Genomic DNA, 443,486 nt, shown 5'->3' with positions numbered 1-443,486 from the left:
GCGGATCGCTGCGCCGGTGATCTGATGTGATCCGGCGCCCGGCCTTCGCGACTCATGGCACCGCCGTGCCGTGTCGGCTTACCCGTCAGGAGGTTGGGGCGGGAGGGGGTGGCGGCGGAAGCGGGGGAACGGCGGCGGGGGCGGAACGTGTGGTCGGGGTGGAGCCGCAGGTGGGGGCGGCGGGGGCTCCGACGGCGGACGGCCGGATCGCTGGCGCGGGACCCGCGGTGTGACCGGTGGCGGCGGACCTGGTGGCGGGGGCGCAGGCGGCTCGACCGCCGGCAGCAGCGGCCCACCCGCGCGCAGGCGTGCGATGGTCAGCTCGTTGCGACGGCGTGCGGGCGGGGCGTCGTCCCGTTCGTAGACGAGCCGGACGCCCGCGAGGCCGAGGTTGTGGATGGTGAGCAGCCGGTAGCCGAACGCGTGGGCGATCTCCTCCATGCGGCGCTGCTTCGCGGCCGTGGTCTGGCCGGGCAACAGCTCGACGCGGCCACGGCCGTCGAAGCGCGAGCGTATTTCGTCGTCGTTCACCTGACTCCATCTTCGAGGAACCGGTCGAACCCGTTCTCCAGCATCGCGGCGGGCTCGCCAAGGAGTTCAGGGTAGACGAGCGCGTGCCCGGATCCGCAGCTCCAGGGCGGCGCCACCGCCTCGATCGGGGTGCAGCGGCCGGCCCCGTTGACCAGGAGGCTCTCGGGGGCGGCGGCGATGGTCACGTGGCCGGAACCTCGTACCCGTACATGCCGCAGTAGCTGCCGCCGGTCTCGTCGCGATCCGTCGTGAAGCCCGCCAGCTCGGAGGCGTGAACACCTCCACGGTCGGTTCCTCGTGCGCGTCCGCGGTCAGGCCGGGGCGTTCCAGGCGGTCGTGAGCCCGTCCAGCCACGCGGGCGGCAGTGCTGCGGCGTCCCACTCGTCGCGCAGCTCCTGCGGCGCGGCGACGAGCCGCTCCAGTACGGCGATGCTCGTGGTGGAGTGGAGGAGCGAGAATCGGCCGTGCAGCGTGATGGCGCTGCCCGGTCCGTACGCGGCGAACATGCGCTCCAGCCGGGCCCGGTGGGCCGCGGCGAACTCCGTCAGCCGCCCGGCGTACCCGGCCCGCTGCCGGGGGCTCATCGTGCCGAGGACGGCGGCGAGCACCTCGTCGGTCACCTCCGGATCCAGCTCCGAGACCGCGGTGAACGACAGGTAGAGAGGTGTGACGGCCACCCGCGCCCGCTCCACCTCCACGCGCCCGGCCCGACGACGCTCCCCCGCCGGGCCCCCGTCCGCCCCCACGACCTGTACGAGGGTCCGCTCGGCGACGGCTCCGAGCTCTTCGAGGAGGTACCCCGCGCCGTCGAGCCAGCCCGACTCGTACGCCTCGCCCTTGTCCCCCGGCGCGCTCCAGCCGCCGCTGAGCTCCTCGTGCGCGAGCGCCAGTGCGCCCGCCTCCAGGAGTCCGATCAGTTGCCGCGCGTCACCGGAAGGGACCCCCGTCCGCGCGAGGAGCTGCAGCAGCGTCATCCTCGCGTTGTCGACACTGACCTCGTCCGGCCAGTGCCGTCCCTCGTCGGCCGCGCTCATCAGGTCCTCCTCATCGCTCGGGTAGTACACAGTGTGTACAACGAATGGCTCCCGTCGATGATCCAACGTCCCACATTCAGGCTGTGCCGGTCGGGGGAAGACGAACGGTCCGATGGCGAGGTCGCCCCGGGCCGGGCGGCTCTTGCGGCCGTCAGGGCGGCGGTGTGGTCGTAGCGGCACATGTCGCAGGCCCAGGCGGATAGTTCAGGTGGACGGCCTCGTCGCGCCTGTTGCCCGGTGCTCGGGCGGAGTCGACGGACCGGTCGGCGGGGCGCGGTGGCCGGGCCGGGGTCTCCGTCGGGCGCGTCCCGGTGGTGGTCCGCGTCAATGCGCGGAACGGCGAAGCCGCCCGGTCCGCCGGCACCGAAGCCTCGACTGAACTCTCGCCCCTCGAAACTCGATGTCGGTGGCGCCGGATACCTTCCGTCCGACGAGCACAACACTGGAGGGGACATGCCGCCTGAAGGAACAGCTCTCGCCGCACTCACGGCGGTCATGTCGCCACATGACGGCGCCGACGAGCAGGTCGACTGGGATGCGATGCGACGGGCTTGGGGAGTCGGCTTCCCGTCCGACTACATCGCCTTCATGGCCGCCTACGGAGCCGGAGGCATCGACGACGTGTTCAGCGTCCTCACACCCGAAGCGGCCACGCAGCCGACCTACGGGCAGGAACTCGGGAGCATGTCGGGCGAGACCGCCATCATGCGACGCATATGGGCGGACGAAGGAGGCCCGGACGGGGTTGACGCCGGCCCTGACTCCGTCCTCGCCTGGGGCGCCAGTTGCGGAGCCGACATCCTCGGCTGGCTCACCGCCGACGACGACCCCGACAAGTGGCCGGTGATCGTCTGGGAACGGCACGGCCGGCCCCATTGGAAGATCTACGACTGTGGAATGGCGGAGTTCCTCCGGCGTCTGTTCACCAAGGGCTTCGCCGAGTGCCCGCTCAGCGACGCCTCCCTCTGGGGAGAACCCTCTCCGCACTTCCTTCACTGGCGCGAGGAACAACGCCGCCTCGAGTCCGGCATCGACCCCTACACAGGCGAACCCGATCCCTCCTTCGGCATGGAGTTCAACTGACTGCGCCCGACACCTCACCGACGACCGCGGCACCTCACCGGCAAGCGCCCCGCTGGCGTCTGTCCGGGAGGCGCGCGGCAGGGCCCGTCAGCCGCAGTGGGGGCCTGCGGCTGACGGGCGTCTTCCCCGGCGGCCTGGCTACGCGGCGCCCGTCATGCGGGCGAACACCACGACGTTGCTGTCGTAGTAGTGCTTCTTGGGGTCGAAGTCGCCGCCGCAGGTGACCAGGCGAAGGCCGGCGTGGTCGAGGTTCTTGTAGACCTCCAGCGTGGGGAACTCGGCCTTCGGATATTCGGCGACCCGGTCCACCGTGAAGGTGACCGTCTTGCCGTCCCGTCGGGTCACCTTGATGGTGTCGCCGCCCTTCATCGTCTTCAGCTTCTCGAACACTGCGGATGCTCCGTTCCACGTGACATGGCCGGCGATCACGGCCGGCCCTTGGGAGCCGGGGGTCGGCCCCGGCTCGTACCAGCCCGCGAGCGCGGGGTCCTTCGGGGTCTGCATGGTGCCGTCCGCGTTCTGCCGCAGCGTCTCCAAGGTGCTGGACAGGCCGAGGGAGGGGATCGTGATCTTCTGCGGCTCCGACCGGGCGAGGGCGGGCTCGGCCCGGCCCGCACCCGCGTCCGCGCCCGTACCGCTCTGCGATCCGTCTGCGGGTGGCGCGGAATCACCGCCGGCGGGCTCCTTCCCGGTGGGTGCCCCGCCCGCGGCTGCCGGTGCCCCGCCCTGGAGTGCTTGCCCGTCCGAGGCGGGGGGCTTCGCCGCGTTCTGGCCGGCGCACCCCGCGAGGAGCAGCCCGGCGAGGGCGGCGGCCGCCAGGGGGCCTGCGGTCCGGCGGCGGGGCCGCGTGGTGGACGCGGCGGGTGCGGAGAGCGCGGGAGCCTGCTTCACGCGCCGCCTCCGGTGTTCCCCCTGCGGACGGGGACGGCAACGGCCCGCTTCCGCGTGACGGCCACCGCGGCCGCCACCACCGCGAGTACGGCGATCGCCGCACCGTCGCGCACCGTCACCGGCGCCGAGGCGTGTTGCGGAGAGCCGCCGCCGGTCTCGATGCCGCCGACCGGAATGGACCCCACGGCCGCCCCCTTGACCTCTCCGCAGTTGGTCGGAGCCGTGGCCTCCTGGGGCAGCTTCGGGTCGAGCTCGCTCTTGCCGGCGCCTTCGAAGTCGTACTTCTTGTTCTTGTTGCGGTCGATGCCGTGCTGCACGACATGCAGGTCCTTGATGTGGTCGACCACATCCTGGCCGACGGCGATCGTCCGCTTGTAGGAGATCTTTCCCTGCTTGTCGGCGACGGGCATGCGGTCCACGGCGAGACCGCTGGTGGCCTTGGTGTCCCCGGCCGTGGTGAGTGAGATGTTGATGTCGCCGTAGTCGTGCGTGGCCTCGGTGTTGCTGAGGACCCCGTCGCCGTCGGTGTCGTCGGTGGCGTCGGGGCATTTGAAGTCGTGCCCCTTCGTCGAACCGTGCAGATGCTGGGCCGACGGCTGTCCGGGCACCATCCCCTTGGACTCGATTTGCACGGTGAGTTGGTTGCCCTTGAGGCTGAGCATGACCGTACCGCTGGAGCCTGATGCGTTCAGCTGCGCCAGGTCGATCTGGTACGCCTTTCCGCCCTCCGCGAGAGCTGGTCCGGAAAGGCCGAGGGTCAGGCACACTGCGGCGGGTACGGCGGCGAGAACCACGAGGCGACCGGCGCGCTTGACTATCACTTTCGCTCCTGTTCCGTGGATCCCCAGAACGGGAATCACAGATCGTACGGGGTTGAAACGGTTTCCTTGAGGGGTGTCTCGCTCCTGGTCTCGGTCTCGCTCTCCTCCTTCGGTTCCGAACACCTGTGGACGGGTTCCCATGTGAAGATTCCTCAGGCGACTCCCGCATCGGCCGACAGTCGCCCGCCGGTCATCCAGATACGCGACATCGCATCGGCCAGGGCCGGGTAGCGGGCGGCCTCACAGAGCATTTCCGAGAGCACGAGAATGCCGTGTGCGGTGCATTTCGGATCGCGGTTCCGATGCAGCCGGACGACCGCGTCGCCCAAGGCGCGGCGCCCCAGGGAGATTCCCGATCGGCGCACGTCGGCGGCCGTCTCCAGGTCGAATCGGCCTCCGCCGAAGGGCAGGGCCTCCGTGCGGCGGATCCCGGGCGGAGCGACCCAGTCCCGCACGTGGCGGACGTACGCTTCCGGCGGGGCCTGCCAGTTCTCGAAGGTGTTGCGGAATCCGACGATACGAAGGTCGGAATTCTGCAGGCGGAGCTGGATGTAGAGCTCGATGAACAGGCCCCGCAGGTGAATGCGCAGGGGGAGGTGAGGCGTTCCCCCCTCCCCGTGCCCGGCCCTGCTGAACCAGCCCGGAGCATCTTCCACCCTCGACCGGATGGTCGACGTCAGGAGCCGGTAGTCGTCCACCGATGCGTACGCCGGGGAAAAGCAGACTGGTTTCAGCATGGCCGCCCCGGATCAGGTGAAGGAGCCGGAACCCGGACTCCTCGGAAGTAATCTGACCGCCGTCGATTCGATCCTGCTGTACTCGCGCACGCAATCCACCGCCTTCGACATCGTTCCGATCGCCGACGGGGTGGCATCAACCCCATCGCCGGGTTCGGTTCCGTGAGGACCTTTGTAGTCGTCCTGGCGGCGGCGGGGCGAATAGTTGGCCTCTGATGCTAAGAAATGGGCGCGTGATCCCGTTGACCGGGCCGTTGTCGGCGAGCCCCAACGGGCCCTGTATCGCTGTGGGTTGACGACTCCCGCTCGGCGTTCAGGCCCTGGGGCCGCTCGGCATTGCCCTCGGCGGTGCGACGAAGCACGTTTGGTATCGCGCCGCCGGGTCAGACGCGTGGTACCGGAAGCTCCACCCGCGGGCAGGGCTTCCGGAGCGGCCCCAGCCGCATGGCGACCGTCCCCCCGGCGTCGTGCGGCCGGGCCGCCCGCACGACGGGCTGCCGCCCGGAGAACCCCCGGCGTCGACGCTCGTACCGCCGCCCCCGGGCAACGGATCCGACGGCAGCAGCCCGGCGGTCGGCCGGTTCGGAGTCCGGCATCCTCCGGGCGTGACGGCCGGCCGGTTCTGGACCGAGTACCTGCGCATCGACGACGTGTCGCGGCCAGAGTCTGACGTGCCCGCCCGACGCCTCGTTCGAGGCCTGGCAGATCACCGGACCGCGCGGATGGCGCTTCGTCTCGCTGCCCGGCGGGGACCTTGCCGTCTGGTCCCCGCCGGAGGTTCACGCCCTGCCCGTGGAGAGGGTTTCTCAGCCTCAGCAGACCGAGCGGTAGGGCAGGTCGGGCACGTTCTGCTCCCACTGCGCGCGGGTGAGGTCCCAGCCGACCCGCTCGCACAGCGCCCGCGCCACGGCCTTCGGGTCGAGGTCGAAGACGCGGTGCGGGTGGTGCGAGGAGGAGACGTGCAGCCGCCCCCGGGAGTCGAAGGCGAGGGCACGCAGCAGGCCGGCCGACCCGCGCAGCGGATCGCCGAGCCGGCGCCGGGCGGCTACGTCCCACAGCTGGATCCGGCTGTCGCCGACGATCGCGGCCAGGGTCTTGCCGTCGTGGGAGAAGCGCAGCCCCGCCACCCGCCCGCCGAAGTCGTCGCCCCGGGTGGCCGCCGTACTCGACAGGCCTCCCAGGCGGCGGCGTCCGTCGCCGTCCCAGAGCGTGACCGTCCCCTGGAGGAGGCTCACCGCCAGCACCGAGCCGTCGTCGCTGAACTCCAGGTCCTGGATGACACCGGGGCCGAGGACGCCTCGCTCGACGGCGCGGGTGGCGAGGTCCACGCGCTCCCCCGCGGAGGTGACCAGGAGGGAGCCGTCGGGGCTGATCGCGAGGTTGGCCGCGCCGGCGTCCGCGATCTCGTACTCCTGGCGGCCGGAGCCGAGGTCCCACACCTGCACGGCGCGGGTGACGGGGCCGGGGCCGTCCTTCTTGGTGACCGCGACCGCCAGACGGGTGCCGTCCGGGGTGAAAGCGAACCCGCTGATGCGGAGGACGGATCCGGGCATCGTGAGCTCGGTCCGCAACCGGTTCTCGCGGGCGTCCCACACCGTCACGCGCGGCTTGCCGTCCTCGTGCCAGGAGGCGGTGGCCAGGAATCCCCCGTCGCGGGAGTAGGCGGACGAGCCGTCGTCGTCCTCGTCGTACGCGTCTTCGGTGACCGGCATGACGGGGTGGTGCGGAAGGTTGCGCACCTGACCGTCGGCCGTGGTCCACAGCCGGAAGCGGTCTTCGGCGTCGTTCTCGGTGGCCCCCGTGGTCGCGAGCGTCGCCGCGTCCGGGGCGAAGACCGCCTCGGGGACCTTCGCCTTGGTGGCCGCGTCCTGGAGTCCGTACGTCAGGTCCAGTGAACGGACCTGCCGGTCCCTGGCCACGTACCGCAGGAGCCGGCTGTCCGTGTCGAAGGCGACGGACAGGTTCATGGCCCGGCCGTCCGTGTCGAGCCGGGGATAGCCGAGCAGGACGGACGAGGTCGAGGTCGCGTTGGCTGCCCATACCTTCAGCTGGGTGTCGGTGATCTCGACGGCCAGCGCGCCGTCGGGGCTGAGGGCCGCCACCCGGGTCGCGGCGACATCGCGTACCGCCGTGCGGGAAGGGACGTCCCACAGGGTGGAGGTGTGGCCGGTTCCGGTGTGGATCAGGCGTTTGCCGTCCGCGCTGAAGGCCACTCCTTGGTTGTTCTCGCAGGTGACCACGGGATGGGTGGGGTCCCGCCGCAGTTCCGCTGTCCGCCCGGTGGCCGGGGAGTACAGCTGTAAGGATCTGCCCGACGGGCAGACCGCGTAGGTCGCGCCGTCCTGGGAGAGGGCGACCGGGCCGCTCCCCGGCGTGCGCAGTGCCGGCCGGCCGGTGCGGCCGTCGACGAGGACCACCTCGTCGGAGGTTCTGATCGCGACCAGGGCGGCCTCCCTTGAGACCGCGAGGACCCTGGGCGTCGCCTGGTCCGGCAGGAGCAGTGGGCCGGCCTTGCCGGTCTTGAGGTCGAGCAGCTGGACGCCCTGACTCATGGTCTGCGCAGCGACGGTCCCCGAGGGGTCCACGGCGGCCGGCAGATCCGGGGTGCCCTCGGGCAGTTCGGCCCGGCCCGTGCGCTCGCCGCTGAGCACGTCCCAGATCTCCACGCTCTTCTGGGCGTTGAGTACGGCAAGGGTCCGGCCGTCGAGCAGGAAGTCGGCGTGGTCGTCGTAGTAGCCGGTCGAGACCCGGGCGAGGTTGGTGGCGACGGCGCGCTCGTCCTGGCCCAGGGATCCGTAGAGGGCGGCCCGCGCGTCGTCGACCGGTGCGATCCGCCAGGCCGCGACGCTCAGCAGGGCGGCCATTTCGGGGTCCGAGGTACGCAGGCTCTCGGCGATGGAGGCCATCGTACGGGCGGACGCCTGGCGGGCCCGTTCGTCGCTGACGCTCTTCTGCTGCCAGGCGACCAGGCCCGCCACGAGCGCGAGGGACAGCAGGGCCGCCGCGCCCGTGCGCAGTCGCCGGGTGCGTCTTTGACGCGCTGCGGCCGCCTGGCGGCACGCCGCCAGGAACGCGCCCTCGAGCCGGCTCGCGCGGAGCCATTCCGGCGCCCCCGCCGCGCAGACGCGTGCCGCCTCCGGGGCGTTGCCGGCCGGGAGGTCCTCGGCCCGCCTGCCCTGTCCGTCCCAATGCCCGGCGGCCGCGGTGAGCCAGCGCAGCAGGAGGAGGGCCTGGCGGTCGTGGTCCACCCAGTCGCGCAGCCGCGGCCAGGCGCGCAGCAGGCCGAGGGAGGCGAGGCGGGCGGCGTCGTCCTCCAGGACGAGGAGCCGGGCGACGGCGAGGGAGTCGAACGCGTCGCGCAGCGCGCCGCGTTCCTCGTACGGGCGGCCGTCGAGCCATTCCGCCGTGGCTGCGGTGCGGAGGGTGTCCTGGGAGCCGTCGGCGGCGGTGCCGGGGACGATCAGGCGGAGCGTGATCTCCCGTACCGCTTGCCGGACCGGTTCCGGCAGGCGCTGGTACGTGGTCTCCGCGGCGGCACCGAGGGCGGGCTCGGAGGCGTCGGCGGTGGCGTCGCGCAGCCGCCCGGCGTTGTCCCGGCCGGCGGCGAGGAGGGCCGCGTCGGCGGCGTCGGCCGGTCCGCCCAGCATCCTCAGCAGCAGCCCGGTGGCGGTGGGGCGGTCCGCCGGGGATTTGGCCAGTGCCTCGCCCACCAGCTCGCGCAGAGCGGGCGGCAAGGGGGTGAGGTCCGGGTGGTGTTCGGTGACCCGTACGACGATTTCGCCGATGTTCTCGCCGCGGAAGGGATCGCGTCCGGTGGCCGCGAACAGCATCACCGCTCCCCAGGCGAAGACGTCGGCGGCGCCGTCGGCGCGGCGCCCGGTGAGTACCTCGGGGGCCATGTAGCCGGGTGTGCCCATCAGGTGTCCGGTCGCGGTGATCGACATGTCCTCGGTGCGGGCGATGCCGAAGTCGATGACCCGGGGGCCGTCGGGGCCGAGGAGGACGTTGTCCGGTTTGAGGTCGCGGTGGACGACGCCCGCGCGGTGGATGGCGGCCAGGGCGGTGGCGGCCCCGGTGGCCAGCCGCATCAGTGCGTCGCCGGTGAGCGGGCCGGAGTCGCGGACGGCCTTGCGTAAGTCGCGACCGGGGACGAACTCGCTGACGATGTAGGGTCGTTCGCCGTCGGTTCCGCTCTCCAGGACCCGTGCGGTGCAGAAGGACTCCACGCGTTGCGCGGCGAGCACCTCCTTGGCGAACCGGCCCGCGATGTCGGGGCGGGCGACGAGTTCCGGGCGCAGCACCTTGACGGCGACGCGTTGGCCGGCCTCGTCGTAGCCCTCGTACACGGTGCCCTGGCCGCCCGCGCCGAGCCGGGCGGCGAGCCAGTACCCCGCTATCCGTTCCGGGTCCTCGTTGGTGAGCAACTCGGCCATTCTTCCCCCTGGTTCAGCGTCCCCCGGTGCGCGCGCGGAGGGTATCAAGGGGTGCGGGCACGGGGTAGGGGGCCGTGATCCGGGATTCGGCCGGGGCCGCTCAGCGCATGCGGGGAAGGCGGAGGCTGAGCAGGACGGTCAGGGCGATCAGCCCGAGCTGTAGGAGCAAGACGGTACCGACCGCGTCGCGCAGGCCAGCCGTCGGGGCCAGGGCGAGGAAGAGGCTGCCCAGTGTGGCGACGCCGAGCGCCAGGGCGGACTGCTGGGCGGTGATCATGACGCCGCCGCCCACCCCGGCCCGGTCGGCCGGCACGTCCGACAGCATCAGACGCATCAGCACGGGCAGTTGGAGGCCCTGGCCCAGGCCCGCCAGGAACACGCCCGGAGCGAGCGCGCCCGGGCCGAGGTCCGGCCATCCGTAGTACAGGGTGACCAGCAGGAGGGCGATGCCGCCCGCTTGGACGACGCCGCCGACGGTGACGACGCGGCGGCCGAAGCGGGTGACCAGGCGCGGCCCGGCCAGGGAGGCCGCGAAGAAGGCCAGGGCCATCGGCACGAGCGTCAGGCCCGCCGTCACCGGGCCCATGCCCAGGCCTTGTTGGAGGGCGACGGCGAGGACGAACATGAAGCCGCTGAAGCCGGTCGAGAACGGCACCAGCAGGAGCAGGCCGCGCCGCAGCGACTCCAGTCTCAGCAGGCTCGGCGGCACCAGCGGAGTGCGGCCCCGGCGGTCGGCCCGGCGCTCGACGAGGTAGAACGCCGCGGCGGCCACGGGGAACACGCCGAGCGAGAGCCAGGTCCACAGCGGCCAGCCGGCGGCCCTGCCCTCGGTGAGCGGCAGCAGCAGCGAGACCAGCGACAGGGCGAGCAGCAGGGTGCCCGGTACGTCCACGGCCACGGGCCGGCCCGCGCGGGTGTCGGGGACCGTGCGCACGGCCAGCAGCAGCCCGAGGAGCGCGACGGGAACGTTGACCAGGAAGACCGCGCGCCAGCCGGTTCCGGCGAGGTCCGCGGCGACCAGGACGCCGCCGAGGATCTGCCCGGCGACCATGGACAGGCCCGCGGTGGCCCCGTACAGACTCATGGCCCGGGCCCGGCGCGGGCCTTCGGTGGTGGCCTGGATGGTGGCGAGCACCTGCGGCAGCATGAGGGCGGCGGCCGCGCCCTGGGCGATCCGGGCGGCGACGAGGCTCCAGGCGTTCGGGGCGAGGCCGCAGGCGAGGGAGGTGACTCCGAAGGCGGCCATGCCGGCGAGGAAGAGCCGGCGGCGGCCGAGGCTGTCTCCGACCCGCCCGCCGAGGACCAGCAGGACGGCGTAGGCGACGCCGTACCCGCCGACGACCAGCTCCAGCAGGGCGGGTCCGGCGGAGAGGTCGTGCTCGATCGACGGCAGCGCGACGTTGACGATGAAGAAGTCGATCAGGGGTAGAGCGGCCCCCAGCAGGACGGTGAACAGGCCCGCGCCGCTCAGGTGAGGGGCGGAGGGCCCGGCCGCGGGGGTGGGCGGCGCGGCGGGGGGTCGTACGTGGGTATCGGTCACCTCTAGACGGTCGCCCCGCTGCGGGACGGGTACCAGAGTGTCCTTATCCGGGTACCAGCACTACCTGGCAACAGGATCAGCGGTGCGGCAAGCTGGAGGTATGACCACCGTGGCCCTTGGAAGCGACGTCCGCCGGCACGAGCTGGCGGAGTTCCTGCGCAGCCGCCGCGAGCGGATCACCCCCGAGCAGGTCGGACTGGTGCGCGGGCCGCGTCGGCGCACCCCGGGGCTGCGGCGCGAGGAGGTCGCGCACCTGTCGTCCGTGGGCGTGACCTGGTACACGTGGCTGGAGCAGGCGCGCGACATCCAGGTGTCGGGGCAGGTGCTGGACGCGGTCGCGCGGGCACTGCTCCTCGACGTGAGCGAACGGGCGCACCTGTTCGCGCTGGCCGGCGGGCAGGACCCGGCACCGCCCACGGTGTGCCCCAGCGTGACGCCCGCCGTGCGGGCCGTGCTCGACCAGCTGGGGCCCATTCCGGCGTGCGTCCAGAACAGCCGGTACGACATCCTCGCGTACAACGCGACGTACGGGCGGCTGTTCGGGGACATGGACGGGATGCGGCCGGAGGACCGCAACTGCATGTGGCTCGCCTTCACCGATGCGCAGTTCCGGGCGGCCGTGGTCGACCTGCCGGCCACCCACCGGCTGATGGCGGCGAAGTTCCGGGCGGCGATGGCCGAGCATCTGACGGAGCCCGCCTGGAATGCGCTCCTGGCGCGTCTGGAGGGTGCGTCGGCGGAGTTCCGGGAGGTGTGGGCGCGCCACGAGGTGGTCGGGCAGAGCTCGAAGTCGAAGTACATCCGCAACGCGCACGTGGGCCTGCTGCACGTGGAGCACACCAGCCTGTGGCTCGGACCGGGAACGGGGCCGCGGCTCGTTTCGTACGTACCGCTGGACGGGGAGACGCGCGGCCGCCTGGAGCAGCTGGAGGAACTCGGCGTCAAGGAAATGTTGACACAATGATCATGTCAAGGTTTCCTTGACGCATGCCGATCTTGAACTCGACGGCGTCCCACGAAGACGCCTCCTCCGCCGCCCACTCCCTGACCCTCCTCCTCACGTCCACCGCGCTCCTGCCCGCGCTGACCGCGATGTTCGCCGACCGGTTCAGCACGATCGGCTGGGTCGCGATGGTCACGGTGGAGCTCGCGCTCATCGCCACCACGAGCGCGCTGGCCGCCCGCGCCGCCGCCCGTACGGCTGCCGCCCGGGCCCGGCGCGACGCGGCGGTGCTCGACCTGCTCGAGCCCCTCGCCGGGGAACGGCGATGAGCGGGGAGCCGCTGCTGGGCCCGCAGGAGACCATCCGCATCCGGGAGGGGGTCGCGGCCGCCGTCCTCGGCGCCCGCGAGGACCTGGCCGCATCGCTGGAGCACGACGCCGACGGGTACCTGCGGCTGGTGGACGCCTCGCGCGTCGGCGCCGAGGAGGCGAGCCGGCTGCTGCGCGAGGCGGTCCAGGGCGCCAGGGCTGCCGGGCACAGCTGGGACACCGTCGGCCGGATCCTGGGCGTGAGCCGGCAGGCCGCGCAGCAGCGCTTCGCGGTCAAGGTCACTGATGCCGTGGGCTCCGAACGGGAGGCGGGGAAACCGGGCGTGGCCGAGCGCCGCGTCCTCAGTCCGTTGTCCGCGTTCAACGAGATGGCCGCTCTGGCGGAGGCCGGGCGGGAGGGCTGGCACCTGGTCGGTTACGGTGCGCTGTTCCACGAGGTGGAAGCCTCCGACCACCCGTGGGAGCACTGCCGGGTGACCCTCGCCTCCGGCGGCCGCCACCGCCGGATGGAGGACGAGGGCTGGATCCCCGTCGGTGCGGGCTGGTTCCCCTGGCGGTACTACAAACGGCCGCTCGACCTGGCTCAGGAGCGCTGACGGGAACATCTCGCCGATCGCGTCACCGTGCCCGGAGGAGGCCGGTGCCGACCCGGCCTTGGGAAACCCCCCACGAACTCCGCCTCGTCCCACACCCGCCATCGCGGGTCGGGATGGCCCAGGATCCGCATCTCACCGGCCCAGCGCAAGCATGGTGTCGGGCCGCCTCGACATCAGGACTGCACCGCGGCGGGTACGGAGGCACGAGATCCCCGAACGTGCCCCCGAAGTGCTCTACGGTCTTCCGGGCCGCCATCACCCAGGAGTGACGGACCGTCCAAGGCTCCGACCGCCCGGGCCGGCCGGCACCGTGCGGGCCCTCCGCCGTACGGGCCTGGTCGAATCACCAGGCCGGCCACGGCAGACTGCGGGCATGGCTACCTTGAACGGGTCCCCCGTCGGCCTCGCCGACATGCAGGCCCTCGCACTCACCAACTACGGGCACTTCACCACCATGGTCGTGAAGGACGGCGCGGTACGGGGGCTCGCGCTCCACCTCGACCGGCTGGTCGGCGACTGTCGGACGGTGTTCGGCGCGGAGCTGGATCCCGAGTGGGTGCGGGAGTGCGTACGCCGGGAGGTGGGCGGGGGCGCCGGACGGCTCACCGTCCGCGTCACGGTGTTCGGTCCGGAGCTGGACCTGGCGGCCCCGGACCGGGAGGTCCGGCCCTGCGTACTCGTGACCACGCGGCCCGCAGGTGGCGCGGCGGGCCCGCTGCGGGTGCAGCGGCTCCCCTACCACCGTGACGCGCCGACGGTGAAGCACGTGGCGCTCTTCGGGCAGTTGCGGCTGCGGCGGGCGGCTCGGCTCGCCGGGTTCGACGACGTGTTGTTCGCCGGTGCGGACGGGCTGGTGTCCGAAGGCTGCACCTGGAACATCGGCTTCGTGGACGCGGCCGGGACCGTGGTGTGGCCGGAGGCCGACGTCCTGCAGGGAGTCACCATGAGGCTGCTCCGGTCGGCGCACGGCGGGCATGTCACCGCTCCGGTGACGGACGGCCTGCTGCGGTCGATGCGGTCCGCCTTCGCCACGAACACGGCCATCGGTGTGCGGTCGGTGGCGTCGGTCGACGACGTCGTCTTCCGCACCGACGACCCGGTGGTCACCTCTCTGCGGGAGGCGTACGCGGGCGTGCCGCTGGAGCGGCTGTAGGGCCGTCCGGCAACCGTCCCGGAGGCGCCGGGAGAGTTCCGTCCGGCTATTCGAGGGGGCTGCCGGGAGGATCTCCGTCGTCCGGGGCGCCTTCGCGCTCCCACTCGTCCTCGTCGCCGTCTGGGGCGGCGACGAGGACGAGCCGGCGGACGGCCCGGCGGGCTAACCCGGCCAGGTCATCGCTGACGGATCAGCCGACTCAGCCGTCGACGTGGATGTGCCGGAGCGGATAGAACTGCCCCGTCAGGGTCTGGTACTTGCTGAAGTGCTGGACCTTCACGTCACCCGGGGTGGGCTCGTAGCTGAACCAGCCCGAGTGGTTGCCGGTGATCACCCAGTTGGCCTCGGTGTTCCACAGGGGCTTCACGTCGAGGTCGCCAACGCCCTTGAAACAGCGGGTGTACCCCACGAACTTGGTGAAGGACATCTGGTCCTTGTCACTGCTGCACTTGACCTCGGTGAGCGCTGCCTGCTGGCTGGCGTTGGCCGGGGCGGCGACGGTCAGGGAGGCGGCGGCCAGGGCCGCGGCCACGGCGGCCTTTGCCGCGAATGATACGCGCATGTGAAATCCCTTTCAGGAGAGGAGAATGGGAAGACTTCACAATGCTTCGTGCGCCACTGATGGTGAGGGTCCGTGACCGTAACGTGCCAGCCTTCCGCAATGGGTGGCATTTACGTGACACCCACCAGCGGTCCATTCACGTCGGCATCACGCCCATGGAGCCGGTACGGAGGCTCAGCCCGCCTGCTGGGCCGACGCGGCGATGAGGCTCTTGGGGCGCATGTCGGTCCAGTTCCGCTCGATGAAGTCCAGGCAGGACTGGGAAGGACTGCCTCGCGTCCTGGCCGTGGGCGATGGTCCACCCGCGCGGGACGTCGATGAAGACGGGCCAGATGGAGTGCTGGCCCTCACCGTTCACCAGGACGTAGTAGCTGGCGTCGTTGTCCTCAAAGGGGTTCGTCACGGTTCGTCCGGACCGTAGAATTCCCGCACCCAATTGGTGTGATAAAGCGTTCGAGATATCGCTCGCCGAAACCGGTGCTGCTCGCGCTGGCCGCGACGTGCCGTCGCCGAGGGTGAAGGGGACCAGCAGCAGGTAGGCCTCCCGCATCGGCGGCTCCCCCACCCTTCAGTACGGGCCTCCGCGGAAGTACCGGCTGCCGTGGTGGCGCGGGCGGTCGCCACGTTCATGGGCGGCATCGGAACGGTCGGCGGGAGCCGAGAGTTGGGCGAGGGCCCTGAGGGTCGCCAAGCCGGCCAACACCTCGGGACGCCGCTCCGCGGACTTCATCCAGGCCGGCAGGCGGGCGAACATCGCCCTCGTCGGTGAGGCGTGACGCTCGCGCAGCTGGGCGCCCACGTAGGCGGCGAGGGCGTCAATGTGCTCCTCGTCGTACGCCCACAGAACGCGTCCCGCGCAGCGCGTCTGAAGCCAGAGCGGCCGCCGGAAGAAGGGGTCCTCGGTACCTCCGGGCACCGCACCGACCAGACCTCCGCCCCGTTCCTCGGCCGTCCAGTCGGCGACCGCGCCGCAGCCCGCGCAGGCGAGGCGGCGGGGCCGGAAGAGCAGGTCGCTGAAGTACTCCGGCGCCGGGAGACCGGGCAGGGGCACGACGAGTGCGCGTCCCCCGCACTTCGGGCAGACCACGAGCATCCGGCCGGTGAACCGGACGAGCCACGTGCCGTGGTCGTGGTGGCGGATCGGTGTGGGGTGCGGCGCGTGCTCGGAGCTCATGAGATCCACTCTGCCAGGAGCGCTGCGACCGGTCGAACTCATGAAATCGGGACAGCTCATGAGCGCGGATGCTCGCGCCACGACGTCGCGTGCCGGCAGCGCCGTGATCGAACGCGAAGCGTCGCCGCGGCCTGTGGTGGTGGCTGACGCAGAAGGTGTCGAGATCCATGGTGATGATCCGCGGCTGGAAGTCGGCCTAGGGTTCGGTCGCCCGCGTGACGGCCGGCAACTCGCTCTGCGGGGTCCAGCCGGCGTGATCGAACGCCCATCTCCCGTCCGTGACGTAGACATGGCCCGGATCCCTCGCTTCGCGCGGCCAGAGACCGATGGGTCGGAAGCCGGCCTCCGGATGGGCATCCATGAACGCGTACGCGAGGTTGTGGCAGGCTCCGGCGGCGAAGAACCCCGCCGCGATACTGGCAGTCATGACGAGCACCCCTGCCACACCCGTCACGCCCGCCCCCTTCTCGCGGATCAAGATCCGGACCGGGGCACTGGTGTTCTGCGGTCACGACGTCGCACTCATCCGGCGCGACCGCGCCGATTCCACCCACTACACCCCGCCCGGCGGCAACGTCGAAGACGGAGAAGACCTGCGCGAGGCCCTCCGCCGCGAACTCGCCGAAGAACTCGACCTGGACATCGACCGAGCCGAGGGCGGGGAACTCCTGTGGGTCGTCGACCAGCGCGTCACCCGTCCCGGGCCCACCCCGCCACCGCGCAAGCTCCACCTGATCCACCGATTCCACATCACCCCCGAGCTCCGCGACGCTCTCGCCGAGCAGGAACTGGACGAACTGCCCGACGGCAGTCACGAAGTCGGCGTGATCGAGTGGGTCGACTACCGCAAGACGGCCGAGCTGCCGATCTTCCCGCCCATCGGCCCCGCCCTCGCCGCCCTCACCGACCCCCGCGCAACGATCACCGACGCCGCCCTGGACGCCGTCACCGACGAGACTTACACCTGGGTGTGAGCCCGCCGAACCCGACACCCTCTGCGCGTGACGCAACGCCCGGCCGGTCGTTGAACCGGACGGTCAAGCGAAGTGCACAGCGAGGCCCCGGGACCCGCGTCCCGGGGCCTCGTACCTCCGGCACTCCGGCACTCGGCTCGCGCACTCCGGCCTCCGCTCGCGCAGTCCGGCCGGGACCACCCTCGAGCCGGATGGCCTCCGCCGCCCACCGGCCGCTCGCGCCCGGCCGATCCGTCCAGACCGCGGCCTTGCCCGACGCGCTGATACGGTGACGGTGTCCGGTTGATCTCGGACCTGACCCGCAGACAGGGACGCGCTCCGCAAGGGCGGTCCGCCGGTTCGCCCGGCCCGCAACCTTCCGCGTGGCGGCCGCCTGTGCCGCGCCCCGAGCCGAACCTGGCAGGCCCAGCGGCCGGCCGGGAACCGCCACGGCGCCCCCGCTCCGGTCTGCACGGCCCCGCCAGGCCAGGCCCCCGGCGCGGCGGCCGACCACCACCACGACCACCATTGCCGAAGGAACAGCGCATGACCGACCAGACGCCCCCCACCACCCCGGACGCCGCCGCAGACCCGCTGCGCAACGTCTACCTGCGGCTGGCCGCCGCCGAGTCCATACCGCCCGAGGCAGCCCACCAGTTCGGCTACCTGCGGCCCGTCGCCACCGACCTGCTGGAGGGCATCGCGTACGACACCCCGGACAGCGTCCGCCTGCTGGACGACCAGGACGTCGCCCGCGTGGACCGCGACGTGCTGTACACGGCCGCGCGCGCCAACCTGCTCGCCGAACCGGTGGGTTACGACACGATCGAGCGGCCCGGCGGCGCCGTCCTCCACATCATCGGCGGCGACTCCGTCTACGCCGCCAGCAAGGCGCTCGTCTTCGAGGAGGCGGTCCGCGCCGCGGGTGGCCCCGAACTTCCCGCCGAGGGAGTCCTGCTGACGGTCCCGAACCGCCACAACCTCGTCTTCTATCCGCTCGCCGACCGCCACGTGGGCGAGGCCGTCAACGACCTCGCCCAGTTCGGCCTCGGCGCCTACGAGGACGGCCCCGGACGTCTCTCGCCGCGGGTGTTCTGGTGGCGGGCGGGCACCCTGACCACGATCACCGTCTTCGACGACGAGACCAAGACGATGAGCATCGCCCCGCCGCCCGAGCTCATGGACATGATGCGCCGCCTCGCCGGCTCCTGAGCCTACGGTTGTCCGGCCAGTGATCACTGATGTGCTGCGGGACCGGATCGAGCCGCTGGTGCCGGCCGATCCGGCCCGTGGGCGCAGTGCGGCGGCACCCTTGCCCGGGACGCCCGGTGGGGGTGCCTCCGCTTCCAGGACCGCCAGCGGCGACATGGCGGACACATGACCAGAATGGAAAATGTTTTCCGCTGACGCCTATCGAAAGGCCGTTCGCTGGGCATGCTGCGTGTAATCTCCCGCCCCTGCTCGACGCCCGCCACGGCGTCGCCCGGGCGGGCCTTCCGTTCTGAGTCCTCGGGAGGTAACACGCCATGCAGTCAGCCCCCACCCCGCCGTCGGCTCCCAGCCGACGCGCTCTCCTCACCGGCCTCGGTCTGGCCGCCGCCGCCCCGCTCGCCCTCGGCGTCACCTCCCGTGCCGTACCCCTCAACCCTCCCGAGCAGTCAGCGCAGGTCGGCCGGACGGTCCTGCTCCGCGGGGCCTCCCTGGTGCTCACCATGGACCCGGCCGTCGGCAGTGGCCCCCTGGGTGCCATCGAGAACGCCGACGTCCTGATGCAGAACGGCACCATCGCCGCCGTAGGCACGGCTCTCCAGGCGCCGCGCGGTGCCTGGGTGGTGGACGCCTCGGGCAAGCTGGCCATGCCGGGGTTCGTCGACACCCACACCCACCTCTGGCAGGCGGTGATCCGCGGCGGGTGTACCGACCGCGACCTGTTCGGCTGGTTCCAGGGGTGTACCGACCCCCAGCGCGGTCGGCTCACGTCTGCGGCCCTCCACAGCTTCGTGCGACTCGCCGCCCTCGACGCCGTCCAGTCGGGCGTGACCACCCTGGTGGACTGGGTGGACATCTTCTCGTACGACCTCGTCGAGAGCTACGTACGGGCCCTGGCCGGCACCGGGGTGCGGTTCACCTACGCGATGTTCCCGCCCAAGCCCGACGCGGTGCTGGTCACTAAGGTGAAGAAGGAGCTCGTCGACCCGGTGGCGCTCGGTTCCTTCCAGGTCGCCACGCATGCGGCCCGCGCCGTCCAGGACCTCAACCGCGCGCACTGGGAAGCGGCGCAGGACATGGGAGTCATGCTCAACTCCCATGTCCTGGAACGCCCCGAGCAGCGCCCCGACGACCCCATCGGAGTCCTCGCCGACATCGGCGCCCTCGGCCCGCGGCTCCTGATCAACCACGCGATCCACCTGACCGACGCCGAGATCGCCGCCGTCGCCGAACACGACGTACGGGCGGCCCACTGCCCGCTGAGCAACATGCGGTTGGCCTCCGGCATCATGCGACTGTCCGAGTTCAGACGGCGGGGGGTCAAGGTCGGGCTCGGCCTGGACGGCGGAACCAACGACAGCTCGGACTTCCACGCGCTGATGAAGACGGCCATCGGCCTGCAACGCGCCCGCGCCACGGACGCCGGGGTCTTCCCGCAGGTGCACGACGTCCTGCGGATGGCCACCCTGGGCGGCGCCGAGGCCCTCGGCATCGCCGACCGGGTGGGCTCGCTGACCCCCGGCAAGCGGGCCGACCTCGTCGTCATCGACCCGGCCGCCCTGAACTTCGCACCGCGCTTCGACTGGGTCGGCCAGATCGTCTTCAACGGGCGCCCCGAGAACATCGACGCCGTGTTCGTCGAAGGCCGGGCACTGAAGCTCGGCGGCCGACTGGTCGAGGTCGACACGGACCGCGTCGTACGGGAGGCGGAGGCGGCCGCCACCCGCCTCCGCGCGACCGCATAGGCCGCTCCCGCGGGTTCCGGGTCAGGTACTGGTCAGAGCGCCGGGCGGGCCCGGTCGCCGGCCCTGTCCCGGAGTGCGGTTTCCAGTCGGTCGCGGGCCCGGATCTGGGCGGCGATGCGTTCGTTGAGGACCGCCAGCCGTTCCCGTGCGACCCGTAGGCCCTTGTCGGAGGGTGGTGCGGCGGCCACATCGCCGTCCAGGCACGGCAGGAACACGCGTACGTCGTCCAGGGTGAGCCCGACCGCCAGCAAGGAACGGATGTTGCGGACCCGCACCGCCGCCGTGTCGTCGTAGACGCGGTAACCGTTGAAGGCCCGTTCGGAGGAGATCAGCCCGGCCTGCTCGTAGTGCCGCAGCGCACGGGCGGTCGTGCCCGTCGTCCTGGCCAGCTCACCGATCCGCACCCGCCCCACCTCCGGGACCACTTCTATCACGCGACAACTGCCCCGCCGTCGACCGGGAGTACCACTCCGGTGACGAAGGACGCCGCTGGTGAGGCCAGCTGGGTGATCGCCCAGGCGACCTCCTCGGGGCGGCCGATCCGGGCCAGCGGGGTGTGCGCCAGCTGCCACTCCCGTACCGCGGCCATCCGCTCCGGTGTCAGGCCCTGGTGCTCGCCGATGGGGGTGTCGACGGCGCCGGGTGCGACCGCCACCACCCGGACGCCGCGGGGTGCCAGCTCGACCGCCCAGCTGCGGGTGAGGAGTTCCAGGGCGGTCTTGGTCGCGGCGTAGACCGAGCTGCCGGGCCAGGCCCGCTGCCCCACCGACGTACTGACGTTGACGATCACCCCGCCCCACGTCTCCAGGGCCGGCAGGGCGGCCTGGGCCAGCAGGACGGGGGCGACGAGGTTCGTGGCGAGCTGAGCCTCGATCATGTCCGGCGTCAGGGTGCCGAGGGCGCCGCCGCGCACGATGCCCGCGTTGTTGACGAGCACGTCCAGTCGGCCGTGTGTCTCCAGCACCTGCTGGATGATCCGGTCGGGCCCGCCCTCGGCGGTGATGTCGGCGGCCAGCGGCCTCACCCGGTCGTACCCGGCGGCAGTCTCCTCGAGCGGTTCGGTCCGCCGCCCGATCGCGACCACATGGGCGCCCTCGGCGGCGAAGGCGCGGGCGGTGGCCCGACCGATTCCTGTGCCGGCTCCCGTGACGAGGACGACCCTGCCGCTCTGCGATGCGATGCTGTTCATGCCGCTCAGCGTGCAACCCTGCCGCCAACGGCAAGGTCAACAGCCGGACATCGCAACGGCCTGACCTGCCCGCCCGGGCGCCATAAGGTGCCTCGTAGTGATGATCACCGAGGACGGGGAGTGGGCGTGGGTGGAGCGGGGGGCGAGCGCCGGCGGCGGAGCGGGATCGTCGGGTACTGGCGGGCGGTCGAGTTGTTCAGTCCGCAGAAGGTACCGGCCTTATCCGTCCGGGAGCGCGTGTACGCGGCGGAGCCGGACGGCCCCATGCCCTGGGAGGCCGGACACCCGGTGCGTTCTGTCCCGCCGGAGGCGGGGTACGGATGGCAGCACGTCGTCTACGGCGGGGTCTTCGCCCTCGGCGCCGTACGCGACACCCTGCTCCACGTCTTCGGTGAGAGCGGCGAGGACCACGACGGCCGGATGGACGGCGAGAGCGCGCTGTTCGCCCTGACCGTCACCGACGAGGGCCGGCTGCTGCTGGACTCCCCCGTCTTCTCCTCGTGCGCCTGGGCCACGGGCCGCGCGGTGGCGCCCGGCCCCGGCAGCCGTGGCTGGCTCGACGGGTTCGAGGCGGAGGCCGGCGCGTGGGGCAGCCGGGCCGCCTCGCTCGGCGGGCCCGCCGCTGCCACGCCGTCGTCCCCCGTGGAGCGTCAGGGCGACGGGAAGGAGGAATCCCCCGTCGGCCAGGGCCTGGTCACGGCCGCGCGTCTCCTGGAGTTCATGGAGGAGCTGGCCGAGGCCTGGGGCGTCTCCGTGGCACTGAACCCCGCCGGGGTGCGCGTCCGCAGCATCCCCGTACGGCTCGATCACGCGGGCGACGCCGACCAGCAGGACTTCCTCAACAGCTTCATCGCCGCCGATCTCGACCGGGTGGCCGGCGCGCTCGCCCGGAGCGATCCCGGCCCGGGGCTCGCCTCCTACCTCACTCCCGGCGCGGCGTTCGACAAGACCCGTCGTGTCGACCTGCGCCTGGACCCCGCGGCCGCGCTCGCCGGCGTGGCCCCCACCCGTACCCCCGCGGGCCGCTGGCCGGCGGAAGACTCGCACCCGCTCGCGCTGAGCCAGCAGTTCGCCGTCAACGCCGTCCACACCGAGCTCGCCCCCACGGCCGGGATCTTCGCCGTCAACGGCCCGCCCGGCACCGGCAAGACGACCATGCTGCGCGACTGCTTCGCCGCGACCGTCGTCGAGCGGGCCCGTCGTCTGGCCGCCCTGCGCCTGCCGTCCGAGGCCTTCGCCAAGCAGGCCCCGTACGTGTGGAAGAGCGGCGACTACACCCGTACGGTCACCCCGCTGCGGCCCGAGTTCACGGGCTTCGAGATGGTCGTCGCCTCCGCCAACAACGGCGCGGTGGAGAACATCTCCACCGAGATCCCCGCCCGCGAGGCGCTCGGCGAGCAGTGGCGGGAGGAGGCCGACTACTTCGCCGAGCAGGCCACCCGTCTCCTCAAGGGTGAACCGGCGTGGGGCGCCGTGGCGGCGCGCCTGGGGAGCAAGAGGAACCGTCTGGAGTTCGTCAACCGCTTCTGGCACGGCAAGTTCCGCCAGAGCGACGCGGGCGCCCCTCCCCCGCCGCCCGTGCCGCCGCAGGCCGACGGCGGGCGCCGCCGGACGCGCAACGCGTGGCTCGACAGCGGCAGCGGGCTCTCCCACCTGCTGCGGCAGTGGCGCGACACCCCGCAGACGGGTGTGTGGCGCGAGGCGAAGCTGCGGTTCGAGGCGGCCTTGGCCGAGGTCGGGCGGCTGCGCGACGAGCGGGCCGGCGCCGCCGCGGCGTACACGGATCAGACAGCGGCGTACGAGGCCTTGCTGCGGGCTCAGTTGGCCGTGGTGCAGCACACGGCGCAGCTGGCTCGCGTACGGGAGGCGCTCCCGCCGGCCGAGGCGGCGCTGGCGCGGGCGCAGCAGGACCTGGCGGAGGCCGAGCGTGTGCATCAGGCGCATCTGGCCCGGCGGCCCGGCTTCACGGTGAGCCTGTTCACGCTGGGTCGGGCCGCGCGCGGCTGGCACGCGGACGAGGCCGATGCCGCCGGCCTGGTCGCCGCCGCGCGTGGGGTACGGGATACGGCGCAGGCGCACGTGGACGGCGTACGGGCAACCGTGGGCGCGGTGTCGGCAGGCCTGCGCGCCCAGGAGGAGGCGCAGGACACGGCGCGTGCCCGGGCCGAGCGCACGGAGAGGACACTGGCGGCGGCGCGGGGCCGCTGGGAAGGGTTCGTGCCCGAGGACTCGTGGCTCACCGACGACTCGGCGCGCGAGCTGGCGGCGCCCTGGTCAGATCCGGAGATCACGAAGGCCCGTACGGAGGTGTTCCTCGCGGCCCTCGGCCTCCACGAGGCCTTCCTGCGGTGCACGGCCCGCACGATGTACGCCAACCTCATGGCCGGTATGGACGCCGTCGCGGGGGCCGTGCCCGAGACCGTGCCCGAGGCGCACCTGCGGGCGGCATGGCAGAGCCTCTTCGTGGTGGTCCCGGTCGTGTCGACGACGTTCGCCTCACTGGACCGGGTCTTCGGGCGGCTGGGGCCGGAGGCGCTCGGCTGGCTGTTCGTCGACGAAGCCGGGCAGGCGACTCCGCAGATGGCGGTCGGCGGCATGTGGCGGACGCGGCGCACGGTCGTGGTCGGCGATCCGCTGCAGCTGGAGCCGGTCGTGGTGCTCCCGTGGACGGCCCAGCGTGCCCTGCGCGACGATTTCGGCGCCGCGGAGGAGTGGGCGCCGGGGCGCACGTCGGTGCAGCAGCTCGCCGACCGGTCCAACCGCTACGGAACCCTGCTGCCCGCCGAGCTCCCGGACGGCGGCCACGAGGTGTGGGTGGGCTCGCCGCTGCGGGTGCACCGGCGGTGCGACGACCCGATGTTCTCCATCAGCAACGCGGTCGCCTACGACGGCCTGATGGTCCAGGGGACGGCGGAACGTGAGCCGTACGTCTACCGGCCGGCGAGCAGCTGGGTGAACGTGACCGGGGCGGAGGCGGACGGGCACTGGATCCCGGAGGAGGGGCGGGCCCTGAAGCGCGTGCTGGAGCGGCTGCGCGACGAGGGCGGCGTGGACCTGGGCCGGGACGTGTTCGTGATCAGCCCGTTCCGGCAGGTCGTGGCCGGTGCGAAACGGGTGTGCCGGGACCTGATGCCGGCCGAGCGGGTCGGTACGGTGCACACGACCCAGGGCAAGGAGGCGGACGTGGTCATCCTGGTCCTGGGCACGGACCCGGGCCGCGCGGGCGCCCGTGCCTGGGCGGCGTCCCGGCCGAACCTCCTCAACGTCGCGGTCAGCCGCGCCAAGCGGCGCCTCTTCGTGATCGGGAACCTCGACGCGTGGCGCGACCAGCGCTTCTTCAGCACCCTGGCGGAGGCCCTCCCGGCACACACCTGGCATCCGTCCCCGGGCCGGCGGCCATAGGGGACGGCGTGCCCGCAGGGGCGATCTCCGCGAGCGTCACAGTGCAGGAGCGAGGACGGTCAGGCGCAGGACCGCGGCAAGGGCCGGCAGCGCCGGCAGGGTGAACCACCACCTGTGCAGCCACTCGGCCTTCACGAACACCCAGGTGAGGAGCGCCGTGATGAAGGCCAGGGCCAGGGCCAGGCCGGCCGCGATACCGGAGTGGGCGGCGGTCTCACTGTCCCAGGGGCCGGCCGGCTCCGCCGCATAGGCGAGCAGGAGGAGGTAGGCGGTCGCCAGGTTGCCCGGAACCAGAAGGACGGCGCACAGGACAGCGCCGATCCGATGAGGGGCGTGGGCGTGTTCGAGGCGTCGCATGGCGCCATGCTGTCGAACGGCTTTCGATCGAGCAACGCGGTATTCAGCGTGCCGCATACCGCGAGCGCAACGGGCCCCGGCCGGTGGGCCGGTGCTGTCAGTGGCAGCTGGCAGGATCGCTCGTAGTCGAGGCTGCTTCGTGGAGGTTGCTGCGTGAACGGGTGGATGAGCGACCCTGCGTACCAGGCGGTGGAGCAGGCGTTCACCGACGGCGATCCGCTCGATCAGGCGGGAGGTCGGCTCGACGTGCGCGCGGTGGTGGCGCTCACTCCGGAGGCCAGGGACCGTTTCATGATCGAGCAGGTGCCCTGGGGGCGCTTCCCGGAGGGCGTACGGGTCCAGGAGGCCATGGAGCGGCTGCGCTCGGACGACGCCGGGGCTGTCAGTGCCGCCCTCGACCTGCTGGGAGGCCTGTGCGCCAACGACATGCGCGCGGCGGCGGTGCCGGCCGTGCCCTTCCTCGTGCGGATCGGAGCCGACCCGCACGCTCACCACCGCATCGGCGCCCTGGCCGTGGCGGCCGCGCTCGCGCGTTGGTGGCACCACGGCGTGTGCACGCGTGCCGACCTGCTGCGTTTGCGCTACAGCGGGGACGAATGGGGCTTCGAGGTCACCGGATACCCGGGAAACTGGTCGGTGCAGGCCGCCCGCGACGCGATCGTCACGGACGCGGACCTCCTCCTGCCTCTGCTCGACGATGCGGACCCAGGCGTGCGCATCGCCACCGCCTACGCCCTGGCTGCCGCGTCCGGCCGCGCCCGGGACATCCGTACCGCGTTCCGCACCCGGCTGCTTGCCGAGCGGGATCCGGCCGTACGCGCCGGCCTGGTGCTGGCGGCCGCGCAGCTGGCCCTGGCGCACCGGGACACGGACGCGCCGGGGTGGATCCGGGCGCACTGGTCGGATCCCGGGCGGCCTCCCGAGGTGCGGGTGAGCGCCGCACTGGGCTGGATGTGCCTCACGGACCTGCCGGTCCCCGACGACCTGCGCGCCCTGCTGGACGATCTCGCCACCGAGGAGACAGCCCGCCTCATGGCGCCGCTGCCGTGGATGCGTGCCGTGGAGGACACCGCGGGCAACGGCCTGCAACGCTGCCTCCGCACCATGCTGGACCCCGGCGCGCCGGACACCGAAGAGGACCCGTGGTCCTGAAGTCGCCCGTCCGCAGCGTTCCTTGAAATCAGATCGGGCCGGAAGGGGCGGCCCCGGCGGCGCCGGTAGCCACAGAACCGCAGATCCGGACACCTCGCGCGATCGGCCGTGCCGACGGCCACGGCACCGCGCAAGCTGATCTTGGCCCCGAAGATCAAGGAGCGGTACCCCCGTGGACGGCGGGCAGCCCGGGAACGCACCCGCCGACGTCCGGTCAAATGCCTGGTCAGCGGCCTCTGTCCGGTTCTCACCCGGTGGCGAGTTCGGCCCGATGCTGATGCGCCGCAGGATTGCGGTTCATGCAGAAGGGGACGGCTGAGATCGTCGCCGTCCACACCGGAGAACACCGGGTTTTCCAGCCGGAAGTACTCGACTACCAGAACCAGAAGCAGCCCCTCTAGGGGTCGGGAGGGAAACCCATGTCCTTCAAGAACATCTTCGACAACGGCGGAGACGAAGCCGGTTCAGCCGACAAGTCCGCTCAGGCGCCGGGCGAGGACGCTCCGGGAGCCGGTGACGTCTCGGAGGCCGTGCGAAAGCTGGAGAGCGAACGCGACCCGTGGCTCGTGCGCCAGACCGCGCACGGGGCGTTCGACGTCATGGGTTTCCTGGGCCCGCTCTTCCAGAACGCCCAGGGCGTCGCCGCCGCACAGCGGCAGGTCTCCGAAGACCCCGGTTCGGCGTCCGGCATGGCCTCGGCGACCACGAAGGCGTTCGGACCGCCGAAGGTGAGCATCAGCGCCGAAGACATGCCGAAGCTCGAAGACCTGTCGAAGCTCATCGCCACCAGGAGGAACCACACCCTCATCACGACGGGTCTGGGGACGTCCGAAGGCCTGGCGGCCGACCCCTCGCTGAACACGGCGTACGTCGCCGACCGGGACGGCCGGAGGCTGTCCGCGGTGAAACTCGACACCGGCGCCCAGCGCGTGGCCGCGAGCGGCCTGGGCGACATCGGCGAAGTGCAGGTGGACGGCCAGGGCATGGCCTACTCCACCGACTACGGCGGTGGGCGTCTGCTGGCGGTGGACCTGGCCGGCGGCTCCTCCCGCAAGGTCGCCGACGTGGTGGGCGCGTACGGCGTCGCGCTCGACGCGGCGGGCAAGGCCTACGTCGCCAGCTGGCACGACGGGCTGCTGGTCGCCGTCGACCTGCCGGGCGGACAGAAGCGCACGATCGTCACCGGCCTGGGCCAGGGCATCGGCGGGGTGGCTCTGGACGGGCGGGGCAAGGCGTACATCGGCCGCAAGGACGGCGGCGGCCAGCTGTACGAGGTCGACCTGGCCGCCCGTACGCACCGCGTCGTGACGACCCTTCCCGGGGCGAGCACCATCCGCGTGGCCCTTGACGGCGCCGGCCGGGCGTACACCATCGACCACCTGAACGGGCGCCTGTACGAGATCACTCTCGCGGACGGCGCCCAGCGCGTGGTGGCCACCGGCCTGGGGGCGTGCGAGGGCCTCGCGCTCGACACCGTCAACGGCTGGATCTACGTCAGCAACCGTGAGGGCCAGCTGTGGCAGATCAACCAGCGCGCCACCCAGGCCCTCGGCGGCGTGGGCAAGGTCGTGCCGTAGCGCTGGACGCAGTGAGAGTCCGGCTCGTGGAGGCATTTGCTCGTTCGCGGCGTGCCGAAACCGGTTAGGGACCGTCGGCACCTCGTGCCAGAATCCGGCGCATGTCAGTTCGATATCCACACCCCCTGCGTCCCGGTGACCTCGTCGGCATCACGTCACCTTCGAGCGGAGTCACGAAGGAGCTGCGCGAGCGCCTCAACGTGGCGATCCGCGATGTCGAGGCCCGGGGATACGGCGTAGAAGTCGGCACCTGCATGGACGGCACCGGTCACGTCAGTGCCCCCGCGGCCGGCCGGGCCGCCGAACTGACGGCGATGCTGACGGATCCCCGCATCAGGGCCGTGGTGCCGCCCTGGGGCGGGGAGACCGCGATCGACCTGCTGCCGCTGCTCGACTGGGACCGGCTGCGTGACGCCGAGCCGACCTGGCTCGTCGGATTCTCCGACATGTCGACCATCATCACGCCGCTCACCCTCCTCACAGGAACGGCGACCGTCCACGGCAACAACCTCATGGACACGCCCTACCGGGTGCCCGAGGGGCTGTTGTCGTGGCTCGACATCGCCGCGGCCCCGCAGGGGCACCGGTTCACGCAGACCCCGCCCAACCGCCACCGCACCGCCGGCTGGGACGACTACCGGGCCCAACCCGAGGTACGCGAACTCAGGCTCGACGCGCCGGGCAGGTGGACCAGGCTCGATGGCGACGGAGACGTCGAGGTCGAAGGGCGCCTGATCGGGGGCTGCATCGAGACGCTCTGCAACCTCACGGGAACGCCCTACCTCGACACTTCCGCCTTCGCCCGAGCCGAGTCCCCGGAAGGGCTCCTCGTCTATGTCGAAGCGGCCGGCGACGACGCCTTCACCATTTGCAGGAACCTGCACGGGATGCGGCTGGCCGGCTTCTTCGACGCGGCGAACGCGATCCTCGTCGGCAGGACCTCGGCACCTGACACCGAGTCACTCACACAGCACCAAGCCGTTCTCGACGCACTCGGCCCCTTGAACGTCCCCGTCATCGCCGACGTCGAGTGCGGGCACGTTCCGCCGTACCTCCCGCTCGTCAACGGAGCACACGGCCGACTCGTCCACACCTCAACCCGCAGCGAACTGACGCAGACCCTGAGCTGACGCGCCATGCCGGGTCGCTGACCTGCACCTTCACAACCGGCGCCACGCGCGGCACCACCAATGGCGCGCATGGTGCCATAAATGGCTCGTCGTGGCGCCATTCATGTGCCATGATGGCGTCGTGGACGGCGCTCCCCTCGGCCTGACAAGGCGACGGGAGCGCGTTTCGTGGAGTGAGCCAGCGGAGGGGTCGGATCATGGAGTCAGCGCAGAGCCAGGAGCAAGCGGCCCCCGGCCCCTTCACCGCCTTCGCCCGCTTCGTGCTCTGCGGCGGCGGGGTGGGTATCGCCTCCAGCTTCGCCGTGGCGGGCCTCGGCTCCTGGATGCCGTGGGCCCTGGCCAACGCGCTGGTCACCGTGGGCTCCACGCTCCTCTCCACCGAGCTGCACGCCCGCTTCACCTTCGGCGCGGGCGGCCGCGCGACCTGGCGCCAGCATGCACAGTCGGCCGGGTCCGCGGCGGCCGCCTACGCGGTCACCTGCATGGCGATGCTCGTGCTGCAGCAGCTGACGGCGGCGCCCGGTGCGGCGCTCGAGCAGATCGTGTACCTGTCCGCCTCCGCACTCACCGGTGTCGCGCGGTTCGCGGTGCTGCGCCTGGTCGTCTTCGCCCGGAACCGCTCGCAGGCCGCGGCCACCGTTGACAGCCCCCGCCCCGTGCACGCGACCGTGGCCCGCACCTCGGCCCCGGCCGGCCCCGCGGCGCTCTGCCGGGCCGCCTGACCGTTCCGCGCGCGGCTGAGCGCACGGGCCCGCCGCCCGGGTCACCCGCCGAGCACGTCCTTGAGCACCTGCGCCGTCGCACGGGGGAACGCGGTGCTGCCGTTGTGCCCGCCCGGGAACTGGACCGCTTCCGTGTTCAGTTGCGCGGCGAGCGCCAGTGCGCAGCGGCAGGTGTGCACCGTCCGTCGGGTGGTCCGCCCGTCGCCGGCACGATGCGCGTTCCGGCTTGCGCCGCGGGGGCGGCACCAGCCGCTCCGGGTGGAGAGCGTCCGTGGTGACGGCCGTGAATTCCGTTCCGATGAAGTACGCGAAGTCGGCCTTTCGACGGGGTGTCAGCGGCTGGGGGGTGAGGCCTTCCCCGGTCGTGTCGTGCGCCGGATCGATGCCCAGGCCTGTCCGAGCCGGCCGACCCCGGCAGCCCGTGGGATCTGGCGGTCAGCGGTCCCGAGGAGGACCACCCCGAGCGGGCCCTGTGCCGGGCATCGTTCGCAGCCGACGCGGCGTGGGTGCGGAGACTGCTGGCCGACGAAGGACTGCCGGTGGGCAGTCCGCTGTCCGACCACGAGCGCGCGAGCCTGCTCGGGGCCGCTGGACAGTGACGAGAGCGCCGGGCCGGGGCGAGTTGTACCGCCGAGCGGTCCCGGAGGCAGGACCCGAGTAATCCGCTTCGGCGCACGCCGGGGTGCGCAGTAGCATCCCCGGATGCCGAACATCGAGACCTTGACGCCCGCAGCCGGCCAGGCCGATGCCGCCGGGCTGCGGGCGTACGACGCCGATCTGCTCGTGCGGTGCGCCGTCGACCGTGAGCAGCCCTGGTGGCGCCGCACGGCCTGCCTGGACGCGCTGGCCGGCCGGGTGCCCGAAGCGCGCGCGGGCGAACTGCTCGCGTGCGTCCGGGACACGGAGGACTCGGGGACGGTCCGCAGGGCTTTGCTGGGCCTGCTCTCGGACCGGGCCGAGCTCCTTCCCTGGCTCCGGCACGAGGACCGGCGGCGTGAGGAGGCGTACGGCATGCCGGAGGCGGTCCTCCAGGCTCGCGGGGCCCTCGGGGACCGGACGGCGGCGGCCGAGTTGGCGACCCTCGCGTTCAGCCACTGGCGGACCAAGCGGGCGATCGGGGAGGCCGGACTGGACGCGCTCGTGGAACGGCACGGGGTGGAGGCGGTCCTCTCGGCACTCGAAGGCGGGCGGCCGGAGGACCGGGCCGTCGCCGTGCGGATGCGGCACCGTGCCGGTGAGGACGTCACCGACGCGCTCGCCGACCCCGACCCGCAGGTGGCCCGCCTCGCGGAGTCCCTGCTGAGTTGCCCGGACCGGGTCCGCGCCTACCTCGCCGAGGCTCCGACGGCCGACGCCGCGCTGTGGGCCGCGTACGCGCTGCACCGGATGACGGGTGACGCGGCGCAGACCCGGGCCGTGTACGAGGCGCTGGGGCGCCCCCGGGTGGAGGTCGAGGGGCTGGACGAGGAGGTCCGGCGGGCGATCGTGCACGAGTACGGGCACGACTGCGCGAAGCAGAGCGACCCGCGCTGGCGGATCGAGGCCCTGTGCACCGAGCCGCCGCAACCGCCGGACGAGGAGCGGCAACTGGCCCTGGCCACGGCCGCGCTGGCAGCGGCGGGGCTGGCTCCCCGTCCCCCGCTCTCCTGCGGCGAGGCCCACCGCCAGGGCGGCGGTACGTACCACGTGATCGGGTACGGGGAGGGCGCCGGGAACGAGGTCTTCATCAGCACGCTGGGGCGGTTCGCCGGCGACCACGAGGACGACCCCGCCGTCCGCGCCGCCCTCGAGACGGCCGGGTTCCGCTGGATCGGCGGGTCCACCGGGTCGATCCGCGTCACCGGCCTCGGCGTCTACTACTTCGGGTCGCGCGAGCCGCTCGACGTCCACACGCTGCTGTTCTACTGGCAGGACTGAGGGCCGCCCCTGATCGGTCCGTCGGACCGTCGGACCGTCGGACCGTCGGACCGTCTTTAATCCGGTGTTCGACATGCGGTGTACGTCCTACAGTGACGCCCGATGACACTCTTACACGCTCATGACTACGGGGGCGATGGCCCCCAACTGGTTCTGCTGCACGGTTACGGACGGTCGCTCGCCGACTGGGACGCCTCGGCCGCCCTCCTCACGGCCGGGCACCGTGTCCTCGCCGTCGACCTTCCCGGGCACGGCCGCTCCCCCTCCATCTCCCCCTGGACCATCCCCGCCGTGGTGCGGCACATCGCGGACACGCTCGACGCGCGCGGCGTGCCGGAGGCCGTCGTGGTGGGCCATTCCCTGGGCGGAGTGGTCGCGGTCGAGTACGCCCGGGCGAATCCGGGCCGCGCCCGGGTCCGTGCCGCCGTGAATCTCGACGGCTTCTGGTGGGGGCGCGAGTACCCCGGCGCCGACCGGGTGGGTGAGGGGCTGCTGGCGTCGGCCGGGATCATCGCGCCACCCGAGTACATCGCGGAGAAGATCAGCAACTCCGCCCGGTTCGGGATCCCCGCCGACCGTGCGGAGGCGACCGCCCGTGCGGCCGCACGCCCGCTGCCCGACGGCACGTGGCAGACGCTGCCGGAACGGGCGCAGGCGCTGGAGCTCTTCGACGAACTCCACAGGATCTTCGCGCGCGGTGTCACCCCATGGCTGGACGGGTTCGACCACCCGCTGCTGGTCGTACAGGCCGGCCGCCGGCTGCCCCCTGCGCCCGGCATGGAGTGGTTCGGCGCATTCAGCGACCGGTTCGCCCAAGGGGTCTCCGAGGAGCTGGCCGCGCTCTCCAGCACCCGGCCGAGGATCAGCGTCGACCGGATCGACGCCACCCATCTCATGAACCTGGAGACCCCGGAAGCGGTGGCAGCGCTGGTCGCCGGGTTCGTCCGGGCCCTGCCGGGCTAGCGAATCCGCCCGGCCGTCGGCGTGGCCCTGGCGATGAGCAGGGCCACGTCGTCGTGGTCTCCCGGGTGCCGCATGGTGTGCAGGAGCAGGTCGCAGGTCTCGTCCAGCGAGCGGCTGGGGTCATCGAGGACCTCGAGGAGAACCGCGAGGCGCGTGTCGATCGGATCATCGCGGGTCTCGACTAGGCCGTCGGTGTAGAGAACGAGCTGGTCGCCCACCTCAATGGCGAGACTGGTGGTGTGGAAGGCGACATCACAGCCGCCCAGCGGCGCGCCGGTGGGCAGGTCGAGGAGCTCGCGCCTGCCGTCCCGCCGAAGGAGGACCGGCGGCAGGTGTCCGGCCAGGGAGAGGTGGCATTGCGCCGTGTGGGGGTCGTAGACGGCATAGACACAGGTCGCGATCGTCTCGAGGTCCTCGGTGACGTGATCGAGATGGTGCAGAACCTGGGCGGGGTCCAGATCCAGATCGGCCAGCGTCCGGGTGGCGGTGCGCAGCTGGCCCATGGTGGCTGCGGCTCCTACGCCGCTGCCCATGACGTCGCCGACGACGAGTGCGGTCTTGTCGCCGCTCAGGGGGATCACGTCGAACCAGTCGCCGCCGATCTCCATGGTGGCCTGGGCGGGGCGGTAGCGGGTGGCGACCTCCAGGCCCGGCCGCCGCGGTGGCGTGTGGGGCAGCAGGCTGCGCTGGAGGGTCAGGGCGGTGTGGCGCTGTTCCTCGACCGCCCGGTGGCGCTCGGTGACGTCCACGCTGGAGGTGGCCACGCCCAGCACGGTCCCGTTGGGGGCTTCCAGCCGGTAGAACGAGATCGACCAGGCGTGATCGTGATCCGGGTCGGCCGGGGTACGGCCGACGGTGTACTGGTCCACGATGGGAACGCCCGTGGCCAGAACCTCACGCATCGCGGCTTCGAAGGACGGGTCCACGGCCGGCAGCACCTCGTGAACGTGCCGGCCGATGTGCTCGGCCGCCGACACCCCGTTCAGGCGCTCCTCGGCCGGATTGACCGAGACGTAACGGAGGTCCGTGTCGAGTACGCCCAGTCCGACCGGCGACTGGGCCACCAGTCTGGCGGACAGTGCCAGGTCCCGTTCGACCTGCCGTACCGTCGCCTGGTCCGCGGCCAGGCCCAGGGCGTAGTACTCCTGCTGGGAGTCGAGCAGCCGCATGTTGCGGAATTCCACCATGCGTGTGCTGCCGTCCTTGTGCCGGACGGGGAACGCTCCCACCCAGCTGCCCCCGCCTTCCATGACCTGGGCGAACATGCCCATCACGAGCGGCAGCTGCTCTTCGTGGACCAGCAGGTGGCCCGCGAACTCGCCGAGGGCCTCCTCGGCGGTGTAACCGAACAGGTCCTCGGCCTGCGGGCTCCACAGATCGATCCTGCCGTCGGCGTCCAGGAGAACGGCGGCCACCTTGAGCACGTCGAGCAGGCCGCCCGGCCCGGACGCAGCGGCCCGCGCCCCGTCGGGGTCGCCCCCCAAGGGCTCGATTGCACCCATCTCCGGGCTCTCCTTCCGGCCGCCGAAGGCTGCGGCCCTGACTGCGGCCCTACGCCGGGCAGTGATCACCTGCCGGCTTCTGTGCTCCCAGCCATCTCATCGTCCCCCGCGCCGATGCGCACGTGCACGCCACGCGGGCGGGGGACCGACCGTTCCGCTTACCTCGTCGGCCGTAGCGGCCGGGCGGCTCCTGTGGCTGGCCCGGCGCGACGGGCAGCGGGTGGTCACCGCTCGGTGATGAGGGTGGGGAGCCTGCGCATGTCGTGGAAGACGGTGGTGCCGGGGCCTTCGAGCCGTTCGGCCGGGGTGAGGCCGCCGGCGCAACCGAAGGCGCGCATGCCGGCCGCGCGGGCGGCCCGGACGCCGGGCCGGCTGCCCTCGACCACCACGCAGGCTGCGGGATCGACTCCCAGCTGCCGGGCGGCGTGCAGGAACAGGTCCGGGGCGGGCTTGCCGCGGGAGACTTCGGTGGCGCTGTAGATGCGGCCGGCGAAGCGTTCGTACAGGCCGGTGCGGCCAAGGGTGTGGCGCATCTTTTGTCGTGGGATCCGCTGGAGGCCACACAGGTCGGCAAGGTGATCGCGTCGAGTGCCTCGGGGAGTCCCTCGACGGGGGCGAGACCGGTGTCCACGGCTTCGCGGTGGAGCTGCTCGAACCGCTCCGACCAGATCGCGGCCGTCTCCTCGCCGAGCCGGCCGGCGACCTGCTCGCGAATGGAGGCGTGCGAGCGCCCGATGAACCGGTCGACGACCTCGTCCATCGTGAGAGGCCAGCCGAGCTCCGCGCCCAGGGTGACCTGGACGCGGGCGGCGATGCGTTCGCTGTCGACCAGTACACCGTCGCAGTCGAATATGACGAGTTGGATCGGCTTGATCATCTCGGCAGAATAGGCGCTGCCGGGGTCCGCGCCGGCAGGGCCTCGGTGCCGGTCCCCCATACGCCATCGCTCCCCCTCAGGGTGAGGGGAATGCGCGAATCAGGGGCGGCGTCGTGTCATCGGCGGCACGATGGGCGTATGGACCGTGGGGATGTGGTGCCGGGCTCGTCCCGGCCGATGGTGGTGCGGGTTCCCGTGGAGCCGGTGGAGGCCGCGGTGGAAGCCGACGCGGCCGACGCCGTGGCGCGTACCGCCAAAGTCGTGGTGCGCGGCCCCTTGTTCGGGGTGGCGGCGCAGTACGCGGGGGAATCATGGTGGCGGGTGGTGCTCGCGGTGACGGACGGTTGCCCGCAGCAGGCGCGCGACGGGCTGAACTCCCGGTTGTGGTTCCGTGCGAAGGACGATGCGCGCGACAGGGCGGAGCGGCGCGCCCTGCTGGCGGCGGTCGCCCGGCTGGAGAGTGAACGCGTCGACGAACTCGACGTGGCGGGGACCCGGTACCGGGTCGTGCGTGCCGAGGAGTACGTGGGGGCGGGGCCGGGCGGCATCGAGCAGCCGCGGCCCACCGATCCCGAGCCCCTCTCCCCCGACTGGGACCGTGCCGCCAAGGGGCCGGCGGGCGATGAGGACCTGGTCCTGGATCCGGACGCGCCGGTCACCCCCACCCAGGCTCTTGAGCAACTGGCCCTTCGGGGCCTGTGCTACACCGGGGAACGGTTTCCCGAGGACGTACGCGCCGACGCGCTGCGGGCGCTGGACACCCACCCGGACGTCCTGCTGTTGCCCGCGACCTTCACGGTCGTGGAGCAGACCGCGAGCGGCTGGACCCCGGTCACCGGTCCGCACGCGAGTGCGCACGAAGCCCGCAAGTCACTGGACTTCGCCCTGACGTGGATGTGGCCGCGGATGCGCGGTCACATCCCCCCGGACGCCGGCCCTCACACCGACGCCCGTACCTGGGCAGCTGACGGCGAATCGGGGGGGTCGTCGGCGGGCCCGCGGCCCCCGGAGCTGGCCGCGTACGCCGAGGCCGCCGACGCCCTCCGGGCCGGGCGCGTCAATCAGCTGGACTTCCAGGGCGCCGTGTACCAGATCGTCCGCACCCGCCGGCTGCTGCGCTGGGGCCCCGACGGGCCCGAGGGCCCGCGCCCGTCCGACGTCAACAGCCAGGACCCCTCGCGCATCCACCTTCCGCTCGACGAGGACGGCCAGGTCGTGCCCGAAGACTGACCCGCGGCCGCACTAGCCCGCGGTGGTCTCCTTCACCGCCCACGCCAGGTACTCCTCCGAGGCTTCGACGACCGGCACCACGATCCACTGCGGCACGTCGTGCGGGTGCTGTTCGAGCACCCGCGTCTTCAGGGCCGCGACCTTCTCCGTGGTGGTCTGGAAGGAGAGCCGGTACTCCCGCTCGTGCTGCACGGCGCCCTTCGCCCAGTAGAAGGTGGTCATCCGAGCCTCGATGTGCACTCCGGCCGTCAGCCGGGCCTCCACCGCGGCCCGACCTATCTCGTACGCCTTCCCCTCGTCGTTCACCGTCGTCTGCGCGATCACGATGCTCGCCACGCTGCTCCTCCTCGATGGGGTTCACCCGACCCTACCCACGGCCGGGTCAGAGCACGGTCACCCGGGCGAGGGCCCAGGAGGTGTGGTCGAACGCCGTATTGGCGTTGGCGTCCTCGACGACCAGGTACAGCAGCTTCACCCCGCGTACGTCGATGTCCACGCGCGCGGGACCGCCCGCGCCGCTCAGTTTGCCGCTGCTGAACAGCACCTTCCCGTCGCCCCTCACCGAGGTCTTCGTCGCGCCGGTGGCGGCCTGGTCCTTCGAGAAGTCGTCGATGCCGACGAGCGCGGTGAAGCGGTCCGCGGCTCCGCCGAGGTGGTAGACGATCTCGGAGGGCGCATGGACGCCGAGGCCCTTCGCGTACGTCACTCCGCCGAACGAGATCGGCGTGCCGTCCCCGGCCGCGTTGCGCCCGTTGGACCGGTCGCGTTCCACCGGCCCCCAGCCGTTGGTGGCCGACACCCATGCGAGATCGCTCAGATAGGCGTCGGCGGACGGCGCCGGCGGGACCGTGGAGACCCGTTCCGCGGCGGAGTAGCGCAGGGGCCCGGTCGGTGACTCGGCGGTGCCGTCGACGGTCAGCGGCCACTGCGTGCCGACGGCGGCCGTCGCCCGGGGTGACCTTCCAGGTCGTGGTGAGCACGGCTCCGGCGGCCAGCAGGTCCTGGCCCGTCGCGGCGGTTGCCCGGACCTGCCAGCCCGCCGGGGCGCGCAGCGCGAGGAGTGCGCGGGTCCAGGGCTTGCCCGACCCGTTGCCCAGGGTCGCGGTGACGGTGAAGGCCTCACCGGGCACGGCCGGCTCCTGGATCTGCGCGCGGACTCCGTAGGGCTTGCGGACGTACGTGTCCACCCACGAGGAGCGCATGAGGGCGACCAGGCCGGACGCCACGGACGGGTTGGCGTCGGCGACGTTGCGCTGTTCACCGAGGTCGGAGGCGAGGTCGTACAGCTCGAGCTGCCACTGTGCGTCGGGCAGCGCGTGGTCCCTGACGGGCGCGAACCGTACGGCCTTCCAGTTGTCCTTGCGGACGGCCTCGGCGAGCCAGGTGGCGCGGCCGCCGTCCTCGGTGTTGGCGCGGCTGGTGACGCCGCCCGGAGACCGTGCTCGCTTCCCCCGCCCCGCCGGGCACGCCGTGGTGGCGCGGCGTCGCAGGGGCGTCGTGGCGCGCGCCGTTCGGACCCGGCTCCGCGGCCGAGGACGGGCATCCGGTGGTGCACGTGGCCTGGTACGACGCGGTGGCGTACGCCGCGTGGGCGGGCAAGCGGCTGCCGACGGAAGCCGAATGGGAGTACGCGGCCCGTGGCGGCCTGGATCAGGCGCGCTACCCCTGGGGCGATGAGCTCACTCCCGGCGGCCAGTGGCGGTGCAACATCTGGCAGGGCGAGTTCCCCCTGGTGACGACCAAGGAGGCCGGCTGGGTGGGCTCGGTGCCCGTCGACGCGCACGAGCCGAACGGCTACGGCCTCTACAACACCGTCGGCAATGTGTGGGAGTGGTCGGCCGACGCCTTCGCGCCGGGCGGCGGCACCCGCGCGATGCGCGGCGGTTCGTACCTCTGCCACGACTCGTACTGCAACCGGTACCGGGTGGCCGCGCGCACCGGCAACACCCCGGAGAGCAGCAGTGGGAACATCGGTTTCCGCTGCGCGGCCGACGCATAGCGCGGCGCGCGGAAGCCGGTGCCGTTCAGAGCCAGGGGAACCGGTCGGCCGGGTAGCGGTAGGCGCGGAAGACGGAGTTCTGGGCGCCGGCCGAGGACTCCAGGCCCGCGCCCTCACCGAAGGACCGGAACTGCGGCACCACGAACTCCCACACCACGTCACCCTCGGGCGTCACCTCGAAGAGCCGTCCGAAGGAGCCTTCGGCGATGAAGGTGTTGCCGTTCGGCAGGCGCTGGGCGCTGGACATGTACGGGCTGAAGAAGTTCTGCGGCGGGTTGTCCTCGTACGCCCACACCTCCTTGCCGGTGTGCGGGTCGAGCTCCAGCACCCTCGAGTACGGGACCGAAGTGGTGTCGCGGTAGGTGCCGTTGTCGAAGACCAGGATGGTGCCGCCCGCCAGCTCGTGCGGATGGTGCTGCTGGGCCAGGGCGTCGGGGCCGATGCGCCACCGGACGGACCCGTCGGCGCGGTCGACGGCCACGGTGGTGGACGCGCTGCGGAAGCCCACCACGATCGAGCCGTCGGCGCTCTCGTTGACAGTGTTGGCCATCGGCCAGTGGTTGCGGGCGAAGTGCGGGTTCAGCGGCACTTCCTCGGGGTCGAGGTGCTCGATGGCCGCCCAGCGCCACACGATCTCCCCGTCCCAGGTCAGTTCGTACACCACGTCCCCGTAGATCACCCCGCCGGGTGCCTCGGATCCGGGGATGCCGCCCCGGATCCGGGCCGCGTCGGCCGGGCCCAGCGGCTCGACGGCCCCGATGATCAGGTTGCCGTTGCGCAGGATCGAGGCATCGTGGTGGTGGAAAGGGTGCCTGACCTCGCGGATCACCGTGGAGTCGGGGGCCAGTTCCTGGAAGATGCCGCCGTGGTAGACGTCCCAGATGGGGAAGAGGGTGGGGCTGCTGGTGTCCTTGGCCGCGTAGAAGAGGTTCCCGTTCGGGAGGAGCTGCGCCTGGCGGCCGGGCGGGTGCGGGGAGTTCCAGGTGTGGAGGGACCGGCCTTCGATGTCGACGAGGTGGATCTCGCCGGCGCTGGTGATCGGGGTGTAGAGGGTGTGGCCGCCGTAGCTGCGCTCGGCGTCGTGGGCGATCAGGCCGACGCCGCGGCGGCGCAGGGTGTTCTGGTCGACGGTCATGAGGATCTCCTCGAGTGGGGTGTGGTTCAGCGGACGGTGACGGCGGCGGGGTCGACCGCGGTCAGGGGGGCGGGGTTCAGGTACCGCAGCAGTGCGGTGCGGTCGGCGGCGCCCGGCAGGTTCTGGGCGGCCTTGGCCCAGGCGGCCTCCTCCTCCAACTGCGCCAGCAGCTCGGGGGTGAGGGTCGCGCCGTAGGTGTAGCGGGGCTGGTAGCCGGCAACGTATCCGGCTTGGAGCGCGCCCTTGGACTGGGCCACCACGGCCTGCCGTGCGCCGGCCGGGTCGTCGCCGATTCCGCGCTGGGCGCGCAGCAGGGTGCGCAGCACGGCGGCCGTGGTCTCCTCGCTCGCCTTGGGGCCCGCGATCAGCAGGGTCCGTGCGGTGTAGCCGGTGAACGGGAGCTCGGCGTACCGCTCGCCGAGCGTGGTGCGCGCGGCGTCGTAGAAGCTGGGGAAGGTGACGCCGGCGTCGATGTCGCCCCGGGCCAGCGCCGGAGTGACCTGGTTCGGGGCGAGGTTCACCACGGTCACGTCCGCGGCCGTCAGCTGTACGGAGCCGAGCATCCGCGAGAGCGCGTATTCGACGTTCGTACCCTGCGGGACTCCGATCCTGCGGCCCTTCAGCGCGGCGAAGCCGGTGATCTGCCGGTCGGTCCGGGTGAGCAGGCGCCAGTCGGAGAAGCGGGACAGGTCGGCGACGATCCGCAGGTCCCGCCCTCCGAGCGCGGCCGTGACCGCGGGCAGGTCCCCCACGACGCCGAGCTGCGCCTGGCCGCCCAGCACGGCGTTCAGGGCGTCGCGCCCGGTCGGCTGGGTGGTCACGGTGGCGTCGATGCCCTCGGCGGACCAGAGCCCGTGCTCCTGTGCCACATAGACGGGCGCCCCGCCGAGGTGGTCGCTGGCGGCGAGGGAGACGGCCGGGCGGCCGGCGGCCGCGGGGCCGGAGCCGCCGGCGCAGGCCGAGGTGAGGGCGCAGAGCAGCGCCGCCATCAGTACGGCGGCCACCGCGCGGGGTCTGAGCATGGGGAAGTCCTTCCGGGGACGGAGCTGGGGCGGGCGGGAGAGGGAATCGAGGGGGCTCAGTCGGAGCCGAGGTGGCGGGCGATCAGTGAGCGCAGGTCCGGGTCGGGGGGTCCCCCGGGCACCGGATGGTCGGCCAGTACCCGCCCGGGGGACCCGCCGAGGACGACGACCCGCTGGGCCAGGGCCAGTGCCTCGTCGATGTCGTGGGTGACGAACAGCACGGTGGTGCCCCTGCGCTGCCACAGCTCCCGCAGCAGGCGCTGCATGCGGGTCCGGGTCAGGGCGTCCAGGGCCCCGAACGGCTCGTCCAGCAGGAGGACTTCGGGCTCGGCGGCCAGGGCGCGGGCCAGCGCGACGCGTTGCTGCATGCCGCCCGAGAGCTGCGCCGGGTACTTGTCGGTGCCGTCCGCCAGGCCGACCTCGGCGAGCGCCTCCAGGGCGCGCCGGCGGCGTTCCGCGCGCGGCAGACCGAGCCGCTTGAGCGCGAACTCGACGTTGCCGCGGGCGGTGCGCCAGGGGAAGAGCGCGTAGTGCTGGAAGACAACGCCACGGTCGGGCCCCGGTCCGCGCACGGGTCGGGAACCCGCCGTCACCGTGCCCGTGGCGGGCGGTACGAACCCGGCCACGGCTCCCAGCACCGTCGACTTGCCGCATCCGCTCGGCCCGAGCAGGGCGGTGAACGAGCCCGCGGGCAGTTCGAGGTCCGTGCGCTCCAGCACGGGGGCGGCGCCGTACCCCACGGACAGCCCCTCCAGACGTACGGCCCGGCTCATGACGTGCTCCAGTGCACGAACCGGCGGCTGATCGCGGCCAAGACGAGGTCGACGGCCACGCCGAGCAGCCCGAGCACGAGCAGCCCGGCGAACATCCGGTCCACCCGCAGGAACTGGCCGTCCACCTGGAGCCGGTACGCCAGGCCGCTGTCCGCGCCGCCCAGTTCCGCGGCCACCAGGGCGAGCAGCGCGACCGAAGCCCCGTAGCGCAGCGCCGCGAGCAGGGCGGGCGCGGCGGCGGGCAGCAGCACCTCGATGAACCGCCGGTGCAGCGGTGCCCCCAGCGACCGGGCCGCCCGCAGGTGGGAGACCGGGACCCGGGACACCCCGTCGTGGACGTAGAGCCATACGGCGAGCAGTACGGCGTACGCGATCAGCAGGCGCTTGGCGCTCTCCCCGACGCCGAACCAGGCGGTGGCGAGCGGTACCAGGGCGATGGCCGGGATCGAACGCAGGAAGGAGATGACCGGGGTGACGGCGGAGGAGAGCTTCGGCAGGTAGCCGGTGGCGAAGCCCAGGGCGCTGCCGACGAGGGCGCCCAGCGCGAAGCCCTGCCCGGCACGGGCCAGGCTGGCGCCGAGATCGGCGGCCAGGATTCCGCTGCGGGCGCTGTCCGCGAGCGCGGCCAGGGTCTGGGCGGGTGTGGGGAGGAGTCCCGGAGCCACCGCGCCGGACCAGGCGAGCAGGTACCAGAGCGCGAGCACGGCGCCTGCCGCGCCCAGGGCCGGGCCCAGTCGGCCGAGGGTCCGGCCGGGCGGTGAGTGGGTGGCTTGCACGGGGCGGCTCCTCCGCCGTCGATAAGTGAGGTCAATAATTGACCACGCTTATGACGGGAGTGTTGCGGCAGTGCGAAACCTCGCCGGGGCGCCGGACCCGTGATCGGTGATGCGGTACGTTCACCTGCGTGTCTCGACCCGAACCCACGCCCGAGGCGATCGAGGTCGGACGGGTGATCCGGAGCTGCCGCAAACAGCGCGGCGTCTCCATGGCCGTCCTCGCCGCCCGCTCAGGCCTCTCCCAGCCCTTCCTCAGCCAGCTCGAACGCGGCCTCGCCACGCCCAGCCTCAGCTCGATCTACCGGATCGCCGAGGCACTCGACGTCACGCCGGGCACCTTCCTCCGACCGCCCGGCCGTCCGGGCACGGTCAGCCACGAGAGCGACCCGCAGGTGATCCGGGTGACCGAGACCGCGGGGCAGGTCGCGCAGGTGCTCATCCCCGGCGGCCGCAGCACGCTGATGGCGGCGTACGAGCACCACTTCGAGCGCGGCCAGGGCGAGCGCGGCTGGTTCGAGCACCCCGGCGAGGACTTCCTCTACGTCCTGGAGGGCGAGCTGGTCCTGGAACTCGAGGGCGAGGCACCGCTGACGCTGCGGGCCGGCCAGAGCGCCCACCACCGGGGCGAAGTCCCGCACCGATGTCGCCTGACGGGCCCGACCGCCGCCCGCACCCTCCTCGTCATCGCGAACGCCTAGGTGTATTGCCCCGGGCGGTCTTCGCGGGCGTACCCCCCTCCCCTGCCAAGGATCTGATCCGCCATGAGTGATTCCGCCGCCACACTGAGCGTCGGCGAGGCGCAGCCCCGCCTCGACGAGCTGACCGTCGTCGATGTCCGCACTCCCGCCGAGTTCGCGTCCGGCCACCTGCCGGACGCCGTCAACATCCCGCTCGACCGCATCGGGCGGGCGCTGCCGGAGCTCCGGGAGGCCGCCGGGCGCAAGCCCCTCCTCCTGGTGTGCTCCTCGGGCGCCCGCTCGGGCAACGCCACCGCCACCCTGGCCTCCCACGGCATCCCCGCGTCGAGCCTGAGCGGCGGCACCACGGCGTGGGCCGCCGAGGGCCACGGGCTGCAGTACCCGGCCGGCCGGCCGCGGGCCGTCTGGGCCATGGAGCGCCAGGTCCGCTTCACCGCGGGCGGCATCGTGCTGCTGGGCCTGGCCCTGGGCCTGTTCGTCCATCCGGCGTTCCAGCTGCTGGCCGCCGGGATCGCGGCCGGTCTGGTGTTCTCCGCTCTCACCAACACCTGCGGCATGGCGGTCGTACTCGGCAGACTGCCGTTCAACCAGCGGGGGAAGTAGCCCAGGAACTCCTGGAAGCCCCTGGGCACCGCGTCGGCGATCCGCCGGGAGGCCGTCAGTTCTTCTTGCCGGCCTCCACCGCCTTGGTCGCGATGTCCTCCAGAACGGCCGTCGGGTCCCCGCCCGGTTCCACGGCGCGTCCGATGTTGCGCTTGATCGTGTCGCTGACCGTCACCCACGACGGGTCGTTCACCGGGTAGAGCCGGGCGGTCCGCAGCGCGCTCAGGAAGTCCTCGTCGGTCTGGCTGAGGCCGCCGCCGGCCGGGGTGCGTGCGGCCGAGGCGGTGGACGGCAGCAGGTGGTAACGGCCGGCGAAGTCCGACAGGTTCTTGTCCTGGTAGACGAACTCCAGGAACTTGCCGATCTCGGCGCGCCTGTCGTTCTCCTTGAAGGCCACCATCCAGTCGGCCACACCCACGGTCGGCGGACTCTCCCCCGAGCCGAGCGAGTCCGACACCGGCATGGCGACGGTGCCGACGTCGATGCCCTTCTCGGCCGCCTGGTGGGCGAGCGAGGGGTAACCGTTGAGCATGCCGACCTCGCCGCGCAGGAAGGCGGCGAAGGCGTCGGCGCGGTTCAGCCGGGACGGCGGGGTGGGCCCGACGAGGCCGGGGGTCACCAGGTTGTCCTTAACCCACTGCCAGGTCCTGACGTTCTGCTCGGAGTCCAGGCTGTACTTGCCGCTGCTGTCGGCGTAGCCGCCGCCGTTGCTGAGCTCCCAGATCAACGCCTCGGCGTGCGCCTCCTCCGGGCCCAGGGGCATGGCGTACGGGTACTTCACGTCCTTGTCCTTGAGCGCCTTGGCGGCGGCTTTGAGTTCGGACCAGGTCTTGGGGGCCTTCTTGACGCCGGCCTTGGCGAAGAGCGCCTCGTTGTAGAACAGGAGACGGCTGCTCGCCACGAAGGGCAGTCCGTAGAGACGGCTGTTGACGGTCCCCGCCTCGGCGAGCGGCTGCAGGAAGTTCGCCTCGGCGCCGACCGAGAGGAGCTCTTCCGCGGAATAGAGCTTCCCCTGGGCCGCGTAGTCCGAATAGGAGCCCATGAGCGCCATGTCGGGCGCCTTGCCCGCCTTCACCATCCGGGAGACCTCGCGGTCGATGTCGGCCCACGGCACCAGCTGCACCTCGACCTTGACACCGGGGTTGGCGGCGGTGAAGTTGCCGGTCACCTTGTCCCAGTAGGCCTTGGAACTGGTGGCCGGGGTGTCGCCGTACTCGGCGGCCACCAGGCGGAGCGTTCCGCCGTCACCCGCGCCGTCGTCCGAACTGCCGCATCCGGACAGTGGTATCAGCAGGCCGAGCACGACCGCGGTGGCGGCCGCGCCGAAGATCTTTCGTCGCACGGGTGTGTTCCCCTGATGTCGCTCGGATGTCGCTGCTCATGGCACACCCGGCCGAGGGTGGGTGCCCTGCGGCCCGGTGGCCGGAATCATCTCCTGATGTGGGAGTGATTGATTCCACTCTCGGAGCAGGTGTGGCCGATGATCCAGTCGAGGGCTTTCCAACTTGTGGCTTCCGACATGCGGCGGGACCGTCCTACGCGCGTAGAGGCGCCGAAGGCCGGGTTGCCGCCGTCGCCGCCGAGGGCGAGGACGGCGGCCGGCACGGTCAGGCGCGCGGGCGGCGGCGCAGCAGCGGGTCGGACAGCGCGGGCGGCGCGCATCCGGCGTCCCGGGTGGACAGGTTGGTGCCCGCCGACACGATCTTGTCGATGCGGCCGGGGCCCGGACGGCCGGGTGTGAAGGGTGTGCTGTTGCGTGTGTCCTGACGGAATGGGCTCCCCTGCGGCTGGCGGGCGTACGTCGCCGACCCCAGCCGCCGCCCCTGACAGCCGGAGCCCTCACCCGCACCCCGCTCCGGCTGACCCACCGGGGATGGTGAGCCGACCCCCGCTCCCACTACTCCACGCGTGAAGGGCAAGGCGCCTGCACCCGTACCTGCCCCTCCGGACGTACCGCCGAGGAAGGCAGAGCAGCGACACTGGACGTTCCCAGTCCATGTCGCAGAGGGGACGCCGCATGCGGGCGCAGCAGACCGGTGACGAGCAGCGGAAAGGACCGCAGCGCCCGGGAGCCGCGCAGGCTGCGCGACTGTCCCGGTCCGGCGGCGCAACGACCGCGGAGTCGATGCCGCAACTCCAGCGTCTCGCCGGGAACGCGGTGGTGTCCCGCATCATCGAGGCACAGCGGCACGCGCGCACCGCGGAGCCGCCGTCGGGTCCCGCTCCCGTGGTCCAGCGCATGGAGCAGGAGGAACTGCACCAGCACCCGCCGGGCCCAGCACTGCGGGTACGGGGTCCCCGCAACTCCCGCGCGAGGGACCGCACACCGAACGCGCTGACGGCGGACGAATGGCAGAGTCTGCCGCAGGCCACCCGGGACGCCGGCAACAAGCAGCGCGTAGCCATCGACGCGGACCCGCAGACACTCCAGGAGACCGACCAGCTGCTCCACTACAACCTGGGCAACATCCGCAGGCTCGCGCCGGACGTTTCCCCGACGGCCGGACGCAATGATGTACTGGAGGGCATCGGCCGCGCCGACCCGCGCACCCTCGGCCACTGGAACCGCCAGGACGCACGCGACACACAACTCGGCCGTGACGCCCGAGCCACGCGCGACGCGTACACGGAGACTCCCGAGGACCGGCAGCAGCGCCACCGGACGGTGGAGGACACCCTGGCCGGCGCCGGCTCCCAGGACGCGATGGGCGACCTGCGCGCACTGCTGGAGCAGTTCGACGGCGTGGCCATCGGCGGCACCCACTCCGGGGCACGCATCTGGCAGTTCCTGTGCACGCACATGGAACAGATCCAGGCCGCCGGCGTGAGCACCCTCTACCTGGAGAGCATCCGCGACGACGGATACCAGTCACACGTCGACGCGTACCTCGCCGACGGGACGATGAGCCCCGAACTGCAGGCGTTCGTCGCGCGCTACGACAGCAACATGAACCTGGGCGCAACCGGACTGGGAGCGGTGCTGGAGGCCGCCCGGACCCACCACATCCGGGTCAAGGGCCTCGACGGCCGCCCGGCCCGCCGCCCCCCGATGTCGGCGACCGCCCTCTACCAGCGCGTCGCCGCCATGAACACCTACGCCACCCAGGCCGTCGTCGACGACCGGCGCCGCCCCTCGGCGACGGGCGGCTACCTCATGGAACTGGGCAGCGCCCACACCGGCATGTACGCGGGCCCGTCGCAGAACGCGTCGGTGCACGGGGCGGAGTTCCAGGCGGGCGAGGGCTTCCCCGGCGTGGACGACCTGCTGGGCATACCGGCGGTCGGCTACCAGGACGACGACCGTTTCCGCCGCCTGCCCAACTCCTGACGGCAGGCCCGGGCCGCGACAACAGCCGTCCCGGTACCGGTACCAGTACACCGATACCAACCGAGCCTCGCCCGGGCCGGGTTCACGCACTCGCAGCCATCCGCCCGAGGATCCGCCCCGGCGCTCGGGCGGTCGGCCGGCCTGCGGGGGCACCGCCGAACCCGCGCCAGGCCGCCGGGCTGCTGCTCCAGAGTGCGAGCCCGGTCACCGAGGTCGAGGGCGCGGACAACGCGGCCGCGGCGGGGCGCGGGGGTGGGCGCAGACGACGTGGCCGCCGGGGTAGTCGAAGCCGGGGCGGGAGCGGGGGTCTTGGCGGCGGCCGCGGTGATAGCGGCGACGGCCTGGTCCACGCCGACCCCAGCATGGTGGACGTCGGTCAGGATCCGGGCGACCTCGACACCGGCGGCATCGAGGCGGCCCATCGCGGCCGCGATGTCCGGCCACGTCGCAGACCCCAGGATCGCCTCACGCACCAGGCCCTCGGCATCGTGGTGCGCAGGAGGTCGGCCCATCGCTCGGTGCCCTGCACCGGGCTTGCTCAACGGATACCCCGGCGTGCCCTCTTGTCTCCGGTCCCTCCGGCCCGAGCCGCATTCACGGCGGATTCAGAGGCCGGCCTTGGCGAGGATGCGATCCATCTGGGCTCTTGGCAGGAGAGGGTTGGCCGCAGCATCATCGGCGACGCTTGGTTCGGGGTCCGTCAGCAGCAACTCCAGCAGGTCCGTCGGGATGTTGGGGTGTCGGGCCGTGCTGGCGCGCAGGAACGACTCGGCGCTGGCCGCGAGCCGCCGCAGCTCCGCAGGAGGGAGCTCGGGGTCCTTCAGCGCGAGGACGCGTACTCTCGGGTCCTGCTCCTCCACGAAGCCGCGCAGCGCGTGTCGCGGGAAGTTGGGGTGGTCCACCAGCATGGGGCGGACGCGGGAGAGGTCGCCGTGGGCGCGGAGCAGCCGCAGCAGGACCTGTGGCGGCGTGTCGGGCCGGTGGGCGGCCGCGCGGCGGACGGACACGTCCGGGTCGTCGTCCAGCTGCCGCCACGCCTGATCCGGCAGATCCCCGCTGGCCGCCACTTCTCGCCGGAACACCACATGCGGGCACTGCAGGTAGGTCAGCCGCTCGGCCAGCGGCGCGTTCCGCAGCCAACTCGGACTGTAGGGCGACCAGCGGAGTGCGAGGCCCGCGTCGTCGCTGCCGGCCTCGTCTTCGGCCTCCACCAGCGCGAGCAGCCGGTCGCGGGTCTCGGGGGCGGTGTGGCGGCTGTAGGCCACCGCGACGCGCACGTGCGGGTCCTCGCTGCCCTGCAGGTGGGTCACCATGTCGGCGGTCAGATGAGGGTTGCCGGCCACGGCGTGCAACACCGCCTCGTCCCCGGTCGCCAGCAGCCGCGCGAACTGGTCGAACGTCAGCGGGAGACGACGTGCGATGTTGGCCTGGACGGCCGGATCGGCGAGGCAGCGCTCGTGGTACTCGTCAGGGACGCCCGGGTGCTCGCTTCTGGTGGCTGCAGCACGCACCCCGGGGTCCGGGTCGGTGAGCAGCGCCAGTTGCACGGTGACCGGCCGGTCCCGCCAGGTGGCTGCGACCATCGCGCGCACCTTGGGATCGGAGGCGGTCACGAGTTCCGTCGGCACCCGGTTGTAGGCCTCGACCAGGTCCTCGATGCTCATCGGCACCCCGCGCTCCACCATGGTCCGGACGAAGCCCGCGTAGGCGTCGCGGATCGCCGGGTCGGGGTGCTCGGCGATCCTGCGGCGCATCGCCGGGGAGACCCGATGCCCGTGCAGGCTCACTGCCGTATAGCTGTCGCCGTGCGTCAGCAGGGCTTCGGTCACCACATCCGGCAGTTGTCCCTTGCGCGTATCCAGTCCGTGTCGGCCAGCGGCGTGCGCGGCCAAGCGCACCATGACTTCTGCTGGGGCGGCGGGGTTTCTCCCCAGCCCGGACAGGTGCGGCTGCTTGAGGTGGACCATGTGCCCACGCTATCCGGGCTGCCCGCTCAATCGGACAGCCCCTGTCCCCCTCTACGATGCCGCCGCAACGCCCGGGGGAAACCGGGCCTGCCCGCGGCCGGCCCGCGGCAGCGGTACGCCGACCACATCCCTGCCGCGCCGCCTGCCGGATGGCACACGCCGCATTCCCTCGCCGGCCCGGGAAGACAACGGCCCCGCCCGATACATGTGCACTGGGCGGGGCCGTCCGCGCCGCTCCGCAGTGGTTGTGACTGGCGTACTTGCTGCCGGGCGAAGAATCGGAGCATGAACAGCCGGGTGGCCGTTCCCTTTCTGTACTGGGCTCTCACACCGCCGCGTGCTTCGCCGGCCTCCCCCGCGCGGGGGAGGCGGATCACCTTCGAGTGCGAAGACATGAGAGGGGTGGCGGCGTGATCGTGAGCGTATGACGAGCACTCCTGATCCGAGGCAGGTGCCGGGCGCATGAATGCGACGGCAGTTCTGAACGCCCTCCGGCCGTGGGAGCCGGCGCGCCGCCCGGCCGTGATACCCATCAAATGGGCCTGGCCTGCGTACGCGTCCGCAACCCTGCAACTGATCTACGCGGGGCAGAAGGGCTACTACGCGGTCCAGGGACGTCTGGGCATTCCCGGCGGGCCGTCGGTACCCGCATCGCAGTACGCAGAAGTCTCCGATGTTGCGCTCGCGCAGTGGACGCTTGCCTCACTGGGTCTGCTCTCCGCCGTCATTGCGCTTGCCGCCGTACGCCCTTGGGGCGGCCTCGTTCCGCGCCCGCTGCTGCTCCTCGGGCTGTGGGGAACGGTCGTGCCGGCCGTCGCCGGCCAGATCCATGTGGCTGGCGAAGTCCTTTTCGCTTCCGGTCCTGCCGGGTGGTCAGGAGGGGCCGCCGTGCAGGGGTTTGCGGGTCTGGGTCTGTGGCTGGCCATGGCCTGGTTCTTCACCCGTCGGCGGGGGCATGGCGCTCCGGCTGCGGCGCGAACGGCGTGAGGCGAGGGATGAAAAAGGTGGCACGGGACGGTCGGCCGGGCATGGCCCGCACCATCGGGCCGGTGCGACGATGGGCTGCCTACGCGACGTGTGTCTGGTCCGTCGCCGGCTACGGAACGCTCAAACTCCATTGGGCACTGGGTGGCAGGGCACTCACCTCCAGTGCTCCGCTGCCGAGGTCGGCCCGTGAGGAGTTGTTCACGCAGTCCTCTGCCACGATCGCGGGGCACTGGATGTCGCTCGTCCTGGTCGTTCTGGGCGGCGTAGCGGCTCTGGCCACGGTCCGGCGGTGGGGGCATGTACTGCCACGCCGGCTCCTGACCGTGCCGATGTGGATCGTTGGGTGCCTCATGGTGTTGCGGGCGTGTGGCGCGCTGGGTTTCGGCTTCATCGGTGACGTCATGGTGTTGACGGGCAGCGTTCACGTGGGTCCGTCCGACGTGGAGATCGCGCGCCATCTGTCCCGTGTGGACCTGCTGCTCTGGTCCCCCTATTTTCTGGTCTGGGGTCTGCTGTGGGGTGCGACCGCATGGGCCACCCCGATGCGCCCGGCCCCGCCTCCCGCCGGAAAGCCCGGCTGGGCGTCCGGCAGGCCGAACGGTGGAGTATGAAGGGACCGGAGACGACTGCCCCAGCGGCCCCGTCGAGGAGGACGGCTGCAGCGATGCCCCGCCCGACGCTCCCTGTTCGCCTGCGCCTCGCTGCTCGCCTTCACGCACACCCCCGTCTGCCGTGAGATCGAGCGCACTCTGGCCGGCGTATTCACCCTGACCCGCTCCTGGGACCCCGCCGGGCGACCGGGCGCGCAGATCCTCACCTCTCCGGGTTCACCGCTCCCTCTCCAGAAGCGCGAGTACGCCTACGGCCCCGAAGGCCGGCTGACAGCCGTCACCGACCAGCGGGCGGGCCGCCGCTCGTTCACGCTGGACACCGCAGGGCGGGTCACCGCCGTCGACGCAGCCGGGTGGAGCGAGCACTACGCCTACGAGGAGGCGGGCCATCAGACCCACGCCTCCTGGCCGGACGCCCTGCCCGCCGCCGAGGCGCGAGGCGAGCGCAGCTACACCGGTACCCGCATCACCCCCGCCGGATCCGTCCGCTACGGGTACGACGCGCAGGACCGCGCCGTCCTGCGCCAGAAGACCCGCCTCGTCCGCAAACCGGACACCTGGCGCTACACCTGGGACGCCGAGGACCGCCTGACCGCGGTGACCACCTGCGACGGCGCCCGCTGGGCCGGCGCATCGCCAAGCAGCGCTTGTCACCCGGCGGGACGAGCATCGCCGAAGAGACCCTGTTCGCATGGGACTATTCCTCTTCGGCTACAGCTTCACCCCCCAGCTGGCCTCCGCCGAACGCGCCGGCACGAGCGCCGTTCCCCGCCTGCTGCGCCGCTCACTCGGCCCGCTCGTCCTGGGAGTTCTCCACGCAGTACTCCTGCACACCGGCGACATCCTCACGACGTACGCGGTGCTCGGCCTGGTCCTGATCGCCGCACGCAACTGCCCACCTGGCGCGGCACGGGGCGCCAGCCCGGCCGGGGCGCTGGACATCGACCACATGGTTCGCCTGGCGGAGGCGTGGGACAGCGGGGCCTTGGTGTGGACGGCGGCCCGGCGGGAGGCGTGCGCGAACGACCTCGGTCGACGACGTCGCCGCCCTGGTCGAAGAGTGGCTGGCTGGCCCGAACTCCGAGGCGAACGGCTACTTCAGCTACCAGGCCATCGAGCACGACCGGCCCGCCGTCCCGCACTGGCACACCGTCGGCTGCGGACTCGAGGCCGCCCCGACCCCGACCTGTACCTCCACCCCACCCCATGGCCCTGCTGAACCGGGCCATCGGCTACGCGACCGCGGACCGCCCCCGCGACGCCGCCTGCGGCGCCGTCCGCTCCTTCTACTGCTGGGCCGAGACCCCCGCAGCCGCCGGCGGGCCCGCCCTCGTCCCGGCCGGCACCGCGAAGTCGCTCCAGTTCCAGCGCGGCGGGAACTTCGCCGCAGGCCTGCCCGGCCGCGACCTCCTCACCCCCGACCAATGCCGCTGGCTCGCCCAAGCCGCCGACCGCTACCCCAGCACCCGCCGCGAAGGCCCCCACCGCGCCCGCGCCCTCGTTTACCTCTGCCTCAACCCCTACCTCTGGGCCCGGCACCACGAAGACGACATCCTGCGGCCCGGCCAGATCACCGCCATGCGCCTGACCGACCGCCACCGCGAGCAGCACCGCACCACCTGCGACGTCCCCCAGAAGCACGCCGCCTCCGACGCCACCCGCCTCCAGCCCGTCCACCACGACGCCGTACGCGCCATCAACGAATACCTCCCCCACCGCGCCACCACCCGCAACGACACCGGACACCTCTTCACCACCATCAACGGCCGCCCCCTCGAACCCCAATCCCTCATCCGCATCCTGCGCACCGTCGCCGCCACCCACCCCGACCTCGAAGAGACCGCCCCCAAACTGTCCGCCGACGCCGTAACCCACACACCCGCCGCGCAACCCTCGGTCTGACCGAGGGGAACGCGACGGTGGTCGCGGGAGCCGAGCCACGCGTCGGCCGCGCCCTCACGCTGCGCGGCCCGGCGTCCGCCCGCGCGAGCCGCCACCGCCACTTGGCCGCGCTGACCGACTGCTGACCAACGCGGTGGTGACCTGGACGACGCAGTACTACGGCCTGGCCATCACCCAGACGTGCGCCGAGGGCCGCGCGCGCTCGACAATGAGCTCCTGGCACACATCCCCCCCGGCCCCACAGCCAGAACGTGAACTTCTTCGGGAGGCCCAAGGCTGAGGTGTGGGATAATCGATCATGTCTGTGACCAACCCGTGGCTGGCTGGCCCGTCCCCGAAGAAGCGCCTCGACCGGGAGCGTCTGGAAGAACGAATACTCAACCTGCTCTCGTCGCAGAACATGTGCGTGATCGCGACGGCAGGCCCGGAGGGGCCGCTCGCAACGCCGGTGCGGTACTTCCACCTCGACTTCGCGGTGATGTTCAGTACGGCTCCAGCATCACCGAAGATGAGGAACCTCGCCGCCGACCCCCGGGTATCGGTGGGCATCTTCGCTCCGCTGGTCGGGCAGGCCAGCAGCCGAGGGGCTCAGGTCTTCGGGCAGGCGCGCGTACTGTCGGAGGACGACCCTGATTTCGAGCACTACTGGCCGGCTTTCCGCTGGCAGTCCGACCATGTCGAGCGGTCGCGTTCTCTCGACGAACCTCCGTCCGGACCTCTCGTCGTGGTCGAGGCCGAGCGGATCGTCTATACCGAGCACTGGTTGCGGCGCGAGGGTTTCGCGCCGCGTCAGTTCTGGACCAGGTCGGGCCGGTAGTCCGGCATTCTCTGGCCAGCCGGAGGGGCAGTCAGCAGCCTTGGCGGGTTCCTCAGCACAGGCCCGGGGACCCCGGGCCTGCGGGGCCGTTTCCACCGGTCGGCGTTGCGACGGTTCCGCCGTCGTGCCCGGTTCGCTCAGCTACCCAGCGGTTACTCGTCCGCTGGGGTCCGAGCTTGGAGCCCGAGGCCTACCCGGAGCACTACGGGCCCAGTGCCAAGTCCTTCGAGCAGCGCCTTGACGAGTACGTCGGACAGCGCTCCCTCGGCGCCCTCGCCCGCCCCGCAGACCCGGCACCCCTTCCTGCTCTCGGCGCTGACAAGGAGGCGGGGGCCTAGGCATGGATGGAGGCCTCGAAGGGATCGGCCTCCAGGCCCCGCAGGAGGCTGACGGCCAGCATCACCGCGATGGTTGGGGTAGCGCCGAGGTAAGCCCAAAAGCCGCCAGTTCTTGATCTTGGCGGGTGTGGTGGTCGGTCAGCTCAACGCAGGCTGGCAGCCGGGGGTGCGTTGACGCGGTTCTCGTCAGGGCAGCCGCGGCGAAGGAGTACCGGCGCGAGTCTTCGCCCGCGGCACCGGACCCGCCCACCCGCGGAGCGTGTGCTGTCGGCCCGGGGGCTGGGTTTACCGGAGGATGATCCTCCAGGGGCTGCCGTAAGGGGGCCCCCGTAGGTGGGGGCACTGGACATGCCGGTGACTTTATTGCCCTGCGGCGGGGGGCCATACCAGAATCCGATGCCGTCTTGGCCGCCATTCCCGCCCCCGGTCTGGAGTTCGTTGGTGCTGATGGTGGTGGTGTGGGGTGTGGTGGGGCGGCGATCGCGGTGGAGGACGCGGCGATGCCCGCTGCGGTCAAGGCGGTGGTGGCGGTGGGGAGGACGAGGCGCTGAGTGCGGGTGTGGGTGCGGGCCATCCGGGAGTGCTCCTTGTGATGGGGGATGGCGGGGCCGGCTGATGCCTGGGACCCATTGCTCCGACGGGAAAGGTCGGGTCAGTCGTGTAGTGCCTTTCCAGGGAGGTGGGCGGGCCGTCTGCCCTGCGTTGGCCCGTGTCTCCATTGAGCCCGAGCAGGCGAAGACCGTCACGCCGCTGAATATCGGGACTTGACAGTCCCCGCCGGAAGCCCCGAAAGATCAGAACGTCCACCTTCCGTAAAGCTTTAGCAGCATGTAGTGATGACTGCAGCTCACGGGCGGTGTGCCACTCGCTTCTCCGCGATCGTGTGCCGGATGTTCGGTGTCACCACCGCCGCCCGCCACTGCTGACACCGCCCGCTCCAACAACACCTACTTCCGCCGGGTCGAACGGCGCGCCCTCCTTCAGCAGCTGGTCCAGGTACCGCTTCAGCAGGTTGACGGCGTCCATCACGGGTCTCCGCTCCTTCGGCGTTGTCGCTCGATGAGCCGCTTTCGGGGGATCCCAGTGCGTGGATGAGCCTGGCGGGGCAGCCTGGACACCGTGGACGGGCCGGTGGGCCGGCCCGGTCGCGCGTTGCGGGAGGGGTCCCGGCCCCGTCGGCCCTACCGGCGTTGGGGGCCGTTGACGCGTTGAGCCAGGTAAAGCCCCGCTTGAACCCGAAGCACCTCGGCGACGGGGCGCCCCGGGGGGGCTGCCTACCCCGCAAGGTGGCCGCCCCCTCCCCTGCACGGAGCGAGCTGCCGGGTGCTCGACGCTGAGGCGCCAGGCCTCGCGCAGGACGCGGCGGGCCTCGTCTCGGGCCTTGCGGCCGGTGGCCGCGGCGGGCCTGGGTACGGGGAGACCGGCGAGGCGCGACCCGCCTACTGAAGGCGGTCCATCACCTTGGCGGCCCGCTCGGCGTCCGGCGCGGGCGGCACAAAGTGCAGCCCGGGGGCGGCAACACCGCGGCACAGCTGGTCCGTCCGCACGGGCAGCGGTGACCACCCCGGCGTACGCGCGAGGCTCACGTTCACCTTCGCCACGGTGGCGCTGTAGGCCCGGCCCGCGCCGCGCGCCTGCAGCGCGATGCCAGCGGGCCGGTGATCGGGCTGCACGTCCTCGGCGATGATGACGCCGTGGTTGCCGCGAACCCTCCATCCCGCCGGAGGGCCCTCGCGCTTCTCCACCACGTCGAAGTCTTCGTAGGCGGAGTACTAGGGGCAGCTGGCGATCTGGCCGCCGCCGACCGCTTGCGCCGTACAGCCTTGGGGGGCTTCAGCGAACGCGGCGCTGAGGTTGCCGTTGACGGTGGCGGTGTTGTTGTTGCCGGTCCCGGCAAAGGCGTCGCTGAGGTCGCCGTCCACGGTGGCCGTGTTCCGGTCACCTTGCGCGGCCTGAGCCAAGCTGCCGTCGCCGTCCACGGTCGCGGTGTTGCGGCTGCCGAACGTCGCGGTGGCGCTGCTGCCGTCGCCGTCCACGGTGGCGGTGTTGTCGTTGCCGATGCCTGCGGCGGCTTCGCTGTTGTCGCCGTCCACCGTGGCCGTGTTGTTGTCGCCGCGGCCCGCGAACCCCACGTTGTTGTCACCGGTGACCGTGACGGTGTTCCTGCTGCCGGCGAGTGTGAAGCCGGAGCTGTTCTCGCCGTGGACCTTGACCTTGTTCCGGTCACCGCCGACCGCGGAGGCGAAGCTCCCCGCCCCCCTGGCGATGGCCACCGGTCCGGTTGCGGTGCACTCAGCGGTGCCCATCTGCGCGACCACAGCGCCGTTGGCCGCAATGCAGATGTCGGGGGCCGCCCAAGCAGCCTGACATCCCAGTGCTGCAGAGCCCGCGGTGGCCACCGCGATCAGCACGGCGCGCACCGCGGTGCGCTTCAGCCCTCTTCGCCTTACTCGCATGTCCACGCCCACCTTCGGCATTCGATCTGATTTTCACCAGTACGCACCTTTCGCGGAATTTCCTGCCACGGCGGAGGAGGGCGAAGCGACACGTGGACCGGGCCGGACAGAACCTCCGGATAGAGCAGCCTCATCCACCGCGATCGGCTTCTGCCTCGCGTGGCGTGCGGGTGACTTCGCCTGTACTGCTTTCGGTGGGTCCCGGTACGCGGGCGGGCCTGTCTGTGCAGCCTTGAGGTCGCGGGTCCGGCCGGTGGGCCGGGCCGGGTCGCGGGTTGCGGGAGGGGTTGGTGGTCGTGGACAGGCTGCTGAAGGCGTTGCGGGCCACGCACGCGGGGTCGGTGGGGGTACTGCTGGCCGACGGAGGTGAGCCGGGCCCGGTCTACTTCGACGTGGGCAGCGGGTCGCACGTACCGTCGTCGACGGAGTGGCACGTCTACGACGGCCGATTCGGCCGGCCCCCGGGCCGCACTCCTGCGGGGCAGTCGCTCGTGCGGGTGGCGGGGGATGGCCGAGTACCCGCCCCGACTGGACCACCCTCCCCAACGACAAGCCCCTGTACGAGGCGGACGTCGACCTCGCCGTGCCGATCGCGGACTGCGACGCGCACCTGTCGGTGATCCGGTACGCGGCCGTCCAACTGCCCGCGGACCTCACCGCGCCCCTCAGCGAACTCGTGCGCCAGCTCGACGGTCTGGCCTCCGAGGAGCCGCTGGTCGCGTTGAAGGCCCTGGCCGACCTGCGGTACGTCATCACCCAGGTCGGCGAGGACGCCGCCTACGAGCTCGCCGCCGCGGATGTACCGATCGGGGAGGTGGCGACCGCGCTCGGCACCAGCGAGGCCGCAGCCCGCAGCTACCTCGGGAGCTACCTCCACCCCTGACCCGCACACCCCAGCGGATGAGTTCGCAGGCGGTGGCCGGGTTCGGGTCCTCTCGGCGTTGCTGTACCTGGCCGCCGGAGGCGCACGAGGAGTGGCAGGCCGCGGAGGACTGCCCTGGCGCCACCGTCTCCTACGAGACCGCGCCGTAGCGGCTCGAGTTTCAGGCCAGCCGGGAGCCGATGCGTAAGCGCATCTCCCCAGCGGCATGGCGAACCTTCTCGGGCTGCGCGTCATCGTCGAGTACCCCGAGGAGAACCATCAGAGCCCTTGCCTCGTCCCCGCTGATCAGCTTCAGGCGCGGCTCGGTGACCCCGTCGAGGAGCACGTCCAGCATCTCGTCCATGCCCGGATCAACGTCGGACCGCCCCGTCGCGTCACCCTGGCTGATCGGGCGCTGCGGGTCCGGTTCGGGTGGGGGCGGCATCCGGGCCGGCAGAGCAGACCAAAGCCCCTGGTGCCCGACGGGCACGGCAGGGGCTGATCAGCTGCATGAACGTTTCATCGTGTGAACCGCTACCGGCACGGGGAGCTACGGAGTCTCCGTCGTCAGGATGAAGGGGGCGGTGTCCGCGGTCTCCGTCTCGGCGCCCGGGGTCTCCGTCGTCGGCGTCTCCGTGGTCGGGGTTTCCGTCTTCGGGGTCTCCGTCGTCGGCGTCTCCGTCTTCGGGGTTTCCGTGGTCGGGGTCTCCGTCTTCGGGGTTTCCGTGGTGGGGGCGGGCTTTTCGGGCTTGTGCTCGCAGTACACCGTGCCCTTGTAGAACTTGCAGCCCGGCATGTTCTTGACGTCCTTGATCTTGCCGTGCTTCTTGCCGTGCTTCTTGCCCTTGTTGCCCCGGTTGTCCTTCTTGCCCTTGCTCCCATGACCGCTCTTCGCATGGTCGGCGACCAGCGTGACCGCCTCGCTGACCTGCGGCTTGGCCGGCGCAGCGAATGCACTGGTGGGCAGCAGCACGCCTCCCCCGACAATCGCGGCCGAGACGGCGAACATCGAGAAACGCTGCTTCCGAGAAGTGCGAGCCATGAGAATTACTCCAGTAAAAGGGGGGTGGGGGAGGTTTCGAAGGACGACCGCTGTGGTGAAATGTCTGATTTGTCCTTCTGCTAAAAGACTGACCTCCGGACTTCACGACACTGTCCGCCGACTGTCACAGGCACGTGACAGGCCCCCCGTACGGGCGGCGCGGGTGCGGCACCACGCGAGGGCGAGGGCCCGCCGCGCAGCGCCAGGGAGGGCAGGTGCCAGGCGAACGAGGCCATGCCCACGTTGCGGCTCCGCCCCAGCCTCAGGGCCGCCGCGGCGAAGGAGTACAGGCACGAGTCTTCGCCCGTGGCGCCGGACACGCCCACCCTCGGAGCGTGTGCTGCCGGCTCCCGGGTTTACCGGAGGATGACCCTCCAGGGGCTGCCGTAGGCGTGGCCCCCCGTGGGGGCACTGGACATGCCGGTGACTTTATTGCCCTGGGGCGGGGGCCCGTAGGGGCTCCCCACAAAGCGCCCCTCACGTCCATTGCCGCCCGGGGATCCGCTGACGGTGGTGGCGTGGGGTGCGGTGGGGGCGGCGATCGCGGTGGAGGACATGGCGATGCCCGCTGCGGTCAGGGCGGTCGTGGCGGTGAAAATTACCGGACGTCGGCTACGGCTGCGGATCATGGCGCTTCTCCTTGGGGACTGAGCGGCTCGATCGGAAGGGGCCCCTTTTCTGCCTGGGCGGTGTCTCCATTGAGCCCCGCGCAGCCGACCCGCGTCATGCCGCTGGATGTCGCGGCTTGATACGGCCACTGAGGCCAGAAGGACGGGCGTCGGGTGTTGGGCGGGCGCACCACCAACAAGCCGTCGCGGTACTCGACGACGCGCTCGGGCTCCCCGCCGGGCGCGGCCACGGCCCGGTGGCGCAGCTCGGATGCGCCCGGCCAGTCAGGGGCTCACATCGCCAGTGGGGGTGGGAGCCGATCAGGCAGGAAGGCCGCGTGTCAGCTCGCTTCGGAGCTCGGCCGCCCCCGCGCCGACTGCAGGGCCAGGCGGTTGTAGATGGGATCTGCCGCTGCTTGAGCCGGATCAGATCCCCTGGGAAACGTTTTTCGGCCATGGCGGCTTGATTGAATCAATGTTCGATTTTCGGAGCTCGCGTGGCGTGTGGCTGTATTAATTCGAACAGACGTACGATGTCGTCATGTTCTTCAACTTCCCTCCCCGTCTCCGGGCCCTGCAGGCACAGCTCCACCGCGTCCGCGCCGAGCACACCGCCCTGTGCGCCACCCTGCCCTGGTCGACGGAACCCCTCCCCGGCTGGACCACCCAGGAGAGCCGTTACTCCTCCCGCGGCGACGTACCGCCGAGCCCCGGCTACACCCCCGAGCAGCAGGTACTGCTGGACCGGCTGGCGCGTCGGCTACGGCGGCTGACCGGCGTCGTGATGACGGACGCGTTCTGGCAGAGCGTCGAGCGCGAGAAGGTCGTGGCCGCCCGGATGGCGCTCGAGCGGGCTCACGAGCCGACTGCGGGGTAGCCGCCGTGGCCGGGCGTGATCCGCGCGCGCTCTTCCCGCCGGATCTGGCCCGGCTGGAGGTAGTGGAGCAGCAGCTCCACGCGCTCCTCGTCGAAGTCCGCACGCTGATCGCCGAGGCCCGCCGCGACCAGCGCCTCGCCGAGACCGAGCACCGGCCCGTGCCAGAGGTCGAGTGGCGGATCCAGTACGGCATCGGCGCGGTACGCCGGCCCGTGATGGTGCACACGGGTGACTGCTCCACGGCCATGGCGCGCTCCCGCCCCGCCACCCGCGAACAGGCTGTCCAGGCCCTCGCCCAGGGGGTGGAGGCCTGCCCGATCTGCCGGGCCGACTCCGCGCTGGGGATGCTGGAAGCCTGAACCGACCGACCGTCCGTGATCCGGCTGCCCGACCAAAAATGGAACACAGGCGAGGCGGGTAGGTTCCCTGGTGCGGGGTGCGGCCTGGCCATCCAGGCCGCGACGGGGCCGCACCCCGCGCAGCCCTCTCCACTTCCGCACCCACCTGGTGGTACACCGCACCGTCTTCCGCTGGTGCCGCAGGGTCTCGCCGCTCGTGACATGTCGATCTTGCGTGACCTGGGCGTTCTTGGCTGCCTCACGGCCTTGTCATCCGTGATCAGTCTCAAATCCGTGGTATTTCCTCGCGAGGGCAAGGGCGAGGCCGAGATCAGGCGGCTTGTCCGAGTCGGCCGAGTACATCACGCTGAGCCCCGGGCACGAGGGCCACCGGCGAGCCCAGATCGCGCACCGATGAGTTTCCCGCGCCGCGCTCGTCTATACGCCGGACACCCACGAACGGAAAGCTGAGCCATGCGGAAACTGATCTACGGCATGAACCTGACCCTGGACGGCTACATCGCCGCGCCCGGCGACGACATCGGCTGGAGCGGACCGCCGAGCGACGAGCTGTTCCAGTGGTGGCTCGAGCACGAGCAGGCGAGTGGCCGGTCGCTGTATGGGCGCAAGCTGTGGGAGACGATGAGCTCCTACTGGCCGACCGGCGACCAGCAGCCCGACGCCACCCCGGCGGAGATCGAGTTCGCGCGGAACTGGCGGGACACGCCGAAGGTGGTGTTCTCCTCGACGATCGACAAGGTCGACGGGAACACCCGCCTGGTCACCGGCGACGCGATCGCCGAGATCTCCCGGCTCAAGGCCGAGGATGGCGGCCCGATGAACATCGGCGGCGCAACGCTCGCCGGGGCGGCCATGCGCGCCGGGCTGATCGACGAGTACGCGATCGCCGCCCATCCGGTCCTGGTGGGCAGCGGCACGCCGTTCTTCACCGCGCTGGACAGCTGGGTGAACCTGAACCTGGTGGAGACGCGGACGTTTCCCGGCGGCGTGGTCCTGACCAGGTACGAGACGAGGCGCTGAGCAGCAGCACCCACACGCTGGTCTCACGGTGATGTCGTATACGACATCGGTACGACACGGCCCGTGAGATTGCGACATCAGCCGCGAGACCCTACAGGTGCGACCTTGGGTTCAGGTGCCCAGGCGGAAGGCCGACGGCGACCCATCTGGAGCGGCGCCATCTCGTTCGGCCTGGTCACGGTCGTGTGCAAGGTGTCGTCTGCAAGGTCTGCAAGGTGTGGCCCGCGACCGAGTCGCACGACGTCGCTTTCCGGCAGGCGACACCGCGAGGCTGTCCCGGTCGGGCGGGGCGGCGGCGCAGTCCACCAGGAGGTGAAGCCTGGTGGCCAGACGGGTGGTCTCAGCGCCAGTCGTCGATCACGTAGGCGTCGGGGTGGCTGTAACCGGGCTCGTTGGGCCGGTGCATCGTGACGCCCTGCAACCCAGTGCGGAAACCACGGTCGATCATGCGGCGATAGGCATCCGGGCGGCCCAGGTTCATCCCGGCGTCCAGCTGGCTCAGCCCGCGCTCGGCCGCCAGTTGCTCACATGCGTCGAGCAGTCGCTCGAAGCGGTCGGCGGCCTCCGGGCCAGGGCGTACGGTGCCGAATTTGACGAAGCACACGTCCTCGCCGGCCTCCGATCCAGCTCCGCAGTGGCAGACGGCCAGGCCATCGAGCTCGGAGCCGCCGCCCTGAAGCAGGATGGTGTCACCGAGTCCCTGCGTGTGCACGGCGACGATCTCGCGTTCCAGGTCCAGGCCCTCGTACACGGCCCCGGTCAGTGCGCGACAGGCACTGAGGCAGGCGGGCTGCTCGGCGGCAGGCAGCTCGCTGTACATCACCCGGCCGGGGACCGCGGAGCTGCCCGCGACTTGCTTCTTCATGATGGCCGTGAGGAATCGGGGCCAGAAGCCGTACTTGCGGTAGAGCTCAAGATGCTTGGGACTGTGCGAGAAGGTGAACAGGCCCAGGTGGCGGTTCCCCCAGGTGTCGAAGCAGTCCATGACCGGATCCATGAGGCGCTTGCCGACGCCCTGGTCCCACAGGTCCGGACGTACGGTCAACGGTCCGAAGTACCCGACGCTGCCCCAGTTGGCGGCGAAGTTCGATCCGGCCAGTTCACCCTCGATCGTCGCTGCGAAGGCCGCTTGCGGGTCGGCCGCCCAGCGTGTGCGGACGTAATCGGCGGTCGCGAAGAACGTCTTCGGCTCGGGAACCCCGAGGAACGTCCCGAAGGCGACCCGGAAGATCTCATCGGCCTGATCCAGGTCCGCCTCGGCCAACGGGCGGACTGACACCAGGCCCGCAACGGTCTTCCGCTCCGCTGCCGGTGAGGTCATCGCTCTCTCCTTCTCGGACCCCTCGTTTCATCACATCACGAGCAGCACAGCATGGCGATGCGAAAGATCTGCCGACGGCGGAGGCCGGTGACCAAGCCCGATTGCCTTGCCTCCCCGCCCCTGAGCGCAGGACGCCGACACCGATCACCCGGGTCGGTTCAGTGCCCGGGTGACTTCGCTGTTCCCCCAAGGACTCGGAGAGCCTGCGTTCCGGCTGCCGAACCCGGAGGGTCAGCCGGGTATTGCGCCTGGAGATCGTCATCGACGACGGTCCCGTACGCATCAGCGGACGGCATCCGGCCGCATCCCTGCCCGACGCGAACCCCGGGCCCCGCTCGGACGCATCGCCCGTCTCTAGGCGGCGATCAGCAGCAGGCCTGGGTCGTCGCGCCCGCGTACCCCGCCCCTGCCCCTAGAAGGGCGCGGCGGCCCGCAGCAGACCGTGCGGAAGGTAAGGGGATTCGACGCGGATCGCCCAGCCGCGGCGGCGGGCATGGCAGGCCAGAGCGAGGATGTCGAGGCTCAAGGACGCATCTGGATCGTCGGCGCGGTCGGCGACCTGGTAGTAGTGGCGGTGGGCTTCGAGCGCGTCGGCCAAGGCCAGATTGAAGCTCTCCTCGTCGCCCTCCACGAGCTGCGACAGCAGCACGGCCGGCGGCATGGCGAAGCCCCAGTCCTTGGCCTTCTCCGCCTGTTGCAGCGCCCGCTGCGCGGCCGGCTCCGGATCGGTGCCCTTCAGATAGGCGTGGAGGGCTTCGCGATACGCGCTGAAGGCGGAGTCGTCCGGGCCGGCGAAGGCAGGACCGGTGAGGACCAGCGGGACGAGGTCCTCGCGTACCCCGGTGATCAAGGCGAAGGCAGTGGCGTTCTGCCAGTTGTGGGCACCGGCTGCAGGACCCGGCGTACACACCCTGGGGCCCGCGACGGTGGTGGCTGATGAGGGGACACCTGCTTCGACGGCGGCCGCCGTCGCGGCACTGTGCCGGACCGGCATCAACCCCGTCCACCCCGAGCCCCACCGTCCTCGCCGGCCGGACTCTGTCCGTCCCTGTCGGAGCAGACCACCTGCTCGACGCACCCACCGTGCCGTACGCGGCACCCGACCGTACGGTGGCACCATGAGCGACCCGGAGAAGAACAAGGCCACGGCTCAGGCCTTCTACGATCTGATGTTCAACCAGTGCCGCCCCGCCGAGGCCATCGACCAGTACGCCGGCGACACCTACATCCAGCACAATCCACACGTCGGCGACGGCAAGCAGCCGTTCATCGACTACTTCGAGCGCATGGCCGCCGAGTACCCGGGCAAGCGGGTGGAGGTCAAACGCGCCTTCGCCGACGGCGACCACGTGATCCTGCACTGCCACCAAACCTGGCCCGACGAGGAGTACGCCGGTATCGACATCTTCCGTTTCGACGCAAGCGGCAAGATCGTCGAACACTGGGACGTCCTCCAGGTGATCCCACCCACTTCCAAGAACGACAACACCATGTTTTAACGCTCGCCCGGCACGCCGCACTGCAGATGCTCACGCGACCACCAACGGCCGCCCCCACAGGTAGGCGCCTGAAGCCCCAGTCGGGGCGCCCCTGACCGCGGCTGCGCCCGGACACCCCTGGGAGATGCACCCCGTCCTCCTCATGCGCTCCCTCGCACCGGATGTCGCAGCCGGCCCGGCCTGGCCCGGCCTCGCGCCGAACCGTCCCGTGATCAGCCTCGGTGACCGTCCCCCTGGGGCGCAGGCCTTCAGGTCCTCCGATCCGGCTGCCCACCCTGCCGGACGCTCGACCTGGGGCGGCTGCAGTCGTGGGCCCAGCTCGTCGCCACCGCGCTCAGCAGGGTGCGCACGGACACCGGGCGGGAGAACGTCGTGTTCCTCAGCATCGCTGCAGCCCGCGCCGATTCGACTTCGAGCTGGTCGGCGCGTGTGCCGCCGTCCTTGAAGTAGATCTCCTGGAGGCCTTCGGCGACGATCGCGCGCAGTTCCGGGTCTACGACGCCTTGTTGCTGGGCGTCGAACAGTCGGTTGGCGCCCGCGCACCACAGGCGGCCAGCGTGCGCGTACGGCGATGTCGATGCGGTCGGTGATGGACTTGGGTGGGGTTTGCGTGCGCCGGTGCGGTAGCGCTGGCTGACGCCGAGCTCCTGCGCACCCGGCGCTGATGGCTACGGGTGCGACGAGCGGGCGGCCAGGAAGGCCGGTGGTCAGGTGTGCAGGCGGCTGTTGGTGCCGTCGTGGCTGTCGGCGTGCTCGTCGTCGAACCAACAGTCGCCGGCAGCAAGGTAGCGGAAGGAGTGTGCGCTGTGGGGGGGGCGACGACTGCGGCGCGGGTGCCGTCGCCGTGGGGCTCCAGGGGGCGGACGGCGGGGTTCCAGTGGTTGAGGTCCCCGACGACACTGACGGGCCCGTACGGAGTGTCCTCGGGAAGGATGAAAGTGACCTGGGTACGTCCCTTGAGCTGCTTGCGTTCGAGCACGGCAATGACTCCAGCCGCGAAGAAGGGGAACCAGCCCGTGCATCCTCGCGCCGACGTACGTGCAGCGCGGCGGTACAGCGCCGTGGGCCGGGCGGAGGTCGCCCAGGTGACCGCGAGCCACCCGCCGCTGGGCTGACCTCCGCTGTCGGCGCTGCGCCGCGCGACTGCCGGGACCGCATGCTTCCGCCTCGGGTCTGAGGGCCGACCCCAGCAGAGCACCTGCGGCAGGTCAGCTGCCCGGGCGCGCGGTGATGGGGAACAGCTGCTCAGCGCCCGTGAGTTCCAGCAGGCGGACCACCTGCGTGGAGGGGGCGTGGAGGCGGACCTGGCGGCTGTGTTCGAGGGCGGTCAGGCGGCCCTGGAGGAGGGCGTTGAGTCCGGAGGAATCGCAGAAGGTGACCTCTGTCAGATCGACGACGATCTCGTTGGGGCAGTCACGCTGGGTAATAGCCTTGTGCAGGGCATCGCGCAGCATCGATGCCCGGTCGATGTCGATCTCGCCGCCGACTCGAACGACGACGCTCTGCTCTCCGGTCTCCACCCGCACGAGCGGGGCGCGGCCTGCCTGGTCGTCTGCCATGCGGTCCAGGCTATGGGACGGCGGACGTGCTCAACAGGCCCACCAGCCCGGTGGTCGGGTGGTCGGGTGGTCGGGTGGGCGCACCACGCCTGTTGATGCGCCTCCGGTCCACCCGGCCCTGCCGCAGCACTACGAGCTCGTGGCCTCCGCCAGGACGCGTGCGAGATCGCGGGGGCAGGTGGCCATCGGCCAGTGACCCGAGTCGAGGTCCACGTACTCGAGGCTGGTGGCGCGGGCGAGTTCGGGGCTCTCGCCGGCGGCGATCCATGCCTCGGCCTGGGCGGGAGTGAACTCGGGGCAGACGACCACGACGGGGACGCCGAAGCGGCGCTCGTCGGTCAGGCGAACGACTCCCCGGGCGACCCCCTCGGGCACAGGAACAGCGGCGGACGCAAGACGGTGTCGTGTCTCCCGGTCGAGGTCGGCGGAATCGGCTCCCTCGAAGGGGCCCCAGCCCGGGAAGGGCATGACGCCGTCCTCGATCGCGAAGAGATCGGCGTAAGCCCGCCCGTCAGCGGCGGGGAAGCCGCCGATCAGGGCGACCTTGGCCACCTTCTCGGGTCGCGCGTCGGCGGCCAGCCAGGCCAGGCTCGATGCGACGGAGTGCCCCACCACCAGGAGCTTCCCGGGCGCCGCGTCAACCGCGGCGAGCACTGCCGCCAGCTGGTCGTCGAGCGTCGCGGAGGCGGTTCCGTCCCCTTGGCCTGGGAGGGTGAGCGCCACGGGACGGTGGCCGAGCGCGGTGAGTTCGGGCACGACGTCGTCCCACGCGGATCCGTCGAGCCACAGGCCTGCGATGAGCAGGATGTCCACGGTTGTTCTCCCGGAGAGGAGTCGGATGACTGCCGGGAGGCTATCGGGAGGCTCTGACAACGGGCTCGGGCCACCCCAACCCGGCGCACCTACCCGGTCACAGCACTGGTCGTTGGCGTACGCTTCGCGCCTTTGCGCGGTCCACGAACTGGCGCCAGCTGGCGGGGAGCGTCATTCCAGTTGCGCCGTATTCCCGCCGACGGCCCTGTGGGGCAAGACCGCGCACGACACGGTCGGCGACCGGCTGACCGGCCGATCTCTCAGGCTCCCGGTCCGCTCGGCCTCTCGGTGGCGGCGGAGGCGGAGTCCTCGGTGTAGTAGCGCCGTAGGAGTTCCCGCTCGGCGTCCCGGTGCGGGAACATGAAGAAGATCAGCAGCGCACCCAGGGCGATCGCGGCCAGGCCGACGGTGTACGCCCAGTCGTCGCCGTGGAGGAACGACTGGCGTGCTGCCGCGACGATCTGGTCGGCGTACTGGGGGTGCTGCTGGGCGACCTGCCCGGCGGAGGCGAACGACTTCGTCAGCTCGCTCTGGATCTGGTCGGACACGTCCTTGCTCTCGGGGGAAGCGGCGATCGCCGCGCTGAAGGCCGAGGCGTAGCCGGCGGTGAGGAGCACGCCCATGATGGACTGCATGATGGCCCCGCCGAGGTCCCGTTGCAGGTCGGCGGTGCCTGAGGCCATGCCGGCCCGTCGCACGGGCACCGATCCGGTCAGCGAGTGGGATGCGGGCGTCCCGGCGAGGCCGGCGCCGATACCGATGAGCACGTAGGCGAAGCCGATCTGCCAGTAGCCGCTGTCCTCGCCCCAGAAAAGCAGCATCCAGGCGAAGGCGAGGAAGAGGAACGCGTAACCGATCAGCAGGGTCGTGCGGGCGCCGCGTGTCTCGACCAGCTTCGCGGACCGTGGTGCCACGAGCACAATCATCACGACGAGGGGGAGGATGGCGGCGCCGGCTTCGACGGGGTTGTACTCGAGCACGTTCTGCAGGTACTGCTGGCTGATGAACGCCGACCCCATCATGGAGCCGTACACGATGATTCCCGCGCATGCGGCGACCCAGAACGTGCGCCGGCCGGCGATGTGGAGGTCGTACAACGGGTTGGGAGCCCGGCGCTGACGCCAGAAGAACGCCGCTCCGGCAGCCAGGGCGATCACGACGAGGCCGACGGCCAGCGCCCCCTGGTCGGGGACGGCGGCGAAATTGATCGCCAGCACCAGTCCCGCGACCAGGAGGACGGACAGGATGCCGCCGAGGTTGTCCACCGGTTCGGCCGACTCGTTGGCGTGCGCGGGGACGAACAGCAGGGCCATGACCAGCGCGACCACGGCGAGGGGCAGGGTGACCAGGAACACCGACCCCCAGTAGAAGCGTTCGAGCAGCGCGCCCGCGGTCACCGGCCCGAGCATGGAGATGCCGCCGCCCAGGGCCGACCACAGCGCGATCGACTTCGTCCGCCCCGGCCCCGCCCACAGAGCGGTGATCAGCGCCAGGGTGGTCGGATAGGCCATGCCGGCCGAGAGCCCGCCGAGAATCCGGGCCACCACGAGGACGGTGTCGTTCGGCGCGTACGCGGCGAGCAGGCAGGCGGGGACGGACAGAGCGATGCCGAGGAGCAGCAGCAGCTTGCGCCCGTGGCGGTCGCCGACCGCACCCAGATAGAGCACCGATGCGGCCAGGCCGAGGGAGTACCCCACGGCGATGAGGTTCAGCGCGGTCTGGGAGGAGTCGAAGGCCTTCCCGATCGCGGGCAGCGCCACGTTGGCCACCGACAGGTTCAGGTTGGCCACCGCGGCAACGATGATCAGGGACGCCAGAACGAGCGGCGCCCGCGCCGGGGCCTCACGCGGAACGTCGATGCGAGGCGCGCCGATTTTCGACATGGAACCTCCGTGTCGAAGTTGGGCTTGTGCGAGAGTCTTGCCTGATCCACCGTGCCGCACATCGCCCCATTGGGATGACACGCCCACCGTCGCTGACGCCGTCCGCCCACCCCGCCGGTGCCCGCCGCGGTTTTCACCGCATGTGGAGGACGCCGGTTCGTATCCGCGGCTCCATCCCATCTCATCCCATGTCTTGCTTGGTAGCTGAGCCCCACTCCACCCCTTCTGGCCAGCTCCTGCGCGGCGTCACGGCAGCCCTGGCGCAGCCGTGACGCACTCGTGGGCACCGGTGGGCGCTGCTCGCGGCCCCGGGATGCGTCACCGTCCGCCCCCGCACCCACCCGGGCCCGCTGGAGCCTCGCCCGTCGCGGTCTCGGAAGACCGCGAGCACCCCGTCGACCGCCGACCCGCACGACCGGACACGGGGGCGGCGCCGCCCCTCTCCCCCATGCCCGTGTCTGCGGCCGCGCCTTCGGCCGGCGCCGCTCCCGAGGCCGGCCGTGCTCCCGCACCGGCCCGGCCCGTCCCGCGCCCGCGCCCGCGCCCGCGGCCGCGGCCCGCAACGCGTCCTGCGAGACCAAGCCCGCACGGCGTGCTCCCGACCGCAGGGCCGAAGGCCCGGTACGGCCGCGCCGGACACCCCCGCCCCGCCGCCGAGCCCAAGCCCAGGAAGGTGAAGCGGCCGAACCGTACGCCCCGCACCGCACCGTCCGGTACGCGCCCCAGGGCGGGGGCCGCGGACATGACGAGGCTGTGCCGCGCCGCGCACGGCGTCACCAGCCCCGCCGTGGCCGCGCTCTGCCACCAGACCTACGGCCGATCGTGACTGAGTGCAGTAGTTGGCCCCTGAGCGCTCTAGTTGGGTCTGACCGCTCTTCCGTGATGGCTACGCCTGGAGAAGGGGGCCCGGGTTGAGGTTGGATGATCGGATGGAACGTATCGAGGTTGAGCTGTTCACAGATCCGGGGAACGACGCGGTCGTCCGCCTGCCCCCGCGAAATTTTCCGGGTGTACTGATCCAGGGAGACTCCCTGTCGATCATCCGCGCGGATGTCGCCGAAATCGTAGAAGCCTGCGACCAGGGCGACGTAGGTGAAGCCCGCGAGGCAGCAGCCATCCTCCTCTCCAACCTTGACGAGCTGCTGGCCCGCTACACGGAAGCCCTCAAGGCGCACGACATACCCATCCCCTTCTACCAGGCTCCCTGATCGTCCAGTTGCAGCGCACGTCGCACCTGGCAACGTGCGCTGAAGGGCGGGGATTGCGGGACCGTTTCGCCAGGGGATCACGCCGTCATGAAGGTGGAGACTCCCGAAGACGTCCTCTTCCCCGGCCTGGACCTTGTGGTGAAGCGTGCTGTGGTCGCGGATGGCGGCATGATGATCGACGCGGCTGGCTGCGGGTCGCCAGGAGCATGTCCTCAATGTCGGCATCCCGCCGCACGCGTTCACAGCCGGTACTGGCGCCACATAGCTGGGCTGCCCGTCGGCGTCCACCGGCTGATCGTCCGTCTCCGCGTCCGACGGTTCTTCTGCAATCAGAACTGGTGCCGGCGTCGGACGTTTGTGGAACAGGTGGAGGGCCTTACCGAGCCACGACGCCGTAGTTCGACAGCGGCGCGGTCAGCGATGCGGGCGGTCGCTGTGGAACTCGGCGGCCGCCCGGGCCAACGCCTCTGCGCAAGGTTGGGGCTCTACGGCCGGCGGACAACCATCCTGGGACAGTTGACCGCTCCGCCTGTGCCGGCACGGGCTCCACAGATCCTCGGAATTGATGAGTTCGCGTTCGGCAAGGGCCATACCTACGGCACCGTCCTCGTCGACGTCGAGTCCTCCAGGCCGGTGGACGTACTGCCCGATCGCGAGACTGGCACCGTCGCGGCGTGGATTCAGGAGCACCCCGGCGCCGAGATCATCTGCCGAGACCGTTTGATGGCATTCACCAAGGCCATCAGGCAGGCCGCCCCGAACGCGCTGGAGGTGGCGGATCGCTGGCACCTCCTCCAGAACCTCTCAACGGCCATCGAGAAGACCTGCCGCAGGCACCGCGATTGCCTACGACGGCCGACCGCATCAGAGTCCACCACGGCGTTGGTCACACCGGAGACCGCACTCTGGACCGGATCCGACGACGCCACGCGGAGGTCAACGAGCTTGCCGCCACCGGTCTGTCGCTCAACGCCATCGGCCGCCGTCTACGGTTGGACCGCAAGACGGTCCGGCGCTACCGGAACAAGGACCTTGAAGGGCTTCTCGCCTCGGCGCAAGACCACGGGCACGGTCTCCTCGACCCATTCATCGAGCACGTCCAGCACCGCTTCCAGGCAGGCTGCACCAGTTCAATGCAGCTCTATCGCGAGGTGCTCGTCCTCGGCTACACCGGCGGATATCACGTCGTGAACCGCTACGTGGCGGCCATCAGGAAGGGCATCGCGAAACCCGCCCGGGCACTGACACCCAGCCCTCGCGACATCACCTCATGGATCATGCGGCCCGAGGAAACACTCAGCCCCTCGGACATTACACAGCTGGAAACCGTCCGGAACGCCTGCCCGGAGATCGCCTCCGCTTGCGACCTCGCGCGGGAGTTCACAGACATGCTCCGACATCGCCGCGGCCACCAACTCCGGGACTGGATTCAGAAGGCCGAGCTGGACGGCCCAGACGCCATCGGCATCTTCGCCGACTCCATCCGCCAGGACCTCCAAGCCGTCACCGCAGGCTTCACCCTGCCCTACAGCTCTGGCATGGTCGAGGGACACGTCGACCGAATCAAAACGATCAAACGGCAAATGTACGGTCGAGCCTCATTCGCTTTGCTCAGAGCCCGCATCCTCCTTCGGCCGTAGCCGTCACGGAAGAGCGGTCAGAACCCTCTAGTGACCTGAGTCAGAGATTCGGTGGCAGTAGGCGGCGACTTTGTCGAGGATTTCGTCGGCGGTCTTCGTCCAGACGAAGGGCTTGGGCTGGTCGTTCCAGGCGGCCAGCCAGGCCCGGATGTCACGCTCGAGGGCCTGGACCGAGCGGTGGACGCCGCGCTTGAGCTTCTTCTGGGTGAGCTCGGCGAACCATCGCTCCACCAGGTTCAGCCACGATGCACTCGTGGGCGTGAAGTGCAGGTGGAACCGCGGGTGCGCCAGCAGCCACCGCTTGATGTCCGGCGTCTTGTGGGTCGCGTAGTTGTCGAGGATCAGATGGACCTGAAGATCCGCCGGGACCTCTTTGTCCAGCTTGGTCAGGAACTTCTTGAACTCGGCAGCCGGTGGCGGCGGTGCAGTGATCCGATGACTTTGCCGGTGGCGACCTCCAGGGCTGCGAAGAGGGTAATGGTGCCGGCGCGGACGTAGTCGTGGCTGCGTCGTTCGGGAACGCCGGGCATCATCGGCAGGACCGGCTGGGACCGGTCCAGGGCCTGGATCTGCGACTTCTCGTCCACGCAGAGGACCAGAGCCTTCTCCGGCGGGTCCAGGTAGAGGCCGACCACGTCACGGACCTTGTCGATGAACAGCGGATCCGTCGACAGCTTGAACGTCTGCGACCGGTGCGGCGCCAGCGCGAACGCCCGCCAGATCCGTGACACCGTCGACTGCGACATACCCGTGGCCGCGGCCATCGACCTCGTCGACCAGTGCGTCGCGTTCCTCGGCGTCTCTTCCAGCGTTTTGACGATCACCCGCTCGACATCCGCGTCGGTGATCTTCCGCGGGACACCCGGCCGCGGCTCGTCGCCCAGCCCGTCCAGACCGTGCTCCAGGAAACGCCGCCGCCAGGTGCGGACCGTGTCCGGTGCGACCCGCAGCCGCCGCGACACCTCCATGACCGAGTGCCCGTCCGCGCACTCCAGCACGATCCGCGACCGCTGAGCCAGAGCCTGAGCCGTTGTCCGACGTCGCACCCAGCCCTCCAGGACAGCCCGCTGGGCATCGGTCACCGACAACGGCGGAATCTTCGGACCCGGACGACTCATAACGAACTAACGACAAATCTCTGACTCAGGTCACTAGGTGTATTGCCCTGTGAGGTTGGGGACGCGGCTGGCGGGTGGTTTGCCTGCGAGCGCGGTGTGTCCGCGGTGGTGATTGTAGGTGTGTAGCCACTGCGGGAACGCGTCGCGTCGTTCCTGCTCGCACTGGTAGGGACGGGCGTAGGCCCATTCCTCCAGGAGGGTGCGGTTGAGGCGTTCGACCTTGCCGTTGGTCTGGGGCCGGTAGGGCCGGGTTCGCTTGTGGGTGATCCCGGCCGCTGCCAGGGCGTCGCGCCAGGTGTGGGATTTGTAGCAGGCCCCGTTGTCGGTCAGGACCCGTTCCACGGTGATCCCGCACGAGGTGAAGAACGCCTGTGCCCGCTGCCAGAAGGCGGTCGCGGTCTCCTTCTTCTCGTCGGTCAGGATCTCGCTGTAGGCGAGGCGGGAGTGGTCGTCGACGGCGGTGTGGATGTAGCTGTAGCCCAGGCGGGGGCGTTTCTTGCGGCCGGCCTGGCGGCCCAGGGTCTTGTGGCCGCCGCCGTCGGGGATGTTGCCGAGCTTCTTGATGTCCACGTGCACCAGTTCGCCGGGCTTCTCGCGTTCGTAGCGGCGTATGACACGGCCGGTGGCCCGGTCCAGATGGCTCAGGCGGGCCAGCCCGAAGCGGGTCAGGACGCGGTGCACGGTCGAGGGCACCAAATCCAGCAGGTGGGCGATGCGGGCCGGTCCCCAGCGGCGCAGGACACGGACCTTGATGATCCGGCGTTCGGTGCGGTTCGGGATCCGGCGCGGGCTGTGATGCGGGCGCGAGGACCTGTCACGCATGCCCGCCTCGCCGTGATCGCGGTAGCGGTCGGCCCACCGCTGGGCCGTGGTCGGCGAGACCCGGAAACGCTCGGCGGCCCGCCGCAGCGGCCAGCCGTCCACGACCACGCAGTGGGCCAGGCGCAGCCGTCCGGTCTCGGTCAGAGGTGCATTACGGTGGGGCACGAGGGCCTTTCTGGTCGGTGTAGACGTCGCAATCCACACCGAACCCGGAAGGCCCTCACCCGTTCAAGACGCCTCAGCCGAGACCTGCATCACCCGTCCACAACCTCCCGGGGCAATACACCTAGGCCGTCTCTTTCGGATCTTGCCGAGTGGGTTCGCCAACGGAGAGGGCTCCCGCGCTTGATGCGGGTGTGGTCGGCCGCCCGGCTTTCGGGGTGAGGGTGAAGGAGCCGAAGGTGCCCTTCGCCGCGAAGAACAGCCCGCCGTCGCCGGCGGCGGCCAGCGCGTCCAGGCGCCGACCAGGCAGGGAACACCCCTCCAGGGTCCGGCCGTCGGGCCCCAACCGCCGGATGCCGCCGTTGGCATCCCCCACCAGAACGCCGTCGGCGTACGGCAGAGGGTCGACCACAATCCGCTGATCCGCCTCGACCGACCACGTTGACGTCCCGTCGGCGGGATCCACCGCGAGGAACCCCCTGCCTGACCGCAGCATCCAGACCGACCCGTGGACGTATCCGACCGCCCCGAACGGATCGTAGGATCCAAGCCGGGCGGGCTCGTCCGCGCCGATCCCGAAGGTCACCAGCGACGAGGCCTCGCAGACCGCCACCACCCGCTCCGCACCCACCGGGACGAACGCCTTCACGTCGGGTCCCGCGAGCAGGTCCGGCAGCCGCCACCGAGCCAGGTCGCTCCCGTCGGCCGGATCGAGGAGAACCGCCTCGCAGCCGCTGCCGGTCAGCACCCCACCGGCCCACGCGAGGGTCCGTACGGACGTCACCGACGACGGTGTCGTCCACCGGACGCCCCCGTCGGCGAGGTCCAGGCCACTCATGGGGGTGATGCCGTAGGCGTTGATCTCACGGTGTGCTGGCTGCGGGCTCAACTGCCGATCATTCACCAGCGTCTGGCCCACCGCCACGACAGCGAGTCCGAAGCACTGCAATGGCACCTGGACCGGTCCGCTGAACTGGACGGAATCCTCAGCCGGGTCGCCGTCGAGGACTTCACCATCGATACCACCACGGGCTCCGTCTCTGACCTCGCCGCATCCGTGATCAGGGCGGCCGACTGGCAGTGACCACCGGGCTGCTGGGCCGTCCCACCAGGGGATCGCCCTGTCATGAGGGCGGACGCGCACGGCTCGAAGCGCTGACCGTGCGGTCGCGGACCGGAATGAGGGTGCCGTCCACGATCCACAACCGGTCCACGTCGGCCACGGGTCGCGGAGCCGACTCCAGCGCGAGCAATGGCCCAAGCCGCTGGATGACCCTGCAGATCGTCGCCGAAGACACACCGAAAAGTGGGGCCAGCTGCCGCATCGTGAGGTTCGTCCGGTAGTACACGGCCACCAGCAGGACCCGGTCCACCAGCGGCAGGCACCACGGCCGGCCACCGCCCGGCCCGTTCCCGCCCCGCTCCCGCTCCCGCTCCCGCACCACCTTCACCAGCTTCGCGAACCGGTCCATCCGCAAGCCCGTGAACGTCTCCACCCACACCGGCTCAGCCCGCAACACCCCACCCATACAGGCAAAATGCCCAGAAGGCAGGGTTCTGCAACACCCTTTAGGGCGTGTAGCGAAAGTGCCTGGTGATGATGGCGGAGACCCAGTTTGTGATCCAGAATGATCGGGTGGTCACACTTGAGACTCCCCGTTTGATCCTGCGTCGTTGGCGCGAGGAAGACGTTGCGCCCATGGCTGCCGTCAATGCCGACCCCGAGGTCATGCGGTGGATCCGTGACGGCAGCGTCCGTGACGAAGAGCAGACTCGCGGCGGGATCCAGGCATGGGAGAGCGAGTGGGAGTCACGGGGCTTCGGCCTGTTCGCCGTGGAGGTCCGGTCCACTGGCGAGCTGGCCGGGTTCACCGGCCTTTCGGTGCCCGACTTCCTACCGGAAGTACTGCCGGCGGTGGAGGTCGGCTGGCGGCTGGGACGTTCCCACTGGGGGCAGGGCTTGGCCACCGAGGCCGCTGCGGCCGCTGTACGGTTCGGGTTCGAAGAGCGAGGGCTGGAGCGGATCGTCAGCATCACTCAAGTGGGCAACGACGCCTCCGAACGGATCATGACCAAACTGGGGATGCATCCGGTCCGTGAGACCGTCAATCCCACTGGGGGTCGGCGAGTTCGGGTGTTCGAGTTGTCGTCGGACCAGTACGTCACAACCACTCGTTGATGGCGGCAACGAGGACGGTGGCCTCGTAGCGGACCGCGAGTTGGTCGTACCTGTGGCCACGGCTCGATGTCTCTTGAGGCGATTGATGCCGCACTCGACCGCGTGCCGGGCGTTGTAGTCCCTCTGGGTCGAACTTCGGTGGTCGGCCACCGCTGGACCCGCGCTTCCTGCGGGTTGCGGACCTGGTCGGCTTTGTTCGGAATGGTGCAGCGGATTCCTCGGCGACGCAGGTAGGCGGCGCGGTTCTTCCGGCAGGCGTACGCCTTGTCAGCCCGTACGCGGTCGGGGCGGACGCGCGGCCGACCGGGCCCTATGCGGGGCACACAGATCTTCTCCAGCACCGGTTCGGACTGCGGCGAGTCCCCCCGCTGCCCCGCACACCACGATCGACATGGGCTTTTGACCCTGCTCGACAGCCAAGTGGTTGGGATACTGCGATCAGTGAAGTCCCGGGTACCCGGGTGACGAGGTCGAGATGGAGACCAGGTGGCGATACCGATGCGTCCGGAGCCCTTGGAGTGCGTGGGTCGAGCCGGCTGCTGAGGCCGGCGACGTAGCCGCGATGAAACGGCTCGGACAGTACCTCTACCAAACCGGGAGCAAAGGCAACGCTCCAGCCGAGAAGTGGCTGCTCGCCGCCGCGGAGGCCGGTGATGCCGAAGCGATGTACTCCCTGACCCGGGTCCACCATGACCGGGCAGTGAACGCGGCTCCGCACGGCCAGGACCACGACCTCACGGCGGCGTCCTGGCACAGGCGGGCCGCCCAGGCAGGATGGATCCCAGCGATCCAGAGCATGCCTGCGTACGCGGCGGACCAAAACGAGCGCGAGTGCTAGCTCCGGAAAGCCGTGGAGACCGGCGATCCCTGGGCGCCGTCGAACCTCGCTGGCGTTCTCGACGAGATGGGGCGGGCCTCCGAAGCGGAACACTGGTACCGCAGAGCCGCGGATGAACTCGGCCCTATCGGCCTTTCTGCCCGTGACTCCCTGGGCGACTTCCTCCTGAGGCAGGGCCGCCTGGAAGAAGCCGCAGAGTGCTGGAAACAACTCGCAGAAGCAGGCGAACCAGCAGGCGCCTGGCACCGGTCCTACGTTCTCGAGAAACTCGGTCGGCCAGAGGAAGCCGCAACGTGGCGTCTGCAGGGGGACGCCCTGCACGCTGCCAAACGTGCCCAGGAACTCGACTATCCAGAGCGGTAGGACGAGGCCCCTCCCCGACGCCCGGCACCCTTCGACAAGGGCCTACGGTCGCACGGGAACGGCTGACGGAGTCGATTTCCGGAGGTCGCGGCATCGGGGTACGAGACGGCGGGCAGTGCCGGCCACGGACCGAGCGGGTCGTCGTGCAGGGCACCCAGCGCGACGGCAGCTCCCGCGGTGGCGAGCACCGAGCCGGTGAAACTGCTCGGCACGACGGACCGCCCGGCGTCGTCGCACACCACGGACCGCGCCTCCACCTCCGTCCGCAACTCGTCCATGCACGCGGGCAGTCGGCCCGTCCCCGGTTCGACGACGACCAGCACCTCGGGATCGAACATGTCCAGCAGCACCGCCGCAGCCCTCCCCGTGAGCCTGGCCCGCTGCCGGAACAGCTCTGCCGCCACGGGATCGCCCGCGACGGCAAGGTCCAGCAGTTCGGCGAACCTCGTCACGGGCAGGCCCCGTGGTGCACGGCGCCCGCGGTGACGAACGCCGCGTCGACGACGTTGCCGACGAACAGCACGACGGCGCTGCCGGGGGTGGCCGCCTCACCGAGGAGCTGCTCGGCGCGCGCCAGGGCCCTCGAACGGCTGTCGAGGTGCACGGGCACACCGGTCGCCGTGGCGAGCTCGTCCCGTACGGGGGCGCCCCGCCAGCCCAGTTGGGGGTGGTGCACCATGGTTCCGGCCTCGGGGTCGACCCATTGCCCGGTGGCCACGCCGAGGGCGAGGGCCGTCCATCCCGCCCCGAGCACGGCCAGCAGCCGCGGCAGTACGGCGGCCACCCGGGCGAGCACCCGGCCCGGTTGGTGTCGATCTCGACGGGGATGTGGGCTCCCAGCACCGCCCCGGTACCGGATGCCCTCCGCAGCGGGTGCGCGCCGGTCGGCGGGATGTCGGAACGGCGCAGCGGAGTACGGCGGTCGGCTGAGCTCTTCGATCGGTCCACGGGGACCTTCCAGGTCCTGTGCGGTGGCACGCAACACCGGGCGCCGGAACCGGCACGCGACGGGCGGCCGATTCCGGGCAAGGGCGTGCGCAGGAAGCTCCACGGTGGGAGCGCTGGTCACGAGAACGCGGGGACACTGCGGGAGTTCAGGCTCCGGCCCCGCTGCCGGGCAGGACGATGACGAGGGATCCGCGCGGTCGCCGTACGGTCAGGACCCGCACCGTGGACGGACTTCCCCCGTCCGCCCGCAACCACACGGGCGGGAATCCATGGCGAACGCCGGGTGTACGAGCCGACTCGCCGGGCGATGGCCGGGGGTCGTGCTCAGGGGTCGTGCTCAGGCGGCCGTTCCACCGGGATCGAGGACGGCCTCGACGTCGACCACGACATCGACCAAGGGGCTGACGACCACTCCGCCGCGGTCGACCACGTCGTTCCAACTCACGCCGAAATCATGCCGATTGAGGCGCGTCGTGGCGGTGAAACCAGCGCGTCGCCTCGGCCCGAGGTTGCGCCCCTCCTCCCACCAAGGGGTGTCCCACTGCCCCAGATGCGTGACGTCGAAGGTCACCGGACGCGTCACTCCGCGTACCGTGAGATCTCCGCTGACCTCGAATTCGGTGCCGCTCACCTGATGGACGTGTGATCCGACGAAGGTCCACGTCGGGTGATGCTCGACGTCGAAGAAGTCGGCACTGCGGAGGTGGGCGTCGCGCTCGGGCTGCCCGGTGTACACCTGGGTCGCGTCGACCGTCGCCTCGACGCGCGCCTCCTCCGGCTCGTCGGGATCGAACTCCAGCGAGCCGTGCACGTTCTTGAGCTGCCCGCGCACGTGGGTGACCATCATGTGCCTGGCGCGGAACTCCGCCGCGGTGTGACCGGGCTCGAAGAACCACTTCGTCATGGCCATGGGCGCTCCTGGCCCACGTGTTCGTGGTGCGTCACCCGTGTTCGTGGAGGCCGTCGACGACGAGCGCGACGCCGATGCCGAGCAGCCAGACGTCCTTGGCCAGCACGATCCCCTGCTCGGTGGGGCGCAGGCTCCCTTCCTGCCGCATTCCCGGCGTACGCAGGTAGAGCCCGAGGGTACCGACGGCGAAGGCGGTCACCCCGGCCCCGGCGAGAGCGGCCGGGACGACCGGCACGAGCAGCGCGGCGGCGATGGCGATCTCCCCGGCGCCGAGCAGCCGGACGAACTTCTGGGCATCCTGCTCGCCCAGGAACGGGTAGGTGTGAGCGGCGAACTGATGCAGTCCCTCAACGGTGGCTTCGTCCGCGCCCAGCTTCGAAACGCCGGAGTTCAGGAAGAACGTACCGGCCGTCAGCCTGAGCGGAAGCTGTCTCGCCAGGGAACTCCAAGCCGAACAGGATGCCATCCGGAACCTCCCAAGATTGACCCCACCTACAACCCTGCCACCCCTTCGAACCATGTCAAACGGGCGTCGGTCGCCCCGGCTGCGCGCACACCTCTGACCAGGTCAGGAGCCTGTTTCGGGTCAGGTCGAGCGTGCGACGCGCTCGAAGCGCTCGATGCGGGCGAGCCAGTAGGTGAGGAGGGCGCTCAAGAGTTCCGGCTGCTCGTGGGGCAGGGCGTGTCCCGCGTCGTCCACGACGGCGAGCGAGGCGTGCGGGTAGTGGTCGACGAGGTCGACGGCGGCGGCGTACCCGACCGCCGAGTCCAGCCGCCCCGCCACGACCGCTGTCGGCCCCGCGTAGGCCGGCGCGTGATCGGGGGTGAGCGGCCACCGTTCGCCGATCCGTTCGAGCGCCTCCTGGTCGACGAGCTCGGCGGACGGGGCGACGTACCGCTCGTACCGTTCGAGCATCTCCGGGGTCTGGATCACGAAGTAGCTCCGGAAGACGTCGTCACCGATCTCGCCCGGTCCGGTGACGACGCGGTGCTCCGGGACGTCCCGGAGCCCCGGCAGCAGCGGACAGACGAGCGCCAGGCCGGCGACCCGCGCCTGGCCCCTCGCGGCCATCGCCTGCGCGTAGTACGCGCCCGCCGAGTGGCCGACGAGGAGGTAGGCGGTCCCGCCCGTGACCTCGTCGGCGAAGTGGAGCAGTGTGTCGAGGACGTCGTCGGCGCTGCGCAGCGTCCCGGGCGCGGTGGTCCGGCCCATGCCGGGGAGGTCGGGATAGATCCGCCGCAGGCCCGCGACGCCGTCGAGAGCCGGCTCGAAGCAGGCCTCGCTCTCGCGGTGGTCCACGCCGGCGCCGTGGAGTACCAGCACGGGTCGACCGCTGCCGTGCTCCACGTAGTGGACCATCACCTGGCCCACTCGGATCTCCATCCCCGCATGCTAGACCGTCTCTTTCGGATCTTGTCTGACCCGCGCCGCTCCCCCAGCTACCGCTGGGAGGTACCCCCAGGCACCGCACCTCGCCGCGTTGTCGGGGCACCCAAGTACGTCCAGTACTCGGGCGCCCCTCCGCCTTGCGATGCACGGCACCAGACGACGCGGGCTTAACCGACAAGATCCAAAAGAGACAACCTAGCCGCGCAAGGGCCGCGCGAGGCCCCGTGTCGCTGCGGGAGAAGAAGGTTTCGGGGAGGATGTCGAGAACCCGAGACCGGCTCCGTCCCCGCAGTGAACGCGACCACAATGGGTCGCACGGCACCGAGGAGAAACACGATGGCCAAGTACTTGCTGCTCAAGCACTACCGCGGCGCCCCGGCAGCGGTCAACGACGTCCCCATGGACCAGTGGACGCCGGAGGAGATCTCGGCTCACGTGCAGTACATGCAGGACTTCGCGGCCCGGCTCGAGGGGACCGGCGAGTTCGTCGACGGTCAGGCGCTCGCCCCCGAGGGAACGTTCGTCCGGTACGACGGCGAGGGGCGCCCGCCGGTCACCGACGGCCCGTTCGCCGAGACCAAGGACCTCATCGCCGGCTGGATGGTGATCGACGTCGACGGCTACGAGCGTGCTCTCGAGCTGGCCGGGGAACTGTCGGCCGCCCCCGGCGCGGGCGGAAAGCCGATCCACGAGTGGCTGGAGGTGCGCCCGTTCCTGGCCGCGCCACCCACCATCACCGAGTGACCTCCCAGGTGACCACGTGAACGACGGGGACGAGGTGGACGAGGTGGACGAGGCCCTGCTCCGGAGCCTCACGCCGAGCGTGCTCGGGATCCTCGTCCGCCGCGGAGCCGACTTCGCGGCGGCCGAGGACGCCGTACAGGACGCTCTGGTGGAGGCCGTCCGTGTCTGGCCGGGCGGCCTGCCCCGGGACCCGAAGGGCTGGCTGATCACCGTGGCCTGGCGCCGGTTCCTCGACGCGACCCGCTCGGACGCCGCCCGGCGCCGGCGTGAGGACGTCGTCGACGAGGAGCCGGCGCCCGGGCCGGTGCCCGGGACGGACGACACGCTCCAGCTCTACTTCCTGTGCGCCCACCCGTCGCTGACGCCGTCGTCCGCGGTCGCGCTCACGCTGCGCGCCGTCGGCGGACTGACCACCCGTCAGATCGCCCAGGCCTACCTGGTGCCCGAGGCGACCATGGCGCAGCGCATCAGCCGGGCCAAGCGCACCGTCTCGGGCGTGCGGTTCGATCAGCCCGGCGACGTAGCGACCGTACTGCGCGTCCTCTACCTGGTCTTCAACGAGGGCTACTCGGGCGACGTCGACCTCGCCGCCGAGGCCATCCGGCTCACCCGGCAGCTCGCGGCCGCGATCGACCACCCCGAGGTGGCGGGGCTGCTCGCCCTCATGGTGCTCCACCACGCCCGGCGCGCCGCCCGGACCGCGCCCGACGGCAGCCTGGTGCCGCTCGCCGAGCAGGACCGCGGCCGGTGGGACACCAGGCTGATCGCCGAGGGCGTGGGCATCCTCCAGACGGCCCTCTCCCGCGACCGGCTGGGCGAGTTCCAGGCCCAGGCCGCCATCGCGGCCCTGCACGCCGACGCGCCGACCGCCGAGGAGACCGACTGGGTGCAGATCGTCGAGTGGTACGACGAGCTCGCGCGCCTGACCGACAGCCCGGTCGTCCGGCTCAACCGGGCGGTGGCCGTGGGCGAGGCCGACGGGCCGCGCGCCGGCCTGGCAGCGCTCGCGGCACTGGACGACTCGCTGCCCCGCCACACCGCGGTGGCGGCGTACCTCCACGAGCGCGACGGCGACCTGGAGACGGCCGCGCGCCTGTACGCCGAGGCGGCCCGGAAGGCTCCCAACACCGCCGAGCGCGACCACCTGACGCGGCAGGCAGCCCGGCTCAACTCCCGCCGGAGTCACTGACCAGCGCCGATCATGCGCGGTAACGCTCGTCTCACACCGCCAGGACCGGCACGGTGAGACCGAAGGGAACCTACTCCTCGACGTCCGGCACGCAGACCGGGTTGGGTTCGCAGCTCTGCGGGCACGTGTCCGGCTCGCAGCTCTGCGGACAGCCGTCGGGCTCGCACGAGGGGGTGGGGTCGCCGCCCTGCGGGCAGTCTCCCGGCCCGCGATCTGCGCGAGCTCCTCCTCCAGGGCGTTGCCGACCGGCCACTCCCGTGCCATGACGCAGGTGTACGCCGTACCGTCGGGGCTCACGCAGAGCCGTCCCCGCCAGCAGCGGCCGCACAATCCCGAGAGCTGCGCGTTCTGCGCCATGGCGTCCTGCGCCCGGCCCAATTCCCGGATGTCGCCCACGCGCACGGAGTCGACGCCCACGCCGTGCGGGAAGTCCTTCGTGCGGCCGATGTCTTCCTGGCCCTGGTCGATGGCGATCACCGCGGCGCGGACGGTCACTCCGCGCTCGACGAGCCTGCGCAGGTTCCGGACGGTGCGCTCGTGAGGTCGCGGTCCCTGACGTCGGGACCTGCCGCCGGCCCACACCGGTGCCACGGTCCCACCGCTCTGACGCCCCGGTCCGCGCACTCGTACCGGCCGGACGGGTGTTTCGCTGCAGCGCACCGTGCCGAGCGTCTCCCGCAGCTTGAACCCGGCATCCCCCGTGAACCATCGGCTTCTACGGCTCGATCAGGCCCACCCGGATCGCGTAGCGGGTCAGTTCCAGGCGGTCGCGCATCCCGAGCTTCTGGAGCAGGTTCGCGCGGTGGCGTTCCACCGTCTTCGCGCTGATCACCAGGATGTCGGCGATCTCCTTGGACGAGTGGCTTTCGGCGACGAGCTTGAGGATCTCCTCCTCGCGCTCGGTGATCGCCCGGGCGGGCAGTGGATCCCCGTGGCGGGCCCGGTCGAGGTAGTTGCGGATCAGGGTGGTTTCGGCGCCCGGGTAGATGAACGGCTCGTCCCGGATCGCCGCGCGGCAGGCCTCGACGAGATCGCGGTCGGCGACGGACTTGGGGACGTACCCGGCGGCTCCGGCCTTGAGGGCCTCGAAGAAGTACTGCTCGTTGTCGTACATGGTCAGGATGAGGATCCGCAGCTCCGGCCGCAGCCGGGAGAGTTCCCGGGCGGCCTGGAGGCCGGTCATGCGCGGCATCGCCACGTCCAGAACGGCCAGGTCGACGTCCTGGGTACGGGCCAGGGCGACGGCCTCGGCTCCGTCCCCGGCCTCGGCGACCACCGTCAGGTCCGGCTCGGCGTCGAGGATGAGCTTGACCCCGCGCCGTACAAGGGCGTGGTCGTCGGCGAGCAGGACGCGGATCGGCCGCGACGGGTCCGGTGCGGTCATCGGCGGCTCTCCTCGGTCCTGCGGGCGGGTACGTCCAGACGTACGTCGGTTCCCTCGTGCGGGCCGCCTCCGATGGCGAGGTCGGCGCCGATCAGCAGCGCTCGTTCGCGCATGCCCTGGATCCCGGCGCCCTCGGCGGCGAGGCGGCGGATGCCCGTGCCGTCGTCCCGTACGAGCAGGCGCACCGTCCCCGCGGGACCGTTGGAGAGTCGGACCTCGACCTCGCTCGCGTCCGCGTGGCGGGCGGCGTTGGTCAGGGCTTCCTGGGCGACCCGGTAGAGGACGAGTTCGGTGGCCTCGTCCAGCTCGGGCAGGCCCGGCTCGATGAAGTGCCGCACGGTGAGCGTCCCGGTGGTGAACTCCGCCGTCAGCGCCCGCAGGGCACTGTGCAGTCCCAGTTCTTCCAGGACGCCGGGCCGCAGGCGGCGGGCGATGCGGCGGATCTCGTCCAGGCTGGTGCGGGTGGTCTCCTGGACCTGGTGCAGTTCCTCGCGCAGGGCGTCGGGGGCGCGGTCGGCGGCGTACTTCAGCTGGAGCAGGACGGCGGTGAGGGTCTGGCCGACCTCGTCGTGGAGTTCCTGCGCGATGCGGCGGCGTTCGGCCTCCTGCGCCGAGAGGGCCCGGGCGCTGCTGGTGGCGCGCTCGGCTTCCAGCCTGACGAGCATCGCGTTGAACGTGGTGGTCAGTTCGGCCACCTCGCCGGGCCCCTCCACGCGGGTCCGGCTGCCGGGGCGCAGCAGGTCGACCGCGGTCATCGCGCGGGTCAGCCGGCCGAGCGGGGCCAGGCCGATGCGGAGCAGGGCGGCGTTGGCGACCAGCATGGCCGCCAGCCCCGCGAGCAGGACGACGGCTTCGCCGAAGAGGACGGGGGTGGAGACGGTGACCGGGCCGAGCAGCAGCAGTACGGCCGCGACGAGGACGGCGGCGTTGAGCAGAAAGATCCGCCAGTACAGCGACGACATGATCGTTTCTTCCTCGTTCCCTCGTTGCCCCGTTGCCCCGTCGCCCCGTCCGGCTGGTCCGGTTCGTCGGCGCGTTCACCTCCACTATCCCCGCCGCTTCTCCCCCGCAGGTGCTGTGACCTGCGGAGGAACGGGTGTCCCTGCTCACCCTTTCGCCTTGCCGGAGCCTTGTCCATCCGTGCCGGCACCCATATGCCGCCCCTGCCGTGAGGTGGCACGATGAGCCCGCGCCGGAGCGGGGAACCGCCTCGCATCCACCCGGCGCCGCACCGCAGTCGAGCACAGAGCAAGGGGGGACAGAGCTGTGCCTGCTCCACGGATGAGCACCACGCCACTGCCCGGCATCGGGGTCCAGTACGACCTCACCACCCGCGAGCACCGGCACCTGTCGGTCATCGCGCACCGGGACGGCACCCGGACCGTGAACGTCTACCGCGCTGACGACCCCGACGCCTGTGCGCAGTCCCTGCACCTGACGGGTGCGGAGACGGCCTCGCTCATCGACGCGCTCATGCCCGCGCACCACAGCCCCAACGTTCTCCACACCACAGATCTGGGTCTGGTGGCCGAGCGGATCGAGCTGTCCGGGCACTCGTACTGGAACGGGCGGGTCCTGGGTGAGACCCGGATGCGCACCGAGACCGGCGCGTCGATCGTGGCCGTACTGCGCCGCGCGGAGGCCCGCCCCTCCCCCGCCCCCGATTTCCGCCTGGCCGGTGGGGACACCCTCATCGTGATCGGCACCCGTGAGGGTGTCGAAGCCGCCGCGTCGATACTCGGACGGGAGTGACGCCCGTGCACTCGGCTGTCTTCCTGATCGAATTCGGCGCGATCATCCTCGGCCTGGGCCTGCTCGGCCGCGTCGCCGGCCGCTTCCACTTCTCCCCCATACCGCTGTACCTGCTGGCCGGACTCGCCTTCGACAAGGGCGGGCTCCTGCCGATGGGCACGAGCGAGGAGTTCGTCGCGATCGGCGCCGAGATCGGCGTCATCCTCCTGCTGCTGATGCTCGGCCTGGAGTACACGGCCAGCGACCTGGTCTCCAACCTCAGGACCCAATACCCGGCCGGGCTGGTCGACTTCGCCCTCAACGCCGTGCCCGGCGCGGTCGCGGCCCTGCTGATGGGCTGGGGACCGGTGGGTGCCGCCGTGCTGGCGGGCGTCACCTGGATCTCGTCCTCCGGCGTCATCGCCAAGGTCATGGGCGACCTGGGCCGGGTCGGCAACCGCGAGACCCCCGTCATCCTCAGCATCCTGGTCCTCGAGGACCTGGCCATGGCCGTCTACCTGCCGATCATCACCGCCCTGCTCGCCGGAGTCAGCCTCGCCGCGGGGAGCCTGACCCTGGCCATCGCGCTCGGTGTCGCGGGCGCGGTCCTGTTCGTGGCCGTCCGGTACGGGCGGCTGATCTCCCGGTTCGTCTCCAGCGACGACCCCGAGAAGCTCCTCCTCGTCGTCCTCGGTCTCACCCTGCTCGTCGCCGGGATCGCCCAGCAGCTCCAGGTCTCCGCCGCCGTCGGGGCCTTCCTCGTCGGCATCGCCCTCTCCGGTGAGGTGGCCGAGGGCACGCACACCCTGCTCAGTCCGCTCCGGGACCTGTTCGCCGCCGTGTTCTTCGTCTTCTTCGGCCTCCACACCGACCCGGCCAGCATCCCGCCGGTCCTGCTCCCCGCACTCGCGCTCGCCGTGGTCACCGCACTCACGAAGATCGCCACCGGCTACTGGGCCGCCAAGAGGGCCGGGATCGGCGTCAAGGGGCGCTGGCGTGCCGGCGGCACGCTGGTCGCGCGGGGCGAGTTCTCCATCGTCATCGCCGGCCTGGCCGTCACCGCGGGGATCGAACCGGCGCTGGGACCCCTGGCCACCGCCTACGTCCTGCTGCTCGTCGTGATCGGGCCGCTCACCGCCCGCTACACGGAACCCGTGGCCGCCCGGATCACCCGGCGCCGCACGCCCGGCGCGCCCGTACTGACCGCCGTACCCTCCCCCGCGAAGTCCCCGGAGGCGGTCCAGGACCAGGATCCGGCCGGTCGTACGTGAGCACTGCGGGCGGGGGCCGGGTCGTGACGGGACGCGGCCCCCGGCCTCCGCTTCAGCCGCTCGCGCGGTGCCAGGGGATCTCGGCCCACACCTGCTTGCCGCCGCTGAGCGGCACCGAGCCCCAGGCCGTCGTCGTCGCGTCGACGATGAGCAGCCCGCGACCGCCGGTCGACTCCCAGCTCACCCATGCCGGTTTGACGGGGCTGCGCGGCGACGCGTCGTTCACCGCGATCCGCAGCCGGTCCGCCGACAGCGTCAGGTCCATCCCCACCTCGCCCTGCGTGTGCGCGATGGCATTGGTGACCAGCTCGGACACGACCAGCAGAGCCGAGTCGAGTTCCTCGACCCCCCAGGACCGCAGGGTGCGCGCGGTGAAACGGCGGGCGTGCAGGACCGCGTTGGGCAGCCGCCACACCGTCCAGTGGCTCCGCATCGGCCGGCCCCGTGTGCCGTCGTAGCGCAGCAGCAGCAACGCCACGTCGTCGTCGCGGCGGCCCACACCGAAGACCAGCTCGTCGGCGACCCCTCCGGGATCGACCGGGTCGGCCGCGGCCAGCACATCGCGCACCCGCCGCATGCCCTCTTCCAGGGGAAGTCTGGCGGACTCGACCAGGCCGTCCGTGAGCAGGACGAGCACGGTTCCGGGGAGCAGCCCCGTCTCGGTCATGGGGAATTCGGCTTCCTCGAGCACGCCCAGAGGAGGTCCGCCCTCGACCGCCATCTCCTCGGTGAGGCCGTCGGGATGGCGCAGTACCGGCGGCAGATGGCCGGCCCGTACGACCCTGGCGATGCCCTCCTCCATGTCCAGGTCCACGTACGTACAGGTGGCGAACAGATCGGTCTCCATGCCGACGAGCAGCCGGTTGGCCCGGGCGACCACCACATCGGGCGGGTGGCCCTCCACCGCGTAGGCCCTGACCGCCGTGCGCATCTGGCCCATGATGGTGGCGGCTCCCGCGCTGTGCCCCTGTACGTCCCCGATGACGAAGGCCACATGTCCGTCACCGAGCGGGATGACGTCGTACCAGTCGCCGCCGACCTCGAGTCCCGCCGTCGCGGGCAGGTAGCGGGCGACGGCGACCCCGCCCGGCAGTTCGGGGAGCTTACGGGGCAGCAGACTGCGCTGGAGCATGGTGGCGAGTTCGTGGCCCGCGTCCAGGGCGTGGGCGCGCACCAGAGCCTGTCCCACCAGCCCGGCGGTCGCGGTCAGCAGCGAGCGCTCCTCCGGTCCGAACCGGTGCTCCCCGTCCCACCCCACCAGACACAACCCGACGATCCTGCCTTCGGCCGGCAGGGGCAGCACGGCGAGACCGCCGGGCCCGACGCCCAGGAGACCGGGTTCGAGATCCGCGCCCGGCGGCCACAGGCTCATGTGCCCGCCGCGCAGCGCGCCCTCCAGGGTGGGGAGGTCGCTGAGGGACACGTCGGGCCACTCGGACCGCCATTCCGAGCGCCAGACCTCGGGCCAGGCATCGGGCTCGGGAGGGTCGAGGGCGGTGACGATGAGCCGCTCGGGTTCCAGTTCGCCGACCGCGACCCGGGAGGCGCCGAGCGGCTCGCGCAGGGCGGCGGCCGCCAGCCGGCTGACCTCTCGGATGGTCGCCGCTCCCGCCAGGGTGGCCGACAGCCGCTGCACGAGGGAGACCTCGTCGGCGCTGGGGCGCAGGTAGGTGGCGTCGGCCACCACGCCGAGAACGCGCTGTGGTGTGCCGTCGGCGTCCACCTCGACGCGGCAGCGCAGCCCCAGCCACCGCAGCTCGCCGTTCGGGCGGCGGATGCGGAACGCCAGCTGCTGTCCGACGGACCCCAGCCGGTCCGGCTCCACGACCGCCATCAGTGCGGGCATGTCGTCGGGGACGGCGCAGGCCAGCAGGGTCTCCACCTGCCCGTCGAACTGCTCGGGAGGCAGGCCGAGCAGTTCCAGCACGTGGGCGTGGGCCTCCATGCGGCCGGTGCTCAGTTCCAGGATGAACGCGCCGCCTTGGTGGGGCACCAGGGACTGGCCCAGATGTGCCTGCGGGGCTTTGCGTCCGGCGAAGCGGGCGGCGACCGATTCGAGTCCCGCCGCCACCTGATCGGCGTAGAGCTCCAGGAGGCTGCGGTCATCGGCGCTGAAGCCGTCGCCGACCTCGCCGGCGACGATCAGGCACCCGAGCTCCTGGTCGCCGTGTCCCAGCGGCAGCGCGCCGAGCGAGATCCTGGCCGGCGAGTCGGGCTCGCCGTCCCGGACCCGGGTGGGGAAATGGTGGGGATCATCCTCGATGAAGGTGGCGAGTTCCTTGGGAGTCAGCCACAGGGGGCGGCCGTCGCGGAAGGCGTTGGCGGCGGGCGAATGGCTGGCCACGGCGAGGATCGCGGGCAGTCCGTAGAGGACGTCGCGGTTGCCGGTCAGCTCGGCCAGATGGAGTTCCCTGGCCTGGTCGGCGACCACATAGACAGCGGCCAGCTCTGCCCCGCAGAACGCAAAGCGACGTCTGGTCACTGCCTGTAGCGCCTCCTCCCGAGGAGCCCGCCGACCACCCCCTCCCATGCTGTCGCGCCCGGGACGGTTCGAGCGAGTCGGGAGCGCAGGCCGAGGCTTGGCGCCGCCTACGCTGCGTGGAGGTGCCGTGACGGAGGTGCGACGGGCCCTCCGAGTACCGCCCTCGCCGGCCGCACCGCCCGGCCGGTCAGCGACGCCGCCACTCCTCGGCCAGCAGGCGGTAGGAACGGACGCGGTCCGCGTGGTCGTGGGTGATGGTGGTGATCAGCAGTTCGTCGGCCCCGGTGGCCTCCTGGAGCCGCTCCAGGTGATCGGCTACGGTCCGCGGCGAGCCGACGAACTGGGTGTCCACCCGGTCGGCGACGAGTTCCCGGTCCGCCTCCGTCCAGGGCAGGGCGCGCGCCTCGGCGGGCGCGGGGAAGGGGATGGCGCCCTCGGCGGTACGGATGCTGCGCACCCAGGGTGCGTATCCGGTGGCCAGTTCGCGGGCGGTCGCGTCGTCCTCGGCGACGACGACGTCGGCGGACACCGTCAGGTACGGCCGGTCCAGCTCGGCGGAGGGCTTGAAGGCCGCCCGGTAGCCCTCGGCCGCCTCCAGCACCGATGCGGGGCTGACGTGGTAGTTGGCGGCGAACCGCAGCCCGTTGCGGCCGGCGGTCTCCGCGCTGACCCCGCCGCTGCTGCCCAGGATCCACACCTGTACGTCGGCCCCCTCGCCGGGCACGGCATGTGCCTCCACCCCTTCCGGGGAGCGGTAGTCGCCCCGCAGCAGGGCGAGGACGTCGTCGATCTGCTCGGCGTAGTCCTGCGGCTGGGCGCCGGGCAGGTTCAGCAGCCGCTGCTGGAGCACGACCCGCGGATGACCCAGCAGGTGCGCGAAGGAGAACCGGGCCGGGATGCGGAGCCCGTTCGGGGTGTACCCCTCGAACGGAGGGTCCTGCGAGGCTCCCGGCTGCGGTCGGCCGGCCGAGCGGCCCAGGCCCAGGTCGAGACGGCCGGGGTGGAGCGCGTCGATCAGGCCGAACTCCTCGACCGTGGACAGGGCGGTGCGGTGCCCGAGCTGGACGGCGCCGGAGCCGAGGCGGATGGTCGAGGTCGCGGAGGCGGTCAGCGCGAGCACGACCGCCGGGGAGGTCCCGGCGACTCCCGGGTTGAGGTGGTGTTCGGCGAACCAGTAGCGGGTGTAGCCGAAGGCCTCCGTCTGCCGGGCGAGGTCGATGCTGTGCTGCAGGGCCTCGGCGGCGGTGGAGCCGGACGGGACCGGGACGAGGTCGAGGACCCCGAGGGGTGTGCCGGGCATGGCCGGGCTCCTTACAGGTCGGGGAAGGAAGGGTCGGGGATCTCGCGGCGCAGCACGGGGGCGATCTGCGACTGGAAGAGTTCGAGCGAGGCCCGGTGCTCCGCGGGCGTGAGCCCGCCCGGCTCCGCCTGGAGGTGCAGGGCCGTGTGGCCGAAGGCCTCGTGGTAGCGGTGGACCTTCTCGATCACCTGCTGGGGGCTGCCGATCAGCGCCGAGCTCCGCTCGACGAAGTCCTCCAGCGTCGGGAAGACGGGATCCAGCCCCTGCTGCGCGTGGAAGGCGAGGTACCGGGCGAACGCCGGCCGGTACGCCGCCACCGCCCGCTGCGAGGTGGGGGCCGCGTGGTAGCCGGCCGAACCCGCGCCGACGACGGCGTGCGCCGGATCGTGCCCGTAGTGCTCCCAGCGCTCCCGGTAGTGGCGGATCAGCTCGGCGTACGGACCGATCGGGTGGGTGACGTTCGCCGAGAAGAGCGGGTCTCCGTAGCGCGCCGCGAGATCGACGGACTCCCGGCTGGTCGCACTGCCGTGCCAGACCCGCAGGGCCGGCTGGTAGGGCCGCGGCAGCACCTCGGCGCCGGCCAGCGCGGGGCGGAAGCGCGGCTCGGCGCTCACCTTGTCCTCGCGCCAGATCCGCCGGAACAGCTCGTAGCCCTCGGCGTTGCGCTCCCACTGGTCCTCCGGAGTCACGTGGAACAGCTCGCGCTGGGCCGTGCCGTTGCCCTTGCCGATCATCAGTTCCAGGCGGCCGTCGCAGAGGTGGTCGAGCGTCGCGTAGTCCACGTAGGCACGCACCGGGTCCAGCAGGCTCAGGGTGGTCACGGCGGTGAACAGCCGGATGCGGCGGGTCAGCGCGGCGATGTGGCTGAGGACCACGGGCGGCGAGGACGACAGGAACGGCCGCTCGTGGCGCTCGCCGACCCCGAAGCCGTCGAAGCCGAGCTCCTCCGCGAGCAGCGCGGCGTCGACCACCTCGCGGAACCGCTCACGGGTGGGCGTGGGGGCGCCCGTCACCGGGTCCGTGGAGTCCGTGATCAGGGTGATGGCCAGGAACTTCATGAGCGTGCTGCCTGCCGGACGGAGACGGCCTCCGGCACCGCGAGCCCGAGGTGGTCGCGCAGGGTGGTGCCCGCGTACCCGGTGCGGAAGACCCCCCGCTCCTGGAGCAGCGGGACGACGGTGTCTGCGAATACGTCCAGGCCGCCGGGAGTGATGTGGGGGACCAGGATGAAGCCGTCGGCCGCGTCCGCCTGCACCAGCGTGTTGATCTGCTCGGCGACGGTGGCGGCGGAGCCGACGAAGGTCTGGTCGGCGGTGGTGGAGATGACGAGCTCGCGGATCGACAGGTTCTTGGCCTCGGCGAGCGCGCGCCACTGCCGGGCGGTGGCGAGCGGGTCACGGAACTCGCGGACGCTCGCGCGCCCGAGGGCGATGGTGTTCTCCCCGACCTCCGGGTCGATCTCGGGCAGCGGGCCGTCCGGGTCGTAGCCCGACAGGTCCCGGTTCCAGACGTGCTCCAGGAACTTGATCGCGGTCTGCCCGCTGACCTGGAGGCGGCGCACCTCGTGGGCCGCCTCGCGGGCCTCGGCGTCGGTGTCGCCGAGGACGAACGTGGCCGCGGGCAGGATCTTCAACTCGTCGTGGCTTCGCCCGTACGCCGCCAGCCTGCCCTTGACGTCGGCGTAGAACTCCCGGCCCGCGTCGAGGGTCCCGTACCGGCCGAAGATCGCGTCGGCGCTGGAGGCGGCGAACTCTCGGCCCTCGTCGGAGTCACCCGCCTGGAAGATCACCGGCCGGCCCTGCGGGCTGCGCGGCACGTTGAAGTGGCCCTCGATGTCGAAATGCTGCCCCCGGTGGGCGAAGGCCCCGGCCCGCGCGTCCCGCAGGAAGGCGCCCGACCCGGCGTCGGCGAGGATCTCGGAGCCGTCCCACGAGTCGAACAGCTCGGTCGCGGTGACCAGGAACTCCTTGGCCCGGCTGTAGCGCTCCTCGCGCGGCAGGAACCCGCCGCGCCGGAAGTTCTCGCCGGTGAAGGCGTCCCAGGAGGTGACCACGTTCCAGGCGGCCCGGCCCCCGGACAGGTGGTCGAGCGAGGCGAACTGGCGGGCCACCTCGTAGGGCTCGTTGAAGGTGGAGTTGATCGTGCCGGTCAGGCCCAGGCGCTCGGTGACCGCTGCCAGGGCGGCGAGCACCGTGAAGGTGTCGGGGCGGCCGACCACATCTAAGTCGTATATCTTCCCGCCCTGTTCGCGCAGTCTCAGCCCCTCGGCGAGGAAGAGGAAGTCGAACTTGGCGCGTTCGGCGGTCCGGGCGAAGTGGACGAAGGAGTCGAAGTCGATGTGGCTTCCGGCCGCCGGGTCGCTCCACACGGTGGTGTTGTTGACGCCGGGGAAGTGGGCTGCGAGATGGATCTGCTTGAGCGGCTTGCTGCTCATGACGGGGCCTTCCGGGTCCGGGATCAGGCGGCGGGGTGGGCGGCGTAGCGGCCGGCCGGGCGCTCCAGGCCCAGCAGCCCGCGCAGGGTGTCCGCCTCGTACGCGCGGCGGAAGACCCCGCGCCGCTGGAGCTCCGGCACCAGCCCCCGGGTGATCGCGGGCAGGTCGTGGGCGAACGTGCCCGGCCGCAGACGGAAGCCCGACAGGCCGGCCGTCCGCCAGTCCTGGAGCAGGTCCGCCAACTGTGCCGAGGTCCCGGTGAAGACCGCCGGGTCGCTGCCGTACGGGGCGCCCGCGAGTGCGTCGAGGCGTTCCTTGCGCGCGTCGGCCGCCGCGGCGTCCTCGTCCAGGAAGACGGTGAGGTCCGCGAAGAGGTGCAGCGGCTGCGCCGCGAGCCCCGCGGATTCCCGGGCCCGCCGGATCTCCGTGACCGCCGCGAGGGCCCCGTCGGCGTCGCGCACGGCGACGTACCCGATGTCCGTGGACCGGGCGATGAGGCCGTACGCGGCGCTGCCCTCGCCCTGCGCGCCGGCCGTGCTCGCCGCGGTGGCCGCGGTGATGAGGGGTTGCCCCTGCGGCGGGCGGGGGGTGATCGACGGCCCCCTGACGCTGAAGTGACGGCCCTCGAAGTCGATGTAGTGCAGCTTGTCGCGGTCGACGAACCGGCCGGTTGCCACGTCCCGGATCTCGGCGTCGTCGTCCCAGCTGTCCCACAGCCGTCGGATCACTTCGATGTGGTCGGCGGCCTCCTCATAGGACTCCCCTTCGGGTAGCGGGAGCGCCCGGCGTCCGAAGTGCCGGGCTTCGTGGGCCGGTTGCGACACCTGGACCTGCAGGCCCGCGCGCCCGCGGCTGACGTGGTCCAGGGTGGCGATCGCCTTGGATATGTGGAAGGGCTCGGTGTGGGTGGCGGTCACCGTCGGGACCAGTCCGATGTGCCGGGTCAGCGGTGCCACGCGGGCGGCGGTGAGTACCGCGTCCAGCCGCCCCCGGACCTGGTCCGTGCGTCCGTCGGGCCCGTCCGCCGAGGACGACTGGAGGGCGAGGGAGTCCTCGAAGGTGACGAAGTCGAGCAGCCCGGCTTCGGCCTCGGCCACGGCATCGGCCCAGTAGCGGGCCGTGAAGAGTTCACCGGGCCGGGCGCCCGGCTCGCGCCAGGCGGCAGGGTGCCGGCCCGCGCCGTCGAGCGCTACGGCGAGGTGCAGCGGTTCGGAGGGGGCTGATGTGAATTCCGGTGTGAATGCGGATGCGGGCGGGGATGAGGACACGTCGAATTACGCCTTCCTGATCGGCCGGGCGAAAAGGAGGCCGATGCGCGTCGCGAATATGCGGGCGTACGAGGGGCGGAGAAGAGGCCTGTCACCAATTTCTCCACGAAACGCTATGCCTTATAGCGGTGCCATACAATGACCTGAATATTAAGAGAAGTTGGCAGCGGTGTTGCCGGGTGCGCGGACCGCCATGAAGGACGGGCGGCGGCGCAGGGTGAAGCCGATCGACTCGTACAGTCGGATCGCCGTCGTGCTGCTCGCGGCGGTGTGGAGGAACGGGACGTCGCCGCGCTCCCGGATGCCGGCGGCGACGGCGCGGACCAGCCGCGTCGCCAGCCCCGCGCCCCGGTGGTCGGGGTGGGTGCACACCGCGCTGATCTCGGTCCAGCCGGGAGGCCGCAGCCGCCCTCCGGCCATCGCGATCAGCCGGCCCCGGTGCCGGATGCCGAGGTACGTGCCCAGCTCGACGGTGCCCGGCAGGAACGGACCGGGCTTCGTGAGCTCGATCAGACCGAGGATCTCGGGTACGTCACGGGGGCCGAGCCGGACCGCCTCGGGGGCCGGTTCGGCGCGCAGCGAGGTGTCGACCAGCTGGACGCCGGGGACCGATCCGACGGTCTCCCAGCCGTCGGGCGGGGTCAGTACGCCGGCGAGCGCGGCGATCCCGCCGCCGCCGACCAGCCTGCGCAGGTCGGCCCAGGAGTCCGGGTCGGCCGGGTCCGCGAGGGCGGCGAACGGGTTCGCGGAAAGCCTGCCGAGCGCGAGCAGGATGCCGCCCGCGAGGCCGAGGACCGCGCTGTACGCGGCCACCTGGAGGGTGATGAGCAGCCCCTCCAGGATGGCCGGCCGGACGAACCAGTACGCGAACCGGTCCCACTGGTAGAAGGGATTGGTCAGCAGCCCGTGGGCTGCCTGGGAGGCCAGCACCAGCACGGCGGCGGTGGCGATACACCGCCCGGGCCGGCGGAGCGGGAGGACCCGCTCGGCCGGCGCCGGCGGTCCCGGGGGCGCGGTGAGCACGAGGGATTCGGTCAAGGGACACTCCAGCCGGGGAAGCGTGCGGCAATTTCATCCGCCGTACACACAACGCCTTCCGAGGAAATGATCCGGCTACTGCTGGTCGGGAACGTACCTGTAGCCGACGCGGCGCACGGTGGAGATGCGGCCCCGGTGGGCGGGGCCGAGCTTGCGGCGCAGCCGGGCCACGTGGACGTCGACCGTACGGCCGTCGCCGAAGTGCCCGTAGCCCCAGATGCCCGAGATGAGGGCATCACGCGTGTGCACCGTGTACGGATGGGTGACGAGGTGGTCCAGGAGGTCGAACTCCAGGTAGGTGAGGTCCAGTTCGCGCCCGTCGACCTCGGCCAGCCGGCGTGCGCGGTCGACCCGGATGGCATCGCCGTGCCGGCCGGGGTGAGAGGCCCGATCCGGGTCAGGAGCCGGAGGCGTCCCGGGCTCGAGCGGCTGGATCTCCGGGCGTATGCCGTGCGCTGTCATCACCGCCACCGGGTCGACGTTCGCCGGCAGGAAGACGAGGTACGCGACGCGGCCGCCATCGGTCCCGTTGACGAGGACGGGCGGACGGTCGCCGACCAGCTGGAGGTGCGGGGCCGGGGAACGGCGGACGGCGGGTGCGGGAATTGCGGTGGTCATGATGAGCCCCTTCGGCTGCTCGGAGTCGGGTACGGATGCCGGGTGTTCGGCCACGACGGGGCACGGGTCTCCGCGACGGATTCCGGATTCGACCGGGAGAACCGGCGCGTCGCACGCGGGACGGACCCGTACGGCTCAAGGACCGGCGGGTCACGAAGGAAGCGCGAAGCACAGCGAGAAGCGGCAGCCGGAACAGCGGCGCGCGTCGAGGAAATGCCCTGGCGAAGAAGCCCTATACGGGTCGGCAGACCGCGCTGGCGACGCGACGGAAGTCAACGTGCCTGCGGCGTACGAGCAACGGCTGCGACGGGGACATGGCCACATCGTCAGGTGCACGGCGGGCATGCGTCAATACTTCCCTACTGATTTCATAGGAAAGATGGACCAGCAGGCCGCTGACCTGCATCGTCTTTCATCTCGAGATCGATCCGTCCACCATTCGGTCACGATCTTGCCGGGAAGGCCGCTTCCGGGCAAGTATCCCTATCAATCCGATGGGAAAGGTGGGGATTCGGTCGCCACCACCGGCTGACGCCACCCAACAACGTTCCGGAGTAGCCGACATGACCACCGCCATCCCCCATGGCACCGCTGTCCACCGAGCCCCCACGCCACGCAGCGACGCCCGGGCCTGCCGGTGACGCCCGTGCCGACGACACCGAGCCCCGCCGGCCGCCGGCCCGTCGACGAGCAGCGTCGCGCCCTCCTGCGTACCGCCCGCGACGTGGCGGACGACCTCGCCGCGGACGCCATCGTCCGCGACCAGGCGGGCAAGCAGCCGACCGACGAGACGGCCCGGCTGCGCGAGGCCGGCCTGCCGGCGTCCCTCACTCCGCCCGGGCCGGGCCGCGGGGCGGACTGGCGTACCGGATGCGCCGTCATACGGGAGATCGCCGCGGCGGACAGCTCTGTCGGCGACGTCCTCGCCCGCCACTACGTACACGCGTGGAGCGCACGCTTCTACGCGAGTCACGAGCACGCGACCGCCCTCGAAGAGGAGTCGGTGCGCGAGCGGTGGCTGTGGACCGGCGCGGTCCGCACGCCTTGGCCCGACGACGACACCGATGGACCGGACCTCACGCTGAGACGGCACGCCACCGGCTACGTGCTGAGCGGGCACCGGACCGTGGACACGGCGGTGGCCACAGCCGACCAGATCGTGCTCGACGCCGTCTGCGCCGCGAACGGTGACGTCCTGGTCGTACGGATCCCGCCCGGCGCACGGGGCGTGACCGTCGAACCCGCCCACGATCGCCTCGGGCAGCGCGTCGCCGGCGCGGGCGAAGTCGTCCTCGACCGGGTCGCCATCACGCCCGAGCAGGTGCTGGGCCGCCGGCCGCACGACGAGGAGTCGACCGCGCCCTTCACCGCGCTCGCGGAGCCGGCGCTCCGGCTCGCCCTGTGCCACGTCGGCCTCGGCATCGCCGAGGGCGCCCTCACCGAGGCGCGCGACCTCAGCAGGGGCGGCCGCGCACACCGGCTGCCCGGTGAGGACGCGGACCTCTTCCTGACGTACGGGGAACTCGCCTCTGCCGCCCAGACGGCCACCGCCGTGGTCGACCGGGCTACGGACGTGATGGCGCAGGCCCTCGACACGGGTCCGCACCTCGATGCGGAGGCGGCCACGGCCGTCGCCGCGCTGGTCGCCACGGCCGAGACCGTGACGTCGAAGGCGGCCCTGCGCATCACCGCCCGGGTGCTGGAACTCGCCGACGCGCCCGGCCTGGACCGGTTCTGGCGCAACGCCCGGGTTCTGACGGCCCACCGCCCGGTCGCGCACCGCCTGCGCTCCATCGGCGAGCACTACCTCAACGGCTCCCACCGCGCGGTGGCGGCCTTCCGCTGACGCGAGGCACGGCTCAGGTCGCGGGCCCGCGTCCTGAGCCCCCGGCTGGCGGGCGGGTACGCGCGCCCGGCAGCCGGCCGCCACCCGCGGCGGACACCGACCCCAGCCATGCCAGATAATGTCCGTATGCGGATCTCAGCCAGGGCGGACTATGCGGTACGTGCCGCGCTGCAGCTTGCCGCGTCACAGGACGACGGGCCGGTGAAGGCGGAGGCCATCGCCGACGCTCAGGACATCCCGCACAAGTTCCTCGAGGGCATCCTGAACGACATGCGCCGGGGCGGTCTCGTGCTCAGCCAGCGAGGCGGCAACGGCGGCTACCGGCTGGCCAAGCCCGCCCGGTCCATCAGCATCGCGGACGTGATCCGTGTCGTGGACGGTCCGCTCGTCTCGGTGCGCGGGGTCCGCCCACCGGACCTGTCCTACACCGGCCCCGCCCAGGCGCTGCTCCCCCTGTGGATCGCACTGCGGGCCAATGTGCGCGAGATCCTCGACGGCGTGACGCTCGCCGACGTCGCGTCGTCCGACCTGCCCGCCGACGTATCGGCACTGGCCGACGCCCCCGGGGCCTGGACCAATCCCTAACTCCTCGCCAGTCACCCCTAGCCCCACCTGTACTTTCTCACATATCGAGATCCTGGCGTCCACCATGCGGTCAGCCCCTTGGGGCGGGTCTCCGCCTCTGCCAATATGCCTACCAACCAGGTGGGAAAACTAGGAATCCAGGGAGGTGGCCGTGCGAACACTGCACCACGCAGGCCAGATGCTGCCCCTGACCTCCCGCCGGCACATCGACCTGGTCCGTACGTCCAGCGCCATCTGTCAGCCCGGCTGACACCGTTCGCCGGGCCCGGCTCCACCCGCAGGTCACCACCGGGCGCCGTCCCACTCGGCTCTCCGTCGGCCGGGCGGCCCCTCGGCCGAACGCACCGACCGCATGCCTTCGAGCGCGGGCGCCCGATGTTCGTTCCCCTGCCTGCGCCGCGACACCGCGAGCGACAGCCGGGAGTGACCTCCGTGCGCGCCGATGGCTTCGCGTCGCCCCGTCTCCGTCCCCGTACCTCACCGAACACCATCCCGTGAAAGGACACCTCCGTGTCTGCCGCAAGACCGCTCACCGCCCTGCGCGCCATCGCCGTCACTGCGACCCTTCCCCTCCTGCTCACCGCCTGCGGCTACGGCTCCGAGGCCAAGAAGGACGAGGGCGACAAGGCCAACGTCGCGGCCACCGACGGCAAGAAGCTGTCGGCGTCCGAGGTGCGGATCGGCTACTTCCCGAACCTGACGCACGCGACCGCGCTGGTCGGCCTGCAGGAGGGCCTGATCGAGAAGGAACTGAGCGGCACCAAGATCAAGCCGCAGTCCTTCAACGCCGGTCCGTCCGAGATCGAAGCCCTCAACGGCGGCTCTCTCGACATCGGTTTCATCGGCCCCTCCCCGTCCATCAACGGCTACGTCAAGTCCAAGGGCTCCAATCTGCGGATCATCTCCGGCTCCGCCTCGGGCGGCGTGAAGCTGGTCGTGAACCCGGACAAGATCAAAACCCTGGACGACCTCAAGGGCAAGAAGATCGCCACCCCGCAGAAGGGGAACACGCAGGACGTCGCGTTCCTCAACTGGATCTCCGAGAAGGGCTGGAAGGTCGACCCGGAGTCCGGCAAGGGCGACGTCTCCGTCGTCCGCACGGACAACAAGGTCACCCCGGATGCCTTCAAGCAGGGCTCGATCGACGGCGCCTGGGTGCCGGAGCCCACGGCCTCCAAGCTCGTCTCCGACGGCGGCAGCGTCCTCCTCGACGAGACCGCCCTGTGGCCCGACAAGAAGTTCGTGATCACGAACGTCATCGTGTCGCAGAAGTTCCTCAAGGAGCACCCCGACGTGGTCGAGGCCGTACTGCGCGGCACGGTGAAGACCAACGAGTGGATCCACGCCAACCAGGACAAGGCGAAGGCCTCCGCCAACGCCAGGCTCGAGGCGGAGGGCGGCAAGCCGCTCGACGCGAAGGTCATCGACCCCGCGTGGCCGAGCTTCACGGTCACGGACGACCCGCTGGCCTCGACGCTGAAGACCCAGTCGGACTGGGCGGTCAAGGCCAAGCTCATCGAGCAGCCCGACCTGGCCGGCATCTACGACCTGACGCTCCTGAACAAGGTCCTCAAGGCCGCCGGCAAGCCCGAGGTCCCGACGCCGGTCTCGGCGCCAAGTAATCTCGCAGGCCTTCCGGTTCACCGGAGCCTGAACCTGATGGCCGACCCCGACGAGCTGACCGCGGGGTCCATCGGGACCCCCGGCGGCCGTCCGGCCCCGATGTTCCAGGAGCACACCCTCTTCCCGTGACGAGCAGCGCGCACGGTCAGAGGACCTTGGAGAGGAAGGCGCGGGTGCGGGCGTGCCGCGGGTCGTCCAGGACGGCCGCGGGCGTTCCCTGTTCGACGACGGCTCCGGCGTCCATGAACACGACGGTGTCGGCGACCTCGCGGGCGAAGCCGATCTCGTGCGTCACGACGATCATGGTGGTTCCGGCGCGGGCGAGGTCCTTGATGACGTCGAGGACCTCTCCGACCAGCTCCGGGTCGAGCGCCGAGGTCGGCTCGTCGAAGAGCAGCACCTTGGGTTCGAGGGCGAGCGCGCGGGCGATGGCAACGCGCTGCTGCTGCCCGCCGGACAGCTGCAGCGGATAGGCGTCGGCCTTGTCGGAGAGGCCTACGCGGTCCAGCAGTCGGCGGGCCGTTGCCTCCGCCTCCTGCCGCGGGCGGCGCAGCGCGGAGACCGGGGCCTCGACGAGGTCTTCCAGCACGGTCAGGTGCGGGAAGAGATTGAAGTTCTGGAAGACGAACCCGATACGGGTGCGCTGCCGCAGAACCTCCCTCTCCTTCAACTCGAACAGTTTGCCGCGGGAGCTGCGGTAGCCGATGAGATCGCCGTCGACGCTGATCCAGCCGCGGTTGACCTTCTCCAAGTGGTTGATGGTGCGCAGCAGTGTGGACTTCCCCGAGCCGGAGGGGCCGAGGATCACGGCGACTTCGCCGGCGTGGACCTTCAGGTCGACGCCGCGCAGCACCTCCAACGGCCCGAAGCTCTTGTGGACGCCGCGCACGTCGACCATGACGTCGCTCACGGGCTCCCCCCTCACGTGTGCTCGGCCGGGTTGATCTGCGACGTGTCGATCGCGGAGGCGGTGGTGCCCCACTTCTTCAGGATCCGCGCGTAAGTGCCGTTCTTGATCAGCTCGTTGACGGCGGCCTGGAGGGCGGGAGCGAGCGGGGAGCCCTTCTTGAAGGCGAATCCGACGTCGAGCCGGTGGTACTCGCCGAGGAAGGCGGTCTGCGCGGCGGGCTGTGCGGCCTGGTGGCGCAGGCCGTTGATCGTCGACATGACGACGTCGATCCGGCCCTGCTGCAGGGCGGTGGTGACTGCCCCGGTCTCGGAGAAGACCTTCACCTCGTACGGCTTCTTGCCGGCCGCGGCGCAGACGCCCTTCTGCGCGGTGAGGGTCTTCTCGAACGTGGTGCCCGCGCCGGTGCCGATGGTCAGTCCGCACAGCTGGGTGAGGTCGGAGACCTGCGTGGTCAGGGTGGTGTTGCCCGTCTTGACGGCGAACCCCTGCCCGTCGTTGATGTAGGTGACGAAGTCGATGGTCTTCAGGCGTTCGGTGGTGACGCCGAAGTTGCCCGTGCCGAGGTCGTACTTGCCGCTGCCGAGAGCCGGCAGGATCGTCTCGAAGGAGGCGTCCTGGCGCTCCAGCTTCACGCCGAGGACCTTGGCCACCGCGTCGGCGATGTCGATGTCCTGGCCGGCGGGCGGTTTGTCCTGCCCGTTCGGGTAGTACGCCGCGGGTGGGGATCCGACGGAGCTGCCGACCCGCAGGGTGCCCGCCTTGCGGACGTCGGCGGGCAGCAGGGCGGCGATCGAGTCCACGGTCTGTACGCCGGCGACGGGGTCGTCGGCCGATGCGGAGGACACCTGGGCACCCGCCACGGCCGGGCTCCGCCCCCGGAGCCGCAGGCCGTCAGCGCCAGGAGTGGCAGGAGGGCGAGGGTGGCGGTGGTGCTCAGGCGGGTGCGGATCCGGTTCCCGGGGAGGTTCACAGCGGGAAGGCCTTTCCGTTGCGGGGCGTGGTGCCGAGGCGGGGTGTGCGTGCTGCTGAGCTCACCCGCGCGCCGCCGTGAGGGCGTGGTGGGGGTCGTGTGCCGTGTGGGCGGCTTCGCGGTCGCGCTTCGCGACCTCCTCCCGGACGAGCGGGATCACGTGCCGGCCGAAGTCGACGGCGTCGCCCAGCAGGTCGTAGCCGCGGGCCGAGAGGACGTCGACGCCGAGGTCGTAGTAGTCCAGCAGTGCCTGCGCGACCGTCTCCGGGGTGCCGACCAGCGCGTTGGAGTTGCCCGCGCCGCCGGTGGCGGCAGCCGTAGGGGTCCACAGCGCCCTGTCGTAGCGCTCCCCCGCCTCGGCGATGGCGATCAGCCGCTGTGATCCGGTGTTCTGGGGCGCCGCGGCCTCCAGGACGCCGTTGCGGGGATGCCGCACGGGGCCCGCCTGCCGCCGCTGCTTGATGGCGCCCACCGTGCAGTGGGCCTTCTCCCAGGCCAGTTCCTCGGTCGGGGCGATGATCGGGCGGAAGGCGACCTGGATGCGCGGCACGTCGGTGCCCGCTGCCTTCGCGGCGGCCTTGACGGCCTCGATCTGCTCGGCGGTCTTCGCGAGCGGCTCGCCCCACAGGCAGTAGATGTCGGCCTCCGCGCCGCCGGCGGCGTACGCGGCGGGTGAGGAACCGCCGAACGAGACATCGGGACGCGGCTGCTGGACGGGGAAGACATCGCTGACGAAGTCGTGGAAGCGGTAGTGCTCGCCCTCGTGGTCGAATGGCTCGCGGGTGGTCCAGATCTTCTTGACGATCCCGATGTACTCACGGGTGCGGGCGTAGCGCTCGTCCTTGGTGAGGGTGTCGCCCTCGCGGCCCTGCTCGCGGTCGTTGCCGCCGGTGATGAAGTGGACGGTCAGGCGGCCGTCGCTGATCTGGTCCAGGGTGGCGAAGGTCTTGGCGGCGTAGGTGGGGTACGAGACGTTGGGCCGGTGGGCGAGCAGGATCTGGAGGTGGTCCAGTCTGCTCGCGATGTACGCGGCCGCCGGCGCGGGGTCCGGGGATCCGGAGCCGTAGGCGAACAGCACACGGTCCCAGCCGTGGTCCTCGTGCGCCCGGGCGAGCCGGAGCGTGTACTCCTTGTCGAAGGCGGCGCCGGATCGCGCGGTGGTTTCGGAGCCGTCGTTGGTCGCGGCGATGCCGAGGAATTCCACGGGCATGGGGTGGCCTTTCGGAACGGGCGATGGATCGTGCACGCGGGCATGACGGAACAGCCCGTGCTGCAGCGAGAAGTGATGGAACGTCAAATCCGCACAGGCGGCGTGGTGCTGGCGTGACGACGCGGGGCGTCGGGGGAACCGGGGCGGCGGCAGCGCACGCCCGGGCTCGCGGCAGCGCGCCCTCGTACGGGTCGCTGCCCGCGCCCGGTGGTGGCGCGACGGGGGATCTCGGCCCGCGAGGGGGTCACCGAGGGAGGGAAGGGCCGATCAGACAGCCCGCTGCCGCGTCAGGCGCAACACGCCGCGGACCACACCCGACCGAAGTCGATGTAGTCGCGCGAGAACAGGCGCTGATGGGCATTCATACGACTACTTGAGCAGTACGTGCTGCTCTTCGTCAAGCAACGGCCCGGATGGCGGACGGCCCCGGCCGACCGGGCCTCGCGTGGTTGACACAGCCGGGCCGTGGGCGCATACGATCGGCGTCGGAGCGGCTCCGCCCACACGGAAGCCCCTCCGCCCGCGTTGAGGGACGCGGGGAGCGTGACGACACGGAGTACCCGAACCCGGCAGCACCGCATCCGCACGGAGCATGCGCCGTGCTTGCGCGCGCCGTGCCGCCGGGTGGCCGTCCACACCCGCGTCCCCTTCCCTGGAGAGCCTTCCCATGGCCACCCCGCCCGACATCTCCGACGCCTCCGCCGTTTCCGACGTCTCCGACCCCATCGCCGCTCGCGCCAGGGCGGCCGACCCGCTGGCGAAACACTCGTGGGCGCACGGCACTTCCACCGCCGAGCTGCCGCCGATCGTGCCGCGCCGGCGCATCGGCCTCCGGCTGTCCGCTGCCGCCGCACTGCTGGTCTTCGTGATGGTGCTGGCCTCGGTCGTCCGCAACGAGGCCTTCCAATGGGACGTGGTAGGGGGGTACTTCACCACCGCCGCCGTGCTCGACGGGCTGCTGCTCACCCTGTGGCTGACCGGCGCGGTGATGGTGCTCGGCTTCCTGTTCGGTACCGTACTGGCGGTGATGCGGCTCTCCGCCAATCCGGTTCTGCAGACGCTGAGTTGGGGCTATGTGTGGATCTTCCGGTCCACGCCGCTGCTGGTGCAGCTGCTGTTCTGGTTCAACATCGGCGCCCTGTACCCGACGCTCGGCCTCGGCATCCCCTACGGCCCCCAGCTCTTCACCGTCAAGACGGTGAACCTGCTCGGCCCGACCCTCACCGCCGTCATCGGTCTGACCCTGCACGAGTCCGCGTACGCCGCCGAGGTGGTGCGCGGCGGCATCCTCTCCGTGGATCCCGGCCAGACCGAGGCCGCGCAGGCGCTGGGCCTGAGCAGGCGCCGCACCCTGCGCCGGATCGTCGTTCCCCAGGCGATGCGGTCGATCGTGCCGACCGCCGGGAACATGCTGATCGGCACGCTCAAAGGCACCAGCATCGTCAGCGTGCTGGCCGTACACGACCTGCTCTACTCGGTACAGCTGGTCTACAACCAGAACTACCAGGTCATCCCGCTGCTGATGGTCGCCACCCTCTGGTACATCGCCGTCACGACCGTGCTGAGCGGGTGCCAGTACTACGTAGAGCGGTACTACGCGCGCGGCACGTCCCGCGGCCTGCCGCCCACACCGCCACAGCGGCTGCGCCTCCGGCTCACCACCCTGCGCGCCCGGCTGCACACGCTGACCGCCCCCGGCGGACGATAGCGCGGCGGGCCCGGATGAGCGCGCCCGCCGGGCCCACCGGGCCAACTCGTCGCGGCGGCGGGTCAGTCGGGCGAGCCGGTCCGCGCGGGTCCGCAGGTCCTCGATGGCGCCGGGCCAGCGCCCGTGGTCCCTTCGCCGCCGGTGCCAGACCAGTGCAGGGTTGAGGGTGGATCGGCATGCCCGCCGGGCATTGGGGGGAACCGCTCAGCCGAAGAGCGGCCGGCGGGCTGTTTCCCGTTGTGCGCAGGCCACAAGATCCGTGGGGAACGGGCGCGTTGGCGCCGTCGACCTCCTCGAAGAGCCCGCGGCTCACCCGACCCCGTCCGCACCCCACCGAAGAGAGATGAAATGAGCCTGAACCGAAGGGACTTACTGCGGGCCTCTACCGCCCTCGGCGCCACCGGCGCGGTGGCGGGAGTCGCCGGACTCGGCGTCGGCCCAGCCGCCTCCACCTCCGCCTCCGCTGCCGAGCGCAGCGCTGCCGGTGGGGGTACACCCCTGAGGGTGCACATCGTCATGTTCGACGGGGTGGAGGAGCTGGACTTCGCCGCTCCGTACGAGGTCTTCTCGGCCGCCCGCTTCTTCACGGACCGGCCGGTCGAGGTCCGGTACGTCACGGCCTCCCGCCCCGGCTTCGTCCAGGCCGCGTACGGAACCCGGGTCGGCGTCGAGCACGGCTGGACCCCGGAGCAGGCCGACATCATCGTGGTCCCGGGCGGCGGCTACGCCCGCCCCGACGCCCCCGGCGTCCGCCCCCGTGGCGCAGGCACTGCATTGCGCGGGGAGCGAGTTGGGGGTGGCCTTCCAGATCCTCGACGACGTCCTCGGCCTGTGGGGTGAAAGCGCGGTCACCGGGAAACCCGTCGGGGCGGACCTGATGCGCGGCAAGAAGACGTTGCCCCTGCTGCTTGCGGTCGGCTCCGCCACCGCCTCCGGCCGGCGGCTCGCGACCCTGATGGACTCCGGTCCTCTGGCTCCGGGCGATGTACCAGAAGCGATGCGGCTGCTGGAGGAGACGGACAGCAGGCGACGCTCCGAGGAGGCGGCTGTCCGCCACGTGACGTCGGCGCTGGAGGCCCTCGGCGAGGTGCCCATCCCTGCCGACGTGCGGGAACAGTGGCGGTGTTTCACACCGACCTGTCGCGCCGCAGCAGCTGACGGCCACCCACGACGACGACCGTCACGCAGGAGGAAGCACTCGCCCGGCATCGCCGCGATGCTCACCGACCAGACCCGCGCCTGCAAGGCAGCACGCGACGCCATCGTCGCCGGCGGCCAGGTGGTGGTCTGGGACGACGAGGTACCCCATTGGATGGTCGCCGGCATCGCTGCGGCGAGGCTGAGGCGGTCGTTGAAGATCGGCCTGACGACCCTCGGCCTCGACGAGACCGCCGAGATCCTGGCTCAGCACCGCGACGAGCGGTTGCGCACCGGCATCATCGACGCAGCAGACCGGTCGTGGCACTTCACGCTGTACCTCAACCACCGGAACCGAACTCTTGGCATGCAGCGGCGTCAAACGCGAGCCGTCTTCGAAGGTGGGCGCTCAGAAGCTCCAGCTGTAGAGGCCGCCGCCCGTGTTCACCGCAGACACCGCGAGCCGGGCAACTCCCTGCAGGACCGCCAGTAGATCATCGTCGGTCATGTCGTCCCCGTCTTCGGACCAGAGCCGCCTGGTCCAGCGGCCTGCGAGCTCTTCGAGTTCGGCGGAGCTCGCGCTGGCCAGCGCTCGGGTCAGCCGCTCCGGCAGAGCGAACACCGCAACGCCGTCGTTCAAGGGGGCGGTGACCCACTCCGGCCACGCCCACCCAAGGCGCTGCTCAGGCGGCGCGGTCTCGGCCGAAGGCTCCTCGAAGTACATGTCCCACTCGACGATGGCGCTGTCCGGCTCAATAGAACGGCAGCTCACAGACTCAAAGGCCTCACCCGGTCCCCGCAGGCGCGTCGCGGCGGCGGTCTCGTCGTCGGGGGCGAGGAAGAACACTATGTCGTGGGCCATCCGAGCATGATGGCAGGCCGCCGCGCACACGCCGGTGCTGCGCCGCGCGCGATCGAGCTCCCTGGAGCGCGACATCCGGGGATCAGGCGAGGCGGCGCCGCAACCGCCCCTCCAGTTTCATGAGCAGGCACGCTGCCGCCTTTTAACCGCGCAGCCGTGAACCAAACCCCCGGCCGGCCGACGAAGACATCACATTCAAGTGGCAAATATGAGACAGGGCAAAGACGTTATCCGCTCGTTATAAAACCGGGGGTGCGGTGGAAATATCAGCATCTTTCCTGATGATACGGGCGCGTCGCTCGCATCTGACGACCTTGCGAAGGCGTCTGCAAATATCATGGTCCGCACCATTTTCGTAACCCCTTAGGCCCATGCAATTTGCTCCAGCCCTGGGTAACTTCGGCCCGCATGACTGCTCATGCAGAACTGGCCCGTTACAGGAAGACCCCACCCCCCACTCCGACCCCGACCCCGACCACCTCGACGACATACATAGACCGCCCCCGCCCAGGTGACGGCCCCCTGCTGTGGCGCCTCGCCCGCGACTCCAGGACGCTCGACCTCAACTCGGCCTACAGCTACCTGCTCTGGTGCCGCGACTTCGCCGGCACGTCCGCGGTGGCCCGCGACCGGGCCGGGCGTGCCGTCGGATTCGTCAGCGGATACCTGCGGCCCGACAGCCCCGGAACGCTGCTCGTCTGGCAGGTCGCCGTCGATGAATCCGTCCGCGGCCTGGGAATCGCCGGGGCCCTGCTCGACGGCCTCTCCGCCCGTGTCGCGGCGGAACACGGACTGAGCTTCCTGGAGACCACCATCTCTCCCGGAAACCACGCGTCGGAGCGACTGTTCGCCTCCTACGCCGCACGCCACGGTGCCACGCTCACGCGCGAAGTCCTGTTCGCCGCAGAAGAGTTCCCGGACGGCGGACACGCCCCGGAGGTCCTGCACCGCATCGGGCCACTGCACTTCTGATCCCGCTTCCCCTTCTGATCCGTGCCACCACCCCCCGACGCCGCTCACGCCGCCCCACACCGCCCCGTACCGAACACCCCCACATTCATTGGAGAGTTGCCTTGACCATGACCGAGCCGGTCCTGTCCGTCTTCGAGACCGTCGAGTCCGAGGTGCGCAGCTACTGCCGCGCCTGGCCCGTCGTCTTCGAGCGCGCCACGGGAAGCCGGCTGTACGACGAACACGGCCGCGGCTACCTGGACTTCTTCGCGGGCGCCGGGTCCCTGAACTACGGCCACAACAACCCCGTCCTCAAGCGGGCCCTGCTCGACTACCTGGAGCGGGACGGCATCACGCACGCGCTCGACATGTCGACGACCGCCAAGAGGGCCTTCCTCGAGACCTTCCGGTCCCACGTCCTCGAACCCCGCGCACTGCCCTACAAGGTGATGTTCCCGGGCCCCACCGGGACCAACGCGGTCGAAGCAGCACTCAAGTTGGCCCGGAAGGTCAAGGGCCGCGAGTCGGTCGTGTCCTTCACCAACGCCTTCCACGGCATGTCGCTCGGCTCCCTCGCCGTCACGGGCAACGCCTTCAAACGGGCCGGCGCCGGCGTCCCCCTGGTCCACGGCACGCCGATGCCCTTCGACAACTACCTCGGCGGCAGGACCCCCGACTTCCTCTGGTTCGAGCGCCTGCTGGAGGACCAGGGCTCCGGCCTGAACCATCCGGCGGCCGTCATCGTCGAGACGATCCAGGGCGAGGGCGGGATCAACGTGGCCCGCGCGGAATGGCTCCGCGCCCTCGCGGACCTGTGCCGGCGCCGCGACATGCTGCTGATCGTCGACGACATCCAGATGGGCTGCGGCCGGACCGGCGAGTTCTTCTCCTTCGAGGAGGCGGGCATCACGCCCGACATCGTCACGCTGTCCAAGTCCATCAGCGGCTACGGACTCCCCATGTCCCTGTGCCTGTTCAAGCCCGAACTGGACCTGTGGGAGCCGGGCGAGCACAACGGCACCTTCCGCGGGAACAACCCGGCCTTCGTCACCGCGACCGCCGCCCTGGAGACGTACTGGGGCGACAACACCCTGCGCGAACGGACCCTCGTCCAGGGCGCGCGCGTCGAGAGCGCGCTGCGCGAACTGTGCGCCGAACACGGCCGGCTGGGGGCGACGTACCGGGGCCGCGGCCTGGCCTGGGGCATTGAGTTCACCCAGAAGGAGCGCGCCGCGGAGGTGTGCCGGAGGGCCTTCGAGCACGGCCTCCTCGTCGAAACCTCGGGCCCCGAGGGCGAGGTCGTGAAGCTGCTCCCCCCGCTCACCGTCACCGGCGACGAACTCGAAGAGGGCCTCGCCATCCTGGCCCGCTCCATCCGCGAAGCGGCCTGACCAGCACCGCCGCACACACCACGAAGGGCACCACCATGATCGTCCGCTCGTTCCGGGACATCGAGGGAACCGACCGTCACGTCAGGGCCGCGTCCGGCACCTGGGAGAGCAAGCGCATCGTCCTGGCAAAGGAACGCGTCGGCTTCTCCCTGCACGAGACCGTCCTGTACGCCGGCACCGAGACGTCCATGTGGTACGCGAACCACGTGGAGGCCGTGGTCTGCACGGCGGGAGAGGCCGAGCTCACGGACGAGGAGACCGGCCGGACGTACACGGTCACGCCGGGAACCATGTACCTCCTCGACGGCCACGAGCGGCACACCCTGCGCGTAAAGCACGAGTTCCGCTGCCTGTGCGTCTTCAACCCGCCCGTGACCGGCCGGGAGGACCACGACGAGAACGGCGTGTACCCGCTGCTCACCGAGCCCGACCACGACCACGACCACAGCTGACGTACGGAAAACGCACAGAGAGGAGAGGCAGGCACCACCATGACCTACGCATCCACCCGCACTGTGAACGACCTGTATCCGACCCGGGGCTCCGAGGAGGTGCTCATCGGCCGCGCGGACCCCGTCGTCTGGTCCGATCCCGGCACCGCGGGCCCGATGTGGGCCCACGAGCTGGAGAGCTTCGAGCGCGACGGTTTCCTGTCCGTCGACGAACTCATCACGCCCGACGAGGTGGCCGTCTACCGGGACGAGATGGACCGGCTGCTGCGTGACCCCTCGACGCTGGCCGACGAGCGGTCCATCGTGGAGCCGAAGTCCCGCGAAGTACGCTCCGTCTTCGAGGTCCATCGGATCAGCGAGGTGTTCGCGGCCCTCGCCGCCGATCCGCGCGTCGTGGGGCGCGCGCGGCAGATCCTGGGCTCCGAGGTGTACGTGCACCAGTCCCGGATCAACATCAAGCCCGGGTTCGGCGCCAGCGGCTTCTACTGGCACTCCGACTTCGAGACCTGGCACGCGGAGGACGGCCTGCCGCACATGCGCACCGTGTCGGTGTCCATCGCACTGACGCCGAACCACGCCACCAACGGCGGCCTGATGATCATGCCCGGCTCCCACCGGAGCTTCCTGGGCTGTGCCGGTGCGACGCCGAAGGACAACTACAAGAAGTCCCTCCAGATGCAGGATGCCGGCACCCCGTCGGACGAGGCGCTGACGAAGTTCGCCTCGGCCTGCGGCATCAGGCTCTTCACGGGCAACGCGGGCTCGGCCACCTGGTTCGACTGCAACGCGATGCACGGCTCGGGCGACAACATCACGCCCTATCCGCGCAGCAACGTGTTCCTCGTCTTCAACAGCGTCGAGAACCGCCCCTCGAAGCCCTTCGCCGCCCCGGTGCGCCGCCCCGCGTACATCGCCTCGCAGGACTTCACCCCGGTGGGCTGACACGCCCCGCCCGACCGACCCCCGACCCGGCCCGGCACCTGCCCTGCCCGGCCGGGTCGGGTCGGGTCGGGTTCTTCACCCAGCTCCAAGTCCTGGCCGACGCCGGCGGATCGGTCGCGTGGGACATGAACGTCGATGCGGGGTGCGGGTGGCGAGCACTTCCAGCACGAGTTCCACGATGAGATCGGGCTGTCCCACGAACGGGGAGTGGCCCGACTGCCACTCGCGCACGTCGGTGCAGCGCGAGGCCATCCTCCGCTGGAGGCCCGGGTCGATGGCCCGGGCCTGGACGGCGGCTGTGTCAGCGGACAATGAGCCCCGGTCGAGTTCAGGAACGACAACCTCGGTTCCCGCGGTCCGCAATCGTTCCGCCAGCACGACGAAGTGCTCGGGACGGTGATACAAGCCGTGAACGAGCACCACAGCGGCCAACTCACCCGCCTCCTCAGATCGGCACCAGGCGAGTGAGCCCAGCTCCGAAGCATGGCCGGCCATCACCTTGATCCATTTTCGATAAACGGCCTAGGAGCCTTCACGCATCGAGCGAAGCCGGTCGGCCACGTCGTAGACCGTCAGGCGCAGTGCGCGGATGTCCGTGATCAGGTCGCGCCAGGGTTCGAAGGTCGTGTCCACGTCCTTGCCGGAGGCCCTGATGCAGGCCACCGCCACGCCGTAGCCGAAGTACTCGTTCCTGGCCGGCAGCGGGCGCAGCAGTACGATCTGCTCCAGGAGCGCCGCTGACCGCCAGTACGCGTCGGGCTCGTCGGTCGCCAGCGCCGGGGTGCTCACGCGGTGCCGCGCGACCGCGGCCACGAGACCCGAGTAGTCCTGGACTCCCAGCTCTTTGCCGAGGAGCTCCTCCTGACGGTCCAGGAGCCAGCGGATGTCGATGCTCAGCTCCAAGATCAGGCCGCCCGGTGCACGCTCGCGGACGTCGGCAGCCCGCCGAACTCACGGTCGAAGGCCTCCGCGATGCCCGGCTGGCCGACGGCGTCACGGAACGCGGCGGTCGCCCGGCCCAGGGCCAACTGGTTCTCCTGCTCGATGGCCAGCTCCGCCAGGTAGGCGCGCACGCTCTTGCCGTGGGCGGCGGCCATCGCGGCGAACCGGTCCCGGGTGGCTGAGTCGATCTTCACAGTCGTATCTGCCATGCCCCGAGTATGCACCGATGCATACCATCGCGAATACGTTTGGGGAGTTCTCCGGTCTGGGCCTCCCCCGAGGGGCGTGGGGCTGCTCCGCCCCGATCAGACCGACGGCCTTCTCGGGGAAGGCTCCGTCGTCATCCGCCGCCGCCCCGCCAGATGTTGTCGAAGGCCGCGTCTTCGATGGCTCGCCGTTGCCGTACGGCCGCCAGCTCCACCAGGGCGTCGTTGACGGCGGCCAGCACCGTCGCGACGGTGTCGTCCGCCATGTCCGCCACGTCCGCCACGTCCGCCACGTCCGGAGAGTCTCCGGGCCGCTCGCCCCGCACCCGTACGGCCCCCGCGAGGAAAGCGAGGACGGGTTCGTCCGATGCCAAGCGGTCCGCAGCCCGACGACGGTCAGGTGAATCAACCAGCACCAGCTCACCGGCCCGGAAGGAGAGCCCGCGGCGACCCTGCCGGACGAGCTGCCCCTCCGCCTCGAGCTCGGCCCGGTAGGCCGCGGACAGACCGCGGCCTCTGCGCCACAGCCAGTCGGCGACCGACTCGTAGGGTGCCTCCCGAACGAGCGACGCGGCGGCCTCCTCCAGCAGGCGATCAGCCAGCGCGGTCCGGTCGCCCGGCACGATGTGATCCCCGTCCAGGCTGATGGCCTGGACTGCGATCAAGTCGATCACCTCGGCCCCGGCGAGCGCAAGCGACAGGTCGCCCTGTTCGACGGGGCTGCTCGACCCCATGTCCATGGCAATGATCAGCAAGTCCCGCGGTGTGGTCATCAAGGGCTCCTCTCAACCGTGCAGGCAGGTCGCTGGCCAATTATTGATCGACTTGCCCTCCGATTGGGTCGTGTGGCTGAACATGCGAGTCGGCAGCCCTCACCGGGCGCACTGCGAAGACCTCGCTCGGAAGGATCTGCGGCACGTCCGGGTCTTCGTCCTTGCGGCAGGCGGCGCGGCATGACGGCTCCGGCGCCCGGGTGGCCGCCGGCTGGCAAGCCGCCCCGCCTCAGCGGAACTCGTGTACGACCTGGATCTCGCCGACGATGTGAGCGTTGAAGTCGTCCAGCTCCTCAGCCGGAACCCACAGCTCGAGGATGGTCCGTCCCCCGGCCTGCTGGACGGGGTACCGGCTCAAGAACTCCGACTCGACCTCGAACCGGGTCACGTAGCCGACACCGCTGTGCTTCACGTTCCAGTCCCTCGCGATCTTGATCGCGTAGTCCTCGTTGAGAACCGGGTAGAAGATCGGCTGCTCGGGGAGCCGGGGCGGCCAGGCACGCCAGTTCAGCTCGCGGACCAGGCCCAGCTCCTCGGGGCCGGTGGGGCGCCACAGGGTCGTCGTCACTCGCCGGCTGGTCATGTGCATCGCTCTCTGAATGCGGAAGGCCGCTGACACGGCTGGTCTGAGACCGCACGATACCGGCGCCGGGAACGCGACGGCTCCGCGATTTCCGCACCGGGTCAGCACCGTGACCATCCGCACCCCCGCCCCTGGCGCCTCCCCCACGCCTCGCGCCCCATGGCCCTAGGTCAAGTTCCGGGGTGGCCGGTCAACGCCGTGCCACAGCCGCTGCAGTAGCGGGCGTCCGCCTCGATCGCGTGCCGGTGACACCGGGCGCACACCAGGTGCAGCGCGCACGGCGGGGGCGCGGCAGCAGGCTCGGTCCGTCCGATGCGCATTCCGCGGCGTCTGCGGTGCACGGTCAGGACGAGCAGCCCTTCGGGGCCGGCCAGCAGCGCCCGGGATGTGCCGCGCGGCAGCAGGCCCAGGAATCCGGGGGCCAGCTGAGACTCGGTGCCGTCGAGGGTGAGGGTGCCGGCGCCCGCGACGACGACCAGCATCACGTCGACCTCTTCCTCGGTGTGCGCCGCCCCGCCGGTCCCGGGCAGGTGGCGCACCAGGTTCGCGTCCAGCTGCCGGTCGATGCCCTTCAGCCGCCACAGCGCGCCGCTCTGCCCCTGGGTCGCCGCCTCGACGAGACTCGCGACCGTCACCAACTCCGCCCCCCGCACAACCTCCATTGCCGTACCCTCCGCGCCCGAGCCGAACTCCACCACACCAGCATGATCGCCCACTCGCCACCGGGCTGGGGCCGTAAGCCCCGCGACCGGGCGTGCCGAGGGGCCGACGCGCTGTCCGCAACTGCCGGGTCTCGGCGCCCTGCTGCCGGGAGTCGATCGTCACCGTCCGCGTCCCGCCGCCGGCTTGGGTGGGTGTGGCGGTGGAACGGGAGCGGCCGGGCGGGGCGAGAGGGCCACTGGCGGGCCGTCCCGCGCCGGCGACACCTGCCACACCCGAACGGGTGACAGCCTGAGCCTCCTCAGACCGCGGACCCGCAGACCGGTCGCCGCCGTCTGCCCTTCCCTCCGTCCGTCGTGCCCCTCACCGCGGGCCGGTTCTGAGGGCCGGGGGCCAGCCGTACGGCTCCGGTGCGGCATCATCTGGATCATGACGCACCCCTCGCTGCCGACCACCGCGTCGGCCGTCGCCGCGATACGGGCGATCGCGGCCGAATACCGGCTGTCCATGGCAGTCACCGACGACATCGGGGCCGACCAGACGTCGCGGAGGACTTCCGCGCCGCTGTTCGCCGTTGTAGATCCCGATGGATCGCTGCCCCACGAAGCGTTCGTGGAACTGGGCGGCAGCCCCGCGGTCAGCGTGCGGATCTTCCCCGACGACGATGCGACGATCACCGTGGACGGGGTGGAGTTCCACGACGTCCCCCGGGACTCCGTCCCGCCGTTCCTGATGTCCGTCTACGGCGGACTGGCCTTCGTGAAGGGGCGGTTCTTCCCGCCCGGCTACCGGCTCCACGTCCCCCTTCCCGGCGACGAGACCTACAAGGAGCGCATCCTGGGCGCCGCCCTCACGCCCTGGCTCTCCGGACGCGTCCGCCAGGGAAGGTCGTGAGGGAACCCGTGACTGACGCTCACCCTGGGCTGCTCTGGGTCCCGTCGGCCATCGGCTGCGCGCACGCTCCGCGCCGCGGGAGCTGCAGGTGCAGGTGCAGGTGCAGGCGGTAGCCGCCGTCCGGGGTGGGCCCGTGGGAGAGGGCGCCGCCCAGGTGTTCGGCCCGTTCCCGCAGGCCGAGCAGTCCGTGCCGCGCGCGGGGCAGCCCCAGAGCGGGGTGCCGGGCCGTGGTGTTGGTGACCGTCGCGTAGAGGGCGGGCCCGGGCCGGCGGAACTCGACCACGACGGTCGAACCAGGTCCGTGCTCGCGTACGTTGGTCAGGGCTTCCTGGACGGTCCGGTGGGCGGCGCGCTCCACGGCGGGGCTCGCGTCACGGGGGACCTCGCCCGTCAGTGTCACGTCCAGGCCGCTGTCCGCGATCAGGTCGTCGAGCAGGGCCAGGGCGGGCTGCGGCGCGAGTCCTGCCCGCACGAGCGTCCACCGGATGCCGTGGCCATGCTGTTTCTGCTGCTGGACGAGGCGCTGGAGACCTATCGGGCGTCTGCCGTCCAGGCCCTGCTGGACGTGGAGGCCCTCGAGGACGAGATGTTCCGTCAACGACAGCCCGAGCAGGTCTATCGCCTGACGCGTCTGCGACGTACCGCGGCCCTCCTGCACCACACGCTCCTTCCCTATCACCGGAGGAGACGGTCACGCGCCGGATGATGAGCGACAGCTTCCCGGAGGAGCGCCAGCGGCTGGTGCGTGAGTACCAGCGCACTGCGAGGCTGGTACTCACGGACATCGAGTCGCTCCAGGAAGCGGCCCGACGTGCCTTCGGCAGCTACTCCTCCTTGGTGTCCGCCGACCAGAACGGCGTGATCAATCGCCTGGCGATCGTGTCGACGATCTTTCTGCCGCTGACCTTCCTGACGGGGTTCTTCGGCATGAATTTCGCCTACCTGACGGACGAGCTGGAGAGCGGGGCCGTGTTCTGGCTCCTCGCAGTGGGGCTGCAGGTGTCCTTCCTGGCCATCGCGCTCTACGCGCTGCACCGCACCGGTCTGTGGCGGAGGCTCCAGGACGACGACGGTCACCTCAACGGCGAGTAGGGCCGACGGCCGCTCGACCGGATCCACCGGACCGTCATGCGTCGTGCCCGCGCGGCACGGCAGAGCCGTACGGGCCGTCCACGGTCGCCGGCATCGCATGCGCCGGGGCCGCGCTGTAGTCCTTCCGGGCGGGGCCGCGGTGCGCCGGGAGAGGGGGCTGCCGCTTCCGTGCGTCGCCGGCTTGGGGCGCGCTGGTGCGGGCGGGTGACGACAGCGGGGCCATGAGCGAGGAAGGGCTGCGCTCGACGGCCTACCTCCTGCTGCTGGTCGGGCACGACACCACGACGAACGTGGTCGGGAACGGGATGATCACCCTGCTGGGCCGTCCGGAGCAGGCCGCGCGGCTCGCCGCGCGGGACCCCGGCCCGGGACGGCCTGCCGCGCCTGAGCCCGGTCCGGGACTCGTCGCCACCTCGGTCGAGGAGCTCACACTCAACCGGCCCCACGTCCGCAACGCCATCGGCCAGGCCCTGGCCGACGCCGTGGACGCCGCACTCCGGATGCTGGAGGACGGCCCTCAACGGGAGGTTGGCGTCCTGACCCTTCCCCCACCGAAGGAGTACCCCGGGTGGCCGACCGCGGACTGGCCGGCGTGCCCCGCGCCCACCGGTCCAAGCCGCTCATCGCCGCCGTCGAAGGCGCCGTGGTCGCGGCGAACCCCGACCGGACGGCCCGACCCGGCCCTCCCCTGGCCGGAAAACCGGGCGCATCCAGGCGGGCGGGCAGCCGGTTCGCCAAACACACCCGCTGCCGAAAACCCCTGAGCGTCGGGTCCGACACGACCTAAGGTCGGCAGCATGAAGATCAACATGCTCACGCTGCCGCCGTCCGAGACCGGGATCGACTCCTGGCTGACGGTCCTGGCCTCCGCCGCGGCCGCCGACCTGCCGCAGCTGCCCACTCCCTCCCGGACGGAGATCGCCGGCCGGCTGCGCGTGCCTTCGGCGCGCGGCCGGGCCGTGTTCTGGGCGGCGGAAGAGGGTTCGGGCGTGGCCGCTCTGGTCCTGTTCTCGGAGGAGGCCAACCGTCACACCGCCTTCGTGGACGTGCTGGCGGTCCCCCCGCAATCGCGGCGCCAGGGCGTGGGCACCGCTTTGTGGGAGCGCGTCCGCGAGCAACTGCTCGCGGACGGCCGGACCTCCGTCGAAGCGATGGTGGACCTCGGCGGTCCTGGGCAGGCCTTCGCCGAGTCGCTCGGGTTCGTGAACGTACTGCCGATGGCCTGGTACGAACAGGAGCTCCCCGAGCGGCCCGCGCCGGTACCGGCCACGCCCGGCTACGAGATCCTCACCTGGCACGGTCTGGTACCCGATGCCTGGGCTCCGGCCGCGGCGGCAGCCCACGGGGCGATGGAGGATGCGCCGAGCGGGGACATGGACATACAGCTCGAACCCTGGACCGCGCCGCGGCTGCACTCCGTGCAGCAGCTGGTCCTGGACCGGGGCGGGGAGCTGACCACGGTCGCGGCGGTGACTCCCGAGGGCGAGGTGGGGGCCTACACGGAACTGGTCCTCCCGGACCCTTCCGGCACGCGCGCGCTCCAGTACGACACGGTGGTCACTCCCCGCCACCGTGGCAACGGCCTCGGCCGCGCCGTGAAGCTGCACATGGCGGCGCAGGCCGCCGGCCGGTACCCGGCGCTGCGCCGCATCGCCACCACGGTGGCGGACGAGAACGCCCCCATGCGCACGGTGAACGAGGCCCTCGGCTACCGGCGCGAGCGCGGTACGGCGTACTTCCAGCTCAAGCTGTAGCCGACCGACCGACCAGCTGGCCGGCCGGCCAGGTCGGGGACCCGGGCGGCCGTCGGCCGCGTCGCGGAGTCCGTTCGGAAATCTGCGGCTCAATCCACGTCCGGTGTTCCCACTGCCGGGGCAGCAACGGCTGCACAAGTTGCCGCTGAGCGTCGGACAGTTCATGGCGGCGCATCACGACTCCGTGTTCCACAACGCAAGAGCACTGTGACGGCAGCATGCAGCACCTAGGGACGGTGGAAGCGCACTTCGGGGAAGCGTGCCGTCGGGCCGTTCAGCAGCGGGGTGCTGCGTCCGCGCAGATGGGCGTCGACGAACGCCGTCACGTAGGTCCTGGTCACGGTGTCGGCACGGTCACCGTCCAGTCGCTGGAGCGGCATGCCGACCTGCTTGGCGAGGGGCGCCAGGTCGGTGAAGGACAGGTGATCCGTGTCGTCGACGCTCAGCCAGCGCTTCCATCCGGTCAGTTCGGTCCAGGTCTCGTCCCAGCTCGTCTCGGTGCTGCCGGGTACGCGGCTGGGCTTGCCCAGCATCAGGAACGGCCGGTCCAGGGGGATGTCGTTCGGGAAGTGGAAGCTGCCGTCCATGTTGACCGCCGCCCTGACGCGCGGGTCGCGCAGCATGGCCGGGATCGTGCTGAAACCGCCGGCCGAGTGCCCGACGACGGCGACGCGGTCGGGGTCGATGGGTGCGCCGTGCTTCCAGGCCGGCCGCGCGCCGGTGAGCTTGTCGAGCACGAAGGAGATGTCCTCGGCGCGGACGGCGCCGACCCTGGGGTAGTTCCTGTCCACGCACGCCAGGCAGGAGGTGGTCCGCCCGTCGGGGAACGAGATGCCGTCGGCCTCGTAGTTGTGTCCGATGCCGACGACGGCGTAGCCGCGGGACGCGAGCTCCTCGGCGAGGCCGGTGAGGGTGGCGCGCGGCATGCCGAAGCCCGGTGACAGGACGACGAGGGGCAGCCCGCCGCGGACCTTCGACGGCTTGGCGTCCACCGTCGAGTGGGTCCTCACCTCGGCGAACAGGTCGGCCGGCAGGTTCAGTCCGGTGGCCGCACCGTACTGCCGGGACTCCTCGGCCGTCATGTAGGGCGCGGGCGTGTCCGAGGGCCTGACGGCCGGGTACCAGAGGGAGACCATCATCTCCCGCTTCTCCGAGGAGACCCAAGGGTCGGCCCGGCTCTCGTCCTTCAGGTGGATGGTGGCCCGGCCGACCGGATGCTGCCCGGACGGCGCGGGCAGCACGAGTGCGGTCGTGGGCGGTTGTACGGGGCGGGTGTCGGCTTGGGCGGTCGTGGTGGCAAGGGTGGCCGCCAGGGCCGTGGTAACGGCGGCACCGACCAGGAACAAGCGTCGTCGCATCGGGTTGTCTCCATCGATGTCTTTCGTGGCATCCGACCCGGTGCGGGCCGATGCCTCGAACGCTATGCCGGGCTCGAGCCGCTGCCATCGGCCCGGGGAGGTACACCGGCGGCGGCGTACATCCCCGGGTTGACATCCCCGGGTTGACATCCCCGGGACGATGCCCGGCTCACTGGGACCGGCGCCGGCCGGAGCCGGGCCATGCCCGGTGCGGCTCCCCGCGCAGGGCCGCATCGCACGGAGAGCCGGAACCTCGCGCAGGGCAGCCTCACCGCTGCCCCGCGGTCTCCCGCTCCTGGTGGGCGGTGTGGACGCGGTGCCACAACTGCGCCCGCGCGGGAGCGTCGACGTCGGTCAGGTCCAGTCGGAACACGTCGGCCAGTACCTCGTACCAGTCGTCGGCCGAGTCGATGGTCCGCTCTTCCGTGCCCTCGGCGTCGATCCGGCGCAGCACACAACCGCGCAGCACGTACACGCCCTTGGCGTCGCGGAGTTGGGCGGTGAGGACCCGGACGAAGCCGGAGTCGGGGGAGGTGGACAGCCGGGCGTGCTCCGCAGCGAAGGAGGACAGCTCCACGGGGTCCGGTGCGAAGTCCATCGCCGTGAACGTGCCGCGGGGGTCGTGGGTGAACCGCCAGCCGCCGGGCACCGCCACCGACGGAGCCATCGCGTAGGTGAACGGCCCCTGGGTGTAGCTGCCTTCGCGCAGCGGCAGCGGCTCGTGCATTCCGCCCGCGAGCCCCGTGTCGACCAGCCACCGTTCGCCGTCGAGCCGCACGGTGAGCGCGAGATGGTCGCCGGCCGCGCTCGCGGGAGCCTCGGGGGTACCCTGTACCCCCGCCCGGTGGAGGGTGACGTCGTAGCCGAGGGCCGTCAGCAGCGCGCCGAAGGCCCCGTTGAGGTGGAAGCAGTAGCCGCCGCGCCCGCGCACGATCCGGGACACGGATTCCGCGGCGCCGATGCCCGTGGGCCGCCCCAGATGGATGTCGAGGTTCTCGTAGGCGACCCGCTCCACCTGGGCGCGGTGCAGCGCCCGCAGCGCCTCGACGGTCGGGGCCGCCGGCCTGGCCACCCCCAGCACGGTCAGATAGCGGTCGACGTCGATCATGCTCGTCCTCACAGTCCGACCCGGATGAGCAGCATAGTCGCCGGCAGCCCGCGTCACACTCGCCGATCAGGCTGGGGGTTGGGCCGTCACAGCGTGGTCTGACCTGTGTGCACGGAGGTGTCGGCGTCTCGAAGTTCAGCGAGCAGCTCGCTCTGTCCTGCCAGCAGTTCGGTGAGGATGCGCCGTGCGGCCCGCAGGAGTTCGGCCACGTCGCCGCCGGCGAGGGCGTAGCTGACGGTGGAGCCGTCACGGATGGAGACCACGATGCCCGATCGGCGCAGTACCGCGAGCTGTTGGGAGAGGTTGGACGGTTCGATCTCGATCTCGTTCAGCAATTCGCGTACGGGTACGGGGCCGTTCTGGAGCAGTTCCAGTACGCGGATGCGGACGGGGTGTCCGAGCATGCGGAAGAACTCCGCCTTGGCCTGGTACAGCGGCACCTGCATGCGACAACACTCCCACCCGGGTTCGACTTTTCGTGAGCTGGCAGCCAGGCCTGCCGGATCCTCGATGCCTGGCTCCAGCCATCCTCCCGCCTCCTGGCTCCGGTCCACCCTTGGCTGATCACATTCAGATGTGCCGAGTTGAAGAGTCTTTCAACTCGTGGGCATGCGGAGCCGGGAAGCAGGAGGGCGGTTACAACTCCAGTTCCGCTTCGATGCGCTTGAGCTGGTGCCTGGCCATGGCCAGGTTCGCCCGGCCCTTGTCCAGGACGATGTAGAGGAACAGGCCGTTGCCCCCGCGACCCTTGAGCAGCCGGATGAGGTGGTACTGGCTGCCGAGGGTGATCAGTACGTCCTCGATCTCCTCGCTGATACCCAGCATCTCCATGGTGCGGATCTTGGCCCGGATCACATCGGTGTTCCCGGCTGCGGCCACCGTGAGATCGAGGTCCTTGCCTCCGCCCAGCATCCCGAGGGCCATGCCGCTCGTGTAGTCGACCAGCGCGGCCCCTACGCTCCCCTCGATCGAGGTCATCGCCTCCTTCAGAGACGTCTCCACACTCACCATCAGTACTCGCTCCCTCGGCTCTCGACAACCCCGGCCGGCTTCACACCTCCGGCCGAGGGGATGACGGCGAGGCTACCCACTGACCGCCGAGAGGGCGGGGAACATCAAATATTCGGCGGAAAACGGTCCCCCACGCCCTAAGTGCCTGTCTGAGAGGGCGGTACGTGGCCTGATGTCCGGTTCGGGCGTCGCCTGATCGTGTGACTGCGGGGAATCCCGGCCGATCGACGGGCTTGGTCGTGTTGCAGTGGTGTGGTGAGCGACCGCAAGCCCTACAAGAGCGATTTATCTGACGAACGCTGGGCACTGATCGAGCCGGTACCCACTGCGTGGAAGGCGAAGCATCCCTCCGTCAGTGGTCACCAGGGCAGCTACGAGATGCGGGAGATCGTCAACGCGCTCCTTTACCAGTCCCGGACCGGCTGCCAATCGGACTACCTGCCCCACGACCTGCCGCCGCCTGGCGCGGTGAAGTACTACTTCTACAAATGGCGCGACGACGGTACCGACGAGGTCATCCACGACCTACTGCGCTGGCAGGTGCGTGAGAGCCGGGGACGATTAGCCGACCCGAGCTTGGTGGTGCTCGACACCCAGAGCCTGCATGCCGCCGCCGGAGTACCCGCGACCACGACCGGACGGGACGCCGCCAAGAAGGTGCCGGGCCGCAAGCGGGGGCTGGCTGTTGACGTGCTGGGCCTGGTGATCGCCGTGGTGGTGCTGGCCGCTTCCGTGCACGACAACGCCTTTGGCACCGCGTTGCTGGACAAGGTCGCCGCCAGGACCTCCACGGTGACGAAGGCGCTGGTGGACCAGGGCTTCAAGAAGACCGTGGTCGACCACGACGCCGGCCTGGGCATCGCGGTGGAGATCGTCGAGCGCAACCCGGTCGACCGCGGGTTCGTCCCGCAGCCGATCCGCTGGAGGGTGGAGCAGACCAACGGGATCCTGACGCTGCACCGCTGGCCCGCGACTACGAGCACCGCCCGGCCTCGGCCGAGTCACGGGTGTACTGGGCGATAAGCGATGTGATGGCTCGTCGGCTGACCGGCGCCTCCACCCCGTCCTGGCACGGCGCATGAGCGGCGACCCGCAGCAGACCCTCGGTGCCCTGCTGGCGCGTCTGGAGGTCCGCGAGGGGCAGATTGCTGTGGAAGCGGAGGCTGCGCACGAGCAGATCGCGCAGCTGACCGCGCTGCTGGACGGACTCGCCCAGGCCGCCGAGCACATCACGATCACCCGCAAGACGCTCCTGGAGCTGCCCGACGAAACGGCTCCGGCACCGGCCACACCGACTCCGGCCCTGCCGGACGGCCCCGCGTACCAGCAGATCATGGCTGTGTTCGCCGAAGCCGACACCCCACTACGGGCGAGGAACGTGTGCGAGGTAATGGACCTGGATCTCATGCCGAACAACATCAACAACGTCCGCATCAAACTGAAGCGCCTGACCGGGCGCGGAATCCTGGCCGAGACCGAGCCAGGACTGTTCACCAGGCCGCGGCCGTAACTGCCCGGACGTCCTGCCCTTCGAGGGCCAGCGGGGCTGAGGCCGGTGGGTGCGCTTACCGGCTCGTGTGCGCCGTTACGGGCAGCTGGAATGAACCGTAATCATAGAAATCTTCATGAAGGCCGCACTAGGCTGGCTGCCGCCAGAAGATGACGTATCGTCACATGGCCGTCTGCAACGGTCTGCTGCGCCCGGTGCGCCTCGGGCCGACGACGCCTCGACGACCGACTCGACGAGAGGGGCCGGACATGACGCGTTCCCGGAGGCCGGCACGGTACAACTTCTTACCGGGAGTCCTGGACCTGGTGATCCTGTTCGCCCTGAGCGGCTGCGCAACCAGCTCCGGCGGCTCCGCGCACGCCGAACCCACGAAACCGACGCTGGACGTCTGCGCATTGGCGACCGAGGAGGAGGTCGGGGCGGTCCTCAGCCAACCGGCCAAGGGAAGCCGGGACGACACCGCCCTGCCCGGCCTCACGCAGTGCACCTACGTGAACGCCGCCAAGGGCCGCACCGTCTTCATCACCCTGCTGCCCTACGAGGTCAGCCGACTCACCAAGTCGGGCACACCGGTGGCCGGAGTGGGCGACGTGGCCCTGTACGAGGAAGCCTCGATCGGTGGCCATCTGTACGTGCGCAAGGGCTCGGTCAACTTCGCCGTCAACTACGCCGTCGACCCCCTTGCCCCGGGAATCCCCGACGAGCACTCCAGTCAGATCCGCGACCACCTCGAAACGCTGGCCCGCGCGATCGTGTCAAGGCTGTGAGCGGCCGCGCCTGCGTCAGCCCACCTCGATGACGGAGAACCGCCCTCCCCGCGGATCGGCGAGCCGGGCCGCCCGACCGTACGGGTCTCCTCCGGGCCGTCGAGGACCTGCCCGCCCAGCCCGACGGCCTGGCGTGCGGTCAGGTCGGCGTCGGTGACGGCGAAGTGCACCTGCCAGTGTGGCCGCCCCGGCGCCGTGCCGCAGCGGATGCCCGCCATCGGTTCGCCGTCGACCAGCAGGTCGACGGTGCCGCCGCACTCGTGGACGCGCTGTGACACCTCGTCGGCGCTGTCCACGGCGAAGTAGGCGGTCCACCCGGCGGCGGGGTGCTGCCGATACCGGCGACCTTGGCGCCGCCCAGGGTGGCGCGCACGTAGGCGCCCAGCCGCGTCGGCCTGAGGTGTACTCGTCGATCGGCCGGGAGTCCCCACAGTCACACGATCAAGCGACGCAGAAACGGACATCAAGTCATATATCGCCCTCTGAGATCTCCGATCGTGCGGGCCTAGTTCGCAGCAGGCTCAACTGTGGCCATGGTCTCTGCTGTGATGGCCCAACGCTCGTGGTCTCTCCATGCGCCGTTGATGAACTGGAAGGCGACTGAGTATCCTTCGCGCTGGAACCCGAGGCGTTTGACCAGGTTCAGGGAGGGAATGTTGTCGGGCTGAATGTTCGCCTCCAGCCGGTGCAGCTCCAGCTTGTCGAAGGCATGCTGGAGAACGAGCCTGAGCCCCTCTGTCATGTAGCCGTGACCGGCTGTGGAGGTGTAGGCGGTATAACCCAGACACCCGCTCTGGAGGGTGCCGCGGACAATGTTGTTGATGTTGACTCCGCCCACGATCTCGCCTGTGCTGCGCAGGCAGACCACAAAACCCTCGTGTGTGGGCTGCTCAAGCCGGGCAAGGTAGCTGTCGAAGGCTTCCTTCGTTTGTTCGCGGGCTCCGAGCCAGCGCTGCAGCATCTTGACGCTGTCTCGCGCCAACGCCGCCCGCTCCTCATAGTCCTCGCGGCATACGTGACGCATGGCCACTCTGGGCCCCTGCAGGAGATAGCTGGATGTTGCCATCCATTGATCCTATGCAGGTGACTTCTTCGACCACTTGGGCTGAGGGCCCGTGCGAGTGAGCCTGCGGGTCACCAGCGTGCTGAGAGCCCAGGTCAGGTGGGCTTCGGAGTGTTGCGGGAGGCGTTCGTAGTCGCGGACGTTGCGGCGTGATTTCATGATCCAGCCGAGGGCGCGTTCGACCTCCCAGCGGCGGGTCAGGACGACGAAGCCCTTCGCTCCACGGGGCCTGCCAGGCCCTCGTACGGCACCGCGGCGAACAGAACACCGCCGACGCTCGACCCCCACCGTCCATCCACGCCCGCAAACAGGACAGACAACCTCGTCCCCACGCTGCATCGCAGCCACCCGTCGCCGGGCATGCTCCAGCACCCTCCACCGCCGGGACCTGCACCTACCCGAGCAAAACGCCGCTGCCGGCGACTTCGCCGCCGACAGCGGAACACCACACTCCCGGCAGTACCGCCGGACCACTCCACCGGACGCCACAAGCCCCGTGCTCCAGCCGTGCAGACCACCTGGCCAGAGATCTCAAGCACTCACTGAGAGGGCGTTTAGCCCATTCTCGTGGCTTTTCATGGCGTTTTCTGGCGAGTGACTGGGGAGCTGTATGAAGCACGAGGCTCGTGCGTGACGGATGGGGCAGCAGGGCGGTTGTTGCGCCCCCTCTGCTCCTGTTTCGTCGCAAGGTGAGCCGGTTCGCACCCAATGCCCTGGCTCAATGGCCGCGCGCTCTACCGAGGAACCCCGGCCGCCGCTACCTGAAGAGCGTGAGCGAACGCCGCCGATATCCCAGTGACCTGTCCGACGCCCGGCGGCCCCTGGTCGAGCCGCTCCTGACGAGCTGGCGGGACGACCAGGCCCGCCACGGACTGAACATCGGGACCCCACCGCAGCACAACCTTCGCGACCTGCTCGACGCCGTGCCTTGCGTGGCCCGCACCGGCATTCCTTGGCGCTACCTGCCGCACGACTACCCGCGCTGGAACACGGTCTACCACTACTTCGGCCGCTGGGAGAAGGCTGGCATCTTCGAGCAGCTCAACCCCTGCTGCGGCGCCGGGTCCGCGAAGACGAACGTTATCGACGCGCAGAGCGTCAAGACCTCCACCAACGTCCCCGCCCGCGACCACAGGGCCCCGACGTCGGCAAAAGGATCGTCGGCCGCAAGCGGAGCATCGTCATCGACGCCACCGGCCTGCTGCTGACCGTGTTGGTCACGGCCGCCAGCGTTCAGGATTCCACCGCCGGCCAGACCCTCCTCGACCGCGTCGGAGCCAATCACCCGACCATCCGCGAGGGCTGGGCCGACCGGGGCTACCGCGAATACCTCGTCGACCACGCCGCCCGCCTCGGCATCGACCTCGAAGTCGTCCGCCGCACCCCAGGCACCCGCGGCTTCACCGTCCTGCCACGCAGGTGGGTCGTCGAACGCACTCTGGGCTGGCTCATGCACCACCGGCGCCTGCCCCGCGACTACGAAGCCCTCCCGACACGCTCCACCGCCATGATCTACATAGCAATGATCGCCCTGATGACCCGCCGCCTCACCCGCGAATCAACCCGAACCTGGCGAGGTACCTGAACCACAACCAGCTACTCGTCTCGGAGCTGTCCGGCCGATTACGCGCCCGTCGTACTCGCCTCCTGGCAGATGCTCGTTGGGACCACTTTCCCGGTGGTTGTAGTGGGAATCACTACGCGATACTCGTCCCATGGAGTGGTACGAGCAGGCCCAAGCAGCGGAACAGGTCCGAGATTGGGATACAGCTATAGCGTTGGTCAGTGCCCGTGCCGAGTGCTACTCCGCCGATTCTCACGCGCACGACAGTCATCTGTGGCACATGTGTTTGCTCGTCAGCGCGGAGCGGTTCACCCAACTCACGGAACTCGCGCTCACGGATGTCCACGCACGTCGGAGACTCAACAGTTCGCTTCACGAGCGGGGGATGGATGCGGCGCTGCGCGATCGCGCTGAGGGCGGCGACAGTGGAGCCCTGTATCACCTTGTGAAGTTGCTGTGCGAGGAGGGCCGGCTCCGGGAGGCCTGTGCAGCGGTTCAGGAACTCGGTCCGGAGGATGAGTACGCGCACCAGCTCGTAGCCAACTTTCGAATAGCCTCGGGCGGTGCGCGGTAGCTCTCTGCACCTGCCACTCCCGCCCGTCTACGTCCGTGAATCTATGCCGCCTCCGAGTGGAGTAGTGGGAGAAAACACCCTCTGAGAGGTCGTTTTCGTCTGTATTGCTTGCATATGAGCCGATTCTTGGAGTGCGGGATGGCGGCGCGGAAGAGGTAGCAGGTGTGGTTGGGGCCTGTGGGCCGGGTGGGGTGACGGGTGGGGTGGGATGTGGCTTGTGCCTGTCTCATCCCATGACGCCCGGCCTGCGCGGCTGTGTGCTTCCGCCGGCATCGTCGTGCGCCTGGGCGCACTCGGTCGGCAGCAGTACGCCGGAAGCATGCCGACGCGACGCCCGTATCCGAGCGATCTGTCCGATGCCCGTTGGAAGTTGATCGAGCCGGTCCTTGCCGCCTGGCGCTTTGAGCGCCGCGGCAGGGCCCTGGACTTCGGCCGGCCGCCCGAGCACGACCTGCGCGACATTATGGACGCGATCTTGTATGTGGACCGCACCGGCGTTCAGTGGCGCTACCTCCCGCACGACTTCCCGCACTGGAACACGATCTACGGCTACTTCTCGAAGTGGCAGCAGGAAGGCGTGTTCGCCCAGCTCAACGGCCTGCTCAGGCAACTGTTGCGGCAAAAGGAGGGCCGGGACGCCGAACCCTCCGCCTGTGTGATCGACGCGCAGAGCGTCAAGACCTCCACCAGCGTCCACGCCTCCAGCCAGGGCATCGACGCCGGAAAGAAGATCGTGGGGCGGAAGCGGAGCATCGTCACCGACAAGCTCGGGCTCCTGCTGGCAGTGCTGTCACCGCGGCGAGCGTGCAGGACTCCGTGGCCGGCGCCCAGCTCCTCGACCAGGTCGCTGCCGAACACCCCGGCATCTGCAAGGCGTGGGTCGACGGGGGCTACCGCCAGCACCTCGTCGAGTACGCCGCCACCCTGGGCATCGACATGGAAATCACCGCCCGCACCCCCGGGACCAGAGGCTTCATCCCGATACGAAGCGGTGGGCGGTCGAGCGGACCTACGGATGACTCATGCTCCACCGCCGCTTGGCCCGCGACTACGACACCCTCCCCGCCCGCTCCGAAGCCATGATCCACGTCGCCATGACCGACCTCATGGCCCGCCGCCTCACGGGCGAGAACACCATCTCCTGGCGCGACCCGACGCTCCGGACCAAAAATCTTGTTCCGGGATGAAGCGCCGGGAGGAAAGACCTCCGATTGGATCTTGTCCAGTTACGTGTACACGAGAAAGAATCGTGGCATGTCCAGCGACCGTCTCATGCGCATCCACAGCGCCGAGTTCCAGGCCATGGCCGAGAGGGTCCTGCGGGTCACCGAACTCACCTCCCGCCTGAACGTCCTGCCCTTCGAGGACGAAGGGGGCAAGGCCGAACTGTGGGAACAGATCCTCGGCAGGCCGCTGCCGCCGAGAGTCACGATCTATCCGCCTTTCTACACGGACCACGGTCTCCACCTCGACCTCGCCGAGCGCGTGTTCATCAACCAGAACTGCACGTTCCTGGACTACGCCGGTATCCGCCTCGGCGAGCGCGTGATGGTCGGCCCGAAGGTCACGTTCATCACCAGCGGCCACCCGGTCGATCCCGAGGAGCGGCGGCTGTACCTCACCGGCGCGCCCATCGACGTTGCAGAGGACGTGTGGATCGGTGCCGGTGCCACGATCCTGCCCGGCGTCACCATTGGCCGTGATGCCGTGATCGCCGCTGGCGCGGTCGTGGCCGATGACGTTCCACCGGCAAGCCTGGTGACCGGCACCAAAGCCACCGTGCACCGACGGTGGTGACGACCTCTCCGAAGCCCCACCAACCGCAGATCCTGGGATGAAACACCGGGAGAAAACGACCTCTGAGATGCGCCATGCGACGCCGGCCTGCGGGCTGCGTGTGAGGTGGACGGAACCGTGCGAATGGCTCCAACGGCAAGGGCACGGACGGACGGACTGCGTCGCGCCTCGTTCAGTCCTTCTCACCGCCGAAATCGGGCAGGGTGACCGAGCCGTCGGCGGCAAGGGCAAATCCCGGGTTGTACGCGACTTCCCAGGAATGGCCGTCCGGGTCCACGAAAGCACTGGAATAGAACCCGATCGCGTTGACGGCCGCGGGCTTGGTTACGCGGCCGCCTGCCCGTCGTACCGCGGCGAGCAGCTCGTCCACCTCGACCTCGGAGCGGACGTTGTGGGCGAGGGCGATCCCGCCGAACCCGCCGACCGGTCCGGGCTCCACGCCGCAGTCGCGGGCCAGCTTGTCGCGATCCCACAGCACCAGCCCGAGTCCGCCGGCCTGGAAGAAGACCGTCGCCTCGACTTCCTGTCCCCGCCAGCCCAAGGCCTCGTAGAAGCCCTTGGCGCGTGTGAGATCGGTAACCCCCAGAGTGACCAGGGTGATGCGCTGTTCCATGCGATCACGCTAGAACGCCTGGCGACACGGCGGCCGCCGACGCACCGCCGACGCACCGCCGACCCGAACGTATCGCCCACGGTCCTGGCCGGCCGTGAGATGAAGCCGCCGCTCCGTGGGCATCCGGTCCCACCGGCGCGGCGGCGTGCTGTCAGGGCCGTCCGGTGGATGCGGGCTTGGCCCGTCGGCGTCGGTCAGTAGCCGATGGTGAAGCGGCGTTGGACGAAGCGCGGCAGCTCTGCCTCGTCGACGAGGGCGATCGCGGCGTCTTCCATGGAGATGCGGCTGCGCCCCTCCGCGTCGAGGACCGGCTGGTCGCCGCCGATGCGGAACCGTCCCGTGCGCTCGCCGGGTGCGATGTCCTCTGCGGGGCTGAAGTAGGTCCACAGCCGGTTGGAGGTGCGCAGGACGTTGAGAGCGTCCCGGTGGCTGCGTACCGCGGCGGCGTACTCCCTCGGCAGGCCGATCGCGTCGAGGGTCGCGTGCAGCAGTTCGCCGGAGTCGGCCCGGACGACTCCGGGCTCGATCTCCAGACTGCCGGCGCCGCCGATGACGATGAGCCGGGTCCGCGGGTGGCTCTCCAGTGCTTTCAGGAGTGCTCGCGCGGCAGTGGCGTACACGGTGGGATCGGCGATCGAGAGGGCCACGGTGCCGGCGATGTCCTTGGCCGCGTTTCCGGGCTGGAATCCGCTGATCAGTACGTCGAGGCCGGGTATGACGGCGGCGACGGCGTCGAGGACGTCGACGCTCTTCCAGACGACGTTGTCCCGGTCCTCGTCGATCCGCGTGGCGTCACGGCTGAAGGCCGTGACGTGGTGCCCCCGTTCGAGGGCTTCGGTGACGACGCGACTGCCGATGCCGCCTGTGGCCCCGATGACTCCGATGTGCATGACTCTCCCCTTGGTCGCTGCCCACGCCGCCTTGTTCATTCACGGCACGCAGAGACTATACGGCGTGAAGTATTGAAACGGGGCGCAGGATTGTGACGCTGTAGAGTGACCAGCCATGGGAAGCGTGGGGAACACCAAGGGGCGCCGCGAGCGGCTGCGGGCCGAGACGACCGCCGAGATCAAGGAGGTCGCGCTGGAACTGATGGCCTCGGGCGGGCCCGACGCGATCACGCTGCGGGCCATCGCCCGCGAGATGGGGATGACGGCCAACGCCATCTACGGCTACTTCGCCACTCGCGACGACCTGGTCACCACGCTGATCAGAAACGTCTACAGCTCACTGGCCGACACGGTGGACGCCGCCTGGAGCACTTCCCCCGCCCAAGACCCGGCCGCCCGGATCCGGGCATGGGCCCGCGCCTTCCGGGACTGGGCTCTGGCCAACCCCGAGGGTTTCCGCCTCATCTACGGCGACCCCGTGCCCGGCTACCAGCCGCCCGAGGGCGGCGCCGCCCCGGAAGCCGCGCACCGTGTCTGTACCGGCATCACCGCGCTCGCGGCCACGGCCTGGCCGTACGCCGAACCCCGTTACGCGGACAGCGACTTCGAGTGGTCCGACTTCGACCCCGGTCTGCTCGACAAGGTCCGACCGGCCTTCCCCGACCTGCCCCCGGCCGCAGTGGCGCTCGCCCTGCGCATCTGGAGCCATCTGCACGGCCTGGTGTCCCTGGAGATCTACGGCCACCTGCAGACCCAGGCCCTCAGCCCGGACAAGCTCTTCCGCGAAGAACTCGCCCAGCTCATCCGGTCCTTGGGCATCACGCCGCAGAGGTGACGGCCCTGCGCCAGCGGCCGACCAGCGGGCCCGCTCCCCCGCGCATGCGGGGATGCGGGGATGCGGGGATGCGGGATTCGGGATTCGGGGATGCCCCGTCAGTGCGGGGGAGATGGTCTCAGCGGCGGTGACCGGCGCGGAAACCAGATTGCCTCGCCGTGCCGCAGGAGCCAGGCTCGGCCCATGACCACGGATCTCATCGTACGTCCGGCCCGACCCGCCGATGCCCGGACCTTGGCCGAACTGCGTTGGGCCTTCAAGCGGGGGGGTGTCTCTATGTCCTTCGTCAAGGATGTGGCGCCGGGTTTGAGGCTGTTTGGGGCGGTCATGCGGCGAGAGTGACGCTGGGGGTCCGGGATTCGTAGAAGGTTCCGTCGCGGAGCATGGCGAAGAGGACGCTGATGCGTTGGCGGGCGAGGCGGAGGAGAGCCTGGGTGTGGGTTTTGCCGCGGGCTCTTTGCCTATCGTAGTAGGCGCGGGAGGCCTGGTCGGCGTTCATGCAGGCGAAGGCGGAGAGGAACATGGCGCGTTTGAGCTGCCGGTTTCCTCCTCTGGGTGCGTGTTCGCCGTGGATCGAGGTCCCTGACGACTTCGTCGTGGGGGCGAGGCCGGCGTAGGAGGCGAGGTGGGCGGCGGTGGGGAAGCCGGTCCCGTCGCCGACGGTGACCAGCAGGACGGCGGCGGTCCTGACTCCGACTCCCGGCATCGAGGTCAGGACCTGGTGAAGAGGGTGAGCCACCAGCAGGGTGCTGATCTGGGCTTCCAGGGCCCGGCGTTGGTCGTGGACCGCGGCGAGCGAGCGGGCCAGCGACGGGATGACCACGTCGAGGGTGCCGGTTCCCGGGACCACGACGGTCTGTTCGTCGAGGGCGTCGAAGACGTCGTCGATCAGCCGGGCCGCCATGCGGGGGGCCTTGGGACGGATCACCTCAACGAGTCTGCGGCGGCCGGCTTTCCGCAGAGCGTTCGGGGATCCGTATCGCTCGAGGAGCCAGGTGACGGCGGGGTGGTCCAGCCGCGGGCCCAGGACCCGCTCGAGGCTGGGGTGGAACTGGGTCAGCAGACCGCGTATCCGGTTCGAAGTGCGGGTGGCCTCGGCCGCGAGGTCCTGGTCGAAGCCGGTCAGCACCGTGAGCTCGGCGGTGATCTCGTCGGTCAGCTCCAGCGAACGCAAAGTGTGAGGCATCGTCCGGGCCGCGTCCGCGATCACCGCCGCGTCCTTCGCATCGGTCTTCGCCTCGCCTGGATAGAGGTCGGCGATCCGTCGCATCGCGAGTCCGGGCAGGTAGGCGACCTGGCAGCCGGCGTCGCGGGCGACGGTCAGAGGCAGGGCGCCTATGGATGCGGGCTGGTCCACGATCACCAGGACGGTGCCGAACTTGGCTTTGAGCTTGTCGAAGACGGCCCGCAGCTTCGGTTCGCTGTTGGGCATCGCCTTGTCGAAGACCTTCTTCCCGGCCGGGGTGAGCCCGTGGCCGTGGTGGGCGGTCTTGCCGACGTCCATCCCGAGGAAGACGCCCACGCCTTCGGTGTCTAACATCGCACCCTTCCCAGGTGTTGACCGTGCCGGCCTCGGCAATGGCACCGTGCTCGCGCATCCACGTTATGTAGACCTGCCGCCCACGTCTGTGCCCGGCATTGCGCCGGACCGGGCGGTGGCCGGGTCTCTCATCAGCGTCTCCGACGGCACCCCTCGGACCCGGCGACACCACCCCCCAGGTCATGCCTTCGACAGAGGGGACACAGTCATACCGGGCCCGGAGGCCAGCGGCCCCATTGCAGGACCGCGAAAAACATAACGGGGGGAGGACCACGAAGGGCAACTACCAGCCCCTACGCGGCACCTGGAAGAGGCCGAGCGCTGGATCCACGACCGGCTCGACGGTGGCCACTGGTTGGCCTGGGTCGTGGAAACCGAAGGCGAAATCTGCGGTCACGTCTTCCTGTGCCTGGTGGAGCGGATGCCGGAGCCCTACGGGGACAACAACCCGGTCGGCTATGTCACGAACTTCTACGTCCTGCCGTCGCAACGGAACAAAGGAGCCGGCTCGGCACTCCTTGAGGCGCTGAAGCGGCATGCACGCAGCGCCGGCCTCGAGGGCCTGATCGTCTGGCCGTCAGAGCGCAGCACCCCGCTCTATCAGCGCTGCGGATTCCAGCCTCCAGAGGAACTGCTGGAACTTCCACTCGACACCTGATGAGATCCACTTCCGATACACGCCCCAGGGTCTGTCCGGTGAATCAGGTGCGGAGCCGCCGGACCGGCGGCCCGGGGCGTGCGCGATTCGGTGTCCGCATCCTCTGGGGTCATTCGCCGGTGGTCGCATTGGTCGGATCATCGACCACCTGACTCAACCCGATGACGTGACCGGGGACCACACGCCGAACCACTGTTCGGCTCCGTACTCCTGGAACCGCTCCACCTCGGTGAACCCCAGCTTCGCCGCGAGGCGCATCGCGCGGTCGTTGGCGTTCTGGGTGCAGAGCACCACCACAGGCTCGCCGGGAAGCGTGCCGGCGAACCACTCGAGCACTGCTGCGCACGCCTCGGCGGCGTACCCGCGTCCCCACGCCTGCGGCAGGAACATGTAACCGAGCTCGGTTTCCCCGGCATCCGGACGGACGTGCCCCGGACGCTCTGGATCGCGCCGATCGAGAGTGATCATGCCGATCATCGCTCCATCGAGATCGATCACGAAGAAGCCAGGGCGCCGCCCGGGCACCTCAGGTACCGCGCGTTCGAGCTCATCACGCGGTCGAGGGCCACCGATGTAGGTGCCCACCTCTGGCGATGCGAACAACTCGATGAACGCCGCACGGTCTCGGGCCTCGGACTCGCGGAGCACGAGCCGTTCGGTCCTCATCGCGGCAGGCGGCCAGGCGACGTGTTCGAGTCCAGTCATGGCGGGCAACCTATCCCACGCCCGTGAGAGTGCTCCGCAGGCAAGCACTGAAGGTTGCGGAACACGCCGCTCCCCCGGGCGCCCGCCTAGAGCGTGCCCGGGCGATCTTGTAGGGCCGCGGAGATCAGGTCGTGGATGAGGAACTCCCCGGGAGCGCGGTTCTCCTTGAGGCGGGGCAGGTCTTCGGGGCCGAACCAGTCGTATGTGGTGTGCTTGGACCATTCCAGGGCGGGGTGGTCCAGGTCGCCCTCGACCTCTACGAGGTAGTCGGCCTCGTGACGTACCCCGTGACCGTCGTCGCCGGTCCACGTGGTGACGCCGAGCAGGCGGCGTACCTGGCTCAGACGCCAGCCCGTCTCCTCTCCCACTTCCCGTGCGAGCGTGTCCAACAGGGCCTCGCCGGGCTCGACGTGTCCGCCCACGATGTCCCAGCAGTCCGGGAAGAGTTGCCGGTCCGGGCTGCGCTTCTGGGCGAAGGCCCGGCCGTGCCGGTCGAGAATCACCGCGCCCACGGCCCACAGCTCGCCCTCTGCCGGGACGGGTGTCTCGACACCGCTGCTGACGACGACACCCAGGTGCTGGTCTGTTGCCATGGGCCCCAATCTAGCGGCGTGTCTGATCACCGTCCCGGTGCGTTGGCTATCCGGCCCGGTCAGTTCAGAGTGAGCTGGAAGTACGCCGTTTCCCGGAAGTCGGCGGTCGGCGGGTCTACTTCCACGGTGACCGGGATCCCCTTACTGCCCGGCTTGATGCGGACCGGAACGGTGCGCTTCTCGTCCGCGCCCAGGGGTGGCATGAGGGCGGCGGCGGACTCCCGCCGGTTCAGCCAGGTCAGGCCGTACCCGGAGGCGTAGTCGTCGAGCGACTTGCCCGCGCGGACGACCAGTGGTGCGGAGCCGGATTCCGACACGCTGGAGTCGGACGACTCCCCGCCGGGGCGGAGCTCTTCGTCAGTGTCGTTCTCGTAAGTCACGGTGAGGCTGTAGCTGCCGTCGGACTCTTCGCGCGGTCGGCTGACGGTCACCTTCAGGCCGTCCTCGTACCGGGCGGTCGCGCCGGGGCCGAGGGGGTCTGCCACGTATCCGGAAGGGCCGCTCTGTTCCAGCTGGCCGTAGCCGTCGAAGCCCTTCTCGAACTCGGCCAGTGCCCAAGCCCCCACGCCAAACAGGACTATGAGGACGACGACGGCGACCGCGCAGCCGTTGAACCACCGCGGCTTGTCCGCGGTGGGGGTGTCGGTGGGGGTCGGGTTCGTGTCCATACGGGCATGGTAGGGAGCGGCAGCCGCGCGGATCATGAGCAGGCGTACTCATGGGCGTCTGAGTAGCCTCGTACGCCAGTTCACGATGTCGCATGCGTGAACAGGCTTCTCCGGGAGGACGGCGGCGCCGACGTAGGCCCCGCCGTGTTCTGTCTGGCGAGCGGCTTGCTGCTGCGCGAGGCGGTCGATTCGGGCTCGCCCGCGTTGGTCCGGGCGCTCCTGGATGGCAGGATCCGGGGGCGCGCTGCCACGTCCGAGCTACTGAGCATGCAGGACCTCGCCCGCCCCAGCCCGCCTACCCGGACGGGCCGAGAGACACGCAAGCAGGGCAGTCGGCATGCACGGCAAGGGCACCGGGGCTAGCCTGGACATGAGTTGATCAGTGTGAGTCGATCCCATCATCTCTTCACAGCTGTTGCTCGCCCCGTTATTGAGATCGCCCCGTTGTCGCCGGAGCCCGGCCCCTAGGCGGGAGATTCGGATGAAGAGACGCGGTCAACCAGGACTGGCAGCTCGTGAAAACGCAGGACTGGGGATCCGGGCCCGCCGTAGATTGAGCCCGCCCTCACTCTGGACCACGCCGGAGCACTCCGGACCACGCTGGACGCGAGCCTTCGCCGCCGGGTCCGGGGGTTAGGGTCGTAGCTGACCATTGCCACTGAGGAGGGGGCTCCCGCGGATGTACGGAGTAGTGACGGCAGTCAGCAGCAACAGCGAGTACTCGTTCACCAAGCCGAACCGGGACAGCATCACGCTGCTCCCCGGCCTCGGCGTCGAGGGTGACGTGCACGCCGGCGTGACGGTCAAGCACCGGTCGCGCGTCGCTCAGGACCCCACGCAGCCGAACCTGCGCCAGGTCCACCTCATCCATGAAGAGCTTTTCGCCGAGGTCGGTGCGGAGGGATTCGAGGTGGTGCCGGGTGACCTCGGCGAGAACATCACCACCCGCGGGATCGATCTGCTCGGCCTGCCGGTCGGCACGCTGCTGCACATCGGCGACGATGCAGTGCTGGAGGTGACCGGCCTGCGCAATCCGTGCCTGCAGATAGACAACTTCCAGGACGGGCTGCTGAAGCAGGTCGTCGGCCGCGACGAGGCCGGGAACATCGTGCGCAAGGCCGGAATCATGACCATCGTGAAGAAGGGCAGCGCGGTGCGTCCGGGCGACACGATCAAAGCGGAGCTTCCCAGCGGGCCGCACCGGCCCCTGGAGCGGGTCTGACGGCTCGGCCCCAACATCAGTCGCGGGTCGGCCCGTTAGGGGCTGCCCAGCGAACCCAGGCGCGCGGGCGATCGCACTGGGGGCCGGGCCACCCTCCGCCGGCTCTATGACAAGTTGGCGACCGGCCCGGAGTAGAGCCACCACGAGGCCGCCTACTGCGAGCGCGGGTCACGCAGCGGGCGGCTTGCGGGCTTCGACCGCCACGACACGGAAATGGGAGTCGCTGGCTGAAGGGCCCGCCGGTCAGGCGACCTTCTGGCGCTCGGGCGCCTTCCGCATCTTCACCCCGCCGACGATGAGCGCCAGCCCCACGACGACGACGCCGAGGTAGGCGGTGGACGGAAGGTCGACGATCTTGTGCATCCAGCCCCACTCCGTGCCGAAGAAGGTCTGCGAAGCGAAGCTGACAAGCCCCTGGGCTCCTACGACGTAGCCGATGCTTTCGACGGTGTATCCGATGGTTGTTCGCACGGATCAACCCTCTCGCGGCGGTGCCGCAAGAGCGTCCTCCTCAGGGCCGAAAACACAATAGGCCAAAGGATGCAGTCGCTTGCGGAGAGCACCGGCACAGCACCCCGCCGCGGAAGGAGTGATCGAGGCTGTCGATGAGAGCTCTCCCAGGCTCCCGTCCACGGACTCCCGTCTCAACCAGTCCAGTCCGCCCAGGTCACCGGCTTCCGGCCGAGCAACTTCGCTGAGAGGGGTCGCCCTTCGCCGGGTTGGTCCTTTTCGGTGGCAACGGCGCCGGCCGAGAGGAGCGTTGCGGTGGCGAGGCTGCCCCAGAGGGCGGCCGGGCCGTGTGGGGCGAGAGCGGTGATGACCGCCGGGGAGACCGCGAGGCCGAAGCCCGTGGAGAGCTCGAAGCGGGCGAGGGTGCGTCCCAGGACGTGGGCCGGGGCGAGGACGGTGACGAGCGCGGTGGCGCTGCCCGCATAGATGATCTCGCCGACGGTGCAGACCACGGACACCGCGGCTACGGCCGGGGCACCCCAGCCGTGTCCCAGTGAGGTGGCCGCGAGGAAACCGACGTAGGACGCCGCGAGTACCACGCCGGCGAGGGCCAGCACGGTCCGCCGGGAGAAGCGGGACATCAGGACGGTGACCGGAACCTGCAGGGTGACCACCAGCACCGTGTTGGCCACGAAGATGGCAGCCGACCACACCGGGGATGCGTCCAGCTGTGTCATCAGGACCAGCGGGAGCGCGATTTCGGGGACGTTGAGACAGAAGGCGTAGAACACGTTGGCGGCCAGCAGCGCGCGCATCCGGGGGGCCGGTACGGGCCCGGACTCCCCGTCCTTGGCGGGGGTCGCGGCGGGATGGGCGCGCAGGTGGACCGACCACGCCAGGGCGGCAGCGGTGAGATAGGCGAGCCCAGTGACGGCCGCCAGCGCCTGCAGCGCGCTGGTGCCGCCCGCCAGGCATGCGGTGGCGAGGAGCGCGCCCGCGCCCATGCCGGCGTTGCGCAGGGCGCGGCCTCCCGCGAGAGCGGTGTCGCGTTCCCGGCCGTGGGCGACCGTGGCCACGAGAGCCGCGTGGGCGGCGGGCCATGCCTGGTTGCCGATGCTGAGGAAGAGCGCCGCCGCCCCGAACAGCCAGACGTGCCCCGCCGGGGTCGCCAGCAGCAGTGCTACGCCCACCACCCGCACCAGCATGGACGCCGCGACGACCGCGCTGCGTGCGCCGCGGTCCAGCCATCGGCCCACCGCGGGCATGCAGCCCAGACCCACGACGACGCCGACCGTCATGGCGATGCCGGTGGCTGGCGCGGACAGCCGCAGGACGGTGACCCCGTAGAGCAGCAGGAAGGGCCGCAGCAGGCCGGTGCCGAGTGCGTCCACGGTCAGGGCGACGGCGTAGCGGGGGCCTCCGGAGGCGCGGACGAGGGCGCGGGGCCGGATCTTGGTGGTGGTTGCCATGGCGTCAACGGTGAGTTCGGCCGCCGGGTCGGCCCCGCCGGTTGACGGACATCGTCAACCGGCGCCGTCGCAGGCCGGGCGGTCAGTGATGATGAGGGGTGACCTTGAGGATCGACATCAGCGGCCTGCCGTCCGAGCGGCTGCGGTTCGCCGCCTCCCCGCTGGCCGAGCTGACCGCGATGCTGCACGTGCTGGCCGAACCCGGGCACCATCCGCAGTTCGCCGACTGGGCCGGGGAGGTCTGGGCCGGGCTGCGGCCGGAGCTGGCCGAGCGGTTGCGGGAGGCCGAGTTCCTCTGGCGTTCCTCCCAGGCCGACTTCCTGATCCCCGCCCGGCCTCGGCCGACCCTCGCGGAGGAGTTGGACGAGGTGGACCGGATCGACGACGAGACGTACGTGACCGCCGCGCTCGTCACCACGTGCGGCGGCAACCGCGTCCGCTTCGCCGCACCGTCGCCGCTCACCGACGCGACTGCGCGCGAGCGGGCCCTGGACCTGGCGCAAGCCCGCGGAGCGCGGCAAGAGGCCTTCGCGGAACGGCTGCTCGCGGACCCGTCCGCCGTACGGGCTCGGATGCGCCACACCCTCGAACAGTGCGCGGAGGCCTTCTTCGACGCCGCCTGGGCCGGCGTCGCCGTGCAGCTCGCCACCGACCTGCGCCTGAAGAACGACCTGCTGAAGCGCCAGGGCATCGGGGCGGCGCTCGCATCGGTCTCCGGTGCGGTCACCCTGGCACCGGACGGCGACTGCATCATCGTGGACAAACTGCAGGACAAGACGACCGCAGCCCACGGCGCCGGGGTCACCTTCATCCCCAGTGTGTTCGGCCGCCCGCACCTGGTGGCGGTCCACGCGCCGGGGTGGCAGCCCGTGGTGCAGTACCCCGTGGCCGAGGCGGGTCCGTCAGAGCCGGTGCCGCTGGAGACGGTCACACTCCGGCTGGAGGCGCTCGCACATCCGGTGCGGCTGCGGCTGCTGCGCACCCTGGCCCGTGGCCCGCACACCACTCGTGAGCTGGCCCACACCTGGGAGCTTTCACCCCCGGAGGTCTCCCGCCACCTCGCCGCCCTGCGCCGCGCGGGCCTGCTGACTGCCCGGCGGGACGGTCGCTATGTCCGCTACACCCTTAATCTTCCCGATCTGACGGCGCTGGGCACCGACCTGCTGGCGGCCGTACTGCGCTGAGTGGCTTCGGCCGGCTGGATACGCGGGCGACCGCCGCCGTGTCGGCTGGGGTGTCGTCGGCCGGAGCCGTGCGTCAGCTGCTGCACTGGGTCAGTTCGCCGCCCTGCCGGACGCTGTACTGGCCGGGCGCCACGTTCATGACCTGGAAGCCGCCGTTCTCGGCGATCTCGACGGTCCCACCGAAGCCGGCCGACCCCTGGTAGTAGGCCGGGCCCGGAGTGAAACCACCTCCGGAGAGGTGCACCTTCCCGTTCTCGAGCACGCCGGAAACCGAACAGGTCGCGGCCGGTACGGCAGCCGGCGCGGACAGGGGGACGGCAGCGAGGGCGGTGGGGGCGGCGACGAGCGAGGCGACCGCGAGGGGGGTGAGGACGAGGAGGCGTGTGCGCCGTTTCATGAGTCTTCCTTAGAGTTCCTTGGCCTTTCGTCCTTACCAGGACGAATCGGAAAGCCGCCGGCTGCGGGGCGCTTGGCCTGGGCCCCTGGTGCACCCGGGCCAAAAGCCGGAGCCACGGCCGCATTTCCATCGTCACCCCGGCCCTCACCGGGTGCGACCGGGCACCGGGTACCTCGTCCGCTGCCCGGACCCGGCCGCTCCGTAACGACGGCCAAGGTCCGAGCTTCGGATATCGTCCCTGCGTGAAGCTCATACCCCCACTCACCCAGCGGAGGGCCGCCGCCCCGGCTGCCGCACCCGGTGCCCGGCTCGGCTGGCTGGACGCGCTCCGCGGCATCGCCGCTCTGATCGTGGCACTGCACCACTTCGACGTGCTGAGGATGCTGCCCTTCGGGGGCATGGTCTGGCGCAACTTCGACATGGGCCTGTTCGGCGTCATGCTCTTCTTCATCGTCAGCGGCTACATCATCCCGGCCTCGCTGGAGCGACGGGGAGACGTACGCGGCTTCTGGATCGGCCGGATCTTCCGGATCTACCCGGCCCTGATCGCCGCCTTCGTCCTCTCGATCATGATGCTCCCGGCCGGGGACGGCTCGGTCGCGCTGCTGCGCACCGGCGACGACCTGGCCTCGCTGGTCGCGAACGGCCTGATGCTCCAGGACCTGCTCGGCGTCATCAACGGCATGAACGTCACCTGGACGCTCTGCTACGAGATGGTCTTCTACTTCTTCGTCACCGCCCTGTTCACTCGTGGTCTGCACCGGCACAGCGGGCCGATCGCGGTGGCTCTGGCCGGCGTCGCCCTGGCGATCGGTACGGCCGTCGGCACCCAGCTCGTGAGCGCGGAGATCGGCTCGCCCCGGCAGCTCCTGCTGATCGTGACGCCGATCGTGCTCGTGGGCCTCGCCTGCGTGCTCAGCGGCAGACGCCTGATGACCGGGACGGGCGCCCTGCTGCTCGCCGGGGTCGGCCTGGCCCTGGTCACGCTGAACGGCCGGGCCCCCGCCTTCGAGACCTGGATGATCTTCGCGACCATGTTCGCCGGCACCGTCGTGTACCGGGCGCAGCACGGTCAGCTCGCCCGGGTCCCGGCCCTGCTCTCCTGCGGTTTCGTCGTCGTCGCGGGTGTCCTGGTCGGCTGGCTCTACAACCACGGCGAGGCCCTGGAGCGGACCTGGTCCGCGGGCTGGAAGGCCTGGTCGGTCGCCTACCTCGCCGCGTGGGTGCTCTTCGGCATCGGCTTCCTCCTCCGGGGGCGCCGCTTCCCGAAGCCGCTCACCTGGCTCGGCGCGATCAGCTTCTCGGTGTACCTGCTGCACATCCCGCTGCTGCACACCGTCGCACCGCTGGTGGGCATTCCGCCGCAGCCGTCCTCGACGCTCGGCCGGTTCGCCTGGACGGCGATCTTCCTGGGCGTCGTACTGGCCGTCAGCTACCTGATGTACCGCCTGGTCGAGATGCCGATGCAGCGCCTCGGCCGGCGCGTACAGAAGGCGGCGGAGCGCCGCTGGCCGCGGAGCGTCCCCACGGCGCCCGTCTCGCCTGCGGCCCCTGCCGAGGCCGCCGCGGTCATGTCCGGTACGTCCCGGAACTGATCAGGGCGGACCGGCCCCGGGGACCCGGACCTGTCCTCGGGGGCGGCCCCGGCCGCATAATGCGGCGGTGAACAGCAACCACCTGATCCTCGACTGCGGGCTGCCGTTCGAGGAGCGGGTCAGGGATCTCGTGCGGCTGTGGATCCGCGACGGCCGTGGGCGCGACCACCTCCTGACCGGCAAGGCCTTCTTCGCGGTGTACTCCTGGCACCTCGAGCACCGGACCGACCACGACATCACGTGGGCGGAGTTCGTCGCCGCCTCCTACGACTCCATCGGGGGCGGCGGCGGCTGGGAGGCCATGCTGCGGGAGCGGGCCCTGTGCGACGGATGCGGGGACCGGTACCGGCTGGAGAACATCGGAGTGTGCACCGGGTGCATGCGGTACACCTGCTATGCCTGCGGCGCCCACCCGTCCTGCACCGGCGAGACCGTCTGACGGCGTCGCCGGAGTCCGCGGGAACTCCCCGGGGGGCGGCGTACCGTGGGTCGTTGACGGGGTGGGTGAGGTCCGGCTGTATAGGGTCTTGCCAGCAGTCCGTAAGCGCAGACGTGACCGATCATCAGGGGTGCTGCCGTGGGACCCGTAGGGACTTCGTCTGCGCCCGGCGGGCTCGGCTGGAACCGTGGGACGGCGACGCTGGTGCTGCTCTCGTTCGCCATGCTGATCGTTTCGCTCGACCAGTACATCGTGGTCGTGGCACTTCCCGACATCGCCGCCGACCTCGGCTATTCGGCGCAGACGCTCCAGTCGGTCATCAGCGCCTACGTGGTGACCTCGGCCGGCTTCCTCCTGTTCGGCGGGCGTGCCGCGGACCTGCTCGGACGACGTCGCATCCTGGCCACCGGCCTCGCGCTCTATGCCGGGGCGGCGTTCGCGGGAGGACTCGCGACCGGACCGGGTGCACTCCTCGCCGCTCGCGCGGTCCAAGGTCTCGGCGGAGCCCTGGTCTTCCCGACCACCCTGGCCGTCATCAACACCACCTTCGTCGAAGGCCGTGCCCGCAACCGCGCCTTGGGGATCTGGGGAGGGGCGGGCGCGGCCGGACTCGTCATCGGTGTGCTGCTCGGCGGTCTTCTGACGCAGGTGTTCGGCTGGGAGGCCGTCTTCTTCGTCAACGTCGTCCTGGCCGGCCCCGCGCTGCTGCTGGCGTTCGTGGTGATCCCCCGGGACGGCGAGCGCGAGAAGGGCCGCACGTTCGACCTGCCCGGTGCGATCAGCAGCTCCCTCGGTGTCACACTCATCGTCTTCGCCCTCGTGCAGGGACCCGGATCGGGCTGGCTTTCGCCGGGCATCCTGGTGAGCTCAATGGCCGGCCTCCTGTTGATCGGAGCCTTCGTCGTCATCGAGCGGCGCAGCTCCGACCCGCTCATGCCGACCCGGCTCCTCTCCAACCCCAACCTGATCACCGGCGTCGTCATCGCCTTCATGTTCATGGCGACCTTCGGCTCGGTGCTGTACTTCCTGTCCCTCTACTTCCAGGAGGTTCTGGGCTACGACGCCTTGCAGACCGGCGCCGGCTTCGTCATCCCCACCGCAGTGGTGGTGGCCGGTTCGACCGTTGCGGGCCAGCTCGTCACGCGGTTCGGTCTCAGGCGCACGCTGGCCGCCGCCCTCGCCGTGGGTGCGCTCGGTGCGGTCGCACTCGGCCTCGCGATCTCGCCGAACGGCACGTACGTCGAACTCGTTCCCGGCCTCGTGGCACTCGGCGTGGGCGACGGGGTGGTCTTCACCACCATGTTCATCGCCGCCGCCACCGGAATCCCCGACCGGGACCAGGGCATCGCCTCGGGCATCGCCTCCACCGGCTCGGGCGCGGGTGCGGCCGTCGGCCTCGCCGTCCTCGTCCTGGTGTCGACCGCCGGCCTCGACGGCCTCTCCGGCGAACAGCTCCGGATCGCCGGCGCCCACGGGATCAGCACCGCGCTGTTCGTCGTGGCGGGTGGAATCGCTGCGACCTTCCTCGTCGCCATGAGCCGGTGCCCGACCCCGTCCGAACCGGTACCCGGCCCTGTGCCGTACCAGACCCGTCGCTGCTGACAGCGCTTCCCGGGGACGCCGCGACTCGTGCGGCGTACGCTCGTCCGCAGGAGAATTCGTGGTCGACGGCACCGCGCAGGGTCATGACCGGGTATGCGGGCTAACCAGGGAGAGCAGCCGGATCCGGCCGAGCGCGTTCACCCCACGCTACGGGGAGAGCCTCGCCGAGCTGGGGGTCGGCGGCGCCAATCCGAATGCGATGTTCACCGCCGTGATGGCGGTCAACCAGCTCCGCGAGCTCGGGCTGCGGCCGCAGTCCGACGACGTCGACGCGCTCTGGGCCCGTCCCATGCTCCGAAACCCCGCGTAGCCCCCACCACCGGCCCGGTTCAGCGTGGCCGCAGCCCGTCGAAGACGACGTCGAAGATGCGCTCCCGGGGCGCCGGATCCGCTCCGAGCTGTTCCAGCGCCCGGCCGGTGCCGGCCAGGAGGGCGATGAACTCCGGCAGGCCCAGTTCCGGGCGGACCGCTCCGGCCCGTTGCGCGCCGGCCAGCAGATCGGCCAGCCGGGCCTGGATCTCCATGGTCGGCTCCTGCAGAGACGCGTGTACGTCCACCCCGGCCGCAGCGAGAGCCTGGGTGAACTCGTTCTTGCCCTCGGACTGTTCCACCACCAGGCGGAAGCAGGCGAAGAAGGCCTCGGCGGGCCCGGCCTCGGCGGCCAGCCGCGCGGTCCGGGCCGCCATCTCCTCCAGCCTGCGGACCATCACCGCCTCCAGCAGTGCCTCCTTGGTCGGGAAATGCCGGAAGAGTGTGCCGACTCCGACCCCGGCGGTCCGCGCGATCTCCTCGGTCGGCACGCCGACACCGCGGGTGGTGAACACCTCCGTGGCGACATCCAGCAGCCTGGCCCGATTGCGTGCCGCGTCCGCCCTCAGTGGGCGCTCCTGACCGCCAGCCATCCCTCTCCGCCTTTCGCAGGCGACGGCGGAACCACCCTGGACAACCGGAGTCTCCAGTCCGTATCGTGAAAACGGAGTCGCTAGTCCGATTCTATCCACGGTCTCACTGGAGGTTCGTCATGCCCGAAACGCTGTCGCCGCGCGAGGTCTTCCACAAGCTGATCGAGGGCATCGGCGCGGGGCGGTACACGGAGCTGGCCGAGCTCTACGCCGAGGACGCCGTGGTGGAGACCGTCTTCGAGCCGGTCGGGCCGCGCCGGGTCGAGGGGCGGGCGGCGCTCAGGGAGCGCTTCGCCCAGGTCTCCGCGAGTTCGCCCGTGGAACTGACCCCGGCGAACGTGATCGTCCGGGAAACCGAGGACGCGGAGGTGGTCGTCGCCGAGTTCGACTACCAGGTGCACCACCGCGTGACGGGACGGAATTTCGAGGTCGCCAACATCCTGGTGCTGCGGGTCCGCGACGGCCTGATCGTCAGCAGCAGGGACTACCACGACCACCTCGCCCTCATCGTGGCCGGCGGCAACCTCCTTCAGCTGGTGGAGGCGCTGGAAGGCAAATAGCACCAGGGCCGCTGCCGGTCGGTGCCCGCGGCGGCAACGGGTGGGCATACTGCTGTCATGGGCCGGTGGAGGACAGCTTTCACAGGCGCCCGTACGTTCGCAGGTACCCCTGCGCGCGCCCGTGCGCGGCTGGGCGAGGCCCTCTTCCTGCGGGTTGCCGGGCCCTCGGGTCCGGACACCCGCAGCCGCGTCCACCTCACGCCCGGTCCGCGCTGGTTCGGGCCGGACCACCCTGTGCGGCGGGTCCACGCCGACGCCGCCCTGTTCGTCGGCGGGATCGGCGCCCTGCTGCTGCAGTCCCTGCACCCTCTGGCGATGGCCGCCGTGGCCCGGCACTCCGCGTACCGGGAAGACCCCTGGGGCAGGCTGCAGAGCATCAGCACCTTCCTCGCCTTCACCACCTTCGGCACGGCGGACGACGCGCAACGGGCGGTCGACCGTGTCATCGCGGTGCACCGGACGGTCAGCGGGCAGGCTCCCGGAGGCGAGCGGTACGCGGCCACGGACCCCGCCCTCCTCGAATGGGTGCACGACGCCGAGCTGAGCTGTTTCCTCCGCTCCCACCAGCGCTACGGCTCCCGCCCGCTGAGCGGCCCGGACCAGGACGCGTACGTGGCGGGCATGGCGCGGGTCGGGGCGGCGCTGGGTGTCACCGACCCGCCACGCACCAGCGCGGAACTCGCCGCCCGCATCGAGGACTACCGGCCGCAGCTGCGCGGCACCCCCGAAGCCAGGGAGGCGGCCCGCTTCATCCTCCGCCACCCGCCACTGCCGTGGGCGCTGCGCCTGCCGTACGGGGCCCTGGCCGCGGGCGCGGTCGCACTGCTGCCGGCCTGGGCCCGGGCAGAGCTGGGGCTGCCCCGGCGATTCCCGCTGGAGCGGTGGTGGGTGCGGCCCGTGGCCCGCGCGGCGGTCCGCCTGGTTCGGTGGTCGCTGCCTCCGGCGCCCGTGCCGGCCTGGGCTGCCGATCCCGTGCCCGATAACGCGTCGGCCCCGTGACGCGCGGCTGCGTCCGGGTTTCGCCGGCCGCGGGCCGGGCAGGCGCCATCAGGCGGCTCGGGCCGGGAGCGAGGAGACTTGACGCGAGCGGGCCCCAGTACCGCGAGCAGATCGGCACTACCGCGAGCGGATCGGCCCGGCCCGGGCATCGAGGAGGTGCGACATGAGCCGACCGGAGCAGCCGCGCCACCGTGCGCCCACACCGCCGTCGGACGCCGTCGGCGAGAGCGGGGACCGCGAGGCCCGGCAGACAGCGGACGAAGCCGTGACGGGCCGCACGCAAGACGCCGGTGGGCGTCACGCCGCAGGCCATTCCGCCAAGCGGCAGCGCCCGGGAATCGGCCGCGAGGAACAGATCCGGCAGCACCCGCAGGGAGACGATCGCCCGTGAGCAGCCGGCCTATCACCGTGGACGACAGCTGCCTGAGCGCCTTGCAGGAGCTGAAGAGCAAACGTGAGATCAACACGGTCTTCTACCGGCTGAACGAGCCCTTGGACACCGTGGTCGTCGAGAGCCAGGCGAACCTCACGCACGAGGAGATGCTGGAGTCGCTTCCGGCCGACGAACCCCGGTTGGTCGTGTACGACCTGCACTTCGCCGCGTCGGACGGGGCCCGCAGGAGCGACCTCGTGATGATCCTCTGGATGCCCGACGCGGCGCCGTCGGCGCACAAGCTCGCCTACTCCTCCGCCCACCGCGTCCTTCAGGAGGTCCTGGACGGTATCCAGGTCACCGTCCGGGCCACGACCGTGTCCGACCTGGCCTACAACGAGCTCGCATCCCAGGCCGTCTGACAGGGACCGGCGGCGGGGACCGGGGCCTGTGGCCGGGACCTGCGGCCGGGACCGGGACCTGCGATCGCTCCTGATCGCGGTCCCCCGATCCCGTAGGGGCAGATCATGTCCGTTCTGTTGACCGACAGCACCCTGTCCCTGCTGACCCACGGCTACGCGTGGGCCCCGGACCTGCGCCGGTCCCACCACGGTGCGCCCGTGGTCTCCACCCACCTGTTCGGCCGTCGCGCGGCGCTGCTGCACGGGCCCGGGGCCGTCGCCCTGTTTTATGACGAGAGCCATGTCCAGCGGCACGGCGCCCTCCCCTCGCACGTGCTCGACGCCCTCTTCGGCAAGGGAGCGGTCCACAGCCTGGACGGGCCGCCACACCGGGTGCGCAAGGAGCTCTTCGTCTCCCTGCTCATGTCTCCGGGCTCCATCGCCACTCTCACCGAGAGCATCGAGGACGGCTGGCGCGAAGCCGTGACGACCTGGGAAGGCCGCAGGGTGGTCCTCTTCGACGAGGTGGCCACACTCCTCACCCGGGCGGTCTGCGCCTGGGTGGGTCTGCCGGTTCCGGAGGACGCGGCCCGGGAGGTCGCCGAGGACTGCGTCGCCATGATCGACGGATTCGCCACGGCAGGACCCCGTCGCGTACGTGCCCGACACGCCCGGCACCGCCAGGAACGGGCCCTCGCGGCCGCCGTCGCCGACCTCCGCAGACTCGGACCGCACCCCGACGGCGTCTTCTCCCCGTCCCGGCACGCGTCACTGGCCGGGAGCCCACTGGAGGCGGTCGCGCTCCACCGCGAGCAGGACGGCACCCTGCTCGATCCGCACACGGCAGCCGTCGAGCTGTTGAACATCATCCGTCCCACCGTCGCCATCACATGGTTCGCCGTCTTCGCCTCCCACGCCCTCCACCGCTATCCCGGTGTGCGCGACCAGCTGCGCGGGGGTGGCCGCGTCCATGCCCGAGCGTTCGCCCACGAGGTTCGCCGCTTCTACCCGTTCGTGCCCTTCATCGGAGCTGTCGCCGCTCACGACCTCGCCCTCGCCGGTCACGAGATCCCCGCCGGGACCCACCTCCTCCTCGACGTGTACGGGCACCATCACGACCCGGAGCTGTGGGACCGGCCGTACCACTTCGACCCCGGACGCTTCCTCGGCCACGAACCCGACCGTGACGCGCTGATCCCGCAGGGCGGGGGCGACGCGCGCACAGGCCACCGCTGCCCCGGCGAGGACATCACCGTTTCCCTGCTGGCCGCGCTCGCGCCGGTCCTGGCCGATCTGGACTTCGCCGTACCCCAGCAGGACCTGTCCATCCCGCTGAGCCGGATCCCGACCCGGCCCCGCAGCGGATTCGTGATCGAAGTCGCACACCAGCCGAGGAGCCACGGCGCCCGGCGGTTCCAGCCCCAGGCGTGAGCCGGGCCATCTGCCCGCGCCCTGTCGGAGGCCTAGTCGGCGCCGGGGCGGGTAGCAGCCCGGCAGGAGCACCTTCCAGCAGTCGGAGGAACCATGACGCGACGCGTCCACGAGGTGATGACCAAGAATCCGGTGACCGTCGAAAAGCAGACGTCACTGGCGGAAGCGGCGCGCGTGATGCGGGACGCCGACATCGGAGACGTGCTCGTCGTCGACGGGGGCCGGCTGTGCGGCATCCTGACCGATCGCGATCTGGTCGTCCGTGCCATGGCCGAGAACAGGGATCCCGCCGAGACGACCGTGCAGGCCGTCTGCAGCAGTGCGCCGGTCACCGTCCGGCCCGACGACAAGGTGGACCATGCCGTCGACCTCATGCGCCGGAAGGCGCTGCGGCGCCTGCCCGTGCAGACCGAGGACGGTGACATCGTCGGCGTCGTCACGCTGGGCGACCTCGCGGTCGAACAGGACCCGGGGTCGGCTCTCGCGGCGATCTCGGCCGCGGAGCCCGACAGCTGACCGGCCTCCGACAGCTGACCGAGCTGACCGGCCGCTGGGCGATCGCGGACGCGCTCATCGGCGCCCGCGTCCGCGGCCGCGCCGCAGCAGCACGAGAACGGCCAGAACCGCTCCCGCGGCGAGCAGAGGCGTGCGATTGACGCGCGCCGCCCTCGCGGCCCGGCCGGCCTTGTCGAGAACCGGGTCCGGGGTCTTCTCCGCCGTCAACTGGCCCGCGCGCAGCACGGCCCGGGCGACCAGCCCGGATGCCCGAGCGGCCCAGGCCCTGCCCGCCGGCGCCTCAACGGCCTGCCCGAATCCGTCCTGGGTGAGCTCGACCTGCTCGCGCAGCTCCTCGGGGGTGGGCGTGCCGATACTCGTTCCGGGTTCGTTGGTCATCGGTGCGCTCTCTCCTTGATCTCGGCCAGGTCGGCCTCGACGCTGGCGATGGCCGCTTCGGGTACGGGCGCGGGGGCGTCGGCTTCGGCGATCCGCTCCTCGGTGCTCATCCGGAGCCTCCCCACTGCGTACGCCCTCCTGGCGCGGTTACCCCGTAATCGACCGGGCACCGGGCCGACAGCCGGGATTCTCGAGCCGTGCGGGCTCCGCCGTTGGCAGGCCGTCCGTTCGGGTGCAGTCGAGGCCGTGGCGGGATGGCGGCGTGCCGCCGGGTAGGCGTCGTGTATGAACTCATACGCCCCCGGTACTCCGACGGCAGTTGGGCAGACCTCGGCACTCGATGCGGCATCGGCAGGTTGGCTGAGGTCCCTCAGCCTGCTCGAACGGACGACGGTCGCCGATCCGGCGATCAGGCTGCTCCAGCGGGGAATCCGGTCGCTTCCTCTGGGCGGGATGCGGGATCTGTTGCGTGGCAGGCCACTGGGCCACCCGGTGCATCCCGTCCTGGTGCAGGTACCGATCGGCTGCTGGCTGTCCGCCGCCGTGCTGGACGTGGTGCCGGGGACGCAGCGTGCGGCAACGACCCTCACGGGCGTCGGGCTGGCCGGGGTCGCGCCGGCCGCGCTGGCCGGCTGGGCGGACTGGGCTGATCTGCCGCCCGAGCAGGCCCGGGTCGGGCTGGCCCACGCGGTCTGCAACGTGGCCGCGGTGGCCTGCTACTCCGTCTCCCTGACGGCGCGGCTCCGCGGCCGCACGGCGAAGGGCAGGCTGTGGTCGCTGGGCGGCCTGGCTGCCGTCGCCGTCACGGGTGCGCTGGGCGGGCACGTGGCCTACCGGCAGGCCGTCGGCGCTCAGCCCGGAGGCTAGCTAGAGGTCGTCCCGTGAGGGCGTGCCGGGAAGCCGGACCGTGACGTGGAGGCCGCCGGCGGGGCGGGGGACGAGGTCGAGGGTCCCGTCGTGGGCGCGGACGATGCTGTGCACGATGGCCAGGCCGAGGCCGACGCCGGCGTGCTCGTCGGTGCGTACGCGTTCCGTTCCGCGCTGGAAGGGTTCGGTGAGGGTCGGTACCAGCTCCGGTGGGAGCCGCCGGCCCGTGTTCTCGACCCGCAGCACGCTCGTGTCGCCGTCCGCCTCGGTGTGGACGGTCACGGTGCCGCCGGCGGGGAGGTTGTGGACGATGGCGTTCTGGACGAGGTTCGACGCCATCCGCAGCAGGAGCTCCGCAGAGCCGTTGGTCCGGGCCGCCCCGCCGGTGACGTCGAGCGTGATCCGGCGCTGTTCGGCGAGGGGAAGCAGCGTTTCGGCGGCTTCCTCGGCGATGAGGGAGAGGTCGACGCTCTCGGGGCGGAGGTTTCCGCGGTCGCCGCGGCTGAGCAGCAGGAGGGCCTCGGTGAGGTCGATCGCCCGCGTATTGACGGCGTGCAGGCGTTCGATGAGTTCGTCCCGGTCCCGCGTGGGGTCCTTGCGGGCGAGGTCGAGGAGCGTCCGCGAGATCGCCAGCGGGGTGCGCAGTTCGTGGGAGGCGTTCGCGGCGAACCGCTGCTGCTCGGCGACGTGGGACTCGAGTTGTTCGAGCATCGAGTCGAACGCGTCGGAGAGTTCGCGGAATTCGTCCTGGCGGCCCGTCATGCGGATGCGATGCGACAGCGACCCGTTTCCGGCCCTCCGTGCGGCGTCTGTGATCTGCGTGAGGGGTGCGAGCATCCGGCCGGCGAGGAGCCATCCCCCGACGAGGCCGAACACCAGCAGGAATGCCATCGCCACGGCCGCGGCGGGGGCGAAGGTGTGCACGAGGAGGTAGCGGTTGGGTGAGATCCCGAGCAGGCCCTGGGAGTTGTCGGGGACGTAGCGCAGCAGGAACACCCACACCACGGCGAGCAGGAGCGTGCCGGCGACGGCGAGGAATCCGGCGTAGCTGAGGGTGAGTTTGAGCCGGGCACTGAGCCCTGGGCGTCTACGCATGCGGACTGCCGGTGTCGATGCGGTAGCCGACGCCGGACACCGTGGCGATGGCCCATGGTTCGCCGAGTCGTTTGCGCAGGGCGGATACGGTGATGCGCACGGCGTTGGTGAGGGGGTCGGCGTTCTCGTCCCAGGCCCGCTCCAGCAGCTCTTCGGCGCTGACGACCCCGCCCTCGGCGGCGACGAGGACTTCCAGCACGGCGAACTGCTTGCGGGTGAGCGCGACGTAGCGTCCGTCGCGGAAGACCTCCCGGCGGAAGGGGTCGACCCGCAGGCCCGCGATCTCGCGGACCGGGGGCCGGGCGTACGCGCGTCTGCGGTCCAGCGCCCTCAGCCTCAGGACGAGCTCCCGCAGATCGAACGGTTTGGTGAGGTAGTCGTCGGCGCCGAGCTCGAACCCGGAAGCCTTGTCGTCGATCCGGTCGGCGGCGGTGAGCATGAGGATCGGGATGCCGTTGCCGGAGGCGACGATGCGCCGGGCGACCTCGTCGCCGGAGGGGCCGGGGATGTCGCGGTCGAGGACCGCGAGGTCGTAGGAGTTGACGCTGAGGAGTTCCAGGGCGGAGTCGCCGTCGCCGGCGATGTCGGCGGCGATCGCCTCCAGCCGCAGACCGTCCCGGACGGCCTCGGCCAGATAGGGTTCGTCCTCCACGATCAGTACGCGCATGTCCGAAGCCTAAGCAGCACGGGATATCGCCGACGTATCCACGGTCGTATCCACCCCGGACACTCCACTCAGCCTGCCGATACCAGCGCGGGGCGCGGCCGGTCCGACGGCGCTTGCGCCGAAGTGCGCCACCAGCGGCGCGATGCCAGCGCGGCCAGCACGGCCCCGGCGGCGTTGACCAGTACGTCGTCCACGGAGGACACCCGGTCCAGCCGCAGGACGTACTGTGCGATTTCGACCAGGACCGAGCAGCCCGCCCCGAGCGCCAGGATCCGCGGCACGGACGCCAGTGCCGCGAATCGCATCGGGGCGAAGAACCCCAGCGACGCGAAGACCAGCAGGTTGCCGACGATCCCCAGCGGCCCCATCGTGACCAGGTCCCGCAGCGGTACCAGGCTCACCCGGCCGGGGACGATGCCGGCTCCGGCGCCCGGCATCATGGTCATCCACAGGAACGGCACCGTCCCGTGGACCATGCCCACCTCGGCCAGCGACAGCCGCCATGCCGATGTCGCGCCGGAGGCACGCCGCCGGCGTGCGAGGGCCCACACCACCAGCACGGCCAACGGCAGCGCGACCAACGTCATGAGCACCACACCGTTGAAGGTGTCGAAGCAGCCGTGCCACCGCCCGGCCGTGCACGCCGGAGCCGACATCATGAGCGGCCCCCGCAGGACGTGCGCGGTGCCCGCGAGGCCGAGCACCGCCAGGCCGAGGAGCACGGTCCTGCGCGTGCGGCGGGGCGGCGGCGACAGGGATACGTTGTGGTTCATGCCCTCATTGGAGACGGAGGGCCGTCGCGGTGGCGTATGCGGTTTCCGATACGCCCGCGATACACGGGGCCCGGACTCGGCGCGTCGAGTCCGGGCCCCGTGCTCCTCGCAGGTCAGGCGAACGGGCCGCCGAAGGGGCCGCCGACGCCGTAGTACATGCCCAGCTGCTCACGGTAGCCCGCGTCGCCGAGGTGCTTTTCTTGGTGGAATTCCGGGGAGTCCTTGATCTGCTCCTTGGTGCGGTCCACGTGGATCACCCGCTGGTCCGGGTCGACCATGATCACGGTGCTGGCCGGCAGGAGCACTTCCTTGCCGAAGATCCACACACCGGTGTCCACGACCAGGTAGGCGTCACCGACCTCGTCGGAGTGCTTGTCGACCTTGCCGATGCTGCCGTCGACCGCCTCGACCTTGTAGCCGGTGAGGTCGGTACCGGCCAGGTGGCCCGACGTCGACTTGTAACTCCACACATCAGTCACGCGAAACAACTCCTCCGGTGAACGAAAGGACGGCGAGGGAGGTTTCGCCGCCCTTTCTCTTTCCGTTTGTCGTGCGGGCGGATTTCTCGTTTCCACTCGAACTCCGCCTCCGAAAACGCGTATGCCCCGGCTTTCCCGTTCTGCACGTACCGATTTGCCTTCAACTGCGCCCCGGGGCACATCGGATGGTCTCGTGAGAGGGCCGTCAGCCCTCACGGCCCGGCAGGAGCTCCTTGGCCTTGGCCACGGCGAAGCCCCAGCCCTGGGCCACGGTCGGCTTGCCGGGCACGGCGACTTCCTCCGGGTTGGTGAGCACGTCGAGCAGGACCGGTCCCGGTGTCTCGAACGCCCGGCGTACGCCCTCGTGGAGATCGGCCGGGTCGGTGACCCGGATCCCCGTCAGGCCGAGGGCCGTGGCGACCGCGGCGAAGTCGGGGTTGTCGAGCTCCGTGCCGAACTCGGGCAGACCCGCCTGCTCCTGTTCCAGTTTGACCATGCCCAGGCGGCGGTTGTCGAAGACGACGAGCTTCACCGGCAGCCGGTACGTTTTGATGGTCATGAGGTCGCCGAGCAGCATGCTCAGCCCGCCGTCCCCGCACAGTGCGACGATCTGCCGGTCGGGCGCCCACAACTGGGCACCGAGGGCCTGGGGCATGGCGTTGGCCATCGAGCCGAGGTTGTACGAGCCGATCAGGCGGCGGTCGCCGCGCATCGTGACGAAGCGGGAGAGCCAGACGGTGGCCATACCCGTGTCGGAGGTGAACACGGCGTCCTCGGCGGCGTACGCGTCCACGGCCGCGGCCAGCGCCTCGGGGCGGATGGCGTGCTCGCGGTTGTCCAGGGCGGCCCGCAGCTTCCCGGTCCAGCGGTGATCGTGGGCGGGGTCGGCCAGCCTCTGCTGCCCCTCCTGCCAGTCGGCGAAGCGTTTCCGCGCGTCGTCGAGGTGGGCGCGGTCCGGGGCCGCGTTCAGCAGCGGCAGCAGGGCCCGCAGCGTGGCGCCGACGTCGCCGGCCAGGCCCACGTCCACGGGGGTGCGGCGTCCCAGGTGCTCCTCGCGGGCATCTACCTGAACCACCTTGACGTCCTTCGGGTACCACTCCCGGTAGGGGAAGTCGGTCCCCAGCATGAGGAGCACGTCACCGCTGTCGAGCGCGTGGGCCGCGGCGGGGTTGCCGATCAGACCGGTCTGGCCCACCTGGAAGGCGTTGTCGTCCTCGAAGCCCTCCTTCGCCTTCAGCGTGAGGACCATGGGCGCCGCCAGCAGCTCGGCGGTCCGCAGGACCTCGGTACGGGACTCGCGGGCGCCCTGACCGACGAGCAGGGTCACACGGGAGGCCGCGTTCAGCAGCTCCGCCGCCCGGGCGAGGGCCGGGTCGTCCGGCCGGGTGACGGCGCGGTCGAGGGCGAACCGCGTGGGGCGATCGTCGCCCACTTCGCAATCCCCCAGATCGCCGGGGACGGTGAGGACGGCCACACCGCCCCGGGTCACGGCGGCGCGTACGGCGGATTCCAGCAGGCGCGGCATCTGGTCCGGGGAGGTGACGGTGGCCCGGTGGACGGCGACGTCGCGGAAGAGCAGGTCGTTGTCGACCTCCTGGAAGTAGTCGCTGCCGATCTCGGCCAGGGGGACCTGGCCGCAGATCGCGAGGACGGGGGTTCGGCTCTTGGCGGCGTCGTAGAGGCCGTTGAGCAGGTGCACGGAGCCGGGTCCCACCGTACCCATGCACACCCCGAGGGTCCCGGAGAGCTGGGACTGCGCCGAGGCGGCGAAGGCCGCGGCCTCCTCGTGCCGGCAGCCGACCCAGTTCAGGCCGACGGAGGTGCGGATGGCGTCGGTCAGCGGGTTCAAGGCGTCGCCGACCACGCCGAAGACGTGCTGGACGCCCAGTTCCTCGAGTGCGTCGACGATGACGTGGGCGACGGTGCGTGCCACAGGAGTGCCCTTCGTTTGCCGGTTCGGCGGATGAAGCGGTCGGGTTCGGCCGCGTACCAGTCGGCTGCCCAGCTTTCGGGCGGGGATGCGAGCGGTTGTCCGGGCGGGACGATGACGGCCGTGGCCGTCGGGTCGCCGTTCACCGGGGCTCTCGCGAGGTGACGGTCGCCTCCGGCTGGGCCGTACGACGGCCCTCGGTTCCGGCGGGGGCTTCCGGTCCCCGTGCCGGTCCGGGTGCCGGGTCCAGCAGGACGCGCGGCAGGGCGTCCGGGTGCTTCTCGGCGAGCCAGGCGACCAGTTGCTCCCGTACGGCGCAGCGCACCGTCCACAGGTCGTCGGGGTCCTTGGCGGTGACGATGACCCGTAGCACGACGGTGGAGGGCGTCGTCTCGGTGACGGCGAGGTCCCAGGCGCGGCCGTCCCACTCCTTGCAGCCGTGCAGGATCTCTTCGGCCTTGTCGCGCATGAGGGCCACGGGCACGCGGTGGTCGCAGTGGAGGAAGACGGTGCCGGTCATCTGGACGCCGCCGCGTGACCAGTTCTCGAAGGGGCGGGTGGTGAAGTACGAGACGGGCATGGTGATCCGGCGTTCGTCCCAGGTGCGTACCGCGAGGAAGGTGAGGGTGATGTCCTCGACCACCCCCCACTCGCCCGCGACCACGACGGTGTCGCCGATGCGCACCATGTCACCGAAGGCGATCTGGAAGCCCGCGAAGAGGTTTCCGAGGGTGGACTGCGCGGCGACGCCGGCCACGATTCCGATGATCCCGGCGGAAGCGAGCACGGACGTGCCGAGCGCGCGGAAGCTCGGGAAGGTGACGAGCATCGCGGCGACCGCGACGACCGCCACGAGGACCGTGACCACCCGCATGATCAGGGTCACCTGGGTGCGGACCCGGCGCAGCCGGGCCGGGTCGCGGGTGGCCGTGGCGTAGCGGGCGTACCCCGACTCGACGACGGCGGAGGCCACGGCCACCATCAGCCAGGCCCCCGCGCCGATCAGGGTCAGCGAGAGGACCCGGCCGACGGCGGCCGCGTGGTCCTGCAGCGGTGGCCAGGCGATCTGCCGGTAGGCACCCTTGAGCAGCGCGGCGAGGAGCACGATCTGCAGGGCGCGGCGGCACCGCCGCAGCAGGTTCCACAGGGGCGTTTCGGGGTGGCGGACGTCGGCTCGGCGCAGCAGCAGGTCGAAGGCCCATCCGGCCACGAAGGTGAGCAGGATCGAGCCGCCCAGGACGGTCAGCACACGAAGAGCGCTGTTCATATCTCCTCAACGGATGTAGGTGACATGGACGTTCACGCCCCTGCCCCGCGGGAGAGAGCTGACACAGGAGGACGGAGACCGGCGTGTGCGGCGCGGCCGGAAAGAGCGCCGGCCGAGGGGCGACGGCGTCCGGTTGCCGTGCGGGCCGGCCGGCGGCATGGCCTGCACCGGGTGCGGACGAGCCCCGGCCGCGTGATGGCGGGGGGATGCCACCACGCGGCTCGGGTCCGCTCGGGAGTCCGCGCCGCTCACCGTCTCGGACTCCCGTGACCGCGCTTATGGCCGGTCTCCATCGGCTCAAACGGTCGGAGCGCACTTTTTCTCGGAGCGAGTCGGCGGCTTTGCACGTACGGGAGTGGAACCGTGGGTGACCGGGCAGGCGCGCCGTCGACGGAGGTTCCCGCACCCCGGGGCCACGGGGGCGCAGGGGCCACGGTTTCGATCGAAGGAGTTGTTTCGCATGACGGAGAACGTGTGGGCCTACCGCGTCGGTGTCGACTACCTGGCGGCCGACCTCACCGGCTACGGGGTCGAGGCGGTCGACGGCGGCATCGGCAAGGTCGACAAGCACTCCGACGAGGTCACCGACGCCTATCTGGTCGTCGACACCGGCGTGTGGATCCTCGGCAAGGAGGTCCTGCTGCCGGCCGGGCTGGTGACCCGCATCGACCACGCGGCGGAGAAGGTCTACGTGGACCGTACGAAGGAACAGATCAAGGCCGCTCCGGAATTCCGTCGGGACGAGCACCTCGGAAACGCGGACCATCGCGAGGCGCTGGGCACGCACTACCTCTCCGGCATGCCGTTCGGCGTCCCGCCCGCCTGACCGGACGCCCTGCTCGGTCCCGCGGCCCACGTTTGCGGGCCGCAATCGGGGTCAGACGCGGAGAACAAGGCATTTCCCGCACCCACAGGGAGTGATCAGCTGTGTCGAGGGACGAGAAGAGCCGGGCCAAGGCCGAGCAGGCCAAGGGCAAGCTCAAGGAGGCGGCCGGCCGCCTGGTGGGCAATGAGCGGCTGACCGCCGAAGGCCGCGCCGAGCGGGCGAAGGGCGATGCCCGCCAGGCCAAGGAGAAGATCAAGGACATTTTCAAGCGGTGACCTGGCCGCACCGCGGATGTGCCTCGGTCCCGAACCCGTCGGGGGTTCGGGACCGAGGCACGTCCGTACGCCGACGTCGCCGGGACGGGTCCGGGGCTACTCGGCCGGCTCGGCCGCCACGATGCCCAGCAGTCCGGGGAACCGCTGCTCGATGTCGGCCCGGCGCAGGCTGGCCATCCGGCTGTTGCCCCGGTCGACCTGCCGGATCAGCCCGGCCTCGCGGAGCGCGCGGAAGTGGTGCGTGACGGTCGCCTTGGACACCGGCAGCCCGAAGGAGCTGCACGTCCGTGCCGCGCCGTCGGGTTCGGCCGCCAGCTCACGCACCACTCGGCGGCGCAGTGGATCCGCCAGCGCGGAGAGCACGGGGCCGAGCTCCATCTCCTCGATGCTCGGGTGGCCTTCGCCGTCGGGCATTCGGGACACCTCCCTTCAGGTATGGATTGCATCGTACCTATGAGTTCGATAACGTCCGGCAGGTACGAGATTCATTGTACCTATCGGGGGGAGAACCCTGCATGTCCCAGCCGTTCGCACTCGTCGGCACCGCACGCCCCAAGCCCGAACGCGCCGAGGAGTTGAAGCGACTCCTGCTCTCGTTCGTCGAGCCGACCCGGCAGGAGTCCGGCTGTCTCGAGTACCACTTCCACGAGGATCGCAACGAGCCCGGCGTCTTCGTCTTCTACGAGGCCTGGCGCTCCCAGGCCGATCTCGACGCCCACCTCGCCCTCCCCCACATGCAGGCCTTCTGGGAGCAGCGCATGGACTACCTGGAGTCCGACCTCGACATACGCTTTCTCACGATGCACAGCCCCTACCAGTGGTGACGTCGGCCGCCCGCAAGTAGCGCGGGACGAGGGCCTGCTGAAGGCCGGTCAGGTCGGCGTCGCCGCTACCGGCCCGGCCGCCTCCTGTGCGGTATACCTCCCCTGGGACTCACCCGAGCCCCGCGAAGGGAGTGGTTGCCGTGGAGCGCACGACGTGCTGCGTGGTGGGAGGCGGGCCGGCCGGAATGGTGCTGGCGCTGCTGCTGGCCCGGGCCGGTGTGGAGGTGACGGTGCTGGAGAAACACGGCGACTTCCTGCGCGACTTCCGCGGTGACACCGTGCACCCCTCGACCCTTGCGCTGCTCGACGACATCGGCCTCGCCGAACGGTTCGCCCAGCTGCCGCAGCGTCGCGTGACCACGGTGCAGCTGCCGCTCGGGCCGGACCGGTCCCTGGTCACGATCGGGAACATCGGGGCGCTGCACGGAAAGTACAACTACATCGCGATGGTGCCCCAGTGGGACCTGCTCGACCTCCTCGCCGACGAAGCGGCCCGGGAACCCTCGTTCCGCCTGCGCATGGACACCGAGGCGACGTCGTTCCTCATCGAGCGCGGACGCGTCACGGGCGTGCGCTACCGCACCGCGGACGGCAGCACCGGCGAACTCAGGGCCACCCTGACCGTGGCCTGCGACGGCCGCGGCTCGCTGGCCAGGGACCTGACCGAGCTCGGCCTGGAGGACTTCCCGTGCCCGATGGACGCCTGGTGGTTCCGCCTGCCGCGCCACGAGGACGACCCCAGCGGACTCGTGGGCGGACTGGGCGACCGGTTCTTCACCGCGCTCATCGACCGCGGCGACTACTGGCAGTGCGCCGCGCTCATCCCCAAGGGAACCGACGTCGAGCGCCGCGCCGAGGGCTTGGAGCGCTTCATGTCCCGCTTCACGGCCGCCGTCCCGTGGCTGGCCGACCGGAGCCACGCCGTCACCTCCTGGGACGAGGTGAAACTGCTCGACGTACGGCTCGACCGGCTGCGCCGCTGGCACCGCCCCGGGCTGCTGTGCATCGGCGACGCCGCCCACGCGATGTCACCCGTCGGCGGCATCGGCATCAACCTCGCCGTACAGGACGCGGTGGCCGCGGCCCGCTACCTCGTGCGGCCGCTGCGCGAGGGCACCGTGGGACTGCGCGACGTGCGCCGCGTCCAACACCGCCGCTGGCCCACCACCGTGGCGACCCAGGGCCTCCAGCGCCTGGCCCACACCCAGGTCATCGGTCCGCTGCTGGCCGGCCGCACCGCGTTCGGCGATCCCCGGCGGGCCAAGCGGATGACGGAGCTCGTCACCGAGTCGCGGTGGCTGAACCGGATCCCGGCGTACTTCATCGCGTACGGAGCCATGCGCGAGCGCCCCCCGAAGGAATCGCTGCGCTGATCGACCACCCCGACGGGGCGGACGGATCATGCCGTTGGGCTCCCGGGCGGGCAGAGGGTCCGGCGGATGGCGTTGCGGAGCCAGTGGTGGGCTCGGTCGGCCGCATGGCGGGGGTGCCAGGCCATGCCGACGGTCACGGGCGGCATCGTCAGGGGGATGTCCAGGAGGTGCAGTCCGAGGGCGATGGCGTCGTCGGTGAGGGGCGAGGGGGCGGCTCCGGGGAGTGCGGCGGGTACGAGGCAGACGATGTCGCTGCGCGCGGCGAGGGTCATGGCGGCCAGGTGGCTGGGGAGGACGATGCTGACCCGCCGATGAAGGTTCTGCTCGGCCAGGGCGGTGTCGAGGGGGCCGGTGAAGCGGCCGCGGCGGCTGACCGCGACGTGCTGGGCGGCGGCGAGCCGGGCCGGGGTCACGGGTCCTTCGGTCAGCGGATGGCCGGGCCGGACGGCCGCCACCATGCGGAGGCTGACCAGTTCCTCGACCCTGGTTTCGGGATCCACATGGTCGATGGACCCGACCTCCAGGTCGATGCGACCGTCGCGCAGGGCGGGACCGGCCTCCAACTCCTCGGCCCGGAGCCGGAACGAGACCCCCGGCGCCTCCTGCTCGGCCAGGCGCAGCAGTCCGGGGGCCAGTGCCGCGCCGACCAGGTCGGCGGTCTGCAGGGTGAAGGTGCTGCGCAGGGTGGCGGGGTCGACGCCGGTGTCGGGGCTGAGCAGGGCCCCGAGGCGCTGCACCACGGCCGCGGCTTCCTCACGCAGGGCCAGGGCGCGCGGGGTGGGGACCATGGTCTGCCCGGCCCGGACCAGCAGCGGATCCTGCAGGGTGCGGCGCAGGCGGGCGAGCGTGCGGCTCATGGCGGCGGGCGACGTGTGCAGGCGGGCGGCGGCCCGGGTGACGCTGTGCTCGGTCAGCAGGGCGTCCAACGCAATGGCGAGATTGGCATCGAGGGCCGAATCCGGGCTGCTCACCAGCACCATTCCATTTCAGTCAATGATTCCGTGCCGAAGTTCCCATTGTGGCATCCCTGAGATCCTCCGCAGGATGAGGGCGTACCGACCGGCACGACCTATGGGGTTTTCATGATCGTCATCACTGCTCCCACCGGGAACATCGGCCGTCCCCTGCTCTCCCGGCTCCTGGAGTCCGGCGCCGCCGCGGGCGAGGACCTGCGCGTGATCGTGCGCGACCCCGCCCGCCTTCCGGACGCGGCGCGCGGACGCGTCGAGGTGATCACCGGCTCGCACGGAGACGCCGAGGTCGTCGACCGGGCCTTCGAGGGTGCGGACGCCGTCTTCTGGCTCGTCCCCCCGGACGCCTCCCTGACTCCGCAGGACGCCTTCAGCGGCTTCACCCGCCCCGCCGTGAAGGCGCTCGCCGCCCACGGCGTCGGCCATGTCGTCGGCGTCTCCGCGCTCGGCCGCGGCACCCCGCTCGCCGAACGGGCCGGCCTCGTCACCGCCTCCCTCGCCATGGACGACCTCATCGCCGACAGCGGCGTCGCCTACCGGGCCCTGGCCAACCCGTCCTTCTTCGAGAACCTCCTGGAGGAGGCCGACTCGATCCGCGACAAGGGCGTCTTCACCGACGTCGTCGACGCCGACCGCAAGGCTCCCCTCGTCGCCTGCGCCGACATCGCGGCCGTCGCCGCCGGCCTGCTGCTGGACCGCTCGTGGACCGGCACCGACAGCGTCCCGGTCCTCGGCCCGCAGGACGTCTCCCCCAACGACCTGGCCCGCATCATGACCGAACAGCTCGGCCGCCCCGTCCGCTACGAACGCCGGCCGCTCGACGAGCTGCACACCACCCTCGTCGGCTACGGCCTCAACGAGGCGTTCGTCCAGGGCCTCGTCGACATGAAGCGGGCCAAGGACCAGGGCCTGGACGCCGGCGTCGCCCGCACCCCGGACACCGCCTCCCCCACCGGCTTCGAGCAGTGGTGCGCCCAGACCCTCAAGCCCGCCGTCCTCTCCTGAAGCCCACACCCGTCGCCGGAGCACGGAGTCGCCCGGCGCACCAAGACCCCCTGCCACGTTGGAGGCACCCTGATGTCCGCTGAAAAGACCGAACCACCGGTCACGGCGTTCATGCTCGTCAAGACCACACCCGAGTGGCTCGCCCTGACCGTCCGGCAACGCGTCGACGCCTTCACCACCCAGGTCCTGCCCGCGATCGAGGCCGGGACCACCGGCGTGCGGTCACGCTTCTACGACACCGAGTTCTACTCCGCGCGCGTCACCGACGTCTGGATGTGGGAAGCCGAAGACCACCACGCCTACCAGCTCCTCATCGACGCACTGCGCGAAACCCCGTTCTGGGACCGCTACTTCGAGGTCATCGACCTCCTCGTCGGCACCGAGAACGGCTACGCCCGCACCTACGGCCTCGAACCCGTCGCCACCATCACCACCTGACACACCGCGCGTGAATCCCGAGCAGTGTCATCCCCGGGGTTGCGGGCTGTCGGCGTACCAGTCGACGCGTGTCTGCGGGGTGACCGGCAGGGCTTCGAGCTCGTCGTTGTCCAGGATCTGCTCAGCGGGCTCGCTCGAGCAGCCGACGTAGGTGGACCGCAGGTCGTAGTCAGTGGTGACCACCCAGCTACGGTCCTGCGGCCACCAGAATTCCGGGCCGGCCGAACCCACCCTGTCCGCGACTTCCTCCCGTACGGATTCCAGACCGGCCAGGGAGGCATGGCGGATGAGTGGTTCTTCCTCACCCCAGCAGAGCGCCGCCAGGTCGTAGGCGAAGCAGATGCCCTGGTCGCCGGTCACGCCGGCGAGACGACGTGCCAGTGCGCCTCGGCTCCGGCCGTCAAGGGCCCCTTCTTCGGTCGTCCACACCAGTTCGCCCCCGGCGCCGTGCCGGTCAGGGAGCGAAAGGTGCGACAACTCAGAGTGGAAATCGATCCTTGCTGCCTCGGCCCACGTCTGCCACTTGCGGGTACGGCCCGACCCGTCCGTGGCCTCGAAACGGTGAAAGATGCGCAGGTACGCCTCGAATCCGCTCGGCACCAGCTCGGACACGACGTGCCCGGGGCCGGTACCGGGCCGGCCGAGCCGTTCCTGAAGCCAGGTCAACTCCGAGCCGTCGTACGTCCACTCCCGCGTCTGCGCCATGATGTCCATTCTCCCGGACTGCCCGGGCCCGCCTCCCGGGCCAAGGCGGAGCGCAGTTCAGCCGGCCGGTCAAGGTGCGCAGCCACGGACGCAGCCACCGCAGGCATCGCCCGCGGTGGCTCAGCCGGAGCTCATCGCCCGGGCAACCGGACCACCGGATCACCCGGACTGCTCCTCCGCCCCCTGCCCACTACCGGAATCCCCGCCCTGCTGCCTCCCCGGATCGCTACCGGGATCCTGACCGGGCGGCTGCCCCGTTCCCTGGCCCGGCACCTTCCCCTGGCCGTTGCCGGAGCCGGTGCCGGATTCCTGGCCCGGCGCCTTTCCCGGGTCCTGACCCGAGTGCTTGCCCGGCTCGCTCCCGGGCGCCTTGCCCGGGTCATTGCCACCGCCGTTGCCCGGGGCCTTACCCGGACCCTGCCCCGGCACCTTCCCGGACTCCCGGTTCGGGTCCTGGCCCGGCACACTCCCGGAATCCTGACCGGGGACCTTGTCCGACTCCTGGCCCGGCGCTTTCCCCGGGCCGTTGCCGGGGCCCTTCCCGGACTCCTGACCCGGCACCTTCCCGGACTCCTGACCCGAGTGCTTGCCCGGCTCGTTCCCGGGCGATGCCTTTCCGGGGTCCTCGCCGGCATCCTTCTCCGGCGCCTTGCCCGGTTCCTGGCCCGACTCCTTTTCCGGCACCTTCCCGGGGGTCTTGTCCGGGTCGTGGCCCGGCACCTTCCCCGAGTCCTGGCCCCGCTCCTTGCCCGAGTCCTGGCCGGGCACCTTGCCGGGGTCCTGACCCGGGTGCTTGTCCGGCTTCTCCCCCGAGCCCTTGCCCGGGCCCTTGTCCGACTCCTTACCCGGCACCTTGTCCGGCGCCTTGCCGCTGTCCTTGCCGGGCTCCTGACCCCGCTCCTTGCCCGGTGCCTGGCCGGACTCGTCACCCGGCAGCTTTTCCGTCTCCTTGCTCGGCTCCTTGCCGGACTCCTGCCCCGGCACCTTTCCCGAGTCCTCGCCCGAGCCCTTGTCCGAGCCCTTGTCCGAGCCCTTGTCCGACTCCTTACCCGGCACCTTGTCCGGCGCCTTACCGCTGTCCTTGCCGGGCTCCTGACCCCGCTCCTTGCCCGGTGCCTGGCCGGACTCATCACCCGGCAGTTTTCCCGCGTCCTTGCTCGAACCCTTGTCCGGGTCCGGGACCGACTCCTTGCCCGTGCCCTGGCCTGGAGCCTTGCCCGACTCCTGGCCGGACTCCTCGTCCGGGGCCTGGCCCGGCACCTTGACTGGTTCCTTCCCCGGGTCCTCGCCAGGCTCCTGGCCGGACTCCTTGCCCGGCACCTTCCCGGGGGCCGTGTCAGGGTCCTGGCCTTGCTCCTTGACGACACCCTTGCCGGGCGCCTGGCCCGGTACCTTGTCCGGGTCCTGGCCCGGTACCTTGTCCGGCACCTTCGCCGGGGCCTGTCCGGACTCCTGAGGCGGCGCCTTGCCGGGCTCCTGGCCCGGGACCTTCCCCGCGTCCTGACCCGGGACCGCGCCCGGCTTCTGGCCCGGTTCCTGGAGCGGTGCCTTGCCAGGGGCCTGGCCCGGGACGTTGCCCGGGTTCTGACCCGGGACGTTGCCCGGGGCCTGGCCCGGGACGTTGCCCGGGGCCTCGCCCGGGACGTTGCCCGGGGCGTTCCCCGGGGTGCTGCCCGGGGCCGTGTCCGTGCCCTTGTCAGGGGGCGTCTGCACCGATCCCGGGTGGGCCGCCGGCAGGACCGGGTAGGCCGAGCCGGGCGTCTGGCCCTGCGGGGGCGGGACCGGACGGTCGTGCCTGCCCTCCGCCGCTCCGCTCGGGCGCTCGTACCATCCCTTGCGGCCCTGGTCGAAGACCGTGACGGTCTTCACCGGCTTCGCGGTCGGCCTGACCGCAACGAGGCCGGAGGACCGGAACGAGGACCACTTCTCACCGCTGTACGTCTGCCTGCCCCTGACCGCGACCGGCGGGCCCAAGGGGTTGCCGCAGGCGCAGCGCACCCTGGGCACGCCGCGGCCGTCGACCAGAACGGGCGTGCCGGCCTGCAGGACCGCCTGGTAGCTGGTGGGCGCGTTGTTCCGGTACCCGTGGTTGGTGACCCGGGTGTCCCAGCCCAGCCGGACGGGGGTCAGCGACCGCAGGTACGAGGGAATCCGGGGCTGGCGGATACCCAGCGAGACGGCAAACGCCCTGCCCTTGTCCGGGTGCTGCGTGAGGAAGCGGATCTGCTTCTCCACGTCACAGCTCACGACGTTCCGCGTGCCTCCGTACAGCCCCGGATACCCACCATCGACCTCGAGCGTGCGCGCAGCGCCCGTGGCGCTCGTGGCGTCAGCGCCGACCTTCGCCTTCCCGCCGGCGGCCATCGGCGTGACCTGGGCGACGCTCTCGGCCTGAGTGGCCGTCGAAGGAGTGAACGGATCCGGCCCGACCTCAGGAGCGGCCTGGAGGAAGACCTCACCGCCCACCGCGGTGTTCCCGCCCAGCACGATGAAGCTGAGGACGACCGCCGACACCACGGCCACCGCCGTACTCATGCTCAGCACGGCCCAGCGCGATCGCCACCGACGACCCCGCCCGCCGCCGCCCGCCGGCGAAAGCGAGGACCCGGCGGAAGACACGGGCAGAGGGCCCGACGGCGGCCCCGACGGCGAAGCCCCCGCCGGAGGCGGAGGCACTGATGGCGGCGGAGGCGGCGGAGGCGGTGCGTGCTCGCCCCGGCCCGACAAAGGGCCGGGCGGAGGACCAGTGGGACGCTCGGAAGAAGGAGGCAGGGAACTCACGCGTCTCGCCCCCCGACATAAGGCAGCGGGTAAACAATGGTGACTCGCATGCGCTCACTCCTTCCGAACCGTCAACGCCTCCACATCCCGGAGGTGAAACCTGGAATACCGACAAGGACCACGCACTGCGCGTACGTCCATCTCCTGAGTAAGCCCCCTCCCCCCGGCCACGTCATGCCGCGACCTTTCGGGGCTTGACAAAGGGCGCGAAGCACACCCCCCGGGCAGGCGTGTGCGTGTGATCGCCGAGCCGGACCAGTGCGGCGGCCGCCCCGAGGCGGTCGAGCACTCGGGCATCGCCTGGACGCACATCCGGCCGTCGGCAGTGATGGCTGACGTCATCGAGGCCGGGGTCCCGGCACTTGAGACTCGACGCTTAGCCGGGGAAGCCCGCGGGGACCTTCCCGCACTGCGAGAAGACGCTGACGGCGAGCGTGCCCGTGGGCTCGTACCATCTGACGTCGACCGTGTCACCGGTGTCCGGGTTCTCGAAACGGAATCCCATGCTGGTGATGTTCTCGCCGATGAGCTTCCAGCCCTGCTGTGACAGCCGGCTGCGGACGCGTTCCTGACCGGTGCGGGCGATGGCCTCCGGAACACCGGTGGTGCTCGTGTCGAGATCGAAGCTGTAAACGTCCCGGCGGGACTGGTCGATGTGGGCGAAGCCCCGCAGTCCGCGGTAGTAGCAGGCACCCGTTTCCACTCGATACGGCCCCTCGGCAGCCGTCCTGGTCAGAGCCAGGTCGTCGTGTACGCGTTCGACCTCCGCGCGGAGTCGAGTGCCGACCACGTTCGGGTCGACCTCCGGGTACGGCGCGCCGTTCCACAGGCGGTAGCCGGCCCAGGACACGGCCGCAAGGAGTGTGACGCCGCCGAGTATCAGCGCCGTACGGACGAGGCGGCGCGCGCTCGAGCGGGGTGGGACCTTGCTGGTTGCGGACTGAACGGAGCTCATGGTCTGAGCGTAGGCGCGGGGCATCGGGTGGACCTCGGGGCGGCTACTCAGATCCACGTGAGTAGCCGCCCTGACGATCGGTCGGCTCAGCGGAAGAGCATGGACGCGTCCCCGGCCGGGGTGGCGACCGATCCCGGACACAGGAAGCTGCCCGAGGTCTTGGCGGCGGTGAAGGCCCGGTTGATGTACTTCCGGCTCACCCCGTCGCGGTCCCACACGATGTTCGTCGCCTTGTAGCGGCAGGAGATGAAGCTCTGCCTGCCGGTGATGTCGATCAGATCGGTCCGCGCTGTTCCGGCTGCGTCGTCGAAGGTGAAGGCGGGGTTGTTGTTGAGGCTGGCGGCGATGCCGCCGCCGCAGCCCAGGTTGCCTCCCGGCGTGTTGATCGTGGTGCGGTCGACGGTGAGCGCGGCCGGGGCAGCGGCGCTGGTGCTCGCGTTGGTCCAGCTGCAACTGTTGCCGGCGACCACGATCACGCCGTCGACCTTCTGGTCGGCGGCCGCGGCTCCGGTGCCGTGCGCGAGGGCGGTTCCGGTACTGGTGAAGGCCGCCGCGACGACCAGGGTCGCGATCCCGGCGATGCGGGCGATGCGGGTGCTGTGCCTGATGGGGGTGGTGTGCCTCATGATTCGCTCCTCCATGCCACGTGCTGGTGGGGGTGGGCGAGGCGCTGGGCCTCTCAGAGGGTGCGGAGTGCGTGCCCGGAGAGTCCCACAGCCACCGTGAACTGTCAGGAGCATGTCATCAGCATGAGGAGATTTGGCTGAAACTACCCGTCGGTACGAGATCGTGATCCCGGTCCGGTACGGCCCGCCCCCGTCCGGGCCGGGTGCGTCAACGGGCCGCGGAGGTCTTGCGCAGCACGCCTATCTTGTCGATGCGGTGCTCGGGGTTGCCCTGGGCGTCGCTCCAGAAGTTGCCCTCGGCGTGGTCCTCCGGCGTGGCGCAGGTCGAGATCGTGATCATGGCCTGGGTGGGGGCCACCCCGGGCGCCCCTGGCACGGCCGCGCGCTGTTCGCCGAGCGAGCGCTCCGACCGGAAGGACGTCTTGCGGGTCGCGACGATCTCGTAGGTGTACTCCACCTTCCCGACGGTCACGAGGACCGTGTCGCCCTTGTCCACGGAGGGCAGCTCGCGCAGCGGACCGCCTGCCGACAGCCGGTGCGCGGTGATCAGGTAATTGCCCACCTGACCGGGTCCGACTCCGCCCAGCTTCCCGTAGGGGCTGGCCGCGTGACCGAGATCCTGGATGCGGGTGCCCGGCACGTCGTCGGTGGTGCCCTCGTACGGCGTCACGCGCAGTCCCGAGATGCCCACAGAAGGTATGGACAGGACCGAGGCCTGGGTTCGGGCGCCGGCGTACGAGGCGGCCGCGGACGCCGGCGCGGAGGCAGCGGGGGCAGTGGGGGACGGTTCAGCGGCGGGCGCGTACGTCGCGGAGGCGGCGGGCGGGGCAGCAGCCGGGGCCGAGGCGGGTATGGCTGCGGTCGTCTGCGGGCGAGCCGCGGCACCGGCGGCAGCCGAGGGAGCGCACGCCGCCAGCAGGGCGGCCACGGCTCCGGCGAGTACGGCGGGCACGGCACGGGACGGGAACGGCAAGGACATGGGCGTTTTCCGTGTCGGTCGGTCGTCCGGGCCGTGCGGCAGGTGTGTGACCCGGTTCAGCGGCCAGAGTGACATACAGAGCAAGAGGTCCATAAGGGTCCAGGTCTGTGACCTCCCTCCCCCGGCCCGACCCGGCGCCGGCAGAGCGCGCGTCAGCTCGTGCGTTGCCCCGGTCCCTCGATACGGCGGCTCGCCGCGTTCCGGACCCGACGGGTGCGTCCGTGCTCGGCGAGCAGGGTGAGGGCGTCGGGCGAGGTGACGACCTGCGCGGCCGATGCCGTGCGCTGGAACCAGTCGGACGCGCCGGTGAGCTCCTCGGCCGTCCACGGCTCGTCGAGGGCGACCGTCCGCAGGAGGGTCCACTCGCGCAAGCGGCGGACCAGGAAGGGCCGGTCCCCGATGACCGCGGCCATCATCCGGGCCCAGGCGGGGAATCCGGACCCGGTCAGCAAGTGGGCCGCCCGGCGCTCCAGGTGGCGGTTCACCGCGGACTCCGCCATCGACACGCAGTCGTCGCGGAGTATCCCGGCCACCAGGTCGGCCTCGTCTGCCTCCAGCACGCTCTCCGGGACGCCGTCCAGGACCTGCAGGTAGCGGGCGTAACGCCGGTGCTCGGGGGGTTCTTCGTCGATCTCGGGTGCAGTCATGCGGCCATTCCATCGTTTCGCGCGATCAGCCGGTACCCCCGGAGCCGACATCCGCGTCCCCCACCGCGGTCCTGTGCGGGTGTCCGGGCCTGGCCTCCGGGCTCCCGGCGCCGAATATTCCGTACCGTGCCGTCGGTCGAGGTAGGAGACTCGCTTCATGGTGGACATGCGCATGTTCCGGGATGAGGTCAGCGGCTGGGCGGGGGGCGGCTCCGGCGGGCCGGCGAGTGATCTGGCCGTACGACTGGGGGTGCGGACCGCGGTGCTTCTGGAAGGGCCGAGTGACCTCGCGGCCGTGGAGACCCTGGCCGGGCGGCGTGGACGCGACCTCGCCGCCGAGGGGGTGCGTCGTGCAGATGGGCGGGGCGATGAGCGTAGCCCGGTACGCCGGCCTCCTCGGCCCGCCGGGCCTCGGCCTGCGCCTGGCAGGACTGTGCGACGCGGGCGAGCAGGGCTTCTTCGACCGAGGCCTGACCAGGGCGAGGGCGCCGCGCCGGGGCATCTTCGTGTGCGTGGCGGACCTGGAGGACGAGCTCATCCGCGCGCTGGGCACGCCGAGGGTCGAGGAGGTCGTCGAGACCGAGGGCGATCTCCGCGCCTGGCAGACCTTCGTGCGCCAGCCCGCACAGCACGGCCGGTCGCGGCAGCAGCAGTTGCGGCGCTTCCTCGGGACGAAGAAGGGCCGCAAGATCCGCTACGGGCGGCTCCTCGTCGAGGCCCTGGACCTCGACGAGGTGCCGGCTCCCCTCGATGGGCTCCTCGCGAGCCTGTGACCGGACACCGGACGTACCGCGCTACCTCACTCCTGCCGCAGGCTCGTGACCAGCTCGCGCGGCAGGCCATGGGTGTCGTGGAGGTAATGGAAGTCCTCTCCGCTCAGCGGGCCTTGGAACCGGGGCCGGGCGAGCACGTTCCGGCCGCGCTCGAGGAGCCGGCGGAACCGGCGTTCCTCCTCCAGCAGTATCCGCAGCACGTCTCCCGGGCTCATGTCCAGCCGGAAGTGGTCCAGGGTGTGCCGGACCACTTCGTCCGGCAGATCGCCCACGCTGCGCGAGGGGTCCTCCCGCCACAGCACGGTGAGCACCCGTCGCAGCAGGCGTCGTAGTACGTAGCCCTGTCCGGTGTTGGCCGGGCGCACGCCGTCGCCGAGTACGACGATGGCCGAGCGCAGGTGGTCGCAGACCAGCCGCAGCGTGGACTGGTCCAGGGGCCAGAGGTTCGGCACGAGGCGGCGCCAGGGGTCGAAGACGTCGCAGTCGAACACGGACGACTTGCCCTGGAGCAGTGAGGCCAGCCGCTCCAGGCCGAGTCCGGTGTCGACGTTGCGCTGGGGAAGGGGCACGAGGGAGCCGTCGTCGAGCCGGCGGTGGCTCATCGTGACGTGGTTCCACACCTCCACCCAGCGGTCGTCCCGGGCGGGCGTCGACTCGGGTGGGCAGTCACCGCTCCACAGGAAGATCTCGGAGTCGGGACCGCACGGTCCGACGGGTCCGTTGGACCACCAGTTGTCCTCCACGGTGAGCTCGACCGGGACTCCGCGGTCCTGCCACAGCCGAAGGGAGGCGGTGTCCGGCCCGGTCTGGCCGTCGCCGGCGAAGACGGTGGCGTGGAGCAGTCCGGGATCGACGCCCAGGCCCTCGGTGAGCAGCCCGTATCCCCAGTCGAGGCTGAGCGGGCCTTCGTAGTCGCCCAGCGACCAGGTGCCGAGCATCTCGAAGACCGTCAGGTGGGTGGCGTCGCCGACCTCCTCAAGGTCCGTGGTGCGCAGACAGCGCTGCACGTTGACCAGCCGCTTGCCCAGCGGATGGGGGCGGCCCTCCAGGTACGGGGTGAGCGGGTGCATGCCGGAGGTGGTGAAGAGCACGGGGTCGCCGGGTGGCGGGAGCAGCGTCGAGCCGACGATGCGGCGGTGGTCGCGCTCTTCGAAGTACTCGACGAACGTCTTGACGAGGTGTTCCGTATGCATGGGGTGCGTCCTTCGCGTCACAGCGGGGAGGGCACCGGAGAACGGACCGTTCGAACGTCCGGCCGGGGCGGGGAGGCCACGGCACTACCGACGGACCGTTGTCCGGTCGCCGGGGAGATGGGGAAGGTCAGGCGGCGGCAACCGGCGAGCTGGTCGCTCGCGCGGTCGCGGTGATGGTGAGGCCGGTGACGTTCATGCGGCCGACCATAACGCGCCCTGACCAGCGGCGCACCCGAATTTGCCGCCGGAACGGCGACACGGAGGGGGACGGGACGGTCGGGCCCGAGTGGCCCGCGCGGACCCTACGCCGGGTCCTTCGGGCCGGTGGCCGGCCGGTGGCCCTCGTCTTCGCGACGGTCGACGAGGATGATCGCCACGTCGTCCGCCAGGCGGCTGTGCGTGTGGCGGAGCAAGGCCTGGTGCAGGCCCTCCAGGAACGCCGGCCGCGTGTGGTCGCGCATGGTCATCATGGCCTCGGGGAGGTCGAAGAAGGTGTTGTCCCGGTCGCGGGCCTCGATGACCCCGTCGGTGCACAACAGCAGCCGGTCCCCCGGTGCGAACGCATAGCGGTCCGTCCGCCCGGGAGGTCCGCTGATGAATTCCTCGAGGCCGAGCGGCGGCAGGGGGAGGGTGGGCGTCAAGGGCCGGACCGTGCCGTTGCTCAGGAGCAGCGGCGGCGGGTGGCCCCGGTTGATCACCTCGACGTGCGGGCTGTCCGGGATCTGGGCCACGATGGCGGTGACGAACCCCTCCAGGAGGGCGTCCTCGCCCTCGGACGCGTTCTCGCTCCCGCGGGCGACGGCGGCGTCCCGCCGCAGGGCCGCTCCGCAGTGGTTGACGACCTCCACCAGGTCGTCCTCGTAGTGCACGGACTCCCGGAACGCGCCCAGCACGACCGCGGCGGCCCGCACGGCGGGCAGTCCCTTGCCCCGGACGTCCCCGACGATCATCCGGACCCCGTACCGGGTCTGGACCACGTCGTACAGGTCGCCGCCGATCAGCGCGCCCGTCTCGGCCGCCAGGTACATGCTCGCCGCCCGTACGGGGCCCAGCCGGTCCGGTACCGGCCGCAGCAGGGCTTCCTGGGCCGCCACGGCGATCCGGCGGACCTGGTTGAGCTCGGTCTCCCGACGCGTGCGCGCGGCGCCGCTCGTCGTGGCGCTCGCCACCGTGACCAGGAACAGGGCGAGGAAGTTCGTGTAGACCTGCTGGCCGCCCCAGGCATGGTTGTGGGTGGCGGTGGTCACGCTGACGCCGACGGCCACCGCCGCCGCCGCGAAGGTGCCCTTGGGGCCCATGGTCACCGCCGCCAGAGCGGGTGTCGCGACCAGCAGGGGGCCGGTGTAGACGACGTGCAGGGGCGTGAGCTCGATGAGGAGCACCAGCAGGGCGATCGCGAAGGGCACGCACTCCGCGAGCGTGAAAAGGACCTGGTGGTGGCCGCCGACTCCCGGTCCGGGGGGCGAGCGCACGGGCGCTCTCATGAGTACAGCCTGCCTTGCCCGGACGTATGGCCGCCACTCCGGTCCACCGGCCCCCGTTGGCCGGACGGGGACGGAGGCGGCATCGACGGGCTCTCCCGCGCCGCCCCGCCGCCCCCCGCCCCGCGTCCCGCCGTCCGCCGCGTCCGGAGCGATGTCCTCGTGGATCCGGGCGCGCCGGGCGGGCGCGTGGGTCTTGAGGTCGGCGCGGGCCGCGTCGCCGCTCTCGGTGATCCACCAGCCGGCCGCCGCAGGTACGTGGACATGGCCTCGCGCGCTCCACAGACCACGAGTCGAACGCGCGGGACCGAGGAGCCGTGGAGCCGTCGGACGCCGCAAGCGATTTCCGGTGACTCGACCCCCGCACCGGCCGGTTCCAGCCAACCTGCCCTCCCCCGCGATCCGGTAGCCCGGCGGCACCCGGACACGATCAGCGGCCACGCCAAGGGGGCCGCCGCCGCGAGGTCGGCCAGATCCCGCTGCTCCGGCCGCCGGCCTGCGCTGTACTCACTCCCCCAGTTGCAGCGACCCCGCGACAGCCCCTCCGCCCACCGCGGACCCGGGCTTCTTCGCCGTGCGCGGGTGCAGCCGAACTGGCCTCCACAGCAACCCGGTTGAAGGAGAAGCAGCATGTCCGACCAGCAGGCCGAGAAAGCGAAGTCCGCCGCCCCGCCCGCTCCACCCGCCCCTCCGGAGTTCACGTACACCTGGGGCCAGCACAACGAGACCATGGAGGCGCTGTCGCTCGGCCAGATGACCCGGCGCGTCCCGTCCGCCCTCCAGCAGACCGCGCGGCTGGCCCTCGCCGTCAACCGCGCCGCCTTCCACGTACTGGTCGCCGCCCAGATCCTCGGCGGGATCTGCACGGCCGCGGCGCTCGCCGCGATCTCCCAGGCCATGGTGCCGCTCCTCGCCGGAGAGGGCGTCCAGGAACGCGTGTCGGCCGCCGCCTGGCCCCTGGTCGTCGCCGCCGCGATGACCGCCCTCGGCGCCCTGGCCTCCATCGCCTCCGGCAGCGCCGCCCGCCGCCTCAACCCCGGCATGGCCACCCTCGCCGACCTGGCGATGGTCGACGCCCACATGGACGTGGAACTCGCCGCCTACGACGCCCCCGACTTCACCGAACGCTCGGAGGCCGCCGAGACCGGCTCGGCCCGCTCCGCCATGCTCCTCCAGGACGCCCTCGGCTTCACCAGCGGGATGATCGACATGATCGCGGTCGCTTCCGTCCTCGCCGTGGTCCACCCCGTGCTCCTGCCGCTGCTCCTGCTGTCGGTGGTCCCCCGCGGCCTCGGCTCCGTGTACGCCGCCCGGCTCGACTACCGCCTGCACAACCAGACGATCGCCTCCCGCAACATCAAGCACATGATGCGCTGGCACCTGACCACCCCGAAGCTCGCCGACGAGCTGCGCGGCAACAGCATGCGGCCCTACGCCCACCACTGGTACGCGGCCGTCTGCGAGCGCATCGACTCCAAGATGGTCAGCTCCGCGCCGCGTTACCTCGTCGTCTACCTGATCGCCGCCACCGCTTCCGGGGTCTTCGTCGTGGCGACGTACGGGGCGCTCGCCGGGCTCGTCCTCGGCGGGTACATGGCCCTCGCGGCCGCCGGCACGGCCATCGTCGCGATGCGCACCTCCACCGCCGCCCTGTCGCAGCTCGTCGTCTACGGAGCGGCCATGTTCCAGCACGCGCTCTACCTCGGCGACTACACCACCTTCGTCAAGGAGGCCGCCGAGAAGTCCGGCCCGCGCGGCCCGCAGGTGATGGAGGGCGCCCCGGAGAAGATCCGGCTGGAGGAGGCCTCGTACACCTACCCCGGCAAGGACGCCCCCGCCCTCGGTCCGGTCTCGCTGACCCTGGCCCGGGGTGAGGTGGTAGCCGTCATCGGGGAGAACGGCGCCGGCAAGTCCACTCTGATCCGGCTGCTGACCTCGCTGACGGCCCCGACGTCCGGCACCGTCTCGTGGGACGGCGTTCCCACCTCCGACGCGGACCAGCGCTCGGCCTGGGCGCACGTCGGCCTCGTCACCCAGTCGTACGGGTACTGGCCGTTCTCCGCGCGGGAGAACATCACCCTCGGCCAGCCGGACCCCCGCGGCGAGGAGGCCGTGTGGGAGGCACTGGACGCCGTCGGCATGCGGACGACCGTGGAGGAGTTCCCCGACGGCCTGGACACGCTGCTGGCCCGCTCGGTCTGGGGCGGCCACGAGCCCTCCGGCGGCCAGTGGCAGCGGCTGGCGTGCGGCCGCGCCTTCCACCGCAGGCCGGGCCTGCTGGTCATGGACGAACCGACGAGCGCCATGGATCCCCGCGGGGAGCACATGGTCTTCTCCGGACTGCGGGACATGAAGGAGGACCGGATCACGGTGATCGTCACTCACCGGATGGAGAACTGCCGCCTCGCCGACCGCATCGTCGTCCTCGACGGCGGCCGGATCGTGGAACAAGGCCCGTTCGACCAGCTCGTGGCCCTGGACGGCGGCCGGTTCCGGGAACTGTACGAGCTCTCCCAGGACCGCTGACGACCTGAGGCGCTGCGGAGCCCGCCGGCGGCGGTGTGCTCCGCGGCGCCGTGCTGACCGGTCACTCCTGCCTCCCGGCGCTCGCGAGACCGTACGCCGGCAGGGCGATGTCCCCGGCCTTGGCGAACTGCGCGGCGAACAGGTTCCGCATCGGCCAGCGGGTCATCGACCGCATGGAGAGGTCGCGCAGCCGGATCCCGAGCCGGCCCGACGGCGCGTACCCGGCGGCCCCGCCGGGCGGCAGCCGCTGCGCCTGGCTCACGTACGGGCGCATCACCGTGTCGTAGCGGCGGAGGGCGACACCGTGGTCGCCCCCGGCGGCGGCGAGTTCACCGGCCAGGACGTAGGCGCCGACCAGGGCGAGGCTGGTCCCGAGGCCGGTCAGCGGGGTCGCGCAGTATCCGGCGTCGCCGAGCAGCGCCACGCGGCCGCGCGACCAGCTGTCGAGGCGGACCTGGCCCATGGAGTCGAGGAAGAAGTCAGGGGCGGTGCGCATCGCCCGCAGCAGGCGCGGGGTCTCCCAGCCGACGTGGGCGAAGCGCCGGGCGACGAGCTCCTGTTGGGCGGCGACGTCCCGGCGGTCGTAGGAGAGCGGTGGCGAGCGGAAGCTGAAGCCGGCCTTGATCTCGCCGGGGAGGCGGCCGGGCCGGGCGGAGACCACCAGGCCGCCGGGCGCGTTGTGCATCACGAACCAGCCGTCGAGGTCCAGGCCGTCGAGGGCGGTGAACCAGGTCGTGTAGAGGCCGATCGGGCGGACGAAGTCCCGCTCCGGTCCGAAGGCCAGCCCGCGCACCGCGGAGTGCGGCCCGTCCGCGCCGACGACGAGCGCGAACCGGCGGGGTGCGGCCTTCTCGAAGGTGACGGTGACCCCGTCGGAGTGCTGGTCGATGCCTGTGACGGTGTCGTCGAAGAGGTACTCCGTGTCCGGCAGGGTCGCCTCGTACAGCAGCAGGGCGAGATCGCCGCGGAGGATCTCGATCTCGGAGACGATCCCCTCGCCGCCGAAGCTGTCGGCGGGCAGTCGGGCGGTGGTCCGGCCGACGGTGTCGACGAGGGCGAGGCCGCGCTGGTCCACGCTCTCCGCCCTGGCCCGGGCCATCAGGCCCATCCGTTCGATCACGGTGCGGCCGGCGCCGCGCAGGTCCACGGTCTGCCCGCCCGGCCGGGGTGCGGGCGCACGCTCCACGATCGTGACCGTGAAGCCTCCCTTGCGTAGCCAGTACGCCAGCGCGGGCCCTGCGATGCCTGCGCCGCAGATGAGTATCTCGTTGTTCGGCATGGCGTGAATGTACGCCGTACGCAGAATAGTGCGCAAGCATGAAATACGCTGCGGGCATGAGCTGTTGACCTGCACCGCACTAGTGCGGGGAGGTGCGAATGATGCCGGTCCACGGGGATCGCACGGCATCGGAGGCTAGGATGGCGCCCATCCAGGTGCACTAGTGCGGAGGAGAACCGGTGGGCGGACGGGCGGTACCGCGCTACAGCCAGATCGTGTCCGAACTTCGGCGGCGGATCGAGACGGGCGAATTGGCACCGGGCGATCGCGTGCCGTCGACCCGCGAGATCACCCGGCACTGGGGCGTCGCCATGGCGACCGCTACCAAGGTGCTCTCCGAACTGCGCCGCGAGGACATGGTCCGCGCCGTCCCGGGCGTCGGGACGGTCGTGGCCGCCCCGAGCCGCCCGGTGCGGCCCGCCCGGCCCGCTGCCGCCGCACCCCCCGACGGGCCCTCCGACGCGCCCTCGGTCCAGACGGCGCTCACGCTCGGACGGATCGTCGGCGCAGCCGTCACCATCGCCGACACGGAGGGGCTGGCCGCGGTCTCGATGCGCCGGGTGGCCGCCGAGCTCGAAGTGGCGACCATGTCGCTGTACCGGCACGTGGCCGACAAGGACGACCTGCTGACACGGATGATGGACGGCGTCATGGCGGAGCACCCGCTGCCCGCCGACCCTCCGGAGGGCTGGCGGGACGCGGTCGAACTGGCGGCCCGGCAGGTCTGGAACGTGTTCCGCCGCCACCCGTGGCTCGCACCGGCCCTGTCGGTGACCCGCCCCCAGATGGTCGTCTCGGCGCTGCCGTACAGCGAGTGGATCCTCGCCACCCTGCACGCGCACGGCCTCGACCTGCAGTCCGCCTTCACCGCGCACCTCATGCTGTTCAACTACGCCCGCGGGATCGCCGTCAACCTGGAGACGGAGCGTGAGGCCGAGGCGCACAGCGGCCTCGACAGCGAGGAGTGGATGGACACCCAGGAGCCCGCGCTCCTGGCAATTCTGCGCACCGGACGGTTCCCCGCGCTCTCCCGCCTGGCCGCGGCCGGCTACGACTTCGACCTCGACGCCCTCTTCGAATTCGGCCTCCAGCGCCTCCTCGACGGCCTCTCCCCGCTCCTCGACGAAGGCTCCGCCCGCTGAACGGAGAACCCGCAAGGCCCCCGTCCGCCGACGAGGCGCCGCCCGGCGCGCCGCTCGCCGAGACCCGGCCCCGCGTACCCTCGACCCCGTGCCAGCCTCCCGCCTCCACCGCGTCGCCGTCCTCGTCCTCGAAGGCGCGAAGCCGCTCGACGTCGGCATCCCCGCACAGGTCTTCACGACCCGGGCGAGCATGCCGTACGAGGTGCGGGTGTGCGGCGCGGCGCCCGGTCTCGTGGCCGGCGGCGACGGCCTGTCGTACCACGTGACCCACGGGCTGGAGGCCCTCGCGTGGGCCGACATCGTGTTCGTCCCCGGCTACCGCTTCCCGGACCGCGAGGACCCTCCGCGGGCGGTCATCGACGCCCTGATCGCCGCGCACGACCGGGGCGCGCGGCTCGCCGCCATCTCGACGGGCGCGTTCGCGCTCGCCGCCACGGGCCTGCTCGACGGCAAGCGCGCCACGACGCACTGGCACTACGCGCGGGCGCTCGCGGAGCGGCATCCGCTCGTCCGGCTCGACGAGAACGTCCTGTTCGTCGACGAGGGCAGCGTCCTCACGTCGGCCGGCGCCGCCTCCGGCATCGACCTGTGCCTGCACATCCTGCGGGGTGACATCGGCGTGTCCGCCTCCAACCACGCGGCCCGGCGCCTGGTCGCGGCCCCCTACCGCAGCGGCGGCCAGGCGCAGTACGTGCCGCGCAGCGTGCCCGAGCCGCTCGGCGAGCGGTTCGCCGCCACGCGCGAGTGGGCGCTGCACCGGCTCGGCGAGCCGCTGACCCTGGAGTCGCTGGCCCGGCACGCCGGGGTCTCGCCCCGCACGTTCTCGCGGCGCTTCGCCGAGGACACCGGGTACACGCCGATGCAGTGGGTCATGCGGGCCCGCATCGACGTGGCCCGCGAGCTGCTCGAACGCTCGCAGCGCGGCATCGAGCAGATCGCCGCCGACGTGGGTCTCGGCACCGGCGCGAACCTTCGCTCGCACTTCCAGCGCATCCTCGGCACCACCCCGACCGAGTACCGGCGCACCTTCACCCAGGGCGAATAGCCCACCATCGGCCCGCCGCGCCGCCGTGCCGCCACGGCGCCTTGGCGGGATCCTTTTGAACCATGGCGATCACGCCGCTGTCGCGGGCGGGCGCCGGGCGCGAACCTGATGGCGAACGAAAGGGACATCGCTCATGACTCGCATTGCCATCAACGGATTCGGCCGCATCGGGCGCAACGTGCTGCGCGCGCTCCTCGAACGCGACAGCGACCTGGAGGTCGTCGCCGTCAACGACCTCACGGAGCCCGCCACCCTCGCGCGACTGCTCGCGTACGACACCACCTCCGGCCGGCTCGGCCGCCCGGTGACCGTCGACGGGGACGTCCTCGTCGTCGACGGCCACCGCATCAAGGTGCTCGCCGAGCGGGAACCGGCGCAGCTGCCGTGGGCCGAGCTCGGTGTCGACATCGTGCTGGAGGCCACCGGCCGCTTCACCTCCGCCGAGGCCGCCCGCGCCCACGTCAAGGCGGGCGCGCGGAAGGTGCTCGTGAGCGCGCCGTCCGACGGAGCCGACGTCACGCTCGCGTACGGGGTCAACTCCGACGCCTACGACCCGGCCCTGCACACCATCGTCTCGAACGCCTCGTGCACGACCAACGCGCTCGCGCCGCTGGCCGCGGTCCTCGACGAGCTCGCCGGCATCGAGCACGGCTTCATGACGACGGTGCACGCCTACACGCAGGAGCAGAACCTGCAGGACGGCCCGCACCGCGACGCCCGTCGCGCCCGCGCCGCCGCGGTCAACATCGTGCCGACCACGACGGGCGCCGCCAAGGCGATCGGGCTCGTGCTGCCGAACCTGGACGGCAAGCTGTCGGGCGACTCGATCCGCGTACCGGTCCCGGTGGGGTCGATCGTCGAGCTCAACACGACCGTGGCCCGCGAGGTGACGCGCGACGAGATCCTGGCGGCGTACCGCGCCGCCGCGGAGGGACCGCTGGCCGGCGTGCTCGAGTACTCGGACGACCCGCTGGTGTCCTCCGACATCACGGGCAACCCCGCCTCGTCGATCTTCGACTCGGAGCTGACCCGCGTCGAGGGCCGCCACGTCAAGGTGGTCGCCTGGTACGACAACGAGTGGGGCTTCTCGAACCGCGTGATCGACACCCTCACCCTCCTCGCCACCCGCTGATCCGACAGCACACCGGTGGTGCTCCGGTCGGCCGCACGGCCGGCCGGAGGAGCGCATGGGGCTAGGCGTACGTCAAGCCACGGGATGCAGGGACGTGACCGTGCGGGGTGGGCGGGGCCTACTGGAGGTTCCCTGCACCACCTCGACCCCAGGAGCTTCCATGACCCACCTCTTCCGCACTCCGCGCTTCCTCATGCTGGCCGCCTCGACCGCCGTGGTCGCGGGAGCCGTACTGGTCCCTACGGGCGCATTCGCGGCCGTCCCGGCGGCGCCACATGCCGCCGTGGCCGATGACCGCGTGCTGGCCCCCGACGATCAAGGCGACACCGACGGCAAGGGCAACCTCCGGCTCATCGGCCGCAGCGAGAAGCCCTTCTTCGGCTCCGACCGAGGCACGGACGACTCCGCCGAGAAGTTCCACACCATCGGCCGGGGCGGTCCCCTCATCGGTACCGGGAACGGCCGGAGCGACGCCGGCACCGGGACGGGCATCCGCATCGATCCGCCCAGGAGCCAAACCTGGTTCTGTATCAAGGCGCCGTGCGAGGACCCCTTCGCCAAGCCCGTCCCCAACGACCCGCCCACCCCCGGCGGCGTACAACTTCCGGACGTACCCGTCCCGGGCGTGCCCGTCCCGGTCGAGGTGCTCATCCCCGGCGATTCGGACGCCCCCAACGGGTGACGTCGGAACGGCGGTTCGCCGCGGCGAGGGGCCGCCACCCCATCCGGTGGCGGCCCCTCGCCGCGTACGCGTGGCTAGAGGTCCCCGTAGCGCATGCGCCCCAAAGCCGTCATGGGCCGGTCATGAGCGGCGACCGGAGCCGGGAGGCACGTGGAGCCGGTCAGGTAGCGGTCCACGGCGGCGGCCGCCGCCCGCCCCTCGGCGATGGCCCACACCACCAGTGACTGCCCGCGGCCCGCGTCGCCCGCGACGAACACTCCCGGCGTCCGCCCGCCGCCCGCGGCGAAGCCGGCGTCCCGCGCGAAGTTGCCGCGCCCGTCGAGCTCCAGCCCCAGTTGCTCGCGCAGGCCGCCGGCCCGCTCGGGGCCCGAGAAGCCGAGGGCCAGGAGCACGAGGCCGGTCGGTATGACGTGCTCGGTGCCGGCGAGCGGGCTGCGTCCCACCGGCTCGACGGCGGTCAGGTGCAGTGCCCGTACCCGGCCCGAGGCATCCCCCTCGAAGCGCAGGGTGGCGCTGGAGAACAGCCGGGGGTCGCGGCCCTCGTGCCCGCGGGCCTCCTCGTGGGCGTGGGAGATCCGGTACGTCTTCGGGTACACCGGCCAGGGCTCGCCGGCGGTCCGGCCCGCGCCGGGCTCGGGGTTGATGTCGAGCTGGACCACGGAGATCGCGCCCTGCCGCAGGGCCGTCCCGAGGCAGTCGGATCCGGTGTCGCCGCCGCCCACGATGACCACGTGTCTGCCCTCGGCGGTGACGGGCGATACGGCGTAGTCCCCCTCCTGCACCCGGTTGGCGCAGGTCAGATACTCCATGGCCTGGTGGATGCCGTGCAGCCCGCGGCCGGGGACCGGTAGTTCCCGGCGCTCGCCGGCCCCGGTCGCGACGACGACCGCGTCGCACCGGCTGCGCAGTTCGGCGGCGCTGGTGCCGGCCGCACCGCCAGTGCCCGCTGCGGTGCCGGCCGCACCGCCGACGTCCGTGCCCGTGACGAACTCCGTGCCCTCGGCGCGCATCTGCTCGATCCGGCGCTCCAGATGGGCCTTCTCCATCTTGAACTCGGGGATGCCGTAGCGCAGCAGTCCGCCTATCCGGTCGGCCCGCTCGTGGACCGTGACGCAGTGCCCGGCCCGCGTCAGCTGCTGTGCTGCGGCCAGTCCGGCCGGACCGGAGCCGATGACGGCCACCGTCTTGCCGCTGCGCTTCTCCGGCGGCTTCGGGGTCAGGTAGCCGCGCCGCAGGCCCTCGTCCGCGATGGCCTGCTCGACGTTCTTGATGGTCACCGGGTCCGCGTTGATCGTGAGGACACAGGCGTCCTCGCAGGGGGCCGGGCAGAGCCTGCCCGTGACCTCCGGGAAGTTGTTGGTCGCGTGCAGCCGCTCGTACGCAGCGCGCCAGTCGCCGTGGGCGGCGTACGCGTTCCACTCGGGTATGAGGTTTCCCAGGGGGCAGCCGGTGTGGCAGAAAGGAATACCGCAGTCCATGCAGCGGTCGGCCTGCCGGGAGACGAGCGGCAGCATCGCCTGGCCCGCGTAGACCTCGAGCCAGTCGCCCAGCCTCTCCTCTACGGGACGGGCCGGGACGGCCTCGCGGGGGATCCGGAGGAAGCCGAACGGATCGGTCACATGCCGCCTCCCTGGATCGGCCGCGGCGGGTTGCACGGAGCGGCGCACCATGCTCCTGGTACGCGCGTTCTGTGGCGGTTCGACCAGGTTACGCCGCCTTCGCGGCGGTGTGACCAGGGGAGGGGGATCCGGTGAGCGGGCGGGCGCGGAAGGTGACGACCGGCCGATGCGCGGCGGCGCGGGCGGGTAGCGTTGCGCAGATGATGGTGGGCACCCCGGACACCCGGCTCGTCGTACTGCGCGGGAACAGCGCCTCGGGCAAGTCGTCGGTCGCGGCCGGCATCCGCGAGCGGTTCGGCCGGGGTCTGGCCCTGGTCGGCCAGGACACCATGCGCCGCGGCGTCCTGCGTGAACGTGACCGGCCGGACGGGGCGAACATCGGCCTGATCGACACCGTCGCGCGGTACGCCCTCGATGCCGGCTATCACGTCGTCGTCGAGGGCATCCTCTACGCCGACCACTACGGGGGCATGCTCGCGCGGCTGCGCGCCGACCACTGCGGCCCGACCCACGGCTACTACCTGGACGTGCCCTTGGAGGTGACGCTCGCCCGGCATGCGACGAAGCCGATCGCGGACGAGGTCTCCGCGGCTGACCTCGGTTCCTGGTACCGGCCGCTCGACCTGCTGCCCGGCGGCGCGGAGACGGTCATCGGCGCCGCGAGCTCCCTCGACGAGACCGTCGGGCGCATCCTGCGCGACACCGGCCTGGCCGGGCTGCCGGCCCGGGAGCACTGACGACGCGTACGCCGCGGTGTGGCGGGGCAGCGTCGCCACCGCGGTCCGGGCGGTGCGTACCCCGTTGCCGACGTGCCGCTTCCGGGAAGGACCCGAAGTCGACGCTAGATGGACAAGTCCGAACTCGAGCGAGCCCTTGGCCGCTGAGCCCTCGGGAACGGCGAAGTCGGGATGTCCCCGGGCCGGGGCGCACGAGAGGCGGCACGAGAGGTCACCCGGCGCGGATCAGCAGGTCGACCTCCTTCTCCTGATCTCCCGCCATGGTCCCCCGGTCCTCGACCACGAAGGCGTCCGTGAGGGCGGCGACGACCCGGTCGACCGCGCGGGGGCCGCCCTGCAGACCGACGTCGACGGTTCCGTCCAGGCCCATGGGCTCCGTCGTCGCGGGTGGGTCCGCCGCGACCACGGTCGTGCACCAGACGGTGGTCTTGCCGTGCGGCCCCGGTTCGAGCGCCACGCCTTCCGCCGGCGAATCCGGAAAGGCCCGCTCGAGAACGTCCAGGAGGACTCTGGCGGCTTCCTCCGAGCAACGAGTGGCCGTGACCACCACTTCCGCCGATGACTGCCGTGATGCGTCGGCGTCGCTGGTCATCGCTTCCCGCCTTCCTCGTCCGCCCGGGCGCGAGCGCCCTCCGGGCGACGTCGATCAGTGGCCGTGGGCATGTTTCGGCTGCTGCTGGTTCATCCCGGGACCTCGGGGCATCACACATCTCCTTCGTGCGGGGAGGGCTCACCGCCATGCTGCGAGGCCACGCGGATTCCCGCACCTCGGATCCGCCACATGGCACCGTCGGCACGACCTGCCGGGCGTACGCTCGGCCGGCTCTGGGGACGGCGCGCCGTCACGCGCTCGGCCGGACCCCGCCGGACGATCCGCCCGGGGCGTCGCGGCCGGTGGGATTCTCCTCCCTTCCCCGACGGTGGTTCCGGCGGCGACCTCGCCCCGATAATGGCACCGACCCGGACGGCCACCGTGCGCGTGCCGGGTCGCGGCCTGACGGACTGACCGGGGAGACGAAGGATCGATGATGCTCGAAGCAGGCCAGCGGGTGAAGTTGGCAGCAGACCTGAGGCTGGCCGGGTCGGTCGTGCTGGCCGAGGACTCCCCCGCGTCGGCCACGGGTGCCGTCGCCGGCTCGCTGTCCCTGGCATCGGGCACCGGGGGCACCGTCGAGCGGGTGAACGAACCCCAGCAGCAGGAACAGGGCCCGGACGTCCGCGAGTACGTACGGCTCAAGTCGCTCCTCGACGACTTCGGCCACCAGATGCCCTCGGGGACCAGGAAGCAGCTCGAAGAGCAGGTCGGCTCCCTGGAACCCGAGTGGATCGCCTACCAGGAGCAGCGGCCCCACGTGACGGTCCGCGTACGCCTCGACAACGGTTTCGTCCTCGACGACGCACACGTAGAGGTCTTCACGTCCGACTGATCTCCTGTCTCCTGGGTCGTGGTCGGTACCGGGGGGCGCCTCGCGCGGGGCACGGGTCCGCGGCGGCACGCGGCCCCTCGTTCCTGCCGCCCCAGGTCGGCCCGGGCGGCTGTGTGCTCTGGCACGCTCACGCGTACCGCGATTCACTGGAGAGTGCCGCAACCGCGCGCCCGCGGCGGAATCGCTCCGTCCACCGCGGACCCCGCCGGGCGCACGCCGGGAGGTCCCGTGACCACGCACACGCCACCCCGTTTCGACCCCACCCGCGTCCCCCACCTGCTGGGATCGTTCGCGCCGGTGACGGAAGAGGTCGATGTCGCCGATCTGGAGGTGACGGGCGAGCTTCCGGCTTCCTTGGACGGCCTGTACCTGCGCAACGGCCCCAATCCCCGTTTCACGCCGATCGGCTCGTACTTGTACCCCATCGACGGCGACGGCATGCTGCACGGGGTCTGGCTTTCCGGGGGCCGCGCCCGCTATCGCAACCGCTTCGTACGCACCCCCGCGGTGGAGGCCGAGGAACGCGTCGGACACGCCCTCTGGGGCGGCCTCGAATCGATGATCGTGCCGGACGCCGACCAGGTAGGACGGGAGCTCGCCGGAACCTTCAAGGACCTGCCCGACATCAATGTCGTCCGGCACGCCGGCCGCGTGCTGGCCCTCGCCGAGTCGGCCTGCCCGTACCGGATCGGTGCGGGCCTGGAGACCCTCGGCCGCGAGGACTTCGGTGGATCCCTGCCCGCGGGCATCACCGCCCATCCCAAGACCGACCCGGTCACCGGTGAAATGGTCGTCTTCTGCTACGGACTGGAGCCGCCCTACCTGACCTGGTCGATCATCGGCCGGGACGGCGCCGTCACCCGCGGGCCGGCGACCGTCGACGGGGTGGACGAGCCGATGATGATCCACGACATGGCCCTGACCGACCGCTACGCCGTCCTCGTCCTCGCCCCGGCCTTCTTCGACCTGGGCGCCGCCATGGCGGGCGGCTCGTTCCTGGCCTGGCGGCCCGAACGCGGCACCCGCGTGGCTCTGATCCCGCGCGACGGCGGACCGCCGCGCTGGGCGACGGACGAGGCGTTCTGGATGTGGCACACGGTGAACGCCTACGACGACGGCCCCGGCGAGGACGCCCCGGTGGTCCTCGACTACGTGCAGTGGAGCAGGCTGACCGTGGGAGGGAGCCCCGGGGCCGCGGCGGAGCCCGTGAGCGGCGGCCTGGTACGGGCGCGCATCGATCCGGCCGCCGGCAGCATGGCGCGCACCCTGCTGGACGACTACCGGGTGGAGTTCCCGCGGGTCGACGACCGGCGTATCGGCCGGCGCCACCGCATCGCCGCGCTGGCCAGCGGGACCGGGCGGGCGGACCTGCTGCCGGGCGAGTACGACGCCGTGCGCTGGTACGACACCGAGACCGGCACCGCTCATATCTGGTCGGCCGGGGACCTCTCCGTCGGCGAGCCGGTCTTCGCCCCCGAGCCCGGCCGGGACTCCGACGAGCGCGGCCACTGGCTGACGTTCGCCACCGACCGGACCGACGGGTCGAGCTGGTTCCTGGTCATCCCCGCCGAGGACCCCGCCTCCGGGCCGGTCGCCCGCGCCCGCATCCCCGTCCGGGTCCCGCTCGGCCTGCACGGCTGCTGGCTTCCCAGCGAGCCCTGACCGGGGAGGCGCCCCGCCGCGTTTCCGCGGCCGACCGGGTCACCTGCGCAGCAGGGCGCAGACGAAGTCCTCCTGGACGTCCCGGACCTGTGCGAGGAGGTCGGGGTTGGTGTCGAGGGACGTCTGCGTGCTGATCGAGAAGGTCAGGGAGCGGCGGCCGTCCGCCGTGGCCGCGGCCAGCTGTGTGTAGCCGGCCGTGTTGCCGGTGTGGCCGTAGACCGCCCCGCAGCGCGTGGTGTAGCGGTAGATGGCCAGGCCCGCCTCGGTGCGGCCGGGGCCGGAGGCGGCGAGCAGGGTACGCCGGCGCATCGTCGAGCTGTACGCCTCCCAGCCCGTACAGGACGAGGTCCGCCGCACCAGCAACGGCACCGCGCACCACGTCGAGCTGCCCGCCGCCGAGCTCCAGGCCGAGGTCGCCCGCATCCAGAAGCAGCTGAAGCGATGACCGCGGCCGTGGAACTGCGCGACGTCCGCAAGGAGTTCCCGGGCGGAGCGCGCGCCGTCGACGGCGTCACCCTCTCCGTCGAGGCGGGCACCGTATTCGGGGTCGTCGGCCACAGCGGTGCGGGCAAGTCCACCCTGCTGCGCCTCGTCAACGGCCTGGAGGAGCCCACCTCGGGCAGCGTCTTGGTCGACGGCCAGGACCTCTCCGCCCTCGGCGAGCGCCGCCTGCGCCCCGTCCGCCGCGAAATCGGCATGATCTTCCAGCAGTTCAACCTGTTCCGCTCGCGCACCGTCCTGGGCAACGTGCTCTACCCGCTGCGCCTCGCCGGGATGGACCGCGCGGCGGCCCGGGCCCGCGCCGAGGAGACGCTGGACTTCGTCGGCCTCTCCGGCCACGGAAAGCGCTACCCCGAGCAGCTCTCGGGCGGCCAGCGCCAGCGCGTCGGCATCGCCCGCGCGCTCGCCACCCGCCCGAAGGTCCTCCTGTGCGACGAGGCGACCTCCGCCCTCGACCCGCAGACCACCGGCGAGGTCCTGTCCCTGCTGCGCCGCGTCAACCGCGAGCTGGGCGTCACGATCCTGCTCATCACCCACGAGATGGAGGTCGTACGGACCCTGTGCGACCGCGTCGCGGTGATGGAGGACGGCAAGGTGGTCGAGAGCGGCGAGGTGTACGAGGTCTTCGCGCGGCCCCGCCACGCGACCACGGCCGCCTTCGTCCGCTCCGCCCGCCACAGCGAGCCGGACGAAGCACTCCTGGAACGGCTGCGCGCCCGCCACCCGGGCCGTCTGGTCACGCTGCCCGTCACCGACGGCAGCCCCTCCCTGGACGGCCTCTCGGAGCTCCTGCACGTCCACGGCGTCGAGTTCACGTTCGTCCACGGCGGCATCGCCGAAGTACGGGGACGTCCCCTGGGCAATGTGACCCTGGAACTGCGCGGCGAAGCCGGCGCGGTCGCTGCCGTCGTCACCGCGCTCTCCGTCCCGGACCTCGCGGAAGCGGGTGCGCGGTGAAGGCCGACTGGAGCACGTTCTGGCCCAAGGTCCTCGACGCGACCGGCGAGACCGTCTACATGGTGCTGATCACCCTGGCCCTGGCGACCGTCAGCGGACTGGCGGTGGGGCTCACCCTGTACGCCACCCGCAAGGGCGGCGTCCTGCCCAACCGGATCGTGCACGCGGTCCTGGGCCTGCTCATCAACATCATCCGGCCCGTCCCCTTCATCATCGCGATCGTCGCGCTCGCCCCGGTCACGCGCGGGGTGGTCGGCACGATGATCGGGACGAACGCCGCGATCTTCCCGATGACGGTCGTCGCGACGTTCGGGGTCGCCCGCATCGTGGAGTCCAACCTGCTGTCCGTCGAACCCGGCGTGATCGAGGCGGCGCGCTCCATGGGCGCGAGCCCGCTGCGGATCCTGCTCACGGTCCTGGTCCCCGAGGCTCTCGGACCCCTGGTGCTCGGCCTGACCTTCATGCTCGTCGCGCTGATCGACTTCTCGGCGGTGGCGGGCACGGTCGGCGGAGGAGGCGTCGGCAACCTGGCGATGACCTATGGCTACCTGCGCTTCGACACCTCCGTGATGGTGGTGACGGTGCTCGTCCTGATCGCACTCGTCCAGTCGGCGCAGCTGCTCGGCAACGTGGTGTCCCGCAAGGTGCTCCGCCGCTGACGCCGCGCGCGGGCACGGCCCGGACGGGCGCCGGCGGGACCGCCGGCGCCCGGGGCGATCAGCCGAACTGGGCGGTGATGCGCTGGAGCGGGACGAACTTGAAGTTCTGGTTGCCACTGGTGCCGGGGGCGCCGTTGGAGCCGTCCTGGCAGATGAAGACGCCCTGGGGGAAGGCGGGGCCGAGGTTGGCCGCGGTGGCGTCGATGCCGTCGGTGTCCTCGCAGTCGTCAGCCGCCGTGCCGTTGGAGACGGAGAAGCGGCCGAGGTGGGCGCGGGTGGTGCGGTCGTACACGGTGAAGTCGTTGCTGCCCTGGGAGGAGACGTAGATCCGGTTCCCGGCGGCGGTGATGCCCTCGGTGTCGGCGGTGATGTGGCCGCCGGAGCCGGTGGAGTCGAGCTTGGTGCGGCTGGCGCCGGCGGTGGGCTCGGCCCCGTACACCCAGACGCCGACGTCCTCTTCGCCGAGGTAGAGCTTGCCGGTGGTCTCGTCGGCGTAGCAGCCCTCGACCGCGGAACCCGCGTCCCACAGGCGGACGGAGGTCGCCGTCACCGCGTCGCCGTTGACGGCGAGCTCCCACTGCTCGACGCGGCCGGAGGTGGAGTTGGGGAAGGCGTAGAGCTTGCCCGAGGCCGGCGAGGTGTAGAGGCAGATGCCGTGCGCGGTGACCTCGGTGGGCACGTCCTTCAGCCGCTTGAGCTGCCGGGTCGCGGGGTCGATGCGGTAGATGTGCATGGCGCCGTTGCCGCCGGCGGCCTCGTCGTCCGCCGAGACCACGATGTCGCCGCGCAGGTCGACGTTGTTGCCGTAGTCGCCGGTGATCCGCTGGATGCGGGCGCCGGTCATGTCGTAGACCTCCAGCGCGCCCTTCTTGTCCGTGGCGACGACCACCGACTTGGCGGGGTCGGTCGGGTGGACCCAGATGGCGGGGTCGTCGGCGGCGTCGCCGCTGTGCGAGACCGGAACGGTCTCCACGGTGGCAGTAACGGATACGGCCGCCGCGTGAGCCGGGGCGGCCGGCAGGGCCAGTGTGGCCAGAACGGCGGCGGGCAGCGCGGCCGCACGGACGGAAAGGGCGAAGGACACCGGGATCCCCTCGGTCGGGTGAAGGACAGGAGGAGGGTAGAGAGGCGCGGCGAGCACAGCGTGAACGGCAGTTGAACCGGCCGCGGCCTCGGCGCCGGGCCGTCGGGCGCCGCAGGGGCGAGGCCTCCGGCGCAGGCGGATCGGACCGGTAACTATGCTGGTGAGGCCAGGACATCGGCCAGACGCAGCGCCGTCCGAACCGCAACGCACCCCCTCCGTACGGCTCTTGCCGCACGCCGCCCGAACCCGACGCCCCTCGGCCAGGAGCCCCAGGAGTTTCATGAGCGACCCGATCGGCATCCGCGCGACCCTGCTGGTCCTGTACTCGCCCCGGCTCGAAGAGTGCCGGCGCTTCTACGAAGACCTGGGGCTCCACTTCGCGAGCGAGCAGCACGGTCAGGGCCCCCGCCACTACGCGGCCACGCTGGCGGACGGTGCGGTCTTCGAGATCTACCCCGCCCGCCCCGGCCGCGAGACCGGTGCCCTTCGCCTGGGCCTCACCCTCACCGGCGCCGCCGCGACCCCACCGCTCGCGCCCGGCCGCCATCTCCTCACGGACACCGACGGCCGGACCGTCGACGTCCACTCGACCGGGGGGGCGTGACTCGTGATCTTGTTCGGCGTTGGTCCCTCGGGGCCCGACCGGCCCTGAGGGACATCTGCCGACAGGTCCGCGCCACGCTGCGGGCCGGGAAGAACGCGTGAGGTCGCCCGCCATGCACTCCATCACGAAGAAGATCGCCGCGGGAATCGGAACAGCGGCTGCCGCTCTCGGCTGCGTCATCGCCACGGGACCGTCCGCGGTGGCCGACGGCAAGTGGGTCGAGGACGTCGCCAAGTTCAGGACCCACCGGGACCACGCCTACCCGCAACGGCGTTTCCCCGCGGGCACCCGGCTCTGCACGGAGGGCTTCCGCGGGGGCGCCGGCGTGGGCCTGCCCTGCGTCACCCTCACCGGCTGACCTCCTCCTCCGCGCCGGACCCGACGATGCGCCCGTCGCGCAGCTCCACGACCCGGTCGGCGAGTTCGATCAGGTTGGGGTCGTGGGTGGCGACGAGGATGGTGACCGACTCGCTGCGCACGACCGCACGCAGCAGCTCCATGATCGACCGGCCCGTCTCGGAGTCGAGCTGACCCGTGGGTTCGTCCGCGATGATCAGGTCGGGGTCGTTGGCCAGCGCGCGGGCCACCGCGACGCGCTGCTGCTGGCCGCCGGAGAGCTCGCCGGGGCGCTGCTCGGCGTGGTCCGCGAGGCCGACCAGGGCGAGCAGGGTCCGGGCGCGTTCCTCGCGCTCCTTGGCGGGTACGCGGCGCAGTCGCATCGGTACGCCGACGTTCTCGGCGGCGGTGAGGACGGGGATCAGGCCGAAGGACTGGAAGACGAAGCCGATGCGGTCGCGGCGCAGGGCGAGCAGGTCCGCCTCGTCGAGGGCGGCCAGGTCGGTGCCGTCGAGGGTGATCCGGCCGCCGGTCGGGGTGTCGAGGCCGCCGACGAGGTTCAGCAGGGTGGTCTTGCCGGAGCCCGACCGGCCCCTGAGGGCGGTGAGTTCGCCGCGGCGGACCTCGAAGGACACGCCGCGCAGGGCGTGGACGGCCTGCGGCCCGCTGCCGAAGCTGTGGCGCAGGCCGTCCACCACCACGATCGGCGTGCCGGCACCGTTCCGCGCCGTCGCGACCGCCGCCGCCACCGGTTCCTGATGGTTGTCGCTCATCGCATGTACTCCCCCGTCGAGTTGTCCGCGTCGTTCACGTCGTTCGCGTCGTTCACGTCGTTCGCGTCGTCCGCATCGTCCGCGCCGTTCGCGTGGAGCGCCCCGCCCCGCGGTCCGCACCCGCTGCCGTTGCAGCTTTCTGATCGCATTTGCGCATCCGTCGCACCTTTCACGCAAGCCCCTTCCCTCTCTGGCTCGAATCTGACAGCATCGTCCGCTATCCGGTACCGAAGGTCCGGACGGGGGAGGGAACTCAACACGTGCTCGGCTTCGTCGTGCGCCGGCTGCGCGGGCGATGGCCGCTCGCCGTCGCCGTACTGCTCACCGTACTGATCACCGCAACCGCTCTGACCGCGCTGACGGCATTCACCCGTGGTGTGGAGGAAGAGGGACTGCGGCAAGCCCTGACCGGCTCGGAACAGGCCCGGACCACCGTCGTGGTCACCAGCGGCCATCCGGCCTCCTCCCGCGCCAAGGACGACGAGTCCGTCCGGGCCTACGCGGACGAGGTGTTCGGGCGGCTTCCGGTCACCGCCGAGAGCGTGGCCCGCAGCCGCTCGTACGGGCTTCCCGGTACTGCCTCTTCGGGCCGAGACGCCGACCTGACCCTGCTCGCCGCCCTGGCCCGGGAGCACGTAAAACTGCTCGCCGGCGAGTGGCCCGGGCCCGTCGCCGCCGGGGCCGGCACCCCGGCGGCGCCGATGCAGGTGGCCGTGCCGCGCGCGGCACTGGCCCGGCTCGGTCTGGCCGAGTCCGCACTGCCCGCACCGGTCCGGCTGGACGACCGGTTCGACGGGGCCGCGCTGACCGTGCTGGTCACCGGCGTATACCGGGCCACCGACCCGGACGCCGGGTACTGGCGGCTCGACCCGCTCGGCGGCCGGGAGATCCAGTCCAACACGCTCGCCACCTACGGCCCGCTCCTGGTGGACGACAGCGCGTTCACGACCGGCGGCCTCCTGCAGAACTACCGCCTCACACTGCTGACTCCGGACCTGAGCACGATCCGCACCTCCGAGGCCGAGGCCGTCCGGACCGCGGCGAACCCCGCGGGGACCGCCCTGGAGCGCGCCACCTCGCTCCGGGCCGCCACCGAACTGCCGAAGCTCCTGGCCGAGCTGGACTCCGGCCTGCTCGTCGCCCGGTCCACCCTGCTGGTCGGCGCGCTCCAGCTCGCCGTCCTGTCGACGGCCGCGCTGCTCCTCGTCTCCCACATCCTGACGGTCCGCCAAGAGCCGGAGCGCGTCCTGCTCACCGCGCGCGGCGCCTCCCGCCGGCGCCTCGGCGCGCTCGGCGCAGCCGAGTCGCTGCTGCTCGCCCTGCCCGCGGCCGTCCTGGCACCGCTGCTCACCCCGCCCCTGCTGCGCCTGTTCGGCCGGTTCGGACCGCTCGGGCGGGTCCACCTGGAGATCCCGGACACCTGGCTGGTCTGGCCGGTCGCGGCCGGCTGCGCCCTGGCCTGTGTCCTGCTGACCACCCTGCCGTCCGTCCTGCGCGGCGCCTCGGCCGCCGTGCTGCGCCGCGCCGGCAGCAGGCAGGCCCTGGTGACGGGCGCCGCCCGCTCCGGGCTGGACCTGGCCGTGCTGGTCCTCGCCGTCCTCGGCTACCAGCAGCTGTCGCAGTACGGGGGCACGGCCGCCCTCGTCCCCGACTCCCCCGCCGGCGGGCTCGGCATCGACCCGGTCCTGGTCGCCGCCCCGACCCTGGCCCTGTGCGGGGGCACGCTGCTGGTCCTGCGGCTGCTGCCGTTCGCGGCGCGGGCCGGCGGACGGCTGGCGGCGCGCGGCCGGAGTCTGGGCCCGGCCCTGTTCGGCTGGCAGCTCGCCCGACGGCCCGGCCGGGCCACCGGGCCCGTGCTGCTGCTCGTCCTCGCCGTCTCCAGCGGGATCCTGGCCCTCGGCCAGCACACCGCCTGGTCCGAGTCCCAGCGCGACCAGGCCGACTTCGCGACCGCGGGCGGCCTGCGGATATCCGGGAGCAGCATGGCCCCGATGGGGCAGGGCGGACGCTACGGGGCACTGCCGGGCGCGGACCGCCTGATTCCGGTGGTCCGCCGGGCTCATCCGCTGCCCGGCGGGGGCACGGCCGACGTCATCGCGGTGGACGCCGCCAAGGTGGGCGAAGGCGTACCGCTGCGCGCGGACCTGCGCGGCGGCCACGGGATGCGGGAGCTGTTCGGCCCGCTCGCCGCGGACGGCCCCGACGCCCCGACCGGGTCCGCGGCCGCCGGCTCCGCGGCAGCCGCCCCCGGGCAGGCTCCCGGTGTGTCCCTGCCCGGCACCCCCAGGCGGATCGAGCTCGGCGTGACGGTACGGTCCGCCGGTACGAGTTGGGCGGCCGTGAGCCTGCTCCTGCTCGACCGGTTCGGAGCGACCCACAGCACGCCCTCGGTCACGCTGCCCACCAGCGGCGACGCCACTCTCACCTTCCCCCTGGACACCCTGACCGGTGCCCCGATCGGTTCGGCGGCGGTTCCGCTGACCCTGGCGGGGATACGCCTCTCGTACGCCGGGGACGAAGGCCCCGCGGGCGACGGCAGCGAACTGACCCTGCACCGGATCGGCGTCTCCGACACCGCGGACGGCGGTGCGACGGCGGTCGCCGCACCCGGACCCGCGGCCGCGGACGGCTGGCGGTCCGCACCCCCGCAGGGACCCCGCACCGTGCGGGCCCCCGCGCTCTCCCCGGTTCCGGCCGGTTCCACGGATCACCTGCAGGTGCGGTACTGGGGCGGGGCCGGCACCGAGAAGGGTGTCGGCGTCATGCTGTTCCCGGCGCCCACCGCCCCTGCCGCCGCCGCGGTCCCGGCGGTCGCCACCACCGGCTACCTGCGGTCCATAGGCGCCTCCGTGGGCTCGACCGTCCCCGTCACGCTCGACGGCGCGGCGGTCCCGATGCGGGTCACCGCCGCCGTGGACGCCCTCCCGGTGGTCGGCCGGTCGGGGATCGCCGTCGACCTGCGCACGCTCGGCCGGTTCCAGGTGGAGTCCGCCGGGCAGCAGCCGGCCCCGCCCACCGAGTGGTGGCTGCCCGCCGCCTCGACCGCAGATCCGGTCCCGGCCCGCGCGGCGGACAAGCTGCGCGAAGGGTCCAGGACCGAACGCGTCCAGCTGCGCGAGGAAATCACCGCGCACCTGCTGGAGGACCCGCTGAGCGCCGGCCCGCAGAGCGCGCTGGCAGCCCTCGCCGTCGCGTGCGCGGTCCTGGCGGCCATCGGCTTCGCCACGTCCACCGCCGCCGAACGGCGCGTGCGCGGCCGGGAGTTCTCGGTCCTGCTCGCGCTCGGCACCCCGCGCCGGTCGCTGGCCCTGGCGTCCGCCGCCGAGGGCGGAGCACTGATCGTCATCGGGGCCGCGGTCGGGACCGGGCTGGGTGTCGCCCTCGTCCATCTGATGGCGCCCCTGGTCGTGCTGACACCCGCCGCCGGGCGGCCGTTCCCGCCCGTACGGGTGGACCTGCCGTTCTGGCAGACCCTGCTGACGGCCGCCGCCATCGCCGCCGTTCCCCTGCTGTCGGCCGTGCTCAGCGGCCCCCGGGGCCGCGACATCGCCGCCCGGCTGCGTCCCGTGGAGGAGATGTGACCACCCCGCCGTCCGCCGCGCCGCCGTCGGAAGCCACCCCGCCGTCCGCCGCTGCCCTGCGGTCCGGGCCGCGGCCCGCGCCCTGGGTCAGGACCCGGTTGCGGGCGGCCCCCCTGGGCACCCTGCTCGCCGCCGCGCTCGCGTTCGTCGCCGTCCTGCTGGCCGCCGCGCTGCCCCGGGCCCAGGACCGGGGCGCCGACCAGGCCCTGAGGTCCTTCCTGGAACGCAGCGGGCAGACCAACACCAGCCTGCACGTGACCGCGCCGGCTCCGATGTCCGGGCAGAGCGCCGAAGCTCTGGACGGGACGCTCAAGAGCCTCCTGTCCCATACCGGAGCTACCTTCCGCATCGACCCGGACGCGGTGGTCCACGGCACGCGGACCACCAAGCGGCAGCCGCTGCTGAATCCGGAACTGTCCCGCCCGCACCGCCTCCCGCCCAAGATGTCCCTGCTGTACATCAAGCAGGCGCAGGAGCACGTGAAGCTGGTGGAGGGGCGCTGGCCGAGCGACGCCCCCCGGCCCGCCGGAGCCGCCGCGTACGAGCCGCCGCTCCAGGTCGCCCTGTCACGGAAGGCCGCCGACACCATCGGCGCCCGCGTCGGGTCCGTCCTCGAGAGCGCGCCCCTGATCGACGGCACGCCGTCCGTGGAGGTCGTGGGCCTCTACTCGGTCACGGACGAGACCGAGGCCCTCTGGGTGAACCTGGACTGCCTCCCGCGCGCCTGCAAGAAGTTCGTCGGGGAGAGCTACTTGTGGGAGGCCGACGCCCTGATCGGGGCCGGCGATCTCAACCGGATGGACCTCTGGGGCCACGACGCCGAGGACTTCTGGCGCCTCCCGGTGGAAGTCGGCCGGCTGCGGGCCGACCGGCTGGACGCCACGAAGGAGGAGATCGCCTCATACACGGCCGGTCCCACCGCCGCGGCCATCGCCGTCGAGACCCGCCGCGAGCGGATACGGACCACCTCGTGGCTGCCCGAACTGTTCAAGCAGGCCCACGACCGCCGGCAGGCCGCGGCGCCGCTCGCCCTGATCGGACCCGCCGGTGTCGGCGGGGTCGCCTTCGTCGTCCTGTGCCTGGCCGGCGCGCTCGCCGCGGACCGCCGCGACGCCGAACTGCGGCTGCTGCTGGCCCGGGGCGGCTCGCGCGCGGGCATCGTCGGCCGGCTCCTCGGAGAGGGCGCCGTCACGGTGCTGCCGGCCGCCGCGGCCGCCACCGCGCTCGCCGTACTCCTGCTGCCCACACCCCGGCTCGCCCCCGCGCTGCTCTCGGCCGCGGTCGTCGCCCTGCTCGCGCTGCTGGCCTTCCCCGTACGGGCGGCCGTACTGCTGACCCCGCCGCGACCGGCCGGGCGGTGGCGACGGCCCGTGGCCGAGCTGCTCGTCGTCATCGCCACGGCCGCCGCCGTACTGGAGGTCCGCCGCCGCGGGGTCGCCCCGGCCGGCAGCGACCCCGATCCGCTGCTGATCGCGGCTCCGCTGCTGCTCGCGCTGTGCGGCGGGCTGCTGCTGGCCCGGCTCCAGCCGGTGGTGACCGGGTGGCTCGCCCGGGTGGCCGGCCGCGGCTCCGGGCTGGTCGGCTTCCTCGGGCTGGCGCGGGCCGCCCGTGGCCCGGGGGCGGGCGGGACCAACGCCCGTGGCCGGACCGGCCCCTCCGTCCTGCCGATGGTGGCACTGCTCCTCGCCATCACCACCGGGGGGTTCGGGGCCGTCGTCCTGGACTCGGTGGACGCGAACCGGCTCGGGGTCGCCCGGCTGGCGGTCGGCGGAGACGCGGCGATCTCCGCGTTCGGGAAGGCACCGCTCCCGGACGGACTCGCGAAGGCCGCCGGCGAACTGCCGGGCGTACGCACCTCCGTGCCGCTGTGGACCGACCACGACTCCTCGATCCTCGGTATGACCCTGCGCTCCACCCAGACCTCCGTGATCGTCGCCGAACCGGCCGCGTACGCGGAGCTGTCGCGCGTCCTCGGCTGCGGCTCCTTCGACCCCGCCCTGCTGGCCGCGGGCGGCGCGCAGTCCGCCGATGCGCCCGTGCCCGCGCTGTTCAGCGCCGGGCTGGCACGGCTGGCGGGCCCGGGCACGTTCACGGTGCGGCCCGGCAACGGCGGAGAGCTGAAGGCACAGGTCGTCGGCGTGATCGACTGCACCCCGGCCCGCCCCGCCCGGGACGCCGCGACCGTCGTCCTGCCGGCGGGCCCGGCGACGGCCCTCATCGGCTCCGACCGCCCCAACCAGTGGCTGGGCCTGGGTCCCGTCGACGGCGACCGGCTGCGCGCGCTGGTCCGGTCCGCTCTCCCGCCGGCGTCTTCGGCGGACCAGGACCGGGCTCCGGCGCCGGCACCCGCCGCGGGCCAGGATCCGGCCTCCGGGATACACCCCGTCGACGAGGTGTATCCCGTGCGCACCAGCGCGGAGGCCGTCGCCGAGCTGGGCGCCGATCCGCTGCAGCGGTCGGCCCAGCGCCTCTTCTGGGCCTCCGTGGCCGGAGCGGCCGGCTTCGCGCTGCTGGCCGTACTGCTCACCCTGATGCGGACCGTCCCCGAGCGGGCGGCGCTGCTGGCCCGGCTGCGCACCATGGGGCTGCGCCGCCGCCAGGGCGTGGCGCTGATCCTCGCCGAGACCCTTCCGCAGACCCTGGCCGCGACGCTGGGCGGGGCCCTGGTGGCGGCCGCCGCGGTGGCGTTGCTGGGCCCGGCGATGGACCTGTCCACGCTGGTCGGAGCGAGCGTGCCGACCGGTGTACGGCTCACGGCGGGTCCCGTACTGACCCAGGCCCTGGGCCTGGCCGCCCTGGTCGCCGCGGCCGTGCTCGTCGAGGCGGCGACATCCGGGCGACGGCAGATCACCACCGAGTTGAGAGCGGGAGACCAGCGTTGAACACCGACCAGCCGACGTACGAGGAGCTGCGCCGCCGGGCGACGGCCGCCGCGGAGCCGCGCACCCCGGCGACGGACGCCGCGATCGCCTGCGACCGTCTGGTCCGGATCTTCAGCGCGGACGGCATCGAGGTACAGGCCCTCCAGGGGCTGGAGCTGACCGTCGCCCAGGGCGACCTGGTGGCTCTCGTGGGCGCCTCGGGCAGCGGCAAGTCCACCCTCCTGAACATCCTGGCGGGCCTGGACGTCCCGACGGCGGGCAGCGCGGCGGTCGCCGGCTACGACCTGCTGGAACTGTCGGCGCGGGACCGGTTGCGCTACCGGCGCGAAGCGGTCGGCTTCGTCTTCCAGCAGACGGCCCGCAACCTGCTGCCCTTCCTGACGGCCGCGCAGAACGTCTCCCTGCCGATGCAGTTGAGGGGTGGCGGCGCCCGGCGGGGCGCGGGCGCACGCCGGGCCGCCCGGGTCGCGGAGATCCTGGACGCCCTCGGGATCGGCGAGTTGGCGCACCGGCGCCCGGCGGAACTGTCCGGCGGGCAGCAGCAGCGCGTCGCGATAGCCGTGGCGATGGCCAACGACCCCAGGGTGCTGCTGGCCGACGAACCCACGGGCGAGCTGGACTCGGAGACGGCCGCGGCGGTCTTCGAGACCTTCCGTACGGTGAACAAGGAGCTCGGCGTGACGGTGGTCATCGTGACGCACGACCCCATGGTGGCGGGCGAGGTCCGCCGCACCGTGGCGATCCGCGACGGCCGCACCAGCAGCGAGGTCCTGCGCCGCCTGGTCACCGACGAGCACGGCGAGGAATCGATCAGCGAACGCGAGTACGTCGTCCTGGACCGGTCCGGACGCGTCCAGCTCCCCCCGAAGTTCCTGGAGGCCCTGGGCATGGAGCACCGCCTGGCGGTCGACCTGGCCCCGGACCACATCGAGCTGCGCCCGGACCGGAGCCACTGAACCGCGTACGGCCCGGCACCCCAGGGCGCCGGGCCGTACGACCGTTCAACGTGCCGCTCCGTGCGGTGCCGCAGGAGCGAGGAACGTCAGAGTGCGAGGCCCTCGATGAGCTCGGCGCCGGGGAGTTCCGCGAACAGTTTCCCGGGCGCGATGAGCTTGCCGCGACGGCGTCCGCTGCCGACGAGCACGTACGGCATGTCGGCGACCACCGGGTCCACCAGGAGCGGCCAGTCGTCCGGCAGGCCCAGCGGGGTGATGCCGCCGTACTCCATGCCCGTCAGCTCCACGGCCGTCTCCATCGGCGCGAAGGACACCTTGCGCGCGCCCAGGTGACGCCGGACGGCGCCGTTCACGTCGACCCGGCCTGCGGAGCGTACGAGACAGACCGCGAGGGTGGTCGCGCCGCCCCGCTTGGCGGCGACCACCACGCAGTTCGCCGACTGACCGAGCAGCTCCTGCCCGTAGTGCGCGACGAAGGCGCCGGTGTCGGCGATGGCCGGGTCGGTGTCCACGTACAGGATCTGCTCGGCCGGGACGTCCCCGGTCCAGCCTCCGACCGCTTCGGCGACGGGCGGGACGAGGTCCGCGAGGCAGTGGGGAGCGGGCACCGCGTTGTGGAAGGGCCCGATGGGAGCGCGCATGCCCGCACGTTAACACCATGCCTGGACGTGATCACCGTCGGCGGCTGATGGACGGGCCCCGCGGCATCAGCGCTGCACAGGGGCCCGTACGGACAGGGAGCGCGGTGCAGGGGCCGGCTCCGCGGGCAGCCGGAGCGGGCGGCTGCCGGGGGTGATCGAACCGAGGACGCGGGGGCCGGCGGCTCCGGTGCACCCGGGAGCGTTGCCGGGGAGGCCGTGCAGGGTGAGGTATCCGAGCACCGCGAACGCGTACGCCTCTTTCGCCGCGGCCGGCAGCCCGAGCTCCTCCGACGTGCGCAGCGCCGCCGTGCCGCCCAGCTCGGCGCGGAGCATGCCCGTCAGCGTCGGGTTGCGTACACCGCCGCCCGACGCGAAGACCTCGGTGGCTCCCAGCGGCCGCAGCGCGTCGGCGACGGTCCGGGCGGTGAGGCGCGTGAGCGTGGCGACCAGGTCCTGCGGCCGGAGCGGGCCGAACCCCGTCATTCGGGAGCGCAGATAGCCCTCGTGGAACAGTTCCTTGCCCGTGGTCCGCGGCGCGGGCAGCCGGTAGTACGGCTCCGCGAGCAGCCGTTCCAGCAGTGCCGGGTGCACCTGTCCGGCCGCCGCGAGCGCGCCGTCCGCGTCGTACGCGAGCCGCCCGCCGCTCAGTTCGCGCACCGCGGCGTCGATCAGCGCGTTGCCCGGACCGGTGTCGAACGCGACCGGGTCGCCGCCGCGCGGCACCACGGTGACGTTGGAGATGCCTCCGATGTTCAGGGCGGCGGGCACACCTGGCCGGCCGCGCAGGAGCATCAGGTCGATCAGGCTCACCAGGGGCGCGCCCTGCCCGCCGGCGGCGACGTCCCGCGGCCGGAAGCCGGAGACGACGGGGCGGCCGGTGGCCTCGGCGATCCAGGCCGGCTCGCCGAGCTGGAGGGTGCCGTGGACCCGGCCGTCCGCCGCCCAGTGGTAGACGGTCTGGCCGTGGGAGGCGATCAACACGGCTTGCCCGTCGCACAGTTCACGGTCGGCCCGGACGGCGAGCCGTCCGAAGGCCTGCCCGATGTGCGTGTCGAGGCGGCACACGTCGGCGAGCGTGGTGGTCGAGGGAGGCAAGGCCGCCGCGAGCGCGTTCCGCAGGCCGTCCGGGTACGGCTCGCTCACCATACCGAGCGGAGTGAGGTGCAACGCGCCGTCCCCGGAACCGACTTCGAGGTCGCAGGCCGCGGCGTCGATGGCGTCGTACGAGGTCCCCGACATCAGTCCGACCACTCTCATCGCAGGGGCTCCCGGTGGTCGTTCCCGCGCAGGGTCAGCAGCGCGAGTGAGCTGATGGCGCAGGCGCCGGCGGCGTAGTGGGCGGGGATGGCGGCGTCTCCGGTCCTGGCGGTCAATGCGGTGATGACGAGTCCGGCGCAGCCGGAGAACACCGCGTTGGCCAGGGAGTAGGCCAGCCCGAGCCCGGTGCAGCGCACGCGCCGCGGGAACATCTCGGCCAGCATGGCCGGCCCCGGTCCGGCCAGCAGGCCGACGAGCGCGCCCGCGGCCAGCACGGCGACCACCCGCGTCTGCGGGGACGTTCCAGGGGACTGGAGGAGGCGCAGGAGGGGGTGGGCGAGTACGGCGATCCCGAGCGCGCCGCCGAGCATGACCGGGCGCCGCCCGAACCGGTCGCTGAGGAGCCCTGCGGGCAGGATCGAGGCGGCGAACCCGAGGGTGACGAGCGTGGTGGCCAGCAGGGCGTCCCGGAAGGAGGCTCCCAGCGCGGACTGGAGGTGGGACGGCAGAACGACGAGGAACGCGTACCCGGCCGCCGACCAGCCCATGATCCGCCCGATGCCGAGTACGACGGTACGGGCCTGCACCCCGCCGCCGGGCGGCACTTCGCCGCCGCGGGTCCCTGACCCGGCCTTGGCCGGCGGCGGCCCCGGCGGCTCCTCCAGCGCCGTACGCAGCCACAGCGCGACCATCCCGAGCGGCAGGGCCAGCAGGAACGGGATCCGCCACCCCCACGCGTACAGGGCCTGGGCGGGCAGCACCACCGCCAGAGCAGCGGCCGTTGCCGCGCCGGCCAGCAGGCCGAGGGCGACGGTGAAGGACTGCCACGCGCCGTAGAGACCGCGCCGGCCCGGGGGCGCGTACTCCGTCATCAGGGACACGGCGCCGCCGAACTCGCCGCCCGCGGAAAGCCCTTGGAGTACGCGCAGGAGCGTCAGGAGCCAGGGGGCCGCCGCGCCGATGGCGTCCCGGGTGGGGAGGAGCCCGATCAGGGTGGTGGCGAGCGTCATGAGGCCGATGACGAGGACGAGGGTGGGACGGCGGCCGAGACGGTCGCCGAGGCGCCCGAAGAGCAGGGCGCCGACAGGGCGGAAGAAGAAGGCGAGTGCGAACGAGGCGTACGTGGCGATCAGCGCCTCGGCACCGCTCCCGCCCCCCGCCCCTGCGCCCGCGTGCGGGGTGAAGAAGTTGGCCGCGATGACGGTGGCGAAGCAGCCGTAGACGCCGAACTCGTACCACTCGACGAGGTTGCCGGCCGAACCGGCGAGCAGGGCCCGGCGGGCGGCGGCGCGGGGCGGCGGCGCCGGGATCAGGTCGGTCGGGGTCACCCGTCCTGGGTGCCCGCTCGGCGGCGTCGCAATGCCTCGCGGCGGCACGGTTCAGCACATCGGCGGCAGCAATGGAGTTCCGAAAGCCCCGGATATCAAACGGATTTGGCCGGGTTCATCACCGGCCTCCACACGTCCATTCCCGACGGTCAGACGCGAATGCGAGCAAGTCAGGCATAACTATTATCTCGAATCGAATGGAAATTCGGGACAAATCACGCCGTGTCCGATGCCGTTGGCCGCGCCGCGTCGGAGAAAACTGGTCCGCCGTCAGAACCAAGCCACGACACATGCCACCGAGAACGGAACCACCACTGATCTGAACTGCCGACTGCCAACCGATTGCGGAGGTGTCACGATGTCCTCTTCCAGGACCGACTTCCGAAAGGCCCCCAAGGGCTTTCTCCTCACGAGCTGTTGCCCCAGAGCGCGTTCCGTCTTCTTCATACTGCTCCTCACGGCCGGCGCACTGACCGGTCACGCGGACCCGGCCAACGCGGCCGCACCGTACGGCGTCAGAGCCCTCGAGGTGGCGGCCTCCAAACAGGGCTCGCCGTATGCCTACGGCGCCATCGGGCCCAGACGCTTCGACTGCTCAGGGCTGACCCTCTACGCCTTCAAGAAGGCCGGCAAACGTCTTCCACGCACTGCCGAGCAGCAGTACGCGCACACCCGCCACATCCCCAAGTCCGATCGCGCGACCGGCGACCTGGTCTTCTTCCCCCGCGGCGCGACCATGGCCCACGTCGGCATCTACGCGGGCCAGGACAGGATCTGGCATGCTCCACGCCCCGGTACCTTCGTACGTCTGGAGCGGATCTGGAGCACAGAGGTCCGTTATGGACGCGCCACCTGAACCGGCACCCGGCGGGGGCGGAACACCTAGTGCAGGCGCCAGGTGAACTTGCCGCCGCCCACCCAACGGACCGCGTCCGGATCGTCGAGGTCGTGGATGGTGATCCCCTCGGCCGCCGCTGCCAGGATCACATCGGTCATGGACTCCGCCATACGGACCATCTCCCCGTCGATCGCCACGATCCGGAAGGGCGGATCACCGGGCTGCACCGCCCCCACCGTGACCCGCGGCGAGGCGATGTACGGGCTCGAGCTCTCTGTCATGCGGAGATCGTTCCACGCCGACGCCCCCTTGGCTCCGATTCGCCGTCGCGCCTACCGCCGAGTGGACGCAGGCGGAATCCCACTGCCTCCCGATTCGACCCGGCCGGTGTGTCGACGCACCAGAGAATCGATTCGGCCAGGTGGGTGGTGCCTAGGGTGATCGCAATGTTGTCAGTACCCGGCTTACGAGGAGTTCCTGTGCATATTCGTCGCCTCGCCACCGCCCTGCTGTCCGCCGGCCTGATGCTCGCGGGCGGGCTGGTCACCGCCACGCCGGCCACCGCCGATCCGTGCGGGTACTTCGCCACCGGCTCCGATTCGTTCTACAACCACTGCACGAACGACGGTTCCCGGGTCATCATCGACGTCGAGGTGTTCGGGCCCAATTACGAGAAGTGCGTGGGCCCCGGAAAGACGTGGCTCGGATCGCGCAGCAAGGTGAGCAACGCCTCGTACGCCGGGCGCACCTGCTGACGGGCGGCGGGCGCTGCGCCGCGTTAACGGGTGCGCGGGTCCGGTGGAACCGCGCCCGGTGCCGGCGCAGCGCCGGGCCGCCGCGTTCGCTGTCAGTTCCGGCATGCATGATCGACCCATGACGCACGCTCCCGCCGAGGCCCTGCACGACCTCGCCCACCGCCTTCTCTCCCCCGACGACGCCGCGCGATGGATCGGCATGCTCGCCCCGGGCCTGCGCCTGGCGCACGCCGGTGACGGAGCGGCGGCGGGGCGTCTCGGCGGGCTGCCGGAGCTGCCCGCCGACACTCCGTGGCCGGTGTGGGAGGGCAACGGCCCCCTCTCGCACATCGCGTCCCTCGACTGCGCGGCCCTCGCGGCGGCCGGCGACGCCGGCCTCGCCCTGCCCGTCTCCGGCACCCTCCTCTTCTTCCTCTTCGACGGCCGCCTCGACGGCGACGACCCCCTCGTCCATCCCGAGGACCCCGAGAGCCGACCGGGCGCCCGGGTCGTGCACGTCCCCGCCGGCACCACCACCCGCCCGCGCCCCGCCCCGGCCGGGCTGCCTCCGTATCCCGAGGTTCCGCTCACCGCGCAGGCCGGGCTGACCGTACCGGCGTCCGACGCCCCGAGCGTGCGAGCGGCCTTCGGCGAGGCCGTCGACTCCCGCGACTGGAGGCGCCACCCGGTGAACGCCAAACCCTTCTTCGACGCCCTCAGAGCCCTCGACCCCGATCCCAGCGGCTCCGGGCACCGGCTCGGCGGCCATGCCGTGCCCGTGCAGGGGGCGGTGGAACGGGAGATCGCCCACGCCCTGCTCGGCTCCGGCGCCTCCTGGCAGGACCCCCGGCTGAACGACGAGGCCGCCACATGGGTGCTTCTCGCGCAGATCGACACCGACTGCGCGGCGGACATGATGTGGGGCGACGTAGGCACCCTGTACTGGCTGATCCGCCCCGCCGACCTGGCGGATGGCCGCTTCGAGGAGGCCCTTTTCACCTGGCAGTGCTGCTGACACGGCCTCGGCGGTGCGGGACGCGATGCGTGCCTCGTGCAGCAGGCCACCCAACTGCTGAGCGTGAGCCTCGATCCCGCCAAGACTCCGGAGGAGAGGCGGCGGTGCACCAGCAACTGGCGGCGCTGGAAACCTTCATGGACAGAGCCGCCGATGAGGCGCTGTGACAGTCCGCTTCGCCCCTCCCTCACTCCGGCCGTCGGGGCCCGCCAGCGTGAAGTGCACGCCCGTGGGGTACTTGTCCTTCACGGTGAGCACCCCACGGCCCGGCTCGTCTCGGCACTGCGCCGCCGGGTGATGCTCCCCGGGGCTTGGCGTCGTCGGTGACAACGGCGGCGCCGCTCACGATCGTTGCCCGAAGGCGGTTCATGGTGACCCTCGCAGATGTATCGTCATTCCTCGGCGCGCATACGCACAGCGACAGCAGGAACGCACGGTGCGACGGGAGGAGTTCACCCGTGCCTCCGCCAGCGGCTGTCGCTGCCCCCGCCGTCTCCCACCCGAGGAGTACTCGTGGCCGTCCTCACCACGATCGCCGTGATCCTCGGCGCCTGGTGCGCCGCAGGCGTCGCCACCGCCGCGCTGTACGCCGCCCTGCGCGCCCGCCACGTGCGGCGGCAGCGTGCACGGGCAGCCAAAACCGATGGCACCGTCGACCGGTGCGCCCCGACGGCCGGGCCCGGCCGGAGCTGTTCGCAGGCGCAGGCCGCCCCCGTCGTCGCGAGGAGGACCGCGCCTGACGCGGTCTGATCGCGCCGCGGATCCACGCCGTCCTTGCGTCCTTGCGTCCTTGCGTCCTCCCGTGCTTGCCGTCGCCGCTCCGGCCACGCCGGCCGGAGTCCTTCGCCCGAGGTGTGCGTCGGCGCCCCCAGACAGGTTGGTGTGGCCTCGATCGGGTCAAGGCCACGCCCCGCGTTCGTCACCGGAACGGATGGGGCTGATGGAATGCCTTCCTCGTCGGGCTCCCTGGGGCGGACCAGGGGTTATGGAGGCGTCGTGCCGGAATCGGATGGCTTGGAGGCATGCCTGCGCGCGATGGAAAGGGCTCTCGAGCAGGTCGGGACGTCCTTCGTCGAGCGGGAGACCTGGCGGGAGCTCGCGGGGTTCGTGTTCCGGACCCTGTGCGACGCCGCGGCCGTGGAACTGATCGGCCGCGGCGCCCGGAACGAACGCGTGGCCTCGGCCGGCGCCACGGATCTCCTGGACGGCCCCGCCACCGAGATCAGCCCCGCGGTCCGGGCACTGGACGAGGGACATCCCGTACACGCGTACACCGGCCGGGGCGCGGAAGGGCCCGTGCACCTCGTCTCCGTGCCGTTGCTCGGCCGGGGCGAGCTCTACGGGCGACTCCTCGCGGCCCGGGCACACGGCGGCTTCAGCGACCACGAGACGGCGACGCTGCATTTCGCGGCACGGCTCGCGTGCATGCACATCGGACACGCGCGGCGCCAGGCGGCGACCGAGAAGATCGCACTCGATCTCCAGCGCGCCCTGGTGGCCGAACCGGGGCGGCCGCACCCGAACCTGGAGGTCGCCAGCCGCTACCTGCCGGCCGGAGCGCGCGCCCTCGTCGGCGGCGACTGGTTCGAGACGGTGCGGCTGCACTTCGGCCGGACCCTGCTGGTGGTCGGAGACGTCATGGGCCACGGACTGGAAGCCGCCGTCGACATGAACGCCTACCGCTCGCTGCTGCGCGACGTCGCCTCCACGGATCTCGCCCCGCACCGTGTCCTTCGCCAGCTGGACGCGCTGTCCGCCGCGGACGACAACCGCCGCCCCGCGACCTGCCTCCTCGTCCGCGTCGATCCGGCCCGCGGTACGGCCGTGTACGCGAGCGCCGGACATCTGCCGCCCGCCGTCTTCAGCGGCGACGGCCCGGGCGAGCTGCTGAAGGTTCCCGTCGGCCCGCCGCTGGGCACGGGCGTCGGCGGATACGAGGCGGTCGCCCTGCCCATCACCGTCGAGCAGACGATCGTTCTCTACACGGACGGCCTGGTGGAACGCCGCGGCGAGGACATCGACACCTCCCTGGCCCGGCTCGCCGCGCTCCGCATGACCGCCGGAGCGGGAGTCTCGGACGTGGTGGACGCGGTCTGCGGCGGACTCGACGCTCAGCACGCCGAAGACGACGTCGCCGTCCTCGCCGCCCGCCTCCGCCCCCGGACGTCCCACGGGGTCACCGATTAGCTTCGCCGCAGGCGCGCCGCCTCGACGGTGACACCGGGTCCGATGGCGAGCATGAGCCCCTCCTGGCCGGGGCGCGGCCCGTCGGGGTCGTCGAGGGTCCGCGCCAGGACGTCGAGAATGGAGACGGAGGTCATGTTGCCCTGGTTTCGCAGGGAGTCCCACGAGTGGCGCAGTTGCCGATGGTCGCAGCCGAGGACGCTCGCGGTGCGTTCGAGGATCGCGGGGCCTCCGTGGTGGGCCACGACGAACGCGGGGTCGGGAATCGTCTGCTTGCGCCAGGCGCTGAGGTAGGGGTCCGCTTTGAGGATCGCGTACGGTGCCTCGGCGGTGGAGGTGAAGCCGAGGTGCCCGGTGGCGGGGTCGACCGTCAGCCGGTAGTTGTCCTCGGTGTCGGGCACGAGGAGTTCCAGGGGGTCGTGGAGCTCGACGGCCGGGCCCGGCCGCGCGTCACCGGCAGCGGTCACGATGGTGGCCGCGGCGCCGTCGCCGCCCAGTGCCTTGTAGATCATGGCGGGTGTGGTGGTGTTGCGGGGCTGGAAACCGGCGCTGAACGCCTCGGCGGCCACGACGAGGATCCGGGCGTCCGGTTGCGCGGCCAGTTGTTCGCGGGCCCGGATCAGGCCGTACAGTCCGCCGGCGCAGCCGATCGTCGCGACCGGCAGCCGCCGCACCGTGGGGCGCAGTCCCAGCGAGCGGATGAGGTGAACGTCCAGGTTGGGCATGCTCCAGCCCGTCACGCTCGTCACGATGAGGGCGTCGATCTGTTCTGCCGTCAGCCCGGCGGCGTCCAGGGCGGCGGCAGCCGCGCCCCGTGCGAGCCCGGCCAGGAGTTCGAGGGTCTCGTCCCAGTAGGCGGGTCCCGAGCCCCGTGCGAACAGGATCCGCGCCGGACGTATGAAGGCTCTCGTCTCCACGCCGGTGGCCCGCATCATGTGCTCGACCTTCTCGGGGACGACACCACCCTCGAACGCGGTGCCGGCCAGCTCGATCACCTCGTCCATCGAGCTGAGGTGTTCGGGGGCACGAAAGACCGGCCGGTGCACGCGCGCGGCGGACTCCCGGAGAACAACGCCCATGACAGGTGCCTTTCTGACGACTGAGAGAGCGACACCTGAGCCTCGCGGGCGGACCCGGTCGGGTCAACGGCCGTCGTGGAGAGGGGGGGGCGTTCTCAGACGGCGGTCAGGCGCACGGCGGCGATGCGGTCCGCGTGGTCGAACTCGATCTCCGCCGCACTGCCACCGGGAAGATCGGCGAGGATCCGGCCGGCGTCCTCCCGCAGGGGCAGCCCGTGGTATTCCAGGTAGCCGGTGACCACCCGTCGGGCCGAACGGCCGATCAGGCCCGCACCGGTCAGGAGTTCCCGCGGCAGCGCGACCGTGTCGAGGCCGGCCCTCGGAACCTTCGGGTCGTCCGGCACGAAGTAGACCAGGCTGTCCGGTCCTGTCGGGAGGCCCAGGTACCCGGGCGCCTCGGCCACACCCATGCCTGCGAAGGCCAGCGTCTCCGCCGCCCGCCGGGGATCCTCGAAACCGGACAGGTCGAGGGTCTCCTCGGTGAACTCGGTGATCCCGTGCCTTCTTCCGTAGCGCTCGATCGCACCGGTCAGCGCCACCACCTCGGTTCCGCGCAGCCCGGGATTGGCCCAGCCCCACATCCAGGACTGGTCCTGGATGTCGTACGTGCCCAGCACGGCGACCCGCAGCTCGAGACCGCCCTGCCGGTAGAGACAGGCCTCGAGGTCCGCGGTCCAGGGCCCTTCGGGTATGTACTCGGTCAGTGTCTGCAGTTGGACGGCGCCCCAGGCCGCATGCCGCTCCGCCTCCAGGAGGAACGCGTCACTGAACTGATTCATCGTGATCATGCCTATGACCCTAGGTCCTCGCCGGCCCGAGGTCTGCCGCGGGGGGAGGCGGGTGATTGTCCGTCACGCTTCATTGTCAGTGCCTCCCCATAGTGTGGAGACATCACTCGGGGAGCCTCGGAGGGGGAGCGGAAGTATGTCTGCCAATAAGATCCAGCACAAGGTGAATCACGTCGCGCTGGTAGTGGACTCGTCGGGTTCCATGCATCAGCACCAGAGTCAACTCATTCGCGTCGTGGATGAGTTCGTAGCGGGCCTGAAGGCCGAGTCGGACAGCCTTGGTCATGAGACGCGGATCAGTCTCTATTCCTTCGACCACAGGGTGGAGAACCTGGTCTGGGACATGGACGTGAAGCATCTGCCGTCCATGCGGGGTCTTTACAAGGTGAACAATGGCGCTACGGCCCTCATCGAAGCCTCTCTGAAGTCCCTGGACGACCTGGGCCACATCTGGGAGGAATACGGGGAGCACAGCTTCCTCCAGATCGTGGTGACGGACGGCGAGGAGAACGCCTCCGGCGGCGACAGGCGGCACGACGGGGACATGACCATCCTCGGCCCCTGGCTCGACAGGATCGCGGCGAAGATGGGTGCGCTTCCGGGTCACTGGACTTCCGCGATCCTCGTTCCGAACTCCCTGGCCAAGCGGACCGCCCAGAACTACGGTTTCCCGGCCGGAAACATCGCCATCTGGGACGCGGATTCGCAGGAGGGTGTCGAGGAGGCGATAGGCACCGTGCGCGCTGCCGCCACCAGCTTCCTCCGTGGCCGCGAGAAGGGCGTGCGCGGTACGAAGAACCTCTTCACCGTCGGCCAGGACATATCGGTCGACGATGTGCGGGCGAACCTCGAACCGGTCCCGGCCGACAAGTACCGGCTCCTGAAGGTCGATACGGAGGTCGAAATCCGGGCCTTCGTCGATTCGCATCCCGGCGTGACGTACGAACGCGGGTCGTGCTACTACCAGCTGGGCACCCGGGTTCAGGTTCAGCCCGACAAGGAAGTCATCGTGGTCGAGAAGGACACCGACCGCGCGTATACCGGGAACGCGGCCCGCAGTCTGCTGTTCGGCACGGGTATACAGGGGACCGTCTCCGTCAAGGCGGGACACAATCCCAAGTTGGAGGTGTACGTGCAGAGTCGTTCGGTGAACCGAAAGCTCAAGCCGAAGACGCGCCTTCTCATCATGCTCTAAATTCCCGTCGGAGCCGTGCGCACCACCACAAGCACGATCTCAGCGGCGCCGGCGGTGGTGGCGCTGCGCCGGGCCTATGCCCCGTCGGGCTCAGGTACCAGCTGCGCCATGACGGCTGGTGGCAGGGACGGGTTGGCGGCAGCGGGTTCCACCACTTGCCGGTCGTGGTCGGCGAGGAGTTCGACGATGGCCTCTGGCGGCAGGGCCGGGTGCCCGGCAGCCACCCGACGTGTCTGCCTGTCCGTCAAACAGGCGAGCAGTGCCGGGCCGGTCGCGCTGGGGTGCCGGGCGACCTCGCGCAGTGCCTTCTGGACAGGCGGTACGTGTCTGGTCAGGTCCTCCAGCAGGGCGGGCGGGGTCTCCGGGTTGGCCGCTACCTTGGCGACGACCCGGGCTCCGTGGCGTTCGACCATGGAGCGCAGCTGAGCTTCCGAGAGGCCGGGGTGGCGCGCGATGGACTTGACGACCTTTGCCTCGGGATCGTCGGCCAGCACGTCGCGGATCCCGACCGGCAGATCGCGCCGCTCGGCCAGGAGCATGCGCACAACCGGATTCGAAGACCTGGAAAGGTCCTCGATCTCGGAGGGAGAAGCGGCGGCGATCCGCGGCAGCAGGGACGGGCCGATCTTGGTGGAAGTGGCCAGACCGGAAAGGACGTCGAGCGGCACGCGAGGGTTGTGCGCCAGTCGGCGCTGCACGTCGTGGCCACGGTCGGCGGCCAGCACACGGATCAGGGCGTCGTCGATCGCGGGGTTCCCCGCGAGTTCGGCTCGAACGCCGGGATCAGGGTCACCGGCGAGCCGCGCCGCTGACTGCGGCGGTAGGTCGGGGCGGGCGGCAAGTCGGCAGCGCAGCAGCGCCGAGGGGTGGTCGGCGAACCCGAGGAGAGCCCCGACCGGTGTGGCGGGGTTCCACAGTGCCTGCTCCGCCATCTCGTGGAGGGTGGACTCGTGCGAGCCGGCGCACGCGGCACCCGACCGCAGGTCGCAGTCGAACCGCGGACAGTACGGATCGTGCGTGTAGGGCGTCTCCTCACCGTCACAGACCAGGCACCGTTCTGCCGGTGGCAGCCCCTCGCCGGTGATCAGCATGGCCAGGACCTGCGGTGGTGTCGCCTCGTTGCCGGCGACCGCGCGGCGGACCTCGGCGTGCGGGTGGCGCGCCAGACGGGCCGCCAGGTCCGCCGTGGTCCACAACGCGAGTTCCGCGACGACCTGTACGTCCGGGTCGGCGGCGAGCGTTTCCCTCACATCGGCCGGAAGTCCGGGAGACCGGCGATCGGCGTCGGGGTCCCGGGCGAAGAGCCGCGCCCGCTCCGGGTCGCCGGCACGCTCGCCGAGCAGGGCGAGCGCGGCCTGCGGCTGAGTGAGGGGGTTGATGTCGGCAGCGGTCAACCGGCCCTCCTACACGAGTTGCACAGTGCTCTCCTCGACCCGCGAGGCCAGGTCGACCGCCTGCTCGCGGCTGAGGTCCGCGCGGCCGGCGAGGCCGTCGGCGATGTCCGCGTCCGCGACCGCGATCAGGCGCCCGACCAGCTCGTAGGGCAGAGCCTCGTTGGCGGCGAGGCCGCACAGTACATGGTTCACAGGAAGACATCCTGCCCGGACTGCAGGCGAACGGCCGTTGGATTTCCGCGTATCGGCTGTTCCGCTGGTCCCCAGGGCCGATCCCCGAGTTCACCAGCCTGCTCGCCCCGCCCTGCCCTGCTGGAAGTAGTGGAACACTCCAAGATCGACTCGTGATCATTGTCCCGGGTGGGGCCACTGTCCGTGTCCGGCCTGTCGCAGACTTGCAGGACGTGGTGGCCCGGCCGGCTGCCGCGTCTTCGGACCAGGCGACCCAAGGACTGCAATCGTGAGCGAGCGTGTTCTCATCCCCCGCAACCGGGGCTTCCTCTTCCTCGACTCCCACCCGGTCGGCTGCGAGCGGCTGGTGGCCGAGATGTGGCAGGCGTGCCCCGCCTCCGCCGACGCGCCGGAGGGTGCCGGGCCGGTGGCTCTGATCATCGGCTCCTCGGCCGGATATGGCCTGGCGGCCACTGTCGCCGGACTCAAGCGCGCCGGCATCCGCGGCATCATGGTCTCCTTCGAGAAGGCCCCCACCGAACGGCGCACCGCTACGGCCGGGTGGTACCGCACCGCCGCCACCGCCGACATCGCCCGTACCACCGGGCAGGATCTGGTCTTCCTCAACGGCGACGCGTTCTCCGACACGATGAAGAACCAGGTCGCCGACCTCATCGAGCAGCGCTTCGGCGGCAGGCTGGACTACCTGATCTACTCGGTGGCGGCCCCCCGGCGCACCGACCCGGACACCGGCACCACGTACGCCTCCGTCCTCAAGCCGATCGGCCGGGCGAACCGCACCAAGACCCTTGTCTTCGACGACCGGGGCGTTCCCGAGGTGCGCGAGGTCGAGACCGGGCCGGCCGAGGGCGACGACGTCGAGCAGACCGTGGCCGTGATGGGCGGTGCGGACTGGGAACGCTGGATCGACCACCTGGCCGGTCGGGGATTGCTCGGCGAGGGCTTCGCCACCGCCGCGCTGTCGTACATCGGCTCGGCGCTGACAGCGGCGATCTACCGGCAGGGCACCATCGGCGAGGCCAAGACCCACCTGGAGGCCACCGCCCGCACCCTGAACGAGCGGCTGGGGAAGATGGTGGGCGGGCGGGCCGTGACCTCCGTCAACGGCGCCGCGGTCACCCAGTCCTCCACCGCCATCCCCGGTATCGCCCTCTACACCGGCCTGCTGCGCGGCGTCCTTGGAGAGGAACTGGTCCCGCCGGTGCATCAGCTCGCCGCCCTGTGGGACCAGCTCACGGGTGCCGCGCCGCTCGCCCTGGACGACGAAGGCCGGATCCGCCTGGACACCTGGGAGCTCACTGAAGACGTCCAGGCGGCCGTCGCCGAACGCTGGGAGGCCGCCACGACCGACACCATCGCCGGCCTCGCCGACCTCGACTGGTTCCACGCCGAAGTCCAACGCCTGTACGGCTTCTCCGTGCCGGGCGTCGACTACACCGCCGCAGTGGCCACCGACATTCCCTGGCCCGCCCCCACACCCTGACCCCGGCACGGATCCGCCGTCGCCGCAGCCCTCAGCGGCTACCGGTGGCTCGCCCCGTGCACGGACCTGTAGCCGCGACCGTCAGGCCGGCTCAGTGCGGCCCGGATCCGTTCCCGTATCGCGTCCACGGTCGGCGGACGGTCGTACGGCAGCTTGGCGAAGACCTCGTCGTCGCCTACGGGCCACACCCCCTCAGCGTGCTCAAGGGACAGCGGTTCCAGACGGACACGCCGGCCGGACAGGACGAACGGGCGCAAGCGAAACACCCCGATGAGTCCGCCACCGGCGGGCGGTGTCCGGCATTGACGACGTGTTTCCCCGGCGCCGATCAGCAGACCGGAACTGACCAGTCCGTATTGGTCGCCGGGGTCTGGCCGGGGGTGTCTCCGTTCATGAAGGTGTTCGCGACGGCGTACCGGCCGTTCCACGGATGGCTGGCGATCCTGTACCACCAGCCGTCCGGGTTCGCGGTTTCGATCTCGGGTGCGTACACCCGGCACTCGACCTCGATCCAGCTGTGGGCCGGGATCCGGCCGCTGGGGCCCTTGGCTCCGTGGGGGTCGAGGAAAGTGGGAGAGCCTTTGCTGCCGCTCTGCTCGCGGATGGTGCGCTTGGCGGGTTGCGGCGGCTCGGGCGTGGCCGGCTTGGTGATCGTCGGCTCCGGGGCCTTGGCCGTGGGGGTGACCGCCGGCGGAGTCGGGGACGGTGGCGCGGGCGGCGCAGCCTTGGTTGGTCCGGGTTCGAGTCCGGGTCGGGGGGAGCGGGGGACGGCGGGTGGAGCTCCAGCCAGCGCTGGGCCGTGCACACAGGTGTGATGATCTGATCGGAGGCGGGGACGAAGGCGGAGTAGACGTAGCCCTCCTCACCGGGCTTCGGGCTGCCGGGAGCCTGGATGACGTAGAACCAGCGCTTGCGGTCGGCCGGGTATCCGTCGGGCGCGGTGCTGTCGGTCCAGCACCACATCTGCACCGGGGTGCCGTCGGGGACGAACACCACAGACGACTCGGGGCAGTCGTGACTGCCGTAGGGGGCGAGGCCGGGGCAGGGGCGGATCTTGACGGGATCGCCAGGGCCGTCGGACTTGATCCTGCTCACGCCGGAGGTCCGGGTGACCTCCGGGTGAGGGTTGCCGCCCGGCTTGCCGGCCATCTCGACGTTGACGTCCCCGGGTGGGGCCGGGTCGTTACCGGCGGCCAGGTAGCCGATCCCCGCGGCGACGGCCGCGATCGCGGTCACCGCCGCGGCGCGCAGGGCCGGGCGGCGGGGCTTCTCGTGCGAAGCGGGCCGGGCAGCGGATGTCATGGGCAGCGTTCCCTTCGGGGTGGAGCAGTGCGGGAGCGGGGGTCAGCAGGGGGGAAGGGAGGGGTGGCCGGTGTCGACGTAGATGGCGGGGATGTATTCGCTGGTCGACATGCGATACCACAGGCCGTTGCGCTCGGCCGGGCCGTGGTAGTCGCCCAGCCGGACGGCGCGCCCGACGACCTGGCACAGCACGACGATGTCCTGGCCGATGTCATAACCGTGTCCTGTGGCCGAACTCCGGCCGCGGTCGCTGTCGGTGTAGTCGGCATAGACCTGCACGACGGTCGATCCGCCGTTGTTGGACCAGGCGATGCGCGAGACGTACCGGCTGGGCTTCGAGTCGGCGGGCGGATCCACGACGGACGGCTTCGGACCCGGCGACGAGATCATCGAAGTCCGGGGTGCGGGTGTGGTGTTGCCTCCGCCTCCCGTCGCACCGGCCGTGCCGTGCTCGGCGTCCCCGCCGGGGCCGGGACTCGCGGCCGTGTCCGTGCCGCCCGCGACCGCACCGACCCCCGCGGTCGCCTGCGGGGAGGCAGATGTGCCTGGCGCGCTCGGCGCGGACGGTGCCGGCGTGCTGACGTGCGGGAGCGCCCCGGCAGACTTCCCGTCGTCCTTCGAATCGCCGAAGCCCTGAAGGACCAGGACCCCGCCTCCGATGGCGGCCACGCCAACAAGCGCTGCGGCTACGGCGAGGAAGCGCTTGCGTCTGCCCGCCCCCGCCCCCGCCTCCGCCCCCGCCCCCTCTTCGCGCTCGGCCGTCTGCCCCATGGGGTCCGCCCCGGCCGTGTCCTCGACCGCCATGTCCTCGGCTGCCATGTCCTCGGCCGTCTCCCCCGCCACGTCCTCGGGCTCGACGGGCGCGGGCGCGAGGTGGTCACCCGGGTCGCCTCCACACCTGCGGTAGCCGTCGGCCCACAGCCGCACCAGCTCCTCGGCGTCCGAGGCGCCCTTCGCCTTCGCGCACACCCGCACGAAGGACTCGACCTGGCTCCACTTCGGCTGCTTGTTCACCGCGGCGTCGACGAGGCCGTGGAAGGTTCCCGATGAGAAGAACTCCAGCCCGGGACGGGCGGCGGCTATCGCCTCGCTCTCACGCGCCAGAACCGCGAAGCTCGTCGTGTTGCCGCTGTTCCGTAGGGCGTTCAGTGCCGCCCGGTACTGGTCCCAGCGCTGGGCTGCGCCCAGCAGTTCGCGCCATGTTCCCAAGGTGCGTCGCTCCTTTGCGACTTGGCCGAACCCCAAGCATCCCCTACCGGAGGGGTTCTCCCATTCAGTGCCGCATACACCAGGATGTCGATCTTGTTCAGTATCGTTCAGACATCGCTCCCACCTGCATGAATGCACTGAACGGCGTCATGAAGATCCCGATTTCTCCAAGATTTTTTTTGCGCATCCGATCGCTTGGAGAACCCGGCGGCGGTCTCGTTCTCTGGTCTCAGGCCGCCACCGCGGGCGGCCGCCCCTCTCCCACGGGAGAGGCCGGGCAGAGAAGGACGGTTCACCGCCCATGGCCAACCAGCCAGTCACCCCGCCGACCCCCACCCACACGCAGGGCCCCGCAGCTCCGGCGACGACGCAGGGCGCGACAGCGCTCAGCGAGACGGGCGGACCTTCCCGAACCGAGAAGGTGATGGCGCTCGTGATCGCCATTCTGTGCGGGGCCGTCGGCGCGCTCCTCGCCTTCATCATCACCCGCCACCTGGAGGCGAACTCGCTCGTCGCCGTCGGCTCGTCCGGCATCACCTTCCTGGGCGTGACGGGCGTGGTGAAGTACATCGAGGAGAAGCTCGGCGTGCTGTAGCCCGCCGCCGACAACACGGCCGTGGTGCCGCCCGTACGGGGCGGCACCACGGCCGTCGGTCTTGCCGATTGTCCATGTGCGGTCATGGGTGGAGGAGCTCCACTGGCGGTGAGCTGAATGCGGACCCCCAGGGGGCTAAGCACTTCACCGCGGTCGCGGAACGTGGGGAAGGCCAGTCGGCGCCGCGGGTGCGCTGGACGGGCGCGCACCAGGCCCTCGGTGCAGCCACACGGGACGCGTCGGTTGCCGCCGCGTCGACGTCGACCACAGCACCGCTGCCCCCAGTGACATTTCGGCACGCACCGGCCGGTCACGTGACAGAGTGACTCATCCAGGGGATACCTTTGCCGCTCCCACCCCGTATCCAGTGAAGACTCCTGGGACGTCCCGGTCTGGGTGGCGGTGGCCGACGATCACTGGAAGGCGGGTCCGACCGTGCAGCCGAACGAGATCAGCGAGATCCTCAACCATCCGATCAGCCGGGAACTCCTGGCCCGCGATCTGACCCGACTTGCCTACGTCGCCAAGGACGGCACGCCCCGAGCCGTTCCGATCGCCTTCGCGTGGAACGGCTCGGAGATCGTGATGTGCACACCGAAGAACGCCCCGAAGCTGCCGGCCCTGCGCCACAACCCGGCGGTCGCCCTGACGATCGACACCGAGGTGCATCCGCCGAAGATCCTGCTCATCCGGGGTCGGGTCGAGCTGGACGTCGTCGAGGGCATCCCTGACGAGTTCCTCCAGGCGAACAGCACGTACACGATGACACCGGAGCAGCGGGTCGCATGGGAGGCCGAGGTCCGCTCGCTCTACGACGGCATGGTCCGGATCGTCGTGACCCCGACGTGGGCGAAGCTGATCGACTTCGAGGCGACCCTCCCGAGCGCGGTCGAGGAGCTGATCCGCCGACGGGAGGAGCGCACACGTTCCTGAGGCACGGCCCCGGCGGAACGACTCAGACCGGGTTCGCCACCACCTGGGTGTTCTGGCAGGCGGTCAGGAGCCAGCGTTCCCCATCCGCCTCCCGGGTCATCACGTACAGCGGCGCGCCCTCACTGGCCTCGCCGGCCCCGCTGTAGACCTGGCGTACCTTCACCGCCGCGACGTCCGGCCGCAGGAACTGGATGTGGACCACCTCATAGGTGACCTGCCCGTCCCAGCTCGCCGCCGGCAGCACGGCCCGCGTGAACGCGGCGATCTCCTCGAACCCGATGAGGACCTTCCCGTGCGCCGTCGTCCACAGCGCATCCGGATGGAACAGGGCCAGGAAGCCCTCGGCATCCTTGGCCCGCTGCGTACGCTCGACCGTGGCGACGACCTCTTCGATCGCCTTGATGGAAGCGGCTCTGGCCGCCTGTTCGATGTTCATGGGTCTGATCGTGCCGCCTCAACCATGCTTGAGGTCAATCGATATGATCATATTGCCCCATGACCACGAAGACCCTCTACTTGCTCTGCTCAGCCGCCCCGCCCGTCTTCGACGTCGCCCACGTCATCGAAGACGCCCAAACCCGCGGCTGGGACGTATGCCTGGGACTGACCCCCACCGCCGCCCACTGGGTCTCGGAAAGCCTGGACGGACTCGCAGCACTCACCGGCCACCCGGTCCGCTGGCAGTACAAATTCCCGGGCGAGGCCGACGTATGGCCCTCCGCCGACGCCCTCCTCTTCGCCCCGGCGACCTTCAACACCGTCAACGCCTGGGCCCTGGGCCTCACTGACCGCTTCGTCGTCGGCGTCGCCGCCGAAGCCCTGGGCAAGAACACCCCCACGGTCGCCATGCCCTGCACCAACACCGCACTCGCCGCCCACCCCCAGTTCGAAACCTCCCTGGCCACCCTGCGCGGCGCCGGAGTGGAACTCCTCTACGGCGAGAACGGCTTCACCCCCGGTCCGGCCGGCCCCGACGCCCCGCCCCACTTCCCCTGGCCGGCCGCCCTGGACGCGGTGGACCGCATCACCGGCGCCCGGCTCTAGCCGAGCGGACGCGGCCGCCAGGCCGCAGCGGCGCGGGGACGTGAGGGCACCGGGCATGTCGGGGGCGTCGGGACGGGGGCTGCGGCCGGGCAGTGATGCGGGGCTACTCCCCCGTCGTCCCGTCGATCGCCTCGCGCAGCAGGTCCGCATGGCCGTTGTGGCGGGCGTACTCCTCGATCATGTGGGTCAGGATGTAGTGCAGCGAATAGGGCTGGTCGCCGAAGTGCCCCGTCACGTCCAGGGACTCGGCGGCTTCCACGATCGCCCGCGACCGCTCGCAGGTCTCCTCCCAGATCTCGAACGACCGGGCCACGTCCGCGTCGTCGACGTGGAACTCCGTCCACTCCCCGGCCTCGTTCCTCGGGAAGTAGCCGCGTACGTCCTCCCCACCCAGGACGTTGCGGAACCAGCCGCGCTCGACCTCCGCGAGGTGACGCACCAGCCCGAGCAGGCTCAGCCCCGACGGGGCCACCGCCTTCATCCGCAGCTGCTCCTCGCTCAGGCCGGCGCACTTCATCATCAGGGTGTCCCGCTGCCACTGCAGGACGCTGGTCAGGGTGGCGCGTTCGTCGCCCGTCAGTACGGGCCGTGTCCTCTGCTCGTCGATCACCGGATGATCATCCCAGCCGGTCCGGGCCCGGCCCACCGCAATTCCACATGCCGGACGCCCGTCCGGCTCTCCGGTCAGCCGTCCTGCCGGTGTTGCTGTTGCCGTAGCTGCCGGCGTTGCCGGAAGAAGGCCCGTACGTCTCCCACCAGCAGCTCGGGTACCTCCATCGCCGGGAAGTGGCCGCCCCGGTCGTACGAGGTCCAGCGCACGATGGTGTCGGTGCGCGCGGCGATGTGCCGCAGCGGGATGAAGTTGTCCCGGGGGAAGTCGGCGAGTGCGGTCGGGGTGTGCGACGTCTCGGGCGGCTGCCCGGCGTAGTCGGCGTGGGCCCGCTCGTAGTAGATCCGGGCAGCGCTGCCGGCCGTACCGGTCAGCCAGTACAGCATCACGTTGGTGAGCAGCTGGTCCCGGTCGACCGGGCACCTGGGATCGCTCCACTCGTCGAACTTCTCGGCGATCCAGGCGAGCAGCCCGACCGGTGAATCGTTCAGGGCGTACGCGAGGGTCTGCGGCCGGGTCGCCTGGATGTCGGCGTACCCCTGCCGCTCCCGCGCCCAGGTCCGGTACCGCTCCCAGGAAGCCAGCGTCCGCTCCCGCTCGGCGGCAGGAAGCGCGGCCAGTTCCTCGGGCCGGGGCTCGGTGGTGGCGCCGCCCCCGGGCAGCAGGTTCAGGTGCACTCCGATCACGCGGCCCGGATGGATCCGCCCGAGCTCACGCGAGATCGCGGCTCCCCAGTCGCCGCCCTGCACCCCGTAGGCCCCGTACCCCAGCCGCTCCATCAGCACGCCGAAGGCCCGTGCCACCCGTTTGAACTCCCAGCCCGCCTCGGTCGTGGGCCCGGAGAGCCCGAACCCGGGGATGCTCGGCAGCACCAGGTGGAAGGCGTCGGCCGGATCCCCGCCGTGCGCCCGCGGATCGGTCAACGGACCCGCCACCCGCTGGAATTCGACGAACGACCCCGGCCAGCCGTGGGTCATCAGCAACGGTGTCGCGTCCGGCTCGGGCGAGCGCAGGTGCGCGAAATGCACCCGCGCCCCGTCGATGACCGTGGTGAACTGCGGCCACTCGTTCAGCCGCGCCTCTGCCGCCCGCCAGTCGTACCCGTCGCGCCAGTACGCGACGAGCTCCCGCACCCGCTCGAGCGGAATCCCGTACGCCCACCCCGCCCCGGGCAGCTCGTCCGGCCACCGCACCCGCCCCAACCGCTCGCCGAGGTCGTCCAGCTCCCCCTGCCCCACGTCGAGCCGGAACCCGCGCAGTCCTTCGCCAAGATCACTCATGGTCCGCATGCTAGACAACCGGGCCTCCAGCGGTGCGGGCGGTGGCGCGGGTGCGATGCGTGCGGTGGCGCGGGTGCGATGCGTGCGGCGTCAACGCACCTGCAGCGGACGGCCGTTACGCCCGCATCCCTCCCGTCCGCCAAGAAGCAAAGACGCAAATACCTCACAACTCCCCGAACCGCTCCCCCACCTCGCGAAACACGTACCTGTCGACTGGTTTTCTTTCGGGCGGCCCGATTACATTGACGACACACCGCAGCGAAAACCGCTCAAAAACAGCGACTTGGGAGACGAGCACGTGGCAAGGGCCAGACAGGAACGGGCCGAGATCACCCGCCAAGCCATCCTCGACGGCGCGGCCGCGGCCTTCGACCTCGGCGGATTCGAAGGCACCAGCCTCAGTGACGTCGTCAAGCACGCCGGAGTCACCAAAGGCGCCCTGTACTTCCACTTCCCGTCCAAGGAAGCCCTCGCCCGCACCCTGATGGACGAGCAGTTCCAGGTAGCCGCGCACGTCCCCACCACCGAGAACCCGGGCCTGCAGACCGTCATCGACCTCACCCACCAGATGGCGCACGGGCTGCGCACGAACGTCCGCATCCGCGCCGCCATCCGCCTGGTCATCGAGTTCGGCTCCTTCACCAACCCCGACCCGGCCCCCTACGACACCTGGATCGCCACCTGCCGCAACTGCCTGACACCAGCTCAGGAAGCCGGCGACATACACCCCACGCTCGACGTCCGGGCCCTCTCCGCCCTCCTCGTCGCCGCCTTCACCGGCATCCAGGTCGCCTCGCACGTCCGCACCCGTCGCGAAGACCTGCACGCGCGCGTCACCGATCTGTGGAGCTTCCTCCTCCCCACCATCGTCCCCCCACAACGCATCGCCCGCTTCCACGCCACCGGCACTCCCCGGCCCGGCACTTCCCGACCCGACTCTCCGCCCCCCACCGACTGACCCCACTCAGGGCGGCCTCGCACACGCCGTGGCGAACCACGGGGGTGCTCGCCACGGCGTGGCCGAGGCCGCCCTGCCCGCAGCTGTCACCCAGCGGATCCCGCCGCTCGAACCTCGAAGCGGTTCCGCCCCGCGCGGGGGCCATGCCCCCCTGCGGGACTCTGCCAGTTCGTTGGGAGACCTGCGTGGGAGACATGAGTTGGCGAGTGGTCGGCAGCCGGGCCGGGACGGATCCCCCGGGTCTTCCAGACACGGCGCACTGCCCGTCGACGCCGCAGCGGTCGAAGCTTCTGCCCACCGGCACGTCGGCGTAGTTGTAGGAGAGGAAGAGGGCCACCTCGTTCGCGGAGAGCCGGGGAAGCCCTTGCCCGAGGGCGGCGAGAGCGGACTCGTCGGCACGGCTTTCGACGAGCAGTACGCGGTCTGCGGGTGGAGTGTCCTCTTCCGTCCTCATGCCGCCATTCTCATGGCTCTGACATCCGGCCCGGATACTCACGGAAGCCTGAGTATCCGCCCCCAGGCGGTGCTGGCCGCTCTCCGCTTAGCCTGTTTCCCATGAGTTCCACGAAGCAGGCCGTCGAACCGGCAGACCAGGCAGACGAGGCAGACGAGGCACAACCCCAGTCCACAGGCACGGGATCGCTGCTCCTGGGCATCGCCGGGGTCGTGACGTTCGGCTGCCCCTTCCTGCCGGAGGCTCTCCCGCCCTTGATGCGCTACTTCCCCCTCTACCTCACGCTGCCTCTTGGCATCTGCGCAGTCGTCTGGGGCCTTCCCGACGTGTGGCGTTCGCGGCGCGAGGGAGTACCGGGTCCGGTCCGGGCTCGCGTCGGCGTCTCGCTCGGCACGGTGGCCATCGCGGTGCCGCTGGTTCTCCTCTTCTTCTACGCTCGCATCGGGTGAACTGTCACCGGCCGAGAGCCGGCACGCCGGTGGCGTTGGGCCGGCGGACAGCGGGCGGTGCTGCCGGCCCGGTGGGAGGAGATCCGGGACAGCCTGCTCGCCCGTACTGTCCGCAGGTCCAGGCCCGCTCAGCGCCGCGCATGACCGGCGGGCCGGCCAGGGGCCGCCATGACACCCGACGCTGTGACGCGGTTCAGGCTATGAGCAGGCGGAGGCCGAGGTCTGCCGCGTCGAGGCCGGCGAGGTCGCTGTTGCGGTCGGCCCACCGGCCGGACTCGAGGTCGTCGCTGAGGCTTCGTACCGCCCGCTGCTCGGCCTCCGGCCCGACCCTCGTCCATACCGACATCGCACGGCGCACGTGATCCTCCAGATACGCCTCCGGTCGGCGCCAGTACGCTTCGAACAGGCCGTCAGTGCAGTCCCACGGGATGGGCACCGGCTCGGCGCGGGCGCCGATCGCGTCGGCCATCCCGGCGAGCGAGGGAAATTCCGCGAGGACGGCGGCGAACTCGGGCAGGTAGTCGCGGGTCAGCCAGAACCGGTCCTGCCATCCGGGCTCGTCGGTGTCGAACGTCAGCACCACCACGCGGCGGGCCACGCGCCGCATCTCGCGCAGCCCCGCTATCGGGTCCCCCCAGTGGTGAACGGTGGAGACGGCCATTGCGACGTCGAAGGAGTGGTCATCGAACGGCAGGCTCTCCGCGGCGGCGGCCACGCACGGCGCCGAGTCGGCAGGCCGCTGCCCCCGCATGACCGCCGATGGCTCCACCGCGGTCACGTCGCGATCAGCAGGCTCGTAGGAGCCGGTGCCGGCCCCGACGTTCAGCACCGTCCGCGCGTCCCCGAGCGCGTCCCAGATCTGCGCGGCGATCCGCGGCTCGGTACGCCGTGTCGTGGTGTAGGCGCCGCCGATCGCGTCGTACAGCCGTGCACCGAGCATCTCCAGTTGTTCCTCCGGTGTCACCTTCCGTCCCTTCGCCCGTGCCTCGAGTTCCCTGTCGATGGCCGTCACCATGGCGTCAGCGCGATCACGCCGCTCCAGCAACAGGCCGCGCAGTCGGCGCAGGTGCGCGACCGCGTCGGTGGACGGGTCGCCGACCAGTTCCGCAACCTCCCTCAGCCCGAAGCCCAACCGCCGATAGGCCAGCACCTCCCGCAGCCGCCCCACGTCGCCGGCCGAATAGGCCCGGTACCCGGCCACGGTCCGCGCCGACGGCCGAACGAGCCCGATCTCGTCGTAGTGATGCAGCGTGCGGACGCTCACGCCGGCCAGCTCTGCCACGCGTCCCACGGTCCAGTGATCTTCCACGGCACCGACTATGCAGCCTGACGCCACGTGAGGGTCAAGCCGCAGGGACTGCCACCCGCCCCGCAGGTCCATGCCGTAGGAGCGGCCCGTGGAGGCGAGTTCGTCCTCTGGCTGGAGCTCAGCGAGGAAGACTTCCTAGTCGTTTTCGGGGGCGTTGGGGGGCTCATCGGCCGGCGGTCCGTCAGCCGTGTGGTGGGCGCGGGCGGCGCTCAGCAGGGCTGTCGTGGACGCCATGCGGGTCGGGGGTCGCCAGGTCCAGGTGCGTACGGAGGTGAAGCCGGCCGCCAGGACCGTGTGCGCGAGGGCCGGGAGGGCGGTGGGGAGCCACTTCTCGTGGGCGGCGAGGAGCATGCGGCCGCCCGGGCGCAGGATGCGGTGGAGTTCGGTGAGGCCGGCGGCTACGTCGGGCCAGAGCTGGAGGTTGTTGACGGAGAGCACGACCTCGACGGAGTTGTCGGGCTCGCCGGTGCGGGCGGCGGTGCCGGCGCTGAGGCGGAGGCGGCCCCGGGCGATTGCGGGCGCGCAGCGGCGGCGGGCCATGGCGAGCATGACGTCGGACGGGTCGACGCCGATCACGTGGGCGGAGCGGCGAGCCGCGGCGTCGAGCCCGACTCCGGGGCCGGGCCCGAGGACCAGGACGACCTCCTGTGCGGTGGGCGCGGCGAGGGCGACGACGTGCCGCTCGGTCGCGGCGTTGCCGTGCGCCATGAGCCGGCCGCCGAGACGGCCGACCAGCCCGCTGGGCTGACCGAACCCCTTGGTCAGGAGGTGCTGGGTGATGCTGTCCACGTCGCCATGGAAGCACGTGGAGGGCGGTCAACCGTGTCGAGGCGCGCCCGGCGGGGAGCCCCGACGATCATTCAGCTGCGGCTGCCGGTACTTCCGGTCGCTGGGGAGGCGTGCCGGAGGCGAAGGCGAGGATGTCGGCGGCGGCCTCGTCCAGACTCGTGAAGTGGCGGTGCACGCCGTCCACCGCGGCGGGAGTGTTGACCCCCCACACCGTCATGCCCGCGCGCAGCCCGGACAGCACACCGGTGGGGGCGTCTTCGACGACGAGGCAGTCCTGCGGAGTGGCGCCCAACCGCTGGGCGGCCAGCAGATAGGGGACGGGTGAGGGCTTGCCCTCGGCCACGGACGCGGCATCGACGATGATCTCCGGGACCGGCAGCCCGGTCCGGGCGAAGCGCCCGAGCACCCGGTGTTCGTAGTTGGACGTCACCAGCGCCCATCCGCCGGTCGGCAGCGCCTCGAGTAGCTCCGCCGCACCCTCGAACGCCCCGTACACTCCCGAGCGCACGTCCTCGTCCTCCAGTTCGTGCAGCAGGGCGAGGCACTTCTGGGGATCATGCCCAGCAGCCACCTGCGCAAAGGTCTCCATCGGCCTCGTCCGCAACGCCACGCGGTAGACCTCATCGGGGTCCAGCCCGTACCGCTGCGCCCACACCCCCCACACCCTGCGCTGATTGTCCACGGCGTCGATCAGCGTGCCGTCGACGTCGAACAGGACGAACTTCCTCGCACCGAGCCCGTTGGAATAGTCGCCTATCACGGGATGATCATGCCAGCAGGCGCCGTAGGCCCGGTCAACTCAGCGGCTACGGGCGTTTCGACGTGCCCGACCACACCCGCGTGGGCGACCGTGGACCCAGCTCGGAACTCACGACCGGATCCCCCAGGAGACGCCCCCATGAACTGGACACTTGAAGTCGTCCCCGTCCCCGTCACCGACATGGATCGCGCGAAGGCCTTCTACGCCGAAAAGATCGGCTTCAAGATCGACCTCGATGACGAGGTCGCCCCCGGAGTGCGCATCATCCAGATGACTCCGCCCGGCTCGCGCTGCTCCATCGCCATGCTCCAGGGAATGCCGGCAGCTCCCGGCACCAACACCATGGCGCCCGGCACACTCCACGGCCTTCAACTGTGCGTCGTCGACATCGAAGCAGCCCACAAGGAACTGACGGACCGAGGAGTCGAGGTCTCCCCCGTCCAGCACGTCGGCGCGACCGGCTGGGAGAACGGCAAGGGCGGGACCTGGAACTCCTTCGTCACCTTCAACGACCCCGACGGGAACGGCTGGGTGATCCAGGAAGCCCCCTCGGAACTCGCCGAACGCTGACCACCGGCCGCCTCGTCGCCCGCTGCCCGTCGCGCCTCACCCGCCCTGCAGGGCTCGGCCCCGCAGGTGCGGGGAGCGGCTCCGCGCTGGAGGGATCACCGTGGTGCGACGGCTCCCGAGTCCGGCGACTGCTGGAGTCCGGACGCGTCGACCGCCTCGAAGTCCGATCCCTTGAAGCCCTTGAGTCCGTCGAGCTGGGAGTTGTCCCAGCCGGAGTTCTCTTCACCGGTGATGTACCAGGCCGAACCGTTGTCCGCGACGATGGCGCCGTACTTCTTGAGCGCCTCGGCCACGGCCTTGGCCTGCGGGGCCAGCTGCGAGGTGTCCACCGAGCTCTTGAGCCGTAGCCGCAGCCCCATGGGAGGCAGGGACTTGTCCGCCGCGGAGCCCGCCTGGTGCCGTGCGGGCCACACGTAGCTCTGGTCGGAGCGCGGCACGGTGATGCGGATCGCGTGGTCGATCCGCCCGTTGGCCGCCTCGTCGTAGCGCACGAGGCCGGGAAGGATGGCGAGGCCGGCGGCATCGGCCGACGTCCATCCGTCGGGCCGCAGCTTGTTGGTTCGCAGATCGAAGATCGCGCCCCCTCCTGCATGCCAGGCATGGTCGCCTTGCTGCTGCGCGTTCCAGAGCTCGTAGGACTTGCACAGGGCACGGTCCCAGACGACTACGTGGCGGTCCCCGCTGCTCTCCGGACCGTTCTCGATCTTGGCGTCCTGCGGGATCCGGTATCCGGAGGTATCGCTCTCGTCGGCGTAGTCCAAGGACACCGTCGATTCCGGCACGATCGTGTCCGAGACGGTGATGGGTATGCCGAACGGCTCGCCTTCTATGAGCCCCGACCCGAAGTCCGGGTGCAGGGGCTCCGTGGCACCGATCGAGGCCACGTACTGGGCGGAGCTCGGGTGCACGGGCAACTGGTCCACAGGGGCACGCCAGAAACTGTTCGACAGTGACGTCTCGCAGGAACCGTCGTCCGGGGCGGCCGCGGTGGCGGTGGCGGTGGCGGTGTATCCGGGCATCAGGAACGCGGCGGTCATGGCGGCGACGGTGGCGATTGCGGGGATGGACGGGATTCCACGGATCGAGCGCCGTTCCGCTATGGGCTTCATGGTCATCGATCACCCTAGGTAGTCGTGCACGGACGCACGTACCGAGGAGTGGCTTCACCTCTCTGCACGGCCTACGGGACGGCCCCTCTCCCAGCGTAGGCACGTTCCCGCGCCGGCGCTCTGCCCAGCCGGTGCAGGCGGCAAGTCAGGTCAGGTCAGTGGTGCGTGGGTACGGAGGCCAGGTGGGTGGACCAGTCCTGGTCCGCGGCCCAGTCGGTGAAGCTGTGCCAGCCGATTTCGGGGTAGTCACGGCGCAGCCCGGCGATGTCGACGTCGAGGCCAGAGGACGTGAAGTACTCGAACATGGCGGCCAGGTCTTCCGAACGGGTCCGTACGTAGGCCAGAGGTACCTCCTGGCGGCCGATCTGGCGACCGATGACCTCCGCGAGGATCTCCGCCATCTCGGCAGGGGTGCGCTCGTCGGAAGCTATGTCGATGCGGCGGCCGGCGAACTCGTCGCGGCGCTGAAGGACCAGTGCGGCGAACGCGCCGATGTCGGTGGCGGGTATGAGGGTGAGCGGCCGGTCGGCCGGCATGGGCCACGCGAAGGTGTTCTGAAGCAGCCCTTCCAGGGTCCAGCCGCTCGCGTAGTTGTCCATGAAGGCGGCCGGGGCGATCACCGTCCAAGGCACTCCGGCCTCACGAAGGTGCCGCTCGACCAGGTGCTTGCTCTCGTAGTGCGGGATACCGGTGCCGCGGTCGGCGTGCGCGGCGGAGGTGAGCACGATGTGGCCGAGGCCGGCGGCTGCGGCGGCGTCGACGAGGGTCTTGCCCTGCCGGGTCTCGGTGGCGATGTCGGCGCCGAAGGGGGTCGTGACCGCGAAGAGCGAATCCGCTCCTTCGAGGGCCGCGTCGAGGGACGAGCGGTCGTCGAAGTCGGCGCGGCGGACATCGGCTCCGAGACCGCGCAGGGCGTCAGCGGCGGGCCCGCCAGGATGACGGGTGACGGCGCGCACCTGATGGCCGGCGGCGAGCAGGGCGCGAGCGGTTGCCCCGCCCTGGGCCCCGGTGGCGCCGGTGACGACAACGTTGAGCATGGTTCCCCCACGGATAGAATCCCTGCGTGGCACACTTTCTGTGTCACGCAGAGAACTATACGGGATCACTGCGTCACGCAGCAATAGGGAACGTGGTCGGGCGGCGGGAGGCGATGCCGACTCAGCGCGCCGGGCCCGCCGGCAGTCCGGAAAGCGTCGCGACGGCCGGGGGCAGTGTGCGGAGGGCGGAGGCCGGAACGTCAGCTGCCGGGATGCCCATCGGCAAGGCCTCGGCGGGACGGCTCTTCGCGGCCGGGTCCGATGCGCGCGGTGCGGTGGCGCCGCAAAGGGACCGGTCCCGATAGTCCATCAGGGCGGCGTCGGCCGGGTGCGGGACGAAGGCGGTGCCGTCCTCGTTGAGGCGCTGGTACTTCATCAGGTTGTAGCCGATGGCGAACTGCCGCGTGCCGTCCGGGCTGGACAGTGCCCACGTACCGGCGCCCCAGACTCCCCCGTCATGGCCCCAGGCCGGGCCGCAGGGCGTGTCCATGGTGTAGATGCCGAGACCGTAGCGCATGAGCAAGGAACCCTTTTCGTCCTTGACGTCGACAGCGGTGCGCATCTCGTCCAGCTGCGGGCGCGGGAGCAGGTTGCCGGTCAGCAGGGTGCGGTAGAAGGTGTTGAGGTCCTGCGGGGTGGAGACGAGGGCGCCCGCGGTGCCGGCCCAGGTCATGTTGTAGACGCTGTAGTCGCGCGGCGGGTCGATGAGCCCGTAGAAGTTCTCGTACATGCGCGCATGGGCGCCGCGGATGTGCGGGTCGGTGCCGGGGAAATAGGTGTCCCGCAAGCCGGCCCGCCGGATCACGTCCTGGGTGATCAGCCGCTCCGGGTCCTGGCCGGTCACCTTGCGGAGCACCTCGCCCAACAGCAGGTAGTTGGTGTTGGAGTAGCTCCAGTCGGTGCCGGGTTCGAACCGCTGTGGCCGGGCCACCCCGTACCCGATCAGCTCGGCGGGCCGTACCGTGCGGAACCGGTGGTCGTCCAGGCTCTCCGTGGTGCCCTTCTTGAGGGACGGGAAGGCGTCCGCGATGTAGTCGTCGATGCCGCTGGTGTGGTTGAGGAGCATGCGTACGGTCACCTTGCGGCCGCGCTCGCCGGGCAGGAGCTCGGGCACGTAGTCGGCGACCGGCCGGTCCAGGCCCACCCGGCCCTTCGCGGACTGCTGGAGCACGGCGACGGCGGTGAAGGTCTTGGTGACGCTGCCGACGCGGTGCCGGAGGTCGGGGCGGGTCGGTATGCCGGCGGAGACGTCGGCGAGGCCGGCGGCTCCGTCGAAGCGAGCGCGGCCGTCGCGGACGGCGGAGTAGACGCCGTAGACGCCCGCCTCCCGGATGGCGTTCAGCCTCGCCTGCAGCTGAGCACGGTCGGGGTGCCGGCCCGCCGCCGCGGCGCGAGCGGCCGGCGATTCCTCGCCGGCGGCGGCGGCCGCCGGAGCGAGGCCCGCGAGCAGGGCCATGGCGACGGCGGTGACGGAGGCCACGCGGCGCAGGCGCGGTACGGGGCGGTCGGCAGGAGAGGTGTGGGGCACGGCGGCTCCTCGTCGGTGGCCCGGTGGGCCCGGCGATCTGGGACACCTCGATTCTTGGCCCCGTGCCCGTGGTGCGGCCTCCTCCACGAGGACGAACGAGGCATCAACCTCCAGAAGGAGAGGCACCTTGACAACCCATTACATTTGTCACGCCGAGCGCCGAGCGCCGACCGCTGACCGCCACCGACCGCCGCCGACCGCCACCATCAGCGGATCGGCCGCTCCCCTGTCGAGCGCGCGTAGCGGTCCGCGAGGCCGCGGAGGTGGGTGACCAGTTCCGGGGGCCCGGTGACCTCGAAGTCGAAGTCGAGCATGCCCAGGTAGACGGCGAGGGTCTGCACCGTGTCGGCGCCGGTGACCAGAACGCAGGTACCGGTGTCGAGCGCCTCGACCGTGCCGACCGCGGGGTTGATCCGCTCGGCCACCGCTACGGCCGGGGCGTGCACGGTCACGCGTGCGTGGTGGCGCCAGGCCGCGCCCGAGACCCGTAGCGCGACGTACGCCGCCACGTCGCCGCCGGGTGGTTCGCGCGGGGTGAAGCGCGGTCCGGTCGGGGTGCGGGGCCGGATCCGGTCGATCCGGAAGGTCCGCCAGTCCTCGCGCTCGACGTCCCACGCCACCAGGTACCAGCGCCGCCCCCAGTTCACCGCCCGGTACGGCTCCACGATGCGGCGGGTGGGCGAGCCCGCGTGGTCCAGGTAGTCGAAGCGGAGTCGTTCCTGGTCACGGCAGGCGGATACGAGGGTGGTCAGTACGTCCGCGGACACGGCCGGGACCGGACGGTCCGCCGGCACGGCCACGGTGTACGCCATGAGGGTCCGTACCCGGCGGCGCAGCCGGGAGGGCAGTACCTGCTCCAGCTTGGTCAGCGCCCGCAGCGAGGTCTCCTCCGTTCCGGGGACGGCTCCCTGCGCGGCGGTGCGGAGCGCGATCGTCACGGCGACGGCCTCCTCGTCGTCGAGGAGCAGCGGGGGCATGGCGGCGCCGGCACCCAGCCGGTATCCGCCGGTGGTTCCGCGCGTGGCGTCCACGGGATAGCCGAGCGCACGCAGCCGTTCGATGTCGTTGCGGACGGTACGGCCGCTCACCCCGAGGCGCTCGGCCAGTTCGGATCCCGGCCAGGCCCTCGGGGTCTGCAGCAGGGAGAGCAGACGCAGCAAGCGTGCGGAGGTGTCGAGCATGAGGACCAGCCTGTTGCGTCATTAGGAAGGTGTCGTGCCTATATCGCGAATAGTGTCTTACCCATGGAGAACAGCAGCAACACCGACGCCCGGATCCACCCCTTCCGCATCGAGGTCCCGGAGGTCGAGCTCGAGGACCTGCGCGACCGGCTCGCCCGTACCCGCTGGGGCAGCGAGATCCCCGGCGCCGGCTGGAGCCGGGGCGTGCCCACCGACTACCTCAAGGCCCTGGCCGCGTACTGGGCCGACGGTTTCGACTGGCGCAAGGCGGAGGCGGAGCTCAACGAGTTCCCCCAGTTCACCACCGAGATCGACGGCCAGAACATCCACTTCCTGCACGTCCGTTCGCAGCGTCCGGACGCCGTCCCGTTGCTTCTGCTGCACGACTGGCCCTGTTCCTTCGTGCAGTTCGCCGATGTCATCCGGCCGCTGACGGAGGACTTCCACGTCATCGTGACCTCGACCCCCGGCACCGGCTTCTCCGGTCCGCTCGGCGAGGCGGGCTGGAACACGGGGCGCATCGCGGGCGCGTTCGTCGAGCTCATGGACCGGCTCGGGTACGGCTCCTACGGCGTCCAGGGGACGGGCGGCGGCGCCTGGATCGCCGCCGAGATGGGCCGGCAGGCACCCGGCCGGGTCGTCGGCGTGCACGTCAACGGCCTGGTGACCTTCCCCTCCGGTGACCCGGCCGAATTCGACGGCCTGACCGTCTCCGAGCAGGAGCGGCTGGCCCGGCTGGAGAGCTTCCAGCAGGACAAGATGGGCTTCAACGCCATCCAGTCCACCCGCCCGCAGACCCTCGCCTACGGGCTGCACGATTCGCCGGTCGGTCAACTCGCCTGGATCACCGAGAAGTTCAAGGAGTGGACCGACCCGGCCGCCGAGCTCCCCGAGGACGCCGTCGGGCGGGACCGCCTCCTGACGAATGTCAGCGTCTACTGGTTCAGCGGCACGGCGGGCTCCTCGGCGAACCTGTACTACGAGTCGGGCCACGACCCGAGCGCCTGGGCCCCGAAGCCGCGCGGCACCGTCCCCACCGGTGTGGCCGTCGCCCTGCACACCGACATCGCCATCCGCCGCTTCGCCGAGCGCGACCACAACGTCACCCACTGGACCGAGTTGGAGCGGGGCGGCAACTTCCTGTCGCTGGAGCAGCCGGAGGCGTTCGTCCGCGACGTCCGCACCTTCTTCGGCTCACTGGACGGCTGATACCCACGGCTGCGCCTCCGGGACGTGCCCGGGCAGCCCACGGCACCGAAGCGCCGACCGGCTGCCCGGGCAGGGCCGGGCCGCTCCGGTCAACGGTCCAACTTCACGACATCCCGGCAAAGTTAGGTAAGCCTTGCCTAAACGACGAGAGGTCGTAGCCGACCTGCGCGTTCTCGTCGTAGCGCCCGGCCCCCGCAGATGCCTTAGGGTGCGGGACATCCCGCCTTCACCGACTGGCCGGTGCTCGGCGACCGAGCGGGCTACCCCCACCCGGAGACTCCGCTCTCGGGCACCCGGTCCCAGCAGATCACGCGGTCGTACGTCGGTGACTACTTCGACCTGCACCTGCGCGGGATGCCGGCGCCGCGCCTGGACGGTCCGACGGCGGCCGACCCGGAGGTCGTGTTCCACCACAGCAGCGGCTGAGGGCGTACGGGGCGTCCGCCAGGCCGGGCGTCCCCTGCGGGCGTCCATCACGCCGGGCGGCGGCACCGCCCATGGCCTGAGCGGGGCGGCCATGACCTCCTGCCCCCCTCTACGGCCGCGCCCACGCCGCCGAACTCCTCCCGGGAACCGCGTTCCGCGACCCGGCGGCCACCTCCGTGCTGGCCTCGACGGGATATCGCGTCGAGCGGCTGCGCGCCCGAGGTGCTGACCGACCGGAGCAACGCGCACGCCCGGTCCACCGGGACCGGGCGGAGCGGCTGCTGCCGCTCGTCGGGGAGCGCCGGAACGTGCTCGTCCTGGCCGAGGGCGTGCTGATGCACCTGGATCCGGCCGGACTGCGGGTCTTCCCCGGCCGGGAGTGGGTCCGCGATCACCAGGTGATGGAGCGCATCAGCCTGGGCCATCGGGCGGGCGCGGGCCCGTTCCGTCTGTTCGCCCTCGGTGCGCCCACGAATGGCCCGATTGCAGTCACATGCCTCCCTCCTCACACATTCTGAGGTTGGCTTACCTAAATTGGGGGTGTGGGGATGCAGGAGAAGGCGCGAGACCAAGCGCGACAGGACGAGTGGGCCGACGAGGTGCTGGCCTGGATGAGTTCCCAAGAGGAGATGGACCGGGCACTGCGCGACGCATTGCGTCGCACGCCCAGCCAACGCGAGGAAACGATCGCCCGGATGGCCGACGCCCTCCGCGGGGCCGCCCAGGGACTGACCATCCCGGGCTGCGCCGCCGCGGCCGGCCTCCCCGAGCGCACCCTGCGCGAGTGGCTGGACATCGACGCCAGCTTCGCCGAGGCGCTCCGCGCCGCACACGCGCTGGCCGAGGCGCACGGCCTGAGACCGGGGGCGGCGGTGATGGACGTCGTCCGGATGGTGCTGGCCGGCCAGGTCCAACGGGACATCGTCGGCCTCATCAACCGCCACGGAGCCCTCGCCGTCGGGATGACCGGTGAGGACGCGCGCACACTGTCCGCCGTCCGGCGGCCGGCCCTGGTGGACGGCACGGAGGTGGACATCGGGCTGGTGGGCGACATCGTGCACGTCGACCCCGACACGGTACGGGGCCTGCTCGAGCGGGGGCGCATCCCGGTGCTCTCCCCCATCGCCCGGGGAGCGGACGACGGGAACGTCTACAACATCAACGCGGACCTCGCGGCCGCCGCCCTCGCCCAGGCACTGGACGCGGAGAGACTGGTGATGCTCACCGACGTCGCGGGCCTCTACGAGGACTGGCCGCACAGCACGCGGATCATCGACCGGCTCACCGCGGGCGAGTTGGAGAAGCTGCTGCCCTCGATGGCCGGCGGCATGCTGCCGAAGATGGAGGGCTGCCTGCGGGCGGTGCGCTCCGGGGTCCGGATGGCGCACGTACTGGACGGCCGGGTGCCGCACGCCCTGGTACGGGAGACCTTCGCCGACGAGCGCGCCGGCACCACGGTGGTGCCAGACGGCCGCTGCCGGAGGAGCGCCTCCCCCGCTGAACAACGGGAGGGCCGACCTGGTACGGCCGGCCCTCCCCCAGGACCGGGACAGGCTGGCGGACTTCATCCACCAGAAGACGTGCTCCCCCACCCGCCTCGCATTCCACGACCACTTCCGCTGGTGCGCCGCCTCCTTCACCGGGGAGGTCGACTACGCCACCGAGGCCGTCGAGGTGCGCCCGGGCCCGTCGTGTGCGCGGCGTACGGTTCAGAGGCGCCGGGAGAGCACCTCGGACCCGCGCGCGGGGTCCAGCGCACCCGCCCAGGCGGCGGGAGCGCATCCCGGGGCGGCCGGCACGAAGCCGTACCGCCGGAACAGGTCCGCGCCGCTCGTGGTCGCCGTGAAGACCTCCCGCATCGAGCGGCCCCTCGCCTCGGCGAAGGCGGCCCGCAGCAGCGCGGCACCCAGTCCACGTCCCTGGCTTCCCCGGGCGACACAGAAGTTGTAGAGCACGGCGGCCCCGTCCCCCTCGTCGCTCAGGGCGACGCAGCCCCGGACGGGGGTGCGGCCGCGGCCGGCCACGAGGATGAACTCCCCGGCGTGCGCCAGGTAGTGGTCGACGCTGCGGGCCCGTAGGGCGCCGGAACGGATGAAGGCCAGTGAGAGCGAGTGGAGGGCGCGGGCGTCCTGCAGACGAGCCCTGCGGACCAGCAGCGGGAGATCGTCTGCATCGTGCACCGGCGGACGGGGGATGGCGGCAGTAATCACGAATTTAGGTTAGCCTTCCCTAAATTGACTTGCAATCAGGCTCACTGCTCAACAGGGCCCACAGCAAGGCCGGTTGAGCAACACCCGAGCCGAATGCCCGTCCGCCGCTTGACGGGCGACGTGCGCACCGGGTCTCGTCCCGTGTTCCACAGGTCCGGAAAACGCCGTACATGACCATGTTCGCGCCACTAAAATCCGGCCGGGTTCGGGCTGCGCGACGCGGGGGGCCGAGTGGACGCATTGGTACCAGGTGATCCGGCGCGGGTGGGGCCCTACCACGTCGTGGCACGGCTCGGCAGCGGGGGCATGGGGCGGGTCTACCTGGCCCGGACGCCCGGCGGGCGGAGCGTGGCCGTGAAGGTGGTGCATCCGGAGCTGGCCCGGGATCCGGAGTTCCGGCGGCGGTTCGCCCGCGAGGTCGCCGCCGCGCGGGCGGTGGACGGGAGGTTCACCGCACAGGTCCTCGCCGCCGGAGTGGACGACCCGACACCGTGGCTGAGCACGGTGTTCGTACCCGGGATGTCGCTCGCCGAGGCGGTGGCCGAGCACGGGCCGTTCCCCGAGGCCTCGGCCCTCGCCCTGGCCCGCGGGCTGGCGGCGGCGCTCTCGGCCGTGCACGCCGCCGGTCTGGTGCACCGTGACCTGAAGCCCTCCAACGTGCTGCTGGGTCCCGACGGGCCGCGGGTGATCGACTTCGGCATCTCGCGGGCCACCGAGGCGAGTGCCCTGACCAGGACCGGCATGACCGTCGGGTCCCCCGGTTTCATGTCACCGGAGCAGGCCTCCGGGGCCGCCGTCGGTACCGCGTCCGACGTGTTCTCGTTCGGGGCGGTGCTGGCCTTCACCCTCAGCGGGGAGAGCCCGTTCGGGGACGGCGCCACTCCGGCGCTGCTCTACCGGGTCGTGCATTCCGAGCCGCGGCTGGAGGCCCTTTCCGGGGGCGCGCTGGACCTCGTACGGCGTTGCCTGGCCAAGGACCCGGCGCAGCGGCCTTCCTTGGAGGTCCTGCTCGCAGAACTCTCACCCGGGACGGGCGGGACGGGCGGGACGGGCGGGACGGGCCGGGCAGACGAGGCGGACCGGGCGCAGGGGGCCGGTCCCGTCGGATCCGGCTGGCTGCCGCCCGGCGTCGCGCACAGCCTGCTCGCGCGCGCCTCTTCGGCGCTGGCGGCGGACTCCGACCCGTCGCTGACGTCCGCTCCCGCGGGGTACGAGCCGACGCGGGTGGACCCGTCGGCCGCGGCCCTCACCGACCGTTCGGCCCCGCCCGGGGAGGCCGGGGAGGCCGGGGCGGCCGGGGCGGGGTCCACGGCCCGAGCGCGGATCCGGAAGGCACCCTTCCTTGCCGCCGCGGCCGTCGTGGTGGCCGCGGCGATCGGCGCCCTGGCGTACACGGCGGCTCAGCACGGGAAGGATCCGGACCCGCCCTACGTGTCCCAGGACGACAACGGCGAGACGACGCCCGAGGAGCCCGCCCCGGACACCACCGACCCGTTCGAAGGCTGGTCCATGGCGGACGAAGCGGAGATCCAGCTGCCCACCGGACACGGCATCGACGCCTCCGACTTCAAGAACGCGAAGGCGGGGGACGGTTTCGACGTCGACCTGCACAAGAACTGGGACCTCGCCGGGGACGACATCCTGCTGCTCAAGGACGCGGATTCCGACGTGAACAGCGACTGCCTCGCGGAGAAATGGACCTCCGACTACGGAACGCTGGTGGAGGACGCCGACTGGGGCGTCGACGACAAGATCTGCGTGCGCGTCTCCAGCAGCATGCTGCTCGTCCTGGAGGTCAACCGCATCACCGACGGCCAGGACGACTACCTGGAGGCCCTCGCCGAAGTGTGGGAGCGGGAGTAGCGCGACGGGGCGCCGGCGCTCACTGCTCGCCGAGCACCATCCACTTCGCCGGCTCTCCCAGCGGTTCGAATCCCACCTCGGCGTAGACCGCGTGGGCGTCTGCGGTGGCCAGCAGGATACGGCGCAGCCCGTACGGGGCGAGGTGCTCCCTGACGGCACTCACCAGGGCGGTGCCCAGGCCCTTGCCGCGTACGGTGGGTTCGATGTAGACGTCGCAGAGCCAGGCGAAGGTGGTCCGGTCGGTGACCACCCGCGCGTAGCCGGCCTGCGCACCGGACGCACTGTCGTAGAGGCCGAAGTTCAGGGACTCGGCAATGGCCAGGTCCTGCTTCTCCCGGGGCCGGCCGAGGGCCCAGTAGGCGTCCTTCGACAGCCACTGGTGTATCAGCGCGTGATCGAGGCGCTCGGGGGCGGTGGAGATTTCATAACCGGGCGGAAGGGCACTGTTCATGCCCGCATCCAAGCAGCCGGGCCGTACGCAGGCCAACGAATACCCGCACGACGGTGGGTGATCCGTCCGGCGTGTCCGTCGACGGACGGCAGGGGCGGCCCGGGACCGCTGCCTACCGTGACCGCATGAACGCACGTACAGCGCCACCTTCCTCCGGATACGGGATCCGGTGCGCGCGGCCAACCGAAGCGCGGGCCGTCGCCACGCTCCTGGCCCGCGCCTTCGCCGACGACCCGGTCATGACGTGGATGATCCCCGGCCACGCCGACCAGGAGCGCCGGATCGCCGTCTACTTCAGGCTGGCCCAGCTGCAGCAGCGGCCGCGGGCCGGCGGTGTCCGGGTGGCCGCGACCGTCGGCGGCCGGCTCCTGGCCGCCGCGTTGTGGTCGGGGCCCGGCCGCTGGAAGAGCTCCGCCGTGCAGGAGCTGGCCGCCATGCCGCACTACGTGCGCGCCTTCGGCGTACGCGGGCTGCCGAGGGCGGCGGACGTCCAGAACGCCCTGCACGAGATCCACCCGGACGCGCCGCACTGGTATCTGCCGACCCTGGGGACGGACCCCGCGCTCCAGGGAGCGGGTATCGGCTCGGCCCTGGTGCGGGAGCAACTGGCGCACTGCGACGGGCTCGGGGAGCCCGCCTACCTGGAGTCCAGCAAGGCCTCGAACGTCCCCTTCTACGAACGGTTCGGCTTCCGCGTCACGCGCGAGATCCGGCTGCCGGACGGCGGCCCGACCCTCTGGACGATGTGGCGCGAGCCCGGCCACGGAACGGGTCCCGTGACCGCTGGTCCCACCCGCCACCCGCGTCGGTGACGGATCAGGCGGCCGCCGCCGGGGTGGCGACGGTCTCCCAGGCGTACCCGTCCGGGTCGGTGAAGGCCCTGGCACCGCCGCCGAGGACGAGACGGTGCGATCCTGTGCCGTCGGCGGGGACGCCGACGTCCTTGGCGAGGGCGCGGTGCCCGTACAGGGCCAGCTTGACGGGGCCCTGACCGGCGGCGAACTCGACGTACTTGCGGCCATAGCTCTTCGCCACCACGAGGCCCTGGCCGACGTAGAACTTCCTGCTCTCGGCCACGTCCGCGGCTCCCAGCAGGAGGACGATCTGCTCGATGTCCCGGGTGGCCGGGCCGGTGTCCTTCTTCGCCGAGCTCGCGACCTTCAGGATCGTCCCGTCCGGGGCCCGTACGACGCCGCCGTAGCCCCAGAACGACTTCGAGGCGGGCTTGAGCGTCGTCGCGCCGGCGTCGAGGGCGGCGCCGACGAAGGCGTTGACATCGGCCGGCTGGGCCACGGTGAGCGACAGCGCGAACCCGCGGAAGCCGGTCGTCGGCGCGTCCGAGGCACGCAGGCTCACCTGCGTGCCCAGACCGAAGGCGGTGTAGAAGCGGTCGGCGGCCGTGAGGTCGGCCACCTCGAGGGTGACGGATTCGATGGAAGTCATACCCGTCACGCTAGGCGCCGCTCCCCCACCGGTGCTTCTCGATTCCTGACCGATCCCGTCAGGTGTGCAGACGGCTGTTGGGGCCTTCCTGGTCTCCCGCGCTCTCGTCGTTGAACCAGTAGTCACCGGCCGCCAGGTAGCGGAAGCAGTGCGTGCTCTCGTTCGGCAGCTCGACGGTGACCGCCCGCTTGCCGTCCTTGCGCGGCCGCAGGGTGTGGACCCCGGGCTGCCAATCGTTGAAGTCGCCCACCACACTCACCGTCCCGGCCGGACTGTCCGCGGGGAGGACGAAGGTCACCTGGGTACGGTCCTTGCGCAGCTTGCGCTCCAGCATCAGGGGCTCCTAAGGGCACGGGGGGCGGATCCCACCCATCCTGGGCACTGGAGCCGCCGCTCGCATGCCGACGCCGCCGCCGGTCCCCCGGCATCACTCTTACGCCACCATCCGTAGCCGTATGCGTGCGGAACGTTCCTGCCCCGGTCCGCGCCCGTGCGGGTCGCGTCCTGCCCCGTCGGCGGTTCGCCGGCGCGAACCGGGACACCCGCGGCATTAGGCTCGGAGGAGGCCGAGAAGGAGATGTGGCATGTGTCGCTGGCTCGCGTACCTGGGTTCGCCGATGCTGCTCGATGCCGTGCTCTACCGGCCGGAACACTCGCTGATCAACCAGAGCCTCCGCTCGCGGATGGGCGTCGAGTCGACCAATGGCGACGGTTTCGGCATCGGCTGGTACAGCGGGAACGACGACGGCACGCCGGCGGTCTTCCGTGACATCGGTCCCGCCTGGAACAACCGCAATTTGCGTGAGCTCGCCGCTCACGTGCGCTCCAGCCTGTTCTTCGCGCACGTCCGTGCCTCGACGGGCTCGGCGATCCAGCAGACCAACTGCCACCCTTTCCGTCACGGTCGCTGGCTGTGGATGCACAACGGCGCGGTCACGGACTTCCACCGGCTGCAGCGGGACCTCTGCATGGCGGTCGACCCGGCGCTCTTCCCCTCCATCGAGGGCTCCACGGACAGCGAGGTGATGTTCTACCTGGCGGTCACGTTCGGCCTCGACCAGGACGTCCCCGGCGCCGTGGCCCGCATGGCGGGCCTGGTCGAGGACCTCGGAAGGCAACACGGGGTGCCGAATCCGCTGCAGATGACGGTCGCGGTGAGCGACGGCGAGCGGGTGTGGGCGTTCAGGTATTCCAGCCAGGGCCGGTCCCGGTCGCTGTACTACAGCAGCAGGGCCGACACCGTCCGCCATCTCTATCCGGAACTGGACTACCTCCGCGAGGTCTCCGACGAGACGCGGATCGTGGTGTCTGAACCCCTCGGTGACCTGCCCGGCGTCTGGAACGAGCTGCCGGAAGCCAGCTATTCGGTGATCCCTTCCGGCCGGCACACGGACTACTTTCCGTTCCAGCCGAAATCGCCGTGACCGCGGGTACGCAGGCCATGCGCCCGTCGGGAGCACCGCGCACCACCGCCGGTCGGCTGACCATGGGGGTGGAGGAGGAGTTCATCCTCGTGGACCGCCACAGCCGCGCCCCGGTGGGCCGGGGACCGCTCGTCATCGCGGCCGCGGCGCGCAGACTGGGCGCGCTGGTCCAGCCGGAGTTCTACACCGCGCAGGTCGAGGTGTGCACCAGGCCGACCACGAGCGCGGCCGAGCTGGGCGCCGGTCTGGCCGAGCTGCGGCGGGAGCTCCGGAGGGCCGCCGACGGCGAGCAGTGCCTGCTCCTGGCCTCCGGAACACCGGTGATCCCTCCGGAGCGTCCGCTGACCATCACGCCCGACGACCGCTACCGGAGGATGGCCACCCGCTTCGCGTCGGCCATCGGGGCCCGCGACCAGGTGGTGTGCGGCTGCCACGTGCACATCGGCGTGGCGGACCGGGCCCAGGCCCTGGAGCTCTCCAACCGGATCCGCCCCTGGCTGCCCGTCCTGCAGGCGCTCGCCGCCAACTCCCCCTTCGACCGCGGCCGGGACACCGGGTACGCGAGCTGGCGGGCGGTCGAGCACGCCCGCTGGCCCACGGTGGGACCCGCCCCCGTTCTGGACGAAGGGGCCTACGAGCGCATCGCCGACGCCCTCGTACGGTGCGGAGCCCTCCTGGACCGACGGATGATCTATTGGTACGCACGGCCCTCCGAACACGTGCCGACGCTCGAGATCCGTGTCGCCGACGTGAACTCCGATCTCGACACCGTCATCCTGTTGGCGGCACTCGTACGGGGGCTCGCCGCCACCGTGCGGCCGGAGATCGACGAGGGCCGGCCGGCCCCGTGCGTCGAGTGCGGAAGGCTGCGGGAGGCGCACCGGCTCGCGGCCCTGCACGGTCTGGACGGTGACGGACTGGATCCGTTCGGCGGGGCGCGCGTCCCGGCCTGGGATCTGGTCGACCGGCTGCGCGAGCGGGCCGCACCCGGGCTCCGCGCCTCGGACGACCTGCTCCTCGTCGACACCCTGCTCGACCGGCTGCGCGCCACGGGAGGCGGCGCCGCCAGGCAGCGCGCCGCCCACCGGCGCCGCGGGAGGCTGAGCGATGTGGTGGACGCCCTCGCGAGGAACGTGGCCGATTCCTGACCGGCGCGATGCGGGCGGGCGCGTCCCGAGGCCCCGCCCGGATCCGCGCTCCGGCACGGCTGGAGTCCCCGGCCGGTAAGTCCTACGGTGGGAAATGCACCAGCTGGAGCAGCCATGGGGACGAGCGGATCCGAGGGGCCCGGCCAGCCGTCGTTGGCCGGCCGGCTGGGCAGCACGATCCGCCGGGTGCGGGCCGGGCGCCGCTGGGGGCACGTTCGGGAGCTGCAACTGTGGCAGCGCTCCCTGGGGTTCGCCGCGCTCGGGTTCCTGACCCTGGTCCCCCTGCTCGTCGTCGTGTCCGCTGCGGACGCCACGGGCGGTCAGGGGTTCGCCCAGTGGCTCGGCGACGGGCTCGGCGTGTCGGCACCCGCCATGGCGGAGATCAAGCAGCTCTTCGCCCTGCCCGGCCAGGTGTGGCGGACCACGACGGCGTTCGGTCTCGCCCTGCTCACCGTGTTCGGGCTGTCCTTCGGCACGCTGCTGCAGAGCGGCTACGAGAAGCTCTGGGGCCTGCCTCCGGCCCGCTGGTGGGCCCGGTGGCGGCACGTCCTGTGGCTCGCCGTGCTGATCGGTGTCCTCTACCTGTCGGCGATCTCCCCGCCGTGGCGCCACTCCCCTGCCCGCGGCTTCGTCACGGTCGCGATCGGCACCCTGTTCTTCTGGTGGTCCCAGCGGCTGCTGCTCGCCGGCCGGATCCCCTGGACGGCCCTGCTGCCCGGGGCGGTGGCCACCATGCTCGGGCTGTTCGGGCTCCGGGTCTTCTCCCGCCTGGTCTTCTCGCCGCTGATCGCGTCCAGCGCCGTCACGTACGGGCCCTTCGGAACCGTCCTCGTCATCCAGTCCTGGCTCGTCGGCGTCGGCGTCGTCGTGTTCGGCGGCGCGCTGCTCGGCCGGCTGCTCCACGACGAACTGGCGCGCCCCGCGACCCCTCCGGAGCAAGGTCGCTGAGGCGCGCCGTGCCCCGCCGCCGAAGCGGCGGGGCCGTCCCTGTGGTGGCGCGTTCCCGCGTGTCACTCCGGCGCGGTCGAGTGCGTCCAACTCGTGCACAGGGCCCAGATGATGAACACGTCGATCGCGATGATGATGATGGACCACCAGGGCTGGTACGGCAGCCACATGAAGTTGACGATCACGCTGAGGCTGGCGAGGGCGATGCCCGCGCCCCGGGCCACGTTCGAGCCGGCGATCAGGCCCACTCCGGTGAGCACGACGATGATGCCGAGGACGAGATGGATCCAGCCCCATGCCGTCAGGTCGAATTCGAAGACGTAGTTGCCGATGCGCGCGTAGACGTCGTCATTGGCGATGGCCGCGATGCCCTGGAAGATCGCAAGGCACCCGGTCACGAGGAGGAGGACCGCGGCGAAGAGCGTGCCCGTGCTCCCCGCACCATCGTGTTCGCTGCCGGGGAACGGCGGCGCGTTGCCCGGCGCAGGGCCGGTGTTCCAGTTCCCCCCGGTCGGTGTCGGCTGACCCATGGAATTCACCTCACAGATGGCGGTACGGCGCCGGACCGTCCTGCTCCGGCTCGGCCGGGTCACAGGCATCGGCGCCCACATCGCAGTGTCGTCCGGCGGACGGGTTCTTGTGATCACCCGAAGCGGGTGGTCTTCGCTCCCCCGGGAGCGCGTGCGGCATCAGGCCGGCAGCTGGCGCATTTCGAGGACCCGCAGGCCCAGGGACTGGAAGCGCGTGAGCAGCCCGTACAGGTGGGCCTCGTCGGCCACGCTGCCGTGCAGGAGGGTCTGCTCCCGAACGGGGATCCGGGCGAGCTCGGGGAAGTTCGCGGCGAGCGCGTCCGGCACGACGCCCGAGACGCGGAATTCGTAGCGCATGAGAGCACTCACTCCTCTCGGAACGAAGGCGTCGGGGGGTGGGACTGGGACGGCTGCCCGGCCCGCTCCTGGCCTTCACTCCCCATCGTCGGTCCTCGCCCGGTGGCTCGGCATCGCCCGGTACGGGCGAGAAGGCCGGGCGCACCCGCCGCCGCCGAGCCCGACGTCACAGCGTCACAACATCCCGGCGTCCCGGCGTCCCGGCGTCCCGGCGTCCCGGCGTCCCGGCGCCACAGCGTCCCGGCGTCCCGGCGCCACAGCGTCCCGGCGTCACAGCATCCCGAGGTCCTGCGCCCGGTGGACGGCCTCGCTGCGCCGGGTGACGGAGAGCTTGCGGTAGATGCTCTTCAGGTGGGTCTTCACCGTGTTGGCCGAGAGGTACAGCTCGGCCGCGATCTCCTCGGTGGACAGCAGCTCGGCGGCCTTGCGCAGCACCTCGGTCTCCCGCCCGCTCAGCGGCTCCACCACGGGCGGCTGCTGCCCGCCGGCCGTCGACGCCGGCCCCCGTACCGGGGTGCGGGAGTGCAGCCAGCCGTGCAGCCGGGCCAGCTGCGGGTCCCGGCGCAGGATCCGGCGCACCCAGGGGCCGCTCTCCGTGAACATCCGGCGCAGTCCCTCCGGCCGGGCGAGCCCCAGCGCCTCCCCCAGCCGCCGTCGGGCCTCCTCGGGGTCGCCGTCCGCCGCGGCGATCTCCGCCTGGAGCAGGCGCGCCCGTGCCCGCACCGGCGCCGCCACGCCGTCGTCCGCCGGCATGCCCGCGAGCGCCGCCGTCGCTCGGTCCCCGTGGCCGGCGGCCAGCAGGGCGCGGGCCCGGGCGAGCACCTGTTCCGGCCGGTCGCCGCACTCGCCCTCTACGCCCTCTGCGCCCTCCACGGCGTCCAGGACCTGGAGGGCCGCGGCGGCGTCACCACGTGCCAGGTGTACGGCCGACTCGGCCACGGTCAGCCCGGCCACCGACCAGGAATGCAGCCGTACCGGCGCCCCCGCCGTCCGCAGCACGCGGAGCGCGGCCAGCGCGGCCTGCGCGTCGCCCTCGGCCGCCGCGATCCCGGCGCCGGTGACGGCGGCCAGGACCGCGGCCACGGGCTCCGGACGGGGCCCCGCCTCCGAGCTCGCCAGGTCGAGGTGGCAGCGGGCGGCCACCAGGTCGTCCTGCTGCACGGCCACGGCCGCGAGGGCCAGGTGACCGGCACCGGTCCGGCGCTCGGTCGGCAGTGCGTACTGCTCGGCCGCGGCGAGCGAGGCGCGGGCGTGCGCGACCGCCTGCCGCAGTCGGCCGCGCATCAGCTCGGCCAGGGCCAGTGAGCCGAGCGCGTCGCAGAGCGGGTACTCCGTACCGGGCTTCCCGCACACATCGACGGCGGAGGTGAGGACGGACACCGCGCGGTCCAGGTGTCCGGCGCCGAGCTCGGCCGCGCCGAGGGCGGCCAGCACCAGGGCGCGGATCTCGGGACGCTCGGCGAGCAGGTGCGGCGGCAGCTCCGGGAGCACGCGCTCGACGTCGGCTGCCGCCCGTTCGGTGGCCGTCAGGTCGTCCGCCAGCCGCCCTGCGAGTACGCCGACGAAGGCGCGGGCCAGCCTCGCCGCCGGACCGGAATCCCGGCCCGGGTACGCGTCCGCCCGCCGCAGCCCGGCCTCGCATCCCGCGAGGTCCTGTTCGGCCAGCCGGCAGGCCGCGCCGACCAGTGCGGGAGCCGTACCCGGCCGATCGGCCGGCATGCCGGCGAACACCCGGCCCAGCTGATCCGCCTCCAGGCCGGTGAAGAGCCGGCCGATCGCAAGGCCGTCGACCACGTGCGCCGCCGCGAACTCCCAGTCACCGGCCGCCGCGCCCTGGACGACTGCTTCCGTGAGCCGGCCGGTGCGGGCCAGCCAGCGCGCCGCCCGCCCGTGCAGCCGGGGTTCGAGACCGGGACGGCGCTGCCGGAGGTGCGCGCGCAGGACTTCGGCGAACAGCGGATGCAGCCGGTACCAGGCCGATGCGTCGATCCGTTCCAGGAACGCATTGTCGCGGGCCAGCCCGGCGAGCGTCCGGGCGGCGTCGTCGCGGCCGGTCAGCGCGTCCGCGAGGTCCGGATGGATGCGGTCCGTGACACAGACCCGCAGCAGCAGGTCCTGCGTGAGCGGCGGCTGCGCCTCGAGCACCTCCTTCAGGAGGTAGTCGGCGATGATCGTGCGGTCGGCGGCGAACTGGCGGAGGAACGTTTCCGGGTCGGCGCTGTGCTGCATGGCCAGGGCGCACAGGCGCACCCCCGCCGCCCACCCCTCGGTCCGCTCCACCAGCAGCCGGATCCCCTCCTGGGAGACCGCCAGCCGGTGCTCGCCCAGCAGCGCCTCGGCATCCTCGTGGGTGAACCGGAGGTCCGCCTGGCGGATCTCCGTGATCTCGCCGGCCGCCCGGTAGCGGTGCAGCGGAAGGAGCGAGTCCGTGCGGCCGGTGAGCACGATGCGCAGGCCCCCGGCCGCGTGCCGGAGCACGAAGTCCAGGCCCTCCGCCACCGCCGCGGGCGGCTGGGCCGTGTCGAACTGGTCGAGCACGAGGACGGCGGGCTGCGCCGACTCGGCCAGCCCCTCCGCCAGACGTACCAGGAACGACCGGGTCACTCCTTCGGCGCGCGTGGGCCTGCCCACCCCGGCCGGCAGCGCCACCCCGCCCCGGTGGAGGGCCTCCAGGACGTACGCCCAGAGTGCGCCGGGAGCGTCGCCCGGCTCGACGGTCAGCCACACGGGGGGACCCGGCGCGAGCCCGCCGGCCGCCCAGTGGGCGGCGAGCACCGTCTTGCCCGAACCGGCCGGACCGTTGACCAGGGTGAGCGGCCCCCGTGCCCCGGTCGTCATGCGCTTCAGCAGTTCGGGCCGGTGCACGAGGAGCTGCGGCACGGCCGGAACGGCGAATCGCGCCGTGAGCATCGGGTCACCGGACGGCGCCGGGCTCCCGTCCGGCGGTCGTACGGGTGAATCGGGCCCTGCGGGGTTCTCCATGCGGTCACCGGGGTCGGTCGGGGCGGGTGGTCTGGTCTGGTCTGCGGGTGCGAGTGCGGTCTGGCCCGCGCTCCCCACTCAAACCGTGATCAGTGGTGATCACCAGTCGTGTCACCTGGTCCGGGTGACGCGTCCCGTTCGGCGCAGGCCACGGCCGTGTTCACAGCGCCTGGGCCGACGACAGGGCAGCCTGGGGTGGGAGGTCCGCCCGGGAGCCCTTCGCACGTCGACCGGGCGGCCCTTCGCCAACGGCTCTCAGCGATACGGCGGGCCGATGACCGAGCGGCCGACCTGCTCGGCCAGCCAGGCGGTGTACCGCCCCGCGTCACGGATCCGGTGGAGGCCGACGCACACGGTGTGGGCGCCGACCTGCAGGTCGGTGCCGGCGTCGTCGCAGTTGAAGACCAGAGTCACCCCGTCGTGCTCGACCCTGCCGCCGTACCCGAGCTCCGGTACCTCCGGCCAGAGGAGCTGCGCCCAGCGGATCGTGCCGTGGTTCTCGCCCACCAGTCCGGCGAACCCGTCCTCGACGCTGCCGACGGGCTGATCCAGCATCGACGCCCCGATCGGGAGCAGGGGACGAGGTCGTCCGCCTCCTCGGAGAGTTCGGACGCATGCCCATCGGCTCGCAGGTCGGCGTGCTCGTCGGCGGCCCTCGCCCAGAACTCGTCGTTCTCCGTACGGAACCAGGCGTCCGGCAGCGCCCGGCGCAGCCGCAGCACCTCCGCGACCGTGCAGAGCTCCACGTCCACCGACACCTGCGCGTGCTCCCGCTCGCCCAGCGCGAGGAGCCGCCGCGCCGTGGCGAGGGCCAACGCCGGGTCGGACGTGCGGAAAACGGGATAGGAGACGCCGTTGGCCATGCGGGCACCCTGCCACACGCCGCCGCCCGGGCACCCGGCCCGACGGAACTGTGGCCCGCGATCTGGCGGGTCTGCCCCTGCGACGGACGTCCCTGTGGCGAAGGGGGGCGTCGACTACCAGGTGGGCGTCGGCACTTTGTGGCAGCTGGCAGTCCATCCCGCTCTGCAGTCGTGCGGGATCGACACGTTCCTTGTCGAAGCCGCAGAACTGCGGCTCAGGAACCGCAATCTGCGACTCTCTAGCCGACGCTGCGCCCCTTCGAGCCCGTGGCTCCCGGCGCGAGCCTCAAGCTCCGGCCAACTCGGCGTTCGCGCGCTCCGTGACCAGGGCCAAGACGCGGCCCGCGATCGCAAGGTCCTCGGCCGGGATGCCGGCGTACAGCCGGGCGGCGATATCGGCGCTCTCCGCGGAGGTGCTTTCGTACAGCTCCCGTCCGGCATCCGTGAGCCGCATCCGGGAGGCGTGCGCCGGGTCCTCTTCCAGCAGCTTCGCGGCCGTCAGCTCCTCGATCACTCCGCGGACGACCGACGCGTCGGTCTTCAGCGAACCGCTGACGTCGCCGACGAGCTCGTCGCGGCCGATGAACTCGCCCGCGGCCACGACGGCCCGGAGCGTCACGCTCTGGTGGAACGTGACGCCGTGGCGGACCAGCACGTCCTCCAGGAGGGCTCGCCCTGCGTGGTGCGCCAGGGCTATGACGCGGGCGTTGACCGCGGTGGGTGCGGTGGTGGTCATCGTTGCTCCTCGTCGTTCTCGGTGTACGGATCAAGAGGTGCGTCGAGCAGGGTCGCCAGCTCGCGGGTGAACTGCCGTGTGCGCGGGCTGTCCTGTCCCCCGAGCGGCTCCAGCAACTGGTCCAGCAGGCCCTGGACCACCTTGATCGCCCGGCGTGCGACGTCGCGCCCCTGCTCGGTGAGCGACAACTGCACGGCACGCGGGTCGTGGGGGTCCCGGGTGCGGGCGACGAGTCCGGCGGCCTCCAGGGCCCGGGCGAGCTTGGACACGTACAGCGGTTCGAGCCCCGTGTGGTCGGCGAGCCCACGCTGGCTGGGCCGCAGCCCGGAGCGCCCCATGCCGTACAGCGACGCCACCAACACGTACTGGGCATGGGTCAGCCCCAGCGGCGCGACCGCCCGGTCGACGGCCACCCGCCACTTCATCGACAGGCGCCAGACCAGAAATCCCGCCGTGGCGCCTTCAGTTGCTGAACTCACAGCAAATACAGTACATGGCTACTATGTACATGGCTACTGTTTTCCCGGGGGCAGCCACCCCAAGCGAAGGCACGATCGGCTCGAGCTACCGGGCAACTGCCTCGAATCCGCTCTTCGTCCCCGGTGCCGGCTCTGGGCTGGGCGGTGTGGCGGCGAGGGGCGAGCGTTCAAATCCGGCTGCGCGAAACGACGGCATCAAGATCGCTCTGGCCGTCGCCGCCAGCATCGGCGGTGTGATGGCCCTGGTCGTCGACTACCGGCGCCAGCACCTCAACGAGGCGAGTGAGGTGCGCGAGCACGACAGGGCGTTCACCGACCGGTTCGGCGCAGCAGCCGATCAGCTCGGGACCGATCAGCCTGCTGCCCGGATGGCGGGCGCGTACGCCATGGCCCGACTCGCCGACGAGTGGCGGACCGTCCTGCGGCTCATCGCCGCCCATCTGCGAGACGACTCGACCGACTCCTGGCCGGGGTACGACCTCGACCTCACCGGCGCCCGTGTGAACTTCCCGGATGCCGCCTTCGCCGCGGGAGAAGTCCGTTTCGAAGACGCCGAGTTCGCCGACGGCCTCGTCGATTTCGCCGGCTCGACCTTCACCGGCACCGCCGTGAACTTCGGCGCGCGTCATCTCCCGAACCAGCACAGCACGGTCCCTCCCGCACGATTCGGCGGTGGCACCGTCGACTTCTCCCACGCCGCAACGTTCAGCCGCCCACCGCGCTTCGGCCTCGATCGACGCCCGCAGGACTCCGGCGGTCGGCCTCCTCCGCCTCGCCGGTGACCGGCCGGCGGCGCGCGGTGCGGTCCAGGGGCGAATCTTTGTGACCCAGCGGGCCTTTGACGGTGAGGGGTCAGGCCGTCGGCGGGTTCCACGGGGTAGGTATGCGTAGTCCAGCCGGAAGGGGCTGCCCGTTCGAAGGCACGAGGCCAGACGGAGGACCGCCACGTGCGGCGGAGAAGTCAACTGTGCCGCCGGAGAACACCGAATGCTCAAAGCTCACCGTGCCGCCGGAAAACACCGCACGGTCGAAGCTCACCGTGCCGCCAGAGAAGACCGCACGGTCGAATTTCGCCGTGCCTCCGGAGAACTTCGCGTCGTCGAAGCACACCGTGCCGCCTGAGAACACCGCGAGGTCGAACCTCACCGTTCCTCCGGAGAGCACCGCGCCGTCGAAGGTCACCGTGCGACTGGGGAACACCGCGCGGCCGAAGCGCACCGTGCCGCCGGAGAAGACCGCGCCGCCGAAGCTCCCTCCGTCGAAGACGACGCCTGTGAAGTCCAGGTCATGGCCCTGCCAGGAGCTGGGGTGTTCGAGGGGCAGGCGGAGGTGGTCGCGGATGAGGCGGATGACGGTGTGTCGGACTTCCCGCAGGAAGAGGTACAGGTGTCGGGCATCCGCGTCGCCCGGTGGCAAGTCGGGTTCGGCGGTGTAGGGCAGGCGGAGGTAGGCGCACAGGACGTCGATGCATGTCTGACGCAAGTCGCGGGTGGGAGCATCGTCGGCGAGGCCTGCCAGGGCGTACACGCCGCCCAGGCGTACCGCGGCAGACTCCGCGCCGAGCTGGGAGACCGCGGTGGTGAAGCGTTCGGTGTGCAGCCGGGTGGCGTCGCGCAAGGCAGCGTCTTCGTCGACTCGCTGGCGCCGGTAGGCCACGACCAACGCCACCAGCGCACCAGCACCGGCGACCACGCCAAACGACAGTTTCACCAGGTCGAAAAGCGTGCTCGACGCAAGTCGGGTTTCGGTCCTTAGGCCCTGGGCTCCAAGCAGGTCCCACCCGGCGAAGAACACTAGGGCCGCCACCGTGATCGCGATGGTGAAAGACAGAGCAAGGACTGCACCAACGGGCCACAGGCGTAAGCCGCGCCGTTCGCCCCGGCGCCGTGGCAGGTTCGAGGTCACACACCGTAGGACCGTCCCGGCGCGAGACTGGTTCCAGCTCATCGCCTCCGCAATTGCCAATGCCCGGGCGGCAGACGGCGCGCAGTCTTCGGGGCGGGAAGCTTCAGAGGGGTACTCACGGTCACCGCATGGTGTTCTCGGTGCGGATCACGCGGCACAGGCGGGTGCGGGATGCAGCAAGATCTTGTTCCAGGAAGGTGTCACGGCGCGGGGTCGACATCGGCCCCGACCGGCCCGACATGAACGAGAGCGGACCATCCCCACTGTCACGAAACCGAGAGATCGCAATCAGCGGGTGAGGCGGGCGCGCCGGGCGGCGGCGAGGTCGAGGACATCGTCAGTGGCGGTCCGGGGCGGGCTGCCGCGATCGGCGGCGTGGCTGCGCAGCATCGAGACCAGGTACCGGCCGACCGACGGGGCTTCGGCGGGGATGCCTCGGTCGAGGGCGGCGGCGAGCATGGTGGCGAGCTCGCGGGTGTGGTGGGCTAGGGCGTCGGCGGCGTGCCGGGCAGCCTCGGCGGGGCGGTGGCGGCGGGTGAGCTGCTGGGCGAGGGTGGCGAACGCTTCCCCGGGCAGCGCGGCGAGGGGCTGCTCGGCGTCGAGCTCGTCGGCGAGGCGGCGCAGCATGGCGGCGGCCGTGGCGCGCGGGAGGTTCGAACGGACGTCGGCGGGGCCCTGGTTCGGAAGGGTGACGATCAGGCGGTGAGTGTCGAGGGAAGCGAGGGTAACAACGTCGGGGGTGACGACGTCGGGTGTGCGGGTCACGGGGGCAGGACTCCTTGTCCGGGGACGATGTAGCGCGCGCGGGTGCGGCGCGGGCTGGAATGGCACCTGTGAGCTGTTGTGTGGGCCCATGGGTCGTGCGCGGGGTGGACGGGATGCGGAACCGCGGCGACTGCGGCGCCTCGGGGTGGACCTGGGTTCGGGGTGGTCGCCCAGGTTGCCGAAGACGGTCACAAGGGTCTCGTCTGAGACGAATGCCTTCGCAATTTCCTCACATGTGGAAACTAATTTCAACGTATGCTGAAACTCCCGCTGAGGGGAAGCCCTCTCTTCCAACCGTTACGGAAGGTGATGCCGCGTGACTGGTCGAGGCCCTCGGGGTGAGCGCGGAGAGCAGGCGGACAAGATCGTCGCCGTCGCCCGCAGATCCTTCGCCACACGCGGCTACGCCGCGACCTCACTCCGGTCGGTCGCCCAGGAGGCCGGCGTCGACCCCGGCCTCGTGACCTACTACTTCCGCACCAAGACCGGGCTGCTGGAAGAGGTGATGCAACCCCCCGAGGCGTTCGGCGCAGCCGTGGCCGCCGCCGCCGAACAGCCCATGGACCGCCGGGGGCACGCCTTCGTGCAGGCCGCCCTGAACCTGTGGGAGGACCCCGTCTCCGCCGAGATCCTGCGCTCCATCGTCCTCACCGCCGCCCAGGAACCCGTCGCCCTGCAACGCCTGCGGCAGTTGTTCTCCGAACTCGTGCTGGCCGTCGTCTCCCACAGCCTGCCCGACACCGAACGCAACCTGCGGGCCAGCCTCATCTCCACCCAGATCGTCGGCATGATCATGAGCCGCTACATCTGGCAGCTGGGCGCCATCGCCACCCTTCCCGCCTCCTCCGTCACCGACCTCCTCGCCCCCACCATCCAGCACTACCTCACCGGCGCCCTGCCCTCGAGCCTCAGCGACGACGGCCCGAGCCCCGGCTGACCCGACCGGTCCAGCGAGCCCCGCCAACCGTTCTACGGCGCTCCGACCGCCGCCATCGGCACGGCCGCCCCGTGGGCCGGGCTCCAGGACCGCGCCGCGGCCAAGCTCACCGAGGTCGACGTGAAGATCGCCGACCTCCGCCCGGTGGAGCAGCCCGGCAGCGAGGTGAACGTCCCGCCCATCGCCAACGGCCTGGACTACCTCCTCAGCGTCATCGCGTCCCTGGCCGACGACGAGGAGCGGGGGTCAGTGCACGTGACCTGAAGTACGCCCTGCCGCTCTGGGGCGTGAGCGCGCTGCCGCGTCGGCGGGTCAGTTGGGCAGCTGTACGTTCCAGGTGCGGTTGCCCGCCGCGTGGTGGTTGACTTGCACGGCCTCCTCCGGGTTTTCCGCGTCGAAGGCGGATGTAACGCGGTGCACCATCTCGTCGCTCTCCCAGAACGGCTCGGCCTTGGTGAAGCGTCCGCCCTGCTTCTTGCGGACCTTCCAGCGGAACCGGACTGTGTAATCAACGAGGAAGTAGCCGGCCGACATGCGTGTGGTGGTGGAGAAGCCGGGGTTGTCGACGAAGGTGATCCGGTCGGCGGCCTTGATGATGTTGCCGTCCTCATCGTTGTACGGGGGACGGAAGGGGCCGTCCACGCCCCAGGCGCGGCGGGGGGCCTTCTTGGGCTGGTAATTCACCGACGCCGGAACGATTTGGCGGCTTTCGTCGGAGACCTCCTGCCAGAAGTCGTACGCGTCTGCCGCGGGCGTCTGCATCCCGTCCGCGCGGCGCAGCGTTGCCGTCTGTCCGAAGCCGATGTTGTTGTTGCCGTTCAGCGACTGCTCCTCGTCGCCGTCGTAGCTGGAGGTGAAGACAAGGGTCGGATTGCCGATCTCTTCCTCGACCCTCCTTTCCTTGCCCTTCACCGAGGGCGTCGCGCCGGCCTTGCCGCTGCGGGTGGCCCGGGTGGCCGCTCCTGCCTCGGTCTTCTGCTGGTTGGTCGGCGGGCTGTCGCCGCGCTCGACGACCTCGTCCTGGGTGCGTTTGCGCGTACTGGGAGCGGCGTGCGGCACCCTTGGCCGGGCCGGGCCACGCGCGATCATCTGCCCGAGCGTCGCATTGCCCACCGAGCGCTGCATGGCCGTGGCCATGGCCGGATTGACCGGTCGCAGCTCCGGCGCGACCCGCTGGCCCCAGTCTGGATCCGCTGCGCGTCGGTTCGCCTTCGTCGCGACCTCGGCCTCTTCCCGGTCCTTGCGTAACGGCACTGCGCACACTCCCCGCGTGTAGACGGTCTGCCTACAGGACGCTACTGGTATGGCCATAGGCGCGGGAGAGGCACAACGCCACTGCTGGGGGCAGCATGAATGCCCGCGAGGTCGACGTCCGCTTCGTACAGAGGCCGGTCGCCGACCGTCGCCCAGTCCAGGGGATACTCCGCAGCTCCGCGCCATCCGCACGCGCACACAGCTCGGAGGGCCTCGACGCGCGGGCGGCGGGCCCGGCCGTCGTAGGCCGACCAGTGCGTGGTCGACGGTACGTCCGAACCGCCTGGGCAAGCCGGTCAGTCCTGGACTGGCTGGGGCCGGGGCGGCTGCGGGGTGAGCCGCCTGAGGCCCTTGCGGTCGTAGTACGCAGTCATCGCGAAGCCGAAGAGGAGCGCCAGCACCGTACCGAGCGCGATCATGATCCAGGAGCGGGTGAGGCCGGCGTCGCCGCGCGCGTCGAAGTAGAGGATCGCCCGTACGCCGTCGCTGAGCTGACGCATCGGTTCGAAGTGTGAGAGGAAGCGGTAGAAGCCGGGGACGGCCTGCAGCGGGACCGTCGCGCCCGACGAGGGCAGCCCCAGCACGATGAACACGAACATCGACACAAGCTGCCCGATGCCACCGAACGCGGCGTTGATGGCCTGCACGCCCAGACCCACGGCGAGCGCCGCGCAGTACGAGTACACCCACAGCAGCGGCAGGTGGGAGGCGTCCATCCCCAGGATGCCGACGCACGCCACCATCACCAGCGTGGTGCTGACGAGCGTGATGCCGGCCGTCATCAGCATCTTCAGAAGCAGCGTCTGCGTACGATCGATCGGCACCGTCGGGCGGCGCGTGTGCCAGGGGCCAATCTCGTTGTCGGCGTAGCCGAGGGCGGTGTCCACGCCGTTGCTGATGACGTTGCCGCCCATGAATCCGGCCAGCACCAGCAGCAGGGTGTAGTAGAAGGCCGTCAGGCCCAGCCCGCTGCGGGTGCCGATCGGGTGCCCGACCTGTGTGACCACGTCCACCGGATCGGCGAGCAGCAACTTCGTGGCGGGAGCGGCGGAGGCGCCGGCGGCCGCCGTGAGCCGTTCTCCGACCGCGCGGGACGCGCGGTGGGCGGCCTGCGTCGTGATCTGACCGGCCAGCGAGGATCCGAGGCTGCCCTTGCCGGGGTTGGTGAGCACGGTCAGCGTCGGCAGGCGGGTGGCCGCGGCCGTGGGCAGCGCCGTGACGGCGTCGGTGAATCCGGCGGGAACCACCAGGGCGCCGTAGACCTTGCCGGAGTCGAGCTGGTCCCGCGCCTGCGCGAGGCTCAGCTCGCGCCAGTCCGCCTTGCTGCCCGCCGGGTCGGCGGCGATGGAGGCGGTGATCTGCGCGCCCAGGTTCTGCTGCTGCCCTGGCGGCGGCTTGCCCGTGTCCTCGTTGACCAGGGCGATGGGGAGGTCCCGCAGCTCCGCGTCGGGATTGACGATGCCGCCCATGTAGAGGAGGGACAGCAACAGGGCCAGCAGCCCCGTGAGGATCGTGGGCGCCAGCCACAGCTGGGGGCGGCGCACGAGGGCAGTGGCGGTGGCTTCGGGGGCGACGGTCGGGGACATCGGTCTCCGTAGCTTCCCGGCGGGCCGGGCTCGAACGACGGTGGAGGCGGCCGCGCCGCACGGGATCCCAGGATCTCCCTGTACCGGTGAAGCCGCCGCGCACCCCGCGCAGCGTCCCCGAACCCGCCCGACGGACCACCGGAACAGCCCACCCCCAATCCTGCGGTGCCCGACGCGCCGGGGTGCTACCAGGTCCAGCGGAAGCCCGCCGCCGCGTGTTCCAGTGCCGGGACGAAGCGGTGGACCGAGCCGTCCGGGGATAGGGCGACCGGCGTTTCGGTCGCGGCGGCGTGCTCGTCAAGGGGCAGCCGCCAGGGCCGGGGCGCTGCGGGCGCGGGCGGCGGCGCTGCAACGCCTGGAACGACAGCCGGCTCTCCTCGGCGTCCCAGACTACGAGCTCGCCGTCGAGGACCAGGCCGCCGTGGCGCTGCCCGGCGGCCGCCACCAGGTCCGACCACCGCGGTCCTAGACCAGCGCCCCTCGCCGGCCTCCTGTCGTTGACCATTCCCGCCGACCGCACCACGCCCTAGACTGCGACCGCTCCAAAACCTGGCGATCATCAGGAGGGCGCGCAAGATGAACCGAACACTGATCAGCGCATTTGCGGCCGTGACGTTAGTCGTGTCCGGGGGAAGTGCCGCCACCGCTTCCGACGGCGCTCCGCCGCGCACCACGCACGGTCCTTGCCAGTACACACAGACCCCGGACGAGCCGCCCGCGCGTCATGTTCCGCTGCCGCCTGACCCGCGGCGCACCCCTAGCCGTGGCACGGTTGACATGGCTGTTCCGACCAGCCAGGGTCCGCTCCCGCTGCGTTTGGACCAGGCCAAGGCGCCGTGCACGGTCCAGAGTTTCCTGCACCTGGCACGGCATGGGTTCTACGACCGAACGGTGTGCCACCGTCTGACGGCGTATCCGACACTGAAGGTCCTGCAGTGCGGCGACCCGACCGGTACCGGTGAGGGAGGGCCCGGGTACAAGTACAAGGACGAGCTGCCGGTGGATTTGCCACCCGCACCGACCGATCCGACCGGCGCGCGCCGCCTGTACGGGCGCGGCCTGCTGGCGATGGCCAACGCCGGTCCGGACACGAACGGCTCACAGTTCTTCGTCGTCTACGGCGACTCCGCACTACGCCCGAACTACACGGTGTTCGGCACGGTCGGCCCCGACGGCCTGGCAACACTCGACAAAACCGCCGCCGGAGGAATCGAGCCGACCGCGGAGGACCCGGCACCGGTCGACGGCACACCCGTGTTGCGGACCGAGCTGCTCCGCGTCCGGCCGTCCTGCTGGCATTGACTCCCCGCGGCCGCGCCGAAGCCGCGGCCGCTGCGGTGGCGTCTGTCCGGGGGGCCAGGTGGGGGTGGTGGTGGAGCGGGAGCGGGCCGCCATCGGGAAGACCCACAGCCGGGACACGGGCGCGGGCCGTACGGGCAGCGGCGTGGTCAGGGAGTGGAGGGTGGCGTCCACGAGGCGGCCCACCAGGGCCGTGCCCGTGGCCTGCTTCCAGGAGGTGTCGGCCGTCAGGCGGTTCAGATGCTGGGCGACGGTGTGGGGGCTGTCGCTCTCGCGGATGTTCTGCATGCGGGCGGCCAGCGGGGGCCACTGGCGTGAGCCGACCAGGAGGTCCGATTCCTGCTCCGGGAGGATGTCCCTGACCAGCGACACCATCTGCGAGTGCGCGGCCGGGTGCACCCTCAGCTGCTCCAGGGCACGGGCCCGGTCGCCGAGGTCGAGGCCGCGGGGGACGTCCCGGCCCTCGGTCAGGGGGCCCCAGGAGCGCTTCGCGTCCGTACTCGCGGGCGCAGCCCACGGATCAGCGGCGTCCCGCACCCGCGGCGCAGCAGCGCGAGCGGCGGGCGCGGGCGCAGCGGCCGGGGCAGCCGGAGCGGGTGCCGGAGCGGGGACTCGGCGGGCAGGCGCGGCCCACGGGTCACCGGCCGCACCCATGCGCGCGGCCAGCACGTCCCTCCCCGGTGCCGCGGCACCGGCCGCCGGGGCGGGAGCGGCGACGGCAATCGCCGCCGGGGCGGTCGAGGCCGGGGCGGGAGCAGGCGCGGGAGCGGGAGCGGGAGCGGCGGTCGAGGCCGGAGCGGTCGCCGCCGGGGCGGGGGCGGGGGTGACGGCGGCGACGGCCTGGTCCACGCCGACCCCGGCACGGTGGGCGTCGGTGAGGATCCGGGCGACGTCAATGCCCTGGGCGTCGAGGCGGCCCATCGCCGCCGCGATCTCCGGCCACACCTGGGACGCCAGGATCGCGTCACGGACCAGGCCCTCCGGCATCGACGTGCGCAGGAGGTCGACCCACCGCACGTCGGCGTCCGCGGACGCTGCAGGGGTGGCCAACCAGCCGGCGTTCAGCTGGTCCTGGCTGGCCTGCGCCAGCCGCAGGAACATCCGGTACGCGTCCTGTTCGTCCTGAGCCGCGGCACTCCCCGTCCCTGGACGACACATCGGCCCCCACCATGGAAAGTCCGGCGGGGCCGATGAGCCATCCCTGCGCTCTACTTGGCGCCCACGTCTCTCTGTACCGTCATGATGGCATTGCCGCGCACCTTGACGATGTATCCGTCATCCTGAACGACGATGACGAACCCAGTGGCGGGCGATACGACAAGCACGTCGGTCCACATGAAGTAGTCGCGGACGCGAGTGTCGAACGCCTTGACGAAATCGCGGAGATTCGAGGCTTCGACGAAATACGGACCCTGATCCGGGTAGAAGCTCGTGCTGTTCACCACGATGAGAGGGCCTTCGAGGTCATCGCAGTACGACAGGAAGTCATCCTCGACGGCATCGGCGTCGCGTTCTGTGAGGTCGAAAGGCCTCCAGGCGTCGAGGGGAATGCCGGTCATCCTGTCCGGGTTGTATGCAGTCGATCCGGGGAGGAGTGCATCCAGTACCCGTTCCGCGAAATCCCAGTTGACGTGCCTCGCTGCTGGGGTCATTGACCGTATTTCTCTCTTCCGTCGATAAATACCTTCACCACAGTCCGAGCACGGTACCGGCATAGGCACCCCGGACGAGGTCCACCGAGACCGCATCCTCCAATCCCTCCGGCAACACCGCGACCACCGTCCTGGACAGCCGATCTAAGGGCTTGCAGATCATCAAGGTGTTGCTTCCCGACCTGGGGCTCGTTGGTCTGGTATGCGCATCCCGGACGAGACCCGTGACCAACTCTCCGCGAAGTTCGCGGTGTTGTTCCCGCATCTGGACGAGCGGCAGCGACGGCTGTTGATGGGGGCCGAGGCCCGGCTGCTGGGGCATGGTGGCATCCGCGCTGTCGCTCGGGCGGCCCAGGTCAGTGAGACGACGGTCCGCGATGGCGTGTTCGAGCTGGAATCCGGCGACGAGCCGTTGGGGCGGGTCCGGCGTCCCGGCGGAGGACGCAAACGGGTCGCCGATCTGGACCCGGGGCTGCGGCCGGCACTGCTGGCGCTGGTCGAGCCCGATGAGAGAGGCGACCCGATGTCGCCGCTGCGGTGGACTGTGAAATCGACCCGTACGATCGCGGCGGAGCTGGCCCGGGCCGGGCACCGGATCAGCGCCGATACCGTGGGCGACCTGCTGCGGGAGGAAGGCTTCAGCCTGCAGGCCAACGCGAAGACGCTCGAGGGTAACCAGCATCCGGACCGGGACACCCAGTTCCGTTACCTCAACGAGCAAGCCCGCAACCACCGGGACGCCGGCCAGCCGGTCATCAGCGTGGACACCAAGAAGAAGGAACTCGTCGGCGACTTCAAGAACAGCGGCCGCCAGTGGCGTCCCGCCGGCGAGCCCGTCCCGGTCAGCGTCCACGACTTCGCCGGCCCGCAGCTGGGCAAGGCCGTCCCCTACGGGATCTACGATCTGACCGCGAACACCGGCTGGGTCAACGTCGGCACCGATCACGACACCGCCGCGTTCGCCGTGGAATCGATCCGCCGCTGGTGGCACGACCAGGGCCAGGCTGCCTACCCGCGAGCGACACGGCTCCTGATCACCGCCGACGCCGGCGGATCCAACGGCTACCGCACCCGGGCATGGAAGCTCGAGCTGGCTCAACTCGCCGCTGAAACCGGGCTGACGATCACTGTGTGCCACCTACCACCGGGCACTTCGAAGTGGAACAAGATCGAGCACCGGCTGTTCTCGCACATCACCATGAACTGGAGCGGCCGCCCGCTGACCAGCCACGAAGTCATCGTGCAGTCGATCGCCGCGACCACCACCCGCACCGGACTGCGCGTGAGGGCCGAACTCGACACCAACACCTACCCGACCGGAGTCCGTATCAAAGACGCGGAGATGGCCGCCCTGCCGCTGACCCGGCACGCGTTCCAGGGCGCCTGGAACTATGCACTGCACCCCCAGCCATCACCTGTAATCCCGGCGACCCGGGCCCCGCAGACGCCGGATCCGGAGTGGAACCAGGCCTTGCTCTCTGATCCCGCACTGACCGGGATGACCCTCCAGCAACTGAACGACCTCACCGAGACCCTGGCCCCGGACGGGGATATCCGGCGCGGCCGCCCGCCCCGGCTGGCCTTCCCCGACCAGGTCCTGGCCACCGTGCTCCACCTACGGGCCGCCCTGGCCGCGGAACCCCTCGCCGTGCTGTTCGGCACGAGCCGCACCGCAATGCACCGCACCCTCTTGAAGAACCGGCGACTGCTCGAGACACACGGCATCACAATCCCACCGGCGACAACCCCACCCACGGCCCTCGCCGCCCTTCAGGCCCGGGTCCAGGCACAGACCAGCGAGGACAACAAGATCAAGACGACGTGTTAATGATCTGCAAGCCCTAAGGGCTGTCCCGTAAAGGACCCTTGAGTCGGTGCGGACGTGGCTGTTCGCTGTGCGGCCCGCCTGCCTATCCGGCGAGGGCGAGGTTGTGCAGGCGCGCGATGCCGAGCATGGCGTGGTGGACTCCGTCGCCTTTGAGGCGGCAGTCTCGGAGGATCTTCCAGGTCTTCATGCGGGCGAAGACGTGCTCGACTCGGGCGCGGACCTGTTTGTGGGACCGGTTGTGCGCTTCCTTCCACTCGGGCAGGCCTTCGCCCTTGCGCCGGCGGTGGGGCATGACGAGTCCGGAGCCGGGATAGCCGCCGTCGGCAATCGTAGTGGTTTTGCCGACAGCAGGTTTGGCACCGGATTCCTCCCATGCCTTGCAGTCGTTGCGGTTACCGGGGAGCGGGCGGCCGATCATCACGACGAGTCGGGTGTCGGCGTCGATGACCACCTGGTGGTCGGTGGAGTATCTGTAGTTCTTCGATTGCTCGGCGATGGTGTGGTCACGGGTGGGTACCAGGGTGCCGTCGACGATGAGCACGGTGTTCTTGGCGAACCTCTTGCGGGGCTGGAGCGCGAGCATGGGCCCGATGTGGTCGATGATGCGGTCGGCTGCGGACTTCGAGACCCCGAACAGCGGGCCGAGCTGGCGCATCGTCAAGTTCGTGCGCCAGTAGACCGCGACCAGCAGTACCCGGTCCTCCAACGGAAGGCTCCATCGCCGGCCCTTGCGGACCGAGTCCGCACCCTCGCGCCGCAGCATCGCTGCCGCCCGGCCCGACCCGTTCAACTCCGCCATCACCCGGCGCCGCAACCGACGCTCCCGCCGCCACGACCTGGCACGACATGCCGTCGAGCAGAACAGCGCGGTCGGCCGCGCAGCCGGCCTCAGCCGGTCCCCGCAGCCCCCGCACACCCGCTCTCCGGGCCGCCCGGAACCCTCGGACACCACTACAGGCTAGAGCCTCAGGCCCCTCGAAAACGGGGATATGGATCAGGCACTCAACGAGGAGCAGCAGCGCCGGCTCGGCGAACTCGGCGTGAAGAAGGCCCCACGCGCCCGCAGGGCCCCGGCGAAGACCGCTGCGGCGTCCCGCCCGCGCGCGGGCGGAGAGGCGTTCCAGAAAGGCCTCCAAGCCCTCCAGCAGTACATCGCGCGGGAGGGCGCCCTGCCGGGGCGGGCCGGTGTACAGGAAATGCCCGACGGGGACATCCACCGCGTCGGGGTATGGCTCGCCAACCAGAAACAACGCCGCGACAAGCTCGACGCCGCCCAACTCCGTGCGCTCGCCGACCTCGGCGTGCAGTGGGCGCGGTAGGAAGGGTTGGGGGCGGCCCGGTGGTACTGCTGCCCCCAGAGCGCTCCGGGCACCGGGCCTCACCCACGCACGCCCTATCGGCGCGGGCTGGCCGTTGACCCGAGCTTGATCAGCAGCCCCGACGACGGGAGCCGGCGGATTTGGCCCTGACCACTGGCGCCGCCACAGGCGGCAACGTCCGAACCCAGTCAGTCCGGCAAAAGGGACGGGACGCGTGCAGGTGCCCGACTGCCCGGGCCAGCCGGTCCTTTACGTTGCGGCGTTCGCCATACCGCGACCACTCCTCGATTGTGGCGGGCCAAGACTCCCCGGACGCGGGCCATGCTCTATCGGACTGGACCGCACTCGTCGACCAGCACGGTCGGCTCCGACAGGAACACATCCGGCTCAACGGGGCCGTAGGCAACGTTAAACGTGTCGAGCCAGTACGACCAGTCCCCGTGCCCGACGCCGCTGAATCGGTAGTTCAACTGCCAGCGGACCCACTGGCCCGGCCCCAGGCGCACTGCTGGTGGCCTGCGCGAGCGGGGCGGCATACCGTACACCTGCTCCTCACGTGCCAGCACCCTGAGCCGGTCCTTCTCCTCGCGCAAGCTGACCCCGGCTTCGCCAAGATCCTTCACCGTCTCATGAGGAGCGAAGCCGTCCCACTCCGACATCTCAACGAAATGCGCAAAGGAAGGCGGCACCTGCGGCACCGGGAAGCCAGTCGGTGCTGCGTTCCTGCGGGCAGCGCCGTCCCCACCCCGGGAAAGCTTCGTCCAGGACGTCCTGATCCACTGCACGGTGATCTCCACTGCAACCGCCTTTCGCCCGGGAGACTACGGTGGGCTCACCCTGATCGTCATCCCGGTTACGACACGGCCTCCCGCTCTCAGTTCTCGACAACCGGCCTCCCGGCAGCCCGCCGTGTCGGCCTCCCGGCCCCCGGGCGCGGCACGGGAGTCTACCGGCCGCGCCCCGCAGTCCTAGGGGCGCGGTCTGCTGCCGGTGAGCGGGGACCGCGGTCGGGGCCGGCGCGCCGGGCCGCGGCGGCGGGGAGACCGGGGGCGGAAGGACGGCCGGTACTTCAGATCCGATCGACGAGGCCGCACGCCCAGGACCTCAGACCGGCCCGTCCCCCTCGTCCCGTACGACGGGAAAACCCCGACGAGACGGGAACCGAGTGTCGAAAGTGCCAGAGGTGTGCCGCACACCAGACACCACACACCAAAGACCCCCATCACCACCGCCCCACACCCCTCCCCCAGCCGCCAGCCGGGCCCGTGCGGGTTCCTCCCATCCCCCTCCTCCGGCACGGCACGACCCATCCCCCGGCGGGCCGGGACATCGCGGCCTGGGCCACCGAGTGCAACACGAGGCTCAGCCTGTAAGCCCTGCACCGCCCCTGCGCTGGGAACTGCCGCTCACCGTGCCCGTCCCCCTCCTCGGGCCGGCGCGGCCTGCTGCCGGTGGGCGAGAACCATGGCCCCGGCCGGGCCAGCGCGCCGGGGCCGCGGCCGCGGGGATGGCGGTCGAGCGGAAACGGGCCGCCGTCGGGGAGACCCGGGGCCGGGAAGCGGCCGGTGCGCCGGGCAGGGTCGTCAGGCAGGTGAGGGTCGCCTCCACGAGACGGCCGACCAGGGCCGTGCCGGAGGCCTCCTGCCAGGAGGCGTCGGCGCTCAGGCGGTTCAGGTGCCGGGCGACGGTGTGAGTGCCATCGCTCTCCCCGACCTGCTGCATGGGCGGCCAACAGCGGCCACAGGCACGAGCCGACCAGCAGACCCGCTTCCCGATGAAAGCGCGGCAGTGGACCGGCACGGCCGCCCTCCGGGAATCCCGTCCCAGCCAGGGCCCCGCACCGGCCCACCCGCCGACCCGCCGGTCAGGGGGCGTCGATGAGTACCCGGCCGTCGGTCGGCACGGTTGCAGCGAGCCCGTTCGCGTACGTGTTCTGCACGCGGGACCGCTCCGTCGCGTTGGGCACGGCGTTGGTGCAGGCCGTCCCGGCGCTGGACCCGGACATCAGCTGGGAGCACGGCCCCGGCTTGGTGTCCGGGAGGCCCAGGCTGTGGCCCAGCTCGTGCGCAGCGATGCGCGTCTTGTCGTACCCCTGGCTCACGGCCTGCGCGCCGAGTTCCACTCGGACCTGTCGCCCCGGACGGACCGGACCGAGGGTGGCTTGCGGCCAGCCGGTGGTGGCCACGATGACGATCTCGGCCCGGGACCCGGGCGCGGCCTCCACCAGCCGTACGTTACTGACGTTCGCGTTCCAGGAAGCGACCCCGGCCGCGATGGCCGCTTCCCAGCCATTGGCCCGGCTGTCGTCGTACCGGAGTGTCACTACCGCTGCGGTGGCGTCCGGTATGGGCGCGGGTGCCGCGGTCGCGGCGGTTGCCGCTGCAAGGACCAGCGCGGCGGCGGAGGTGCCGACTTTCAGCCAGGTGCCCAGAGACATGGTCGTCTTCCTTCATGCGTGGGGGGACCCGGCCCCTCGGCGGAGCCGGGGCACTGGAGACGCCGCCACCGCCCGCCTGTGGTCCGCGGGTTCGGACAGCCGCCCTCCGGAGCCCTAAGAAGGTAGCCCCGCACCCCACTATCCCGTCATGCACCTGCCAGCCAATTCCCGCAGGCACTCCAGCCGATGCCCGGTCAGCGGGCGGCACCGTCCAGGGGCTCACGCGGCCGCGCTCGGCGAGCGGGCTACGGACGGCCGCGTCGGTATAGCCATACGGCTACCGGACGGCCCGGCCGCAAAAGGAACAAGGTGCGAACAGGCACGCCCATGACAGCCAGCCACCTTGGTGATTGACGCCGGCCGGCAGCAGCTCAGTCAACCCGTGACAGCCCTGACCACCACCGCTGCACAGCAGGCGCATGGACATCCGTCCCGTCCTGGCTGACGCCCATCTGGTGCCACCGCACCCATTCACACGCTGGGGCGGTGGCTGTCCCAGCAACGGCGCGCCTACCGCGCCGGAACCATGACCGGGAAACGGGCGGCCGAGCTCGAGGAGCTGGGGATCGCGTGGGATACCGCCGACGCCGGCCTCGAGACCGACCTGGCGGCGGCACCGGCCTACTACGAGCTGCACGGAACCCTCGCCGCACCGAGGCACACCACCGCGCTCGACCAGGCCGTCGGACACCGGCTCACCAACGTCCGCCGGCCCCGCGGGCCGGGCAAGGACCCCGTACGGGCGGAGCGGCGGGCCGCGGCCCTCGCCGCGATCGACCCGGACTGGAACCCGGGGCGCTGAGCGGACGGTGGACTGGCAGCGGCGCAGGAAAGGGGGTACCGCGATGGAGATTGTCCTTTGTTAGCGGCCAGTGCGGTCAGTTGTTATGTCACTCTTTGCTACGGCTCGGGCTCGACGCCTGATGCGACCAGCCGTATGCGGATGGACGCGACCAGCTGTCGGGCCACATCGGTGCCGGGCACAGGCGATCAGTGGTCTGCGGAGTGGGCGTCGGCGAGGAGTTGTGCCGTGAGTTCCGTACAACGCATCCGGGCGGGAGAGAAGTCGTAGGGCATCTTGGTGATCGCTTCGAAGGCGCTCATCTGTGTGTCCTCCTCCCCTTTCAGGTCGGCGTCGTAAATCTCGAAGAGCTTCTCCTCTGCCGCATCCAGCCCAGCTGCCTCGATGGCCTGCTCCAGGGCCCTCTGTTGGGCGCATCGCTGTACGGCGAGTTCTTCGACGCGTGGGTCGTGGGTATCGACGCCGTCGTCGAGGGCGGCCTCGGCGGCATCGAGGCGGTCGTCCTCGGCCCTCAGGTCGGGGTGGGTGGCCAGCACGATGAACACGCTGGCTTGGATGGCGGCGCCCAGCGGGCCGAAGACCCGTTCCGTGACCAGCAGGGCGTCGAGGTCGGAGGGGCGCAGTGCGCCCGGGGGCAGGTGGCTGAGCCGGTCCGTGACCAGTTCGGAGAGCAGCCCCAGCGGGTTGCCCACCGCCTGCAGATGGCGGACAGCCGCGCGCTGACGTTCGATTTCGGCCTCCCGCGCCGCCAAGGTTTCCTCCAGCCTGCTCAGGATCTCCTCGATGTCCCGGGCTTCGTCGAAGGCGGCCCGCATATCGTCCAGGCTGATGCCGACCGCTGCCGTCTTGCGGATCCACAGCAGGCGGATCATGTCGTCGTAACCGTAGCGGCGGCGACCGTCTCCACCTCGCTCCGGCTCCGGCAGCAGGCCGATTTCGTGGTAGTGGCGGATGGCACGTGGGGTGGTCCCGGCGAACGCGGCCGCATCACCGATCTTGACCTGGCGGGGAGGCGTGATGGAGAGGTGCATAAGACGGAGCCTTTCGTGCTGGGGTGCCTCGACCACACCACATGCCGCTACGGCAGGTGCAACAACACCATCCAGGTTCCACCGGAGCCAGGCCCTGGCTGCCGCCGGATCCGATCAAGAACGACGAAACGTCGGGCAACGCAGAGTGACCTTCGGCAGCCGGATACCTGCCCACCGAGTGGCCGCCACTGGGGATTTCTAACTGGCCGCCGACAGCAGGGGTGGATGCTGTCGACCGGGGCCGTGACCGGCGACGTGTGACGGCTGTCGGGAACCTGCCCGCGGTCGACAGCGCCACGGGGGCTGGGAGCAGCCCGTCCGAAGGCGGCTCCCAGCCCTGGTTGTTGCGCTTCTCCACCGGGGCGGACGCGGCCGGGGCCGGAGCGGGGGTCGGCTGAACGAGGAGCGGCAGCGCCGGCTCGCCGAACACGGCGTGAAGCCCCAGAAGGCCGTACGTGCGCGTAAGGCCGCCACGGCCACCGGGCCGCGCGCGGGCGGGGAGGCGTTCCAGAAGGGCCTCCAAGCCCTCCAGCAATACATCCAGCGGACAGGCTCGCCCGCGAGGATTCCGCGCTCCCATGTTGAGATCGTGCGCTACGAGGAACAGGACATCGAAGTACGGCTGGGGTGTGGCGCAGCAACATGCGCAGCCGGCAGGGATCACTCCCGGAAGGGCAGCGGAAACAGCTGGCCGATCTTGGCCTGTTCGACTGAGAGGGCCGGTGCGGGCGGGCTGGGCGCAACGACGCCGCATACCCACAATCAGCGAAAGGGACCAGCACGCAGGAGACCTGATCACAAATGACGGCCGGCTCCACGCACCACCCCCCACCCCCCGGCCGTACGCACCAACCTGATCAGCCCAGATCAGCCAACTGGCCACTGATCACAAACGCTCCTCCCGTGCATCACCGCGTTCGCCGAGGCAGGCGTCGACTGGGCGCCGTGAGAGGGCTGGTGCTTCTCGCGCTGGCGTCTGCGCAGTCGGCCAGCACGAGGAGCTGCGGTCTACCGCCGGAAGCCGCGTCGGGGATCCCTGATGCTGCGGTTGTCGAACGGGTCGGACCAGGCGGCCTCCCGAAGGTCGCCCACACAGCGAACGGTCCCCCGTACGGGCGGCTCGACGGGCACCCGCCTCCGGACGGCCGGAGGATCAGTGCGGGGACACACGACGGGAGCCGATTAAGGATGCCGAACACCGCCGGTCGCTCGAAGCAGGCGCGCATCGTCCTGTCAGGTGTGCTGCTTCTCGCCGGGGTCGTCTCGACCGGGTGCAGCGGCGAGGCCCGCGACGCCGGGCAGGGGCCTGGAGCAGGGCCCCGCCCCCAGGTGGCGCGCTCCGGCAGGGTCACCGTCGTCTACGAGGCCCAAACGGTCAAACCGGAGGACCGGGAGGCCGTGGCACTGATCCGGAACTCCCGCGTGCTGGAGCGTACGGCCGACTGGGTGAACAGATCACTCACCCTCCCGCACGACATGGTCGTGAAGGTCACCGCCGCCGTGCCGCCCGGCGTCACCGACGCCGTCACCCAGCCCGACGGCAGGACGATCTTCGTCCCGCCACCGTTCCTGACCGAGATCGAGAAGGCCCTCACCGACGTCGTGAAGACCGTCGAACGGCCCGCCCCTTTCCCCGCGTCCGAGTACAACACCGACGACCTGACCGTGCTGTCGACCGAATTCATCTTCGGCCACGAGATGGGCCATGCCCTGCAGCGCCAGCTCCTCCTGGCCAACCTCGGTCTCGAAGAGGACGCGGCGGACGGCTTCGCGTCCTTCTATACCGTCAACGAGGTCGGGCCGGGCCCGTCGCTGGCCGCCGCGATCCTCTTCGACGAGATCGCACGCAAGGAAGGCACGCCGACCCTGGAGGGCATGTCGAGCGACCACCCCGTTACCCAGCAGCGGGCCTTCAACTTCCTGTGCTACCTGGAGGGCAGCGACCCGAAGAAGTACCAGCAGTCCCTGGTCGACAGCGGCTATCTCCCGAAGACCCGCGCCCCCCTCTGCCCGCAGGCGTGGGCAATGCTGGACTACGGCTGGTGGACCCAGCTCCAACCCCACTTCAGCGGGGCGTTCAGGGTCCGGGGTGCCGAGGAGCAGAAGAAGGCGCACGGGCGGCTGGTCGCGGAAACACAGGCTCTGGCGAAGCGCATCGACGAGATCCGCAGCGGTCAATGAGGCAAATGACGCGTACCCCGACAATCTCGTCCGCGTAGTCGCGCAGCAGGGGAGGCGGGATGGCGCCACCGGTCAGGGTCCGGAGGCTGACGGAGCGGGAGGGGCAGAGGCACCCGCCGCCCGAACCCGGGCGGCCGGCCTCCCAGGCCCTCGTCAGCCCTCGTCCGGGCAGGTCCGGTTCCCGGCCGGCAGCTGCCCGTCGAGCAGGAGGGCGCCCACACGCCACGCGCCGGACGGCACCACGACCCCGGCCAGCCAGCAGGCTCAGGGCCAAGCCGACGGTCTCGTTCCCGGACCGGTCAGCCCATCAGCCGCATGCGGCCGGCACCATCCCCAGCGGTCGCCGGACAGCTCTTCCCCGGCGAAATGAGACGTGCCCGCGCCCCCGCCGTCGATACTGGGGCGCATGGCCTCCTCGATCCGCCCTCCGGCACCACGTCCGTGCGAAAGCTGCCCGTACCGGCGCGATGTACCGGCCTGAATCTGGGCGGGCGAGGAGTACGACAAGCTCCGACGCTACGACGCCGACACCCCCGACCAGCCCCCACTCATCTTCCAGTGTCACCAGACCGACACGGGCAACGACAGCCGGCGAATCTGCGCCGGCTGGGCCGGATGCCACGACAGCGACAACCTCCTCGCCCTGCGCATGGCAGTCCTCGACGGCCGCAGCGACACCGCCACCTACCAGGCCGTGGCCGACTACACATCACCAGTGCCGCTGTTCAACTCCGGCAACGACGCCGCCGACCACGGCCAGAGAGGCCTCACCACACCCACTGACGACGCCCAGCGCATGATCGAAAAGATCAGTCACACCCGCCAAGACCTCCGATGACAGAACCCGCGGCAAGGAGTCCGTGCGCCTACCACAGTGCCCGCACATACAGCGGCGCGTACTGCCGAGGCCGGGGCAGCTGATCCTCGACCGAGGATGACGACGTGCGCCCCACGACCTCCGACCAGCGCCGGCCATAACCACCGTTGGCTTTGTCAGCGAGTTGCGGGCTCTGTCACAGATCTTGGGGAGTGGTCGCGGATCGTGACGATACCGTTCGACTACAGGGAAGGGGCACGAGGCCGGGTCCGTCAGCGTTCACGCATCCTGGTCCACCACCGCTGAGGACCTGTCCGTGGTCCCGGAGGTGGTGGTCCGTTTCGCCACCGAGCAGCCGGATGTCGGTCCGGGTGAGTGCGGTCGGCCGAACCGGGACCGCATCTGCTAGAGGTGCCCCGGTTGCGGCGACGCGCCGACCGGACGGCCGTGCACCCGAGGGAGGAGGCCGGACGCGCCCTCGCCCCGGCAGAACTCGGCGAGTCTGCCGGGGCGAGCCGGACCACGGCGGTTCCCGTGCGGTCGTCGGGTCGTAGGTCCTGCCCCCGACGACCGCACGACGGCACAGAACGTCGCGGTCAGGAGGAGCTCGGGTCAGCGGACCTCGGTGACCCGGTGCTCCTTGCGCGCGCCACAGTTGGAGTTGTACACCTGCACGTGCACGTTGCTGATGCCGCCGCCCCAGTCGACGCAGTGGCCCTTGCCGTACACGTAGGCCGGGCCCGCGTACGACGTGTACCGGCCGTAGTCCTCGCCCCGCTCCCAGGTTTCGGGGACTTCGATCCAGAGGGCCATGTCCACGGCCGCGCCCGGGTTGTTGCGGATGGTCGCGACGCAGTTCTTGCCGTTCGAGGCGTTGTACGTCAGGTAGACGGTGCCCAGCGAGCCGATGGCGGCCGAGTTCACGGTCTTGTAGGCGCTTCCGCAGACCTTCTGCGGCGTGGTGTTGGGCGCGGCGGTGGCGGGCGCCGCCAGCGCGGTCGTGGCCCCCAGGGCCAGGGCGGCGAATGCGGTGGTTGTCAGGACGGAACGGGTGAATTTCATGTTTCCCCCTGGTCGTCATTGGAGTTGGTCGCTCCTGCAAGGTGGGACATACAGGACGGCGGAACGGTTGCGCATCGTCCACAAAAAATGTGACCGCGCCGCCCTACCACCCCGCCCGCCAGCCGAGCTCCGACAGACGGCGGGCAGGCGTCGAGGCCACGCAGGCCGACTTCGCCGCGTTGCGCCAGCAGTCCACGGCTACGCCCGTCACCGCTTAGCGGAGTCGCTACTCACCGGTCCAATCCTCCCCAAGGACCGAGAAGGCGTACGCGGTCTCACGCGTAGCCGTCTCCTCGCAATCGAACATCGAGGTACACTCCGCGACCGCTCCCCAAGATCTGTGCCAGAACCGAGTTCGGGAATCACCGGCCGCCGCGGCCATGCCTATCTGCCCCGCCCCGCCAGACGCCTCAGGAGCAGGTCCGTGCAGCCGGCCATCGTCCGCAGCGTGCCGACGTCGAACCGGCCCTGCACGAAGCCCTGCTCCGCCCGCTGCCGTTGGCTCAGCGCGTCATGGTGGTTGGCTGCGGCCGCCGCTGTCCGGACTCAGGTCATGGTGGGCCGGGTTCTTCGAAGGGATCCGAGTCCCATGCCCGCCACGGCAGCCCATGCGGTGGCGGACCGTGTGGCGCATGACCCGTATTGGCCGCCCCCCAGTCATTTGAGTGAGTGCCGCGTCGTGGACGGAGTTCAGCATCACGCCGTCTAAGGACCGGCGAGGACAGCCGACGGACCACCACTTCGCCTGTCACCGGCACACCGGCTGGCACGTCGCCGGTGTAGTTGACCGAGCAGCGGCTGACGCAGCCGCCGAGAATGAGCGCGTCACGAGAACGCGCCGGGTGGTTCTACGCTGCACCCTCACGACTGCACGTCGCGGACCGCGATCAGTTCGACCGCTGCCCCAGAAGATTTCAGCAGGGGCGCGGCGGCAGCACGCCGGGGGTCAGCCCGGTACGCATCAAGGTTTTCGGTGGCAGGAAAGGTCACGAGGTGGGCCTCAACCCGATCGTCCGGAGTCCGCAGTCTTCGCTGAAGGCGCCCTCCGTGCTCGGCAAGGAGCGGCAAGACGGTGCTCTCGTAGGCGTCGAACGCCTCCAACCCTCCTTCGGGTAGCCGCGCGAGCATCAAGTAGGTGACGGTCATGGCTCCCCTCACACAGCGTTCCGAGGACAGTGATCTTCCGAGCCTAGTCGGGGGCGCGCTCCTTCAACACCGTCCTGCCAGCGGCCCCCGGAGGCACGATGGACAGCAGCGACGTTCCCCTTCCACAGCCCGAGCAGAGCCCACACCTCCGGAGTGACCGTGTCCCGCCCGTGATATGGGCCCACTGCGTCCCAGCCGCGGGCGCGTCCTCCTCGGCGGCCGCCAGCCACCGCCACGCGGGGTCCGGTATCCATCCGTGCTGGTGGTGAGTTCTGATCCACCGGTCGGCCGGCGGAGCGGGCGCGGCTGCGTGACTCATTTCCAGACGGCAAACGCCTCGTCGTCGCTGCGCCGCAGCAGGCCACCCTTGACCCACTCGACCTTCTCGGGCGCCGTGCTGGAGCCCGATGCGGCGAGGTAGACGGAGCAGGCCTCGTAGCTCTCGCCAGCCGGGGCTTGCTTGAACTTGCTGGAGTCGTGCTCGTCGAGGCACTTGTCGAACTTCGGGGCGTCCTTGTAGCTGAGCTTGCCGTCCGTGCCCACGAGGGGTTGCGGGAAGGCGCTCATGATGTTCAACCGGGTCAGCAGGTCGCCGTCCGCTGTGACGTCGAAGGAGGGTCCGTTCACGTCGCCGGCGTCGGTCTTGGTCACGCGGTAGTGGACGTAGTACGGCGTACGGCCTTGATACTGGGCTGCGTCCTTGAGCACGGACAGGTCGCCGGAGGTCCCGGCGACCACGCGCTCCACGCTGACCTCCAGATTGTCCTTCTTCGCCTTGGCGCCGTAGGAGAGCTCCTGGGTGTCGGAGCATCCGGTGAGTACGAGTGCGGCGGCAGTGACGGTGAGGACAGCGAATACGGTACGGGTGTTCAAGATTCCCCCTGTGTTGGTGATCGGAAGGGATTGCGGGCGGCCGACGGTCAGAACCTGCCGACACGGCCCCGGGTGAGCGTCAGGTCCATGGCGACGAACGCCCCCAACCCCAGAAGCGCAGCAAGGTGCAGCACCCACCAACCACGTTCAAAGCTGCTGACGCGGCCCGCCGAGACCACGTCGTTCCCGAGCAGCACCAGCGGAAAGGTGACGGCGCACAGAAGACCCACGACCCTCAGGGCACGAAACCGCGCGTGCGGCTGGATGGCGCGGCAGGCGATGGTGAGCATGCCAAGGAATGAGAGCAACCAGGGCCAAGTCAGCAGCCCACGCCAAGGGTCCACGGCCGGGAAGAGGTCCAGCCCCAGGACGTCCTCTGTCAGCAGGAAGACACCACCCTTTGAGCTTCCGCCCTCGTACTCGAAGAGCATGGCCGGCAAGGGCATCGCGGCAGCGAGCACCGCCCACACTGCGGCACATGTCAGCAGCGCTGCCGTGACGAGGCTCCAGCGAGGCCCGTAGGAGTCCGGCAGGGCAGGCCGGAGGGCGCCGACAGCCGGGCCCGGCTGCCACACTGGCGCGTACGGACGAACGGAGCCCGTGTACGGATCCCCGCCCACGGACGAGTGGCCCGCCGAGGTTCCCACCTCGACGATCCGCACGTGTGCGGGCGCGTACCGCCGCGTCTTTGCGGTCAGCTTCCCGAGGTCGAACTTCCGCCGCTCCACCGCCACATGGAGCTGTGCGGGCATCGACGCATCGGGTGGCAGCACCCCGGCGGGTACGGCCACACCGTCGCGCAGCTGCGTACCGATCAGTACCTGCGGCCCGAGCGCGGCCGACTCGGCGACGACGAAGGCGGTGACATCGGTCCACGGCAACCGGACGTGGCCGATGCGCACGCAGGAGGAGTCGAACTGGAAGAGGACGCGCCGCGCGTCGAACCACGTGAAGACGTACGGCACCAGCAGCACGATGACCGTGCCGCCCTTCACGTCCAGGGCCCAGCCGAGGACCAACGCGACACCCACCAGAGCCCCGATGAGGCCCCAGAGCTTCGCGAGGTCGGATGGGGAGAACGGCCCTGTGACACGGTAGCGCTCCCAGCGAGCGCGGCGGCGCGCAGTTCCTGTCGGCGGCATGGGTGCGGGTTGCGGACGGGTCATGCTGCTATCCCCTGGTGTGTGCTTCAGGCCAACACGGAACGCGGCACCCCTCAGGCGCCCCCCGCGAGCCAGGGTCGGCTCGCGGAACGTTTGTACCGCACGCCGGTGTTGGGCCGCCCACACCGTGGGCAGCCGGAGACGAGGATCACAGAACAGGGAGCCGGACCAGAGGGCAGTAGTTCCGTCACGTTGTTCCATCTCGGCCTGTCCGGCCTGTCCGGCCTGTCCGACTGATCGGCTGGTCCGGGTGTCTCGCCGTGTTCGGGGTGAGCCAGCGCGTCATGAGGTTGATCGTCGCGAGGCGAAGCGCGGCGGCGGAGCGCTGCCGGAGAATGGTCATGGGCAGGTACGCGTGTGCTCTGCTCTGCGGGGTGGGCCCCCATGGACCGACGGTGGTTGGCTGTTTCCGGTGGCCGCTAGGGTGATCGACATGATGGGGGCAGCGGGCGACCTCGTGGGCGGGCGGTATCTCCTGGTGGAGATGGTCGGGCGCGGAGGGATGGGGCGCGTGTGGCGTGGCCGCGACTCGCTGCTCGACCGCGAGGTGGCGGTCAAGGAGGTGCTGCTGCCGCCCGAAACGGCGCCGCACCTCCGGTCGGAGCTGATCGCGCGCACCGAGCGGGAGGCACGGGCCGCAGCCCGGCTGCGGCATCCGGGCATCGTGACGGTGCACGACGTGGTGCACCATCAGGGTGTTCCGTGGATCGTGATGGAGTTCATCACCGGGCCCTCGCTAGCCAGCCTCGTCAGGGCCGAAGGAAGCCTCGGCTGGGAGCGGGTAGCCGCCCTCGGGGAGATGATCGCCGACGCCTTGGCCCACGCGCACGCCGCCGGGGTGGTCCACCGCGACCTGAAGCCCGACAACGTGCTGCTCGCCGGTGAGAGTCCGGTCATCACCGATTTCGGCATCGCCCGGATCCTGGACGCCACCCAGCATCTGACAGGGACGAATACCGTCATCGGCACTCCGCAGTACATGCCGCCGGAGCAGTTGGAGGGCCGACGTGTGGGGCCTCGGCGGACATGTGGGCGCTCGGTGCGACCCTGTACACCGCGGTCGAGGGACGCCCGCCGTTCGACGGGTCGACCCTGACAGCGGTCATCACGGCCGTGTTGACCCAGCCCGCGCCGTTGGCGGTGCGCGCGGGCGCCCTGGCGGACCTGCTCGGTGAGCTGCTGTCCAAGGACCCGGCACGGCGCCCTGACGCCGTGAGCACGCGGGCGCGGCTGGATGCCGCCCGGTCGGCGGCGCCGAGCGCCGTGGCCGCGGGGCACATCCCCACAGTGAGGGTGCAGGCCCCTGCGGTTCCCGCAGACGTGGCCGCGCTCGCGAGCGCGCCCACCGCGGCGGCACCGGCCGTCCCCGCCCTCGCGTCGTCCGGGCTGCGCCGCCGTGGTGTCCTGCTGGGCGTATTGGCCGCCGTGGGCGCGGCATCGGGGACGGTCATCGCCGTGCGCCAGTTCGCCGGCCACGACGCCCCGTCCGCCAAGAACCGGGCCGGCGATTTCTGGAGCGCACTCACCGTTGCCGACAGCACCGTGATGTCGCTCGCCTACAGCCCCGACGGAGGGCTCTTGGCCGTGGGCTGCCATGACGGCACCGTCCGGCTCTGCGACACCACCACCCGGACCGTTGCCGCCACCCTCGCCACGAAGGCCGAGGAGGTGCGGCACCTTCTGTTCAGCCCCGATGGCAGGACCCTCGCCACCGGCACGGCGCTCGGTGCGTCCAAGGCCGAACTCTGGGACGTGGCGAGCCGCACCAGCCGCTCCACCCTCGACCGCTACGGCCCCATCGGCAACGTGCTCGCGTTCAGCCCCGACGGCAGAACTCTCGCCGTCTCCGGCGACGACGACCTCCTGATGTGGGACACGGCCACCGGCACACTCACCGCCACGCAGACCGGTGACCGGGACTGGCTGAACGTCCTGGCCTACAGCCCCGACGGGAAGACCCTCGCCATCGGCGGAGAAAGAGGCCGGGAAAATGCGCTGCGGCTGTGGACCCCCGGCTCCAGCAAGGATCCCGCCGTGATCGAAATCCTCGACGGAGCAGTGGAGTCGGTGGCGTTCACACCCGACGGACGGGGCGTCATCACCGCAAGCAAGGGGAAGAACGGGCTGCGCCTGACGGACCTGGCCAACCCGGCCGGCACCGCGACCACCGTCCTTGGCCAGGAGATCGTCCAGCGGGCAGCAATCAGTCCGGACGGCAGCACCATCGCCGCTGTCATCAACTCCGACCGCACCGTCAAACTCGCGTTGTGGTCCCTCGCAACCCGCACCCGTACCACCACCGCAGACCTCGGCAGCACCCTTGGGGGCGGGATCCCGGTGCAGCCGGTCTTCAGCCCCGACGGACGGACGCTGGCCACCGCCAGTGAGGACAACACCGTCCGACTCTGGCCGCTCCCCATCCAGGCCGCTCACCCGTAGCCACGGCCTCTGGTCGGCACAGAGCCCGGCGGCCGGGGTCACGTGAGGTTGTTCGTGTTTGGCGTCGAGGCCATGACATCAACGGAGGGCAAGGGCCCCGGTGGGCTGCGTGGTGCCGATCGTGCTGGTGATCGTCGTGATCGATATCGGCGTGATGATGCTCGGCAAGAACGTGATCACCTCAGAGACCTCGACTCTCTGGGCAGCCAGGTGATCAAGTAAGGCGCGACCTGCCGGAGCTGCTCCAGGGGCCGGCGAGGTGACCGACTCGTTGGGCGCCGAAGAGGCCAGGGTCAGGCAGGATGGAGGCAAAGACTTCTTCGGCTGGATCGTCGTCCTCGTCGGAGGCGCCGTCGGTGCGTGCGGAATCGCACTCATGTGGGTCACGCTCAAACACCGGAAACCGAACCATGGGCATAACACTCACGGGTGCACACCGGCGTGTGCACAGCACTGCCGCAAGTGTCGTACCCGGCGGTAATCTGCGGACCGGTCCGCAGCATGGGGGAGTGGTATGGGAACCGTCACGGGATTCGATCCCTCCGCAGAGCACGAGAAGACCCGCGCCGCGCTGGGTGCCGTAGTCCCGCGGCTCGTCCGGCTGTTGCGCGACGTCCCCGACCTGGACGCGGCCTCCGGTGTCCCCGTGTGGACGGTGGGCGACGTCGGCTCGCACCTCTCGGCCGTGTACGTCGGGTACTCCTCCGCCAGCAGCGCCGACGAGTCCATGGACTGGGACAGCATCCTGCCGACGGGAGAAGGGCCGTTCAGCGAGCGGATTGCGGCCATGAACGCCACATCAATAGGCCTCTTCGGCGGCAACGACAGGGCGCGTCTGGCCGACTTGGTCGCCGAGTGGGGCGAGGTGTTCCTGCGGGTCACCGAGCACCTCGCCCCGGACACCCCTGTCACCGTGCCCTGGTTTGGGCAGGACATCACGCTGGCGACGGTGACAGGCCTTATGCTCAGCGAGAGCCTCGTGCACGGTCTGGACATCGCCCGCGGCGCCGGACTTTCGTGGCCGATCAGCCCGCACGAGGCGCGCCTGGCACTCGGTCAGACACTACCGGCGACGATGCCACTGGCCCTGGACTCCGAGAAGGCACGGGGTGTCAGCATTGCCTTCGACCTCACCATCAAGGGCGGCCCGCAGCTGGCGGTCGTCGTCGACGACGGAACGGTGACGGTGGCTCGCGATGCTCCGCCACGCGCCTACGACTGCAGGATCACGGCGTCGCCGACCGCGTTCCTGCTGGTCTCCTTCCGGCGCACGCCGACCTGGAAGGCGATCGCGCGCGGCCAGATGCGAGCCTCCGGCCGCAGACCGTGGCTCGCCATGCGGCTCGGCGAACTCATCGCCACTCCCTGACCCAGGGCTGATTCATAGTCCTGTCTGCTTGGAGGATCAGCAGGTCGCAGGGTTGTGACGAACCTTCAGTACGGCAGTTCCGCACGCAACGAAACTCCGATGATCAAGGGGACCTCCAAGTCGCCCGACCACCGGAGCCCCGATGTGCCGCCAGTCTGCCACCGTCTGTCTGATCAAGTCGCCCTCGCGTGAGCAGCGCCTGGGCCTGCGGGTCCTAGTCACCGGCTGGCAGCCCCAGCCCCAGCAGTGCATGGCCGAGGTCGCCGGCATCCCGGGACCCGGCTCGGCCACCGGGGAGCGGTACGCGGTGGCAGGCTTCCGCCGGCTCATCGAGGAGCGGGCCCACCAGCAGCAAGGGAGTTCCCCTGAGTAGTGCCAACACTCGTAGAGTGCAGCCTCAATCCGTCCCATACCATCAGCCTAGTTTTCGAGCTTGCTGAAGGGATGGGCTTCGCTGAGATTGCCTGTCGTTCAAATGTCGCCTGCTCCGGCGAGTCTGCGGAGTCGGTGCCGGGCGCGGATCGAACCGCTGCCGAGCTACCCAGCTTCCCATGGTTCGCCCGGTGCCTGGAAGGCAACCCGGCGGCCTTCGGGCAGCCAAACCGGCCATCGTACGCGTGCCATTCCGAGGTGGACGGGATATCCGATCCGCTGCCCGCATCGAAGTCCAGTCCACCCCGCCCGGCCCCTCCGTCCTACGGCATTTGCAGGCCCGATCGGTGCCGGCCCTGATGGATTCCAGGGTCCCGCACCCGCCCGGCCGCACGCGCGCGTCCGGGGAGAGCGCCGCTCCCCAGAGGGCTGCGCGGCCCCGGTCCCCGCGATGGCCGCCTGAGCGGGGAGTCCTCGCACGGGTACGCGGTACACCGCTATGGTCGATGCCGGTGCGCGGCGGCGGTCAACCGGCGTAGCGTGGTGGGGTATGAGCGAGGTTGTGGAAGCCAAGGGCCCGAAGGTTCCGCCGGGTTTTCCTCCGAAGTCGCCGCCACCGCAGAAGAAGCCTGTGAAGGCTCCGCGGCCGCAGCCGGCGACGAAGCCGAAATCGCTCACCGGGGTGCCGCCCCGGCTGGTCGTCACCAGCCGGCGGGCGAGGGTACTGGCGTTCCGCGCGGAACAGTGGGCGGCGAAGAAGGCCGCCGCACAGGCTGCGCTCGCCGTCGCCGAGTGGGACTACCCGCTGCTGAACGAGCACGACTTCCTCAAGACGGTCCACGGCTTGGTCCACACGGCCGTGGCAGCCGGCGGGAAACGCGTCAGCGTCCACCTCGCCGACCAGGACGCCAAGATCCTCGTCATGGTCCTCAACCACCAGACCGACGGACAGGACGATGCGGGAGGTGTTCCGGCGGAGGTAGCGGTACTGCGGACCGTCGACGCGTGCGGCGCCCACACCGACCACGACGGCCACGACTGGTGGGCATTCCTCGACGCCCAACCCCAGCCGAAAAGGCGCCTGTCATAGCACCAGAACAGGGCTCAGGCACCAGTGGCAACGGGCCCTGCGAGTCAATCCCTGCCCTCCGCATGGAGGAGCCCCGACCAGCCGGGGGGGTGGGCTGGCCGGGGCCTGCCCCGGCCAGCGGGGGGTGCCGGCCGGGGGCATGCGGGGCGGAGCCGCAAGGGCAGCCACTTCACGGCGGATCCCCCGACTCCAGCCGAACGATCCTCGCAGGCGAACACCCACCGGCCCCGCCGGACACGCATCCTGGCGGAGACCACGCGCATGGACGGCTTCCCTGACCGGTGAACAACGAGGCGCGCTTCCGGCCCCGCAAGCGCCTGACGGATCGTGCCGCCAGCCGGGCCGAAGACACCCCCCTGCCCATGATGCGGGAACGGCAGTGGACCCGGCCTGAGGCTATCGGCGAGCTCCAGCGGCGCGCCGGCGCTCAAGTGCGGCGGTTGCCCCGGGTGCGGGAGCAGGCCTCGCGCCTGTGCGGGCCGCTCGGGCTGCCGAAGACCGCGCAGGAGGCCGTCCACCGTACTTGGAGGCGGTTCGCCTACCTGCGCGGTATCTACGACTGGCACCGCCTCGTCGGCGCCTTCACCACGTCGCCCGGCACGCCTCCCCCACTCCTCCCGGATTCCTCAACGTCACCGACCTTGCCACCCCGACGGCCTGACAGGGGTTCTGCGCCGGAGCGGGAGGCCCGGGACTCGGCACCGGGGTGCGTGGTGGTCGCCGCGGGGCAGGGCCTCGGTCCGCGGCGCGGCTGGCGCCCTGTGGGCAGGCCACCACGACGGCAACACCTGGAACCCCGGCCGCGGCCTCCTACAACAACAAGCTGTACGTGATGTACCTGCGTTGCCCCCGGCCCCGCAGAACGAGCGAGCCGCCGGGAAACCGGCGGCAGACCCCCGGGTGTGAACGGCCCTCCGCCAGCCGGGGGTCATCCCCTCAAGCATGTCCACCGGTCCTCCCCGCTATCGCGGGCCGCAGGTCTGCTTCCCGTTCGTCCGGCCGTTGTACCGCGCGACCCACTCGGCGACGTCGGAACACTCCGTCGGCGGGAAGGCGACGTCGGGCACGAGCCGGAGCGCCTCGGGGACGTTCACGCCCGGGTACATCTCGCGGACGTGGTCCCCGGCCCGGGCCTTCGCCAGGTCCAGCTGTGGGTCTTGGCGGACTCGACGGGAGGGGCGTCACCGAAGGGGACCCAGATACGATTTCGCACCTCCGTGTCCGTACACGAGCTGCGCGTCTATCGAGTGGCCGCCTGGTCACCGGTCCTGCCGACCTGCACAGCTATCTCGGTCGGTCGATTCGTCCGTGCAGTCAGCGACGTGCGGTCGGCACTCTCGGCGCGGCCCGCCCCCGAGCGCGTCGACTGCTGCGGAATCCGACCAAGCCTTATGAGTGACCTGAGTCTGAGGTCTGGCGTTAGGTCGGCATGAGTCGTGCTCGTCCGAAAGATTCCGCCATTGCCGGTAACCGGTGCCCAGCAGGCTGTGCTGGAGGGCTGCGTGCGTTGTCGTATACAACGGCCCAGGCTCAGGCGCAGCGGTCTCGGATCATGCTGGAGTGCGCTGCCGGGCACTCGATCGTGGAGGTGTCACGTCGGCGCCTGGCCGGCACGACTGTCATCGTCTCTGCGAACCCGGTCGACCAGACGACCGGACGCACGGCGGAATGTGGCAGCGGGCCGCGGCCGTGTACCCCGTACCGCCTTCGTTGACCGGGAGAGAAGTATGACCATCAAGGACATCGGGCCGGACCCTCAAAGCTTCGACCTTGAGAAGGCGACGCTTGAGAACACGGACTATCGCGCGGTCGCCTGGTCTGGGAAGTACCTTCAGTTGACCCTCATGTCGATCCCGGTGGGTGAGGACATCGGCTTGGAGGCGCACCCGGAGACTGACCAATTCCTACGACTCGACGCAGGCCGGGGCCGCGTCCAGATGGGCCAAACGAAGGATCGACTCGACTTCGACCGGGAGGTCGAAGATGGCTGGGCGATCTTTGTACCCGCCGGCACTTGGCACAACGTCACCAACGTCGGTGACGAGACCCTGCAGCTCTACGCCGTGTACGCGCCGGTCCACCATGCGTCGAGCAAAATCCATGTGACAGCCGCCGACGCGGAGCGTGACGAGGACTCAGGCAACGACGAGCCGCCAAGCTGGTCGGTCCAACCTGCCCGGCAGCCATCGGACGAGCACGCCTGACCGGCGAGGGCTCATCGCGACAGTGGTTCCTGTCCCCCAGGAGAGTCGTCCGAGCGTGCGCAGCTAATGAGCGACCAGGAGGACGTGCATGCGGAGCCTCCTCCCGCCTGTGAACAGGCACGTCCATGGCAGCTGGCCATCTTCGGGATTGGCGCCCGCCAGCAGCAGCGTGACAGCCATGATCACTACGGCTGGGCAGCGCGAGCAGGGTCACCCGCCCCGTCCTGGCTGACGCCCATCTGGCGCCACCGCCGCACCCATTCACAACAACCCGTGGGCGGGAGATCGTCTCAAGGAGGGCTCCGCACAGATCGGGGGCTGTCGAGGTGCAGCCGTAGGGCTGAGGTTGACCCGCTTGGAGTCGCTGGGGACCCCCTACCCCAGTCCGGACGGGAGAGACGCCCGGCATTCTTACGCCAAGACGTTAATCTTCACGGCAATTCGATTAAGCGACGTCGGCGGTCTAACGGACGAGCTACGAGATCTGTAACGACCGGCCCCCCGCTCGGCGCGCGGGAGGACTCCCGCACACAGACGTACGACAGGTGCTCCGGTGAGCCACTCGCCGAGTAAATCGAACACATGATGGAATGGAGGGATCCCTGCACCGAGGAGCAGCGCCATGACCTCCCCCGCCCCGGCCCCCGCCCCCACGTCCAGACCGCAGGTCGTCCACGCCGGTGCCGCGGGCGGCCCGTCAGGGCGCCCAGGACGACCGCGCCGACGGGCGGGCACACCACGTCGCCGATCCGCTGGAAGGCGCTCGTGCGCGAGCCCTGCCAGGGGTAGGACGGCAGGAACCCGACCAGCTGCTCGGCCTCGGCCTCGGTCAGCCGGTAGCCGTCCGACTCCCGGTACCAGGTCCTCGCCTTGCCGGTAAGGCACCAGCCGGCCGTGTCCGCAGAGAAGGTGTTCCCGCCCGTGGGCCGTCCGTTCGCGTCCAGTCCGCGCACGCCGCGGGTGTTGATCCGCTCCCCTGCGGCGTGCTCGGCGAACGGCATGCCGGGCCGCACGGATCCGGGGATGCGGCCGTGCGCACCGCCCACGTCGCCCCGGAGCGCTCGCGGTACCCGCCGTGGCCCGCCGCCTCCCCGGCGGCGCGCAGCATGGCGGTGAGCACCTGGAGAGACTGCGCGGTGAGTCCGGCCGCTTGCCCGCGGTCGACCAGCGCGATGCCAGCCGGGCGATGCTGCTGCGGGCCTCCCCGACCACGGCAGGAGCGCGGCGGGCGGCGGCGGGCGGTGCGGCGCGCGGCCCACACAGGGTGCGCCTACGGCGCGGTGACCCGCACCGGCTCCGTGTCTGCCGCGCTGTGCCGCTCGGCCCAGTTCTCCAGGGCCGTGCGGCAGGCGTGGTCGACGTGGTGCAGCCCCGAGAGGTCCAGCTCCACGGGGCGGTCCTGCGGCAGGGCCTCCAGACTGTCGAGGATCTTCGGCAGCCGCAGGAACGTCGCGTTGCCCGACAGGTACGCCCGGACCGGGCCGGCGCCCTTGTCGATCACCTCCAGCTTGACGTGCGAGGCCTCCCAGGCGGTCTTGGCGACCGACAGGGCCAGACCGATCAGCACGCCCTCGAACATGTTGACCGCGACGATCGCCACGGCCGTGACCACCAGGATCAGCGCCTCACCGCGGTACGCCGCCCACAGCAGCACGACCTGCCGGAACGGAATCAGCTTCCAACCCGCGTGCACGAGGATGCCGGCGAGTGCGGGCAGCGGGATCAGCTCCAGGACGGACGGCAGGAGCGCCGCGAACAGCAGCAGCCACACGCCGTGCAGCACCCGGGAGGCCTTCGTCTTCGCGCCCGCCTGGACGTTGGCCGAGCTTCGCACGATCACGGCGGTCATCGGCAGCGCGCCGAGCAGCCCGCACACGGTGTTGCCGGCGCCTTGCGCGATGAGTTCCTTGTCGTACTCGGTGCGCGGCCCGTCGTGGAGCCGGTCCACGGCCGCTGCGCTGAAAAGGCTTTCGGCGGAGGCGATCAACGCGAACGCCAGGACGGTGCCGAGGACGGCGGGCTGGGCCAACTGACCGAAGGCGTCGGCCCCCGGCGGCTGGATCGCGCCGAGCAGCCCCTGGACCTCCACCGTGGCGACCGGCAGCCCGAACGCCAGCGAGGCCAGCGTGGCGAGCAGCACCGCCGCGAGCGCGCCCGGCACCGCCCGGGCCCGTTTCGGCATGCGCTTCCACAGCACCATCACCGCGATGGTGGCCGCGCCCACTCCGAGCGAGGCCAGGGCCTCGGTGCTGCCGACCGCGCGGACAAGCGCCTCCGGCAGCCCCGCGATCTTGTCGATGCCGGACGCCGGCGCCTTCAGGCCCGCCGCCGCATACAGCTGGCCCGCGATGATCACGAGCCCGATGCCGGCCAGCATGCCCTCGACCACCGACACCGAGATGGCCCGGAACCAGCGGCCCAGCCGGAGCGCGCCCATGAGGAGCTGGAGGAGCCCGGCGGCCAACACGATCACACCGAGCGCGGCCAGCCCGAACTGGCGGACGGCCTCGAAGACGAGCACGGTCAAACCGGCGGCCGGCCCGGACACCTGCAGGCTGCTGCCGGGCATCAGCCCCGCGACGATGCCGCCCACGATGCCGGTGACCAGGCCGAGTTCCGCCGGGACGCCGGAGGCGACGGCCACGCCGACGCACAGCGGCAGCGCGACAAGGAAGACGACGAGGGAGGCGGCGAAGTCACGCCTGAGATGGGGAAACCTGATCACAGCGTTCAAGATGCCGCTCACAGAGCCTCGAAGGTGTCGGTTCCCGCGCGGTGTTCGAGTACGGCCCCGGTGTGCACCTCGTAGTACCAGCCGCGTACCCGCAGAAGCCCCTCGGCCAGCCCCTTCTCCACGCAGGGGTAGGAACGCAGACGCAGAAGTTGGGCGAGCACGTGGTGCTGCACGGACTCGGCGACCGCCGGGTCGTCTGGGGAGGCCGACACCGGCGGGCTCGCGGCGTACGCGAGCCAGTCCCGCACGGCTGGGACCGGGTCGAGGTCGTCGCCGCGGACCAGCGCGCCGACGGCCCCGCAGTGCGAGTGGCCGCAGACGACGATGTCCTGGACGCCGAGCACTTCCACGGCGTACTCGATGGTGGCGGCCTCGGAGGTGGGCCGCTCGGAGGCGTACGGCGGGACGATGTTGCCCGCGGTGCGCAGCTCGAAGAGCTGACCGGGGGCGGCGCCGGTGATCAGGGCCGGTACGACGCGGGAGTCGGAACAGGTGATGAACAGGACCTCTGGGGACTGGCCTTCGGCGAGCTTGGCGAACTCCTCAGGGCGCTGTCCGAATGTGCGGGCGTTGTCGATGAGGGGCTGCATGCGTGGTCATTCCTCCTGGCGCGCCATGGCAGCGCGTCGGACGGGCAGGACAGAGGCAGGCGCTGCTTCGCTGTCAGCAGCGGAAGACCTGGAGCACCGCCGGGACGTGGCGGGTCTGCACAGGGGCCTGACGGACCATCGAGGCAGCGGTCGCCGTGACCGGTGAGGACGCGGCGCCTACCCCGATGACTGGATTCCGGACTGGACTCCGGCCGTGGCACGTCGGGATCCGTGCGCGTGTGCGAACACCGCCGCACCTGCCGGGAACAGGCGGCGAGCAGGGCGGCGGCGAGGACCGCGACCGCAGTCCCGGCTGTCACACCTCGCAACATCGACCCTCCAGCTGAAAAAGACACCTGTTGTGCTCACCAAGAACCAGTCAATGGTTGGTCAAGAAACACGTTAACGCGGCAAAGTTGTTTGCGCGGTTAACGCAACGTGTCGGACGGAAGAGAGCCCGAAAGTGCGAGGTTCATTGGCTCGAACCTGTCCTGTCCCGGCTCGCAGCACGGCACGAGCGGACCGTCCGGCTCACGTTGCCGCAACCTCCGCGCCGGCAGGAGAGGGGTGCGTCTTGTGACTGAGCCTTTTCAGCGTGGCCACCGATCGGGTGATGACCTTGGTGCCCGCAACGGACAGGGCCCCCGTGCCGTTGGGTGAGGTGTTCGAAGTCTCAACTTGCCGGTTCAGGAGCCCTGCTGGTTCCCTATCCTGCCGCACTCGACCTGCCTCATGCGCTGGTCGAGTGGGTCACGATGCTTATCGTCATCCGTGAGGGTGACCGCCGCTGCAAGCTCCCGCCGCACAAGCGTGCCCTCGTAGCTCTCGCCTACCTGCGCAAGCACGACACTCTCGCGCAGATCGCCGCCGGGTTCGGCATATCCGTAGGCACCGCCCACGCCTACACCACCGCCGTCGTGCGGCTCCTCGCCGACCGAGCGCCGGGCCTGCTCAAGACCCTGCGCGAGCACGACCCGGACTACGTGCTCCTGGACGGCACCCTCAGCGAGTGCGACCGCCTGGGCGACGGACGCGCCGATTACTCCCACAAGCACCGGCGCCACGGCGTGAACGTGCAGGTCGTCACCGATCCCGAAAGCCAGCTCCTGTGGATCTCGCCTGGCCTTGCCGGGCCGCGCTCACGATCTGACCGCCGCACGCACCCACCGCATCATCCGAATCTGCGAACGCCAGGGCGTCCCGATCGTCGGCCTGAGTGGCACCGACCTCAGATGGACACCAAAGCCAGATGAACACATGCTGGGATGCAGGCAGGATTTCGGATGACTATCGCCGTGTCCAGCTGCGCAGAAGTCCGCCTGCACCACAGGGTCACACCGCCATAGCCGTCAAAACCCTCCGGTTAGCACTCGCATGCAAAACATAGCCGATCGCTGAGTCGATTTAAAGAATGGATGACAATGCATATTCCCAGCGACACAACGGGCCTCATACCCATCAGGATGCGCCTGGACGAGACAGATGAATTCGGAAACACAATCGCCAGATTTTCTTTCCATTTCTACAATGAAGGAACATTTGAAGAAGCGTACGACTTCACCAGTCTCGACGCCCAGGAGATCTCAACATCCGGTATCGATCAACGACTAGCGTCTGCGATTGCAATTACCCCAGATTCGATCGACTCCCTCCCCTCGGTCGATCAGGACGCCGGCCTGCAGACACTTTCGGACGCATCACCCACATCCGCCCTGCAGACTCAGAATATCAGTCTCTCACTAGGTGGGGCTCTCGTAGGGAAGTGGTCCGTAACTTTCGAGACCCCTATCCATGAGTTCAACCTCGGTGGCGCGTGGGCGAAGCTCTAAGGGAAAGATACATGGTAGGGGGTACCACGAGGAGCATTTTGGATTGCCAAGCACCCCTCATAGAGGTGCATCCGTTCAGAATCGAATTCAATCGAAGAAACGACTACTTCGCGATCATCGGTACAGCCGCTGACAAGATCGACAACAGCGGAACCGCCAGAAGCCCAACGCGAAACAGAAATGGCACGGTGAGTGATCATGTCGAACATAGGAGATACCACTCCTCGTCTCCCCGGAGGCGACGACGGAGGAATCCCCAGCGAGCGGGAAGACTGGGACGAAATCATGCTGGTACTGACCGACTTGAGGGCCGTCATCGCGGATGCCCCCGAGGAAGGCGGTGGCCCCAACTGGGACAAGGAAAACGTGCTAAACACCCTCGACCACGCAACAAGAGAGCACAACCATTAGGACTAGCGGGTGGCGTTGTTGGCGAGGAGGTTTCCGGTGGCCGGGTCGCCTCGTCTTCGAAGACGGTCCAGGCCCCGAGCGCCGCCGCGGTGGTTCCAGGTGCGGCCACACCTCCTTCACCCAGCCGGCCACGGCTCTCCAGCGCGTCCTCCACCACGAACTCGCCCGGCACCACAGCACCACCGACCCCACCGCCCTCTGGCCGCCAACGGCCCGCGGGGAAGACGCCATAACACCCATCGCTCAGTGGACGGGCCTATGGTCCGTTCAACACCGCGCATACCGCTGGCAGCGCATCCCAGGCCCCCACGAAGCCACCGCCAAGTGCCGAACCGTCCACCAACGCCTGTTGCTGCCGCTCGGCACGAGCGTCTCCGGCTTGCCCTGAGTCGCGACAGACCGTGGCGGAACCGGCAAGATGTGCGAGTGAACCAGGTGACCATCAGCGAAGAAGACCGCCGTCTCCTCGGGCTCTGGGCGGCCGATTGCGCCGAGCGGGTGCTGCCGCTGTTCGAGGCGAAGGCTCCCGATGACATCCGCCCGCGCGAGGCGATCGAGGTCCTGCGGGCCTTCACGCGTACGGGGAAGCGGACGGCGCAATTGCGCTCCGCCGCCTGGGCGAGCCACAAGGCCGCGGGCGAGGTCGGCGATCCGGCTGCCGCTGCCGCCGCGCGCGCCGTCTGCTACGCGGCAGCGGCCCCGTACATCCACTCATTGGCCACCCCTCACCAGGCGAAACACATTCACGGGCCGGCCATTTACGCCGCGCTCGCTCGCGAGCTCTCGGCGGGCGATGACGCCGCCGTCGGTGACGAGGAGCTGCGATGGGCGATCGAGCACGCGTCGCCGGAGGTACGCGGACTGGTGCGGCTGATGCCCGCCTGCGAGCCCGGTCGCAGCCGACTGGCCGTGCTGCGCCACCGGTTGGACTCGGCTTTGCGTCACTGACCCGTCAGGCGCCCGCTCCGGTGAGCAGTGGCTCACGGATAATGACGACCAGCCGGAACGGCGGCTCGTGTCGACTGGGGGAAGAGCCATGCGCATAGGTGTGTAGCTCGCACATCCGCGATCGGGAAGCTTCAATCACGCGCTGTTCGGCGCGGTGGTGGAGGAGGTGCGCGGGCGGGGCTGTTCAGGTGGTGGCGCACGATCTGTACGCCGAAGGATTCGCGCCAGTGCTCTCCCCCGAGGAGACGGGGACGGTCCAGTCGGCGTCACGGGCCCACGATGCGCAGGTGGAGCTCCACCGGGCCGAGGTGGCGACGCTCGACGGCATGGTGTTCGTCCACCCGAACTGGTGGGGCATGCCGCCCGCCGTCCTCGCCGGCTGGGTGCAGCGCGTACTCGCGCCCGGCGTCGCCTACAAACTGGGCACCGCGGAGGGCAAGCCCACGGGGCTCCCGAAGGCCGGCAAGGCGCTCGTCCTGAACACCTCCGACACTCCCGCCGATCGCGAGGAGACCAAGTTCGGCGATCCGCTGCACAGCATCTGGTCGGCATGTGTCCTGCCGTACGTGGGAGTTGCCGAGGTGCGCCGGGTCGTCTTCCGTACCGTCACCGACTCGGACGACCGGCAACGCGCAGCATGGCTGGACGAGGCACGCCGGCAGGCCGCCGCGCTGCTGACCCGATCCGCGGCGGTCCGCCGCAGGCGCCCCTGACGGGCGGGGAAGCGAAGATATTGGCGGATGCGGCCACACTGGCCGGAAAACCTCGGCCAATTTGGTGACAAGCGCACTGATGTTTCATCATTGTGACAGCGCGTCAGCTCTTGGCGTGCGTCGAGGAGGCGGGGGCGCCGGGGGGTCCCCCGTTCACACCGGCCGAATGCGCAGGCGAGTTCTCGCTCTCGCCGTGCGCCGCCGGGGCTCCCGTCCCGTTTCCGTCACCAAGGCAAAGGCCCATGTCCGCCCAGCAACTCTCGGACCTCATACGTTTCGCCCGTCACAACTCACCCTTCTACCGGGACCTCTACGCGTCCCTGCCGCCGCACGCCGACCGCCTCACCGACCTGCCGGTGGTCGACCAGCAGGAGTTCTGGGCGGCCAACACCCTTCACGACAGCCGCGTGCTGACCGGCCCGCTCAGCGAGGCCACGGTCTACAAGACCGGCGGCACCACCGGGTCCCCCAAGTTCTCCGTCTACACCCGCGACGAGTGGCGCACCTTCGTCACCTCCTTCGGCCAGGGCCTTGTGGACACGGGTCTGCGCCCGGGACACCGCGTCGCGGACCTCTTCTACGCCGGGGAGCTGTACGCCAGCTTCCTCTTCGTCCTCGACTCGCTCGCCCACGCGCCCGTGGACAACGTCCGCCTGCCGATCGGCGGCGGCGCGCCGCTGGAGACGACGATCCCCACGCTGCGCGATCTCGCCGCCCAGGTGCTGGCCGGCACGCCCACCACCTTGTGCCGGCTCGCCGAACAGGTCGCCTCGACCGGTGTCCGGCTCGACTCCGTCGAGCTGCTGCTCTTCGGCGGCGAGGCGCTCTTCGACGACCAGCGGCGCCTGCTGGCCACCGCGTTCCCCCGCGCCGAGGCCCGTTCCGTCGGATACGCCAGCGTCGACGCGGGCCTCCTCGGCCGCGCCGTACCCGGCCCCGACGCCCGGGTGCACCGCGCCTTCACCCCGTACTCGGTCGTCGAGATCCTCGACGACTCCACCGATGAGCCCGTCACCGAACCGGGGCGGCCCGGCCGCGTAGTCGTCACCAGCCTCTTCCGCCGGCTCATGCCGATCATCCGCTACCCCGCCGGCGACCGGGCCGAGTGGACCGGCACCGGCCCCGGGCACTTCCGGATCCTCGGCCGCGCCGAGGAAGGCGTACGGGTGGGCCCCGTCTCCCTCTACACCCAGGACGCCCAGGACGCCGTGACCGCGGCGGACACCGCAGGGCAGGTGGTCGGCATGCAGCTCGTCGTCCGCCGCTGGGAGGGCCGCGACGGGCTCGTCCTGCGGCTGGCGACGACCCCCGGCCACCCCGAGCACGGCCGGGAGCAGCTGGCCGGGGCCGTCGTCGCGGAGCTGGAGACCGTACGGCCGCTGTATCCGGAGAGCGTGCGCGCAGGATTCGTGCACCCGCTCTCGGTGGAGTGGGCACGCCACCGCGACCTCGCCGTCAACCCGCGCTCGGGCAAGCTGGTCCGGGTCCTCGACGAGAGGCCGACCGCATGACCGCCGCACCCGTGACCGAGGAGGTCACGAGCGAGGTCGCGGCCGGCGGCCGGCGCGCGCCGCTGATCCTGCGCAACCGGGCCTTCGGCGCCGTGTGGCTCGGCCAGGTCCTCACCCAGGCCGCCGTCCGCATGTTCCAGGTCGGCGTGTCCTGGTGGATCGTCGCCTACGCCGTGCACGACGCCCGCGGTCTGGCCTCCGGGCTGTTCATGGCGGCCTGCACCCTGCCGGCCGTGGCCCTGGCGCCCGTCGTGGCGGCGGCGGTCGGCCGGTTCGCCCACCGTTCGGTCCTGCGGACCGCCGCGGCCCTGGCCGGGACCGCTTCCGGCGCGCTCGCGCTGTGGGCGTACGGCGGCGGCCTGCCGCTCACCGCCGTGTACGCCGCCGCTCTCGCCCTGGCCACCTGCCAGGCCTTCTTCGACCCCTGCCTGACCACCTCGGTGCCCGAACTCGTCGACGACGCCGACATCGAGACGGCCACCGGCTTCGAACTGTCCACCCAGTCCCTGGCCGGCCTCGGCGGAGCGCTGCTCGGCGCCCTGACCGTCGACCGGGCCGGCGTGGCCGGGCTGGCCGTCGGCTGCGCGGCCGCCTACGCGGGAGCGGCCCTGCTCGTCGCGAGCGCCCGCTTCCGCCCCACCGAAACCGCAGAAACCGCAGAAGCCGCCGCGGCAGATGTGCCCCAGCGGCGCGCGCTCCGCCGGATCCTGGGCGAACTGCCCTACGTACGGCGGATCCTGATCTGCTTCACCGCGGCGAACCTCTTCACCACCGCCGTCTTCGTCGTCATCCCCCTCTACACCCGCTCGGTCCTCCGGGGCGGTGGCGGCACCGTGGCACTGCTGGAGGCCTCCCTGGGCGCCGGCGCGCTCATCGGCGCCTTCACCGGCACCCGCGTGCCGGGCCGGCCCACGGTCGCCGGCGCCTGGTGCCTGGGCCTGATGGCCCTCGCCCTGGCGGTGCCCGGGCTGGTCGCCCACCGCGCGGTCGTCGCGGGCTGCCTGGCCGTGGCCGGATGGTGTGCCGGGGCGGTCAGCGTCCGCTTCGTGGCCCTCTTCCAGCGGCTGGTGCCGACGGCGGACAAGCCCGGCTTCTTCGCCGTGATGCAGGCCGTACTGGGCGCCTCCCTGCCGGTGGCATCGCTGGTGTTCGGCTCCGCCGGGGACCTGCTCTCGCCCCAGACCCTGTGCCTGGTGCAGGGGGCCGGCCTGGTTCCCGCCGCCTTCGCGCTGGCCCTGCTCGGGTCCCGTACGCCCGAACCGCCCGCGGCGCACGCGGATGCGGACGCGGACACGAGCCACGGCACGGAACCCGCCGGAGGCACCCGGTGAACCCCGTCATCACCCCGGCCACCCCGGCCGACATCGCCGAACTGCGCCAGCTCTACTACGCCGTCTACGGGCCGCACTACCCGGTGGCCCTCGGCACCGACCCGGCCGAGATGGCCCGGCTCATGCAGGACCCGCACTCCCTGTGGCTCGTCGGCCGCTGCGCCGGCACCGGGGCCCTGACCGCGTCCGCCGCCATCCACGGTGAGCCGGGCAGCCGCATCGGCCGCCTGGAGGGCATCGCCGTCCACCCCGGGCACCGCTCGGGGGGCCTGGCCGCCGCCCTGACCGAGGCACTGTGCGCCGGGATGCTGGACACGGGGCGGCTGGACTCGGTCTACGCGACCGTACGCACCGTCAGTTCCGGACCGCAGCGCGTCGTCGCCCGCAACGGCTTCCGCCCACTGGGCATCCTGCCCAATGCGGTGGATCTGCGCAGCCGGGAAAGCCTCGCACTCTACGCGCGTCACTCCGCGGGTGTGCTCGACCGCCGGATACCGGTCACCGAAGTGCCCGCCCCGCTACTGCCGTTGCTGCGCACCGCGGAGGCCGCCCTCGGCATCCGCTACCCCGGAGTCCGCGCTGCCGCCGGCCCGCTCCCGGCGCCCCCGCCGCAAGGGGCCGCCGAACGGCTGGAGATGATCGAGGCGCCGGCCTTCGTGCGCCGCCGTTTCCGCGAGCGGTTCCCCTGCGCCGGGGGCTGGTTCTACCCGCTGCACACCCCGAACGTGCTGCTCACCCCCGAGGACGGCCGGTTCGAGGTCTACGCCTACCTCAACCGCGCCGGCGGGTACGCCTCCCTGCTGACCGCCCACCCCGACCCCGCCGCGGCGGCCGCGTACCTCGAACCCGTCACGCGGGCCCTTGCCCGCGCGGGTGCCGGTTACGTCGAGGCCCTGGTGCCGCTCGCGCACCAGGAGGCCCTTTCGGCCTTTCTCGCCCAGGGGTTCGTCGCCGGGGCCCTCTACCCGGCGATGCGCGCCGACGGCGACGGCTTCCACGACTACGCCGTCCTCTCCCGGTCCAGCGAGCGGATCGACTTCCGCGGCGTCGCCGTCGAACCGCCCCTCCAGCCCTATCTGGACTGCTACACGTCGGCCTGGGCGTCGACCCATCTGCCCACATCACCCGAGGTCGCCTCATGAATCCTATGGACACCACGAAGCACATGAACCCCCATCTCGCACCGGTCTCCGTACCAGATCCGGCCCTCCTGCCGCACGTACAGCAGCTGTGCGACCTGACCGATCCGTACGCCTCCGGGCCCGCGCAGGACGCGCTGTTCGCCGCGGCCATGGCGGAGACCAACGCCTGGCACACCGAGCGCTCCCCGTTCTTCCGCTCCCTGTACGAGGCCACCGCACCGGCCGAGCCGTACCGCACGCCGCTCGTCCACGCGAACTTCTTCAAGCGCCACGAGGTGCTCTCCATCCCGCGCGAGGACGTCGAGCTGCACCTGACCTCCTCCGGCACCACCGGCCAGAAGTCGCAGATGTTCTTCGACCACTGGACCATCCGCTCCGCCCAGCGCATGGTCGCCCGGATCTTCGAGCGCAACGGCTGGATCACCCCCGACCAGGAGGTCAACTACCTCCTCTACAGCTACGAGCCGGCCCCGTCCCTGAACCTGGGAACCGCCTTCACCGACAACTACCTGTGCGATTTCGCCCCCGCGCGCAGCGTCGAGTACGCGCTGCGCAACACCGGCGGCGACCACGAGTTCGACCCCTTCGGCTGCATCGCCGCGCTGCGCCGCTTCGAGCGCGAGGACGCCCCGGTCCGCATCCTCGGCTTCCCGGCCTTCCTGTTCTTCACCCTGGAGCGCATGCGGGCCATGGGGCTGCCTCCGCTGCGCCTGCCCGAGGGCTCCCTGGTCGTCCTCGGCGGCGGCTGGAAGGGCCATGCCGACCGGCGGATCGGCAAGGAGGAGCTGTACGCCCGCGTCACCGAGCAGCTCGGCATCCCGGGCGAGCGGATCCGGGACACCTTCGGGTCGGTGGAGCACTGCATCCCGTACATCGAGTGCGACCACCACCGGCTGCACGCCCCCGTCTGGTCCCGGGTGACGATCCGCTCCACGCGCACGCTCGAGCCCCTGCCGTACGGGGAACCGGGCTACCTGCACCTCGTGTCGCCGTACATCACCTCGGTACCGGCGCAGAGCGTGCTCATGGGCGACCTCGCCTCCCTCCAGCCTGGCGACGCCTGCGGGTGCGAGCTGGAGACCCCCTGGTTCACCGTCCACGGCCGTGCCGGGGTGAGCCGCAACCGCAGCTGCGCGGTGGCCGCAGCCGAACTGATGAAGGGCATGGCGTGACCGTGACGGAGACCAAGGCCGCGTACGAGCAGCAGGGCGACGGCGCCGCGCACCACTACTGGCAGGGCGCGTTCATCGGTGACGAGGAGGCCGGGCGCCGCCTCGCCGGTCTGCCGGCCGCCGTGGAGGCCTCGCTGGCCGAGGGACTGGAGACCGAGACCGTCCTGGCCGCCTGTGACGCCCTCGCCGGCGCCCTGTGCGACCCGGCCCACCCCGTGCACGCCCGGCTGGCCCCCCACCTGCCCGAAGGGGAGGACCCGGCCGTGCTGGCCGAGCTCGGCGGCCTCCTCGGCCGGCGGGAGCTGACCCGCAAGCTGCGCCGGGAACTGGGCGGCGCGGCTCCCGGCCGCCTGAACCGGGCCGATCCGCGCGAGACGGTCTACGAGGCCTGGGCGCCCGTCGGCCTGGTCGCCCACATCGCCCCGGGCAACGCCTCGACGGTCGCGCCGCTGAGCATCGTCGAGGGCCTGCTCGCCGGAAACGTCAACGTCCTCAAGACCAGCAGCGCCGACACCCTCCTCACCCAGCACCTGATGGCCGAGCTCGCGGCCCTGGACCCCAGCGGCGCGCTGGCCGCGCGGATCGTCGTGCTGCGCTTCCCCTCCTCCCGGCAGGACTGGCTGCGCCTGATGTGCGCGCCGGCGGACGCCGTCGCCGTCTGGGGCGGGGAGGGCGCCGTCGAAGGGGTGGCGGCCCATGTGCCGGCCGGGTGCCGGCTCGTGGAGTGGGGGCACCGGATCTCCTTCGCGTACCTGACGGGCGACGCCTGGTCGGACGCCGGGACGCTCGACGCCCTCGCGGACGACGTGTGCCTGCACGAGCAGCAGGCGTGCTCCAGCCCCCAGGTGGTCTACCTCGACACCGAGGACGAGGGCGAGGTGTTCGCGTTCGCCGAAAGCTTCGCCGCGGTGCTCGCGGCGCGGCCGCCGGCCGTGACCGCCGCTTCGGCGGGCGGGCCGGATCCGGCCGAGGAGGCCGAGCTGACCACCACCGAGCTGGTGGCCCGCCTGGAGGAACACCTCGGCCTGACCCGGGTGTTCGCCGCACCCGACGGCGCGTGGCGGGTCATGGCCGACACCCGGTCCCCGCTCACCGCCTCGCCGCTGCACCGCAGCGTGTGGGTCAAGCCGCTGCCCCGCAAGCGGCTGATCGCCACCCTGCGCCCGATGCGCCGCTATCTGCAGACCGCGGGCCTCGCGGGCAGCCGGACCGACATCGCCGAGCTGTCCCGCACCGTCCTGGCGGCGGGCGTCACCCGTGTCACGCCGGTCGGCGCCATGCTGGACAGCTACGCGGGCGAGCCGCACGACGGCGTCTACGCCCTGCAGCGCTACAGCCGCCGCGTCGCCGTGCAGGCCGACGCGGCCCGCTTCGCCACCACCGCCTGCCTGGACGACCTGGCCCGGCCCGTCGTCCTGCCGCGGCCCGCGGGCCCGCTGCTGGGCAAGGAGGACGTGCAGGAGCGGGGCGCGCGGGTGGCACGGGCCGATGCCGAGCTGTACTTCCGCAGCGGCGGCAGCACCGGCGCGCCCGCGCTGTCGATCTTCAGTTACGACGACTACGACACCCAGATGCACGCCGCCGCCCGCGGCCTGCTCGCCGCCGGCTACGACCCGGTCGGGGACCGCACGGCGAACCTCTTCTACTGCGGCGCCATGTACGGCAGCTTCATCAGCTTCTTCTCCGTGCTGGAACGGCTCGGCGGGGTGCAACTGCCGCTGTCCGCCGGGCCGGACCACCGGGCGACGGCACAGGCGCTGATCGACCTGGGGGCCGACACCCTCTTCGGGATGCCCTCCTACCTGTGGCAGCTGCTGTACGCGGAGGAGGAGGCGCTGCGCGCGTACGGAGGCCTGCGCAAGGTCTTCTACGGCGGCGAGCACTTCACCGAGGAGCAACAGCGCACGCTGAGGGAGACGTTCGGGATCGAGACGGTCCGCTCGATCACCTACGGCAGCACCGACCTCGGACCGCTGGGCTACCAGTGCACCGAGAGCTCCGGCGGCGTCCACCACCTGCACGCCGACCTCCACACGATGGAGGTCCTGGACCTGGCCGAGGACCGGCCGGTGGCCCCGGGCGAGACGGGCCGGCTGGTCTTCGCCACACATGCCCGGCGCGGCCAGCACCTGGGCCGGTACGTGATCGGTGACCTCGGCCGGGAGGTCCCGGGCCGCTGCCCGTGCGGCCGGCACGCGCCCCGCTTCGAGCTGCGGGGGCGCACCGGTGACGTGATGCGGGTGGCGACGTACTTCCTCAACCACCGGCGCTTCCTGGACCTGGCCGAAGAACAGGGCGGCCACCGTGGCGAGTTGCAGATCCGGCTCGACGCTACGGACGCGCGCGAGCTGCTGACCGTACGGGTGGAGCGGGCCGGGACGACGGATCCGGAGCGGCTGCGGGAGGTCTTCCTGGCCGGCTACCCGGAGCTCCGCTCGGCGGTGACGGAGCGGCTGCTGGACCTGGTGGTCGAGGCGGTCGACGGCGCGTCGCTGGACCGGAGCCCGACCAGCGGCAAGCTCCTCGCGGTGGTGGACGCGCGCCGCCAGGCGGTCGCTTAATCCATCACCAGACCTGCGCCGTCGCCCCCGGTCCGCGCCCCGGGGGCGACGGCGCAGGTTGCCAACGACTTTGAGTTTCAGGACTGTTCATCCCCACGTGACAGTGGTCTATACCTTTAACACTAGGCTGGGTCACCTGAAACATGCACATGCACAGCCGTGGGGGGCTTTATGACCTTTCATCATCTTCCGCAGCCACCTTCCGACGAAGAGCTCTACTGGTACTTCGGACCGCAACGCCGCTGGGTCCTGGTCGCCACCTCGCTCGCCTTCGTGTTCACGGCGGCGACCATGTTCACCTTCGCCCTGCGCACACCGGCGCTCTGGGCCTTCCTCGCCGTCCTCGGCCTCAACCTCGTGGCCCTGGCGCTCTCTTCCGTCAACAGCCTGCGCCAGCGCCGGCTCACCCGGCAGTCGCACGAGGTGCTCGTCCACGCCTGGCAGCCCGCCGCCCCGCCCGGCGTCGATCTGTACCTGCCGACCTGCGGCGAGCCGCTCCCCGTCCTGGCCAACGCCTACCGCGCGGTGGCGGAAGTGGACTGGCCCGACGACGCGTTGACCGTCTGGATCCTGGACGACGCCGACCGGCCCGAGGTCGCCGCGCTGGCCGCCTCGTACGGCTACGAGTACGTCGTGCGCCCCGACCGGGGGCACCTGAAGAAGGCCGGCAACCTCAACCACGCGCTCACCCTGAGCAGCGCCGAGTACATCGCGATCCTCGACGCGGACTTCGCGCCCCGGCCGGACTTCCTGCGCCATCTCGTCCCGTACCTGGCCGACCCCGCCGTCGGCATCGTGCAGAGCCCGCAGTGCTTCGACACCGACGAGACCATGGGCTGGATCCAGCGCGCCGCCGGCTCCGCCCAGGAATGGTTCTTCCGGTGGATCCAGCCGTCCCGGGACGCCAGCGACGCCGCCATCTGCTGCGGCAGCAACGCCGTCTACCGGCGCCGTGCGATCGACCTGGCCGGCGGCTTCGCCCGGCTCGACCACAGCGAGGACCTCTACACCGGACTGGCCCTCCACGAGCGGGGGTTCCGCACCCTGTACGTACCGGTGCTGGTCGCCAAGGGCACCTCCCCCGACAACGTCACCTCCTTCGTCAACCAGCAGTACCGGTGGGCGATGGGCAACCTCCACCTGCTCGGCACGCCCGTGCTGGGGCGGATGCGCGCGCCCTGGCGGATGCGGCTGTGCTTCTACGAGGGGATCGTCGGTTACCTGACCACGGCGGTGAACACCTTCGCGGCGCCGCTGCCGCCGCTCGTGATGATGTTCTGGTACCCGGACCACGTCCGGCCCTGGCACGTGCTGCCGCTGCTCGCTCCGCTGTGGCTCTGGCACGTGCTGCTGCCGCGGATCAGCCGGACCCGCTGGCGGGTGGAGGTGATCCGGGCGAACGTCCTGACGAGCGTGGCCGCCGCGACGGCGTTCCTGCACACGCTGCGGGGCCGCAGCGCCGCCTGGGTCCCCACCGGCACCCGGAGTACGGCAGCTCCGGGCGGGATGGCCCGCCGGGTGGTGGCCGTCTCACTGGTCTGGCTCGTCCTCTCCAACGGCGCGGCCGCCGCGGGGCTCGCACGGGCCGTGGCCCGCAACGGCTGGGAGCCCAACTGGGGCCTGCTCCTCTATCTCCTGGTGCAGTGCCAGATCAACGTCCCGCTGATCCGGGACCTGGTGGCCGAGCTGCACCCGGCCGCCGGACCGCTGCGCGCCCGCGTACGGGCCGCCCTGAGCGCCCGTGGCGGGATGCTGCCGCGCCGCTGGCCCGAGACCGCCGCCGCGTCCGCCGTCCTCCTGCTCACCGGCCTGCTGGCCTCGGGGTGGGTCGACCCGATGCTTCCCTGGCTGAGCTGAAAGGCACCCTCACCATGTCCTTCCTCCTCACGCCCGGCCGGCGGAGCCCTGCCGCACCCCCGTCCGGATCCCGTTCCGGCGTCGAGTCCGGGCCCAGCCCGCACCGGTCCGCCTTCCGGCCCGACATCGAAGGTCTGCGCGCGGTCGCCGTCCTCGCGGTCCTCGCCTTCCACGCCGGGATCCCCTGGGCGACCGGCGGTTTCGTCGGCGTGGACGTCTTCTTCGTCATCTCCGGCTACCTGATCACCGGTCTGCTGGTCCGCGAGGCGATCACCACCGGCCGGATCCGGCTCGGCGACTTCTTCTCCCGGCGGGCCCGACGGCTGCTGCCCTCGGCCGCCGTGGTGCTCGGCGCGGTGGCGGTCGCGGGAGCCTGGCTGACCGTACCGCTGCGCCGCACCGACGTGGAGTACGACGTCGTCGCGGCGGCGCTGTCCGTCGCCAACTGGCGGTTCGTGTCGCAGCAGACCGACTACCTCGCCGCCGGGCACGACCAGAGCCCGCTGCTCCACTTCTGGTCCCTCGCCGTCGAGGAGCAGTTCTACCTGTTCTGGGCCCCGCTGCTGGCGGTGCTCGTGCTCGGCGCGGCCCGGGCGGTCCGCCGGGGCCGGGCCGTCCGCTCCGTCGTGGTGCTGGTCGCCGCGCCACTGACCCTCGCGTCGTTCGCCCTGGCCCTGTTCTGGACGCGCCACTCCGCGTCCCTCGCCTACCTCGGAACGCCCTCGCGCGTCTGGCAGTTCGGCGTCGGCGCACTGCTCGCCCTGCTGCCCTGGCACCTGATGCGCGGGCCGCGACCGCTGCGGCTGCTGTGCGGCTGGGCCGGGGCCGCCGCGATCGGCTGGTGCGTCGTGTCGTACGACGCCGCGACCCCGTACCCCGGCTACGCGGCGCTCGTGCCGACCCTGGCCACCGCCGCCGTGATCCTCGCCGCGATACCCGGCCGGGGCGAGCGGAACGCCCCGGGCACCTACGAGGTCGGACGGCTGCTGGCGGGGCGGGCGCCCCGGGCCGTCGGGCGGCTGTCCTACAACCTGTACCTGTGGCACTGGCCGGTGCTCGTGCTCGCCGAGGCCCGGACCGGCCCGCTCGGCTGGCCCGCGAAGACCGTGCTGACGCTGGCGGCCGTGCTGCCCGCGCTCGCCACCATGCGCTGGGTCGAGCAGCCGCTGCGCCGCAGCCGTACGGTCTCCGAACTCCCCCGCCGCGGACTGTCGGTGGGCGTCACGGCCATCGTGCTGCCGGTCGTCCTCGCACTGGTGGTGGGGACCACGACCCTGCACCTGCTGGGCCCGGCCGCCCCCGTCGACCCGAAGGGGCTGCCCCCGGGCGCCGCCTCGGGACCCACCCTGCTCGCCCGGAGCTCCGGCACCCCGCTCGTGGACGGACCGGTGGTGCCGAGTCCGGTCCAGGCGCGCGCGGACTTCCCGCCGGACGGGGCCTGCGAGGTCGCCCCGGCCGAAACCCGAAGCCCGGACTGCCTGTTCGGCGCCGTGGACAGCCCGGACCGGATCGTGCTGCTCGGCGATTCGCACGCCGGGCAGTGGTTCTCCCCGATGCTTGCGCTGGCCGCCGGACGGGGCTGGGCGCTGCAGGAACTGGTGAAACAGGGCTGCCCGCTGCCGGAGCTGGCGGTGGACAGCCCCCAGCTCGGCCGCGCCTACCGGGAGTGCGACACCTGGCGGGCGGACACCCTGGAGAGGCTGAGGCAGCAGCCGAAGCCCCGGCTCATCGTGGTCTCCTCCCTCAACCGCTACACCGCGGACCCGAAGCTCCTGGCCGAGGGGTGGGAGAAGACGCTGCGGCAGCTCAGGGCGCTGGGCGCGCCGATCGTCTACGTCGAGGACACCCCCGTGCCCGGTACGGACATCCCGGCGTGCGTCTCCGGCAGCCCCGAGTCCGCCGGCGCCTGCGCGTTCAGCCGGAAGGACGCCCTGCCGCCCGATCCGCTGGCCGGGCGGATCTCCTCCGGCGCGCTGCCGGGCGTACGGAGCGTCAGTGTGAACCCGGTCCTGTGTCCGGGCGACGGGCCGGCCTGCCCGGCCGTGCTCGACCGGATCCTGCTCTACCGGGACGACGCCCATCTGACCAATGCGGCGGCCATCGTTCTGACCAACCGGCTGGAGCGGCTGCTCACGGAGGCGGGGGCGCTGCCCGCTCCGGCCGCGTCCGCGACGCCGCCGTCCGGCGCGGACGGGTGGAAGCAGTTGCTGCGGGACGACTTCGACGGCCCGGCGGGCAGTCCCCCTTCGGCCGCGCACTGGATCCACGACCTCGGCACCTGCTACCCGGGCTGCCCGGCACCGCAGTGGGGCACCGGCGAGATCGAAACGATGACGGACTCGACCGACAACGTCCGTCTCGACGGAAAGGGCGCGCTGGAGATCGTCCCCACCCGGAAGGACGGGCAGTGGAGTTCGGGGCGCATCGAGACGCGGCGCTCCGACTTCGCGCCTCCGCCCGGCGGGACCCTGCGGATCGAGGCGTCGATCGCCCTGCCTGAGGTGACCGGAGCGAAGGCGGCGGGCTACTGGCCGGCGTTCTGGACCCTGGGGGCACCGCTGCGCGACGGGTACACGGGGTGGCCGGGCGTCGGAGAGCTCGACGTCATGGAGTCCGTGAACGGGCGGGACACCGTCTTCGGCACGATGCACTGCGGTGTCCTCGAAGGCGGCCCGTGCGAGGAGCCGACGGGCCTGACCTCCGGCCGGCAGCCGTGCTCCGACTGCCGGACGGCGTTCCGCTCGTACGCCGTCGAGGTCGACCTCTCTCCCGGCGCGCAGGAGGTGCGCTGGCACCTGGACGGCCGCGTGTACCACCGGGTGACGGCGGACCGGATGGACCCCGGGACGTGGCAGCGGGCCGTGGACCACGGGCTGTTCCTGATCCTCAACGTGGCCGTCGGGGGCACGCTCCCGCTCGCCGACGGCGCGACCGTCGGCCCCGCCACCGAACCCGGCCATCCGATGCGGGTCGACCACGTCACCGTCTCGGCCCGGGAGAAGGGTGCCTAGGGCGTTTCCGTCAGCGGTAGCCGTCTCACCTCTGGCCGGCGGGCGGGCCAGAGCTCCCCGGAGGAGTGAGTCGTGGCGGTTGTCCCGCGGCTGGGCCATGCGATGTCGTCAACGGCGAGAAACGGCTCGCCGGCCACGGTCGCGGGGGTCGTCCCGGCGCACGCCATGACGTCCCGATGCAGGTGGGACTGGTCGGCTTAGCCGGTGCCGGCCGCGACGCGGGCCGCGCCTTCACCCGCGACCAGGCGGTGGGCGGCATGGTCGAAGCGGACCAGCTTCGCGGCGTCCTTGGGCGGCAGGCCGGCCTGTGACCGGAACCGGGACCACAGCCGCTTACGGCTCCACCGGAGCTCGGCCGCGAGTGCGTCGCCCCGGACCAGGCCACGGGTGCCGAGGATCCGGCGCCGGGCCCGGGCCACCTCCGGGTCCATCGGCCGCCCTGCCTGATGACGACGGGCGAGCAGCGCGTCGGTCGACACGAAGCGTTCCTGCCGTGACGAGGCATCGCCGGCCCCTCCCAGTGGCCGCGACCGGCGAGCAGCTCCGGCGGTTCAGCAACCGCCGACTACGGGCCGTTCCGGGCGCGAAGGTCGAGTTGCTGCCCGGTCTCGGGCACTCGCCCCAGCTCGAGGATCCGCCGCGGGCCGCAACCCCCTTGCTGGCCTTCACCCCGAACCACGCCGTGCGGGTGGACTGAATCCGCTGCCCAGGTCCGGCCGGCTTCCGGGCGAATGCCGGCGCCCCGCCCGCGGTCCGCGGGCGGGGCTCCGGGCGCGGGGGCGCGCCGACGGAGGGTCAGAACGCGTAGACGGCGTTGCCGTTCAGGGTCGCGGACATGACGCAGCTGTTGGAGAAGGTGTGCTTCCAGGCGACGCGGCTGCCCTTCCACACGCCGTCAGCGGTGACCGTGACCGGGGCGTAGTGCATCGGGCACGCCCGGTCCGGGTCCGGGGAGGCCAGCAGGCGGTCGAGTGCCCCGTCGGTGGAGTTCAGGGCCGCGCAGGCCGAGCCCGGGTCGGGGTGGGTGCCCAGGGCGGTCGGCGCACAGCTGAGGGTGGACGCCCGGACGACGGTGGACGCGTCGTCGTCGCCCTGCGCGATGGTGAACACCATCGCGGACGGGGCGTACAGGCCGGCGGGCTGGGCCGCCGCGATTCCGGTGGCTCCGATCAGGCTGAGGACTGCAGCGGCGGAGGCAGCTGCGATGCGGTGACGCACGACGAGACTCACTTTCGATTCAAAGGTTGAACGCGATATTTTCTTTCGATCGCGTCCTTGTGAGCTCAGACTGTCCGACATGGAGACGCGCCGCATGTCCAGCACCGATTTACGGACAGAGCATGCACATATGCGCGACCGAATGGTCGTTCGGGCAGCTCAGAGGGGGCGCACCGGCGCCGTAACCCCGCGCGGACACGAGCGATACCGACCGTGACGCGGGCCCTTGAGCCCACTGACCTGCTGTCGGCCGCGCGCGGTTCACCGAACGGCCACGCAGCTTGACCGGAACCATGCGCTCACCGCCGGCGCGGGGTCCGACCCTGCGCCGATTACACGGGAGAGTTACAGATATATCCGAATTGGGCAACACGAGCCTTAATTGCGGCGATTCATGAGGGGTGGAGGCCAAAGTGTGGCTCCTCGGCAGGACGCCGGGAACCGCACGGAGCCCGACCGGCTCGAACGACGCCGGTCCGGGCTGACAGTTGAAGGGGTCAGCTCCATGTCTGCTTCTCTCGCCACCCGCCGCGCCCTCTCCGCGGCCCTGGCCGCCGTCGCCCTGGTCGGCGCCGCCGCCCTCCCGGCCGCCGCCGACGACCACCGGCGCGACCGGAACTCGCATTCCTCCCTCGTCATCGGCGACGTCCAGTACGACAGCCCGGCCCGCAGCGACCGCTCCAACCGCGCGCTGAACAGGGAATGGGTCGAGGTCAAGAACACCGGCCGGAACGCCGTCAACCTGCGCGGCTTCACCCTCACCGACCAGCAGGGCAACCGCTACCGCTTCGCCAACCTCCGCCTGAACGGCCGCTCCAGCGTCAAGGTCCACACCGGACAGGGCCGCGACACCAACCGCGACGTCTACCAGGACCGCCGCCACCAGATCTGGAACGAGCGCGACACCGCCACCCTCCGCGACACCCGCGGCAACGTCGTCGACACCGAGTCCTGGGGCCGCGGCGGCCACCACCAGCCCCGCCGCTGACCCCCACCGGCGGCAACGGGACAGGTGAACTGCCGCCGGACGACGACGGCGTGCCGCGGCAACCTCGCCGCGGCACGCCGCACCCATGTCCCCCCGTGCGTCGAACCCGCTAGCGGGCCGGGTAGTCCGTGTAGCCGCGGGCGTCGCCCCCGAAGAAGGTGGCCGGGTCCGGGGTGTTGTACGGACCTTCGGTGCGCAGGCGGTCCGGCAGGTCGGGGTTGGCCAGGAAGAGGGCGCCGAACGCGAGGAGATCGGCGGTGCCGTCCTCGATCAGCCCGAGGGCCCGGTGGTCGGTGGGGCCCTCGGTCGCCGGGTTCAGTACGAGCAGCCCGGAGAACTGCTTGCGCAGGGCGAGGGTGGTCTCACGGGTCTCGGGGGTGGGCTCCAGCACGTGCAGGTAGGCCAGCCCGAGCCCGTCGATCTCCTTGACCAGCGCCTCGTAGGCGGGCTGCGGGTCGGGCTCGGTGATGTCGTTGTACGTGTTCCCGGGCGAGATGCGCAGTGCGGTCCGCTCGGCGCCGATCGCGGCGGCGACCGCCTTGACCGCCTCCACCGCGAAGCGGATCCGGTTCTCGACCGGGCCGCCCCACTCGTCGGTGCGCAGGTTCGAACCGGGGGCCAGGAACTGGTGGATCAGGTAGCCGTTGGCCCCGTGCAGCTCCACCCCGTCGAAGCCGGCCTCCACCGCGTTGCGGGCGGCCTCGGCGAAGGCGGCGATGGTCGCCCGCACCTCGGCTCCGGTGAGCTCGTGGGGGGTCACGAAGTCCTTCATGCCTTCGCCGGTGAACAGCTGCCCCTGGGCGGCGACCGCCGACGGGGCCACCGGGACGAGGCCGTCGGGCAGCAGCGACGGATGGCCGATCCGGCCGGAGTGCATCAGCTGCGCGAAGATCCGGCCGCCGGCCGCGTGCACGGAGTCGGTGACCTCACGCCAGGCCGCGACCTGCTCGGCGCTGTGCAGGCCGGGAGTGAAGGGGTAACCCTGGCCGACGACGGAGGGCTGGATCCCCTCAGTGATGATCAGACCGGCCGAGGCGCGCTGCGTGTAGTACTCGGCGACGAGGGCGGTCGCGATACCGCCCTCACCTGCGCGGCTACGGGTCATCGGCGCCAGGGCGATGCGGTTGGAGAGGGTGGAGCCGGCGATGCGAACCGGTTCGAAAGCGCTGGTCATATTCGCCTCACAGAGATAATTGGTCGGCCAAGCATTGGGTGCGAGATGCAGCGTACCCCATTACTTGGCCGACCAAGGTAAAATCTGGAGGGCGGGTAAGATCCATGGACGGACGACGACGGTAAGGGCGTGGTCCGGCGACCGGACCCTGCCGCACCCGACCCAGGAGGAGCGCCCCCATGACCGCGGAGACCGCTCAGGAACCGCGCACCAGCTCGCAGTGCACGGCGGCGCCCAGCGCCGTGCTGGACGGGCCGGTGAGTCATGCGATCAGCCGGGTCGCCCGCCTCCACCGGATCGCGGCGGGCCGCGCCCTGCGGGACCTGGGGCTGCACCCGGGGCAGGAGTTCCTGATGATGCACCTGTGGGACAACGGGGCCGTGCGCCAGTCCGAGCTGATCAAGACGGTCGGCCTCGACCCCTCCACGGTGACCAAGATGCTCCAGCGCCTCGAACAAGCCGGCCACGTACGGCGCCGCCCCGACCCGTCGGACCGGCGTGCCTCCCTGGTCGAGGCGACGGAAGCCAGCTGCGGGCTCCTGCTCGAGGTCCGCAAGGCATGGGGCGACCTGGAGCACCAGACCCTGGACGGCCTGGACGACGCCGAACGCACCGAACTGGCCCGCCTGCTGGGCAAGGTGGAGGCCGCCCTGCACACGGAACTCGCCCGGAGCTGCGCCGCCGAGTACGAGGAGACGCACAAGGGACCGGGCGCCTGCTAGGTCCTGCCCCGTAGCCGCGGCACTGGCAGACTCGGGTCCATGCCCGAGGAACACACCGATGTGCAGCCGGAGGATCCGCTGCGCGCGTACGCGGAGTTCTATCCCGAGGTCGTCAGAGCCGGATCCCTGCGGCATGCGCTGCAGGCGGCGGCGGACCGTGCGGGGTGCGGACTCGCCATCGAACTCATGCCACCGCCCCGCTGGCGGCACGCCGTCGCGCGGGCCCGGAGCGGCAACCGGTCCGTGGTCGTCTCGATGACCCTCGGCCGGCGGAGTTTCTCCGTCAACTGCCGGGCCGACGGGGCCCACATGGCCCGGGGCGGCACCGCGGAGCTGTCCGAGGCCGCCGGCGCACTGCATTCCTGGCTGCAGGGGCTGCACGTGCCCGACCTCACCGCGCGGTGGCCCTTCCTCGGCTCCGGGGAGCCGTCCGGGGCCGGGGAGCCCGGCGACGCGGTGTCCGTCAGGTGGCGGCAGGTGCGTGCTTCGGCCGCCGGCCCGCTGCACGCCCCGCTGTACGAACTCGTCGAGGCCGCCTTCACCGAACCGCGCCTCCGGGCCCTGTCCCCCGGCACCAGCCATGACTGGCTCCGCTTCAGCCGCCGCGCCACCCGTCCCCGCTGCACCGACCTGCCGATGGTCCGGGCGATCGGGAACGGCCGCTATCGGGTGCGGACGCACGAGGGCCGGATGCGCGAAACCACCGGCACGACCGAAACCATCGCCGTCATCCTCGACGACCTGCCCGAGGAGTAGGAGCCCGGCCCCTCGGGACCGGGCCGAGTTGACTATCGTGATCTTGACCAGGGCTGCGAACGAACCCGTCGCCGCCGACCGGCCGCTCAGCACGCAGGGGAATGCGCATGACCCGGACACCTGAAGACGTATCCCTGGCCCAGCCGTTCGGGGAGTGGTTCTCGCGCGACCCCCACGCGGTCTACGCGGACCTGCGCGCCGCGGGGTCGGTGCACCGGGTGGCGCTGCCCGACGGTTCGCCGGTGTGGCTGGTGACCCACGAGGCGGACGTGCGCGCCGGGTTGTCCGACCAGCGCCTGTCGGTCAACAAGAGGCATTCGGCAACGGGTTTCAGCGGCTTCTCGCTCCCGCCCGCGCTCGACCGCAACCTGCTGAACATCGACCCGGACGACCACCTGCGCCTTCGCCGACTGGTCGCGAAGGGGTTCACCGCCCGCCACGTCGAGGTGCTCCGCGACAGCATCGCCGCGGCCGTCGACGGCCAGGTCGCGCAGCTCGCGGCCGAGATCGCTGGCAGCGGCGAGGCGGACCTGGTGGCCGGGTTCGCCAGACCACTGCCGCTGCGGGTCATCGGCGCCCTGCTCGACATCCCGGCCGGCGACCAGGAGCGCTTCGCCGCCTGGGTCGCCACCATGCTCAGCCCGCGCTCGCGCGAGGGCCTCGTCCAGGCCATCGGTGACATCCACCGGTTCCTCGTCGACCTCGTGGCCCTGCGGCGGGCCGCCCCCGGTGACGACATGCTGTCGAGGCTGATCGCGGCCCGCGACGAGGAGGACCGGCTCACCGAGGACGAACTCGTCTCGCTCGCCTTCCTGATCCTCGGGGCCGGCAGCGAGAACGTCCAGCACGTCATCAGCGCCGGCGTGCTCACGCTCATCGAGCACCCCGAGCAGCTGGCCGAGCTGCGGGTACGGCCCGCGCGCGTGGCGGACGCGGTCGAGGAAATCCTGCGGTACACCAGCCCCAACCAGACCGCGATCCGCCGCTTCCCCACCGAAGCCGTCGAGATCGGCGGCGTACCGATACCGGCCGGGGACACCGTCCTCTTCAGCCTGGCCTCCGCGCACCGGGACCCGGCCCGCTACCCGGACCCCGACCGTTTCGACATCGACCGCGCCGACAAGGCCCACCTCGCCCTCGGCCACGGCATGCACTACTGCCTCGGAGCGCCCCTGGCCCGGCTCCAGCTCACCCTGGCCCTCGGCTCGATCATCGAACGGCTCCCCCACCTCAGGCTCGCCCGCCCTGCGGACCGGCTCCGGTGGCACAGCACCTTCCGGTTCCGCGCCCTGCACGACCTGCCGGTCACCACCCTCCCCTGACCATCGCCCGGACGGGCGGGACGGCCCGCGGGGGCCGACCTCACGGACCGCTCGACCGGCCGCGCCCACAATGCCCGTCCTCGTGGATCGCCGTAGCGTGTTTCCCGTGCGCCACACCACCGCGGCCGCGGCCGTGACGGCCACGTTGTGCGCGGCCGCGCTGGCCTGCTCCACCCAGGCCGGTCCGCCGCGCTTCCAGGCCCGGCCGGCCGACCCGCCGGCCCGGCTTTCCGCACGGGTCACGGCCGTACCGGCGGAGAAGCTGGGCGCCTCCTACCGGCAGGGCTGCCCGGTCCCGCCCGAGCGGCTGAGGCTGATCCGGATGAACCACTGGGGTTTCGACGGCCGGACCCACGCGGGCGAGATGGTGGTCCACGAGAACGCGGTCCGCCCCCTCCTGCACGTCTTCCAGCGGGCCTTCGACGCGCGCTTCCCGATCCGCCGGATGCGCGTGATGGCCGAGTACCGCGACGACTCCGAGGCCATGGCCGACGACAACACCTCGGCCTTCAACTGCCGCCCGGTCACCGGTGATCCCCGGCGCCTGTCGCAGCACGCCTGGGGGGACGCGGTGGACATCAACCCCGTCGAGAACCCGTACGTCGACATCCACGGCGTCGTCCACCCCCCGAAAGGCCGCCCCCACCTGCAACGGTCCCTGAACCAACCGGGGCAGATCCACCCGGGCGACGCCGTCACCGCGGCGTTCCGCGAGGTCGGCTGGCGTTGGGGCGGCCGCTGGTCCAACCGGGACTACCAGCACTTCTCCGCCAACGGCGAGTGAGCGACCGGGCTCGCTGTCAGTCCCGGCCGAACCAGAACTCGGCGAGGGCGTCCAGCTTCGTGTCCGACGGCGCACCCAGTTCCCGCATGTACCAGGGCAGGTTGCTGAACACGTGCAGCAGGGTGTAGGCGAGCAGTTCGGCCGGCTCGACGCCCGTCCCGCTGCCACTGCCGTACGACGTGAGGAGCGTGCGCAGCAGGTGGCGGTCGGCTCGGGTGACGAAGAGTCCGACGCCCACGAACTCGTACGCGCGGTCGCCGATCATGGCCGGTTCGAAGTCGAAGAACCCGGTCAGGCGCCAGCCGTCGGGGTCCACCAGGAGGTGCTGCCGCATCACCTCGGTGTGCAGCAGGGCGCGCCGGGGTTCGCGCGGGAGCGGGACGGAGGCGAGGAAGTCTGGAATCTGTTCCAGCCATGCGTCGGCCAGTCCGTGGCCCTGCTGCTGTTCCACGGCGCCCTGCCGCTGTCCGTCGACGAAGGCGCCCCAGTCTCCGGGGCCGAGGACGTCGGCGAGCGGTTCGGGGTCCAGGGCGTGCAGCGCCGCCAGTGCCTCGCCGACCTCGGCCACCAGCCGCTCCCGGTCGGCCTGCGGTATCCGCGGCCAGGCGTGCGCCAGGCTCTCGCCGCCGAGCCTCGACATCAGGACGTAGCGCCAGCCGTTCTCGTAGGTGCCGGACTCCCGGACGTGCGGTGTCGCCACCGGCAGCCGTCCCCGCACGTGGGCGAGCACCCGTCCTTCGGCGACGCCGTCCCGGGCAGCAGCGGCCGGGAACAGCTTCAGGACGTGCTCGTCACCGACCGCGTAGACCGGCTGGGAACCGTCCTTGAAACGGACCAGGGGCGCTCCGCCCAGACCCAGGCGGCCGCAGAGGTCCTCCGCACCCGGCCGCATGATCGTTTCGTCAGGGACGACCGCGTCCCATTCCTCGTCCGTTTCCACCAAAGGCAGCATGATCGGGAACGTAGGCGGCGCGGACTGGCGTCACAACCGGGTTTTCCGGCCGCCGGAACCCGGGACCGAGACCGGCAGCCGTTCGGGTGTTTGCGCTGGTGGAAAACGGTGAGACGCCCTGTGCGCCGCGTTCCGGTAGGACCCGCCGCCGTGCACGCATCGCGCGTCCGGCATCGGGCAAGAGGCGGCTAGGGAGATGGGAGACCCTCATGATCGTGCTCGGAATCATTCTGCTGATCGTCGGGTGGCTGCTCGGTATCTCGATCCTGTGGACGCTGGGCATCATCCTGCTCGTCATCGGCGCCGTGCTGTGGATCCTCGGGGCCGTCGGACACGAGGTCGGCGGAAGGCGCCACTACTGGTAGCGGCTTCGCCCTTCGGCGTCGGCCGACGGCACGTTCACCCGTGCCGTCGGCCGACGTCCCGTCAGGAGGGACGAGGTCCCGTCGCAAGGGTGAAACCGGCGCGTACAGCCCCCTCGCTCGCGCAGAGGCCACGTAGAGTCGCGTTTTGAGCCGGGTTTCGTCCTACTTCGGGGATGTACGTTGCGTCGTCTCACTGTTGCTCTCGTGCTGCTGACCGCCCTTTCCTGCGGCTCCCTCCTGGGTCCGCAGGCCGTCTCGGCGGCCGTCCCGGCCGAGGGCGGGCCGTCGGGCAGCGGCAGCCGGGGCACGAACATCCTGATCGTCGGCATCGACAGCCGCGCCGGTCTCTCGGCGGCCGAGAAGAACCGGCTCCACGTGGGTGGCAAGGCCTGCAACTGCACGGACGTCATGATGCTCGTGCACGTCTCCGAGAGCGGGCAGCGCGCGAGCGTGGTCTCCATCCCGCGCGACTCCTACGTCGAATACGCCGGCGACACCACCACCGCCCGCAGCGGCAAGATCAACAGCGCGTACGCCATGGGCGGCGGCGCACTCACGGTGGCCACCGTCGAGAAGGCCACCGGTCTCCACATCGACCACTACCTGGAGACCGGCTTCAGGGGCTTCGAGCAGACCATCGACAATCTCGGCGGCGCGACCGTCTGTACGGACCGGCCCCTCACGGACGAGAACTCCGGCCTCGACATCGGCGCCGGCCGCCACCACACCAATGGGAACGACACCCTGCGCTACGTACGGGCCCGGCACGTCAACCTCCGGCCCGGGGACCTCGGTCGCGTCCGCCGCCAGCAGCGCGTGGTCAACGACCTCCTGGCCCGCCTCACCCTCGAGGGGGCCCTCGCCAGCCCCGTGCGCACGGCGCGGACGGTGCACGCCCTGCTGAAGTCCGTACGCACCGACGCGCGGACCGGGCCGGGCGACCTGATCCGCATCGGCTGGGCCCTCGGCCGCCTCCGTGCGGACCGGATCGAGTTCGCGACCGTCCCCATCCGGCTCTTCGACCACCGCGTACCCGGAGTGGGTTCCTCTCTGGTGTGGGACGAGGCCCGCTCCGCCGCGCTGTGGAACGCGCTGGGCGCGGACCGCCCGCTCACGGGCGACACCCGCATCCAGCCCGTCGCGAAGACCCCGGCGCCGACCGACCCCGCCGGCATCGCCGTCCGCGTGGACGACGCCACCGTCGCCGCGGCCTTGCGCCGCAACGGGTTCGTCGTCACCGACACCTCGCCGTCCGCACCGTCCGAACGCCCTGCGGGCCCCCCGGTCATCCGGTTCGCCGCCGGCCAGGAGGAGAAGGCGGCGACGCTCACGGCCGCTCTGCCCGGCTCCCGCCTGGAGGCCCGCCCGGATCACGGCGCGGTATTCGATGTCGCCGTCGGCACGCGGCCCGTCCTGGTCAAGACCGTCACCTACGACCGCAACATCGCCGATGGCGCCCCCGTCACCGGCGACCGCCTCCGCTGCGCCGACGGGTCCGCAGCCACGGGCCCCGCGGCCACCACCACGACCGCCAGTCGGCCGTAGAACGGGGGCGTCGGGGGGCGGGCCGGAGCCGCCAGGGCGACGATGAGAGGTGTGGACGAAGCGCAGCCGCAGCACGCGCCGGGTGAGCGGCCGCAGAAGCCGACCTGGGCGCCCTCCCGCTCCGTGGGCACCGGTACCGCCTGCCGCTGTCCGGGATTTCCGCGCCGCAGGGCCGGGGGCTCCCAGGAGGAGCGGGTACAGGATGCATGAGGAGATGCCGTTCGAGGATCTGATCAGCGGCGCCGCCCAGGACGCCGGCGGATGGCTGGGCGCGCTGCCGGTGGCGCTGATCGCCACCAGCAGTGAGGGGCTGGTGGTGCGCTGGAACCACGGCGCGCAGGAACTGCTCGGCTACACCCCGCCCCAGGTGCTCGGCCGGCACATCGCCGATCTGCTGCATCCGGGTGCCGACCGCAGCCTGGGCCGGTCCCTGTGGGAGACGACCGCCACCGGTCGCGGGGTGATGGGTACGGTGACCGCCTGGCACCGCAGCGGTCACCCGCTGGAGCTCGAGATCTGGGCCTGTCCCGTTCCCGACCGGCGCCACGGCGCCTCGGCGGTCCTGGTCTTCGCGGCGGACGCCCATGCCGCCCGCCGCATCCGCGGGTCCTCGGCGGTGTGGGACGGGTTGTTCGCCCGCTCCCCCGTCGGTATCGCCGTCCTCGACACACAGCTGCGGTTCCTGCAGGTCAACCCGGCGCTCGAAGCGATGAACGGTCTCGCGGAAGCCGCCCACGTGGGCCGGCGGCTGGCCGAGATCCTGCCCGAGGTGAACGCCGACGAGATGGAAGAGGCGATGCGGCAGGTCCTGGACACGGGTGAACCGGTCCTCGACCGGCGCCGCACCGGCCGGACCCCGGCCGACCCGGAGCGCGACCACGTGTGGTCGTGCTCGTACGTGCGCGTGGAGGACCCCGGCGGCCGGCCGATCGGCATCATCGCCTCGCTCCTCGACATCACCAGACAGCAGCGCGATCAGACCGAGGTCGAGGCGGGCCGGCGCAGGCTCGCACTGCTGAGCGAGGCCAGCTCCCGCATCGGTGGCAGCCTCGACCTGGAGCGCACGGCGCAGGAGCTGGCCGACCTCGCCGTCCCGCACCTCGCCAACGCCGTCACCGTCGACGTACTGGACTCCCTCGCGAGCGGCAACGAGCCGGGCCCTGGACTGGCCGGGGGCGTCGCCCTGCGGCGGCTGGGCAAGGCGCCGCTGACCGGCTCCCCCGTCACCCAGATCCTGGCGCCGCTCGGCAGGACCCTCACCTTCCCCGCGGCCGCCCCGTACACCCAGGCCCTGGCGGCCCGGCAGCCCTTCCTGATCGCCCACCTCGACGAACGGACCGTCGCCACGGCCTCCCGCCACACCTCCAAGCCCGCGCAACTGCTCGAGACGGGCGTTCACTCGTTCATGATGATCCCGCTCGTCGCGCGGGACGTGGTCCTCGGCGTCGCGACCTTCTACCGCGCCCGGCCCGGCGGTGCCTCCTTCGGGTCCGACGACGTCACGCTCGCCGCCGAACTCGCCGCCCGGGCCGCCATCAGCATCGACAACGCACGCCTGTACCACCACGAGCACGAGACCGCGGTGGTCCTCCAGCGCAGCATGCTCCCCCAGCACGTCACGCCTCCCCCGGGCATCGAGATCGCCCACCGCTACCTGGCGGCCAGCGACGTCAACGAAGTCGGCGGGGACTGGTACGACGTCCTCCCCCTCACCGGAGGCAGGGCCGCGCTGCTCATCGGGGACGTCATGGGTCACGGCATCGCGGCCGCCGCGGTCATGGGGCGCCTCTCCGCGACCGTACGCGCCCTCGCGCGCCTCGACATGTCCCCGACGGCGCTGCTGCACCAGTTGGAGGCCACGCTCGCCGATCTCGCCGAACCAATGCTAGCCACCTTCCTCTACGTGGTCTGCGACCCCGCCACCGGCCGCTGCACGGTCACCCGTGCCGGACACCCGCCACCGGCCGTGGCCGAGCCCGACGGCACCGTGTACCTCGTCAAGACCCCGCCCGGCGTCCCGCTGGGCGTCGGCGGCATCACCTTCACCACCACCGAAATCACCCTGCCTCCCGGCAGCCTGCTCGTCCTCTACACCGACGGCCTGATCGAAGCCCGCAGCCGTGACATCGACGAACGCCTCAACGAGCTCACCAGCCTGCTCACCGAGCCGCACCAGCCGCTGGACCACCTGTGCGACACCCTGATCGCGCACCTGGTACCGGCGTCCGCGGACGACGACATCGCCCTACTCGCCGCCCGCATCGGCACGACCCCCCACCGCCCGCCCGCCTGAGTGGCCACCGAGGACGGGCGCGTCCGACCGCCATGCACCTTGCGCGGTTCGGGGCCTGGCGCGCGGTCGCCCGAGCCGCCCGGGCCGAGAGGGGACCAGGATCGCCCCGCTCTGTCAGTGGTGGGCCGTAGCGTCTGGTGCATGGGTTTCACCAGCGCGTGGGCGATCACCAGCCACTCGGACGAAGACGTGGCCCGCCTTGCTCCGAGGCTGCTGCCCGCGATGCGGGCGGACCGCGTGCAGGCCGACGCCCAACGCCGCCGGCTGGAGTGGCAGCGCGCACCGCTCCCGGACCACCAGACCTGGTACGCGACTGCCGGAAGCCCGGATGCCGCGGCGACCAACGCCCACGCGGTGGAATCGTTCCGCGCGCTCATGGCGCCGGGCCGCCACGTCGACGGCGTCTGCGACGGCACCGCGGACCCTTCCTTCTACGTCGTGGACGACGTGTGGGACGGGCAGAGCCGCGACGGCATGTTCATCTCCGTCCACTCCAAGGACTACGCGGTCGCGTCCTTCTTCCACGCCGTGGGCCCGGCCCGCGCCGCCCTTCTGCCGGGCTGGTGCGGCAACTTCCTCCTCACTTCCACCGAAGTGCGCCGGCACCTGCCGCTGGTGGAGCGGGCCCTCTCCTTCACAGCGGCCGACCGCGCCGCCGCGCAGGCCCAGGACTGGCTGGACTACTCGGAGGGCGAAGAGCGTGTCCTGGACGGCCCCCTGCGGGTCTGGCGCACCGCCGCCCGGAGTGGCTCGGGCCTGTGCGGGCTGTCGGTCCACGTCTCCTGACCTTTCCGGCAGCAGGGGTGATCCGGAGGGGTCTACCTCGAGCAAGCCCGTTACTCCTTCGACAAGATGCCCACCTACGCGAACCACGTGGGGCTGTTCGTCGAGGAGATAGGCCCCACCGGCGAGCAACTGGGCAACTTCCCGTAGGCCTTCACCCACCTCGCCCTCATCGCCGCAGCCCTGGCGCTCGACACGGAACTCGACCGCGACGCGAACCGCTAGGACGGGTCCGGCCGTTCAGGTTCGCAGCGCATCAGGAGATGGCCGCGGCGATACCGTTCCTCCGTGAGCGGCTCGCGCAGCATCCGTCCGACCTCGACGAACCCGGCCTTGCGGGCCAGCCCCGCGAGGACGTCGATCGGCCACCGGTAGGCCGTCGTCACCTTGTGGTCGAACGCCTCCACCGGACCGCCCTCCGACTCGAAGAAGGCAAGCAGGAGGATGCCTCCCCCGGCCAGGACGCGGCGGAACTCGGCGAAGTAGGACGGGATGTCCCGCGGTGGAGCATGGATGACCGAGTACCAGGACACGATGGCGCCCAGCGTGCCGTCGGCCAGGTCCAGGGAGTCCATCGAACCGAGCTCGAACCGGAGGTCGGGGTAGGCCTCCCGGGCAAGGTCGATCATCACCGGCGAAAGGTCGACGCCGAAGGCGTCCAGCCCGAGGTCGCGCAGGTGTGCCGTCAGATATCCGGGACCACATCCCAGCTCGGCGACGGGCCCGGCATCAGCGGCTCGCGCGAGATCGGCGAACGCGGCGAGAACCGAGCGATCCAGCGGAAGGCCGTCGAGGCCGTTGCGGACGAGGTCCGCGTAGAGAACGGCAACGGCGTCGTAGGCATCTGACGTCACGCGGAGGTGCGTGGAGTGTTCGGTCACAGGGGACGACACTAAGGTGTGAGCGATCGAGTCCGGCAGGGCCGTGCGACGCCCGGCGGGGCAGGTGGTGGCGACCACCCGCACCAGGCCGCCGTACCCCTCGGCCACCGCCCAGGGTTTCGGCGCCGGTCATGGTGACGACGGCCTGGTGTCCGGTGATCTGCGGATCCGATCCGGGGAAGGCGAAGCCCGCGAGCTTGCGCACCGTACTGCGGCCGCCGTCGCAGCCGACGAGCCAGCCGGCGCGCAGCGTCCGGTCCGGCCCGGCGCCGACCGGGGCCGTGCGGACTGTGACCCCGTCGTCATCGGCGTCGAAGCCCGTCAACTCCACGCCCCGGCGCAGATCGACGCCGAGCTGTGCGGCCCGTTCGGCGAGCAGCCGCTCGACTTCCTGCTGGGGTACGAGGGCCACGTCACCGGCCGGCCCGGCCTGCGCGAAGTCGGGGTAGGCCTCGTCCAGCAGCGCGCCGCTGAGCATGATCCCGCCGAAGTGGCCGTCGCACTTGGGTGGCGTGCACGGGGGTTGTCCGCCCGATGCGCCGCCCGGCCGGCCGCGCATGAAGGCCCGGAACGGGTCGAGCGTGCGCTGCTGCACTGCTGCCATCGCGGGCAGCAGCCCGCGCCGGTAGACGGCTTCGGCGGTCGGCGTGTTGATCGCACCCGCCTTGATGGTCTGGTCCACGTCCGTACGTCGCTCCACGACGACCACCCGAGCCCCGCCGAGGCGGAGTTCGCAAGCCAGCATCAGCCCGACGGGGCCGCCGCCGGCCACCGCGAAGGAAGCACCGCTCTCCCTGCGCGAGCTCAAGAAGCGCGAGACCCGGCAGCGGATCTCCGACGAGGCGACGATGCTGTTCGCGGCACGGGGCTTCGACCACGTGACCGTGGCCGAGGTCGCCAAAGCCGCCCCCGTCTCGACGATGACGGTCTTCAACCACTTCCCGCGCAGGGAGGACCTCTTCCTCGACCGGATCCCCGAGGCCGTCGAGCTGTTCACGGCAGCGGTGCGCGACCGCGCGGAGGGCGAGTCCCGGCTCGCCGGCCTGCGCTCGCTGCTGCTCCGGCTCCTCGACCAGCGCCACCCGCTGGCGGGCGTCGGCGGCACCTTCCCGCACTTCTGGCGGATCGTGCTCGGCTCCCCGGCACTGCGGGCGCGGGCGCGCGAGGGCGTGGAGGAGGTGGAGAACGCGCTGGCCGAAGCGATCGGCGGCCCCGCCGCACGCCTGACGGCGGCCCTGACCGTGGCCGCGTACCGGGCCGTCTACGTGACCCGGCCGGCCGGCTGCTCGCCGGCGAGCGCGCGGCGGACGTGGCCGAAGACCACCGCATGCGGGTGAACGCGGCGTTCGACGCCCTGGAGCGGGCCCTGCCGGAGACGTTCGGAGGCGGGCCTGGCGGAACCTGAGCGTCATGGCAGCGCCCGCGACGGGTCCGAGCAGCCGCCGGCGTGATGCTTGCGGCCCTCACTGCGCCCGGTACAACTGGCCGCGGTTCAGTCGGCGCGCTTCCCCGTCACCTCCAGCAGCTGCGGCTCAACGCGGTTGCAGGCCGCCACCCGGGCCTGGCCGGGGGTGTCGGCGGTACACGGGCTCGTTGGTCACGGTCGTCGTGGATCTTCCTGCAGGGCTTTGAGGGACAGCGACACGCGTTCGCGGACCAGGTCGACGTCGAGGATCTCCGCGGTGATCTCCTGACCGACGGAGACGGCCTCCGAGGGGTGGCTGATGGGGAGCCATGACAGTTGGGGGATGTTGATCATCGCTGTGAAGCCTCCGATGTCCACGAACGTGACGCAGAAGTCGGCGATGTGGGTCACGGTGCCGGTGACGACCTGGCCTCGTTGAAGGGCCCGGGTCTTGAGGAAGGCCCAGTTGCGGTCGCCCGGCGTGGGATCGGTCCGCCAGCGGGCCCGTACCACTCCGTCGGAGTCCGGCATGACGGCGGTGAACAGGGGCACGCGTTCGTCGGCGTACATGGGCAGGAGCGCTGCCGCTCCCGCACGGGAGATCCGCGCGGTCAGCTCCGGGTACTCCTCCTCGTCGACGACGGCGCTGTGGATCCGGCCGTCCTCGTCCTGCCAGACGCCTTCGATCAGGCCGTCGACGGGCATAGCGCCCAGGACCGCGTCGATGTCGGAGGACAGGTCCGGCCACACGGACAACCGGGCGCGGGGAGCGAGTCCGGCGCGCACCGCGTCAAGGGTCTCGTGGGTGAGGCGGTGGAAACGGGAGACGCCTTCGATGGGCTGCTCCTCCAGGAGTCCCGCCTGGCACGAGACGACGGCGTAGCGCAGGTGCGCCCAGAACTCGTCGTCGCCCGGCCGCTGGACCTCTTCCCCGTCGGTCTCCCGGTCGGCCTCCACGTCGTGCGGGGACGCGTCCATGCGTTCCGGGAAGAGCCCGAGCGCACGGGCCCGGGCCTGCGCCTCCTCGCACGGGGAGCTGCTGCCGATGTAGAGGTACTGGTCCCATCCCACGTGCACCGCGAACGCGCCCTCCGCCTCCAGCCGGCACCAGGCACCGCCGTCGCGCAGCATGACCCGCACCAGCGCGAGCGCGGTATCGAGCGGAACCTCCGCACCATCGTGGAAGCCCGCCCGGCCGGAGGGACCGCTGGGGAAGAGTTCGTCCAGTCCGTAGCCCTCCATGGGCGGCTCGGCACCGAAGTGCACGAAGGACGCGATCTGCGGCTCGCGTATGGACAGACGGTCGATGCCGGAGTCGAGGGCGAACGCCTCGATCGCCTGGAGGTAGGCCGCCTCGACCTCGCCATGATCGCTGACGCAGTCCTCGGGGCCGGTGTAGCAGCCGCGTTCGTCGCGGTCGGCGGGGTCGTACTTGGTGACGCAGTAGACGTAGGGGAGCACGCCCCCATCCTCCCTTCCCGCAGGAAACCGGCGTCGCCCGGGTCTGTCGGCGCCGGCGTGCACCCCCTATCGGGCGCCCAGCACCTCCACGAGCCGCCGCCCGAACTCTTCCGGGCAGTCGGTGTAGCCACTGTGCCCGCCCGGGAATTCGGTCACCTCGAGGCCCAGCCGGTCCGCCAGCTCCGCGGCCGGGCGGTACGGCAGGTGCCCCCTGGTGTCGCGGCCCGCGGCCAGCACCAGGCGTTCGGACACCGCGGCGAGGGCGGCCTCGTCGGGGACGTAGGACGTGAACTGCCGCAGCTCGTGTTCCAGGAAGAGCGGGAAGTTCGCGTTCAGCCGGCCGATCATCTCGGCGGTGCGCGGCGGCAGTCCGGCCGGGTCGGGCATGGGCTTCAGGGTGCCGCCGATCCCGTCGAGGAAGTACGCCGCCGCGGCGCCGAGGCCGCCGGCGCGGAAGGCCTCGTAGACCCTTTCGAAGAACAGCTGCTCCTCGGCGTCCGGCAGCAGCCGGGCGCACGGCGGCTGGTCCGCGACGACCAGGCGCAGCCGTTCGGGGTGGCGGGCGAGCAGGTCGAGGGCGACGATCGCGCCCGAGCTGCTGCCGTAGACGTACGCCTCCTCGCCGGGCGGCAGGATGTGGGTGAGCAGGCGGTACGCGTCCTCGCTCTGGACGTCGACCCGCTGTTCCACGGGGCCGGAAGGGGCGAGCCGGCTGCGGGAGTAGCCGCGCGGGTCGAGGGTGAGGACCGTGTACCGCTCGGCGAGGACGCCGGCGATCCCGTCGAAGACGGCGGCGTCTCCGCCACCGGCCGGGAGCAGGAGCAGTACGGGTCCGCTGCCGCGCATCTCGTGGTGGAGGTCGGCTCCGGAGACCTGCAACGTTCCTGTTCTCATGACGTCTTGCCCTCGTCTTCCGCTGCTTCTGCTGCTTCTGCTGCTGCTTCTTCTTCATTCGTCGACGGCCAGTGCGTGAGTGTCACGTGGAGGGCGTCGACGGTCCGCCTCCAGGAAGTGCCGGTGTCCCTGGAGTGCCCGAATCCGCCGGTGGCTTCGAGGCTGCTGTAGCCGTGGAAGGTGCTGCGCAGGAGCCGGACCGCGTCGGTCACATCGGGTTCGCCGAGGCCGTAGGCGCGCAGCATTCCGTACGTCAGCTCGATGCTGCGCAGGTGTCCGGGAGAGGCGGCGACCCGCTCCGGGTCCAGCTGGATCTGGGTGGCCGCGTAGCGCCCGGGGTGGTGCAGTGCGAAATCCCGGTACGCGTCGGCGAACGCGCTGAGCGCGTCCTTCCCGGAGCGGCCGGCGACGGCCGTGCCGATGCGGTCGGCCATCTCGCCGGCGGCGAGCACGGCCACGCGGGCGCGCAGGTCCTGGACGTTCTTGACGTGCGAGTACAGGCTCGCGTCCTTCACACCGAAGCTCCGCGCGAGCGCGGACACGGTGACGTGGTCGAAGCCCACCTCGTCGGCGAGAGCGGCTGCGGCCCGGGTGACCCGGTCAGCCGTCAGTCCCACGCGCGCTGCCATGAGCCCCTCCATCCATGCCTAGGACCCCTAGGCATGGATCTAATATACATAGGCTCAGACGTTCAGACGTTCAGACGTTCAGACGTTCAGACGTTCAGACGTTCAGTCGTTCAGCCGTTCAGCCGTTCAGCGACTGCATCAGCTCCGGGGCGTAGCGGTCGCCCGAAGCCACGCCGTGGGGGGCCACGGCGTCGATGGCGGCCAGGTCCGCGTCCGTGATCGTCACCGCGGTGGCGGCGATGTTCTCCTCCAGGTAGCGGCGGCGCTTGGTGCCCGGGATGGGCACCGCGCCCTGCCGCAGGGTCCAGGCCAGCGCCAGCTGCGAAGGCGTGACCCCCTTCTCGGCGGCGAGACGGCGCACCTGGTCGACGACGGCCAGGTTGCGGCCGAAGTTCTCGCCCTGGAAACGGGGGTCGGTGCGGCGGAAGTCGTCGGCGGCGAAGTCGTCCGGGCTGGCGATCGCGCCGGAGAGGAACCCCCGGCCGAGCGGGGAGTACGCGACGAGCCCGATGCCGAGCTGACGCAGGGTGTCGAGGACGCCGTCGTGCTCGATGCCGCGCTCGAAGAGGCTGTACTCGGTCTGCACGGCGGCCAGCGGGTGGACGGCGTGGGCGCGGGCGATGGTGGCGGGCGCGGCCTCGCACAGGCCGATGTGGCGGACCTTGCCGGCGGCGACGAGCTCGGCCAGGGCGCCCACGCTCTCCTCGACGGGTACGTCCGGGTCGATGCGGTGCAGGTAGTAGAGGTCGATGTGGTCCGTGCCCAGGTGGCGCAGGGAGCGGTCGGCCGAGCGGCGAATGTACTCGGGCGTCGCGTTGTGACCGCGGAAGGCGCCCTCGTCGGTGAACTCGACCCCGGTCTTCGTGGCGATCACGGCGGCTTCGCGGCGGCCGGTGAGGGCCTTGCCGAGGAGCTGCTCGTTGAGGAAGGGGCCGTAGCCCTCGGCGGTGTCGAGCAGGGTGACGCCGAGCTCCAGGGCACGGTCGATCGTGGCCAGCGACTCGGCCTCGTCCGTGGCTCCGTAGTGGGCGCTCATGCCCATCAGGCCGAGCCCCTCGGCGCCGACCTTCAGCCCCTGGCCGCCCAGTGCGCGGATCTCCATCGCGGTCTCCATCACGGTCTCCCTCGTAAGTAACTAACTGGATAGATAGAGCATGCACCCCCCGCGCGCCAGATGTCAATAACCAGATAGTTACTTGCTAGGCTGCGGGCCATGGCAAGGGATTCCAGCGCGACCAAGGCACGGCTGCTCGACGCGGCCTTCTCCGAGTTCGCGACGTACGGCATCGCCGGCGCGCGGGTCGACCGCATCGCCGAGGCCGCGCAGGCGAACAAGCGGCTCATCTACGTCTACTACGGCAACAAGGAGCAGCTCTTCGACGCCGTGCTCCAGCGGGCGCTGGAGACGGGCTCGGAGTCCGTGCCCTTCGATGTCGACGACCTGCCCGGGTACGCGGGCGCCGTCTACGACCACCTGGTCGAGCGGCCCTCGCTGATGCGTCTGGTGCTGTGGAAGCAGCTGGAACGTCCGGGGAGCACGGACACCGAGGCAGCGTCCTACCAGGGCAAGATCGCGGCCGTGCGGGAGGCGCAGGATGCGGGCCGGATCGACGCCGGGACGGACGCCGCCGACGTGCTGACGCTGGTGGTGGCCATGTCGCAGGCGTGGTTCGGCGCGGTCGGCGGTCCGGCGGTGGGCAGTACCGCGGCGGGCGGCACAGGCGCCGGCGGTGCGGCGGCCGACGAGCCGGGTACCGGCTGGGCGCCCGAGCAGCTCGCCCGCCACCGGGCGGCGGTGGTGGAGGCCGTGCGCAGGATCACCGCACCGCACGGGGACGGGAGTTGAAGCCCTGCGGGGTCGCCGCTGGGCCTCCTCCCCCACACATCGGAGGGAAAGCCGCTCCCGGGGAGTCTCCGGCTGGGCGAACGGAGTGACGCCCGGTCAACTCCCTTCTCTCACCCCCACGGCGGGAAGCGGCTGGGCCCCGGGAGCCGTGCTGCGGAACGAGCGGCGGTAGCTGTCGGGCGGGACCCCGACGATCCGTTTGAACTGGCGCCGCAGTGTCGTGGCGGTCCCCATGCCGGCGGCGAGGGCCACCGCCTCGATGGTCTCGTCGGTGGCCTCCAACAGTTCCTGGGCGCGGCGTACGCGCTGGGTCAGGAGCCACTGGAGCGGCGTCTGGCCGATCACCGACCGGAACTGCCGTCCGAGATGGCGCGGGCTCGTGTTCGCCTTGCGCGCCATGTCGGTCACCGTCAGGGGCTGGTCCAGCCGCTGCTGGACCCAGGCGAGCAGGTGGGCGAGTACGTGGTCGCCCCCCGCCTGCACCGGCGTGGCCACGAACTGGGCCTGGCCGCCCGCCCGGTGGGGCGGCATGACGAGGCGCCGGGCGACGGAGTTGGCGATGTTCGCGCCGTGGTCGAGATGGATGAGGTGGAGGCAGAGGTCCACCGCGGCGGCCTTGCCCGCAGCCGTGAGGACGCTTCCGTTGTCCGTGTAGAGGACGTCGGGGTCGACGACGGCCAGCGGATGACGTGCGCTCAACTCCGCTGCGTGAGCCCAGTGGGTGGTGGCCCGCCGCCCGTCCAGCAGGCCCGCGGCGCCGAGTACGAACGCTCCGGTACACAGGGAGGCGATCCGGGCCCCCGCCGCGTGGGCCGCGCGCACGGCCTCGATCAGCTCCGCCGGCGGCGGTTCGTCGATGTCGGCGCACGCGGGCACGATCACCGTGTCGGCGCCGGCCGCGCGCTCCAGCCCGTGGTCGGGCTCGACCATGAACGGGCCGACCCGCACCGGGCCGGGCCCGCAGAGCAGCGCGTCGTACCAGCCCTCCGTGGCCTCGCGCGGAGGGTTGCCGAAGATCTCGTAGGCCACGGCCAGTTCGAAGTGCAGCAGGTGACCGGCGGTCAGCAGTGCGACAGTGGGCATGTCCGAAAGTGTATGCATGATGTCGTTCCAGACCATCACCGCCGGACGCCGCCCGCGCCGAGACTGGACCCACCAGAACATCGAGAGCGGGGAACGATGAGCGCGACAGCTGCAGTGGTGGTTTACGGGGCGACGGGGCACACGGGGCGGTTCGTCGTCGCCGAACTACGCAGGCGTGGCTTCGCCACCGTCATCTCCGGCCGTGACGCGGACCGGTTGGAGGCGCTGGCCGCCGAGTGGGGAGACGTGGAGGTGCGTCCGGCCACCGTGGACGACGCGGGCTCGCTGGACCGTGCCCTCGCCGGTGCGGCGGCTGTCGTCAACTGCGCGGGGCCCTTCGCGCTGACGGCGGGCCCGGTCGTGGAAGCGGCCCTGCGCGCGGGGATCCCGTACGTCGACGTCGCGGCGGAGATCGAGGCGAACGTCTCGATGTTCGCCGACCATGCGGAAGCGGCCCGGAAGGCGGACACGCCCGTGGTGCCGGCGATGGCGTTCTACGGCGGGCTGGGCGACCTGTTGGTGACCGCGGCGATGGGGGAATGGACCGCCGCGGACGCGGTGCACGTCGCGTACGGGCTGAACGGCTGGCACCCCACGCCCGGTACCCGGGTGGCGGGCCGGGTGTCCCACGAGCGTCGCGCGGGCCGCCGGGTGCGGTTCGCGGAGGGCGCGCTGCAGTACCACGACGACCAGCCGTGGGAGCAGGACTGGCTCTTCCCGGAGCCCGTGGGCCGACGGGCGGTGATCGCGGAGTTCACGATGGCCGATGTCGTCACCGTTCCCAGCCACGTGGCCGTGCCCGAGGTCCGTACTTACATGACGGTCGAAGCCGCGAGGGACCTCGCCGAGGAGGACACGCCCGCGCCGGAGCCGGTCGACGCCCTCGGGCGGTCGAACCAGACCTTCGTCGTCGACGTCGTGGTGAGCGCGGGCGGCGTCGAGCGTCGCGCCTCGGCCCGCGGCCAGGACATCTACGCGGTCACCGCTCCGCTGGCGGTGGAGGCCGTCGAGCGCATCCTGGCCGGGCGGACGCGCACGACGGGCGTGGCCTCGGCCGGCGCGATGTTCGACGCGGCGGAGTTCCTCCGGGCGCTGTCCCCGCACGTGTCGGTCGAGCTTCCGCACTGACCCGCTGGGGCGTGACGCCGGTGCGCGGGGTGGGGCTCGGCCGTCACAGGCGGAGGACGACCAGGGCCGCGTCGTCGGTGACGCCGACGGGCGGGATGAGGTCGGTCAGCAGGGCGTCGGCGAGGGCGTCGGGGTCGGCGGCGCGGTGTCGTGCGAGCGCGTCGGCGAGCCGTTGGAGGCCGACGTCGATGTCCTCGCGGCGGCGTTCGATGAGGCCGTCGGTGTAGAGGACGAGGACGGAGCCCTCGGCGAAGGCGGTCCGGGCCTGAGGGCGGCGGGTGTGTTCGGGCCGGGCACCGAGCGGGGGGTCGGTCGCCTGGTCGAGGAAGCTGACCGTGCCGTCCGGGTGGCAGAGTGCGGGCGGGGGGTGACCGGCGCTGCTGTAGGTGAGGGTGCGGTCTCTCCAGTCGATGAAGACCGACACCACGGTGGTGGATTCGGCGCCGTCGATGGCGCGGGCGTACAGCCCGAGGACTTCGAGGGCCTGGGCGGGGCCGACGACGACGCGGGAGGCGGCCGAGAGGGCGCTGCGGAGCTGGCCCATGACGCCGGCCGCCCGGAGTCCGTGGCCGACGACGTCCCCCACGGCGACCGCGGTGCGCTCGGGCATATCGACGAGGTCGTACCAGTCGCCGCACACGTTCAGGGCCGCGGTGGCGGGCCGGTAGCGGACGGCGGCCTCGTGGTGGCCGAGGGGGCGGGGCGCGGGCAGCATCGCCTCCTGGAGATGGAGGGCCACCTCGCGCTCACGGGCGTGGGCCTGCCGCAGGCGGGCGTTGACCTCCTGCAGCTCCAGGCCGCGGAGGTAGAGATCGGACGCGAGCTCCCGGGCACGGACCGTATCGGTACGGCTGCCAGGGCGGGCCCGGATGAGTTCGGTGACCTCTTCCACGCGGTGGAGGAGCAGCGCCACGCTGCCGTCGGGGGCGAGGACGGGGACGTTGACGGGGCTCCAGTACCGCTCCTCCCACACCCCGGGCCGGCTGGCGTGCTCCACGTCGTAGCGCTGCAGGGCCATGGCGTCGCGCTCCCCGGTGGCCGCGACCCGTTCCAAGGAGTCGCGCAGGTTCCGCATGCCGGTGGCGTCCGGATCGCCGGGGTTGTCGGGGAAGACGTCGAAGACGTAGCGGCCGACGAGCTGCTCGCGGGTGCGGCCGGACATGACCAGGAAGGCCTCGTTGGCGGCGACGTACACGAGATCGGGGGTCAGCAGCGCGACGGCACCCGGCAGGGCTTGGAAGACCGCCTCGTAGTCGATCCCGGATCCGTTCACGATCCACCTGTCCGCGCGCGTCCGTACCGTCATGGGTCTGCTCCCACGATAGGTGCGACCAGGGAGGTCGGGCCTGTCGCAGACCTCCGCCCTGGGCCGTTCGGGCCGCGGGGGCCGCCTGGGGATCCCAGCGGGGACGTCAGCCCGGCGGTGTCCCAGGTCCCTCTACGGCGTGCGGGCGACCTCCTCGGTCCGTGCCGGCCGCACGGCCCGAGGGTGCTGGGCGGCCTCGGCGGCGGTGTAGGAGGAGGCGAAGGTGAACGCGCGCGGGGACGGCCCGTGCGCCCGCAGATCCGCCAGCCGCTCCAGGGCCTCGCCGACGGTCGGGACGTGCCCGGCGGGAACCCACCAGAGCACCAGGTGCGCCTCGACGTGCCGTTGGAACCATTCGCGGCGACGGCGCACCACCTCCAGGTGCCCGCTGCGGTAGGCGAAGTCCCACAGAGCCTCCTGGGTCTCCCACACCGACAGGTTGACGATCACGTCCTCGCCCGCTGGACGGAGGCCGGTGGCATCGGCCTCCCCCTCCTCCACGAGCCGCCACACGAAGCCGGGCGACCCGTCGGCGGCGGCGTTGACCGGATCGAGCATCTCCACGAACGGCGCCATGCGAGGGTCGTCGAAGGGGTGGCTGAGCGTGGCGACGTTGAGCTGGGCGAGGTGTGCGGCATGCGTGGATGCGGTCATGGCCTCATCCCAGCACGACCTCTGTTTCTATGTCAATGGTCATTGTTTTTAGAAGCTTCGACCACCACACAGCACTCCCCGGGCCGGGCGTCCATGCGGGCGCGGACGGGACCGTCGGCTCCCAGCAGGCCCTCCAGCAGGGCGAGGTTCATGCCGCAGACGAGCGGCGGGAAGCGTTCGGCGACGGCGTGGAAGGGGCAATTGCGCATACGGACGACGCGTGCGGCCGCTGCGGTCGCCCCCTCGCCACCCTCCACGCACTCGGCGCCCTCAACGGGTTCCAGGTGCGGTTCGTAGCCGCGGGCAGCGAGCATTTCCATGGCCTCTTCGAGGCCGCCGCAGGCCCCCGCCGAGCCGCGCAGGGCCTCACCCCGGCGGCGCGCCGCCTCGCAGAGCCCGGCGTCCAGCCCGGCCTGCTCGGCGGCCTCGGCAAGCAACTCGGCGGCGGTGCGGTAGTCACGGGCGGGCAGCGACACCGACCGCTCGACCCGCGCCCGCGTGTACACCTTGGCGGGACGGCCCGCCCCCGGCCCCGAGCGTCCCGTCAGGCGGCGACTACCGCTCTCCAGCAGCCCGGCCCCGGCCAGCCGGTCCAGATGGTGCGCGGCGAGCGTGCGCGCCACCCCCGCCGCCTCCGCGGCCTCGTTGCGGCCGACCTCGCGGCCCTGGGCCACCACGTACTCGTACAGGCGGCGGCGCACCGGATCCTGCAACACGGCAATCGCGTCGATGTCCTTCATCTGACCATTCTAGAAACCACGCAGATTGGAGATAGAAAGGGCAGGTCGAACGCGTCACGAGAACGGGAACGGGAACCGGAACCGTCGTCACGTCCCCCGAACCGCGCCGGACGGAGGCAAGGCCGCAAGGGGATCCTCGGCGAGGTGGACGATGCGCCTGAGCGCCTCCTCGTAGGCGGCGCGCGGGAAGACGTACGGCCCCATGGCCAGATCGCCCCAGGCCGGGCGGTGGGGTTGGTGGAAGGAAGACCATGTGATGGTCTCGGGGGTGGCGGTGATGCGGGTGAACAGGGGCCAGCAGTCCCAGATGCCGCAGGAGCAGCCCAGCACCGCCGTCGCGTCGGTCGGCGTATGCCGCAAGTCCGGATCGGCGTCGCCGAGGAAATGGCGTACGGGGTCACGAAGGTCGGACTCCGCCAGTCCGGCGTACTGGCGGAACAGGAAGTCCTCTGTTTCTTGCGGCGTCCTCTCGCCGTAGTGCTTCTCCAGCACCCAGAGAGGACGCGTGGCATCTGCGGCATGGACACGCAGGTCGGACCCGTCGACGCGGATACCCCACAGCCGGGCGGACGAGTAGGTGAAGAACTCGATGTGCATGCGGATCATCCTGCTGGGCACCTGCCCGGAGCTTTCGCCCGGGTGGGCTGTGGGGGCGCCAGCACGCTGCGAGAGGATCGATGGTGTATCCGCGAAATTCGCGGGAGGAGTGGGCAAACAGGTGGACAGTGCCCTGCGGCACGCATCGGTAGGAGCGCTCACCGAGCTCGGGCGAAGCCACGACTACCGCGGCCGGGCGGACGCAGGCCGCGGCCTGGCGGCCTGGCGGCCTTTGCGGAGATGCCGGAGGCTGCCGGCCCGCTGCTGGAACTCGTGCGCGACGCGGGTGACACCCTCGTCACGCGCATGACTGCGCAGGCCCTGCTCCGGCGGAAGGGCCGGGCCGGACTGGCGGTAGTCGCCTCCGCGCCGGCAGCCGCCGACCGGAATCATCGCGATGGGATCTGCACCGCAATCGTCGACGTGCTCAGCATCCTCTCCTCCGACCTGGACCAGGCGGCAGAAGTGTCGGAAGAGTTGGCGCGGGTCGCTGACGACCACATCTCCCTGGGGGCTCGTCAGCTGCTCCACATCCCGGGTGAGATCGATCCCGTTCTCCGTCCCGAAGGGCGCGGGGCGGCTCCGGGTCCGGGTCCGGCATGATTCCCATCTTGAATGAGAACGGGAACCGTCGCGGGCAGGGCCGCTACAAACTGACGGACACGGGCAACGGCCATGTCTGGGGCGTCTGTTCCGAGGCCGATGGACTGTTCAGGGAACCCCGGCGCGGGACGTACGAACTCTTCGGCTGGGCTCCGGAGGGAGCCGAGGTGCGCGGCCGGGTCGGCAGCCGGGTATGGCTGGTGCCGGAGGACAGGGCCCTCGACGCCTGGCTGCTGGAGGACGCGGAGAGCCTCGGCGTCCTCGGCCGCCACCCGGGGGCGGACGGTCTCGTTCTCACCGGCCTGGACGACTACAAGGGCCCGCCCGAGGGACACCGGGCTCCTGTCCGACTCCACGACGGGTACCGGTGGCTGGGCTCCTGCCGGGAGTTCACCCGCGTGCTCCCGCCCGAGCACACAGCGCCCCCGCTCGTCCTACGGGGGCTCGCCCCGAGTGACCGGCTTCGGCAGGCACTGACGACGGGCACCCGGCGCACGCTGGACCTGGGGGAGGCTCGGCTCGAGATGCGGGACGACCGGGGCGAGCCGCTCACCGACCGACTGCTGCGGCGCCCACAGTCCGCACGTGGCGCCCGTCCTCCCGCGGAACGGATCTGATCGATCTGGAACTCGACGGAGATCTCGCACCCGTACCGGGATGTGCCCGGCCCATCTGGGAGCGCCGGCTCGCCGGACCGCCGGCCGGCCCTGGCGCCTGGGCCGGCCTCGACACCCGCGGGCGCGATGCCTGGCTCGATCTCGTCCGCGACCGGGGCTGCCGGCTCAAGCACGAGGACCGGCCGGCGGGCCACACGTACGAGCTCGACGGGCGGCACATCACTGACGGACCGGGGCTCTATCTGGCACTCGGCGAGGCCGTCAACGGGCCGGGCGGCTACTTCGGAGGCTGCCTGGACGCCCTGGTGGACTGCCTGCGCGGCGCCTTCGGCTACACCGCCCCCGCCACCCTGCTCTGGCGGGATGCCGCGACCGCGCGCGAGCACCTGTCCGGCGTCCTGGCCTCGGACGGCGAGATGTACGACCTGGTCGCCACGGTGCGCGAAGTCCTCGCCGAGGGCGGCATGCGCGTCACCTTCACGTGAACCCGCGCCGCTGCCCACCGCGACGGCCCGGTCGGTCAATCCGCGCAACGCGACCGGGACCACAGTGATCCAGCTCACACCATCCGGAGCGATGACTTCGCCGGTCGTCGTCGGTCAGATCGGCGACAACATCGGTGCGAGGAAGGCTCGGTCATGCCCCACACACTCAGCACACTCCATCACGTCACCCCTGCCGCGCCCGCATCGCGCCTTCGGGCGCCGGCTCTGATCGGCGGCGTGGCGGCGGGCCCGCTGTTCCTCGGCGCTGCCATCGTCCAGAGCTCCGCGCGGGACGGGTTCGACTTCACCCGCAACGCGATCAGCCAGCTGGCCCTCGGTGAGGCGGGCTGGGTCCAGACGGTGAACTTCCTCCTCGTGGGCGCCCTGTTGATCGCGGGGGCGGCCGGTCTGCGACGGGTGCTGGGCGGTGATGCGGGTGGCACGTGGGGCCCGGTCCTGATCGGCGTCTTCGGTGTCTCCTTCTGGGCCGCCGCGGCCTTCCCGTCCGACGCCGGGGCAGGCTTTCCCGTCGGAGCCCCGGACTCGAGCGTGCTCAGCGGGCACGGTGCCGCCCACATGGCCGCCGGGATGGTCGGGTACCTCGCGCTGTGCGCCGGGTTCGTCGTCCTGGCCCGCCCGCTCGCCGCCCGCGGGCACCGCGGCTGGGCCGTGGCCTCCCGCCTCGTACCGGTCGCGGTCCTCGCCGGCTTCATGGCCTCGGCCGCCTCCGTCCTCGCCTTCACCGCGGGCGCGGGACTCGGCCTCCTCTGGCTGACCGCAGTGACGGCCCGCCTGGCCATGACACCGGCGCCCCCGCACGCCGCCTGAGGGCGGCGACAAGTGGTCGGGTCCGAGCGCCGCCAATTGACCACCGGCCGAGGTTCACGATCCCGCCGACCCCACTCCTGACGGCCCCTTCATCCGCCCGAAGCCTGTGTGACGGACGTCGATCAGCGGGTGGGGAACGGCTCGAGGTCACGGTCCCACTGGTCAGCTACCTGAAGCAGGGTCTCCGTGTTCGCCCGGACCTCTACGAAGTACTGGTAGATGCCCGCCTTGTCCTCGCCCTGCTGCCAGGGAGGTGATGCCTCCAGGGACAGGTGAACGCGAATCACCGCCTCGGCCTCGCTTCGGGCGGCGAGGCTGAAGGCCAGGACCGGCTCGTTGAACCACGGGTCGGGGAACACATCGCCTTCCGCATTGGGGTCGATCACGGACACCGTCCCTGCGGCCACCCCGCGCAACCATGCGGCAACCTGGCGGGCCTCGTGGGTCAACAGACAGGGGTCGGCGAAGGACCAACTGCCCCCGCCAGTCGTCACCGTGCCACCGATGACCAGCCAGTTGTCGTCGTAGCGGTTACCCCGGACCGTGGCGAACTGATAGCGCAGCGGACGAAGCTCGACGCTGTTTGCACGGTCACGCAAGATCATGACCGCAGGATCCCACAACTCGCACCAGCCGCGCCGATATACCGTGTGGCCATGTCAGCGTTCATACAACAACTCCCCGCCCTGATCGGCGTGGTGATCGGCGCCCTCGGATCGTACGTGGCGACCACGCGCGGCGATCAAGCCCGCTTCCGTCGCGAGCAGGCGGCCCAGTGGGATGAGCGGCGGCTGACGGCCTATGCCGACTACGCCAGGTCGCTGAAGAAGAGCGTCACCCTGGGGTCCGCGCGCCACCTGCGGCGCCAGACGATCACCGCCACCGAGAACGCAGCGCACTGGGACCGGATCCGGATGTCGGCCGTTCGAGCCTGCGCGCCCCTACGCAGCGTGGCCTACGACAGCGGGGTGCGGGACCAGCGGACGGGATTGCCGTGGGGGCCGCCGGTCAGCCAGGATCCGTCCCCCAGTGGCTCCAGTTCGTAGGGGTGGGTCGCCTCACCTGCGATCTCGCCGATGACCGTGCCCGTGCTCACGTCGACCAGGTGGTGGCGGAACCACTCCTCCTCGTCCTCCCTCTCGCCGCCCAGGGTGACGACGGCCGTGTCCGGGGTCAGGTAGCCGCCGCTCCATTCCACGAAGGTCCCCTCCGGGTCGTAGCCGAAGGCCTCGACGGGGAGAGTGAAGAGCACGTCCCCGCTGGGGTGGCGGTGGAAGGCGACGTCCCCCTGCCCGTGGTCGACGGTCATGAACTGCTCCCCGCCCGGCGCCAGGTCGATCAGACAGCGGTCCCACCACGGGTACGTCACGAACTCCGGCTCGCCGTCGGCCCCGGCCGTCCCCCGGAGAATGACGGAGCCATCCTGGCCCTCACCGATGTCCAGGTAGATGCTGCCGTCCACGGGGTGCACGAGGTGGATGGCGCCGTGCCCGACCGTTTCCAGCTCCCGGCGGGCGAGGACCGCCCCGGTGTCGGCGTCGTACACGACCCACTGGTCCCCACCCCCGCGCCGCGCCATCGCGTCCGGCCGGTAGACCCACACCGTCCGGCCGTCCAGGGACAGCGCACAGCCGGGCTGGTGGCCGTGGGGCACGTCGGAGTGCGGTTCGAAGGCCGACGCCCACACCAGGTCGCCGGCGCGCGTGAGGCAGGTGACCCCGTTCAGTGTGGTGTACACGACCCGCTCCAGGTCGGGCCGGACGACCGACGCCACGACCTCGTCGCCGTCCTGCGGCCGGAACACCGCGGCGGGCTCCAGCACCCCGAAGGCGCCGGAGTCCACTACGTAGGCATGGATACGCCCGTCATGGTGGCGCGTGATGACCTTCGGAGCTCGGGCAGGAACCATCCGCCGAGGCTAACGCCCTGATCAGGACGGCAGACAGCCGGGCCCGGTGTGCACGATCCCGCCCATGCCGACTGCTCCCCACAGGAGTCAGCGGCCGCCGAAGCCGGGGTCCACCGGGTGGGCGTGGATCCCGAACTCGCCCTCCGGGCCGAGCACGAATCCGTAGGCCATGGAAACGCGGCAGTCGCCGGCCGGAATCGACCAGCCGTCCGCAGCCGAGCCCTCGGGAGCATCAGCAGCCGGAATGCGCGGGCCACCCTCGTACGCGGGGGCCGGCGGCAGCGCGTGGCGCCCCGGCGATCGTGGAAGGCCACGGCGCGGTCGATCTCCGCAGCGGGAATGCCGTGCCTGAGCCATGCGTCCTGGTGGGACCGGATGTCCGGGCGGGGACGCGCAGGCCGTGCACCTCGGCGAAGGTCCGGGCCCGGCGGCTCGGGCCTTCCGGCGCCGGCAGAATCTGCGACGGCCCGCGTGCGTCCGCCGTCACGGCTGCCCGCCTCGGCCGGGGTGGAGCGCAGGTCGGTCCTCGTCGCTGCCGATGACCGGTAGCTCGATCAGAGCCTTGACGAACTAGTGCTGCCCACGGACCACGCACTGGTCCGACGAGAGCAGGCGGTCGTCGGCGTCGGCGAAGGCCGGATCCCACACGGCCGGGGCCTCGGCGGTGTCGTTCACGGGCGGGTCAGGGTGGTGGCCGGGCGCCCGTGGTCGATCGCAACGAGTTCGACCTCGAAGCCGTCCCCGTTCTCCAGGTACGCGGCATAGTGCTGCGCACCGCCTGCATGCGGATGCCGGTCGGGGAACAGCAGATGCCAGCCGTGCCCGGTCGCTTCACGGGCCAGCCTGTCGACCTCGGTGTCGTCTTCGACGTGGAGGGCCAGGTGGTTCAGCCCAGGCCGGCAGCGGTCGTGCCGGCCGGCGGTGAGGGCCGGGGACTGTTCGAGGACGAGGTACGTCGGCCCGAGCAGCCAGCTGCGCCCGTTGTCCCAGTGCTGGAAGAGGGCGTACCCCAGCTCCTCCAGGAGCCAGCCGAACGAGGCGACCGCGCGGTCGAGGTCCGGGACCCACAACTCGACGTGGTGCAGCGTGCCGCGGGTGGGCCGGTTCAGGGGGCCACCGCCTCGGGTCGTACGGGAAGACGGCCGCCTTCGCGGCGGGCTCCGCCGGACCGGACGGGGGCGACGTGGTGGGGTGCGTTCACAGGCTGATCACCTGACGAACCTACCCCTCGGGGTGCCGCGCAACCGATCGAGTGACGTCCGAAGGCAAGGGCATGTCGGCCGTGCGCACCAGGCTCCCACGGTCGAGGCTGGAGGCCCTGTCCGGACCGGAACTCGACGTGAGCACACCACCCATGAGCACATCACCCATGCCCCACACCCAGTTCGACGAGCGTTACAGCGACAAGGACGCGGCGGCCGTCCCCTGGCCGACGGCCGTGTCTCGGCTGACCGAGGCCGAGCTGTACTGGCTGACGACCGTACGACCCGACGCCCGCCCGCACGTCACGCCGCTGATCGGCGTCTGGGCGGACGGCGCGCTGCACTTCTGCACGGGCCCGCACGAGCGCAAGGCCGAGAACCTCCGCGGCAATCCGAACGTCGCGCTCACCACCGGCAGCAACTCCCTCCACACGGGCCTCGACCTGGTCGTCGAGGGCGAGGCGACGCGCGTGACCGACTCCGGGCGGTTGCGCGCGCTCGCCACGGCGTGGGAGACGAAGTACGGCGCGGAATGGCACTTCGATGTCGGCGACGGCGTCTTCGTCAACCCCGAGGCCGGTGAAGCCCTGGTCTTCGCGGTCTCCCCGCACACGGTCTTCGGCTTCGGCAAGGCCCCGTACAGCCAGACCCGCTGGCGCTTCGCCTGAGGTTCGGCGCCGAGCGCTCCCGCCCAGCGAGGGTCCAGGCATGCGAGCCCGGTCTCGTTGAAGCGGTGGATCACATCGCGGACGGTGTCCTCGTCCGCCTGGACCAGCCGCGCGATCACCGGGGCAGTGCTGCCACCGGCCGAGGCAAGCAGCACCATCGCCCGCCGGAACCGCACCGAGCCGTATCGCCATGCCGCCTCCCCAAGCCCGTCGAAGTCGTCACGTCCGACCAGCACAACGAGCAACCCGGCAAACCTTCCCGGTCACAGCACTAGCGCCGCCCGCGAGCACGGAGGCGAAGCTGGAAGGTGACGGTGAAGACGTGCGCGGGCCCGGTCCGGGGACACCGTGTACGCGTACGCCGAAGTGCGCTGGGACGGGGGTGGCGGCCGAGCGAAACTTTCCCCAGCTCGAGGCGCGGCTGGAGGACAGCACCTCCAGCGGGGCACGCACCGGCACACCGGATCGCGACCATCAGCCACCGGGCCGGCGCGGCCGCGCTCGGCGATTCGGTGCTGTTCCTGGACTGGCACGGCGACGGACGAGGCTACCAACACCACGACTACACCGCGTCCCCGACCGTCTGGCCTGTGATCAGGCACCGGGGGCGGGCACGTCGTCCTGGCCGTGGGCGAGGATCGGCAGCAGCGCCTCGGCGGCGTCGCACACGGTGCACGCCGTCGTGCCGGACGGCGCGAGCGCGTCGAGCGCGTCGAGCGCGTCGAGCTCCTCGGCGGCCCTGCATCGTGCCCAGCGGATGCGCGTGGGCGGAGGCGCTCGGGCAGACCTCGGCATGAACGGTGGCGGCCCGCCCATGGACGCGGCCGTCGAGCAGCCACGCCCACCGGGACGGAGCCGAGGTACGGGTACGTGGGTGGGCGGGGACGCGGCCGAGATCGACCCCGGGCAGCCGGCGGCGCCGGCGGTGACCCAAGTGCCGTACTCGGCCCTCTCCACCCCGCCTCCGTACTGGTGGAGAGGCAGTACTTCGACTGTGCGCTATTCCTCAGCCTGTGGCTGTGGCAGGGCCTCGATGGGTTCGGCTGGACGACCCGAGTAGGCTGCGGTCAACACGGGGGTGGAAGATCTTGAACTTCGATGTGCCCGGCCCGGAAGCCGACTGGCTAGAGGCGCCCGTCTCAGCGTGCCCAAACCCGAACCCGGCGTGGCAGACGAGTATGTGGTGGTACGTCGCAGGCCTGTTCCGCGAAGTTGCCTGCCTCGCGCCTCCGTTGGAGGCCTTGGCGCACCGTTTGAGGCTGTCGATCGAGCACGGCTGGGAAGAGCTCTCCGATGTCGATGTGGCGATGGTCCAGATCAGAGGGATCCACTTCGCTCTCCAACACCAGCCCTTTGAAGGACACCATCGTGTCCGTCATCAAGGACACCGAGGACGACGAAGTCGCGATCAACATTCTTCTCACCGCCCTGGGGATCGGCCCCGACGCAGTGACGTACCGGGGAAATGTACGAAGCGACGAGGCCCAGTGACTGCCTGCATGACATCCGATTAAGAGTCAGGATCCCGGCATGTCTTGGTCCCGAGCCGCCAGGTAGTGGGTCCAGCTGTCGTTGGCGTAGCTGGCCCAGCGGTTGGCAGTGCTGGGGTGCAGGCCGAACAGGTCGGCGACGATGATCGGCGGCAGGTCGGTGACGGCTTCGATCATTGCGCTATCGCGTGCGGTGAGAACGGGGAGGCCGTGTGAGCGCGGGAGGGCGCCGGCGCCGAGGGGGTTGCGGGCGCGGCCCGGCGCCTGGCCGGGCCGCAGGTAGTGCATCTCGTCGTCGAGCTGGCGGCGGAAGTATCCGGTGCCAGGGTCTTCCATCTGTTCCTCGATCGGGAGGGCGAGGCGGGGTGGGAGGAGCACGGGGTTGCGGCCCAGCGTGAGGAACGCTCCTTCCGGCGTACGCCGGAACTGGGTGGTCTTGAGCTCCGAGATCCGGCTGAGCGGCAGGGCATAGAGCAGGACGAGGGCGCCCATGATCCGCACTTCGCGTGGCAGCCTGCCGTCGGTCAGGCAGCGGCGTAAGTGGTGGGTGTAGTCGCGTTCGGTCAGGAAGCCGCCTGCGAACTGGCGGGAGCGTTTCGGGGCTGTCAGCGCGGTGTTGAGGCCCCGTGCCGTGGTCCAGCGGATGAAGCTGGTCAGTTGCCGGACGCGGGTGCGGTGTTCAGTCACCATTGTCCAAAGAGGGGCTGATCAGCGTCGGCGAGGCTTGTCTGGTGGGAGTCGAGCCAGGTCAGGAAGGCGATGGCGGTCCGGATTTCGGTGACGTCGGCTTTGGCGGCGCCGACGGAGTAGCGGCTGCGGGCAGTGCGGCGGCGCGCGTCACGCAGGACGTGCCATAGCCACCCGGAACGGCACCGCGATCAGCGCGAGCGGCATCGCCAGGCAGGCCGGGGTCGACCGCACCTTCCTCTACCGCCACCGCGACCTCCTCGCGCTCATCCACGCTGCCGCACTGCAACCCTCCGCACCGAACCCCTCGGCTGGGTCTCCGGTCACCCTGGCCTCACTGCAAACCGACCTCGCTAACGCACTGGCCCGCAACACCCGGCTCGTCACCCAGGTCAGGTGCCTGGAGCGACGACTTTCCGAGCAGATGGGCGAGCAGGCGTGGCGCGAATCGGGGCTCGGATCTCCTCCCGACCCACGAACAGCTGCAGCGTCATGTCTCCCGTCTGGAGCAGGCGAACACCGAGCTGTCGGCGCGCCTGGAGGAGAGGGACGCGGAGCTGGAGGCCGCTCGCGCGGCCAACCGGGAGCTGACCCGTGCGGTGAACCACCGCGGAGCCACCCTCTAGCTCAGTTTGTTTGTGCTACATGATCTAACCGCTTCATCGACTTCTCCTCGCCCCGGCCGCCCAGGGTTATCCCTCACGCACAAGCCCTGAGCAGATAATCGGTTGCTCGCCTGCGAGGGTGATGGATGCAATGTCCGTCATGGTGACTGAAATCCGTCCGCCGCGACGAGATGAGATGGCTGCGTACTACCGGACATTGCCGTTCGCGAACGGGTTGCCGAGCTGGGAGCCTGCGGACGCCGCGTGGCACGGTGGCCCCGAGCCGTGGCCTCCACAGCGCACGCCTGCCAGCGCTGAGCAACTCGAAAAGTGGGCGGAAGCCGACACCAAGGACGAGTCCTTCCACCCGATCGCGACGTTCGTCGACGGCAGGTGTGTCGGCGCATCGGCGACCATCTCCTTCGAGGTGACGGTCCCCGGCGGGGGAACGGGGAGGATGGCCGGCGTCACTGGTACCGGGGTGATCGCGACGCATCGCCGGCGCGGATACCTGCGGCAGATGATGCAGGCCATGTTCGAGGCGGCCCTGGAACGAGGCGAGCCGTTGGCGATGCTCAGCGCGAGCGAGGGCAGCATCTATGGACGGTACGGGTTCTCGCCCGCGACCTACCGCACCCGGTGGGAGCTGGCCCGTCACGAAGCGGCCCTCCTTCCGGCAGAGCCGGATCCCGGGTCGCTGGAGCTGATCGGCGCTGAGCACGCGAAGAAGGCTTGGCCCCGGGTGCACGCAGACGTGCGTGCGCACCGCGTCGGGGAACTCAGCCCTCTCCCAGGGCAATGGGAGGGGCTGTCCGACGAAGCAGACGGCACAAACGGACCGCTGCGCTTCCTCGTCCACCGCGACCAGCACGGCGAGGTGGACGGCATCGCCAATTTCCGACTGCCGTGGTCCCCGACCACGGATCGCGCGGGAACGCTCGTGGTGGAAGCCCTGGAGGCGATGAACCCTGTGGCCTACCGCGCTTTGTGGGGCCTGCTCATCGACTTCGACCTCACCAAGACCGTCGTGGCGCCCGGCCGTCCACGCGACGAACCCCTGCGGTGGATGCTCACGAACCCGCGGGCGATGCGCATCACCCGCCAGACGGACAATCTCTGGGCGCGCCTGCTCGACGTCCCGCGAGCCCTGACGCAACGCTCGTACCTCACTCCCGGCCAGCTGAAATTCACCATCGACGACGACCAGATGTGTCCGGGGAACAACAGGACATGGCATCTTCGAGCAGACGATGCCGTGGTGACGTGCGTTCCGACCGACGAGACGGCAGACCTGACCATCACGCTCTCAGCGCTCAGCTCGCTTTACTTCGGTGGCATGTCGGCGCTCCACCTCGCGTATGCGGGCCACATCACTCAGCACACCGACGGCGCGATCGGACAGCTTGCCCGGATGTTCTGGGCCGACCCCGAACCGCACAACTCCTTCGGTTTCTGACAAGGCTGTACCTGACAGCGGGTGAGGCCGTTGGTGGCATCAGAGTCCTCACTCAAAGTCCATCCGTTGGGATGGCGCCATCGCCCGATTCAGCGATGGCGCCACAGCTGTTGCACCGGATACGGTTAACCGCACCGGCGCTGAGCTGCATTAAGTCCTCAAAGCCCGCCTCGCGCTCAGGATGGGTCTTCGCCACGACCGTCGCGGCCGGCGTCACGCGTAGCCTCAAGCGTCAGTAGCCGCAGGGGTCAGTCTGGGGGTCAGCCCGCTCCAGGACCGGAGCCACTGGTGCAGTTGACACGTCACCGGGCACATAGGCCGGTCTGGCTGGGTGCCCAGGTGACGGGGACGACCTGCGGGCCGGGCTTGGTGGTGGCCTGCTCGCTCGTGCTGCTGCCTCCCCTTCCGCCGTGCGCAGGTGTGGGTGCGGGTGGTGCGCCCGCAGCTCGACGCTGCCGGCCTGACAGTCGGCGGAGGCCGCCCAGTAGGGGTGGGTGCACAGCTTCCCGAAGAGGGTGATCAGCCGGCGCCGCAGCACGGTCGTACCGGCCCCGGCGGGGGCCCGCGCGAGCTCGGTATAGGTCCGCTGCCACGCCCTTCGGAGCGTGATCAGGTCCTCGGGGAAACGGAACGGTGGTCTCACACCCCGAGCGAAACATGCGTTGATTTCCTTCGAGCGCCACGCACGGTCCTCGGGCGGTCATCGGCCATGAGTCTGGCGTCCTGTGTCACCGGAGTGTGAGAACGTGCCACCGAAGGCTGCTCAGCGGGAGTTCGTGACACCGAAGTCTGAGCGCCGCAGCTGTGTGCTGGCACAGGCCCGCAAGTGCGGTGCTGCGGGTGACGGTCGTACGGTCTGGTCGTCACGCAGCCCATGAAGATCACCTCCCGCATCCTTGCCGTGGCGGCCGTGAGCGGCGCCCTGCTGGCGGCCACCGCGCCGGCATACGCCGACACCGACGTCCTCGGCTTCGTGGTCGAAACCGTGGAGAGGAACATCAACTAGCCGCGACGCGGTCGCGAACTGCATCCTGGGCCACCACCGCGCGCGGCGGTGGCCCAGGACCGTCCGGCCGCGCGACACATCGTTGCTCAGACTTCGATGGCACGCGCTCAAACTCCGGTGGCACAGGACAGCGGTTGGCCTCGGTGGCTTTGTCCATGAGTCGCGGCAGTGGTTGTTCACCGAGTTTGGAAGGCAGCCCGATCTGCCCAGGGTCGATGTTCGCGAGGACGGGAGGCACCTTGCGGCGGCCGCCTCCCCCGTGCGGGGGAGGCGGCCGCGACCTTCGGACGATGCCCGGACACCGGATAGGTGGCGACGATCAAAGCGCATGCCATCACACCCCGAGATCGGAGCCTCACCGTGTTGAAGTGGACCCTGCGCGTCATCGCCGTCCTCGCCATCGCCGCCGCAATCGCCGCCCCCGTCGCCGTGACCGCACCTGAAGCAGTGGTCGCCACGCCCTCAGTCGCCGTCGCCGTCGCCGCGCCCGCCCCCGATGCCCCTGCTGCGACTGGGCAGGACGCCCTGCTGCGCGAGCATGTCTAGGCCGTCGCCCGACCTGAGTTGCGCGGAGGGATCTCCCCATGCCCGCTTCACGGCCTCGGGCGCGCGTACCGTGGGGTGACGACCCGCCGGGAGTACCAGCCGATGAGCTTCTCCTCATTCCGGGTGCTCGCCTACTACGCCAACGCCTCCGCCTGGACCCTCGTCCTTGTCCTCGTCTTCGCCCTGCCGGCCTCGTCGGTGATCTCCGGCGCCGCTGTCCTGGCCGCCGTAGCCGCTGCGTACGCGGTACGTCGCGCGGTGACCGCCCGCAGGGCGTGACCACGGCAGACCACGGATCCGCCGCGGTCAACGGGTGCGGTTCCAAGCCCGCCCGCCCAGGGCAACGCCGCCCAGCCCCAGCAGCAGGGCCACGTAGGCGCGACCTGACGGCTGTACGGGCCCTGAAGGAGTCGCGCACCGACGTGGAAGCCCTGGAGTTCACCGATGAGCAGCTGCGCCACCTCCAGGACGTCTTCACGAAGGCGGCCGCTCAGGCCCGCAAGACGATGGATCGGTACGCCGACCGGGAGGATGCCTGCCACCGCGCCGCGTCCGGTGCGCGAGGACGGCCAACGCGCACACCGCCCCCATCCCGACCCACACCGCAGTCCGGAAGTCCGCCGCTGAGCCCAGCCGGTGCGGTGCACTCGGTGCACGTCGACGATGCGTGCACTCTCCGCACGGATGCCCGACATCTTCGAGCAGTGCACAACGTCAGCTCGAAGCCGCCGGCGGTGATGGTGGCGATCGGCTTCCAGCCTGCGTTGGGTGCCAGGAGCTGCCGTTCGGGACGGAAGCCGCCGTTGCCGTCACTGGGGTAGAGCGTGACTTCGCCGTCGGTCCAGATGACGAGCAGATCGCTGTGGCTTGGCCTGGGCCATCCGCTCAGCTGTCCAGTACTGCTCGTCCGCGGTTGAGGCCGGGGAGGCAGGGGGTGAGGTGGGGGTGGACGCGGAGGGAGAGGGGGGAGCGGATACCGGTGGTGCGGCCGGAAAGGGAAGCTGCGAGGCGGAGGGCGTGGAGCGGCGTAAGTCTGAAGGGCTGGGTGGGGGGCGACGACGAGGATGAGGCCGAGGGTGAAGGGAGCGCCGTGCCGGCCGGAGAGGGAGCATCCGACGCCGCCAGGGCAGCGGGGGCGGTGAGTTGCACGGTGCTGGTGCCGAGCGCGAGTGCGGTCATCCACCTTGATCTCAATGACTTGCTTCCTGAGCGCACTGATGCCGCCTGGCATCGCAGTGTGTTAGCGAGCCTTTTCCAACCTCAGTTTGAGCAGGTGAGGTGGAGTGTGAGGACGGCTTGGACGAGGCCGGTGATCCGGGTTGTCGAGCATCGCAGCTTGCGTAGTAGCCGCCAGGTCTTGAGGGTGGCGATGGCGGGTTCGACCAGGGCTCGGATCTTGGCCTGCGAGCGGTTCACGGCCTGCTGGCCGCGGGAAAGGTTCTCCCAGCGGCCTCGGTAGGGCACACGGACAGCCGGGCCCGCACCCTGGTAGCCCTTGTCCGCCCAGCAGTTGACGTCTGCTGCGGCGAGGGCGGTGAGGATGCCGTGTTCGCGTGCGGCTCGGATGTCGTGAACGGCCCCCGGCAGGGCGGGTGAGGCCCCCAGCAGGCGTCCGGCCGGGTCGGTCAGAACCTGGACGTTCATGCCGTGCTTCTTGTGTTTTCCCGAGTAGCAGTAGAAGGGCCGGTCGGCGGCGATCCGGTCGATGGGCAGGAGCGTGCCGTCGAGCAGGACGAATGCTTTCCTCGACGCGGCGCGGACGGCTTGCTCGAGGTCGGTGCCAGGGAGGCCAGGAGTTCGACGGCTTCGGTGATGTACCGGTAGGCCGTGGTCGTGCCGATGCCGAACCCGGTCGCGAGCTGGGCAAAGGATGCCCGCTGCGCAGGTGGGCGAGGGTGAGCAGGGCTTGTCGGCCGGCGCTGAGCCGGCGCCACCGGCTCCCGATCACGCGGCGGCGCTCGCGTATGCGGGCGGTCAGGAAGCGAAGGTGCGAGCTGGACAGGTCCAGCCCGGACGGGTAGACAAGCACGTAAAGCCTCTGGTCGGCACGGGTGATCTTGGTCGTGAACCCGTCTACCAGGGGCTTCACTCATCTGTCACGCCAACTGCCGGACCAGCACGGCAGGCTGGAAAGAGCTCCGTGCGGGAGCGGCTGAATCGTCTCGTCCTCGCGTGATCGCCAACGAAAGAGCAACCGATGCAACCGATTATCCTATTCGACCTAGACGGCCTTTTGATCGACTCCGAGCCGATCTGGGACGCGGCAAAGCGTGAAGTGTTCGGTCCGCTTGGCCTGCACCTCACAACGGAGATGCAGGCGGCGACGCGCGGACTGCGGCAAAGGGACATGGTGGCCTACTGGTTCGATCGGGCCACCATTCAAGCCGACCCCGACGACGTCGAGCAGAAGATCGTGACCGCCGTGTGCCGTAGGCTGGAGGGAGTGGCGCTGAAACCCGGCGCCGAACACGCCGTCGCGGCGTGCGCGCGTGCATCGAGGGCGATGGCCGTCGTGTCATCTTCGCCGGAGTCGGTGATTCGGCATGCGCTCGCGAGCACCGGCCTTGACCGATCTTTCGATGCCGTGTTTTCGGCCGAAGACGACGAACACGGCAAGCCCCACCCGGGCGTTTATCTCCGCGCAGCCGCCGCCCTCGGCGCGTCACCCGACGAATGCATTGTGATCGAGGACTCGCTCAACGGCGTCCTCGCTGGCGTGTCAGCCCAGATGACGGTCGTCGCCGTTCCCGAGGCCGCTGATCGCTGCGATCCTTGCTTTGCGATTGCCACTCTGGTACTGGAGTCCCTCAAGGATCTCGATACCTCTGTATTCGGCGCGTATGTGTCCGGGGGGAGCCGGGACGCCGGTTGACGGCCTGCTGGCCAATCCCGTGCTTCTTGTGCTTGCCCGAGTAGAACGGCCGGTCGGCGGCGATCCGGCCGATGGATACAAGTGTGCCGTCGAGCAGAACGAACGCTTTCCCCGACGCTGCCCGGACGGCTTGTTCGAGCGTGGGTGCCAGGGCAGCAAGGGGGTCTACGGCTTCGGTGATGTACCGGTAGGCCGTGGTCGTTCCGATGCCGAACCCGGCCGCGAGCTGGGCACAAGGGTGCCCGTTGCGCAGGTGGGCGAGGGTGAGCAGGGCTTGTCGGCCGGCGCTCAAGCCGCGCCATCGGCTCCCGATCGCGCGGCGGCGGTCACGGATGCGGGCGGTCAGGAAGCGAAGGTGCGAGCTGGACAGGTCAAGTCCAGACGGGTAGACAAGCACGTGAAGCCTCTGGTCGGCACGGGTGATCTTCTTCGTGAACCCGTCTGCCAGGGGCTCCATACATCTCTCACGCCAACTGCCCCACCAGCACGGCAGGTTGGAAAGACCTCAGCGCGTCAGTTCGACGAAGAGGGCAGAGTGGGCAGTGGTGTGAAAGATCGTCAACGAATCCAGACAGGCGACAAATGAAGCGATTACAGGCATGGATCGGCGCGGCAGCCCTGACGATTCCGCTGTTCATGTCACTCGGAGCGGAGGGCGTGCAGGCCGCTCCGCTTACGGATGTGCCATTGCCGCTTCAAAGTGGCGCTGACCAGGCGGTTCGGCCTGGAGAGCAGGTCAGCGTCTCAGTGGACCTGCAGGACGCCGTCGGCAACGGCGACAGGGTCTTCTCTGAAGCGTTCACCGCCGATGGCCGGATGAGGATGAACGATCCGCACGTCACCGCGGTCATGACGATCTCCTGCACTGCTGTGCCCGGGTCCTACGAGGTGCGCATCGGATCAGGTGGGGACCGGAACCCCTCCGAGGTCACGCGACTCTGGGGGAATGTCCGGGTGGCTCCGGCTGAAGAGACGGAGCGTGCGGCGTGCGCGAGGCGGGTCTCCGAGCTGCCGCCTGAGCCCCAGGAGGAGCGCTGGCCTGCAGATGCGGAGTGGCCCGCGAGCCCATGGGACGTGCGGTCGGTGCGGGCCGGCGGGGAGATGACGGCCACCGATGGCCTGGAGATGGGCGGCGACGGAGGCGTCACATTGACCTCGCCGGTGTTCACGCGACCAGTGGTCATGTACGGAGCGAAGAGGGTCTCCGCGGTCGTCCGTATCAGGTGCGACGCGAAGCCGGGTCTCTACACCGTGGTCTGGCGAGAGAAGGGGACGCCGTCAGAGGTCTGGGCCCGACTGCGGGTGGAACCCGCAGCCCCTGACTGCCACGACCCCGCCCCTACGCTGGCCGACAAGGTCAAGCGCACGGCTTCCTGGCTGGCGGCAGGCATCTGTGCTGCCGCGCTTGCTGTGGGGGTACATGCCCTGAAACGGAGGCGGCGTGCCCATCCTCCTCTGTGATGGTGAAGCATAGGCGCCGCGCGCTCCGGAAACGAGTGGTAGATGCAGTACGCCCGAGCCGGGTTCGCGTTCCGGTTACGCCTGCCAAACCGTGAGAAGTGTGCACGGTTCTCTTTCTGGAAGCAGTCGAGTCGGCGATATGGGCGCGTCTTTCACCGTGGCTGAAACAATTCCAGAAATGACTTGAAACGCCACCGTGTCGGATCCCCCGGTTCGTGTTGCCCTCGCCCTCGCCCTCGACTCCGAGGCCGGGCGCAGCAGTATTCATTACGCCACGCGGCTTGAAATCGCCACCTTTTAACGCTCGCCTGGCGGGTGGTCGGGTAAGGGAACCTCAGCAAGTACTCAAGTCTGTTGATCATCCCATGAAGATCGCTATTGTTCATTCTGCCCCACCGAACTCGATACTCTGCCGATCAGGGAACATGACTTGAAGCTTAAGAACTCCCCCACCACTCAGCGCTTCAACCTCGGCTTGCCCGACAGCGCCACGCTGATCGCCGATGGAACCGGCGGCTACGACATCGTCACCTCCGCGAACGGCGCAGGCGTCGTCGCCTGCGGCCACATAGACGCTCCCTGGGCAAAAAACGCGAACACACCCCGTACCCACGGGCTACAGACTCGACGGCAACACCCTCGCCCAAACCAAGCAGACCGGCAAAAGTCAACCCAGGACTCACGCCCCTTTCGCCGGCGGCAGCCCTGGCCGGAAGCGGCTATTACAGCGGCAGCGGCAGCGGATATTGCAGGTAAACGGACCGGCAGGCAAGCGATCCCGAAAGGGGACGAGTGCGGCCGACCGTGGCGGCCGGAGAGGGACATTGTCGGCTTCCGATTTTGAAAGGTTTTGGCGTGAATTATCTTACCGTTCTGGCGTCGGCCGCTTTCGGCTCCACCGTGTATCTCGTGACTTTCTCGACTGTGAGCTGGCTGAACCAACTATCCCCGCACGTTAAGGTCACGGGCCTAGTTGTGACCGGCATGGTTCTGTGCGCAGTTATCGGAACTGTCGTGCTCGAGAGCCGGAGTGTCACGCTCGGGTTCATCGTAGGCGCCGCCCTGACACCGCCCGTACACCGGTGGATCCTGCAACGACGCAAGCAAGTCGCTGGTTCTTGACCTTCCGGCTCATGGCCTTGCAGCTCTTGCCGCTGGCTTCTGGTAACCGGGGCTTTCCTACGTAGGCCTTGAGGGGCCCGACGTTGGCGAATCGGCCCCGGTAGTCGCCGATCTCGGCCAGCGCTACGCGGCGTTTGGTTGTCCATGAGGCCGCACAGGCTGTCCCGGACGGCAGCTCTTGGTCTGTGCTGGTCAGGACGGTGTGCGCGGTTCGTAGGCCCAGCGCTCCTCCATGGCGGCCATGACGGCTATGACGGCCATGACGGTGTCCTCGTCCCCGCCAGTGATGTCCAGCGGAACCGGCCCCGAAGCATGGGGCCCTCCACCTGAGGCATACCCCGGACGCGGTGCGCACGTAGGGAACACAGGACGTCAGTGCCGGTGGCGACAGTGCTGGTGGACCTTGAGGACTTCGTAGCTCCATGCGGTGTGCTGCCGGGTGCCGAGCGGGCTCGTCCAGCCGAGCTGTTCGGCGACGGCCGGGAAGCGGGGGTGCAGCTGGCGGTCTCCGACCATGACGAGCGCGGACAGGAGAGGTTCTCCCTCCCCGTTCTCGGGTTCTGGCTCAAGTTCTGTGGCCCGTGACTGTGGGTGACCCGGTTAGACGTCGAAGAGGGCTTCCTCTTGTGGCGGGATCTCAGGGTCAAGGACGCTGCGAAGGCGGGTGATGTCCTGGAGCCACATGGGGCCGTTCGCTGCTTCGGCCCACAGCTCGGCGAGTTCGGACAGCTCGGCGACCACTTGGTCCAGAGCGTCGACGGCGAGCGTTCGAAGGTCTGCGGGCAACTTTGGTAGCGGCTCTGACGGGCCGTAGTTCGAACACGCCGGTTCGCCGTTGGCGTGCTGGGCAACGACCAGGGCGGCCGCGGCCACTGCTCGCTCGCCGTCGGAGGTATCCAGGTGGTCCGCAGGGTCGGCGGCGCGTTTGAGTGCGGCGCGGATCATGGATTCGCGTTCTTCCAATGCTGCCTCGTCCAGGTCGCCCCCGAAGTCGGCAGCGGTGTCGTTGCCGAGGCCGGGCGCCACGGCTGCGCAGACCCGAACGCCCGCGTGCGGGTCGGTCAGCCAGGGGCGCGTGTCGCCGCCGAGGTGGCCGATGGCGATCAGAATCGTTGCCAGGCTGTGCGAGGAATCGGCGGCCCGAGCCATCGACGTCAACTGCTTCAGCAGCGCCGGACGTTGCGACGAGGCCGAGGGATGCCGGGCCAGTGCCCCGACGGCTGCGGCTGCACAGGCCCTGCGGCTGCCACGTTCCGACGCGAGATGTGGCAGCACCCGCCGCAGAAGTGAGGGAACCAGGGCGAAACAGGCGAGTGACGCCTGGGCGAGAACGAGCTCGCCCAGCTCCGTGCCGTCCCGCCACATCCGGGCCCGGGCATCAGCATCGGCTGACAGGTAGTAGGCAGTCCAGGCCTGCAGCTCCGGTGCACGGTTCTCGACCCGAGCGCGGATCTCCGCAGCCCGGTCGCCGAGGTCGGCGGCGACGCCGACCGCATGCAGGTAGGCGAGCATCGCGTCCGGCAGTGAGGGATCGTCGGGTCCCGACAACGGATCGTCCAGGAGTTCGGCGACAAGCCACGCGGTGGGCGCCGTCGAAGGCCAGGCCTTGCCTTCGCGGCGAAGCGTTGTCGACCAGAGGTGGGAGTACCCGTCGACGAGAGCCTTTGCATCATCGCCAAGGAGTGCTGCCAGATGCCGCGGCGTATCAGAGGCCGGCCCGAAGGCGTGGAACAGTCCGGACCAGTCCACATCATCCGTGCGATCAACCACAAGCAGGAATGATGTCACGGCAGCTCGAGCCGACGAGCGCCCAGGCGAACAGCTCAATGCTGCCGAAGGGTGCATCGACAAGCTCAAGCCGTGGCGCGGCCTCACCACACGCCACGGCAAGACTGCCACCACCTACCCCGCCGCATCAACCATCTGGTCAGCACGATGATCCGAAGGAAACGGCCTACATGCTGAGGGCGTCCTCCGCGTTGTCCACCCAGGCCGTCACGGAATTCTTGTCGGGCGAGACGTACAGGCCGGGAGTCGACGCCTTGAGCGGAGTCTGCTTCAGATCCGACTCCGTGTTCATGGTCATCTCGATCGAGTCGACGGTCTTCCCCTTGCCGTCGTTGGCGCCGCCCATCAGCCCGGCGTACGCCGACTCCCCCGGGTCGAGCCTGATCGCGTCCTCGATGCCGGGAGCCGTGCCGCGCTCCGTGGCCTGGCCGTCCAGGCCGCCGAAGGTCACGACCGGGTGCCCGAGCACCCTGCACGCCTTGGTGCCCTTGTTGGTGATCTTCAGCAGGTAGCTGCTGGTCGTCGGCTCCGCCAGGGTCGCGGTGAACTTCACGTCGAAGGTGCTGCACGGAAAGACGTCGAAGTCGGGGTCGGTCGACGGCTTCGACGACTTCGACGGCTTCGGAGTCGTCGGCTTCGGAGTCGTCGGCTTCGGAGTCGTCGACGGCTTGGCCGACGTCGACGGCGCGGCCGACGTCGCGGACTTCGTCGGGCTCGCGGCCGGCCCGCCGCCCCCGCTGCCCGCGTCGTCATCGGTGGGCCCACAGGCAGTCAGGGCCAGTGCGGATACGGCGGCGAGGACGACTGCGGCTCTGCGTACGGTGCTCATGGCGTTGGGTCCCCCCAATGAGAAGCGCGAGGTGCGCCGGGCTGGGCTGAGCGGGGCTGAGCTGAGCGGGATCGAGCGGGGCTTGTCCCGGGTGTGAGCCGGAGCGGAGCCGGGGCCGAACCGGGGCCGTGCTGAGCACCAGCGTCCCGCAGAAGCTTCACAGCTTGGTGACGGTGTCTTGCCGAATCCACCACGATCGACTCGGCGCGCCGCCCGTACGGCGCGGTCCGCGACGGGGCCCTCGGCGGCGAGGACGGCGCGGGCTAGCATCTGCGTCCATGGTGAGACCCGAGGAGAACGGCCGTACCCCAGGGGCGGCTTCCGGCGCCTGGCGCGTCACCGTGCTGAAGCAGGGGCGACGCAAGGCCGGCCCGCCACCGTACGAGCCTGCGCACCAACAGGGTCAGCCGCTCGCCCGGCGGGACGACCTCCGGGTCCACGGCACCGCCGGGAAGATCAGCTGCATCGACTCCTCGGGCCACACCCTCTGGACCGCGCCCTGCTCCGGCAAGCCCAACGCCGCCCACATATCCCGCGGCCGGGTCCTGGTCACCACGGACTCCCTCGCGTACACCGCCTGGGGCAACCTGGGCCCCGCCCTGCTTCTCGACCTGACGGACGGCACCCTGATCACCGAACTGCGCGGGGAACGCGGCGCGGCCTTGGGCGGCGGCCGTTTCCTCCTCGGGCTGGAGGGCTACGACGCCTTCGACACCTGGGAGTACGACCGCGACGGCACCCTGGTCGACTCCTGGCGCAGCTACGGTCATTACGTCATCGGTACGGGCATCCGCGTCGTCGAGACCGACCGCAACCTCCCCACCCGCAGCCGGGTGGTACGGCTGCTCCCGGGCGGCACCATCGAACGCGGCCCCTTGCTCACCGACCCGCAGGCCCCTCGGCCGCTCGTGCTGACGGACGGCACCATCCTGGTGCTCGACGCCGGAGTGCTACGGGCCGTCGGCCGCCGACTGGAGGACACCGTCCTGGCCGAGCTGCTTCCCGTGGACCCCGGCGAGGCCTGGCGCTACCACGGCCACCTCCACCGCGCCGGGGACAAGGTCACGGTCTCGCTCACCGAGCGACATCCCGACCACCCCTCCAAGCACACCCTCCACACCTGGACCCTCGCCCTCCACCCGGCCCGGTGACCGCCCCCTGACCTGTGGAGACGGCCCCCGGGCGGCGCGGGAGGCGAGGCTCAGCGGCAGAGGGCCGTGTCCACGAGGCTCTCGAGGTGCTCCGTGGCAGCCCCGTCCGCCGGGATGCTGGTCACCGCGATGCTGGCGGCGCGGCCGTCGTCGGTGACCCCGCCCCGGGTCTCGTAACCCGTGATGTCACCGCCGTGGCCCCAGTAGACGCTGCCGCACGACAGCGGCCTGCTCATGAGCCCCAGTCCGTAGCCGGCGCCGGTGTCCCCGATGGGGACGGTGGTACGCATCTGGGCGAGCTGGGCGTCCGGGAGGAGGCGGCCGTCCAGGAGCGCGGCGTAGAACACGTTGAGGTCGGAGTTGGTGGAGATCATCTGACCTGCCGCCCAGCCCACGGAGGGGTCGATTTCCGTGACGTCGCGCAGTGGAGCGCCTGCCGAATCCCGGTGGTACCCCTGGGGATGGGCTTCTCGGAGGGCCATGTCACCGGCGACGGGGAAGGAGGTGTGGCGCAGCCCGATGCGCTTGATGACACGCCGGTCCACCTCCTCGGCAAGGGGCCGGCCGGTGATCTTCTGGATGATCAGGCCCGCCACCACGTAGTTCGTGTTGCTGTACCCCCAGTCCTTCCCGGAGGCGAAGACGGCCTTGCGCTGGAAGGCGAGGTCGAGGAGGTCGCGGGGTTCGAAGTACCGGTGCTGAAGGATGTCTTCCTCGACGAGGTCCTCGTAGTCGGGAAGTCCGCTGGTGTGCTGGAGGAGCTGACGGACCGTGATGTGAGCCCCGTCGAACCCTTCCCCGCGGACGAGCCCCGGAAGGTAGGTGTCGACCATGGCGTCGAGGTCGATCTTTCCTTCACCGACGAGCTGCAGCGCGACCACGGCGGTGAACGTCTTGGTGCTGCTGCCGATCCGCACCTGACCGTCCTTGGGTACCTTCGAACCGGTGGCCAGGTCACCCACCCCCGCCGTGTAGGTACGGGTGCGGCCTTCACGGTCCTTGACGCTCGCCAGCGCTGCGGGCAGGCCGTCGGAGTGCACCAGTGCGTTCAGGCCCTGCTGGACGGTGTCCGGCCTGGCGGAGGCGGACGCCGCCGACGGCACACCCATCGTCATGACGCCTACGGCCGCAACCGCGACGGCGAGCGTGGCCGGCACGGCTCTGCGCCGCCCGCTCCGCTGTCGCCGGGACGAACCAGACCTTCGCCGTGCCTGCTGCTCGCGCACGAGTCAACTCCTACGGAATCGTTGGGAAACCAGCTGTATGTGCCGGTCCCACCTTGTCCGCATTCGGCTGCGCGCAACGATCCTGCTACCGCCCGGCCCCGGGTGGGGCTAACCCCAGGTGCGCCTCAGGTGCTCCCAGGTGCGCCCCCAGGTGCGCTCAGCCGGAGGAACGGCGGTGCACCTCACCCGGCCGGGGTTCCGAACTCCCGGATCTTGTCGGCGGCGGAGAACACCTGTTGCCCGCCCGAGTCGAAAGCCATCAGATCTTCCGCGGTCCCAGGCTTCAACGCGTAGGCGAAGAACGCCTTTCCTCCGTGTCCGGTGATACCGACGGCCTGCGATGCGCCGGACGCGGATCGTGCCTCAAGGCGAGCGACGCTGGGATCCGCGGCTCCATAGATCAGGAGCACACCGGGATCCAGCCCGTCCAGGGCAATGTTCACCGGCACTTCCTTCGAAACCGGGGGTTCGCATCCGCTGCCCGCCGGTTTTCCGCCGACGGTGGCCTGCGTGCAGAGTTTCCCGTCCGCGGAGACGAGGTCCACCCGCCAGGTGGTGCCCTCCATGGCGCCCTGGCCGATCACGGCGACATGCGTCTGCCCCGGGCCGGGAGGGGCAGGAGGCGGCAACTGCGCCGAACCCGCCTCCGTGCAACCCGCAAGAGCCGACAGGAGACAGAGCAAGCCGGTGAGGCGGCGCCACCGCAGAGTCACTGCGTTCCCTCCCGTATCCGTGCAGCACGGCCGGCCCCTGTCCTCGGGGGCCGGCCTGCTGCCCAACTGGTCTGGTCAGGCGGTGTGCGCCGACGCGCAGGGAGCCGAGGCGTCGCCGCCGCTGTTGTTCTTGCCGTACCACCGCAGGTAGTAGGCCGTGCCGGTGCTCACCCCGATGCCGCGGGGGTCGGTCTGGTACTGCCCGTCCGCCGCATAGCTGTAGCTGGAGAACACCTTCGAGCTTCCGCTGGTCTTGACGAGCTGGGTGTAGAAGCTACGGGCGGCGCCGCCCGCGCAGCCGCTGCCACCGATCCGGATACTGCCGGAGGAGGGCGTGAAATCCCCGCTGGCGTGATAGGAACCTGATCCCCACGACTGCGAGAACGCACTCGCGGGCGATGACGCGAAGACGAACATGCCGACGGCCGCTGCAGCCACAGCGGCGACGCGTGTAGTGCTACGCAGAATTGTCATGCAAAGGATTCTCGGGGTGCCGGGTGGAATCGCCAAGCACGTGACCCGTCAATGGCCCGATCACGCCTTGTTGACACCTACGCCGATCCTGCCGACAAAGGGGAATCGATCTCGGCGGCGGAACTCATTGGCGCGTTCCAGATCGCCACATCCAAGACAGGGGTAAATCATTCCGGCCACACCACGAACGGACCATGGCGCGCCTTTTGACTCAGGCACTGATTCCGACCCCGGCCTCTCTCGCGATCAGCCGCGTTCGAAGCAGTGCGAGTGGCCGATCACTGAGAATCCCCGGCGCTCGTACCAGTGGCGCGGCCAGTCCGTCGCATCGGCGGTCAGGAAGCGGGTACCGCAGCCCTGGTCGGCGGCCAGGCGCAGGGCGGTGCTCAGGACGGCATCGGCGTAACCGTGCCTGAGGTGGGCCTCCGAGGTCATCAGATCCTCGATCTGGGCGGTGCCGGTCGCCGGGTCGAGGTAGAGGTCGGCCCAGGAGGCGACCTCGCCTCCAGCCGTGCGGGCGCCGATGAAGTGGACGCCGTCGGCCCCGCGGCGGCGAACCTCGCGCCGGTCGACGAGGTGGCGCAGGACCTCGTCCTCGACGGTCGGGAGGAAACCCTGCCAGCGCCGGGCGAGCGGGGCACGCAGGGCGTCGAGGTCCACTTCCTCGGCGGGTCCGCCGCCGACCGGCACCGGGCCGGTGTGCAGCATGACCAGGTAGGTGGAGTGCGTGTATCCGGCGCGGATCAGCGGCTCCGCACACGATGTCCCGGCTTCGTCGTCCAGAACGGAGATCAGCCGGTGCGGCAGGTGCCCCAGGACCTCCTCCGCGAGGGCCGGCACCGCCTCGGGGTCGATGCCGACGGCGGGCGCATCGATGACGACCTGGTTGTTCGCACGGGAGTGCGCGAGGGCGTCGTCGTACACGGCGAACCCGCCGGGCAGGTCGACGGACCGCGTGGCTTGGCGGCGGGCGAAGGCCGACAGGAAGGTGTTGATCCGCTGAAGTTCCGATCCGGGCATGTGCGGAGCCTATGCGTCCGTGGGCCGGGGCAGCCTCCGGATTAAGCGCCGTACGACGGGCGCGTGAGACTCCTGCGAGCGCCGCCGGAACGGATCTCGTCCGGCTGTTCGTCAAGGAGTGGCGTGGCAGGTTTCGCGAGCTTCTTGTAGCAGGTCAGGGCGGAGGCCATGGCCGGGCCTCGGCTCTGCCAGTCGTTTCGGACCACGTACGGGATCTTGAGACCACGAGCAGCCCATGGCAGGCTCATGCCGCATGATCGATGAATTCGCGAGAGACAACCTGCACGGGAGACTGCGGCGGGACCGCAAGGCGCTGCTCTGGAAACTCGACGGCTTGTCCGAATACGACGCCCGCCGGCCTTTGACAGCGACCGGGACCAACCTTCTCGGCCTGGTCAAACACGTGGCCACCGTCGAGGCCAGGTACTTCGGCGAGGTCTTCGACCGCCCTTCCCCGGAACCGCTGCCCCGGTGGCAGGACTCCAACGGCAGTGATCTGTGGGCGGCCGAGGACGAGACCCGCGATCAGATCATCGGGTTCTACCGGCGCACATGGGAACACTCGGACGCGACGATCAACGAGCTTCCCCTCGACGCCCCCGGCCACGTGCCGTGGTGGCCGGAGCCTTATCCGCACACGAACCTGTTCGCCATCATGGTCCATGTCCTCGGAGAGTCCATCCGGCATGCCGGGCACGCCGATATCCTGCGCGAGGGCCTCGACGGCCGGACCGGGTTGCGCGCCGAACACGAGAAGCAGATCGACGAGGAAGCCCGTGCAGCCTACTGCGCGAAGATCGAGCAGGCCGCCAGGTCGGCCGCACCCATCAAGGCTTAGAGGTTGTCTCACGTGACGTGATGTTCGTGCGGCATGATGCCGGTCGTGGGTGCTGATCTATCGTAGCGGCTGGCTCCTGATGAACTCTGGGAGCTGGTCGCCCCGTTGCTGTCGTCGTTCGCTGCTCGTCCGCAAGGGGGTGGAACCGCTCCGTGTGACGAGCGGGCCGTCTTCACGGCAGTGGTGTACGCGCATACCAGCGGCTGTGCCTGGCGGCATCTGCCGCCGACGTTCGGCACGTCGCCCGCCACCGCGCATCGCCGCTTCACGGTATGGACCGAGGCCGGCCTGTGGCGTCGGCTGCACCGGGCGGTGCTGGACGAACTCGGGACCCGGGGCGAGGTGGACTGGACCTCGGCGATCGTCGACGCGGCCTCCGTTCACGCCAAAAGGGGGATCGCTGACCGGGCCGAACCCGGTCGATCGCGGCAAGAAGGGCAGCAAGCTGCAGGTGCTGTCCGATGCCCAGGGCATCCCGCTCGCCGTCGCCGTGTCCGGCGCGAACATGCACGACAGCCTCGCCCTGAAGCCGCTCATCCGCGGCATACCCGCCGTCCGGTTCCGCCGGGGACCACGGCGGCGCCGACCCGTCAAACTCCGCGCGGACAAGGCGTACTTCTCCGCCGAACACCTGGCCCGGCTGCGCGAGCGCGGACTCGTCGCGCGCATCGCCCGGCCCGGCATCGAGTCCGGCGAACGCCTCGGCCGGCCTCCGGGCAGCGCTCCGTTCCTCTCCCTGACGGCGATCCGCGGCACCCCCGCCTGCGAGGAACAACTCGCCGCCCCCCAAGGGCTGTCCCGTAACTGATCTTTGGCACGAGAGTGGTCGGCTGAGATCGGATCCTGGGTCCCACCCTTTGGAAGAGGCGCCGCCCTCGGTTCACCCCTGTGACCGCACGACACTGCAGCGGACGGCAGGGGCCGTCCTCCCGGCAACGTGTGGATCCACCCGCCCGGGGAGATGAGCAGGGCCCCTGTTATCGTGCGCCGATGTCAACGATCAAGCAGTTCCAAGTGACCTTCGACTGCGCGGAACCTGCGCGCCTCGCCGCCTTCTGGTGCGAGGTGCTGGGGTACGTCGTACCGACAGTCCAGGAGGGCTTTGCCACGTGGGAGGAGTACCACCGCTCGCTGCCGCCTGAGGACGAGGTCTACTTCGCGTGCACTGATCCCTCGGGTGTGGGCCCGCGCGTGCTCTTCCAGCGAGTTCCCGAAGGCAAGGTCGTCAAGAACCGGGTGCATCTTGATGTGCGGGTCGGCACAGGGCTCGTGGGTGACGAGCGCCTGGCTACACTCGAGGCCGAATGCGCACGGCTGATGGCGCTCGGCGCGAAACACGTGCTGACGCAGCGCGCCGATGGCGTCAACGAGTCGTGCATCACGATGCAGGACATCGAGGGCAACGAGTTCTGCCTCGCCTGATTCTCCTCCGAGACTGCGAGGGGGGAGCCGTCTCCCGGGGACCTCTCAGGTCTCGTATGTGGCAGAAGCTATCCGGTGAGAGCGAGGTTGTGCAGTCGGGCGATGCCGAGCATGGCGTGTCGGACCCCGTCGCCCTTGAGACGGCAGTCGCGGAGGATCTTCCAGGTCTTCATGCGGGCGAAGACGTGCTCGACGCGGGCCCGCACCCGGCGGTGTTCGGCGTTGTCCTCCTCCTGCCCGCGCAGGAGGGGACGGCCGGGCCTTCTGCGGTGCGGGACGATCAGCCCGGTACCGAGGTAGGCGCCGTCCGCGATGACCGTCGTCCCGGCCGCCGTGGCTGGCAGGTCGGACTCCCGCCAGGCGTGGGCATCAGCCTTGTTCCCCGGCGCCGGCCGGGCGCTCGCGACGACCAGGCAGCTGTCGGCGTCGATGATGACCTGCACGTTCGCCGAGAAGCGGTAGTTCCTTGACGAGGCGCCGACGGTGCGGTACGGACGGGGATCAAGGTTCCGTCCACGATCCATAGCCGGTCTACCTCGGCGACCGGCCGTGGGGCCGGCTCCAGCGCCAGCAGCGGACGCAGGCGTTGGATGACCCGGCAGACAGTGGCCGGGGAGACCCCGAAGAGCGGAGCGAGCTGCCGCATGGTGAGGTTCGTGCGGTAGTGGACGGCCACCAGCAGGACCTGGTCGGCCAGCGGCAGGCACCAGGGCCTGCCCCCTCCGGGCCGTTCCCGCCCCGGGTCCGGCGGGACAACGCGCCGGAATCCCCCCCGACGACGAAACAGGACCCCAGCCATGGCCAACGCCCTTACACGTCTCCTCGAAATCGCCGCACCGCCGAGCGCGCCCCGTAAGAAGGATTGGAGCGAGGTCGAGCGCAGGCTTGGGATTGAACTTCCCGCCGACTACAAGGAACTCATTCACGTCTACGGAGGATGTAACTGGGACGACTATCTGTACGTCCTGGAGCCCGGCTGCCCCAACGGGCACTACGACCTCATCAAATGGGCAGAGCACCAGTACGAGGACCTGGAGGACCTGTGGGAATTCGAGAAGAAGCCGGCGGAACTGGAGGTCGAAGGTTCCCGGGTCATCCCATGGGCGACCACGGACAACGGAGAATGCCTCTACTGGCTTGTTCGGCCAGGGCTTGAGCCGGACCAATGGACCGTCATGGTGAACGAGGCTCGCGGCGGCCGATGGGAGCATTTCTCCGCATCCTGCACGCAATTCCTCGCGTCCTCCCTCGATGGAGAGCTGCAGTCACACATTCTCTCGTCCTTGTTCCCTCGCGCTCCACATGGATTCCGCCGCCTCGGTGCGGTATGACGACGCTGCGCTCCGGATGCCGCACAGCCGTCCCTCGCCCAGCCCGGCTCCTTCGTGTGCCGGCCGGCTCGGAGCAAGTGCTCATGGCCCCGGACTCCTCATCCCTGACCTCAGCCCCAACTGACCGCAGGTAGGTCCGGAGCGCCGCAGGCGTAACCCCGCCACCGAAGGCACCGCCGCGCACCTCGCTGACCGCCGACCTCACCACCGAAACTGACTGCCCGAGAGGACCACCACCTGATGTCCCTATGGCCTTCGATCGTTGCCGTACTCGGTACCCTCGCCGGTGCCCTGACCGCCGGACTCCTCCAGCACCGTTCGGCACGCACCGCACGCGCCGAGGAGCGCGCCGACGGCTACCGCCAGGACCAGCTCGGCGCCGTCACCGACTTTGCGGCCGCCCTGGACGCGCACCGCTCGGCGATGTTCCATCGGGAGCGTCTGGCCCTGACCGAGGCTGGCACCGAGCACCAGCTGGAGGCCCAGACGAGGTCCCACGACACCCGGGCGGCGATCACTGCGCCCCACATCCGCCTTCAGGTCCTGGTCCCCGAGCTGGCCGGCCCGGCCCAGCAGGCCGCAGATGCCACGTACGCGCTGCGCAAGGCCATCGACCGGACCGAGCTGGACGCCCGGCGGCGTGCGGCCAAGGAAGCATCCGTCGCCTTCATCACCGCGGCCGCCACGCTGCTGAGCCCCGACAACCGCTGACCTCGCGGCCAGACCTACTCCACCGTCTTGACCAGCGTCGAAGACCATCGCGTGGTCGATGTGCTCCCGACGTGTGAAGCCGGGCCGCTGGCCGCCTGGCTGATCCGCCACCCCGGCGTGGAGATCTTCTGTTGGGACCGGGCAGGCGCCTACGCCGAGGGTGCCCGGCGCGATGCCCCGACGCTGTGCAGGTCGCCGACCGGTTCCATCTGTGGCAGGGCCTCGGCCGGGCCGTGGAGACCTGCGTCCCCGCCCACCGCGACTGCCCGCGCAACCCGTCGCCCAGCGGCATGTTGCCGGAGGCCACCCGACCGGCTTCCGCGCGGCCGCAGGACGCTTCGGAGCCCGCCGGCCGGCGGGCCCGGCGGAAGAAGGCCGCACATGCCCTGGTCCACGAGTTGCTTGCCCGAGGCCATTCGCGCGGGGCAATCGCCCGGCACCCGAGCTGGCGCCTCAACACCGTGCTTCGGTACGCGACCGCCGCACCGCGCGCACATCGCCACCTTGCGCGGGGCTCCGGTCGCCGCACCGCCGCGGCCGCCGGACACGGCCCCGACTTCGGCGAGGTACTCACCGCCCGTCTCTGCAGCACGCTGCTCCGGCAGCATCGAGGGCGCCATCAACCGCATCAAGAAGATCGAGCGGCAGCTCTACGGCCGAGCTGGATGGCTGTGGTCAACATTTCGGGACCACCCAGCACGACCGGAGTCGAAGGGTGGTCCGCTGGTCCCTAAAGCTTCTGCGCCGTAGTGAAGGACCTGAGTCAGCCCGCTCGTCGGCTGGCGTTGGATTGTTCAGCTTCGTTCCACATGATGGGCATGGCGCCGACCGGTGCGAGTTCGATCTGTGGATCGGAGCTGTGGACCAGACACATCACACGGCGTCCGAACAACGCGGCCCGGCGGGCGTTGTCAGCAACGATGTCCAGGATGACATGCGCGCTCTCCGGATGTGCTGCGGCGAAGACGTCGAAGTCGGTGAAGACCAGGACCAGGCCGGTGGCCTCCGGGTCGATCCCGTAAGCAGCGTAAGCGGCGACATCGCCGAAGCAGTCGTTGAATGCGTCAAAGTTGCACCCGTAGTAGTCGGGGAAGTCCAGTGCGGCGCCGATCCCTCTGAGGAGGTCTCCCTTCGATGACCAGGCGGCCGCATCCAGACTCGTGACTTGGTAGCCGTGCTCGTCCAGCCACGCTGTGCACTCGTCCAGCAGGTTCCGGCGCCAGAAGAGCGTGACGAAAGTGTTCGTCACGAGGCGGAAATCGGGGTCGGCCTCGGAGTCAGGGGTGAAGGCGGCCATGGTGTTGACCCTAGCCGGTCATGGTGTCAGCACGACGCACGTGCCCCGCTCGATCCGTTGCGCAGCAGCGGCCCGTGTGATCATGACCTCGGCACATCCGCACCTCATGGGGGGACCATGCGCACCCGCACCACCACGGCCTCGACCGGCTTCGTTGCCGCGCTCGCGGCGCTGCTCGTCCTGGCCGGCTGCACCGCGTCGAAAGGGAGCCCCGGCGCGAGCCCGAGCGCTGCGGCAAGTTCCGTGGCCACCGTGCCCCCGCAGAGCAGCGGGCCCGGGGCCGGGGCCGGGTTCGAGGGGCCTCGGCCGCAGGATCAGAACCTCTTGGCGTGGACCGGCGACCCCAACGACGCGGGTCACGTCACCGCCCAGTCGGCCGCCGGGGTCGGCGGGCGGGTCACCCTGGTACGGATCGTCCTGCGCGAGCAGATCACCTGGTCGAACATCTGGCTGGGCCTGGCCGGCATCGACCCGAACGCCCAGCTGGCCAACTGCTACCTCGGCGTGTACGACGCCACCGGCAAGCTGGTCGCGGCCACCCCGGACGTTTCGCCCCAGCTGATGACCGACGCGATCGCCAAGCCGCTGGCCCTCGGCAAGCCGTTCACCGCTGCTCCCGGGACCTACTTCATCGCCCTCCTCCTCAACGGGAACTGGGCCACCAACGCCCTCACCCTGAAGTCCACGGGCGCCGGGATCTCGGTCAACGCCGGCCTGACTCCGCCCAATCTCCGGTACAGCACCCTCCTGACCGGCCAGACCTCGCTGCCGGCCGCCGTGAACCTCGCCGAGCAGTCCACGAGCACCATCAACACCGGCTGGGCCAGCCAGTGGTACGCGATCTCCTGAGCCCCCACTCGTGAAGCATGCCGTGTCGCCGCCCCGGCGGTCCTCATCGGGGCGTCGGCCCTTCCGGTGCGGGTGGGGGGACGCGGTCGCGTGATCGGGTGGGGGAAGGGAGCTGGGTCGCGGCGATCGCGGCGAGCGCGAGGCCGAACCCCAGGAGCTGGATCGGGCCGAGTGTCTGGCCGAGCAGGACGGCACCGAGCAAGGCGGCGACCAGCGGCGAGAGCAGGACGAGGACCGCGACCGAGGCGACGGGCAAGGTGGCGATGCCGCGGAACCAGAAGACGTAGGCGATCAGGCCGCCGACCAGGCCCAGCCAGAGGTATCCGAGGGCGGCGGGCGCGTCGATCGCGGGAGGCGCCCCCTCGACGAGGAAGGTGACGGGCACCAGGAAGACGCCTCCCGCGGTGAGTTGCCACCCGGCGAAGGCGGTGGGACCGGCCTCGGCGGGCCGTCCCCAGCGTTTGGTCAGGGTCAGGCCGAGCGCCATCGAGGCCGCCCCGGCAAGGCCCGCCGCGATTCCGATGGCATCGAATGCCGCATCCGGCCCGATCACCACCAGGCCGACGCCTCCCACGCCGATCACGCCCCAGGTGAGGCGCCAGGCGGACGGGCTCTCGTGCGGCACCGTCACGGCCAGGACGGCGACCATGAGCGGCTGGGCCGCGGCCACGGTGGCGGCGACACCGCCCGGCAGTCGTTCGGCCGCGACGAACAGCAGGGGGAAGAGCAGCCCGATGTTCAGCACGCCGAGCACGGCGGCCTTCCCCCACCACGCGCCGCGCGGCAGTGTCCGGGTGATCGCGAGCGCGATCAGGCCGGCGGGTAACGCACGCAGCAGGCCCGCGAACAGCGGGTGTCCCTGCGGGAGAAGCTCGGTGGTGACGACGTACGTCGTGCCCCACACCAGAGGTGCGAAGGCCGCCAGGGCGGTACGAGGCAGGTTTCCATGGGGACCGGCTGTGCCGGCTCCGCGGATACCGCTCGAAGCTCCTCGAGTTGGACTTGGACTTGGACTTGGGCTTGGACTTGGACTTGGACTTGGGCTTGGGCTCGCAGTTGGGCTTGAAGCTGTCATGTACGCAGTCTCAGTCGGCGCGATCGATGAGTCCAATACATGTTTGTCAGCTCATCGATCTCGATTCAAGATGGATGCATGGAGCTCCAGCAGATGCGCTACGTCGTCGCCGTCGCCGAGACGAACAGCTTCACCCGGGCCGCCGAACGATGTCTGGTCGTCCAGTCCGCCCTCAGTCACCAAATCGCGCGCCTGGAAGGGGAGCTCGGCGCGAGGCTCTTCGAGCGCACCAGCCGCCGGGTGCGGCTGACGCCCGCCGGCGAAGCGTTCCTCCCGGCCGCCCGTCAGTGTCTGGACGCCGCCGAGCGGGCGGCCGCCGAGGTCGCCGCGGCTGTCGGCGAGGTACGCGGGCGGCTCGCCGTGGGCCTGATCCCCACGGTCGCCGCGGTCGACGTCCCCGGTGCACTGCGCGAGTTCCGGCGGCGGTACCCGCACGTACGCATCAGCCTGCGCGTGGGCGCGAGCGAGGACCTCGTCGAGCAGGTCAGGCAAGGAGCCGTCGACGTGGCCTTCCTCGGGCTGCCGACCACGGCGCGGCCCCAGGGCGTCGCCTCCCACGAACTCGCCCGTGACCGACTCGTCGCCGTGGTCGCGCCGGACCATCCACTCGCCGGCGAACCGGTGGTCGACCTTCGCCGGCTCTCGTCCGAGGTGTTCGTGGACCTACCGGCCGGAACGGCCGGACGGGTCCAGTCCGACCTGGCCTTCTCGGCCGCCGGTCTCGGCCGGGACGTCGCCTTCGAAGTGACCACCGCGGACTTCATCGCCCGGCTCGTCGCTCAGGGCCTCTGCGTGGCGATGCTCCCCGTCGCCTACGCACCCCAGCTCACCGGCGTCGTCACCATCGAGGTCGCCGACGCGCCGGACCGTGTGGAGTACGTCATCTGGGGACGCTCCAGCCGCACGCCGGCCGCGACCGCCTTCCTCGGCATTCTCGACGTTCTCGACGTTCTCGACCGCTACGAGGGGGGCCGATAGCCATCAGCGATATATGCCGGTGGGTGACTTACCATGCTGACATGAGTGATCGTGCGATGCAGGAACCGACCCTCCTCCTCCTGACCGCGCTCGCGGACGAGCCCCGCCACGGGTACGCGATCGCGCGCGAGGTGGAGTTGATCTCGGGCGGGCGCGTCAAGATGCGGACGGGCACTCTGTACGGGGCCCTGGAGCGGCTCCTCGGGCAAGGGCTGATCGAGGTCCACGAGGAGCAGATCGTCGACAGCCGGCTCCGGCGTACCTACGGCCTCACGGCCGCCGGACGGGAGAGTCTGGCCGCCGAGGCGGAGCGGATCGCCGCCACCGCGCGCGAGGCCGCCCGCCGCCTGGGCGTCTCCGGCGGGACGGCCACGGCGTGAGCCGTCGTCTGCTGCGTCTGTATCCCGCCGGTTTCCGCCGCGCCTTCGGCGACGAGATGGCCGAGGCCTACCGGGAGGCGACCGAGGGCGCAGGCGCGCTCGCCCGCCTGCGGGAGGCCGGCGACATCGTGGCCCACGCGCTGCGCCTTCGCCTGCGGGTGGGGTCCGCGCAGCGCGGCGGCCGCCTCTTCGCGGCCGCGGCGCCCTTCGCGCTGGCCGCGACGGGCGCGCACGCCGCGTTCCTGCTCGCCTCGACCCTCAATACCGCCCACGTCACCGGGCGCCCCGACTTCGAGGACCCGATCGGGTACGCGATCAACGGCTGCTACCTGCTGACCCTCGTCGGCGCGGTCGTCGCGCTGAGCGGCCGCTTCGCGGCCGGGGCGCGGTGGACGTTCGCCGGAGCGGCCGGAACCGCGGCCTGCCTGCTGGTCGCGGTGCTGCCGGGCGCCCTGGACATGCCGCTGGAGCACGCGGCGTACCTGGCGCCGCCCTTGCTGGTCGCCGCCCTCCCGCTCGGCTGCCCGCCGGACCTGCGACCGCCCCGCCGGATCAGGAGCGCCGCGGGCCTCACGGCCCTGGTGATCTGGGCCCCGCTGACGGTGGTGATCCTCGCCCTGCTGGATGCGAGCGGCCTCGGCATGATCCTGCTGTGGCGCTTCGCGGTGCTCGTGTCCGCCGCGCTCGTCCTGGCGGGGCGCCCGGCCCTGTCGGGGGTGCGTACCGGCGGCCAGTTCGCCCTGGCCGCCGCTCCCTTCCTCGTCACGGGCTACTTCGCCGGCGTGGTGGGCGAGGAGACCGCGCTCCCCTGGCTCGCGCTGCTCGCGGTCACAGCCCTGGCCGTGCGCCTGTGGCGCCGTAGGAACCCGGGCACGGCCGGACGGGCCTGAGCCATAGCGAGCCGGCAGCCCTCGACGGTCAGGCGTCGCGGCCGTTCACGCTGACGCGGATCTTCGACTGACCGTGGCCGAGTTCCTCCCAGTCCTCCATGAAGCGTGCCGCCAGCCCGTGCCGGGCGGCGAGGTCGACGAGGGTTTGGGTCCGGTAGTAGAAGTCCTCGCGCAGCACCTGGTGTTCGGCGCCGGTGGTGCGGTCGAAGGTGAAGTCGAAGTGACCCCCGGGCGCCAGGACGCGCCCCACGTGGGCGAGGCACTCGTCGATGACGTCGATCGGTGAGTGCGAGAACACGCTGTGGGCGTGGACGACGTCGAAGTGCCCCTCGGGGAGGAAGTCCAGCGTCAGGTTCTTGGTGATCGTCAGGTGCGGGAGCTTGGCCTGCAGCCCGCGTTCCGTCAGGGTGCCCTTCGCCGCGATGAGGATGTCCGGCGAGATGTCGATGCCGTAGTAGTGGCCCTCGTCGAGGTAGTCGATGAAGCGCCAGCCGGCGCGGAGGTTTCCGCAGCCGATGTCCAGCATGCGCGATCCGGGCTTCAGGCCGTGCCCGAGCAGGTAGTCGAACTGCATCCGCCCCAGTGCGAGCCAGCGTTCGTGCGTCTGGCTGCCGACGGCCGCCTCCGGGTTGCGGCGCGTGTCCGAGGCCATGACGGCCCGGTAGTAGCTCACGTGGTCGGGGTGCTTGAAGGCCAGCCACCGGTCACGGGCGGCCCGCTTCAGGTACGGCGCGATGCGGTTCGGGCGGCTCGCGGCGTAGCGGACCTTGTGGACGAGGGATTCCCGGTTGGCGGTGAGGTTCTTCCTGGTGGCCATGAGCACTCCGTCTCCGTCGCAAGGCGAACTCCCGGCGGTGGGCAGGCGCAGCCCGCCGTCGGAAGGATCTTCAGGTTCAGGTCTCCACCATACGTCGGTCATCGACATATGCAAACCACTTGACTAGTGCGCGCGGCGCCGTCAGGGCGAGAGGATCGCCGAGGCCGTGGTCCGCCACCCGGCGACCGTCCTGGCCGCGAGGTACAGCACGCGTACGCGCTGGAACTCGTGTCCGCCGCTGTCGTTGCGCGCCCAGGTCACCTCGACGAGGGCCGACCGCTCGTTGAGGGCGCGGACTTGGGGGTCGAGCGCCGTGCTGCCTCCGTAGTCGGCGTCCCGCAGGGTCTGCAGCTCGTTGGCGAGTCCGGCCGTGAGCGCCTCGGTGGAGGTGAGCACCATGTGGGCGGCATCGGTGGTCATGGTGATCGGTACGGCGAAGTAGTCGAGCAGCGGCGCCGGGTCGGTGCGGCCGGTGGCGGCCAGGCCGATGAAGGTGCTCACGTACTGGTCGAACCAGGTTCTGACGTCCGCCTCGACTGCGGAGAGATCCGTGTGCGGCATGAGCCTCCTTGCTCTCGTGCAGGACCGGGTACGGGGCGGCCTGCCGACTGTCGACCCGTCACCGCGCCTACGGGCCGGGCGGTCCGCGCCCATCCGCGGAGACTTCGAAGGCGTGTGGTTTATGACGGTATCGACCAGATTGCCATCCACTGCCCCGGCGACCTACGCAACGCGCCCACCGAGCGGCCCGCCCCGCCGCCACCGTCCACGCAGGGCGTGTCTTGTCGTCAGTTCCGTTCTGGCACCATGACGAGATGACTCATGTACGTCAGACCGTCGGCTCGGGGTCGCCGCTGGAGCCGGAGATCGGGTTCTCCCGCGCGGTGCGGGCGGGATCGTACGTCGCCGTCGCCGGGACGGCTCCCATCGGGGACGACGGCTCCACCGTCGGCCCCGGCGATGTCCACGCCCAGACCGTACGGTGCCTGGACATCGCGGAGAGGGCGCTGCGGGAGGCGGGGGCGTCCCTCGCGGATGTCGTGCGGACCCGCATCATGCTCACCGACGTGACGCGGTGGAAGGAGGCCGCACGCGCGCACGGCGAGCGGTTCGCCTCGATCCGGCCCGCCACCACCTTCGTGGAGGTGTCCCGTTTCATCGATCCCGAGTGGCTCGTCGAGGTGGAGATGGATGCGGTGACGGCAGATCAGAAGTCGGGGTGAGCTGCGGCGTTGCCGGACCGGGCGCCCCGGCACCGAGGGGCGGCGCGGATCGCGCTGTTGGCGTGGCCCCCTGACCGAAGGGGAGAGCGCGCACGGCCTGGAGCGTGCAGAACCGGTACAGCCCGCTCCACCGCGAACACGAGCCGGTGCTCGCGGCCTGCGAGGCGGCGGGGATCGTGTTCCTGCCGTGGCGACCCGTCGCGGGAGCGGTGTCGGCGGCGAAGTCGGGAGCGACGGCGACGGCCCAGATCGCCGCGGCAGCGGCAGCCCCAGCCCCAGCCGCATGCGCCGTGGCCTCGGTCGCCGCCGAACTCGATGCCACCCCGGCGCAGGTCGCGCTCGCATGGCTGCTCGACCGCTCGCCGGTCATCCTGCCGATCCCGGGCACCGCACGGATCGACCACCTGGAGGAGAACGTCGCCGCGGCACGGCACGTCTCCGCCTCTCCCCGGACCACCGCGACCGCCTCGACCGCCTCGACCGCCTGGCCCGGCCGTAGGGGGCGAGCCGGGTGAGTCATGCCGTGGAGGCGGGCTTGCCCTCGAGCAGCCGGGTACGGAACAGGTCGAGGACGGTGTCGAGCGCCTGCCGTGTCGGCTGTCCCGGCTCGTCGACGAGATGTTCGGTCAGGACGGAGTGCGGCGGGAGGGCGCTCGCGGGGTTCGCCGCGCCGTCCTCGAGCTCGACGGCGACGAAGGCGTCACCGAGCTCGCGCCGCAGGTACGCGAACCGGTCACCGGGGACCAGCCGGTCACCCCGGAAGCGCAGACCCAGCACCTGGAGCCCGTCGCGCTCGCAGCGTCCACGGACGACCGCGAGCTCCTCGGGGCTGATGTCGATGGCGCCGGCACGGCTCGCGGTGCACGCCAGCGGGAGCGAGGGCTGGGACAGCACCGGGGCGACGAGTCGTTCGTCTGTGGCCATGGCCAGGGCGAACCCGCCGGTCAGGCACATGCCGACGGCGCCGACCCCCGGGCCGCCGCAGCGCTCGTGCTCGGCGGCGGCGAGGGCGCGCAGCCACCGTACGACGCGCGAACTGCGCCCCGTGGCCAGCAGGGTGAACTCACGGCTCACGCACACCTGCCACACGGACGACGCTATGGCGCGGCCGGTTCTCGCCCATCCGACGGCACCGGGACTCGCCTCGCGGCCGGGCACGCCGAAGAGGACGGGGAGTACGGCGGTGCAGCCGACCGCCGCCACGTGTTCGGCGAACTCGATGACCTTGGGGGTGATGCCCGGGATCTCCGCCATGATGATCACAGCAGGGCCCGTGCCCTTGCGCAGCACCGAGCGAGTGGCGCCGTCGTGGGTGAACGTGGTCTGCGTGAAGCCGTTCAGGTCGTGGTCCGGCACGCGCCTGCTCCTTCGGTCGACTTTCCTGGGCCACCCAGAAGTTACCGATAAGTAGACGCTGGTGGTCAACCCCTGGAGATGAGCGACGCAGAGCGCTGGGCACGCCGACCGCCCGCTCGCGGGGCGCCGAACCGCGCTTCGGCAGCGGCGGAGTCGGGGCCGGCGCCTGGCGGCGGCCGAGTGAGCGGCGCTTCATCCGTCTCGCCCGGTCAGGCGAGGGAGCGGGTCCACAGGGTGAGGTCGCTGCTCGTCGCGACGGCGAGGGTCCGCCCCGACGGGGAGAAGCCGACCGCCCGCAGCTCCGAGTAGTTGGCGTGGAAGATGTGCCACCACCTCTCGCCGTGCGGGCCGGAGTGCGGGAGCCCGCCGTCGGTGCAGAGCAGTACGCGGTCATGCGGCCAGGCGGGGCTCACTACCTCCAGCGTCCAGCCGTCGGCGGTGGTGCTGTGCAGGCCGCCGCCGTGGAGCCCGGCGATGCGTACCCGGCTTCCGGCGACCGGCCCCAGGCCCGGACAGGAAAGGTCGGGCACCGCGTCCGGCGTGCTGTCGTCGGGGTCGGGGTCCCGATCGCGCGCGATCTTTTCCCCGGTGACCGAATCGAAGAGGCCGTGGCCGTCGTTCGAGACGACCATCACCAGGTCGTGTCCGGTGCCGGGGTGGGCCGCGAAACCGATGCCGAGCAGCCCGCCCACCGGGGCGAGGGGCTCGAAGACCGGCCTCCAGGGAACGGGGGCCGGGACCACGGGGGCGGCGAGCATCCGGTCCCGCAGCTCCTGCTGGTACGGGGACAACCCTGCCGGCACGCTCCTGCTCGTTTTCGTCACCGGACCATGATGGGGCTCGCTTCCGGTCCGTCCGAAACGGGGGCCGCATCCGACAGGCACACCCTGGAGGACGGTGGAGGGCGGGGAGGGGGCGGGGAGGGGGCGGGGGTCGCGCCAACGGCCCCCGCCTGCGCGTGTTCCGGACCGTGGCGCCCGCGCGAGCGGTGGCGAATCTTCAGGGATCCGCCGCAGGAGCAGTATGCGCCGCGCAGTGGTTGTTCAGGGCGGCTGGTTCTTCGTGAACGACTCCGGCCGGGCGGGGTGGCCGTGAGCTGGGGGGATTCACGGGCGCGGGAATTGTTCACGGCCGCGGGGCCGGGCCCGGGAAAAGTTCAGCAGGGCGGGCATCCCCGAAATGGCGGGCATGTCCGCTTATCAAGAAGTGGTGTTGCCCGCAGCCGCGCTCGGGCATGGTTGAGGAGCGCCCGCGGCCTCCTGGGCCGGGAGCGGACAGCCCGTAGCGCCAACTGCGGGCCCGCGCAGGCGCGATGCACTCCCTCCGGACCGTTGCTTTCGAAGGAGTTGTCCTCGTGGTCATTTCACCGGCTTCCTTTCCGCGCCCCTGCGGGCTCCCCTCTGCACTCGGTGTGAAGATCGTCGTGGTCGTGGTGGTGGCCGTGGTGACGGCCGTCATGGGCGGGCTCGGGTACTCCCCCGGTACGGCGCTCGGCGTGATCGTCATGGTGACGACCACCGCTCTGGAGTTGGGCCGCCGGATCACCGCCGACGGTGGCGACGGCGGCGTCCGGCCCGACCGGATCGGCCGGTAGCGCCGTGGGCACGGGGCGGCGGGGGCGGCCGCAGCGGCCGCTCGACACCACCGTCCCGGCCCTGGCGGAGCTCGCGCAGGAACTGCGCGAGCTCCGTGCCACGGCCGGGCTGACCCTGGACAACCTCTACGCCGTCACCCACTGGAGCAAGGGCGCGCTCAGTGCGGCCACCACCGGGCGGGACCTGCCGCGCTGGGACCTCGTCAAGGCGTGGGTGACCGCCTGCGATCCGGACGCCAACCTGGACCTCTGGCAGGCCCGGCACCGTCGTGCCCGGGCGCAGTACGAGCGGAACCGCCTCGTCCTGCCCGCGGGCCGCCCGCCGGCCGAGCGTACGGACCCCGCGCCGCGCGTGCCGGACACCCCCTCCGGGCCCCGGCCCAGCTCGCTGGAACGGGACGCCTGGCGGACCCTCGCCCCCGACCGCAGGCCGTGGGGTGTCGCCGCCCATCCGGCCCCGATCCCGCTGCGCTTCACCACCGTCGGGCCCGACTTCACCGACACCGGATCCGACGCAGCCGACCTCACCGGCCACTACGAGCAGATCGGGGAGATCTTCGCCCTCACCGGAACGCGGCGCCTGCTGGTCCTCGGCGACCGCGGCAGCGGCAAGACCCAGCTGGCGCGCCATCTGGGCACCCGGCTGCTGACGGCGGACGGTGGCGGGGGCTCCGCGCCCGTGGTGCCCGTACTGGTGTCGCTGCGCGGATGGCGCCCCGAGCGCGGCCCGGACAGCCTGCTCGCCTGGATCGCCGACGCACTCACCGGCTGCACCACCGAGGACGTCCGGACCCTCCTCGGCCGGCACCGGCTGCTGCCCATCCTCGACGACTTCGACAGTCTGACCCTGCGTCAACGCGGCCGGGCACTCCACACCTTCAACCAACTGCCGCAGCAGGCCCCGTTCGTGCTCGTCAGCGGGTGGGCGGAGTTCACCCGGACCGTGGAGCAGACCGACACCGTCATCGCCGGGAGCACCGGCGTCCGGCTGCTCCCCGTGGGCGTCGGCGACCTCGACGGCTGGATCCAGCGCAGCTCCCGCTCCCGTACGAAGGAGCAGGACTGGGCGCCGGTCCTGGCGGCGCTCGCCGACCGGCCGGACCTGCCGGCCGCCACCGTCCTCTCCGACCCGACGCTGGCCGGCGCGGCCAGACTGCTCTACACCGACGGCCGGGCCGTGCCCGCCGAGCTGGTGGCCGAGGGAGCCACCGTCGAAGCCCTCGAAATGCGGCTGGTCCAGCACCTCTTCGGCTCCTTCCCGCCGTACCGCCAGCACGGTGGCATCGGCGGGCACCAGCTCCAGGAACAGCACCGCCACCAGGCGCTGCACCTGCTGGCCCGGCGGGAGCAGGACGAGCAAGCACCCGTGGGCGACCTGCGGGTGCTGTACCGGGGGCGCCGCCCCTCCCGCCGCCGGGCCGGCGTCCAGGCGGCCCTGCTGTCCCTGCTGTCGTGGGTGTTCCTCGGTTTCGTGCAGGTGGGCGACAGCGCGAGCACCTACGCCGCGTCCGGTTCCTCCTCCCCGGTCGAGTCGGCCACGCTCATCCCGGCAGTGATCATCGGGGCCGGCTGGTACGTGTACCTGCGGCACCGGCTGGACGGCAGGGCAGCGCGGACGGACCCCCTCGGCCGGGTGCGGTCGTGGCTGCTGCGGAGCGTCCCTGCCGGGGTGGCCCTGATCCTCGCGACGGCGGTCGGTCCGGATGCGGACGCCGAACGGTTGTCCCTGGTCGTGGCCGCGGCGCTGCTGGCGGGTGCGGTCTGGCTGGCCGAGCAGGCCTCGCGCCGGCCGGCGCCGCACTGGTTCCTGGCCGAACTGGCCGTCCTGCCCGTTCTGATGTTCGTGGTGCTGCTGGGGCACGCCATCGCGGCCCTGCCGGTGCTGCTGCCCGTACTGCTGGGCGTCACGGTGACCGGGCACTGGCTGCGGGCGGTCCTGACCTCGCGGTTCGCGCTGTGGGGTCTGTACCCGGGGGTCTTGCTCGGCCTGCTCGCCGATGCGACGGACCCGGACGTCCTGCGGGCCGGGCGGGACGGCTGGTCCTTCACGCACCCCGCCGTGGCGCGCTGGTACCGGAAGGCCGCCGTCGGCTCGGCCGACGCGGAGAACACGCCGGAGCCGGTTCCGGTTCACCGCGCAGGGCGGGGAGGCCCGCGCGGACCGGTGCCGCCCCCGCCCTTGCCGCCGCCCGCCATGGAATGACGACCAAGGGGCCGGATTTGACCTTTCATCGGGAAATCTTCCTCGCGAGTCAAAGCAGCGCTACCCTTGTCGCCGTCGGCCTTACCAGCCTTGCTTCGGCTGTGATCGCGCCGAGGAACCGGGGGATTTAATCATGAGGTTTCCGTTTACGCGAAAGGCCTCGGTCATGGCCTTGGCCGCCGTACTCCTCACCGGTTGCGGCGAGCCGGATCTATTGGACGACCCGAACAATTCACCGACGCCCAGCAGTTCGAGCGAAGACACTTTCGAGTCGCCGAGCCCCACGCCCGATCCGACCACTCCCGGCCCGCGCACACCCCGCCCCTCCAGCACGATCGTCCTCACTCCACCACCGGCTCCCCCGTCTCCCGCACTCCCCAAGGGAAGAATCCCCCGGGAATTGGTGGGCGAATGGGATGGGGACGGGGTCGACTCCGCGCGCCTCAACAAGATTGTCTTCACCGCCAACGGAACGGTGGAGCTGCACTACAACAACCGCCAGATCCTCAAAGGCCCCGCAGTCGTCGACGGATCCTCCATGACCCTCTACGTAACGGGCGGGACGATCTCCTACACGCACTGGTCGATCGAGAAATTCGACGCCGGATACGGCTATACGTTCGAGAATCTCAAGCTGGACGGGGTCAGTTACGTCCGCCAGCTCAGCGGAGGCTGAAACGGCCGCGAGTCGAGCACACATCGGACCTGATGACCAGGGCGCGTAACCGTCCCGATTGGACTCGGCCGCGCTCTCGTGCGCCGCGCCACTCATCTTGTACGACGGGTGGGCGGAGCCGAGTCTCGTCGTGGCCCCCATCGAGGGAACGGGGGCTCAACACACTGGAGGGATGCGCTCATGGGCAAGCACACCGTCGGGCCGGGGTTCGTGGACGAGGAGCTGGTCCAGGACATCGCGCGGGCCGTGGTGGAACGGGCGGTGCCAGGGGAGCTCGCGTTGTTCCGGCGCCAGAGCAAGGCCTACTTCCGGGACCCCGAGGGTGAGCTCAAGGCCGCGCGCAAGAGCCTGCGCGCCAAGCCGAAGGACGAAGCGCTGGGGTTCGGCGGCGGTGAGGTGGCCGTGGCCCTTGCACCCTTCATCCTCGCCGTCGTTCAGGGGGTGGTGGTCTCCCTGACCCAGTCCCTGGCCACCACCGCCGCCGACCGCAGCCAGGAGGGGATCCGGCGGCTGCTGCGACGTGTGCTCCGGCGCCCGGAGCCGGCCGCCGCGGAGGCGCTCGCGGAAACACCCACGGAGACACACGCAGCGACGGCCGCCGGAACCGATGCCGCCGCGGCCACGCCCGCGCCCGGCGTCCCGCTCTCCCCCGAGCAACTGGGCCGCATCCGTGCCCAGGCGCTCGCGGCCGCGCTGGAACTGGGGCTGGACGAGGACCGAGCCGTTCGGCTGGCGGACGCGTTGGTCGACACGCTGACGCCCTGATCCCGGTTTGCGCCAACGAGAGGGGCCGAGACCCTTGTCAGCGAACGACCGCCGCACCCCGTCCGAGCCCCTGGATCCGTTCGTTCTCCCGCACGGGGTCAAGTTCCGCTTCGTCCTGCTCGTCACCGCGCTGATCGGGACATCGGCCTTCATCTACAACCTGCTCTACTACGCCGTGGCCCCCGGCGCCGACGACACCTTCGCCGACTACCAGAGGTGCATCGCGGCCCCGCCGGAGGTGGCCCCTGTCACGGATCCGGGCGCCTATGCCCGCGGCGTGCTCTCCTGCACGGCGGCCTTCGAGCGCGAGAAGGCCTGGTGGATCCTGGCCGGCCTGGCGCTGATGGCCGTCGCCGCCCTGGCCCTGTACTGGGCCTTCCCCCGGCTGCGGATGTGGCGGGAACGGCTGGAGCCCCTCGAACCGGAGGACGACCCGGAGGACGCGGCGCTGCTCGGCGTCCTCGAATCCCTGGTGGCGGAAGCCGGGTTGCGCAAGGCACCGCGCTTCCTCGTGGCCAGGCGCCGCCCACAAGTGACGGCGATCACCTTCGGGCGCGTGGGCGACTACCGCGTACGGTTGAACGGGGGGCTGCTCACCGAGGGCAGGCAGGACCCGGAGCTGCTGCGGGCGATCGTGCTGCACGAACTCGGGCACGTGCGGAACAAGGACGTCGACATCACTCACCTGACGGCCGCACTGGCTCTGGCGTTCGTCCCCTTCGGGCTGGTCCCGCTGGCCGTCGCCCTGGCCGGGACGGATGCGCGCGACGTCCTCGGTGTGGCGTGGCGGGCGGCCGTGCTCGTCGCCCTGGTCTGTGTCAGCGCCGCGGCGGTACTGCGTGCGCGCGAGTTCGGCGCCGACGCCCGCGCCGACGCGGTCAGTGGCACCCGGCCCGGGCTGCTGAGGCTGCTGAACGCCCGGGCGGCGCGGGAGCCGCGGTGGCCCGGCTGGCTGCGACCGCTGGACCTGCACCCCCGTGCGGAGCGGCGCGCCGTCGAACTCGCGCGGCCGACGGCGCAGTTCCGGATCGGCTTCGGCGAGTGCTTCGCGGTGGGGCTGGCGGCCACGATCACCGCCGCCGGCCTGCACACGCTGCTCTGGCTCGGCTTCAACCACCTTGCCCCGCGCGACTCCCGCTGGCTCGTTGCCCTGGTGCTCGCCCCGGCCGTCGTCACCGTCGTCGGCACCGCGCTGTGGCGCGCGACCATGGCGGCGGGGAGCGGCACGGCGCAGGCCCGGGACGGCCGCCCGCCGACGGTCCTGCCCGCCGTCGGACTAGCTGCCGGATGTGTGGCCGGCCGGCTCGTGGCGGCGGAGAACGGAATCCTCCAGTCGGACGGGCTGCCCGCTCCGACCGTCACGGAGGCCGCGTGGTCGGTGGTGCTGTGCCTGCTGGTCGTGCTGCTCTTCCGGTGGATCGTGCAGGGTGCGACGGTCTGGCTCGCCCCCGACGGACGCCCGTCGGGCCGGTCGTGGCCCGTGGGAGTGGCGGCGGCGGTGGTCCCGCTCGCGGTCCTGCTGGGCTGGTGGCTGCTGTTGTACGACCTCTCCGACGGGCTCGGACCCGTCAACGCCGAGCAGCGCGCCGACCACCGGGCGATCGCCGCGGTCGCTCCCGTGGAGGCGTTCTGGCCGTGGGCCGCTCTGGAGCACCCCATGGCCCAGCTCTTCTACCGGTGGACTCCCGCCGTTCTGGCCGCGGTCACGCTCTGGGCCCTGCCCCTCGCCGCGCTGTGGCGTCGCAGGGCGGCGGGACCGCCGTCCCGCTGGGCGCGGTGGGTCGTCGTCACGTCCCTCGCCGGCTCGGCCGGTTTCGCCGTCGCCGTCCTCGGGACCCGGGCGTACGTGCACCTGGGCGTGGCCGAGGAGCGCCGCCGGCAGGTCGCGTACGTCCTCGCGTTCACCCACTGGAACGTCGCCGCCGCCGTGGTTCTGCAGGGGCTGGTGGCGCTGGTCGTCACGGCGGGGCTGTACCGGGTCCATGGCCGGGTGGCGGTGCTCTTCGGACTCATGGCGGCTTTCGTCACGGGCTGCCTCGCGACGGGCGTCGTCTTCGCCGGGAGCATGGTGGGCGGCTGCTGGAACGTGTTCTCACTGGCTCCCGGGCCCTGTGTGGTGGACCTGGAACTCGCCTTCGTACGCGACACCTTGCTACGGGTGGTGGTGGCGGGAGCCGCTTGCGCCGTCGCCGGGGCCGGGGCCGCGGCGGTGGCCGGCTCGTGGTGGGCCCGGCGCCGCCCGCCCGGGGCGCCGCCGGCGCCCGTACCGGTCTCCCGGAGGGAGCGGACCGTGCTCGGGCTGGCCACCCTGCTGGCCTTCGCCGTGGTGGCCACGGGACTGGCGGTCGGCACGACGACGGCCACGGCCGGAGCGCCCCCGCCCGCACCGCCCGCACCGCCCGCCCCGCCGTCGGGCACCGGTACCGGCGCCGCCGCCCCCGCCTGCGCGAAGTACGACCGGGTCATGGGCGCCGGGGACTCGATGAACAGCGCGGACAAGAACGCCGAACTCTTCGACGCCGTACGCCTCGCCGCCGACGGCGGAAACGTCGCGCTGGCCACGGCCCTGCAGGACCTGCTGCGCGCCGTGTCGGCCGGTGATCTCCCGGCGTTCTCGGCGGCCCGCAAACGGATCGGTGAGCAGTGCGCACAACAAGGAGCGCCGCTCTGATGCGGGCCCGCCGCTTGTGGGCGGCGGGCCCGTCTTCCGTGGTGGCCGGCCGTGCGGGCTAGGCGGTCGGGGAGAGGACGGTGTCCTCCGGTTTGCGTGCCGCGGGCTGGGTGCTGCCGGCGACGATCAGGGCGAGTAGGACCGCGGCCGCCTCGCTCTGCAGGATCCGGGCGGCCTGCTTCAGCCGGCCGGGGTCGGGGACCGGGATGGACAGGGCCACGCATTCCGCGTTCGGGCCCGCGGTGATCGGCACCGCCGCGCACACCGTGCCGAGCGCGTACTCCTGCAGGTCGAGGAGGGGGGCGTTCGGCGGGCGGGTGTCGAGCTGGTGGAAGAGGTCCTGCTGGCTGGTGAGGGTGCGGGCGGTGAAACGGGTGAGCCGGTGGCGGGCCAGGTGGTCCTTCCTGTCGTCGTAGTCGAGCTGGGTGAGCAGCGCCTTGCCCACCGCGGAGGCGTGGGCGGCGGCGCGGAAGTCGACCCACTCCTCGACCACGGGGGTGGCGGGGCCGTCGGCGTACTGGGTGATGGAGACCTCGCCGTCGGTGTAGCGGGCGACGTAGACGGCGGCGCCGACCGCGTCCCGCACCCATGCGAGGGTCTCGCGCAGATGCCCGCGGCCCTCTCCGTTCACCGAGTCGGCCAGGAGGAGGGCATGGCCGGCGAGGTAGGCGTCCGGTCCGATCGGGGTGGCCAGGTTGGCGCGGATCAGCTGTTCCACGGCCCGCGCGAGGACCAGCTGCGGCAGCTTCGTCTCGCGGGCGATCTGCGTCAGGTTCACCCCGCCCGAGTAGCGGTTGATGACTTCCAGGACGCGCAGCGCCTGGTGGACGGATTCCAGCGCGGCGGGCGCCGGGCGTCCCTCGGGGGTCTTACGGGCCGCGTGGATCAGGTGCGGCTGTTTCAGCGCTTCCAGCGCCCATGCGTTCGCCTCCTCCGTCAGGTGCAGGGGGTTGAGCCGGGCGTTCTGCGCGACGGCGACCGCGACCTGCGGGCCGGGGGTGAAGACCTCCCCCAGGTCGGGGTGCTCCTCGTACGGGCGGGCCGTGAGGGCCTGGCGCAGTCGCGCGGGGAGCCGCAGCGGAGGTCGTCCGGCCCGGCCGGGGCCGGCGGGGAGGGCGGTGAGGTCCTGGGTGGTGATGGGCGGCGAGGTCCAGATGACCGAGGCTCCGAGGGCCTCTTCGAGGTGTTCCGGGGCCGGCGGCAGGATCGGCAGATGCTCGTCGGGAGGCAGGGTCTGGGCCTGGTGCTTCCAGTAGCGGGCGGTCGCGACCTCGGCGCGGGCGAGGTGGTGGAGGTAGAGGCAGCGGGCGGCGGTCTGCGAGCCCGCACCGGCCGCGTACTGGAACCAGAACTGCGCGCCGTCCGTGCGGTCGGCCAGGTGCAGCAGGCAGCCGAAGAGCAGCGCCGAGTCCGCACCGTGGGGCCAGGAGTCGGCGTCCAGGGCGAGTTCGGCGAAGTCCCGGCTCTCCACGAGAGACCACGCGAGGTCTTCCAGGCCGCGGGCGGCCCGTACGTGGCAGGCGGCATCCAGGACGAGGTCGTCGGTGGCGGGCGGTGCCGGCTGCCCCCGGGCGGGCAGGGTTCCGCCGGTGGTGGTTCCGGTCGCCGAGCGGGCGCGGTCGGCGACGATCCGGCGGGCGATCCGGCGCCGGGCGGCCCCCTCGTCGTATCCGGCGTACTCCTCCCCGAGTACCGTCGCGTCCTCCAGGGCCGCGTCCAGTTCGCACAGCGGCATGTCACGGTTGCAGGGCATGTCGCTCACTGGTCCTTCTCCTCTCCGGGGATCCAGTCGACCCCGAGCTTGCGGGACAGGGTTCGGCGTGCGCCGCGGATGTGCGAGCGGACCGTCGCGGGGGTGATCCCCATCATCCGGGCGACGGTGTCGGAGTCGTTGCCGAGGAGGAAGGCCAGCAGCACCACGTCGTACTGTCGTTCGGACAGGCCCGCGATCGCCGCGTACAGTCCGAGCTTCGACTCCAGCAGTTCCAGCCGTTCCCTCGAGGACCGGCGCAGCGCGGCGAACCACGCCGTCTCCACCATGGCCACCTGCCGGCCCAGGACCGCCAGCCGCCGCTCGACGTGCTCGCGCAGCACCGCCCAGGCGAAGCCATGGAGGCTCGCCTCCTTCAGCGCCTGGCGCCACACCTTCAGCAGGAAGGTGAACACGTCGTCGACGACTTCCTCGGCGTCCTTCGGGTTCCCGAGCTGCAGGTGGGCGTACCGGAGATAGGCGCGGTGCTGCTGGGAGTGGAACGCGGTGAACTCCACCGGAAGGACTCCGGCCAGCTCGCTGGAGACCGCCTGGTCCCCCGATGGATCGAATTCGCCTTCGCTCATACGCTCCCCCACAGCTGTTCAGCGCTCCCCGCCGGGGCGGTGGGGAGCTCACGGTGACGGGCCGGGGGAACGGCGAGGCGGCGCAGGGCGGTTGGCCCGCCCGCTCCCGTCCGTACCCACGCGCCCGGCAGGCGCACGCGCGCCCTGAACCCATCGGCCACGTCGACGGCATCGGCCACGTCGACCACTTCGGCCACAAGAAAATCGACTACAAGAGGTACGAGAGGTACGAGAGGTACGAGACAACGGACCGCGGTGGCGGCTAACAGCGCGAGGGCGATCGTCTCGGCAACATTCACTTCGGCGCGGAACCTTCCAAGTGGACCATGCGTAATTCGGCGTGCCTGCCCCCGGACCAGCAGCCGTGGAGCGCCAGGCACGCTCCCACTCACCACCCCATCGGAAAACGAGCCGGATCGTGCAAGCCGGTCCGGGAAAATCTTCAGAAGGAAGCGCATCCGCCTGCCTGCGCGCCCCGGTCCGCCCGCGCACGCCCCCGGCACACCCGTCCGCGCGGCCTTCGCCGACGTGCGCCCCCGCGGGCCCGGCCGGGGCTCACGCAGGAGCGCCGCCGCTGTTTCTTTCACACGATCGGATGCTGCTACGGCCCAATCCGGTGGGACACGTCCCGACTCCCCCGTCCCCGGGAGCGGATACCTGCATGGTGGGTCCAGCTTTCGGCGCCCCGGCACACCGCGCGCGCCCGTCGAAGAGGAAGGGCCTGTATCCGATGGCGTTCGCGAGGAATCTGTTGCCCGCCGTGCTCTCCCTGGCCCTGACCGGTGTGCCCGCCGCGCTCCCGGACGCCGCGGCCGCCTCAGCCGCAGCGGCCGCCGTGATCTACGACGGCCAGGTCCGCCACGAGACCGCGCTGTTCAGCGTGAAGTCCACCAACAACGCGGCGGCCCAGGAGTTCGCGGTGACCGGCACGAGGCTCTCCCGGGTGAGCGTCTGGCTGGCGAGCGGGGCGGCGACGGGCACCGTGACCGCCCAGATCCGCCGGGTGCGCACGGACGCGGGGTCGACGATCGCCTCGAGGACCCTGAACCTGGCCGCCCTCGGCGGCGCCGGAGCAGGCTGGGTCGAATTCCCGGTCGACGCCGCCGTCACCCCGGGCACCACGTACTACCTGTTCCTCCAGGCGACCACCGCGGAGAACAAGCCGATCGCCTGGTACGGCACCACACGGTCCGTGCCCGGCTCGCTGACCAGTTGGAACTACGACCGTGCGTACTGGGGCGGCTGGCACGCCTACGCCTCCCGGCTGGCCTTCCACGTCAATCCCACCGGCAGCGAGCGCTGCGGGGAGACCGAGCCCTGTTACGTACCGGCCTCCGCGCTCGCGGCCCGTACGTCGGGCCTGCTGACCAACCGGGTGGCCACCGAGGCCGTCCTGCCCTCCTTCGCCGTGGGCGCCTCCTACGTCGACGGGAGCAACGTACTGCGCCTGCCCTCCGGCCGGTGGCGGTACCTGCCCGACGGGGCCTCGGCGTCGGCCGTCGTCGAGGCGGACGACCCGGGCGCCCTGGCGCAGGTCACCGAGAGCCGCGCGTGGCTGGCCTCGGGCAAGGTGCCGGGTACCACCGCCGTGCAGCGGGCCGCGGCGCAGCGTGCCCTGCTGTCGATGCGGGCGCTGCTGAAGCCCAACGGTGCGTTCGCCGCGGCGTGGTCGCCGCCCTGGGAGTACTCGTGGCCGCGGGACGGCGCCTTCGCCGCGGCCGCGTTCGCCGCCACCGGGCACGACGAGGAGGCGTACCGGATCCTGGACTACGACGCGCTGACCCAGCGGGCCGACGGGACCTGGGAGGCCCGTACCAAGCTGGACGGCAGCGGACCGCCGGACGCGCGCAAGTGGCAGCTGGACGGCAACGGCTGGGTGCCCTGGGCGACTTGGCAGTGGTACCAGGCGGCGCCGCCCGGCGGCCGGGACGAACGGCTGGGCCGGCTCTACCCGATGGTGCGGAAGGCGGCGGACTACGCGGCGCGGTCGTTGGGACCGGACGGGCTGCCTCCGGCGTCTCCGGACTACTGGGAGCTGGACACGACGACCGCCAACATCGGTACGGCAGCGCCCCTGCTCGCCGGGCTCAACGCCGCCGCCGACCTGGCCGGCCGGCAGGGCATGGGCGCGGACGCGGAGCGCTGGCAGGACGCGGCCCGGCGGCTCTCCGCCGCGATCGCCACGCGCTTCGCCCCGCTGGGGTACCAGCGGACCGTCGACGGCAAGCACGGCCGGGACAGTGCGGTGGCTTTCATGGCGCCCCCGTTCAACGCCGCCCCGCCCGGTCTCGGCGGGGCGCTGGACTCCACCTACCGGGCGCTGCTGCTGCCCAACGGCGGCGTCTCGCCCGGCAACGACCCCTCCTTCAGCTGGGGTTCGTACGCGTGGACGGCCAGCACCTCCTTCTTCGCGCTCGCCTGGTCCGGTACGGGCGAGCAGGCGAGGGCCGGCCGGGTGCTCGACTGGGTGCTGTCCAAGCGCAACGGGCTGGGCGAGCTCCCCGAAACGGTGAACGGAGCCGGACTGCCGTCCTCGGTCGCACCCCTGGGCTGGACGGACTCGCTGCTCGTGCTCACCGCGCTGGCCCTGCAGGGCTCCCCGCAGCCGACCCCGCCGGCCCCGTCGGCGCGGGCGGTCACGGGCGGCGGCCGCGGGCTTGGCGGGAATCCGACGCCCTGACCCGGCGGGGCGCCGCGGATTCAGTAACGTGATCCGCCTCTGAACGCGGGTCACGTGCACGGTTCTTCGTCGGGAGGCGGTCATGCGGGGCGGAACGGTTGCGGTGGTCGGCGGAAGCATCGCGGGCTGCGCCGTCGCCACGGCGGCGGCGCGGGCGGGTGCCGGCGAGGTCGTGGTGCTGGAGCGCACGCGCGGGCGGCTCGAGGACCGGGGCGTGGGCCTCTGCATCCACGACGAGCGGGCCGTGGAGCTCGCAGCGAGCGGGGCACTGCCCGCGGGGATCGCGGCGCACCGGCTGGAGCGCCGCCGCTGGGTGGTGCGGGACGACACCTGCGGGCCTGGCGGGCGGGTGGTGTGGGAGCAGCCGTTCCCCTTCCACTCCTACCACTGGGGACTGCTGTGGCGCGGGCTCCGGGAGTCGGTCCCGGACTCGGTGGTCTACCGGCAGGGGGAGACGGTGACGGGCGTCGGGGCGGCCGGGGACGCGGGCGCCGAAGTGCGGCTCGCGGGCGGCTCCGTCAAGCGGTTCGACCTGGTCGTCGGCGCCGACGGGTACCGGTCGGTGGTGCGCGAGGCGCTCTGCCCGCGGTCCCGGCCGCACTACGCCGGTTACGTGTGCTGGCGCGGGAACTTCGAAGCGGAGCTGCTGGCGGGGCTGGGCAGCGACGCGGACTCGGTGCCGGAGGCGGTGACCACGGTCTGCTTCGCGGGCGGCACCTGTGTGGTGTACCGCATCCCCGGGCCGGACGGGCCGCGGGTGAACTGGGTGCTCTACGCCCCTCCGCCGCGCGGCGGCGGGCTCCGCTTCGACGACCCGACGAGCTTCCCGCCGGGCGGTCTGACCGCTGAACTGTCGGGGTACCTGGGCGCGTTGCTCGACCGGGAGTTTCCGCCGTACTGGGGACGGGCGCTCGCACTGACGGCTCCGGCGGACACTTTCGTCCAGCCCATCTACGACCTGGAGACCGCCCGCACCGCCGCGGGCCGGATGCTGCTGGCGGGCGACGCGGCCACCGTCGTACGCCCGCACAACACGAGCGGGGCCGCCAAGGCCCTGCAGGACGCCACCGCCCTCGCCGACGGGTGGCGCCGAGCCGGGTCCTTCGAGGAACTGCTGCGCGGCTACGAGGAGTCCCGCGGGACGGCCGGACGGCAGCTGGTCGCGCTGGCCCGCCGGCTGGGCCGGGCCCAGGTCGAGGAGACCCCGGCCTGGGCGGCCATGGACGGCGGCGAGATGGCTGCGTGGTGGCAGGGCCAGCTCGCCGGGGCCCCGGGCATCGGGGGCCAGTCGATGGCCCCGTAGGCACGGCCCAACTGATCAGCCCGCATTCGCCGGCCTCGGAACGGCGATCTCCTCCCGGCCTGTTGCGGCGCGTGGCTGGTTTCTGCCACGCCTTCTTCCCGTACCGCCCTGGGGTCACCGACTCTGGCCGGATAGCGGACCTGAGCTGTATGAGGAGGACCTGCATGAGCGGGATGCGGAACAGTGGACACGGGAACATCGCCGCCGACGGCTCGCAGGCATCGGAGATCCCCGTACGGGAGGGTATGACGGCGTTCGACGCCATCTACGATCAGCCGGATCCGCGGGCCTATTTCCGGGCATTGGGTCCACTGGGATACCAGACACCCCATCACGGACAGGACGTCTTCCGGCGGGCGGTTGCGGCCCGCACGCGGACAGCCCGCGGGGCGGAACCGGTGACCGTACTGGACATCTGCTGCTCCTACGGCATCAACGCCGCCCTCCTCAACCATGAGGTGACACTGGACGAGCTCTATGCCCACTACACCTCGCGGCAGGCCGCCGCACTCACCACAGCCGAACTGATCGAATGGGACCGCAGCTACTACGCGGCTCGCCGACGCCGTGATCCGGCCCGGGTGATCGGACTGGACATGGCCACGAACGCCATCTCCTACGCATGCGAGGTCGGCCTGCTGGAACAGGGCTTCGCCGAGAACCTCGAAACCGCGCCTCCTTCTGCGTCTCTGCTTCGCGCCGCGCGGCACACCCGTCTGATCACGATCACCGGAGGGGCCACCTTCCTGTCCCCCCGCACCTTCCAACCGATCCTGGCCGCTGCCCAAGACCCTGTATGGGTCGCGGCCTTCGTCCTGCGCACCACCTCGTACGAGTCCATCGCCGCATGCCTGGCTGCGAACGGCCTGGTCACCGAGACGGCCACCACGCACACGTTCCGGCAACGACGCTTCACAGACGCGGACGAGCAGCGATACGCCGTCCAAGCGGTGACCTCAGCCGGCGAGAACCCGTACGGGAAGGAGACCGACGGCTACTTCCACACGATGCTGCACCTGTCACGGCCCCCTGAAGACGCGACGGCCCTTCCGCTGACCGACCTGATGCCGCGCCCAGAACCTGAACTCGCACAAGAAGCCCCTCAGGACCCTCCGATGCCGGCGGGGGCCTGAGCACGCCGGTGAGGACGTTGCCGGTCTTTCCGACGTCGTACCGGGGTGCGGGCCCGCCACCGGCGATCAACATCGACAGCGGTGGCGTCAACGGCCGAGGACCACAACCACACCGGGTCTGGCGCGCGGTCGCTCACCGTAGTGGTCGAACCAGCAGGTGCGGTGGGTGGGTCTCGGGTGGAGCCGGTCCCAGCTGCGTGCAGTGGCGGTCCTCGGCATCCTTGCAGAACAGTCGCTTCGGCCAGCTACAGGGGTGTCGTCCCGGTCGGCCGGGACCGGGACTGATTCTCACGCGTTGTTCCGGTCAGCGACGGCATCGCGCGTGGCCGCAGGACCATGAGCGAACCTTCCAGGGCCGCCACCATGGCAAAGGGGAACCGGTCGACCTCAAGACAGAGCGCAACGTCATCAGGATGGACTCCTTGGCGCACCCCCTCCGCCAGTTCGGCGGCGGCACGCGACCCGGCAGCGCGGCGGAGGAACTCAGCAGCATCCGTCCCGGCCCCGGTGGCCCTCCGAGCGATGTATTGGGCACACGCCAGATCTTCGTCGGCCTTCCCGTCCTCACCGGTGACTACGAACGTGACGCTGTCACTCTCGTGCGTCCGCAAGAGCCGCGCCGTTGCCTCCGCCACCACGAAGCCGGCGCACAGGACCAACGGCGCCTCCTTGACCGCCAGGGCACCGACCGTCCCTGCCGTGGTCTTCTGCACAACGGTCCGGCCGGCAAGGTCAACAGACCGCAGCAAGCCCGGCGAGTTGACGGCGTCGAACCCGGGCGCGGGCGGACCGTCCTTGAGCGCCACCCAATCCGGGTGGCGAGCCTTGAGCGCCAGCGCTTCGTCCAGCGACCCAGCAAGAACGATCTTTTCCGCCCCCTGGGCAAAAGCCCAGGCAGCCACGGTGAACGCCCGCATGACGTCGACGACGACCGCCACCGGCGGGGCGTCGACCAGATCAGCGATACCAAGGAAACGAGCGTCCATTCCAGTCATGATCGCGCATGCCCGACCCCGAGTCACCCGGGAAGTGATGCGCGTCTCACCGCCCGCTCGGGCGCTGCCGCCAAGCCGCCTTCCGCCGACGCACAGCGGTCGAAGCGAAGGCCTTCACATCAAGGCCGGGTTCCGTCGCACAGGGCGTTCTTGTTGCCCATGTCGACGTCGATGCCAGTGTGCTGACCGGGAAGGTTGACCGGGTTGAGACATGCGAGATGATCACGTCATGACTGAGATCGTTCTGATGTCGGATCCGAGGGGCGGCGCGATACCGGTTACGGAATGCGGTGAACGTCTCGTGGACGTCCGGATCGGAGGCTCGTTGCTGGTCGACGCACGCAAGCAGGACCCGGCGGACGCCTTCGCGTACCTGCGGGAGCCCGACATCGCTCCGCACAGTGCGGGCCCGGCCGTCGACCTCACCCTGGCCGACACCAGCGGCCGCGAGCTGAACCTGGGCACACGGTCTCAGCGGCGCCGGTGTCCTGCCCCGGCGCCGCAGCACGGTCCTACGACGGTGCAGGAGCAGTGGGTAGCCGTTCGTCGGCCTCCGGCTCGTGCGGTGGTTCGCTGAGCTGGTCGCGCAGGTAGTTCCAGACGACGGCGACGAGTGCGGCCACCGGTACGGCCAGCAGGCTGCCCACGACGCCGGCCAGGCTGCCGCCCAGCGTGACTGCCAGCAGAACCACCGCCGCGTGGAGACCGAGACTGCGGCTCTGGATCATGGGCTGGAACACGTTTCCTTCGAGCTGCTGCACCCCGACGATGATGGCCAGCACGATCAGTGCGTCCGTCAGCCCGTTCGACACCAGCGCGATGAGCACCGCCACCAGGCCGGCGAACAGGGCTCCCACGATCGGCACGAACGCGGAGACGAAGGTCAGCACTGCCAGCGGCAGCACCAGGGGTACGCCCACGGTCCACAGGCCCAGGCCGATGAACACGGCGTCGAGGAGGCCGACGAAGGCCTGGGACCGGACGAACGAGCCCAGGGTCTGCCAGCTGCGCGCGGCCACGACCGGGACGTCGGTGGCGAGCCGGCCGGGGAGTTGGCGGGTGAGCCACGGCAGGAAGCGGGGGCCGTCCTTGAGGAAGAAGAACATCAGGAAGAGCGCCACGACGGCGGTGACCAGACCGTTGAAGACGGTGCTCACCCCCGTGACTACGGTGGAGACCGCGCTGCCGACGCTGTTTTGGAGACGGTCCATCGCGGCGTCGGAGGCGCCGGCGATCTGGTCGTCGCCGATGTTCAGCGGCGGCCCGGCCGCCCACTCGCGCAGCCGCTGGATGCCCTCGGACACGCCGTCCGCCAGTTCGCCCGACTGAGAGGCCACGGGCACGGCGATCAGCGCCACGATGCCCGCGGCCACCAGGAGGAACAGCACGGTCACCACGGAGGCGGCCAGAGCGGGCCGCCACCCCCGCCGACGCAGGAATGCGGCCAGGGGCCAGGTCAGGGTGGTGAGGAACAAGGCGACTATGAGCGGCCAGACCACCGACCACATCCGGCTCAGAACCCACAGGGCCGCCGCCCCCATGACCAGGACCACCAGCAGTTCGGCGGAAACCCGCGCCGACGTACGGAGTGCGGCAGCAGCCTTTGCGCCGCTCAATGTGACAGACATGGCGTCACCCTAGTCACACTCCGTTCGCACCGGGGCAGGGCTCGGCCTGGTCAACAGCGGGGCCCGAGCACGTCTTCGACCATCCGCTGGAACTCCCCGACTCGTAGTTCGGGGCTGGAGCGGCAGCGCAGAGCCCCGGTAGTGGAACTGGAACGGCGGACGCGCCCGCCGCACGGACGAGGCTGTACGGCTGCGGTACCAGCCGCGGCGAAAGTAGCACCTACCGGTGGCTAGACGACGGCATCCACATCTGCGGCGCCGACAGCAAGACCGTGTCGGCGGAGCGGGCCTACTGGACCGACGACAACGGCAACCCGGTCGGCGAGAACAAGGGCGACCCCGGCCGGAGGGGGACCCTCGCCCCCTGGAAGCCCACCCCCGCACAGACCCCCGCACGCCGTGCGTGTGGGGGTCTCGTGACGGGCTTCTACGCGCCGCTGCACCTTGATGATCTGCGCCTCGATGGCTTCGGCCTGCTCCAGGACCGCGGCGGGGTTCTCCTGGATCACCTGCTCAATGTCGGCTACCGGCCGCCGATGACGGTGTTGCTGGTGATCGTGCCGTCCGCGCCGGAGACGGTGACCGCGTGGCGGACTCCGTCCGGTCCGAGGACCACGGCCAGCCAGGCGCTGCCGCCGCCGTCCTGCGCGATCACGCGCAGGCTCTCGACCTTCCCGCCCGTCACGGCCGCGGCGGCCTTGTCGGCCGCCTCGCCGATGGCCAGCGAGGGCAGGGGCGCCGGGGCGGGCTTGTGCGGCCCTCCCTTGCCACCGGGAGCTCCGGGGGCGCCCGGCGCGCCGGGGCCGACCAGCTCCGCGCGCCGCTCGGAAACCTCCGGGCCGCCGCGGCCGCCCTTGAACACGTGCGGCGCGCCTTCCGGGCCGCGCTTGAACCCGCCCTTCTCGCCGGGCTCGGCCCGGACGAGGCGCGGGCCCCGGTCCCCGTGGTGGTCATGGCCGGCGACGGCGGCCGCCGCCACTCCCCCGCCGACGACCACCACGGCCGCGCCCGCCGCCACCCAGCGGGCGGTCTTGGTACGCGGCACCAGGCGGCCCAGAGCCGCTCGCTTGCGGACTCCGGCCTCCGGCGCGTTCTCGGGCTGCTCGGACGGCGGGACAGAATCAGACATACAGGCGCTCCTCAGGACAACCGGGCACTGCGCCCGGCTCGTTCCCGAGCATGCTGAGCGGATGCTGAAGCCCCGCTGAAGCCACCTGAAGACCTCTTCAGCCAGGAGCGGGCGGGGCCTGAGATCCTGTCCGGCATGCGCGTACTGGTGGTGGAGGACGAACGACGGCTGGCCGTGGCCCTGCAGCGGGGGCTCCAGTCGGAGGGGTTCTCGGTGGACGTGGCCCACGACGGGCCCCAGGGCCTGTGGATGGCCACCGAGCACGACTACGACCTGATCGTGCTCGACATCATGCTGCCCGGACTGAACGGCTACCGGGTCTGCTCGAAGCTGCGCGCCGCCGGCAACGAGTCGGGGATCCTGATGCTCACGGCGAAGGACGGGGAGTACGACGAGGCGGAGGCCCTGGACACCGGCGCCGACGACTTCCTGTCCAAGCCGTTCTCCTACCTCGTCCTGGTCGCCCGGCTGCGCGCGCTCGGGCGGCGTACGGGCCGCAGGCGCCCCCAGGTGATGCGCTTCGGCGACCTGGTGCTCGACCCGGCCCGGCACTCCTGTTCCCGGGGCGGCACGGAGATCCGGCTGACCGCACGGGAGTTCGCGGTGCTGGAGTACCTGGCCCGGCGCTCCGGCGAGGTGGTGCCCAAGCGGGACATACTGGAACAGGTCTGGGACAGCGCCTTCGACGGCGATCCCAACGTGGTCGAGGTCCACGTCAGCGCCGTACGCCGCAAGATCGACGCTCCGTTCGGCCGCGCCGCGCTGGAGACCGTACGGGGCGCCGGGTACCGGCTGGCGGTCGACGGTGGCTGAGCGGCCCGGCGCGCGCCCCCGTCCGCTTTCCCGTCTCCGCCGCCGGGTGGGCACCGCCCTGCGCGCGATCGCGGGCGCGACCCTGAGCCGGTGGCCCGCGCTGCGGCGGCTGTGGCCCACCACCGTACGGGCCCGGGCCACCGTGGGGGCCAGCGTGGTGGTGGCCGCGGCACTCTCACTCGCCTCGTTCGCCCTGCTCGGGCTGCTCGAAGGCAACCTGATGCGCAACGCGGAGAACGATGCCCGGCGGCAGGCCGAGACGGTGGCCCAGCTCGCCGCCACCGGGAAGCTGGGGCGCCTGCGCGCGCCCGCCCGCGGCGTCGAGTTCGTCCAGGTGGTGAGCGCCGACGGGCGGGTGCTGTTCGCCAGCCCGAACCTGCTGGACGTGCCTCCGTTGCCGCCGGGCACCCCCGGCCTGCCGGGGGCCCGCGTCCACACGTGGAAGGTCCGCCCGTTCGGCGGCGAACACCGTCAGCGGGTCGTCCAGGTCATCACCGACACCCCCGACGGTCCGGCCACCGTCTATGCCGGCGCCTCGCTGCGGGACGCGGACGCGGCCGACGACACCACGACCGCCGCCCTCGTCATCGGCATGCCCCTACTGCTGGCCACCGTCGCCCTGGTGACCTGGAGGGTCACCGGTCATGCGCTGAGGCCGGTGGAGGAGATCCGCGCCGAGGTCGCCGCGATCTCCGACCGGGACCTGCACCGCAGGGTGCCGGTCCCGGCCACCCACGACGAGGTCGCCCGCCTGGCGGAGACGATGAACGCCACCCTGGACCGGCTGGAGGCCTCCGGCATCCGCCAGCGGCAGTTCATCGCCGATGCCTCGCACGAGCTGCGCAGTCCCATCACCGTCCTGCGCACGCAGCTGGAGGTGGCCCTGGCCGTCCGGGACCCGGAGCTGTGGCCCGAGCTGATCGGCGGGGCCCTGGAGGACATCGAACGGCTCCAGCACCTCGCGGCCGATCTGCTGCTGCTCGCGCGCATCGACGCGGCCCAGCCCGTGACGGCCGTCCCGCTGGACCTGACCGCCCTCGTGCGCGAGGTGGTGGAGGGCCGCCTCGGCGACCGGGTCCCCGTACGGACGGACCTCGAAGCGGACGTCGAGGTCACCGCGAGCGCACTGTGGCTCGGCCGGGTCGTCACCATCCTCGTCGACAACGCGCAGCGCTACGCCGACCGGAGCGTGGACGTCACCCTGTGCACCACCGCACGCGGCGCGGTGCTGGAGGTCGTCGACGACGGTCCCGGCATCCCCGCGGCGGACCGGGAGCGGATCTTCGAGCGCTTCACCCGGCTCGACGACTCGCGCAGCCGCGACCACGGCGGAGCGGGTCTGGGCCTGGCGATCGCGCGCGATCTGAGCACCCATCACGGCGGCACGCTGACGGCCGAGGGCTGCGCGAGCGGCGCCCGGCTGGTGCTCAGGCTGCCGCTGACACAGCCGGGCTGACGGCGGTCCGCCCGTCTCCCGGGTGCGGAGCGTCCTCACTTGTCCAGGAAGAGGAGCTCGTCGGAGCGGCGGGGCATCCGCAGGGTCTTGCCGTCGTCGCTGATCTCGATCAGCCTGTGCAGTCCGGTCTTGGTCTTGCCGTCCGGCAGGATGCGGTACTCGTCGCCGGCTCCGGCGAGGTAGGCGGAGAAACCCGCGAGCGAGGTGATGCCCGAGTCGGAGTCCAGGTAGTCCTTGAGCCGGCGGAACAGCTTGGGCAGGATGACCGTCCCCGTGATGTCATCCGTGATCGATTCGATGCCGGAGATCAATGCCCCGTCGGTGGTCTTGTCCTCGGCCCACAACCCTCTGGGCGGTGCGGCCTCACGTGCCTCGCGGGCGGCGGCCTTGAGGACGTCGCGCAGGTATCCGGGCAGGCCCGGATAGAACATCGGATAGGCCAGGCCGTCCTCGACCAGGCGGTAGTTGGCGCTCCTCTTCAGCAGGCCTTCGTCGACCGAGACCTCGTAGCCGCTGTACACGGGCGGGCGGACGGTGCCGTCGAAGGCCAGCGCAATGCAGCGGCCGTAGGCGTCGGCGCCACTGGTGAGGATGAAACCGGGCACCTGGACGGGAACGGTGGTCACGGTTTCGTTCTCGTGACGGTCGATGCTGGTGAATCCGAGGTGCTTCAGCAGTGCGTCGGCGGCCTGGTGCCCGAACTTCCTCGGCTGGTGGCGTTCCGGTCCGTAGCCCGGCTTCTTGTAATGCGTCTCCAGCGCGTCCACGCCCTCCAGGCGCACGGCGGCGCGGCCGTCCGCCTTGGGCACGACCCTGGCGCGGCCGCCCACCAGCTTCCAGTCCGCCACGTCGTCGGGGACGAACGGGAGGGTGTCGCCGTCCGGCTCGGCACCGCCGTCCACCCGGAACGACCCTTTGATCAGCAACATGGACATGATGACTCCTGGGGATGAGACAGATTGTCACTTTCCGTAGTGGATCATCACGCACGGTACACGTTCTTCTCGGAAAAATGCGGTGCCCCGCCCCGGTCCGCTCCCTAGACTCGCCGTACGCGCTGCCGAAACGGCACTGCGCGCACTCGTGCCGAGTCCGAAGAGAAGGGGAGCAGCGCCATGTGCACGTACCGCACCGCCGCCTTCGCTCCCCCGTCCAGGTACGACGTGATCCCGGTGTCTCGTGACGCTCGGTGCCGGCTGCGCGGCCGTCACCGTATGCCCGTGACGCACCTTTAGGTCCCTTCCCCCTCCCCCGCCTTCCGTACGCCACCGCCTGACCGGACCCGCTCCGGGCCACGGGCGGGACGGCCGTCCACGGCTGCCGGGCGCGGGTGACGGGGCTGTCGTCAGGGAATTCGCGCCGCCCTCTTCATCTCTTCACTCGAAAGGCCTCGGGCCATGCGCGCCAACGGGCGACCCCTCACCACCGCTTCCCCCTCCGCCGTCCGCAATCTGGGCATCCTCGCCCACGTCGACGCCGGCAAGACCACCATCACCGAGCGCATCCTGTTCGCGACCGGTGCCACCCACAAGCGGGGCGAGGTCCATGCCGGAACGACCGTCACCGACTACGACCCCCAGGAGCGCGACCGTGGCATCACCATCTTCGCCGCGGCCGTGAGCTGCACCTGGGACGGACATCGGATCAACCTGATCGACACCCCGGGGCACGTCGACTTCTCCGACGAGGTCGAGCGTTCCCTGCGGGTGCTGGACGGGGCCGTCGCGGTGTTCGACGCCGTCGCCGGAGTCGAGCCGCAGAGCGAGTCGGTGTGGCGGCAGGCGGACCGGCACGGTGTGCCGCGGATCGCGTTCGTCAACAAGCTCGACCGGGCCGGCGCCGACCTCGACACGGCGGTCGCGTCGATCCGCCAACGGCTGGGTGCCGTACCCCTCGTGGTGCAGCTGCCCATCGGCCGGGAGGACGCGTTCACCGGCGTCGTCGACCTGCTGGCCATGCGCGCGCTGCACTGGCACGCCGGCTCCGACACGTACGAGACGGGACCGGTTCCCGAGCCGCTGCGCGAGGAGGCGGACCGGCGGCGCCGGCTCCTGGAGGAAACGGTGGCCGAGCTGCACGCCGACGCCCTGGAGGAGTTCTGTGCCACTTCGGCGCTGACCGGGCGGACGCTGGCCCGCGCCCTGCGGGAGCTGACCCTGCGCGGGGACGGCGTGGTCGTGCTGTGCGGCTCGGCGTACCGCAACCGCGGGGTCGAACCGCTGCTGGACGCGGTCCTCGCGTACCTGCCCTCGCCCTCCGACATGCCGCCCGTACGGGGGATGGCGGACGGCGCCGAGCAGGAGCGCGCACCCGATCCGGCGGGGCCGTTCACGGCCCTCGCCTTCAAGGTGACGGCGACCGCGACCGGTCGGCTCACCTATCTGCGGGTGTACGCGGGCACCTTGCGCAAGGGCGCGACCGTACTGGACGCGGCCACGGGGCGTACGGAGCGGGTCGGCCGGATCCTGCGGGTCCAGGCGGACCAGCACGAGGAACGGGAGGAGGCGGTCGCCGGTGACATCGTCGCCGTGATCGGGCTGAAGGCCGCCCGGGCGGGCACGACCCTGTGCGCGCCGGGGGCTCCGCTGGTCCTCGAACCGCCCTCGGTGGCCGCGCCGGTGGTGTCGGTCGCGGTCGAGGCCCGTCGCAGCATCGACACCGGGCGGCTCTCGGCGGCCCTGGCGCGGCTCGCCGAGGAGGACCCCTCGCTGGTGGTGCGGTCCGACGCGGAGACCGGGCAGACCGTGCTGTCGGGGATGGGTGAACTGCACCTGGAGGTCGCGGTGGAGAAGATCCGCAGCGGCCACGGGGTGGAGGTCGTCGTCGGCCGGCCGCAGGTCTCCTACCGGGAGACCGTCGTGCGCGGGGTGACGGGCCTGGTCTACCGGCACGTCAAACAGGACGGTGGCGCGGGCCAGTTCGCGCACGTCGTCCTCGATGTCGAGCCGTTGGAGGAGGCGGCCTTCGAGTTCCGGTCGGCGGTCGTCGGCGGGCGCGTTCCGCAGGAGTACGCGCGCGCCGTGGAGGCCGGCTGCCGGGACGCCCTCGCCGAGGGCCCGCTCGGCGGCCATCCGGTGACGGGGCTGCGGGTCACGCTCACCGACGGGGCGACCCACTCCAAGGACTCCTCGGAGATGGCGTTCCGGGCGGCGGGCCGGTTCGCGCTGCGCGAGGCGCTGCGCCTGAGCACGGTGGAGCTGCTGGAGCCGGTCGTCGAGGTGACGGTGACCGTTCCCGAGGACGGGGTGGGGGGCGTGCTGGGTGACCTGGCGGCCCGCCGCGGCCGGGTCTCGGGGTCCACCGCTCAGTCCGGGACCGCGGTGGTCACCGCGTCGGTGCCGCTGGCCGAGCTCTTCGGCTACGCGTCGCGGCTGCGCGGGCGCACCCAGGGCCGGGGCACCTTCACCACCCGGCCGGCCGGTCTCGCGCCGGTACCGGCCTCGGTCGCGGCAGCCCTGCCGGCCCGCTGACGGCGCGGCGCGCGCCGGGTCGTTGCGAGCCGGTCCCTCCCGGCCCGCCCCGCTCCCGTTCTCCGGGGGCGGGGCGGGCCGGTGCGGTCGCGCTAGTCTGCGGGGACCCCTCGGGTCCCCGCAGACAGACAAGGTGAACATGTTCGAGCCGGTGCAGGAGAATCCCTATCCCGACAGCCACGTCCTGGGCGAGGGCCCCGAGCCGCACCCGCTGCTGGGGCCCGTGCTGCCCCTGCTGGGACGCTGGCACGGCCGGGGTCAGGGCGAATACCCGACGCTGGAGAAGGACTTCCGCTACGAGCAGGAGATCACCTTCAGCCACGACGGCCGCCCTTTCCTGCGCTACGAAGCGCGCGCGTGGCTGATCGACGACTCCGGGGCCCCGGTCCGGCCGGCGGGACGTGAGGCGGGCTGGTGGCGGGTGACGCCCGACGCCTCCCTGGAGGTCGTGCTCGCGCACCCCACCGGCATCGTCGAGACGTACGTCGGACGGGTGTCCGGTACGGAGATCGAGATCGAGACCAAGGACGTGTCGCTGACCCCGCTGGCCAAGGAGGTCACCGGCGCGCGGCGCCGCTACACCGTCGGCGCCGGGGAGATGACGGTCCTTCACGACATGGCGGCGGTGGGGCAGCCCCTGCAGCACCACCTCACGACGCACCTGCGGCGGCGCCTCCCGTCGTAGACCCCGGCGGCCCGCAGCCGCGGTGGAGATCACCCGGGTGCCCGGCTCGGGCTGCGGGTGCTCCCGTCGGCGCCGTCGCATAGTCGTGGGAGGCCCCGTGACGGCGGCGCCGTACCGGAGGGAGTGATGGTGGTGGAGGTCGGACGACGCGCCGCGCTGGCGGCGCTGCTGGCCGCAGGGCTCGTACCCTGCTCCGGCGCCGCGGCGGCGCAGCCCACTGCGCGGGCCGCGGACGGACCGACGGCGGGCACACCGGCCGTGGGCCGTCCGGCTGCCGGTGCTCCGGCCGCCGGTGCTCCGCCCGCCGGGCCGCGTCCGCCGGCCTCGCTCCTCGGCAGTGAGATCCGCCGGCTGCCCACCACGCGCAAGGTCATCGCGCTCACCTTCAACGCCGCGTGGGACGAGGCCGGGATCGACACCGTGCTGGCCGAACTGCGGCGGCGGAAGCTGCCCGCCACCTTCTTCCCGACGGGGGAGTTCGCCGACGCCCACCCCGCGGCGGTCCGCGCCATGGGCGCCGCGCACGGCCTCGGCAACCACTCGTACAGCCACCCCTACTTCGGCGAGATCAGTACGGCGGAACGCGCCGAGGAGGTACGGCGCGCCGACGCGGCGATCCGGACGGCGTCGGGGACCGAGCCGCTGCCGTTCTTCCGTTTCCCCTACAGCTCCACCACCCGGCAGTCCGTGGCCGACGTCAACGACCTGGGCTACGCGGCGATCGAGTTCACCGCCGACACCAACGGCTACCTCGGCCCGAAGGGCGGCATGACCGTGGACGAGGCGGTCGAGCGGGCCGTCGACGCCTTCACCCCCGGAGCGATCATCCAGATGCACGTCGGCAGCACCGGCGACGGCGTCGTCCTCGACGCCGACGCCCTCCCGCTGATCATCGACGCGGCCCGGGCGGACGGCTACGAGGTCATCGACCTGCGCGAGTTCCTGAGCCCGCCGGCTTCTCCCGCTGCCGCGGGGGCCCGGTAGGGATCGGGCCAGGCGATGCGGCCCGGCTCTCCCACTGCCTGAGCCTCTGGTTCGCCCACGCCTGCGTGTGACCGGCAGTACCGTCTCCGCCGCCCAGGTCCTGATGCACATCGTGCCGCGGACCCCGGCTACGCCGGCGCCCTGTTCGGCCTGCACCTCTACACCTGGGCCCTGATCACCTTCCACCTGATCGCCTGCTTCCTCCTCCAGGGCGTTCCGGGGGTCGGTTATCGTCCCTATCTCAACCGACTGATCGGCACAGGGGGATGCAGCAGGTGAGCGAGAAGGACGTCCTGGCGCGGAGCTTCGAGGAACACCGCCCCCATCTGCGGGCGGTGGCCTACCGGATGCTGGGCTCGCTCAGCGAGGCGGAGGACGCCGTACAGGAGGCCTGGCTCAAGCTGAGCCGCTCCGACGCGGGTGCGGTGGAGAACCTGGGCGGCTGGCTGACCACCGTGGTCGGCCGGGTGTGCCTGGACCTGCTGCGCTCGCGGACCACGCGGCGCGAGGATCCCCTGCACGACCAGGACGGGCAGGTCCGCATCCCCGACCCGGTCGTCAGCAGGGCGGACGGCCTCGACCCCGAGCAGGAGGTGCTCCTTGCCGACTCGGTCGGCATCGCCCTCATGGTCGTCCTGGAGACGCTCGCCCCCGCCGAGCGCCTGGCCTTCGTACTGCACGACCTGTTCGCCGTCCCCTTCGACGACATCGCCCCCGTTCTGGGGCGCACCGCGGCCACGACCCGGCAGCTCGCCAGCCGCGCCCGGCGCCGCGTCCAGGGCGCGGCGCCCGCCCCGGACCCCGACCGGGCCCGGCTGCGGGCGGTCGTCGACGCCTTCCTCGCCGCCTCGCGCGGCGGGGACTTCGACGCGCTGGTCGCCGTCCTCGACCCGGATGTCGTGGCCCGCTCCGACGGCGGCGCGCTGCGCCCCGGCCTGGTCCGCCGCGGCGCGGCCGACGTCGCCTCCCAGGCGATCACCTTCGCGCGGTTCGCCGCGGCGGCCCATCCGGTGCTGGTCAACGGGATCCCCGGAGTGGTCGCGACGGCGGAGGGCCGGGCGATCTCGGTCATGGCGTTCACCATCCAGGACGGCAGGATCACCGCGCTCGACATCCTCACCGACCCCGAGCGCCTCGCGCGCATCGACCTGAGCGTCCTGGAGGACTGAGCCGCCGCGCCCGCAACGGCCGTACGGTGCGCGGGGCCCGTCACGCCCCGCGCACCACCCGGTGACGGTCCCGGCGTACCGGCGTACCGCCCGCGCGCCGGACGAGCACGGGTTCGCCGTACGGAGGATCTTCCCGAGGTTCGGCGAGGTCTCAGCCTCGGCCTCGCATCTGAAGGCACTCGCCTCGGAGGCCGTCCGCTCCGAAGCCTGTCTCGCTGTCATCATGGTGCGCGTGAGTTCCTTCGGCGCGATACCCGACACCAACCAGGTACCTCAACGTTGGAATGCGCGCGAGGCGCCCTTCGGAGACTTCATCGTGTTTTCCGACGGCGCCCTGTCCGTGATGAGTCTCATGCGGTTCTTGCCGCCCGACCGGCAGGATGACCCCCGGGCCGAGGACTGGCAGTGGAGGGAGATCCTGCGAGCCACCGCGTGGACCCCCGGAGACTGGATGAGCATCGACAGTACGCACGCCTCGTGTACTCACCTCGGAAGCCGTGCCCTGAGCGGCGAGGGACTGGACCACGGGAGTATCGGCTGGGTCGCCTTGGTCCGGGACGACGACGAACTCACCTTGGAGTGGCTGGCGGTGTCCTGCTCCTCCAACCCGTTCAGCAGGGTCACCTTGGACGCGACCTCGGTCACCGCCACCAGCACCGCAGGCCGCGTCTGGACCTTTCCCCGAGACGCTCCGCAGCAGGTGAAGATCACCGAGGATCCCACCTACCCCTGGCCACGCCGTCGACGGTAGGCGGGCCCTACCGGAGGGGCCTCTCAGCTGTATGAACAACAAGAGCGGCAGACTGGGCCCATGGACTCCGGACTTGCCGCACTGCTGGGCGCCGCCGTCGGTTCCGCGACCACCCTCGGGGCCGCGATCGTCAACGGCCGTGCTCAGGCACGATCCCAGCACGCCCAGTGGAGGTCGTCATCCTCGAAGGGCCGGAACCCGTCGCCGAAGTCGCGGAACGCGTTGCCGACGCCTCCAGCGATCTCTCACACGTCATGAGGCGGATGGCCGAGGACGCCCGCGCGGGAGACACGACCCACAAGGCCGAAGACATCGCCCTTGCCGCCGAACGAGAGCGAACCCTCTGCCAAGCGGTCAAGGACTTCCGCCTCGCGGCGCGCAGCACCATCGGCAAAGCCAACTGACCCGGGGATTACCGGCCCCGGCCCCCAAGCCGTCGGGAGACTGCGGCATCGTTCGGCCCGAGACGGGTCACAGAAGGGAGGATGACGGTGCACACCGTGCCCTGGGTGCATGTCGTTTCCGAGCAAGGCGCCCTGCCCGTCGATCTGCTGCTGAACGGCAGGACGCACGTAGCGCGGCTCGACGGCCGGGAAATGTGCGACACGGACGGCGTCTTCCAGCAGTTCTACGACGGGCTGAGGCTGCCCGACTGCTTCGGCTGGAACTGGAATGCGCTCTACGACTGTCTGCGCGATCTGGCGTGGCTGCCCGCGGACCAGTACGTACTGATCGTCGAAGCCGTGGACGAGGCACTGCCCGGCGACGCCGCCGGACGGCGGCAGCTCTTCGGGACCCTGCTGCGGGCAGGGCGGCGGTGGTCCTCCGTCAAGCGGCCCGAGGGCATCGATCTGTGCCGGCTCCTGGTCGTCGTGTCCTGCGACCCGGCATCCGTTCCGGACGTGCGGGAACAGCTGCGATCGTGCTGGGAGGAGACCGTCCCGTCATAGGAACGGCTTCGTCCCGCGAAGGCGATGTCAGTGGGCGCCCCTAGCGTTCGGGCATGATCTTCAGTGCCACTCAGGACGCCCTCCCGCCCGTTCCGCCTGCGCAGCGGCTCGATGCCGCGCCCTCCGGGCTCGCCGAGACCGTAGAGCTGACGGCTGCTCATCTCGACTCCCGCGCCCACACCGTGGCGGCGTTCGAACGCGTCCTCGACGGACTCGTACGGCAGGCGCACCACGGCCGCCACGCGCTCGCGGAGGCCCTGTCCACGGCTCTGGGGCACCGCTACCCCGAGGAGGAGACCGAGGCGCACCGGCTCACCGCGGTGGACGTGGTGGTGGCCGCGCTGCTGTGGCGGGTGGCTGGGTACAGCCTCAAGCCCGAGTACGTACGCCGGCAGCGCGGGCACGAGGAGTGCGCGCAGGGCGGGCTGGAGATGGTGATGGCGGCGCGCGTGCGCGAGATCGGGTACGCACTGCGGTCCGGCGACCCCCTGCCGTTCCTGCTGGCCACGCCCACCTGGGACACGGGCTCGCTGGAGGCGGCCGAGCTCGTGGAACGACTCGTGGAGTACCGGCGGTTGGGTGTCCGCCCCGGACCCGCCGACTTCGGGCAGGCCCTGCTGCGCGTACGGCGGTACGATCCGGCGGCCCCGGCGGCCGCCGCGGCCGCGGCCCGGCTCGGGACCGCCGAGGGCGATCGGCTCGCCGCCTGGCTCGGCCCGGACGGTGAACCGGGCACGCCGCGCCGCCGGATCGTCATGCCCGATCCGGGGGCGCACCGGGCCTGGTCGCGGGCCGGCACGGCCGTGCCGCAGGTCGCCTTCGTGAGCGGTGAACGGCCGGCCCTGCGGTGGGAGTTCCCGGATGCGTTCCAGTGGCTGCGCCGCCCCCACGAGGGCTTCACCCAGTGCTACCACTGGGACGCCGGCCACGCCGTGCGGGCGTCGGTCCTGCCCGAGGACCGGGACACCCAGGCCGCATGGCTGCTGCCGGGCGTGACGCTGGCCGCGACGGCCGGCGATCACGGCGGCGCCTGGATGCTGCCGCACCTCGCCCTGCTGGGCGGGCCCGCGGGGCCCGGGCTGCACTCCGCCATCGCGGCGGGGATGGGCGGGCGGTACCCGCGGAGCCGTCGCCCGGCGGTGGACGCCCTGCTGGTGCTGGCGGGCCGGGGCGAGCTGGACGCCCCGCTGCTGGGCCGCGAGCTGGCCTCGATGGTGACCCTGGGCACGGTCAAGCCCAACCGGCTGGCGGACGCGGCCCGCTCGGCCGCCGCGGCGGGCGCGTACGCCACGGTGTGGGGCGTCCTCGCCGAGGTACTGCCGGCCCTCCTGCCTTCGGTACGGGGTGCGGGCGAGGTGCTGGCCGTCGCCGCCGAGTGCGTGGAGCGCTCCGGAGCCACGGGCCCGGCGCCGGCAGAGGTGGCGGCAGCGGCGGCCCGTACCGGGTCCTCCCGGCTGATCACCGAAGCCCGCCGCCTGACCTCCGCACTCACCCGCCCCTGATCCACCCCACCATCGCGGTGGCACCGATACCCGACGGCGGGGCGGAGTGCGGGCGCTGACGCGTCCTCACGGGTCGTGACGGAGGGAATTCGGCAGGTAGTAATTAGGTGAATTCCTGACTGAATTCCCGTCAATAAGCGTTCGCTTCATATCTCGATTTGGTAACAACCCACTCCGTATGGCCTGGACCATTGACGTGCAACGCGCGTAACTCCCCTTGTTTTATTGAAAATTGACTGTTCGTCAAATCAGGTCGACAGGTAACGGAATGATTTCTCGAAGCGGACTCCCGTTTGTCCGAATTCTCCGCGGCATTCGTCTGGCAGGCTTCCGCGCACCCAGTCTTCCGACAATGATTTGAGGTGCCCATGACAGGACGACGCAGACGTCGCGCCGCCGCCGACCACCGCCGCAAACCGCGGAGGTTGATACTCATCACCGCCGCCACGGCAACGGCGGCGGTGATCGCCGCAGGCATCGCCTACTCCGGAATCGGCGACGGCGCCCAGGCGGCAGCGCCCGTACAGGCCGCGGAGGCCGCCGCACCGGCCGCCGCCCCCGCCCGGGACCAGGATCCCGAACCGATCGCCGCCGCGCCCGCCAACGAGAACGCGCGCGGAATGGTCTACGACGGCCTCCAGGCCGCGCCGAAGGGCGACCGGTGCGTCGGTGTCTACCGCACCGACACCGGCCTGTGCACCCACGGCCCCGACGCCCCGCCCAAGGGCGTCGACATCACGAAGGAGATCCCGCCCGCCGTCAAGGAGACGGCTCCGGCGGCCGATCCCTCCCGCCCCGCCGCCGAAGACCCGGCCTCCAAGGAGGGTGGCGGGCGTCCTCAGGACGCGCCCGCCGCCGACGCCGCGGCGACCAAGGCGAAGGCGCCAGAACCGGCCGCCGCCGGCGGCAGCCAGGCCGTCGCCGCGGGCCCCGCGGGCCAGACGGTCCAGTGCGACGGCGACGGCAGCACCGGCAACCGCGTACAGGTCGTGTACGTCCACGCCCCCGGCAAGGACCGCTACTCCGAGTACGTCGCCTCGTTCCGCAAGTGGGCGGCCGACGCCGACCTCATCTACTCGGCGAGCGCCCAGGAGACCGGCGGCGTACGCCACATCCGCTACGTCACGGCCGCCGACTGCACCCCCACGGTGCTCAACATCGAGCTCCCGGCCTCGGCCCTGTCCGAGTTCAGCGCGACCAACAACGCGCTCGCCGGCAAGGGCCTCGACCGCCGCGACCGCAAGTACATGATCTTCGCGGACACCCAGGTCTACTGCGGCATCGGCACCTTCGCGGGTGACGAGCGGCCCGGCCAGGCCAACCAGAGCAACTTCGGCCCGTCCTACGGCCGTACGGACTCCGGCTGCTGGGGCGGTCACACCGCCGCGCACGAGCTCGGGCACAACCTGGGCGCGGTCAACAACAGCGCTCCGAACACCAGCCGCGGCGCCCACTGCACCGACGAGTACGACGTCATGTGCTACTCGGACACCCCGTACTACCCGCAGATGCGCAACATCTGCACCAACCAGGCGGCCGAGAACATCCTGGACTGCAACCACGACGACTACTTCCACACCAGCCCCAAGGCCGGAAGCTACCTGGCCACGCACTGGAACATCGCGGACAACCAGTTCCTGATGCGCACGAAGGGCGGTGGCGATACCGACCCGGGTCCGAACCCGAACCCGACGCCGACCCCGACGAAGAAGCCGACGCCCACGCCGACGAAGAAGCCCGGCGGCGGCCCGGACGCGACGGCGGCCCAGATCCAGTCCGACTCCGTCGTGGTGAGCTGGCCCAAGGTCGAGGGTGCGTCCTGGTACCAGGTCCTCCTGAACGGCAAGCACCTGACCTGGGTCCAGTCGCAGGCGCTGCGCATCTACAACCTCCAGCCCAACACGTCGTACACGGTCACCGTCTCCGTCCGCGACAGCTCCGGGCGTGACAGCGGACCCGGCAAGGCCGCGTCCTTCAAGACGCCGGGGGCGGGCGGCGGGGCGACCACCCCGGGCAGCAAGTACACGCTCGGCAACGGCAGCACCGGCATGGCCGCCGAGGTGTGGGGCGGCCGCACCGCCGACGGCACGGTGATCGTCGGCGGCCGCGCCAACGGGTACGCCCAGCAGCAGTGGTTCTTCGACGACGCCGGCAACGGCCAGGTCCGCATGCGGTCCGCGGTCTCCGGCAAGTGCCTGCAGCCGGGCGGATCGCCCTCGGCGGGCATGTGGGTCGCGCAGCAGCCCTGCGACAAGAACAACGGCGCGCAGGCCTGGAAGCTGGCCTCCCGCGGTGGCGCGGTCACCGTCACCGACCCGAGCGGCGGCTTCGCCCTCACCGTCAGCAACCGTCCCTACTACGGGAACTGGCTGCTCGACCTCCAGCGTGCGGACGGCCGCGCGGCGCAGGCCTGGACCCTCCAGAAGGCCGGCTGAGCCCTGCCGCGACACGATGCCACGGCGCCGGGCCCTTGCGGCCCCGGCGCCGTGACGCCCTGACGCCGTGCACCCGCCCCGGCGGACGGCCGCCCCGCGCGGCCGTCCGCCGGTCCCCCTCATCTCGACCGGAGCACCCCGACGATGCGCATACGAATCGCTTTCTCGGCCGTCCTGACCGCACTCGGCCTCATGTTGCTGACCCCTGTTGCGGCCCACGCCCACGGAGACACCGTGAAGGTGGTGGTGACCGGGCAGCGGACGGGCCACGTCACCGCCGACATCACCTGGGAGAACGACGGGGACGCCGTCGACGAGGCGGTCGCCGCGACCGTGAACGCGGTCAGCGTCGACGGGGCCCGCACCATGGGGCCCTGGCGCCTGGTCCGCGATCCCGCCGCGGCACCCGCCGGCTGGACCACGGCCGAGACCCTGCCGCCGGGTTCCTGGAAGGTCAGCGTCGACGTGGGGTTCCCGGCCCTCGGACACGGCGACCTCGAAGTGGCCGTACCCGTGGTGGACCCGGCTCCGGGCACCGGCGCGCCGACCGCCTCCGCCCCGGCTCCCGGCACGCCGACCGCCGGACAGCCCTCGGCCGCCGCCCCGTCGGCCGGTTCGCCCTCGGCCGCCGCCCCGGCCGCGTCCACGGCTCAGGTGCCGGCCGCCGAAACCAAGGGATACGCCGTCTGGTGGACGACGGCGGGTGTGGCGGCGACCGCCCTGGCCGGTGCTGCCGTCGGTCTCCTCCTGCGCCGCCGCCGGATGCGCCGCCGGCTGGGATAGCGGAGCCGTCGGCTACGCCGTGGTGTGCCGGAGCCCGGCCGCCACGGCTTCGACGAAACGTTCCAGCCCCTGCGGGTTGATCCGTAGGAACAGATTCGGCTCGATGAGTTCCAGCTCCATGACCACCGGTTCCCTGGCCTCGTCCAGCGCCAGGTCCACTCGGGCGAACAGCAGGTCGCCCGGCGCGGGAACCGCGGCCAGCGCCCCCCGCGCCGTCCTGATCTCCGCCTCGGAGGGCTGGTACGGGGCCGCCCCGGGGTGCGGCACCCGGAAGTTGTCCGTCACCCCGGCCTCGGTCAGCACCGGCTGCTTGCGGATCGCGTGGCTGAAGGTGCCGGAGAAGAAGACCAGGGCCCGTTCCCCCTCCTCCACGAGGCGCAGGTACGGCTGGACCATCGCGGTACGGCCCTGGTCCAGCAGCATCCGGGCGTGGCGCACGGCGTCCGCCCGCCGACCGGGCTCGTACCGTGCGGTGTCGCGCGCGCCCGAGGAGACCGTCGGCTTGACCACCACTCCGTGAGGCCCGCCGAAGTCCTCCTCGCCGCAGTGCCCGCCCGGTTCGATGAAGCGGGTCGGCACCACGGGGACCCCGCGCTCGGCGAGTTCCCGCAGGTAGCGCTTGTCGCTGTTCCAGCGCACCAGCGGCGCCGGGTTCCACAGCCGGGTGACCCGGGCCGTCGCATCGGCCCACGCCAGGAACTCCTCGAGCCGTCCCGTGTAGTCCCAGGTCGACCGGATGACCGCCAGGTCGAAGCCGTCCCACTCCTTCGGGTCCGCGTCCCAGGCCACGGCTTCCGCGGACATGCCCGCGGCGCGCAGGGCCGCCAGGATCAGCGGGAGGTCCGGGTCCTCGTCGACGCCGTCGCCGCTCGTCACGATCGCGATCCTCGCAGCACTCATGCGGCTCTCCCCTCGTCACGTGCCGCGATCACTCTTCCACGGACGATCCGCCGGCGGGCGGGAACCCGGCCGGTGGATCGTGCGTCGTACCGGGCGACGTCGTGCTCATGGCTGCGGGACGGGAAACGGGGCCGAGGCGGATGGGCGGGGCGGCAATGGTGGAGCGGACCGGCAGCGGTGTGCGCGAAGGCGACCGGCCGCGCCGGGGTGAGCGGTGGCGCCCCGGCGACCGGTGGCGCTGGGGCAGGGACGCGCGGGGCCGCTCGGCCTGGACGCGCGGGCGCGTACCGGCGTCACTCGCCGTTCTGGCCGCCGGCCTCCTGGCCTTCCACCGGACCGTGCCCAACGGCGTCGGCCGCCTCGGCAGCCTGCTGGAGGCCTTCCTGCCCTGGCTCGGCCTGGCGGTTCCGGTCCTGCTCGTACCGGCCCTGGTGCGCCGCTCGGCCACCGCGCTGCTGGCCCTGCTGCTGCCCGCCGCCGTGTGGGCGGTCCTCTTCGGCGGGCTGCTGCTCCCCTCCGACGGCGGCCCCCACCACATCACGGCGGTCCAGCACAACGTCAGCGACGAGAACCCCGATCCCCGGGGCACCGCCGCCGCCCTGATCCGGGCCGCGCCGGACCTCGTCGCCCTGGAGGAGCTGACGCCCGCCGCCCTGCCGGGCTACGAGGCGGCCCTGGCCGAGGAGTTCCCCCACCACGCGGTCGAGGGCACCGTCGGGCTCTGGTCGAGGTATCCGCTGGCGGACGTCCGGCGCCTGGACATCAAGCCGGCCGGGATCGGGGAGGGCTGGAGCCGTGGCCTGCGGGCCGGCGTGCGCACGCCTCACGGCGAGATCGCCGTGTACGTGGCCCACCTGCCCTCGGTACGCATCCGGCCGAGCGGTTTCAGCTCCGGCCCGCGGGACGAGAGCGCGGGTCTGCTGGGCGCGGCCGTCGCCGCCGAGCGGCTGGACACGGTGATCCTGCTGGGCGACCTCAACGGCACGGTGGACGACCGCGGTCTGGCCCCGCTCACCTCGCGGCTGGAGGCGCCCCGGCGGGGGCTCTCCTTCAGCTGGCCCGCGGCCCTGCCGGTGTCCCGGATCGACCAGATCCTGACCCGTTCGGCGACGGCGGCCGACGTCCGGACCCTGCCCGCCACCGGCAGCGACCACCTGCCGGTGGCCGCCCGCATCACACTCGGCGCCTCATAGCCGGATCACGATCTTTCCGCGGACGTGGCCCTCCCTCAGGTAGCGGATGGCATCGGGTACTTCGGCCAGCGGGTAGGTCCGGTCGACGACGGGGGTGACCGAGCCGGCCTCGATGAGCTCCGTGAGGACCTGCAGGTCACTGTGGTGGTGCTCCATGGCGGCGACGGTGCGCAGGCGGTGGCCGACGAAGGGGGACAGCAGGAGCGCGCCCAGCTGCCGCTCGTTGCCGCCGGTCCACCGGCCCCCTCCTTCCCCGCCGACGATGACGAGGGTCCCGCGCGGGGTGAGGGCGCGGCGGAGCCGGGAGACGGGGCGGTTGCCGGCGATGTCGAGGACGAGGTCGTAGCGTTGGCTGCCGTCGACGGGGTCGTGCTCCGCGTAGTCGAGGACCTCGTCGGCCCCGATGGAGCGGACCAGGTCCGCCTTGGCGGCGCTGCACACTCCGGTGACGCGGGCGCCGAAGGCCTTGGCCAACTGCACGGCGTACGTGCCCACTCCGCCCGAGGCGCCGAGGACGAGGACGGACTGCCCGGCCTCGACCCGTCCGACGTCGCGCAGGGCCTTGAGCGCGGTGCAGGCGGAGACGGGCACGGCGGCGGCCTGTTCGAAGCCGGTGTTGCGCGGTTTCGGCGCGAGCGTGTCCTCCTTGGCGCAGGCGTACTCGGCGAAGGACCCGTCGCAGCTGCCGTACACCTCGTCGCCCGGCCGGAAGCGGGTCACGTCCGCGCCGACCGCCTCCACCCGCCCCGCGAGGTCCATGCCGCGGACGCGCACCTTGGGTGCCCGCAGGCCGAAGCCCATGGCGCGCAGTGCGTACGGCATGCCCGCCATCAGGTGCCAGACGCCCTGGTCGACGCCGGCCGCACGGACCCGTATGAGCACCTCGCCGCGGCCCGGCACCGGCCGGTCCGTCTCTTCGAGCCGCAGGACCGCGGGCGGTCCGTAAGTGTCCTGGACGATGGCTTTCATCAGTCGTCTTCCTCTGTCTCGGTCTCGGTCTCGGTCTCGGAGTACTGGAACACCGCGTCGAGCGGTACGGCGAACACGCGGGCGATCTGGAAGGCCTTCTCCAGGGAGGGCGAGTAGCGGCCCTGCTCGATGGCGATGACGGTCTGCCGGGTCACACCGATGCGGCGGGCGAGCTCGGCCTGCGTCATCTCGTCGTTGGCGAACCGCAGGGCACGGATGCTGTTGGTGACCTTCGTGGGCCTCACCACGGCTGGAAGCCCAGCCGGTAGGCGGCGATCTTCGCCATGGATCCGAGGAGCGCCGACAGGACGAACCCCAGGTAGATGACGTTGGCGATCCAGAACTGGTCCGCCTCGGCCATGGCCAGGACGAGCCCGGCCACGCCGCCGATCACGATGAAGGACTGTCCGGTGTACTCGCCGAAGCGGTGGATCTCCCGGTCGCGCTGGTCCTTGGTGGTGTCCTCCTTCGGCGCGAGCATCGCCACGGTGATGTGCAGGGCGATCGAGGCGACGATCGCCGCGCCAACCGTCCACAGCAGCGCGGCCACGTACGGCACCTGGGCGAGCGGGGCGTCACCGGCGCGCCCCAGGACCACGGCCAGGTACGCCCCGTAGGACACGACCGTCACCACGATCATGATCCACGCGCGTTTCTCCTCGACTGCCACGACCACTCCCGATGTAAAGAAAACCCGACACCTGCAGTGTCAAGCAAGCACAACATGGTGTCAAGATTTCTATACACGTCCGGGCGGTCGGGGCTCGCGGCTGCTCTCCGGACGGTGCTTCGGCCTCCGCTGGAAGAGCTAGGGCGCGTCGAGGAGCTCGGGGCCGTTGTTGCGGACGTTGTTGACGGCGGTCGACACCGCGCGGACGTCCAGCTGGCCGCCCGCCGGGGCGGCCAGGAGGGCGCGCAGCTCGTCCGGGTCCTGGTGGGCCGGGTCCAGCCAGGCCTCGTAGTCGGCCGGGGCGAGGGCGAGCGGCATGCGGGGGTGCACGCGGCCGGCCGCGTCGGTGGCCTCGGTGGTGATGATGGTGCAGGTCGCCCACCACGCCGCCGCATCGTCGTCGGCGGCGACGGCGGGGTCGCGCCAGAACTCGTACAGCCCGGCCATCGCCATCACCCCGCCGTCCTCGGGGCGGATGAAGTACGGCTGCTTGTGCGCCTTCGCGGTGCCGGAGGCGGGGACGGGCTGCCACTCGTAGAACCCGTCCGCCGGCAGCAGGCACCGGCGCTTGGCGAAGGCCCGCCGGTAGGCCGGCTTCTCGTGCACCGTCTCCACCCGCGCGTTGATCATCTTCGCGCCGCCGGTGGGGCTCTTCGACCACGACGGCACCAGTCCCCAGCGCAGGGGCCGCAGCCGTCGCTCCAGCAGGCCCGTCTCGCGGTCGGCGCGCTCCAGCACCGCCCACACCGCGTCGGTGGGGGCGACGTTCCAGCTCGGCTCCAGCACGTGCCCGGGAGCCGGGGGCGCCGCCTGGAAGAGGCCGGACAGGTCCTCGGGGCTGCGGGTGGAAGCGTAACGGCCGCACATGCCGTCCACCCTGCCACCTGAGCCGGCTTCCCGGCGGGTACGCGCCGAGGTACGCGCCGCCGTACGCACGCCCCGGCAGAACGGGAAGGCACACATCCGCACGGGACCGGCACCGGCTCGCCGCAGGTGGCGGCCGGTTTGCGGAACGGCCGTGGCGGGCAGACGGAGGCACACATCGCTCGCACGCATCGGACGACGGCAGGGTACGCACACAGATGATCACTGTCGGGGTCGAGGAAGAGTATCTGCTGGTGGATCCGGACACCGGGCTGCCGGTCCCGCGCGGCGCCGCGGTGCGGGTCGCGGCCGGCCTCGATCCGGTCTCCGCGGAGGACGACGTCCAGGCCGAGCTCCTCCAGGCCCAGGTCGAGGTCGCCACACCCGTATGCACCGACCTCGGGGAGATCGGCGGCCACCTGCTGCGCCTGCGGCACGCCGTCGGCTCCGCCGCCGAGGCGACCGGCTGCAAGGCGGCGCTGACCGCGGCCGCGCCGGTCAAGGGGGCCACACCGGTGCCCGTCACACCCGTGCCCCGCTACCTGGCGATGCGCACCCACGCCGCCCGCCTGGTCGACGAGCAGCTGATCACGGGCATGCACGTGCATGTCGGAATCCCGGACCGGGCCCAGGGCGTCGACGTGCTGAACCGGATCCGCGTATGGCTCCCGACGGTGCTGGCCATGTCGGCGAACTCCCCGCTGTGGGAGGGCCACGACACCGGCTTCGCCAGCTGGCGCACCGTCGTCTTCGGACGGTGGCCGGTGAGCGGACCCACCCCCGTCTTCCGCGACGACGCCGACTACGACCTGCGTGCGGCCGAACTGGTGGAATCGGGCGTCATCGCGGACACCGGCCAGCTGTACTGGCACGCCAGGCTGTCGGAGAAGTACCCGACCGTCGAGATCAGGTGCGCCGACGTGCAGCTGCGGGCCGACGACGCGGTGATGTTCGCGGGCATCGTGCGGGCACTGGTCGCCACCGCCCTCGGCGAGGCCGCCCGCGGGGTGCCCGCGCCCTCCTGTACGCAGGAGATGATGCAGGCCGCGACCTGGCAGGCCGCCCGGCACGGCGTGGGGGGACCTCTGGTCGGGCCGGACGGCGCCCGGCTGGAGGCCCGCGCGGCCGTGGCCCTGCTCGTACGGCACATCCGGCCCGCGCTGGACGAGGCCGGGGACCTCCGCGAGGTGACGTCCCTCGTCCACCGCCTGCTACGGGACGGCACCGCGGCCGACCGGCAGCGCAGGGCACTGTGGGAGGGCGGCATGCCGGCACTGATCGACCTGATCACCAACCAGAGCACCGCTCCCTGAACGGCGCGTCCCGCTCTCGTCGTGCGCCATCGGGTGCGGGACCCGAGGATGGAACCAGTCCCCCACCCCACCGAAGGGAGCCTTCCTGTGCTGGAACGCGAGCGTCCTGACGACGAGGCCGAGGTCCGCCGCCGCCCCGGAGGCCCCGGTGCCGAGCCCCGGACCCGTGCGGCATCCTCGTGGCCGCTGGCCGCGGGCGACTACTGGTTCGGCGGCGAGGGCGGGGGCGGCCGCGGCGGCTCCGGCGGCGCAAGAGGCGCGTCGACGCCCCGTTGATCTCTCCGTCGGCGGGGAAGGGGCGGAATATGCCACAAGCCATCGCCCCACTGCGCGCCCTCGTCCGCCGTCACCGGGAACCCGCGGTCGTCCAGACCGTCCGTTCGACCGCGGCCGCCGTCATCTCGTACGTCGTCGCGCTACGGGTCAGCGACGAGCCCGCACCCTTGACGGCTCCGCTCACCGCGCTGCTCGTCGTCCAGGTCACCCTCTACTCCACGCTCACCACCGGAATCCGGCGGGTCAACTCGGTCGTTGCCGGGGTGCTGCTCGCGATCGGCTTCAGCGCGCTCGTGGGCCTGACCTGGTGGAGCCTCGGGCTGATCATCCTGGCCTCGCTCGTCATCGGGCCGCTGGTGAAGGCCGGGGAGTTCGTACCCGAGGTCGCGATCAGCGCGATGCTGGTGCTGGGCGTGACCAGCGTGACGGACACCGCCTGGGACCGGGTGCTGGAGACGCTGATCGGCGCGGTGGTCGGGCTGCTGTTCAACTTCCTGTTCGTGCCTCCCGTATGGATCGGGCCGGCGAGCGAGGCCATCACGGACCTCGCCCGGCGCATGCGTGCCCTCCTCGGCCACATCGGCGACCAGCTCGCCGAGCACACACCGGTCGAGGCGGCCGCCGCCCACCTCCACGAGGCCCGTCGGCTCGACAACGACATCGCGCTGGTCGACGCGTCCTTGCGGCAGGCGGAGGACAGCCTGCGGCTGAACCCGCGGGTGCGTGAGGGCCTCCTGTTCCGTCTGGTGCTGCGCACCGGACTGGACACCCTGGAGATCTGCGCGGTCGTTCTGCGGGTCTCCTGCCGGACCCTGACAGACCTCGCGAAGTCGCACCAGGCGGGTCCGCTTTTCCCGCCGCCCATCGCCGGGGCCCTGCGCGAGCTGTACGCGCACCTCGCCATCGCCGTGGAGAGCTTCGCCGAGCTGATCACCGCGCAGGTCAGCGCCAACGCCGAGCAGGCCGAGGAGAAGCTGGCCCGGGAGCTGACGACGGCCCGCGTCAGCCGGGACCACCTCGCCGTGCTCCTCCAGAAGGAGGCGGGTGTCCATCCGGGGGCCTGGCAGCTCTACGGGGCGCTGCTCGCCGAGGCGGACCGGGTGCTCGACGAACTGGGCGTGGACAAGCGCTCGGAGCGGCTCATCGAGGAGCTCGACCGGCACTCCCGCCTGCGGCGCGAGCGCTATCCGCGGCTGCACCGCCTGACCCGCCTGACCCGGCGGTTCTTCTCCCGTCCGGCATGAAGCCGTACAGGGCTACGTGGTCTCCTCACCGACCCGCCCGCGACCCGGCGCCCGATCCGGCGAGGGGCGGCGTGTCCAGGCCCGCCCCTCGCCGCAGTCCCGTCAGGAACGCGTCCACGGCCTGCGTGGCGGTGCGCGAGGGAACCCAGCCGAGCTCCTCCCGGGCGCGGCCCGCGTCGAGGAGCGGCAGCCGCAGGACGGCGTCGAACAGGCCGGGCGCGGCGGGCACCAGGTACATCCGCCAGGCGGCGGCGAGCGCGGCGCGGGCGGCCCCGGCGGGCAGCGGCACCGTACGGGCGTTCAGCAGGCGCGCTATGGACATCATGTCGATCACCGGATCGGCCACCAGGTTGAACGGCCCGCGGACCGGGCGGACGACGGCCGCCCGGTAGGCCTCGGCGGCGTCCTCCGTGTGCAGGGCCTGGAAGCGCAGGCCACTGATGGCGGGCACGGCCGGGACGAGACCGGAGCGGATCAGGCGCCACGGCAGGAGCGGCCCGGCGAAGATGCGCCGCTGTTCGCTCGCCGCCACTTCCTTGAACAGGAAGGCGGGCCGCATCCGTACGACGCGCAGCTCCGGGTGGGCCGGCTCGTAGCCGTCGAGGTAGCGCTCCAGGTAGGCCTTCTCGCGGGTGTACGCGGCGCCCGGCCAGCCGTGGGTCGGCCAGGACTCGTCGACGGGGCGCCCGTCGTCGGGGCCGGGCGAGTAGGCGCCGACCGAGGAGGCGTGGACGAGGGTGTGGACGCCCGCACGGGCACAGGCCTCGAAGACCCTCACACTGCCCAGGACGTTGGTGCGCCAGGTCTCCACGGGGTCGTGCGTGGGCTGGAACCTCCAGGCGAGATGGACGACGGCGTCGGCGCCCGCGAAGAGCTCGGTCAGGTCGCTGCCGCCGGGGTCGATGTCGGCGGCGGCCCACCGCACCCCGGGGATGTGGAGGCCCGGGAGGCGGCGGGCGACGCCGAGGACGTCGGTGACCGACCGGTCCTCCGCCAGGGCGCGGACCACGCTGGTGCCCGCGTTGCCGGTCGCCCCGGTCACCACGACCCTCATGACGCCCACCGTGTCTTCCGGCCGCCGCGGCCCTCGTGCCTGCGGGTGCTGTGCGCGGTGTTCATGACTGCTCCTGCGGATTCGGGGAGGGGCTGCGGCGACGCCCCGGCGTGGGGATCACCGTCACCCCAGGTGGTAGACGGCGAAGGCGCGGTCGATCACCGGCATGGCGACGTTGCGGACCCGCACACCGCCCGCCGTCAGGCCGTGTTCCGTGCCCCGGTGGGCGTGGCCGTGCACGGCGAGGTCGGCGCCGGCCTCGTCCATCGCCTCGGCGAGCAGGTAGCTCCCGAGGAACGGGTAGATCTCCAGCGGCTCCCCGGCCAGGGTGTCCGCCACCGGCGAGAAGTGCGTGAGCGCGATCCGTACGCCGCATCCCGCGTCGGTCACCTCGCGCAGCGCGCGGAACAGACCCTGGGCGCACCTGCGGGTGTAGCCGATGAAGGACTTCATCTCGGGCTCGCCGAACTCGCTGCCGCTGCGCCCGGCGAAGCCGCCGCAGAACCCCTTCGTCCCCGCCACCCCCACCTTGACGCCGTCCAGGTCGAGGACCACGCCCTCGCCTTCGAGCACGCTCACCCCGGCCTCCACCAGGACCCGGGTCACCGTGTCCTGTTCGTCGCTCTGGTAGTCGTGGTTGCCGAGCACGGCGACGACCGGCACGGGCAGTTCGGCGACCTCGGCCGCGACCACGCGGGCCTCGGCGGCGGTGCCGTGGCGGGTGAGGTCCCCGGCGAGGAGCAGGAGGTCGGCGTGGTGGGGCAGCGTCTCGAAGGCCGGCCGCAGGAGTCCCTGGCTGTCCGGCCCGAGGTGGATGTCCCCGACCGCGGCCACGCGGATCACCTCAGCACCTCCACGTGCTCCGGGGGGTCGGTGTGGCCCACCACGACGTCGGTGAGCAGGGGTACGCCTTCCAGTTCGGCCTCCGCGATCTGCCGTACCGTGGCGCGGCATTCGGGCGTGGCGACGGTGCCGGAGAGGACGACGGTGTCCCCGCGCAGGTCGACGCGGACGCCGAGTTCGGCGATGTCCGCCGCGGCGAGCCGCTGCCTCAGGTGCTCGATGCGGTACTCCACCGGCTCTTTCACGGGTCTCCCTCCCTGACGGGGGCGGCTTCGCGCCGTCTGCGGCCGTCTCGCGCCGTCAGCCCGGCGCCGCGGTGGCCCGGCGTACGCCCCGGGCTCCGCTCCCGCAGGGGTCCGGCGAGTCCGGCGACGGCTCGGATGCGGGCTCATCGGCCGGCGGGGCATCGGTCAGCAGCCCGCTGCGCAGGTTCTGCAGGGTGCGGTTGAGCAGGCGCGACACGTGCATCTGCGAGATGCCGAGGAGCTCCCCGATCTCGGACTGCGTCATCTCCTGCCCGAAGCGCAGCGAGAGGATCTCCCGGTCCCGTGCGGGCAGCCGCTCCAGCAGCGGTTTCAGGGCTTCCAAGTCCTCGATCCGCTCGTAGGCCGGTTCCTCCCGGCCGAGTGCGCGCTGGGCCGTGCCGGGGTCGGCGTCCTCCTGGACGCACATGTCGAGGGAGCGGGAGGAGTAGGCCTGGGCGGCCTGCCGGCCCTCCGCCAGCTCGGCGTCGGTGATCCCGAGGTGGGCGGCCAGTTCGGCTTCGGTGGGGAGCCGGCCCATGGCCTGCTCCAGCTCGTCCGAGGCCCTGGCCAGGCTCTGGCGCAGTTCCTGAAGGCGCCGGGGCACCTTCACGGCCCAGCTGGTGTCGCGGAAGAAGCGCTTGATCTCGCCGGTGATGGTGGGGAGGGCGAACGAGGTGAACTCCACCCCGCGCGTCACGTCGTACCGGTTGATGGCCTTGATCAGGCCCACCGTGCCGACCTGGACGATGTCCTCCATCGGCTCGCTGCGTCCGCGGAAGCGGCGGGCCGCGAACTTGACCAGGCTGAGGTTGAGCTCGATGAGGGTGTTGCGCACGTACGAGTACTCCGCGGTGCCCTCGGTCAGGGTGCTCAGCCGCCGGAAGAGGACCACGGAGAGGGATCTGGCGTCGGCCGTGCTGGCTTTCAGGGGCTCGGCCAGCGGATCGACCGGGGCGCGGCCGTCGGTGTGCGAGGTAGGGGGAGTCTTCGACGTGTTCGGAGTCATGAGAGGGGGCCTCCGCCTCCGACGGGGATGTCGGACCGTACAGTCGGCTTCACACCGGTTTATACCCTTTGATCCGCCGCCGACTCACTGTCGGCCCCCGTCTTTCGCCCGCCATACCCCACTGGCGTACCCCACCGCCGTAGCCCGCTGCGCAGGCATGACGACCGGCGCAGTGGGCAGCAGCCGTGCATGACCAGAGCGCAGCAGCAGACGCGTCGTCTGCTGCTGCGCGGCCGGGCCGGGGCGGTCACGCGCTGCCGGGACTTCACCCGGAAGGCACTCGCGGACTGGCAGTGGATCCCGGCCGGTGACGGGCCGCCCGGCGGCGTTCCGTCACCCGACCAGGAGGGGCAGGAGAACGACGACGAGCGGGCGCGGCGCCGGGAGCGGGTGGAGGACGTGCTGCTCATGGTCTCGGAGCTGGTCGCCAACGCATGTTTGCACGCGGGCGGCCCCAGCGAGCTGGTTCTGCGTCACGGTGCCGAGGGGCTGCTGATCGAGGTCAGCGACGACAGCCCCCACCGCCCGGTGCTCCGCCCTCCGCGCGATCCGGCCCTCCCGGGAGGCCACGGCCTGATGGTGCTGGACCGCCTGTCCCGCAGCTGGGGGTGGCGCCCCGCCCCCGGCGGGAAGACCGTATGGCTGGAGGTTTCCCCTCCCTGGCAGCCGGGTCCGGCCCGGCACAGGCGCCCGGCACGCCACGGGCGGGTTTGATCAGCGCCCGAACGGTAAGGCGCGCCGCATGAAGGCACCTCCCTCCGAAGAGCTGGATCTTCAGGCCGAGGACAGAACCCGGCTGCCGCAGGACCACACGCAGGCCATTCTGGAGACGACCAAGCGAGTGGCGGCGCTCTTGAAGGCCTCGGAGCAGCCGTTCGCACTCGCCGGCAGCGTCGCCGCGTTCGCGCACGGCGTGCCGGCCCACTTCCAGCACGACACGGACTTCTGTGTGCGTCCCGAGGACTCCGAGGCCGCGATCAAGGCTCTGGAGGACGGCGACATCGCGATGCGCCGCGCCCCCGAGGACTGGCTGGTGAAAGGCCGGTCCGGAGGGGAGGAGATCGACCTGATCTTCGAGCTCGCCAGGCGTCCGGTGAGCAGGGAACTACTGGACCGGGCGGTGCTGCTGCCGGTGGACTCGGTGTGGATGCCGGTGCTCTCGCCCACGGACCTCATGGAGAGCAAGCTCGCGGCCCTGTGCGAGCACTACTGCGATTTCGGGGACCTGCTGCCGATGGCGCGGATGCTGCGGGAGCAGATCGACTGGCGGCGGCTGGACGACGACCACCGGGCCGCGCCCCTGGCCGACGCGTTCCTGTACCTCCTGGAGCGACTCCGTGTCATCGGCCCCCGCAACGGGGCGTGAGGCGCCGAGGGACCGAGGTGCCGACCGCGGACACGGACGGCGACGGACACGGACGGCGGCGGGTGCCGGTTCCGGCACCCGTCGTCCGTGGCGGCTCAGCTCGTCCGGCCTCGTCCGGTGACGAGGTCCCGGGCGCGGTCCACCAGGCCGAGGCCCGGGGCGACCAGCTTGTTCGCCGGCGGTGTCGACGGGCTGCCCGGGTGCGGGCGGGTCGGCGCCAGCTTCTTCGCCCGGCGGATGCTGTCGCCCAGGTCATCCAGGTAGCTCTGCGGGCAGTTGTGCCGCAGGGCCGGGAAGAGGTTCTCCTCCTCGTCCTTGATGTGGGCGAGCACCTCGATGCGCAGTTCGTCCACCCGGCTGCTGAACTCGGCGCTCACCGGATCCAGTTGCTCCAGCTCCTTGAGCAGCTTCTCCGTCCGGGAGTGGTCCGCGATCTCCTTGTCCGCGATCCGGTCACCGCCGTCGAGATGCTCGCGGATGGCCGGATAGAGGTACTCCTCCTCCGCCACCGAGTGGCGGACGAGCTCGATGGTCAGCAGGTCGGCCAGCTCGCGCCTGCGGTCCCCTTCGGTGGCGGTGCGCAGTTGCCCGAAGTAGTCCTTCACCTCGTCGTGGTCGGCGGTCAGTTCCCGCACCACGTCTCCGCCATGTCCCATGATGTGCCTCCGGATTCCAGGTCGTCCGGGCGGTCGCCGCCCGGACACTGGTCCGCGCCTGCCCCGAAGGAGACGGCTCATGCCGCGCCGCTACGCGGCCTTGCCGGTGCCTGTGTCCGTGCCCGAGCCCGTACCCGTGCCGCCCAGGGCCTCCCGCAGTTCGTCGCGGGTCATGCCGGAGCGGCCGGGAATCCCCTCGGACGCCGCCTTCTCGTACAGCTCCGCCTTGGTCAGGGATTCCAGGGCGGCCTTCTGCGGACGGGCGCGCTTCCCGCCGCCGCGGGCCCGTTCGACGCTCGCGCGCAGTGCCTCCGTCAGGTCGACCACGTTCGTGGCCTCCGCCGGGGGTTCGGCCTTCTCCACGGTCTCGCCCGACCGCTTCGCCTCGACCAGGGCGGCGACCTTCTCCTGGTAGGTGTCGTGGAACTCCCCGGGGTCCCAGTGCGTGCCGAGGGCGGAGATGAGCTGCTCCGCCATCTTCGTCTCCTTCGCGCTCGTCTTCGTATCGGAGGCTGCGGGAAGGTCGGGGACTTCCTCCCGTGGGTCGCGGATCTCGTCGGCCCAGTGGAGCGTGTGCAGGGTCAGGATGCCGTCCTCGGACTTGAGGGCGACGAGGTACTCGCGGGCGCGCATGACGAAGGTGGCGACACCGGCCCGGTCGCTCGTGGCGAGGGCCTGCTCCAGTACTGGTGATCACGGATATCAGAAGCTGCGGAAAGGCCCTGTAGTCCCAGCTGGGACACCAGGGAGCAAGTAACCCACCGGTAGCTTTCAAGACTTCGCCGCGGCGGTCCTCTGGGGCTGGCGGGGGACCGTCTTGGTCTTGTGGCCCGGCCCTCCATGGTGGCGGTGTCGATGCCCTGCTCGATGACGTGCAGCCCGATCCCGCGCTCGCGCTCGCGCAGCTCGGCGCCGAGGGTCACCAGGTGCAGGACTGAACGGGAGAGCCGGTCGAGCCGGGTCACCTTCAACGTGTCGCCCTCGCGCATGAGCTGCATGACGAGATCGAGCTTCGGCCGGGACGCCTGCGCGCCGCTGGCGACGTCGACATGGATGTTGTCGCGGTCGACAGCGTTGCGGAGAAGCGCGTCGATCTGATGATCGGGGTTCTGGTCGGCCGTCGAAGTGCGTCAGTAGCCAAGAAGCATTGTCGGAAACTACCCGAAGGACCGTTCCCCGACGTTGATTTCCGACGCGGGTTGTCGACGGTGCCCACCTGCGGGTTCGTGATCGCGGGTGTGAGTGTCGGCAGACGGTCGTTTGCCGACACTCACAGCCGTGGACCCAACCACCGCTACGCTCACGCAATGCAACAATAGTTACAGAGTGCTACTTGTCGCTTGGCGGCGGCTCGGGGATACAGGGCCTCCTCAACCGCCACTGGCTGCGACGTTCCTGCGCCGCAGCCAGTGCCACCACCGGCTCTGTGGCCGTTGGGTGGACATGGCTAGCGCTGTCTCCAGCGCGTTGCGGGTGCTCAAGGTATGCGTGTGCTCGTCGCCCAGGATGCGGACGCGGTCATCGAGGGTTCGGCGCAGCAGGTCTATCGCCTCGGCCTGCTCACCTGCACCGGTCAAAGCGAGAGCGAGGTTGTGGCGACTGGCAAGGGTATCCGGGTGCTCGGGGCTCAGGATGCGGGTGCGGTCCTCCAGGGTCTGCCGGTGCATGCGCACTGCTTGTGCGTGCTCGCCCATCCCATCCAACGCGAGACCGAGGCTGTTCCGACTGGCCAGCGTGTGCGGATGCTCGTCGCCCAGAATGCGGGCGTGGTCGTTGAGCGCCTGCCGCAGCAGCTGTATCGCTTCCGTCTGCTCACCCGCCCTGGTCAGGGCGCTGGCGAGGTTGTGGCGGCTGAGCAGGGTGAGGTGGTGCTCGGGGCCCAGGACACGGATGCGGTCCTCCAGGGTGCTCCGGTGGATGCGCACCGCTTGTGCGTGCTCGCCCATCCCATCCAGCGCGAGACCGAGGCTGTCCCGGCTGGCCAGGGTATGCGGATGCCCGGGGCCCAGGACACGGGTACGGTCGTTGAGGGTCTGCCGCAGCAGACCCACCGCCTCGGCATGCTCACCCGTCCCGTCCAAAGCGCATGCGAGGTCATTGCGGCTGGTCAAGGTATCGGGGTGCCCGGGGCCCAGGATACGGGCGCGGTCCTCCAGGGTCTGCCGGAGCAGGCGTATTGCCTCCGCCGGCTCTCCCATTCCGAACAAGGCATTGCCCAGGTTGTTGCGGCTGGTCAAGGTATCTGGGTGCTCGGGGCCCAGCATGCGGGTCTCGACCTCGAGGACCCGTTCATGCAGCAGGCGCGCCGCGCCGAAAGCGCCAGCCTTCTGCAGCACCTGCGCCAGGGTGTTGAGAGTGGTGCGGTGGTGCGTGGCGGTGCGCGGGTCCGCGTAGTCGAGCAGCAGCGGCAGGTGGGGGGCGAGGAGCACGGCTGCAGGCCAACCAGCGCGCCCGCGCTGGTTGGCCTCGTGCACAGCCGTGGTCAGCCGCTCGGCAAGAGCCCGGTGCCACACGGCGAGATCGGAGGTCTCGGCCGTGAGGGCGACAGTGTTGATCTCTCGGATCAGGGGATGCAGCACCACCTGCGCCCCCTCACTGCTGCCCGACGCCGGACCGGTGCTGCCGGGAGAGTGAGGCAGGCCGAGGAGACCGTAGCGGTGCAGGCCAGCGAACGCGGCCTCCAGGGCCACCGCAGTGACGTCGTGTCCGGTGACGACGGATAGCAGGTCCGGGGTGATCAGGGACAGTGGGACGGGGGCTTGAGCCAGCAGGGCCAGCAGTCGCAACAAGGGGCGGGCCAAAGCGTTGCCCTCCCCGGCGAGCTGATCCAAGGACACCTCCCAGGTGTGCCGCACCACGGCGCGGGCGACCTGCGGATGGGAGCCATTCGGGTGCGCCGCTCCCAACAAGAACCGCAGTTCCTGTTCCAGGGCCTGTCGGTAGGCGGCAAAGGTGCGGTAACGGCTGGTGGGTCCGGCCAGATAGGTGCCGGCCGCGTGCAACGCCAGTGGCAGCCCGCCCAGTCGCGCCGCCAGCTCCCGGGCCTGCTCGGCGGTGCCGGCCACGGGAGCAGCGTCCAGTAGGACCTGCCCCGCAGGTCGCACCGGCAGCGGCTCCAGTGGCAGCAGCTGTGCGCACGGACCCCAGGTCTGCTCGCTGCCATCCCGGCTGGTCACCACCAGCAGGCCCCGGCCGTGAGGACGGATCCAGCCGCGATAGTCGGCCACCGACTCCCCTGCCGGGCCGATCTCGTGCGGCTCGTCGGCGTTGTCCACCACCAGCAGCCACCGCCGCACCCGGCCCAACTGTCGCCAGACCACATCCGGCAGGCTCGCCTGCCCCGCTCGCGCGGCCTCCAGCTCTGCCTCTGGCAGGCCGCAGGCCAGCGCCGCCTGCACCATCTGCTGCGCCAGCTCGGCACCGTCGCGCCAGCGCACCCAAAACACTCGCCAGCCCGCCGCCTCGGCCTGGGTGGCCAGTTGCGCGGCCACCGTTGTCTTGCCCATCCCGCCGACCGCGCACAGCACCGCGAACCGGCCTTGTGGCCGCCGAAGCATGCCTGCCAGCACGGCGAGTTCTCCCTCACGCCCCCGCACGCGCTGAACATGCGGGGGGCGTAACGAAGCCTGCTGGCCTCGGGCCAGTCGGCTCACCGGTGCCAGCCGCGCCGGGGGCCTTGCTGCGGCCTCCAGATGCCGGCCCCACAGCAACAGCCCGATGCTGACCGCCACCAGCACGGCGAACACCGGCCAGATCACCCACGCCTGCGCCGCCCAGCCAGGCACCGCGTCACTGGCGTAGTTGGTCACCGGCCCCAGCACAGCCGCCACCAATGCGGCCCCTCCCGTTACCGCCGACCCGGCCCACGCACCCCGTCTACGCCCCACGGTCTGCCACCCCCGTCCACCGTCACCAGGATGTTCCCGCCTGGATCACGTCCATGGAAGGGTGCGGGTGGTCACGACGCGGGCGGCGGTGTTGCTCCGGTTCAGCGGCCGGGTGCCGAGCCTGCTGCTTGAACGCCGTCATCCGCCGCGCGGCGCGGCCCGGGCACCAGGGCAGGTCGAGCCGCTTGGCGCGATGTCGTCGAGTTCCGCCGGCTCGACCAGGACGTACTCCTCGCCGGCGTCGTAGCCCTTGACGATGTCGTCGAGTTCCACTTCCTTGCCGGTGCGCGCGTTCACCCGCCGGTTGCGGATCCGGTCCGAGGTGCCGCGTTGCAACTGGTGGAAGTGGAGCGTGGTGCTGTCGGTCGCGGTGTACATGCCGATGGGGACGCTCACCAGCCCGAAGCTCAGAACTCCCGTCCAGACCGGTCGGCCCATGCTGATCACCGCCTTGCCGGGTCTCCCCGATCACGGCGTCTACCCGGCCCCGTCAGCGTATGCGGACAGGTCGAGGCGGTCCTGGGCGGCCGTGACGGCGTCGTGCGCGCGGAGCCGGCCCATCAGCACGCACAGGGTGTACGTCACGTCGTCCATCTCCCGGCGCGCGTCCTCGCTCCCGGGCTCCGCGCCCAGCCTGGCCCGACAGGCCCGGAACCGGGCGAGGACCTTCTCGGTCAGGGCCCGGTTCGCGAGCATGGCCACCGGCGCGGCCGCTGCGGGCGCGGGGCACACCGGGCTGCGGGCGGCTTCCACCGCGTGCCGCAGGGCCCGCTCGACATGGGAGGGGAGCGCCACCCCCTGCGGTACGGCGACGACGGCCGCGGCCAGTTCGGCAGCCGTGACCTGGGCGGCCGTGGCCGCCGAGGCGAGGACGGCGCGGGCGTCCCGCGCCGAGCACGGCGTCATCGCCATGATCATCCCCACGGCCCGGGCCACCGCCGGATCGCCGACCACACGCCGACCGCCGGACATCGTCCCATCAGTAACATCAGAGGGATTTTCGGTCGAGGAATGACGAATACGAGGAACCATGCGGGATCATCCCTTCAACCGAAGGCAGACGGGGGCCATAACGGAGTCATGAAGGGTTTACCCTCGCGTACTCGGCGTGCACCTGCCGCAGGCAAAACTTCAGGCGCTACCGCAGGCAGCGCCGTCCGCGCTGGCCCTCCGGCGCCGCCGTATCTCCGTATCTCCGTATCACCGTCTTCCGTGAAGGGCGCGTCAGTCGGCCGGACCCTTCCAGCGGGCGGGCCGTTCGTCCGCTCCGGTCGGGCCGGCCGGCCGGTCGAGGCGGCTCGCCTCGTCCGTGTCCGCGGCTCGCGTGGTGCCGGGGTCCTCTCCGGCCGGGCCCTCGCCCCGGGTCCGGGTGTCCCTCCGTGGCCTGGTGCGTGGTGCGGGGCGCCGGGCTTCGCCGTCGTGGCCGTGCAGAGGTACGCCTCCCGCGCCGCCTTGGTCGTCCATGACAGACCCCTTCCTTCGTTCCGTCCCGGCGCCTGCCCGCACGGCGGTCCCGGGAAACTCCCGGCCGGAGGCCGGGCCGGCGTCCCGTGCATGAGCCGGACGTATCAGGGGAGGCGCCCGGGAGACGGTGACACGCGCCCGCCCGGAGCGGTCACCCCGCACGGAGAGGTAGGAGCCATGACCGAGGAAGCGTTCTGGGTCTACCACCCGACCGCTGGCCACCAGACGGGCCTCGACCTCGTCGGCTACAAGGTCGAGGCCACCGACGGCAGCATCGGAAAGGTCGACAAGCACTCCGATGCCGTCGACGCCTCCCATCTCGTCGTCGACACGGGTGTCTGGATCTTCGGCAAACACGTACTGCTCCCGGCCGGCATCATCCAGCGCATCGACACGGCCGAGAAGACGGTCTACGTCAACCGGACCAAGGAGCAGATCAAGGACGCCCCCGAGTTCGACGAGATCAAGTACACCGGCGAGCCGGCCTATTTGGATCAGTACTCCCGGTACTACGGCCACATGTGAGACGCCCGGCCCTAAGCGGGGGTGCGGGTTCGGTGACACGGCGCGCAGCGAGTACAGCACGGGAAGGTGGTCCCGAACGGGAGCCGGTACTGGAAGGCGTCGGTGTTGAAGGACAGGCCGTGTGGACGGTCACGCAATTCCCCAGGCGGAAGTTCACGTAATTCCCCAGGTTCTGCCGTGAGCTGGCTGAAGGACGCCCTGCGTCAGTCCCACCACAGCACGAGAAGAAGGTGCCGTTGGGACGCATCACCGTAGAACTCTCGCAGGGCATTGAAGTGCCCCAGCAGGTACTTCCTCGGACCGCCGACGATCCTGTCCGCCCCGTCGCCGATCAAGGAAGCGGCCTCTCTTTCGTCGGTCGGCAGGGCGGCCAGAAGGGCAGGGAAGTCGATCTGCCAGAGCAGTTCCGAGACGCGAGCCACTTGAGCCGCGGAGAGGGCCGTGGGAGCGTGCCCGAAGGGACCGATGGCATGCGGGTGCGTGTTGAGGAACCCGAGGTCGATTGCAGTATCGCCCTCGGTGGACTGCCGCAGAGCGTTCAGGTGGACGTCATCGAGACCTCCCAGCTCGCAGACCCGTTCGAGCAGAGTCGGCGCCCAGTCCAGGTCCAGGATGTCCGTCGAGGGCGGATCCCAGTGAGGATCTCCATCCGGTGATTCGCCAACTGACTGCTGGCAGGAGGTGAGGTACTCCGCAGGGATGCGCGCAAGTTGTTGAGTGACGGCCATGAGGGCAGTATCCCGACGACGTCCACCGATTTTCCTACTTGGTCTTGTCGGTGGGGTTCTTCGGACGCTTGTTGGGGCGGTAGCTGGGGCCGTTCATGACGACCTGGTGGCTCGTGGTGATCAGCCGGTCCAGGAGTGACTCCGCGACGACGGGGTTGGGGAAGAGGGGATACCAGTCGTTGGGCGCCCGGTTGCTGGTGATGATCAGGGACCTGCCCTGCCGCTCGCTGACCAGTTCGTAGAGGTCATCGGCTCGGGACGCTCCGAGCTGGCGCATGGCGAAGTCGTCGACGATGAGCACGTCGGGCCGTACCGGTGCACGGATCCGCTTGTCCCAGGTGCGGTCCGCGTGGCCGTCGGCGAGGTCTGCGAGGATGCGGCTGGTCTTGGCGAAGCGGACGTGGGCGCCCTGGCGGACCGCGAGGTGGCCGAGGGCCTGGGCGACATGTGTCTTTCCGACCCCGACCGGGCCGAAGAGGATGACCGACTCGCCCGAATGGAACCAGCGCAGGGCTCCGAGGTCGCGGATCTGGGCGGCCGGGAGCTTCGAGGAGGCGGTGAAGTCGAACTCCTCCAAGGTGACCTGCTGCTCGAACTTCGCCCGTGCCAGACGCCGCTGGAAAGCGACGGTCTCGCGGCGGGTGATCTCGTCCTGGCACAGGACCTGCAGGAAGTCCAGGTGCCCGAGTTCGCCCCCGTGGGCCTGGGCCAGGCGGGCATCGAGGGTTTCCAGCATCCCCGAGAGCCGCAGCGACTTCAGCGACTCACGCAGGGCAGAATGCATCACGGTCATCAGATGCTTCCCTCAGCTTCGCCGTGGACCTGGTGGTCGTGGAGCTCATCCGCCGTCTCGACCGGGGCGACGGAGGCGAACAGCCGCTTGGGCCCGTGCAGGAAGGCCGCGGCTCCCGCGTCCCCGCTCGATTCGGGCTCCGGGTCGGTCTCGGCGCCGGCGCCGGCGATCAGGATGCCCTTGATGGTTCGGTAGGACGGATCTCCGACCGTGATGGCCCACGCGCAGGCGGCTTCCAGCCTCGTGTCGCCGTACGTCTTCTTCAGGCCGAGGATTCCCTGGGCGGCGCGGAGCCGGTAGAGCGCGTTGACCTCCAGCAACTGGTCGACGACCGTGCGGCAAGCGTCCCCGACCTCTGATGCCTGGGTGCGGCACCAGATCGGCGTGCGCATCTGGAAGGCGGTCTTCTCCGGCGGATAGTCCGTCCTGTCGGTGCGTTTGCCCTGCTCAAGTGCCACGTGGGTCTTGACCAGGTCACCCTCGAGGAAGACCTGCACCATCGTGGCGGTCGAGCGGACATCGACCCCGCGGCCGATCAGTTTCCAGGGAACCGAGTAGAAGGTGCGGCCGACCTTGACGTGGATGTCCGGCCCGACCACCGCCGTCGACCAACGGGCCAGCACGAACGGGGTGGGCGGCAGCGGCAGCAGGGTCTCGGCTTCGATCGCCTCGAACGCCGCCATCGGGGCGGCCCCCTGCAACGGCCGGCACTGCCGTCGGCCGGCCACCTTCTGGCTCCAGGTCACAGCCTTGGCCTGCATGTGCTCGATCGAGGTGAACTCCCGCCCCCGCCAAAACGAGTCCCGGATGTAGGGCATCGGCCGCTCGACCCTCCGGCAGGATGTCCCGGACCATCGACGCCGTCTGGGAGCGCGAGGCCGGGTACACCTTCAGCTGTTCCAGGGCGCGGACCCGGTCACTGAGGTCGAGGTCGCGGGGGACGTTCAGGCCCTCGGTCAGGGGCCCCTGGAGCGCTTCGCGTCCGTACTCGCGGGCGCAGCCCACGGATCGACGGCCTCCCGCGCCCGCGACGCAACGGGCGCGGCGGGCGCGGCGGGCGCGGCGGGCGCGGCGGGCGCGGCGGGCGCGGCGGGCGCGGCGGGCGCGGCGGGCGCGGCGGGCGCGGCGGGCGCGGCGGGCGCGGCGGGCGCGGCGGGCGCGGCGGGCGCGGCGGGCGCGGCGGGCGCGGCGGCGGTCAGATGACCACCATCTCGACGCGAGTGTGTGGGTGATCCCCGATCAGCGGCGGCCGGTGGCCAGGATGACGAGGAACTGGCCACCGCCCGCCTGGATGTCGGCGGTCACCGGCATTCCCGGTACCAGTCGGGAGAACCGGTCCACCAGCCAATCCGCCGCCTCTTGGGCGTCCTTCCTGGTCGGACAACGGCCCACCATCTCGCGGCCACCCTTGCGCTCCAGCCTCTCGGCGACGGCGATCAGCGGTGCGGGTTCGACTACGTACAGGCGCTCCGGCCAGGCGATGACCACCTTGACCGCACCCTTGCGGGTGTTGCACCCGCGGTGCGCGAGCCGCTCGGCCACCTTGGCCTTCCGGTCGGCGGTCCGGCTGTCGACACTGGGCCCCCGCGGGTCGTTCACCGACTCGTCGGGGTCGACCGGTTCGTCACACACCCAGCACTGCCAGCCGTCGCGCTCGGCCACATCATCAAGGAGACTCATCCGAGCAAACTAGCCTGCCCGGCCGACCCCCGCGCACCAGGGCCTGGCAAGGTCTCAACACCGGCCGGCCCCCGCCGGCCCCCGCCGACCGCTCAGCCGGCAGCCTCAGCCGGCCCGACCCTCCTTGTACGGAAACGGGGGGTGGGCGGCTACCAGCTCTGCCACGCCGGGGCGGGGTAGCGGGGTGCGCGCCGCTTGCGGGCTTCGAGCCCGAGGAACGTGGCTCCCGAGGCGAGGGTCGCGAGGAATGACACCAGCATGGCCAGCGGCAGCAGAACGCTGGCGGGTTCCCCCAGGCCCAGCCACAGCGCCGCCGTACCCATCGCCAGGGCCACCAGCAACAGAACCCTCGCGGTGAGCGACAGCTTGCCGCTCACCGCGATGCAGGCATACCCGACGAGTAGGCCCGGCGCGACGGCCGCTATCAAGCCCAGGGACAACAGGAACAAGAAAGCGAGCAAGGCGATGATCATGTCGTGCCGACCTCCGGATCTCATGGCCAACTCGTGCCGGGGGCAGACGGATCCACGTCAGCCCTGGGTCTGGCGGGCCCTTCCGGACGCCATGCTGCCAGGTTTTCTGAACACGTTCAACACAGCTCGTGGAGGGTGTCCACGAAGGCACGGATCCGGGCACCCTCGCCGGCCTTCGGCCAGAAGAACCCGTACTGAACGGGAAGGGCGTCACCGAAGGGGACCCAGATGCGATCTCTCGCCTCCGCGCCAGCACACGACCTGCACGCCTACCGCCCGATGACAGTACGGACACCCCATGCGAACAGGCACATCCATGACAGCCCGCCACCTTCGGGATTGGCGCCCGACGGCAGCAGCCTGCTCACCTCGTGACGGCCATGATCACTACGGCTGGGCAGCGCGAGCAGGGACACCCGCCCCGTCCTGGCCGACACCCATCTGGCGCCACCGCCGCACCCATTCACACTGCGCTACCGGCAGCGGGAAGGCGATCTGAACGTCCCCTACGAGCACGTGGAGACCGCGAGGGCGTTCCCGCTCGGACGGTGGCTGTCGGACCAACGGCGGGCCCACCGGGCCGGGACCATGACCGGCGAACTAGCCGCCGAGCTGGAAGAGGTGGAGCGGGGCCCGGGAGGCGCAGGGCACCCAGACGCCACCCCGAGGAGAGCGTCCCGGACACATCCAGCTCGTCCCTGACAACGACCGCCGGAATCAGCAGTGCGCGGTTCGAATCCGGTTTGCGAGCCGCAGCCGCCCCCCACCAATTCGCCTCTACATGTGTAGAGTGCGAGAAACATCCTCTACCGGTGTAGAGGGCGGCCTCGTTCGACTTCAAGGAGCCACGGTGAGCGCGACCGTCACACCCGTCCTCGAGGGCAAGCCCCAGCCCAAGCCGCTGCGACCCTTCAGAGTCGGGGCCGGCGGCTTCCTCCTGCTGGGCACGGGCCACCTCGCCCTTGCGGCCGCGACGGCGCTGGGTGACCCCACCCCCCAGCAGCAAGCCTCCTCGGCAGCCATGCGGGAGTCGAGCATGACCCTGCTCGGTCTGGAACGCAGCACCCTCGACATCGCCCAGGGCATGAGCCTCGTCATGGCCCTGTTCGTCATCGCGTGCGGGCTCCTCGCCCTCACCGCCGTCCGGCACGCCCCGGCACTGGTCGAACGGCGCACCGCCTTCGGATGGATCCCCCTCGTCGCCTCACTGGTGGGCCTGGCGATATCCGTCCTGCTCCTGCCCATGCCGCCGATCGTCGTCCTCGCCGTCACCAGCTGCGCCTTCGCCCTGTCCTTGCGCCGGGCAACGCCCTGATCCGGTCACGGCGGGGCGTGCGGCGCACGCCCCGCCGGTCGGCCCGGCCACCCCGCCGCACCACACCGCTGACGGCTGGCAGGTTCATGGCGACGGTGACGGTGTTCGACCGGCGTCACAGGATGCCGGTGTCGTGCTGTCAAGCCCCGAGATGCAGCGGCATGACGTGCACAGGGGTGGTCGGGCCCAATGGATACACGGGCCCCGGCTCACCAGAACCGACCCTCTCCCCTTCCGTAAGGAGCCCCCACATGTCCCGCACCCGGCGCCTGGTCCTGCTCACCGCTTCCACGGCTCTGGCCGCTGGAGTCGTCTCGATGTCGTCGAGCGCGATCGCCGCTCCGGCAACGCCCCGGCCGGCCACCATGCCGAGCGAGGGCCGGGGTGGCGGTGGCGACGGCTTCTTCACCACCAACCCCTTCGGGGCCACGAAGATATGGGAGAGCTCCCAGGGGCATCTGGTCCACTGGGACAAGCGCTACTGAACGAAAGACCACAACCTCGCCTACACCTGGCTCGCACGTGACCTCCACGCTGTCGGCTGGTTGGAGGACTCCCCCTACTTCGACTAGGAGCTGCCCCCGCGGTCATCGGCGCCGCGGTGCTTCCCGGGCCTTGCAGTTCACCGGACGGCCACGATGGGTGAGCACCTCGACGCCCGTACGAGCACGTCGAGGCCGAGGGGGCGTTCCCGCCGGGGCGGTGACTGTCCGATCAGCGGCGCGCCTACCAGGCTGGGGCAATGACCGGCGAGCGCGCGGCCGAGCTGGAGGAGCTCGAGGAGCTGGAGGAGCTGGAGATCGTGTGGGACACCGCCGGCCGCACCGTGACCGTCTGGCCCGCGACAACGCAGCCGAACTCCGCCGCCTTGCAGGACCTCATCAACTCGCCCGCCAGCGCCGACGACGCGGTCGCCAACCTGGACCGGGCTCTCGCGCACGGCAACGCCGCCCGCCTCGTCCGCCCTATGAACGCCGCCCCGGGCCCGCCTGCGGCCCCAGGACACTGACCTCGCCGCCCACATCGACGCCCTCGTCCGGCCCACCGCGAGGCTCCGTCAAAGACCCACGACCAGCGAAACGCGTAAACCGCATCCCCCTCCGCATCGCTCTTCGAACGACGTCGCCGGGCCACGGAAGTTCGGGCGGATGCAGGAGACCAGACCTAACCGTCTCATCAGCACGGTAGAGCAGCGCGCGTCGATGTCCCGCACCGCCTCTTCGCGCCTACCGCTCGGCCCGGGACGGGGGCAGCGCCCGCAACGGCGCCGACCCCTTTGGGCCTTGGGCCCGGCCACCGCCGTTGTGCGGGGCAGCCTCCTCATCGTCCGTCGCGGCGGCCGACTCGACCGCGGTGGGCCTTGTGACGACGCGTCGGGACGGATCGGCGCAGGGGGTCCCGTCGCCGGGCGCCACCCCCACACCACCGGTACCGCGGCGTCGCCGTACTCGGCGAACCGTGAGGCCGTGTCGCGAATGCCCGCGGACGGCCGCCCCGCCCACCTGGCGACTACGGCGTACCGCACCCGGCCTGCGGGCCGAGAGAACCCCGTCGGCCTGCTGCAGCCGACCTTCGGCAGCGCCTGCGTCAACGCCTGACTCCTGAGCGCTGTGTCGGCGCAGCGGGCGGCGCGCCGAGTGGAATCCGCACCCCCGCCCTCGGCCGCGCGAGGACCTGCCGAGTGCTGGTAACTGCTTGCCGGAGTTGATAGATTGAACGCGTTCAGTTGAATGTGTTCAATTCTTTCGGGGGCGATCGTGAAGGCCACACAGGACCGGGACGCTGCTGTGCGCGTCCACCGGCTGCAATGGGGGTTGGCCGTGGCTGCCATCGTTGTCGCGGCGCCCGTCGTGGCCTGGGGGTTGCAGCAGTACATCGGCGGACTCTTCGTCATGACGGGCCTGGTGGTGGCCGTTCCGCTCATGTTCTGGCGTGAACCGAAGGGCTTCGGCCGCGCGTGCGCGACCGTCGGGCTCCTGCTCCTCGGGTGGGGGGTGTTGGCCGTCCTGGCAGGGATGTTCCTGTTCTGGCCCTCGGCCATGCTCCTCCTGTTCGCCGTGTTCGCCGATCCGCTCCGTCGTCGACCGGTCGTCGTCAAGGTGATGGCCGGCGGCGGCGTCGTGGTGACGACGATGTGGCTGGTGGGCTGCGTCATCTTCGCCTGGCAGTCGTACGTCGGTCCCGCCCTGGCCGAGCCCCACACCTACCGGGCCGAGACCAGCCCGGGCTGGTTCATGCCGCTCGGGGACGCCAGAACAAGCCCGGACTCGTTCAGGAGCAACCTCGGGGACGCCCAGGAGCGGCTGGAGCCGCTCGGGGCTGCGTTCGTGACGGGATCATCGTCCGACGAGGGCTCCTACCTGGAGGTCCGCTTCCGCGAGGGGCTGTCCGGGACGGAGCGCACAGCCCTGAGGGAGGAGGTCGCGCGGCTGCCCGGCATCGTCAACGTCGAGCTCTGCTCGGTGTCCGACTGCGGCTGAGGCACCCCCGCCCGGTTCCCGGAACGCGGTCAGGACAGGACGCGCAGGGTTGTGCCCACGACAGCCTGACCGGTGCCCGTCGTAGGGATCGTGATGTCAGGGCGGCCCACGTGCCGAACGTGATCACCACTCCCCCAGCGTCACCCCGGGATCGTCACGCAAACATTCCCGCAGGTGACAACCAGAACAAATATCCCTCGCAAGTCCAACCACCCCTGGATAAGACCGTTTCGGGCGCATGATGAAAAGGCTGTGGAAATTCTTGCTATTCCGCAGGAGAACCAGAAAAGGATCGTAGACCCGTCTCAGCCGGTCGGGAAGGCGCCGGAGGAGGGCGAGGAGGAGTCACGGCTGCTGCTCCGGTTCGCAGCCCCGCGGGATCCGGCGCTGATCGCGAAGTGGATCAGCTACCAGGTGATCAACACCGAGCGGCAGGACTGGCGCCGAGGCGCGGAAGCCGCGCTGCGGTACCGGCAGCGCGAGGAACACCTCGACGTCCCCTACGAGCACGTCGAGGTTGAGGGGGCGTTCCCGCTGGGGCGGTGGCTGTCCGATCAGAGGCGGGCGTACCGGGCCGGGACGATGACCGGGGAGCGGGCGGCGGAGCTGGAGGAGCTGGGGATCGTGTGGGACACCGCCGACGCGGGCTTCGAACAGAACCTCGGCGCCGCGCGGGCCTACTACGAGCTGCACGGCACCCTCGCCGCACCGCGGCACGCCACCGCGCTCGACCAGGCCGTCGGGCAGTGGCTCACGAACATCCGCAGGCCCGGCGGACTCGGCAAAGACCCCGACGGCCGCGAAGGCCGCCACGGCCACCGGGCCGCGCGCGGGCGGCGACGCCTTCCAGAAGGGCCTCCGGGCCCTGCAGCAGTACGTCGCGCGGGAAGGTGGCCTGCCGGGGCGGGCCGTCGTCGAGCGGCTCCCCGACGGCAGCGAACTCCTCACCGGCATCTGGATCGGCAACCACAGGGCCCGCCGCGACCGGCTCGACCCGGCCCAGCGCGCAGCACTCGCCGAACTCGGCATCCACTGGGCCACCTGATCAAAACGCCCTACCCGCGCAAGTCGACTTACGCGGCGTACAACGTTCCACGGAGCTCCAGGCCCGTGAACAGGGCAGTTGTCGTTAATCAAGGTGCATCAAGGGCTGCGGCACGACCTGCAACTTCTTCATGCGCGAACGGCGGCTTGGTCACGTCGTCGTGAGCGGTGACCTGGTTCATCGATCTGTTCGCAGCATGCGGCGTGCCCGCTGCCTTCCAGGTCAAATTCCACAACATGGCGGCCTCGGCCTTCGCCTTCTATCTGGGCACGGTCTTGGATCGGGACCGGAACGGAAGCCCGTACGTGGACGAACGGACGGGCCGGGTCTCGATCCACGGCGGTCTCCACGCCGAGAACTTCGGCACGTACATGGGCTCCAACGGCCAGCTGATCTTCAACGTCAACGACTTCGACGAGGGCTACGTCGGCCCGCGCACCTCCCCGACGAGTCCCTCGTGCGGCCCGACGACGTCGTGATCTACCTCAAGCAGGCGCAGACCCCGGCGGCCTCCCCGCACATCACGGACCGAGTGCAGGGTCAGGAGGATGTCCGATCCCCTTGTTGGCCTCCACCATCTTGACGGCGTTGTCCGTGATCGTGAGGTGCGCAGCTCCAGGAAGTCCATCTTCAGCAGGCCCAGCGTCTCGCAACCGTGGGGTGAGGGGTTCGAGGTCGGTGATGCCCATGGCGTACGCCACGATCGAGCCGGCCGCAAAACCTCGGCCCGGGCCCACCGATGCCCTGGTTCTTGGCCCACATGATGAGGTCGGCGACCACAAGGAAGTAACCCGGGAACCCCATCGAGATGATCGTGTCCATCTCGTACTCGGCCTGCCTCATCCGGTCGTCCAGGATGCCTCCGGGGCAGCGGCGTCGCGGGTGAGGTTTGTGCCCGGCAGGGTCGGTGCCGTACACGCGCCGACTTCGGCCACCCACACGGCGCGCCGCGCGCAGGTCAGCTGGGCAGCCCGCCGCAGAAGCGATCACCTGAGGTCATCATGCAGTGACGTGGTGTCAGACCCAGGTGCTTTCATGGAGCCGCTGTGCGGGGAGCGCAGCCTGACTGGGAGGGGACCCTGAATGCCGTCTGTCCGGGAGCACTTACGGAACGGGTCGATCGTGCGGGCCCACTGGCGGAACCCCGCCGGTTCCAGCAAGCAGGTCGGCCTGCTCGTCATGTTCGTGCTGGCGATGTTCGTCCTTGGCAGCAAGCCAATGGGCGGTGCTGCCCCGGTGGAGCAGGTTCCTGGGCCGCAGTCGACGGTGTATCCGATCAAGTGGCCCGGGTGGGACACGCCGGTGGTGGTGCCGACGCCGACCGTCTCGTATCCGATCGTCTTCCCCAGCCCGGGGAGCACCCCGTGAGCCGGCGTCCGCCCGTGCGGCGTTCGAGCCGGGGCCGGCGTCCCCGCAGGCGTCAGAACGCGGACCTGGAGAAGCTCGGGCTGATCGCCCTGGTGGGCGTGGTGGTCTTCAGTGTGGTGGTGGGGGTGCTGCGGTGGCTGGCCGCGCATCCCTGGGTGGTGGTGCTCGTGCTCCTGGCGGTGGCGGCTGCGGGCGGGGCGTGGGCGTGGCGGCGGAGGGAGGCAGCACGGTGGGAGCGGGTGCGCTCGAAGGGCCTGCGCTACGCGGTCGAGCAGCTCGACCGGCTGCACCACCGGCAGTTCGAGTTCGCCGTGCGGGACCTGATGCACCGCGACGGCTGCACGGATGCCCTCCAGGTCGGCGGCCGCGGTGACAACGGTGCGGACGTGAAAGCCACCGATCCGTACGGCCGGCGCTGGGTGATCCAGTGCAAGCATCGCAAGGCCGGCTGGGCCGGAAAGCCTGTCGGCACCCCCGACCTCCACGTCCTCAATGGCACCGGCCGTCAGGTCCACGGAGGTGACGTGCTGGTCATGCTCACCAACGGCCGTATCACCAGCAACGCCGTCACCTTCGCCAAGTCCCAGCGCCTGCACCTGGTCGACCGCCACCTCCTTGCCCAGTGGGCTGCCGGATCCCGCCCCCTGTGGGAACTCCTACGCGCCGTACCCCCACCCCCCAGACCGACCCCGCTGTTGTGAGGCCCCCCCGGCAACGGACCCCGGCTGCGCCAGTCCGGTGAAGGGGCCGCCCCCTTTACCGGCGCTACGCAACAGCCGGCCACGGCCGCACCCGCCGCCGCGGGCGCGGCTGCCGCTGTCGCGAAGCCGGCGCCCGCGGCCAGGCCCTCGGCGAGATCGCACTGCCCGGCCGCGCGCTCCCCGGCCTCCCCAGACGTGATCATGCGTGTCTCCCGCTCTCCGCAGCGTTTCGGACCGGATGGACAGGCCTGGTGTGGGCAGGAGCGGGACATGGCTGCCCTACGAAAGCTCGCCCGCCCGCTGCTCGCCGCCCCGTTCGTCACCGGTGCACTACGCACCCTGCGCCGCCCCGAGGCCGTCGCGGAAGTCCCCCACCCCGTTATCCGGGCGGTCGGGAAGCGCGTCCCGGCCCTCGCCGGGGATCCGCAGCAGCTGGTACGCGTCGCCAGCACGATCCAGGTCGCAGCAGGCCTGCTGTTCGCGACGGGGCGTGCCCCGCGCCTGGCCGCACTCACGCTCGCTGCCGCGCTGGTGCCGACCTCCCTCACCACACACGCCTTTTGGACCGTGGAGGACCCGGACGAGCGTGCGCGGCAGCGCGCTCACTTCCTGACCGACCTCTCTGCACTGGGAGGGCTCCTCATCGCCGCCGCGGACACCCACGGCAAGCCTTCGCTCGCCTACCGATCCCGGCACGCACTCGACCACCGGCACCCGGTGAAGGCCGTGCGCCGCCCCGTCGAAACGGCCGCGGTGACTACGGCCCACCGCGCCAAGGCGGTCGCGGCCTCCCTCACCGGCTCCCGCTGAGGGCGGCCAAACCTGCTGCCGCACCTCGGTCCCCGGCCAGCAGCCGTATGGATCGCACGACATCCGGGCCCTGAACGCCGCCGGTTCAGGGCCCTGACCCAACGACGAGGAGCACGACATGGCAGACGCCCGTCGCACCGCCCGGCGGATATCCGTCGGCTCGCTGCTCCGGCCGGCCGCGCTCGGCCCGCGTCTCCTGACACAAACCCTGGCCGTCGCCCGCAGCGCCCTTCGCCGCCATGGCGCAGGCATGGCCGCCGTCTGCCTGACCGCCGCCGAGCACCGGTCGTGCTCCGAGGGGGACAGCAGGTCCAGGTCGGGTGTCACGGGCGGGTCGCGGTGCCGGGACACCTCTACGAACACCGTTCGCCGTCGCGAGCGAGCCCACGAGACGGTCGCGTCCCATACCGACAGCCCGCACGACCTGGCCTCACTCCTCGCCATGCTGGACCTGCTGCCCGGGCCGGACGGGAAGAAGGTCCGACCCGAAGACAGCAAGGACCACCCTGGGCGCGACCACACGTAACCACCGACGCGCACTCAGGCCGGTCCAGCGGGTAGTCCTGTCCCAGGGCGGAGGAGTTCTCCTCGGGGTGGACGGGATGGAAGCGGTATACCGCCGGGAGCAGCGTGGTCTTTCCGCTCCCGTCGGTCGTCGTTCCTTCCCCTCATCTCCCGGCTGGCGTCCGATAGAAGAACAGCTCGGCGCGCGCGCCGAAAGGCTGGGCGCGCCGGCCAGCTGGGCAGCCACGCCCGCTGGTCACGCCAGCCTCCCGTCCGCTCTTGCCTCCTTGCCCGGCCAGCGGGTCTGCCAGGGCCGGGACACCCTGGCCGCAGTCCTCGTCACCGGGATCGGGTACACAGCCGAGATGTCGCCCGGCGGCGCGGCCCGCCGTGTGTTCGGTGGGCCGCGCGTCCGGTTACACCGTCCTCGGCGTCGCCGCCCCCGCGTCGGCCAACACCATCGGGGACAACGTTGGAGCCCTACTGATCGCCAGCCAGAACCAGGGCGCCAACACCGGAAACGACGGGTCCACCAGCAGTCACGGCAGCAGCAACGGCAACACCCTCGCCACAACATCGCCGACCAGTCCAACGCGCCCTCATCAACACCGCGAAGGTCGCCGAAGACGGCCTTCGCTGGACGTACCAGTCGAAGACCTTGACCACGTCGGGGCGGAGGGGGCCGAGCCGCATTCCGCTCCTCCCCCGCTATGCGCTGACCACGGTGCCCTTGACGCCGGACGCATCCGTCCAGGTGGGCAGGGGGCCTCACGGCCCAGGTTGGGTTGGCCGGGGATGGCCGATCCGAGGCCGGGGCGCGGCTCATGCCCGGCGGATCGCGTATCCCAGATATGTCACCAGCGGGCTGCCGTCCGGTTCGATGACCATGCCGACCAGTTCCGGCAGTTGCCCGTCCGTCACCGTGCCGCGCCTGCACCCACGTGTCGCGCGCACCAGGTCGCGTGCGTCGCGCGGCTTGAACGCCGAGACGTCCTTCGCGGACAGCCCCGCCCGGTTGAAGGCCTCGGCGAGTTCCACCGGACGGCGCAACCGCTGTGCGGCGTAGCGGCCACGGGGCATGATCCGGGTGCCCGGGAAGGCCTGGAAGGCGCCGAGATAGATGAGGCGGGACACGAGCGTGCGGTTCACCGTGTCGTAGACGAAGGCTCCGCCGGGGCGCAAAACGCGCGCGGCCTCCGCGAGGACCGCGTCAGGCCGCTCGGTGATTTCGAGGGTGTCGGCGCAGTACACGAGGTCGAAGGAGCTCTCCGGCAGGTCGAGGTGCTCCGCCGGGGTCGTCCGGTAGGTGACGCCGCGTCCCTCGTCCGCGTTCCGGGCGAGGGTGGTCGCGGCAGGGGACGGATCGGCGGCGACGACCTCGAACCCGAGCCCGGCGAGTCCGCGGGCCAGAAGGCCGCGCCCGCTGCCCACGACGAGCGCCCTGCCGGCCGCCGGCGCGAGGTTCGACTCGCCGATCACGCGGCACAGGTACTCCATGCGTACGGACTGGAGGGTCAGGGCCCGGATGTGGCGGCCGTCGACGGCCCCGGAGGCGTCCGAGTCGAGTGCGATGTGCTGGGCGCTGATCATGGCGGGCTCCCTCGTCGATCCGGTCAAGTTCCCCCAAGGAACCTAACATTGACGAGTTCCCTCAGGGAATGCGTAGGCGATACGGTGGGGGCGTGGCCCGTACCTCCCTCTCTTCCGTTGCATGCTCGATCGCCCGCGCGACCGACCTGTTCGGCGACGCCTGGACGGCCCTGATCATGCGGGACGTCCTCGTCGGCATCCGGCGCTTCGACGAGCTGGCGGAGGACATCGGCCTCTCCCGCAAGGTCCTTGCGGCGCGGCTGGCTCGGCTGGTCGAGGAAGGCGTGCTCGCGCGCGAGCGGTACCAGGCGAGCCCGCCGCGCGAGGAGTACGTGGCCACGGAGAAGGGCCGGGAGCTCTACCCCGTCCTGCTGACGCTGATGGCCTGGGGCGACAAGTGGTACGCGGATCCCGCAGGGCCGCCCGCCCGGATCCGCCACGACGTCTGCGGGCACATCGCCACGCCGGTCGTGACCTGCGACGCCTGCCGGGATCCGCTCACGGTGGCCGCCACGACCCAACTGCCCGGCCCCGGCGGACGGATAGGGCCGGGGACGCTGCTCCTGGGGCCGCTGATCGCCGCGCGCGGGCAAGGGACCTGAAACCGCCAGAAGGTACGGCCCCTCAGGGGCGGCGGGGTCCGTCGGGCAGGCGATGGGCGCGCCGGAGACTGTCGCCGAGCGGCGGCGCTCACTGCGGAGCTCTCGACGACCGCGGTGGTCGCCGCCCTGGTGTGAACTGCGATCAGCCAGTGCTTCTTGTCGGGATGGATGGTGCCCGATCGCGCCATCTCGGCCGGCTCTGGCGGCCCTCCGCAACGCTTCAGGAGCTGCGTCCTCGGCATCTGCCCCCAGGCCGTCCGCGCCGACGCCATCCGGGTCTGTCTCTCCCCCGGATTGCAGCTGTACGAACACGCCGCTGGTGACCCCGCCACGAAATCGACACCCACCGGCGTCGGCACCGCACCGTGCCCGGTGCTCCACACGGCGGCCGCGTCCCCCTGACCTCGGCGGCGCTGAGCGGCGCGCGGCCGGGGTGATCCGCGCCCGGCCCACCCGCGCACCGGAGAACTGCTGTCCGCGGTGAAGTTCGTGGCCCACATCCGGCTTCGGTGACCAGCCGGGTGGCGGTCTTGTCGTGGTAACCCAACGCCTTTGCGATGACGGGTGCCGGCAAACTCCGTCAGGTCGCCCCAGACCTGCAGCCCTTCGACGAGGCCGAGGAACCGCTCCGACAGTCCCCCATACCAGCGCCGCATCTCCGCCGTCACGTCCTCGAACGGGCCGTGGGGTGCGGGCTGGGGCGCGTCGACCGCAGCCAGCGACTGCGCGAACGCCGCACCGCCCGGCGGATCCGGGGCGCCCGCGAGGGCGAGCTGTTCGCTTCGGGTCAGCTCCAGGTCATCGACGCCGAAAGGCAGGTCCGACTCACCGAGCGCTTGGAACCATGCCACGACGACGATCACGGTATGGGCGGCCCGCCACAGTTCCGTGCGCTCGGAGCGCCCTTCCGACCGGCCCAGGCGCCGCCCCAGATTCCGTACTGCGTAGCGGCCCAGGCCGACGGTGCGGCCCCGGGCGTCGGCGATTCGCAGCACCCCCGTCCCGATACCGCCCGTTGCCGCGTTCAGCGCTCCGCCCAAAGCCCGGTCCAGTGCGGCGGCGGCGGGCGGATCGCCACCGAGCAGCACCAATGCGTCCGAGAACGACAGCAGTCTGCGCACGCTCATCCTGCCCCCATGAAGACCCGTCCGTCGCTGACACGCCGGCGCTGATCTCCCCACCTACGTGCAGGGGCGCTACCGCGCGGACCCTGCCCGGACACTGTAGTGAACCGTTTCGCCGACCCGGCATTCCCGCCGACACACAGCAGCACACGGACGCCACAAGCAGTCACCAGATGGCCCTGCGGCCTGGGCAGCGAGGATCCCGGAAGGATGCGGCACGGTGCTCCAAGGCGCTCGCGCAACAACAGGCCGCCTACGTGGCGCCCGGTCCCCTCGCACCGCCGCCGGCCCCCGGACTCGAAGCGGACCTCTTCCCTCGGCTATCGCGAGGAAAGACACCTCATGCAGTTAAGCCGTCAAGCCGAGGGGGGCGACCACGCCAGTACCGTTCTCGGAATCGGGGCCGGATCGGAGCACACATAAGCTCTCGATCACAGAGAGGGTGGGGTGCCAGATGTGGTGGAAGCGACGCCAAGACGAGAACCCAGCGATTCCATTGTCGACAGAGCAGTGGCCGGCGTCATCAAATGAGCCTGGCCTGCTGACGCCGAAGCAGCGGGTCCGGGCTGTGGTCGACGCGATCACCGACGGCACCACAGCCCGGCCCGAGCAGCTTCAGGGCCTGCCTGCCGAGGTCGTCCTGGCTGTTGAGCGCGATCAACAGGCTCCGATGGCGGACGCCTATCGAGAGTTCCTTTCCCTGATCGGCGGTGGCGCCGGACGCTTCATGCAGGGGGAGGACGTCTACCACCCCCGCGTCCTTGGCCTGGGGACGGCTGCCCGCGAGCTCCTCGAAGAGAACGAATCGTCCTTCCGCTTCGAGCCCACCGACCGCGTCTTCTCCATGCACCAGGGCTATCAGTTCGAGTTCATGCGAGGCACCGGACCTGATCCCGAGGTCTGGTCATACTCCGAAGGCGAGCACGCAGACGTTCCCCTCCGCAGTTACGCGTCCTTCACCGACTGGCTCCGCGCGACTGCCGAAAGAGAGATACCTGCGTGGAAGCATCACGTCCAGACGGTGCACGAGGAAATCAACGCCGACGGCAGTGTCACATTGCACTGTTAGGCAGTCCCAGGATCAGCTGCTCGTCACTTCCTTGCCCGGGGTGACGGGAAAGGCGGTGGATTCGTCGAAGGAGACCCGGGCCTGAAGGCAGTGGTGGAGCTGGCCGAGCATCCGGTTGAACAGATGCCGTAGCGCCTGCATGTTCCAGTCTCCTCCTGCCCGGCGGCGCCGATAGTGGGAGTCCGCACCGGATGAACCGCTGAGGGAAGCGAAAGCCCACAGGTGGCCGACGTGGTTGAGCCGGTTGTTCTTCACGAACCGGCACCCGACGTAGCGGCGTTTGCCGGAGGCCCGCGTGATCGGGGCCGAGCCGGCGTACGCCTTCAGCCCTGCAGCCGAGGCGAACCGGCTCCTGTCGTCGCCGATCTCGCCCAGAATGCGGGCACCGACCTGGGGACCGATTCCGGGAAAGCTCAGCATGATCGCCGCGTCAGGGTGCGGCCGGAAGGCCTCCTCCGTGGCCCGCGCGAGGTCATCGACCGCCTCGCAGGCGGCGTCCAGCTGAAGCAGCAGGGCCAGTGCCTGCTTGCCCATGGCGTTCTCGTCCAGGGGCAGTTGCCGCGGGGCTTCCCCGCGAAAAAGCTGCTGGATTCGTTCGGCGTCCGTCTCGATGCCCCTGCGGCGGCCGGCTCGCCGGAGCATGGCCGTCAGCTTCCACATCGGCAGCTTGGCCGCCAAAGCAGGTGTGGGCGCGACGGCCAGGATGCGGCGGGCGTCAGGGCGGGTCAGGGTTCCCGGCTTGTCCCTGAACGCCTCGATCATCGTCGGGAAGTACTCCCTGAGCAGGGACCGCAGTTGATTGGCGACCTGCTGCCGGTTCCAGACCGCGTCCTGCTGTACGCGGGCCAGGACGGCGACGGCCTGGGCCAGGTCGGTGTCGGCGGGTAGCGGGCGGTGCACCGGCGCGTCGGTGCGGATGATGTTCGCGAGGACCAGGGCGTCGCCCTGGTCCGACTTCTTGCGGCTGACTCCGTGGCGGTCGCGGTAGCGGGAGGCAGCAATCGGGTTGACTGCGTAGATCTTCCGGGGCCCTGCCGCAGCGTGGCGACCAGCAGGCCGCGGCTGGTCTCGATTGCCACCGGGATCGGCGTCTCTGCGGTGTCGCCGTGCTCGGCCAGAAGGTCCAGCAGCAGCCGGTAGCCGTCCAAGTCGTCGTTGATCCGGCACTTGGCCAGCAGCTTGCCAGTGTCATCGACGAGCGCGACGTCGTGGTGTCCCTCCGCCCAGTCGATCCCGCAGAACACGTCCATGGATCCCGCCCCTTCTCCGGTGCCGTTCTCGAAGACGAGCAGGCGGGGCCGCACGGCGCACTAATTCCAGGGCTCCAAGGCCCGCCACCTCATCAGCCGTGCGCGGCACCGCAAGGCCGCACGGGCGCACGCCGTGTCCAGAGCTCGAAGCTCGTGAGGAGAAACGCGTCACCGTGCGGCAGCTCATCCAACGAGGATCCCGAACCAGACGAGCCCGTGGGGGCAGAACGTGCGAGGACCGGCCGGCGCCCAGCGCCACCAGTCTTTACAAAGACCTCGCACGGTCGGAGGTGTCGTAGGGGTCACCACGGCACCGACCGGACCACACACGTCCTGCCCTGGGCTGGACAACGCCGCCCCGGGCCCAATAGAGATCCAGAACCTCTAATTACTAACGAATTAGAGGTGTCCTCCTCGTCAGGGGGCTTGCCCACCGGGTCTGACCTGCAAGAACAGACCATGTCCGTTTTGGGAGGGTCCCACCTCCGGTCACACCCTCGGTCCCCCGCTGAAAGCAACGCTCCAGCCTCCTTTCGGTGCAACCCCGGTCCGGCCTCTACGCGTGCCTCAGCGCGCCGACACCGGCCCTTCGCCGTACCGGGCCAGGATGGGGCCCCGTGGGTCCGGAGCCTTCGGGTGACGGGAGCAGAACATTGATCAACGTTGACGTCCAGCATTGCGGTAGCTCGATTCTGATCAGCGCCACCGGGGAGCTCGACGAGGGTGCGGGAGAGGTGCTCCAGCGCGCGCTGGACGACGTGACCATGGACGAGCGCGATCTCCTGGTGGACCTGCACGCCGTTGCGGCCATGGACGTCGACGGCCTGCTCCACCTCCTGAACCTGCACCGGCGCGCCGAGCGTATGCGCCTACGGGTCCTGGTCACCGGCTGGCAGCCCCAGCCCCAGCAATGCATGGCCACCGTGGCCGGCATCCCCGGGCCCAGAGCGGGCACCGGGGAGCGCTACGCCCTGGCAGGCTTTCGCCGGCTCCTCGAGGAGAAGGCGCAGCGCGCACGGGAGCGATCCGACTTCGCCGATGGCTGGCTGCCCCGCATCTAGCCACCACCTGGCGTCGCTACTGCGTGGCACGGAGCAGCCGCCGGTACGGAGGGGGCTTCAGGGGGAGGGGTCCCACGCCTCGGGGCCGGCGCCTCGCCATTCCACGAAGTCGGGGTCGGTGAGGTCGACGTCCTCGGCGTCCTCCAGCCCGGCGTCGGCGAGGAAGACCCGGATGCCGGACGGGCGGTGCGCGACCCCGATGGCGACGCCGTCGTAGCGCACCCGGCGCCAGCCCTGCTCGTCGGGCGGATAGACGATCAGCTTGGCGGACATGCGCCCACCCTCTTCCCCGCCCTCCCCGCCGGCACCCGGCCGCGCGCGAACGGGTGACGCCCGCCCCGTGAAGCGGATCGCGGCCTCTCACAGACAGCCGCACCGGTGGCTCCGGCGGCGGGGTACGTTCGGAAATGCGGGGTACGGCCCTGGCCACCGAGGCCGCGACGGGGGCTAACGGCCGACGAGGTGGTGTCGGCCAACTCCGGGCTACCGCGTCCCAGAGGGTGACGCGGCGGCTTCGGGGAGCGTCCCGCGCTGCGGGTCGGCGCCGGACAAGCCCTTCGTTCGGTGAGGCTTGCCCACCGTGGCCCGTGACCGGTCGGCGGGCCGGGCGTGACCGATCTGTCTCCCGCGATCGGTCAAACAGCACGTCAGCGCCGTGACCGACCCGTGCAACTCCCGACCGAGGCGGTGACCGGTCATCGGTCACCCGGCATTGGTCAGCCGCGGCCCCGCCGGAAGCCCGGGACTGACCATGACCGACTCCGCCCTTCCGACACGCTCTGGCCGGGGTGGGCAAGCCGGGATGCGGGGCGGCTTGCCCAGGCTCCCCTTCGGCTTGCCCAGCGTGCGTCGCGGTCAGCTGCGGCGGCGGAAGAAGCCGCGGCTGGGTCTGCCCGGCTCCTGGCCGTCCTCCGGGGGCGGCGGCACAGCCGCTTGGAGGCGAGCGGCTTCCTCGCGGGCGACGTTGTCCGCGTGGCAGGTCCCGCACACCGTCACGTCCCCGGCCGACCAGGCGCGGCCGTCAGCGTCTGCTCGCCAGTCCGTCCCAGCCTCCTCCACACCGCCGCGCCCGTACCCTCCCCCTCGAGCTGCTTCAGGGTCGTGACGACCACCGACAGCACCTGGCCGTAGTTCCGCGCGGTGATCCCCCGGTGGTAGGTCTCGTGCCGGCGGGGCGCCCAGTAGCCGCAGCCGGCCTCCTCCAGCACCTTCACGGTGTTGGCCACCTTCGCCTCGGTGGTGTCCGCGAACACGAACGCCACCGGCACAAGGCCCTCCCGGCCGGTCGGCGGGTAGACCTGGCGCCACATCCGCTTCTCGTGGTCGACGTTCTCGATCGCGTCCGGCCGGGAACGGACCAGGTCCGTGGTGCGCTTGTCCGCGTCCGAGGGCAGCAGCCGGCCCCACTCCCAGTACCGGCGCAGCTTCTGCACCAGGTCGTGGGCGTCCTCGGTGCGGCGGTCGATCTCCAGCAGCAGCACCGGCACCCCGGCCGCCGGCGCCCGCACCACCAGGTCGGCCCGCTGCACGAAGCTGCTGTCGAGCCGGTGGCCGATCTCGGTGTGGAATCCGAGCCGGTGGCCGATCCCGGCACGGTGGAGCTCGGCGGCCGTCGAGGTGACCGCCGCGGCGTGGTCGTCGTATCCGGTGTCGAGCAGTTCCCCGGTGATCGGGTCGTACTTCTCCTCGCGCAGTGCCGAGCCCCGTATGCCCTTCGGCTCCAGTAGCTTCTTCGCCTCGCCGTGTCCCCTTCTGGTGAGCACCCATACCTGTCGCTGGTCTTCCTGTGCTTGGGACGCCTTGGTACATGAGGGTTGTCGGACCCGCGGCGCCCCCTTGACCGCCTGGCATGACCTGCGGATACGTCCGGCCCGGCGGGACGGGGCGCGGAGGGGGTGATGGAGTGGTCCGCGGAGGGGGTCTTCCGGGCCTGGTCGGGGGTCTGTTCAGGCTCGTCGGCGGTGCTCGCCACAGGTGCTCCTGAAGGGGTGGGCGGGCTGATCCCGCCGTTCACCTGCTACAGGTTCGGTTTTCGGCTCTCGTGTAACGCCGGTCCTGGAAAATCCCTCCGCCGAAACCGCATCGTGATCAACCGGAAGGGGGGAGAGTTCTCCCCCCTTCCCCCTCAGGCGCAGGGCTCGGTCTACGGGGCCGGTTCAGGGCCTCACCTGGTGGCTCCCGGCTTTCACCTCTTCCGGTGCTGGGCGGCGCGTGCGCGCTCTGCCCACCGGCCGTCGGCCGCCTCGGCGGCTGTCTGTCGCAATGACGTGCAGGACGTCGTCGGTGAGCTGCTGCGGGTGGGCGGTCCTCAAGGACGTGCTCAAGGTTTCGCGGGTGTCGAAGACGGTGGAGCCGTCGGTCAGCTCCCGGCCGTCCGAGTCCCTGGTGAGCGACCACTCCGAGTCGCCACGGTGGAAGTTCTCGGCACCGGCCGCCTCCGAACTGGTGTTATCAGGAAAGTGGACGGGAATATTCCCTGCAGGCCGGGCCGTGCGGACGGTGCCCCGCCGCACAGTCCGGCCTATGTGCGCTCGCGGACAGGCGCTAGAAACCACCCCTGAGCGCGCCTGATGGGCGAGGAGAAGGACCATGGCAGCGAGAATGACCGTCTACCACGTCTCACCGTCCGGTGACCGAGCCGCCGCCGCAGGCGTGAAGTGGCAGGTCGAGGGCAGAGAAGGCCGTCGGCTGTTGCACGAACCGCACCGCACCCAGAAGGACGCAATCGACGCAGCCCGCCGACACGCCAAGGAACACGAGCCCGCGCAGATCATCGTCCACGCCCGCGACGGTCACATCCGCACCGCGTACACCTACGGCGACGCCCCTGGGACATCCCCCGACGAGCGTGGCCGCAAGGCAGGGGAACGAGGAGGCCTCTACTGAAGCCGTCCCTCGCGGCCACCCCACCTGACGCCCACGAGAGAGCACTTCCTTTCGGCGGACTTCTAGCGGGCGCGCTGTTCAGGTGGGGGCGCAGTGGGGTCGGGTCGGCGATGTCGAAGACGTTTAGGCGCCGGATGGAATCCCGCCTTCACTTGCAGAGGTGTCGCCGAAGCCGACGGTGTGACGCCCGGATCGGGACCGTGGCCGTTTCGTGATCATCGGGCAGGCGGAGCCGAAGCCCGCGCAGGTCAGTCGGGGACCTCGGTCGTGGGGAGGACGAAGGGGAGGAATGCGAGCTTGATCTGCCGCGACGGGTCGCCTGTCGCGTGCAAGATCAAGTCGTATCTCTCTTCTGTGGCGTTGCGGCCGTCTCGCTTGTAGTTCGGATGCTCTCGAACCTTCGCGACTGCCTTCCTGATGATCTCCGAGGGCGAGCCGGCGCGGATGAACAGCAGCAGTGCTGCCTTGGTGTCGCGCCAGAGCAGGTAGCCGAGGAGCTGGTCGAGCGTGTGTCGGTGATGGTCTTGGGGCTCTTCCAGATCTTGCACTCGCCGATGAAGACGTGCTTGTCGCCTTCCCGGACGAGGATGTCCGTCTTGCCCTCCCCGTTGAAGACCTCGCTGGCTGCCCGTTCCTCGAACTGTGCGTTCAGCCCGATGAGGAGGTTGTCCCGGATCTGTTCCTCGTTGAAGTGAGCGATCGTGGAGGGGGAGCGCTCCATCTGGTTGCGCTGGCTCTTGAGTACCGCGAGAGCTGCCTCGTAGTGGTCGTCATCGAGAGCGGGCTCTGGGCGGTACGTTCCGGAAGACGGTGTGACACGGACGGGAACGTGCTCTCTCCGTCGTGTAGTGCGCATCGTGGACGGCGGTCCCGACTGCTCGCGCCTTCCCCCGACGGTGACCCAGGCGACGCGCGCGTCCGGGATCTGCTCGGTGATCTCGGCGTCGAACTCCCGGTCCACCCCGCCGATCTTGGTCACCCAGTGGGTGGGGGTCCTTGACCTGGGACACGGCGCAGGGTTCCTTCCGGCGGGGGCCGCGGTGCGGCCCGCTCATCTGGGACGGGTGGATACCTGCCCGCTGGCCGCACCCACCTGTCGGGCAGGCCCGTGAACCCCTCGGAAGGCCGCTCGATCGACGAACGGGGCCCGCTCAGGGCTCCTCAACCGAACGTTGCCGCGGTCGCCGGGCGTTTCAGTGGGTGGGGTGCCAGTGGTGGCTGCGCACCATGTACGGAGCCAGGGTGCGGGCGCGCCGCCACATTCCGTAAAGCTGCCGGGCCGGGCGTTGCTGCTCGCCGTGGAGGGCGTTGAGGATGATCAGCCCGCAGGTCAGGGCCGGTACGGACCACTGGGCGTAGGACAGGTGGCGTTCGGCCTGCCCGGTGTCGACGGGGAGACGTTCGGCCTTCTCGGCGTCCTGGGGGTTGCCGGAGGAGGCGAGCTCGATCTTCTTGCCGAGGACGCGGGTGTAGGCGGTGGCGGCCAGCGCGGCGCCGGTCAGGACGGTCTTGGCCAGGGTGGTGGCGCAGACTCCCTGCTGGGTGACCACCCGCGCGGCGTTGGCTGCGAGCAGACCGCTGGAGCCGACCAGGTGCATGCCGATCGCGGCCGCGCCCACCGGCGCCCACATGGCCCACCCCGAACTCGCGATGCGGGCACCTTCCTCCCAGCTCCTGCCCTGGGCCTTCGCGGCGCCGTTGAGACCGACCGCGCCCATCAGGGATCCGCCGAACCATGCGGCCAGGCCCACGTCGTGGAGGCTGCGCAGGACGGTGTTACGTTCGGACATGGAGTGACTCCTCGCGGGCGGGAGCGCCGCCAGGGCGCCGGCGCTCCCGCCACCGTCACCCCACGAGACGGGGAGTGCCAGTGCGGCTGAGCCGAACGGCCCGCGGGTACGACGTGGCGGAGCGGGCGGGCCGTGTACCGCTCCGGCCGCTGCCCGGCCTTCGCACCGGCCCCCAGGCCCAGACGGTGCCGTTTCGCAGCAGGGCCAGACTGAAGTCCTCGCCGGCGGCGATGGCCGTGACGTTGTGGGCCAGGTGCCGAGCGCGACTGCGCGGGCGAGCCGCCCGTTCTGTTCCGGTGATGACCAGACCGAGCCGTAAGCCGAACCGCGGGCTTCCCGGCTGATCACCCTGGAAAATGCCGACGAACGGCTGCTTGCCCCCGCTGCGACAAGGCCATGCCGGAAGGAGGTTCTGCGCACGCGCCCGCTCCGACACCCGGGCATCCCCCAGCACCGCCAGCGGCATCGCAGCCATGATCATGTCGGCGCAGCCCATGTTCGCCGTATCCTCGCTGCCCTCGTCCTCAGCGAGAGGATCAGCCCATCCACGCCCTGGCCTGCGCAATAGGCACCGGGGGCGTGGTGTTGCTCGTCTTCAGAGGTACGGCGTCGCTCGACACCATCGGAGTCCTCGCCGCAGTCGCCGGAGCGCTGTGCATGGCCTCGGACATCACTTCGACCAAGCGGTGGGGCCGGCCGGAGGGCATCGGCCTGCTCACGTTCACCGGCTGGCAACTCACAGCCGGCGGTCCGGTCCTGCTGCCGTTCTGGCTGCCGCTGGAAGACCTTCCCGACGGTCTCACCGGCTCCAACGTGATCGGGTTCGCCTACCTCAACACCCTGGGCGCGGTCCTGAGCTACATCGTCTGGTTCCGAGGCATCGAACGCCTGCCGGCCGTGGCGGCCTCCTTCCTCGCGCTAAGCAGCCCGGTCGTGGCGACCCTGCTGGGCTACCTCGTCAAGGACCAGACGCTGTCCGCCCTCCAGATCGTCGGCATGGTCGTCATCTCTGGCAGTCGTGCTCGGCCAGCTGCGCCACCCAAACCGAAGTCCGAGGAGACCCCCTCGGCTTCGCCCCGCACCACCGTCGCGCACCTCCCCGACCAACCGCTCTGGACCAAGAACGCAGCGGATAGCGGCGGGCGCACCTCCCCACGCCATGCGCCTTGACCCAGGCCGAGCGCGAGCGTTGCGATCGATCCGGTGAAAAGGGCGGCGCCGAACGGGTCGGGCAGCGGGTTGGTGCTCTGGCGGGGAAGCTGTCCAACGGTGCTGGCCAGCTGAATCCAGTTGCATGAGGCCCGTGCGCGGCACCGATACTCCGGGACATGAGGAGAATCGCTGAAGTTATCGTGCAAGGCGGTGACCGGTCCCGGCCGCCGGCCTGGTGAGGTGAGCAAGTGCGAAGCCGGATGACCAGGCTGCTGCGGTGACGGTTCCGAGGAAGACGTAGCCGCTTCCCTCGTAGCGGGTGGCTACGGCTCTGGCGGGCTGGAGCCTGTTGATCCGTCCGGGGGTGCCGCCGCGGCTGGTCGTCCATGGCCGACGGGCGAGGGTGCTGGCCTTCCGCGCGGACCAGTCCTCAGGACCCTGTTTGTGCTCAACACGACGTACGTCGAAGAGGAGCCGGCCTGGACCCGGGGCAGGGCGAGGCGGCAAGTGTGACGCGGCGGAGGTATCCGTTGTGCTCGCAGCCAACGTCGGGATCGCCGACGGTCGGACACGTCACGGGATCATCCGCCTCGCCGAAAAGGAAGACGGGAATCCAGCAGTCAGTACCGGAGAACGCGAGCTGCAGGTAGGCACCACGATCCACCGGCTCGTCCACCACCGAACCAAAGCGCCAGCTGCCAATAGCGCGCGTCCACCTACCCGCCAGGCCATGGCAAGGCCCCAGGACAGGGGGCGTCCCGGGGCCTCCGGTCGCGGCACCGCAAGGGGAGCGGTTGTACATCTGATACGACGATATGGATGAACGATTCAGCAGTTGCCCGGTTACGGCCACACCGCGCGCGGCGGCTGAGCAGGTCAGCCCCGGAAGGGTTGCCCTACCCGAACCTCGGCAGGAGACAGACCTATGCAGCAGCGCGGACTGCATGATCACATGGGGCAATCGCTGTCGTCCAGGAGGCACGGAATGCTGTTGCGCAATGTGGTGCTTGATGATGTCGACGCTTACATCCGGATGCGATGCGATCCCGGCATGATGAAAGATCTCGGGGGCCCACTGCCGCGAGAAGGCATGGAGGAGAAGGTGCAGCGCGATGTCCGCCGGGCTGCCGAGGACACCGCCTGGACCAAAATGATCATCCCCACAGCGGCTGCCCCCTCGGCCGTCGCCGGAACTGTGACGCTGTGGTCCCACGAAGCCGACGACCCCCACATCTCCGAGATCGGCTGGATGGTCCTGCCCGCATTCCAAGGCCAGGGCTACGGCAAGCGAGCCGTACGGACACTGCTTGAGATGGCCAGGGAGGATGGCCGCTGGGGACCCATCCACGCCTTCCCCGCGAGCAGCAGCCTGCCTTCCAATGGCATCTGCCGCGCTGTCGGCTTCACGTTCGTTGAAGAACAAAGCCTGGAGTTCGCCGGCCGAGTTCTGCAGACCAACCACTGGATCATCGACCCACGCACTGATTTGACCTGACCATCACCGAGCTGACGGGGCAAAGAAGGTCGAGTCGAACGGGTACGCGCCGTTGAGGCCGGGGTCGGCGCGGAGAAGTTGCCCTTGCCGGACGCCGCAGGGGACCCGGCGGGTGGCGATGTAGTGGGTGATGGCCGAGAGGCCGAACGCGGCTCCGGCGGCGCCGGGGTGCAGCTGGATGCCCAGAACCCGGGCGCCGGACGCGGCGTGGCGAGCCGGCACCACGACTGGGTCGAGCCATGGGGCGAGGACTACTGGATGAAGCCCGAGGAGCAGTTCACTATCACCTGCGATGCTCCCGTAGGCGTGGACTCTGATGAGGCACCCTTCGACGTTGTCTTCCACGATCAAGGTGCAAGCATCGAGGTGAACACCGGCTACGGGGCCGTCGTCCACGACCAGTCAGGCGCAGAACTGATCTGCGGACACCAGCGCCCGCTCGAAGTGTTTCGGGCCTGGATTGAGGCGGACGAAGCAGCAGTCCAGTGAAGCGCCGGTTCAGCGGGGCTGGTTGTGACGGCTGACCAGAGCCTGCACGTGGTCCAGGTGGACATCGGGAAACGCCGCATCCTCATCCGAGGCGGAACGGGGTGCAGGCCAGGACGAGGTGGCCGACAGCGGTCGCGGCGACCCGGAGTCGACGCAGCGGGAACGGGACGCCCCCCGGGGCCTTCGTCAGCCGGTCCGCCGCCCACCCCGCCACGGCGGCGCCACGGGCTGTCGTCGTGGGTGAGGCGGCTGAGCCACACCCACGTGGCCGCGTCGTTCCGACCAGGACACCTCCCCACCCTCTCGACGTGAGTCGCCCGCGTGGCTGGGCGTTTGGGAAGAGCAAGCGGCTGATGAGGTCCAGATGATGGCCGCCCTCGCCGCGATCACTGCGGTGAGATCATCGGACTTCAATTGCACGTGCACGGAGAGGCAGAGAGTGACCCAGGGGCGAGTGACGTACGAATTGATGACTGCGGTGTCCCCAGCAGCCGTCGTCTGGAACGGTCGGAATGGGCAGGAGGGCGGCGCTGCCCGGCTCTGCCGCGATGTCAACGCCCCCGTGCTGGACCGACGCCGCTCCGTACGGGCCTTCCACATCGTTCCGGATGGCCAGGCGCCGAGCGCCCGCGCGATCACCGAGCAGGCCCTGGGATCGCGCTTCAGCGGGCGCCCCGCCGTCTACCGTGTCGAGGACCCGTTCGGCGTGCTGCTCGGGCGAATCACGCTGCGACGCCGGCGTTTCCTTCGGTTCGGCCGGACGCGGTGGACTGTGGAACCAGCGGCGGGTCCCGTGCTCCGCGGATACCGGGGCCGCCTCGTGTGGTGGGCGTTGTGGTGGCCGTTCGGCCTCCCTGTCAGCGTGCTGTGCGTAGTCCTTTCCGTCCTGGGCGATGGTGACGGCGGCTTCGGCTCGCCCCGGCGCGTCATCTGGCGTGACGACTCGGGCCGGGCCCACCTCGTCTTCCGCGGTATGGAGGCCGACGACTTTCAGGTGCTGGTCCCTGGCTGGGACCCCCGCCTCGTCACCGCACTCGTGGGTCTTCACCAGGCGTTTGAGCCGTCGGAGAAAGCGGGAGCCATCGGCTGGTACGGGCCATGAGCGAGCGGGACTCTCTGTGCTGCCCTCGTTAGGTCAGTGCCGGCGTGTGCCTGCTCGCGTTGGTCTTCATGAAGTCCTGCTCACGAGCGTCGCAGCAACATGATGCGGAGTGCTCGCTCAAACGCCAGGCCGCCCGGACATGGTCTCTGGCTCTGTTCCTCGCCGCCTTGCCGACGGGCCCGGCAGCGAAGGCACTGTACGCGGGCAGTACGACCCCGAGCAGCGCACGTAGGCTGAGCGGGAGCTGCTGCCCGTGCACTGGCAGGCCATCACCGCCTCCGGCATCCGCATCCACCACCGCACCTACGACCACGACCTCCTCGCCCCCTACCGCGGCCAGCCCTCCCCGGTCGCCGGCCGCAACGGGAAATGGGAGATCCACTACAACCCCCACGACGTCCGCCAGATCTGGGTCCGTCCGCCTGCCCAACAGCCAGCTGAACCGAGATCGGCTTGATTTACCACGACCACGTCCACCAGCCGTTCAACGACCACACCTGGCAGCACATCAGAACCCTCACCCTGCACAGCAACCACAGCGACACCAACAGCCACGAAGCCGACCTCGCCGACGCCCTCGACCAGCTCATGCGCCGAGTCCACACCGGCCACGCCACCAAAGCCGAACAGGCCCTCCTGGCCCGCACCGCCCAAGTCCCGCTCCCCCCAGCCCGCCCGGTTCTTCTCCTTCCACGAAAGCTCTCCTCGACCCCGAAGTCGAGGTCCAGCTCCTCCCGATGGGCGCCCTCCGGCCCCATCGCTTACGGGAACACTTCGGGGTCGTGCTCGTGCTTCTCGGCCCCCCGCGTCGCACAGAGCAGCGCCACCGGCAGCACCCGGGAAGCCGTCACCCGCGCCTTCGAACTCCTCGAACACGGCTGGACGACAACTCGGCCCGGCGCCTGACGGGGTCGTGCGTGGGACGACGTACTCGACCCCGCGGCAGCGCCGCGGGGTCGAGTACGCGTCACGCACTCAGCAGGTGATGGTGACCTCGTGGATCACCGGGTTGGCCGGGCGGGGGAACGAGGCCGCGCCGAAGGTGCCGCGGATGGTCGAGCCGCACGGGACGGTGGTGACCAGGCCGTGCACCTCGAGGTTCGACAAGCTGAAGATGACCGACTTGGTCTGGGTGCTGGGCGCGGCGCCGCTGCCGACGACCTCTGCGGACAGGGTCGTGATCAGTTCCTTCGGGGCGGGCGCCGGGCTGCCATGGGAGGGCGGGCCGGCGAAGCCGACCGTGCCGTAGAACTCGACGGTGTTACCGGTGACCGCGGCACACACTCGCGTGGACAGGCCTGCCTGGAGACCCGAGTGACCGCAGGAGGTGACGGTCGCGACGGTGTCGGCCGACTGCGCGGTGGCGCTGGCCGGGGTGATCGCGAAAACGGCCAGACCTGCGGTGCCGACGGCGAGCAGAGCTAAGCGGTTCATGGTGGTCCTCCTTGAGGTGAAGCACCGTCCAGGGATTCCCGGATGGCGTACATGACATGTGATATTTCACATGCCATCAGAACGCAAGTTGATCAAAGCCTGAACTCGTCCCGTCCGCCCTGTGGCCATCTCGCCCCCGTGCACGGCGGCTTGGGCCCGCGACGCGTTCATCATCGCGGATGCCGCCAGAGCGATGCCCCACACCCTGAGGACGATCGATCCCGCGGACGAGACGGTCGACGAGCTCGCGATGATCACCGGGTCCGACGACGATCTCGCGGGCGAGTCCACCCGGATCGCCAACCGGCTCCGCGGCCTGCTCACTCAGATCCACCCGTCCCTGGAACGCGTCTTGGGCCGCGGACCCAGCACCCGGCTGTGCTCAAGCCGCTGGACCAGTTCGGATCCCCGGCCCAGATCCGCAAGGCCGGACGCCGTCGCCTCGTGACCTTGATACGTCCCAAAGCGCCGTAGATGGCGGAGCGACTGATCGAGGACGTCTTCACCGCACTCGACGAACAGACCGTCGTCGTCCCGGGAACGGATGCGCTGATCGTCCCAAGCCTCGCCAGCTCACTCCAAGAAGAGCCCGACCGGGACTGGGAACCCGACTTCGAAACGTACTGAGGGCTCAGGCGGACGTTCCTCACGGGCGATCTGCTGCGCGAGGACGTCGCGGTCGATGTACGGGTCGACGGCGGCGAGGACCAGGGTGGGCCGCGTGAAGCCGTGCCAGGGCGTGCCACATGTCCCCCGGATCGCGCTGTCCGAGCACGGCCGGGCTGTCCTGCTTGTTTCGTCTCATGACTCCGGTGTACGGCCCGCGAGGTGGCGTCGGCCGGCTCCGCGCTTCCACCTCCCCTACGGTGACGCCACGATCTCGGGGAGCGTCCCGCCCTGCGGCCCGAGCGCCGGGCAAGCCCTTCAACTCCGAATCGTACGAGCAGCGGGGGGCGTTGCCGGTTAGTTGGACTAACTAGGCTTCAGACCTGCCGGATCGAACCAAGTCACATGGAGGCACTTGTATGTCCGTGGAATTCAGCAAGCTCGAAAACATCCGCACGCTCAGGGCCCAGGCGCGTGACTGCACGATGGAGACTCTGGTCCTGATACGGGACAACCTGGACAGCATCATCAAGGAGCGAAAGCACGAGACTGACGCCGCTGGAGAGTAGGAACGCTGCTGGAGCGGCCGAGGCTGCCTGCTCCTGGGCGTGCCGTTCTGGCAGCCGAGGCCACTCCCCAGACGACGCGCCATCGGACACACGCCCGGCACCTTCCCTTGACGGAGCGCTCCGTACCGGACACGGATCGGTCGCACGGCCCCGGCGAGCAACCCCATCCCGCTCGATGAAACTCCACCCTCCGTTGAGAAGCAGAGCGAGTGGGGCGAGCAGCATGTCCGGTCGCTTCCACGCATTCCCATCACCGTCCCCATCGCGGTGCGCGCCCCGGGGCACCGCACTGAGCCTCCGCCAACCTGAAGAAGCAGGTCAGCGGTCTGGTGTGACCGGCTCTCGAGGTACTCGCGCTGGTCGTGGGCGGCTGTCTGCGGAGTAGATCGTTTGACAGAGCCGGACGGTTCGCTGGTTTCTACTCGCTGGGGTCAGGCGGCCATTTACGATCCGGTGCATGGATCCAGAGCTGCTGGAACGGATCACCGCGCGACGCGCGGAACTGGATGAACTCGAAGAACAGCTGGCCAAGCAGCTGGCGGAGGTGCGGGCAGAGCGAGACGAACTTGCTGTCGCCGAACGGGTTTTTGAGCGGGTGAGCGAACAGATCACTGATGAGCACGTCTCGGCCTCGTCGGTGCCCGCGCAGGTGGGTGGGCGGGCGGTCATGCTGATCCCACACCGCACCTCCGATGTGAAGGAGAACGTGCTTCCGCCGGACTACCAGCGCATTCTCGCCGCCGTGCGACAGGCCGCTGGACCGGTCATGGCTCGGCAGGTCGGCGAGATGCTGGGAGTGGACGTCAACATCCGCCAAGCTGGAACCGCTACGCGGAAAGCTGGTCAGACTCGTCGACCGGGGCTGGCTGCGGAAGCTACCCGACGGCCGGTTCATCACCTGCCTGTGACCGGCTGCCGCTGATCACGTACTTCGCCCCGTCCGACAGATGGTTGCCAGCGGATGGGGAGCTGCTCGGCTCACCTGCTGAAACTCGCGATAGAAGTTGCCCATCAACGCGGCGACGGGTGCGTAACGGACAAGGAGCGCCGCGACCGGCGCGGGAACCCCCTCCGGGGGCACCTCTTGGGCGCACGCATTCACAAACGTTTTGCGTTCTTCCGGTTTGTATCCGTAGAGAGCGACGGCCAGCCAGTTCACCAGGTGGGTGACGGCGTAGTACTGGTCGTAGGTGCGGTGCTGGTCGAAGAAGTCGGCCTCGTCCCGTGTGAGGTCGAAGCGTGAGGAGATCGCGAGGCCGTAGTCGGTGAAGAAGAGCTGCCGGCCGTCGGTGAGGATGTTCTCGAAGTGGGCGTCGCAGTGCAGAAGCCCGCGGGCGTTCATGAACGAGATGCCGGCTTTCAGCTCGTCGTCGACCATGGCGCAGGCCCGCTCGGCCACCTCGCCGCCGGCCCCGACCTGGACGCCCAGCCAGTCGTGCAGGTTCTGCGGGATGTACTCCAGGAACAGAGCACCCCGAAGGCTGGCCACACCAGCCCCACACCAGCCCCTTGACTTGCGACTTCAAGTTGGCGGAGGCTCAGTGGACTCCACCCTGCAGGTGCAGCAGGTCCTTGCCGGTGACGTCGCCCGCCAGCTCCCGTTCGAGGGCGTAGAGGGTCTGACGCCCCGCGGCGAAGGACTCGACGTCGTAGAACCTGTCGGTGGGCGTCGAGCCGTGGATCCGGGCACGCACGTCCCACAGCGCACGTTCAGGGCGAGTCCGTCGTCGGCGTCGGGCCCGCTCTCGGGCCTGGTTTCGGGCATGGCCCCGAGGATGGCACGCGCGGCGGGCGTTCCGCGGGCCGGTTTAGGCTGACGGCCATGGTCGTGCGGGAGCGAATCTATGGGTACGTGGGGCCGGTTGACCTGTGGGCGCTGGTCCGGCCGGAGAGCGAGGGCCGCAGGGTCGCCTCGGCGGCTGAGTTCGACGACTGGGCGTCGGGGCTGGCGCCGGAGGAGCTGGCCGAGCCCTTCACCTTCGTCGTCGACACCTCTGGTGTCCTGCGCCTTGCGCCGCGCCGCAGTGAGCACGTGGCGTGTGCCGGCGGTGGACCGGTCCTGGGCGCCGGTGAGATCGGCTTCCGCCGGGAGTCCGGCCGGTGGGTGGTCCGCGAGGTCAGCAACCAGTCCACGGGCTACTGCCCGGACGCCGGTTCGTGGACGGCCGTCGCGGACGCGCTGGACACGGCCGGGATCGGGCACCCGAACGGGTTCACCCACGAGGTGGTGTTCCGCCGGTGCCCCGCCTGCCGGGAGCTGAACATCGTGCGGGAGGAGGACTTCGTCTGCGTGTTCTGCGACGGGGCGCTGCCGCGGGAGTGGAACGTGGACGACGGCGGGGCCGGGCGGGTCCGGGGAAGCGGCTGATGCGGCGGATGCCGCCGATGCCGCCGATCGCCTTCGCGTACGCTTCCCCGGCCTCCGGCTAGGGGGCCCCGAGCAGGTCGAGGACCGG

The 443,486-nt window shown here is 71.1% G+C and carries 445 protein-coding genes and 42 pseudogenes (1 of these 487 only partly in view); 253 read left to right on the top strand and 234 right to left on the bottom strand.

Annotation, left to right across the window (positions count from 1 at the left end; translation table 11 throughout):
* Positions 1-78 precede the first annotated feature (78 nt).
* From RIU97_RS40355 to RIU97_RS40345, 3 genes are all read right to left on the bottom strand, one after another.
* Complete coding sequence (locus tag RIU97_RS40355; RefSeq protein ID WP_404962475.1) at positions 79-531, bottom strand: hypothetical protein; 453 nt, start codon at positions 529-531, stop codon at positions 79-81.
* Entirely contained in the window at positions 528-716 is a 189-nt protein-coding gene (locus RIU97_RS40350) for a hypothetical protein (RefSeq protein ID WP_404962474.1), read from the bottom strand. Before RIU97_RS40350 ends, RIU97_RS40355 begins: the two co-directional genes overlap by 4 nt.
* Positions 717-842: 126 nt before the next feature.
* Positions 843-1,565: a hypothetical protein gene (locus tag RIU97_RS40345; RefSeq protein WP_404962473.1), complete on the bottom strand. Its 723-nt coding sequence runs from the start codon at positions 1,563-1,565 to the stop codon at positions 843-845.
* A gap of 453 nt (positions 1,566-2,018) precedes the next feature.
* Between RIU97_RS40345 and RIU97_RS40340 the strand changes: the two genes are divergently transcribed.
* Entirely contained in the window at positions 2,019-2,648 is a 630-nt protein-coding gene (locus RIU97_RS40340; protein WP_404962472.1) for a hypothetical protein, read from the top strand.
* A gap of 138 nt (positions 2,649-2,786) precedes the next feature.
* Here the strand turns inward: RIU97_RS40340 and RIU97_RS40335 are convergent, their stop codons facing one another.
* The 3 genes from RIU97_RS40335 to RIU97_RS40325 all read right to left on the bottom strand — a co-directional run bounded on the left by RIU97_RS40335 (position 2,787) and on the right by RIU97_RS40325 (position 5,097).
* On the bottom strand, positions 2,787-3,539 hold the full coding sequence (locus tag RIU97_RS40335) for a class F sortase (protein WP_404962471.1): 753 nt from the start codon (positions 3,537-3,539) through the stop codon (positions 2,787-2,789).
* Entirely contained in the window at positions 3,536-4,360 is an 825-nt protein-coding gene (locus tag RIU97_RS40330; RefSeq protein ID WP_404962470.1) for a hypothetical protein, read from the bottom strand. Before RIU97_RS40330 ends, RIU97_RS40335 begins: the two co-directional genes overlap by 4 nt.
* A 152-nt stretch (positions 4,361-4,512) precedes the next feature.
* The gene (locus tag RIU97_RS40325) at positions 4,513-5,097 is read right to left on the bottom strand and encodes a ribosome-inactivating family protein (RefSeq protein ID WP_404962469.1); all 585 of its coding nucleotides are present in this window, start codon (positions 5,095-5,097) and stop codon (positions 4,513-4,515) included.
* On the opposite strand from RIU97_RS40325, the gene RIU97_RS40320 reads away from it, so the two are divergent.
* Both RIU97_RS40320 and RIU97_RS40315 read left to right on the top strand, forming a co-directional pair.
* Positions 5,096-5,263 carry a hypothetical protein gene (locus RIU97_RS40320; protein ID WP_404962468.1) on the top strand — a complete coding sequence of 56 codons (168 nt, stop codon included), beginning with the start codon at positions 5,096-5,098 and terminating at the stop codon, positions 5,261-5,263. The genes RIU97_RS40325 and RIU97_RS40320 overlap by 2 nt on opposite strands.
* Before the next feature lie 500 nt (positions 5,264-5,763).
* Entirely contained in the window at positions 5,764-5,928 is a 165-nt protein-coding gene (locus RIU97_RS40315) for a DUF6188 family protein (protein ID WP_404963105.1), read from the top strand.
* Here the strand turns inward: RIU97_RS40315 and RIU97_RS40310 are convergent.
* Together RIU97_RS40310 and RIU97_RS40305 are read right to left on the bottom strand one after the other, a co-directional pair.
* Complete coding sequence (locus RIU97_RS40310) at positions 5,910-9,530, bottom strand: WD40 repeat domain-containing serine/threonine protein kinase (protein ID WP_404962467.1); 3,621 nt, start codon at positions 9,528-9,530, stop codon at positions 5,910-5,912. The genes RIU97_RS40315 and RIU97_RS40310 overlap by 19 nt on opposite strands.
* A 100-nt stretch (positions 9,531-9,630) precedes the next feature.
* Complete coding sequence (locus tag RIU97_RS40305; RefSeq protein ID WP_404962466.1) at positions 9,631-11,070, bottom strand: MFS transporter; 1,440 nt, start codon at positions 11,068-11,070, stop codon at positions 9,631-9,633.
* Positions 11,071-11,170: 100 nt separating this feature from the next.
* On the opposite strand from RIU97_RS40305, the gene RIU97_RS40300 reads away from it, so the two are divergent.
* The 4 genes from RIU97_RS40300 (at position 11,171) to RIU97_RS40285 (ending at position 14,091) form a co-directional block, all read left to right on the top strand.
* Positions 11,171-12,034 carry a helix-turn-helix transcriptional regulator gene (locus tag RIU97_RS40300; protein ID WP_404962465.1) on the top strand — a complete coding sequence of 288 codons (864 nt, stop codon included), beginning with the start codon at positions 11,171-11,173 and terminating at the stop codon, positions 12,032-12,034.
* 23 nt (positions 12,035-12,057) lie between these two features.
* Complete coding sequence (locus RIU97_RS40295) at positions 12,058-12,342, top strand: hypothetical protein (RefSeq protein ID WP_404962464.1); 285 nt, start codon at positions 12,058-12,060, stop codon at positions 12,340-12,342.
* Positions 12,339-12,938, top strand: coding sequence for a hypothetical protein (locus tag RIU97_RS40290; RefSeq protein WP_404962463.1), 600 nt, complete (start codon positions 12,339-12,341; stop codon positions 12,936-12,938). The genes RIU97_RS40295 and RIU97_RS40290 overlap by 4 nt, the downstream gene beginning before the upstream one ends.
* Positions 12,939-13,311: 373 nt before the next feature.
* Positions 13,312-14,091, top strand: a complete 780-nt coding sequence (locus tag RIU97_RS40285; RefSeq protein WP_404962462.1) for an aminotransferase class IV — start codon at positions 13,312-13,314, stop codon at positions 14,089-14,091.
* A 199-nt stretch (positions 14,092-14,290) separates the two neighbouring features.
* On the opposite strand, the gene RIU97_RS40280 is transcribed toward RIU97_RS40285, so the two are convergent.
* The 4 genes and pseudogenes from RIU97_RS40280 to RIU97_RS40265 all read right to left on the bottom strand — a co-directional run bounded on the left by RIU97_RS40280 (position 14,291) and on the right by RIU97_RS40265 (position 16,254).
* The gene (locus RIU97_RS40280; RefSeq protein WP_404962461.1) at positions 14,291-14,653 is read right to left on the bottom strand and encodes a hypothetical protein; all 363 of its coding nucleotides are present in this window, start codon (positions 14,651-14,653) and stop codon (positions 14,291-14,293) included.
* A gap of 174 nt (positions 14,654-14,827) precedes the next feature.
* A pseudogene (locus RIU97_RS40275) lies at positions 14,828-15,056 on the bottom strand (MbtH family protein).
* 165 nt (positions 15,057-15,221) lie between these two features.
* The gene (locus RIU97_RS40270; protein WP_404962460.1) at positions 15,222-15,827 is read right to left on the bottom strand and encodes a hypothetical protein; all 606 of its coding nucleotides are present in this window, start codon (positions 15,825-15,827) and stop codon (positions 15,222-15,224) included.
* A 196-nt stretch (positions 15,828-16,023) separates the two neighbouring features.
* Positions 16,024-16,254 (bottom strand): hypothetical protein, encoded by a 231-nt coding sequence (locus tag RIU97_RS40265; RefSeq protein WP_404962459.1) that lies wholly within the window; start codon positions 16,252-16,254, stop codon positions 16,024-16,026.
* On the opposite strand from RIU97_RS40265, the gene RIU97_RS40260 reads away from it, so the two are divergent.
* The 3 genes from RIU97_RS40260 (at position 16,253) to RIU97_RS40250 (ending at position 19,734) form a co-directional block, all read left to right on the top strand.
* Positions 16,253-16,801, top strand: a complete 549-nt coding sequence (locus RIU97_RS40260; RefSeq protein WP_404962458.1) for an NUDIX domain-containing protein — start codon at positions 16,253-16,255, stop codon at positions 16,799-16,801. The genes RIU97_RS40265 and RIU97_RS40260 overlap by 2 nt on opposite strands.
* A gap of 525 nt (positions 16,802-17,326) precedes the next feature.
* Positions 17,327-17,992 carry a hypothetical protein gene (locus RIU97_RS40255; protein ID WP_404962457.1) on the top strand — a complete coding sequence of 222 codons (666 nt, stop codon included), beginning with the start codon at positions 17,327-17,329 and terminating at the stop codon, positions 17,990-17,992.
* A 314-nt stretch (positions 17,993-18,306) separates the two neighbouring features.
* Positions 18,307-19,734, top strand: a complete 1,428-nt coding sequence (locus tag RIU97_RS40250) for an amidohydrolase family protein (protein WP_404962456.1) — start codon at positions 18,307-18,309, stop codon at positions 19,732-19,734.
* A gap of 32 nt (positions 19,735-19,766) precedes the next feature.
* Here RIU97_RS40250 and RIU97_RS40245 read toward each other — a convergent pair whose 3' ends face one another.
* Positions 19,767-20,138, bottom strand: coding sequence for a MerR family transcriptional regulator (locus RIU97_RS40245; RefSeq protein WP_404963104.1), 372 nt, complete (start codon positions 20,136-20,138; stop codon positions 19,767-19,769).
* Positions 20,139-20,164: 26 nt separating this feature from the next.
* A complete protein-coding gene (locus RIU97_RS40240) occupies positions 20,165-20,923 on the bottom strand; it encodes an SDR family NAD(P)-dependent oxidoreductase (RefSeq protein WP_404962455.1) in 759 nt (252 codons plus the stop codon).
* 126 nt (positions 20,924-21,049) lie between these two features.
* Between RIU97_RS40240 and RIU97_RS40235 the strand changes: the two genes are divergently transcribed.
* A complete protein-coding gene (locus RIU97_RS40235; protein ID WP_404962454.1) occupies positions 21,050-24,325 on the top strand; it encodes a DEAD/DEAH box helicase in 3,276 nt (1,091 codons plus the stop codon).
* Positions 24,326-24,361: 36 nt separating this feature from the next.
* On the opposite strand, the gene RIU97_RS40230 is transcribed toward RIU97_RS40235, so the two are convergent.
* Positions 24,362-24,682, bottom strand: coding sequence for a hypothetical protein (locus RIU97_RS40230; protein WP_404962453.1), 321 nt, complete (start codon positions 24,680-24,682; stop codon positions 24,362-24,364).
* Between the two features lie 165 nt (positions 24,683-24,847).
* On the opposite strand from RIU97_RS40230, the gene RIU97_RS40225 reads away from it, so the two are divergent.
* The 4 genes from RIU97_RS40225 (at position 24,848) to RIU97_RS40210 (ending at position 29,263) form a co-directional block, all read left to right on the top strand.
* A complete protein-coding gene (locus RIU97_RS40225) occupies positions 24,848-25,834 on the top strand; it encodes a hypothetical protein (protein ID WP_404962452.1) in 987 nt (328 codons plus the stop codon).
* Between the two features lie 419 nt (positions 25,835-26,253).
* On the top strand, positions 26,254-27,411 hold the full coding sequence (locus RIU97_RS40220) for a hypothetical protein (protein ID WP_404962451.1): 1,158 nt from the start codon (positions 26,254-26,256) through the stop codon (positions 27,409-27,411).
* Between the two features lie 101 nt (positions 27,412-27,512).
* Positions 27,513-28,541 (top strand): S66 peptidase family protein, encoded by a 1,029-nt coding sequence (locus tag RIU97_RS40215; RefSeq protein ID WP_404962450.1) that lies wholly within the window; start codon positions 27,513-27,515, stop codon positions 28,539-28,541.
* Positions 28,542-28,738: 197 nt separating this feature from the next.
* Complete coding sequence (locus RIU97_RS40210) at positions 28,739-29,263, top strand: hypothetical protein (RefSeq protein WP_404962449.1); 525 nt, start codon at positions 28,739-28,741, stop codon at positions 29,261-29,263.
* A 41-nt stretch (positions 29,264-29,304) separates the two neighbouring features.
* Here the strand turns inward: RIU97_RS40210 and RIU97_RS40205 are convergent, their stop codons facing one another.
* Complete coding sequence (locus RIU97_RS40205) at positions 29,305-29,442, bottom strand: hypothetical protein (protein ID WP_404962448.1); 138 nt, start codon at positions 29,440-29,442, stop codon at positions 29,305-29,307.
* Between the two features lie 523 nt (positions 29,443-29,965).
* Between RIU97_RS40205 and RIU97_RS40200 the strand changes: the two genes are divergently transcribed.
* Both RIU97_RS40200 and RIU97_RS40195 read left to right on the top strand, forming a co-directional pair.
* Positions 29,966-31,180 carry a hypothetical protein gene (locus tag RIU97_RS40200; RefSeq protein ID WP_404962447.1) on the top strand — a complete coding sequence of 405 codons (1,215 nt, stop codon included), beginning with the start codon at positions 29,966-29,968 and terminating at the stop codon, positions 31,178-31,180.
* Positions 31,181-31,282: 102 nt separating this feature from the next.
* Positions 31,283-32,143, top strand: coding sequence for an alpha/beta fold hydrolase (locus tag RIU97_RS40195; RefSeq protein WP_404962446.1), 861 nt, complete (start codon positions 31,283-31,285; stop codon positions 32,141-32,143).
* Here RIU97_RS40195 and RIU97_RS40190 read toward each other — a convergent pair.
* Both RIU97_RS40190 and RIU97_RS40185 read right to left on the bottom strand, forming a co-directional pair.
* Positions 32,140-33,645, bottom strand: a complete 1,506-nt coding sequence (locus tag RIU97_RS40190; protein WP_404962445.1) for a SpoIIE family protein phosphatase — start codon at positions 33,643-33,645, stop codon at positions 32,140-32,142. The two genes, RIU97_RS40195 and RIU97_RS40190, sit on opposite strands and share 4 nt — an antisense overlap.
* 224 nt (positions 33,646-33,869) lie before the next feature.
* A pseudogene (locus RIU97_RS40185) lies at positions 33,870-34,522 on the bottom strand (HAD family hydrolase).
* A 138-nt stretch (positions 34,523-34,660) separates the two neighbouring features.
* On the opposite strand from RIU97_RS40185, the gene RIU97_RS40180 reads away from it, so the two are divergent.
* Positions 34,661-35,752 carry a DUF5954 family protein gene (locus RIU97_RS40180; protein ID WP_404962444.1) on the top strand — a complete coding sequence of 364 codons (1,092 nt, stop codon included), beginning with the start codon at positions 34,661-34,663 and terminating at the stop codon, positions 35,750-35,752.
* A gap of 12 nt (positions 35,753-35,764) precedes the next feature.
* Here the strand turns inward: RIU97_RS40180 and cutA are convergent, their stop codons facing one another.
* The 3 genes and pseudogenes from cutA to RIU97_RS40165 all read right to left on the bottom strand — a co-directional run.
* Positions 35,765-36,088 (bottom strand): divalent-cation tolerance protein CutA, encoded by a 324-nt coding sequence (gene cutA / locus RIU97_RS40175; protein ID WP_404962443.1) that lies wholly within the window; start codon positions 36,086-36,088, stop codon positions 35,765-35,767.
* Between the two features lie 46 nt (positions 36,089-36,134).
* On the bottom strand, positions 36,135-36,551 hold the full coding sequence (locus RIU97_RS40170; RefSeq protein ID WP_404962442.1) for an NPCBM/NEW2 domain-containing protein: 417 nt from the start codon (positions 36,549-36,551) through the stop codon (positions 36,135-36,137).
* A 202-nt stretch (positions 36,552-36,753) separates the two neighbouring features.
* Positions 36,754-36,954, bottom strand: a pseudogene (locus tag RIU97_RS40165) (Tat pathway signal sequence domain protein); the annotation flags it as partial.
* 245 nt (positions 36,955-37,199) lie between these two features.
* Between RIU97_RS40165 and RIU97_RS40160 the strand changes: the two are divergent.
* Positions 37,200-37,751 (top strand): annotated as a pseudogene (locus RIU97_RS40160) (SUMF1/EgtB/PvdO family nonheme iron enzyme); the annotation flags it as partial.
* A 25-nt stretch (positions 37,752-37,776) separates the two neighbouring features.
* Here RIU97_RS40160 and RIU97_RS40155 read toward each other — a convergent pair.
* Genes RIU97_RS40155 through RIU97_RS40140 form a run of 4 tightly spaced genes read right to left on the bottom strand, consistent with a single transcriptional unit; the run spans position 37,777 to position 41,457 of the window.
* Positions 37,777-38,886, bottom strand: coding sequence for an aryl-sulfate sulfotransferase (locus RIU97_RS40155; protein ID WP_404962441.1), 1,110 nt, complete (start codon positions 38,884-38,886; stop codon positions 37,777-37,779).
* A 26-nt stretch (positions 38,887-38,912) separates the two neighbouring features.
* Entirely contained in the window at positions 38,913-39,908 is a 996-nt protein-coding gene (locus RIU97_RS40150; RefSeq protein WP_404962440.1) for an ABC transporter substrate-binding protein, read from the bottom strand.
* Positions 39,909-39,964: 56 nt separating this feature from the next.
* Positions 39,965-40,681 carry an ABC transporter ATP-binding protein gene (locus RIU97_RS40145; protein WP_404962439.1) on the bottom strand — a complete coding sequence of 239 codons (717 nt, stop codon included), beginning with the start codon at positions 40,679-40,681 and terminating at the stop codon, positions 39,965-39,967.
* Positions 40,678-41,457: an ABC transporter permease gene (locus RIU97_RS40140; RefSeq protein ID WP_404962438.1), complete on the bottom strand. Its 780-nt coding sequence runs from the start codon at positions 41,455-41,457 to the stop codon at positions 40,678-40,680. Before RIU97_RS40140 ends, RIU97_RS40145 begins: the two co-directional genes overlap by 4 nt.
* A gap of 128 nt (positions 41,458-41,585) precedes the next feature.
* Here RIU97_RS40140 and RIU97_RS40135 point away from each other — a divergent pair, with 128 nt between their 5' ends.
* Both RIU97_RS40135 and RIU97_RS40130 read left to right on the top strand, forming a co-directional pair.
* The gene (locus RIU97_RS40135; RefSeq protein ID WP_404962437.1) at positions 41,586-42,155 is read left to right on the top strand and encodes a helix-turn-helix domain-containing protein; all 570 of its coding nucleotides are present in this window, start codon (positions 41,586-41,588) and stop codon (positions 42,153-42,155) included.
* A 63-nt stretch (positions 42,156-42,218) separates the two neighbouring features.
* Positions 42,219-42,758 carry a rhodanese-like domain-containing protein gene (locus RIU97_RS40130; RefSeq protein WP_404962436.1) on the top strand — a complete coding sequence of 180 codons (540 nt, stop codon included), beginning with the start codon at positions 42,219-42,221 and terminating at the stop codon, positions 42,756-42,758.
* A 55-nt stretch (positions 42,759-42,813) separates the two neighbouring features.
* On the opposite strand, the gene RIU97_RS40125 is transcribed toward RIU97_RS40130, so the two are convergent.
* Complete coding sequence (locus RIU97_RS40125) at positions 42,814-44,100, bottom strand: extracellular solute-binding protein (protein ID WP_404962434.1); 1,287 nt, start codon at positions 44,098-44,100, stop codon at positions 42,814-42,816.
* Positions 44,101-44,775: 675 nt separating this feature from the next.
* Between RIU97_RS40125 and RIU97_RS40120 the strand changes: the two genes are divergently transcribed.
* The gene (locus RIU97_RS40120) at positions 44,776-46,086 is read left to right on the top strand and encodes a hypothetical protein (protein WP_404962432.1); all 1,311 of its coding nucleotides are present in this window, start codon (positions 44,776-44,778) and stop codon (positions 46,084-46,086) included.
* A 605-nt stretch (positions 46,087-46,691) separates the two neighbouring features.
* Here RIU97_RS40120 and RIU97_RS40115 read toward each other — a convergent pair.
* Positions 46,692-47,918 carry a hypothetical protein gene (locus tag RIU97_RS40115; protein WP_404962431.1) on the bottom strand — a complete coding sequence of 409 codons (1,227 nt, stop codon included), beginning with the start codon at positions 47,916-47,918 and terminating at the stop codon, positions 46,692-46,694.
* A 597-nt stretch (positions 47,919-48,515) separates the two neighbouring features.
* Here RIU97_RS40115 and RIU97_RS40110 point away from each other — a divergent pair.
* From RIU97_RS40110 to RIU97_RS40085, 6 genes are all read left to right on the top strand, one after another.
* Positions 48,516-49,040, top strand: coding sequence for a hypothetical protein (locus RIU97_RS40110; protein WP_404962429.1), 525 nt, complete (start codon positions 48,516-48,518; stop codon positions 49,038-49,040).
* A gap of 62 nt (positions 49,041-49,102) precedes the next feature.
* Positions 49,103-49,651 (top strand): DUF3995 domain-containing protein, encoded by a 549-nt coding sequence (locus tag RIU97_RS40105; RefSeq protein ID WP_404962428.1) that lies wholly within the window; start codon positions 49,103-49,105, stop codon positions 49,649-49,651.
* A gap of 691 nt (positions 49,652-50,342) precedes the next feature.
* On the top strand, positions 50,343-50,870 hold the full coding sequence (locus RIU97_RS40100) for a hypothetical protein (protein ID WP_404962427.1): 528 nt from the start codon (positions 50,343-50,345) through the stop codon (positions 50,868-50,870).
* On the top strand, positions 50,858-51,553 hold the full coding sequence (locus RIU97_RS40095; protein WP_404962425.1) for a hypothetical protein: 696 nt from the start codon (positions 50,858-50,860) through the stop codon (positions 51,551-51,553). Before RIU97_RS40100 ends, RIU97_RS40095 begins: the two co-directional genes overlap by 13 nt.
* A gap of 298 nt (positions 51,554-51,851) precedes the next feature.
* Positions 51,852-52,370: a pyridoxamine 5'-phosphate oxidase family protein gene (locus RIU97_RS40090; protein WP_404962424.1), complete on the top strand. Its 519-nt coding sequence runs from the start codon at positions 51,852-51,854 to the stop codon at positions 52,368-52,370.
* Between the two features lie 176 nt (positions 52,371-52,546).
* Complete coding sequence (locus RIU97_RS40085; RefSeq protein ID WP_404962422.1) at positions 52,547-52,708, top strand: hypothetical protein; 162 nt, start codon at positions 52,547-52,549, stop codon at positions 52,706-52,708.
* Positions 52,709-53,608: 900 nt separating this feature from the next.
* Here the strand turns inward: RIU97_RS40085 and RIU97_RS40080 are convergent.
* The 3 genes from RIU97_RS40080 to RIU97_RS40070 form a co-directional block, all read right to left on the bottom strand.
* Complete coding sequence (locus RIU97_RS40080) at positions 53,609-53,734, bottom strand: hypothetical protein (RefSeq protein ID WP_404962421.1); 126 nt, start codon at positions 53,732-53,734, stop codon at positions 53,609-53,611.
* A gap of 413 nt (positions 53,735-54,147) precedes the next feature.
* Complete coding sequence (locus tag RIU97_RS40075; protein WP_404962419.1) at positions 54,148-54,456, bottom strand: hypothetical protein; 309 nt, start codon at positions 54,454-54,456, stop codon at positions 54,148-54,150.
* 24 nt (positions 54,457-54,480) lie between these two features.
* Complete coding sequence (locus RIU97_RS40070) at positions 54,481-55,170, bottom strand: hypothetical protein (protein ID WP_404962417.1); 690 nt, start codon at positions 55,168-55,170, stop codon at positions 54,481-54,483.
* 421 nt (positions 55,171-55,591) lie between these two features.
* Here RIU97_RS40070 and RIU97_RS40065 point away from each other — a divergent pair, with 421 nt between their 5' ends.
* Positions 55,592-56,047 carry a hypothetical protein gene (locus RIU97_RS40065; RefSeq protein ID WP_404962416.1) on the top strand — a complete coding sequence of 152 codons (456 nt, stop codon included), beginning with the start codon at positions 55,592-55,594 and terminating at the stop codon, positions 56,045-56,047.
* 160 nt (positions 56,048-56,207) lie between these two features.
* Here the strand turns inward: RIU97_RS40065 and RIU97_RS40060 are convergent, their stop codons facing one another.
* From RIU97_RS40060 to RIU97_RS40050, 3 genes are all read right to left on the bottom strand, one after another.
* Positions 56,208-56,390 carry a hypothetical protein gene (locus RIU97_RS40060; RefSeq protein WP_404962414.1) on the bottom strand — a complete coding sequence of 61 codons (183 nt, stop codon included), beginning with the start codon at positions 56,388-56,390 and terminating at the stop codon, positions 56,208-56,210.
* Between the two features lie 186 nt (positions 56,391-56,576).
* The gene (locus tag RIU97_RS40055) at positions 56,577-57,068 is read right to left on the bottom strand and encodes a hypothetical protein (RefSeq protein ID WP_404962413.1); all 492 of its coding nucleotides are present in this window, start codon (positions 57,066-57,068) and stop codon (positions 56,577-56,579) included.
* Positions 57,069-57,424: 356 nt separating this feature from the next.
* Entirely contained in the window at positions 57,425-57,697 is a 273-nt protein-coding gene (locus RIU97_RS40050; protein WP_404962411.1) for a hypothetical protein, read from the bottom strand.
* A gap of 520 nt (positions 57,698-58,217) precedes the next feature.
* Here RIU97_RS40050 and RIU97_RS40045 point away from each other — a divergent pair.
* From RIU97_RS40045 to RIU97_RS40035, 3 genes are all read left to right on the top strand, one after another.
* On the top strand, positions 58,218-58,553 hold the full coding sequence (locus RIU97_RS40045; RefSeq protein ID WP_404962409.1) for a hypothetical protein: 336 nt from the start codon (positions 58,218-58,220) through the stop codon (positions 58,551-58,553).
* A 5-nt stretch (positions 58,554-58,558) separates the two neighbouring features.
* Positions 58,559-58,912, top strand: coding sequence for a DUF6233 domain-containing protein (locus RIU97_RS40040; protein WP_404962408.1), 354 nt, complete (start codon positions 58,559-58,561; stop codon positions 58,910-58,912).
* 453 nt (positions 58,913-59,365) lie between these two features.
* Positions 59,366-59,932: a dihydrofolate reductase family protein gene (locus RIU97_RS40035; protein ID WP_404962406.1), complete on the top strand. Its 567-nt coding sequence runs from the start codon at positions 59,366-59,368 to the stop codon at positions 59,930-59,932.
* A gap of 340 nt (positions 59,933-60,272) precedes the next feature.
* Here RIU97_RS40035 and RIU97_RS40030 read toward each other — a convergent pair whose 3' ends face one another.
* Positions 60,273-61,253 carry a GNAT family N-acetyltransferase gene (locus RIU97_RS40030; protein ID WP_404962404.1) on the bottom strand — a complete coding sequence of 327 codons (981 nt, stop codon included), beginning with the start codon at positions 61,251-61,253 and terminating at the stop codon, positions 60,273-60,275.
* Between the two features lie 412 nt (positions 61,254-61,665).
* Positions 61,666-62,247: an immunity 49 family protein gene (locus RIU97_RS40025; protein ID WP_404962402.1), complete on the bottom strand. Its 582-nt coding sequence runs from the start codon at positions 62,245-62,247 to the stop codon at positions 61,666-61,668.
* A gap of 124 nt (positions 62,248-62,371) precedes the next feature.
* Between RIU97_RS40025 and RIU97_RS40020 the strand changes: the two genes are divergently transcribed.
* The gene (locus tag RIU97_RS40020) at positions 62,372-62,752 is read left to right on the top strand and encodes a nuclear transport factor 2 family protein (protein ID WP_404962400.1); all 381 of its coding nucleotides are present in this window, start codon (positions 62,372-62,374) and stop codon (positions 62,750-62,752) included.
* A gap of 410 nt (positions 62,753-63,162) precedes the next feature.
* Here the strand turns inward: RIU97_RS40020 and RIU97_RS40015 are convergent.
* The 4 genes and pseudogenes from RIU97_RS40015 to RIU97_RS40000 form a co-directional block, all read right to left on the bottom strand.
* A pseudogene (locus tag RIU97_RS40015) lies at positions 63,163-63,285 on the bottom strand (XRE family transcriptional regulator); the annotation flags it as partial.
* Positions 63,286-63,960: 675 nt separating this feature from the next.
* Positions 63,961-64,311 (bottom strand): STAS domain-containing protein, encoded by a 351-nt coding sequence (locus RIU97_RS40010; RefSeq protein ID WP_404962398.1) that lies wholly within the window; start codon positions 64,309-64,311, stop codon positions 63,961-63,963.
* Between the two features lie 129 nt (positions 64,312-64,440).
* Complete coding sequence (locus RIU97_RS40005; RefSeq protein WP_404962396.1) at positions 64,441-65,124, bottom strand: alpha/beta fold hydrolase; 684 nt, start codon at positions 65,122-65,124, stop codon at positions 64,441-64,443.
* 260 nt (positions 65,125-65,384) lie between these two features.
* A complete protein-coding gene (locus RIU97_RS40000) occupies positions 65,385-67,007 on the bottom strand; it encodes an MFS transporter (RefSeq protein WP_404962394.1) in 1,623 nt (540 codons plus the stop codon).
* A gap of 929 nt (positions 67,008-67,936) precedes the next feature.
* Between RIU97_RS40000 and RIU97_RS39995 the strand changes: the two genes are divergently transcribed.
* The 3 genes from RIU97_RS39995 to RIU97_RS39985 all read left to right on the top strand — a co-directional run bounded on the left by RIU97_RS39995 (position 67,937) and on the right by RIU97_RS39985 (position 69,855).
* Positions 67,937-68,215: a DUF6959 family protein gene (locus tag RIU97_RS39995; RefSeq protein ID WP_404962392.1), complete on the top strand. Its 279-nt coding sequence runs from the start codon at positions 67,937-67,939 to the stop codon at positions 68,213-68,215.
* Positions 68,216-68,302: 87 nt separating this feature from the next.
* Positions 68,303-69,406 carry an ISL3 family transposase gene (locus RIU97_RS39990; RefSeq protein WP_404962391.1) on the top strand — a complete coding sequence of 368 codons (1,104 nt, stop codon included), beginning with the start codon at positions 68,303-68,305 and terminating at the stop codon, positions 69,404-69,406.
* On the top strand, positions 69,349-69,855 hold the full coding sequence (locus RIU97_RS39985; RefSeq protein WP_404962389.1) for a transposase: 507 nt from the start codon (positions 69,349-69,351) through the stop codon (positions 69,853-69,855). Before RIU97_RS39990 ends, RIU97_RS39985 begins: the two co-directional genes overlap by 58 nt.
* 27 nt (positions 69,856-69,882) lie before the next feature.
* Here RIU97_RS39985 and RIU97_RS39980 read toward each other — a convergent pair.
* The 3 genes and pseudogenes from RIU97_RS39980 to RIU97_RS39970 form a co-directional block, all read right to left on the bottom strand.
* Positions 69,883-70,973: pseudogene (locus RIU97_RS39980) on the bottom strand (IS630 family transposase).
* A gap of 33 nt (positions 70,974-71,006) precedes the next feature.
* Positions 71,007-71,960 carry an IS481 family transposase gene (locus RIU97_RS39975; protein WP_404954917.1) on the bottom strand — a complete coding sequence of 318 codons (954 nt, stop codon included), beginning with the start codon at positions 71,958-71,960 and terminating at the stop codon, positions 71,007-71,009.
* 121 nt (positions 71,961-72,081) lie between these two features.
* On the bottom strand, positions 72,082-72,795 hold the full coding sequence (locus RIU97_RS39970) for a hypothetical protein (protein WP_404962387.1): 714 nt from the start codon (positions 72,793-72,795) through the stop codon (positions 72,082-72,084).
* 30 nt (positions 72,796-72,825) lie between these two features.
* Here RIU97_RS39970 and RIU97_RS39965 point away from each other — a divergent pair, with 30 nt between their 5' ends.
* Entirely contained in the window at positions 72,826-73,041 is a 216-nt protein-coding gene (locus RIU97_RS39965; RefSeq protein WP_404962386.1) for a hypothetical protein, read from the top strand.
* Between the two features lie 58 nt (positions 73,042-73,099).
* Here the strand turns inward: RIU97_RS39965 and RIU97_RS39960 are convergent.
* Positions 73,100-73,486: pseudogene (locus tag RIU97_RS39960) on the bottom strand (transposase family protein); the annotation flags it as partial.
* A gap of 107 nt (positions 73,487-73,593) precedes the next feature.
* On the opposite strand from RIU97_RS39960, the gene RIU97_RS39955 reads away from it, so the two are divergent.
* Together RIU97_RS39955 and RIU97_RS39950 are read left to right on the top strand one after the other, a co-directional pair.
* Complete coding sequence (locus RIU97_RS39955) at positions 73,594-74,136, top strand: GNAT family N-acetyltransferase (RefSeq protein WP_404963103.1); 543 nt, start codon at positions 73,594-73,596, stop codon at positions 74,134-74,136.
* A gap of 850 nt (positions 74,137-74,986) precedes the next feature.
* The gene (locus tag RIU97_RS39950; RefSeq protein ID WP_404962384.1) at positions 74,987-75,337 is read left to right on the top strand and encodes a tetratricopeptide repeat protein; all 351 of its coding nucleotides are present in this window, start codon (positions 74,987-74,989) and stop codon (positions 75,335-75,337) included.
* Here RIU97_RS39950 and RIU97_RS39945 read toward each other — a convergent pair.
* The 5 genes from RIU97_RS39945 to RIU97_RS39925 all read right to left on the bottom strand — a co-directional run bounded on the left by RIU97_RS39945 (position 75,322) and on the right by RIU97_RS39925 (position 78,579).
* A complete protein-coding gene (locus tag RIU97_RS39945) occupies positions 75,322-75,789 on the bottom strand; it encodes a hypothetical protein (protein WP_404962383.1) in 468 nt (155 codons plus the stop codon). The genes RIU97_RS39950 and RIU97_RS39945 overlap by 16 nt on opposite strands.
* Positions 75,786-76,121, bottom strand: coding sequence for an ROK family protein (locus RIU97_RS39940; RefSeq protein WP_404962381.1), 336 nt, complete (start codon positions 76,119-76,121; stop codon positions 75,786-75,788). The genes RIU97_RS39945 and RIU97_RS39940 overlap by 4 nt, the downstream gene beginning before the upstream one ends.
* A 501-nt stretch (positions 76,122-76,622) precedes the next feature.
* Positions 76,623-77,195: a YceI family protein gene (locus RIU97_RS39935; RefSeq protein ID WP_404962379.1), complete on the bottom strand. Its 573-nt coding sequence runs from the start codon at positions 77,193-77,195 to the stop codon at positions 76,623-76,625.
* A 31-nt stretch (positions 77,196-77,226) separates the two neighbouring features.
* Positions 77,227-77,661 carry a hypothetical protein gene (locus RIU97_RS39930; protein WP_404962377.1) on the bottom strand — a complete coding sequence of 145 codons (435 nt, stop codon included), beginning with the start codon at positions 77,659-77,661 and terminating at the stop codon, positions 77,227-77,229.
* A gap of 120 nt (positions 77,662-77,781) precedes the next feature.
* Positions 77,782-78,579 (bottom strand): alpha/beta fold hydrolase, encoded by a 798-nt coding sequence (locus tag RIU97_RS39925; protein WP_404962375.1) that lies wholly within the window; start codon positions 78,577-78,579, stop codon positions 77,782-77,784.
* 342 nt (positions 78,580-78,921) lie between these two features.
* On the opposite strand from RIU97_RS39925, the gene RIU97_RS39920 reads away from it, so the two are divergent.
* The 3 genes from RIU97_RS39920 (at position 78,922) to RIU97_RS39910 (ending at position 81,059) form a co-directional block, all read left to right on the top strand.
* Positions 78,922-79,329, top strand: a complete 408-nt coding sequence (locus tag RIU97_RS39920; protein ID WP_404962374.1) for a YciI family protein — start codon at positions 78,922-78,924, stop codon at positions 79,327-79,329.
* Positions 79,330-79,372: 43 nt separating this feature from the next.
* Positions 79,373-80,518, top strand: a complete 1,146-nt coding sequence (locus RIU97_RS39915) for an RNA polymerase sigma factor (protein WP_404963102.1) — start codon at positions 79,373-79,375, stop codon at positions 80,516-80,518.
* 262 nt (positions 80,519-80,780) lie between these two features.
* Entirely contained in the window at positions 80,781-81,059 is a 279-nt protein-coding gene (locus tag RIU97_RS39910) for a hypothetical protein (protein ID WP_404962373.1), read from the top strand.
* Between the two features lie 174 nt (positions 81,060-81,233).
* Here the strand turns inward: RIU97_RS39910 and RIU97_RS39905 are convergent, their stop codons facing one another.
* The gene (locus RIU97_RS39905) at positions 81,234-81,902 is read right to left on the bottom strand and encodes a response regulator (protein WP_404962371.1); all 669 of its coding nucleotides are present in this window, start codon (positions 81,900-81,902) and stop codon (positions 81,234-81,236) included.
* Positions 81,899-82,864: a histidine kinase gene (locus RIU97_RS39900; protein ID WP_404962370.1), complete on the bottom strand. Its 966-nt coding sequence runs from the start codon at positions 82,862-82,864 to the stop codon at positions 81,899-81,901. Before RIU97_RS39900 ends, RIU97_RS39905 begins: the two co-directional genes overlap by 4 nt.
* A 319-nt stretch (positions 82,865-83,183) precedes the next feature.
* Here RIU97_RS39900 and RIU97_RS39895 point away from each other — a divergent pair, with 319 nt between their 5' ends.
* Positions 83,184-83,654, top strand: a complete 471-nt coding sequence (locus RIU97_RS39895) for a cation:proton antiporter regulatory subunit (protein WP_404962368.1) — start codon at positions 83,184-83,186, stop codon at positions 83,652-83,654.
* A gap of 5 nt (positions 83,655-83,659) precedes the next feature.
* Complete coding sequence (locus tag RIU97_RS39890) at positions 83,660-84,904, top strand: cation:proton antiporter (RefSeq protein ID WP_404962366.1); 1,245 nt, start codon at positions 83,660-83,662, stop codon at positions 84,902-84,904.
* A gap of 52 nt (positions 84,905-84,956) precedes the next feature.
* Here RIU97_RS39890 and RIU97_RS39885 read toward each other — a convergent pair whose 3' ends face one another.
* The 8 genes from RIU97_RS39885 to RIU97_RS39850 all read right to left on the bottom strand — a co-directional run bounded on the left by RIU97_RS39885 (position 84,957) and on the right by RIU97_RS39850 (position 94,360).
* Positions 84,957-87,386 carry a SpoIIE family protein phosphatase gene (locus RIU97_RS39885; RefSeq protein WP_404962365.1) on the bottom strand — a complete coding sequence of 810 codons (2,430 nt, stop codon included), beginning with the start codon at positions 87,384-87,386 and terminating at the stop codon, positions 84,957-84,959.
* 187 nt (positions 87,387-87,573) lie between these two features.
* Positions 87,574-88,686, bottom strand: coding sequence for an LLM class flavin-dependent oxidoreductase (locus RIU97_RS39880; protein ID WP_404962363.1), 1,113 nt, complete (start codon positions 88,684-88,686; stop codon positions 87,574-87,576).
* Between the two features lie 11 nt (positions 88,687-88,697).
* The gene (locus RIU97_RS39875) at positions 88,698-89,744 is read right to left on the bottom strand and encodes an LLM class flavin-dependent oxidoreductase (RefSeq protein WP_404962362.1); all 1,047 of its coding nucleotides are present in this window, start codon (positions 89,742-89,744) and stop codon (positions 88,698-88,700) included.
* Complete coding sequence (locus RIU97_RS39870; RefSeq protein ID WP_404962361.1) at positions 89,741-91,120, bottom strand: NtaA/DmoA family FMN-dependent monooxygenase; 1,380 nt, start codon at positions 91,118-91,120, stop codon at positions 89,741-89,743. The genes RIU97_RS39875 and RIU97_RS39870 overlap by 4 nt, the downstream gene beginning before the upstream one ends.
* Positions 91,121-91,143: 23 nt before the next feature.
* The gene (locus RIU97_RS39865; protein WP_404962360.1) at positions 91,144-92,388 is read right to left on the bottom strand and encodes an LLM class flavin-dependent oxidoreductase; all 1,245 of its coding nucleotides are present in this window, start codon (positions 92,386-92,388) and stop codon (positions 91,144-91,146) included.
* Between the two features lie 150 nt (positions 92,389-92,538).
* Positions 92,539-93,231, bottom strand: coding sequence for a GNAT family N-acetyltransferase (locus RIU97_RS39860; RefSeq protein WP_404963101.1), 693 nt, complete (start codon positions 93,229-93,231; stop codon positions 92,539-92,541).
* Positions 93,232-93,501: 270 nt separating this feature from the next.
* Positions 93,502-94,044, bottom strand: a complete 543-nt coding sequence (locus tag RIU97_RS39855; RefSeq protein WP_404962358.1) for a winged helix-turn-helix domain-containing protein — start codon at positions 94,042-94,044, stop codon at positions 93,502-93,504.
* A gap of 232 nt (positions 94,045-94,276) precedes the next feature.
* Complete coding sequence (locus tag RIU97_RS39850; RefSeq protein ID WP_351157052.1) at positions 94,277-94,360, bottom strand: putative leader peptide; 84 nt, start codon at positions 94,358-94,360, stop codon at positions 94,277-94,279.
* 330 nt (positions 94,361-94,690) lie between these two features.
* Here RIU97_RS39850 and RIU97_RS39845 point away from each other — a divergent pair, with 330 nt between their 5' ends.
* The 4 genes and pseudogenes from RIU97_RS39845 (at position 94,691) to RIU97_RS39830 (ending at position 98,097) form a co-directional block, all read left to right on the top strand.
* Positions 94,691-95,890, top strand: coding sequence for an acyl-CoA dehydrogenase (locus RIU97_RS39845; RefSeq protein ID WP_404962357.1), 1,200 nt, complete (start codon positions 94,691-94,693; stop codon positions 95,888-95,890).
* A gap of 126 nt (positions 95,891-96,016) precedes the next feature.
* Complete coding sequence (locus RIU97_RS39840) at positions 96,017-96,475, top strand: RrF2 family transcriptional regulator (protein ID WP_404962356.1); 459 nt, start codon at positions 96,017-96,019, stop codon at positions 96,473-96,475.
* A gap of 151 nt (positions 96,476-96,626) precedes the next feature.
* Positions 96,627-96,725 (top strand): putative leader peptide, encoded by a 99-nt coding sequence (locus tag RIU97_RS39835; protein ID WP_404962354.1) that lies wholly within the window; start codon positions 96,627-96,629, stop codon positions 96,723-96,725.
* Between the two features lie 260 nt (positions 96,726-96,985).
* Positions 96,986-98,097, top strand: a pseudogene (locus RIU97_RS39830) (ABC transporter substrate-binding protein).
* A 146-nt stretch (positions 98,098-98,243) separates the two neighbouring features.
* Here the strand turns inward: RIU97_RS39830 and RIU97_RS39825 are convergent.
* The 3 genes and pseudogenes from RIU97_RS39825 to RIU97_RS39815 form a co-directional block, all read right to left on the bottom strand.
* On the bottom strand, positions 98,244-99,008 hold the full coding sequence (locus RIU97_RS39825) for an amino acid ABC transporter ATP-binding protein (protein WP_404962353.1): 765 nt from the start codon (positions 99,006-99,008) through the stop codon (positions 98,244-98,246).
* An 11-nt stretch (positions 99,009-99,019) separates the two neighbouring features.
* A pseudogene (locus tag RIU97_RS39820) lies at positions 99,020-99,978 on the bottom strand (ABC transporter substrate-binding protein).
* A gap of 61 nt (positions 99,979-100,039) precedes the next feature.
* Entirely contained in the window at positions 100,040-101,188 is a 1,149-nt protein-coding gene (locus RIU97_RS39815) for an LLM class flavin-dependent oxidoreductase (RefSeq protein WP_404962352.1), read from the bottom strand.
* Between the two features lie 667 nt (positions 101,189-101,855).
* Between RIU97_RS39815 and RIU97_RS39810 the strand changes: the two genes are divergently transcribed.
* The 3 genes from RIU97_RS39810 (at position 101,856) to RIU97_RS39800 (ending at position 104,526) form a co-directional block, all read left to right on the top strand.
* On the top strand, positions 101,856-102,896 hold the full coding sequence (locus tag RIU97_RS39810) for an amino acid ABC transporter permease (protein WP_404962351.1): 1,041 nt from the start codon (positions 101,856-101,858) through the stop codon (positions 102,894-102,896).
* A 348-nt stretch (positions 102,897-103,244) separates the two neighbouring features.
* A complete protein-coding gene (locus RIU97_RS39805; RefSeq protein ID WP_404962350.1) occupies positions 103,245-103,736 on the top strand; it encodes a DJ-1/PfpI family protein in 492 nt (163 codons plus the stop codon).
* The gene (locus RIU97_RS39800) at positions 103,693-104,526 is read left to right on the top strand and encodes a polyprenyl synthetase family protein (RefSeq protein ID WP_404962349.1); all 834 of its coding nucleotides are present in this window, start codon (positions 103,693-103,695) and stop codon (positions 104,524-104,526) included. The genes RIU97_RS39805 and RIU97_RS39800 overlap by 44 nt, the downstream gene beginning before the upstream one ends.
* On the opposite strand, the gene RIU97_RS39795 is transcribed toward RIU97_RS39800, so the two are convergent.
* On the bottom strand, positions 104,443-104,895 hold the full coding sequence (locus RIU97_RS39795) for a hypothetical protein (RefSeq protein ID WP_404962347.1): 453 nt from the start codon (positions 104,893-104,895) through the stop codon (positions 104,443-104,445). The genes RIU97_RS39800 and RIU97_RS39795 overlap by 84 nt on opposite strands.
* A 408-nt stretch (positions 104,896-105,303) precedes the next feature.
* Between RIU97_RS39795 and ectA the strand changes: the two genes are divergently transcribed.
* The 4 genes from ectA (at position 105,304) to thpD (ending at position 108,631) form a co-directional block, all read left to right on the top strand.
* Entirely contained in the window at positions 105,304-105,867 is a 564-nt protein-coding gene (gene ectA / locus RIU97_RS39790; protein WP_404962346.1) for a diaminobutyrate acetyltransferase, read from the top strand.
* Positions 105,868-105,968: 101 nt separating this feature from the next.
* Positions 105,969-107,237 (top strand): diaminobutyrate--2-oxoglutarate transaminase, encoded by a 1,269-nt coding sequence (gene ectB, locus RIU97_RS39785; RefSeq protein WP_404962345.1) that lies wholly within the window; start codon positions 105,969-105,971, stop codon positions 107,235-107,237.
* 35 nt (positions 107,238-107,272) lie between these two features.
* Positions 107,273-107,689 (top strand): ectoine synthase, encoded by a 417-nt coding sequence (locus RIU97_RS39780; protein WP_404962344.1) that lies wholly within the window; start codon positions 107,273-107,275, stop codon positions 107,687-107,689.
* 39 nt (positions 107,690-107,728) lie between these two features.
* Positions 107,729-108,631 (top strand): ectoine hydroxylase, encoded by a 903-nt coding sequence (gene thpD / locus RIU97_RS39775; RefSeq protein WP_404962343.1) that lies wholly within the window; start codon positions 107,729-107,731, stop codon positions 108,629-108,631.
* A 75-nt stretch (positions 108,632-108,706) separates the two neighbouring features.
* Here thpD and RIU97_RS39770 read toward each other — a convergent pair whose 3' ends face one another.
* The 6 genes from RIU97_RS39770 to RIU97_RS39745 all read right to left on the bottom strand — a co-directional run bounded on the left by RIU97_RS39770 (position 108,707) and on the right by RIU97_RS39745 (position 111,797).
* Positions 108,707-109,063 (bottom strand): hypothetical protein, encoded by a 357-nt coding sequence (locus tag RIU97_RS39770; RefSeq protein WP_404962342.1) that lies wholly within the window; start codon positions 109,061-109,063, stop codon positions 108,707-108,709.
* A gap of 90 nt (positions 109,064-109,153) precedes the next feature.
* The gene (locus tag RIU97_RS39765; protein ID WP_404962340.1) at positions 109,154-109,534 is read right to left on the bottom strand and encodes a toxin Doc; all 381 of its coding nucleotides are present in this window, start codon (positions 109,532-109,534) and stop codon (positions 109,154-109,156) included.
* A 2-nt stretch (positions 109,535-109,536) separates the two neighbouring features.
* Entirely contained in the window at positions 109,537-109,782 is a 246-nt protein-coding gene (locus RIU97_RS39760) for an antitoxin MazE7 (RefSeq protein WP_404962338.1), read from the bottom strand.
* Positions 109,783-109,913: 131 nt separating this feature from the next.
* On the bottom strand, positions 109,914-110,552 hold the full coding sequence (locus RIU97_RS39755) for a GPP34 family phosphoprotein (protein ID WP_404962336.1): 639 nt from the start codon (positions 110,550-110,552) through the stop codon (positions 109,914-109,916).
* Positions 110,553-110,781: 229 nt separating this feature from the next.
* A complete protein-coding gene (locus RIU97_RS39750) occupies positions 110,782-111,141 on the bottom strand; it encodes a hypothetical protein (RefSeq protein WP_404962334.1) in 360 nt (119 codons plus the stop codon).
* A 164-nt stretch (positions 111,142-111,305) separates the two neighbouring features.
* Entirely contained in the window at positions 111,306-111,797 is a 492-nt protein-coding gene (locus tag RIU97_RS39745; protein WP_404962333.1) for a hypothetical protein, read from the bottom strand.
* A gap of 427 nt (positions 111,798-112,224) precedes the next feature.
* Here RIU97_RS39745 and RIU97_RS39740 point away from each other — a divergent pair, with 427 nt between their 5' ends.
* Complete coding sequence (locus tag RIU97_RS39740) at positions 112,225-112,689, top strand: hypothetical protein (protein ID WP_404962332.1); 465 nt, start codon at positions 112,225-112,227, stop codon at positions 112,687-112,689.
* Between the two features lie 19 nt (positions 112,690-112,708).
* On the opposite strand, the gene RIU97_RS39735 is transcribed toward RIU97_RS39740, so the two are convergent.
* A complete protein-coding gene (locus RIU97_RS39735; RefSeq protein WP_404962330.1) occupies positions 112,709-113,161 on the bottom strand; it encodes a sensor histidine kinase in 453 nt (150 codons plus the stop codon).
* A gap of 24 nt (positions 113,162-113,185) precedes the next feature.
* Here RIU97_RS39735 and RIU97_RS39730 point away from each other — a divergent pair, with 24 nt between their 5' ends.
* From RIU97_RS39730 to RIU97_RS39715, 4 genes are all read left to right on the top strand, one after another.
* Complete coding sequence (locus RIU97_RS39730) at positions 113,186-113,395, top strand: CorA family divalent cation transporter (protein ID WP_404962328.1); 210 nt, start codon at positions 113,186-113,188, stop codon at positions 113,393-113,395.
* Positions 113,392-113,781, top strand: coding sequence for a CorA family divalent cation transporter (locus tag RIU97_RS39725; protein ID WP_404962326.1), 390 nt, complete (start codon positions 113,392-113,394; stop codon positions 113,779-113,781). Before RIU97_RS39730 ends, RIU97_RS39725 begins: the two co-directional genes overlap by 4 nt.
* A 221-nt stretch (positions 113,782-114,002) precedes the next feature.
* Positions 114,003-114,545 carry a hypothetical protein gene (locus RIU97_RS39720; protein WP_404962325.1) on the top strand — a complete coding sequence of 181 codons (543 nt, stop codon included), beginning with the start codon at positions 114,003-114,005 and terminating at the stop codon, positions 114,543-114,545.
* Positions 114,546-114,578: 33 nt separating this feature from the next.
* Positions 114,579-115,535 carry a GNAT family N-acetyltransferase gene (locus RIU97_RS39715; protein ID WP_404962324.1) on the top strand — a complete coding sequence of 319 codons (957 nt, stop codon included), beginning with the start codon at positions 114,579-114,581 and terminating at the stop codon, positions 115,533-115,535.
* Between the two features lie 227 nt (positions 115,536-115,762).
* Here the strand turns inward: RIU97_RS39715 and RIU97_RS39710 are convergent, their stop codons facing one another.
* From RIU97_RS39710 to RIU97_RS39695, 4 genes are all read right to left on the bottom strand, one after another.
* Entirely contained in the window at positions 115,763-116,893 is a 1,131-nt protein-coding gene (locus tag RIU97_RS39710; protein ID WP_404962323.1) for an alpha/beta hydrolase family protein, read from the bottom strand.
* 268 nt (positions 116,894-117,161) lie between these two features.
* Positions 117,162-118,001 (bottom strand): arylamine N-acetyltransferase, encoded by an 840-nt coding sequence (locus RIU97_RS39705; protein WP_404962322.1) that lies wholly within the window; start codon positions 117,999-118,001, stop codon positions 117,162-117,164.
* Between the two features lie 86 nt (positions 118,002-118,087).
* On the bottom strand, positions 118,088-118,447 hold the full coding sequence (locus RIU97_RS39700; RefSeq protein WP_404962321.1) for an ArsR/SmtB family transcription factor: 360 nt from the start codon (positions 118,445-118,447) through the stop codon (positions 118,088-118,090).
* Between the two features lie 190 nt (positions 118,448-118,637).
* Positions 118,638-119,012, bottom strand: a complete 375-nt coding sequence (locus RIU97_RS39695; RefSeq protein WP_319731488.1) for a hypothetical protein — start codon at positions 119,010-119,012, stop codon at positions 118,638-118,640.
* Positions 119,013-119,267: 255 nt separating this feature from the next.
* Here RIU97_RS39695 and RIU97_RS39690 point away from each other — a divergent pair.
* The 3 genes and pseudogenes from RIU97_RS39690 (at position 119,268) to RIU97_RS39680 (ending at position 121,289) form a co-directional block, all read left to right on the top strand.
* Positions 119,268-120,094: pseudogene (locus RIU97_RS39690) on the top strand (IS5 family transposase).
* Positions 120,091-120,522 carry a hypothetical protein gene (locus RIU97_RS39685; RefSeq protein ID WP_404962320.1) on the top strand — a complete coding sequence of 144 codons (432 nt, stop codon included), beginning with the start codon at positions 120,091-120,093 and terminating at the stop codon, positions 120,520-120,522. Before RIU97_RS39690 ends, RIU97_RS39685 begins: the two are co-directional and overlap by 4 nt.
* A gap of 248 nt (positions 120,523-120,770) precedes the next feature.
* A complete protein-coding gene (locus RIU97_RS39680) occupies positions 120,771-121,289 on the top strand; it encodes a hypothetical protein (protein WP_404962319.1) in 519 nt (172 codons plus the stop codon).
* Here the strand turns inward: RIU97_RS39680 and RIU97_RS39675 are convergent.
* The 3 genes and pseudogenes from RIU97_RS39675 to RIU97_RS39665 form a co-directional block, all read right to left on the bottom strand.
* Positions 121,235-121,585 carry a VOC family protein gene (locus RIU97_RS39675; protein ID WP_404962318.1) on the bottom strand — a complete coding sequence of 117 codons (351 nt, stop codon included), beginning with the start codon at positions 121,583-121,585 and terminating at the stop codon, positions 121,235-121,237. The genes RIU97_RS39680 and RIU97_RS39675 overlap by 55 nt on opposite strands.
* A 209-nt stretch (positions 121,586-121,794) precedes the next feature.
* Entirely contained in the window at positions 121,795-122,355 is a 561-nt protein-coding gene (locus RIU97_RS39670; RefSeq protein ID WP_404962317.1) for a GNAT family N-acetyltransferase, read from the bottom strand.
* Positions 122,356-122,367: 12 nt separating this feature from the next.
* Positions 122,368-122,565 (bottom strand): annotated as a pseudogene (locus RIU97_RS39665) (IS5/IS1182 family transposase); the annotation flags it as partial.
* 557 nt (positions 122,566-123,122) lie between these two features.
* Between RIU97_RS39665 and RIU97_RS39660 the strand changes: the two are divergent.
* The 4 genes and pseudogenes from RIU97_RS39660 to RIU97_RS39645 all read left to right on the top strand — a co-directional run bounded on the left by RIU97_RS39660 (position 123,123) and on the right by RIU97_RS39645 (position 126,287).
* A pseudogene (locus RIU97_RS39660) lies at positions 123,123-123,937 on the top strand (IS5 family transposase).
* Positions 123,938-124,067: 130 nt separating this feature from the next.
* A complete protein-coding gene (locus RIU97_RS39655) occupies positions 124,068-124,490 on the top strand; it encodes a hypothetical protein (protein ID WP_404962316.1) in 423 nt (140 codons plus the stop codon).
* A 319-nt stretch (positions 124,491-124,809) separates the two neighbouring features.
* Positions 124,810-125,677, top strand: a pseudogene (locus tag RIU97_RS39650) (IS5 family transposase).
* A 67-nt stretch (positions 125,678-125,744) separates the two neighbouring features.
* Entirely contained in the window at positions 125,745-126,287 is a 543-nt protein-coding gene (locus RIU97_RS39645) for a DapH/DapD/GlmU-related protein (RefSeq protein WP_404963100.1), read from the top strand.
* 172 nt (positions 126,288-126,459) lie between these two features.
* Here the strand turns inward: RIU97_RS39645 and RIU97_RS39640 are convergent, their stop codons facing one another.
* Positions 126,460-126,900 carry a VOC family protein gene (locus RIU97_RS39640; protein ID WP_404962315.1) on the bottom strand — a complete coding sequence of 147 codons (441 nt, stop codon included), beginning with the start codon at positions 126,898-126,900 and terminating at the stop codon, positions 126,460-126,462.
* A 194-nt stretch (positions 126,901-127,094) separates the two neighbouring features.
* Positions 127,095-127,790 carry an NAD(P)-dependent oxidoreductase gene (locus tag RIU97_RS39635; protein WP_404962314.1) on the bottom strand — a complete coding sequence of 232 codons (696 nt, stop codon included), beginning with the start codon at positions 127,788-127,790 and terminating at the stop codon, positions 127,095-127,097.
* Between the two features lie 115 nt (positions 127,791-127,905).
* Between RIU97_RS39635 and RIU97_RS39630 the strand changes: the two genes are divergently transcribed.
* The gene (locus RIU97_RS39630) at positions 127,906-128,625 is read left to right on the top strand and encodes a TetR/AcrR family transcriptional regulator (RefSeq protein WP_404962313.1); all 720 of its coding nucleotides are present in this window, start codon (positions 127,906-127,908) and stop codon (positions 128,623-128,625) included.
* A gap of 325 nt (positions 128,626-128,950) precedes the next feature.
* Here RIU97_RS39630 and RIU97_RS39625 read toward each other — a convergent pair whose 3' ends face one another.
* Positions 128,951-130,165: an IS110 family transposase gene (locus RIU97_RS39625; protein ID WP_404953105.1), complete on the bottom strand. Its 1,215-nt coding sequence runs from the start codon at positions 130,163-130,165 to the stop codon at positions 128,951-128,953.
* A gap of 304 nt (positions 130,166-130,469) precedes the next feature.
* Here RIU97_RS39625 and RIU97_RS39620 point away from each other — a divergent pair, with 304 nt between their 5' ends.
* Positions 130,470-130,823, top strand: coding sequence for a GNAT family N-acetyltransferase (locus RIU97_RS39620; RefSeq protein ID WP_404963099.1), 354 nt, complete (start codon positions 130,470-130,472; stop codon positions 130,821-130,823).
* Positions 130,824-130,976: 153 nt separating this feature from the next.
* Here RIU97_RS39620 and RIU97_RS39615 read toward each other — a convergent pair whose 3' ends face one another.
* The 3 genes from RIU97_RS39615 to RIU97_RS39605 all read right to left on the bottom strand — a co-directional run bounded on the left by RIU97_RS39615 (position 130,977) and on the right by RIU97_RS39605 (position 132,789).
* On the bottom strand, positions 130,977-131,528 hold the full coding sequence (locus RIU97_RS39615; protein ID WP_404962312.1) for a GNAT family N-acetyltransferase: 552 nt from the start codon (positions 131,526-131,528) through the stop codon (positions 130,977-130,979).
* 86 nt (positions 131,529-131,614) lie between these two features.
* Entirely contained in the window at positions 131,615-132,121 is a 507-nt protein-coding gene (locus RIU97_RS39610) for an NUDIX hydrolase (RefSeq protein ID WP_404962311.1), read from the bottom strand.
* 59 nt (positions 132,122-132,180) lie between these two features.
* A complete protein-coding gene (locus RIU97_RS39605) occupies positions 132,181-132,789 on the bottom strand; it encodes a hypothetical protein (RefSeq protein WP_404962310.1) in 609 nt (202 codons plus the stop codon).
* A 679-nt stretch (positions 132,790-133,468) separates the two neighbouring features.
* On the opposite strand from RIU97_RS39605, the gene RIU97_RS39600 reads away from it, so the two are divergent.
* The gene (locus tag RIU97_RS39600) at positions 133,469-134,011 is read left to right on the top strand and encodes an MOSC domain-containing protein (protein ID WP_404962309.1); all 543 of its coding nucleotides are present in this window, start codon (positions 133,469-133,471) and stop codon (positions 134,009-134,011) included.
* Positions 134,012-134,254: 243 nt separating this feature from the next.
* Here the strand turns inward: RIU97_RS39600 and RIU97_RS39595 are convergent, their stop codons facing one another.
* Both RIU97_RS39595 and RIU97_RS39590 read right to left on the bottom strand, forming a co-directional pair.
* Positions 134,255-134,482, bottom strand: coding sequence for a hypothetical protein (locus RIU97_RS39595; protein WP_404962308.1), 228 nt, complete (start codon positions 134,480-134,482; stop codon positions 134,255-134,257).
* Positions 134,483-134,655: 173 nt separating this feature from the next.
* The gene (locus tag RIU97_RS39590; RefSeq protein WP_404962307.1) at positions 134,656-135,930 is read right to left on the bottom strand and encodes an MFS transporter; all 1,275 of its coding nucleotides are present in this window, start codon (positions 135,928-135,930) and stop codon (positions 134,656-134,658) included.
* A 98-nt stretch (positions 135,931-136,028) separates the two neighbouring features.
* Here RIU97_RS39590 and RIU97_RS39585 point away from each other — a divergent pair, with 98 nt between their 5' ends.
* Entirely contained in the window at positions 136,029-137,114 is a 1,086-nt protein-coding gene (locus RIU97_RS39585) for a DUF5937 family protein (protein WP_404962306.1), read from the top strand.
* A 73-nt stretch (positions 137,115-137,187) separates the two neighbouring features.
* Here the strand turns inward: RIU97_RS39585 and RIU97_RS39580 are convergent, their stop codons facing one another.
* Positions 137,188-137,511 carry a hypothetical protein gene (locus RIU97_RS39580; RefSeq protein WP_404962305.1) on the bottom strand — a complete coding sequence of 108 codons (324 nt, stop codon included), beginning with the start codon at positions 137,509-137,511 and terminating at the stop codon, positions 137,188-137,190.
* 242 nt (positions 137,512-137,753) lie between these two features.
* On the opposite strand from RIU97_RS39580, the gene RIU97_RS39575 reads away from it, so the two are divergent.
* From RIU97_RS39575 to RIU97_RS39560, 4 genes are all read left to right on the top strand, one after another.
* Positions 137,754-139,106 carry an acyltransferase family protein gene (locus RIU97_RS39575; RefSeq protein WP_404962304.1) on the top strand — a complete coding sequence of 451 codons (1,353 nt, stop codon included), beginning with the start codon at positions 137,754-137,756 and terminating at the stop codon, positions 139,104-139,106.
* Positions 139,107-139,173: 67 nt separating this feature from the next.
* A complete protein-coding gene (locus RIU97_RS39570; RefSeq protein WP_404962303.1) occupies positions 139,174-139,545 on the top strand; it encodes a hypothetical protein in 372 nt (123 codons plus the stop codon).
* Between the two features lie 138 nt (positions 139,546-139,683).
* Positions 139,684-141,147, top strand: coding sequence for an MFS transporter (locus RIU97_RS39565; protein ID WP_404962302.1), 1,464 nt, complete (start codon positions 139,684-139,686; stop codon positions 141,145-141,147).
* A gap of 58 nt (positions 141,148-141,205) precedes the next feature.
* Complete coding sequence (locus RIU97_RS39560) at positions 141,206-141,457, top strand: hypothetical protein (RefSeq protein WP_404962301.1); 252 nt, start codon at positions 141,206-141,208, stop codon at positions 141,455-141,457.
* 19 nt (positions 141,458-141,476) lie between these two features.
* Here the strand turns inward: RIU97_RS39560 and RIU97_RS39555 are convergent, their stop codons facing one another.
* Positions 141,477-142,049, bottom strand: a complete 573-nt coding sequence (locus RIU97_RS39555; RefSeq protein WP_404962300.1) for a TetR/AcrR family transcriptional regulator — start codon at positions 142,047-142,049, stop codon at positions 141,477-141,479.
* Positions 142,050-142,168: 119 nt separating this feature from the next.
* On the opposite strand from RIU97_RS39555, the gene RIU97_RS39550 reads away from it, so the two are divergent.
* The 6 genes from RIU97_RS39550 to RIU97_RS39525 all read left to right on the top strand — a co-directional run bounded on the left by RIU97_RS39550 (position 142,169) and on the right by RIU97_RS39525 (position 146,329).
* On the top strand, positions 142,169-142,609 hold the full coding sequence (locus tag RIU97_RS39550; RefSeq protein WP_404962299.1) for a nuclear transport factor 2 family protein: 441 nt from the start codon (positions 142,169-142,171) through the stop codon (positions 142,607-142,609).
* A 57-nt stretch (positions 142,610-142,666) separates the two neighbouring features.
* On the top strand, positions 142,667-143,608 hold the full coding sequence (locus RIU97_RS39545; RefSeq protein WP_404962298.1) for an oxygenase MpaB family protein: 942 nt from the start codon (positions 142,667-142,669) through the stop codon (positions 143,606-143,608).
* Positions 143,609-143,771: 163 nt separating this feature from the next.
* Entirely contained in the window at positions 143,772-143,999 is a 228-nt protein-coding gene (locus RIU97_RS39540; RefSeq protein ID WP_404962297.1) for a hypothetical protein, read from the top strand.
* Positions 143,996-144,403, top strand: a complete 408-nt coding sequence (locus RIU97_RS39535; RefSeq protein WP_404962296.1) for an actin-binding ADF family protein — start codon at positions 143,996-143,998, stop codon at positions 144,401-144,403. Before RIU97_RS39540 ends, RIU97_RS39535 begins: the two co-directional genes overlap by 4 nt.
* A gap of 105 nt (positions 144,404-144,508) precedes the next feature.
* A complete protein-coding gene (locus RIU97_RS39530) occupies positions 144,509-145,813 on the top strand; it encodes a cytochrome P450 (RefSeq protein WP_404962295.1) in 1,305 nt (434 codons plus the stop codon).
* Between the two features lie 93 nt (positions 145,814-145,906).
* Positions 145,907-146,329 (top strand): CBS domain-containing protein, encoded by a 423-nt coding sequence (locus RIU97_RS39525; RefSeq protein WP_404962294.1) that lies wholly within the window; start codon positions 145,907-145,909, stop codon positions 146,327-146,329.
* A gap of 54 nt (positions 146,330-146,383) precedes the next feature.
* On the opposite strand, the gene RIU97_RS39520 is transcribed toward RIU97_RS39525, so the two are convergent.
* The gene (locus RIU97_RS39520; RefSeq protein WP_404962293.1) at positions 146,384-146,707 is read right to left on the bottom strand and encodes a hypothetical protein; all 324 of its coding nucleotides are present in this window, start codon (positions 146,705-146,707) and stop codon (positions 146,384-146,386) included.
* 507 nt (positions 146,708-147,214) lie between these two features.
* Here RIU97_RS39520 and RIU97_RS39515 point away from each other — a divergent pair.
* Complete coding sequence (locus tag RIU97_RS39515) at positions 147,215-147,574, top strand: DUF2231 domain-containing protein (RefSeq protein WP_404962292.1); 360 nt, start codon at positions 147,215-147,217, stop codon at positions 147,572-147,574.
* On the opposite strand, the gene RIU97_RS39510 is transcribed toward RIU97_RS39515, so the two are convergent.
* The 6 genes from RIU97_RS39510 to RIU97_RS39485 form a co-directional block, all read right to left on the bottom strand.
* A complete protein-coding gene (locus RIU97_RS39510) occupies positions 147,575-148,669 on the bottom strand; it encodes a sensor histidine kinase (RefSeq protein ID WP_404962291.1) in 1,095 nt (364 codons plus the stop codon). It abuts the gene before it with no gap.
* Positions 148,662-149,336 carry a response regulator transcription factor gene (locus tag RIU97_RS39505; RefSeq protein WP_404962290.1) on the bottom strand — a complete coding sequence of 225 codons (675 nt, stop codon included), beginning with the start codon at positions 149,334-149,336 and terminating at the stop codon, positions 148,662-148,664. Before RIU97_RS39505 ends, RIU97_RS39510 begins: the two co-directional genes overlap by 8 nt.
* A gap of 68 nt (positions 149,337-149,404) precedes the next feature.
* The gene (locus tag RIU97_RS39500; RefSeq protein ID WP_404962289.1) at positions 149,405-150,109 is read right to left on the bottom strand and encodes a VanZ family protein; all 705 of its coding nucleotides are present in this window, start codon (positions 150,107-150,109) and stop codon (positions 149,405-149,407) included.
* Positions 150,110-150,222: 113 nt separating this feature from the next.
* The gene (locus RIU97_RS39495; protein WP_404962288.1) at positions 150,223-150,588 is read right to left on the bottom strand and encodes a PRC-barrel domain-containing protein; all 366 of its coding nucleotides are present in this window, start codon (positions 150,586-150,588) and stop codon (positions 150,223-150,225) included.
* A 205-nt stretch (positions 150,589-150,793) separates the two neighbouring features.
* A complete protein-coding gene (locus tag RIU97_RS39490) occupies positions 150,794-152,521 on the bottom strand; it encodes a thiamine pyrophosphate-dependent enzyme (protein ID WP_404962287.1) in 1,728 nt (575 codons plus the stop codon).
* A gap of 139 nt (positions 152,522-152,660) precedes the next feature.
* Positions 152,661-153,785, bottom strand: a complete 1,125-nt coding sequence (locus RIU97_RS39485) for a mechanosensitive ion channel family protein (protein ID WP_404962286.1) — start codon at positions 153,783-153,785, stop codon at positions 152,661-152,663.
* A 460-nt stretch (positions 153,786-154,245) separates the two neighbouring features.
* Between RIU97_RS39485 and RIU97_RS39480 the strand changes: the two genes are divergently transcribed.
* Entirely contained in the window at positions 154,246-154,611 is a 366-nt protein-coding gene (locus RIU97_RS39480) for a PRC-barrel domain containing protein (RefSeq protein ID WP_404962285.1), read from the top strand.
* A gap of 101 nt (positions 154,612-154,712) precedes the next feature.
* The gene (locus RIU97_RS39475) at positions 154,713-154,886 is read left to right on the top strand and encodes a CsbD family protein (RefSeq protein WP_404962284.1); all 174 of its coding nucleotides are present in this window, start codon (positions 154,713-154,715) and stop codon (positions 154,884-154,886) included.
* Positions 154,887-154,982: 96 nt separating this feature from the next.
* Here the strand turns inward: RIU97_RS39475 and RIU97_RS39470 are convergent, their stop codons facing one another.
* The gene (locus RIU97_RS39470; RefSeq protein ID WP_404962283.1) at positions 154,983-155,300 is read right to left on the bottom strand and encodes an ArsR/SmtB family transcription factor; all 318 of its coding nucleotides are present in this window, start codon (positions 155,298-155,300) and stop codon (positions 154,983-154,985) included.
* Positions 155,301-155,401: 101 nt separating this feature from the next.
* Here RIU97_RS39470 and RIU97_RS39465 point away from each other — a divergent pair, with 101 nt between their 5' ends.
* Entirely contained in the window at positions 155,402-155,710 is a 309-nt protein-coding gene (locus RIU97_RS39465) for a putative quinol monooxygenase (protein WP_404962282.1), read from the top strand.
* A gap of 140 nt (positions 155,711-155,850) precedes the next feature.
* Positions 155,851-157,083: an FAD-dependent oxidoreductase gene (locus tag RIU97_RS39460; protein ID WP_404962281.1), complete on the top strand. Its 1,233-nt coding sequence runs from the start codon at positions 155,851-155,853 to the stop codon at positions 157,081-157,083.
* 26 nt (positions 157,084-157,109) lie between these two features.
* Here RIU97_RS39460 and RIU97_RS39455 read toward each other — a convergent pair whose 3' ends face one another.
* A complete protein-coding gene (locus RIU97_RS39455; RefSeq protein ID WP_404962280.1) occupies positions 157,110-158,063 on the bottom strand; it encodes a LysR family transcriptional regulator in 954 nt (317 codons plus the stop codon).
* Positions 158,064-158,165: 102 nt separating this feature from the next.
* On the opposite strand from RIU97_RS39455, the gene RIU97_RS39450 reads away from it, so the two are divergent.
* Both RIU97_RS39450 and RIU97_RS39445 read left to right on the top strand, forming a co-directional pair.
* On the top strand, positions 158,166-159,059 hold the full coding sequence (locus RIU97_RS39450; protein WP_404962279.1) for an NAD(P)H-binding protein: 894 nt from the start codon (positions 158,166-158,168) through the stop codon (positions 159,057-159,059).
* Positions 159,060-159,131: 72 nt separating this feature from the next.
* Positions 159,132-159,497: a darcynin family protein gene (locus RIU97_RS39445; protein WP_404962278.1), complete on the top strand. Its 366-nt coding sequence runs from the start codon at positions 159,132-159,134 to the stop codon at positions 159,495-159,497.
* Positions 159,498-159,524: 27 nt separating this feature from the next.
* Here RIU97_RS39445 and RIU97_RS39440 read toward each other — a convergent pair whose 3' ends face one another.
* The 6 genes from RIU97_RS39440 to RIU97_RS39415 all read right to left on the bottom strand — a co-directional run bounded on the left by RIU97_RS39440 (position 159,525) and on the right by RIU97_RS39415 (position 166,190).
* The gene (locus RIU97_RS39440) at positions 159,525-160,202 is read right to left on the bottom strand and encodes a hypothetical protein (RefSeq protein ID WP_404962277.1); all 678 of its coding nucleotides are present in this window, start codon (positions 160,200-160,202) and stop codon (positions 159,525-159,527) included.
* Between the two features lie 159 nt (positions 160,203-160,361).
* Positions 160,362-162,737 (bottom strand): DUF6777 domain-containing protein, encoded by a 2,376-nt coding sequence (locus RIU97_RS39435; protein WP_404962276.1) that lies wholly within the window; start codon positions 162,735-162,737, stop codon positions 160,362-160,364.
* A 622-nt stretch (positions 162,738-163,359) separates the two neighbouring features.
* Complete coding sequence (locus RIU97_RS39430) at positions 163,360-163,938, bottom strand: hypothetical protein (protein WP_404962275.1); 579 nt, start codon at positions 163,936-163,938, stop codon at positions 163,360-163,362.
* Positions 163,939-164,024: 86 nt separating this feature from the next.
* The gene (locus tag RIU97_RS39425; RefSeq protein WP_404962274.1) at positions 164,025-164,564 is read right to left on the bottom strand and encodes a hypothetical protein; all 540 of its coding nucleotides are present in this window, start codon (positions 164,562-164,564) and stop codon (positions 164,025-164,027) included.
* Positions 164,565-164,772: 208 nt separating this feature from the next.
* Positions 164,773-165,543 carry a class E sortase gene (locus RIU97_RS39420; RefSeq protein ID WP_404962273.1) on the bottom strand — a complete coding sequence of 257 codons (771 nt, stop codon included), beginning with the start codon at positions 165,541-165,543 and terminating at the stop codon, positions 164,773-164,775.
* 152 nt (positions 165,544-165,695) lie between these two features.
* Positions 165,696-166,190, bottom strand: a complete 495-nt coding sequence (locus RIU97_RS39415; RefSeq protein WP_404962272.1) for a hypothetical protein — start codon at positions 166,188-166,190, stop codon at positions 165,696-165,698.
* Positions 166,191-166,347: 157 nt separating this feature from the next.
* On the opposite strand from RIU97_RS39415, the pseudogene RIU97_RS39410 reads away from it, so the two are divergent.
* Positions 166,348-166,963 (top strand): annotated as a pseudogene (locus RIU97_RS39410) (TOPRIM nucleotidyl transferase/hydrolase domain-containing protein).
* 26 nt (positions 166,964-166,989) lie between these two features.
* Here the strand turns inward: RIU97_RS39410 and RIU97_RS39405 are convergent.
* Both RIU97_RS39405 and RIU97_RS39400 read right to left on the bottom strand, forming a co-directional pair.
* The gene (locus tag RIU97_RS39405; RefSeq protein WP_404962271.1) at positions 166,990-168,156 is read right to left on the bottom strand and encodes an alanine--tRNA ligase-related protein; all 1,167 of its coding nucleotides are present in this window, start codon (positions 168,154-168,156) and stop codon (positions 166,990-166,992) included.
* A 302-nt stretch (positions 168,157-168,458) separates the two neighbouring features.
* Positions 168,459-169,640, bottom strand: a complete 1,182-nt coding sequence (locus RIU97_RS39400) for a PP2C family protein-serine/threonine phosphatase (RefSeq protein WP_404962270.1) — start codon at positions 169,638-169,640, stop codon at positions 168,459-168,461.
* Positions 169,641-170,267: 627 nt separating this feature from the next.
* On the opposite strand from RIU97_RS39400, the gene RIU97_RS39395 reads away from it, so the two are divergent.
* Complete coding sequence (locus RIU97_RS39395) at positions 170,268-172,163, top strand: ATP-binding cassette domain-containing protein (protein ID WP_404962269.1); 1,896 nt, start codon at positions 170,268-170,270, stop codon at positions 172,161-172,163.
* 61 nt (positions 172,164-172,224) lie between these two features.
* Here the strand turns inward: RIU97_RS39395 and RIU97_RS39390 are convergent, their stop codons facing one another.
* A complete protein-coding gene (locus tag RIU97_RS39390; protein WP_404962268.1) occupies positions 172,225-173,442 on the bottom strand; it encodes an FAD-dependent monooxygenase in 1,218 nt (405 codons plus the stop codon).
* 215 nt (positions 173,443-173,657) lie between these two features.
* On the opposite strand from RIU97_RS39390, the gene RIU97_RS39385 reads away from it, so the two are divergent.
* The 4 genes from RIU97_RS39385 (at position 173,658) to RIU97_RS39370 (ending at position 177,443) form a co-directional block, all read left to right on the top strand.
* Positions 173,658-174,584 (top strand): TetR/AcrR family transcriptional regulator C-terminal domain-containing protein, encoded by a 927-nt coding sequence (locus RIU97_RS39385; RefSeq protein WP_404962267.1) that lies wholly within the window; start codon positions 173,658-173,660, stop codon positions 174,582-174,584.
* Positions 174,585-174,672: 88 nt separating this feature from the next.
* On the top strand, positions 174,673-175,629 hold the full coding sequence (locus tag RIU97_RS39380; protein ID WP_404962266.1) for a GlxA family transcriptional regulator: 957 nt from the start codon (positions 174,673-174,675) through the stop codon (positions 175,627-175,629).
* 133 nt (positions 175,630-175,762) lie between these two features.
* Entirely contained in the window at positions 175,763-176,761 is a 999-nt protein-coding gene (gene gap, locus RIU97_RS39375) for a type I glyceraldehyde-3-phosphate dehydrogenase (RefSeq protein WP_404962265.1), read from the top strand.
* Between the two features lie 160 nt (positions 176,762-176,921).
* Entirely contained in the window at positions 176,922-177,443 is a 522-nt protein-coding gene (locus tag RIU97_RS39370) for a hypothetical protein (protein ID WP_404962264.1), read from the top strand.
* A 74-nt stretch (positions 177,444-177,517) separates the two neighbouring features.
* Here the strand turns inward: RIU97_RS39370 and RIU97_RS39365 are convergent, their stop codons facing one another.
* The gene (locus RIU97_RS39365) at positions 177,518-179,062 is read right to left on the bottom strand and encodes a glutamate synthase subunit beta (RefSeq protein WP_404962263.1); all 1,545 of its coding nucleotides are present in this window, start codon (positions 179,060-179,062) and stop codon (positions 177,518-177,520) included.
* A 203-nt stretch (positions 179,063-179,265) separates the two neighbouring features.
* Here RIU97_RS39365 and RIU97_RS39360 point away from each other — a divergent pair, with 203 nt between their 5' ends.
* On the top strand, positions 179,266-179,799 hold the full coding sequence (locus RIU97_RS39360; RefSeq protein WP_404963098.1) for an AAA family ATPase: 534 nt from the start codon (positions 179,266-179,268) through the stop codon (positions 179,797-179,799).
* Positions 179,800-180,010: 211 nt separating this feature from the next.
* On the opposite strand, the gene RIU97_RS39355 is transcribed toward RIU97_RS39360, so the two are convergent.
* Complete coding sequence (locus RIU97_RS39355) at positions 180,011-180,391, bottom strand: hypothetical protein (RefSeq protein ID WP_404962262.1); 381 nt, start codon at positions 180,389-180,391, stop codon at positions 180,011-180,013.
* A gap of 433 nt (positions 180,392-180,824) precedes the next feature.
* On the opposite strand from RIU97_RS39355, the gene RIU97_RS39350 reads away from it, so the two are divergent.
* Complete coding sequence (locus RIU97_RS39350; protein ID WP_404962261.1) at positions 180,825-181,226, top strand: hypothetical protein; 402 nt, start codon at positions 180,825-180,827, stop codon at positions 181,224-181,226.
* 228 nt (positions 181,227-181,454) lie between these two features.
* A complete protein-coding gene (locus RIU97_RS39345) occupies positions 181,455-182,888 on the top strand; it encodes a carotenoid oxygenase family protein (protein ID WP_404962260.1) in 1,434 nt (477 codons plus the stop codon).
* A 39-nt stretch (positions 182,889-182,927) separates the two neighbouring features.
* On the opposite strand, the gene RIU97_RS39340 is transcribed toward RIU97_RS39345, so the two are convergent.
* Complete coding sequence (locus RIU97_RS39340) at positions 182,928-183,197, bottom strand: hypothetical protein (RefSeq protein ID WP_404962259.1); 270 nt, start codon at positions 183,195-183,197, stop codon at positions 182,928-182,930.
* On the opposite strand from RIU97_RS39340, the gene RIU97_RS39335 reads away from it, so the two are divergent.
* From RIU97_RS39335 to RIU97_RS39325, 3 genes are read left to right on the top strand one after another with little or no spacing between them, the layout of a single operon-like run.
* On the top strand, positions 183,154-183,333 hold the full coding sequence (locus RIU97_RS39335) for a hypothetical protein (protein WP_404962258.1): 180 nt from the start codon (positions 183,154-183,156) through the stop codon (positions 183,331-183,333). The two genes, RIU97_RS39340 and RIU97_RS39335, sit on opposite strands and share 44 nt — an antisense overlap.
* Positions 183,330-184,346, top strand: coding sequence for a methionine ABC transporter ATP-binding protein (locus RIU97_RS39330; protein WP_404962257.1), 1,017 nt, complete (start codon positions 183,330-183,332; stop codon positions 184,344-184,346). The genes RIU97_RS39335 and RIU97_RS39330 overlap by 4 nt, the downstream gene beginning before the upstream one ends.
* Positions 184,343-185,005 (top strand): methionine ABC transporter permease, encoded by a 663-nt coding sequence (locus RIU97_RS39325; protein WP_404962256.1) that lies wholly within the window; start codon positions 184,343-184,345, stop codon positions 185,003-185,005. Before RIU97_RS39330 ends, RIU97_RS39325 begins: the two co-directional genes overlap by 4 nt.
* Positions 185,006-185,063: 58 nt before the next feature.
* Here the strand turns inward: RIU97_RS39325 and RIU97_RS39320 are convergent, their stop codons facing one another.
* Positions 185,064-186,089: a phytase gene (locus tag RIU97_RS39320; protein ID WP_404962255.1), complete on the bottom strand. Its 1,026-nt coding sequence runs from the start codon at positions 186,087-186,089 to the stop codon at positions 185,064-185,066.
* Positions 186,090-186,369: 280 nt separating this feature from the next.
* Here RIU97_RS39320 and RIU97_RS39315 point away from each other — a divergent pair, with 280 nt between their 5' ends.
* Both RIU97_RS39315 and RIU97_RS39310 read left to right on the top strand, forming a co-directional pair.
* Positions 186,370-186,693: a glyoxalase/bleomycin resistance/dioxygenase family protein gene (locus RIU97_RS39315; RefSeq protein WP_404962254.1), complete on the top strand. Its 324-nt coding sequence runs from the start codon at positions 186,370-186,372 to the stop codon at positions 186,691-186,693.
* A 112-nt stretch (positions 186,694-186,805) separates the two neighbouring features.
* Positions 186,806-187,051, top strand: a complete 246-nt coding sequence (locus RIU97_RS39310; RefSeq protein ID WP_404962253.1) for a hypothetical protein — start codon at positions 186,806-186,808, stop codon at positions 187,049-187,051.
* Here the strand turns inward: RIU97_RS39310 and RIU97_RS39305 are convergent.
* Together RIU97_RS39305 and RIU97_RS39300 are read right to left on the bottom strand one after the other, a co-directional pair.
* Positions 187,041-187,802, bottom strand: a complete 762-nt coding sequence (locus RIU97_RS39305) for an ABC transporter ATP-binding protein (protein ID WP_404962252.1) — start codon at positions 187,800-187,802, stop codon at positions 187,041-187,043. The two genes, RIU97_RS39310 and RIU97_RS39305, sit on opposite strands and share 11 nt — an antisense overlap.
* A complete protein-coding gene (locus RIU97_RS39300; RefSeq protein ID WP_404962251.1) occupies positions 187,799-187,951 on the bottom strand; it encodes a hypothetical protein in 153 nt (50 codons plus the stop codon). Before RIU97_RS39300 ends, RIU97_RS39305 begins: the two co-directional genes overlap by 4 nt.
* 111 nt (positions 187,952-188,062) lie before the next feature.
* Here RIU97_RS39300 and RIU97_RS39295 point away from each other — a divergent pair, with 111 nt between their 5' ends.
* Genes RIU97_RS39295 through RIU97_RS39285 form a run of 3 tightly spaced genes read left to right on the top strand, consistent with a single transcriptional unit; the run spans position 188,063 to position 195,221 of the window.
* A complete protein-coding gene (locus RIU97_RS39295) occupies positions 188,063-191,383 on the top strand; it encodes an FtsX-like permease family protein (protein WP_404962250.1) in 3,321 nt (1,106 codons plus the stop codon).
* Positions 191,380-194,265 (top strand): hypothetical protein, encoded by a 2,886-nt coding sequence (locus tag RIU97_RS39290; protein ID WP_404962249.1) that lies wholly within the window; start codon positions 191,380-191,382, stop codon positions 194,263-194,265. The genes RIU97_RS39295 and RIU97_RS39290 overlap by 4 nt, the downstream gene beginning before the upstream one ends.
* Positions 194,262-195,221, top strand: coding sequence for an ABC transporter ATP-binding protein (locus tag RIU97_RS39285; RefSeq protein ID WP_404962248.1), 960 nt, complete (start codon positions 194,262-194,264; stop codon positions 195,219-195,221). The genes RIU97_RS39290 and RIU97_RS39285 overlap by 4 nt, the downstream gene beginning before the upstream one ends.
* Positions 195,222-195,307: 86 nt before the next feature.
* Here the strand turns inward: RIU97_RS39285 and RIU97_RS39280 are convergent, their stop codons facing one another.
* From RIU97_RS39280 to RIU97_RS39270, 3 genes are all read right to left on the bottom strand, one after another.
* Positions 195,308-195,862, bottom strand: coding sequence for a YbaK/EbsC family protein (locus RIU97_RS39280; RefSeq protein ID WP_404962247.1), 555 nt, complete (start codon positions 195,860-195,862; stop codon positions 195,308-195,310).
* A gap of 66 nt (positions 195,863-195,928) precedes the next feature.
* Positions 195,929-197,119, bottom strand: a complete 1,191-nt coding sequence (locus RIU97_RS39275; protein WP_404962246.1) for an anhydro-N-acetylmuramic acid kinase — start codon at positions 197,117-197,119, stop codon at positions 195,929-195,931.
* A complete protein-coding gene (locus RIU97_RS39270) occupies positions 197,116-198,447 on the bottom strand; it encodes an MFS transporter (protein WP_404962245.1) in 1,332 nt (443 codons plus the stop codon). Before RIU97_RS39270 ends, RIU97_RS39275 begins: the two co-directional genes overlap by 4 nt.
* A 358-nt stretch (positions 198,448-198,805) precedes the next feature.
* Between RIU97_RS39270 and RIU97_RS39265 the strand changes: the two genes are divergently transcribed.
* Positions 198,806-199,303, top strand: coding sequence for a C40 family peptidase (locus RIU97_RS39265; RefSeq protein WP_404962244.1), 498 nt, complete (start codon positions 198,806-198,808; stop codon positions 199,301-199,303).
* A gap of 26 nt (positions 199,304-199,329) precedes the next feature.
* Here the strand turns inward: RIU97_RS39265 and RIU97_RS39260 are convergent, their stop codons facing one another.
* Positions 199,330-199,566 carry a hypothetical protein gene (locus RIU97_RS39260; protein WP_404962243.1) on the bottom strand — a complete coding sequence of 79 codons (237 nt, stop codon included), beginning with the start codon at positions 199,564-199,566 and terminating at the stop codon, positions 199,330-199,332.
* Positions 199,567-199,764: 198 nt separating this feature from the next.
* On the opposite strand from RIU97_RS39260, the gene RIU97_RS39255 reads away from it, so the two are divergent.
* The 4 genes from RIU97_RS39255 to RIU97_RS39240 all read left to right on the top strand — a co-directional run bounded on the left by RIU97_RS39255 (position 199,765) and on the right by RIU97_RS39240 (position 203,221).
* Complete coding sequence (locus RIU97_RS39255) at positions 199,765-200,040, top strand: DUF6355 family natural product biosynthesis protein (RefSeq protein ID WP_404962242.1); 276 nt, start codon at positions 199,765-199,767, stop codon at positions 200,038-200,040.
* A gap of 118 nt (positions 200,041-200,158) precedes the next feature.
* Positions 200,159-201,034, top strand: a complete 876-nt coding sequence (locus tag RIU97_RS39250; RefSeq protein ID WP_404962241.1) for a DUF1963 domain-containing protein — start codon at positions 200,159-200,161, stop codon at positions 201,032-201,034.
* Positions 201,035-201,547: 513 nt separating this feature from the next.
* A complete protein-coding gene (locus RIU97_RS39245) occupies positions 201,548-201,784 on the top strand; it encodes a hypothetical protein (protein ID WP_404962240.1) in 237 nt (78 codons plus the stop codon).
* A 246-nt stretch (positions 201,785-202,030) separates the two neighbouring features.
* Positions 202,031-203,221 (top strand): PP2C family protein-serine/threonine phosphatase, encoded by a 1,191-nt coding sequence (locus RIU97_RS39240; RefSeq protein WP_404962239.1) that lies wholly within the window; start codon positions 202,031-202,033, stop codon positions 203,219-203,221.
* Here RIU97_RS39240 and RIU97_RS39235 read toward each other — a convergent pair.
* A complete protein-coding gene (locus tag RIU97_RS39235) occupies positions 203,218-204,297 on the bottom strand; it encodes a PhlD (RefSeq protein WP_404962238.1) in 1,080 nt (359 codons plus the stop codon). The two genes, RIU97_RS39240 and RIU97_RS39235, sit on opposite strands and share 4 nt — an antisense overlap.
* A 95-nt stretch (positions 204,298-204,392) precedes the next feature.
* Positions 204,393-205,085: a DUF6882 domain-containing protein gene (locus RIU97_RS39230; RefSeq protein WP_404962237.1), complete on the bottom strand. Its 693-nt coding sequence runs from the start codon at positions 205,083-205,085 to the stop codon at positions 204,393-204,395.
* A 136-nt stretch (positions 205,086-205,221) separates the two neighbouring features.
* On the opposite strand from RIU97_RS39230, the gene RIU97_RS39225 reads away from it, so the two are divergent.
* Positions 205,222-206,280: a VWA domain-containing protein gene (locus RIU97_RS39225; protein ID WP_404962236.1), complete on the top strand. Its 1,059-nt coding sequence runs from the start codon at positions 205,222-205,224 to the stop codon at positions 206,278-206,280.
* Between the two features lie 74 nt (positions 206,281-206,354).
* Here RIU97_RS39225 and RIU97_RS39220 read toward each other — a convergent pair.
* Positions 206,355-207,866: pseudogene (locus RIU97_RS39220) on the bottom strand (hypothetical protein).
* A 268-nt stretch (positions 207,867-208,134) separates the two neighbouring features.
* Between RIU97_RS39220 and fabV the strand changes: the two are divergent.
* Positions 208,135-209,349, top strand: coding sequence for an enoyl-[acyl-carrier-protein] reductase FabV (fabV, locus tag RIU97_RS39215; protein WP_404962235.1), 1,215 nt, complete (start codon positions 208,135-208,137; stop codon positions 209,347-209,349).
* Between the two features lie 38 nt (positions 209,350-209,387).
* On the opposite strand, the gene RIU97_RS39210 is transcribed toward fabV, so the two are convergent.
* From RIU97_RS39210 to RIU97_RS39200, 3 genes are all read right to left on the bottom strand, one after another.
* A complete protein-coding gene (locus RIU97_RS39210; protein ID WP_404962234.1) occupies positions 209,388-209,537 on the bottom strand; it encodes a hypothetical protein in 150 nt (49 codons plus the stop codon).
* A 140-nt stretch (positions 209,538-209,677) separates the two neighbouring features.
* Positions 209,678-210,154, bottom strand: coding sequence for a hypothetical protein (locus tag RIU97_RS39205; protein ID WP_404962233.1), 477 nt, complete (start codon positions 210,152-210,154; stop codon positions 209,678-209,680).
* A 539-nt stretch (positions 210,155-210,693) separates the two neighbouring features.
* Complete coding sequence (locus RIU97_RS39200; RefSeq protein WP_404962232.1) at positions 210,694-211,860, bottom strand: hypothetical protein; 1,167 nt, start codon at positions 211,858-211,860, stop codon at positions 210,694-210,696.
* 301 nt (positions 211,861-212,161) lie between these two features.
* On the opposite strand from RIU97_RS39200, the gene RIU97_RS39195 reads away from it, so the two are divergent.
* Entirely contained in the window at positions 212,162-212,455 is a 294-nt protein-coding gene (locus tag RIU97_RS39195) for a hypothetical protein (RefSeq protein ID WP_404962231.1), read from the top strand.
* Between the two features lie 435 nt (positions 212,456-212,890).
* A complete protein-coding gene (locus RIU97_RS39190) occupies positions 212,891-213,388 on the top strand; it encodes a pyridoxamine 5'-phosphate oxidase family protein (RefSeq protein WP_404962230.1) in 498 nt (165 codons plus the stop codon).
* Between the two features lie 22 nt (positions 213,389-213,410).
* On the opposite strand, the gene RIU97_RS39185 is transcribed toward RIU97_RS39190, so the two are convergent.
* Positions 213,411-213,824: an SgcJ/EcaC family oxidoreductase gene (locus RIU97_RS39185; RefSeq protein WP_404962229.1), complete on the bottom strand. Its 414-nt coding sequence runs from the start codon at positions 213,822-213,824 to the stop codon at positions 213,411-213,413.
* Positions 213,825-213,883: 59 nt separating this feature from the next.
* Between RIU97_RS39185 and RIU97_RS39180 the strand changes: the two genes are divergently transcribed.
* Positions 213,884-214,432 carry a flavoprotein gene (locus RIU97_RS39180; RefSeq protein WP_404962228.1) on the top strand — a complete coding sequence of 183 codons (549 nt, stop codon included), beginning with the start codon at positions 213,884-213,886 and terminating at the stop codon, positions 214,430-214,432.
* Positions 214,433-214,535: 103 nt separating this feature from the next.
* Here the strand turns inward: RIU97_RS39180 and RIU97_RS39175 are convergent, their stop codons facing one another.
* Positions 214,536-215,042 carry a DinB family protein gene (locus RIU97_RS39175; RefSeq protein ID WP_404962227.1) on the bottom strand — a complete coding sequence of 169 codons (507 nt, stop codon included), beginning with the start codon at positions 215,040-215,042 and terminating at the stop codon, positions 214,536-214,538.
* Positions 215,043-215,116: 74 nt separating this feature from the next.
* Entirely contained in the window at positions 215,117-216,322 is a 1,206-nt protein-coding gene (locus RIU97_RS39170) for an epoxide hydrolase family protein (protein ID WP_404962226.1), read from the bottom strand.
* 298 nt (positions 216,323-216,620) lie between these two features.
* On the opposite strand from RIU97_RS39170, the gene RIU97_RS39165 reads away from it, so the two are divergent.
* Complete coding sequence (locus RIU97_RS39165; RefSeq protein WP_404962225.1) at positions 216,621-217,280, top strand: ScbR family autoregulator-binding transcription factor; 660 nt, start codon at positions 216,621-216,623, stop codon at positions 217,278-217,280.
* 555 nt (positions 217,281-217,835) lie between these two features.
* Positions 217,836-218,183 (top strand): hypothetical protein, encoded by a 348-nt coding sequence (locus RIU97_RS39160; protein WP_404962224.1) that lies wholly within the window; start codon positions 217,836-217,838, stop codon positions 218,181-218,183.
* Positions 218,184-218,376: 193 nt separating this feature from the next.
* Here the strand turns inward: RIU97_RS39160 and RIU97_RS39155 are convergent, their stop codons facing one another.
* The 3 genes from RIU97_RS39155 to RIU97_RS39145 all read right to left on the bottom strand — a co-directional run bounded on the left by RIU97_RS39155 (position 218,377) and on the right by RIU97_RS39145 (position 221,038).
* Positions 218,377-219,474, bottom strand: coding sequence for a MerR family DNA-binding transcriptional regulator (locus tag RIU97_RS39155; RefSeq protein WP_404963097.1), 1,098 nt, complete (start codon positions 219,472-219,474; stop codon positions 218,377-218,379).
* 153 nt (positions 219,475-219,627) lie between these two features.
* The gene (locus tag RIU97_RS39150) at positions 219,628-220,281 is read right to left on the bottom strand and encodes a class I SAM-dependent methyltransferase (protein WP_404962223.1); all 654 of its coding nucleotides are present in this window, start codon (positions 220,279-220,281) and stop codon (positions 219,628-219,630) included.
* A 67-nt stretch (positions 220,282-220,348) separates the two neighbouring features.
* On the bottom strand, positions 220,349-221,038 hold the full coding sequence (locus RIU97_RS39145) for an HAD family hydrolase (protein ID WP_404963096.1): 690 nt from the start codon (positions 221,036-221,038) through the stop codon (positions 220,349-220,351).
* 141 nt (positions 221,039-221,179) lie between these two features.
* Here RIU97_RS39145 and RIU97_RS39140 point away from each other — a divergent pair, with 141 nt between their 5' ends.
* On the top strand, positions 221,180-221,611 hold the full coding sequence (locus tag RIU97_RS39140) for a VOC family protein (RefSeq protein ID WP_404962222.1): 432 nt from the start codon (positions 221,180-221,182) through the stop codon (positions 221,609-221,611).
* Positions 221,612-221,706: 95 nt separating this feature from the next.
* Here the strand turns inward: RIU97_RS39140 and RIU97_RS39135 are convergent, their stop codons facing one another.
* The 4 genes from RIU97_RS39135 to RIU97_RS39120 form a co-directional block, all read right to left on the bottom strand.
* Positions 221,707-222,720 (bottom strand): hypothetical protein, encoded by a 1,014-nt coding sequence (locus tag RIU97_RS39135; RefSeq protein ID WP_404962221.1) that lies wholly within the window; start codon positions 222,718-222,720, stop codon positions 221,707-221,709.
* A gap of 155 nt (positions 222,721-222,875) precedes the next feature.
* A complete protein-coding gene (locus RIU97_RS39130; protein WP_404962220.1) occupies positions 222,876-223,757 on the bottom strand; it encodes an NmrA/HSCARG family protein in 882 nt (293 codons plus the stop codon).
* A 121-nt stretch (positions 223,758-223,878) separates the two neighbouring features.
* Positions 223,879-225,213, bottom strand: a complete 1,335-nt coding sequence (locus RIU97_RS39125; protein ID WP_404963095.1) for a serine hydrolase domain-containing protein — start codon at positions 225,211-225,213, stop codon at positions 223,879-223,881.
* A gap of 278 nt (positions 225,214-225,491) precedes the next feature.
* Positions 225,492-226,466, bottom strand: a complete 975-nt coding sequence (locus tag RIU97_RS39120) for a helix-turn-helix transcriptional regulator (protein ID WP_404962219.1) — start codon at positions 226,464-226,466, stop codon at positions 225,492-225,494.
* A 63-nt stretch (positions 226,467-226,529) separates the two neighbouring features.
* On the opposite strand from RIU97_RS39120, the gene RIU97_RS39115 reads away from it, so the two are divergent.
* From RIU97_RS39115 to RIU97_RS39095, 5 genes and pseudogenes are all read left to right on the top strand, one after another.
* A complete protein-coding gene (locus RIU97_RS39115) occupies positions 226,530-227,675 on the top strand; it encodes an epoxide hydrolase family protein (RefSeq protein WP_404962218.1) in 1,146 nt (381 codons plus the stop codon).
* Positions 227,676-227,915: 240 nt separating this feature from the next.
* Positions 227,916-228,101: a hypothetical protein gene (locus tag RIU97_RS39110; RefSeq protein WP_404962217.1), complete on the top strand. Its 186-nt coding sequence runs from the start codon at positions 227,916-227,918 to the stop codon at positions 228,099-228,101.
* A 176-nt stretch (positions 228,102-228,277) separates the two neighbouring features.
* A complete protein-coding gene (locus RIU97_RS39105) occupies positions 228,278-228,619 on the top strand; it encodes a hypothetical protein (protein WP_404962216.1) in 342 nt (113 codons plus the stop codon).
* A gap of 270 nt (positions 228,620-228,889) precedes the next feature.
* A pseudogene (argB, locus tag RIU97_RS39100) lies at positions 228,890-229,570 on the top strand (acetylglutamate kinase); the annotation flags it as partial.
* Between the two features lie 28 nt (positions 229,571-229,598).
* Positions 229,599-229,754, top strand: a pseudogene (locus RIU97_RS39095) (L-lysine 6-monooxygenase); the annotation flags it as partial.
* Positions 229,755-229,810: 56 nt separating this feature from the next.
* On the opposite strand, the gene RIU97_RS39090 reads toward RIU97_RS39095, so the two are convergent.
* The gene (locus RIU97_RS39090; RefSeq protein WP_404963094.1) at positions 229,811-230,125 is read right to left on the bottom strand and encodes a GNAT family N-acetyltransferase; all 315 of its coding nucleotides are present in this window, start codon (positions 230,123-230,125) and stop codon (positions 229,811-229,813) included.
* Between the two features lie 450 nt (positions 230,126-230,575).
* Between RIU97_RS39090 and RIU97_RS39085 the strand changes: the two genes are divergently transcribed.
* The gene (locus RIU97_RS39085; protein ID WP_404962215.1) at positions 230,576-232,174 is read left to right on the top strand and encodes a serine/threonine protein kinase; all 1,599 of its coding nucleotides are present in this window, start codon (positions 230,576-230,578) and stop codon (positions 232,172-232,174) included.
* A 19-nt stretch (positions 232,175-232,193) separates the two neighbouring features.
* On the opposite strand, the gene RIU97_RS39080 is transcribed toward RIU97_RS39085, so the two are convergent.
* A complete protein-coding gene (locus tag RIU97_RS39080; RefSeq protein ID WP_404962214.1) occupies positions 232,194-232,625 on the bottom strand; it encodes a GNAT family N-acetyltransferase in 432 nt (143 codons plus the stop codon).
* A 125-nt stretch (positions 232,626-232,750) separates the two neighbouring features.
* Between RIU97_RS39080 and RIU97_RS39075 the strand changes: the two genes are divergently transcribed.
* Entirely contained in the window at positions 232,751-233,437 is a 687-nt protein-coding gene (locus RIU97_RS39075; protein ID WP_404962213.1) for a GNAT family N-acetyltransferase, read from the top strand.
* Positions 233,438-233,441: 4 nt separating this feature from the next.
* On the opposite strand, the gene RIU97_RS39070 is transcribed toward RIU97_RS39075, so the two are convergent.
* Both RIU97_RS39070 and RIU97_RS39065 read right to left on the bottom strand, forming a co-directional pair.
* Complete coding sequence (locus tag RIU97_RS39070; RefSeq protein WP_404962212.1) at positions 233,442-234,068, bottom strand: glyoxalase; 627 nt, start codon at positions 234,066-234,068, stop codon at positions 233,442-233,444.
* A 58-nt stretch (positions 234,069-234,126) separates the two neighbouring features.
* Complete coding sequence (locus RIU97_RS39065; RefSeq protein ID WP_327412004.1) at positions 234,127-234,402, bottom strand: isoamylase early set domain-containing protein; 276 nt, start codon at positions 234,400-234,402, stop codon at positions 234,127-234,129.
* A gap of 250 nt (positions 234,403-234,652) precedes the next feature.
* On the opposite strand from RIU97_RS39065, the gene RIU97_RS39060 reads away from it, so the two are divergent.
* The 3 genes from RIU97_RS39060 to RIU97_RS39050 all read left to right on the top strand — a co-directional run bounded on the left by RIU97_RS39060 (position 234,653) and on the right by RIU97_RS39050 (position 237,588).
* The gene (locus tag RIU97_RS39060; protein WP_404962211.1) at positions 234,653-235,492 is read left to right on the top strand and encodes a class II glutamine amidotransferase; all 840 of its coding nucleotides are present in this window, start codon (positions 234,653-234,655) and stop codon (positions 235,490-235,492) included.
* A complete protein-coding gene (locus RIU97_RS39055) occupies positions 235,489-236,640 on the top strand; it encodes a glutamate--cysteine ligase (RefSeq protein ID WP_404962210.1) in 1,152 nt (383 codons plus the stop codon). Before RIU97_RS39060 ends, RIU97_RS39055 begins: the two co-directional genes overlap by 4 nt.
* 114 nt (positions 236,641-236,754) lie before the next feature.
* Positions 236,755-237,588, top strand: a complete 834-nt coding sequence (locus RIU97_RS39050; protein ID WP_404962209.1) for a ribonuclease BN — start codon at positions 236,755-236,757, stop codon at positions 237,586-237,588.
* Between the two features lie 62 nt (positions 237,589-237,650).
* Here RIU97_RS39050 and RIU97_RS39045 read toward each other — a convergent pair whose 3' ends face one another.
* The 4 genes from RIU97_RS39045 to RIU97_RS39030 all read right to left on the bottom strand — a co-directional run bounded on the left by RIU97_RS39045 (position 237,651) and on the right by RIU97_RS39030 (position 242,012).
* The gene (locus RIU97_RS39045) at positions 237,651-238,118 is read right to left on the bottom strand and encodes a hypothetical protein (RefSeq protein WP_404962208.1); all 468 of its coding nucleotides are present in this window, start codon (positions 238,116-238,118) and stop codon (positions 237,651-237,653) included.
* 159 nt (positions 238,119-238,277) lie between these two features.
* Positions 238,278-238,475, bottom strand: coding sequence for a hypothetical protein (locus tag RIU97_RS39040; RefSeq protein ID WP_404962207.1), 198 nt, complete (start codon positions 238,473-238,475; stop codon positions 238,278-238,280).
* A 270-nt stretch (positions 238,476-238,745) separates the two neighbouring features.
* Positions 238,746-241,385, bottom strand: coding sequence for a LuxR C-terminal-related transcriptional regulator (locus tag RIU97_RS39035; RefSeq protein ID WP_404962206.1), 2,640 nt, complete (start codon positions 241,383-241,385; stop codon positions 238,746-238,748).
* A gap of 327 nt (positions 241,386-241,712) precedes the next feature.
* Positions 241,713-242,012: a hypothetical protein gene (locus RIU97_RS39030; RefSeq protein ID WP_404962205.1), complete on the bottom strand. Its 300-nt coding sequence runs from the start codon at positions 242,010-242,012 to the stop codon at positions 241,713-241,715.
* Between the two features lie 384 nt (positions 242,013-242,396).
* Here RIU97_RS39030 and RIU97_RS39025 point away from each other — a divergent pair.
* Positions 242,397-242,556: pseudogene (locus tag RIU97_RS39025) on the top strand (GNAT family N-acetyltransferase); the annotation flags it as partial.
* 50 nt (positions 242,557-242,606) lie between these two features.
* Here the strand turns inward: RIU97_RS39025 and RIU97_RS39020 are convergent.
* The gene (locus RIU97_RS39020; RefSeq protein WP_404962204.1) at positions 242,607-243,056 is read right to left on the bottom strand and encodes a MarR family transcriptional regulator; all 450 of its coding nucleotides are present in this window, start codon (positions 243,054-243,056) and stop codon (positions 242,607-242,609) included.
* Positions 243,053-243,535: a MarR family winged helix-turn-helix transcriptional regulator gene (locus tag RIU97_RS39015; RefSeq protein WP_404962203.1), complete on the bottom strand. Its 483-nt coding sequence runs from the start codon at positions 243,533-243,535 to the stop codon at positions 243,053-243,055. Before RIU97_RS39015 ends, RIU97_RS39020 begins: the two co-directional genes overlap by 4 nt.
* Between RIU97_RS39015 and RIU97_RS39010 the strand changes: the two genes are divergently transcribed.
* Positions 243,523-244,317, top strand: coding sequence for a hypothetical protein (locus RIU97_RS39010; protein WP_404962202.1), 795 nt, complete (start codon positions 243,523-243,525; stop codon positions 244,315-244,317). The two genes, RIU97_RS39015 and RIU97_RS39010, sit on opposite strands and share 13 nt — an antisense overlap.
* 70 nt (positions 244,318-244,387) lie before the next feature.
* On the opposite strand, the gene RIU97_RS39005 is transcribed toward RIU97_RS39010, so the two are convergent.
* Both RIU97_RS39005 and RIU97_RS39000 read right to left on the bottom strand, forming a co-directional pair.
* Entirely contained in the window at positions 244,388-245,440 is a 1,053-nt protein-coding gene (locus RIU97_RS39005; protein ID WP_404962201.1) for a pentapeptide repeat-containing protein, read from the bottom strand.
* Positions 245,441-245,728: 288 nt separating this feature from the next.
* Positions 245,729-246,205, bottom strand: a complete 477-nt coding sequence (locus tag RIU97_RS39000) for a hypothetical protein (RefSeq protein ID WP_404962200.1) — start codon at positions 246,203-246,205, stop codon at positions 245,729-245,731.
* 316 nt (positions 246,206-246,521) lie between these two features.
* Between RIU97_RS39000 and RIU97_RS38995 the strand changes: the two genes are divergently transcribed.
* Together RIU97_RS38995 and RIU97_RS38990 are read left to right on the top strand one after the other, a co-directional pair.
* Positions 246,522-247,142 (top strand): TetR family transcriptional regulator, encoded by a 621-nt coding sequence (locus RIU97_RS38995; protein ID WP_404962199.1) that lies wholly within the window; start codon positions 246,522-246,524, stop codon positions 247,140-247,142.
* A 120-nt stretch (positions 247,143-247,262) separates the two neighbouring features.
* Positions 247,263-247,406 (top strand): hypothetical protein, encoded by a 144-nt coding sequence (locus tag RIU97_RS38990; RefSeq protein ID WP_404962198.1) that lies wholly within the window; start codon positions 247,263-247,265, stop codon positions 247,404-247,406.
* 48 nt (positions 247,407-247,454) lie between these two features.
* On the opposite strand, the gene RIU97_RS38985 is transcribed toward RIU97_RS38990, so the two are convergent.
* Together RIU97_RS38985 and RIU97_RS38980 are read right to left on the bottom strand one after the other, a co-directional pair.
* Entirely contained in the window at positions 247,455-248,396 is a 942-nt protein-coding gene (locus RIU97_RS38985; RefSeq protein WP_404962197.1) for a hypothetical protein, read from the bottom strand.
* Positions 248,397-248,692: 296 nt separating this feature from the next.
* Positions 248,693-249,982, bottom strand: coding sequence for a YhgE/Pip domain-containing protein (locus RIU97_RS38980; RefSeq protein ID WP_404962196.1), 1,290 nt, complete (start codon positions 249,980-249,982; stop codon positions 248,693-248,695).
* Positions 249,983-250,558: 576 nt separating this feature from the next.
* On the opposite strand from RIU97_RS38980, the pseudogene RIU97_RS38975 reads away from it, so the two are divergent.
* Positions 250,559-251,164: pseudogene (locus RIU97_RS38975) on the top strand (peptidylprolyl isomerase); the annotation flags it as partial.
* Here RIU97_RS38975 and RIU97_RS38970 read toward each other — a convergent pair.
* On the bottom strand, positions 251,114-252,439 hold the full coding sequence (locus RIU97_RS38970; protein WP_404962195.1) for a hypothetical protein: 1,326 nt from the start codon (positions 252,437-252,439) through the stop codon (positions 251,114-251,116). The pseudogene RIU97_RS38975 and the gene RIU97_RS38970 overlap by 51 nt on opposite strands.
* 50 nt (positions 252,440-252,489) lie before the next feature.
* Positions 252,490-252,933, bottom strand: a complete 444-nt coding sequence (locus RIU97_RS38965) for a hypothetical protein (RefSeq protein ID WP_404962194.1) — start codon at positions 252,931-252,933, stop codon at positions 252,490-252,492.
* A gap of 202 nt (positions 252,934-253,135) precedes the next feature.
* Between RIU97_RS38965 and RIU97_RS38960 the strand changes: the two genes are divergently transcribed.
* Positions 253,136-254,761 carry an ISAzo13-like element ISStsp1 family transposase gene (locus RIU97_RS38960; protein ID WP_404962193.1) on the top strand — a complete coding sequence of 542 codons (1,626 nt, stop codon included), beginning with the start codon at positions 253,136-253,138 and terminating at the stop codon, positions 254,759-254,761.
* Between the two features lie 82 nt (positions 254,762-254,843).
* Here the strand turns inward: RIU97_RS38960 and RIU97_RS38955 are convergent.
* Positions 254,844-255,609, bottom strand: a pseudogene (locus RIU97_RS38955) (transposase).
* 141 nt (positions 255,610-255,750) lie between these two features.
* Between RIU97_RS38955 and RIU97_RS38950 the strand changes: the two are divergent.
* Positions 255,751-256,080, top strand: a complete 330-nt coding sequence (locus RIU97_RS38950) for a helicase associated domain-containing protein (protein WP_404962192.1) — start codon at positions 255,751-255,753, stop codon at positions 256,078-256,080.
* A 326-nt stretch (positions 256,081-256,406) separates the two neighbouring features.
* Here the strand turns inward: RIU97_RS38950 and RIU97_RS38945 are convergent, their stop codons facing one another.
* Both RIU97_RS38945 and RIU97_RS38940 read right to left on the bottom strand, forming a co-directional pair.
* A complete protein-coding gene (locus tag RIU97_RS38945; protein ID WP_404962191.1) occupies positions 256,407-256,877 on the bottom strand; it encodes a hypothetical protein in 471 nt (156 codons plus the stop codon).
* A gap of 1,067 nt (positions 256,878-257,944) precedes the next feature.
* Positions 257,945-258,517 (bottom strand): snapalysin family zinc-dependent metalloprotease, encoded by a 573-nt coding sequence (locus RIU97_RS38940; RefSeq protein WP_404962190.1) that lies wholly within the window; start codon positions 258,515-258,517, stop codon positions 257,945-257,947.
* A gap of 469 nt (positions 258,518-258,986) precedes the next feature.
* Here RIU97_RS38940 and RIU97_RS38935 point away from each other — a divergent pair, with 469 nt between their 5' ends.
* Positions 258,987-259,319 (top strand): helicase associated domain-containing protein, encoded by a 333-nt coding sequence (locus tag RIU97_RS38935; RefSeq protein WP_404963093.1) that lies wholly within the window; start codon positions 258,987-258,989, stop codon positions 259,317-259,319.
* 188 nt (positions 259,320-259,507) lie between these two features.
* Here the strand turns inward: RIU97_RS38935 and RIU97_RS38930 are convergent, their stop codons facing one another.
* Complete coding sequence (locus tag RIU97_RS38930; protein ID WP_404962189.1) at positions 259,508-260,350, bottom strand: MerR family transcriptional regulator; 843 nt, start codon at positions 260,348-260,350, stop codon at positions 259,508-259,510.
* A 1,188-nt stretch (positions 260,351-261,538) separates the two neighbouring features.
* On the opposite strand from RIU97_RS38930, the gene RIU97_RS38925 reads away from it, so the two are divergent.
* On the top strand, positions 261,539-262,531 hold the full coding sequence (locus RIU97_RS38925; RefSeq protein WP_404962188.1) for a DUF4344 domain-containing metallopeptidase: 993 nt from the start codon (positions 261,539-261,541) through the stop codon (positions 262,529-262,531).
* A gap of 481 nt (positions 262,532-263,012) precedes the next feature.
* Complete coding sequence (locus RIU97_RS38920; protein WP_404963092.1) at positions 263,013-263,369, top strand: DUF6283 family protein; 357 nt, start codon at positions 263,013-263,015, stop codon at positions 263,367-263,369.
* A 591-nt stretch (positions 263,370-263,960) separates the two neighbouring features.
* Here RIU97_RS38920 and RIU97_RS38915 read toward each other — a convergent pair.
* On the bottom strand, positions 263,961-264,410 hold the full coding sequence (locus tag RIU97_RS38915; RefSeq protein ID WP_189968811.1) for a spore-associated protein: 450 nt from the start codon (positions 264,408-264,410) through the stop codon (positions 263,961-263,963).
* Positions 264,411-264,934: 524 nt separating this feature from the next.
* On the opposite strand from RIU97_RS38915, the pseudogene RIU97_RS38910 reads away from it, so the two are divergent.
* Positions 264,935-265,075: pseudogene (locus RIU97_RS38910) on the top strand (glycosyltransferase family 2 protein); the annotation flags it as partial.
* 196 nt (positions 265,076-265,271) lie between these two features.
* Here RIU97_RS38910 and RIU97_RS38905 read toward each other — a convergent pair.
* The 3 genes from RIU97_RS38905 to RIU97_RS38895 form a co-directional block, all read right to left on the bottom strand.
* Positions 265,272-265,556 (bottom strand): hypothetical protein, encoded by a 285-nt coding sequence (locus tag RIU97_RS38905; protein WP_404962187.1) that lies wholly within the window; start codon positions 265,554-265,556, stop codon positions 265,272-265,274.
* A 315-nt stretch (positions 265,557-265,871) separates the two neighbouring features.
* Positions 265,872-266,429, bottom strand: coding sequence for a hypothetical protein (locus RIU97_RS38900; RefSeq protein ID WP_404962186.1), 558 nt, complete (start codon positions 266,427-266,429; stop codon positions 265,872-265,874).
* 47 nt (positions 266,430-266,476) lie between these two features.
* Positions 266,477-267,595, bottom strand: a complete 1,119-nt coding sequence (locus tag RIU97_RS38895) for a hypothetical protein (protein ID WP_404962185.1) — start codon at positions 267,593-267,595, stop codon at positions 266,477-266,479.
* Positions 267,596-268,025: 430 nt separating this feature from the next.
* Here RIU97_RS38895 and RIU97_RS38890 point away from each other — a divergent pair, with 430 nt between their 5' ends.
* The 5 genes from RIU97_RS38890 to RIU97_RS38870 all read left to right on the top strand — a co-directional run bounded on the left by RIU97_RS38890 (position 268,026) and on the right by RIU97_RS38870 (position 272,862).
* Entirely contained in the window at positions 268,026-268,688 is a 663-nt protein-coding gene (locus tag RIU97_RS38890; RefSeq protein WP_404962184.1) for a serine/threonine-protein kinase, read from the top strand.
* Positions 268,689-268,708: 20 nt separating this feature from the next.
* Positions 268,709-270,031 carry a WD40 repeat domain-containing protein gene (locus RIU97_RS38885; protein WP_404962183.1) on the top strand — a complete coding sequence of 441 codons (1,323 nt, stop codon included), beginning with the start codon at positions 268,709-268,711 and terminating at the stop codon, positions 270,029-270,031.
* 514 nt (positions 270,032-270,545) lie between these two features.
* Complete coding sequence (locus RIU97_RS38880) at positions 270,546-271,400, top strand: maleylpyruvate isomerase N-terminal domain-containing protein (RefSeq protein ID WP_404962182.1); 855 nt, start codon at positions 270,546-270,548, stop codon at positions 271,398-271,400.
* A 142-nt stretch (positions 271,401-271,542) separates the two neighbouring features.
* Complete coding sequence (locus tag RIU97_RS38875; protein ID WP_404962181.1) at positions 271,543-271,773, top strand: hypothetical protein; 231 nt, start codon at positions 271,543-271,545, stop codon at positions 271,771-271,773.
* Positions 271,774-272,403: 630 nt separating this feature from the next.
* On the top strand, positions 272,404-272,862 hold the full coding sequence (locus RIU97_RS38870) for a hypothetical protein (protein WP_404962180.1): 459 nt from the start codon (positions 272,404-272,406) through the stop codon (positions 272,860-272,862).
* A 962-nt stretch (positions 272,863-273,824) separates the two neighbouring features.
* Here the strand turns inward: RIU97_RS38870 and RIU97_RS38865 are convergent.
* Positions 273,825-273,956 carry a hypothetical protein gene (locus RIU97_RS38865; protein WP_404962179.1) on the bottom strand — a complete coding sequence of 44 codons (132 nt, stop codon included), beginning with the start codon at positions 273,954-273,956 and terminating at the stop codon, positions 273,825-273,827.
* A gap of 633 nt (positions 273,957-274,589) precedes the next feature.
* Here RIU97_RS38865 and RIU97_RS38860 point away from each other — a divergent pair.
* The gene (locus RIU97_RS38860; protein ID WP_404962178.1) at positions 274,590-275,066 is read left to right on the top strand and encodes a cupin domain-containing protein; all 477 of its coding nucleotides are present in this window, start codon (positions 274,590-274,592) and stop codon (positions 275,064-275,066) included.
* 1,270 nt (positions 275,067-276,336) lie between these two features.
* Here the strand turns inward: RIU97_RS38860 and RIU97_RS38855 are convergent.
* A complete protein-coding gene (locus RIU97_RS38855) occupies positions 276,337-277,791 on the bottom strand; it encodes a SulP family inorganic anion transporter (protein ID WP_404962177.1) in 1,455 nt (484 codons plus the stop codon).
* A 17-nt stretch (positions 277,792-277,808) separates the two neighbouring features.
* Positions 277,809-278,390, bottom strand: coding sequence for a carbonic anhydrase (locus tag RIU97_RS38850; protein WP_404962176.1), 582 nt, complete (start codon positions 278,388-278,390; stop codon positions 277,809-277,811).
* A gap of 698 nt (positions 278,391-279,088) precedes the next feature.
* Between RIU97_RS38850 and RIU97_RS38845 the strand changes: the two are divergent.
* The 12 genes and pseudogenes from RIU97_RS38845 to RIU97_RS38790 all read left to right on the top strand — a co-directional run.
* Positions 279,089-279,599 (top strand): annotated as a pseudogene (locus tag RIU97_RS38845) (transposase family protein); the annotation flags it as partial.
* A gap of 254 nt (positions 279,600-279,853) precedes the next feature.
* Positions 279,854-280,219 (top strand): hypothetical protein, encoded by a 366-nt coding sequence (locus RIU97_RS38840; protein WP_404962175.1) that lies wholly within the window; start codon positions 279,854-279,856, stop codon positions 280,217-280,219.
* 198 nt (positions 280,220-280,417) lie between these two features.
* A complete protein-coding gene (locus RIU97_RS38835; protein WP_404962174.1) occupies positions 280,418-280,630 on the top strand; it encodes a hypothetical protein in 213 nt (70 codons plus the stop codon).
* A 426-nt stretch (positions 280,631-281,056) separates the two neighbouring features.
* Positions 281,057-281,578: a putative immunity protein gene (locus RIU97_RS38830; protein WP_404962173.1), complete on the top strand. Its 522-nt coding sequence runs from the start codon at positions 281,057-281,059 to the stop codon at positions 281,576-281,578.
* A gap of 98 nt (positions 281,579-281,676) precedes the next feature.
* Positions 281,677-282,291, top strand: a complete 615-nt coding sequence (locus RIU97_RS38825; RefSeq protein ID WP_404962172.1) for an NAD(P)H-dependent oxidoreductase — start codon at positions 281,677-281,679, stop codon at positions 282,289-282,291.
* 242 nt (positions 282,292-282,533) lie between these two features.
* Positions 282,534-283,802 carry a phenylacetate--CoA ligase family protein gene (locus RIU97_RS38820; RefSeq protein WP_404962171.1) on the top strand — a complete coding sequence of 423 codons (1,269 nt, stop codon included), beginning with the start codon at positions 282,534-282,536 and terminating at the stop codon, positions 283,800-283,802.
* Positions 283,799-285,133, top strand: coding sequence for an MFS transporter (locus tag RIU97_RS38815; RefSeq protein ID WP_404962170.1), 1,335 nt, complete (start codon positions 283,799-283,801; stop codon positions 285,131-285,133). Before RIU97_RS38820 ends, RIU97_RS38815 begins: the two co-directional genes overlap by 4 nt.
* On the top strand, positions 285,130-286,275 hold the full coding sequence (locus RIU97_RS38810; RefSeq protein ID WP_404962169.1) for a GNAT family N-acetyltransferase: 1,146 nt from the start codon (positions 285,130-285,132) through the stop codon (positions 286,273-286,275). The genes RIU97_RS38815 and RIU97_RS38810 overlap by 4 nt, the downstream gene beginning before the upstream one ends.
* Before the next feature lie 23 nt (positions 286,276-286,298).
* Entirely contained in the window at positions 286,299-287,447 is a 1,149-nt protein-coding gene (locus RIU97_RS38805) for an acyl-protein synthase (protein ID WP_404963091.1), read from the top strand.
* Positions 287,444-290,008, top strand: coding sequence for an acyl-CoA reductase (locus tag RIU97_RS38800; RefSeq protein ID WP_404962168.1), 2,565 nt, complete (start codon positions 287,444-287,446; stop codon positions 290,006-290,008). The genes RIU97_RS38805 and RIU97_RS38800 overlap by 4 nt, the downstream gene beginning before the upstream one ends.
* 171 nt (positions 290,009-290,179) lie before the next feature.
* Positions 290,180-291,865 (top strand): glycosyltransferase family 2 protein, encoded by a 1,686-nt coding sequence (locus RIU97_RS38795; RefSeq protein ID WP_404962167.1) that lies wholly within the window; start codon positions 290,180-290,182, stop codon positions 291,863-291,865.
* Between the two features lie 14 nt (positions 291,866-291,879).
* On the top strand, positions 291,880-294,876 hold the full coding sequence (locus tag RIU97_RS38790) for an acyltransferase family protein (protein ID WP_404962166.1): 2,997 nt from the start codon (positions 291,880-291,882) through the stop codon (positions 294,874-294,876).
* Here the strand turns inward: RIU97_RS38790 and RIU97_RS38785 are convergent.
* Positions 294,873-295,385 (bottom strand): annotated as a pseudogene (locus RIU97_RS38785) (helix-turn-helix domain-containing protein); the annotation flags it as partial. The gene RIU97_RS38790 and the pseudogene RIU97_RS38785 sit on opposite strands and share 4 nt — an antisense overlap.
* On the opposite strand from RIU97_RS38785, the gene RIU97_RS38780 reads away from it, so the two are divergent.
* Positions 295,370-295,573, top strand: a complete 204-nt coding sequence (locus RIU97_RS38780; RefSeq protein WP_404962165.1) for a hypothetical protein — start codon at positions 295,370-295,372, stop codon at positions 295,571-295,573. The pseudogene RIU97_RS38785 and the gene RIU97_RS38780 sit on opposite strands and share 16 nt — an antisense overlap.
* Before the next feature lie 98 nt (positions 295,574-295,671).
* On the opposite strand, the gene RIU97_RS38775 is transcribed toward RIU97_RS38780, so the two are convergent.
* Positions 295,672-296,094 carry a subtilase-type protease inhibitor gene (locus RIU97_RS38775; RefSeq protein WP_404962164.1) on the bottom strand — a complete coding sequence of 141 codons (423 nt, stop codon included), beginning with the start codon at positions 296,092-296,094 and terminating at the stop codon, positions 295,672-295,674.
* 505 nt (positions 296,095-296,599) lie between these two features.
* Here RIU97_RS38775 and RIU97_RS38770 point away from each other — a divergent pair.
* On the top strand, positions 296,600-297,082 hold the full coding sequence (locus RIU97_RS38770) for a lamin tail domain-containing protein (RefSeq protein ID WP_404962163.1): 483 nt from the start codon (positions 296,600-296,602) through the stop codon (positions 297,080-297,082).
* A 109-nt stretch (positions 297,083-297,191) separates the two neighbouring features.
* On the opposite strand, the gene RIU97_RS38765 is transcribed toward RIU97_RS38770, so the two are convergent.
* Positions 297,192-298,256, bottom strand: a complete 1,065-nt coding sequence (locus RIU97_RS38765) for an alkene reductase (protein ID WP_404962162.1) — start codon at positions 298,254-298,256, stop codon at positions 297,192-297,194.
* A gap of 179 nt (positions 298,257-298,435) precedes the next feature.
* Between RIU97_RS38765 and RIU97_RS38760 the strand changes: the two genes are divergently transcribed.
* The 4 genes from RIU97_RS38760 to RIU97_RS38745 all read left to right on the top strand — a co-directional run bounded on the left by RIU97_RS38760 (position 298,436) and on the right by RIU97_RS38745 (position 301,840).
* Positions 298,436-298,978 (top strand): MarR family winged helix-turn-helix transcriptional regulator, encoded by a 543-nt coding sequence (locus RIU97_RS38760; protein WP_404962161.1) that lies wholly within the window; start codon positions 298,436-298,438, stop codon positions 298,976-298,978.
* A 39-nt stretch (positions 298,979-299,017) separates the two neighbouring features.
* The gene (locus RIU97_RS38755; protein WP_404962160.1) at positions 299,018-299,734 is read left to right on the top strand and encodes a DUF6193 family natural product biosynthesis protein; all 717 of its coding nucleotides are present in this window, start codon (positions 299,018-299,020) and stop codon (positions 299,732-299,734) included.
* Between the two features lie 107 nt (positions 299,735-299,841).
* A complete protein-coding gene (locus RIU97_RS38750) occupies positions 299,842-301,056 on the top strand; it encodes a cytochrome P450 (RefSeq protein ID WP_404962159.1) in 1,215 nt (404 codons plus the stop codon).
* A 106-nt stretch (positions 301,057-301,162) separates the two neighbouring features.
* A complete protein-coding gene (locus RIU97_RS38745) occupies positions 301,163-301,840 on the top strand; it encodes a M15 family metallopeptidase (protein ID WP_404962158.1) in 678 nt (225 codons plus the stop codon).
* Between the two features lie 16 nt (positions 301,841-301,856).
* Here RIU97_RS38745 and RIU97_RS38740 read toward each other — a convergent pair whose 3' ends face one another.
* The gene (locus tag RIU97_RS38740) at positions 301,857-302,792 is read right to left on the bottom strand and encodes a phosphotransferase family protein (RefSeq protein ID WP_404962157.1); all 936 of its coding nucleotides are present in this window, start codon (positions 302,790-302,792) and stop codon (positions 301,857-301,859) included.
* A 209-nt stretch (positions 302,793-303,001) separates the two neighbouring features.
* On the opposite strand from RIU97_RS38740, the gene RIU97_RS38735 reads away from it, so the two are divergent.
* The 5 genes and pseudogenes from RIU97_RS38735 to RIU97_RS38715 all read left to right on the top strand — a co-directional run.
* A complete protein-coding gene (locus tag RIU97_RS38735; protein ID WP_319720869.1) occupies positions 303,002-303,157 on the top strand; it encodes a DUF6131 family protein in 156 nt (51 codons plus the stop codon).
* 204 nt (positions 303,158-303,361) lie between these two features.
* Complete coding sequence (locus RIU97_RS38730) at positions 303,362-304,702, top strand: LCP family protein (protein ID WP_404962156.1); 1,341 nt, start codon at positions 303,362-303,364, stop codon at positions 304,700-304,702.
* A gap of 202 nt (positions 304,703-304,904) precedes the next feature.
* A complete protein-coding gene (locus RIU97_RS38725) occupies positions 304,905-306,995 on the top strand; it encodes a SpoIIE family protein phosphatase (RefSeq protein ID WP_404962155.1) in 2,091 nt (696 codons plus the stop codon).
* Positions 306,996-307,136: 141 nt separating this feature from the next.
* A complete protein-coding gene (locus RIU97_RS38720; RefSeq protein ID WP_404962154.1) occupies positions 307,137-307,781 on the top strand; it encodes a hypothetical protein in 645 nt (214 codons plus the stop codon).
* A gap of 36 nt (positions 307,782-307,817) precedes the next feature.
* Positions 307,818-308,003, top strand: a pseudogene (locus RIU97_RS38715) (glycoside hydrolase family 15 protein); the annotation flags it as partial.
* Here RIU97_RS38715 and RIU97_RS38710 read toward each other — a convergent pair.
* Positions 308,000-308,659: a class I SAM-dependent methyltransferase gene (locus RIU97_RS38710; protein ID WP_404962153.1), complete on the bottom strand. Its 660-nt coding sequence runs from the start codon at positions 308,657-308,659 to the stop codon at positions 308,000-308,002. The pseudogene RIU97_RS38715 and the gene RIU97_RS38710 overlap by 4 nt on opposite strands.
* 199 nt (positions 308,660-308,858) lie before the next feature.
* Positions 308,859-309,404 (bottom strand): annotated as a pseudogene (locus RIU97_RS38705) (FAD-dependent monooxygenase); the annotation flags it as partial.
* On the opposite strand from RIU97_RS38705, the gene RIU97_RS38700 reads away from it, so the two are divergent.
* Complete coding sequence (locus RIU97_RS38700) at positions 309,307-309,996, top strand: TetR/AcrR family transcriptional regulator (RefSeq protein ID WP_404962152.1); 690 nt, start codon at positions 309,307-309,309, stop codon at positions 309,994-309,996. The pseudogene RIU97_RS38705 and the gene RIU97_RS38700 overlap by 98 nt on opposite strands.
* A gap of 260 nt (positions 309,997-310,256) precedes the next feature.
* On the opposite strand, the gene RIU97_RS38695 is transcribed toward RIU97_RS38700, so the two are convergent.
* The 4 genes from RIU97_RS38695 to RIU97_RS38680 form a co-directional block, all read right to left on the bottom strand.
* Positions 310,257-311,525: a S1 RNA-binding domain-containing protein gene (locus RIU97_RS38695; protein ID WP_404962151.1), complete on the bottom strand. Its 1,269-nt coding sequence runs from the start codon at positions 311,523-311,525 to the stop codon at positions 310,257-310,259.
* Positions 311,526-311,591: 66 nt separating this feature from the next.
* A complete protein-coding gene (locus RIU97_RS38690; protein ID WP_404962150.1) occupies positions 311,592-312,419 on the bottom strand; it encodes an alpha/beta fold hydrolase in 828 nt (275 codons plus the stop codon).
* Positions 312,416-313,048 (bottom strand): TetR/AcrR family transcriptional regulator, encoded by a 633-nt coding sequence (locus RIU97_RS38685; protein WP_404962149.1) that lies wholly within the window; start codon positions 313,046-313,048, stop codon positions 312,416-312,418. The genes RIU97_RS38690 and RIU97_RS38685 overlap by 4 nt, the downstream gene beginning before the upstream one ends.
* A 118-nt stretch (positions 313,049-313,166) precedes the next feature.
* Positions 313,167-314,150 (bottom strand): aldo/keto reductase, encoded by a 984-nt coding sequence (locus RIU97_RS38680; RefSeq protein ID WP_404963090.1) that lies wholly within the window; start codon positions 314,148-314,150, stop codon positions 313,167-313,169.
* A gap of 111 nt (positions 314,151-314,261) precedes the next feature.
* Here RIU97_RS38680 and RIU97_RS38675 point away from each other — a divergent pair, with 111 nt between their 5' ends.
* Entirely contained in the window at positions 314,262-314,894 is a 633-nt protein-coding gene (locus RIU97_RS38675) for a TetR family transcriptional regulator (protein ID WP_404962148.1), read from the top strand.
* A 96-nt stretch (positions 314,895-314,990) separates the two neighbouring features.
* Here the strand turns inward: RIU97_RS38675 and RIU97_RS38670 are convergent, their stop codons facing one another.
* Positions 314,991-315,977, bottom strand: coding sequence for a helix-turn-helix domain-containing protein (locus tag RIU97_RS38670; protein WP_404962147.1), 987 nt, complete (start codon positions 315,975-315,977; stop codon positions 314,991-314,993).
* A gap of 96 nt (positions 315,978-316,073) precedes the next feature.
* On the opposite strand from RIU97_RS38670, the gene RIU97_RS38665 reads away from it, so the two are divergent.
* Complete coding sequence (locus tag RIU97_RS38665) at positions 316,074-317,105, top strand: saccharopine dehydrogenase family protein (protein ID WP_404962146.1); 1,032 nt, start codon at positions 316,074-316,076, stop codon at positions 317,103-317,105.
* A 43-nt stretch (positions 317,106-317,148) separates the two neighbouring features.
* Here RIU97_RS38665 and RIU97_RS38660 read toward each other — a convergent pair whose 3' ends face one another.
* The 4 genes from RIU97_RS38660 to RIU97_RS38645 all read right to left on the bottom strand — a co-directional run bounded on the left by RIU97_RS38660 (position 317,149) and on the right by RIU97_RS38645 (position 320,402).
* Positions 317,149-318,411, bottom strand: coding sequence for a PP2C family protein-serine/threonine phosphatase (locus RIU97_RS38660; RefSeq protein ID WP_404962145.1), 1,263 nt, complete (start codon positions 318,409-318,411; stop codon positions 317,149-317,151).
* A gap of 132 nt (positions 318,412-318,543) precedes the next feature.
* Positions 318,544-319,065 (bottom strand): DUF3291 domain-containing protein, encoded by a 522-nt coding sequence (locus RIU97_RS38655; protein WP_404962144.1) that lies wholly within the window; start codon positions 319,063-319,065, stop codon positions 318,544-318,546.
* Positions 319,066-319,097: 32 nt separating this feature from the next.
* Positions 319,098-319,805 carry a helix-turn-helix transcriptional regulator gene (locus tag RIU97_RS38650; RefSeq protein WP_404962143.1) on the bottom strand — a complete coding sequence of 236 codons (708 nt, stop codon included), beginning with the start codon at positions 319,803-319,805 and terminating at the stop codon, positions 319,098-319,100.
* Positions 319,806-319,892: 87 nt separating this feature from the next.
* A complete protein-coding gene (locus tag RIU97_RS38645; RefSeq protein WP_404962142.1) occupies positions 319,893-320,402 on the bottom strand; it encodes a hypothetical protein in 510 nt (169 codons plus the stop codon).
* 240 nt (positions 320,403-320,642) lie between these two features.
* On the opposite strand from RIU97_RS38645, the gene RIU97_RS38640 reads away from it, so the two are divergent.
* From RIU97_RS38640 to RIU97_RS38625, 4 genes are all read left to right on the top strand, one after another.
* On the top strand, positions 320,643-321,005 hold the full coding sequence (locus RIU97_RS38640) for a hypothetical protein (RefSeq protein WP_404962141.1): 363 nt from the start codon (positions 320,643-320,645) through the stop codon (positions 321,003-321,005).
* An 8-nt stretch (positions 321,006-321,013) separates the two neighbouring features.
* Positions 321,014-321,622, top strand: coding sequence for a hypothetical protein (locus RIU97_RS38635; protein ID WP_404962140.1), 609 nt, complete (start codon positions 321,014-321,016; stop codon positions 321,620-321,622).
* Entirely contained in the window at positions 321,619-322,107 is a 489-nt protein-coding gene (locus RIU97_RS38630; RefSeq protein WP_404963089.1) for a barstar family protein, read from the top strand. Before RIU97_RS38635 ends, RIU97_RS38630 begins: the two co-directional genes overlap by 4 nt.
* Positions 322,108-322,260: 153 nt before the next feature.
* On the top strand, positions 322,261-322,935 hold the full coding sequence (locus RIU97_RS38625) for a DUF998 domain-containing protein (RefSeq protein WP_404962139.1): 675 nt from the start codon (positions 322,261-322,263) through the stop codon (positions 322,933-322,935).
* 122 nt (positions 322,936-323,057) lie between these two features.
* On the opposite strand, the gene RIU97_RS38620 is transcribed toward RIU97_RS38625, so the two are convergent.
* Positions 323,058-323,540, bottom strand: a complete 483-nt coding sequence (locus tag RIU97_RS38620; RefSeq protein ID WP_404962138.1) for a hypothetical protein — start codon at positions 323,538-323,540, stop codon at positions 323,058-323,060.
* A 51-nt stretch (positions 323,541-323,591) separates the two neighbouring features.
* Here RIU97_RS38620 and RIU97_RS38615 point away from each other — a divergent pair.
* A pseudogene (locus RIU97_RS38615) lies at positions 323,592-323,777 on the top strand (hypothetical protein); the annotation flags it as partial.
* 113 nt (positions 323,778-323,890) lie between these two features.
* Here the strand turns inward: RIU97_RS38615 and RIU97_RS38610 are convergent.
* Positions 323,891-324,844, bottom strand: a complete 954-nt coding sequence (locus tag RIU97_RS38610) for a hypothetical protein (protein WP_404962137.1) — start codon at positions 324,842-324,844, stop codon at positions 323,891-323,893.
* 671 nt (positions 324,845-325,515) lie between these two features.
* Positions 325,516-325,953, bottom strand: coding sequence for a VOC family protein (locus tag RIU97_RS38605; RefSeq protein WP_404963088.1), 438 nt, complete (start codon positions 325,951-325,953; stop codon positions 325,516-325,518).
* Between the two features lie 245 nt (positions 325,954-326,198).
* Between RIU97_RS38605 and RIU97_RS38600 the strand changes: the two genes are divergently transcribed.
* Positions 326,199-326,714 carry a pyridoxamine 5'-phosphate oxidase family protein gene (locus tag RIU97_RS38600; protein WP_404962136.1) on the top strand — a complete coding sequence of 172 codons (516 nt, stop codon included), beginning with the start codon at positions 326,199-326,201 and terminating at the stop codon, positions 326,712-326,714.
* 17 nt (positions 326,715-326,731) lie between these two features.
* Here the strand turns inward: RIU97_RS38600 and RIU97_RS38595 are convergent.
* Both RIU97_RS38595 and RIU97_RS38590 read right to left on the bottom strand, forming a co-directional pair.
* A pseudogene (locus RIU97_RS38595) lies at positions 326,732-326,893 on the bottom strand (helix-turn-helix domain-containing protein); the annotation flags it as partial.
* Positions 326,894-327,308: 415 nt separating this feature from the next.
* The gene (locus tag RIU97_RS38590) at positions 327,309-327,509 is read right to left on the bottom strand and encodes a hypothetical protein (protein ID WP_404962135.1); all 201 of its coding nucleotides are present in this window, start codon (positions 327,507-327,509) and stop codon (positions 327,309-327,311) included.
* Between the two features lie 573 nt (positions 327,510-328,082).
* Here RIU97_RS38590 and RIU97_RS38585 point away from each other — a divergent pair.
* Positions 328,083-328,205, top strand: coding sequence for a hypothetical protein (locus tag RIU97_RS38585; protein WP_404962134.1), 123 nt, complete (start codon positions 328,083-328,085; stop codon positions 328,203-328,205).
* A gap of 26 nt (positions 328,206-328,231) precedes the next feature.
* Here RIU97_RS38585 and RIU97_RS38580 read toward each other — a convergent pair whose 3' ends face one another.
* Positions 328,232-328,894, bottom strand: coding sequence for a hypothetical protein (locus RIU97_RS38580; RefSeq protein WP_404962133.1), 663 nt, complete (start codon positions 328,892-328,894; stop codon positions 328,232-328,234).
* A 762-nt stretch (positions 328,895-329,656) separates the two neighbouring features.
* Between RIU97_RS38580 and RIU97_RS38575 the strand changes: the two genes are divergently transcribed.
* The 4 genes and pseudogenes from RIU97_RS38575 to RIU97_RS38560 all read left to right on the top strand — a co-directional run.
* Positions 329,657-330,952, top strand: a complete 1,296-nt coding sequence (locus tag RIU97_RS38575; protein WP_404962132.1) for a GNAT family N-acetyltransferase — start codon at positions 329,657-329,659, stop codon at positions 330,950-330,952.
* Positions 330,953-331,826: 874 nt separating this feature from the next.
* A complete protein-coding gene (locus RIU97_RS38570) occupies positions 331,827-331,958 on the top strand; it encodes a hypothetical protein (protein WP_404962131.1) in 132 nt (43 codons plus the stop codon).
* A gap of 360 nt (positions 331,959-332,318) precedes the next feature.
* Positions 332,319-332,504: a hypothetical protein gene (locus tag RIU97_RS38565; RefSeq protein ID WP_404962130.1), complete on the top strand. Its 186-nt coding sequence runs from the start codon at positions 332,319-332,321 to the stop codon at positions 332,502-332,504.
* A 102-nt stretch (positions 332,505-332,606) separates the two neighbouring features.
* A pseudogene (locus RIU97_RS38560) lies at positions 332,607-332,783 on the top strand (amino acid permease); the annotation flags it as partial.
* A 981-nt stretch (positions 332,784-333,764) separates the two neighbouring features.
* On the opposite strand, the pseudogene RIU97_RS38555 reads toward RIU97_RS38560, so the two are convergent.
* Positions 333,765-334,533, bottom strand: a pseudogene (locus RIU97_RS38555) (transposase family protein).
* Positions 334,534-334,701: 168 nt separating this feature from the next.
* Here RIU97_RS38555 and RIU97_RS38550 point away from each other — a divergent pair.
* The gene (locus tag RIU97_RS38550; RefSeq protein WP_404962129.1) at positions 334,702-335,376 is read left to right on the top strand and encodes an HAD family hydrolase; all 675 of its coding nucleotides are present in this window, start codon (positions 334,702-334,704) and stop codon (positions 335,374-335,376) included.
* Here RIU97_RS38550 and RIU97_RS38545 read toward each other — a convergent pair.
* A pseudogene (locus RIU97_RS38545) lies at positions 335,375-335,773 on the bottom strand (transposase family protein); the annotation flags it as partial. The gene RIU97_RS38550 and the pseudogene RIU97_RS38545 overlap by 2 nt on opposite strands.
* A 350-nt stretch (positions 335,774-336,123) precedes the next feature.
* Between RIU97_RS38545 and RIU97_RS38540 the strand changes: the two are divergent.
* The gene (locus tag RIU97_RS38540; RefSeq protein WP_404962128.1) at positions 336,124-336,837 is read left to right on the top strand and encodes a hypothetical protein; all 714 of its coding nucleotides are present in this window, start codon (positions 336,124-336,126) and stop codon (positions 336,835-336,837) included.
* 1,494 nt (positions 336,838-338,331) lie between these two features.
* On the opposite strand, the gene RIU97_RS38535 is transcribed toward RIU97_RS38540, so the two are convergent.
* From RIU97_RS38535 to RIU97_RS38525, 3 genes are all read right to left on the bottom strand, one after another.
* Positions 338,332-338,475, bottom strand: coding sequence for a hypothetical protein (locus RIU97_RS38535; protein WP_404962127.1), 144 nt, complete (start codon positions 338,473-338,475; stop codon positions 338,332-338,334).
* Between the two features lie 84 nt (positions 338,476-338,559).
* Positions 338,560-339,747: a DUF4259 domain-containing protein gene (locus RIU97_RS38530; RefSeq protein ID WP_404962126.1), complete on the bottom strand. Its 1,188-nt coding sequence runs from the start codon at positions 339,745-339,747 to the stop codon at positions 338,560-338,562.
* A 166-nt stretch (positions 339,748-339,913) separates the two neighbouring features.
* Positions 339,914-340,300: a DUF4232 domain-containing protein gene (locus tag RIU97_RS38525; protein WP_404962125.1), complete on the bottom strand. Its 387-nt coding sequence runs from the start codon at positions 340,298-340,300 to the stop codon at positions 339,914-339,916.
* Between RIU97_RS38525 and RIU97_RS38520 the strand changes: the two genes are divergently transcribed.
* Positions 340,290-340,673: a hypothetical protein gene (locus RIU97_RS38520; RefSeq protein ID WP_404962124.1), complete on the top strand. Its 384-nt coding sequence runs from the start codon at positions 340,290-340,292 to the stop codon at positions 340,671-340,673. The genes RIU97_RS38525 and RIU97_RS38520 overlap by 11 nt on opposite strands.
* A 181-nt stretch (positions 340,674-340,854) precedes the next feature.
* Complete coding sequence (locus tag RIU97_RS38515) at positions 340,855-341,727, top strand: hypothetical protein (protein ID WP_404962123.1); 873 nt, start codon at positions 340,855-340,857, stop codon at positions 341,725-341,727.
* Positions 341,728-341,777: 50 nt separating this feature from the next.
* Here RIU97_RS38515 and RIU97_RS38510 read toward each other — a convergent pair whose 3' ends face one another.
* The 4 genes from RIU97_RS38510 to RIU97_RS38495 all read right to left on the bottom strand — a co-directional run bounded on the left by RIU97_RS38510 (position 341,778) and on the right by RIU97_RS38495 (position 345,160).
* Positions 341,778-342,842, bottom strand: coding sequence for a serine hydrolase domain-containing protein (locus RIU97_RS38510; protein ID WP_404962122.1), 1,065 nt, complete (start codon positions 342,840-342,842; stop codon positions 341,778-341,780).
* A 293-nt stretch (positions 342,843-343,135) separates the two neighbouring features.
* Positions 343,136-343,537: a hypothetical protein gene (locus tag RIU97_RS38505; protein WP_404962121.1), complete on the bottom strand. Its 402-nt coding sequence runs from the start codon at positions 343,535-343,537 to the stop codon at positions 343,136-343,138.
* Positions 343,538-343,741: 204 nt separating this feature from the next.
* Complete coding sequence (locus RIU97_RS38500; RefSeq protein ID WP_404962120.1) at positions 343,742-344,140, bottom strand: hypothetical protein; 399 nt, start codon at positions 344,138-344,140, stop codon at positions 343,742-343,744.
* Positions 344,141-344,386: 246 nt separating this feature from the next.
* Complete coding sequence (locus RIU97_RS38495) at positions 344,387-345,160, bottom strand: GNAT family N-acetyltransferase (protein WP_404962119.1); 774 nt, start codon at positions 345,158-345,160, stop codon at positions 344,387-344,389.
* A gap of 253 nt (positions 345,161-345,413) precedes the next feature.
* Between RIU97_RS38495 and RIU97_RS38490 the strand changes: the two genes are divergently transcribed.
* The 4 genes and pseudogenes from RIU97_RS38490 (at position 345,414) to RIU97_RS38475 (ending at position 347,420) form a co-directional block, all read left to right on the top strand.
* A complete protein-coding gene (locus tag RIU97_RS38490; protein ID WP_404962118.1) occupies positions 345,414-345,998 on the top strand; it encodes a DinB family protein in 585 nt (194 codons plus the stop codon).
* 69 nt (positions 345,999-346,067) lie between these two features.
* Positions 346,068-346,292 (top strand): annotated as a pseudogene (locus RIU97_RS38485) (transposase); the annotation flags it as partial.
* Positions 346,204-346,806: a transposase gene (locus tag RIU97_RS38480; protein WP_404962117.1), complete on the top strand. Its 603-nt coding sequence runs from the start codon at positions 346,204-346,206 to the stop codon at positions 346,804-346,806. The pseudogene RIU97_RS38485 and the gene RIU97_RS38480, both read left to right, overlap by 89 nt.
* 182 nt (positions 346,807-346,988) lie before the next feature.
* Complete coding sequence (locus tag RIU97_RS38475) at positions 346,989-347,420, top strand: VOC family protein (protein ID WP_404962116.1); 432 nt, start codon at positions 346,989-346,991, stop codon at positions 347,418-347,420.
* A gap of 68 nt (positions 347,421-347,488) precedes the next feature.
* Here the strand turns inward: RIU97_RS38475 and RIU97_RS38470 are convergent.
* Positions 347,489-348,219: pseudogene (locus RIU97_RS38470) on the bottom strand (transposase).
* Between RIU97_RS38470 and RIU97_RS38465 the strand changes: the two are divergent.
* Entirely contained in the window at positions 348,218-348,751 is a 534-nt protein-coding gene (locus RIU97_RS38465; protein ID WP_404962115.1) for an SMI1/KNR4 family protein, read from the top strand. The pseudogene RIU97_RS38470 and the gene RIU97_RS38465 overlap by 2 nt on opposite strands.
* A gap of 240 nt (positions 348,752-348,991) precedes the next feature.
* Positions 348,992-349,462 carry a hypothetical protein gene (locus tag RIU97_RS38460; RefSeq protein WP_404962114.1) on the top strand — a complete coding sequence of 157 codons (471 nt, stop codon included), beginning with the start codon at positions 348,992-348,994 and terminating at the stop codon, positions 349,460-349,462.
* A 763-nt stretch (positions 349,463-350,225) separates the two neighbouring features.
* Here RIU97_RS38460 and RIU97_RS38455 read toward each other — a convergent pair.
* Positions 350,226-350,759: a barstar family protein gene (locus RIU97_RS38455; RefSeq protein WP_404962113.1), complete on the bottom strand. Its 534-nt coding sequence runs from the start codon at positions 350,757-350,759 to the stop codon at positions 350,226-350,228.
* 117 nt (positions 350,760-350,876) lie between these two features.
* On the opposite strand from RIU97_RS38455, the gene RIU97_RS38450 reads away from it, so the two are divergent.
* Entirely contained in the window at positions 350,877-351,608 is a 732-nt protein-coding gene (locus RIU97_RS38450; protein WP_404962112.1) for a hypothetical protein, read from the top strand.
* 43 nt (positions 351,609-351,651) lie between these two features.
* On the opposite strand, the gene RIU97_RS38445 is transcribed toward RIU97_RS38450, so the two are convergent.
* Positions 351,652-352,683: an EamA family transporter gene (locus RIU97_RS38445; protein ID WP_404962111.1), complete on the bottom strand. Its 1,032-nt coding sequence runs from the start codon at positions 352,681-352,683 to the stop codon at positions 351,652-351,654.
* A 78-nt stretch (positions 352,684-352,761) separates the two neighbouring features.
* Between RIU97_RS38445 and RIU97_RS38440 the strand changes: the two genes are divergently transcribed.
* The 3 genes from RIU97_RS38440 to RIU97_RS38430 are packed head-to-tail and all read left to right on the top strand — an operon-like array spanning position 352,762 to position 354,931.
* Positions 352,762-353,661 carry a LysR family transcriptional regulator gene (locus RIU97_RS38440; RefSeq protein ID WP_404962110.1) on the top strand — a complete coding sequence of 300 codons (900 nt, stop codon included), beginning with the start codon at positions 352,762-352,764 and terminating at the stop codon, positions 353,659-353,661.
* A gap of 41 nt (positions 353,662-353,702) precedes the next feature.
* Complete coding sequence (locus RIU97_RS38435; protein ID WP_404962109.1) at positions 353,703-354,041, top strand: PadR family transcriptional regulator; 339 nt, start codon at positions 353,703-353,705, stop codon at positions 354,039-354,041.
* Positions 354,038-354,931, top strand: a complete 894-nt coding sequence (locus RIU97_RS38430; RefSeq protein ID WP_404962108.1) for a hypothetical protein — start codon at positions 354,038-354,040, stop codon at positions 354,929-354,931. The genes RIU97_RS38435 and RIU97_RS38430 overlap by 4 nt, the downstream gene beginning before the upstream one ends.
* Before the next feature lie 28 nt (positions 354,932-354,959).
* Here RIU97_RS38430 and RIU97_RS38425 read toward each other — a convergent pair whose 3' ends face one another.
* Positions 354,960-355,748, bottom strand: coding sequence for a class I SAM-dependent methyltransferase (locus RIU97_RS38425; protein WP_404962107.1), 789 nt, complete (start codon positions 355,746-355,748; stop codon positions 354,960-354,962).
* 141 nt (positions 355,749-355,889) lie between these two features.
* Positions 355,890-356,309: a hypothetical protein gene (locus RIU97_RS38420; protein ID WP_404962106.1), complete on the bottom strand. Its 420-nt coding sequence runs from the start codon at positions 356,307-356,309 to the stop codon at positions 355,890-355,892.
* 254 nt (positions 356,310-356,563) lie between these two features.
* On the opposite strand from RIU97_RS38420, the gene RIU97_RS38415 reads away from it, so the two are divergent.
* Complete coding sequence (locus tag RIU97_RS38415) at positions 356,564-356,971, top strand: RidA family protein (protein ID WP_404962105.1); 408 nt, start codon at positions 356,564-356,566, stop codon at positions 356,969-356,971.
* A gap of 101 nt (positions 356,972-357,072) precedes the next feature.
* Positions 357,073-357,470: pseudogene (locus RIU97_RS38410) on the top strand (aldo/keto reductase); the annotation flags it as partial.
* 17 nt (positions 357,471-357,487) lie between these two features.
* Here RIU97_RS38410 and RIU97_RS38405 read toward each other — a convergent pair.
* Together RIU97_RS38405 and RIU97_RS38400 are read right to left on the bottom strand one after the other, a co-directional pair.
* Positions 357,488-358,327, bottom strand: a complete 840-nt coding sequence (locus RIU97_RS38405) for a dienelactone hydrolase family protein (protein ID WP_404962104.1) — start codon at positions 358,325-358,327, stop codon at positions 357,488-357,490.
* A gap of 209 nt (positions 358,328-358,536) precedes the next feature.
* Positions 358,537-359,085, bottom strand: a complete 549-nt coding sequence (locus RIU97_RS38400) for a hypothetical protein (RefSeq protein ID WP_404963087.1) — start codon at positions 359,083-359,085, stop codon at positions 358,537-358,539.
* Positions 359,086-359,681: 596 nt separating this feature from the next.
* Here RIU97_RS38400 and RIU97_RS38395 point away from each other — a divergent pair.
* From RIU97_RS38395 to RIU97_RS38375, 5 genes are all read left to right on the top strand, one after another.
* Complete coding sequence (locus RIU97_RS38395; protein WP_404962103.1) at positions 359,682-359,921, top strand: hypothetical protein; 240 nt, start codon at positions 359,682-359,684, stop codon at positions 359,919-359,921.
* A 4-nt stretch (positions 359,922-359,925) separates the two neighbouring features.
* On the top strand, positions 359,926-362,124 hold the full coding sequence (locus RIU97_RS38390; RefSeq protein ID WP_404962102.1) for a helix-turn-helix domain-containing protein: 2,199 nt from the start codon (positions 359,926-359,928) through the stop codon (positions 362,122-362,124).
* A 403-nt stretch (positions 362,125-362,527) separates the two neighbouring features.
* Positions 362,528-362,800: a hypothetical protein gene (locus RIU97_RS38385; RefSeq protein WP_404962101.1), complete on the top strand. Its 273-nt coding sequence runs from the start codon at positions 362,528-362,530 to the stop codon at positions 362,798-362,800.
* A 180-nt stretch (positions 362,801-362,980) separates the two neighbouring features.
* Positions 362,981-363,565, top strand: coding sequence for a hypothetical protein (locus RIU97_RS38380; protein ID WP_404962100.1), 585 nt, complete (start codon positions 362,981-362,983; stop codon positions 363,563-363,565).
* A 34-nt stretch (positions 363,566-363,599) separates the two neighbouring features.
* On the top strand, positions 363,600-366,236 hold the full coding sequence (locus tag RIU97_RS38375) for a M48 family metalloprotease (RefSeq protein WP_404962099.1): 2,637 nt from the start codon (positions 363,600-363,602) through the stop codon (positions 366,234-366,236).
* A gap of 58 nt (positions 366,237-366,294) precedes the next feature.
* Here the strand turns inward: RIU97_RS38375 and RIU97_RS38370 are convergent, their stop codons facing one another.
* Together RIU97_RS38370 and RIU97_RS38365 are read right to left on the bottom strand one after the other, a co-directional pair.
* Positions 366,295-367,122: an IclR family transcriptional regulator C-terminal domain-containing protein gene (locus RIU97_RS38370; RefSeq protein ID WP_404963086.1), complete on the bottom strand. Its 828-nt coding sequence runs from the start codon at positions 367,120-367,122 to the stop codon at positions 366,295-366,297.
* Between the two features lie 872 nt (positions 367,123-367,994).
* On the bottom strand, positions 367,995-368,573 hold the full coding sequence (locus RIU97_RS38365; protein ID WP_319732568.1) for a sigma-70 family RNA polymerase sigma factor: 579 nt from the start codon (positions 368,571-368,573) through the stop codon (positions 367,995-367,997).
* 53 nt (positions 368,574-368,626) lie between these two features.
* Between RIU97_RS38365 and RIU97_RS38360 the strand changes: the two genes are divergently transcribed.
* The 4 genes from RIU97_RS38360 (at position 368,627) to RIU97_RS38345 (ending at position 373,689) form a co-directional block, all read left to right on the top strand.
* The gene (locus tag RIU97_RS38360; RefSeq protein WP_404962098.1) at positions 368,627-368,839 is read left to right on the top strand and encodes a hypothetical protein; all 213 of its coding nucleotides are present in this window, start codon (positions 368,627-368,629) and stop codon (positions 368,837-368,839) included.
* Positions 368,840-369,303: 464 nt separating this feature from the next.
* Positions 369,304-371,253, top strand: a complete 1,950-nt coding sequence (locus RIU97_RS38355; RefSeq protein ID WP_404962097.1) for a hypothetical protein — start codon at positions 369,304-369,306, stop codon at positions 371,251-371,253.
* A gap of 82 nt (positions 371,254-371,335) precedes the next feature.
* The gene (locus RIU97_RS38350; protein WP_404962096.1) at positions 371,336-372,556 is read left to right on the top strand and encodes an FAD-dependent monooxygenase; all 1,221 of its coding nucleotides are present in this window, start codon (positions 371,336-371,338) and stop codon (positions 372,554-372,556) included.
* Between the two features lie 245 nt (positions 372,557-372,801).
* Complete coding sequence (locus RIU97_RS38345; protein ID WP_404962095.1) at positions 372,802-373,689, top strand: hypothetical protein; 888 nt, start codon at positions 372,802-372,804, stop codon at positions 373,687-373,689.
* Positions 373,690-373,934: 245 nt separating this feature from the next.
* On the opposite strand, the gene RIU97_RS38340 is transcribed toward RIU97_RS38345, so the two are convergent.
* A complete protein-coding gene (locus tag RIU97_RS38340; protein ID WP_404962094.1) occupies positions 373,935-374,675 on the bottom strand; it encodes a 2-phosphosulfolactate phosphatase in 741 nt (246 codons plus the stop codon).
* 238 nt (positions 374,676-374,913) lie between these two features.
* Between RIU97_RS38340 and RIU97_RS38335 the strand changes: the two are divergent.
* Positions 374,914-375,153, top strand: a pseudogene (locus RIU97_RS38335) (hypothetical protein); the annotation flags it as partial.
* Positions 375,154-375,196: 43 nt separating this feature from the next.
* On the opposite strand, the gene RIU97_RS38330 reads toward RIU97_RS38335, so the two are convergent.
* Both RIU97_RS38330 and RIU97_RS38325 read right to left on the bottom strand, forming a co-directional pair.
* The gene (locus RIU97_RS38330) at positions 375,197-376,312 is read right to left on the bottom strand and encodes an AI-2E family transporter (RefSeq protein WP_404962093.1); all 1,116 of its coding nucleotides are present in this window, start codon (positions 376,310-376,312) and stop codon (positions 375,197-375,199) included.
* Between the two features lie 523 nt (positions 376,313-376,835).
* Positions 376,836-377,441 carry a hypothetical protein gene (locus RIU97_RS38325; RefSeq protein WP_404962092.1) on the bottom strand — a complete coding sequence of 202 codons (606 nt, stop codon included), beginning with the start codon at positions 377,439-377,441 and terminating at the stop codon, positions 376,836-376,838.
* Positions 377,442-377,576: 135 nt separating this feature from the next.
* On the opposite strand from RIU97_RS38325, the gene RIU97_RS38320 reads away from it, so the two are divergent.
* Together RIU97_RS38320 and RIU97_RS38315 are read left to right on the top strand one after the other, a co-directional pair.
* Complete coding sequence (locus RIU97_RS38320; RefSeq protein ID WP_319720920.1) at positions 377,577-378,254, top strand: response regulator transcription factor; 678 nt, start codon at positions 377,577-377,579, stop codon at positions 378,252-378,254.
* A gap of 100 nt (positions 378,255-378,354) precedes the next feature.
* Positions 378,355-379,710: a sensor histidine kinase gene (locus RIU97_RS38315; RefSeq protein WP_404963085.1), complete on the top strand. Its 1,356-nt coding sequence runs from the start codon at positions 378,355-378,357 to the stop codon at positions 379,708-379,710.
* 35 nt (positions 379,711-379,745) lie between these two features.
* On the opposite strand, the gene RIU97_RS38310 is transcribed toward RIU97_RS38315, so the two are convergent.
* Entirely contained in the window at positions 379,746-380,645 is a 900-nt protein-coding gene (locus tag RIU97_RS38310) for a thermonuclease family protein (RefSeq protein ID WP_404962091.1), read from the bottom strand.
* Between the two features lie 462 nt (positions 380,646-381,107).
* Here RIU97_RS38310 and fusA point away from each other — a divergent pair, with 462 nt between their 5' ends.
* The 10 genes from fusA (at position 381,108) to RIU97_RS38260 (ending at position 392,439) form a co-directional block, all read left to right on the top strand.
* Positions 381,108-383,180, top strand: a complete 2,073-nt coding sequence (gene fusA / locus RIU97_RS38305) for an elongation factor G (RefSeq protein ID WP_404962089.1) — start codon at positions 381,108-381,110, stop codon at positions 383,178-383,180.
* Positions 383,181-383,319: 139 nt separating this feature from the next.
* Positions 383,320-383,865: an FABP family protein gene (locus tag RIU97_RS38300; protein ID WP_404962087.1), complete on the top strand. Its 546-nt coding sequence runs from the start codon at positions 383,320-383,322 to the stop codon at positions 383,863-383,865.
* 126 nt (positions 383,866-383,991) lie between these two features.
* Positions 383,992-384,849 (top strand): polysaccharide deacetylase family protein, encoded by an 858-nt coding sequence (locus RIU97_RS38295; RefSeq protein WP_404962085.1) that lies wholly within the window; start codon positions 383,992-383,994, stop codon positions 384,847-384,849.
* Positions 384,850-385,124: 275 nt separating this feature from the next.
* Positions 385,125-386,018 (top strand): sigma-70 family RNA polymerase sigma factor, encoded by an 894-nt coding sequence (locus tag RIU97_RS38290; RefSeq protein WP_404962084.1) that lies wholly within the window; start codon positions 385,125-385,127, stop codon positions 386,016-386,018.
* Positions 386,019-386,250: 232 nt separating this feature from the next.
* Positions 386,251-386,769, top strand: a complete 519-nt coding sequence (locus tag RIU97_RS38285) for a hypothetical protein (protein ID WP_404962082.1) — start codon at positions 386,251-386,253, stop codon at positions 386,767-386,769.
* Between the two features lie 167 nt (positions 386,770-386,936).
* On the top strand, positions 386,937-387,173 hold the full coding sequence (locus tag RIU97_RS38280; RefSeq protein ID WP_404962081.1) for a hypothetical protein: 237 nt from the start codon (positions 386,937-386,939) through the stop codon (positions 387,171-387,173).
* 81 nt (positions 387,174-387,254) lie between these two features.
* A complete protein-coding gene (locus RIU97_RS38275) occupies positions 387,255-387,719 on the top strand; it encodes a barstar family protein (protein WP_404962080.1) in 465 nt (154 codons plus the stop codon).
* 53 nt (positions 387,720-387,772) lie between these two features.
* On the top strand, positions 387,773-389,221 hold the full coding sequence (locus RIU97_RS38270; protein WP_404962078.1) for a DUF6493 family protein: 1,449 nt from the start codon (positions 387,773-387,775) through the stop codon (positions 389,219-389,221).
* A gap of 368 nt (positions 389,222-389,589) precedes the next feature.
* Positions 389,590-391,656 carry an RICIN domain-containing protein gene (locus RIU97_RS38265; protein ID WP_404962077.1) on the top strand — a complete coding sequence of 689 codons (2,067 nt, stop codon included), beginning with the start codon at positions 389,590-389,592 and terminating at the stop codon, positions 391,654-391,656.
* A 144-nt stretch (positions 391,657-391,800) separates the two neighbouring features.
* The gene (locus RIU97_RS38260; protein WP_404962075.1) at positions 391,801-392,439 is read left to right on the top strand and encodes a hypothetical protein; all 639 of its coding nucleotides are present in this window, start codon (positions 391,801-391,803) and stop codon (positions 392,437-392,439) included.
* 12 nt (positions 392,440-392,451) lie between these two features.
* Here the strand turns inward: RIU97_RS38260 and RIU97_RS38255 are convergent, their stop codons facing one another.
* A complete protein-coding gene (locus RIU97_RS38255) occupies positions 392,452-393,339 on the bottom strand; it encodes a RimK family alpha-L-glutamate ligase (RefSeq protein ID WP_404962073.1) in 888 nt (295 codons plus the stop codon).
* 155 nt (positions 393,340-393,494) lie between these two features.
* Between RIU97_RS38255 and RIU97_RS38250 the strand changes: the two genes are divergently transcribed.
* Positions 393,495-394,532, top strand: a complete 1,038-nt coding sequence (locus tag RIU97_RS38250; RefSeq protein WP_404962072.1) for an endonuclease/exonuclease/phosphatase family protein — start codon at positions 393,495-393,497, stop codon at positions 394,530-394,532.
* On the opposite strand, the gene RIU97_RS38245 is transcribed toward RIU97_RS38250, so the two are convergent.
* The 4 genes from RIU97_RS38245 to RIU97_RS38230 all read right to left on the bottom strand — a co-directional run bounded on the left by RIU97_RS38245 (position 394,527) and on the right by RIU97_RS38230 (position 397,038).
* The gene (locus tag RIU97_RS38245) at positions 394,527-395,501 is read right to left on the bottom strand and encodes an NAD(P)-dependent alcohol dehydrogenase (RefSeq protein WP_404962070.1); all 975 of its coding nucleotides are present in this window, start codon (positions 395,499-395,501) and stop codon (positions 394,527-394,529) included. The two genes, RIU97_RS38250 and RIU97_RS38245, sit on opposite strands and share 6 nt — an antisense overlap.
* Complete coding sequence (locus tag RIU97_RS38240; protein ID WP_404962068.1) at positions 395,501-395,749, bottom strand: helix-turn-helix transcriptional regulator; 249 nt, start codon at positions 395,747-395,749, stop codon at positions 395,501-395,503. The genes RIU97_RS38245 and RIU97_RS38240 overlap by 1 nt, the downstream gene beginning before the upstream one ends.
* Positions 395,743-396,171, bottom strand: a complete 429-nt coding sequence (locus RIU97_RS38235; RefSeq protein ID WP_404962067.1) for a hypothetical protein — start codon at positions 396,169-396,171, stop codon at positions 395,743-395,745. The genes RIU97_RS38240 and RIU97_RS38235 overlap by 7 nt, the downstream gene beginning before the upstream one ends.
* 138 nt (positions 396,172-396,309) lie before the next feature.
* Positions 396,310-397,038: an SOS response-associated peptidase gene (locus RIU97_RS38230; RefSeq protein ID WP_404962066.1), complete on the bottom strand. Its 729-nt coding sequence runs from the start codon at positions 397,036-397,038 to the stop codon at positions 396,310-396,312.
* Between the two features lie 215 nt (positions 397,039-397,253).
* On the opposite strand from RIU97_RS38230, the gene RIU97_RS38225 reads away from it, so the two are divergent.
* The 3 genes from RIU97_RS38225 to RIU97_RS38215 all read left to right on the top strand — a co-directional run bounded on the left by RIU97_RS38225 (position 397,254) and on the right by RIU97_RS38215 (position 399,868).
* Positions 397,254-398,348, top strand: coding sequence for a glutamate--cysteine ligase (locus RIU97_RS38225; protein WP_404962064.1), 1,095 nt, complete (start codon positions 397,254-397,256; stop codon positions 398,346-398,348).
* Positions 398,349-398,435: 87 nt separating this feature from the next.
* Positions 398,436-398,624 carry a hypothetical protein gene (locus RIU97_RS38220; RefSeq protein WP_404962063.1) on the top strand — a complete coding sequence of 63 codons (189 nt, stop codon included), beginning with the start codon at positions 398,436-398,438 and terminating at the stop codon, positions 398,622-398,624.
* A gap of 29 nt (positions 398,625-398,653) precedes the next feature.
* Entirely contained in the window at positions 398,654-399,868 is a 1,215-nt protein-coding gene (locus tag RIU97_RS38215; protein ID WP_404962061.1) for an FUSC family protein, read from the top strand.
* A gap of 25 nt (positions 399,869-399,893) precedes the next feature.
* Here RIU97_RS38215 and RIU97_RS38210 read toward each other — a convergent pair whose 3' ends face one another.
* From RIU97_RS38210 to RIU97_RS38195, 4 genes are all read right to left on the bottom strand, one after another.
* A complete protein-coding gene (locus RIU97_RS38210) occupies positions 399,894-400,922 on the bottom strand; it encodes an NAD-dependent epimerase/dehydratase family protein (protein ID WP_404962060.1) in 1,029 nt (342 codons plus the stop codon).
* Between the two features lie 123 nt (positions 400,923-401,045).
* On the bottom strand, positions 401,046-401,765 hold the full coding sequence (locus RIU97_RS38205) for a metallophosphoesterase (RefSeq protein ID WP_404962058.1): 720 nt from the start codon (positions 401,763-401,765) through the stop codon (positions 401,046-401,048).
* The gene (locus RIU97_RS38200; RefSeq protein ID WP_404962056.1) at positions 401,762-402,010 is read right to left on the bottom strand and encodes a BON domain-containing protein; all 249 of its coding nucleotides are present in this window, start codon (positions 402,008-402,010) and stop codon (positions 401,762-401,764) included. The genes RIU97_RS38205 and RIU97_RS38200 overlap by 4 nt, the downstream gene beginning before the upstream one ends.
* Before the next feature lie 55 nt (positions 402,011-402,065).
* Positions 402,066-403,016: an RNA polymerase sigma factor SigF gene (locus tag RIU97_RS38195; RefSeq protein WP_404962054.1), complete on the bottom strand. Its 951-nt coding sequence runs from the start codon at positions 403,014-403,016 to the stop codon at positions 402,066-402,068.
* Positions 403,017-403,205: 189 nt separating this feature from the next.
* Between RIU97_RS38195 and RIU97_RS38190 the strand changes: the two genes are divergently transcribed.
* Both RIU97_RS38190 and RIU97_RS38185 read left to right on the top strand, forming a co-directional pair.
* A complete protein-coding gene (locus RIU97_RS38190) occupies positions 403,206-403,730 on the top strand; it encodes an ATP-binding protein (protein WP_404962053.1) in 525 nt (174 codons plus the stop codon).
* Between the two features lie 28 nt (positions 403,731-403,758).
* Positions 403,759-404,382 carry a nucleotidyltransferase family protein gene (locus RIU97_RS38185; RefSeq protein WP_404962052.1) on the top strand — a complete coding sequence of 208 codons (624 nt, stop codon included), beginning with the start codon at positions 403,759-403,761 and terminating at the stop codon, positions 404,380-404,382.
* A gap of 95 nt (positions 404,383-404,477) precedes the next feature.
* Here the strand turns inward: RIU97_RS38185 and RIU97_RS38180 are convergent, their stop codons facing one another.
* The 7 genes and pseudogenes from RIU97_RS38180 to RIU97_RS38150 all read right to left on the bottom strand — a co-directional run bounded on the left by RIU97_RS38180 (position 404,478) and on the right by RIU97_RS38150 (position 410,389).
* Positions 404,478-405,038: a hemerythrin domain-containing protein gene (locus RIU97_RS38180; protein ID WP_404962050.1), complete on the bottom strand. Its 561-nt coding sequence runs from the start codon at positions 405,036-405,038 to the stop codon at positions 404,478-404,480.
* A 90-nt stretch (positions 405,039-405,128) separates the two neighbouring features.
* The gene (locus RIU97_RS38175) at positions 405,129-405,722 is read right to left on the bottom strand and encodes a Ku protein (protein WP_404963084.1); all 594 of its coding nucleotides are present in this window, start codon (positions 405,720-405,722) and stop codon (positions 405,129-405,131) included.
* Positions 405,620-406,156: pseudogene (locus RIU97_RS38170) on the bottom strand (recombinase family protein); the annotation flags it as partial. The pseudogene RIU97_RS38170 and the gene RIU97_RS38175, both read right to left, overlap by 103 nt.
* Positions 406,157-406,408: 252 nt before the next feature.
* The gene (gene fxsT / locus RIU97_RS38165) at positions 406,409-408,847 is read right to left on the bottom strand and encodes an FxSxx-COOH system tetratricopeptide repeat protein (protein WP_404962049.1); all 2,439 of its coding nucleotides are present in this window, start codon (positions 408,845-408,847) and stop codon (positions 406,409-406,411) included.
* 255 nt (positions 408,848-409,102) lie between these two features.
* Positions 409,103-409,363, bottom strand: a pseudogene (locus RIU97_RS38160) (Ku protein); the annotation flags it as partial.
* 39 nt (positions 409,364-409,402) lie between these two features.
* Positions 409,403-409,897, bottom strand: a complete 495-nt coding sequence (locus RIU97_RS38155; RefSeq protein ID WP_404962048.1) for a DUF5133 domain-containing protein — start codon at positions 409,895-409,897, stop codon at positions 409,403-409,405.
* Between the two features lie 252 nt (positions 409,898-410,149).
* Positions 410,150-410,389: a hypothetical protein gene (locus RIU97_RS38150; RefSeq protein WP_404962046.1), complete on the bottom strand. Its 240-nt coding sequence runs from the start codon at positions 410,387-410,389 to the stop codon at positions 410,150-410,152.
* Between the two features lie 177 nt (positions 410,390-410,566).
* Between RIU97_RS38150 and RIU97_RS38145 the strand changes: the two genes are divergently transcribed.
* On the top strand, positions 410,567-410,914 hold the full coding sequence (locus RIU97_RS38145) for a PRC-barrel domain-containing protein (protein WP_404962045.1): 348 nt from the start codon (positions 410,567-410,569) through the stop codon (positions 410,912-410,914).
* Between the two features lie 203 nt (positions 410,915-411,117).
* On the opposite strand, the gene RIU97_RS38140 is transcribed toward RIU97_RS38145, so the two are convergent.
* The 5 genes from RIU97_RS38140 to RIU97_RS38120 form a co-directional block, all read right to left on the bottom strand.
* Positions 411,118-411,642: a DUF1877 domain-containing protein gene (locus RIU97_RS38140; protein WP_404962043.1), complete on the bottom strand. Its 525-nt coding sequence runs from the start codon at positions 411,640-411,642 to the stop codon at positions 411,118-411,120.
* Between the two features lie 34 nt (positions 411,643-411,676).
* Positions 411,677-412,435, bottom strand: coding sequence for an IS21-like element helper ATPase IstB (gene istB / locus RIU97_RS38135; RefSeq protein WP_404962041.1), 759 nt, complete (start codon positions 412,433-412,435; stop codon positions 411,677-411,679).
* Positions 412,435-413,253 (bottom strand): Mu transposase domain-containing protein, encoded by an 819-nt coding sequence (locus tag RIU97_RS38130; RefSeq protein WP_404962040.1) that lies wholly within the window; start codon positions 413,251-413,253, stop codon positions 412,435-412,437. The genes istB and RIU97_RS38130 overlap by 1 nt, the downstream gene beginning before the upstream one ends.
* 421 nt (positions 413,254-413,674) lie before the next feature.
* Positions 413,675-414,115, bottom strand: a complete 441-nt coding sequence (locus tag RIU97_RS38125; RefSeq protein ID WP_401284979.1) for a hypothetical protein — start codon at positions 414,113-414,115, stop codon at positions 413,675-413,677.
* A 149-nt stretch (positions 414,116-414,264) separates the two neighbouring features.
* Complete coding sequence (locus tag RIU97_RS38120; protein ID WP_404962038.1) at positions 414,265-414,588, bottom strand: hypothetical protein; 324 nt, start codon at positions 414,586-414,588, stop codon at positions 414,265-414,267.
* A 393-nt stretch (positions 414,589-414,981) separates the two neighbouring features.
* Between RIU97_RS38120 and RIU97_RS38115 the strand changes: the two genes are divergently transcribed.
* From RIU97_RS38115 to RIU97_RS38080, 8 genes and pseudogenes are all read left to right on the top strand, one after another.
* A complete protein-coding gene (locus tag RIU97_RS38115) occupies positions 414,982-415,290 on the top strand; it encodes a helicase associated domain-containing protein (protein ID WP_404963083.1) in 309 nt (102 codons plus the stop codon).
* Positions 415,291-415,438: 148 nt separating this feature from the next.
* A complete protein-coding gene (locus RIU97_RS38110) occupies positions 415,439-415,903 on the top strand; it encodes an LIC_13387 family protein (protein ID WP_404962037.1) in 465 nt (154 codons plus the stop codon).
* Positions 415,904-416,154: 251 nt separating this feature from the next.
* Entirely contained in the window at positions 416,155-416,388 is a 234-nt protein-coding gene (locus tag RIU97_RS38105) for a hypothetical protein (RefSeq protein ID WP_404962035.1), read from the top strand.
* Positions 416,389-416,645: 257 nt separating this feature from the next.
* The gene (locus RIU97_RS38100) at positions 416,646-416,912 is read left to right on the top strand and encodes a hypothetical protein (protein WP_404962033.1); all 267 of its coding nucleotides are present in this window, start codon (positions 416,646-416,648) and stop codon (positions 416,910-416,912) included.
* A gap of 457 nt (positions 416,913-417,369) precedes the next feature.
* Complete coding sequence (locus RIU97_RS38095) at positions 417,370-417,501, top strand: hypothetical protein (RefSeq protein WP_404962032.1); 132 nt, start codon at positions 417,370-417,372, stop codon at positions 417,499-417,501.
* A 222-nt stretch (positions 417,502-417,723) separates the two neighbouring features.
* Positions 417,724-418,383: a hypothetical protein gene (locus RIU97_RS38090; protein WP_404962031.1), complete on the top strand. Its 660-nt coding sequence runs from the start codon at positions 417,724-417,726 to the stop codon at positions 418,381-418,383.
* 174 nt (positions 418,384-418,557) lie between these two features.
* Positions 418,558-419,592: a helicase associated domain-containing protein gene (locus tag RIU97_RS38085; protein WP_404962029.1), complete on the top strand. Its 1,035-nt coding sequence runs from the start codon at positions 418,558-418,560 to the stop codon at positions 419,590-419,592.
* Between the two features lie 3 nt (positions 419,593-419,595).
* Positions 419,596-419,868, top strand: a pseudogene (locus RIU97_RS38080) (DUF2252 family protein); the annotation flags it as partial.
* A gap of 222 nt (positions 419,869-420,090) precedes the next feature.
* Here RIU97_RS38080 and RIU97_RS38075 read toward each other — a convergent pair.
* A pseudogene (locus tag RIU97_RS38075) lies at positions 420,091-420,304 on the bottom strand (hypothetical protein); the annotation flags it as partial.
* A gap of 207 nt (positions 420,305-420,511) precedes the next feature.
* Between RIU97_RS38075 and RIU97_RS38070 the strand changes: the two are divergent.
* From RIU97_RS38070 to RIU97_RS38055, 4 genes are all read left to right on the top strand, one after another.
* A complete protein-coding gene (locus tag RIU97_RS38070) occupies positions 420,512-420,796 on the top strand; it encodes a hypothetical protein (RefSeq protein WP_404962028.1) in 285 nt (94 codons plus the stop codon).
* Positions 420,793-421,497: a restriction endonuclease gene (locus RIU97_RS38065; RefSeq protein ID WP_404962027.1), complete on the top strand. Its 705-nt coding sequence runs from the start codon at positions 420,793-420,795 to the stop codon at positions 421,495-421,497. The genes RIU97_RS38070 and RIU97_RS38065 overlap by 4 nt, the downstream gene beginning before the upstream one ends.
* A 270-nt stretch (positions 421,498-421,767) precedes the next feature.
* Positions 421,768-422,307, top strand: coding sequence for a DoxX family membrane protein (locus tag RIU97_RS38060; RefSeq protein ID WP_404962026.1), 540 nt, complete (start codon positions 421,768-421,770; stop codon positions 422,305-422,307).
* 118 nt (positions 422,308-422,425) lie between these two features.
* The gene (locus RIU97_RS38055; protein WP_404962025.1) at positions 422,426-422,833 is read left to right on the top strand and encodes a hypothetical protein; all 408 of its coding nucleotides are present in this window, start codon (positions 422,426-422,428) and stop codon (positions 422,831-422,833) included.
* A gap of 800 nt (positions 422,834-423,633) precedes the next feature.
* Here RIU97_RS38055 and RIU97_RS38050 read toward each other — a convergent pair.
* Positions 423,634-424,401, bottom strand: coding sequence for a class I SAM-dependent methyltransferase (locus RIU97_RS38050; RefSeq protein WP_404962024.1), 768 nt, complete (start codon positions 424,399-424,401; stop codon positions 423,634-423,636).
* Positions 424,402-424,493: 92 nt separating this feature from the next.
* Between RIU97_RS38050 and RIU97_RS38045 the strand changes: the two genes are divergently transcribed.
* Complete coding sequence (locus RIU97_RS38045; protein ID WP_404962023.1) at positions 424,494-425,003, top strand: winged helix-turn-helix transcriptional regulator; 510 nt, start codon at positions 424,494-424,496, stop codon at positions 425,001-425,003.
* 581 nt (positions 425,004-425,584) lie between these two features.
* Here RIU97_RS38045 and RIU97_RS38040 read toward each other — a convergent pair.
* A pseudogene (locus tag RIU97_RS38040) lies at positions 425,585-426,130 on the bottom strand (hypothetical protein); the annotation flags it as partial.
* 565 nt (positions 426,131-426,695) lie between these two features.
* Between RIU97_RS38040 and RIU97_RS38035 the strand changes: the two are divergent.
* Positions 426,696-427,196, top strand: a complete 501-nt coding sequence (locus RIU97_RS38035; RefSeq protein ID WP_404962022.1) for a hypothetical protein — start codon at positions 426,696-426,698, stop codon at positions 427,194-427,196.
* A gap of 12 nt (positions 427,197-427,208) precedes the next feature.
* Here RIU97_RS38035 and RIU97_RS38030 read toward each other — a convergent pair.
* Positions 427,209-428,446, bottom strand: a pseudogene (locus RIU97_RS38030) (IS110 family transposase).
* A 653-nt stretch (positions 428,447-429,099) separates the two neighbouring features.
* Between RIU97_RS38030 and RIU97_RS38025 the strand changes: the two are divergent.
* Entirely contained in the window at positions 429,100-429,507 is a 408-nt protein-coding gene (locus RIU97_RS38025; protein ID WP_404962021.1) for an STAS domain-containing protein, read from the top strand.
* Between the two features lie 57 nt (positions 429,508-429,564).
* Here RIU97_RS38025 and RIU97_RS38020 read toward each other — a convergent pair whose 3' ends face one another.
* On the bottom strand, positions 429,565-429,780 hold the full coding sequence (locus RIU97_RS38020) for a hypothetical protein (protein WP_404962020.1): 216 nt from the start codon (positions 429,778-429,780) through the stop codon (positions 429,565-429,567).
* Positions 429,781-430,499: 719 nt separating this feature from the next.
* A complete protein-coding gene (locus RIU97_RS38015; RefSeq protein ID WP_404962019.1) occupies positions 430,500-431,270 on the bottom strand; it encodes a hypothetical protein in 771 nt (256 codons plus the stop codon).
* A gap of 826 nt (positions 431,271-432,096) precedes the next feature.
* Between RIU97_RS38015 and RIU97_RS38010 the strand changes: the two genes are divergently transcribed.
* Entirely contained in the window at positions 432,097-432,393 is a 297-nt protein-coding gene (locus RIU97_RS38010) for a DUF2188 domain-containing protein (protein WP_404962018.1), read from the top strand.
* 868 nt (positions 432,394-433,261) lie between these two features.
* Here RIU97_RS38010 and RIU97_RS38005 read toward each other — a convergent pair.
* The 3 genes and pseudogenes from RIU97_RS38005 to RIU97_RS37995 all read right to left on the bottom strand — a co-directional run.
* Positions 433,262-433,396, bottom strand: a pseudogene (locus RIU97_RS38005) (cyclase); the annotation flags it as partial.
* Between the two features lie 190 nt (positions 433,397-433,586).
* Positions 433,587-434,183, bottom strand: coding sequence for a hypothetical protein (locus RIU97_RS38000; protein WP_404962017.1), 597 nt, complete (start codon positions 434,181-434,183; stop codon positions 433,587-433,589).
* Between the two features lie 55 nt (positions 434,184-434,238).
* Entirely contained in the window at positions 434,239-434,649 is a 411-nt protein-coding gene (locus RIU97_RS37995; protein WP_404963082.1) for an RCC1-like domain-containing protein, read from the bottom strand.
* Positions 434,650-434,762: 113 nt separating this feature from the next.
* Between RIU97_RS37995 and RIU97_RS37990 the strand changes: the two genes are divergently transcribed.
* From RIU97_RS37990 to RIU97_RS37965, 6 genes are all read left to right on the top strand, one after another.
* On the top strand, positions 434,763-435,353 hold the full coding sequence (locus tag RIU97_RS37990; RefSeq protein ID WP_404962016.1) for an EamA family transporter: 591 nt from the start codon (positions 434,763-434,765) through the stop codon (positions 435,351-435,353).
* 967 nt (positions 435,354-436,320) lie between these two features.
* The gene (locus RIU97_RS37985; protein ID WP_404963081.1) at positions 436,321-436,830 is read left to right on the top strand and encodes a GNAT family N-acetyltransferase; all 510 of its coding nucleotides are present in this window, start codon (positions 436,321-436,323) and stop codon (positions 436,828-436,830) included.
* An 84-nt stretch (positions 436,831-436,914) separates the two neighbouring features.
* Entirely contained in the window at positions 436,915-437,319 is a 405-nt protein-coding gene (locus RIU97_RS37980) for a hypothetical protein (RefSeq protein WP_404962015.1), read from the top strand.
* 439 nt (positions 437,320-437,758) lie between these two features.
* Positions 437,759-438,421 (top strand): hypothetical protein, encoded by a 663-nt coding sequence (locus RIU97_RS37975; RefSeq protein WP_404962014.1) that lies wholly within the window; start codon positions 437,759-437,761, stop codon positions 438,419-438,421.
* A 253-nt stretch (positions 438,422-438,674) separates the two neighbouring features.
* Entirely contained in the window at positions 438,675-438,878 is a 204-nt protein-coding gene (locus RIU97_RS37970) for a Mu transposase C-terminal domain-containing protein (RefSeq protein ID WP_404962013.1), read from the top strand.
* Positions 438,875-439,327: a hypothetical protein gene (locus RIU97_RS37965; protein ID WP_404962012.1), complete on the top strand. Its 453-nt coding sequence runs from the start codon at positions 438,875-438,877 to the stop codon at positions 439,325-439,327. The genes RIU97_RS37970 and RIU97_RS37965 overlap by 4 nt, the downstream gene beginning before the upstream one ends.
* Before the next feature lie 69 nt (positions 439,328-439,396).
* On the opposite strand, the gene RIU97_RS37960 is transcribed toward RIU97_RS37965, so the two are convergent.
* On the bottom strand, positions 439,397-439,855 hold the full coding sequence (locus RIU97_RS37960) for a hypothetical protein (protein ID WP_404962011.1): 459 nt from the start codon (positions 439,853-439,855) through the stop codon (positions 439,397-439,399).
* 154 nt (positions 439,856-440,009) lie between these two features.
* Between RIU97_RS37960 and RIU97_RS37955 the strand changes: the two are divergent.
* The 3 genes and pseudogenes from RIU97_RS37955 to RIU97_RS37945 all read left to right on the top strand — a co-directional run.
* Positions 440,010-440,434: pseudogene (locus tag RIU97_RS37955) on the top strand (transposase); the annotation flags it as partial.
* A 446-nt stretch (positions 440,435-440,880) separates the two neighbouring features.
* On the top strand, positions 440,881-441,030 hold the full coding sequence (locus RIU97_RS37950) for a hypothetical protein (RefSeq protein ID WP_404962010.1): 150 nt from the start codon (positions 440,881-440,883) through the stop codon (positions 441,028-441,030).
* 457 nt (positions 441,031-441,487) lie between these two features.
* Entirely contained in the window at positions 441,488-441,952 is a 465-nt protein-coding gene (locus tag RIU97_RS37945) for a hypothetical protein (RefSeq protein WP_404962009.1), read from the top strand.
* Here the strand turns inward: RIU97_RS37945 and RIU97_RS37940 are convergent, their stop codons facing one another.
* Positions 441,953-442,519, bottom strand: coding sequence for a hypothetical protein (locus RIU97_RS37940; protein WP_404962008.1), 567 nt, complete (start codon positions 442,517-442,519; stop codon positions 441,953-441,955).
* 49 nt (positions 442,520-442,568) lie between these two features.
* Positions 442,569-442,724, bottom strand: coding sequence for a hypothetical protein (locus RIU97_RS37935; protein WP_404962007.1), 156 nt, complete (start codon positions 442,722-442,724; stop codon positions 442,569-442,571).
* Between the two features lie 128 nt (positions 442,725-442,852).
* Between RIU97_RS37935 and RIU97_RS37930 the strand changes: the two genes are divergently transcribed.
* The gene (locus RIU97_RS37930; RefSeq protein WP_404962006.1) at positions 442,853-443,398 is read left to right on the top strand and encodes a hypothetical protein; all 546 of its coding nucleotides are present in this window, start codon (positions 442,853-442,855) and stop codon (positions 443,396-443,398) included.
* 58 nt (positions 443,399-443,456) lie between these two features.
* Here RIU97_RS37930 and RIU97_RS37925 read toward each other — a convergent pair whose 3' ends face one another.
* Positions 443,457-443,486, bottom strand: partial view of an HAD family hydrolase gene (locus RIU97_RS37925; RefSeq protein ID WP_404962005.1) — the final stretch only. Its footprint extends 669 nt past the window's final position; the window shows 30 of its 699 coding nt (coding positions 670-699); its start codon lies beyond the right edge, outside the window; its stop codon occupies positions 443,457-443,459.

The sequence above is a fragment of the Streptomyces sp. 147326 genome (assembly GCF_045000215.1).
GTDB lineage: Bacteria > Actinomycetota > Actinomycetes > Streptomycetales > Streptomycetaceae > Streptomyces.
The sequence above is the reverse complement of the archived record's forward strand: the minus strand, read 5'-3'. Positions and strand labels throughout refer to the sequence as shown.

Excerpts from the sequence above, each read along its gene's own strand:
- RIU97_RS40345 (WP_404962473.1), bottom strand. The coding sequence starts at position 1,565 with ATGAGCGCGGCCGACGAGGGACGGCACTGGCCGGACGAGGTCAGTGTC.
- RIU97_RS40340 (WP_404962472.1), top strand. The coding sequence starts at position 2,019 with ATGCCGCCTGAAGGAACAGCTCTCGCCGCACTCACGGCGGTCATGTCG.
- RIU97_RS40320 (WP_404962468.1), top strand. The coding sequence starts at position 5,096 with ATGGCCGCCCCGGATCAGGTGAAGGAGCCGGAACCCGGACTCCTCGGA.
- RIU97_RS40325 (WP_404962469.1), bottom strand. The coding sequence starts at position 5,097 with ATGCTGAAACCAGTCTGCTTTTCCCCGGCGTACGCATCGGTGGACGAC.
- RIU97_RS40310 (WP_404962467.1), bottom strand. The coding sequence starts at position 9,530 with ATGGCCGAGTTGCTCACCAACGAGGACCCGGAACGGATAGCGGGGTAC.
- RIU97_RS40300 (WP_404962465.1), top strand. The coding sequence starts at position 11,171 with ATGACCACCGTGGCCCTTGGAAGCGACGTCCGCCGGCACGAGCTGGCG.
- RIU97_RS40295 (WP_404962464.1), top strand. The coding sequence starts at position 12,058 with ATGCCGATCTTGAACTCGACGGCGTCCCACGAAGACGCCTCCTCCGCC.
- RIU97_RS40290 (WP_404962463.1), top strand. The coding sequence starts at position 12,339 with ATGAGCGGGGAGCCGCTGCTGGGCCCGCAGGAGACCATCCGCATCCGG.
- RIU97_RS40285 (WP_404962462.1), top strand. The coding sequence starts at position 13,312 with ATGGCTACCTTGAACGGGTCCCCCGTCGGCCTCGCCGACATGCAGGCC.
- RIU97_RS40280 (WP_404962461.1), bottom strand. The coding sequence starts at position 14,653 with ATGCGCGTATCATTCGCGGCAAAGGCCGCCGTGGCCGCGGCCCTGGCC.
- RIU97_RS40270 (WP_404962460.1), bottom strand. The coding sequence starts at position 15,827 with ATGAGCTCCGAGCACGCGCCGCACCCCACACCGATCCGCCACCACGAC.
- RIU97_RS40260 (WP_404962458.1), top strand. The coding sequence starts at position 16,253 with ATGACGAGCACCCCTGCCACACCCGTCACGCCCGCCCCCTTCTCGCGG.
- RIU97_RS40265 (WP_404962459.1), bottom strand. The coding sequence starts at position 16,254 with ATGACTGCCAGTATCGCGGCGGGGTTCTTCGCCGCCGGAGCCTGCCAC.
- RIU97_RS40255 (WP_404962457.1), top strand. The coding sequence starts at position 17,327 with ATGACCGACCAGACGCCCCCCACCACCCCGGACGCCGCCGCAGACCCG.
- RIU97_RS40250 (WP_404962456.1), top strand. The coding sequence starts at position 18,307 with ATGCAGTCAGCCCCCACCCCGCCGTCGGCTCCCAGCCGACGCGCTCTC.
- RIU97_RS40240 (WP_404962455.1), bottom strand. The coding sequence starts at position 20,923 with ATGAACAGCATCGCATCGCAGAGCGGCAGGGTCGTCCTCGTCACGGGA.
- RIU97_RS40230 (WP_404962453.1), bottom strand. The coding sequence starts at position 24,682 with ATGCGACGCCTCGAACACGCCCACGCCCCTCATCGGATCGGCGCTGTC.
- RIU97_RS40225 (WP_404962452.1), top strand. The coding sequence starts at position 24,848 with ATGAGCGACCCTGCGTACCAGGCGGTGGAGCAGGCGTTCACCGACGGC.
- RIU97_RS40220 (WP_404962451.1), top strand. The coding sequence starts at position 26,254 with ATGTCCTTCAAGAACATCTTCGACAACGGCGGAGACGAAGCCGGTTCA.
- RIU97_RS40215 (WP_404962450.1), top strand. The coding sequence starts at position 27,513 with ATGTCAGTTCGATATCCACACCCCCTGCGTCCCGGTGACCTCGTCGGC.
- RIU97_RS40210 (WP_404962449.1), top strand. The coding sequence starts at position 28,739 with ATGGAGTCAGCGCAGAGCCAGGAGCAAGCGGCCCCCGGCCCCTTCACC.
- RIU97_RS40200 (WP_404962447.1), top strand. The coding sequence starts at position 29,966 with ATGCCGAACATCGAGACCTTGACGCCCGCAGCCGGCCAGGCCGATGCC.
- RIU97_RS40195 (WP_404962446.1), top strand. The coding sequence starts at position 31,283 with ATGACACTCTTACACGCTCATGACTACGGGGGCGATGGCCCCCAACTG.
- RIU97_RS40190 (WP_404962445.1), bottom strand. The coding sequence starts at position 33,645 with ATGGGTGCAATCGAGCCCTTGGGGGGCGACCCCGACGGGGCGCGGGCC.
- RIU97_RS40180 (WP_404962444.1), top strand. The coding sequence starts at position 34,661 with ATGGACCGTGGGGATGTGGTGCCGGGCTCGTCCCGGCCGATGGTGGTG.
- RIU97_RS40155 (WP_404962441.1), bottom strand. The coding sequence starts at position 38,886 with ATGACCGTCGACCAGAACACCCTGCGCCGCCGCGGCGTCGGCCTGATC.
- RIU97_RS40150 (WP_404962440.1), bottom strand. The coding sequence starts at position 39,908 with ATGCTCAGACCCCGCGCGGTGGCCGCCGTACTGATGGCGGCGCTGCTC.
- RIU97_RS40145 (WP_404962439.1), bottom strand. The coding sequence starts at position 40,681 with ATGAGCCGGGCCGTACGTCTGGAGGGGCTGTCCGTGGGGTACGGCGCC.
- RIU97_RS40130 (WP_404962436.1), top strand. The coding sequence starts at position 42,219 with ATGAGTGATTCCGCCGCCACACTGAGCGTCGGCGAGGCGCAGCCCCGC.
- RIU97_RS40120 (WP_404962432.1), top strand. The coding sequence starts at position 44,776 with ATGCGGGCGCAGCAGACCGGTGACGAGCAGCGGAAAGGACCGCAGCGC.
- RIU97_RS40110 (WP_404962429.1), top strand. The coding sequence starts at position 48,516 with ATGAATGCGACGGCAGTTCTGAACGCCCTCCGGCCGTGGGAGCCGGCG.
- RIU97_RS40100 (WP_404962427.1), top strand. The coding sequence starts at position 50,343 with ATGGGACTATTCCTCTTCGGCTACAGCTTCACCCCCCAGCTGGCCTCC.
- RIU97_RS40095 (WP_404962425.1), top strand. The coding sequence starts at position 50,858 with ATGGCCCTGCTGAACCGGGCCATCGGCTACGCGACCGCGGACCGCCCC.
- RIU97_RS40090 (WP_404962424.1), top strand. The coding sequence starts at position 51,852 with ATGTCTGTGACCAACCCGTGGCTGGCTGGCCCGTCCCCGAAGAAGCGC.
- RIU97_RS40080 (WP_404962421.1), bottom strand. The coding sequence starts at position 53,734 with ATGGACGCCGTCAACCTGCTGAAGCGGTACCTGGACCAGCTGCTGAAG.
- RIU97_RS40060 (WP_404962414.1), bottom strand. The coding sequence starts at position 56,390 with ATGGACGAGATGCTGGACGTGCTCCTCGACGGGGTCACCGAGCCGCGC.
- RIU97_RS40055 (WP_404962413.1), bottom strand. The coding sequence starts at position 57,068 with ATGGCTCGCACTTCTCGGAAGCAGCGTTTCTCGATGTTCGCCGTCTCG.
- RIU97_RS40050 (WP_404962411.1), bottom strand. The coding sequence starts at position 57,697 with ATGATCCGCAGCCGTAGCCGACGTCCGGTAATTTTCACCGCCACGACC.
- RIU97_RS40045 (WP_404962409.1), top strand. The coding sequence starts at position 58,218 with ATGTTCTTCAACTTCCCTCCCCGTCTCCGGGCCCTGCAGGCACAGCTC.
- RIU97_RS40035 (WP_404962406.1), top strand. The coding sequence starts at position 59,366 with ATGCGGAAACTGATCTACGGCATGAACCTGACCCTGGACGGCTACATC.
- RIU97_RS40030 (WP_404962404.1), bottom strand. The coding sequence starts at position 61,253 with ATGACCTCACCGGCAGCGGAGCGGAAGACCGTTGCGGGCCTGGTGTCA.
- RIU97_RS40025 (WP_404962402.1), bottom strand. The coding sequence starts at position 62,247 with ATGCCGGTCCGGCACAGTGCCGCGACGGCGGCCGCCGTCGAAGCAGGT.
- RIU97_RS40020 (WP_404962400.1), top strand. The coding sequence starts at position 62,372 with ATGAGCGACCCGGAGAAGAACAAGGCCACGGCTCAGGCCTTCTACGAT.
- RIU97_RS40010 (WP_404962398.1), bottom strand. The coding sequence starts at position 64,311 with ATGGCAGACGACCAGGCAGGCCGCGCCCCGCTCGTGCGGGTGGAGACC.
- RIU97_RS40000 (WP_404962394.1), bottom strand. The coding sequence starts at position 67,007 with ATGTCGAAAATCGGCGCGCCTCGCATCGACGTTCCGCGTGAGGCCCCG.
- RIU97_RS39995 (WP_404962392.1), top strand. The coding sequence starts at position 67,937 with ATGGAACGTATCGAGGTTGAGCTGTTCACAGATCCGGGGAACGACGCG.
- RIU97_RS39990 (WP_404962391.1), top strand. The coding sequence starts at position 68,303 with ATGAAGGTGGAGACTCCCGAAGACGTCCTCTTCCCCGGCCTGGACCTT.
- RIU97_RS39985 (WP_404962389.1), top strand. The coding sequence starts at position 69,349 with ATGCAGCTCTATCGCGAGGTGCTCGTCCTCGGCTACACCGGCGGATAT.
- RIU97_RS39970 (WP_404962387.1), bottom strand. The coding sequence starts at position 72,795 with ATGAGTGGCCTGGACCTCGCCGACGGGGGCGTCCGGTGGACGACACCG.
- RIU97_RS39935 (WP_404962379.1), bottom strand. The coding sequence starts at position 77,195 with ATGGCCATGACGAAGTGGTTCTTCGAGCCCGGTCACACCGCGGCGGAG.
- RIU97_RS39930 (WP_404962377.1), bottom strand. The coding sequence starts at position 77,661 with ATGGCATCCTGTTCGGCTTGGAGTTCCCTGGCGAGACAGCTTCCGCTC.
- RIU97_RS39925 (WP_404962375.1), bottom strand. The coding sequence starts at position 78,579 with ATGGAGATCCGAGTGGGCCAGGTGATGGTCCACTACGTGGAGCACGGC.
- RIU97_RS39920 (WP_404962374.1), top strand. The coding sequence starts at position 78,922 with ATGGCCAAGTACTTGCTGCTCAAGCACTACCGCGGCGCCCCGGCAGCG.
- RIU97_RS39910 (WP_404962373.1), top strand. The coding sequence starts at position 80,781 with ATGACGCAGGTGTACGCCGTACCGTCGGGGCTCACGCAGAGCCGTCCC.
- RIU97_RS39905 (WP_404962371.1), bottom strand. The coding sequence starts at position 81,902 with ATGACCGCACCGGACCCGTCGCGGCCGATCCGCGTCCTGCTCGCCGAC.
- RIU97_RS39900 (WP_404962370.1), bottom strand. The coding sequence starts at position 82,864 with ATGTCGTCGCTGTACTGGCGGATCTTTCTGCTCAACGCCGCCGTCCTC.
- RIU97_RS39895 (WP_404962368.1), top strand. The coding sequence starts at position 83,184 with ATGAGCACCACGCCACTGCCCGGCATCGGGGTCCAGTACGACCTCACC.
- RIU97_RS39880 (WP_404962363.1), bottom strand. The coding sequence starts at position 88,686 with ATGCCCGGCACACCCCTCGGGGTCCTCGACCTCGTCCCGGTCCCGTCC.
- RIU97_RS39875 (WP_404962362.1), bottom strand. The coding sequence starts at position 89,744 with ATGAAGTTCCTGGCCATCACCCTGATCACGGACTCCACGGACCCGGTG.
- RIU97_RS39870 (WP_404962361.1), bottom strand. The coding sequence starts at position 91,120 with ATGAGCAGCAAGCCGCTCAAGCAGATCCATCTCGCAGCCCACTTCCCC.
- RIU97_RS39855 (WP_404962358.1), bottom strand. The coding sequence starts at position 94,044 with ATGACCACCGCAATTCCCGCACCCGCCGTCCGCCGTTCCCCGGCCCCG.
- RIU97_RS39850 (WP_351157052.1), bottom strand. The coding sequence starts at position 94,360 with ATGTCCCCGTCGCAGCCGTTGCTCGTACGCCGCAGGCACGTTGACTTC.
- RIU97_RS39840 (WP_404962356.1), top strand. The coding sequence starts at position 96,017 with ATGCGGATCTCAGCCAGGGCGGACTATGCGGTACGTGCCGCGCTGCAG.
- RIU97_RS39815 (WP_404962352.1), bottom strand. The coding sequence starts at position 101,188 with ATGCCCGTGGAATTCCTCGGCATCGCCGCGACCAACGACGGCTCCGAA.
- RIU97_RS39810 (WP_404962351.1), top strand. The coding sequence starts at position 101,856 with ATGGCCACCCCGCCCGACATCTCCGACGCCTCCGCCGTTTCCGACGTC.
- RIU97_RS39805 (WP_404962350.1), top strand. The coding sequence starts at position 103,245 with ATGAGCCTGAACCGAAGGGACTTACTGCGGGCCTCTACCGCCCTCGGC.
- RIU97_RS39795 (WP_404962347.1), bottom strand. The coding sequence starts at position 104,895 with ATGGCCCACGACATAGTGTTCTTCCTCGCCCCCGACGACGAGACCGCC.
- ectA (WP_404962346.1), top strand. The coding sequence starts at position 105,304 with ATGACTGCTCATGCAGAACTGGCCCGTTACAGGAAGACCCCACCCCCC.
- RIU97_RS39780 (WP_404962344.1), top strand. The coding sequence starts at position 107,273 with ATGATCGTCCGCTCGTTCCGGGACATCGAGGGAACCGACCGTCACGTC.
- thpD (WP_404962343.1), top strand. The coding sequence starts at position 107,729 with ATGACCTACGCATCCACCCGCACTGTGAACGACCTGTATCCGACCCGG.
- RIU97_RS39760 (WP_404962338.1), bottom strand. The coding sequence starts at position 109,782 with ATGGCAGATACGACTGTGAAGATCGACTCAGCCACCCGGGACCGGTTC.
- RIU97_RS39755 (WP_404962336.1), bottom strand. The coding sequence starts at position 110,552 with ATGACCACACCGCGGGACTTGCTGATCATTGCCATGGACATGGGGTCG.
- RIU97_RS39750 (WP_404962334.1), bottom strand. The coding sequence starts at position 111,141 with ATGCACATGACCAGCCGGCGAGTGACGACGACCCTGTGGCGCCCCACC.
- RIU97_RS39745 (WP_404962333.1), bottom strand. The coding sequence starts at position 111,797 with ATGGAGGTTGTGCGGGGGGCGGAGTTGGTGACGGTCGCGAGTCTCGTC.
- RIU97_RS39740 (WP_404962332.1), top strand. The coding sequence starts at position 112,225 with ATGACGCACCCCTCGCTGCCGACCACCGCGTCGGCCGTCGCCGCGATA.
- RIU97_RS39730 (WP_404962328.1), top strand. The coding sequence starts at position 113,186 with ATGCTGTTTCTGCTGCTGGACGAGGCGCTGGAGACCTATCGGGCGTCT.
- RIU97_RS39725 (WP_404962326.1), top strand. The coding sequence starts at position 113,392 with ATGATGAGCGACAGCTTCCCGGAGGAGCGCCAGCGGCTGGTGCGTGAG.
- RIU97_RS39720 (WP_404962325.1), top strand. The coding sequence starts at position 114,003 with ATGAGCGAGGAAGGGCTGCGCTCGACGGCCTACCTCCTGCTGCTGGTC.
- RIU97_RS39715 (WP_404962324.1), top strand. The coding sequence starts at position 114,579 with ATGAAGATCAACATGCTCACGCTGCCGCCGTCCGAGACCGGGATCGAC.
- RIU97_RS39710 (WP_404962323.1), bottom strand. The coding sequence starts at position 116,893 with ATGCGACGACGCTTGTTCCTGGTCGGTGCCGCCGTTACCACGGCCCTG.
- RIU97_RS39705 (WP_404962322.1), bottom strand. The coding sequence starts at position 118,001 with ATGATCGACGTCGACCGCTATCTGACCGTGCTGGGGGTGGCCAGGCCG.
- RIU97_RS39700 (WP_404962321.1), bottom strand. The coding sequence starts at position 118,447 with ATGCAGGTGCCGCTGTACCAGGCCAAGGCGGAGTTCTTCCGCATGCTC.
- RIU97_RS39695 (WP_319731488.1), bottom strand. The coding sequence starts at position 119,012 with ATGGTGAGTGTGGAGACGTCTCTGAAGGAGGCGATGACCTCGATCGAG.
- RIU97_RS39685 (WP_404962320.1), top strand. The coding sequence starts at position 120,091 with ATGAGCGGCGACCCGCAGCAGACCCTCGGTGCCCTGCTGGCGCGTCTG.
- RIU97_RS39680 (WP_404962319.1), top strand. The coding sequence starts at position 120,771 with ATGACGCGTTCCCGGAGGCCGGCACGGTACAACTTCTTACCGGGAGTC.
- RIU97_RS39670 (WP_404962317.1), bottom strand. The coding sequence starts at position 122,355 with ATGGCAACATCCAGCTATCTCCTGCAGGGGCCCAGAGTGGCCATGCGT.
- RIU97_RS39655 (WP_404962316.1), top strand. The coding sequence starts at position 124,068 with ATGGAGTGGTACGAGCAGGCCCAAGCAGCGGAACAGGTCCGAGATTGG.
- RIU97_RS39645 (WP_404963100.1), top strand. The coding sequence starts at position 125,745 with ATGTCCAGCGACCGTCTCATGCGCATCCACAGCGCCGAGTTCCAGGCC.
- RIU97_RS39640 (WP_404962315.1), bottom strand. The coding sequence starts at position 126,900 with ATGGAACAGCGCATCACCCTGGTCACTCTGGGGGTTACCGATCTCACA.
- RIU97_RS39635 (WP_404962314.1), bottom strand. The coding sequence starts at position 127,790 with ATGCACATCGGAGTCATCGGGGCCACAGGCGGCATCGGCAGTCGCGTC.
- RIU97_RS39630 (WP_404962313.1), top strand. The coding sequence starts at position 127,906 with ATGGGAAGCGTGGGGAACACCAAGGGGCGCCGCGAGCGGCTGCGGGCC.
- RIU97_RS39625 (WP_404953105.1), bottom strand. The coding sequence starts at position 130,165 with ATGTTAGACACCGAAGGCGTGGGCGTCTTCCTCGGGATGGACGTCGGC.
- RIU97_RS39615 (WP_404962312.1), bottom strand. The coding sequence starts at position 131,528 with ATGACTGGACTCGAACACGTCGCCTGGCCGCCTGCCGCGATGAGGACC.
- RIU97_RS39610 (WP_404962311.1), bottom strand. The coding sequence starts at position 132,121 with ATGGCAACAGACCAGCACCTGGGTGTCGTCGTCAGCAGCGGTGTCGAG.
- RIU97_RS39605 (WP_404962310.1), bottom strand. The coding sequence starts at position 132,789 with ATGGACACGAACCCGACCCCCACCGACACCCCCACCGCGGACAAGCCG.
- RIU97_RS39600 (WP_404962309.1), top strand. The coding sequence starts at position 133,469 with ATGTACGGAGTAGTGACGGCAGTCAGCAGCAACAGCGAGTACTCGTTC.
- RIU97_RS39590 (WP_404962307.1), bottom strand. The coding sequence starts at position 135,930 with ATGGCAACCACCACCAAGATCCGGCCCCGCGCCCTCGTCCGCGCCTCC.
- RIU97_RS39580 (WP_404962305.1), bottom strand. The coding sequence starts at position 137,511 with ATGAAACGGCGCACACGCCTCCTCGTCCTCACCCCCCTCGCGGTCGCC.
- RIU97_RS39555 (WP_404962300.1), bottom strand. The coding sequence starts at position 142,049 with ATGGCTGGCGGTCAGGAGCGCCCACTGAGGGCGGACGCGGCACGCAAT.
- RIU97_RS39550 (WP_404962299.1), top strand. The coding sequence starts at position 142,169 with ATGCCCGAAACGCTGTCGCCGCGCGAGGTCTTCCACAAGCTGATCGAG.
- RIU97_RS39545 (WP_404962298.1), top strand. The coding sequence starts at position 142,667 with ATGGGCCGGTGGAGGACAGCTTTCACAGGCGCCCGTACGTTCGCAGGT.
- RIU97_RS39540 (WP_404962297.1), top strand. The coding sequence starts at position 143,772 with ATGAGCCGACCGGAGCAGCCGCGCCACCGTGCGCCCACACCGCCGTCG.
- RIU97_RS39530 (WP_404962295.1), top strand. The coding sequence starts at position 144,509 with ATGTCCGTTCTGTTGACCGACAGCACCCTGTCCCTGCTGACCCACGGC.
- RIU97_RS39525 (WP_404962294.1), top strand. The coding sequence starts at position 145,907 with ATGACGCGACGCGTCCACGAGGTGATGACCAAGAATCCGGTGACCGTC.
- RIU97_RS39520 (WP_404962293.1), bottom strand. The coding sequence starts at position 146,707 with ATGACCAACGAACCCGGAACGAGTATCGGCACGCCCACCCCCGAGGAG.
- RIU97_RS39510 (WP_404962291.1), bottom strand. The coding sequence starts at position 148,669 with ATGCGTAGACGCCCAGGGCTCAGTGCCCGGCTCAAACTCACCCTCAGC.
- RIU97_RS39505 (WP_404962290.1), bottom strand. The coding sequence starts at position 149,336 with ATGCGCGTACTGATCGTGGAGGACGAACCCTATCTGGCCGAGGCCGTC.
- RIU97_RS39500 (WP_404962289.1), bottom strand. The coding sequence starts at position 150,109 with ATGAACCACAACGTATCCCTGTCGCCGCCGCCCCGCCGCACGCGCAGG.
- RIU97_RS39485 (WP_404962286.1), bottom strand. The coding sequence starts at position 153,785 with ATGAACAGCGCTCTTCGTGTGCTGACCGTCCTGGGCGGCTCGATCCTG.
- RIU97_RS39480 (WP_404962285.1), top strand. The coding sequence starts at position 154,246 with ATGACGGAGAACGTGTGGGCCTACCGCGTCGGTGTCGACTACCTGGCG.
- RIU97_RS39470 (WP_404962283.1), bottom strand. The coding sequence starts at position 155,300 with ATGCCCGACGGCGAAGGCCACCCGAGCATCGAGGAGATGGAGCTCGGC.
- RIU97_RS39465 (WP_404962282.1), top strand. The coding sequence starts at position 155,402 with ATGTCCCAGCCGTTCGCACTCGTCGGCACCGCACGCCCCAAGCCCGAA.
- RIU97_RS39455 (WP_404962280.1), bottom strand. The coding sequence starts at position 158,063 with ATGGTGCTGGTGAGCAGCCCGGATTCGGCCCTCGATGCCAATCTCGCC.
- RIU97_RS39450 (WP_404962279.1), top strand. The coding sequence starts at position 158,166 with ATGATCGTCATCACTGCTCCCACCGGGAACATCGGCCGTCCCCTGCTC.
- RIU97_RS39445 (WP_404962278.1), top strand. The coding sequence starts at position 159,132 with ATGTCCGCTGAAAAGACCGAACCACCGGTCACGGCGTTCATGCTCGTC.
- RIU97_RS39440 (WP_404962277.1), bottom strand. The coding sequence starts at position 160,202 with ATGGCGCAGACGCGGGAGTGGACGTACGACGGCTCGGAGTTGACCTGG.
- RIU97_RS39435 (WP_404962276.1), bottom strand. The coding sequence starts at position 162,737 with ATGAGTACGGCGGTGGCCGTGGTGTCGGCGGTCGTCCTCAGCTTCATC.
- RIU97_RS39430 (WP_404962275.1), bottom strand. The coding sequence starts at position 163,938 with ATGAGCTCCGTTCAGTCCGCAACCAGCAAGGTCCCACCCCGCTCGAGC.
- RIU97_RS39425 (WP_404962274.1), bottom strand. The coding sequence starts at position 164,564 with ATGAGGCACACCACCCCCATCAGGCACAGCACCCGCATCGCCCGCATC.
- RIU97_RS39420 (WP_404962273.1), bottom strand. The coding sequence starts at position 165,543 with ATGTCCTTGCCGTTCCCGTCCCGTGCCGTGCCCGCCGTACTCGCCGGA.
- RIU97_RS39415 (WP_404962272.1), bottom strand. The coding sequence starts at position 166,190 with ATGACTGCACCCGAGATCGACGAAGAACCCCCCGAGCACCGGCGTTAC.
- RIU97_RS39405 (WP_404962271.1), bottom strand. The coding sequence starts at position 168,156 with ATGCATACGGAACACCTCGTCAAGACGTTCGTCGAGTACTTCGAAGAG.
- RIU97_RS39400 (WP_404962270.1), bottom strand. The coding sequence starts at position 169,640 with ATGAGAGCGCCCGTGCGCTCGCCCCCCGGACCGGGAGTCGGCGGCCAC.
- RIU97_RS39395 (WP_404962269.1), top strand. The coding sequence starts at position 170,268 with ATGTCCGACCAGCAGGCCGAGAAAGCGAAGTCCGCCGCCCCGCCCGCT.
- RIU97_RS39390 (WP_404962268.1), bottom strand. The coding sequence starts at position 173,442 with ATGCCGAACAACGAGATACTCATCTGCGGCGCAGGCATCGCAGGGCCC.
- gap (WP_404962265.1), top strand. The coding sequence starts at position 175,763 with ATGACTCGCATTGCCATCAACGGATTCGGCCGCATCGGGCGCAACGTG.
- RIU97_RS39370 (WP_404962264.1), top strand. The coding sequence starts at position 176,922 with ATGACCCACCTCTTCCGCACTCCGCGCTTCCTCATGCTGGCCGCCTCG.
- RIU97_RS39360 (WP_404963098.1), top strand. The coding sequence starts at position 179,266 with ATGGTGGGCACCCCGGACACCCGGCTCGTCGTACTGCGCGGGAACAGC.
- RIU97_RS39355 (WP_404962262.1), bottom strand. The coding sequence starts at position 180,391 with ATGACCAGCGACGCCGACGCATCACGGCAGTCATCGGCGGAAGTGGTG.
- RIU97_RS39350 (WP_404962261.1), top strand. The coding sequence starts at position 180,825 with ATGATGCTCGAAGCAGGCCAGCGGGTGAAGTTGGCAGCAGACCTGAGG.
- RIU97_RS39340 (WP_404962259.1), bottom strand. The coding sequence starts at position 183,197 with ATGCGCCGGCGTACCCTGCTCGCCGCCTCCGGCCCCGGCCGCACCGAG.
- RIU97_RS39330 (WP_404962257.1), top strand. The coding sequence starts at position 183,330 with ATGACCGCGGCCGTGGAACTGCGCGACGTCCGCAAGGAGTTCCCGGGC.
- RIU97_RS39315 (WP_404962254.1), top strand. The coding sequence starts at position 186,370 with ATGAGCGACCCGATCGGCATCCGCGCGACCCTGCTGGTCCTGTACTCG.
- RIU97_RS39310 (WP_404962253.1), top strand. The coding sequence starts at position 186,806 with ATGCACTCCATCACGAAGAAGATCGCCGCGGGAATCGGAACAGCGGCT.
- RIU97_RS39305 (WP_404962252.1), bottom strand. The coding sequence starts at position 187,802 with ATGAGCGACAACCATCAGGAACCGGTGGCGGCGGCGGTCGCGACGGCG.
- RIU97_RS39300 (WP_404962251.1), bottom strand. The coding sequence starts at position 187,951 with ATGCGATCAGAAAGCTGCAACGGCAGCGGGTGCGGACCGCGGGGCGGG.
- RIU97_RS39280 (WP_404962247.1), bottom strand. The coding sequence starts at position 195,862 with ATGCGCGCTCCCATCGGGCCCTTCCACAACGCGGTGCCCGCTCCCCAC.
- RIU97_RS39275 (WP_404962246.1), bottom strand. The coding sequence starts at position 197,119 with ATGAGAGTGGTCGGACTGATGTCGGGGACCTCGTACGACGCCATCGAC.
- RIU97_RS39265 (WP_404962244.1), top strand. The coding sequence starts at position 198,806 with ATGTCCTCTTCCAGGACCGACTTCCGAAAGGCCCCCAAGGGCTTTCTC.
- RIU97_RS39260 (WP_404962243.1), bottom strand. The coding sequence starts at position 199,566 with ATGACAGAGAGCTCGAGCCCGTACATCGCCTCGCCGCGGGTCACGGTG.
- RIU97_RS39250 (WP_404962241.1), top strand. The coding sequence starts at position 200,159 with ATGACGCACGCTCCCGCCGAGGCCCTGCACGACCTCGCCCACCGCCTT.
- RIU97_RS39235 (WP_404962238.1), bottom strand. The coding sequence starts at position 204,297 with ATGGGCGTTGTTCTCCGGGAGTCCGCCGCGCGCGTGCACCGGCCGGTC.
- RIU97_RS39230 (WP_404962237.1), bottom strand. The coding sequence starts at position 205,085 with ATGATCACGATGAATCAGTTCAGTGACGCGTTCCTCCTGGAGGCGGAG.
- RIU97_RS39225 (WP_404962236.1), top strand. The coding sequence starts at position 205,222 with ATGTCTGCCAATAAGATCCAGCACAAGGTGAATCACGTCGCGCTGGTA.
- RIU97_RS39195 (WP_404962231.1), top strand. The coding sequence starts at position 212,162 with ATGGCCAACCAGCCAGTCACCCCGCCGACCCCCACCCACACGCAGGGC.
- RIU97_RS39185 (WP_404962229.1), bottom strand. The coding sequence starts at position 213,824 with ATGAACATCGAACAGGCGGCCAGAGCCGCTTCCATCAAGGCGATCGAA.
- RIU97_RS39180 (WP_404962228.1), top strand. The coding sequence starts at position 213,884 with ATGACCACGAAGACCCTCTACTTGCTCTGCTCAGCCGCCCCGCCCGTC.
- RIU97_RS39170 (WP_404962226.1), bottom strand. The coding sequence starts at position 216,322 with ATGAGTGATCTTGGCGAAGGACTGCGCGGGTTCCGGCTCGACGTGGGG.
- RIU97_RS39160 (WP_404962224.1), top strand. The coding sequence starts at position 217,836 with ATGAGTTCCACGAAGCAGGCCGTCGAACCGGCAGACCAGGCAGACGAG.
- RIU97_RS39140 (WP_404962222.1), top strand. The coding sequence starts at position 221,180 with ATGAACTGGACACTTGAAGTCGTCCCCGTCCCCGTCACCGACATGGAT.
- RIU97_RS39135 (WP_404962221.1), bottom strand. The coding sequence starts at position 222,720 with ATGAAGCCCATAGCGGAACGGCGCTCGATCCGTGGAATCCCGTCCATC.
- RIU97_RS39130 (WP_404962220.1), bottom strand. The coding sequence starts at position 223,757 with ATGCTCAACGTTGTCGTCACCGGCGCCACCGGGGCCCAGGGCGGGGCA.
- RIU97_RS39125 (WP_404963095.1), bottom strand. The coding sequence starts at position 225,213 with ATGGCCCTGCTCGCGGGCCTCGCTCCGGCGGCCGCCGCCGCCGGCGAG.
- RIU97_RS39120 (WP_404962219.1), bottom strand. The coding sequence starts at position 226,466 with ATGCTCGACACCTCCGCACGCTTGCTGCGTCTGCTCTCCCTGCTGCAG.
- RIU97_RS39115 (WP_404962218.1), top strand. The coding sequence starts at position 226,530 with ATGGAGAACAGCAGCAACACCGACGCCCGGATCCACCCCTTCCGCATC.
- RIU97_RS39080 (WP_404962214.1), bottom strand. The coding sequence starts at position 232,625 with ATGAACAGTGCCCTTCCGCCCGGTTATGAAATCTCCACCGCCCCCGAG.
- RIU97_RS39075 (WP_404962213.1), top strand. The coding sequence starts at position 232,751 with ATGAACGCACGTACAGCGCCACCTTCCTCCGGATACGGGATCCGGTGC.
- RIU97_RS39070 (WP_404962212.1), bottom strand. The coding sequence starts at position 234,068 with ATGACTTCCATCGAATCCGTCACCCTCGAGGTGGCCGACCTCACGGCC.
- RIU97_RS39065 (WP_327412004.1), bottom strand. The coding sequence starts at position 234,402 with ATGCTGGAGCGCAAGCTGCGCAAGGACCGTACCCAGGTGACCTTCGTC.
- RIU97_RS39060 (WP_404962211.1), top strand. The coding sequence starts at position 234,653 with ATGTGTCGCTGGCTCGCGTACCTGGGTTCGCCGATGCTGCTCGATGCC.
- RIU97_RS39050 (WP_404962209.1), top strand. The coding sequence starts at position 236,755 with ATGGGGACGAGCGGATCCGAGGGGCCCGGCCAGCCGTCGTTGGCCGGC.
- RIU97_RS39045 (WP_404962208.1), bottom strand. The coding sequence starts at position 238,118 with ATGGGTCAGCCGACACCGACCGGGGGGAACTGGAACACCGGCCCTGCG.
- RIU97_RS39040 (WP_404962207.1), bottom strand. The coding sequence starts at position 238,475 with ATGCGCTACGAATTCCGCGTCTCGGGCGTCGTGCCGGACGCGCTCGCC.
- RIU97_RS39035 (WP_404962206.1), bottom strand. The coding sequence starts at position 241,385 with ATGCTCACGGCGCGATTCGCCGTTCCGGCCGTGCCGCAGCTCCTCGTG.
- RIU97_RS39030 (WP_404962205.1), bottom strand. The coding sequence starts at position 242,012 with ATGCTGGATCAGCCCGTCGGCAGCGTCGAGGACGGGTTCGCCGGACTG.
- RIU97_RS39020 (WP_404962204.1), bottom strand. The coding sequence starts at position 243,056 with ATGACCACCACCGCACCCACCGCGGTCAACGCCCGCGTCATAGCCCTG.
- RIU97_RS38980 (WP_404962196.1), bottom strand. The coding sequence starts at position 249,982 with ATGTCCCCGACCGTCGCCCCCGAAGCCACCGCCACTGCCCTCGTGCGC.
- RIU97_RS38970 (WP_404962195.1), bottom strand. The coding sequence starts at position 252,439 with ATGTGTCGTCCAGGGACGGGGAGTGCCGCGGCTCAGGACGAACAGGAC.
- RIU97_RS38965 (WP_404962194.1), bottom strand. The coding sequence starts at position 252,933 with ATGACCCCAGCAGCGAGGCACGTCAACTGGGATTTCGCGGAACGGGTA.
- RIU97_RS38960 (WP_404962193.1), top strand. The coding sequence starts at position 253,136 with ATGCGCATCCCGGACGAGACCCGTGACCAACTCTCCGCGAAGTTCGCG.
- RIU97_RS38950 (WP_404962192.1), top strand. The coding sequence starts at position 255,751 with ATGGATCAGGCACTCAACGAGGAGCAGCAGCGCCGGCTCGGCGAACTC.
- RIU97_RS38940 (WP_404962190.1), bottom strand. The coding sequence starts at position 258,517 with ATGTCTCTGGGCACCTGGCTGAAAGTCGGCACCTCCGCCGCCGCGCTG.
- RIU97_RS38930 (WP_404962189.1), bottom strand. The coding sequence starts at position 260,350 with ATGCACCTCTCCATCACGCCTCCCCGCCAGGTCAAGATCGGTGATGCG.
- RIU97_RS38925 (WP_404962188.1), top strand. The coding sequence starts at position 261,539 with ATGCCGAACACCGCCGGTCGCTCGAAGCAGGCGCGCATCGTCCTGTCA.
- RIU97_RS38915 (WP_189968811.1), bottom strand. The coding sequence starts at position 264,410 with ATGAAATTCACCCGTTCCGTCCTGACAACCACCGCATTCGCCGCCCTG.
- RIU97_RS38905 (WP_404962187.1), bottom strand. The coding sequence starts at position 265,556 with ATGACCGTCACCTACTTGATGCTCGCGCGGCTACCCGAAGGAGGGTTG.
- RIU97_RS38895 (WP_404962185.1), bottom strand. The coding sequence starts at position 267,595 with ATGACCCGTCCGCAACCCGCACCCATGCCGCCGACAGGAACTGCGCGC.
- RIU97_RS38890 (WP_404962184.1), top strand. The coding sequence starts at position 268,026 with ATGATGGGGGCAGCGGGCGACCTCGTGGGCGGGCGGTATCTCCTGGTG.
- RIU97_RS38880 (WP_404962182.1), top strand. The coding sequence starts at position 270,546 with ATGGGAACCGTCACGGGATTCGATCCCTCCGCAGAGCACGAGAAGACC.
- RIU97_RS38875 (WP_404962181.1), top strand. The coding sequence starts at position 271,543 with ATGTGCCGCCAGTCTGCCACCGTCTGTCTGATCAAGTCGCCCTCGCGT.
- RIU97_RS38860 (WP_404962178.1), top strand. The coding sequence starts at position 274,590 with ATGACCATCAAGGACATCGGGCCGGACCCTCAAAGCTTCGACCTTGAG.
- RIU97_RS38850 (WP_404962176.1), bottom strand. The coding sequence starts at position 278,390 with ATGCAGCCCCTCATCGACAACGCCCGCACATTCGGACAGCGCCCTGAG.
- RIU97_RS38840 (WP_404962175.1), top strand. The coding sequence starts at position 279,854 with ATGCGCCTGGACGAGACAGATGAATTCGGAAACACAATCGCCAGATTT.
- RIU97_RS38835 (WP_404962174.1), top strand. The coding sequence starts at position 280,418 with ATGTCGAACATAGGAGATACCACTCCTCGTCTCCCCGGAGGCGACGAC.
- RIU97_RS38820 (WP_404962171.1), top strand. The coding sequence starts at position 282,534 with ATGTCCGCCCAGCAACTCTCGGACCTCATACGTTTCGCCCGTCACAAC.
- RIU97_RS38815 (WP_404962170.1), top strand. The coding sequence starts at position 283,799 with ATGACCGCCGCACCCGTGACCGAGGAGGTCACGAGCGAGGTCGCGGCC.
- RIU97_RS38805 (WP_404963091.1), top strand. The coding sequence starts at position 286,299 with ATGAACCCCCATCTCGCACCGGTCTCCGTACCAGATCCGGCCCTCCTG.
- RIU97_RS38795 (WP_404962167.1), top strand. The coding sequence starts at position 290,180 with ATGACCTTTCATCATCTTCCGCAGCCACCTTCCGACGAAGAGCTCTAC.
- RIU97_RS38790 (WP_404962166.1), top strand. The coding sequence starts at position 291,880 with ATGTCCTTCCTCCTCACGCCCGGCCGGCGGAGCCCTGCCGCACCCCCG.
- RIU97_RS38770 (WP_404962163.1), top strand. The coding sequence starts at position 296,600 with ATGTCTGCTTCTCTCGCCACCCGCCGCGCCCTCTCCGCGGCCCTGGCC.
- RIU97_RS38765 (WP_404962162.1), bottom strand. The coding sequence starts at position 298,256 with ATGACCAGCGCTTTCGAACCGGTTCGCATCGCCGGCTCCACCCTCTCC.
- RIU97_RS38760 (WP_404962161.1), top strand. The coding sequence starts at position 298,436 with ATGACCGCGGAGACCGCTCAGGAACCGCGCACCAGCTCGCAGTGCACG.
- RIU97_RS38755 (WP_404962160.1), top strand. The coding sequence starts at position 299,018 with ATGCCCGAGGAACACACCGATGTGCAGCCGGAGGATCCGCTGCGCGCG.
- RIU97_RS38750 (WP_404962159.1), top strand. The coding sequence starts at position 299,842 with ATGACCCGGACACCTGAAGACGTATCCCTGGCCCAGCCGTTCGGGGAG.
- RIU97_RS38740 (WP_404962157.1), bottom strand. The coding sequence starts at position 302,792 with ATGCTGCCTTTGGTGGAAACGGACGAGGAATGGGACGCGGTCGTCCCT.
- RIU97_RS38735 (WP_319720869.1), top strand. The coding sequence starts at position 303,002 with ATGATCGTGCTCGGAATCATTCTGCTGATCGTCGGGTGGCTGCTCGGT.
- RIU97_RS38725 (WP_404962155.1), top strand. The coding sequence starts at position 304,905 with ATGCATGAGGAGATGCCGTTCGAGGATCTGATCAGCGGCGCCGCCCAG.
- RIU97_RS38720 (WP_404962154.1), top strand. The coding sequence starts at position 307,137 with ATGGGTTTCACCAGCGCGTGGGCGATCACCAGCCACTCGGACGAAGAC.
- RIU97_RS38690 (WP_404962150.1), bottom strand. The coding sequence starts at position 312,419 with ATGAGAACAGGAACGTTGCAGGTCTCCGGAGCCGACCTCCACCACGAG.
- RIU97_RS38685 (WP_404962149.1), bottom strand. The coding sequence starts at position 313,048 with ATGGCAGCGCGCGTGGGACTGACGGCTGACCGGGTCACCCGGGCCGCA.
- RIU97_RS38680 (WP_404963090.1), bottom strand. The coding sequence starts at position 314,150 with ATGGAGATCCGCGCACTGGGCGGCCAGGGGCTGAAGGTCGGCGCCGAG.
- RIU97_RS38675 (WP_404962148.1), top strand. The coding sequence starts at position 314,262 with ATGGCAAGGGATTCCAGCGCGACCAAGGCACGGCTGCTCGACGCGGCC.
- RIU97_RS38670 (WP_404962147.1), bottom strand. The coding sequence starts at position 315,977 with ATGCCCACTGTCGCACTGCTGACCGCCGGTCACCTGCTGCACTTCGAA.
- RIU97_RS38665 (WP_404962146.1), top strand. The coding sequence starts at position 316,074 with ATGAGCGCGACAGCTGCAGTGGTGGTTTACGGGGCGACGGGGCACACG.
- RIU97_RS38660 (WP_404962145.1), bottom strand. The coding sequence starts at position 318,411 with ATGACGGTACGGACGCGCGCGGACAGGTGGATCGTGAACGGATCCGGG.
- RIU97_RS38655 (WP_404962144.1), bottom strand. The coding sequence starts at position 319,065 with ATGACCGCATCCACGCATGCCGCACACCTCGCCCAGCTCAACGTCGCC.
- RIU97_RS38650 (WP_404962143.1), bottom strand. The coding sequence starts at position 319,805 with ATGAAGGACATCGACGCGATTGCCGTGTTGCAGGATCCGGTGCGCCGC.
- RIU97_RS38645 (WP_404962142.1), bottom strand. The coding sequence starts at position 320,402 with ATGCACATCGAGTTCTTCACCTACTCGTCCGCCCGGCTGTGGGGTATC.
- RIU97_RS38640 (WP_404962141.1), top strand. The coding sequence starts at position 320,643 with ATGCCGGAGGCTGCCGGCCCGCTGCTGGAACTCGTGCGCGACGCGGGT.
- RIU97_RS38625 (WP_404962139.1), top strand. The coding sequence starts at position 322,261 with ATGCCCCACACACTCAGCACACTCCATCACGTCACCCCTGCCGCGCCC.
- RIU97_RS38620 (WP_404962138.1), bottom strand. The coding sequence starts at position 323,540 with ATGATCTTGCGTGACCGTGCAAACAGCGTCGAGCTTCGTCCGCTGCGC.
- RIU97_RS38610 (WP_404962137.1), bottom strand. The coding sequence starts at position 324,844 with ATGGTTCCTGCCCGAGCTCCGAAGGTCATCACGCGCCACCATGACGGG.
- RIU97_RS38600 (WP_404962136.1), top strand. The coding sequence starts at position 326,199 with ATGAGCACATCACCCATGCCCCACACCCAGTTCGACGAGCGTTACAGC.
- RIU97_RS38590 (WP_404962135.1), bottom strand. The coding sequence starts at position 327,509 with ATGCCGAGGTCTGCCCGAGCGCCTCCGCCCACGCGCATCCGCTGGGCA.
- RIU97_RS38580 (WP_404962133.1), bottom strand. The coding sequence starts at position 328,894 with ATGGTGACTGAACACCGCACCCGCGTCCGGCAACTGACCAGCTTCATC.
- RIU97_RS38575 (WP_404962132.1), top strand. The coding sequence starts at position 329,657 with ATGGTGACTGAAATCCGTCCGCCGCGACGAGATGAGATGGCTGCGTAC.
- RIU97_RS38570 (WP_404962131.1), top strand. The coding sequence starts at position 331,827 with ATGAAGATCACCTCCCGCATCCTTGCCGTGGCGGCCGTGAGCGGCGCC.
- RIU97_RS38550 (WP_404962129.1), top strand. The coding sequence starts at position 334,702 with ATGCAACCGATTATCCTATTCGACCTAGACGGCCTTTTGATCGACTCC.
- RIU97_RS38535 (WP_404962127.1), bottom strand. The coding sequence starts at position 338,475 with ATGGTCGGAGACCGCCAGCTGCACCCCCGCTTCCCGGCCGTCGCCGAA.
- RIU97_RS38515 (WP_404962123.1), top strand. The coding sequence starts at position 340,855 with ATGGTGAGACCCGAGGAGAACGGCCGTACCCCAGGGGCGGCTTCCGGC.
- RIU97_RS38510 (WP_404962122.1), bottom strand. The coding sequence starts at position 342,842 with ATGACGATGGGTGTGCCGTCGGCGGCGTCCGCCTCCGCCAGGCCGGAC.
- RIU97_RS38500 (WP_404962120.1), bottom strand. The coding sequence starts at position 344,140 with ATGACAATTCTGCGTAGCACTACACGCGTCGCCGCTGTGGCTGCAGCG.
- RIU97_RS38495 (WP_404962119.1), bottom strand. The coding sequence starts at position 345,160 with ATGCCCGGATCGGAACTTCAGCGGATCAACACCTTCCTGTCGGCCTTC.
- RIU97_RS38490 (WP_404962118.1), top strand. The coding sequence starts at position 345,414 with ATGATCGATGAATTCGCGAGAGACAACCTGCACGGGAGACTGCGGCGG.
- RIU97_RS38475 (WP_404962116.1), top strand. The coding sequence starts at position 346,989 with ATGTCAACGATCAAGCAGTTCCAAGTGACCTTCGACTGCGCGGAACCT.
- RIU97_RS38465 (WP_404962115.1), top strand. The coding sequence starts at position 348,218 with ATGGCCAACGCCCTTACACGTCTCCTCGAAATCGCCGCACCGCCGAGC.
- RIU97_RS38460 (WP_404962114.1), top strand. The coding sequence starts at position 348,992 with ATGTCCCTATGGCCTTCGATCGTTGCCGTACTCGGTACCCTCGCCGGT.
- RIU97_RS38455 (WP_404962113.1), bottom strand. The coding sequence starts at position 350,759 with ATGGCCGCCTTCACCCCTGACTCCGAGGCCGACCCCGATTTCCGCCTC.
- RIU97_RS38450 (WP_404962112.1), top strand. The coding sequence starts at position 350,877 with ATGCGCACCCGCACCACCACGGCCTCGACCGGCTTCGTTGCCGCGCTC.
- RIU97_RS38445 (WP_404962111.1), bottom strand. The coding sequence starts at position 352,683 with ATGACAGCTTCAAGCCCAACTGCGAGCCCAAGCCCAAGTCCAAGTCCA.
- RIU97_RS38440 (WP_404962110.1), top strand. The coding sequence starts at position 352,762 with ATGGAGCTCCAGCAGATGCGCTACGTCGTCGCCGTCGCCGAGACGAAC.
- RIU97_RS38435 (WP_404962109.1), top strand. The coding sequence starts at position 353,703 with ATGAGTGATCGTGCGATGCAGGAACCGACCCTCCTCCTCCTGACCGCG.
- RIU97_RS38425 (WP_404962107.1), bottom strand. The coding sequence starts at position 355,748 with ATGGCCACCAGGAAGAACCTCACCGCCAACCGGGAATCCCTCGTCCAC.
- RIU97_RS38420 (WP_404962106.1), bottom strand. The coding sequence starts at position 356,309 with ATGCCGCACACGGATCTCTCCGCAGTCGAGGCGGACGTCAGAACCTGG.
- RIU97_RS38415 (WP_404962105.1), top strand. The coding sequence starts at position 356,564 with ATGACTCATGTACGTCAGACCGTCGGCTCGGGGTCGCCGCTGGAGCCG.
- RIU97_RS38400 (WP_404963087.1), bottom strand. The coding sequence starts at position 359,085 with ATGCTCGCCGCCCCCGTGGTCCCGGCCCCCGTTCCCTGGAGGCCGGTC.
- RIU97_RS38380 (WP_404962100.1), top strand. The coding sequence starts at position 362,981 with ATGGGCAAGCACACCGTCGGGCCGGGGTTCGTGGACGAGGAGCTGGTC.
- RIU97_RS38365 (WP_319732568.1), bottom strand. The coding sequence starts at position 368,573 with ATGAGCGAAGGCGAATTCGATCCATCGGGGGACCAGGCGGTCTCCAGC.
- RIU97_RS38355 (WP_404962097.1), top strand. The coding sequence starts at position 369,304 with ATGGCGTTCGCGAGGAATCTGTTGCCCGCCGTGCTCTCCCTGGCCCTG.
- RIU97_RS38350 (WP_404962096.1), top strand. The coding sequence starts at position 371,336 with ATGCGGGGCGGAACGGTTGCGGTGGTCGGCGGAAGCATCGCGGGCTGC.
- RIU97_RS38345 (WP_404962095.1), top strand. The coding sequence starts at position 372,802 with ATGACGGCGTTCGACGCCATCTACGATCAGCCGGATCCGCGGGCCTAT.
- RIU97_RS38340 (WP_404962094.1), bottom strand. The coding sequence starts at position 374,675 with ATGGACGCTCGTTTCCTTGGTATCGCTGATCTGGTCGACGCCCCGCCG.
- RIU97_RS38330 (WP_404962093.1), bottom strand. The coding sequence starts at position 376,312 with ATGTCTGTCACATTGAGCGGCGCAAAGGCTGCTGCCGCACTCCGTACG.
- RIU97_RS38325 (WP_404962092.1), bottom strand. The coding sequence starts at position 377,441 with ATGTCTGATTCTGTCCCGCCGTCCGAGCAGCCCGAGAACGCGCCGGAG.
- RIU97_RS38320 (WP_319720920.1), top strand. The coding sequence starts at position 377,577 with ATGCGCGTACTGGTGGTGGAGGACGAACGACGGCTGGCCGTGGCCCTG.
- RIU97_RS38310 (WP_404962091.1), bottom strand. The coding sequence starts at position 380,645 with ATGTCCATGTTGCTGATCAAAGGGTCGTTCCGGGTGGACGGCGGTGCC.
- fusA (WP_404962089.1), top strand. The coding sequence starts at position 381,108 with ATGCGCGCCAACGGGCGACCCCTCACCACCGCTTCCCCCTCCGCCGTC.
- RIU97_RS38300 (WP_404962087.1), top strand. The coding sequence starts at position 383,320 with ATGTTCGAGCCGGTGCAGGAGAATCCCTATCCCGACAGCCACGTCCTG.
- RIU97_RS38295 (WP_404962085.1), top strand. The coding sequence starts at position 383,992 with ATGGTGGTGGAGGTCGGACGACGCGCCGCGCTGGCGGCGCTGCTGGCC.
- RIU97_RS38275 (WP_404962080.1), top strand. The coding sequence starts at position 387,255 with ATGACGGTGCACACCGTGCCCTGGGTGCATGTCGTTTCCGAGCAAGGC.
- RIU97_RS38270 (WP_404962078.1), top strand. The coding sequence starts at position 387,773 with ATGATCTTCAGTGCCACTCAGGACGCCCTCCCGCCCGTTCCGCCTGCG.
- RIU97_RS38265 (WP_404962077.1), top strand. The coding sequence starts at position 389,590 with ATGACAGGACGACGCAGACGTCGCGCCGCCGCCGACCACCGCCGCAAA.
- RIU97_RS38260 (WP_404962075.1), top strand. The coding sequence starts at position 391,801 with ATGCGCATACGAATCGCTTTCTCGGCCGTCCTGACCGCACTCGGCCTC.
- RIU97_RS38255 (WP_404962073.1), bottom strand. The coding sequence starts at position 393,339 with ATGAGTGCTGCGAGGATCGCGATCGTGACGAGCGGCGACGGCGTCGAC.
- RIU97_RS38250 (WP_404962072.1), top strand. The coding sequence starts at position 393,495 with ATGGTGGAGCGGACCGGCAGCGGTGTGCGCGAAGGCGACCGGCCGCGC.
- RIU97_RS38245 (WP_404962070.1), bottom strand. The coding sequence starts at position 395,501 with ATGAAAGCCATCGTCCAGGACACTTACGGACCGCCCGCGGTCCTGCGG.
- RIU97_RS38230 (WP_404962066.1), bottom strand. The coding sequence starts at position 397,038 with ATGTGCGGCCGTTACGCTTCCACCCGCAGCCCCGAGGACCTGTCCGGC.
- RIU97_RS38225 (WP_404962064.1), top strand. The coding sequence starts at position 397,254 with ATGATCACTGTCGGGGTCGAGGAAGAGTATCTGCTGGTGGATCCGGAC.
- RIU97_RS38215 (WP_404962061.1), top strand. The coding sequence starts at position 398,654 with ATGCCACAAGCCATCGCCCCACTGCGCGCCCTCGTCCGCCGTCACCGG.
- RIU97_RS38210 (WP_404962060.1), bottom strand. The coding sequence starts at position 400,922 with ATGAGGGTCGTGGTGACCGGGGCGACCGGCAACGCGGGCACCAGCGTG.
- RIU97_RS38195 (WP_404962054.1), bottom strand. The coding sequence starts at position 403,016 with ATGACTCCGAACACGTCGAAGACTCCCCCTACCTCGCACACCGACGGC.
- RIU97_RS38190 (WP_404962053.1), top strand. The coding sequence starts at position 403,206 with ATGACCAGAGCGCAGCAGCAGACGCGTCGTCTGCTGCTGCGCGGCCGG.
- RIU97_RS38185 (WP_404962052.1), top strand. The coding sequence starts at position 403,759 with ATGAAGGCACCTCCCTCCGAAGAGCTGGATCTTCAGGCCGAGGACAGA.
- RIU97_RS38180 (WP_404962050.1), bottom strand. The coding sequence starts at position 405,038 with ATGGGACATGGCGGAGACGTGGTGCGGGAACTGACCGCCGACCACGAC.
- RIU97_RS38155 (WP_404962048.1), bottom strand. The coding sequence starts at position 409,897 with ATGTCCGGCGGTCGGCGTGTGGTCGGCGATCCGGCGGTGGCCCGGGCC.
- RIU97_RS38150 (WP_404962046.1), bottom strand. The coding sequence starts at position 410,389 with ATGGACGACCAAGGCGGCGCGGGAGGCGTACCTCTGCACGGCCACGAC.
- RIU97_RS38145 (WP_404962045.1), top strand. The coding sequence starts at position 410,567 with ATGACCGAGGAAGCGTTCTGGGTCTACCACCCGACCGCTGGCCACCAG.
- RIU97_RS38140 (WP_404962043.1), bottom strand. The coding sequence starts at position 411,642 with ATGGCCGTCACTCAACAACTTGCGCGCATCCCTGCGGAGTACCTCACC.
- istB (WP_404962041.1), bottom strand. The coding sequence starts at position 412,435 with ATGACCGTGATGCATTCTGCCCTGCGTGAGTCGCTGAAGTCGCTGCGG.
- RIU97_RS38130 (WP_404962040.1), bottom strand. The coding sequence starts at position 413,253 with ATGCCCTACATCCGGGACTCGTTTTGGCGGGGGCGGGAGTTCACCTCG.
- RIU97_RS38125 (WP_401284979.1), bottom strand. The coding sequence starts at position 414,115 with ATGAGTCTCCTTGATGATGTGGCCGAGCGCGACGGCTGGCAGTGCTGG.
- RIU97_RS38120 (WP_404962038.1), bottom strand. The coding sequence starts at position 414,588 with ATGATCATCGCCTTGCTCGCTTTCTTGTTCCTGTTGTCCCTGGGCTTG.
- RIU97_RS38105 (WP_404962035.1), top strand. The coding sequence starts at position 416,155 with ATGTCCCGCACCCGGCGCCTGGTCCTGCTCACCGCTTCCACGGCTCTG.
- RIU97_RS38100 (WP_404962033.1), top strand. The coding sequence starts at position 416,646 with ATGACCGGCGAGCGCGCGGCCGAGCTGGAGGAGCTCGAGGAGCTGGAG.
- RIU97_RS38070 (WP_404962028.1), top strand. The coding sequence starts at position 420,512 with ATGCCGTCTGTCCGGGAGCACTTACGGAACGGGTCGATCGTGCGGGCC.
- RIU97_RS38060 (WP_404962026.1), top strand. The coding sequence starts at position 421,768 with ATGGCTGCCCTACGAAAGCTCGCCCGCCCGCTGCTCGCCGCCCCGTTC.
- RIU97_RS38055 (WP_404962025.1), top strand. The coding sequence starts at position 422,426 with ATGGCAGACGCCCGTCGCACCGCCCGGCGGATATCCGTCGGCTCGCTG.
- RIU97_RS38050 (WP_404962024.1), bottom strand. The coding sequence starts at position 424,401 with ATGATCAGCGCCCAGCACATCGCACTCGACTCGGACGCCTCCGGGGCC.
- RIU97_RS38020 (WP_404962020.1), bottom strand. The coding sequence starts at position 429,780 with ATGTCCGCCAAGCTGATCGTCTATCCGCCCGACGAGCAGGGCTGGCGC.
- RIU97_RS38010 (WP_404962018.1), top strand. The coding sequence starts at position 432,097 with ATGGCAGCGAGAATGACCGTCTACCACGTCTCACCGTCCGGTGACCGA.
- RIU97_RS38000 (WP_404962017.1), bottom strand. The coding sequence starts at position 434,183 with ATGTCCGAACGTAACACCGTCCTGCGCAGCCTCCACGACGTGGGCCTG.
- RIU97_RS37995 (WP_404963082.1), bottom strand. The coding sequence starts at position 434,649 with ATGCCGCTGGCGGTGCTGGGGGATGCCCGGGTGTCGGAGCGGGCGCGT.
- RIU97_RS37985 (WP_404963081.1), top strand. The coding sequence starts at position 436,321 with ATGCTGTTGCGCAATGTGGTGCTTGATGATGTCGACGCTTACATCCGG.
- RIU97_RS37960 (WP_404962011.1), bottom strand. The coding sequence starts at position 439,855 with ATGAACCGCTTAGCTCTGCTCGCCGTCGGCACCGCAGGTCTGGCCGTT.
- RIU97_RS37950 (WP_404962010.1), top strand. The coding sequence starts at position 440,881 with ATGTCCGTGGAATTCAGCAAGCTCGAAAACATCCGCACGCTCAGGGCC.
- RIU97_RS37945 (WP_404962009.1), top strand. The coding sequence starts at position 441,488 with ATGGATCCAGAGCTGCTGGAACGGATCACCGCGCGACGCGCGGAACTG.
- RIU97_RS37930 (WP_404962006.1), top strand. The coding sequence starts at position 442,853 with ATGGTCGTGCGGGAGCGAATCTATGGGTACGTGGGGCCGGTTGACCTG.